Annotated in this window: 408 protein-coding genes, 1 pseudogene and 1 other annotated feature (2 of these 410 only partly in view); of the genes and pseudogenes, 86 read left to right on the top strand and 323 right to left on the bottom strand. The window is 43.6% G+C overall.

The features are described from left to right. Together mutL and mutS are read right to left on the bottom strand one after the other, a co-directional pair. Positions 1 to 1,233, bottom strand: partial view of a DNA mismatch repair endonuclease MutL gene (mutL, locus tag NYE72_RS17265; RefSeq protein ID WP_038571591.1) — the 5' portion only. 753 nt of this gene lie to the left of the window's left edge; the window shows 1,233 of its 1,986 coding nt (coding positions 1-1,233); the start codon lies at positions 1,231 to 1,233; its stop codon lies off the left edge, out of view. A gap of 42 nt (positions 1,234 to 1,275) precedes the next feature. After that, positions 1,276 to 4,005: a DNA mismatch repair protein MutS gene (gene mutS / locus NYE72_RS17270; protein ID WP_038571593.1), complete on the bottom strand. Its 2,730-nt coding sequence runs from the start codon at positions 4,003 to 4,005 to the stop codon at positions 1,276 to 1,278. Between the two features lie 207 nt (positions 4,006 to 4,212). On the opposite strand from mutS, the gene NYE72_RS17275 reads away from it, so the two are divergent. Further along, a complete protein-coding gene (locus NYE72_RS17275) occupies positions 4,213 to 5,010 on the top strand; it encodes a GNAT family N-acetyltransferase (protein WP_038571594.1) in 798 nt (265 codons plus the stop codon). Between the two features lie 16 nt (positions 5,011 to 5,026). Here NYE72_RS17275 and NYE72_RS17280 read toward each other — a convergent pair whose 3' ends face one another. The 7 genes from NYE72_RS17280 to NYE72_RS17310 form a co-directional block, all read right to left on the bottom strand. Further along, positions 5,027 to 6,337: a hypothetical protein gene (locus NYE72_RS17280; RefSeq protein ID WP_339210067.1), complete on the bottom strand. Its 1,311-nt coding sequence runs from the start codon at positions 6,335 to 6,337 to the stop codon at positions 5,027 to 5,029. Between the two features lie 150 nt (positions 6,338 to 6,487). After that, complete coding sequence (locus NYE72_RS17285; protein ID WP_036687755.1) at positions 6,488 to 7,045, bottom strand: outer spore coat protein CotE; 558 nt, start codon at positions 7,043 to 7,045, stop codon at positions 6,488 to 6,490. A 226-nt stretch (positions 7,046 to 7,271) separates the two neighbouring features. Then, on the bottom strand, positions 7,272 to 8,294 hold the full coding sequence (locus NYE72_RS17290; RefSeq protein WP_051491532.1) for an HD-GYP domain-containing protein: 1,023 nt from the start codon (positions 8,292 to 8,294) through the stop codon (positions 7,272 to 7,274). Positions 8,295 to 8,458: 164 nt separating this feature from the next. After that, entirely contained in the window at positions 8,459 to 9,445 is a 987-nt protein-coding gene (locus NYE72_RS17295; RefSeq protein WP_036687757.1) for an aromatic acid exporter family protein, read from the bottom strand. Positions 9,446 to 9,538: 93 nt separating this feature from the next. After that, positions 9,539 to 10,375, bottom strand: coding sequence for an ABC transporter permease (locus NYE72_RS17300; protein WP_076273296.1), 837 nt, complete (start codon positions 10,373 to 10,375; stop codon positions 9,539 to 9,541). After that, positions 10,375 to 11,151 (bottom strand): ABC transporter ATP-binding protein, encoded by a 777-nt coding sequence (locus NYE72_RS17305; RefSeq protein ID WP_339210070.1) that lies wholly within the window; start codon positions 11,149 to 11,151, stop codon positions 10,375 to 10,377. Before NYE72_RS17305 ends, NYE72_RS17300 begins: the two co-directional genes overlap by 1 nt. 50 nt (positions 11,152 to 11,201) lie before the next feature. Further along, the gene (locus tag NYE72_RS17310) at positions 11,202 to 12,224 is read right to left on the bottom strand and encodes an ABC transporter substrate-binding protein (protein ID WP_038571597.1); all 1,023 of its coding nucleotides are present in this window, start codon (positions 12,222 to 12,224) and stop codon (positions 11,202 to 11,204) included. Between the two features lie 271 nt (positions 12,225 to 12,495). Here NYE72_RS17310 and NYE72_RS17315 point away from each other — a divergent pair, with 271 nt between their 5' ends. Continuing rightward, the gene (locus NYE72_RS17315) at positions 12,496 to 14,199 is read left to right on the top strand and encodes an alpha-amylase family glycosyl hydrolase (RefSeq protein ID WP_339210072.1); all 1,704 of its coding nucleotides are present in this window, start codon (positions 12,496 to 12,498) and stop codon (positions 14,197 to 14,199) included. On the opposite strand, the gene NYE72_RS17320 is transcribed toward NYE72_RS17315, so the two are convergent. Further along, positions 14,186 to 14,866 (bottom strand): hypothetical protein, encoded by a 681-nt coding sequence (locus tag NYE72_RS17320; protein ID WP_339210074.1) that lies wholly within the window; start codon positions 14,864 to 14,866, stop codon positions 14,186 to 14,188. The two genes, NYE72_RS17315 and NYE72_RS17320, sit on opposite strands and share 14 nt — an antisense overlap. A 142-nt stretch (positions 14,867 to 15,008) precedes the next feature. Between NYE72_RS17320 and NYE72_RS17325 the strand changes: the two genes are divergently transcribed. After that, entirely contained in the window at positions 15,009 to 15,248 is a 240-nt protein-coding gene (locus NYE72_RS17325) for a hypothetical protein (RefSeq protein WP_036687997.1), read from the top strand. 1,284 nt (positions 15,249 to 16,532) lie between these two features. Here NYE72_RS17325 and NYE72_RS17330 read toward each other — a convergent pair. Next, on the bottom strand, positions 16,533 to 16,760 hold the full coding sequence (locus tag NYE72_RS17330) for a hypothetical protein (protein WP_038571602.1): 228 nt from the start codon (positions 16,758 to 16,760) through the stop codon (positions 16,533 to 16,535). A 122-nt stretch (positions 16,761 to 16,882) separates the two neighbouring features. On the opposite strand from NYE72_RS17330, the gene NYE72_RS17335 reads away from it, so the two are divergent. Further along, positions 16,883 to 17,509 (top strand): FMN-dependent NADH-azoreductase, encoded by a 627-nt coding sequence (locus NYE72_RS17335; protein WP_038571605.1) that lies wholly within the window; start codon positions 16,883 to 16,885, stop codon positions 17,507 to 17,509. Between the two features lie 103 nt (positions 17,510 to 17,612). Here the strand turns inward: NYE72_RS17335 and rsgA are convergent, their stop codons facing one another. The 4 genes from rsgA to NYE72_RS17355 form a co-directional block, all read right to left on the bottom strand. Further along, the gene (gene rsgA, locus NYE72_RS17340; RefSeq protein ID WP_076103963.1) at positions 17,613 to 18,704 is read right to left on the bottom strand and encodes a ribosome small subunit-dependent GTPase A; all 1,092 of its coding nucleotides are present in this window, start codon (positions 18,702 to 18,704) and stop codon (positions 17,613 to 17,615) included. A 381-nt stretch (positions 18,705 to 19,085) separates the two neighbouring features. Continuing rightward, positions 19,086 to 19,757 carry an HAD family hydrolase gene (locus NYE72_RS17345; protein WP_339210078.1) on the bottom strand — a complete coding sequence of 224 codons (672 nt, stop codon included), beginning with the start codon at positions 19,755 to 19,757 and terminating at the stop codon, positions 19,086 to 19,088. A gap of 160 nt (positions 19,758 to 19,917) precedes the next feature. Next, the gene (locus NYE72_RS17350; protein ID WP_036688004.1) at positions 19,918 to 20,373 is read right to left on the bottom strand and encodes a DUF3939 domain-containing protein; all 456 of its coding nucleotides are present in this window, start codon (positions 20,371 to 20,373) and stop codon (positions 19,918 to 19,920) included. Positions 20,374 to 20,493: 120 nt separating this feature from the next. Beyond that, on the bottom strand, positions 20,494 to 21,090 hold the full coding sequence (locus NYE72_RS17355) for a metalloregulator ArsR/SmtB family transcription factor (RefSeq protein ID WP_036688006.1): 597 nt from the start codon (positions 21,088 to 21,090) through the stop codon (positions 20,494 to 20,496). 179 nt (positions 21,091 to 21,269) lie between these two features. On the opposite strand from NYE72_RS17355, the gene NYE72_RS17360 reads away from it, so the two are divergent. After that, the gene (locus tag NYE72_RS17360) at positions 21,270 to 22,274 is read left to right on the top strand and encodes a YpdA family putative bacillithiol disulfide reductase (protein WP_036688007.1); all 1,005 of its coding nucleotides are present in this window, start codon (positions 21,270 to 21,272) and stop codon (positions 22,272 to 22,274) included. Between the two features lies 1 nt (position 22,275). Further along, positions 22,276 to 22,719, top strand: a complete 444-nt coding sequence (locus NYE72_RS17365; protein ID WP_036688009.1) for a DUF441 domain-containing protein — start codon at positions 22,276 to 22,278, stop codon at positions 22,717 to 22,719. 70 nt (positions 22,720 to 22,789) lie between these two features. On the opposite strand, the gene NYE72_RS17370 is transcribed toward NYE72_RS17365, so the two are convergent. From NYE72_RS17370 to NYE72_RS17380, 3 genes are all read right to left on the bottom strand, one after another. Then, on the bottom strand, positions 22,790 to 23,725 hold the full coding sequence (locus tag NYE72_RS17370; RefSeq protein WP_339210080.1) for a DUF4179 domain-containing protein: 936 nt from the start codon (positions 23,723 to 23,725) through the stop codon (positions 22,790 to 22,792). Continuing rightward, complete coding sequence (locus tag NYE72_RS17375) at positions 23,718 to 24,236, bottom strand: sigma-70 family RNA polymerase sigma factor (RefSeq protein WP_076273301.1); 519 nt, start codon at positions 24,234 to 24,236, stop codon at positions 23,718 to 23,720. The genes NYE72_RS17370 and NYE72_RS17375 overlap by 8 nt, the downstream gene beginning before the upstream one ends. A 188-nt stretch (positions 24,237 to 24,424) precedes the next feature. After that, positions 24,425 to 26,173, bottom strand: a complete 1,749-nt coding sequence (locus NYE72_RS17380; protein ID WP_339210083.1) for an ABC transporter ATP-binding protein — start codon at positions 26,171 to 26,173, stop codon at positions 24,425 to 24,427. Between the two features lie 122 nt (positions 26,174 to 26,295). On the opposite strand from NYE72_RS17380, the gene NYE72_RS17385 reads away from it, so the two are divergent. Continuing rightward, on the top strand, positions 26,296 to 26,811 hold the full coding sequence (locus tag NYE72_RS17385; protein WP_038571616.1) for a hypothetical protein: 516 nt from the start codon (positions 26,296 to 26,298) through the stop codon (positions 26,809 to 26,811). A 104-nt stretch (positions 26,812 to 26,915) separates the two neighbouring features. Here NYE72_RS17385 and NYE72_RS17390 read toward each other — a convergent pair whose 3' ends face one another. Further along, a complete protein-coding gene (locus NYE72_RS17390) occupies positions 26,916 to 27,242 on the bottom strand; it encodes a HesB/YadR/YfhF family protein (RefSeq protein WP_076273303.1) in 327 nt (108 codons plus the stop codon). Between the two features lie 493 nt (positions 27,243 to 27,735). Here NYE72_RS17390 and NYE72_RS17395 point away from each other — a divergent pair, with 493 nt between their 5' ends. The 3 genes from NYE72_RS17395 to NYE72_RS17405 all read left to right on the top strand — a co-directional run bounded on the left by NYE72_RS17395 (position 27,736) and on the right by NYE72_RS17405 (position 32,977). After that, complete coding sequence (locus NYE72_RS17395; RefSeq protein ID WP_036688020.1) at positions 27,736 to 29,484, top strand: ABC transporter transmembrane domain-containing protein; 1,749 nt, start codon at positions 27,736 to 27,738, stop codon at positions 29,482 to 29,484. A gap of 58 nt (positions 29,485 to 29,542) precedes the next feature. Then, positions 29,543 to 31,630 carry an ABC transporter ATP-binding protein gene (locus NYE72_RS17400; RefSeq protein WP_036688022.1) on the top strand — a complete coding sequence of 696 codons (2,088 nt, stop codon included), beginning with the start codon at positions 29,543 to 29,545 and terminating at the stop codon, positions 31,628 to 31,630. 108 nt (positions 31,631 to 31,738) lie between these two features. Further along, positions 31,739 to 32,977, top strand: coding sequence for a winged helix DNA-binding domain-containing protein (locus NYE72_RS17405; RefSeq protein ID WP_076275250.1), 1,239 nt, complete (start codon positions 31,739 to 31,741; stop codon positions 32,975 to 32,977). On the opposite strand, the gene NYE72_RS17410 is transcribed toward NYE72_RS17405, so the two are convergent. The 5 genes from NYE72_RS17410 to NYE72_RS17430 form a co-directional block, all read right to left on the bottom strand. Next, a complete protein-coding gene (locus tag NYE72_RS17410; RefSeq protein WP_038571625.1) occupies positions 32,969 to 33,433 on the bottom strand; it encodes a hypothetical protein in 465 nt (154 codons plus the stop codon). The two genes, NYE72_RS17405 and NYE72_RS17410, sit on opposite strands and share 9 nt — an antisense overlap. 44 nt (positions 33,434 to 33,477) lie before the next feature. After that, positions 33,478 to 34,191: a hypothetical protein gene (locus tag NYE72_RS17415; protein WP_339210086.1), complete on the bottom strand. Its 714-nt coding sequence runs from the start codon at positions 34,189 to 34,191 to the stop codon at positions 33,478 to 33,480. Positions 34,192 to 34,205: 14 nt separating this feature from the next. After that, positions 34,206 to 35,150, bottom strand: coding sequence for an ABC transporter ATP-binding protein (locus NYE72_RS17420; protein WP_339210088.1), 945 nt, complete (start codon positions 35,148 to 35,150; stop codon positions 34,206 to 34,208). A gap of 252 nt (positions 35,151 to 35,402) precedes the next feature. Continuing rightward, complete coding sequence (locus NYE72_RS17425; RefSeq protein ID WP_036688030.1) at positions 35,403 to 35,750, bottom strand: four-helix bundle copper-binding protein; 348 nt, start codon at positions 35,748 to 35,750, stop codon at positions 35,403 to 35,405. 92 nt (positions 35,751 to 35,842) lie between these two features. Beyond that, the gene (locus NYE72_RS17430) at positions 35,843 to 36,862 is read right to left on the bottom strand and encodes a GTP-binding protein (protein WP_326046869.1); all 1,020 of its coding nucleotides are present in this window, start codon (positions 36,860 to 36,862) and stop codon (positions 35,843 to 35,845) included. 165 nt (positions 36,863 to 37,027) lie between these two features. Here NYE72_RS17430 and NYE72_RS17435 point away from each other — a divergent pair, with 165 nt between their 5' ends. From NYE72_RS17435 to NYE72_RS17455, 5 genes are all read left to right on the top strand, one after another. Then, positions 37,028 to 37,546 carry a molybdenum cofactor biosynthesis protein B gene (locus NYE72_RS17435; RefSeq protein WP_036688034.1) on the top strand — a complete coding sequence of 173 codons (519 nt, stop codon included), beginning with the start codon at positions 37,028 to 37,030 and terminating at the stop codon, positions 37,544 to 37,546. Positions 37,547 to 38,047: 501 nt separating this feature from the next. Further along, complete coding sequence (locus NYE72_RS17440; protein WP_339210093.1) at positions 38,048 to 39,085, top strand: metalloregulator ArsR/SmtB family transcription factor; 1,038 nt, start codon at positions 38,048 to 38,050, stop codon at positions 39,083 to 39,085. 24 nt (positions 39,086 to 39,109) lie between these two features. Further along, entirely contained in the window at positions 39,110 to 39,907 is a 798-nt protein-coding gene (locus NYE72_RS17445) for an ABC transporter permease (RefSeq protein WP_094903214.1), read from the top strand. A 30-nt stretch (positions 39,908 to 39,937) separates the two neighbouring features. Further along, positions 39,938 to 40,948: an ABC transporter ATP-binding protein gene (locus NYE72_RS17450; RefSeq protein WP_038574550.1), complete on the top strand. Its 1,011-nt coding sequence runs from the start codon at positions 39,938 to 39,940 to the stop codon at positions 40,946 to 40,948. Beyond that, entirely contained in the window at positions 40,945 to 41,763 is an 819-nt protein-coding gene (locus NYE72_RS17455) for an ABC transporter permease (RefSeq protein WP_339210097.1), read from the top strand. The genes NYE72_RS17450 and NYE72_RS17455 overlap by 4 nt, the downstream gene beginning before the upstream one ends. A 304-nt stretch (positions 41,764 to 42,067) precedes the next feature. Here NYE72_RS17455 and NYE72_RS17460 read toward each other — a convergent pair whose 3' ends face one another. After that, positions 42,068 to 44,374 (bottom strand): thiamine pyrophosphate-dependent enzyme, encoded by a 2,307-nt coding sequence (locus NYE72_RS17460; RefSeq protein ID WP_036688045.1) that lies wholly within the window; start codon positions 44,372 to 44,374, stop codon positions 42,068 to 42,070. A 25-nt stretch (positions 44,375 to 44,399) separates the two neighbouring features. Further along, positions 44,400 to 45,410: a 2-oxoacid:acceptor oxidoreductase family protein gene (locus NYE72_RS17465; RefSeq protein ID WP_339210098.1), complete on the bottom strand. Its 1,011-nt coding sequence runs from the start codon at positions 45,408 to 45,410 to the stop codon at positions 44,400 to 44,402. Between the two features lie 322 nt (positions 45,411 to 45,732). On the opposite strand from NYE72_RS17465, the gene NYE72_RS17470 reads away from it, so the two are divergent. The 5 genes from NYE72_RS17470 to NYE72_RS17490 all read left to right on the top strand — a co-directional run bounded on the left by NYE72_RS17470 (position 45,733) and on the right by NYE72_RS17490 (position 49,137). Beyond that, a complete protein-coding gene (locus NYE72_RS17470; RefSeq protein WP_339210100.1) occupies positions 45,733 to 47,076 on the top strand; it encodes an amino acid permease in 1,344 nt (447 codons plus the stop codon). 146 nt (positions 47,077 to 47,222) lie between these two features. Further along, positions 47,223 to 47,468, top strand: a complete 246-nt coding sequence (locus NYE72_RS17475; protein WP_155288138.1) for a hypothetical protein — start codon at positions 47,223 to 47,225, stop codon at positions 47,466 to 47,468. Positions 47,469 to 47,477: 9 nt separating this feature from the next. Beyond that, positions 47,478 to 47,864, top strand: a complete 387-nt coding sequence (locus NYE72_RS17480) for a hypothetical protein (protein ID WP_339210102.1) — start codon at positions 47,478 to 47,480, stop codon at positions 47,862 to 47,864. 80 nt (positions 47,865 to 47,944) lie between these two features. Then, a complete protein-coding gene (locus NYE72_RS17485) occupies positions 47,945 to 48,262 on the top strand; it encodes a transposase (protein ID WP_036683594.1) in 318 nt (105 codons plus the stop codon). Between the two features lie 11 nt (positions 48,263 to 48,273). After that, entirely contained in the window at positions 48,274 to 49,137 is an 864-nt protein-coding gene (locus NYE72_RS17490; RefSeq protein ID WP_256720322.1) for an IS3 family transposase, read from the top strand. Between the two features lie 220 nt (positions 49,138 to 49,357). Here NYE72_RS17490 and NYE72_RS17495 read toward each other — a convergent pair whose 3' ends face one another. The 11 genes from NYE72_RS17495 to NYE72_RS17545 all read right to left on the bottom strand — a co-directional run bounded on the left by NYE72_RS17495 (position 49,358) and on the right by NYE72_RS17545 (position 61,055). Continuing rightward, positions 49,358 to 49,534 (bottom strand): hypothetical protein, encoded by a 177-nt coding sequence (locus NYE72_RS17495; RefSeq protein WP_339210104.1) that lies wholly within the window; start codon positions 49,532 to 49,534, stop codon positions 49,358 to 49,360. A 26-nt stretch (positions 49,535 to 49,560) separates the two neighbouring features. Beyond that, positions 49,561 to 51,012, bottom strand: coding sequence for a nicotinate phosphoribosyltransferase (locus NYE72_RS17500; protein ID WP_036688051.1), 1,452 nt, complete (start codon positions 51,010 to 51,012; stop codon positions 49,561 to 49,563). 51 nt (positions 51,013 to 51,063) lie between these two features. Continuing rightward, positions 51,064 to 51,603 (bottom strand): isochorismatase family cysteine hydrolase, encoded by a 540-nt coding sequence (locus NYE72_RS17505; protein WP_076213448.1) that lies wholly within the window; start codon positions 51,601 to 51,603, stop codon positions 51,064 to 51,066. A 29-nt stretch (positions 51,604 to 51,632) separates the two neighbouring features. Then, positions 51,633 to 52,403, bottom strand: a complete 771-nt coding sequence (locus NYE72_RS17510) for an NUDIX domain-containing protein (RefSeq protein ID WP_076213446.1) — start codon at positions 52,401 to 52,403, stop codon at positions 51,633 to 51,635. Positions 52,404 to 52,645: 242 nt separating this feature from the next. Continuing rightward, complete coding sequence (locus tag NYE72_RS17515; RefSeq protein ID WP_076213443.1) at positions 52,646 to 53,095, bottom strand: YlbF family regulator; 450 nt, start codon at positions 53,093 to 53,095, stop codon at positions 52,646 to 52,648. Between the two features lie 25 nt (positions 53,096 to 53,120). After that, on the bottom strand, positions 53,121 to 54,707 hold the full coding sequence (gene miaB / locus NYE72_RS17520) for a tRNA (N6-isopentenyl adenosine(37)-C2)-methylthiotransferase MiaB (RefSeq protein ID WP_076213440.1): 1,587 nt from the start codon (positions 54,705 to 54,707) through the stop codon (positions 53,121 to 53,123). Positions 54,708 to 54,980: 273 nt separating this feature from the next. Beyond that, positions 54,981 to 56,075 carry an NADH:flavin oxidoreductase gene (locus tag NYE72_RS17525; RefSeq protein ID WP_076213437.1) on the bottom strand — a complete coding sequence of 365 codons (1,095 nt, stop codon included), beginning with the start codon at positions 56,073 to 56,075 and terminating at the stop codon, positions 54,981 to 54,983. Positions 56,076 to 56,224: 149 nt separating this feature from the next. Then, positions 56,225 to 57,070, bottom strand: a complete 846-nt coding sequence (gene rhaD, locus NYE72_RS17530; protein ID WP_036688060.1) for a rhamnulose-1-phosphate aldolase — start codon at positions 57,068 to 57,070, stop codon at positions 56,225 to 56,227. A 43-nt stretch (positions 57,071 to 57,113) separates the two neighbouring features. Then, on the bottom strand, positions 57,114 to 58,370 hold the full coding sequence (rhaA, locus tag NYE72_RS17535; protein WP_036688063.1) for an L-rhamnose isomerase: 1,257 nt from the start codon (positions 58,368 to 58,370) through the stop codon (positions 57,114 to 57,116). Between the two features lie 39 nt (positions 58,371 to 58,409). Continuing rightward, on the bottom strand, positions 58,410 to 59,876 hold the full coding sequence (rhaB, locus tag NYE72_RS17540; protein ID WP_076142133.1) for a rhamnulokinase: 1,467 nt from the start codon (positions 59,874 to 59,876) through the stop codon (positions 58,410 to 58,412). Between the two features lie 27 nt (positions 59,877 to 59,903). After that, on the bottom strand, positions 59,904 to 61,055 hold the full coding sequence (locus NYE72_RS17545) for an iron-containing alcohol dehydrogenase (RefSeq protein WP_076142134.1): 1,152 nt from the start codon (positions 61,053 to 61,055) through the stop codon (positions 59,904 to 59,906). A 358-nt stretch (positions 61,056 to 61,413) separates the two neighbouring features. Here NYE72_RS17545 and NYE72_RS17550 point away from each other — a divergent pair, with 358 nt between their 5' ends. Next, positions 61,414 to 62,169 carry a DeoR/GlpR family DNA-binding transcription regulator gene (locus tag NYE72_RS17550; protein ID WP_036688147.1) on the top strand — a complete coding sequence of 252 codons (756 nt, stop codon included), beginning with the start codon at positions 61,414 to 61,416 and terminating at the stop codon, positions 62,167 to 62,169. Between the two features lie 84 nt (positions 62,170 to 62,253). On the opposite strand, the gene NYE72_RS17555 is transcribed toward NYE72_RS17550, so the two are convergent. The 4 genes from NYE72_RS17555 to NYE72_RS17570 all read right to left on the bottom strand — a co-directional run bounded on the left by NYE72_RS17555 (position 62,254) and on the right by NYE72_RS17570 (position 67,679). Beyond that, positions 62,254 to 62,895, bottom strand: coding sequence for a methyltransferase (locus tag NYE72_RS17555; protein WP_051491555.1), 642 nt, complete (start codon positions 62,893 to 62,895; stop codon positions 62,254 to 62,256). Between the two features lie 183 nt (positions 62,896 to 63,078). Next, on the bottom strand, positions 63,079 to 63,972 hold the full coding sequence (gene gnd, locus NYE72_RS17560) for a phosphogluconate dehydrogenase (NAD(+)-dependent, decarboxylating) (RefSeq protein WP_036688068.1): 894 nt from the start codon (positions 63,970 to 63,972) through the stop codon (positions 63,079 to 63,081). A 71-nt stretch (positions 63,973 to 64,043) separates the two neighbouring features. Next, complete coding sequence (zwf, locus tag NYE72_RS17565; protein WP_036688070.1) at positions 64,044 to 65,579, bottom strand: glucose-6-phosphate dehydrogenase; 1,536 nt, start codon at positions 65,577 to 65,579, stop codon at positions 64,044 to 64,046. A gap of 1,917 nt (positions 65,580 to 67,496) precedes the next feature. After that, positions 67,497 to 67,679, bottom strand: a complete 183-nt coding sequence (locus NYE72_RS17570; protein ID WP_143763725.1) for a hypothetical protein — start codon at positions 67,677 to 67,679, stop codon at positions 67,497 to 67,499. Between the two features lie 173 nt (positions 67,680 to 67,852). Between NYE72_RS17570 and NYE72_RS17575 the strand changes: the two genes are divergently transcribed. Continuing rightward, entirely contained in the window at positions 67,853 to 68,740 is an 888-nt protein-coding gene (locus NYE72_RS17575; protein ID WP_339210109.1) for a fructose bisphosphate aldolase, read from the top strand. A gap of 380 nt (positions 68,741 to 69,120) precedes the next feature. Here the strand turns inward: NYE72_RS17575 and NYE72_RS17580 are convergent, their stop codons facing one another. From NYE72_RS17580 to NYE72_RS17590, 3 genes are all read right to left on the bottom strand, one after another. Next, positions 69,121 to 69,483 (bottom strand): DUF1304 domain-containing protein, encoded by a 363-nt coding sequence (locus NYE72_RS17580; RefSeq protein WP_036688073.1) that lies wholly within the window; start codon positions 69,481 to 69,483, stop codon positions 69,121 to 69,123. 161 nt (positions 69,484 to 69,644) lie between these two features. Then, positions 69,645 to 70,478, bottom strand: coding sequence for a hypothetical protein (locus NYE72_RS17585; RefSeq protein WP_036688074.1), 834 nt, complete (start codon positions 70,476 to 70,478; stop codon positions 69,645 to 69,647). 92 nt (positions 70,479 to 70,570) lie between these two features. Next, a complete protein-coding gene (locus NYE72_RS17590) occupies positions 70,571 to 72,154 on the bottom strand; it encodes a glycoside hydrolase family 43 protein (RefSeq protein WP_339210111.1) in 1,584 nt (527 codons plus the stop codon). Between the two features lie 121 nt (positions 72,155 to 72,275). Here NYE72_RS17590 and NYE72_RS17595 point away from each other — a divergent pair, with 121 nt between their 5' ends. After that, a complete protein-coding gene (locus NYE72_RS17595) occupies positions 72,276 to 73,133 on the top strand; it encodes an AraC family transcriptional regulator (RefSeq protein ID WP_051491556.1) in 858 nt (285 codons plus the stop codon). 7 nt (positions 73,134 to 73,140) lie between these two features. Here NYE72_RS17595 and NYE72_RS17600 read toward each other — a convergent pair whose 3' ends face one another. After that, positions 73,141 to 74,595, bottom strand: a complete 1,455-nt coding sequence (locus NYE72_RS17600; protein WP_339210112.1) for a glycosyl hydrolase family 28 protein — start codon at positions 74,593 to 74,595, stop codon at positions 73,141 to 73,143. Positions 74,596 to 74,807: 212 nt separating this feature from the next. Here NYE72_RS17600 and NYE72_RS17605 point away from each other — a divergent pair, with 212 nt between their 5' ends. Beyond that, positions 74,808 to 75,914: a glycoside hydrolase family 88 protein gene (locus NYE72_RS17605; RefSeq protein WP_051491557.1), complete on the top strand. Its 1,107-nt coding sequence runs from the start codon at positions 74,808 to 74,810 to the stop codon at positions 75,912 to 75,914. 63 nt (positions 75,915 to 75,977) lie between these two features. On the opposite strand, the gene NYE72_RS17610 is transcribed toward NYE72_RS17605, so the two are convergent. From NYE72_RS17610 to NYE72_RS17645, 8 genes are all read right to left on the bottom strand, one after another. Next, positions 75,978 to 77,039, bottom strand: coding sequence for a glycoside hydrolase family 76 protein (locus tag NYE72_RS17610; RefSeq protein WP_036688082.1), 1,062 nt, complete (start codon positions 77,037 to 77,039; stop codon positions 75,978 to 75,980). A gap of 12 nt (positions 77,040 to 77,051) precedes the next feature. Then, positions 77,052 to 78,107: a glycoside hydrolase family 76 protein gene (locus NYE72_RS17615; protein WP_256717135.1), complete on the bottom strand. Its 1,056-nt coding sequence runs from the start codon at positions 78,105 to 78,107 to the stop codon at positions 77,052 to 77,054. Between the two features lie 33 nt (positions 78,108 to 78,140). Next, positions 78,141 to 79,028: a carbohydrate ABC transporter permease gene (locus NYE72_RS17620; protein WP_036688085.1), complete on the bottom strand. Its 888-nt coding sequence runs from the start codon at positions 79,026 to 79,028 to the stop codon at positions 78,141 to 78,143. Positions 79,029 to 79,061: 33 nt separating this feature from the next. Further along, on the bottom strand, positions 79,062 to 79,949 hold the full coding sequence (locus NYE72_RS17625) for a sugar ABC transporter permease (protein ID WP_036688088.1): 888 nt from the start codon (positions 79,947 to 79,949) through the stop codon (positions 79,062 to 79,064). 64 nt (positions 79,950 to 80,013) lie between these two features. Next, positions 80,014 to 81,318 carry an ABC transporter substrate-binding protein gene (locus NYE72_RS17630; RefSeq protein WP_076100072.1) on the bottom strand — a complete coding sequence of 435 codons (1,305 nt, stop codon included), beginning with the start codon at positions 81,316 to 81,318 and terminating at the stop codon, positions 80,014 to 80,016. A 44-nt stretch (positions 81,319 to 81,362) separates the two neighbouring features. Beyond that, a complete protein-coding gene (locus NYE72_RS17635; protein WP_339210116.1) occupies positions 81,363 to 82,628 on the bottom strand; it encodes a glycoside hydrolase family 125 protein in 1,266 nt (421 codons plus the stop codon). Positions 82,629 to 82,874: 246 nt separating this feature from the next. Then, entirely contained in the window at positions 82,875 to 84,059 is a 1,185-nt protein-coding gene (locus NYE72_RS17640) for a GntR family transcriptional regulator (protein ID WP_339210119.1), read from the bottom strand. 228 nt (positions 84,060 to 84,287) lie between these two features. Continuing rightward, on the bottom strand, positions 84,288 to 84,710 hold the full coding sequence (locus NYE72_RS17645; protein WP_339210121.1) for a VOC family protein: 423 nt from the start codon (positions 84,708 to 84,710) through the stop codon (positions 84,288 to 84,290). Positions 84,711 to 84,940: 230 nt separating this feature from the next. Here NYE72_RS17645 and NYE72_RS17650 point away from each other — a divergent pair, with 230 nt between their 5' ends. Continuing rightward, positions 84,941 to 86,635: a M3 family oligoendopeptidase gene (locus NYE72_RS17650; RefSeq protein ID WP_036688094.1), complete on the top strand. Its 1,695-nt coding sequence runs from the start codon at positions 84,941 to 84,943 to the stop codon at positions 86,633 to 86,635. Positions 86,636 to 86,713: 78 nt separating this feature from the next. Here NYE72_RS17650 and NYE72_RS17655 read toward each other — a convergent pair whose 3' ends face one another. Continuing rightward, positions 86,714 to 89,467 carry a sugar-binding domain-containing protein gene (locus NYE72_RS17655; protein WP_339210123.1) on the bottom strand — a complete coding sequence of 918 codons (2,754 nt, stop codon included), beginning with the start codon at positions 89,465 to 89,467 and terminating at the stop codon, positions 86,714 to 86,716. 143 nt (positions 89,468 to 89,610) lie between these two features. Here NYE72_RS17655 and NYE72_RS17660 point away from each other — a divergent pair, with 143 nt between their 5' ends. Next, entirely contained in the window at positions 89,611 to 90,543 is a 933-nt protein-coding gene (locus tag NYE72_RS17660) for a helix-turn-helix domain-containing protein (protein ID WP_235219558.1), read from the top strand. 129 nt (positions 90,544 to 90,672) lie between these two features. Here the strand turns inward: NYE72_RS17660 and NYE72_RS17665 are convergent, their stop codons facing one another. From NYE72_RS17665 to NYE72_RS17695, 7 genes are all read right to left on the bottom strand, one after another. Then, positions 90,673 to 91,047, bottom strand: coding sequence for a DUF1801 domain-containing protein (locus NYE72_RS17665; protein ID WP_339210125.1), 375 nt, complete (start codon positions 91,045 to 91,047; stop codon positions 90,673 to 90,675). 19 nt (positions 91,048 to 91,066) lie between these two features. Next, positions 91,067 to 91,441 carry a DUF4180 domain-containing protein gene (locus NYE72_RS17670; RefSeq protein WP_036688100.1) on the bottom strand — a complete coding sequence of 125 codons (375 nt, stop codon included), beginning with the start codon at positions 91,439 to 91,441 and terminating at the stop codon, positions 91,067 to 91,069. After that, positions 91,422 to 91,961 (bottom strand): ankyrin repeat domain-containing protein, encoded by a 540-nt coding sequence (locus tag NYE72_RS17675; RefSeq protein ID WP_339210128.1) that lies wholly within the window; start codon positions 91,959 to 91,961, stop codon positions 91,422 to 91,424. The genes NYE72_RS17670 and NYE72_RS17675 overlap by 20 nt, the downstream gene beginning before the upstream one ends. 161 nt (positions 91,962 to 92,122) lie before the next feature. After that, a complete protein-coding gene (locus tag NYE72_RS17680) occupies positions 92,123 to 96,514 on the bottom strand; it encodes an Ig-like domain-containing protein (protein WP_339210130.1) in 4,392 nt (1,463 codons plus the stop codon). 133 nt (positions 96,515 to 96,647) lie between these two features. Continuing rightward, entirely contained in the window at positions 96,648 to 97,739 is a 1,092-nt protein-coding gene (locus tag NYE72_RS17685; protein WP_076142601.1) for a response regulator, read from the bottom strand. Between the two features lie 3 nt (positions 97,740 to 97,742). Continuing rightward, the gene (locus NYE72_RS17690; RefSeq protein WP_141118629.1) at positions 97,743 to 100,853 is read right to left on the bottom strand and encodes an ATP-binding protein; all 3,111 of its coding nucleotides are present in this window, start codon (positions 100,851 to 100,853) and stop codon (positions 97,743 to 97,745) included. Positions 100,854 to 101,629: 776 nt separating this feature from the next. Continuing rightward, positions 101,630 to 101,860, bottom strand: a complete 231-nt coding sequence (locus NYE72_RS17695; RefSeq protein ID WP_179086919.1) for a hypothetical protein — start codon at positions 101,858 to 101,860, stop codon at positions 101,630 to 101,632. 216 nt (positions 101,861 to 102,076) lie between these two features. Here NYE72_RS17695 and NYE72_RS17700 point away from each other — a divergent pair, with 216 nt between their 5' ends. The 5 genes from NYE72_RS17700 to NYE72_RS17720 all read left to right on the top strand — a co-directional run bounded on the left by NYE72_RS17700 (position 102,077) and on the right by NYE72_RS17720 (position 112,320). Continuing rightward, positions 102,077 to 102,724 carry a transcriptional regulator gene (locus tag NYE72_RS17700; protein WP_076106179.1) on the top strand — a complete coding sequence of 216 codons (648 nt, stop codon included), beginning with the start codon at positions 102,077 to 102,079 and terminating at the stop codon, positions 102,722 to 102,724. Between the two features lie 467 nt (positions 102,725 to 103,191). Continuing rightward, positions 103,192 to 103,980 (top strand): MerR family transcriptional regulator, encoded by a 789-nt coding sequence (locus NYE72_RS17705; protein WP_076141907.1) that lies wholly within the window; start codon positions 103,192 to 103,194, stop codon positions 103,978 to 103,980. Further along, the gene (locus NYE72_RS17710) at positions 103,977 to 104,654 is read left to right on the top strand and encodes an N-acetyltransferase (protein WP_076106184.1); all 678 of its coding nucleotides are present in this window, start codon (positions 103,977 to 103,979) and stop codon (positions 104,652 to 104,654) included. Before NYE72_RS17705 ends, NYE72_RS17710 begins: the two co-directional genes overlap by 4 nt. Next, entirely contained in the window at positions 104,638 to 105,645 is a 1,008-nt protein-coding gene (locus NYE72_RS17715; protein WP_036688171.1) for an alpha/beta hydrolase, read from the top strand. Before NYE72_RS17710 ends, NYE72_RS17715 begins: the two co-directional genes overlap by 17 nt. 837 nt (positions 105,646 to 106,482) lie before the next feature. Beyond that, positions 106,483 to 112,320: a bacterial Ig-like domain-containing protein gene (locus tag NYE72_RS17720; RefSeq protein WP_339210132.1), complete on the top strand. Its 5,838-nt coding sequence runs from the start codon at positions 106,483 to 106,485 to the stop codon at positions 112,318 to 112,320. Positions 112,321 to 112,399: 79 nt separating this feature from the next. Here NYE72_RS17720 and NYE72_RS17725 read toward each other — a convergent pair whose 3' ends face one another. Beyond that, the gene (locus tag NYE72_RS17725) at positions 112,400 to 113,179 is read right to left on the bottom strand and encodes a helix-turn-helix domain-containing protein (RefSeq protein WP_038571704.1); all 780 of its coding nucleotides are present in this window, start codon (positions 113,177 to 113,179) and stop codon (positions 112,400 to 112,402) included. A 120-nt stretch (positions 113,180 to 113,299) separates the two neighbouring features. Here NYE72_RS17725 and NYE72_RS17730 point away from each other — a divergent pair, with 120 nt between their 5' ends. Continuing rightward, positions 113,300 to 115,216: a right-handed parallel beta-helix repeat-containing protein gene (locus NYE72_RS17730; protein ID WP_076274781.1), complete on the top strand. Its 1,917-nt coding sequence runs from the start codon at positions 113,300 to 113,302 to the stop codon at positions 115,214 to 115,216. A gap of 54 nt (positions 115,217 to 115,270) precedes the next feature. On the opposite strand, the gene NYE72_RS17735 is transcribed toward NYE72_RS17730, so the two are convergent. Then, positions 115,271 to 115,690: a hypothetical protein gene (locus tag NYE72_RS17735; protein WP_036688177.1), complete on the bottom strand. Its 420-nt coding sequence runs from the start codon at positions 115,688 to 115,690 to the stop codon at positions 115,271 to 115,273. A gap of 297 nt (positions 115,691 to 115,987) precedes the next feature. Between NYE72_RS17735 and NYE72_RS17740 the strand changes: the two genes are divergently transcribed. Together NYE72_RS17740 and NYE72_RS17745 are read left to right on the top strand one after the other, a co-directional pair. Further along, positions 115,988 to 116,818, top strand: coding sequence for a MerR family transcriptional regulator (locus tag NYE72_RS17740; protein ID WP_076098972.1), 831 nt, complete (start codon positions 115,988 to 115,990; stop codon positions 116,816 to 116,818). 13 nt (positions 116,819 to 116,831) lie between these two features. After that, positions 116,832 to 117,857, top strand: a complete 1,026-nt coding sequence (locus NYE72_RS17745) for a serine hydrolase (RefSeq protein ID WP_038571710.1) — start codon at positions 116,832 to 116,834, stop codon at positions 117,855 to 117,857. A gap of 81 nt (positions 117,858 to 117,938) precedes the next feature. Here the strand turns inward: NYE72_RS17745 and NYE72_RS17750 are convergent, their stop codons facing one another. Together NYE72_RS17750 and NYE72_RS17755 are read right to left on the bottom strand one after the other, a co-directional pair. Beyond that, the gene (locus NYE72_RS17750) at positions 117,939 to 118,328 is read right to left on the bottom strand and encodes a hypothetical protein (RefSeq protein ID WP_076225205.1); all 390 of its coding nucleotides are present in this window, start codon (positions 118,326 to 118,328) and stop codon (positions 117,939 to 117,941) included. A gap of 131 nt (positions 118,329 to 118,459) precedes the next feature. After that, a complete protein-coding gene (locus NYE72_RS17755) occupies positions 118,460 to 120,205 on the bottom strand; it encodes a beta-galactosidase (protein WP_076274780.1) in 1,746 nt (581 codons plus the stop codon). 154 nt (positions 120,206 to 120,359) lie between these two features. Between NYE72_RS17755 and NYE72_RS17760 the strand changes: the two genes are divergently transcribed. Beyond that, positions 120,360 to 121,814: a sulfatase-like hydrolase/transferase gene (locus NYE72_RS17760; RefSeq protein WP_038571715.1), complete on the top strand. Its 1,455-nt coding sequence runs from the start codon at positions 120,360 to 120,362 to the stop codon at positions 121,812 to 121,814. A 72-nt stretch (positions 121,815 to 121,886) separates the two neighbouring features. Here NYE72_RS17760 and NYE72_RS17765 read toward each other — a convergent pair whose 3' ends face one another. The 5 genes from NYE72_RS17765 to NYE72_RS17785 all read right to left on the bottom strand — a co-directional run bounded on the left by NYE72_RS17765 (position 121,887) and on the right by NYE72_RS17785 (position 129,000). Next, positions 121,887 to 123,386, bottom strand: a complete 1,500-nt coding sequence (locus NYE72_RS17765) for an arylsulfatase (protein WP_076146426.1) — start codon at positions 123,384 to 123,386, stop codon at positions 121,887 to 121,889. Positions 123,387 to 123,401: 15 nt separating this feature from the next. After that, positions 123,402 to 125,297, bottom strand: coding sequence for a family 20 glycosylhydrolase (locus tag NYE72_RS17770; RefSeq protein WP_076274779.1), 1,896 nt, complete (start codon positions 125,295 to 125,297; stop codon positions 123,402 to 123,404). Between the two features lie 121 nt (positions 125,298 to 125,418). Next, positions 125,419 to 127,050: an extracellular solute-binding protein gene (locus NYE72_RS17775; protein WP_076146430.1), complete on the bottom strand. Its 1,632-nt coding sequence runs from the start codon at positions 127,048 to 127,050 to the stop codon at positions 125,419 to 125,421. 57 nt (positions 127,051 to 127,107) lie between these two features. Continuing rightward, the gene (locus NYE72_RS17780; protein ID WP_051491567.1) at positions 127,108 to 128,007 is read right to left on the bottom strand and encodes a carbohydrate ABC transporter permease; all 900 of its coding nucleotides are present in this window, start codon (positions 128,005 to 128,007) and stop codon (positions 127,108 to 127,110) included. 24 nt (positions 128,008 to 128,031) lie between these two features. Continuing rightward, entirely contained in the window at positions 128,032 to 129,000 is a 969-nt protein-coding gene (locus NYE72_RS17785; protein ID WP_036688194.1) for an ABC transporter permease subunit, read from the bottom strand. Positions 129,001 to 129,249: 249 nt separating this feature from the next. On the opposite strand from NYE72_RS17785, the gene NYE72_RS17790 reads away from it, so the two are divergent. Then, positions 129,250 to 130,689 carry a response regulator gene (locus tag NYE72_RS17790; protein WP_339210139.1) on the top strand — a complete coding sequence of 480 codons (1,440 nt, stop codon included), beginning with the start codon at positions 129,250 to 129,252 and terminating at the stop codon, positions 130,687 to 130,689. Next, positions 130,676 to 132,454, top strand: a complete 1,779-nt coding sequence (locus NYE72_RS17795) for a histidine kinase (protein ID WP_036688197.1) — start codon at positions 130,676 to 130,678, stop codon at positions 132,452 to 132,454. The genes NYE72_RS17790 and NYE72_RS17795 overlap by 14 nt, the downstream gene beginning before the upstream one ends. An 81-nt stretch (positions 132,455 to 132,535) precedes the next feature. Here NYE72_RS17795 and NYE72_RS17800 read toward each other — a convergent pair whose 3' ends face one another. From NYE72_RS17800 to NYE72_RS17820, 5 genes are all read right to left on the bottom strand, one after another. Then, a complete protein-coding gene (locus NYE72_RS17800; RefSeq protein ID WP_076146432.1) occupies positions 132,536 to 133,924 on the bottom strand; it encodes a sulfatase in 1,389 nt (462 codons plus the stop codon). A gap of 106 nt (positions 133,925 to 134,030) precedes the next feature. After that, the gene (locus NYE72_RS17805) at positions 134,031 to 134,864 is read right to left on the bottom strand and encodes an AraC family transcriptional regulator (RefSeq protein ID WP_036688203.1); all 834 of its coding nucleotides are present in this window, start codon (positions 134,862 to 134,864) and stop codon (positions 134,031 to 134,033) included. A 39-nt stretch (positions 134,865 to 134,903) separates the two neighbouring features. Next, the gene (locus NYE72_RS17810) at positions 134,904 to 135,881 is read right to left on the bottom strand and encodes a formylglycine-generating enzyme family protein (protein ID WP_081387006.1); all 978 of its coding nucleotides are present in this window, start codon (positions 135,879 to 135,881) and stop codon (positions 134,904 to 134,906) included. 35 nt (positions 135,882 to 135,916) lie between these two features. Then, entirely contained in the window at positions 135,917 to 136,450 is a 534-nt protein-coding gene (locus NYE72_RS17815) for a chromate transporter (RefSeq protein WP_036688207.1), read from the bottom strand. An 11-nt stretch (positions 136,451 to 136,461) separates the two neighbouring features. Further along, entirely contained in the window at positions 136,462 to 137,124 is a 663-nt protein-coding gene (locus tag NYE72_RS17820; RefSeq protein ID WP_339210141.1) for a chromate transporter, read from the bottom strand. 186 nt (positions 137,125 to 137,310) lie between these two features. Between NYE72_RS17820 and NYE72_RS17825 the strand changes: the two genes are divergently transcribed. Beyond that, a complete protein-coding gene (locus NYE72_RS17825; RefSeq protein WP_339210143.1) occupies positions 137,311 to 138,510 on the top strand; it encodes an ROK family protein in 1,200 nt (399 codons plus the stop codon). A 63-nt stretch (positions 138,511 to 138,573) separates the two neighbouring features. Here NYE72_RS17825 and NYE72_RS17830 read toward each other — a convergent pair whose 3' ends face one another. From NYE72_RS17830 to tyrS, 3 genes are all read right to left on the bottom strand, one after another. Next, positions 138,574 to 139,818, bottom strand: a complete 1,245-nt coding sequence (locus NYE72_RS17830) for an anaerobic sulfatase maturase (protein WP_339210145.1) — start codon at positions 139,816 to 139,818, stop codon at positions 138,574 to 138,576. A gap of 224 nt (positions 139,819 to 140,042) precedes the next feature. Then, the gene (locus tag NYE72_RS17835) at positions 140,043 to 140,330 is read right to left on the bottom strand and encodes a hypothetical protein (RefSeq protein ID WP_036688213.1); all 288 of its coding nucleotides are present in this window, start codon (positions 140,328 to 140,330) and stop codon (positions 140,043 to 140,045) included. Between the two features lie 205 nt (positions 140,331 to 140,535). Continuing rightward, positions 140,536 to 141,795, bottom strand: a complete 1,260-nt coding sequence (gene tyrS, locus NYE72_RS17840) for a tyrosine--tRNA ligase (protein ID WP_036688216.1) — start codon at positions 141,793 to 141,795, stop codon at positions 140,536 to 140,538. Positions 141,796 to 142,364: 569 nt separating this feature from the next. On the opposite strand from tyrS, the gene NYE72_RS17845 reads away from it, so the two are divergent. Then, positions 142,365 to 142,811 carry an Lrp/AsnC family transcriptional regulator gene (locus tag NYE72_RS17845; protein WP_038571749.1) on the top strand — a complete coding sequence of 149 codons (447 nt, stop codon included), beginning with the start codon at positions 142,365 to 142,367 and terminating at the stop codon, positions 142,809 to 142,811. Between the two features lie 78 nt (positions 142,812 to 142,889). On the opposite strand, the gene NYE72_RS17850 is transcribed toward NYE72_RS17845, so the two are convergent. The 6 genes from NYE72_RS17850 to NYE72_RS17875 form a co-directional block, all read right to left on the bottom strand. Further along, the gene (locus NYE72_RS17850) at positions 142,890 to 144,440 is read right to left on the bottom strand and encodes an acetamidase/formamidase family protein (protein ID WP_339210147.1); all 1,551 of its coding nucleotides are present in this window, start codon (positions 144,438 to 144,440) and stop codon (positions 142,890 to 142,892) included. 239 nt (positions 144,441 to 144,679) lie between these two features. Further along, entirely contained in the window at positions 144,680 to 145,492 is an 813-nt protein-coding gene (locus tag NYE72_RS17855) for a DNA alkylation repair protein (RefSeq protein WP_339210149.1), read from the bottom strand. A gap of 108 nt (positions 145,493 to 145,600) precedes the next feature. Next, positions 145,601 to 146,284 carry a Crp/Fnr family transcriptional regulator gene (locus NYE72_RS17860; protein WP_339210151.1) on the bottom strand — a complete coding sequence of 228 codons (684 nt, stop codon included), beginning with the start codon at positions 146,282 to 146,284 and terminating at the stop codon, positions 145,601 to 145,603. Between the two features lie 82 nt (positions 146,285 to 146,366). After that, positions 146,367 to 147,422, bottom strand: a complete 1,056-nt coding sequence (locus NYE72_RS17865) for an Atu2307/SP_0267 family LLM class monooxygenase (protein ID WP_036688226.1) — start codon at positions 147,420 to 147,422, stop codon at positions 146,367 to 146,369. A gap of 818 nt (positions 147,423 to 148,240) precedes the next feature. After that, positions 148,241 to 149,359 (bottom strand): acyltransferase family protein, encoded by a 1,119-nt coding sequence (locus NYE72_RS17870; protein WP_339210154.1) that lies wholly within the window; start codon positions 149,357 to 149,359, stop codon positions 148,241 to 148,243. Between the two features lie 27 nt (positions 149,360 to 149,386). Further along, positions 149,387 to 150,331, bottom strand: a complete 945-nt coding sequence (locus NYE72_RS17875) for an NAD-dependent epimerase/dehydratase family protein (protein ID WP_339210155.1) — start codon at positions 150,329 to 150,331, stop codon at positions 149,387 to 149,389. Positions 150,332 to 150,432: 101 nt separating this feature from the next. On the opposite strand from NYE72_RS17875, the gene NYE72_RS17880 reads away from it, so the two are divergent. Next, complete coding sequence (locus NYE72_RS17880) at positions 150,433 to 152,079, top strand: glycosyl hydrolase family 28-related protein (protein ID WP_036688232.1); 1,647 nt, start codon at positions 150,433 to 150,435, stop codon at positions 152,077 to 152,079. Positions 152,080 to 152,085: 6 nt separating this feature from the next. Here the strand turns inward: NYE72_RS17880 and NYE72_RS17885 are convergent, their stop codons facing one another. From NYE72_RS17885 to NYE72_RS17945, 13 genes are all read right to left on the bottom strand, one after another. Beyond that, positions 152,086 to 153,252 carry a DegT/DnrJ/EryC1/StrS family aminotransferase gene (locus NYE72_RS17885; protein ID WP_036688235.1) on the bottom strand — a complete coding sequence of 389 codons (1,167 nt, stop codon included), beginning with the start codon at positions 153,250 to 153,252 and terminating at the stop codon, positions 152,086 to 152,088. Continuing rightward, a complete protein-coding gene (locus NYE72_RS17890; RefSeq protein ID WP_076098956.1) occupies positions 153,249 to 154,382 on the bottom strand; it encodes a GNAT family N-acetyltransferase in 1,134 nt (377 codons plus the stop codon). The genes NYE72_RS17885 and NYE72_RS17890 overlap by 4 nt, the downstream gene beginning before the upstream one ends. After that, positions 154,375 to 155,172: a GNAT family N-acetyltransferase gene (locus NYE72_RS17895; RefSeq protein WP_076098955.1), complete on the bottom strand. Its 798-nt coding sequence runs from the start codon at positions 155,170 to 155,172 to the stop codon at positions 154,375 to 154,377. The genes NYE72_RS17890 and NYE72_RS17895 overlap by 8 nt, the downstream gene beginning before the upstream one ends. After that, a complete protein-coding gene (locus tag NYE72_RS17900) occupies positions 155,169 to 155,795 on the bottom strand; it encodes a sugar transferase (RefSeq protein ID WP_076146449.1) in 627 nt (208 codons plus the stop codon). The genes NYE72_RS17895 and NYE72_RS17900 overlap by 4 nt, the downstream gene beginning before the upstream one ends. Positions 155,796 to 155,819: 24 nt before the next feature. Beyond that, on the bottom strand, positions 155,820 to 156,938 hold the full coding sequence (locus NYE72_RS17905) for an LCP family protein (protein WP_339210157.1): 1,119 nt from the start codon (positions 156,936 to 156,938) through the stop codon (positions 155,820 to 155,822). A 3-nt stretch (positions 156,939 to 156,941) separates the two neighbouring features. Further along, on the bottom strand, positions 156,942 to 158,852 hold the full coding sequence (locus NYE72_RS17910; RefSeq protein ID WP_076098954.1) for a nucleoside-diphosphate sugar epimerase/dehydratase: 1,911 nt from the start codon (positions 158,850 to 158,852) through the stop codon (positions 156,942 to 156,944). A gap of 66 nt (positions 158,853 to 158,918) precedes the next feature. Continuing rightward, positions 158,919 to 160,229 carry a glycosyltransferase family 4 protein gene (locus NYE72_RS17915; RefSeq protein WP_339210159.1) on the bottom strand — a complete coding sequence of 437 codons (1,311 nt, stop codon included), beginning with the start codon at positions 160,227 to 160,229 and terminating at the stop codon, positions 158,919 to 158,921. Continuing rightward, positions 160,177 to 161,403, bottom strand: coding sequence for an O-antigen ligase family protein (locus NYE72_RS17920; RefSeq protein ID WP_076106246.1), 1,227 nt, complete (start codon positions 161,401 to 161,403; stop codon positions 160,177 to 160,179). Before NYE72_RS17920 ends, NYE72_RS17915 begins: the two co-directional genes overlap by 53 nt. Positions 161,404 to 161,478: 75 nt before the next feature. Continuing rightward, complete coding sequence (locus NYE72_RS17925) at positions 161,479 to 162,714, bottom strand: oligosaccharide flippase family protein (protein ID WP_076106248.1); 1,236 nt, start codon at positions 162,712 to 162,714, stop codon at positions 161,479 to 161,481. A gap of 5 nt (positions 162,715 to 162,719) precedes the next feature. Continuing rightward, positions 162,720 to 163,427 carry a CpsD/CapB family tyrosine-protein kinase gene (locus NYE72_RS17930; RefSeq protein ID WP_036688243.1) on the bottom strand — a complete coding sequence of 236 codons (708 nt, stop codon included), beginning with the start codon at positions 163,425 to 163,427 and terminating at the stop codon, positions 162,720 to 162,722. Next, positions 163,375 to 164,133 carry a Wzz/FepE/Etk N-terminal domain-containing protein gene (locus NYE72_RS17935; protein WP_076098952.1) on the bottom strand — a complete coding sequence of 253 codons (759 nt, stop codon included), beginning with the start codon at positions 164,131 to 164,133 and terminating at the stop codon, positions 163,375 to 163,377. The genes NYE72_RS17930 and NYE72_RS17935 overlap by 53 nt, the downstream gene beginning before the upstream one ends. 250 nt (positions 164,134 to 164,383) lie before the next feature. Further along, positions 164,384 to 165,346 (bottom strand): permease prefix domain 1-containing protein, encoded by a 963-nt coding sequence (locus NYE72_RS17940; protein WP_076274768.1) that lies wholly within the window; start codon positions 165,344 to 165,346, stop codon positions 164,384 to 164,386. A gap of 6 nt (positions 165,347 to 165,352) precedes the next feature. After that, on the bottom strand, positions 165,353 to 165,679 hold the full coding sequence (locus NYE72_RS17945; RefSeq protein WP_036688249.1) for a PadR family transcriptional regulator: 327 nt from the start codon (positions 165,677 to 165,679) through the stop codon (positions 165,353 to 165,355). Positions 165,680 to 166,565: 886 nt separating this feature from the next. On the opposite strand from NYE72_RS17945, the gene NYE72_RS17950 reads away from it, so the two are divergent. Beyond that, entirely contained in the window at positions 166,566 to 166,853 is a 288-nt protein-coding gene (locus NYE72_RS17950) for a hypothetical protein (RefSeq protein ID WP_339210162.1), read from the top strand. Between the two features lie 49 nt (positions 166,854 to 166,902). Here NYE72_RS17950 and NYE72_RS17955 read toward each other — a convergent pair whose 3' ends face one another. Beyond that, a complete protein-coding gene (locus NYE72_RS17955; RefSeq protein ID WP_094901895.1) occupies positions 166,903 to 167,688 on the bottom strand; it encodes an SDR family oxidoreductase in 786 nt (261 codons plus the stop codon). Between the two features lie 197 nt (positions 167,689 to 167,885). Here NYE72_RS17955 and NYE72_RS17960 point away from each other — a divergent pair, with 197 nt between their 5' ends. Beyond that, positions 167,886 to 168,539 carry a TetR/AcrR family transcriptional regulator gene (locus NYE72_RS17960; protein ID WP_094901897.1) on the top strand — a complete coding sequence of 218 codons (654 nt, stop codon included), beginning with the start codon at positions 167,886 to 167,888 and terminating at the stop codon, positions 168,537 to 168,539. A 135-nt stretch (positions 168,540 to 168,674) separates the two neighbouring features. On the opposite strand, the gene NYE72_RS17965 is transcribed toward NYE72_RS17960, so the two are convergent. The 15 genes from NYE72_RS17965 to NYE72_RS18035 all read right to left on the bottom strand — a co-directional run bounded on the left by NYE72_RS17965 (position 168,675) and on the right by NYE72_RS18035 (position 191,228). Then, positions 168,675 to 169,490, bottom strand: a complete 816-nt coding sequence (locus NYE72_RS17965) for an ABC transporter permease (protein ID WP_036689061.1) — start codon at positions 169,488 to 169,490, stop codon at positions 168,675 to 168,677. A gap of 2 nt (positions 169,491 to 169,492) precedes the next feature. Further along, positions 169,493 to 170,524 carry an ATP-binding cassette domain-containing protein gene (locus NYE72_RS17970; RefSeq protein WP_339210167.1) on the bottom strand — a complete coding sequence of 344 codons (1,032 nt, stop codon included), beginning with the start codon at positions 170,522 to 170,524 and terminating at the stop codon, positions 169,493 to 169,495. 109 nt (positions 170,525 to 170,633) lie between these two features. Further along, on the bottom strand, positions 170,634 to 170,966 hold the full coding sequence (locus NYE72_RS17975; protein ID WP_036688259.1) for a metalloregulator ArsR/SmtB family transcription factor: 333 nt from the start codon (positions 170,964 to 170,966) through the stop codon (positions 170,634 to 170,636). Between the two features lies 1 nt (position 170,967). Further along, the gene (locus NYE72_RS17980) at positions 170,968 to 171,390 is read right to left on the bottom strand and encodes an SRPBCC domain-containing protein (RefSeq protein WP_036688260.1); all 423 of its coding nucleotides are present in this window, start codon (positions 171,388 to 171,390) and stop codon (positions 170,968 to 170,970) included. A gap of 193 nt (positions 171,391 to 171,583) precedes the next feature. Further along, on the bottom strand, positions 171,584 to 177,103 hold the full coding sequence (locus tag NYE72_RS17985; RefSeq protein WP_339210169.1) for a discoidin domain-containing protein: 5,520 nt from the start codon (positions 177,101 to 177,103) through the stop codon (positions 171,584 to 171,586). A gap of 31 nt (positions 177,104 to 177,134) precedes the next feature. Further along, the gene (locus NYE72_RS17990; RefSeq protein ID WP_038571805.1) at positions 177,135 to 178,571 is read right to left on the bottom strand and encodes a glycosyl hydrolase family 28 protein; all 1,437 of its coding nucleotides are present in this window, start codon (positions 178,569 to 178,571) and stop codon (positions 177,135 to 177,137) included. A gap of 107 nt (positions 178,572 to 178,678) precedes the next feature. Then, on the bottom strand, positions 178,679 to 180,265 hold the full coding sequence (locus tag NYE72_RS17995; RefSeq protein WP_036688263.1) for an extracellular solute-binding protein: 1,587 nt from the start codon (positions 180,263 to 180,265) through the stop codon (positions 178,679 to 178,681). An 87-nt stretch (positions 180,266 to 180,352) separates the two neighbouring features. Next, positions 180,353 to 181,216, bottom strand: coding sequence for a carbohydrate ABC transporter permease (locus tag NYE72_RS18000; RefSeq protein ID WP_036688266.1), 864 nt, complete (start codon positions 181,214 to 181,216; stop codon positions 180,353 to 180,355). Between the two features lie 30 nt (positions 181,217 to 181,246). Beyond that, positions 181,247 to 182,221 carry an ABC transporter permease subunit gene (locus tag NYE72_RS18005; RefSeq protein WP_036688267.1) on the bottom strand — a complete coding sequence of 325 codons (975 nt, stop codon included), beginning with the start codon at positions 182,219 to 182,221 and terminating at the stop codon, positions 181,247 to 181,249. Positions 182,222 to 182,416: 195 nt separating this feature from the next. Then, complete coding sequence (locus NYE72_RS18010) at positions 182,417 to 184,648, bottom strand: helix-turn-helix domain-containing protein (protein ID WP_076098947.1); 2,232 nt, start codon at positions 184,646 to 184,648, stop codon at positions 182,417 to 182,419. Between the two features lie 209 nt (positions 184,649 to 184,857). Further along, positions 184,858 to 185,475, bottom strand: coding sequence for a glycerol-3-phosphate acyltransferase (locus NYE72_RS18015; RefSeq protein WP_038571813.1), 618 nt, complete (start codon positions 185,473 to 185,475; stop codon positions 184,858 to 184,860). After that, on the bottom strand, positions 185,475 to 186,566 hold the full coding sequence (locus tag NYE72_RS18020; protein ID WP_076098946.1) for a glycosyltransferase family 2 protein: 1,092 nt from the start codon (positions 186,564 to 186,566) through the stop codon (positions 185,475 to 185,477). Before NYE72_RS18020 ends, NYE72_RS18015 begins: the two co-directional genes overlap by 1 nt. 65 nt (positions 186,567 to 186,631) lie before the next feature. Further along, positions 186,632 to 187,834: an MFS transporter gene (locus NYE72_RS18025; RefSeq protein ID WP_038571815.1), complete on the bottom strand. Its 1,203-nt coding sequence runs from the start codon at positions 187,832 to 187,834 to the stop codon at positions 186,632 to 186,634. A 10-nt stretch (positions 187,835 to 187,844) separates the two neighbouring features. After that, positions 187,845 to 188,882, bottom strand: coding sequence for an ROK family transcriptional regulator (locus NYE72_RS18030; RefSeq protein ID WP_076098945.1), 1,038 nt, complete (start codon positions 188,880 to 188,882; stop codon positions 187,845 to 187,847). A gap of 234 nt (positions 188,883 to 189,116) precedes the next feature. Continuing rightward, positions 189,117 to 191,228 carry a glycoside hydrolase family 52 protein gene (locus tag NYE72_RS18035; protein ID WP_076098944.1) on the bottom strand — a complete coding sequence of 704 codons (2,112 nt, stop codon included), beginning with the start codon at positions 191,226 to 191,228 and terminating at the stop codon, positions 189,117 to 189,119. 173 nt (positions 191,229 to 191,401) lie between these two features. Between NYE72_RS18035 and NYE72_RS18040 the strand changes: the two genes are divergently transcribed. After that, positions 191,402 to 192,316, top strand: a complete 915-nt coding sequence (locus tag NYE72_RS18040) for a helix-turn-helix domain-containing protein (protein WP_076274957.1) — start codon at positions 191,402 to 191,404, stop codon at positions 192,314 to 192,316. A gap of 76 nt (positions 192,317 to 192,392) precedes the next feature. On the opposite strand, the gene NYE72_RS18045 is transcribed toward NYE72_RS18040, so the two are convergent. The 5 genes from NYE72_RS18045 to NYE72_RS18065 form a co-directional block, all read right to left on the bottom strand. After that, entirely contained in the window at positions 192,393 to 193,229 is an 837-nt protein-coding gene (locus NYE72_RS18045) for a carbohydrate ABC transporter permease (protein WP_170914270.1), read from the bottom strand. Position 193,230: 1 nt separating this feature from the next. After that, positions 193,231 to 194,169 carry a sugar ABC transporter permease gene (locus NYE72_RS18050; RefSeq protein WP_076098942.1) on the bottom strand — a complete coding sequence of 313 codons (939 nt, stop codon included), beginning with the start codon at positions 194,167 to 194,169 and terminating at the stop codon, positions 193,231 to 193,233. An 83-nt stretch (positions 194,170 to 194,252) separates the two neighbouring features. Next, on the bottom strand, positions 194,253 to 195,602 hold the full coding sequence (locus tag NYE72_RS18055; protein WP_076098941.1) for an extracellular solute-binding protein: 1,350 nt from the start codon (positions 195,600 to 195,602) through the stop codon (positions 194,253 to 194,255). 202 nt (positions 195,603 to 195,804) lie between these two features. Further along, positions 195,805 to 197,586: a sensor histidine kinase gene (locus NYE72_RS18060; protein ID WP_076098940.1), complete on the bottom strand. Its 1,782-nt coding sequence runs from the start codon at positions 197,584 to 197,586 to the stop codon at positions 195,805 to 195,807. Positions 197,587 to 197,618: 32 nt separating this feature from the next. Next, positions 197,619 to 199,220, bottom strand: a complete 1,602-nt coding sequence (locus NYE72_RS18065; protein ID WP_076098939.1) for a response regulator — start codon at positions 199,218 to 199,220, stop codon at positions 197,619 to 197,621. 324 nt (positions 199,221 to 199,544) lie between these two features. Here NYE72_RS18065 and NYE72_RS18070 point away from each other — a divergent pair, with 324 nt between their 5' ends. From NYE72_RS18070 to NYE72_RS18080, 3 genes are all read left to right on the top strand, one after another. Beyond that, entirely contained in the window at positions 199,545 to 200,027 is a 483-nt protein-coding gene (locus NYE72_RS18070; RefSeq protein WP_076098938.1) for a MarR family transcriptional regulator, read from the top strand. A gap of 155 nt (positions 200,028 to 200,182) precedes the next feature. Next, the gene (locus NYE72_RS18075) at positions 200,183 to 201,418 is read left to right on the top strand and encodes an MFS transporter (protein ID WP_076098937.1); all 1,236 of its coding nucleotides are present in this window, start codon (positions 200,183 to 200,185) and stop codon (positions 201,416 to 201,418) included. 61 nt (positions 201,419 to 201,479) lie between these two features. After that, complete coding sequence (locus NYE72_RS18080; protein WP_076098936.1) at positions 201,480 to 202,232, top strand: YdcF family protein; 753 nt, start codon at positions 201,480 to 201,482, stop codon at positions 202,230 to 202,232. Here NYE72_RS18080 and ybaK read toward each other — a convergent pair. The 5 genes from ybaK to NYE72_RS18105 form a co-directional block, all read right to left on the bottom strand. After that, on the bottom strand, positions 202,221 to 202,694 hold the full coding sequence (gene ybaK / locus NYE72_RS18085) for a Cys-tRNA(Pro) deacylase (protein ID WP_036688304.1): 474 nt from the start codon (positions 202,692 to 202,694) through the stop codon (positions 202,221 to 202,223). The two genes, NYE72_RS18080 and ybaK, sit on opposite strands and share 12 nt — an antisense overlap. Before the next feature lie 100 nt (positions 202,695 to 202,794). Next, positions 202,795 to 203,046, bottom strand: a complete 252-nt coding sequence (locus NYE72_RS18090; RefSeq protein ID WP_036688306.1) for a YolD-like family protein — start codon at positions 203,044 to 203,046, stop codon at positions 202,795 to 202,797. Between the two features lie 85 nt (positions 203,047 to 203,131). Then, positions 203,132 to 203,950, bottom strand: a complete 819-nt coding sequence (locus tag NYE72_RS18095) for a radical SAM protein (protein ID WP_036688309.1) — start codon at positions 203,948 to 203,950, stop codon at positions 203,132 to 203,134. Continuing rightward, positions 203,947 to 204,480: a methylated-DNA--[protein]-cysteine S-methyltransferase gene (locus NYE72_RS18100; protein WP_076098935.1), complete on the bottom strand. Its 534-nt coding sequence runs from the start codon at positions 204,478 to 204,480 to the stop codon at positions 203,947 to 203,949. Before NYE72_RS18100 ends, NYE72_RS18095 begins: the two co-directional genes overlap by 4 nt. After that, positions 204,470 to 205,090 (bottom strand): bifunctional transcriptional activator/DNA repair enzyme AdaA, encoded by a 621-nt coding sequence (locus NYE72_RS18105; protein ID WP_076098934.1) that lies wholly within the window; start codon positions 205,088 to 205,090, stop codon positions 204,470 to 204,472. Before NYE72_RS18105 ends, NYE72_RS18100 begins: the two co-directional genes overlap by 11 nt. Positions 205,091 to 205,303: 213 nt before the next feature. Here NYE72_RS18105 and NYE72_RS18110 point away from each other — a divergent pair, with 213 nt between their 5' ends. Then, complete coding sequence (locus NYE72_RS18110) at positions 205,304 to 205,846, top strand: MerR family transcriptional regulator (protein WP_076098933.1); 543 nt, start codon at positions 205,304 to 205,306, stop codon at positions 205,844 to 205,846. Positions 205,847 to 205,994: 148 nt separating this feature from the next. Here the strand turns inward: NYE72_RS18110 and aspA are convergent, their stop codons facing one another. Further along, positions 205,995 to 207,425, bottom strand: coding sequence for an aspartate ammonia-lyase (gene aspA / locus NYE72_RS18115; protein ID WP_339212092.1), 1,431 nt, complete (start codon positions 207,423 to 207,425; stop codon positions 205,995 to 205,997). Between the two features lie 394 nt (positions 207,426 to 207,819). Beyond that, positions 207,820 to 209,496: a hypothetical protein gene (locus NYE72_RS18120; RefSeq protein ID WP_339210176.1), complete on the bottom strand. Its 1,677-nt coding sequence runs from the start codon at positions 209,494 to 209,496 to the stop codon at positions 207,820 to 207,822. Positions 209,497 to 209,725: 229 nt separating this feature from the next. On the opposite strand from NYE72_RS18120, the gene kduI reads away from it, so the two are divergent. The 3 genes from kduI to kduD are packed head-to-tail and all read left to right on the top strand — an operon-like array spanning position 209,726 to position 212,148. Next, positions 209,726 to 210,559: a 5-dehydro-4-deoxy-D-glucuronate isomerase gene (gene kduI, locus NYE72_RS18125; protein WP_036688322.1), complete on the top strand. Its 834-nt coding sequence runs from the start codon at positions 209,726 to 209,728 to the stop codon at positions 210,557 to 210,559. 34 nt (positions 210,560 to 210,593) lie between these two features. Beyond that, complete coding sequence (locus NYE72_RS18130) at positions 210,594 to 211,349, top strand: DeoR/GlpR family DNA-binding transcription regulator (RefSeq protein ID WP_038571843.1); 756 nt, start codon at positions 210,594 to 210,596, stop codon at positions 211,347 to 211,349. Positions 211,350 to 211,392: 43 nt separating this feature from the next. Continuing rightward, entirely contained in the window at positions 211,393 to 212,148 is a 756-nt protein-coding gene (gene kduD, locus NYE72_RS18135; RefSeq protein WP_036688326.1) for a 2-dehydro-3-deoxy-D-gluconate 5-dehydrogenase KduD, read from the top strand. Positions 212,149 to 212,662: 514 nt separating this feature from the next. Here the strand turns inward: kduD and NYE72_RS18140 are convergent. Then, a complete protein-coding gene (locus NYE72_RS18140; protein ID WP_036688330.1) occupies positions 212,663 to 213,103 on the bottom strand; it encodes a hypothetical protein in 441 nt (146 codons plus the stop codon). Positions 213,104 to 213,105: 2 nt separating this feature from the next. After that, a complete protein-coding gene (locus tag NYE72_RS18145; protein WP_036688333.1) occupies positions 213,106 to 213,630 on the bottom strand; it encodes a hypothetical protein in 525 nt (174 codons plus the stop codon). A 142-nt stretch (positions 213,631 to 213,772) separates the two neighbouring features. Between NYE72_RS18145 and NYE72_RS18150 the strand changes: the two genes are divergently transcribed. After that, the gene (locus NYE72_RS18150) at positions 213,773 to 214,423 is read left to right on the top strand and encodes an NUDIX hydrolase (protein WP_076098931.1); all 651 of its coding nucleotides are present in this window, start codon (positions 213,773 to 213,775) and stop codon (positions 214,421 to 214,423) included. Further along, the gene (locus NYE72_RS18155; RefSeq protein WP_076098930.1) at positions 214,420 to 214,965 is read left to right on the top strand and encodes a GNAT family N-acetyltransferase; all 546 of its coding nucleotides are present in this window, start codon (positions 214,420 to 214,422) and stop codon (positions 214,963 to 214,965) included. The genes NYE72_RS18150 and NYE72_RS18155 overlap by 4 nt, the downstream gene beginning before the upstream one ends. Positions 214,966 to 215,014: 49 nt before the next feature. Here NYE72_RS18155 and NYE72_RS18160 read toward each other — a convergent pair whose 3' ends face one another. Continuing rightward, the gene (locus tag NYE72_RS18160) at positions 215,015 to 217,090 is read right to left on the bottom strand and encodes a beta-galactosidase (RefSeq protein WP_036688343.1); all 2,076 of its coding nucleotides are present in this window, start codon (positions 217,088 to 217,090) and stop codon (positions 215,015 to 215,017) included. A gap of 155 nt (positions 217,091 to 217,245) precedes the next feature. Between NYE72_RS18160 and NYE72_RS18165 the strand changes: the two genes are divergently transcribed. The 5 genes from NYE72_RS18165 to NYE72_RS18185 all read left to right on the top strand — a co-directional run bounded on the left by NYE72_RS18165 (position 217,246) and on the right by NYE72_RS18185 (position 221,652). Next, positions 217,246 to 218,151: an AraC family transcriptional regulator gene (locus NYE72_RS18165; protein ID WP_235219562.1), complete on the top strand. Its 906-nt coding sequence runs from the start codon at positions 217,246 to 217,248 to the stop codon at positions 218,149 to 218,151. Between the two features lie 53 nt (positions 218,152 to 218,204). Beyond that, entirely contained in the window at positions 218,205 to 218,996 is a 792-nt protein-coding gene (locus tag NYE72_RS18170) for a glycoside hydrolase family 43 protein (protein WP_143758581.1), read from the top strand. A gap of 31 nt (positions 218,997 to 219,027) precedes the next feature. Continuing rightward, positions 219,028 to 220,014 carry a phosphotransferase gene (locus NYE72_RS18175; RefSeq protein WP_339210177.1) on the top strand — a complete coding sequence of 329 codons (987 nt, stop codon included), beginning with the start codon at positions 219,028 to 219,030 and terminating at the stop codon, positions 220,012 to 220,014. A 187-nt stretch (positions 220,015 to 220,201) separates the two neighbouring features. Continuing rightward, positions 220,202 to 220,939 (top strand): glycosyltransferase, encoded by a 738-nt coding sequence (locus NYE72_RS18180; RefSeq protein WP_076098928.1) that lies wholly within the window; start codon positions 220,202 to 220,204, stop codon positions 220,937 to 220,939. Further along, on the top strand, positions 220,915 to 221,652 hold the full coding sequence (locus NYE72_RS18185) for a glycosyltransferase family A protein (RefSeq protein WP_256717813.1): 738 nt from the start codon (positions 220,915 to 220,917) through the stop codon (positions 221,650 to 221,652). The genes NYE72_RS18180 and NYE72_RS18185 overlap by 25 nt, the downstream gene beginning before the upstream one ends. 99 nt (positions 221,653 to 221,751) lie before the next feature. On the opposite strand, the gene NYE72_RS18190 is transcribed toward NYE72_RS18185, so the two are convergent. Continuing rightward, entirely contained in the window at positions 221,752 to 223,362 is a 1,611-nt protein-coding gene (locus NYE72_RS18190) for an S-layer homology domain-containing protein (RefSeq protein WP_036688356.1), read from the bottom strand. Positions 223,363 to 223,456: 94 nt separating this feature from the next. Then, entirely contained in the window at positions 223,457 to 224,890 is a 1,434-nt protein-coding gene (locus tag NYE72_RS18195) for an MDR family MFS transporter (protein ID WP_051491573.1), read from the bottom strand. A 229-nt stretch (positions 224,891 to 225,119) separates the two neighbouring features. Between NYE72_RS18195 and NYE72_RS18200 the strand changes: the two genes are divergently transcribed. Continuing rightward, entirely contained in the window at positions 225,120 to 225,818 is a 699-nt protein-coding gene (locus NYE72_RS18200; RefSeq protein WP_339210180.1) for a TetR/AcrR family transcriptional regulator, read from the top strand. A gap of 101 nt (positions 225,819 to 225,919) precedes the next feature. On the opposite strand, the gene NYE72_RS18205 is transcribed toward NYE72_RS18200, so the two are convergent. The 4 genes from NYE72_RS18205 to NYE72_RS18220 form a co-directional block, all read right to left on the bottom strand. Further along, a complete protein-coding gene (locus tag NYE72_RS18205; protein ID WP_339210182.1) occupies positions 225,920 to 227,521 on the bottom strand; it encodes a hypothetical protein in 1,602 nt (533 codons plus the stop codon). Beyond that, positions 227,514 to 228,227: an ABC transporter ATP-binding protein gene (locus NYE72_RS18210; protein ID WP_036688363.1), complete on the bottom strand. Its 714-nt coding sequence runs from the start codon at positions 228,225 to 228,227 to the stop codon at positions 227,514 to 227,516. Before NYE72_RS18210 ends, NYE72_RS18205 begins: the two co-directional genes overlap by 8 nt. Before the next feature lie 1,508 nt (positions 228,228 to 229,735). Next, positions 229,736 to 231,475, bottom strand: a complete 1,740-nt coding sequence (locus tag NYE72_RS18215; protein ID WP_038571881.1) for an ABC transporter ATP-binding protein — start codon at positions 231,473 to 231,475, stop codon at positions 229,736 to 229,738. Further along, a complete protein-coding gene (locus tag NYE72_RS18220; RefSeq protein ID WP_339210185.1) occupies positions 231,472 to 233,208 on the bottom strand; it encodes an ABC transporter ATP-binding protein in 1,737 nt (578 codons plus the stop codon). Before NYE72_RS18220 ends, NYE72_RS18215 begins: the two co-directional genes overlap by 4 nt. A gap of 150 nt (positions 233,209 to 233,358) precedes the next feature. On the opposite strand from NYE72_RS18220, the gene NYE72_RS18225 reads away from it, so the two are divergent. After that, the gene (locus NYE72_RS18225; protein WP_036688370.1) at positions 233,359 to 234,228 is read left to right on the top strand and encodes a LysR family transcriptional regulator; all 870 of its coding nucleotides are present in this window, start codon (positions 233,359 to 233,361) and stop codon (positions 234,226 to 234,228) included. Positions 234,229 to 234,236: 8 nt separating this feature from the next. Here NYE72_RS18225 and metG read toward each other — a convergent pair whose 3' ends face one another. Then, entirely contained in the window at positions 234,237 to 235,883 is a 1,647-nt protein-coding gene (gene metG / locus NYE72_RS18230; RefSeq protein WP_326047489.1) for a methionine--tRNA ligase, read from the bottom strand. 43 nt (positions 235,884 to 235,926) lie between these two features. Next, positions 235,927 to 236,188: a binding site (T-box leader), on the bottom strand. A gap of 125 nt (positions 236,189 to 236,313) precedes the next feature. Between metG and NYE72_RS18235 the strand changes: the two genes are divergently transcribed. Next, positions 236,314 to 236,778: a DUF4362 domain-containing protein gene (locus NYE72_RS18235; protein ID WP_051491574.1), complete on the top strand. Its 465-nt coding sequence runs from the start codon at positions 236,314 to 236,316 to the stop codon at positions 236,776 to 236,778. A gap of 61 nt (positions 236,779 to 236,839) precedes the next feature. Here NYE72_RS18235 and htpG read toward each other — a convergent pair whose 3' ends face one another. Then, positions 236,840 to 238,720 (bottom strand): molecular chaperone HtpG, encoded by a 1,881-nt coding sequence (gene htpG / locus NYE72_RS18240; protein ID WP_038571886.1) that lies wholly within the window; start codon positions 238,718 to 238,720, stop codon positions 236,840 to 236,842. Positions 238,721 to 238,973: 253 nt separating this feature from the next. Between htpG and NYE72_RS18245 the strand changes: the two genes are divergently transcribed. Then, a complete protein-coding gene (locus NYE72_RS18245) occupies positions 238,974 to 239,396 on the top strand; it encodes a VOC family protein (RefSeq protein WP_051491575.1) in 423 nt (140 codons plus the stop codon). On the opposite strand, the gene NYE72_RS18250 is transcribed toward NYE72_RS18245, so the two are convergent. Beyond that, on the bottom strand, positions 239,367 to 240,242 hold the full coding sequence (locus NYE72_RS18250) for a LysR family transcriptional regulator (RefSeq protein ID WP_036688377.1): 876 nt from the start codon (positions 240,240 to 240,242) through the stop codon (positions 239,367 to 239,369). The genes NYE72_RS18245 and NYE72_RS18250 overlap by 30 nt on opposite strands. Before the next feature lie 121 nt (positions 240,243 to 240,363). Between NYE72_RS18250 and dapA (NYE72_RS18255) the strand changes: the two genes are divergently transcribed. Beyond that, positions 240,364 to 241,260, top strand: a complete 897-nt coding sequence (gene dapA / locus NYE72_RS18255; protein ID WP_036688378.1) for a 4-hydroxy-tetrahydrodipicolinate synthase — start codon at positions 240,364 to 240,366, stop codon at positions 241,258 to 241,260. A 188-nt stretch (positions 241,261 to 241,448) separates the two neighbouring features. Here the strand turns inward: dapA (NYE72_RS18255) and NYE72_RS18260 are convergent, their stop codons facing one another. From NYE72_RS18260 to sleB, 19 genes are all read right to left on the bottom strand, one after another. Beyond that, entirely contained in the window at positions 241,449 to 242,837 is a 1,389-nt protein-coding gene (locus tag NYE72_RS18260) for a DEAD/DEAH box helicase (RefSeq protein ID WP_036688380.1), read from the bottom strand. 658 nt (positions 242,838 to 243,495) lie between these two features. After that, complete coding sequence (locus NYE72_RS18265; protein ID WP_036688383.1) at positions 243,496 to 244,068, bottom strand: phosphate propanoyltransferase; 573 nt, start codon at positions 244,066 to 244,068, stop codon at positions 243,496 to 243,498. Between the two features lie 138 nt (positions 244,069 to 244,206). Continuing rightward, entirely contained in the window at positions 244,207 to 245,172 is a 966-nt protein-coding gene (locus tag NYE72_RS18270) for a dipeptidase (protein ID WP_036688385.1), read from the bottom strand. 120 nt (positions 245,173 to 245,292) lie between these two features. After that, the gene (locus NYE72_RS18275; protein ID WP_019910496.1) at positions 245,293 to 245,553 is read right to left on the bottom strand and encodes a stage V sporulation protein S; all 261 of its coding nucleotides are present in this window, start codon (positions 245,551 to 245,553) and stop codon (positions 245,293 to 245,295) included. Between the two features lie 199 nt (positions 245,554 to 245,752). Then, on the bottom strand, positions 245,753 to 246,547 hold the full coding sequence (locus tag NYE72_RS18280) for a TIGR00282 family metallophosphoesterase (protein ID WP_076100408.1): 795 nt from the start codon (positions 246,545 to 246,547) through the stop codon (positions 245,753 to 245,755). A gap of 211 nt (positions 246,548 to 246,758) precedes the next feature. Continuing rightward, positions 246,759 to 248,300, bottom strand: coding sequence for a ribonuclease Y (rny, locus tag NYE72_RS18285; RefSeq protein ID WP_036689085.1), 1,542 nt, complete (start codon positions 248,298 to 248,300; stop codon positions 246,759 to 246,761). Between the two features lie 319 nt (positions 248,301 to 248,619). Beyond that, a complete protein-coding gene (locus NYE72_RS18290; protein WP_051491576.1) occupies positions 248,620 to 249,345 on the bottom strand; it encodes a RecX family transcriptional regulator in 726 nt (241 codons plus the stop codon). A gap of 110 nt (positions 249,346 to 249,455) precedes the next feature. Further along, entirely contained in the window at positions 249,456 to 250,520 is a 1,065-nt protein-coding gene (gene recA / locus NYE72_RS18295; protein WP_036688391.1) for a recombinase RecA, read from the bottom strand. Positions 250,521 to 250,820: 300 nt separating this feature from the next. Next, on the bottom strand, positions 250,821 to 252,107 hold the full coding sequence (locus NYE72_RS18300) for a competence/damage-inducible protein A (protein WP_036688393.1): 1,287 nt from the start codon (positions 252,105 to 252,107) through the stop codon (positions 250,821 to 250,823). Positions 252,108 to 252,215: 108 nt separating this feature from the next. Next, the gene (gene pgsA, locus NYE72_RS18305; protein WP_036688397.1) at positions 252,216 to 252,803 is read right to left on the bottom strand and encodes a CDP-diacylglycerol--glycerol-3-phosphate 3-phosphatidyltransferase; all 588 of its coding nucleotides are present in this window, start codon (positions 252,801 to 252,803) and stop codon (positions 252,216 to 252,218) included. A gap of 155 nt (positions 252,804 to 252,958) precedes the next feature. Next, positions 252,959 to 253,450 carry a YajQ family cyclic di-GMP-binding protein gene (locus NYE72_RS18310; RefSeq protein WP_036688400.1) on the bottom strand — a complete coding sequence of 164 codons (492 nt, stop codon included), beginning with the start codon at positions 253,448 to 253,450 and terminating at the stop codon, positions 252,959 to 252,961. A gap of 210 nt (positions 253,451 to 253,660) precedes the next feature. Further along, a complete protein-coding gene (locus NYE72_RS18315; RefSeq protein ID WP_169744781.1) occupies positions 253,661 to 253,822 on the bottom strand; it encodes a hypothetical protein in 162 nt (53 codons plus the stop codon). A gap of 79 nt (positions 253,823 to 253,901) precedes the next feature. Beyond that, positions 253,902 to 254,834 (bottom strand): RodZ domain-containing protein, encoded by a 933-nt coding sequence (locus tag NYE72_RS18320; protein WP_036688403.1) that lies wholly within the window; start codon positions 254,832 to 254,834, stop codon positions 253,902 to 253,904. Positions 254,835 to 254,927: 93 nt separating this feature from the next. Further along, positions 254,928 to 255,695, bottom strand: a complete 768-nt coding sequence (locus tag NYE72_RS18325; protein WP_038571900.1) for a DUF3388 domain-containing protein — start codon at positions 255,693 to 255,695, stop codon at positions 254,928 to 254,930. A gap of 177 nt (positions 255,696 to 255,872) precedes the next feature. Next, a complete protein-coding gene (locus tag NYE72_RS18330) occupies positions 255,873 to 256,136 on the bottom strand; it encodes a DUF3243 domain-containing protein (RefSeq protein WP_036688409.1) in 264 nt (87 codons plus the stop codon). 137 nt (positions 256,137 to 256,273) lie between these two features. After that, positions 256,274 to 257,041 (bottom strand): 3-oxoacyl-ACP reductase FabG, encoded by a 768-nt coding sequence (fabG, locus tag NYE72_RS18335; RefSeq protein ID WP_036688412.1) that lies wholly within the window; start codon positions 257,039 to 257,041, stop codon positions 256,274 to 256,276. After that, positions 257,042 to 258,322, bottom strand: coding sequence for a pitrilysin family protein (locus tag NYE72_RS18340; protein WP_076100406.1), 1,281 nt, complete (start codon positions 258,320 to 258,322; stop codon positions 257,042 to 257,044). It lies immediately after the preceding gene. A 2-nt stretch (positions 258,323 to 258,324) separates the two neighbouring features. Next, positions 258,325 to 259,563: a pitrilysin family protein gene (locus NYE72_RS18345; RefSeq protein ID WP_256717312.1), complete on the bottom strand. Its 1,239-nt coding sequence runs from the start codon at positions 259,561 to 259,563 to the stop codon at positions 258,325 to 258,327. A gap of 176 nt (positions 259,564 to 259,739) precedes the next feature. Continuing rightward, positions 259,740 to 260,606 carry a spore cortex-lytic enzyme gene (gene sleB, locus NYE72_RS18350; protein ID WP_036688421.1) on the bottom strand — a complete coding sequence of 289 codons (867 nt, stop codon included), beginning with the start codon at positions 260,604 to 260,606 and terminating at the stop codon, positions 259,740 to 259,742. A gap of 172 nt (positions 260,607 to 260,778) precedes the next feature. Here sleB and NYE72_RS18355 point away from each other — a divergent pair, with 172 nt between their 5' ends. Continuing rightward, positions 260,779 to 262,743 (top strand): ABC transporter substrate-binding protein, encoded by a 1,965-nt coding sequence (locus NYE72_RS18355; RefSeq protein WP_076100402.1) that lies wholly within the window; start codon positions 260,779 to 260,781, stop codon positions 262,741 to 262,743. A 90-nt stretch (positions 262,744 to 262,833) separates the two neighbouring features. Here NYE72_RS18355 and NYE72_RS18360 read toward each other — a convergent pair whose 3' ends face one another. From NYE72_RS18360 to NYE72_RS18740, 77 genes are all read right to left on the bottom strand, one after another. Beyond that, positions 262,834 to 265,494 (bottom strand): DNA translocase FtsK, encoded by a 2,661-nt coding sequence (locus tag NYE72_RS18360; protein WP_076100401.1) that lies wholly within the window; start codon positions 265,492 to 265,494, stop codon positions 262,834 to 262,836. 78 nt (positions 265,495 to 265,572) lie between these two features. Next, positions 265,573 to 265,785: a YlzJ-like family protein gene (locus tag NYE72_RS18365; RefSeq protein WP_076100399.1), complete on the bottom strand. Its 213-nt coding sequence runs from the start codon at positions 265,783 to 265,785 to the stop codon at positions 265,573 to 265,575. Continuing rightward, positions 265,782 to 266,549: an ATP-dependent Clp protease proteolytic subunit gene (locus NYE72_RS18370; protein ID WP_076100398.1), complete on the bottom strand. Its 768-nt coding sequence runs from the start codon at positions 266,547 to 266,549 to the stop codon at positions 265,782 to 265,784. The genes NYE72_RS18365 and NYE72_RS18370 overlap by 4 nt, the downstream gene beginning before the upstream one ends. Before the next feature lie 213 nt (positions 266,550 to 266,762). Next, positions 266,763 to 268,442 carry a ribonuclease J gene (locus NYE72_RS18375; protein ID WP_036688436.1) on the bottom strand — a complete coding sequence of 560 codons (1,680 nt, stop codon included), beginning with the start codon at positions 268,440 to 268,442 and terminating at the stop codon, positions 266,763 to 266,765. A 510-nt stretch (positions 268,443 to 268,952) separates the two neighbouring features. Beyond that, a complete protein-coding gene (gene dapA / locus NYE72_RS18380) occupies positions 268,953 to 269,828 on the bottom strand; it encodes a 4-hydroxy-tetrahydrodipicolinate synthase (protein ID WP_036688439.1) in 876 nt (291 codons plus the stop codon). Between the two features lie 16 nt (positions 269,829 to 269,844). Beyond that, a complete protein-coding gene (dapG, locus tag NYE72_RS18385; protein ID WP_036688442.1) occupies positions 269,845 to 271,068 on the bottom strand; it encodes an aspartate kinase in 1,224 nt (407 codons plus the stop codon). A 260-nt stretch (positions 271,069 to 271,328) separates the two neighbouring features. After that, complete coding sequence (locus NYE72_RS18390) at positions 271,329 to 271,925, bottom strand: dipicolinate synthase subunit B (protein WP_036688443.1); 597 nt, start codon at positions 271,923 to 271,925, stop codon at positions 271,329 to 271,331. Between the two features lies 1 nt (position 271,926). After that, positions 271,927 to 272,823, bottom strand: coding sequence for a dipicolinate synthase subunit DpsA (dpsA, locus tag NYE72_RS18395; protein WP_036688445.1), 897 nt, complete (start codon positions 272,821 to 272,823; stop codon positions 271,927 to 271,929). Positions 272,824 to 273,391: 568 nt separating this feature from the next. Next, on the bottom strand, positions 273,392 to 273,838 hold the full coding sequence (dut, locus tag NYE72_RS18400; protein ID WP_170914171.1) for a dUTP diphosphatase: 447 nt from the start codon (positions 273,836 to 273,838) through the stop codon (positions 273,392 to 273,394). Next, the gene (locus tag NYE72_RS18405; protein ID WP_036688449.1) at positions 273,813 to 275,081 is read right to left on the bottom strand and encodes a pitrilysin family protein; all 1,269 of its coding nucleotides are present in this window, start codon (positions 275,079 to 275,081) and stop codon (positions 273,813 to 273,815) included. The genes dut and NYE72_RS18405 overlap by 26 nt, the downstream gene beginning before the upstream one ends. A gap of 78 nt (positions 275,082 to 275,159) precedes the next feature. Next, entirely contained in the window at positions 275,160 to 276,143 is a 984-nt protein-coding gene (locus NYE72_RS18410) for a polysaccharide deacetylase family protein (protein ID WP_076272322.1), read from the bottom strand. A gap of 235 nt (positions 276,144 to 276,378) precedes the next feature. Then, positions 276,379 to 278,481: a polyribonucleotide nucleotidyltransferase gene (gene pnp / locus NYE72_RS18415; RefSeq protein ID WP_036688453.1), complete on the bottom strand. Its 2,103-nt coding sequence runs from the start codon at positions 278,479 to 278,481 to the stop codon at positions 276,379 to 276,381. Positions 278,482 to 278,774: 293 nt separating this feature from the next. Continuing rightward, complete coding sequence (gene rpsO, locus NYE72_RS18420; RefSeq protein ID WP_036656390.1) at positions 278,775 to 279,044, bottom strand: 30S ribosomal protein S15; 270 nt, start codon at positions 279,042 to 279,044, stop codon at positions 278,775 to 278,777. Positions 279,045 to 279,192: 148 nt separating this feature from the next. Beyond that, positions 279,193 to 280,140, bottom strand: a complete 948-nt coding sequence (locus NYE72_RS18425; RefSeq protein ID WP_038571921.1) for a bifunctional riboflavin kinase/FAD synthetase — start codon at positions 280,138 to 280,140, stop codon at positions 279,193 to 279,195. Positions 280,141 to 280,177: 37 nt separating this feature from the next. Continuing rightward, on the bottom strand, positions 280,178 to 281,092 hold the full coding sequence (gene truB / locus NYE72_RS18430; protein WP_036688456.1) for a tRNA pseudouridine(55) synthase TruB: 915 nt from the start codon (positions 281,090 to 281,092) through the stop codon (positions 280,178 to 280,180). Continuing rightward, a complete protein-coding gene (locus tag NYE72_RS18435) occupies positions 281,089 to 282,066 on the bottom strand; it encodes a bifunctional oligoribonuclease/PAP phosphatase NrnA (RefSeq protein ID WP_076106341.1) in 978 nt (325 codons plus the stop codon). The genes truB and NYE72_RS18435 overlap by 4 nt, the downstream gene beginning before the upstream one ends. 72 nt (positions 282,067 to 282,138) lie before the next feature. Continuing rightward, the gene (gene rbfA, locus NYE72_RS18440; protein ID WP_036688461.1) at positions 282,139 to 282,486 is read right to left on the bottom strand and encodes a 30S ribosome-binding factor RbfA; all 348 of its coding nucleotides are present in this window, start codon (positions 282,484 to 282,486) and stop codon (positions 282,139 to 282,141) included. Between the two features lie 18 nt (positions 282,487 to 282,504). After that, positions 282,505 to 285,165, bottom strand: coding sequence for a translation initiation factor IF-2 (gene infB / locus NYE72_RS18445; protein ID WP_339210194.1), 2,661 nt, complete (start codon positions 285,163 to 285,165; stop codon positions 282,505 to 282,507). Then, positions 285,158 to 285,481 (bottom strand): YlxQ family RNA-binding protein, encoded by a 324-nt coding sequence (locus NYE72_RS18450; RefSeq protein ID WP_036688466.1) that lies wholly within the window; start codon positions 285,479 to 285,481, stop codon positions 285,158 to 285,160. The genes infB and NYE72_RS18450 overlap by 8 nt, the downstream gene beginning before the upstream one ends. Beyond that, the gene (locus NYE72_RS18455; protein WP_036688467.1) at positions 285,474 to 285,782 is read right to left on the bottom strand and encodes a YlxR family protein; all 309 of its coding nucleotides are present in this window, start codon (positions 285,780 to 285,782) and stop codon (positions 285,474 to 285,476) included. The genes NYE72_RS18450 and NYE72_RS18455 overlap by 8 nt, the downstream gene beginning before the upstream one ends. A gap of 28 nt (positions 285,783 to 285,810) precedes the next feature. Then, positions 285,811 to 286,908: a transcription termination factor NusA gene (nusA, locus tag NYE72_RS18460; protein WP_036688470.1), complete on the bottom strand. Its 1,098-nt coding sequence runs from the start codon at positions 286,906 to 286,908 to the stop codon at positions 285,811 to 285,813. 26 nt (positions 286,909 to 286,934) lie between these two features. Continuing rightward, on the bottom strand, positions 286,935 to 287,402 hold the full coding sequence (rimP, locus tag NYE72_RS18465; RefSeq protein WP_036688473.1) for a ribosome maturation factor RimP: 468 nt from the start codon (positions 287,400 to 287,402) through the stop codon (positions 286,935 to 286,937). 199 nt (positions 287,403 to 287,601) lie between these two features. Beyond that, complete coding sequence (locus tag NYE72_RS18470) at positions 287,602 to 291,930, bottom strand: PolC-type DNA polymerase III (protein WP_339210196.1); 4,329 nt, start codon at positions 291,928 to 291,930, stop codon at positions 287,602 to 287,604. A 269-nt stretch (positions 291,931 to 292,199) separates the two neighbouring features. After that, positions 292,200 to 293,648, bottom strand: a complete 1,449-nt coding sequence (gene proS / locus NYE72_RS18475; RefSeq protein ID WP_036688477.1) for a proline--tRNA ligase — start codon at positions 293,646 to 293,648, stop codon at positions 292,200 to 292,202. A gap of 25 nt (positions 293,649 to 293,673) precedes the next feature. Further along, a complete protein-coding gene (rseP, locus tag NYE72_RS18480) occupies positions 293,674 to 294,948 on the bottom strand; it encodes an RIP metalloprotease RseP (RefSeq protein ID WP_036688480.1) in 1,275 nt (424 codons plus the stop codon). 247 nt (positions 294,949 to 295,195) lie between these two features. Continuing rightward, positions 295,196 to 296,335 (bottom strand): 1-deoxy-D-xylulose-5-phosphate reductoisomerase, encoded by a 1,140-nt coding sequence (locus tag NYE72_RS18485; RefSeq protein WP_339210198.1) that lies wholly within the window; start codon positions 296,333 to 296,335, stop codon positions 295,196 to 295,198. Between the two features lie 23 nt (positions 296,336 to 296,358). Beyond that, the gene (locus tag NYE72_RS18490) at positions 296,359 to 297,162 is read right to left on the bottom strand and encodes a phosphatidate cytidylyltransferase (protein WP_076100390.1); all 804 of its coding nucleotides are present in this window, start codon (positions 297,160 to 297,162) and stop codon (positions 296,359 to 296,361) included. Between the two features lie 20 nt (positions 297,163 to 297,182). Further along, positions 297,183 to 297,950 (bottom strand): isoprenyl transferase, encoded by a 768-nt coding sequence (locus NYE72_RS18495; RefSeq protein WP_036688488.1) that lies wholly within the window; start codon positions 297,948 to 297,950, stop codon positions 297,183 to 297,185. A gap of 78 nt (positions 297,951 to 298,028) precedes the next feature. Continuing rightward, positions 298,029 to 298,583 carry a ribosome recycling factor gene (gene frr / locus NYE72_RS18500; RefSeq protein WP_036688489.1) on the bottom strand — a complete coding sequence of 185 codons (555 nt, stop codon included), beginning with the start codon at positions 298,581 to 298,583 and terminating at the stop codon, positions 298,029 to 298,031. Beyond that, entirely contained in the window at positions 298,583 to 299,311 is a 729-nt protein-coding gene (pyrH, locus tag NYE72_RS18505) for a UMP kinase (protein ID WP_036688491.1), read from the bottom strand. The genes frr and pyrH overlap by 1 nt, the downstream gene beginning before the upstream one ends. Before the next feature lie 102 nt (positions 299,312 to 299,413). Then, a complete protein-coding gene (tsf, locus tag NYE72_RS18510; protein WP_036688492.1) occupies positions 299,414 to 300,064 on the bottom strand; it encodes a translation elongation factor Ts in 651 nt (216 codons plus the stop codon). 132 nt (positions 300,065 to 300,196) lie between these two features. Further along, positions 300,197 to 300,898, bottom strand: a complete 702-nt coding sequence (gene rpsB, locus NYE72_RS18515) for a 30S ribosomal protein S2 (protein WP_036688493.1) — start codon at positions 300,896 to 300,898, stop codon at positions 300,197 to 300,199. A 161-nt stretch (positions 300,899 to 301,059) separates the two neighbouring features. Then, positions 301,060 to 301,716 (bottom strand): endolytic transglycosylase MltG, encoded by a 657-nt coding sequence (locus tag NYE72_RS18520; RefSeq protein ID WP_076100388.1) that lies wholly within the window; start codon positions 301,714 to 301,716, stop codon positions 301,060 to 301,062. Beyond that, the gene (locus NYE72_RS18525; RefSeq protein ID WP_339210201.1) at positions 301,713 to 302,291 is read right to left on the bottom strand and encodes a hypothetical protein; all 579 of its coding nucleotides are present in this window, start codon (positions 302,289 to 302,291) and stop codon (positions 301,713 to 301,715) included. The genes NYE72_RS18520 and NYE72_RS18525 overlap by 4 nt, the downstream gene beginning before the upstream one ends. A gap of 49 nt (positions 302,292 to 302,340) precedes the next feature. Continuing rightward, positions 302,341 to 302,655 (bottom strand): hypothetical protein, encoded by a 315-nt coding sequence (locus tag NYE72_RS18530; protein WP_036688496.1) that lies wholly within the window; start codon positions 302,653 to 302,655, stop codon positions 302,341 to 302,343. A gap of 51 nt (positions 302,656 to 302,706) precedes the next feature. After that, the gene (locus tag NYE72_RS18535; protein ID WP_076275229.1) at positions 302,707 to 304,110 is read right to left on the bottom strand and encodes a FapA family protein; all 1,404 of its coding nucleotides are present in this window, start codon (positions 304,108 to 304,110) and stop codon (positions 302,707 to 302,709) included. A gap of 29 nt (positions 304,111 to 304,139) precedes the next feature. After that, entirely contained in the window at positions 304,140 to 304,928 is a 789-nt protein-coding gene (locus tag NYE72_RS18540) for a FliA/WhiG family RNA polymerase sigma factor (RefSeq protein WP_036688498.1), read from the bottom strand. Between the two features lie 90 nt (positions 304,929 to 305,018). Beyond that, complete coding sequence (locus NYE72_RS18545; RefSeq protein WP_036689092.1) at positions 305,019 to 305,423, bottom strand: hypothetical protein; 405 nt, start codon at positions 305,421 to 305,423, stop codon at positions 305,019 to 305,021. 8 nt (positions 305,424 to 305,431) lie between these two features. Beyond that, positions 305,432 to 305,929 carry a chemotaxis protein CheD gene (locus tag NYE72_RS18550; RefSeq protein ID WP_036688499.1) on the bottom strand — a complete coding sequence of 166 codons (498 nt, stop codon included), beginning with the start codon at positions 305,927 to 305,929 and terminating at the stop codon, positions 305,432 to 305,434. Then, entirely contained in the window at positions 305,922 to 306,548 is a 627-nt protein-coding gene (locus NYE72_RS18555) for a chemotaxis protein CheC (protein WP_036688500.1), read from the bottom strand. The genes NYE72_RS18550 and NYE72_RS18555 overlap by 8 nt, the downstream gene beginning before the upstream one ends. A 3-nt stretch (positions 306,549 to 306,551) precedes the next feature. Then, on the bottom strand, positions 306,552 to 307,013 hold the full coding sequence (locus NYE72_RS18560; RefSeq protein WP_036688501.1) for a chemotaxis protein CheW: 462 nt from the start codon (positions 307,011 to 307,013) through the stop codon (positions 306,552 to 306,554). A 27-nt stretch (positions 307,014 to 307,040) separates the two neighbouring features. Continuing rightward, on the bottom strand, positions 307,041 to 309,110 hold the full coding sequence (locus tag NYE72_RS18565) for a chemotaxis protein CheA (RefSeq protein ID WP_036688502.1): 2,070 nt from the start codon (positions 309,108 to 309,110) through the stop codon (positions 307,041 to 307,043). A gap of 34 nt (positions 309,111 to 309,144) precedes the next feature. Then, positions 309,145 to 310,476: a chemotaxis response regulator protein-glutamate methylesterase gene (locus tag NYE72_RS18570; RefSeq protein WP_076316348.1), complete on the bottom strand. Its 1,332-nt coding sequence runs from the start codon at positions 310,474 to 310,476 to the stop codon at positions 309,145 to 309,147. A gap of 33 nt (positions 310,477 to 310,509) precedes the next feature. Further along, positions 310,510 to 311,391, bottom strand: coding sequence for a MinD/ParA family protein (locus NYE72_RS18575; RefSeq protein WP_038571955.1), 882 nt, complete (start codon positions 311,389 to 311,391; stop codon positions 310,510 to 310,512). Beyond that, positions 311,388 to 312,782 carry a flagellar biosynthesis protein FlhF gene (gene flhF, locus NYE72_RS18580; RefSeq protein ID WP_038571958.1) on the bottom strand — a complete coding sequence of 465 codons (1,395 nt, stop codon included), beginning with the start codon at positions 312,780 to 312,782 and terminating at the stop codon, positions 311,388 to 311,390. Before flhF ends, NYE72_RS18575 begins: the two co-directional genes overlap by 4 nt. Then, positions 312,779 to 314,812, bottom strand: coding sequence for a flagellar biosynthesis protein FlhA (gene flhA, locus NYE72_RS18585; RefSeq protein WP_036688509.1), 2,034 nt, complete (start codon positions 314,810 to 314,812; stop codon positions 312,779 to 312,781). Before flhA ends, flhF begins: the two co-directional genes overlap by 4 nt. Positions 314,813 to 314,830: 18 nt before the next feature. Beyond that, positions 314,831 to 315,925 carry a flagellar biosynthesis protein FlhB gene (gene flhB, locus NYE72_RS18590; protein ID WP_339210205.1) on the bottom strand — a complete coding sequence of 365 codons (1,095 nt, stop codon included), beginning with the start codon at positions 315,923 to 315,925 and terminating at the stop codon, positions 314,831 to 314,833. Positions 315,926 to 315,947: 22 nt separating this feature from the next. After that, the gene (gene fliR, locus NYE72_RS18595; RefSeq protein WP_076220245.1) at positions 315,948 to 316,733 is read right to left on the bottom strand and encodes a flagellar biosynthetic protein FliR; all 786 of its coding nucleotides are present in this window, start codon (positions 316,731 to 316,733) and stop codon (positions 315,948 to 315,950) included. Between the two features lie 9 nt (positions 316,734 to 316,742). Next, complete coding sequence (fliQ, locus tag NYE72_RS18600) at positions 316,743 to 317,012, bottom strand: flagellar biosynthesis protein FliQ (RefSeq protein WP_076220246.1); 270 nt, start codon at positions 317,010 to 317,012, stop codon at positions 316,743 to 316,745. 21 nt (positions 317,013 to 317,033) lie between these two features. Further along, positions 317,034 to 317,795, bottom strand: a complete 762-nt coding sequence (gene fliP, locus NYE72_RS18605; RefSeq protein ID WP_076272331.1) for a flagellar type III secretion system pore protein FliP — start codon at positions 317,793 to 317,795, stop codon at positions 317,034 to 317,036. Then, positions 317,792 to 318,316, bottom strand: coding sequence for a flagellar biosynthetic protein FliO (locus tag NYE72_RS18610; protein WP_339210209.1), 525 nt, complete (start codon positions 318,314 to 318,316; stop codon positions 317,792 to 317,794). Before NYE72_RS18610 ends, fliP begins: the two co-directional genes overlap by 4 nt. A 9-nt stretch (positions 318,317 to 318,325) precedes the next feature. After that, the gene (locus tag NYE72_RS18615; RefSeq protein ID WP_076127811.1) at positions 318,326 to 318,691 is read right to left on the bottom strand and encodes a response regulator; all 366 of its coding nucleotides are present in this window, start codon (positions 318,689 to 318,691) and stop codon (positions 318,326 to 318,328) included. Positions 318,692 to 318,717: 26 nt separating this feature from the next. Beyond that, complete coding sequence (gene fliY, locus NYE72_RS18620; protein ID WP_036688526.1) at positions 318,718 to 320,022, bottom strand: flagellar motor switch phosphatase FliY; 1,305 nt, start codon at positions 320,020 to 320,022, stop codon at positions 318,718 to 318,720. After that, on the bottom strand, positions 320,012 to 321,010 hold the full coding sequence (fliM, locus tag NYE72_RS18625) for a flagellar motor switch protein FliM (protein ID WP_036688529.1): 999 nt from the start codon (positions 321,008 to 321,010) through the stop codon (positions 320,012 to 320,014). The genes fliY and fliM overlap by 11 nt, the downstream gene beginning before the upstream one ends. Positions 321,011 to 321,049: 39 nt before the next feature. Next, the gene (locus NYE72_RS18630; protein ID WP_076100380.1) at positions 321,050 to 321,517 is read right to left on the bottom strand and encodes a flagellar basal body-associated FliL family protein; all 468 of its coding nucleotides are present in this window, start codon (positions 321,515 to 321,517) and stop codon (positions 321,050 to 321,052) included. Next, positions 321,514 to 321,738, bottom strand: a complete 225-nt coding sequence (locus NYE72_RS18635) for a flagellar FlbD family protein (RefSeq protein WP_036688535.1) — start codon at positions 321,736 to 321,738, stop codon at positions 321,514 to 321,516. The genes NYE72_RS18630 and NYE72_RS18635 overlap by 4 nt, the downstream gene beginning before the upstream one ends. 89 nt (positions 321,739 to 321,827) lie before the next feature. Then, on the bottom strand, positions 321,828 to 322,646 hold the full coding sequence (gene flgG, locus NYE72_RS18640; protein ID WP_036688538.1) for a flagellar basal body rod protein FlgG: 819 nt from the start codon (positions 322,644 to 322,646) through the stop codon (positions 321,828 to 321,830). 104 nt (positions 322,647 to 322,750) lie between these two features. After that, positions 322,751 to 323,134, bottom strand: coding sequence for a TIGR02530 family flagellar biosynthesis protein (locus tag NYE72_RS18645; RefSeq protein ID WP_076100377.1), 384 nt, complete (start codon positions 323,132 to 323,134; stop codon positions 322,751 to 322,753). After that, positions 323,131 to 323,628 carry a flagellar hook capping FlgD N-terminal domain-containing protein gene (locus NYE72_RS18650; protein WP_036688543.1) on the bottom strand — a complete coding sequence of 166 codons (498 nt, stop codon included), beginning with the start codon at positions 323,626 to 323,628 and terminating at the stop codon, positions 323,131 to 323,133. Before NYE72_RS18650 ends, NYE72_RS18645 begins: the two co-directional genes overlap by 4 nt. A 33-nt stretch (positions 323,629 to 323,661) precedes the next feature. Then, entirely contained in the window at positions 323,662 to 325,143 is a 1,482-nt protein-coding gene (locus NYE72_RS18655) for a flagellar hook-length control protein FliK (protein WP_052097111.1), read from the bottom strand. 24 nt (positions 325,144 to 325,167) lie between these two features. Next, positions 325,168 to 326,085, bottom strand: coding sequence for a kinesin (locus tag NYE72_RS18660; RefSeq protein ID WP_076275241.1), 918 nt, complete (start codon positions 326,083 to 326,085; stop codon positions 325,168 to 325,170). Between the two features lie 39 nt (positions 326,086 to 326,124). Next, positions 326,125 to 326,568 (bottom strand): flagellar export protein FliJ, encoded by a 444-nt coding sequence (gene fliJ, locus NYE72_RS18665; RefSeq protein WP_038571963.1) that lies wholly within the window; start codon positions 326,566 to 326,568, stop codon positions 326,125 to 326,127. A 9-nt stretch (positions 326,569 to 326,577) separates the two neighbouring features. After that, a complete protein-coding gene (fliI, locus tag NYE72_RS18670) occupies positions 326,578 to 327,903 on the bottom strand; it encodes a flagellar protein export ATPase FliI (RefSeq protein WP_235219563.1) in 1,326 nt (441 codons plus the stop codon). Then, the gene (locus tag NYE72_RS18675; RefSeq protein ID WP_038571966.1) at positions 327,884 to 328,732 is read right to left on the bottom strand and encodes a FliH/SctL family protein; all 849 of its coding nucleotides are present in this window, start codon (positions 328,730 to 328,732) and stop codon (positions 327,884 to 327,886) included. Before NYE72_RS18675 ends, fliI begins: the two co-directional genes overlap by 20 nt. Beyond that, a complete protein-coding gene (gene fliG, locus NYE72_RS18680) occupies positions 328,725 to 329,741 on the bottom strand; it encodes a flagellar motor switch protein FliG (RefSeq protein ID WP_038571969.1) in 1,017 nt (338 codons plus the stop codon). Before fliG ends, NYE72_RS18675 begins: the two co-directional genes overlap by 8 nt. 4 nt (positions 329,742 to 329,745) lie before the next feature. Then, positions 329,746 to 331,332: a flagellar basal-body MS-ring/collar protein FliF gene (gene fliF / locus NYE72_RS18685; protein WP_076106359.1), complete on the bottom strand. Its 1,587-nt coding sequence runs from the start codon at positions 331,330 to 331,332 to the stop codon at positions 329,746 to 329,748. 34 nt (positions 331,333 to 331,366) lie between these two features. After that, complete coding sequence (fliE, locus tag NYE72_RS18690; protein ID WP_036688553.1) at positions 331,367 to 331,678, bottom strand: flagellar hook-basal body complex protein FliE; 312 nt, start codon at positions 331,676 to 331,678, stop codon at positions 331,367 to 331,369. A gap of 33 nt (positions 331,679 to 331,711) precedes the next feature. Continuing rightward, on the bottom strand, positions 331,712 to 332,158 hold the full coding sequence (flgC, locus tag NYE72_RS18695; protein WP_036688555.1) for a flagellar basal body rod protein FlgC: 447 nt from the start codon (positions 332,156 to 332,158) through the stop codon (positions 331,712 to 331,714). 6 nt (positions 332,159 to 332,164) lie between these two features. Beyond that, a complete protein-coding gene (gene flgB / locus NYE72_RS18700; protein WP_038571975.1) occupies positions 332,165 to 332,572 on the bottom strand; it encodes a flagellar basal body rod protein FlgB in 408 nt (135 codons plus the stop codon). 390 nt (positions 332,573 to 332,962) lie between these two features. Further along, on the bottom strand, positions 332,963 to 334,363 hold the full coding sequence (hslU, locus tag NYE72_RS18705; RefSeq protein WP_076100372.1) for an ATP-dependent protease ATPase subunit HslU: 1,401 nt from the start codon (positions 334,361 to 334,363) through the stop codon (positions 332,963 to 332,965). Between the two features lie 33 nt (positions 334,364 to 334,396). After that, positions 334,397 to 334,939 (bottom strand): ATP-dependent protease subunit HslV, encoded by a 543-nt coding sequence (gene hslV / locus NYE72_RS18710; RefSeq protein ID WP_036688562.1) that lies wholly within the window; start codon positions 334,937 to 334,939, stop codon positions 334,397 to 334,399. A gap of 17 nt (positions 334,940 to 334,956) precedes the next feature. After that, a complete protein-coding gene (trmFO, locus tag NYE72_RS18715) occupies positions 334,957 to 336,339 on the bottom strand; it encodes an FADH(2)-oxidizing methylenetetrahydrofolate--tRNA-(uracil(54)-C(5))-methyltransferase TrmFO (RefSeq protein ID WP_076100371.1) in 1,383 nt (460 codons plus the stop codon). An 8-nt stretch (positions 336,340 to 336,347) separates the two neighbouring features. After that, the gene (gene topA, locus NYE72_RS18720; protein ID WP_036688567.1) at positions 336,348 to 338,447 is read right to left on the bottom strand and encodes a type I DNA topoisomerase; all 2,100 of its coding nucleotides are present in this window, start codon (positions 338,445 to 338,447) and stop codon (positions 336,348 to 336,350) included. A 36-nt stretch (positions 338,448 to 338,483) separates the two neighbouring features. Further along, a complete protein-coding gene (dprA, locus tag NYE72_RS18725) occupies positions 338,484 to 339,602 on the bottom strand; it encodes a DNA-processing protein DprA (protein ID WP_076100369.1) in 1,119 nt (372 codons plus the stop codon). A 224-nt stretch (positions 339,603 to 339,826) separates the two neighbouring features. Then, on the bottom strand, positions 339,827 to 340,756 hold the full coding sequence (gene sucD, locus NYE72_RS18730) for a succinate--CoA ligase subunit alpha (protein ID WP_076100368.1): 930 nt from the start codon (positions 340,754 to 340,756) through the stop codon (positions 339,827 to 339,829). Positions 340,757 to 340,818: 62 nt separating this feature from the next. Further along, entirely contained in the window at positions 340,819 to 341,979 is a 1,161-nt protein-coding gene (gene sucC, locus NYE72_RS18735) for an ADP-forming succinate--CoA ligase subunit beta (RefSeq protein ID WP_038571984.1), read from the bottom strand. 352 nt (positions 341,980 to 342,331) lie between these two features. Continuing rightward, complete coding sequence (locus NYE72_RS18740) at positions 342,332 to 342,820, bottom strand: MarR family transcriptional regulator (protein WP_235219564.1); 489 nt, start codon at positions 342,818 to 342,820, stop codon at positions 342,332 to 342,334. A gap of 142 nt (positions 342,821 to 342,962) precedes the next feature. Between NYE72_RS18740 and NYE72_RS18745 the strand changes: the two genes are divergently transcribed. Beyond that, positions 342,963 to 343,391, top strand: a complete 429-nt coding sequence (locus NYE72_RS18745) for an organic hydroperoxide resistance protein (RefSeq protein ID WP_076100366.1) — start codon at positions 342,963 to 342,965, stop codon at positions 343,389 to 343,391. A gap of 369 nt (positions 343,392 to 343,760) precedes the next feature. Here the strand turns inward: NYE72_RS18745 and NYE72_RS18750 are convergent, their stop codons facing one another. The 11 genes from NYE72_RS18750 to NYE72_RS18800 all read right to left on the bottom strand — a co-directional run bounded on the left by NYE72_RS18750 (position 343,761) and on the right by NYE72_RS18800 (position 353,271). Then, positions 343,761 to 345,440, bottom strand: coding sequence for a YifB family Mg chelatase-like AAA ATPase (locus NYE72_RS18750; RefSeq protein ID WP_076100365.1), 1,680 nt, complete (start codon positions 345,438 to 345,440; stop codon positions 343,761 to 343,763). A 207-nt stretch (positions 345,441 to 345,647) separates the two neighbouring features. Next, positions 345,648 to 346,157, bottom strand: coding sequence for a metallophosphoesterase (locus NYE72_RS18755; protein ID WP_076100363.1), 510 nt, complete (start codon positions 346,155 to 346,157; stop codon positions 345,648 to 345,650). Between the two features lie 174 nt (positions 346,158 to 346,331). After that, positions 346,332 to 346,748: a hypothetical protein gene (locus NYE72_RS18760; protein ID WP_051491578.1), complete on the bottom strand. Its 417-nt coding sequence runs from the start codon at positions 346,746 to 346,748 to the stop codon at positions 346,332 to 346,334. Between the two features lie 154 nt (positions 346,749 to 346,902). Next, positions 346,903 to 347,289 carry a YraN family protein gene (locus tag NYE72_RS18765; protein WP_038571990.1) on the bottom strand — a complete coding sequence of 129 codons (387 nt, stop codon included), beginning with the start codon at positions 347,287 to 347,289 and terminating at the stop codon, positions 346,903 to 346,905. Continuing rightward, positions 347,286 to 347,588: an EscU/YscU/HrcU family type III secretion system export apparatus switch protein gene (locus tag NYE72_RS18770; RefSeq protein ID WP_038571992.1), complete on the bottom strand. Its 303-nt coding sequence runs from the start codon at positions 347,586 to 347,588 to the stop codon at positions 347,286 to 347,288. The genes NYE72_RS18765 and NYE72_RS18770 overlap by 4 nt, the downstream gene beginning before the upstream one ends. Beyond that, positions 347,585 to 349,774, bottom strand: a complete 2,190-nt coding sequence (locus tag NYE72_RS18775; RefSeq protein WP_076100361.1) for a hypothetical protein — start codon at positions 349,772 to 349,774, stop codon at positions 347,585 to 347,587. The genes NYE72_RS18770 and NYE72_RS18775 overlap by 4 nt, the downstream gene beginning before the upstream one ends. 117 nt (positions 349,775 to 349,891) lie before the next feature. After that, positions 349,892 to 350,503 (bottom strand): ribonuclease HII, encoded by a 612-nt coding sequence (locus tag NYE72_RS18780; RefSeq protein ID WP_076100429.1) that lies wholly within the window; start codon positions 350,501 to 350,503, stop codon positions 349,892 to 349,894. Positions 350,504 to 350,691: 188 nt separating this feature from the next. Beyond that, positions 350,692 to 351,552 carry a ribosome biogenesis GTPase YlqF gene (gene ylqF, locus NYE72_RS18785; RefSeq protein ID WP_036688587.1) on the bottom strand — a complete coding sequence of 287 codons (861 nt, stop codon included), beginning with the start codon at positions 351,550 to 351,552 and terminating at the stop codon, positions 350,692 to 350,694. A 29-nt stretch (positions 351,553 to 351,581) separates the two neighbouring features. Further along, positions 351,582 to 352,190, bottom strand: coding sequence for a signal peptidase I (gene lepB, locus NYE72_RS18790; protein WP_076100360.1), 609 nt, complete (start codon positions 352,188 to 352,190; stop codon positions 351,582 to 351,584). 298 nt (positions 352,191 to 352,488) lie between these two features. Beyond that, positions 352,489 to 352,833: a 50S ribosomal protein L19 gene (rplS, locus tag NYE72_RS18795; protein ID WP_036688590.1), complete on the bottom strand. Its 345-nt coding sequence runs from the start codon at positions 352,831 to 352,833 to the stop codon at positions 352,489 to 352,491. Positions 352,834 to 352,980: 147 nt separating this feature from the next. Further along, positions 352,981 to 353,271: a hypothetical protein gene (locus NYE72_RS18800; RefSeq protein ID WP_076100358.1), complete on the bottom strand. Its 291-nt coding sequence runs from the start codon at positions 353,269 to 353,271 to the stop codon at positions 352,981 to 352,983. Positions 353,272 to 353,682: 411 nt separating this feature from the next. On the opposite strand from NYE72_RS18800, the gene NYE72_RS18805 reads away from it, so the two are divergent. Then, complete coding sequence (locus tag NYE72_RS18805) at positions 353,683 to 354,633, top strand: hypothetical protein (protein WP_076100357.1); 951 nt, start codon at positions 353,683 to 353,685, stop codon at positions 354,631 to 354,633. A 58-nt stretch (positions 354,634 to 354,691) separates the two neighbouring features. Here NYE72_RS18805 and NYE72_RS18810 read toward each other — a convergent pair whose 3' ends face one another. After that, positions 354,692 to 354,922 (bottom strand): hypothetical protein, encoded by a 231-nt coding sequence (locus tag NYE72_RS18810; RefSeq protein ID WP_036688596.1) that lies wholly within the window; start codon positions 354,920 to 354,922, stop codon positions 354,692 to 354,694. A gap of 205 nt (positions 354,923 to 355,127) precedes the next feature. Between NYE72_RS18810 and NYE72_RS18815 the strand changes: the two genes are divergently transcribed. Then, positions 355,128 to 355,304: a hypothetical protein gene (locus NYE72_RS18815; protein WP_155288145.1), complete on the top strand. Its 177-nt coding sequence runs from the start codon at positions 355,128 to 355,130 to the stop codon at positions 355,302 to 355,304. A gap of 604 nt (positions 355,305 to 355,908) precedes the next feature. Here NYE72_RS18815 and trmD read toward each other — a convergent pair. From trmD to NYE72_RS18855, 8 genes are all read right to left on the bottom strand, one after another. Then, positions 355,909 to 356,700: a tRNA (guanosine(37)-N1)-methyltransferase TrmD gene (trmD, locus tag NYE72_RS18820; RefSeq protein WP_076100428.1), complete on the bottom strand. Its 792-nt coding sequence runs from the start codon at positions 356,698 to 356,700 to the stop codon at positions 355,909 to 355,911. Next, entirely contained in the window at positions 356,700 to 357,224 is a 525-nt protein-coding gene (rimM, locus tag NYE72_RS18825; protein WP_038572005.1) for a ribosome maturation factor RimM, read from the bottom strand. The genes trmD and rimM overlap by 1 nt, the downstream gene beginning before the upstream one ends. A gap of 89 nt (positions 357,225 to 357,313) precedes the next feature. Continuing rightward, positions 357,314 to 357,544 (bottom strand): KH domain-containing protein, encoded by a 231-nt coding sequence (locus NYE72_RS18830; protein ID WP_036688600.1) that lies wholly within the window; start codon positions 357,542 to 357,544, stop codon positions 357,314 to 357,316. Positions 357,545 to 357,566: 22 nt separating this feature from the next. Continuing rightward, entirely contained in the window at positions 357,567 to 357,839 is a 273-nt protein-coding gene (gene rpsP / locus NYE72_RS18835; protein ID WP_036688604.1) for a 30S ribosomal protein S16, read from the bottom strand. A gap of 54 nt (positions 357,840 to 357,893) precedes the next feature. Beyond that, positions 357,894 to 359,282: a signal recognition particle protein gene (ffh, locus tag NYE72_RS18840; RefSeq protein WP_036688607.1), complete on the bottom strand. Its 1,389-nt coding sequence runs from the start codon at positions 359,280 to 359,282 to the stop codon at positions 357,894 to 357,896. Positions 359,283 to 359,303: 21 nt separating this feature from the next. Next, a complete protein-coding gene (gene ylxM / locus NYE72_RS18845) occupies positions 359,304 to 359,660 on the bottom strand; it encodes a YlxM family DNA-binding protein (protein WP_036688609.1) in 357 nt (118 codons plus the stop codon). 149 nt (positions 359,661 to 359,809) lie between these two features. Then, positions 359,810 to 360,457 carry a hemolysin III family protein gene (locus tag NYE72_RS18850; protein WP_036688612.1) on the bottom strand — a complete coding sequence of 216 codons (648 nt, stop codon included), beginning with the start codon at positions 360,455 to 360,457 and terminating at the stop codon, positions 359,810 to 359,812. A gap of 56 nt (positions 360,458 to 360,513) precedes the next feature. After that, on the bottom strand, positions 360,514 to 362,031 hold the full coding sequence (locus NYE72_RS18855) for a carboxypeptidase M32 (protein ID WP_036688614.1): 1,518 nt from the start codon (positions 362,029 to 362,031) through the stop codon (positions 360,514 to 360,516). Between the two features lie 163 nt (positions 362,032 to 362,194). Between NYE72_RS18855 and NYE72_RS18860 the strand changes: the two genes are divergently transcribed. From NYE72_RS18860 to NYE72_RS18875, 4 genes are all read left to right on the top strand, one after another. Further along, a complete protein-coding gene (locus tag NYE72_RS18860; protein WP_036688616.1) occupies positions 362,195 to 362,536 on the top strand; it encodes an iron-sulfur cluster biosynthesis family protein in 342 nt (113 codons plus the stop codon). Between the two features lie 14 nt (positions 362,537 to 362,550). Beyond that, positions 362,551 to 363,111, top strand: a complete 561-nt coding sequence (locus NYE72_RS18865) for a carbonic anhydrase (protein ID WP_036688619.1) — start codon at positions 362,551 to 362,553, stop codon at positions 363,109 to 363,111. A gap of 174 nt (positions 363,112 to 363,285) precedes the next feature. Further along, entirely contained in the window at positions 363,286 to 363,717 is a 432-nt protein-coding gene (locus NYE72_RS18870; RefSeq protein WP_076100426.1) for a hypothetical protein, read from the top strand. An 8-nt stretch (positions 363,718 to 363,725) separates the two neighbouring features. Beyond that, entirely contained in the window at positions 363,726 to 364,010 is a 285-nt protein-coding gene (locus tag NYE72_RS18875; protein ID WP_076100425.1) for a YxcD family protein, read from the top strand. A 47-nt stretch (positions 364,011 to 364,057) separates the two neighbouring features. Here NYE72_RS18875 and NYE72_RS18880 read toward each other — a convergent pair whose 3' ends face one another. From NYE72_RS18880 to NYE72_RS18910, 7 genes are all read right to left on the bottom strand, one after another. Then, positions 364,058 to 365,074: a S66 peptidase family protein gene (locus NYE72_RS18880; RefSeq protein WP_339210217.1), complete on the bottom strand. Its 1,017-nt coding sequence runs from the start codon at positions 365,072 to 365,074 to the stop codon at positions 364,058 to 364,060. 160 nt (positions 365,075 to 365,234) lie between these two features. Next, on the bottom strand, positions 365,235 to 365,612 hold the full coding sequence (locus tag NYE72_RS18885; protein WP_036688624.1) for a hypothetical protein: 378 nt from the start codon (positions 365,610 to 365,612) through the stop codon (positions 365,235 to 365,237). An 80-nt stretch (positions 365,613 to 365,692) separates the two neighbouring features. Continuing rightward, entirely contained in the window at positions 365,693 to 366,043 is a 351-nt protein-coding gene (locus tag NYE72_RS18890; protein ID WP_036688625.1) for an Asp23/Gls24 family envelope stress response protein, read from the bottom strand. Between the two features lie 28 nt (positions 366,044 to 366,071). Beyond that, positions 366,072 to 367,178: an AI-2E family transporter gene (locus NYE72_RS18895; protein ID WP_036688627.1), complete on the bottom strand. Its 1,107-nt coding sequence runs from the start codon at positions 367,176 to 367,178 to the stop codon at positions 366,072 to 366,074. 41 nt (positions 367,179 to 367,219) lie between these two features. Continuing rightward, a complete protein-coding gene (locus tag NYE72_RS18900; protein WP_076143829.1) occupies positions 367,220 to 368,638 on the bottom strand; it encodes a HAMP domain-containing sensor histidine kinase in 1,419 nt (472 codons plus the stop codon). Beyond that, positions 368,616 to 369,323, bottom strand: a complete 708-nt coding sequence (locus tag NYE72_RS18905) for a response regulator transcription factor (RefSeq protein WP_170914177.1) — start codon at positions 369,321 to 369,323, stop codon at positions 368,616 to 368,618. The genes NYE72_RS18900 and NYE72_RS18905 overlap by 23 nt, the downstream gene beginning before the upstream one ends. A 155-nt stretch (positions 369,324 to 369,478) precedes the next feature. Further along, positions 369,479 to 370,318, bottom strand: coding sequence for a DegV family protein (locus tag NYE72_RS18910; protein WP_038572015.1), 840 nt, complete (start codon positions 370,316 to 370,318; stop codon positions 369,479 to 369,481). 170 nt (positions 370,319 to 370,488) lie between these two features. On the opposite strand from NYE72_RS18910, the gene NYE72_RS18915 reads away from it, so the two are divergent. Further along, a complete protein-coding gene (locus NYE72_RS18915; RefSeq protein WP_076100352.1) occupies positions 370,489 to 370,713 on the top strand; it encodes a hypothetical protein in 225 nt (74 codons plus the stop codon). A gap of 308 nt (positions 370,714 to 371,021) precedes the next feature. Here NYE72_RS18915 and NYE72_RS18920 read toward each other — a convergent pair whose 3' ends face one another. From NYE72_RS18920 to NYE72_RS18935, 4 genes are read right to left on the bottom strand one after another with little or no spacing between them, the layout of a single operon-like run. Further along, positions 371,022 to 371,819: a PHP domain-containing protein gene (locus NYE72_RS18920; protein ID WP_305953646.1), complete on the bottom strand. Its 798-nt coding sequence runs from the start codon at positions 371,817 to 371,819 to the stop codon at positions 371,022 to 371,024. 34 nt (positions 371,820 to 371,853) lie between these two features. Then, a complete protein-coding gene (locus NYE72_RS18925) occupies positions 371,854 to 372,687 on the bottom strand; it encodes an energy-coupling factor transporter transmembrane component T (RefSeq protein ID WP_076100351.1) in 834 nt (277 codons plus the stop codon). Continuing rightward, a complete protein-coding gene (locus tag NYE72_RS18930) occupies positions 372,674 to 374,419 on the bottom strand; it encodes an energy-coupling factor transporter ATPase (protein WP_339210221.1) in 1,746 nt (581 codons plus the stop codon). The genes NYE72_RS18925 and NYE72_RS18930 overlap by 14 nt, the downstream gene beginning before the upstream one ends. Continuing rightward, the gene (locus NYE72_RS18935; RefSeq protein WP_076100347.1) at positions 374,412 to 375,290 is read right to left on the bottom strand and encodes a cell division protein FtsQ; all 879 of its coding nucleotides are present in this window, start codon (positions 375,288 to 375,290) and stop codon (positions 374,412 to 374,414) included. Before NYE72_RS18935 ends, NYE72_RS18930 begins: the two co-directional genes overlap by 8 nt. Before the next feature lie 181 nt (positions 375,291 to 375,471). Between NYE72_RS18935 and NYE72_RS18940 the strand changes: the two genes are divergently transcribed. Then, positions 375,472 to 376,305, top strand: coding sequence for a MurR/RpiR family transcriptional regulator (locus tag NYE72_RS18940; RefSeq protein WP_036688639.1), 834 nt, complete (start codon positions 375,472 to 375,474; stop codon positions 376,303 to 376,305). Positions 376,306 to 376,336: 31 nt separating this feature from the next. Here the strand turns inward: NYE72_RS18940 and NYE72_RS18945 are convergent, their stop codons facing one another. The 3 genes from NYE72_RS18945 to NYE72_RS18955 form a co-directional block, all read right to left on the bottom strand. Then, positions 376,337 to 376,597, bottom strand: coding sequence for a helix-turn-helix domain-containing protein (locus NYE72_RS18945; protein WP_036688642.1), 261 nt, complete (start codon positions 376,595 to 376,597; stop codon positions 376,337 to 376,339). 15 nt (positions 376,598 to 376,612) lie between these two features. Continuing rightward, positions 376,613 to 377,605 carry a hypothetical protein gene (locus NYE72_RS18950; RefSeq protein WP_076100345.1) on the bottom strand — a complete coding sequence of 331 codons (993 nt, stop codon included), beginning with the start codon at positions 377,603 to 377,605 and terminating at the stop codon, positions 376,613 to 376,615. A gap of 1,020 nt (positions 377,606 to 378,625) precedes the next feature. Continuing rightward, positions 378,626 to 378,928 (bottom strand): DUF6809 family protein, encoded by a 303-nt coding sequence (locus NYE72_RS18955; protein WP_076100341.1) that lies wholly within the window; start codon positions 378,926 to 378,928, stop codon positions 378,626 to 378,628. Between the two features lie 105 nt (positions 378,929 to 379,033). Between NYE72_RS18955 and NYE72_RS18960 the strand changes: the two genes are divergently transcribed. Next, positions 379,034 to 379,252 (top strand): helix-turn-helix transcriptional regulator, encoded by a 219-nt coding sequence (locus NYE72_RS18960; protein WP_076100339.1) that lies wholly within the window; start codon positions 379,034 to 379,036, stop codon positions 379,250 to 379,252. 60 nt (positions 379,253 to 379,312) lie between these two features. Beyond that, positions 379,313 to 379,468 (top strand): helix-turn-helix transcriptional regulator, encoded by a 156-nt coding sequence (locus NYE72_RS18965; RefSeq protein ID WP_076100336.1) that lies wholly within the window; start codon positions 379,313 to 379,315, stop codon positions 379,466 to 379,468. Between the two features lie 160 nt (positions 379,469 to 379,628). Here NYE72_RS18965 and NYE72_RS18970 read toward each other — a convergent pair whose 3' ends face one another. The 18 genes from NYE72_RS18970 to NYE72_RS19055 all read right to left on the bottom strand — a co-directional run bounded on the left by NYE72_RS18970 (position 379,629) and on the right by NYE72_RS19055 (position 400,687). Then, positions 379,629 to 381,350, bottom strand: a complete 1,722-nt coding sequence (locus NYE72_RS18970) for a helix-turn-helix domain-containing protein (RefSeq protein WP_339210223.1) — start codon at positions 381,348 to 381,350, stop codon at positions 379,629 to 379,631. Between the two features lie 108 nt (positions 381,351 to 381,458). Next, positions 381,459 to 382,235 carry an IucA/IucC family C-terminal-domain containing protein gene (locus NYE72_RS18975; RefSeq protein WP_339210225.1) on the bottom strand — a complete coding sequence of 259 codons (777 nt, stop codon included), beginning with the start codon at positions 382,233 to 382,235 and terminating at the stop codon, positions 381,459 to 381,461. 1 nt (position 382,236) lies between these two features. After that, positions 382,237 to 383,286 (bottom strand): iron-siderophore ABC transporter substrate-binding protein, encoded by a 1,050-nt coding sequence (locus tag NYE72_RS18980; protein WP_038572027.1) that lies wholly within the window; start codon positions 383,284 to 383,286, stop codon positions 382,237 to 382,239. 404 nt (positions 383,287 to 383,690) lie between these two features. Then, positions 383,691 to 386,267: a glycosyl hydrolase gene (locus tag NYE72_RS18985; protein WP_339210227.1), complete on the bottom strand. Its 2,577-nt coding sequence runs from the start codon at positions 386,265 to 386,267 to the stop codon at positions 383,691 to 383,693. Positions 386,268 to 386,575: 308 nt separating this feature from the next. Next, positions 386,576 to 387,724, bottom strand: coding sequence for a DUF3626 domain-containing protein (locus NYE72_RS18990; RefSeq protein WP_076141009.1), 1,149 nt, complete (start codon positions 387,722 to 387,724; stop codon positions 386,576 to 386,578). Positions 387,725 to 388,034: 310 nt separating this feature from the next. Next, a complete protein-coding gene (locus NYE72_RS18995) occupies positions 388,035 to 388,679 on the bottom strand; it encodes a Type 1 glutamine amidotransferase-like domain-containing protein (RefSeq protein WP_339210229.1) in 645 nt (214 codons plus the stop codon). A 263-nt stretch (positions 388,680 to 388,942) separates the two neighbouring features. Continuing rightward, positions 388,943 to 389,707, bottom strand: coding sequence for a VOC family protein (locus NYE72_RS19000; protein WP_076223167.1), 765 nt, complete (start codon positions 389,705 to 389,707; stop codon positions 388,943 to 388,945). A gap of 2 nt (positions 389,708 to 389,709) precedes the next feature. Continuing rightward, the gene (proC, locus tag NYE72_RS19005) at positions 389,710 to 390,516 is read right to left on the bottom strand and encodes a pyrroline-5-carboxylate reductase (RefSeq protein WP_076106412.1); all 807 of its coding nucleotides are present in this window, start codon (positions 390,514 to 390,516) and stop codon (positions 389,710 to 389,712) included. 17 nt (positions 390,517 to 390,533) lie between these two features. Continuing rightward, positions 390,534 to 391,361, bottom strand: a complete 828-nt coding sequence (locus NYE72_RS19010; protein WP_036688665.1) for a MetQ/NlpA family ABC transporter substrate-binding protein — start codon at positions 391,359 to 391,361, stop codon at positions 390,534 to 390,536. An 11-nt stretch (positions 391,362 to 391,372) separates the two neighbouring features. Continuing rightward, complete coding sequence (locus NYE72_RS19015) at positions 391,373 to 392,392, bottom strand: uroporphyrinogen decarboxylase family protein (RefSeq protein WP_339210231.1); 1,020 nt, start codon at positions 392,390 to 392,392, stop codon at positions 391,373 to 391,375. A gap of 30 nt (positions 392,393 to 392,422) precedes the next feature. Then, positions 392,423 to 393,082 carry a methionine ABC transporter permease gene (locus NYE72_RS19020; protein WP_036688669.1) on the bottom strand — a complete coding sequence of 220 codons (660 nt, stop codon included), beginning with the start codon at positions 393,080 to 393,082 and terminating at the stop codon, positions 392,423 to 392,425. Then, a complete protein-coding gene (locus NYE72_RS19025) occupies positions 393,057 to 394,100 on the bottom strand; it encodes a methionine ABC transporter ATP-binding protein (protein ID WP_339210233.1) in 1,044 nt (347 codons plus the stop codon). The genes NYE72_RS19020 and NYE72_RS19025 overlap by 26 nt, the downstream gene beginning before the upstream one ends. A gap of 27 nt (positions 394,101 to 394,127) precedes the next feature. After that, positions 394,128 to 395,288 (bottom strand): amidohydrolase, encoded by a 1,161-nt coding sequence (locus tag NYE72_RS19030; protein WP_036688672.1) that lies wholly within the window; start codon positions 395,286 to 395,288, stop codon positions 394,128 to 394,130. A 21-nt stretch (positions 395,289 to 395,309) separates the two neighbouring features. Continuing rightward, positions 395,310 to 395,981 (bottom strand): GntR family transcriptional regulator, encoded by a 672-nt coding sequence (locus tag NYE72_RS19035; protein ID WP_036688673.1) that lies wholly within the window; start codon positions 395,979 to 395,981, stop codon positions 395,310 to 395,312. Between the two features lie 261 nt (positions 395,982 to 396,242). Then, entirely contained in the window at positions 396,243 to 397,595 is a 1,353-nt protein-coding gene (locus tag NYE72_RS19040) for a sodium-dependent transporter (protein ID WP_036688675.1), read from the bottom strand. A gap of 282 nt (positions 397,596 to 397,877) precedes the next feature. Next, entirely contained in the window at positions 397,878 to 398,525 is a 648-nt protein-coding gene (locus NYE72_RS19045; RefSeq protein ID WP_339210235.1) for a FusB/FusC family EF-G-binding protein, read from the bottom strand. Positions 398,526 to 398,842: 317 nt separating this feature from the next. After that, positions 398,843 to 399,715, bottom strand: a complete 873-nt coding sequence (locus NYE72_RS19050; RefSeq protein ID WP_036688680.1) for a carbohydrate ABC transporter permease — start codon at positions 399,713 to 399,715, stop codon at positions 398,843 to 398,845. A gap of 15 nt (positions 399,716 to 399,730) precedes the next feature. Beyond that, a complete protein-coding gene (locus NYE72_RS19055; protein ID WP_036688682.1) occupies positions 399,731 to 400,687 on the bottom strand; it encodes an ABC transporter permease subunit in 957 nt (318 codons plus the stop codon). Between the two features lie 144 nt (positions 400,688 to 400,831). On the opposite strand from NYE72_RS19055, the gene NYE72_RS19060 reads away from it, so the two are divergent. The 3 genes from NYE72_RS19060 (at position 400,832) to NYE72_RS19070 (ending at position 406,049) form a co-directional block, all read left to right on the top strand. After that, a complete protein-coding gene (locus NYE72_RS19060) occupies positions 400,832 to 402,643 on the top strand; it encodes a sensor histidine kinase (RefSeq protein WP_036688684.1) in 1,812 nt (603 codons plus the stop codon). Between the two features lie 4 nt (positions 402,644 to 402,647). Then, positions 402,648 to 404,258 carry a response regulator gene (locus NYE72_RS19065; protein ID WP_036688687.1) on the top strand — a complete coding sequence of 537 codons (1,611 nt, stop codon included), beginning with the start codon at positions 402,648 to 402,650 and terminating at the stop codon, positions 404,256 to 404,258. A gap of 105 nt (positions 404,259 to 404,363) precedes the next feature. Continuing rightward, entirely contained in the window at positions 404,364 to 406,049 is a 1,686-nt protein-coding gene (locus NYE72_RS19070) for an ABC transporter substrate-binding protein (RefSeq protein WP_036688689.1), read from the top strand. Between the two features lie 68 nt (positions 406,050 to 406,117). On the opposite strand, the gene NYE72_RS19075 is transcribed toward NYE72_RS19070, so the two are convergent. Beyond that, positions 406,118 to 407,251, bottom strand: coding sequence for an SGNH/GDSL hydrolase family protein (locus NYE72_RS19075; RefSeq protein WP_339210237.1), 1,134 nt, complete (start codon positions 407,249 to 407,251; stop codon positions 406,118 to 406,120). Positions 407,252 to 407,417: 166 nt separating this feature from the next. Here NYE72_RS19075 and NYE72_RS19080 point away from each other — a divergent pair, with 166 nt between their 5' ends. Beyond that, positions 407,418 to 407,963 (top strand): CDP-alcohol phosphatidyltransferase family protein, encoded by a 546-nt coding sequence (locus tag NYE72_RS19080; RefSeq protein WP_326047672.1) that lies wholly within the window; start codon positions 407,418 to 407,420, stop codon positions 407,961 to 407,963. On the opposite strand, the gene NYE72_RS19085 is transcribed toward NYE72_RS19080, so the two are convergent. Next, entirely contained in the window at positions 407,950 to 411,066 is a 3,117-nt protein-coding gene (locus tag NYE72_RS19085; RefSeq protein ID WP_339210240.1) for an ATP-binding protein, read from the bottom strand. The two genes, NYE72_RS19080 and NYE72_RS19085, sit on opposite strands and share 14 nt — an antisense overlap. Before the next feature lie 197 nt (positions 411,067 to 411,263). After that, a complete protein-coding gene (locus NYE72_RS19090; protein ID WP_038572064.1) occupies positions 411,264 to 412,097 on the bottom strand; it encodes a sugar phosphate isomerase/epimerase family protein in 834 nt (277 codons plus the stop codon). A gap of 177 nt (positions 412,098 to 412,274) precedes the next feature. Here NYE72_RS19090 and NYE72_RS19095 point away from each other — a divergent pair, with 177 nt between their 5' ends. Further along, positions 412,275 to 413,174, top strand: coding sequence for a LysR family transcriptional regulator (locus NYE72_RS19095; RefSeq protein ID WP_038572065.1), 900 nt, complete (start codon positions 412,275 to 412,277; stop codon positions 413,172 to 413,174). An 8-nt stretch (positions 413,175 to 413,182) separates the two neighbouring features. Here the strand turns inward: NYE72_RS19095 and NYE72_RS19100 are convergent, their stop codons facing one another. The 3 genes from NYE72_RS19100 to NYE72_RS19110 all read right to left on the bottom strand — a co-directional run bounded on the left by NYE72_RS19100 (position 413,183) and on the right by NYE72_RS19110 (position 416,139). Beyond that, positions 413,183 to 414,172 (bottom strand): aldo/keto reductase family protein, encoded by a 990-nt coding sequence (locus NYE72_RS19100; RefSeq protein ID WP_038572067.1) that lies wholly within the window; start codon positions 414,170 to 414,172, stop codon positions 413,183 to 413,185. Positions 414,173 to 414,383: 211 nt separating this feature from the next. Beyond that, complete coding sequence (locus tag NYE72_RS19105; RefSeq protein WP_339210242.1) at positions 414,384 to 415,472, bottom strand: DUF1648 domain-containing protein; 1,089 nt, start codon at positions 415,470 to 415,472, stop codon at positions 414,384 to 414,386. A 505-nt stretch (positions 415,473 to 415,977) separates the two neighbouring features. Further along, positions 415,978 to 416,139, bottom strand: a complete 162-nt coding sequence (locus NYE72_RS19110) for a hypothetical protein (protein ID WP_339210243.1) — start codon at positions 416,137 to 416,139, stop codon at positions 415,978 to 415,980. Positions 416,140 to 416,398: 259 nt separating this feature from the next. Between NYE72_RS19110 and NYE72_RS19115 the strand changes: the two genes are divergently transcribed. Further along, the gene (locus NYE72_RS19115; protein ID WP_339210244.1) at positions 416,399 to 417,607 is read left to right on the top strand and encodes a GNAT family N-acetyltransferase; all 1,209 of its coding nucleotides are present in this window, start codon (positions 416,399 to 416,401) and stop codon (positions 417,605 to 417,607) included. 96 nt (positions 417,608 to 417,703) lie between these two features. On the opposite strand, the gene NYE72_RS19120 is transcribed toward NYE72_RS19115, so the two are convergent. The 12 genes and pseudogenes from NYE72_RS19120 to NYE72_RS19175 form a co-directional block, all read right to left on the bottom strand. After that, positions 417,704 to 418,621 (bottom strand): BadF/BadG/BcrA/BcrD ATPase family protein, encoded by a 918-nt coding sequence (locus NYE72_RS19120; RefSeq protein WP_076100313.1) that lies wholly within the window; start codon positions 418,619 to 418,621, stop codon positions 417,704 to 417,706. 28 nt (positions 418,622 to 418,649) lie between these two features. After that, positions 418,650 to 420,212, bottom strand: coding sequence for a glycoside hydrolase family 3 protein (locus NYE72_RS19125; RefSeq protein WP_339210246.1), 1,563 nt, complete (start codon positions 420,210 to 420,212; stop codon positions 418,650 to 418,652). A 17-nt stretch (positions 420,213 to 420,229) separates the two neighbouring features. Beyond that, a complete protein-coding gene (locus NYE72_RS19130; protein ID WP_339210248.1) occupies positions 420,230 to 421,372 on the bottom strand; it encodes a DUF1343 domain-containing protein in 1,143 nt (380 codons plus the stop codon). A 98-nt stretch (positions 421,373 to 421,470) separates the two neighbouring features. Beyond that, positions 421,471 to 422,178 (bottom strand): PIG-L family deacetylase, encoded by a 708-nt coding sequence (locus NYE72_RS19135; RefSeq protein WP_339210249.1) that lies wholly within the window; start codon positions 422,176 to 422,178, stop codon positions 421,471 to 421,473. Between the two features lie 2 nt (positions 422,179 to 422,180). Then, positions 422,181 to 423,152 carry a GNAT family N-acetyltransferase gene (locus NYE72_RS19140; protein WP_249267672.1) on the bottom strand — a complete coding sequence of 324 codons (972 nt, stop codon included), beginning with the start codon at positions 423,150 to 423,152 and terminating at the stop codon, positions 422,181 to 422,183. After that, positions 423,153 to 424,373 (bottom strand): anhydro-N-acetylmuramic acid kinase, encoded by a 1,221-nt coding sequence (locus NYE72_RS19145; RefSeq protein ID WP_076141027.1) that lies wholly within the window; start codon positions 424,371 to 424,373, stop codon positions 423,153 to 423,155. Next, the gene (locus tag NYE72_RS19150) at positions 424,373 to 425,233 is read right to left on the bottom strand and encodes a carbohydrate ABC transporter permease (protein WP_036688719.1); all 861 of its coding nucleotides are present in this window, start codon (positions 425,231 to 425,233) and stop codon (positions 424,373 to 424,375) included. The genes NYE72_RS19145 and NYE72_RS19150 overlap by 1 nt, the downstream gene beginning before the upstream one ends. An 18-nt stretch (positions 425,234 to 425,251) precedes the next feature. After that, positions 425,252 to 426,154, bottom strand: a complete 903-nt coding sequence (locus tag NYE72_RS19155) for a sugar ABC transporter permease (protein WP_036688721.1) — start codon at positions 426,152 to 426,154, stop codon at positions 425,252 to 425,254. 104 nt (positions 426,155 to 426,258) lie between these two features. Continuing rightward, entirely contained in the window at positions 426,259 to 427,713 is a 1,455-nt protein-coding gene (locus NYE72_RS19160; RefSeq protein WP_036688723.1) for an extracellular solute-binding protein, read from the bottom strand. A 57-nt stretch (positions 427,714 to 427,770) separates the two neighbouring features. Next, the gene (gene murQ / locus NYE72_RS19165; protein ID WP_036688725.1) at positions 427,771 to 428,676 is read right to left on the bottom strand and encodes an N-acetylmuramic acid 6-phosphate etherase; all 906 of its coding nucleotides are present in this window, start codon (positions 428,674 to 428,676) and stop codon (positions 427,771 to 427,773) included. A gap of 572 nt (positions 428,677 to 429,248) precedes the next feature. Next, the gene (locus NYE72_RS19170) at positions 429,249 to 430,112 is read right to left on the bottom strand and encodes a MurR/RpiR family transcriptional regulator (protein ID WP_042129113.1); all 864 of its coding nucleotides are present in this window, start codon (positions 430,110 to 430,112) and stop codon (positions 429,249 to 429,251) included. Between the two features lie 305 nt (positions 430,113 to 430,417). Continuing rightward, positions 430,418 to 431,015: pseudogene (locus NYE72_RS19175) on the bottom strand (MMPL family transporter); the annotation flags it as partial. A 332-nt stretch (positions 431,016 to 431,347) separates the two neighbouring features. On the opposite strand from NYE72_RS19175, the gene NYE72_RS19180 reads away from it, so the two are divergent. Next, positions 431,348 to 432,049 carry a response regulator transcription factor gene (locus NYE72_RS19180; protein WP_036688733.1) on the top strand — a complete coding sequence of 234 codons (702 nt, stop codon included), beginning with the start codon at positions 431,348 to 431,350 and terminating at the stop codon, positions 432,047 to 432,049. 6 nt (positions 432,050 to 432,055) lie between these two features. Then, complete coding sequence (locus NYE72_RS19185; RefSeq protein WP_339210250.1) at positions 432,056 to 433,450, top strand: HAMP domain-containing sensor histidine kinase; 1,395 nt, start codon at positions 432,056 to 432,058, stop codon at positions 433,448 to 433,450. 82 nt (positions 433,451 to 433,532) lie between these two features. Here NYE72_RS19185 and NYE72_RS19190 read toward each other — a convergent pair whose 3' ends face one another. The 4 genes from NYE72_RS19190 to NYE72_RS19205 all read right to left on the bottom strand — a co-directional run bounded on the left by NYE72_RS19190 (position 433,533) and on the right by NYE72_RS19205 (position 437,868). After that, positions 433,533 to 433,886 (bottom strand): YxeA family protein, encoded by a 354-nt coding sequence (locus NYE72_RS19190; protein ID WP_036688737.1) that lies wholly within the window; start codon positions 433,884 to 433,886, stop codon positions 433,533 to 433,535. A gap of 5 nt (positions 433,887 to 433,891) precedes the next feature. Next, positions 433,892 to 435,811, bottom strand: a complete 1,920-nt coding sequence (locus NYE72_RS19195) for an ABC transporter permease (RefSeq protein ID WP_339210252.1) — start codon at positions 435,809 to 435,811, stop codon at positions 433,892 to 433,894. Next, entirely contained in the window at positions 435,798 to 436,565 is a 768-nt protein-coding gene (locus NYE72_RS19200; RefSeq protein ID WP_339210253.1) for an ABC transporter ATP-binding protein, read from the bottom strand. Before NYE72_RS19200 ends, NYE72_RS19195 begins: the two co-directional genes overlap by 14 nt. A gap of 154 nt (positions 436,566 to 436,719) precedes the next feature. After that, complete coding sequence (locus NYE72_RS19205) at positions 436,720 to 437,868, bottom strand: VanZ family protein (protein ID WP_076104943.1); 1,149 nt, start codon at positions 437,866 to 437,868, stop codon at positions 436,720 to 436,722. A 184-nt stretch (positions 437,869 to 438,052) separates the two neighbouring features. On the opposite strand from NYE72_RS19205, the gene NYE72_RS19210 reads away from it, so the two are divergent. Then, positions 438,053 to 439,099, top strand: a complete 1,047-nt coding sequence (locus NYE72_RS19210; RefSeq protein WP_339210255.1) for a DUF418 domain-containing protein — start codon at positions 438,053 to 438,055, stop codon at positions 439,097 to 439,099. 131 nt (positions 439,100 to 439,230) lie between these two features. Here NYE72_RS19210 and NYE72_RS19215 read toward each other — a convergent pair whose 3' ends face one another. The 3 genes from NYE72_RS19215 to NYE72_RS19225 form a co-directional block, all read right to left on the bottom strand. Further along, positions 439,231 to 440,871 (bottom strand): alkaline phosphatase, encoded by a 1,641-nt coding sequence (locus NYE72_RS19215; RefSeq protein ID WP_076143784.1) that lies wholly within the window; start codon positions 440,869 to 440,871, stop codon positions 439,231 to 439,233. Between the two features lie 1,160 nt (positions 440,872 to 442,031). Further along, positions 442,032 to 444,620, bottom strand: coding sequence for a metallophosphoesterase (locus NYE72_RS19220; RefSeq protein ID WP_339210257.1), 2,589 nt, complete (start codon positions 444,618 to 444,620; stop codon positions 442,032 to 442,034). 88 nt (positions 444,621 to 444,708) lie between these two features. Further along, positions 444,709 to 445,617: a chitosanase gene (locus NYE72_RS19225; protein WP_235219566.1), complete on the bottom strand. Its 909-nt coding sequence runs from the start codon at positions 445,615 to 445,617 to the stop codon at positions 444,709 to 444,711. A gap of 235 nt (positions 445,618 to 445,852) precedes the next feature. Between NYE72_RS19225 and NYE72_RS19230 the strand changes: the two genes are divergently transcribed. Then, positions 445,853 to 446,695 (top strand): AraC family transcriptional regulator, encoded by an 843-nt coding sequence (locus NYE72_RS19230; RefSeq protein WP_076297647.1) that lies wholly within the window; start codon positions 445,853 to 445,855, stop codon positions 446,693 to 446,695. Between the two features lie 5 nt (positions 446,696 to 446,700). On the opposite strand, the gene NYE72_RS19235 is transcribed toward NYE72_RS19230, so the two are convergent. From NYE72_RS19235 to NYE72_RS19245, 3 genes are all read right to left on the bottom strand, one after another. Beyond that, positions 446,701 to 447,351: a polysaccharide deacetylase family protein gene (locus NYE72_RS19235; RefSeq protein ID WP_175617280.1), complete on the bottom strand. Its 651-nt coding sequence runs from the start codon at positions 447,349 to 447,351 to the stop codon at positions 446,701 to 446,703. Between the two features lie 78 nt (positions 447,352 to 447,429). Beyond that, the gene (locus NYE72_RS19240) at positions 447,430 to 447,981 is read right to left on the bottom strand and encodes a hypothetical protein (protein ID WP_060623267.1); all 552 of its coding nucleotides are present in this window, start codon (positions 447,979 to 447,981) and stop codon (positions 447,430 to 447,432) included. Between the two features lie 294 nt (positions 447,982 to 448,275). Continuing rightward, a complete protein-coding gene (locus NYE72_RS19245) occupies positions 448,276 to 449,544 on the bottom strand; it encodes a hypothetical protein (protein WP_038572089.1) in 1,269 nt (422 codons plus the stop codon). Between the two features lie 269 nt (positions 449,545 to 449,813). Between NYE72_RS19245 and NYE72_RS19250 the strand changes: the two genes are divergently transcribed. Next, the gene (locus NYE72_RS19250; RefSeq protein ID WP_038572090.1) at positions 449,814 to 450,287 is read left to right on the top strand and encodes a hypothetical protein; all 474 of its coding nucleotides are present in this window, start codon (positions 449,814 to 449,816) and stop codon (positions 450,285 to 450,287) included. Positions 450,288 to 450,389: 102 nt separating this feature from the next. On the opposite strand, the gene NYE72_RS19255 is transcribed toward NYE72_RS19250, so the two are convergent. The 9 genes from NYE72_RS19255 to NYE72_RS19295 form a co-directional block, all read right to left on the bottom strand. After that, positions 450,390 to 451,598: a hypothetical protein gene (locus NYE72_RS19255; protein WP_339210259.1), complete on the bottom strand. Its 1,209-nt coding sequence runs from the start codon at positions 451,596 to 451,598 to the stop codon at positions 450,390 to 450,392. A 34-nt stretch (positions 451,599 to 451,632) separates the two neighbouring features. Continuing rightward, complete coding sequence (locus NYE72_RS19260; RefSeq protein ID WP_076104950.1) at positions 451,633 to 453,027, bottom strand: hypothetical protein; 1,395 nt, start codon at positions 453,025 to 453,027, stop codon at positions 451,633 to 451,635. Between the two features lie 126 nt (positions 453,028 to 453,153). After that, entirely contained in the window at positions 453,154 to 453,705 is a 552-nt protein-coding gene (locus NYE72_RS19265) for a DUF4303 domain-containing protein (RefSeq protein WP_038572095.1), read from the bottom strand. Between the two features lie 63 nt (positions 453,706 to 453,768). Then, positions 453,769 to 454,056: a hypothetical protein gene (locus NYE72_RS19270; protein WP_235219568.1), complete on the bottom strand. Its 288-nt coding sequence runs from the start codon at positions 454,054 to 454,056 to the stop codon at positions 453,769 to 453,771. 86 nt (positions 454,057 to 454,142) lie between these two features. After that, positions 454,143 to 454,892 carry a hypothetical protein gene (locus NYE72_RS19275; RefSeq protein WP_076104951.1) on the bottom strand — a complete coding sequence of 250 codons (750 nt, stop codon included), beginning with the start codon at positions 454,890 to 454,892 and terminating at the stop codon, positions 454,143 to 454,145. A gap of 181 nt (positions 454,893 to 455,073) precedes the next feature. Further along, positions 455,074 to 455,691 (bottom strand): hypothetical protein, encoded by a 618-nt coding sequence (locus NYE72_RS19280; RefSeq protein ID WP_076141039.1) that lies wholly within the window; start codon positions 455,689 to 455,691, stop codon positions 455,074 to 455,076. A gap of 68 nt (positions 455,692 to 455,759) precedes the next feature. Next, positions 455,760 to 456,332: a hypothetical protein gene (locus NYE72_RS19285; RefSeq protein WP_036688772.1), complete on the bottom strand. Its 573-nt coding sequence runs from the start codon at positions 456,330 to 456,332 to the stop codon at positions 455,760 to 455,762. A gap of 431 nt (positions 456,333 to 456,763) precedes the next feature. Continuing rightward, positions 456,764 to 458,695 (bottom strand): AraC family transcriptional regulator, encoded by a 1,932-nt coding sequence (locus NYE72_RS19290; protein ID WP_038572103.1) that lies wholly within the window; start codon positions 458,693 to 458,695, stop codon positions 456,764 to 456,766. Between the two features lie 289 nt (positions 458,696 to 458,984). Next, positions 458,985 to 459,356: a MerR family transcriptional regulator gene (locus NYE72_RS19295; RefSeq protein WP_076271982.1), complete on the bottom strand. Its 372-nt coding sequence runs from the start codon at positions 459,354 to 459,356 to the stop codon at positions 458,985 to 458,987. A 135-nt stretch (positions 459,357 to 459,491) separates the two neighbouring features. Between NYE72_RS19295 and NYE72_RS19300 the strand changes: the two genes are divergently transcribed. Beyond that, positions 459,492 to 460,250 (top strand): SDR family NAD(P)-dependent oxidoreductase, encoded by a 759-nt coding sequence (locus NYE72_RS19300; RefSeq protein ID WP_076100281.1) that lies wholly within the window; start codon positions 459,492 to 459,494, stop codon positions 460,248 to 460,250. Positions 460,251 to 460,387: 137 nt separating this feature from the next. On the opposite strand, the gene hcp is transcribed toward NYE72_RS19300, so the two are convergent. Then, positions 460,388 to 461,373 carry the 3' portion of a hydroxylamine reductase gene (hcp, locus tag NYE72_RS19305; RefSeq protein WP_036688774.1) on the bottom strand. Its footprint extends 307 nt past the window's final position, so 986 of the gene's 1,293 nt are visible here — the last part of the coding sequence; its start codon lies off the right edge, out of view; it ends in the stop codon at positions 460,388 to 460,390.

A 461,373-nucleotide genomic window follows, 5' to 3' on the forward strand; every position in this document is an offset into this window, starting at 1 on the left:
AGCCACCTCGCGAGCCACCTGATGATCCGCCTGACCTTCCTTGCTAAAATCACGGGTATTACGGTCAAGGCTCGATGACTGTAGTCCACTTAAGAAGTTGGCAGATCCCGTGGGAGCTGTATCCTTCACATCACCAGTCGAAGATGACGGTGGAACGGCCCCTTTGGAAAAAGCAAATTGCTCCTGAATAAAGGAGTTGCTGCCCTTGGGTCCGATTGTTTCCTTGCTTGGACGTGGAATCAGACTTTGCCCCAGCAGTATTTTGCGGATCTCCTGCTCAACAAAGGTGTAAAGCTCATTCTCTTTACTAAATCGAACCTCCAGTTTTGCTGGATGTACATTGACATCTACCAAAGAGGGGTGCATATCCAGTTCAAGAACTAATAGCGGATAACGGTTAATCGGAAGCAAGGTATGATAAGCGCGCATGATTGCTGCGTTCAGACCATTACTGCGAATATAACGTCCACCGACAATAGTAGTGATTGCATTTCGATTGGAACGAGTCCATTCTGGACGACTAATATATCCGGAAATCCGGTAATCCAAGTCTTCTGCCGTAATCGGCAGCATTGCTTTGGCGGCATTGGTTCCGTAAACAGCTGCGATGACCTGCAGCAGATCACCATTTCCGAGCGTATGCAGCAGCTGATTGCCATTATGATGCAAGGTAAAAGAGATCCCCGGATGAGCGAGCGCCATGCGGTACATGGCATCTGAGATATGGCCCAGCTCCGTCTGAATACTCTTCATATATTTCAGCCTTGCCGGCGTATTAAAAAATAATTCACGAACGGCAAGATCACTTCCCCGGCCGGAAGGAGCGTCCTCATTTCGTATGAGATTGCCACCCTCAATGTCTACTAGGCGCCCTTTGCCGTCATCGGCAGTTGCAGTTAGAAGCGATACCTTGGATACCGCGGCAATACTGGGAAGTGCCTCTCCGCGGAAGCCTAAGCTTGTGATTTGAAATAGATCACGGCCATTCAGAATTTTACTTGTAGCATGCCGGTAAAAGGCGGTCTCACAATCTTCAGGATCAATCCCAGAGCCATTATCTTTAACGCGGATGCTCTGCAAGCCCCCCTCTTCTACCGATACCTCAATTCTTGTACTGCCAGCGTCAATCGCATTCTCGACAAGCTCCTTTACAACAGAAGCTGGCCGCTCTACTACTTCACCCGCAGCAATCTGGTTGGCAATATGCTCGTCCAATATATGAATTTTGGCCATTTCATTCACCTCTTATTTAGGCAATCAATTATTATAAAATCTTTATTGCAGATCCTTAACCTTCATCTTCAGCTCGTTCAACAGACTCATCGCCTGCAGCGGCGTCATATTCATAAGATCAGCGTCACGCACAGAAGAAATGAACTCTTTTAGCGCGGGATTCTCATGGATTTCAGTTACCGCTACTTGATGTGCACTACCTTTGCGGTTCTTGGGTGGTTCTTCCTCACCAAAGATAGACAACTGAACAACCTCATTTTCTACAGGTGCCTCAGTGATGACACTTACGGCTTGCGCCACGGAAGATGTGCTAGCAACTTCTCTTACAGCCGCCTGTCTTTCGAGGCTTCCCCCGTAATGAAGTTCAGTACCACCAGGATGGGCTGCCTGCTCAATGCTCTGTAAGAGACCATAAGCTCGGTCAATAATCCCTTCAGGAAGACCCGCAAGACGTGCACAATAGATCCCATAGCTGCTGTCAGCCGCTCCAGGAACTAGCTTGCGCAGGAAGTTTACTTTATCGCCGCTCTCTTGAACAGCCATAGAGTAATTCCGCAGTCCTTTAAGACTCCCTTCCAAATGAGCCAATTCATGAAAATGGGTCGAAACTAGAGCTTTGCAAGAAATAACATCATGTACATATTCAATAACCGCCTGAGCGATGGCCATACCTTCACTGGTCGAGGTACCTCTTCCCAGCTCATCAATAATAATCAAGCTGCGAGCTGTTGCTTTCTCTGTCATAACCTGGATGTCAGCCATTTCCACCATAAATGTACTTTGACCACCGATCAAATCATCAGCTGCTCCAATACGAGTAAAGATCCGGTCTATAAGCGGAACTTCAGCACTGTTTGCTGGAACAAAACATCCAATCTGAGCCATGATGCAGATCAGCGCCACCTGACGCATGTAGGTGCTTTTGCCCGCCATATTAGGACCTGTAATTAGAAGAATGTTACCTTCTTCCTTACTCAGCGTGCTTCCATTTGCAATAAACGCGGAATCTTTAAGCACCGCCTCCACAACAGGATGACGGCCCCCTTCAAGCCGAAGATCATAACCATCCGAAAGGACTGGCTTCACAAAACGATGTTCGGCACTAACTGCCGCCAAGCATTGATACACATCAATCTCGGCAACCTTTTCTGCAAGATTTTGCAGGCGGGGGATTTGCCCGCTGATGCGATTACGCAGCTCGGTAAAGAGGCTGTATTCCAAATCCGTCATTTTATCCTGAGCTTCAAGAATAAGTGCTTCCTTCTCTTTAAGCTCAGGTGTGACAAAACGCTCTGCGTTAGCAAGCGTCTGTTTGCGTTCATAACGTCCTTCCGGCAATGCAGCCAGATTGGATTTGGTGATCTCTATGAAATAACCGAAGATTTTGTTATAGCCGATCTTCAGTGACTTAATGCCAGTGGCCTGTCTTTCCTTAGCCTCCAGTTCAGCGATCCAACGTTTACCGTTACTGCTAGCTTCCCTAAGCTCGTCTAAACGTTCATGATAACCGGAACGGATAATTCCACCGTCGCGCACAGACACCGGGGCATCCTCGACGATTGCACGGTCAATGTCCTCTCGCAGCTCGGCGCATTCATCCATGCTTGCACCGATCTCTCGTAAAGTAGCTGAACCGGAGGTCATACATAATTCCTTCAATGCAGGAATTTGCGCCAGCGATAATTTCAGGGCATTCATATCACGGCCATTGGCGCTGCCAAAAGCAATACGACCCACCAACCGCTCCAAATCATAAATTTCTTTAAGCGCTAAACGCAGGTCCTCGCGAACGATAAACTGATTGTACAAATAATCGACAGCCTCTAGGCGCCGTTCGATCGGAGCTCGCTGCAATAGCGGCTTATCAATTCTACGGCGCAACAGACGGGCGCCCATCGACGTTTCCGTTCGATCCAGCAGCCAGAGCAAGGATCCTTTTTTGGAGCGTTCGCGAACCGTTTCGGTTAGTTCAAGGTTCCGGCGTGTAAATGGATCTAGAATCATATAATTGCCTGGTTCATAAGGAGAAATCTGACTAAGCTGCCCTAACGAACGCCGCTGGGTCTCATTCAGATAAGAGATCAGAAGCGCCAGACATTGTCCACGTTCCTTCTCTAGACGTACCCATGCCGCTTCACCGAACTGACGACGTGCCAGCTCCTCCTCGCGTTTCTCCCAAGGGGTGTAAACTACAGGTTTGGCTAACAGCGGCGTTTCGCTTCGCAGAATCTCCAACAGTGCAGCGTCTCCGATGATCTCAGCCGGTTCATAGATGCCAATCTCATCACGCAGCCATTCGGCTCCAGATAATACCGAAGTAACATATAGCTCACCAGTTGTTAAATCGCAGGCAGCTAATGCCATCATTCCGTCACTTTCGGTAACGCAAACGAGGTAGTTGTTGCTCTTGTCAGCAATGATTTTTCCATCCATCACGGTTCCTGGTGTCACGACGCGTACAATATCCCGCTTCACCATGCCTTTCGTGACTGAAGCATCCTCTAACTGCTCACAAATGGCGACTTTATATCCTTTTTCTATCAGGCGTTGAATATATCCCTCGGCGGCGTGGTAAGGCACTCCACACATAGGGATTTTCTCCTCGCCCCCGCCTTCGCGGCCTGTCAACGTAATCTCAAGCTCCTTGGAAGCCAAAATGGCATCTTCAAAGAACATTTCATAGAAATCGCCCAGTCTAAAAAATAGGAAGGCATCCTTAGCCCCTTCCTTTACCTTTAAATATTGCTCTATCATCGGCGTATATTGTGCCATGGTCAACCTCCATGCCTATTTAATGCTGTCCCCCATTATAACAGAAAATTGGTGGACAAAGTTACCCTGAAACCTCACATTAGTACAACGAAAGACTAGAATACTTATCAGACAAACACTTACAGGAGGTATATTCTTCTGCTTTTAAATATTGTAAAATATTAACACAGAGCATCAGCCCATATGAAAATCAAAGGAGAATACAATATGATACGAAAGCTAACGAAGGATGATCAAGAGCTGCTGATGGCATTGCTGCGGAAAGAGCCGGCGCTTAATTTATTTATCATTGGCGATGTGGAGAATTTTGGGTTTGAACAGGATTTCATGGATTTGTGGGGAGAGATTGATCCAGCTGACGGGCGGATAAAAGCCGTTCTGCTGCGCTTCTATAGAAGCTACCTTCCTTATGCAGATGGCCCTTTTGATGTCGAGGGGTTCGCTGAGATTATCCGAAAGGATAATGACATGCATATGATCTCCGGAGCCTCAGAGGTGGTGAAGGCTTTTGACGGGGAAATTAATTTCAAACAAGTAAAACAGCTGTATTTTGCTGAATTAAAAGATATGAACAATAAAATAAGTGAGTCCTTCTCTTCAGCTGAGCCTATCAAAAAAGCTACAGTTCAGGATGTAGAAGCGATTTGCGCACTCACCGATACCATTGAAGAATTTGAAAGCAGCCGGAATGGTTCAAGAACCAGCCTGCGTAAAACGCTGGAAAGCAACACCGGCCGCACGTATTATATGGAACGGGAAGATAAGGTCATTGTCACAGCTTCAACTTCAGCGGAAAATTCCATGTCAGCGATGATTGTCGGGGTTGCCACACATCAAGCATTCAGAGAGCAAGGCCTTGCTTCGCGCGTAATGGCACAGCTATGTGCAGACCTGCTTCATGAAGGAAAGTCATTATGCCTCTTTTATGACAACCCACATGCCGGAGTTATTTATAAACGACTTGGCTTTCAAGATATCGGTTCATGGACCATCGTTAACATGTAGACCAAATAGTAAAATATCACATTTTTACTTTGCTGCACCATAACTCACGTATATCACGCGACTCATCCCACGTCCGCTCAGCGGCAATATATTCGAATAAAGGCTCGATATAGGGGGCGGCAATCTCGTAGCCGCCTAGGGAACGCAGCTGCGCCAGCAATGGGGGGATTGCGGCGCGCAGCGGAGGTTTATCGCCGCTGTAGTAGGCGATATGCAGGTCTTCCCGGTCTAGCGGGCGTTGCGTCAGGTCCTCATAATGGCTCACGATCAGATGAGCCAGATAGACCGCGCCTTTAGCGATGACCGGGGATACCAGGAAGCTCGGCAAGGTCCGGTACTCGAAGCCGCCATGCGGCTGAGTCCGGAAATCGCCGAGCACGCCGTATCGGGGACGACGCGCCCCTGCGCGGACGTCTTCGAGTAGAAGCATGGGCAGCGCGAGATAGTTATCGAGCGCGCGCAGCAGCGGCGCCGTCAGCGTCACGCCGCTGAAGTGCAGATGGCCGCCGAGGGCCCAGCCCGTCAGCGGCATGCCTCCCGCCCGCCAGCGCAGCGAGCGGTCGGCGATGAGCCGGTCCGCCAGCGCCGCGGCGGACATCAGCTGCGCCAGCAGTGCGCGCGGTTCCCCGCGCGGCTGAGGGCGCAGCTCGGCGACCGGGAACGCGCCGCGCGTTCCCGGAGGTCCGGCGTCGCAGCCTGCGACGCCGTCCGTGGGCAGGTACCGCGACGCAGGCACGACGCGGCCGGTGGATTCCCGGAGGATGATGAACTCCGGGTCCATACCCATCAGCAAGCCGCTGCGGCCCGGCTGCTCCAGATCCAGCTTTCGTTCCAGCGCTAACGCTGCGGAACGATAAGGCTCGGGCAATCGTTGCCCGGAGGTCTTTACTAGTGGAGTGACTCCCTCCACCACATACCTCCGGTTCCCCATTGCCCTCAGCAGTACCTCACCGCTATCCAGCCCCAAGCTGTACAGCGTGCGGACAGCAATCCGCTGGAGCAATTTCATCACCCCGCGAAGCTCTCCCCGCACTCGGCCTCCCGTGGTATTGCTCTCGGCATTAGCAAAGCTCACAGCTTCGCTATAATTATCGGTGGCCGCACGCATTCCAAGACCCGCTCCAAGCAAAGAGATGTGGAGCACAGTCAAATGATAAACCAATATCTTATAACACTGCCTGTGCCCCTTCTCAGTAGCGTGTAAAGCATATGTATCGACAAAACGTTTTACAGATGGCGTCAGCGTTGCTTCAACTCCGCTTCTAAGCAATCTAGACTCTCTCTCTGCCACAGACAATTCTGAATACACCTTAAGACCTTCATTCATACTCTTTAGCGCCTCCATCCGAGCGTGAACCTTTTTTCATCCTAAAAATAAATAAAAAAAAGGAGGGCATTCGCCCTCTACGCCGCCGCACTCCCTACATATAATGGACCATAACCCATTGATACTCAGTTAACGGCGGCGTATCCTTCCTTACAGCTCATCATCCAGATTGTCAGGGTCCAGATCATCGTAATCGAAGCTATCACCTTCAAAATCATAATCCTTGTCTTCTGGATCATCACTTTGCTCAGTGACATACACACGGACTTTGGTCTCAGCCACCAACTCCACTTCGAATTCGCGCTCTACGCGAAGTGTCACACTGCCTCCGCCTGGCGATACGCCCGCTTCTACACAGTTGGGTTCCTGCGTTGCCTCCGCAGAGACCTCAACTGTTGAAGTGCGGTGTCTCGTGTCCAGGTAGGAAAGCGGGATGAGCTCCACATAAGAGACTGTTTCCTTTGCTACCTCGGTCTGCTTGTTCTTGTCGTACGAGTACCAGATGTTTACATCATAAGTACCAATTACTTCGATTCCGTTCCCGGCGGCAACCGCTTCGTATTGGTGGTTGATAATCCAAGCCCCCAAAATACTAGTCGGATGATGTGGCGGAGTCACGGTATGGGTTGCTGTAGAGAACTTACGACCTTTGCCGCAAATTGCCTTCGTAATGATCTCCCTTGTTTGACGTTTATGGCTTAATGACATCTTTGAACCTCCTCCATACAATCATTCACTATCAAGTGTATGCAGGTTCTAGGCATTTGTTGATTGTTAGACTATAAATAAATTTGAGTAAGCCCTCAAGAAGGCTTTTTCAGGAGACTCATAGTTCATTTTATTTCAAAATTTGTACATATATGAGTAGATTCCAAAAATGGTCCAACCTGTTCCAGAGCCATTCCTGACCCCTCAAAAAACCTTAAAACACCAGCTATTGCGGGATTACCCGCACAATTCCAAGCGATCTATGTTTGCTTAAGTCAATAAAATCCTCATCAATATTCACCAGTGGCCGCAAAGGGTCTGTAGCAAGAATCATAACAATTTTTCCTTTTCGCCCATCTGTCAATTCCACTTCGTTCCCTAGCATTGACTGCATTAACTTATTAATAAACACTCTGCAAATATAAGGGTCGAGCTTACCGAACACACTCTCCTCCATTTGCAGTAATACTTCGTATAAAGGAGCCGCTTTGCGATAAAAACGGTCGGAGGTCATCGCGTGAAACACATCAGCCACAGCAACGATTTTACTGAAATCAGTAATCCGGTTCCCAAGCACACCAAATGGATAACCACTGCCGTCCATTCTTTCATGATGCTGTAAGGCTACTAGCGCTTGGGTATGGTTTGTGCCTACCGTATCCCTGATCATCTCATACCCAAAGGTCGTATGCTTTTTCATCAGCTGAAACTCTTCGTCGGATAATGGACCGGGCTTGGTTAATATGTCATCCGGGATTCTCATTTTGCCGATATCATGAAGAGTCGCTGCAATGGTCAACATGCTCAAATCCTCAGACTTTAGCTTCAGCCATTTGCCTAGCAAGGTAGATATTATGCCCACGGCTACATTATGTCTGTATGTATAATCATCTTTGGTCTGCAAAGCAGCCAATACTCCGTAGAAGTCATTCTTTTCGCTTACCTGCTGGATAAACGGAATCACTTCATTTCTAACTTCCAGCATAGGAATTCTTTTATTTTTGTTATGACGAATCTGTTCAAAAATATTCTCAATCGCAGCTGTACAATCATCAATTGCAAGCTGGAAAAATTCCGCGCTATCCAGCTGGACGACGTCATGAGATTCCAGAGTGATCTTATGTTGTCGAATTAATCTAATATGTTCAGCACTCAATAAAGTCAATGCGGGTAAAACAAATACTCCTTTGTCATTAAAGAGGTTAGCTACAAGTTGTTTTCCGATAAATGATTCCATATCTTTGTCCATACGCCTCACCTGCCAATGCGGAAAATTCGTATAAGAATTTCCTGCTTGAATTTGAACTCACCCTATAATTGTTAATCCCTTTCGGAGATCAACTTTTAGTTCATACATATTTTATCGTGATTTCAGGGGCGAATGTTAATACTTCACTTTATTAAAGCCTAATTTTAAGCTTTTTTCCGGGTGAGCAAACGTTTCTCAGGCTTATAGCTGACCGGTATTTTATGGCGTTTCGCAATTTTCAAATAAAGTGCCAATTCTCTGCAAAGCTGCAGAATCGCTGATCGCACTTCGAATTCCTCACGTGTCTCCGGCAAATCCATGCTTTCAAATTCTTGTTCAAGCTCTTCCAGCAAATGTTCCGTGCGGCCTGTATATTCTTCAGCCAAAACATCTCCGCTAAGCTGGTCGAACAATTCAGCTACCATCTCTCCATGCGGTAAATGGCGATATACTTGAGAAATCAGCTGCATCATGCTTTGAATCGATTCCAGCTGCTCCTTACGCATATAGAAATAGACATTCCAAGCTTCATCAGGATGAATCACATGATTCTCCATCTCACGAGTAGCGGCAGTCAGTCCCCGCTGCACTGCATTATCCGCATCAATTAATTCTTTGCCATCCCACATATACGCAGGTTCACGCAAAGTACGGGCCATCTGAGTAAAAATAACTGAAAAGTATCGATCCACTTCCTTGCGGATTCCATAAATAACTCCCCCGGTCTGTGGCATGTAAATCAAGTTAACCACCCCCGCTGAACCGAGACCTATGGCCAGAAGCTCTACTTGCTGCAACAACACATGAAGCGATAACTCAGCTTGTCCAAAAACACGAAACACAATAACAGAGCTAGTGACAATCCCTTCCTTGTAGCCAGACTTCACAATCATCGGAAAGCCAACCAGAACGTATAGTCCAAGCACCCAGTAATGAAACCCTAATATCCAAAATAAAATACACCCAAAAAAGAGTCCCACGAGCGAGGCCAAAAAACGCGCCGTTATCGTCCGGAAACTCCTTTTCAAGGTAACCTCCACACCCAAAATGGCTAAAAGCCCTGCACTTTGTGCATTGGGTATGCCTACTGCAGACGCGAGAAGAACGGACATTAACGTCGCAGCAGCTGTTTTAATCACACGAAATCCCATAACCCTATCTCTCCTTAAAAGCACTAACCGTTAATAGGTAAAGATATAGACATGTTACAAGATTTTGTGTACGGACACAACGTTACATTAGACTTACCGCCGGTATAACAAGCGCTTCTCCAGATACACTACCAGTTGATACATTGCCGTTGCTACGGCTGCGATAATCAGCAGACTGGACATCACAAGCGTGAAATTAAACACCTGGAATCCATATATGATCAGGTACCCAAGACCGGATTTTGCTACTAGAAACTCTCCCACGATAACCCCGACCCATGACATACCCACATTCACCTTTAGGGTAGAGACAACCGTTGGAAAAGATGCCGGAAGAATCACTTTAAAAAACACCTGAACTTTAGAAGCTCCAAAAGAACGAACCACCTTCACAAGATTAGGATCCACACTACAAAAGCTATTGTAAACAACAAGTGTAGTAATGATCACCGTAATCGATAAGGTTGTTACAACGATAGCGGTGAAACCCGCCCCGAACATTACGATAAAAATCGGCCCCAAGGCCACCTTCGGCATACTGTTAAAGACAACCATAAACGGATCAAGCACCGCTGATAAAAACGGAGACCACCAAATAATCACTGCCAGCAGCGTTCCTAACAAGGTTCCCAGAACAAACCCTACCGCAGTCTCTCCTACCGTCATCCCCAAATGAGGCCACAAGCTTCCACTGATCATATCCTGCCAAATCTGCTTGAAGATTTTTGTCGGGTAGCTGAACAATAACTCATCAATCCAGCCCATTCTTGCTCCCGCTTCCCACAGCACAAAGAACAGCAGCAACAGACTGCTTCTTACAGCGATTACCTGATTACGCCGGCGCTGCTTTCTTTTTTTGAAATCCACATGCATTTGCTGCAGCCACAGTTCACGGGAAGCTAAAACTCCCGCTTGCTCTGTTCGTTTCATTAGCTTTCCCTCCCTGCGATCTCCATCTCTGTCCATACTTCATGAAAAAGCTCCGCAAACCCTGGCTGATCACGCGCATACAGCGGTGGGGCTGAGCGGATTAGCTCCGGAACAGGAAAAACTTTACGAATCTTCCCTGGATTTCGCTGCAATAAAATAACCCTACTGCTGACCGCAATCGCTTCTGACAGATCATGCGTGACCAAAATAGCCGTGGTTCCCCGGCTGCGTAAGGTCTCTGAGACTAAATCCTCCAGCTGAAGTTTGATCTGATAATCAAGTGCCGAGAACGGCTCGTCTAGCAGCAGCAGTCCTGGATTGGTAGCTAATGTTCGTACAAGAGCCACCCGTTGCCGCATCCCTCCGGATAGCTGAGAAGGATAGGCATGTTCTTTCCCTTCTAATCCCATCTCGCGAAGCAGCTCCAAAGTCCGTTTATGGCTCTCCTCGTTTAAGCTTCCGGTCAGCTCCAGTCCAAGCACAGCATTGTCAAGAATACTCCGCCAAGGAAAAAGATAATCCTGCTGCAGCATATATCCAACCTCAGGTGAAGGGCCTAGAATGGGTTGGCCATTTACGAATACTTCACCCTCAGAGGGCTGCAGCAGTCCGGCAATAATCGACAGGAGAGTCGTCTTGCCACAGCCACTTGGGCCTACTAAGCTGACGAACTCTCCTTGCTCGACATTAAGATTTAGATCCTCAACGGCCAGTGAAGCTTCCCGATCGCCGAGATAGGCATGCGTTACTCCCTTTAATTGCACTACTGGAAGCAAGGTCATCCCCTCCTTATAGTTAACAAAATCCTTTTAGGATCTTATCTCTCTTATTTAGAGCCACTGCTCTTTATGGTCTTTTCAGCTTTTTCAGCAAAAGTATTGTTCACGATTTTTTCTGCTGGAACACGTTCTTTAAGTTCACCTGCGTTATCCATAACATCTAGCAGATTATTCCATTCTTCATTATCAACAACCGGATTAATGGCGTAGGTGTCTTGCTCCTTGTAACGTTTTACAGCAGAAATCACAATGTCACGATCCGTTTTATCAAAATAAGTTATTATGGCATCCGTAATTTCTTCAGGACTATGTTCCTTCACCCAAAGCTGAGCACGCTGGATGGCATTAGTGAACTTTTGCACGGTGTCCCCATTTTTGCTTATATAGCTGTTCTTTGACATAAATACTGTGTAAGGTAAATAACCGCTCTCTACCCCAAACGATGCCACTACAGCTCCCCGGTCTTCTCGTTCGAAGATAGAGGCCTGCGGCTCAAACAGCTGCACATAATCACCAGTACCTGAAGCAAATGCACCGGCAATATTAGCAAAATCGATATTTTGGATCAAGGTAATATCCTTCGCAGGATCAATTCCTTTTTTAGATAAAGTAAACGCGCCTGCCATTTGTGGCATTCCGCCTTTTCTTTGACCAAGGAAGGTAGAGCCCTTCACTTTATCCCAATTAAAATCTCCATCAGCCTTCCGGGCGAACAGGAATGTTCCATCCCTTTGAGTCAGCTGTGCAAAATTAATGACCGGATCATCCGAGCCCTGCTGATACACGTAAATGGAGGTTTCTGAACCAACCAACGCCACATCAATAGCTCCTGAGAGCAATGCAGTCATCGTTTTATCGCCACCGGGAATCGTCTGCAGTTCTACATCCAGCCCTTCATCTTTGAAGAAACCTTGAGTCAAGGCAACATACTCGGGTGCATAAAAGACAGAGCGGGTAACCTCCCCAATCTTCACCTTTACCGTCTCTGACTTTCCGCCGCAACCGGCAAGTACTGAAAAGCATAAAGTAATGATCATGAGCGACAATGACAGCTTTTTCCGAATCTTCATTCTTCATTCTCCTTTCTTACCGGGTCCTTCGCCCTTGCTTAAAGCATATGCACATGCCTACTGAAAGGTTAAAATCCCGAATATCGTGGGGAATTAAAAGAATATCCATGATATCAGCAGTTTTTATTGAATTTATGGATAAATATCACTGGATTTGCTGTTTTTATATCTGTGCAAACGTTTTACCTGAGGATTTGATTACAGTACTATAAGAATTAAAGCGCTTACCATTTCCTTTATAGGAAAATTGCAGCAGAAGGGGTTATTTTATATGGATAAACGAGCAACACCTATCACCAAAAAACACACAATAAACGGACTTTTGAGTCTTAGCTTAACTGCCTTTCTGCTCTCCGGGTGTTCAGGAAATAATAACAATATCCCTTCCTCTGCCTCCCCTTTTCCATCGCCAAAAGCAAATACTGTTCAGGATACTACAACACCTCCCGCTGCAAAAACGATAACTACTGACGAACAACCCTCAACGGTTTATTATGAGATTTTTGTTCGTTCATTCTATGACTCTGACGGGGATGGCATCGGTGACCTCAAAGGGATTACCAAAAAATTAGATTACTTAAATGACGGAAATCCTGACACCACAGACGATCTGGGGATCGGTGGGATTTGGCTTATGCCTATCAACCCTTCACCAAGCTATCATGGTTACGATGTGACTGATTATCGTGCAATCAATCCAGATTATGGGACGATTGAGGATTTACAGGAGCTCGTTACGGAGGCGCATAAACGTGGGATTAAAGTAATTATGGATTTGGTCGTGAATCACACCTCCAAAGAACATCCTTGGTTCGTAGATTCCGCTAAAAATAAGGACAGCAAATATCGCGACTGGTACATATGGGCTGAAGATCAAGGACGTCCTGCGAATGGAGCCAGTGCCGCTGGTAGTGGAAATGCATGGCACTCTTTACTGGGTAGTCATTATCTAGGTGGCTTTTGGGAAGGCATGCCTGATCTAAATTTTGATCATACGGAAGTTCGTAATGAAATGAAGGATATCGGCAAGTTTTGGCTGGAACAAGGGGTTGATGGCTTCCGTTTAGACGCTGCTAAACATATTTACGAAGACCTTCTAACCGACAAAAGCCAAACCACAACCCATAAAAATGTATCTTGGTGGCAGGATTTCCGCAAAGCGATGAATGAAGTGAATCCTCAAGCTTATATTGTTGGTGAAGTATGGGAGAATTCTGCAGTCACCGTAGGGGCTTATTTGGATCAAGCCTTTGACTCCAGCTTTAACTTTGGTTTAGCGGAAACTCTTATTAATTCCGTGAAAACTGAAAAAGACAGCGGGACTGCCTTTACGCTGGAACGTACGTATAATCTGTACTCCAAAATATCTGAGAGCCATTTTACCGATGCGATTTTTTTGACAAATCATGATCAAAACAGAGTCATGAGTCAATTAGACGGCAATCTGGATCATGCAAAAATGGCAGCAGCCCTGCTGTTAACCTTGCCTGGAAATCCTTTTATTTATTATGGTGAAGAAATAGGAATGCTTGGTGTAAAACCAGATGAAGGAATTCGTGAGCCCATGAGATGGATGACAGCGGATCAGGGTGAGGGGCAGACTACTTGGGAGGTCGGCAGCAATAACGCTGATGATGTTAGCATTAATGTCGAAAGCCAGACTAACGACAGCAGCTCACTGCTTAAAAGATACCGCGAACTCATTGCGTTAAGAAACGAAGTCCCTGCGCTCCGTGATGGCGGAATTCGAGACTACACTTCTGGCAATATAGGGGTAATGGCCTACGAACGTATAACAACAAAGGATCAAGTCCTCGTTGTTCATAACCTAACTGGAGATGAACAAATCATTACGCTTCATCCAAATGTCGAAGGTATCTCTTACACCAAGATCCAAAAGACAACTGCTGACAAAGTGACCTTAAATTCAGATCAGCTTACTCTTCCTCCCTATTCAACGGTTATTGTGAAGTAGGAAAAGAGGAGGAATCTAATACCCACTCTGCCACTGAACTACATAATTGTGCTTTCGATATAGGAAGAGCTACAATCCAGTCTTGGGAAGGATCGCTGCTCATTCGCAGCAACCAGCCACTTGAATGATCACTTATAAAGCTAGCATACTGAAACTTCCAGCCATTATCACTAGAAATGCAAAGTCGTAATTCTCCCTCTGCGTCGAAGCATTTCATCACTCGTGCAAGATGGTTGGAATGGACATCATCCCCTGTCTCTGCAGCTAAACACTCTGAGAGTCTGTGAACCGTAGAGGAATCCGAGCCTTTTTTCAGCTCCTCAAACCTTTTTTTTGACATTAGCAACGCCGGAATCCCGTGAGCAAAGGGCTCCATCGCTCTCTCACATTCGAACAACTCGAGACAAAAGCTCTCTGTTTCATCTCTGCTCTTCAGCACACACGGAGTAGAGTCCGGTGTATTATTGCAGTAGGCTAGTATTTTATCCTTATGTATTTGCAAACACAGATCTTTAGTTTTCTCCTTCTCTCTATATTTGAATCTACCTATCCTTTCTGCTGTAGGCGCAGTATTTAACAATTCATTTAATACTACTTGGTCGGTTACCCGATCTGGAAATAAAAATTCCGTTAAATCCGTTAAATCCGTTCGTTCTTTCTCATTCACATTATTGTATCCTTCCTGTATTACATATAAATGTATATTAAACTAGCAATCTTTATGTTATCATAAGCTAATTTTAAGGTAAAATTAAGAAACAAGGGGTATGATCATTAACATGAAATACTTGTAGCGAGGTGATTTCAAAATGAGAATGCTCATCACATTTCAGAACAAACTTGTACCTGTGTATTTCACAACAGAAAATAAACAGCCCACTCAAAAAGTACTTAGATTACTTAACAGTACGCTGGAGCTCAAAATTCAAAAGGGCAAAAGTGCCCTCCAGAAATGCCTCAATTCTCTGATTAGTATCGAAATTAAAGGCTCTGAAGCTATATTGCACAGTTACAGTGAAAATGATTCATTGGCGCTATCCCTCTATTAATGGAGGGGTAGTTTTTTTGTCACAACATTGCAGTCCTACGCTTCTAATAAAGAGCGTCCTAAGCAACTAAGAATTGCTGCTTAGACTCGTTTTCTTTTTGAAGCTAAACTTGATCCAAAATGACACTCCGTTTGATTTAGATACCATTTGCGCATACATAGCTTCTACTATCAAAATCATCCTTGGTTCTGCTTGGTGCTATTTTGTACTGCTTTGTGCTATTTCATAGCACATTTTAGATTGCTGCTTGCCGGCCATCCCATAGCCGACTGCTATCGGACCCAGAAGACCTTAATCGCAGCTTTTTGACTCATTTGGAATCCTATTGGACCCCAGAGTCGCTATTGGTACGAAAACACTAATTATCGACCTCAAAAAGCTGAATAGCTGCGCTGGAGTCCGAAACTCTGCTCTAATGCCAGTAATTTCGCATATAACGTCATCTGAGTCCGTTGCCTGCGATGGATGTTTATTACTCGGTGGTGCAGATGTATGTATAGCGGGTTACATGACATTCCAGGGAGTTGTCACTTAACACTATAATAGCCGCTGGGACTCTTGACCATTTTGGAGCTCCCTCTAGCATCTTGATCTAAATCCGAGCCATCATTTGTATTAGATACCATTTACACATACATAGCTTCTACTATTAAAGTATGCGACCTTAGTTCTGTCTGGTTCTGCTTGAGTTCTGCATGGTTTGCTTTGGTTCGACTTGGGACTGCTATATAGCAAAATTGAATTGCTGTTTACTGACTAGTCACATAGCTGACTGCTATTGGACTCATTGTTGGATGCTTTCGGACTCAGTTGACCTTAATCGCAGCTTTTTGGCTCATTTGGAATCCTATCGGACCCCAGAGTCACTATTGGCACGAAAAACACTAATTAACGACCTCAAAAAGCTAAATAGCTGCGCTGGAGTCCGAAACTCTGCTCTAATGACTAAAAATTCGCATATAACGTCATCTGAGTCCGTTGGCCGCTGAGGATAACTTGGAAGGTCACTTAGTGTGTAACTCGACAAATGACTTTGCATTTGTCAGCAGATTAGAGGTAGCGGGTTACCTGACGCTACAATGTCACTTGCCAAAGTAACGTTTGTGGTCGGTCAGCTTCCTTTGCTGATTCTAAGCTGAAACAATCTGCCCAAGACTAAAAACGCAGAGCAGTGATCCCCCTTAACGGGAGGATCACTGCTCTGCTATATTTACGGACTTTTTTAACCCAAGGACTCTGTCTCATTCAGCGAAAAATCTACTATTAGGTAGAGCTAAGCAATTATCAGCTGATCTTGTAATTCTTCTGCTCTGCTTTTTCAGCTTTTTGGATTCGAAGTCTAAATAGCTTCACTAAATTCTGACGCGTATGCTCTTCGTGACAGCTGTCCAATTTTTTAATGATAAACCGATCGATGGACATGTCAATCGCTCCTTTTAGATCATTCTGGAACTTATAGAGACAGGAAATTATTTCCTGTTCTCTTGTATCTCCTATTAACCTTGTTTTCATTTTTTCAAACTCCTTGAGCGTAAACAAATTTCAATGACAAAAAAATAATTTACAAACAAAAGATTACATGCTATATTAAATATAGTTAATATTAAATACACACATGCAAGGGAGAAATCATAATGTCTAAAGTTCTATTTATTAAAGCAAACAACCGTCCAGCAGAACAATCCGTAAGTGTTAAGCTTTACAATGAATTCTTGGAGAGCTACAAACTCAACAACCCAGAAGATGAAATCACTGAGCTTGATCTGTTCGCAGAGCAACTTCCATACTACGACAATACCCTGATCACTGGTATGTATAAAGCCGCTCAAGGATACGAAGCAACACCTGAAGAAGCAGCTGGTGCCGCTATCGTTAATAAATATCTTAACCAGTTCATCGCTGCAGATAAGGTAGTATTCGGTTTCCCACTGTGGAATATGACTGTACCTGCTGTATTGCACACTTATGTAGATTACCTTTGCCAAGCTGGTAAAACATTCTCTTACACTGCTGAAGGTCCAGTTGGTCTTTTGACAGGTAAAAAAGCAATTGTTCTGAATGCAAGAGGCGGTATCTACTCTGAAGGTCCTGCAGCAAGTGCTGAAATGGCAGTAAACTTCATCGTTGGTAACCTTAACCTGTGGGGAATTAAAGATATTACACAAGTAATCATCGAAGGCCACAACCAACTTCCAGCACAATCTGCTGAAATCATTGAAAACGGATTGCAACTGGCTAAGGAAACTGCTGCATCCTTCTAAACCATAACCGTTTAGATGCAATTCAATAATTAAGGGCGCCCCTTAGCTGTCAAAAGCTAAGGGGCGCCCTTTTCCAATGTCTATGCCGTTATATCAATTCTTTTTAATATTCATCCAGCTCTTTACGCCATCCGTATCCTCTGGTTCTGGATGAACTCACTTTAGTGGAAGCTGCGCTTTTTCTCTTAAGCTTGGCTTCTTTATTATTTTGGTACAATACTTCTCGTTGTGTTTTTCGGTAGTTGAATAGTCTCTTCTCTTCCAGTTCACCTGTTTGGACTGCTTCAAGTACAGCACAGCCCTCTTCGCGTTCATGACTACAGTTACTAAACCGGCACTTAGTAGCTAGGCCGCTGATATCACTAAAGGCTAGATCAAGACCACCTTCATCTTCCCAGAGCTGCAGCTCCCGCATCCCCGGTGTATCTACGATAATCCCCCCATCCGGCAAAACAAACAGTTCACGGTGGGTAGTAGTATGACGTCCGCGGCTATCCCCTTCTCTAACATCCTGAGTAATCTGAAGGTTCTTCCCGCATAGCCAGTTGACCATTGTCGACTTCCCACAACCGGAGGAGCCCGTTAGAGCTACTGTTTGACCCTCACCAATGTAAGGCAGCAGCTTCTCGCGCCCTTCATCTTGTATTGCACTAACAGCATGTACTGATACTCCGGGAGCCGCGCTCTCCATTTCAGCGATTTTACTGTCTGCATCCGGACAAAGATCCGCTTTAGTGAGTAGAATAACTGGATTTGCCCCACTATTCCAAGCCATGATCAGATATCTCTCCATCCGGCGAACATTAAAGTCATCATTCAACGCGCTGACCAGAAATAACGTGTCTACATTGGAGGCAACAATTTGCTCATCTTGTGTATTTCCTGCGACCTTGCGTGAGATCACACTCTGCCGGGGCAATACGCCATGTATAATTCCATGCTCGCCGCCATCTTGCATTGCTAATGCTACCCAGTCTCCAATGGCAGGAAAATCACCCGAGGATACAAATGTGTGTCTCAGCTTCCCGGCAAGCTCTCCCCACGTCTCTCCTACATCAGTTAACACTTTGTACTTACTGCCGAAATCACCAACGATTCTCCCGGGTATAAATTGTTTATCCTCTGCATGACTCCACTTTTCATTCCATTTTGTACTCCAGTTTTCATTCCACCCATATTGCTTTATGCTATTCATTCATTTCCTCCTAAAAGATATGTTTATGTTTTTTCTTGCCCCTTGGCGTTTTCCGAGAACACAAAAAGCCGCCGGAAATAAAGACTCCGGCGGCGGTATATAGACATGTGGATTTATTACACCAAATCCAATCTTTCTACACACGCAAAAAAGCCACCGGACCCTATACGGTTCCCGGCGGCTCTAATAAGCGTAATTGAGCTTACCTGCTAAACTGCACGAATCAATTATTCGGCAGCAGCTGTTCCCGGAAGACACGTATCCACAACAGTTGAGTTCATTACATTTAAAACTGTCATAAAACATCGTCTCCTTCCGAAATTTAAGATGCTGTTATCATAATTGGTGCAGCAGTAAAATGTCAACCCCAAATTTTCCAGATTACAAAATAGCCTTTAATTGTTTCAGCTCACGGATCATTTTCCAAGGTTGGATGTCCAGCTGATCGTCCCAAGGATGTTTCCTTTGCAGCCAAATTCCTTCAAGGCCAGCCTTACCTGCACCCCAGATATCATTTACCGGATGATCCCCTATAAACAAGGTTTGATCCGCAGAGGCACCCAGCTTGTCTAGTGCCAATTGATAAATCGCAGGATCAGGCTTCGCAATGCCAACTTCTCCAGATATAACTATAGCCTTGAAGTACTCTCGCAGGCCGAGAATATCGATTTTGGTGTTCTGGATTTCTTTTTTACCGTTGGTGACCAGCCCCAAAGTATATCCACGCTCCACGCAATACTCCAGAACCTCCAAAGCATGCTCCATGACTGCGCCATGATTGATGTAGCTCGCATCATAATACGCCCGGATATGTTCAGCCGTCACAGGCTTTTCCCAAGGCAGGATCTCACTAAGTTCTAAGAAAAATCCGTCTTTATCACGATAGCCATCAGCGTCTCTGTGGATCATATCCTCAATCACGGCCTGCGCTTCCGCAGGTTTCAGATGCCCAAGAAAATCCTGCACGAACTGAGTGCTAAAGCTGCGAAATGTATAGTCGCGATCCATTAAAGTATTGTCCAGATCAAATAAAATAGCTTGTACTTCCTTCATCAAGCGATTCCCCTTACATGCTGTTAATTTTCAAACCTAACCTACAGAATGTAATTGTACTATGCCTTAAGAGACAAAGAAAAGACTATTCAACAAAAAGGATTTATGGCTTCCCTTTTACTGAACAGTCTTTATGAAGATTCGTATCTGCGTCATTCCTTTACTCGAAATGCTCTGCCCGATGGGTCAGCATCATTTCTTCATCCGTAATATACAGCGGAAAAGGAGGTGTTTCTTTTAGATAACTTTCTGTAGATAACAATCGATAATGAACCTCTGGCAACCAGGTGTCTTCAAGCAACGGTAGCTTGCCTGTATCACTAATATAACTGTCTACAGCAGCCTGAACTAAATCCAGATAATACGGCACTAACTTGTCTTCTTCCTCGAAAATTTCATAGGTCTCTCGTGACATATAGAAATTCCGTTCGGGTATTCCACCCAAATAACGTTTCAGGCGACTCATATCGATTCTTTTGTCCTCTAAGATTAATGCTGTTCTATTAATAGGTCCAGGCATATCTTCTTCGAACTTTCGAATCGCCTGTTTCACTTGGGGTAATGTGACGGTTACATGATCTGATTTGGGTTGCTTTTTTGTGCGTTTAAATAACATAACGAAAGTCTCCTTTCTAAATATGTCTCAGATAACGCTTACAATTCCATTTTATTCGAAATTCGAATAATTAATCAGTACATTTCAAATCGACACAGAATGTTAATATTTAAAAGATCATTATTTGACATATTCCCACCGAGTCCATACTTCTCGAGGATTTAGTTCATACTTGTCCTTCTCACGATACATAAACTGATGCATGATAAATTCACGACGAATAGTGGCGAAATCTTCATGAAACTGCTTAATAAACTCATTGATTTCCTTTTCCGTATAAACAACTCCTGGCTCCAGCTTCTCAACCATGTATTGAAGCGCTATCAATTTCTTCTTGTATTGTGCTGGAATTTGCCGCAGCCGGCCATCTTTAGAGAAAAAATTACGAATTACAGTATCCTGAAGACTATTCTCAGGCAATTGCTCTTCCATATTCTCAGCTCCTTTCGAAAAAATAAACTGCAGTGAAGCCTCAGCACCATTATTGATAAACTCCGGATTCAACTTAAAATAAACTGTATTTTTGTCGCGTCTTTCTTTTATTAGAGCCGCTTCACGTAATTTAGCCGCATGATGAGTGACTGTAGGCTGCGATAAATTCAACTTCTCAGCCAGCGCTTGCCCGTGCATTTCTCCTTGGGACAGAAGCAACAATAAGCGAAGACGCGTTGGATCAGCTAAAGCTTTATGATAACTCACGATTTTCTCCAACTGCACTGGGTTCACGCTCCTAGAATTTCACAATAAATTGAAACATTAGATATATATCTAATTATATAATAATCAACGTTATTCTTGCAATGGTTATTATACTCAATCTGCTCTTATGGAAAAATTCATGAATTTAGGGTAGGATTTAAAGAAAAGATAGTAACAATCAGGAGGTAACCCGCTTTATGAAAGATGTCATTATTATCGGTGCAGGTCCTTGCGGCCTCTCGGCAGCTATCGAATGCCAACGCCAAGGCCTGTCCAGCCTTATCATTGAAAAAAGCTTTATTGTACACTCCATTTATTTGTATCCAACAAATATGCAATTTTTCAGTACGGCTCAGTTATTAGAAATCGGGGATGTTCCGTTCACTTCGACCAACGACAAACCTTACCGTCACGAAGCGCTTGTCTATTATCGCCGAGCCGCTGAGCAATATGGTCTAGAGATCGCCGCTTATGAAGAAGCTTTATCCATTGAGCCGCTTGAAGATGGAACCTTTGCCGTACATACGTCAAATATGCGTGGTGAGCATCAGAAACGTATCACTGCTAATGTAGTTATAGCAACAGGTTATTTTGATCAGCCGAATATGATTGGCATTCCAGGTGAAGAACTACCTAAAGTTACTCATTATTTCGGTGAAGCTCATCCTTACACGGGAATGAAGGTAACTGTAATTGGCGGCAGTAATTCCGCAGTAGATGCAGCGCTGGAGCTTATGCGTGTAGGAGCTACGGTAGATATGGTATATCGTGGTGAAAGCATCTCAGAGAATATTAAACCTTGGGTTCGGCCAATCTTTGAAGGCATGGTGCAAAAAGGGAAAATCACTCTGCACTTAGGCTCGCGTGTCACTGAAATTACTGCAAGCTCAGTAATTGTTACGGATCATAAGGGGGACAAGAAAGCATTGGATAATGATTTCGTTCTTGCCTTGACTGGCTTCCGTCCTAGCCGTACCCTCCTCACTTCAGCGGGTGTGATCATGGATGACGACATGGATAAGCCTGCTTTTAACACCTCTACCATGGAAAGTAATGTTCCAGGGTTGTATGTTGCTGGAGTAATCGCCTCCGGCCGCAATGCTAACGAAGTGTTTATTGAGACCGGAAGAGGGCATGGTAAGCTTATCGCAGATCACATTGTGTCAAAAGAAAGTTCTAATCCTAAGGAGTTGAAACATTAAGATGGACATGACCTCTTTGCTTTTGCTTGGACTTGCAGCGCTTGGAATTATCAGCAGCAATTCCCCTGTAACAATAGCAATGGTCGTCCTATTACTGCTAAGAGTACTTGGCCTGCAGCAAACCTTTCCTTGGCTAGAAAAATACGGTTTAACCATCGGGATTATCATCCTGACCATCGGGGTCATGACCCCATTAGCCAGCGGCAAAATATCGTTGCAGACAGTCGGTCAATCCTTCTTGCACTGGAAGTCCTTGCTTGCTATCGCTATCGGCATTCTCGTCGCTTTTCTTGGAGGCCGCGGTGCTACGCTCATGACCAACCAACCCACAGTTGTTGCAGGTCTACTGATTGGCACGGTGATCGGGGTTGCGTTATTTAAAGGCGTTCCGGTCGGTCCGCTGATCGCAGCCGGCATTTTATCACTTATGATCGGCAAAATGTAATAGAACAGCACAAAAAAGACCGCTTTTGGCGGTCTTTTTTATTGTGCCTTTTATACAACCATCTTTCTCTCTATTCCTCCACCTGAGAAATGGACTGCGGAATTTGCTGTACTGCTCTTTTTTCAACGACTAATAAATCTTCAACGCCATACTCTGTCTTAATTTTCTGCAACTGCTTCAAAGCCTCTTCTTCTGTATTAAAATATCCTGCTTCCACGAGATATAAGCCTTTCTGATCCTTTAACATCCGCATATCCTCTAACCCATATAACATTTCTTCAGCCATACCCAGCGCCTCACCAGAAGGCTGTGAGACCGTTCTTAAGGAATATACAGAGCCCCCTTTTGCTTCGTCTCCTTTCTCTTTTAACGTAATCACTACCTGTGCTGGCTCTTTATATTCTTTCACCTCATAAGCAACCGAGTCCGTAAGTGTGACATTGAACCGAATGGCCGAATCATCTAGTGTAATTAGTGGATAAGCATCCTGAACATATCGGCTTTGTTTTAATGTCTCCAGATCTTTGACTGCTGAGAATTTTCTGGCCCCACTTACTGTAATCGTCATTGTTGCCGGATTTTCCGTAAACTTTACGTTATATGAGCTTGCCATCTGTTGAGTTTCATCCGGATTTGCAAAATTCAAAATCAATTGATCGCTATTCTTCAGTTGTTTGACCGAAATAAAATTCACATCTACTCCATCCTGAATGGTTCCCCCTCCTGCGCTTCCCTCCGTAAATTGCAGAACACTGACCAGCTTACCTAGAACCGGTATTTGATCCATACTACTCGCAAAAGCAGGAACCGTATTTACACCCACCGTAAAAGAAATCAATACAGCAGCAGCTACTGATCCTGTCCATTTCAAGGCACGTTTTGAAGAACTGTTTTTCTGTTTAAAGATTTTCCCTCTTTCAATTCCTTTACGAGAAGCGAATGATAGTTCTTTAGGAATTTCAATCTCATTATAGGCTTCCTGTAGACGTTCTAGTTGCTTATCCAAAGTACTCACTCTCCTCCATACTTATTTTTAATTTTTCCAAACCTCTATAAATAACGGTTTTGACGCTGCTCAGGGGCATATCGAGAACCTCTGCAATTTCCTTTATGGGCAAGTCCTCCAAATATCTCATCACAATCACCATTCTTGATTTTTCATCAAGACCGCTGAGCGCTTCATGCAAATCCATAACCTCTTCCCTAGATTTCGGAGCATAACTGCCTCCTAGCTCTTGATCTATATACACGATTTTTTTAGATTTACGGATAAAGTCCAGCGCACAGTTGACAGCGATCTTGGTGAGCCAAGTTTTAAAATATTGCGGTTGCTTCAATTTATGAATGGAGATATAGGCTTTGAAGACGGTCTCCTGCACAATCTCCAGCGCATCCTCTTGATTCCGCACATAGGAGTAGGCCATTCGGTATAAACGCTCCTGCATGCCGTCAATAAGAACAGTAAAGCTGTCTTCATCACCAGCTATCGCCTTTTCCTCAAGCGTGGTTTTATTCACGTTCCTCACTTCCTTTCATGATGTTTATAAGCTTTAGACGCACATGATCTCCGAAAAGACTCAATTCCCCTGTAGAATTTTTGCCATAGTATAAGTTACTGTGTGCCACAAGCCTGATTGGAATTCAAAAAAAGTGGCCTTCTCTTTCGAGAGGACCACTAAGGTGTTTAATTATTTTCCAAAACATATTAAGCGTCTAAATGCTGTACGTTAAATAATCGCGCATAACTACCCTCTATCGACATCAGCTGTTCATGCGTACCCCGTTCAGTAATTTCACCATTCTCAAGTACGACAATCTGATCTGCATGAGTAATCGTTGACAGTCTATGCGCTACAATTAGTGTAGTACGTTCCGAAGAAAGGGACTGCAGCGCTTGTTGAATTAAATGCTCCGATTCCAGATCCAGCGCCGAAGTAGCTTCGTCTAATATAAGAACCTTCGGATCCTTGAGAAATACCCTTGCGATAGCAACCCGCTGCTTCTGTCCTCCGGATAGCTTAACACCACGTTCTCCCACTTCTGTCTCATAACCCAGTGGCAGCTGCTCAATAAAATCATGCGCATTGGCAGCTTTTGCTGCTGAAATGACCTCTTCTTCCGTGGCGTTAGGATTACCGAATAAAATATTCTCACGCACAGATCCGCTGAATAAGAAATTATCTTGTAAGACCATACCGACAGACCTGCGCAAGCTTTCCTGTGTTAATTCCTGTATATCATAACCATCCATTTGGAGGCTGCCTTTACTAATGTCATAGAATCTCGGGATCAAGCTTATAAGGGAGGACTTTCCTCCACCGCTCATTCCGACGAACGCAATGGTCTGTCCGGGCTGAATTCTCAAATTAATATCTTTTAAGACCCAATCATTCTCTTCGTTATATTTAAACCATACATTCTGAAAAGCAATCTCACCACGTGCATCCTTTAGCACTTTTGCTCCCGGCTTGTCTACAATATCGTAAGGCTCATTCAGCAGCTCAAGCACCCGTTCAAGAGAAGCAGAGGCTTGTGTAAGCACCGTCGAGGAATTAATCAATCTTCGCAGCGGAGAATACATCCGGTCCAGATAGCCAAAGAAAGCTACAAAGGTACCTACTGTCAAATTGCCATGAATGACCTGATAACCACCATATCCGATGACCAAAAGAGGTGCTATATCTGTTAATGTATTAATAATTGCGAAGGTCATAGCGTTCCAGCGGGTTTGCGCCATCGCTTTTTTTAGAAAGTTACCGTTGATGTCTTCAAACTGCTTCTGATCCACTTTTTCCATCGTAAAGCTGCGGATGATTGATATCCCTTGAATCCGTTCATGGAGATAACCTTGGATGCCAGCCAGAGCCTGGGAACGATCTTTCGTTAACAGCTTAAGCCGCTTATACAATTTGTTAACAGCAATTGCGTAAAAAGGCAATACCGAGATAGACACGAGCGCCAGCACCGGATTTAAATAAAACATAAATCCCAAAGCAAAAACTAGCGTAAACGTGTCGAGCCATACATTCATCATGCCGACTTCGACCAAATTTTTGGTCTGCTCAACATCGTTAATAAATCTGGAGATGGCTTCTCCCACCTTGGTATTCTGATAATACCGCAGTGACAGCCGCTGTAAATGACTGTAAAGCTTATTTCGCATATCGAACAACACTTTACTTGTGATAAGCTGAGCAAAGTATTGGCGATAATACTCCACGGGTCCTCTTACGATAACAAATAAAATTAAGGCACCACCCAGAATAAGCATCAAATGTGATACCCGTTCCTCAATCCCCATGCTCGGGTTCATTAGGAGGTCATCAACCACGTATTTCAGAATCATTGGCAGTGTTAGCGGAATACTGAATTTGATCATGCCGATAAACAGCGTAAACACAATCAATTTCATATAAGGTCGTACAAAAGTAAAATATGATTTCCATTGCTTCACAGGAATATTCTTTCCCTTCTCTTTAGTGAGTTGCTAAGTACAGTTGACTTTTGCTCTCTACAGTGTTTTTATAATTTTAGATCATAAGTACAATTGCAGTACCGAACTTCAGGAGGATAACGATGTCTAGACAATTTGTGACGGAAGCCGTCATGATGGCGATTTACGGCCAGCTTCTCGTATCGAGCAGCCCTGTAGAATATATAGTGCCTTATACTACTGTGATGGAACTATACGAACTGCGAGACAGCGATGATCCGTTGATGAACCGTCCGGACGACGACAAGCATGTTAAGTTGAAGATTAGTGAGCTCATTGCTTATTTTGAAGAACCGCTCAACGCGAAGAAGATCAACCGCTGTTTAGCAGTGCCATGGGCGAAAAGCTCAGGTATTCTCCTTGGCGGGCAATCCAAAATCACCATCATTAACAGTATGGATACCGCTGTCTACGGTGAGATGTTCGATCCCATCGAAACAGAGCTTCTGCTGTCCTCACAACGTGAGAAAGTACCTATCCTAACGGATCAATTTGAATTGATTCAACGGATCATCGAGGGTGGAGTTCCAGTTCAGGTGTACGATATTGACGACTTCGACTTCGCTCTGGAGGAAGAAACCTCTCGCAATTTGCACTGATAACACCTATGTATTTCCAACTGGAATACCCTCATTTTTAAAGACAGCATTTGAAAAGCCCCTGCCTTTTGGCAAGGGCTTTTCCTGATTAAAATAAACAATCATTAAGACAACGATACCTGCACTTCGCCGGATACCGGCTTTGGTTCGTACTTATATTCAATGTCATCCTCTGACTCAGAGTATACGATAGATAGGTCATAACCTTCCATATACCACAAGTCCTGCTCCTCCATGTAGAACACAATATCATCCTGTTTGACCTGAATAGCTGGACGCCCAGGCGCTTCTGTAGCAATGCCCAGCGAAAAACCGGGGTGAAGTCCACCGCCCGAGCTATAACGGGGAAATAAACGAATATAGTCTCCATTCTTAAGGTCCAATTCTCTCTTAAACCAAGCTGCCGCTGCTTGACTAATTTCCATGTTCATTTCTCTCAGCTCCTTTGTATATTCTAATCATAACGAAAATAAGTCGATATTCAAACAACTTTATGCAATTAATGATTTCCCAATCCATTTAAAATTAAATTTGACAAATTCGCGAACCGGATGATAAACTCTGAACATAACTAAACGTCTTCTAGTTATTACCAAATTAATGAAAGGGGTGAGCGCGGTGTTTACGAAGTTACAGCCATATTATTTTACTATTGTTGGAATTTTTACTCAACCGAATACCGAAGCAGCCCAAGTGATTAAGCCATCCTGAAGTTTTTGCAAGTCTTATGGACCGTATAACTTTAGTTCTTGAAGGTCTCTCACATGCTTGGTGCTGTAACGCACCGTGCGCATGATAGCTGTAAATTACAGGCATATCGTCCGTTTTCGGATGATATGCCTTTTTTGTTTGCTGAAGAGATAATCACTTGCGCTTTTATCAGCATCACAAGCAATCATTACAACCTGAAAGGAAGGGATTTACTTGTTCTCTGTTCTTCGCGATCTCGGCTGGTTTTTTCGCCGAGAAAAAAGGCGTTACCTGATTGGACTCATATTACTCATAGGTGTAGGCGTTCTTGAATTACTCCCTCCACGTCTGCTAGGCAATGCCATTGACGACATAGTACGCGGTTCGATTACTACAGCTTCGCTTGCCAAATATATCGGCATGATCTTTATTTTGCTGCTAGTTATTTATTGGATTACCTACATATGGATGCACAAACTTTTCGGAGGTTCCAACCTTGTTGAGCGCCTGCTGCGCTCCCGATTTATGAATCATCTTATGACTATGACACCCTCGTTCTTCGAAAAAAATAGAACTGGTGACCTCATGGCCCGGGCAACCAATGATATCAGAGCCGTCTCAGCTACCGTAGGATTCGGGATGCTTACACTGGTGGATTCTACAATCTACCTCACGGTTGTGCTGTTTGCGATGGGCTTTCTCGTGAGTTGGAAATTGACCCTTGCAGCAGTATTACCATTACCCCTAATTGCAATAGCTATGATTTTTTATGGTAAAGCTATTCATGATCGATACAGCTTAGCGCAGGATGCATTCGGAGATATGAATGACCAAGTACTCGAATCTGTCTCTGGTGTGCGCGTAATCCGTGCTTATGTCCAAGAGCGTCTTGATGAAAAACGTTTCTCGGATATTACTGAAGATGTTTACAACAAAAATATGGCCGTAGCTCGTGTCGATGCTTTCTTCGAACCAACTATCCGCTTCTGCGTTGGACTCAGCTACATTATTGGTCTTACTTATGGGATTTACCTTGTATTCCGCAATCAGATCACACTGGGTGATCTAGTCTCCTTTAATATGTACCTCGGTATGATTGTATGGCCGATGTTCGCTATTGGAGAATTGATCAACATTATGCAGCGTGGTGGAGCTTCCCTCGAACGTATCGACGAGACGTTAAACTCCAAACCCGATGTTCAAAATGCTGCCCATCCTGTTCAAGTTCCCCACCCTACTCGAATCGAGCTTAACGATGTGACTTTCCGTTATCCTTCTTCGACGATAGACAATCTAAGCCATGTCAACTTAACCCTGAATCAAGGGCAGACATTAGGTGTAGTCGGGCGTACAGGAAGCGGGAAATCTACACTGCTCAAACAATTGCTCCGCGAATATCCGACAGGTAATGGAGAGATCCTTATCTCTGGCGTGCCTATTCAACAGATTTCCCTGGATCAGCTGCATAGCTGGATGGGTTATGTTCCGCAAGAGCAAATTCTTTTCTCCAAATCCGTTCGGCAAAACATTCAGTTTGGTCTAGACAACGCCGATGACGATACGATTATGCAAGCCATTACAGCTGCCGCTTTCCAGAACGACCTGGGCACATTGTCCGATGGTCTGGATACTCTGGTGGGTGAACGTGGTGTATCTCTCTCCGGTGGACAAAAGCAACGTGTCTCTCTGTCCAGAGCTTTTATCGCTAATCCTGATATTCTTATTCTGGACGATGCCTTATCAGCCGTTGACGCTCGTACGGAAGCTCAGATTATCGACAATATCCGGAATGAACGTGCCGGAAAAACCACATTAATCTCTACTCACCGTCTCTCCGCCGTCCAACATGCCGATATGATTGTTGTACTGGATAACGGACAAATCGTTGAGCGAGGTACACATCAGGAGCTGTTGGATTTGAATGGCTGGTACCGTGAACAATATGATCGGCAGCAAGTCGAAAATAACTTATCAAATGATTAAACTACAACCATAAACAAACGAGCTACGACTAAGCAAAACATTTTAGGAGGTGTCACGGTTGACACAAAGTACAGGCAAACGCCTGCTGGAATATGCATTGACCGCAAAGAAAACCTTTATCGCAGCCCTTCTGCTGCTTTCAATTGGGGTAGCGGCAGAGCTGGCAGGTCCATTTATAGCCAAAAGCATGATCGACAATCACATGCTGGCCATCGAGAAGCCCTATTTCAGCACCACGTCTCCCGATAAGGCGGCTGAATATAACAATAGTTTATACAAACGCGGCGATCGCTTTGAGCCTGGTGAAACTAAAGGCCAAGAAATTCGTGTTCTTCAAGCAGGGAGAAGTTTTTATTTTATTAACGAAGCTGTAACACAGCCTGACGGTGAACGAAAGTTCATCGATGGAGAGATGCATATCACCCGTGGTGATAACGAAGTTATCTATCCGGCGGTTAAGCTATCGGCCGATGAGCTGTTCGCTTTTTACAAACCTGAGCTTCCTGGAATCTATCAGTTGGTCGGAATGTATGCTATTTTTCTTGTAATCTCCATCTTTGCTGAATTCGGAAAAACCTACTGGCTGCAATCTTCGGCGAATCAGGTAATCCGGAAGCTGCGGACAGATGTATACGCACATATCCAGCGACTACCCGTTCATTTTTTTGACAATTTGCCTGCTGGTAAGGTAGTGTCGCGGGTTACAAATGATACCGAGGCGATTAAGGATCTATTCATTGCCGTTCTTTCCAATTTCAGCACCGGTATTATCAATATAACTGGCGTATATATCGCTCTGTTCTTACTTGATGTCCGTCTGGGTCTGATCAGCTTGTTCATTGTACCTATTCTTGTGCTGTGGATCGTGCTCTATCGCAAAATTGCGACCAAATACAATACGATCATTCGCTCACGTCTAAGTGAAATTAACGCCATTATTAATGAATCGATTCAGGGGATGTCAATCGTCCGGATATTCCGCCGTCAGAAGCAGCTTAGTGCAGAATTTGAGAACCTGAACGATGATTACTTGAAATATCAGAATAAAATGTTAAATCTGAATGCTTTCACGTCCCACAATCTGGTGAACTCACTTCGTAGTCTCTCTTTTGTGATGGTGCTTTGGTATTTCGGACATGGCAGTATTACTGGTTCAACCTTTGTATCCTTAGGCGTTCTGTATGCCTTTGTCGATGTGCTCGGACGTTTGTTCCAACCTATCACAGGTATGGTGAACCAGTTGGCGAACCTGGATACTTCTATGGTATCTGCGGGACGTGTGTTTACGCTTATGGATGAACCTGGAGAGAATGTTACGGACGGCTCCATGCCACGCTACAAAGGAAAAGTGGAATTTAAGAATGTATCTTTTGCTTATAAAAAAGACTACGTCCTGCGCGATATCTCCTTTGAAGCACGCCCGGGTGAAACTGTCGCTCTTGTAGGTCATACGGGTTCCGGCAAAAGCTCAATCATCAATCTGCTGTTCCGGTTCTATGATCCACAAAAAGGCGATATTACGATTGACGGTCAAAAGGTTACGGATATTCCGAAGCAGTGGCTGCGGAATCACATGGGCATCGTGCTGCAGGATCCGTATCTCTTCACGGGCACCATTGCTTCGAACGTCAGCCTAGGGGATGAACGAATTTCACGTGAACGTGTAGAACGTGCATTGCGTGAGGTTGGTGCGGATAAGTTGCTCGCTCATCTTCCACAAGGATTTGATGAACCGGTAATTGAGAAAGGAAGTACTTTATCTGCGGGTCAGCGGCAATTGATTTCTTTTGCGAGAGCTCTCTCCTTTGACCCAGCTATTCTTATTCTAGATGAAGCTACCTCCAACATCGATACAGAAACGGAAAGCGTCATTCAGGATGCGCTGGAAGTTCTCAAAAAAGGACGTACCACTTTCATCATCGCTCACCGCTTATCCACGATTCGCAGTGCAGATCAGATTCTAGTCCTACATCACGGAGAGATCGTAGAACGCGGTAGCCACGATGAACTGATGGCGCTTGGCGGAAGATACTTCCGTATGTACCAGCTGCAAGTAGGTGCCGCTGCTAACAGCTCTGACGATAACGCTGGCGCAAGCAACCGTCCAGCACTCGGAAACTTGCAACCCTCTCTTGAGAAAATGTAATTTACAACCCTGAGTCACTTCATTGTGATTCAGGGTTTTTTCCTGCTTGATCTTAGAACAGATGTTCTGTATTATGGAAATTAATACATATCCTTGGAGGAGTAAACGATGCTTACTTATAATCTGACTAAGAAACAAGCCAGGCTTTTTCTGCTATCTCATCAAAAGTTAACTGCCGGAGCTATCCCTTCCGGAAAACTTAGTATTTATGACTATGTTCGTCACGTAGGCTGCATCCAATATGACCCCCTTAATATTGCCGGCCATAATCATGAGCTGGTCCTCCAGGCACGGATTCCGGGATTTACGCCAGAACTGGTCCAAGAGCTTCTGTATAAAGACAGGTTGCTCGTTGATGGCTGGGACAAGAACATGTCTATTTATTGTACAGAGGATTGGCCTTATTTTAAGCGGAGAAGAACAGCTGCTGCCTCCCACCATCAGGCTAATGAGCCTGTAATGGTCGCTGTAGCACAGGTTCGTGAAGAGCTTCAGAAGCGTGGTCCCCTCTCCTCTTTGGATTTAGACGGAAAGGAGAAAGTAGATTGGGCTTGGGCTCCGACAAGATTATCACGAGCTGCAATGGAAAGCATGTACTTTTGGGGAGAGATTGTTGTCCACCATCGTGTACATACTCGGCGATATTATGATTTCGTTGAACGTTTGTTACCCTCAGAGCTGCTGAGTTCAGCCGATCCAAATGTCACGGAAGAACAATTTCACGATTGGTATGTGTTACGTAGAATAGGAAGTATCGGCTTGTTATGGAATAAATCTGGAGACGGATGGCTGGGCATATCCGGACTGAAGAGCAAAGAGCGTGCGGCGGCGATTCAGAGATTGCTGGAGAAGGATAGTCTCAGAGAAGTTTGGGTCGAGGGGATTAAGGTTCCGCTTTATATCCGCAGTATAGATGCTCCAACCTTGGAGTCTGTGATGCTGCAAGAATCTGAAGAGATTGGGCTTCAACCACGTGATTCATTTGCGGCTGTTTTGGCTCCGCTGGATAATTTGTTGTGGGAACGCGAGCTGGTTCGGCAATTATTCGGATTTCATTACCGCTGGGAGGTCTATAAGCCGGCAATAGAACGAGAATATGGTTACTATGTACTGCCAATATTATATAATGATCGTTTTGTTGGCAGATTTGAACCGGTAATGGATAAGAAGAAGCAAACATTGAATATTAACAATTGGTGGTGGGAACCTGGAGAAAGCCTAACACCGGAGATGATTCCGGCATTAGGCGAAGCTTTAACTGCACTCTCTCGCTGTGTTAGAGCTTCTTCGGTTCATTTTAGACCAGAGGTTGTAACAGCTTGCGGCTTAGAAGGATTATTACAATAAGTTTTCCTCCTCTAATCCAAGCTTCGTGAACATTTCTGTGCAGTAGCCTTGCAGTTTAACTTCAAGTCTACTTGCTTTATTTTTAAAACGTTTCAGCTCCCGAATCATTTTAGCTCTTCCGGCAGGCGTAAAGGTTTCCTGTATACGCTCTTTAAAGTAATCATGAACGATGTAATTACGTTGTTTCCACACTTCCTCCAACTGAGCGGTTTCTTGCTCCGAGAAAGGAAAATGATGTTGGATTTCTTTGATGAGTTGGCCGAGTGAATTGCTGAGTTTTCGCTGATAAAGGTCTGTCAGATCTGCTTCTGTTGGCGTTTTTCCTTGTGATAGCTTAGTAAGCAATAGCAAGTTGGTAAGCTGCTGCTCGAGGGCCTGTCCATAATAAACTGCCAGTCCAAAATAGGCGAATAACTCTTTCGATTGTTCACTCTCAGGTACATATGTATCCTTCATCTTTTCCCCCACTTCTGTATCCTTGTTCCTTTTATCTATACAAGTTATGTTTTGTTGTAATCCCTCTGTCTTGATCTGTACAAATAAAAACCGATAAGCAGTGTTATATATACTAATGCTTGTGCAAAGGAACCTAACAACTCCGCTAATGACAATGTATCAGCTTTCATCATGGCCTCTATTACAGGAGTTACTGGCGGCAACAACCAGATCAAAAAATGAAATATACCAGGCAAACTTTCGCTGATTTGTGCTCCACCCAGTGATAATACAACGATAGCTAATAACATACCTGTTGCGTGACTGCCTTTTTGAATCCAAGAAGATTGAAAGAATAGGGCAATAGCCACACCAAGCATACCCAACAATCCATGTCCTATAAGCGCTAGAATTAACCGATATGCCCCAGGTGATTCTGCGAAATGACCTGTTACCCAAGGATAAAGGACAATCAATAGATCTATCAGCAACGTTAGAAATGCAAGCGTTAAGATACCACCTGCACTATGTTTTGCCGCACTTCGCATGTGAACAACTGCAATCTGCCGATGAACAGCGTGCTCATGATTCAAAAAACTAAGACTCATCCAAGCGCAGCTTATAAAGAGCATTACTGCTGTAGCGGCATAGCTATTCATAACTGGATTGGGCTTATAAGAATACAATATCAAGACTGCAATCACAATCCCTGCTAACGGGCCGAAATAACGCTGAGATCGAGTATAACTTCGCAGCATGTAAACGATAAACGGATACACGTAAGACCCCCTGTTCAACTTCTAGGATTCATCCATTTTTCTAAGTCATGCGATCCTCCGCGAGGTTCTACCGATTGTATTGAACCACCCGACTCCAAGATAACCCGCAAAAAAGTATCTGATTCTGAACTTGTTACTGTCAACGCTGTACGTGCTATGTTACAACTATCCTTAAACGTATTTATTGCAATGAAACCTGCCATTTCCTTCAATTGCTGCAATTTCTGAATCGACAGATTAGACAATAGTATGTATGTAGAGGGTTTAAAGTTCAGCTTCTCTGACCCCTGAATTGACTTTACAATTTTCCCTTCATGTATGACATGAACCTGATCCGCAAGCAATTCAATCCATTGGGGTTCATGTACAGAGAAGACTATAGCAGTACCCTTTTTTCTCAAACCGATGAGAAGCTCAGCTAACTTATTCATTGAGGGGAGATCAAGGCCCGACATAGGTTCATCAAGAAGCAGCAACGAGGGACTTCCCAGCAAGCTTTGAATCAAATTAATTTTTTGCAGCATTCCTTTGGAGAAATTTAGCATCGACTGCTTGCGAAAGTGCTCCAGCTTAAAAAGTTGAAATAACGTTGTTAGCTCCTGCTCGATCAGGACTGGCGCAAGGCCGCTAATCTGTCCCATACTTCGCAAGTACTGTTCTGGGGTCAGCTTCAACCCTGGAAACATCTCAGGTGCATAACCAATTCTCAGATTTGAATCCTTACAACTCAGCTTTCCAGAGGAAATATGGACCAGTCCAGCTAAGATTGACAACAGCGTACTTTTGCCGGATCCGTTCCGTCCGATCAGAGCAGTTGCAGTCCCCTTTTCAATAGTAAACGATACATCTTCCAATACGGGTCGGCGTCCATACTGTTTACTAATCTGTTCTAATTCTATCAGGGGAATAGCAACATCTATACTACCGCTGGCAAAGTTACGATCTACTAAGTTCGCCACTTAACATTCTCCCTTCATATCTACTGTTAATTCTCCGGTTCCCTACGAATTTCCTCTTCTAGGAATCAAAAAAATGAAAGAACTGCTATAGCAGCCCTTTCTAAAACTTCCTTTCTATCCAGTATTCCTCCCCTTTTTTTCTACCAGTAGCATTAATCAAACAGACCTGGATATAAAAAACCAGACTATTGCTATATTTCTACAGCAACAGTCTGGCTATTAGTTCATATATGAGAGTTAAGCTATACGATCTTACGCATATACCTCAACAGCATCGCTAATCAAACGGCATGCCTCTGCAGCTTTACGGCAGGCATTAATACATTCTTGGCAGTGATTATGTATATGCTTGCTGCTCTCATCTGCGCATGCTTCACAAATCTCCGCACATAGTTTTAGAATTCCAGATACAAACGGACTTTGACGAGTCATTGCTTGAATGGCATAAGAACAAATATCCGCACATTCACGATCGAGTCGCATGCTCTCACGAAGTGATGCAAGATCATATTCTTTTAGGCTTGAGACATAGCTGTAGTTACAGGCATTCATACTTTCGAGACAAGCGTCAATGCACTCCTGATATTGAATTCGGGTCATAGCCTTCAACCTCCTGCATTTTTAATGGGTATGCCTTACTATTAACCTACAAGATTAGGAATGAACCACAGCTTCTTCTGAAGCAGAACGGATTACAGGCTTCTTTTGATCGTGCCAGGCCGAACTAAAATACGTCCTTCCATCTCCAGCAGCTTCGTGCGTAACTCACTGGATGAGAAGTGTTCCCCGATAAATACAGCTACGTCTGGGACTTCGCCTTGAGGTGTGATTTTCATAAAATCAGCTTCACGGTAAGCATATTGAAAAAGAAAACGACTGGAGGTGTCATTAAAGGTCACAATGCCTTTAGCCCTATAAACATCACGCGGAAGCTCCTTGACGAACTGTTCAAAGGTCTCGCTGTTGACAGGTCGTTTGAAGTAATGTGTGTATGCCATCACGTGATCATGAGAAGCATGGGTGCCTCCTAAAGGCAGTTGAGCTTCCTCATGCACTTGGCTTTCGCTGTCGCTCTCTTCAAACTGTGTATCCGTAAGAACTCCACCTGCACTACGCAGGAGCTCCTCTGTGTCGATCTCACAACGCTCCGCTGGCATAATCGGTGCATAAGAATTCCATTTTCGCAGAACAGTTGTGATCTCTTCCGCTTCATCTGCTGAGACACGGTCAGTTTTATTCAGAATCAAAACAGATGCGCAGCGAATTTGCTCCTGCATCAGTCGATAGGTTGCCCCCTGCTGCGCACGGTACAATTCGAGCAGATGCGCGGCGTCAACGACAGTGATCAAGCTTTTTAGCTCGACTTTTTGATACAGTGAAGTTTCGGTTACACCATCTACAATTTCCAACGGGTTCGCCGCACCTGTGGCCTCAATAACAACCACATCAGGTGATTCCTTCTTGATAAGAGTAGTTAGCTCTGTGCTAAGATCCCCTCGGATAGAACAACAGATACAGCCGCCGAGCAGCTCTGCCATAGGAACGGTTTGCTCAACCAGCAGCCCATCCAGGTTCACTTCACCCAGCTCATTCATCACTACGGCCGGGCGCAAACCCTGATCTTTCCAATGTTCCAGCAGGCGCTGCAGCAGGGTAGTTTTGCCGCTTCCCAAAAAACCTGACAATATATACACAGGTACAACCTGTTCCATGATTCATCGCTCCTTGCAAATTACGGGTATGGTAGCGAGTTTACTACATGATGCCAAAGCACGCAAGCGGCACACCTATAACCTCAAAAGAATAGCGATTGATAACAAAACTTGTCTTTGCCTTCCCCATACCCTATCATGAGAACATCTCTAATTTAGGAGCTGATCTCATTGTCATCCGTTGAAGAACATCGGAAGGAAGCACCACAATCCGTTTCCTGCTACATCATTACCGTCTCAGACACCAGAACTACTGAAACAGATACCGGTGGAGCATTAATCAAATCCATGCTCGAGGCTGCCGGGTATGAAGTTATTGGTCATACCATTATCAAAGACAACTATCAGGACATTCGTGAACTACTCTATAAAAACGCTGATCACACTGAAGTTGAGGCCGTGTTGCTGACAGGTGGAACAGGAATCTCTCCCCGTGATACCACCTACGAAGCAGTTTCATCCTTGCTTGATAAAACGCTACCGGGCTTCGGTGAGATTTTTCGAATGTTAAGCTACACAGAGGACATTGGTTCGGCGGCAATCCTTAGCCGGGCAATTGCAGGTACGATTGGCAACACAGCTGTTTTTTCTATGCCCGGCTCCACTGGAGCCGTTAAATTGGCTATGGAACGACTCATTATCCCGGAGCTTCGTCATGTAATGCGAGAGATATACAAACAATAATCCCACCCATTTTTTTATAAACTAGACAAATAACCAAGCATGCCTTTGTTCTGTGCGTATAATACGGTAAGTTCACACACAAAGGAGCTGAAGGAAATGTCAGAAGGATGTCCAAAATGCCCGGCCCAAACTGTCACTGACCCACCTAAGGTGGTTTATCAAGATTACTACCACCCTCAAGTTGTGAATGTTATTCACCCGGTAGAAATCGTTAGACGCCATCACTGTGTCCCAGTTCCTCGTCATTGCTACACCTATTCTGTTAAAGATATCATGTGCGATAACTCCATGATGCCTAGAGGCAGAAGATAACTCTACTTCATAACTCTATCAAAAGAATCCTATAAGTGAGAGAAACATCCATGTCCATCGCATGGGGATGTGCTCTCGCTTTTTTCTGCATAAAAGATTTGACAATCCTGACCAATCCCCCTATAATTTTGAACACTTTACGCGAAAGTGGTTTTTGATTAACCAAACAGTTAATCGGAGAGGAAAGAGATGAGCTCACTCCAAACTTTAAATCGAAAGATCAAAACGGTCGTCAGTCCTTTTCATGAGTTATTATGCAGTCTGCATGTCTTCCATCAACCAGAACACCATCCAACAAGATTACAATGGGCTCTGGAGCTCAAGAAAAGGATGCCTCTTGCTCTACAGGAGAACATCCACACACTTGGGCAGTTGTCAGACCGTTGGATCGCTCTGCTAGATTTACCGGACCGTATGGGTGTCCCTATTTCTTGCAATCAAGGAATCACCCTACTCAAAAAACTTCCGGATGCAGAGCTAGTGTATCTATTTATGAATCAAGAAATTGCACTAAGTACCCTAGTCGAATGGCTGAATGAATCTGAAAGCAAGCGTTCGCTGATGAAGTTGAGTGGAAACGTGAAGTACCTGATAAACAATCTGGCTAGTGTTCGCAAGCTGTTAATCTCAACATTAATTACATACGAACATGATTATTTCGGGCAGGAATGGGACTATATTGAACCATTTATGAACATCTCAGCCGCTCAGTTTCAAGACTTAGCCAGTCGTTCCCCGGAAAAGGCACTAAATACGCTCCACCCACGCCTCCTCGCAGAGAACGGGACTCTAACAGTTCAAAAGGCAGTAACGTATTACTTTCCTTATGACCAGCTTGGACAAGTGTACGTTTTTCCTTCTACATTCATATTTCCGCATCTGCTTGTTGGCTGGTACGAAGATACTTTATTTTTACCACTCACGGTGGATGTTCCCGGTCTTGCCTTTAGTGAAGGACCGCCGAGTGACCTGTTGCGCCAACTCAAAGCTTTAAGTGATGATACGCGGATGCGAATTCTGAAACTACTGTGGAAAAGTCCACATTGTACCAAGCAGCTTGCGCCAATATTGGGTATTTCTGAAGCTGCGGTCTCTAAACAGCTAAAACAACTAAGTGAAGCAGGATTTACCCAATCACAGCGAAAAGGGAATTATTTATTTTATTCAGTGAACAAAGAAGTCTTTGATAATCTTCTCGTTCTGCAAAGGCAGTACCTTGAACAATGAGGTTAATGAAAGGTGTGAGTACAGTTGTGGCATATCGCTATCGCAACCCTAAAAAGAAACCAAAAATCTAATCTTAGAGCCTTTCCCTGGACCTTTACATTCGGGCACATTATTGATGGAGTTTATCTAGTCATCATCTCTTATTTTTCTTATGTGTATCTAATCAATGGGGATATAGATTCAAAATTCGCTATCTATAGTGGCAGTGATGACTATCTGACCTATGTAATTATTGGAGGTATGCTCAGTATATTTTCCGTCAGTATGATGATGAATGTATCCAGGGCACTTATTACCGAATGGAGAGAAGGTACACTTGAGGCACTGTTGCTCTCCCCTTCAAGCCGGAGCGGTTATTTTCTAGGAAACGCAGTCCAGCAGTTGTATCGAAGCGGGGCGGAATTGCTGGTGGTTCTCTTCTTTGGCCTTTTGGCAGGACTTCGACTCCCCTCTGTCGATTTCAAATCTGTCCTCGTGGGAATTTTGCTGTTTTTACTATCGTGTTATGCGATGGCGCTGGTGCTAGGAAGCATTATGCTTTATACAAGGGACACCTTCATTGTCCAAAATACTCTATTTACGATAACTGCTCTACTATGTGGATTTCAGTTTCCAAGGCAATACTTGCCTGACTACTTGCAGGCTATAGGTGAGATTTTCCCATTGACCTATGCACTACAACTGCTACGAGGCACGCTGCTAACTGGAGAATCAATAGAATTAATTGATGCATTGCCTATCATACTACTTAGTGTTGTATACATAACGGTTGGTCAATGGACAAATCGGCGCATAGAGCGCGGGTTGTTCGAACGTTTCTAAAACCTTGGAGGGTGAAAACCATTGATAAACATGCATGAAGTTACTAAAATTTACGAAAGCAAACATAGACTGGGCTGGTTCCGTTCGGAAAAAAGATCAGTGACTGCAGTGAAATCACTATCTTTAGATATCGCTGCGGGGGAAATCGTAGGTCTTCTCGGTCTAAATGGCGCTGGAAAAACCACTACAATCCGTATGCTCTCTACTCTCCTAGAGCCAACCTCAGGCAGTATTGAAGTCGATGGAATGTCACTGCACAAGAATCGACAGGCCATTCAGCAAAAAGTAAATATGATCGCCGGAGGAGAACGAATGTTGTACTGGCGACTCACTGGTAGAGAGAATCTTCAATACTTCGGTAAACTCTATGGAATGAACAGCCCTCAAATCGCTAGAGAAGCAGAACGTCTTCTGGAGGAAGTAGGTTTGACCCAAGCTGCTGACCAACCCGTTGAGCAATATTCTAAAGGGATGAAGCAACGACTGCAAATCGCCCGCGGACTTATCAACGATCCACAATACTTATTTCTAGATGAGCCCACACTTGGCCTTGATGCCCCCATTGCCAGGCAGCTTCGCGGTACGATAAGAAAGCTTGCACTGGACAGTGGAAAGGGTATCCTTCTGACCAGCCATTATTTGCAGGAGGTCGAAGAACTCTGTGACCGGGTTTATGTACTGAATCGAGGCGAGCTTCTGCTCTGTGACAAACCTGAGCGGATTGTCCATCAGGTTGCAGGCTCGCAAACTGCTCATTTAGAGGTTACAGGCTGGCATGAATCACTTCGTCCCAAGCTACTAGAGCATCTACGAACATATACTCAGCCTGCGGAATTAATGGGTGTCTGCGCAACAGAAAAACTTGAACTTCGAAATGATGGACTGCAGCGCATTTCTGTAAAGACACCTTCGGCTGATAGGATCATTACAGAGCTGCTGCCATGGACTACGGAGCATGGGCTTAGCATTAAAAGCTTCGCATCCGAAAAACCTAATTTGGAGGATGCGATTATCCTCCTTTCGGAAGGAAGGGTATCATGAACTTACATAGCTTATGGTTTACCCTTAGCGCGGAGATCACTAAGCAGCATCGAAATAGAGTTAAGGGACGCGCAGTGTTTTTTTCACTTCTACTCTGGCCGGCGCTCACCTTTTTAACCACCTACTTTACTATGCAGCCCTTTAGAACAGGAGCAGGATCAGCACTCTCAAAAGTTATACCAGATGGACGGATTCCCCTTTTTCTGCTGAGCGGATATCTCGTCTTTCAGTTATACTGGACGGTTGTGCAAGCCGCATGGTTATTCGAACAAGAACGCAAAGGGGGCACACTTGAGGTAGTGTTCCTAACCCCAGCGTCAAAAATGGCCTTCCTGTATGGACGTTCCATATATTCACTATTTCACGGAATATGGATGTTCGCTTGTTTCTCCATCCTGACTTTCATTTTTCTTGCGGATGCAACGACTGTTAACTGGGGCGCCTTATTGCCTGTATTAGTACTTATCATGATATCAGCGGTTATATGGGGAGCTTTGCTGTGTGCGATATCTCTATTCTCAAGGGATTCAGGGCTACTCTATTACATCTTTCAAGCACCAATGGAGCTGTTTGGTGGGGTTCGTATTCCACCAGCGGTATTCCCAGCATGGGCAACGGGCCTATCCCTTCTGTTTCCACTCACATATAGTCTGGTTCTCGTGCGCGGGGCGTTATACGATAATATCGGGATTAGCTGGTGGTGGGCTCTCGGCGCTTTAATCTTAGGCAGTGCTTTTCTTGTCATTTGTACCCGCTATCTTCTAGTTAGAGCAGAACAACATGCAAGAGTAAAAGGGAACTGGACTTTATTCTAACTGTAAATGACCAAGTCTTTAACACATAGGACCTAAATGACGTTATTTGCCGGTTCTTAGCTTTTTCAGAAGTTTCGCGGACTCCAGTGACACTATTCCTTCAAAAAGGGTTCATATTGGGAGTTTTTAGGGCCGATAACTGCTATGCAGTCCGTTAGAATTCCAAATGGGAAAGAAGACTGTGTTTAAGGTCAGTGGTGTCCGAAAACTGTTTCTTACGCGCAAATGCTCCCTAACCACAAAAAACCCGGCAGACAAATCTGCCGGGTTTTTTCATATTTTATATGCTGGAGATAAACACATCTTATAAGTCAGGATGTTCGTGTTTTGCCTTGAGACGATTCCAACGGCGCTCAACTTCTTCTTCGAAGCTGTGCAAAGCTGGCTCATTCTCAGGTTTCAACAAGTGACGAGTTTTACCCATTGTCTTCAGCCATGCTGAGAGCTCGACACGTTTGCCCTTGTCTTCGGGATTATATGTGATATTCGTAGAACCATGCTCTACTTCATATAACGGGAAGAAGCAAGACTCAACAGCTAATGAAACGATGTTAGTGCCTTCCTTATCATCAGACATCCAGTTTAGCGGACATGCGATCAGGATTTTACCATACACCAAACCTTCGTTTTGTGCGTACCACTGTGCTTTTGCCGCTTTTTTCACCAGATCCTGCGGATAAGCCTCCGAACCCGTGAAGACATAAGGAATGTTAGTAGCCGCCATAATTTGTGCTGTATCTTTATGCTGAGTCACTTTACCTTGCTGCTGCTTGCCGATACTGGAGGTTGAAGTACGGTGACCCAGTGGTGTCGAATAGGACTGCTGTGCTCCAGTATTCATGTAACCCTCGTTATCGTACTCTACAATAATCATTTTGTGACCACGCAGTGCAGCTCCAATTGCCGGTCCCATCCCGATGTCCATGCCGCCATCTCCGGTTACCATAACAAACGTAAAGTCCTCTTTAAGCCCTAGTCCATCCAGCTCACCGCGACGTTTGCGTTCCCAGAACATCTCTACGACACCGGACAAGGTAGCCGCTCCATTTTGGAAAAGATTATGGATAAACGTTGATTTATGGGAGGAATACGGGTACCCCGTAGTCGTTACCATGGCACAGCCTGTATGATAAAGTGCGACGATATCCCCTTCAATCCCTTTGAAGAAAGTCTCTAGTCCTGAGAAAATCCCACAACCCGGACACGCACCATGCCCTGGGGAGAGCCGTTTAGGTTTCTTCGTCAAGCTGCGCAGCGGCGGAATCCGTACGCTTAATTTGCCCGTTGCTTCATCCTGTTTCACAGTGATCAAGCCTGTCTTCAGTGAGTCAAAGTCCATTGGCTTCAGAAGACGTTGTGGAGCTTTTTCTGGTGTACCCGGATTGTGGCCGTAATAATCAAATGGTATGTCTACTCGATCTGCAGCAACAGCATCAATTGCTAATTGGAAAAATGCATGACCATCTTCTGCGTAGAAGTCCTTACCACCCAAACCGTAAATACGGCTTATTACTTTAGTCGTAGTGTTGCCATATGTGAACAGGGCTGCCTTAATTTCATTGACCATGTTACCACCGTGTCCGCCAACAGAATCTGCGCGGTCACCAACGGTGATTGCTTTAACGTTTTTCAGCGCTTCAGCAATTTGCTTCTGTGGGAAAGGACGGATCATATTCGGCGAGATTGCACCGGCTTTGATTCCTTGCAAACGAAGCTGATCTACAACATCCTTAATAATCTCAGAGGCAGAATTCATCAAGAATACGGCTACTTCAGCATCTTCCATCCGATATTCCTCGATCATTGGATAATAACGTCCGGTTAACTCAGCAAATTCCTTCGCGATTTCTTCAAAAACTTCACCCGCATTGTACATAGCTACGGACTGTTGATAACGGTTGTTAATATAGTCAGGTTCGTTCATATAAGGGCCAACGGTTACCGGATTATTGCGGTCTAAAGTATCGGTGAAACCTGTTGGAGGTTGTGCTCCAACAAATTTATGAACATCCTCCCGATGAGTAAAGGCCTGTACGCGGCGCTTCTGGTGGGAAGTGAAATATCCATCTGAGGCCACCATTACCGGAAGACGAACTTTAGCATGTTCAGCAAGCTTCAATGCCATTAGATTCATATCATAAACAGATTGTGGATCCCGGCACATTAAAATTGGCCAACCTGTATTCAGGGCAAAATACAAATCAGAATGATCCCCGTGAATATTCAGCGGTCCAGAGATCGAACGGCAGATTAGATTCATAACCATAGGCATACGCGTACCAGCTTGTACAGGCAATTGCTCAAGCATGAACATATAACCTTGGGCACTGGTAGCATTAAATACACGTCCGCCAGCCGTTGAAGCGCCATAACAGATTCCAGCAGAGCTATGCTCGCCATCTGACGGAATCAGCATAATATCATGCTGGCCGTTCGCTTTCATCGTATCAAGAAATTGCGCTACTTCTGTCGATGGAGAAATCGGAAAATACCCCATTACATGATAATTAATCTGATGAGCAGCATAAGCTGCCATTTCATTGCCGGATTCATATAGGAATTTCTGCTCTACTTTAGCAGAGCCTACTTCTTTTTCATAATCTATTGCCACGTGTATTCCACCTTTCCTCCGTTAATTAGGCCTCAGTAACGAGATCAAAAATATGCCGGACCGTATGACTCTCTGCGTAGCCTTCTTCCTCACGTTCGCCTGACAAGGCAGTTGTAGGACAAGCTTCTACACATTTTAAACAGCCTTTACAGTATTGGTAATCAATACCTTGCAGGAACATTTGTGGACCCCCCTTCTTATCAGGCTGCTCATCCCAAACAAAACACAGATCAGGACACACCGTATCGCACTGCGCACAATGAATACAATCCTCCTGCTTAAAATGAGGCAGCAAACCGGAGCGAGAAATGCTCAAGTTCTTTAAAAAGCTGCTCCCAGGATTCGTAATGGTACCGCCGATAGGCTGTGTTTCATAACCCAATGCGGAAATATCAGACCGCACGAATTCAGGCATTGTCACGCCCGCAGGCAGTGGAAAATGCATAAACTTAACTTCATTAAATCCACGGTCGAAAGTAGTCAGCGCTGACTGTACTGCCTGTGGATACTTTTTGCCTAGTGATTTCTCTATAACGCCTTTCATAATTTCAGGGTCCAAGAAATCACACATCCGGAACAACGCGCCCAGCATCGCCATATTAACGCGGTTTTTCTCATCTAAGGCGATAGTTGTAGCATCAACGACTGCAATAGTTCCTGCCATCATATTCAGGGAGGATTTCAATTCCTCCGGCGATTTTGCTGAGTTTACCAATACTGTGCTATGTTCATAAATTCCGCTAATTACGTTAACTGTCTTTGCTAGTGCTTCGTGAAATACCCCAACAACATGCGGGCGCTCAACCGGAGACGTGTCACGAATAGGTGTGTTCAAATCACAAAACCGGATATGCGCTTTTACCGCTGATCCCTTCTTCTCCGAACCATATGACGAAAAGCTGACCCCATTCATTCCAGCACCGACAACGCCTGCTTCCGCAAGCATTTTACCAGCCAGGTTCGCACCCAACCCTCCAATTGACTCCAGACGAATCTCAAAAAATCCGAGCTCGTTCACTTTTGGTAACTGTACCACCGACATAGCCCCTTTCAAAATGTCATCTAGTATAATATCCTTTTGACTTTTTCAACGATTGTAACTTGATTTCGCAAGACGCGAAGTGACAAATCTTGCATTTTCCAAGTGTTGCCTAAGCTTATTTATCTACTTTCATTTAGCAATAAAATTAAAAATTAAGATGTTAAATTCATCACATTGTTCATGATAAATATCACACACCGATGAAAAATCACCTCTATTTCTGCAAATGTGTATCATTTATACTTTTCAACTAGTCCATTTCAGGATAAACTGATTCTTGGTGTAATTTTTTGAACCTACTTAGGAGGCATTAAATGTGAAGTCAAACGAAGCATCATTACAGAAAAAATTGCTTCCACGGCATATCAGCTTTATGGCGATGGGCGGCGTAATCGGTACGGGGATTTTCAAAGGAAGCTCTGAGACGATAAGCATTGCTGGACCAGGGGTTGTTCTCTCCTATGTATTGGCAGGCTTGCTGCTACTAGTCGTTATGGGTGCAATTGCCGAAATGGCCACGGTATACCCGAACAAAAATATGAAGGAATTCATTCGCGAGGCTTTTGGAGAACGGCTTTCCTTTATCGTGGGTTGGCTCTATTGCTTCATGTGGTTGACTGTCTGCGTGATCGAAGTGCTGGCGGCAGGAAGCTTCTTGCAATACTGGTTACCGGATGTTCCGTTATGGCTACTGAGTCTAGCAAGTGGTGCTTTAATTATTGGCATCAATATGATGAGTGTAAGCGGTTATGGAGAGACGGAGTTTTGGTTAGCAGGAATCAAAATAGCTATGATTATCATCTTTATTATTCTGGGAGCTGCATTATTGTTTGGGCTATTGCCTATGTCTGAAGGGACACCCTATTTAAGTAATTTTACGGATTATGGCGGATTATTCCCACAAGGCTGGACACCTATCTTCTCTGCCCTTCTGGTCGTCATGTTCTCATATGGCGGATCTGAGCTGATTGGACTAACTTTAACAGAAACTCAAGATGCAGAAAAAGTGTTGCCTAGAGTTGTCAAAAGCTTCATTTTGCGCGTTATTCTGTTCTATACGATTCCAATTCTGATCATCTGTGGGTTAATTCCTTGGAATCAGCTTAACGAGCATACTAGCCCCTTTGTGCAGGTTTTAGCAGCTACAGGACTTAAGGGTGCTGACCATGTTATGAACTTCATACTGATTACAGCTGTGCTCTCTGCTGCTAACTCCGGTATCTATGGCGCCACACGGATGTTGCACTCTTTGGCTTCACAGGGTGAAGCTCCACGTAGCTTAGCAAAGACCTCAGCAAAAGGTGTGCCGATCAACAGTCTTAAACTTTGCGCTATAGTTCTTTTTGTTGGTTCTATGTTAGCGTACTTCGCACAGGATGGACTTTTCCGGCTGCTGATGGCTGTTCCCGGCTTCGTAGTAAGCTTGGTATGGATCAGCATCTGTCTATCACAGCTGAAGCTGCGGAAAACCTATCCTAAAGAGCCAAGCTTTAAAGTCTGGGGCTTTCCTTATATAACGATTTTGACACTTATCTGTTTGTCGGTTATTTCGATTTCCTTCCTTTTCGACACTCAGAACCGGATCAGCATAGGCACATGTCTGGGCTTCCTGCTGATGCTTACCATCTGGTCATTCGCGAAATTCCGGAAGAAGAACTAAACTAAATTGCTCGCATTGACATGTAAAAAGGTGTATCCATTGTTCTACGCGATCGCGTAGAATGGGGATACACCTTTTCTTATGGGAACGGTGATTCGCCTACTCGCACCGGATTCGTCCCGTTCTGCGGTATATATACCGTTGATATGCCCACTCACACCGGATTCGGCTCATTCTACGGGATTTATACCGTAGATTTGCCCACTCGCAACGGATTCGGCTCATTCTACGGGATTTATACCGTAGATTTGCCCACTCGTACCGGATTCGCCTCATTCTACGGGATTTATACCGTAGATTTGCCTAATCGCACCGGATGCGCTCCATTCTACGGGATTTATACCGTTGATATATCTACTCGCAACGGATTCACCACATTCTACGGGATTTAAACCGTAGATTTGCCTACTCGCAACGGATTCGCCACATTCTGCGGGAGATATACCGTTGATTCGCCTACTCGCAACGGATTCGTCCCGTTCTACGGTATATATACCGTTGATATGCCCACTCACACCGGATTCGGCTCATTCTACGGGATTTATACCGTAGATTTGCCTCCTCGCACCGGATTCGCCCCATTCTGCGGGATTTATACCGTTGATTTGCCCACTCACACCGGGTTCGGCTCATTGTACGGGATTTATACCGTTGATTTGCCCACTCACACCGGATTCGCCTCATTCTACGGGATTTATACCGTTGATTCGCCTACTCGCACCGGACGAGCCTCATTCTACGGGATTTATACCGTTGATTTGCCTACTCGCACCGGATTCGCCTCATAGTACGGGATTTATGAAGCTAGAATAAAAAGTGGACAGTAGTTAACAGACTGGCGATAATGAGTCCACGGAGGTGTGTTCACATGGGAGAACATCGACAACGGTATAACGAAGAATTTAAAAAACAGACAGTGCAGTTCATTCAAGAGCAAACAAAGACAGTGGGCGACTTGGCGGAAGAGCTCAACATCCCAAAAAGTACCCTGCATCAATGGATGAGCCAGTATCGAGAACTAAAGAATGAACCGGCAGCTAGCGTGGATCGAGTACGGGAACTCGAGGCACAGTTGAAAGAAATGAGCCGTCAACTTCAAGAAAAAGATAACAAGATTGCTGATGTGGAAGAGGAATTAGCGATCGTAAAAAAAGCAGTGCACATCTTCAGCAAACCAAGGAACTGAGATTCCAGTTTATTGAAAAACATCGCTCCGAGTTTCTCTTGGAGAAGATGTGCATGACCCTACATGTGTCACGGAGCGGGTACTACAAGTGGCGGACAGAAAAAAACAGTACGCATATGCTTCGTAAGGCTGCGATAATGAAGCGAATTCAGTATCATTTTGCAGACCATCAAAAGCGGTATGGGAGTCCGAAGATCACCCGCCTGTTGCATCAAGAAGGTTATACCGTTACCGAACGCACGGTGAGTGTGTACATGCGACATATGAAGCTTCGCTCCATTGTCTCCAAAACGTATCGCGTACAGACCACCGACTCCAATCATGACCATCCGATTGCCCCAAATACGCTGAACCAGCAATTTAAAATACTCAAACCCAATTCAGTATGGGTTACCGACATTACGTACATTCCTTGCCGGGGAGGGCGCTTGTACCTGGCTAGTGTGATGGACCTTTGCACGCGTGAAATCGTGGGGTGGCGCTTGGAGGACCATATGGAAACTAGCTTAATTTCGGGCGCCTTACAAGATGCTTACGAAGCTAAACAACCGGAAAAGGGTCTATTACATCACTCCGATAGAGGTTCTCAATATACTTCTCATGAATACACGAAGCAGTTGAAAGCGTATGGCATGGAGTCCAGCATGAGCCGCAGAGGTAACTGTTATGATAACGCCTGTATCGAGTCGTGGCACAGCATTTTGAAAAAGGAGCTCATTTATTGTAATCCACGATTCAAAACTAAGGAGCAAGCCTACCAGACACTTTTTCAATATATTGAGTTTTATTATAACCGCAAGCGAATGCATGGCGCGCTGGGGTATCTTTCTCCAGTTCGTTTTGCTGAGCAATTGACTAGAATGTCTGTTGCGTGACTGTCCACTTTCTTGACAGAGGTCCATTATACCGTTGATTTACCTACTCGCACCGGACGAGCGACATTCTACGGGATTTATACCGTAGATTTGCTCACTCGCACCGGGTTCGGCTCATTGTACGGGATTTATACCGTTGATTCGCCTACTCGCACCGGATGCGCCTCATTCTGCGGGATTTACTTATTCTTTTGGGTTTATGGTAATTTGTCGATATACTTTAACTAGTGTTCTGCTGCACAAAATGCAACGAAAGCCAAATCAGATATACGCAGACAAGCTGGCTTAATATACTTTCAGAAATAAACTCGCGGCGTTCGAAGTTAACAAACGCAAGCTTCACCCAAACGTCGGCTTCATCCAAACGCAAAAAAGCACGGGAATCTAATCCTCCCATGCTTCTTTCCATCGAAACTACAAAATCTACTCGATCTCCGGCTGAATATGCTCCGCGATCAATTGTTGCTTGTTGGTCCAGACCTTCTCACTCAGATTCACCCGGTACACCTCAGGATTGAGCTTACGCAGATATTCCGGCCAGAACAGATCCTTCTGCTCCCGATGGTAACGGCGAACTTCATTCAGATCCGGCAAAGTATAGACCTGGAAGCCGTTCACATAGATCGGCTCAAGCATAGGCAGCGCTTCATAGCGCTCCACATACTTGTGCATGTATGGATGCAGCGGATTAAACAGCTTCACCCGACCGCCGTTGCGCGGAGCTTCCTCTTCCGGGAAGCAGATATAATCTGCTAGCGCTTTGCCATTTTTCCCGATAATCCGGAATACGTCCTTGCTGCCTGGCGTGGATACTTTTTCAGGGTTAGAAGAAATCTTGATCGTCGGTACCATTTCTCCCGTTGCGGACTCAATTTCTACCAGCTTATAGACCCCACCCAAAGAGGGTTGATCCGAAGCCGTAATCAATTGGGTGCCTACGCCCCACGTGTCGATGGCTGCACCTTGCAGCTTCAGATCCATGATTGTATTCTCATCCAAATCATTGGATGCCACAATCTTCACATAATCGAGCCCAGCTTCATCCAGCATGTTCCGCGCCTGCCGGGATAGATAGGCTAAGTCACCGCTGTCTAAGCGGATACCGATCATCTTTTTACCTTGAGCTTCAAGCTTTTTGGCGGTTCTAATCGCATTCGGCACACCACTGCGCAACGTATCGAAGGTATCAACTAATAGTGTAACTTCATCAGGCATCACCTTGGCATAAGCATCAAAAGCTTCCTGCTCGCTGCTGAAGCTCTGAACCCAAGAATGCGCATGTGTACCTTTGGTAGGGATGCCAAACATTTTACCTGCCAGCATGTTAGAGGTTGCATCAAAGCCGCCGATATAAGCCGCTCTAGCGCCCCAGACCGCCGCATCCGCTTCTTGTGCTCGCCGGGTACCAAACTCCAGCAGAATATCATTCGGAGCCACCTGCTTAATTCGGGAAGCCTTCGTAGCGATCAGCGTCTGGTAGTTCATGAAGTTCAGAATGGCGGTCTCCACCAGCTGCGCTTCCATGATCGTCCCTTCCACACGGATTAGTGGCTCATCCGGAAAAATCAACGCCCCTTCTTTCATCGAATAAACATTGCCCTGAAAATGAAATTGCAGCAGTTCTTCCAAAAAAGCGGGAGCGTAATTTTCTTCTTGCTCCGACAAGTAACGGATATCATCTTCGGTGAAACGCAAACCGCCGATGTACCCAACGATACGCTCTAATCCTGCGAACACGGCATAGCCGTTTCCGAAAGGTAACTTGCGGAAATAAGCTTCAAATACAGCTTTTCGCTTATGGCTTCCATTCACCCAGTGAGCATACATCATATTGATCTGATATTTATCTGTATGTAGCGCAAGTTCTCTCTTCAAGTCCTCATCTCCTAATATCCACGTTGCTGTATGTGTATGTTTTTTATAGTATTATGCCTTAACAACGTCTGCTCCTAAACTTCCCCGGAAATGATTTAGTGCCCATTTATGTCCATCCGCGTTGAAGCTGGCGACCGCATCTTCGTGCACAGTAATAGTAAAACCTTTGTTATATGCATCCACCGCAGTGTGCAAAACACATATATCTGTACATACACCAATCAAATGAAGGTCAGTAATGCCACGTTCCCGCAGCTTGATCTCTAGATCGGTTCCACTAAAAGCGCTATATCGAGTTTTGTCCATCCAATAGATGGAATCCTGGTCAGCTTCATAAACAGTTTTCAGACTTCCATAAAGCTCCCGCCCCTCAGTCCCTCGTACATTGTGAGGTTGAAACAGTTTACTCTCAGGATGATAAGGATCATTGTCTTCATGTAAATCTACAGCCATTACAACATAATCGCCATTTTGGACAAACTCAGATGTTAATTGGCTGATTCTTGGCTCGATGTCGATTGCAGGCTGCCCAACCGGTAAATTCCCATTGACAAAATCATTGGTAAAGTCAATTACTATTAGTGCTCTCATGAGAATCGTCCCTCCCCTGATTTAAGACACTACGTATAAATGGACAACAATGGCTCGTGATCTGTAAACATATACAGCTGAGCCGGGCGTTGTGAGTATTGATTGGAGCTGAGTGCATTGCCCTCTTCATCTCTCACTTCTTTTAATATACCCTGACGGCTGCGTGTTGACGTGATTTTACGAATAAAATTTGGCTCTTTAAATTCCGGCACTACTGTCTGAATCACCTGATAAAGCTCACTTAGCGTAAAATGCCTAGGCAAAAACTGTCTTGCTATCGTTGTCTGCAGCATTTGCTGTTGGATACGTACGTATGCATCCTTGATGATTTCATGGTGGTCAAAAGCGAGCTCCAGTTCTTCTAACGCTTCCTGCAACGTAAATAAACCCACTTCACCCGCATCGTCGGAAGCTTGTCTTTGTTCCAGCATCCACTCTTCTACTAAGGCGAAAAAGGCATGGCTGATAATCCATCCCCGAGGGTCGCGGCCAGGTGTACTATAAACTCCAAGATATTCTAAGTGACCTCCATCGACACCGGTCTCTTCTTTCAGCTCACGAGTTGCAGCATCATAAATAGACTCATCTTCCTGACAGAATCCGCCTGGTAGAGCCCACATGCCTGCACATGGCCATTTTTTCCGTCTAATTAACATTACCTTCAATTCACGTAAAGGCAGCGTCTTAGTGACCGTCTTCCGTTCGCGTTTGGTCAGTGTAAACATTACAATGTCGGCCGGAACACCATCCGGTGTACGATATTTTTTGGCGTTATAGGTTATTTCCCCATTGTCGCTCATAATTGCCCCATCCTTTTCCGAAGCTGTAGTTTTACTTATTCGTATCTTTAAATGTACCAAACATGTTCTTCATAAATCAACAGCTAAATTCCATTATTTTACATTATCCTACAAAAAAGACTATATGAGAAATGACCTTGTCGTTGAATTATAAGGATTATGTATATTCTTGAATCTTACTTCTACCTCTTATATTGAAATAAAGGGACGGATCTGCATCCGCCCCCTGAACTGAGTGTGGGTTATCCGCATGTGGTCGGAGGCGCTTCGGTGCCGGCTTCCACATTTATTTTTTCCGAAACGGTATCTCTAATCACGGAAATTACTAGCTGGAGCAAATAATTAATATCGCTCTGGCTTTGCTGAAATTCATTGACGACAGGAATACCATCGATCTCATCTTGCAGCACTTCAATTTCACGTTCAATTTTGGCGACCATATCTTTATTATTGAAGCTTTCGAAGGCCACGATTTCTTTTTGTTTTTTCTTAATGGTTGCAATCAGTCCTTGCACACGCTCGTGATTAAGAATTTTTTGCTCCGCCTGCTGAAAATGGCGAACCTCTTCGCTGGTTGAGATTAATGATGCTAATTCTTTAGCTTTGCCCATAATATCCTCGCGAACGATCAGATCACGGGTATTATAAGTCTTCATTCCATATTTATTCATCCGTTGTTCTTCTGTACTCATTAGTCATCTCCCCATTCGTATGTGATTAATGAACAGCTGCGGCCTCAACCACAATATCCCCTTTAATGTACCATGTTTTGGTATCTGTAATTCTCACGTTTACAAATGTGCCGATAAGCTCCTTCGGACCTTCAAAATGGACCAGCTTGTTAGCGCGGGAACGGCCAGAAAGGACTTCGGAGTTATTCTTACTCTCCCCTTCTACCAGCACCTCTACAACTTCACCCAGCATCCGGTCATTAATGATCCGGCTGTTCTCCTTGATGAGATCATTTAATCTTTGCAGACGTTCACTCTTCACCGACATCGGTACATTATCTTCCATAGCGGCTGCTGGTGTACCCTCCCGCGGAGAATAAATGAACGTATATGCCATATCATACCCAACCTCACGCACAAGCGATAGGGTATCTTCAAATTGCTCATCAGTCTCCCCAGGGAAACCAACGATAATATCGGTACTTAATACAGCATTCGGCACACTTATCTTAATCTTACGCACTAATTCCAGGTAAGCTTCCCGGGTATATTTACGGCTCATTTTCTTAAGAACGGCAGTACTTCCCGATTGTACCGGCAGATGGATATGCTCCACCAAGTTGCCGCCTTTGCCTAGAACCTCAATCAATTTATCGTCAAAATCCCGCGGATGCGATGTCATGAAGCGAACGCGCGGAATATCAATCAGGCGCATATCATCCATCAGGTTACCGAAAGTGTAATCAATGTCTATAAAATCTTTACCGTAAGCATTTACGTTCTGCCCCAGCAACGTTACTTCCTTGAAGCCTTGGCGGGCAAGCTCTCTCACCTCAGCGATAACGTCCTCTGGACGACGACTGCGTTCTTTACCGCGTGTAAACGGTACGATGCAATACGTGCAGAACTTATCACAGCCATACATAATGTTCACCCAAGCGCGCATGCCTTCCCGCTTCTTCGGCAAGTTCTCAATAATGTCGCCTTCTTTAGACCATACCTCAACCACAAGCTCTTTACTAAATACCGCTTCTTTAATGAGGTGTGGCAATCTGTGAATATTATGCGTACCGAAGATCATATCCACGAAGCCATGCTTTGACATAATCCGGTTGACTACGCCTTCCTCTTGGGACATGCAACCGCATACCCCTAACAACAGACCCGGCTTCTCGATCTTCAGGTTCTTAAGATGTCCTAGCTCTCCAAATACCTTATCCTCGGCGTTCTCCCGAATCGCACAAGTATTCAGCAAAATGAGATCCGCGTCATTACGGTCAGCGACACTGCGGTAGCCCATCTGTTCCAATAGGCCCTTCATCGTTTCCGTGTCATGCTCATTCATTTGGCAGCCATAAGTCGTTATATGATAATATTTGCCCACTCCGAAATTCTGCATCTCTTCAGGAATCTCGAAATCATAATGCACTTCTATTTCTTCCTTGCCGCGCCGTTTTCCTTCTTTATAGTCAGGCTGGCTATTAATTTGCACATTTCTTCCTTTAATCCGGTAAGTAACCTTACCTTCTTCTTCACTAATTACCTTTGCATCACTAAAATCAAAATATTTCGAATAATCCTTAGAACCCTTGCCGGATTTTAAGTCCGGTGAGTTGTGGTTCCCCTTTGTCATGCTGTTTTCACGTCCTCTATTGTTCAACAATTATTTTTATACTTTGCTAATTTAAAATTATAACATAATGCTGGCCTAACATAGAAGTGCCCGATCTATTAATGATGTAAAGGAGCGTTGCATATCGACAAAAAAATACCCCGCCAACGTTTGGCAGGGTCAAGTTCTATCATATTAAGGGGGGTATGCTACTATTATAAGCAGATACACTACTCTTGAAACAGTTATACAACCTCTTACCTAAAAAAATAGTCATTGTATATTCTGCTAGTTTTAGTAAAGAGTATTCGTCGCTTCAGGAGTAAATGGGATGATTTCGTCTATCGCTCCGCTTTGTACTTTGGCAGGCCAAGCTGGATCGCTAATAAGCGCTCTGCCCACTGCTACCAAATCAAACTCCTCCCGAGCGAACCTTTCAGTTAACTCATCGATATTATCCGCAGGCTTCTGAGCTTTATCTTCTGCGAAGAAATCGCTTTGCAGCCCAATAGAGCCCACTGTAATACACGGCTTCCCGGTAAGCTTCTTAGTCCACCCAGCTAAATTAAGATCAGAACCAGCAAATTCAGGTTGACTGAAGCGTCGGGTCGAGCAATGAAAAATATCTACACCCGCTTCGCTAAGCGGTGCCAGGAAACTCGCAAGTTCTTCTGAAGTCTTCGCCAGCTTCTCATCATACGCCCCCAACTTCCACTGGGAAAAGCGCAGCACGATTGGGAAGTCTGGTCCAACCGCTTGACGGCATGCTTTAATGATCTCGACAGCGAATGTTGTTCTTCCTACCAAATCGCCACCGTAACGATCGGTACGTTTATTCGTTCTATCCCAGAAGAACTGGTCTATCAGATACCCATGAGCGCCATGCAGCTCGATGCCATCAAAGCCAACGCTTTTGGCATTTTCCGCCGCTTGAGCGAAGGCTGTTACTAAACTTTCAACCTCTTCTGTGGTCAGCGGCTCTGTCACCGGCTCACCTGCTAAATTCAGACCCGAAGGGCCTACAGGAAGGGCTTCAACGTTAGGATACTCGCCGATTGTACGCGCCATCCCCACATGCCAAAGCTGCGGGATGATCTTGCCCCCAGCTGCATGAACCTCTTCCACAACCTTCTTCCAGCCTTCTAAAGATGCTTCTTCATGTATATTAGGAATATCTTGGTGACTGACAGCCGCTGGATGATTTACCGCAGTACCCTCAGTAACAATTAATCCCACTCCACCCTCTGCACGTCTACGATAATAAGCGGCAACATTGCTTCCCGGCACACCATTCGGAGACTGCGCGCGTGTCATCGGCGCCATTACAAATCGGTTCGACAGCGAAAGATTCCCCACTTGAAAAGGTGAAAATAGTTGCTCTGTATTCATATGTTACCTCCAATTTATTAATTGATTACTTTAAGTAAGCTTATTATCTACCCAAAAGATGGGAAATGCAAATTTTAAGAAAAAGACAAAAAAAACCGGACCTCGCAGAATCTACGAATGCCCGGTTTTCACCAAATTATAATGACTCTCTAGACTTCAAGAATCCCCGCTTTAGGTGTAACTCCAAATGCTTTAGCTAAATCCCATAGCTGTTGGTCTGTGATCTTTTGTTTGATTTCTCTACCGCCAATCAAGTTGTAGATCGTTGCAGCCTTTTCAACCGTTTCTACTAGACCAAAGGTAGCATCCATGGTGGAGCCCGTGCCAAAAATCCCATGCTGCGGCCAGATGACTAAACGGTGATCCTTCATTTTTTTGGCAGTCTCACGGCCGATCTCACTGCTGCCCGGAACAATCCACGGAATAACGCTGACCCCATCAGGGAAAACAACAAGGCACTCTGTGCACATTTCCCATAGTGTTTTGGTAAACTTTAGTTCGTCCAGATCATGCGTGAAGGTCATCGCGATAACATTTGTAGCATGTGTATGCAGCACGATACGGTGTGTGGGATCTACTTTCAAGCGTTCAATATGACTCATAAAATGCGAAGCGAGCTCACTCGTAGGAACTGCCCCATTCCGCAATCCCCACAATACTTCCACACTTTCGCCATTGCCGCTAACCCTTAACACACCCAGATTCGCTTCAGGGTCTTTAATCACATTTCTGAAATATTTGCCCGAACCTGTTACGATAAAATACTTGCCTGCTAATTCTTTTACCGGAAAGGTGAGTTTGATCGTGCGCAACGGCTCCAGTACATTAATATACTTAGCCACCTCATTCTCATCCAGCAAATAGCTGACATTCCCACCATTCAGTTCATCCCAGCCAAGCTCCCACATATGACGGGTGATCTCTGACATTTCCTGAATAAATGGAGCTTCACTGCTGGCAATATAACCTTTTGACTCTAACAAGGATGTACTCATAGTCTATTCTCTCCTTTGTATTTGCTGCTCTCCGTATCCACTTTTATCTTAAAGACAAAACGTCCTGTTCATAATTTTTGACTTCAGTAAGCCATTGCTCACGCACCGGTGTACCTTGTGATGCACAGTAGTAATCCCAGACCGCTCCAAACGGATACGATTTGAACTCTTCTACCAGAGCAAGACGTGAAGTATAATCCCCGGACTGCTCGATTTGCTTAAGTTCTTCCACGGGTTCCAGCATCGCACGCAGCAACGCCTTAATAGTGTTGCGGGTGCCAATGACCCATGCCGCGAGATGATTGATACTGCCATCAAAGAAATCCAATCCAATATTTGTACGAGGAAGTAAGTCCCCACGAACTAATTCACGGGCGATTTCCAGCAGCTCATCATCCATCGTTACCACATGGTCACTGTCCCAGCGGACAGGTCTGCTAACATGCAGCAGCAGCTGCTCACTGAACATCAGAATCGAAGATAATTTATTCGAAATCACTTCTGTAGGATGAAAATGTCCCGCATCCAGACAGATTGCTTTTCCATTTGTTAAACCATAACCCATATAGAATTCATGAGAACCTACCACATAGCTTTCAGAGCCAATTCCAAACAGTTTACTTTCCAAGGCATCCATATTATAAAGCGGATCTATTTCCTGACTAAAAATCTCATCCAGCGACTCTTTTAAACGTACTCTTGGAGCTAGCCGATCTACTGGCGTATCTTTATAACCGTCTGGAATCCAAAAATTCGTCACACAAGGCTGACCCAGCTCCCGCCCAAAATGCTCAGCGATCGTACGTGAAGCTTTACAGTGTCTGATCCAGAAATCCCGAATCTCCGCGTCCGAATGACTGAGAGTGAATCCATCGGCTGCTTTCGGATGTGAGAAACAAGTAGGGTTAAAATCAAGCCCTAAGCCCTGCTCCTTCGCCCAATCCACCCAGGATTGAAAATGTCGTGGCTCTAGTTCATCCAAATCTACAGGTTCATCTGTATCTGCGTAAATAGCATGCAGGTTAACCTTATGTTTACCAGGAATAAGAGATAACGACTTTTCTAAATCTTGACGTAGTTCATCTGGTGTACCCGCCCGGCCCGGATAACTTCCCGTTACCGCAATGCCCCCGCTTAGTTCTTTTTCCTTAAAAAGAAAACCTTTTACATCATCACCCTGCCAGCAATGTATGGAAATTTTAATTTGCGCGAGTCGCTCCAGCACTTTATCCACATCAATACCGTGGGCGGCGTATAGTTTTTTGGCTTCGTTATAGCTAGTGATAATGCTCTGATCCATGCTGTTTATCCTCCTAAAATAGTGCAATGTCTGTTTCGCTTAGATAAGCTCATTCACTCTGGACAGATGAAGGCTTCTCCAGCGATTTAGAATGTTATCAAAATGCTTGATCGGCTGCGGAATGTATGATGTTATTTCAAAAGATTGTTCGATAATAGCTCTTGCCTCAGTTATGTCTGCAATGGAATCTGTGCTAATCATCTGCACTACTATATTTCCTAGAGCAGTCGCTTCCGTTGGTCCAGCCTTTACTTCCCTGCCGATAACATCAGCTGTTAGTTGGCATAAAAGCCGGTTGTTCGCCCCGCCGCCGACAATTTGCAATCCCTCGATCCGACCTTCTGTCAGCTCCTCCAACTCTTCCAAATAAGTTAGATAGGATAACGCCAAGCTGTCAAAAACACAACGTGCTAACTGTCCAGGTGTCTCCGGAATGGGCTGCCCACTCTCCATACAGGCACTGCGGATTTCTTCTATCATGTTGGATGGATTAAGAAACCTTGGTGCATTACAAGGGATCAGGCTGCGAAACCCTTCTTCTCCCTGTGCAAGCTCTGCAAGCTCCGTAAAACTATATCGATTGTTCAGTAATCTGCGAACCTCTTGAATAAGCCATAAGCCCATTACATTTTTGAGGAATCTATAAGTTCCGTAGGCTCCCCACTCATTGGTGTAGTTGGCCTGCATGGCTTGTAGAGAATTTAGAGGCTCCGTTCTTTCTACACCGAGTAAAGACCAAGTTCCACTGCTGATATAAGCTGAGCCTTCTTGAAGTGGAGCACCTAGCACTGCTGAGGCCGTATCATGGGAAGCCACACAGATCAGTTGGCATTCTGGCAGGTCATATTGTTGGATTAAAGCTTCGTCAAGAGGACCAACCACTACACCAGGCTCAGTTAATTTTGAAAATTGATCTTTCCTGATATTCAAGAATTCTAATAGGTCATCGTCAAAATCCCGGCTTTCCAGATTCAACAGCTGTGTTGTAGATGCAATAGTAACCTCATTGATCTTGCGGCCAGTCAGTCGGTAATATAGATAATCTGGTACAAGTAAAATTTGATCCGCTTGCGCTAACTCTTCTTCATTATGAACATATAACTGATTCAAGGTATTGATGGATAACTGCTGGATTCCTGTCTTTTCATAGACGGTTTGTGGTGAAAGCTGCTTTGCCACCAGATCCACAGCCAGATCCGTTCTGCGGTCCCGGTAGGCGTATACTTCCTGAACACGATTCCCGTCCGCATCTACCAGCACATAATCTACACCCCATGTATCAATACCGAGCGTACAGGTAGTAATTCCATCGGTTTTAGCCTTCTGAAGCCCGATCATAATCTGCTCTACTAAATAATCAATGTCCCAGAAACAGGAACCCTCTTGTTCCGTAAAGCTATTGCTAAAGCGATGAAGCTCTTCTAAGGAAAGAATACCTTCTTGCAATATTCCGCGCACCAATCGCCCACTTGAGGCACCGATGTCAACGGCGATGTGATTATTCATAAACAATCTCCTATGATAAGGGGTGATTTATAATATTTTTTTGAACAGTGTAATAACTTCTTCTTTAGTAGGAATAAAAGGGTTCCCTGGTGCACAAGCATCCTTCATCGAATTTTCAGCCAGAAGATCAAGATCTACTTCTTCTACACCAAGCTCGGATAATTTGGCTGGAATCCCTACTTCTTTAGACAACGCCTTGATCGACTCAATTACGAAATCCGCGCATTGTTTATCCGTTTGGTTCTCTACATTAAGTCCAATCGCTTTAGCAATGGATCTGAATTTCTCAGGCACATATTTGGCATTTTCTTCTTCCACAAAAGGCAGCAGCATCGCGTTACATACGCCGTGCGGCAGATCGTATACGCCGCCCAGCTGATGCGCCATCGCATGCACATAACCAAGCCCCGCATTATTGAAAGCCAATCCGCCAAGGAATATCGCGTATACCATCTGTTCACGCGCTTCGATATCATGGCCATTCTTCACAGTACGAGCCAGGTTAGCAAAAATTAGCTCCACTGCGGCTAGTGCCGTAGCATCAGTTACCGGATAAGCTCCTGGCGTCACCAACGCTTCAATCGCATGAGTCAGTGCATCCATACCCGTGGCCGCGGTAAGTGCAGCTGGTTTATCAACCATAAGCTCAGGATCGTTGACTGAAATCGTCGCAAGGCTGTTTTTATCTACCATAACCATCTTCACTTTGCGATCTTCGTCTGTGATTACATAGTTAATGGTCACTTCAGCCGAAGTACCAGCAGTGGTATTCACGGCGACAATCGGCAGTGATTTATGCTTAGACTTGTGTACACCTTCATATTCTTTGATATGACTGCCATTTGTGGCAATGATACCAATGGCTTTGGCAGTATCCTGTGGTGATCCACCGCCGATGGAAATCAGATAATCACAATTCTGCGACTTGAGATAATCAACGCCATCGTGGACATTTTTACAGGTCGGATTGGGTTTCACTTCATCATAGATGGCATATTCAATCCCCGCTTCGTCCAATACCGCCAGCAATTTACCAGCAATGCCACTTTTCATAAGGAATTTGTCCGTAACTACTAGCGCCTTTTTTAATTTAAGTTCTTGGATGTATGGACCAATCTCCTGCAAGCATCCCTTGCCCATAATATTGATCGATGGAACATAATACACATGCGTGCTCATTGCTTGACCAGCCTCCTAAAGTTAATTTATCAACACCAAAGTTTTACACACAACTCTGCAAGCTAGAGCGTAGTATTCCGGCTGCAGCGCCTCAGGCTGGCCTCTGAATCGCAACTGGGCCGGCTCTGGTATCTTTCAAATCTAATTACCACTACAGGACTTCTTTTCTCCTTCATCGTATGTCTGCAAATCTTTGTTGTCAACATTTTAAATATTATTTGTGTTGTTTTTATTTGTTTTATATCCGTTTTGTGAATATTATTGGAAAACAAACATGATTCTACGTTGATTTTATTGCAAAACACAGATATTTGGAGCTAAGATTAAGGAATATACAGATTTCGGAAAGGTGATCCCTATGCTTGCAGCTGAAAGACGCAAAAAAATAATAGATCTTGTTCATCAGGATAAACGAGTATTAGTCTCTGATCTAAGCCGGATGTTTGAAGTTACAGAAGAGACGATACGCAGAGATTTGGAGAAGCTGGAGAAGGATGGCATTCTGAGCCGAACCTATGGCGGGGCCATGCTGAATCGTCACACGAACGAGGATTTGCCTTTTGTTACACGCAATGCGCTGAATACAGATATCAAACGGGGAATCGCCCTCAAGGCGCTCGATTTAATCAATGATGGAGATACGTTAATGGTGGATCCTAGCTCCACAGCCTTTGAGTTTCTAAAACTGCTTGGCAATAAAAACAATCTGACCATTATCACGAACTCGATTAATATTTTGCATGAGTTCTCGAATTCAGGGATGGATATCATCTCTACCGGTGGTTCTTTACGTTACCGATCCATGTCACTCGTGGGTCCTGTAGCACATGACACCATTCAAAGATACAATGTGGACACTGCGGTTATCAGTTGTAAAGGAATTGATATGGAGCGGGGCATCACAGATTCTAATGAACCGGAGTGTGAGCTCAAGAAATATATGCTACGTCAAGCTAACAAGGTCATACTCCTGGCCGATCACACCAAATTCGATAAGACCGCCTTTACGAAGCTGATCGAGCTTGGCCAAATCGACTTTTTGATCACAGACCGCCAGCCTTCTGAGGTTTGGTTGAAACGCCTGAACGAAGAGAATATCGAGCTTCTCTATTAATCGGGCTCAAACGCCTTCGGCGCCCAATTAAAAATGCCGTTCCCCAATGAGTAATGGGTGACGGCATTTGTTGTATGGAGATGATTATCTTTCTGTATAAACCTGAGAGATTGGGACTACGTTGACTGTTGATTTGGGATTTTCGCGCTTCACTTGCGTTGTGGTTTTTTTCCTGCAAATATATACAAGCGCTGGCGGAAAATTCAGCAGCACCCACTTCGTGTGTAGGATCTCAAAATGCTGGCTCAACTCTGTTTTCATCCGCGGAAAATATTCATAGGTTATAAACCACCCTCCTTCTTTTAAAGAAGACGTGATCTGTTCCATAAACCTAGTGCGGTCTGGCTTCGAGAAATTCATCAAAGACAAACTACTCACGATACAATCCAGCTTCTCCAGACTGCTGTTATGAAGCGCAAGACGCAGCCGGAGACAATCGTTGTTGCAGAAACATCCGGGGAATTCCTCTCTTAATTGACTGCGAAAATCAGGATCTATTTCAAATAGAAGAACATTCATACCGGTCTTTTCTCCACGCGGAATAAACCTTGTGATTGCACCAGTCCCCGCACCCAACTCAGCCATAGAATGCACTTGGTTCCAAGGCACTGGATCAAGCAACGTCTGGGCCAGCCAATGTGAACTGGGAGTCACACTACCATATTGTCGGGGCGCATGCAGAAATTTATTTAGAAAATGAAGTCGCTCACGAATTCCACTTTGCATGAAATCTCCCCCTTGCTTCCTAACTTACCCTTCTACCCCTAAAATATGTAAACTGCATTAAATTCGTACTCCATCTATACTTCCCATTATCTATCCCCCTTAAAATAAAAAGCCCAAATTTCTCCGCAACATAAATTGCGGGAAATTCGAGCTTGTAAACACTCAATTCAGAGTCGGCCAATTTTATTTAGTTTCCACAGCATGTCCGCCGAACTCGTTCCGCAGTGCAGCAACTACTTTGCCAGTGAATGTGTCGGTCTCAAGGGAACGGTAACGCATCAATAACGCCATTGCGATAACCGGAGTCGCCGCTTGTAGATCAAAGGCGGTTTCAAGCGTCCATCTGCCTTCACCAGACGAATGCATAATGCCCTTGATCTCATCTAGTTTAGCGTCCTTCGAGAAGGCGCGTTCCACAAGTTCCATCAGCCATGAACGGATTACAGAGCCGTGATTCCACACCCGAGCTACTTCCTCAAAGTTGTAGTCAAATTCACTCTTTTCCAGAACCTCAAAACCTTCACCGATCGCAGCCATCATGCCGTATTCGATACCGTTATGCACCATTTTTAGAAAATGGCCGCTACCTGCTTTACCAGCATATAAAAAGCCGCTTTCTACAGCTGTATCACGGAAAATTGGCTCCACAACTTCCCAAGCTTCGGGATCTCCGCCAACCATGTAACAAGCGCCATTACGCGCCCCTTCCATACCACCAGAGGTGCCTGCATCCATAAAGTGAATTCCGTGCTCCTTCAATTCCTCATACCGGCGAATAGATTCCTTGTAGTGCGAGTTTCCTGCTTCAATAACGATATCACCTTTAGACAATTGTGGAGTGAGTTCAGCGATTACAGAATCAACGACCTGATGCGGAACCATGATCCAAATGATTCTTGGCGTTTCCAATTGCTGCACCAATTCAGGAAGCGTAACTGCTCCACTAGCGCCTTTAGCTTTCATTTCTTCTACAGCAGGTGCATTCAGATCAAAAGCAACAACCTCATGTCCATGATCCAGCAAATTTTGACCCAAATTAAAACCCATTTTTCCTAACCCAACTAATCCTACTTTCATGTAAATTCCCTCCGATTTATAGATTCTTATGATGTATTTTAGCTAAATTGGCAAAAAAAACAGGCAGGGGCTTAAGCCCCTGGCCGTATAGATTCCTGCGCTGCTGCAACTTCTGCTTGAGCGTCGAGAACATCTGACTCCTGATCTGCATCATCAAACCACCAGCGGTCTTCACCCAAAAGCTCCATAGCCGCATTTGGACCATAAGAACCTGAAGCATAGGTATGAAGTGGCATTAGCCCCTCCTCCATAGCTTCCTGGATTGGTGTAACCCATTGCCATGACAGCTCGACTTCTTTCCAGTGAGCGAAGAAAGTGGCGTCACCACGAAGCGCATCAAAGATCAGATTTTCGTAAGCTTCTGGTACGTCTGAAGTTCCGGCTTCATAAGTAGCGAGGACAGGTTCAAGTTTCCCTTTCTGCAACTGATCCTTCGTATTCAACTGAAGCGTAATGGCTTCATTTGGACCGATCTCGATGATGAGTAGATTTGGAACGTCATTCCCTTTATTTTTGTTATTGTTATCATTAAACGGTTCTTTAAATTCTATAACAATTCTTGTTGATTTCTCTTTCATTCTCTTGCCGGTACGGATATAGAACGGAACTTCATTCCACAATGGATCATCTATAAACAAACGCGCTGCAATAAACGTCTCATTTTGTGAGGATTGGCTAATTCCTGGTTCATCTAAGTATCCTGCAACAGATTTACCTTTAATTTCACCTTCAGCATATTGTCCGCGGACAACGTATTGATTAACCTCGTCTTTACTTAACGGAATGAGGCGCTCCATGACATATCTTTTCTTCCCGCGGATCTCTTCAGGTGTACTGCCTTTTGGAAGCTGCATCGCCATCATCATGAGCAATTGCAGCATATGGTTCTGGAACATATCACGAAGTGCCCCAGCTTTATCATAATAGCCTGCCCGTTCTTCAACGCCAACAATCTCACTCGCCGTAATTTGCACATTTGCGATATAACGATTTTTCCACAGTGCTCTAAGTACAGGATTTGAATATTTTAGAACTTCCAGATTCTGAACCATCGGTTTACCCAAGAAATGGTCAATTCGGAAAATCTCTTCTTCTGCAAATACGGCATTCAAGCTGTCATTTAACTCTCTTGCTGTTTGCAAGTCTGTACCAAAAGGCTTCTCAATAATCAGACGCTTCCAGCCCTTCGTCGATCCCAGACCACTGGAATGAATATTGGCGGCAATTTCCTTGAAAAACTCAGGACCCACCGATAAATAGAACATCCGATTCTCCGGAATGTTAAAAAATTGCTCACGACGTTTAACATGCTCCAGGAGCTTAAAATAATCTTCTGTATTACCTACATCTAGAACGCTATATTCAAAAGCTTCCAAGAAAACCTGCAACTGTGGAGATTCTACTGCCGGTTGTCTAGAAAATGTCTGCAAAGATTGCAGGACTTGCTTACGGAAAGCTTCGGTTGAAACTTCTCTTCTTCCTAATCCAATCACTGAGAGAGGACCTGAAATTTGACCATCTAAAAAGAGGTTATATAGTGCAGGATAGATTTTACGTTTTGCTAAATCTCCTGTAGCGCCAAAAAGCACAAATGTTGATGATTCCACTTTCATTCCTCCTGCTATTATATATTATTTATTAACTTACTTTTAATTACTAGCATACTCAGTAGAATCAATCATACGACTGATATTTTTATTCGTCAACCTCATTTCGACATTTACGAAAAGTTATTATTTTCACAAAGCTTCGAATTGGTAATTATGATTAATGTCACACCAATTATCTTATTGGATTATTCATATTAAATTACTAGGAAATAATCCGCGAGCAAGTTAACAACCCGCTCCCAGCATGGGTTTAGGTGCTCTAACTTTACACACTCTGATTTAAAATTCTTCATACAAAGCTGTTTATAACATGATCAAAATTCCCAGTCGCCTAAATGTGATCATCCTTCCATTGTGTTTCAAACTAACTTTAAGTAATTGACTGGATTGGTCTGTCGCGCCTCGAAGAAGACTATGCGATTTGATTCCAAGTTTGGGAATTAAGCATAAAAAGTGACTACTTCGAGGAATATTATCAGAGAATACTTCGAAGGAATTTTCACTCAGCATTTCGGAATGACTTGGAGTCTCCCAAGAGGACAATATGTTGTAAAGAGTACCTTTGGGAACGAGTTGAGGTTTGCTAGGTGAACCCTGTGAATGTCTTGAAGTTTGCTAGGTGTGCGCTTTGGGGGATCACTTTAAAGTTCGCATAGAGCGTCTTTAGTTTCTGCTTGGAGTAACATTTATGTTTACCCGCATCTCCGACTGCTGCGAGATCGGACCTAACAGACCTTATTCGTCGATTCTCACTCGTCTGCGTTGGCTGCATGTCCACACCATGGAGGGGACGGACTCAGGTGGCCTCAAACGTCGATTCGTTCTCATCAACCGAGGCTGTATGCCCACACTAACTATGGGTTCGGGCTCAGGGACATTATAAGTCGATGCTTACTCATCTGCCGAGGCTTTTTCTCCACACCATGTATGGTCCGGACTCAGGAGACGCTATTTCGCAGATTTTGATCATTTCGCCATGCTATCGGACTCAGATGCAGCTATTCGACCAAATGTACGCCTCTATGGTGCAAAAACTTGCCAATAAGAGCTATGCGGTCCGAAACTTATGAAAAATGCTCCAAAAACACTAAATAGCTGCAATACAGTCCGTTACGATGATGTAGTATCGTCAATAGTGGCTAGTCGGACTTAGTTGACCTCAAACGTCGATTCGCACGCGTCTGCCGAGGCTTTATCTCCACACCATGTATGGTCCGGACTCAGGAGACGCTATCTCGCAGATTTAGCCCATTTCGCCATGCTATCGGACTCAGATGCAGCTATCCGACCAAATGTACGCCTCTTTGGAGCAAGAACTTGCCAATAAGAGCTATGCGGTCCGAAACTTCTGAAAAATGTTCCAATAACACTAAATAGCTGCAATACAGTCCGTTACGGTGTGTATTATCGTCAATCTTGGCTAGTCCGGACTCAGGTGACCTCAGACGTCGATTCGTACTCGTCAGTTGAGGCTTTATGTCCACACTAACTATGGGTTCGGACTCAGATGACGCTATACGTCGATCTTAATCGTCTGCTGAGGCTACCGTCCTCGCCATCGAAAGTCCGGACTCAGGAGACGCTATTTCGCAGATTTAGCCCATTTCGCCATGCTATCGGACTCAGATGCAGCTATTCGACCAAATATACTCTTCTTTGGAGCAAAAACTTGGCAATAAGAGCTTTGCGGTCCGATACTCCTGAAAAATGCTCCAAAAACACCAAATAGCTGCAATACAGTCCGAACGATGATGTAGTATCGTCTATCTTGGCTAATCCGGACTCAGATGACGCTATATGTCGATTCTTAATCGTCTGCTGAGGCTACTCGTCCTCGCCATCGACGGTCCGGACTCAGGAGACGCTATTTCGCAGATTTAGGCCATGTTGCCCTGCTATCGGACTCGGATGCAGCTATTCGACCAAATCCACTCTTCTTTGGAGCAAAAACTTGGCAATAAGAGCTTTGCGGTCCGATACTTCTGAATAATGCTCCAAAAACACCAAATAGCTGCAATACAGTCCGAACGATGATGTAGTATCGTCTATCTTGGCTAATCCGGACTCAGAAGACCACACACGTCGATACCACGTCATCCTCATAGAACAACCGGACCCAGAAGTCCTTATATCGCAGATTCAAAACTACTCATGACGAACTAGTTACCAGCCGAGTTTACAATACCATTTGTTTAGAGCCGGTACATTAAGTGTTATAGTTAATGAACATAAGAATTTTCATTCAGTTCACGAAAGGAAGGAGAATTTTCATGAATATGGAGCAATGGGAACGAATTCGGACGGGACAGGGATTTATAGCTGCCTTGGATCAAAGTGGTGGCAGTACACCAAAAGCGCTGCTGCAATATGGTGTTGCAGAGGACAGTTACTCTAATGAAGATCAAATGTATGGGTTGGTTCACGAGATGAGAACGCGCATTATCAAGAGCCCTGCATTTGATTCTAAGCATATACTGGGTGCAATCTTATTTGAGAACACAATGGATCGTTCTATAGACGGTCAATATACTGCCGATTTTCTATGGGAGAAAAAAGGTATTGTGCCTTTCCTGAAAATCGATAAAGGGCTTGCCGACCCTGAGGACGGAGTACAACTAATGAAGCCTATTCCCGGCTTGAATGATCTTCTGAAGCGGGCCAACGAACGTAACATCTTCGGTACAAAAATGCGCTCGGTGATTAAAGAGGCTAACCCTGCCGGTATAAAAAAGGTGGTAGAACAGCAGTTTGAAATCGGCAAGCAGATTATAGCAGCGGGACTCGTTCCTATTATCGAACCGGAAGTTGATATCCACACTGCTGATAAAACAGCTTCAGAGAAGCTGCTAAAAGAAGAACTATCGGCCCAATTGTCTACGCTGGGCAAAGACGTGAAGGTCATGCTTAAGCTCTCCATTCCAACGGAGAATAATTTCTACCGCGAATTAATGGATGATCCTCACGTTTTGCGAATTGTCGCTTTATCAGGCGGTTACACACAAGCAGAAGCAAACGATAAGCTCGCCCATAATCAAGGGCTGATTGCCAGCTTCTCACGTGCGTTATCGCAGGGACTAAGCGCTGGACAATCAGAAGAAGAGTTTAACGCGCTCCTCTCCAAATCTGTAGAAGCGATTTATACAGCATCTATTAAATAAGATCCTCATTTAACCAGCACATAAAAAGAGCTGTTTCCCGACAGGTGATCCCTGCTGGGAAGCAGCTCTTTTTTATGATAAGGTTTTACTTTTAAAGTCTAGAACTTTCAGATTAAACGCCATTTCGTCTACTCTTTCAGCCCACACAAGCATGCAATAAGTTTGCTAAAGTCCCCCTTTCATCTTATCTAAAGGCCGCACCTTTACCTAAAACATATTAATCTACCACTTCTTTGCTGTTTCTTTAGTACACCTATTCATAATTTCTGCATTTAAACCAGCGCATATCCTTTCCCAATAATTTCTTGATCTTACGCAAAAAAGGGCTCCACCACGCATGTACGCGAGGTAGAAACCTAATCGATTACTTCTAAGTTATCTTAAATCGAAACCACGAGGATTAATGCAACTAAGGCTGGAAGACCTTGCATAAACAAAATAGACTTTTTCACCGTCAGTCCGCCATATAATGCCGCCACAATAACTGTTGCCAAGAAGAAGATTTCAATTTGATGGCCGAAATTTACATTCGGATGAACCAATCCCCAAATTAAACCTGCCGCCAAAAATCCATTGTATAACCCTTGATTCGCGGCCAGAGTTTTAGAAGCATCCGCAACTTCCTGTGTCATTCCAAAGACTCGAAGCCCTTTTGGCTTTGACCAAGCGAACATTTCTAAATAAACAATATAGATATGTATTAACGCAACAACACCGACCATAATATTAGCTACCCATACCATCAAAATAACCACCTTTATTTAATTTGTGTACAATTTAATTGTATCATACCAAAGTTAAAAAGTGTATACATCATCCCATAAACAATTCGAAACTAAAAAAGAATAGCCATAATCTTCAAAAAAAAGACTATCGCTATTCCATACGTAATGTTTATGAAATTCTAAAATATTTTTGCAGCAATATAAACGGTCACGCTATTGTAAAAACCATAATGAGAGCCATTGCTCCAGACGAAATTGCTAGGATCTGAAATTGCTGTGTTTTGAGAAGGTTGATGTCCATGTTTCTCTGACCATAAACCTGAGCTATTTTGAAGCATGAAGTGGTAATCAACGTTATCCTCAGGAATATCGACTTTACCATTCCCATTTGAGTCGATCCACCCCACTCTAAGTGCAATACGATGTTCATCGGAATTAATCGCTGCAGTTCGGCCCGGAAGTATCCGCCAACCTGGCTTAAAATATAAAGGATTCGTATTGCCATCTTGAACCACAAGACCAGCAGTATAATACACATTAGTAAAATAGGCAGGATCTCTGACATTTGAGACCCCGTCTCCATCACCAGGGTTGATTGCCCCTGGAAATCTTAAGGCATAACCATAACAGTTAATTCCATAGCTATTTTCGGCTGTATACGGCCATGCATGACCATAAGCGGAAGATAGGGTTGCTTGCGGAGAATCAGGTTCAAAAGTAGGTGTTATTAGCTCCGGTGCCAACAATTCATTATTTATAAGGTTGTCATCTGCTGGGGGCACAAAGCTTGAAGACTCTTTGAGTTCTCCAACAGTAGTAACATTTCCTTGTGTGTCCACAATAATCGTATCGTCGCCTTTCCATTCTCCAACCCAAGCCTTTTCCGGTCCAGAAGTTTGGACTTCTTTCAAATTACTCACGTCGACGTCGATGGGTGCGGCCATTGCAGCAGAGGACAGGGCCAGATTCAGCAAGAGTGTGCAGGTTAATACGACTTTATAAGTCTTTTTCAAAATCACAAACATCCCTTTCTATGTAAGATAAGTAAAAATTAACATTTTATCCTAAAATAGAATATGAAGAATGTTATGGTTTTTTTGAACACCTATAAAGCTTTATATTCAAAATAGTCAAAATAAGCCGGCTTCGCTTGCTGATCCAAATCCTGAGCACATACCCCGACATAGGAACCGGTAAAGCCGAGCTTACCGCCATATTCATCCGAAAGCGTGCCAAAATCTAAGGGAGTACAGACAGCTGTCCAATTCACCCCATCTGGAGAGGCATAAAACAACAGATCACGTCCATGAATTTCCGCCTTTAGATAATAACGATCCCAATTCTTCACAGATAGCTGCATAGAGGAAATCTCATCGTATTTGCCACCTCTACACAGCACAACGCCCAAACTAGTTCCACGGATCTCATCTGCGGTAACACGCAAATAATAGTAATCACTGTCATCATAATAGAGGACTAGTCCAGCCATTTGCAGGAAGCTATCCGGCTTGAATTCCAGACAGGTTGTAGCTGAGCATTCAAAATGTTGAATCGGCCGGGCAATTAAGCTCTGATCATGCAGTGAAGCTAACGACTCTCTACCGCGCAGACGAAGAAACCCTGGGCGTTCCTTCAAGCTAACCCAAGATTCATCAAAGGGCACACGCAAGCTTTGGTATGGAAATCCAAGAACCTCTCCATCAAAATCATCTCTGTTTGGCAGCTCCTCAAAAGTGAATACCGGCAGCTCAGGAGCCATTGTCTCCAATGCAGGCAGCTTCCCTCCGTGGGCCAATCGCAACCAGCCATCCTCTGTCCATTCACAGCGTTGAATAGCAGTTTCCCGGCCTAACGGATTCATCGTTGACGTTCCCGGAATCGGACGTGTGCATAAATGTGCCATGTACCAGTCCCCATTCTGAGTCTCTACGAGCGATCCATGACCTGCTTGCTGAAACGGGTAGGTCAGATCATGCGCCGTGGTCATAATCGGGAAATCCGGATCAGTCTCATAAGGACCTGTGAGGCTTCGGCTTCTAGCTAAGGTAACCATATGGTTGATGCCGGTGCCCCCTTCAGCTGTCAGTAAGTAATAGTACCCATCCTTCTGGTACAATTGCGGACCTTCGGTCACTCCGATAGGTGTCCCTTTATAAATTTCATGGATAGGTCCCGTTAATTTGCCAGTCTCCGGGTCATATTCCTGCATAATGATGCCAGAGAAGTTATTGTGATTTTTACGGAAATCCCAACGCATATTAAGCAGCCATTTGGTCCCGTCCAGATCATGGAACAAAAATGGATCAAACCCGCTCCCATTAAGTCTAACCGGCTCACTCCACGGACCCATGATATCAGTCGCTGTAATTAAATAGTTATGCAGATCTTTATATACACTTTTGCGAGATTTCACATCTGTAAATAGCAGATAGAACACGCCTTGATCATAAGAAAGCGCTGGTGCCCAAATGGAACCAGAACTTACGTTACCACGCAGATCTACTTGTGAGGCTTCTGTCAGAACACGTGAAATGGAATGCCAATGGACTAGATCCTTGGAATGATGGATTTCTACACCTGGAAACCATTCAAAAGTAGATGTTGCGATATAATAATCATCCCCTACTCTAATAAAAGACGGATCTGGATGAAAACCTGCCAACACCGGATTAACAATTTTTCGCGTCATAATGTTACCCTCCACTACCGGATTTTTCATAGTTTAACGTATTTATTGTATCGCTTTCATAATAATTAAAGTTATAATGGGATATAAGAAAATGTTTATATTTTGTCATCTTGGAGGGCCTATGAAGCAGCTGTTCGAACCTGTTGTTTTTGAAGAACATAAGACCTTGATTTGGGATTATAAAATATATACCGACGACTATTACAAAGGTTATTATCACTGGCATCAATGCTGCGAAGTCATGTTCGTGTATGGCGGACAGGGAAACGTTGTTGTGAATCAGCAGATGTACGATATTCGCAGGGGAATGTTATTCTTTTTCCAGCCCTATCAGCTGCACCGGATCTATTCTGAGGTTTCTCCCGAGTGTCCTTTTGAACGAACCATCTTCTACATTGATCCACATGTTGCTGAGCACCTGCTGGAGGGTTTTGCGAAAAGAAAGGCTTTATTCACAGCGCTTTGGCAAGGAAAAAATACACATTGTGCCTTTGATCTTAAGGACCACGTTGAGTCTGTGGAGTGGATTCTGGAGCATTATAATCACAATAAAAAAGTCAGTCTGACTGAGGATACCGAAGACATTTCACTGTTAATTCTTCAATTATTGAGCAGTATAGGAACTGAAGATCAGCATGTATTCCAATCAGGAGAACGGCGAACCTTGCGCTATTCTGAGAAAATCATGAGTTTTATCGAAGAGCATTATCATGAGGAGGTTAATCTGGATCAGTTGGCTGAGGAGATTCACTTGTCCAAATCCTATATCTCCAGAATCTTTCATCAGGAAACCGGAGGAAGGCTTGTTGATTATCTGACTGCCCGCCGGATCAAACAGGCCTGCCGCTTGTTAGGAACGACAGACCTGCCTGTGGAGCAAATCGGAATCACTGTTGGTTTTCCAAATGCCTCTTATTTCAATCAACTGTTCAAAAGAGTCCTAGGGACGACTCCATTAAAATATAGAAAAAGTAATTAGATCTAATCTACACAACCGTATTTTTTTCAGTAACGAAGAGTATATTTTTAGCAAAATGATTAATATCTATCAGCTCTGGGCGGGGGGCGTCCATCAGTTCACCATTGAACCTTAAATTGACAAAGGTCACATTTTCAACAGCTCTCTCTTCGTCATATCCATAAATTCGTGAAGGGTTGGCCGTCCCGCTATAGCTGATGTCTCGAAATGTAATGTCCCGGATGCTTGTCCCCGGCTCTGGATTGTAGTCCTTGTTATAGACCACTCGCACATCAATTAGCTGCCCCTGCTCAATACGTTCCACACGTATATTCTCATATAGAACATTACATACCTTATTTCGATCCCCGGCATTAATCGCCAGTGCCCCCCAATAATTCTCTTGCGGTTCGTGATGATTCAAGATATCAATATTCGCAAAAACAATAGACTCAATTACGTCACCATTCCGTTCATGGTCACCATGAGTGCCAATCATCAATGGATGAGCAACATCCGCCCACAGAATAGAATCACGAACGCTAATATTGCGGGTATCCCCATAAAAATCCCATCTTGAGCCATAGATAGCAATACAATCATCAGAATTACGCATAAAAACATCCCGGATTCTAATCTCAGAACTAGACATGATATCAATGCCATCAGACCAACCGCGAGTGCTAAACGATTTGAAATTATCAATCACAATCTGCTCAGACTGCCCGATGAAAATGCTATAATGTGGCGGATCAATCACGGTAATACCTTCCACATTTATAGATCGTGAAAAAACAATTCGTATCCCTCGAAAGGCCGAGAATCGATGAAAATCCGCAAGATAAATTATACCGCGACCACGAATGGATACATCATGAACTCCCTCGCATACCAAGGAACCTACAAGCACAGAACCTCCGGCAAGATACACCGTGGTTTCCGAAGGGACCGGCAATACTGTTTCTTCTATATAATGTGTGCCCGGGGCGAAATAAAGCACCTTCCTCTTTTCACGAGGATCAGCAGCGGCATTTTCCAGCAGACGTAAAAGATCAGGTTTCCGGTGTATACCCGGTTGGACTACTAGGACATTAGCATCCTCTGGTTGAGGGGCATCCTTCTCCTTAGGGTTAGCAAATAAATGCAGATTCCGAAAAATATCACCGTTGATCTCAATCGATAACTTTTGCGGACCCGTTAGCTTAAACAAAATAGTATTTCCATGATGTTCGTAAGTGACCTCTCGCGAAGCCGGAGCAATGTTCACACAATCAATCTCCGTATAAAGACAGGTGACTTCAACTTCTACTGTACCTTCCAGATCAAAATAAGCCATGGATGCAGGACGTACCTCATGCATATCTACCTTAACCTCGTAAATAAACAAGCTATGCCATTCTCCTTCAGGCTGCCGTACTCTGACCTTATAATCCTCACGTCCCGGGAAATCTTTAGGTGCTTTATATACTTGTAAATCATCCACTTTACCATCCTCCTGTTCATTTAGATTGTATCGCTTCTAACACCGATAAAGTTTTATTGTGTTATGCAGAAATGTTTGTATTTTGTCAGTTATAGATTAAAAGCCTGTTACAACATGACAATAATCAAACATTTCCTTATATCAAAACACAACTTTCCTGAACTTTAGAAAGCTATACTCATAACATCCTAAATACACTGGAGGCAGTAACAATGACAAACCCTTATTGGCAAGAGATCATGGGTAGACTCGATACAAAAGTAGAACGTATGATAGAGCAGATCGGTGATAAGTGCCCGCATTTCGCCGGAAAAGATGGCAAATTTGATGATATCGGTTCAGACTGGTGGACTACAGGGTTCTGGCCTGGACTCCTCTGGATCATGCATGATATGACCGGAAAAGACCTTTACAAGGAGGCCGCTTGGCATTGGGACGGTACCTTGGAGGAATGGTTTATTAAACCAACGGTTGAGATGCATCACGATGTGGGATTCCAATTCCTACCGACAGCTGTAATCAAACATACAATTACAGGTGACGAAGATGCCCTGCGCAGAGGAATTGAAGCGGCGAATTTCCTCGCTGCCCGCTATAATCCTGTAGGCAAATTCATCCGCGCATGGAATGAAGATAAATACGGCTGGGTAATTATCGACTGTATGTTAAATATCTCCCTGCTGTTCTGGGCCAGCAAAGTGACAGGTGATCCCCGCTATAAGCATATTGCAATTAACCACGCCGAGACGACGATGCAATATGGCATACGTGAGGATGGATCCACCAAACATATTATTTCTTTTGATGCAGAGACAGGTGCTTATATTGAGAATTTTGGCGGTCAAGGCTACTCGGCTGAATCCTCTTGGAGCCGTGGAACGGCTTGGGGACTGTACGGCTTCATCAATACTTATCGCCACACTGGAGATGAACGTTTCCTGAACACTGCTAAACGGATCGCACATTATTTCATCTCTGCTTTACCCGAGGATCAAGTCCCTTTTTGGGATTTCCGCCTAGAGGATGACACACGGATGTTCCGAGATAGCTCCGCAGCCTCTATAGCCGCTTCAGGATTATTAGAGCTTGCAGATATCGTACCATTAGGCGAAAAAAGTCTATATGCAAATGCAGCGGAGCGAATTCTGCGCTCACTGACTGAAAATTACGCAACCTGGGAGCAGCCGGAGCATGAAGCGATTTTATTGCACGGAACTGGCAGTGGCGATTCCTTCATTGATGTATCCCTGATCTATGGAGACTACTATTATATTGAGGCTATCGCTAAATTAAATGGCTGGAAGCATCGAATCTTCTAATTGTAGATAGTTATTCAAACAACAAAAAGACACCTCTCTTGAGGTGTCTTTATATTTTATATGCTACTCGTTCGCCAGTGCCGCCGCACCCTCCAGCAGCATCAAGCCGCTGAGTTGAATGCTCAGCTGAACCGGAAGCTCCGGTTTCACTTCCCACGATGAACTGCACAGACCCAGTTGTTTATCCAGACCTTTTTCCCATAACTGCATTGCATTGGCCAATACGACCTCGCGAATACGGATATTTTCAGGAGATTCTTTACAGAGCTGAACCAAATAACGAATCAGAATACCCTTGAACAAACCCGTATCATCAATGCCTTCATCAGGCAGTATCAGATTAACCGGATCACATAACCGATCAATACAAGTATTAGCCGTTCGATTCGCATCTTCTAAGTAATGAACATTACCCGTATTCTTGTAAAGCTCTAGGCCAGCGCCTAGAAACACTCCCTGACAGTACGTAAACTCCCAATCGTAATCGATCTGGCCATCCCCGCGTCTATTCATCCCATCCCACACAAAACCAGTCGCAGAATCCACTAAATATGTCTTGTTCCATTCATAGATACGGAGTGCCCACTCCAGATCCTCTTGCTTATGAAAAAGTTCATATAACCGGGCTGCAAGGATAACGGCAGGTGCATTGGCAGGAGTGTTTTTATAATCGAGCTGATCCTTCTTCCACGCCAGACCTCCACCCAACTGTTCATTCCAAGCCGTCTTAATATCCTCCCATAGATCAAGCACAGCACTTAAATAGGCTTCATGTCCTGTAACCCGATAAGCACGCAGCAACGCCAATGCTGTCCATTCCATATCATCATAGTAATTATGCCTGAAAGTCCCCCCGTTATAAGCTTGCAGACTTTGACTTAGCTCCTTAATTCTCAAGGAATACATAGGATCTCCACTACGCTCATAACCATCTACTAAAATATCAATGACATGAGCCTGCCACCAATAATAAAAGTTTTCCCCCGCAACGTTGTACTCTCTGGGATACCATTGGTTCATGATCCCAGTCTCAGCATTATAATAATTACGTAGTAGACATTGTTGGAACCACTCGGACTTTTCCTGCCAACTGACCGCTTCTATGGCTTCCTTTGCTTGTGTCATTAAGAACTCACCTCAAACCTGTTCCTTAGTTAATTCAGCCATCTTCTCCAGCAGCTTGATCGCACTAAGCTGGGAGCTGAGCTGAATTACAACAGCAGAGGACGAAGTCCAATCTGTGCCAAACAACACTGTGTCCTCTGACTTTCCTTGTTCCCAGAGACATTCTGCATTCGCACGCAGGAAATCAACAGCATCAACTGCTGCAGAATCAGCTTTAACCCATTCAGCTGTATAGCGAATCAGGATCCCTTTAAACAGTCCCGCATCACCATTCCCTTCATCTGGCAGCACACCTCCCTGAGAGTCAGCAAGTTCATGGGCTGCGGCGGCAAAGGTTAGGTGAGCATCCTCTAAATATTCTTGCTCTTTAGTAATACGGTACAGTTCAACTGCTGCGCCAATGAAGACGCCTTGATTGTAGGAGTATTTCCAATCCTTATCGATCTGGCCATTGCCAGTGCGATTCATGCCATCCCATACAAAACCCGTTGCCGGATCTACCAGATGCTCTTTTTGCCATCTGTATATTTTTAACGCCCATTCAAGATTGCTAGCTTCACCAAAAGCTTGATACAAGCGTGCCGCAAGTATAGCTGCCGGTGCGTTGGCTGGTGTATTTTTATAATCCAACTGTGACTTCTGCCAAGCAATCCCACCGCCCATATGCTCGTTCCAGCCTGTCTGAATGTCATTCCATAAAAGAAGGGCTGTATCTTTATAACCTTCCACTCCTGTTGCTTGATATGCACGAAGCCACGCGAGAGCCATCCATTCCATATCATCATACAACTCGTTTGGCCATACTCCACCATTTCGCTGAAGCAGACCTTCATGAAGTGCGGAAAGCCTTTCGGCATACCAGTTCTCTCTAGTCCGCTGTAGTCCATCTACCAATACATCCACAGCATGAGCCATCCACCAATAATGAAAAATCGTGTTGCATTCTCCATTTGGACAAGGTGTTTCTATATTGTACATTTTGATCGCTTCATTCCAGAAGAATGAATCCAGCGCAGCTTGTGCTTGATTCGCCCGTGCCTCCCAAATCCCTATCTCCAATTGGTTCATATAGACTCTCTCCCTGGTTCGATTTTTGTTGCATTAACCCTTAATACCACTAAAGGCTATTCCCTGTACAAAATAACGCTGAAGCGCTAAAAACAACACCAATATCGGCAAGATCGCTACTAGCGCACCAGCCATCATTGGACCGTAGTCTGTTTGAAAATTATAAGAAAAAGCTTGAAGTCCCATTTGAATCGTTGCTTTGTTGGGATCATTCAGCACAATCATTGGCCATAAGAAACTGTTCCAGCCCGCTTGGAAGGTAAAGATACTTAAAGTAGCCAACGCTGGTTTAGTCAACGGCAAATAAATCCGCCAAAATATTTTAAACTCTCCACAGCCTTCGATCCGGGCCATTTCCATCATGTCACTAGGCAAGGTGAGAAAGAATTGCCGCATAAAGAACACAGCAAAGGTTCCTGAAGCGCCCGGAAGAATAATCCCCCAGAATGAGTTCATCAGCCCGTTACCCCCGCTACCAAAAATATCATTGCCTCCAAAAAGAGGAATATGGCGCATAACATAAACCGTGGGGATCATCGTCACAATGCCTGGTATCATCATCGCCGCAAGCAGCACGCGGAATATTGGCTTATTGAGCTTAAAATTCAACTTTGCAAACGCGTATCCACTGATGGAACCAAAGAACAGATTCGCCAGTACACCCGCTACTGCAAGTACAAGCGAATTCCAGAAATAGAGCGCAAACGGAACCGTAGTAAATGCCTTACGATAGTGTTCTAAGGTCAAATGTGAAGGAAACCACCGGATGGGCATGGCGAATATCTCTTCGTCAGGCTTCAAGGATGTAAGAACACTCCAATAAAAAGGTAGAAACATTACGATGGCAATAACAATGCACACTATATAATAGATAGATTTACTTAAGCTTCTTTTTAATAACGAACTTCCGCTAGTATCCATACCTCTATCCCCCTTCTGCATGGCAAGCCCGGCTTATACAATGGACTCCTCCGCCTTTGTGATCCGCATGTTTATAAGTGAGAATATGAGAATCGCCACAGCAAGCACAAATGCTTGTGCAGACGCATACCCCATTTGCAATTGATTAAAGCCCTGCTGATAGATCAGATAAACCGGGGTCTTTGTCATATTCGCCGGACCACCCTGCGTCAGCACAAAAGCTTGGTCGAACAACTGCAACGCACCAATAATTGACATCGTACTGACAAGAAAGGTCGTTGGTCGCAGCTGCGGCCAAGTAATAAACCGGAAACAAGCCAGCTTATTAGCACCGTCCAGCCGTGCAGATTCGTACAAATAGTCAGGCACGCCTTGCAGACCTGCCAAGTAGATAATCATATTAGAACCTACCGACTGCCAGAGGGTAAGCATAATAATGGACAACATCGCCGTTCGTGTCTCGGATAACCAAGCCGGACCTGTAATCCCAACATAAGACAACAATCCGTTAACCAAACCAAATTCAGGATGCAAAAGCCAGATCCATACCGTAGCTGCAGCAACAGCGGATGTAAGGGTAGGCAGATAATTCAGTGTGCGGAACAACTTTACCCCACGCCAGGATCGACTAAGTAGAATCCCGAGGAGAAGCGAAATCAGAATATTAAACGGAACGAAAATGATGGAATACAGAAATACATTTCGGAATGTTTTCCATAACAAACTGTCCTCTATCAAACGGCGATAGTTATCAAAACCGATCCAATCGTTTCTACTAAGTACATCGTAGTTGGTAAAGCTTAAATATAGCGCCATTACCACGGGGATGACCGTGAAAACTGTAAACAGCAATACCGTGGGTGTAATAAACAGATAAGCCGTCCGCGCCTGATGTTTCTCTAGCTTTCTGATGGAAGCCATTTCAGCTACCCCCTCCTAAGCAAAAGGGAGGCGAAACCTCCCTTCACTTCAAATGTCTTACTTATTACTTCACTACTTCATTATCCTTCAGCATTTTGTCGCCCTCTTCTTGCGATTTCTTTAAGGTCTCATCAATGCTCATCTTGTTTTGCTGGTTAAGCTGCAAATTAGGGGCCAAAGCATCAGTCTCCATTACGGAATATCCAGGGTGGTTCGGACGAACCTTGGCGAACTCCAACGTTTCCAGAAACGGCTGCCACTTTGGATCATCCTTGAAAAATGGATCTTCCATCGATGGCTTATAACCCGGCAGGTTTAGACTCGTCTTTGCCCAGAGCAACGCGTTATCCTTGTTCGCTGTCCACCATTTGATGAACTCCCATGCCTCTTCTTTATGTTTGGAGCCTTCTGGAATCACTAGACCAAATCCCCCCATGACACTGCCTTTATCACCATTTGGTCCGGCCGGAGGAGGAACGATTCCATAATCCAGATCTTTACCATATTTGTTATAGGTGCTGAGCATCCATGGACCGGAATACAGCATAGCCACTTTACCTGTGACAAAAGCATCTTGCCCTTCACCAAGTCCAAGTTCGAAACCTACTTTATACACTTTGTCCTTATTCATTAGGCGATCCCAGAACTCAAGCACTTGCTTGCCCTGCTCATTATTAAAATTGGTCTTTCCATCCTCTGTAAGCATGGTGCCGCCAGCCTGTTGGAGATACATATTAAAAAGTCCCAAATCTCCCATGGAAAAACCTGCAGTCTCCAGTTTATTGCCATTCCATTTCGTTAGCTTCGTAGCCGCTGCCTCTAGCTCATCCCAAGTTGTTGGAGGCTGAAGTCCTGCCTCTGCGAGCAGCTTCTTATTATAGAAAAGAGCACGTGCATCTACTGTAAGCGGCAGCCCATATAATTTGTCATCGTATGAAAGCTCCCGTAGGGATTCACTGTAGAAATCATCTTCGGAAATGCCGTCACGCGTTAAGTATTCATCCACCGGATGTAGTACATTTTTCGGGGCATACAGCGAAGTTCTCCAACGGTCCCAAAACAGTACATCAGGAGTGCCGCCATTGGTCGCAGAAGTTAGGAATTTCGTAATCATATCCTGTTGCAGCACATATTTTACGTGAATTTTTTCCTGCGATTTATTAAAAGCATCCACCATGGTCTCGAATTGCTTCTGCCCCTCACCGCCCCAATCTCCCCAGAAGGTAAGCTCTGTCTTTTTCCCGGTACTGCTCCCAGCTTTGCTTGTGTTTCCGGTCTCTTTGTCCGCAGATCCGTTATTACCACCGCAGCCCGCAGCAAGAGCAGTAGTCATTACCAAAACAATTGAGGTAACCAGCCATTTTTTCATGTTCTCTATCCCCTTTAGAGTCGATTATAAAAACCTTGTTGGTCTCAACCGCGCTTAATTTGCCTACCACAGCGCATGAGTACAAGCTCACAGAACATCATGTTTGCCCAAGAGAACCATGGACGTGTAAATTCATCAGGATTATCCACATGAAACCCTTCATGCATAAATCCAGTTCCAGCATCCGTCTTCTCCAGCAGCTGAAGTAAGGCTTCCTGTTCCTCAAAGCGGGTAGATGTCATTCCCTGCATCGCTAAAGCTATGGGCCAGATGTACCGATTTGACGTATGCGGACTTCCAATGCCAGCAGCCGCTTTTCCAGCGAAAAAATAGGGATTAGTGCTACTTAAAATAAGTTCACGGGTATTCTTATAGATAGGATCATCAGCACTCACATAACCCAAATAGGGAATAGAGAGAAGACTCGGTACATTTGCATCATCCATAATATTCACCTGTCCCAGACCATCTACTTCATAGGCATAGACCGTTCCAAACTCTGGATGTTCTACAATTCCATACTCACTTATTCCCTTATTAAGCTGGTCAGATAGTTTCCTAGCTTTCTTTTCCAGCTCCTGATCACCTAAAATCTCACGGGCAATTTCACACACATATCGTAAAACAACCACAGCGAACATATTGGCTGGAACCAAATACCCATATTCACAGGCATCGTCACTAGGACGAAATCCAGACCAAGTCATTCCGGTATAAGCCGTCAACGTCCCTTTGCCTTCTCGAGCTAACGTATCCGTGGGCGGACAGTTCATCCGTTGAAAAAGATATTTTGAATCGCGCTCATGGTTCTGTTCGGTAGTCCATAATGTTATGATTCTTTCTATGCCCGTTACAAATGACTCATTAAACTGACTTGTGCGACCCGCATTCTTCCAGAGCAGATAACTCAGTTGGATTGGATAACATAACGAATCAATTTCATATTTTCTTTCCCAGACTCCCGGGCTCATCTCTGTCAGATCCTCTTGGTGACCATGCCCACTTTCTTCTTCATTGAATGCGTTAGCATAAGGATCAAGCTGGATGTAAGTAAATTGTCTACGTACAAGTCCCTCAATCATGTCTGCAATTTCTTCATCTTCGGAGGCAAGGATTAGGAAAGGTCTGACCTGTGCGGCGGAATCCCGTAGCCACATCGCTGGAATATCCCCGGTAATAACAAAAGTGCTTCCGTTTGGCATTCGTTTTAAGGTTGTGTTCCAGGTGTTAGCCATACATTTCTCGAACATGTCGGCTAATTTCGGACGATCACTCAGCTGTGCTTTTACGCTAGATGCCAGTTTTTGCATCGACTCGGGTATTTCTCTAGTTGCTTTCAGTTATAATACCCCCTTTTTCTTTTTGAGCTTTGAAGCGCTTTCATTGATTAGTATATTGTCATGTAATTGGTATGTCAATATGTTTATTTATTATAATAATATATCAATACATCTATAAAGATAAATATATTTCTAAAATAAATAAAAAAACCCATCCATAAAGATAGGTTTTCATAACAACTAATATATGTTTAATTTGGATAATAACCCAAATTTCTATTTAGAGATGGATTGTTTAGCAGAGCTTGTTGATTCACCAGAAATCAACTCAGCTTCCAGCATTATCTTATTGGACACACTTTGCCCGTTCATAATTCGCAATACATTTTCTACTGCGAGTCGCCCCATCTCTTCTTCATTTTGCCGTAAATGGGTAAATGCATAACCCGAACCGAGTGGAGTTGGCGGACTATCAAAGCAAATGATCGAAATATCTTCTGGAATCCGTAGCCCAAGTCGTTGGACCGCAGTTCTAGCCAGCAGCGCAATATTATATTCCACAGCAAAAAGCGCTGTTATTGTTGGATTCTTTTGCAAATGAGAAATAAGCCGTGAAATGTCATGTTCAATATTCTCATCGTTGAAGGAATCCGGTAGTGTTGAGGTCAAATCGCTGACCCACAATCCCTTGTCTACAGCTATCCCCCGCTCCGCATGCGCTTGAATAAATCCTTCTACCCGCTCTTCAAGAGCTGTGGTATCCGCTGGAGGTGGAGAGAGAAAGGAGATGTGAGTATGCCCGAGATCAAATAAATACTCCGTACCTTTGAGTGCAGCCTGCATATTATCAGTACTGATCGATGCTGCTGCCACTCCTTTTAAATGGCGATCTACCAGAACTAGCGGGAAGCGCCCTATCACCAATTTTAGAATCTCAGCATTAAAAAATTCGCCTTGAGCCGGAAAAATGATCAGACCATCTACACCTAAGCTGAGCAACTTCTGAATAGACTCCTCTTCGTTCTCCGGGACCCCAAAGGTTCTTCTTAAAACCAGAAAACAATCATTATCACGTGAAGCCTGCTCCATGCCATAAATCAAGCCTGTGCCATAGCTGTTGCCAAAGTCGGTAATAACCAGACCGATCGTCTTTTCCTCATGGTTAAAGGAATTGAAAACAGTTCCGTCGGAGACCGTCCCCGGAGATATCGCTGATTCCATGTAATCGACTGCTGGATCAGCCACAAATGAACCTCTTCCAGGTTTTCTCACAATTAATTGTTCCGCGGCGAGCATTTCCAGAGCTTTTTTACTCGTAATCCGACTAACATTATAGGCTTCAGCCAGTTCTTTCTCAGAGGGAACCCGTTCGCCTTGTCCATAAGATTTATTAAGGATAAGTTGCTTCACTTCATCAAATATTTTTTCATACATCGGTTTGGATGATGTTGTCTCACTCATGACTTTCGTTATCTCCTGACTCTAATTTTTTCATCTTATACATAATAATATATCATGATATATTAAGTTTGTCGACATTTGTGCTGGTGCTGTAAAAAAAGAGGGAGGAAGGATGTATGGTGTAAAGTGGAAAAATACAAATATTCATATATAAACAGAGATAACCCGTATTCAGCGAATGCGGGTTAAATAAAGGCTTAGTAATAGATAAGCTTCGGATAGACTCCTTTAATTCTCAAGCTCCCATTCCGGATTCCATGCAACTTCCCACAAATGCCCGTCGGGGTCCATAAAGTGACCGGAGTAACCTCCCCAATAGGTATCATGAGCTGGGTCTACAATCGTAGCACCAGCCTTTTGAGCTAGCGTCATAACCTGATCTGCTTCTTCTTTACTTCTTACATTGTGGCCAATCGTTAATTCTGTTGAACTGGCTTGGGATAATGGAACCTTTGCCTCATAGGCCAGATCTTTCCGATTCCAAAGCGCCAGCTTCAAGCCTGCCTGCAAATCAAAAAAGGCAACTGCTCCATGTTCAAATTCGTTCCCAATGATCCCTTTGGTCGGGAATCCTAATCCATCCCTGTAAAAAATCAAAGCCCTCTCCAGATCGTCCACACCTAGTGTTATTACTGTAATCCGGGGTTTCATCTATATCGAGCCTCCTATTTTCGCTTCATTACATTGTACGGATGCGCTCATAAATTGCATTTCTACTATATTCTTAGATAATATCAAACCGTATTTCATCTAACAAGTTTTTACACTTTTGTCCATTTGTTCTTTTTTTATTCAAAAACAGCTAACACAGGTCTATCGTAAATTGCTGTTCAGAATATATAATAGAGACTATCTGGTATAGAAAGGAAGTTGAATAGTTAATGAAATTTAATGATTATCGCTATGAGCGCCCGGATGTAGAGAAGTTCAAACAGGATTTTAACAACCTGCTTAAAGATCTCAATGACACCGAGCCATTAGAAGTGCAAAAGGCTTCCGTTACCGCTATTAACAAGCTTCGCAATGAGTTTGACACGCTGCAGACATTGGTTAGCGTTCGCCATTCGATCAATACAACAGATGAATTCTACAAGGCTGAACAGGAATTCATGGACGAAATTGGGCCTATCGTTCAAGAATACATAACGGACTATTACAAAGCACTCGTCAATTCCAAATACAGAGCCGAATTCGAACAAGAATGGGGCACACAGCTGCTTCAGCTTGCAGAAGTAGCTCTGCGTACTTTTAGTCCAGAAATCATCGAAGATTTACAATTGGAGAACAAACTCTCTACAGAATACGCTCAGCTTATCGCGTCCGCTAAGATTCCATTCGAAGGCGAAGAACGCACACTGACTCAGCTTACTCCTTTTGAATTGTCCACGGACCGTGATATGCGTAAACGTGCTTCACAAGCCAGATATGATTTTATGTCTGAACATGAAAGTGAATTTGATCGAATCTATGACGAGCTAGTTAAAGTCCGTGACCGCATTGCTAAAAAGCTTGGTTACAGCAACTTTGTGGAGCTAGGTTATGACCGGATGATGCGGACCGATTATAACGCCGACATGGTAGCCAACTTCCGCAAACAAGTTCTGGAGCATATCGTACCCGTCTCCCAACAGCTTAAGAAACGGCAGACTGAACGTCTAGGCCTGGATGCCTTGAAATTTTATGACGAGAACTTCAGCTTCAAGACTGGCAACGCCACTCCTAAAGGAGATCCTGACTGGATTGTAGCTAACGGATCAAAGATGTACAAAGAGCTCTCTCCGGAAACTGATGAATTCTTTACTTTTATGTTGGATAACAATCTAGTGGATTTAGTTAGTAAAAAAGGAAAGCAAGGCGGCGGCTATTGTACTTATTTCAGCCAATACCAGGCACCTTTTATTTTCTCGAATTTCAATGGAACCTCAGGGGATATTGATGTCTTGACCCATGAAGTGGGGCATGCCTTCCAGGTGTATGAAAGCCGAAATATTAATGTACCCGAATATGCTTTTCCTACTTATGAAGCCTGTGAGATCCATTCCATGAGCATGGAGTTTTTTGCTTGGCCATGGATGGAATTGTTCTTTGAAGAGGATGCAGACAAATACCGTTTCAATCATTTGGCAGATAGCCTTCAGTTTATTCCTTACGGAGTTACTGTAGATGAATTCCAGCATTTTGTTTACAGCAATCCTGAAGCAACACCTGCTGAACGTAAGCAAGCATGGCGAGAAATCGAGAAAAAATATTTGCCGCACCGCAATTATGAAGGTAATGCTTATCTGGAACAGGGTGGATTTTGGCATAAGCAAGGCCATATCTTCGCTTCCCCGTTCTATTACATTGACTATACACTAGCACAGCTATGTGCCTTCCAGTTCTGGAAACGCTCAAATGAAGATTTCAAATCCGCTTGGAGTGATTATTTGGAGTTATGTCAAGCCGGAGGAAGCAAATCCTTTATCAAGCTAGTTGAACTTGCGGGCCTGACTTCACCTTTTGAAGATGGCTGCATTAGCTCGGTCATTGGGGAGATTGAAAGCTGGTTAAACAGCATTAATGATAAAGAACTTTAATAATACCTTGCAGTACCGATAAAAAAGCAATCCCTGCTTCTTAGCTGGGATTGCTTTTTTTTTGCACATCGAGGTTATTTAGCGATAACGAATCAACAAGTCCAGTGGATAACGACCTGCATTACGGCCATGCAAAGCTAGCCCGCCGTCCTCTGCTTGCAACTCCAAACGAAAAACACGATTGCGATCCAGCTTCGCTGCTAACTGCCCCGGTACACTTGCCTTGCATAGGTAGCCGTAAGATCCAGCCTCATCCAGCTTATTCGCTATTGGCTGATAATGCCAAGACAAAATCCCTCTGCTATCAGCCGGATCATCCGGTAAATAGAAAGAACCAATCCGCTGCCCATCCACCAGAACGTTCACTCGGGAAGGATGACGCTCTTCATCCGTCATATAATACGTATTCGGATTATATTCCACCCTCGCATCTGCCCCATGCATAAGATCAAGGCCCATATCATTAAGCTTCGTACCTTCAACATGCCGCGCCAGCAATCGTTTAGCACTTGCTTCGAACATGATCTCAATCTCACCAATCATCGATTTATCTGCTGCATCTGGCAGTGTAACCTCATATACATAATGACCTTGCCCAGCACCATTAATCTTAGATCCTTGGATAGCATCCCATTGATGCTTAAAGTTATGTTCGGTATAAGCTCCCACTGGAATTTTTATAAATTCTCCTTCACCTTTAAACAATACAGTGTTATTACCGCCTCTTACATCGAAAGTAATGAAATTCCGCGTGATCACTTCACCCTTCTCATTAATCAGAGAAACAGCAAGTATTGCAGCCGCCTCCTGACCAGGCATTGTAATGTTCAAAGAAGGAAGTATAGTGTTTCCAAAGTTATCCCATTTCACAGACATATGTCCACTTTGCGCAGTGACCCGAGTCCCCAAATTGTCGTACCACAGTTCCCATTTCAGCTTCAAATTATGACCGTGATAGCTGTCCGCGAAGCTGGAACCTAGCAAAGGTACTTTAACACTCTGCCCTGCTTCTACTGTCTGGCATGGAGGAGCATCTATCACGATAAAATCTGGGGAATGCAGATCCGCAATCGTCATCCCGGGAACAAAATCCCCATATCCAAAATCCTTATCGCTCCCGTCTAGCCGGTAATAACCATTGAACTCATTCGTAACATCACGGAATTCTGTAAATACGAATCCACATAGCTTATCATGCCGCCGGAATTCATTCATCATATAGCGGTAATGCCATGCCAAATCACTGTCCCCTGCACCACCTTCGATCCCCCACACGTTGCCGCATTCGCTGTTCATTAGAGGTGCATCAGACTGTACGTTACCACCAATACAGTTAAACTCCGACCCTGGGAATGTTTTATCTACAACCTCATTCATGTGGGCTTGCAGCTGCTCGTAACCATTAATGTAAAAGTGCCATGTATTAATATCCGATTCCACATGATCATAATTACAAGGCGAGTTATCCTCAACAATTCTAGTCGGATCAAGCTGCTTCGCCCAGCGATATTTCTCCCGCACCCATTCCTGTGTCTCTTTAAGATAACTACTCTGCTGCTGTACATCACTTGTGAGGCCAGCCTCCTGAGCATCTGTCTTCAAACCCCAGGTCTCATTGAACATAACCCACGAAAAAATAGATGGATGATTATAATCTCGTTCAATCACCTCAAGGGCTTCACTCTCATAGGAGGCTCTGGCTTTGTCATCTGGATTACCCCAGAAACAAGGCATATCTTCCATAACAAGAATGCCAAGCTTATCCGCCCAATACAGCTTACGGGGTTCTTCGGGCTTGATATGAATTCGCACCATGTTTAGTCCCAAACGTTTCATTAGATAAATTTCATCCCGCATGTCTTCATCCGTTGGATAGGTGAAATAACCTGTCTTGTGATAGGACTGATCAAGAGTGCCGTTCAAATATATCGGCTTGCCATTTAAGGTGATCCACCGATAATCACGATCGTCAAAGCGGGCAGTCTGAATTTCGCGAATTCCAAAATAAGTGCTGACTGTATCTGTACCAAACGATCCACTAAGCTGCAGTTCACCTTCGTATAAATAAGGAGTTTCTGGACTCCACAAATGCGGATTGGGAATATCGATAGACAGCTTACATTCGTTCTCCCCTGCTATAAGCTGCAGCTTCTCTGTATGAACAACGGAATGATCAGCGAATTGCAGCGTAAAATCTGCCGAACCCGTTTTATGCGCAATTATTCTTGTAGTTACCTTCACCTGTCCATCTATACTGGTCACAAACTTTGCATCTTTCATATAAGTTTCGGGGCGTGCTTCAAGCCATACAGGCTGCCAAATTCCACGGATTTCTCCATATCCTTGTTTGCCCCGCGCTTGATAAGCATGATCGAAATCCTCAGCTCTTACGACAATATTATTCTCACTGTTAGCTGCCCAGTAAGGTGTAACATCAAATTCAAATGAACCATATCCACCTTGATGTGAACCTACATGTTCTCCATTTATCCACACATCACATGAATAATCTACTGCCCCAAAACGTAAAAACAATCGTGTTTGTTGGTCGATAGCCTGCCCATTCACGGTGCGTCGATACCAGCCGATTCCTTGTTGATCGCAGCCAATTCCGGATAAGGGACTTACCCAAGAAAAAGGTACAGTGATCATTGAATCGTAAGCGATTTCAGGATTGGAGTACCATAACGCCTTCATACCTTCGTTGTTCGGATCAAAGTTAAATGACCATTGCCCATTCAAATTCATCCATTCCTGACGTTGCCAATGTGGATGAGGGTGTTCAGATCGAGGAATCTCAAGTGTCTCAGAAGCTAATATAGAAGTTGTCATTTGGCGAGCACAGCCTTTCAAAATAAGAAGTTGAGCCCATTTTAGCACCAGTATATTATTTTCGCAATGTTTATTATGATTTTACAATATTCACTCTTCATTGTACAATAACCTCAACCCATCCTAAACGAAAAGGAACAAATATGATGAATGATATTTCACAAGAAACGATACGTTATCCCGCGTCACGCATTTTAGATGTAGCTAAAGCACTGTCTGGTGACGTCCGCGTCCGCATTCTTGAAGCCCTTGGCGAAAAGCCTATGAGTGTCAGTCAATTAGCTGAGACGTTAGGTGTAGCTCAGCCAACCATATCTATCAATGTGCAGACGTTAGAACAGGTTAATCTTATCTCGTCTACGCAAGGAGCAAATCGCGAAAAAATCTGTGCGGTTACCTGTCGCTCTATTCATCTCGATCTCCCTTCGAAACTAGGGGATGGCCTGCATCAAACCGAGGAAATACATATGCCCATCGGCATGTTCTCCCGCTGCTCCATACAACCGTCCTGTGGGATGGCCGGAAAAGATGGTGGCGTCATCGGCTCCCAGGATGATCCAAGAGCATTCTACATGCCTGAACGAGTCGATGCCTCACTCTTATGGTTCGCGGAAGCGGGTTATGTCGAATACTATTTTGCCAACCCCCTGCCTCCAGGCGTCGAGTTGGATGAAATCCGCATTTCGGCAGAAGTATGCTCAGAAGCCCCTTCGTTCCGAGAGGATTGGGCCAGTGATATCAGCTTATCCATCAATGACCAGTTAGTCGGGACTTGGACTTGCCCCTCCGATTTCGGTAACCGCAAAGGGAAGCTAACCCCTGAACGTTGGAGAAGTGGAACTGAATATGGAGCTCTTACTACATGGAGTGTCTCTAAATCGGGCAGCAGCTGTAATGGTTCTCTCTCATCTTCCACTACAATCAGCTCTTTAAAGCTGGCGTTTAATGAACCTATTCGTGTACGTTTTGAAATTCGGGAGGATGCACTCAATAAAAGAGGATTAAATCTGTTCGGAAGTGGGTTCGGGGACTATGCCCAGGATATTATACTGGCATTCGTACGACGTCCGCAATGAGGATAGAAAGGCAAGAAGTGCCTCGTAAGAGGATCCAAATGTTCACTAGCTTCAAGAAGAAGATCAACAATGGATACACACTTCCAGCCCTAGCCAGACGTACAACTCTATTTCATACCAGTAGACGCCTTATTTTGCTTCAACTTTTTTTAGATTCTCAGTGACCCTGAAGGTTACAATCTTGCTAATTAATTCATAAGGCATAGGCTTATCAATGGGAAATTGAACGGAACCTTTAGCACCTTTATAACCTGATAATTCATCTTTAAAAGCATTAATTCCACTTGGTGTGGGGTAGAATCCAATATGCTTGGGATAAGCAGCGAAATGCACCAAATTTCCGTGTAATGCAAAAGTAGGCATCTGATAGCTTATTTTTTCCTCTGCTTCCGGTGCCGCCTCTTTTATCACCTTTCTTAACGTATTAAGGATTTCCTGAACCTCAAGCGAAAACCCGGAAATATAGGCACCGATCGATTCATATATGATTTTACTTTCATCCATGATATAACTCCTCTCTGGATCATCTCCACGATTTGCATAAATGAAGGGCTGCTAAAGCCTCAGCTTCAGTACTTTTGAACAACATCTTATCGCCTTGATTGCATTCGTAAATAAAATCATTCAGACTTTTGCTGTTATAGCTTGTAAATTCTCCTACGATAGCAACTCTCATCTGATAGTTTGTATATTTTTGAGCAATCTCACCAGCAATTCCAGACTTTAGCTCGAAAAAATCATCCGTAATCTGTTCCTTCCTCAGAAGCATTTTATCGCATCCTTGGTATTTCACATTCATCATTAAGTCTAAGGCATCCCTTACATTATTGATAATGATCTCTTCTCCAGAGATTATAGCTACCGTTGAATCATTCTTATCATCCACTGTGATTTTCATTCAAGACTACTCCTTTTCCGCGGAGAAATTCTGCAACATTATGATTACTCTGCTTAATCGCAACCGACCATGCAGATTCACCACTTTTAATTTTAGCAGAAATGTCGGCGCCATGTTCGATTAACAACTCTATTAGTTCTACATTATCCGTATGAAAAGCAGCAGAATGTAGGGAAGTATATCCATCACTATCAAATATATTGGTCTTGGCCTGATGTTGCAAAAGAACCCGGATCACCTCCATATTTCGCTCACCAGCAATTGCCGCATGTAATGCTGTGTTGGATGGAATATAGCTGATTTGGGAATGTGACATTGCATCAATGTCAGCACCATAGTCTAACAAAACCTGAACAGCCTTCACTTTACCAAAATGCGCGGCATAACCAAGCGGTGTAAGACCTTCGTTATTCTCCATATTCGCAAGGTTCGAATGAGCTTCCAGGATTTCTTTCAGCCGTTCTACCTGGCCTGATTCTGCTGCCTGAAATACATCATTAATGATTGGATTTATTTCCATAGATTTCGCCTCTTTTCTAATTATCGTATAAACGATCTAAGTTATTTTTTCTGGATAACTATCCATTCTCCTGCTTGGCTAACCATAAAAAGAAAAGAGGACTCGTTCAATGTTCTTTGAACGAATCCTCTGTCTTCATCACAATTCTGGAGCTTAGTAGATTAAATTAAATCCGACTTTTCAAGTAGCCGCTTCACGATCTCTGCAACCTCAGCTCTTGTCATATCATCTTTTGGAGCAAGCCCTTTACTGCTTCTTCCCATGATAATACCTGCCTGCAAAGTGTCAGTAACTCCACTGATCGCCCAGTTAGAAACCTCACTACTATCTGTAAATGGAGCTAACAAAACGTCAGCCGATTGAACAGAAAGCTTAGTCTGTAGCGCTGTAATTTTCATCGCTTTGGCGATAATTAACATCGCTTGTTCGCGGGTAATATGTTCATCAGGGCGGAACATACCATCTTCAAAACCATTGATTAATTGATAAGCAAATGCTGTGTTGATCGCACTGTTATACCAATCCGTGGTCTTTACATCTGAGAATGGTGTTGCAGCTTGTTCCATCTCAAGTCCCAGACCGCGTACAACAATCGCCGCAAACTCTGCACGGGTAATGGCTTGATCCGGAGTAAATTGACCATTACCTGTTCCCTCAATGACTAATCGAGAGCCCATATCGTTCACTGCCTCTTTTGCCCAGTGATTAGCCACATCACTAAATTCAAGCGGATGCCAGATTACGGAGTAAGTACCTCCGCTTAAGCTGTTGATAGTAGCAAAATATTTGCCATCAATTACAACCACTTTAGTAGGTACATGGTGTACCGAACCTTCGGAATCAACATACACTCCAGTTGTAATCTTGTTCGGGTCCATCCCCTCAGGAATGGCTATGGTACGTTTAACATACGTATTGAATTGGGAAAGTTCAATACTCTTATCTCCGTAGATACCTCTGGCCGTAAAATTAACTGGCGCGGAAACTAATGAAAAGGATCCTTTTTGCGCAGCTGCTTCTAAAGCTTTAACTTTATCGGCTGTAGGGGCGCTAATTTCAATCTGTATCTTAATATCTTGCAAAGCTACCGACTTGCCGATTTGCTCGTTCAAAGCGTCAATATTAATTTGCTGAGCAGGCAGTGTAAATGTCGCATTTCCTGTTTTGATCTCAAGAATTGCCTGATTACCCTGCATATTTTTAACCATTTGTCCGTTTAGTTCGCCAACTATAACATCAGATTTACTATTTGCAGCGATAGAAACTACCGTACCTTTACCTTCAGTGGCGAGCTTGTCCTCTAGCTTCTTCTGATCTAACACAATCGTGGTTAACGTTTGCTCATTCCGTTTACCATTCGTTGCGGTTCCCACTGTTTCCGCTTTACCATTGATTAGGATGGAAGCATCATTTACCACAGGTGCCGGAGTTGCTGATGGGGTTGGTTGCCACGGAACAACATCACCACCAGATGAAGTGCTAGGAACAACTGCATTGGACTCAGCAGAGGATTCGCTGATGCCAGCTTTATTGATTGCCTGTATCGTGAAGGTATAGCTTGTTCCATTCGTCAAACCACTGATTGTCAGCGGACTTCCAGTTCCCGTAACCGTCAAACCTCCCGGATTAGCAGTTACAATATATCCTATGATTTCGCTGCCTCCATCGTTCACCGGCGGTATAAAGGTGATGATTGCTTGACCATTCTCTGCAGTTGCAGTTACAGATGTTGGAATTCCTGGTGCTGTAACTGGCTTAACAGGAGCCTTCACAGTGACGGTTGTAGAAGCCGTATAACTTCCATCTTTCGTCGTTACCGTAATGATGGCTGTTCCCTCACCAATCGGAGTTACTACTCCATAAACAACCTTAGCTACTGTCTCATCGCTGGAGCTCCAGATCACACCTTTATTTGTCGCATTAGCAGGTGCCACTGTAACTTGTAGATTACCGTCGCCTTCACCCACCGTTAAGTTAAGTTCTGTCTGGTCTAAAGTCACCCCAGTTACGATAACGCTAGGTGGCTTAGGAGCGGCTACATTAACTGTCGTTGAAGCCTTAAAACTTCCATCTTTCGTCGTTACCGTGATAACTGCTGTACCCTCTCCAACCGGAGTTACTACTCCGTTCACAACGGTCGCGACTGTCTCATCGCTGGAGCTCCAGATCACGTCTTTATCCGTTGCATTGGCAGGCTCTATTGTTGCTTTTAGGAGTCCATCAGCTTCTCCAGCTGTTAATTCCAGTGTCTCCTGATCTAGCTTCACTCCAGTTACGTCCACAACCGACGGGATTGGAGCACTTACACTAACTGTGGTTGAAGCCTTAAAACTTCCATCTTTGGTCGTTACCGTAATAACTGCGGTACCCTCACCAACCGGAGTTACCACTCCGTTTACAACGGTCGCAACTGTCTCATCGCTGGAGCTCCAGATCACGTCTTTATCCGTTGCATTGGCAGGTTCTATTGTTGCTTTTAGGAGTCCATCAGCTTCACCAGCTGTTAAATTCAGTGTTTCCTGATCTAGCTTCACACCAGTTACGTCCACAACCGGCGGGATTGGAGCACTTACATTTACTGTGGTTGAAGCCTTAAAACTTCCATCTTTCGTCGTTACCGTAATAACAGCTGTACCCTCACCAACCGGAGTTACCACTCCGTTTACAACGGTCGCAACTGTCTCATCGCTGGAGCTCCAGATCACGTCTTTATCCGTTGCATTGGCAGGTTCTATTGTTGCTTTTAGGAGTCCATCAGCTTCTCCAGCTGTTAATTCCAGTGTCTCCTGATCTAGCTTCACTCCAGTTACGTCCACAACGGGTGGGATTGGGGCACTCACATTTACTACAGACGAAGCAGTAAAACTTCCATCAGTAGTCGTTACCGTGATGATCGCTGTTCCAACGCCAACTGGAGTTACCACTCCGTTTACAACGGTTGCAACAGTTTCATCACTAGAGCTCCAATTTACTGTTTTGTTCGTGGCATCAGCAGGTGTTACTACGGCACTAAGTGTGTCCCCTGCTTCTCCTTGTGTTAAACTCAGTGATGGTTTATCCAAAGACACTCCGGTTACGATTACATCCCCCGTATTGTTTACCGTCACATTAAAAGTGTAGGTGTTGTTTAATGTTCCATCACTTACTTTGACTGAAATCACACTGGTGCCAAAAGCATTCGCTGCGGGTGTTATTTCTAAAGTTCGTTGCTCACCACTTCCACTTATTTTCAGTCCATTATTCGGAATTAAGAGCGTATTCGAGGAAGTAGCTGATACTTGTAGGTCATCTCCATCCACATCGAGGACCTTAAAGGATCGTGAGACCGACTTGTTTTTATCGGTTGTAGTATTCCCCATAAAACCTGTGTCCTGCTTCCAGGTTGCCCCAGTAATTGTACCGTTCTTAAGGGGAAGACCAGAAGTATTAATAGCGACATTCCCATCATTGCTATTCGCTAATTTATAGTTTAAAGCCAGATTAGGCTCCGAGCCTGTCAAGTCGACATTCATTTCTCGAACAATATCACTTTGGGTCTTGGCTTTACTCCAGAACCTCACGTCTCTCATTCCACCGTTATAATCTCCGTCCTGTCTCCACGTGCTTTTTCCAAGCCAGTTATTCGGACGTGCAACGTTGCCTACAGTACTTAAATCCATAGCCCCTTCTGCCTTAAGTACACCATCCCAATAAATCCGTCCCTTTTTCTGACTGTGATCATAAACAATCGCGACATGAACCCATTTAGAAATCGGGAAATCCTCAGTGACATTAATATCTCCCTTATTAGTGTAGGCAGTGAAATTCATCCGTTTGCCGTTAAAACCCACAAAAATATTGTGGTTCTGCTCTGCGATCGATGATTCAAAAAATCTCATCCAGGTCTGAAAAGCATCTACCTTCAAAAATCCTTCAACTGTAAAAGAATTCCCATAAATCCGTTGATCCGGGAAGGTCACATAATCCCCGTTACCGTCAAAACTAAGATAGTCCCCACCATTTAGTTCTGTCAGATAAGGTGCATCGTTCACTGGATTTACAGTAATTACGGCTATACCCGGATCTGAGCTGAACGCGGCAGATACTGTGGTATTCGCATTTTTTTGATAATTTTGATAACCTGATGCTGTCGTATCCCATAGCTTAAAGCTAATGGAAGCAGTTCCGTTCCAGTCTTTAGCCGGGACAAAACGGATTTTCTCCGATTTCAGCAGCAGAAAAGCATTACTGTTCGACACCGGCTCGATATTATACCAAATTCTTCCCACCGTGTTGTAATACTGCCAGGCCCCTTTGGTATTATCTAAAGCTACTACAGCAATCCCTGTTGACGCTGGATCCGATACTTTTCCTGTCAAAAAGCTGGCTACCTCAACCCCTGCGTTGGAATAGTCATCTTCATTGATGGACGTTATTATAGCTGGGCTATTCTCGATCCAACCTAAACTAGCTTTTGCACTTATGATTGGAGTTTGCATAGGACCCACCCCCTGCACCACAAGTCCAGTACATAACGAAATACTAATGCCTATTTTCATAAATGATGGCTTCAAACTCTATTTCCCCCTCTAGCATAAATCATGTCATTAATTCGACAATAATCGAGAGTATTATACAAAATTAAGATAAACAAAAAATAAACAAAATAAGAACCCTCGATAACCATCCATTCGAAGGTTCCTTCCATTACAATAACTTCTGTTTCATTAACGCTTTGAGTTTAGGATCGGGTGTTGTTCCGAGCTCTTGCTGCAACATCTCTTCCAATTGGCCAAATTTCCGCTGTGCTTCATTCATTCTCCCTAATTCAATTAATAAGTTGATGATTTCATGATAGATGTCCTCTCGCAAGGAATCTAATTTTAATATTTCTCCAAAATAATGCAGTGCTTGATGCTGCTGATTCTGCTCTAAATGAAATCTTGCAGCCAGCTCCAGCAATCCTATATATTCATGCTCGAGTCTCCGGGTCCTGCTACTAGCCCATTCATAAGCTTTTCCTTTGAGTAATGCTCCTGAGTATAAAACTTCTGCTTGAATCATCCATTCAACATGTCTTTCAGAGGTTTGCCTGATTTGCTTTAACAATCGCTCAAATTCATACAGATCACAATAAATGCTGCTCTCTACTACATGAATTTCGTTCCTGCTTGCTTTTATATAATTGGCGCCGATTGCTTTTCGAATATAATACAGCGTCGAGTTCAGATTCTTCCATGCTTTTTCAGGCTCCAATCCGCTCCACAACGTGTCGATAATTTCCTCCCGGCTAACCGTTCCTTTACTAACCAGAAAAGCAAATAATTCTTCTGTTTTTGGACTTCTCAGCTTGATTAGCTCTCTGTTCTGCGTTCTGCGGTACACTTTTAAACCATTTAACAAAAAAACTTCTAACGTAGGCTCAGCCGTTGTATTTCGATTCATTTTTTTGAGTTTCTCTAACGTCTTAGACAACCGCTCCGCAGTTACAGGCTTCAAAAGATAATCCACTGCACTTAGGTCAAAAGCCTGCAGCGCATACTCATCAAATCCGGTTACAAAAACCACATCTATCGATTCATCCAATTCATGCAAAAGGCTAGAAAGCTTCATCCCATTCGTCTCAGGCATAGAAATATCCAAAAAAGCTACATCTATCGGTTGGGCCTTCGCAAAAGCATAGGCTTCCGCTGGATCCAAAAACGTCTCATAGACTTCAATCTCTCCGCTCTGCGATAAGATCCGCTTCAGGCGTTTTACCGATAACTCCTCATCATCTACAATAATCGCTCGCAGCATGCCTTAACCTCCCATCCGTTTAAGCTGCTGTATTGGAATTTCAAAAGATACCGTTGTGCCTAATCCTTCAGCACTTTGAATATGAATATTTGTTCCATATAACAGCTTGATGCGCTGACTGATATTCCACAGCCCCACCCCTCTTTTATCTACATCTGACTTCATTACTTCTTTCAATTTATGCTCACTCATTCCAGATCCATTATCCTCCACAATAAAGCTAATCAGCGAATTCTCTAATTCCTTTACAGATATATTTACCGTGCCACCCCGCAAATTGGACATTAGGCCATGCCTTATTGCATTTTCGACCAAAGGCTGTAGAATCAGCGGAGGAATCCGGTAATCCGTATTTACTCTCACATCATATTCCACATTTAATCTGGCACCGAAGCGTGCTTTTTCAATATTGATATAAGCCTCTACCAGCTCAATCTCATTCTCCAGACTAGTTAGTGAATCCAGTTGTTTGAAATCAAAGCTGCTTCGCAAATACTGTGACAGCTGCAGTGTCAACTCTTCGGCCTTCTCAGGTTCTTCCACACATAGTTCAGCAATTGAATTCAGAGCATTGTATAAGAAATGAGGTTTGATCTGGGATCGTAAAAAAGCAATTTCAGCGTCTTTGGCAGTCTTCACGGAAGCTCTCAATCGGGTCAGACTTTTAACACGTGCCATTAGCTCTTCAGCTTCAAAAGGTTTTCCCACATAGTCATTTGCACCGTTATCCATGGACATCTTCATATCGCTCACCCTGTTCTTGGCCGTCAACATTAACACAGGCAATTCAAAAGGAGTAAATCTCTCTCTAATCTTTTGCAGAACCTCATAACCCGAAATGTCCGGCATGGTAATATCCAGTACCACCAGAAAAAAATCTGTATTTTTCGCTAGCTCCTCAAGTGCCATCTGCCCGCGATTGACGACCACAATAGAATATTTCTCCAGCTTAAACAGATTGATCATAGATTGCAGATTGGCAAAATCATCGTCCACTACTAAAATGGGCTCATCGATCTCGCCTTTGATATAAAGGGGATAACCACCATGGGAGAAACTTAATTCTTTATAAGAATGTGCCGCCTTAAGGGTTGGTCTCGTGATTGGCTTAACCGCTTTATCCCACCGTGGAAGTGTAAAAATAAACACCGAACCTTTTCCCACTGTAGATTCCACAGCTATGTTCCCGCCATGCAGTTCTACTAGCTTCTTAGTAATACTTAATCCGAGTCCTGTTCCACCATGACTATGAATCTCCGCCTCATCCACCTGCTCAAAAGCTTTGAAAATACGCTCCTGCATTTCCGGTGAGATTCCCAAACCTGTGTCTGCCACACGTACTTCCACCCACTCCTGAATAACTCTGGCACTAATCTCTATTTCACCCTGTTCCGTAAATTTAATCGCATTATCAACCAAGTTGTGGAAAATTTGAATCAGGCGATTGCCATCTGCATTCACCATAGGGAAATTCGAAGCGACTCTGTTAACGAGCAGGATCGACTTTTCTCCGAGCAGAAAAGAATGAATGCCAATGACGGAATCAACAACGGCTTTCAAATCCAGTTTGCTTTTGTATAATGTGATGTCTCCGTACTTCATTTTGGAATAATCGAGTAGTTCATTTACCATATGTGTTAATCTTCTGCCGCTCCCGATTACGATCGCTAGATTCTGCGCTTGTTTTTCATTAACTGGACCCTCAACCCCATCCAGCAGCGTAGCTGTAATGTTCACTATGGCATTCAGAGGTGTTTTTAGTTCATGTGAGGTGTTGGAAAGGAATTCATCTTTAATTTTATCCAGCCCGATCAACTGGTTTTTCATCTCGTCTATGGTATGGTAGGCTTCAAAAAAACGTAGAACAATCAGCACGATCATGATGATATTAAAAGCCACAATGTAAAACTGCCCGAGCCAAAGGTTCTCTTTTATAGAAAGAGCAAACAGAATAATATCTATGGAATATAGATTAATAGCTAGAATCGCCATAAACATCAGCAGCAATTTGATTCTATTTACTTCTGCGCTTCTGATATACAGGGTGGCCACTCTACATAACATCCAAATTAACATCAGCTCATATAAAATAATCACATACGGATAAATGACCGTGTAAGAACGAATCGGCAGGATGGCGACCAGAATTATAAAGCTGCCTAAAACAATCGTTATGGCTTGAGTGAATTTTAAAGATATTATGCTTTTGTGCATTTGGTAAAAAAATATTGCGAGCACAATAAAGCAGGAGATGGAGCTTATATCCTTTACTTTGTAGAGCATTATGAACGAAAGTTTAGGGAAAAAGAGTAAGAGTGAACGCTCACCGATCAACCCATGATATATCGCAAACAGCAAACAAATAGTCGCAAACACAAGTAAAGAGTAATCCTGCTTACGGTATAAGGACGCTGCCCCAAAGCAGATAAAAAAGATAAGGGCAAGTGTGCCTAAAATAGCAACGGTGCTAAATTCACGGGCCGTACTCTTCTGCTGAACCTCCATCATTGCTGCTTCCTCACCAAAGGATAAAGAAACCGGAATGCCCCCATTTACATAATCGAAGTTGGAGACTTGAATTATGATTTCTACATCTCCCTTATCAGACGAAAAAAGCCCAATCTGCGGGATATTCCCTGACCGATAATCAGCTTCATTAGCAGCAGGATTACCATCCTCAATAACTGACTGTCCATTAACAAAAATCCTGCTTGAAAAGCGGATATTTGTTTTTTTCAAGGCGAATACCCCACTTACGGGCAGGTTTTTTAGAACCATCCGATAGGTGGCGGAACCGAAGGCGGGTAAAGGGCTTCCATTAACGATGTTGCCGTTCCACCGGGAGGGCACCTCCATCCAAGCTGAAGAAGCAGGTATATCTGCGCTACCCGCCCTAAAATGCTCAGGAGTTAATAAGTGATTCCAATAAAACTCCCATTCACCGTCTAACTTGATAATCTTATCCTGTTCGTAATCCCAATTTGCGAGATCCATGACTCCATGCTGCACTTGCAGGTGACTCCCTTGTTTATCGTGACCCATAAGAATGGATAGAGGAATCGCAGATAATAAAATTAAACCAATCAGATAGATAAGTAATGTCCTTTTGAGCATCGTATCGGCCCCTTTTATGGAAGAGTAAAGCTGCAGCAATCACCAGGGCCATCCTGCAACACGTGTTGAAGAGTAAAAAGTTTAGATGAACATAGATAATTCTATAAAATTTTCTAATTTCCTTCACAATTCGACAAAGTAATGGGCCTTTATTAGGATTTTTTTCTGAAAAAGCGGGACTTGTATGAAAAGATGGTCTGATATGACCATGATGAGTAGGATGACGGTGTGAGCACGATGAGTAGGACGACGGTATGAGCATGATGAGTAGGACGACGGTATGAGCTTGATGAGTTTAATGACGAAATTAAAGGACCAGTTGGGCGACTTGTGCTACTTTGGCAACTCGAATGTATCTGCCGCGCGCATGCGGACTCAGGAGACCTTATTTGCTGAAAAATGAGGGTTTTGCCACGCTATCGGACTCAGTTGCAACAATTCGCTCATAACTACCCCATTTTGAGTCGATTTGCAGCTAATAAGAGCTTTGCAGTCCGTAACTTTTGGAATACGAGCGAAAATGTACGAATAGCTGCAATACGGTCCGTTCATGCTGGAGTTACACGACTTTGGGACATGGAAGACATGGACACAATGATAATCTGACGACTTGGACTAGATAGACAATTCTGACGTCGTTGGGAACTCTGAATACTTACACCGCGCGCATGCGGACTCAGGAGACCTTATTTGCTGAAAAATGAGGGTTTTGCCACGCTATCGGACTCAGTTGCAACAATTCGCTCATAACTACCCCATTTTGAGTCGATTTGCAGCTAATAAGAGCTTTGCAGTCCGTAACTTTTGGAATACGAGCGAAAATGTACGAATAGCTGCAATACGGTCCGCAACGTTCGAAAATGAATAATGATATTGCGCAGAGCACGTAATCCATTTTTGCGGATCAGTAACCACATGATGATCGTCCTAGAAAAGCCATGCGGCCGCGCGGGGGAAGAATCCGCTTTTAGAGTAACTAGTAACTTCAGCAAATTCAGCTCGTTCACCCTGCTAGCTTCCTTCAACTAAAACCTAATCGGATTCGTCATCCTTATACACAGTAACTCATTGAAGAAATCCTCAGCACTCGTTATAATAGCAACTATAGGTCGTGAAGAACACGCCGCTTTTATACAATCTCTATCCTGGGTAAGCTCAGGAGGAATTGTATGGGAGCGGCTTTTTCTTTTTTCAAAAAAAATTACTTAAGGAGGATACACAAAATGTTCAGATTCGAACAGCAACTAGAGGAATGGTTACAGATCAACTTGGATAAGGAGAACAATCCCCGCAGACAGGAGCTTCTTGCAAAAGGGTTGGGCTATGGAACAGTCGAATTTCTACGTGCGGTATGGTTTCCTGCTGTAGGAAACTTCAACTACTTGTTCCCGGAATGGGAAGTGCGCGATTTCAACAATGGTTATCGTTATCTTGATCTGGCCTATATGCCAGGTGGAGCAAAGGGCGGAATTGAGATTCAAGGCTACGGTCCGCATGCTAGAGATCTTGATGTACGACGATTCAAAGATTTATGTAGACGCCATTCCTTATTATCGCTAGACGGTTGGACCTTCCTATCCATCGCCTATCCCTCAATCACGGACGAGCCTCAGCTATGTCAACAACTAGTACTCGCATTCATCGGCAAATTCATGGCTTCAGACGTGCCCTCTTCATTAACATGGTTAGAAGCTGAAACACTTCGTTTCGCAAGACGTCTTCTGCGTCCTTTCACACCTGTTGAACTCACCCATCATCTTAGAGTCACTAATCGTCATGCCCGACGTGTTTTACATGAGTTAGTTGAACAGCAGCTACTAGAGATCGTTGGTGGAAAAGAACGCAATCGAACCTATCAGCTTAGAATGTGATGATTTGATTTGATTAGTTTGGTTTGATTAACAAAGTTACGTTCGGACCGTATAGCTCTTATTTCCCAATTATCTTCGTTTTCGCCACGCTATCGGACTCAGTTGCAACTATATGCTCATAACCACCCCATTTTGAGTCGATTTGCAGCTAATAAGAGCTATGCAGTCCCTAACTTTTGGAATACGAGCGGAAATGTACGAATAGCTGCATTACGGTCCGTAATGGCAACTCTAAGGTCATACCAGCAAGGCTCATACAAAAAAATGATCATGAATCTAATCCGTTGCACCCCCGCATTGTCCTTCCAAAATCTAAGTCTTTTTCAATACCACCCATTACTATTACTAATCATTATTTAGAAAAAAAGTGCTCTGCTTATCCCGTATTTTAATCGACGCTTGACCTTAGGTCTGACCTAAGGTTTATAGTTATTTTATCAAATAACTTACAGTTAGGAGCACCGCCCTTGAATCCGTACCTTACAATTGGAGAACTATCAAAACTTATGAATGTATCTATCCACCAGATTCGATATTTTGAAGAAAAAGAAATCCTGTTTCCATCCTATATAGACAATAATCAGTACCGGATGTACGGCATCGATGAGATCTATCAATTGGCACATATCCTGTTGCTCCGCAAATTAAACATCCCTGTCAGTACCATTAACCAAAGTATGAATAAATCCGCAACGAATGACTACCAACAGCTGTTAGAGAAATCGCTAAACAAAATCAACTCAGAAATAAACCAATTAATAATGCTGCAACAATTTATACAAAAGGTACTAAAAGAACATGCAGATTATGGCAACATGGAGGGGGATTATCAAATTAAACATGTGGACAATCGTTATCTGAAAAAGTGGTTGGTGCTAGAGGATAACGAAACACTAACTGCACGAAGTTTATATGAAAAAAGACCGCAGAACCATCATTTATTTGAAACAGATTTGCATTATGTATACGATTCTGAACAAGTAACCTTATGCTTTGAAACCATTGAAACCACTCCCGCCCCTGACATTTTTTTAGAAAAAGGGTGCTATCTCTATAAAGCATTTTTTGTAGCTGACGATCAGGATGTAGATCATGAAATTGCCAAGCTGGAACACTTTTTAAATGGGCATCACTACATGGTATTGGGACCAATCATCATTCTGGAGAAATCGTACCTATCCATGTTTAACAACGACAAGCTTCATTATGAGCTTCAAATTCAAATCGAGCATGCCTTAGATGATACCACTAAATGAGTACAAACGAGGTTATCATCGCCCATTACCAGGAACAAGATCGTGAGGCTGTAAGCAGGCTATTGGTAGATGCATTTCACGGGAAATTTCACTCTCTCCTCTCTCTCGAGGACAATGAAATTGCTGATCTACTTATAAGACTTTGGGAACAAGATTCTTCTTCCTTATCATCTAAACAAATAATCGCTTATGAAAACGGAGAAGTGGTTGGCACTATCTACTTAAAATGGCAGGATACGCTCTCCCTTAAAAAAGGATCAATTAAACCACTGAATCGGGCTCCCTTTTTGCAGCTATTCAAGAAATTTGGATACTTAAATGTTTGTAAGTTAATCCTTGGGTTATATTTTTTGGATTATCAACCTAGAGCAAAAGAGTGTTATGTGGCTCATTTGGCTGTTCGGTCCAGTCACCGTAATAAGGGAATTGGCAAAGAGTTGCTGGGTTGGGCGGCGGATTTTGTAAACAGTCATTCTGAGGTTGAAAAATTAACGCTACATGTTGCTAACAAGAATAAACGAGCCATTAATATGTACCAGCAGTTGAACTTTGAGATCCATAAATCTAACTATAGCGCGGTAAGACATTTACTTTTTAAAGAGCCTATTTGGCATTACATGACAAGAAAAACATCGCTACAATCTGGGGGATCAATGAATGAAAAAGAAAATTAAGCTAACTGTCTGGATGATTACCATTTCGTTGTTAATTGCAGCGGTCTTGTTCGTACTACAGCAACATTCTTTCTCAATGACTGAGCAAAAAATTGAAATTGATACGCCTCAAGGTCAACTAACAGGAACCTTAGTTCTGCCCGAAAGCTACTCTGGAACCGTCGGACTGGTAGTTTTTGTTCATGGGGATGGCCCAGTTAATGATACTTACGATGATGGATATAAACCTTTGTGGGAAAAGCTCGCCTCTGCCGGATATGCTTCCTTATCTCTTAACAAACCAGGTATTGGGGGTTCCTCAGGGAACTGGCTAGAGCAAAGCATGGAGGATAGAGCACAAGAAACTATATATGCTATTAACTGGGCTAAAGCCTTACCTATGATTGATGCTCAAGCTATTGGTTTGTGGGGAGCAAGTCAGGCGGGCTGGGTGATTCCCAAGATTGTTAAAAAAGTGCCTGATCTCGCCTTCAGTATTCTTGTATCCCCCGCCATTCAATGGATTTCTCAAGGACAATACAATACCAGACAAGAGATGATTTTAGAAGGTTTTTCGGAAAAGGAAATAAAAAAGAGAGAAGATTATAACGCGCAAATCCTACTGCTACTTAAGGAACAGGCGTCATATGAAAGTTACTTGCGAATTGCACAATCGGACGATTTAATTTCCAAAGAAAAATGGGGTTTTTTCTCTAAAAATTATCAGTCAGATGCGAGTGAGGATTTAAAAAACTTCACTACTCCTGTCCACTTAGTTCTTGGCGGGCAAGATATAAATGTAGATGTTGAGGAAACCGAACGTATTTACCGTGAAAAAATTCCTAAAAACCTACTCTCCGTCTTCTATCTTCCTGATGCTGATCACTCTATGCTCTCAAAAAAGAATGCCTCATCACCATTAAGAACATATTTGACCGCAGTCTTTTTCCCACGACATATTGTTGTTGAGCAATATTTAGATGATTTGGTTCACTTTGTAAGCCAGTTTTAATCTGTTTGCCATCCATTAATACACTCTCGCCAGTTGAACTCCCTACGTTCGGACCGTATAGCCCCTATTTGCCAATTATCTTCGATTTCACCACGCTATCGGACTCAGTTGCAGCTATTTACTCAAAAGCACCCCTCAGATACACTTTTTCAGCTCAATAAGAGCTATACAGTCCGAAACTCAGGGAAAATGAGCGAATTAGCTGAAATAGCTGCATTACGGTCCGTAACGGCAACCGCGGAAGGAATTACCCACAGCCAAGCCCGTATTTTGGCTTTGATTTCCCCAGAATCTACGTATCTTATAGAATACCTACGACTATCACCAATGCACTCCCTACGTTCGGACCGTATAGCCCTTATTTGCTGAATTTCCTCGTTTTCGCCACGCTATCGGACTCCGTTGCAGCTATTTACTCAAAAACACTGCTCTGATCCACTTTTTCAGCTCATTAAGAGCTATGCAGTCCGAAACTCAGGGAAAATGAGCGAATTAGCAGAAATAGCTGCATTAGGGTCCGTAACGACAACCGCGGAAGTAATTTGGGCTCAAAAGGTCACGGACTTCCACTGCGAACGTACTTATCGGCAGTTTCGGCGCCCGTAACCACCACGCCAGCGTGCTAACCACCAACACCAAGCTCCGAAAACTCCACATAAGTAGCAGAAGCAAAGGCATAAACCGGGTGTCATTAACTCAGATTCTCCCTCTCCTACTGCATAAACAGCGTTATATGGCGTATTGATTATAGCTGTACGCTTTAGTGATAACGTATAATTTCGGATGATCAAGCTTAGCTTTGGTCAAAATCGATCATATAAGGAGAGGTTTTAATCATTGAGAAAACAACAACGTTTGTTAGCCATGCTCGTAACCTTCCTGCTTTTGTGCTCCTCTTTTCCGTTATCGATGTTTGCAGAGGAAGCACCTGATCCTTATGAAGGAATGATTAACATTCAAAGTGAATGGCAAGGCAGCGTATTTGGTGATGTTGGGGGGCAAGACAAGATTACTGCAGCCAACTTTGGCATTACGGAGAACACGGATGGATCAGCTACACTGCGAAGCTCGAACGATAGAGGCAAAGTATCGGGCAGCACGGAAGGTATCGCTTATTACTTTAAAGAGGTTGATCCAAGTGTTAATTTTGAGTTGAAGGCAACGGCTCACGTGGATGCTTGGACAGCCAATAACCAAGTTTCCTTCGGAATAATGCTGCGCGGCAATGTGTGGGATAACCAATTCGGAGCCTACTCTGGAGATTACGTCGGCGTGGGTGCTTTGGATCAAGAAATGAAAGCGTTTCACAAATTGCAAAATACAAGCCTACAGAAACTTGGGTACGTGTTTGATAACGTTAATCGCCCTGCCCAAGGAGAGAATTACGAATTAAGCATCAAAAAGACCGGAAATCTGTATATTGTCCGCATCGGCAATGAAACCAAAACGATCGAAAGCTTTGACGGCTCCATTCAATATGCGGGCCTTTACACCGCTAGAAATACTACGGTTACGTTCCGTAATATTCAATTCAGTCAAGAAGGTCAAATCGAGCTAGGACCTTGGGGCTTCAGCGCCTTCGGAGGCAACACTAGTCCAACTAAGAACCCCGAACCTATAATTGAAAGTCCAACCTCTGTAACGATGACGACTTACGGCGGCAAAATCTCCAGCAGCGATGAGGGAATATCTTTTTATTCGAAAGAGATTCCTGTGGATGCGAACTTTGAACTGAAAGCGACCGCTTCAGTGATTGCTTTTAATAGCAATAGCACTGTCAGCACACCTAACCAGAAATCCTTCGGTCTTATGCTCCGCGACAGTATTGGGACGAACGGAGATACAAGCACAACCACTTCTAACTATGCGGCGGTGAGTGCTTTGGATCAGGTAATGAAAGGTTTTTATAAAAAAGACACCCAAGTGAAGTTAAATCCTTTTAGCGATATCCAGGCCCCGTCCGCAGGAGCTGTATATTCGCTAAGTATTAAAAAAACAGGAGATACTTATCGATTAAGTGTGGGTGATCAGACCGAAATCATAACTCTGGACGATACGTTCACAGATACTCTTTTTGCCGGAATCTATGTAGCTAGAGATGCAACTGTTACTTTCAGTGACATAGACATCCAGCTTGAATCCAAAATCGTAACCAGCTTAACCGCTGATACCAGCGCAATGACGAAAACCACTTATCTGGTTGGTGAATCCCTTGATTTGACTGGATTAGTCGTTAAGGCTATTTTTTCTGATGAGAGTGAGGCCGTTTTGTCTTCTACGGATTATATTGTTACAGGCTTTGATAGCAGCAAGGTTGGAGAAAATATCATAACCATTAACTGCAACGGTGCTTTCGTGAGCATTCCTTTGCAAATCGTTCCATTATCTATGACCTCATTATCAGTGAAGTATTATCCAGCTAAAACCGTTTATTATCCAGGGGATACGTTCGATCCAGAAGGTCTTGTTCTTGTTGCCAATTATAATGACGGCTTCTTGACCAAAGAACTGACCAGTGATCTTTATTCCCTCTCCATTAACGGACAACCGGTCAGCGATTTATTACCGTATCTATTTACGCAATCAGGCTCCACAGCGGTATCCGTTACTTCAACAGAGGCGCCGGCAATCACAACGACCTTTAATGTGGAAGTAAAAGCAGCGACGTTATCCGCTTTAGAAATTCGAAATGAACCTAAACAAACACTCTACTATATCGGTGACTCCCTCAAACTAGAAGGACTTGTGGTTTATGCTCATTACAGTGATGGTACACAGATTCGGCTGTTGAACAATGAATACAAAGTCTCTCCTCTCGACACCACGACATCTGGCGATAAAAAAATCACAATTACGCATAAAGGCTTAACAACCTCTTTTCAAGTTAAGGTCAACGTTAAAAAACTAGTAGGCATCGAAGTCACCAGCTATCCTAAAACTACCTTTTTTATTAACGACAACTTTGACAGCAAAAATCTGCTCGTATCCAAAGTGTATGATAATTCAGATAGAGAGAAGCTAAACAGCTATACGCTCGACACTTCCAAGTTCGACAATCAGGCAGCTGGATTGTATGAAATTGGTATACTCCCTACCGATTCTTCTATTAAGCCCATTACGTATTCCGTTACAGTAAAAGAAAAGATGGATCCCATTTGGAAAAGCATTCAATTCGGTCAGTCCACTTCAGCTGCTAACAATCAGACGATTGTCAACGAGGATGGATCCGCCCAGCTGATCGCTTTGGAAGGCGGCGGTAAAGTCACCGAAGATCATGACGGCATTACCTTCTATTACACCGAGCTAGATGCTTCGGAAGATAATTTCGTGCTGTCTGCGGATGTCCAAGTGTTGGCTTTTGCAAAAAATCCATATGACGGGCAAGAATCTTTTGGCATTATGGCACGTGACGTCATCGGCACACAAGGAAATTCTAGCGTCTTTGCATCCAATATAGCTGCCCTCGGTGGTTATAGCGGCGGGACGAAAAGCGATCTGGGCACACAGCTTTTTGTCCGCACTGGAGTTGAAAAAACGGATGGGACTGGCAGTAAAGGGATTCAAACCATCATGCTTCAAAAAGAACGTCCGGCACCTGCCAATACTGTTCCTGCAGCACCTTACCATTTAACGTTAGCAAAGACGAATAGTGGTTTTACAGGACAGCTCAATAATGGCCAGCAAGCTATTCATTTCACACCAGACATTCTTAGCGTACAGGATTCAAAAATGTACGTCGGATTCTATGCCGCTCGTTTAGCCACAATTAATGTAAGCAATATTCAATTAACAGTCACTTCAGCAGCTACAGATTCTCCTAAAATAGAACCACCTGCGATTCCCGTCACACCTATCTTAAATATTCTTTCACTAAGTAAAACTTCAGATCCAGCTTACCAAATGATTGTACGCTCTAATGTCAACGGAACGGTGACGTTGAAGCAAGGTTCTACGATCATCGCTCAGGATATCGAGGCAATAGCTGGTAAACGTCTTTCTATTCCCACGAGACTTCTTGATCAAGGAGATACGAACTTTAGTATTACTTTTTTACCAGATGATACTCAGTATTTGACCTCTTATGAGAAGATTATCAGCAACTTTACCGTCACCCTAAAAAGTTATAACGAAGATGATGAGATCTACGTATCGCCCACCGGATCAAGCTCCGGAGATGGAACGATCAATCTCCCACTTGATATCGATACTGCGATTGATTTCGTTAAGCCAGGTCAGCATATTATTGTGCTTGAGGGTCGTTATGTGCGGAAATCACCACTTGAGATTAAAAAGTACAATGATGGTAAAGCCTCCGCCAAAAAGTATATAGAAGCAGCACCAGGAGCAAGACCTATCTTTGATTTTGACAAAAAAACAGAAGGCGTTCTCTTGAGCGGAAACTATTGGCATGTGAAGGGACTTGATTTCACTCGCTCAGCTGGGAATACCAAGGGCTTTACAGTGGGAGGCAATTATAACATCGTTGAAAATAGCCGTTTCTATGCGAATGGTGACACTGGTCTACAAATCAGCCGAACAGATGGTACCGCGATAGAACTCAGTGAATGGCCTTCCTACAACTTAATTCTCAACAGTACCTCTTTCGACAACCGTGATCCATCCGACAATAATGCCGATGGCTTTGCGGCAAAATTGACTGCGGGTGTTGGTAATATTTTTAGAGGTTGTCTGGCGCATAACAATATCGACGATGGCTGGGACTTATATACGAAAGCAGGCTCAGGAGCGATAGGTTCAGTGCTGATTGAGCACAGCGCCGCCTTCAACAATGGGTTCTTAACAGACGGAACCGTAGGTGCCGGTGATAAAAATGGCTTCAAGCTTGGTGGCGAAGGCATTCATGTCACACATACCATTCGCGATTCAATCGCCTTTGGTAATGGCGCTTATGGTTTTACAAGCAATAGTAATCCAGGTGTGATCGCCATCAACAACATCGGATTTAACAATATGCGTGGTAATATAAGCTTCACCACTTATGATCACATTACTGCTGACTTTACGATTGACGGTTTCTTATCTTACCGAACTGCCAACATTGCAAAAGACCAATATCCAGCTTCTTTAGCTGCGGACAATAATTTCATGTTTGACGGTACGCGATCGGCGAATAAATCAGGTTTAGAACTGACCGATTCTAACTTTGTCAGCTTAAATCCTGTAGTCAATTACTCTCGGGATGCCGACGGGAATATAATCTGGGGCGATTTCTTGAAGTTCATTCCTTTTGATGGACCGGAACCAAGTCCGACGGCTTCTCCAAGTCCGACGGCTTCTCCGAGTCCGACCGCTTCTCCGAGCCCGACCGCTTCTCCGAGCCCGACGGCTTCTCCGAGTCCGACTGTTTCTCCGAGCCCGACGGCTTCTCCGAGTCCGACTGTTTCTCCGAGTCCGACGGCTTCTCCAAGCCCGACGGCTGCCCCGAGCTCAGGCAGTTCCGGATCATCGGTTGGAGATTCGGCCACTACTATACTCCATTTGGACGGTAGCGTAAGGATTGAGATACCTACTACTATGAATGGAGGAAAAACTAGTGCGATATTGACTGAATCTTCCTTACAAAAGATTATCGCTTTAGCCAAACCTAATTCTGCAGGCCATAAAATCCTAAGAATTCAGCTTGCAGAGGAACAATCGTCAGATGATAGCTCATTTGAAGTCACTCTCCCTGCCGCTGCATTTCTTGTTGGAACTTCCACATTGCAGTTTGAGATCAATACAACACTAGCTACCTTTGTACTTCCGGATAATCTATTCCCGGCGAAGACACTGGACAATGTGAAGACAGTTACTTTGCTCCTCAAATCTGTCGATACAACAGGAAGTTTAAAGAAGCGATTGGGTGAACGTTTGCTTATTGATTACGAGCTACTTTTGGATGGTACAACAGTTCAATTAGAGAGCTTAAATTCAGCCATACAAATTGGGCTTCCTTATCTAGAAGCTGTACCTCCATTGAACAACACCTTTATTGTAGTGTGGAACGTCAATGAGTACGGAGTCATCCAACCGGTATTAGGCGGGAATTATGATTCAGATAAGAAGCAAGCTATTTTCTCAACAACAAATTCATCTGGACAATACGCCGCCGTTTACAATCACAAAACGTTCAGGGATATAACAGATTCTCATTGGGCGAAGTTTATTGTAGAAGTACTAACATCAAAAGGTGTCATTAATGGTGTAACGGAAACAGAGTTTAGACCCGAACAGACTATTACACGCGCAGATTTTGCACTATTATTAGTTAGAGCTTTAGGTCTATCCGCAGCAGAAGGAAATAGCTTTGCTGATGTGTCACCTAACGATTATTTTTATGAGGGACTTATGACTGCTCAGAAATTAGGGGTCGTTACGGGCCAAACCGACGGTCTTTACCACCCTCATGATTCCATCTCCAGACAAGAGATGTTTGTTATGGCAGCTAGGGCATTGAAGGCTGCAGAGGTATGGAAATCGAATACGACCTCTTCCTCTGCATTAGACAGCTACACTGACCATAATCAAATTTCTAATTATGCGGCAAATGATATTGCGGCGCTGGTATCAACAGGTCTCATTAAAGGAGACTCTCAGCAGCAGCTTACACCAACTGCCCATTCCACACGTGCCGAAGCAGCCATGCTGATTTACAGAATTATGATGCAACAATAAAAAAAAGAAGAACTCCAAGACCACTATACTCGTGGTTTTGGAGTTCTTTTTATCCTCCTCCCTACCCTCTTAAAGTCTTCTAGTTCATTTTCTTATCAGGCGGATTGGAAACCCGATACCCTTTCGGCGATTGATGGGTGATTTTCTGAAAATTCCGATGAAATGACCGTAAGTTGCTATAGCCGCAAAGGTTGGCGACTTCACCAATAGTCACATTCGAGTTTTTTAATATATAACATGCGTGTGAGATCCGATAGTGATTCAAGTAATCTGTGAAGGGTATTTTCATCAGCTGGACAAATAGCTTTGATAAATACGGGTAATCATATTGCAGATGTTTTGCTACAGCTTTTAATGTGCAATCGGCAGAATAATTTTGTTCTACAAAAAGCAGGATTTTATAGAGCACCTTTGTTTGCGGGGACTGTTTGACCGGAGCAAATGATGTCTGACAGATCAACCCCGCGCATACACCATACAGGAAACTTTTCTGGCTATAAATCGAATCCAGCTTTGAACAATCAGGTTCATTCACAGCATGGAGGACATTGTCAGTTGGAATAAAGCTTTTATAATTCATGTGAAAATCACCTATCAATTCTGTGGAAAAAAGGATCACCATAATCTCCGAAAAATCAATCGTCTCAAATTCATGCATCTGATTAGGAAAAATAAAAACCAGATCATTTTTCTGCACCTGATAGCTTTTCCCATCAATGGTGATAGATAACTGCCCGTCGTTGACATAAATAATCTCAAATGCCCGATGAAAATGAAGTGGAAAATGATAGTTTTTCAAGGGAATGAGTTTAAAGTAATCTTTTTCGCCGACACCATGTTTTTCAAAAAAGGGCCACAAGTAGATTCTCCTTCACGAAAACACTAATTTTGTCTTAAAGTGTACTATATAAAGTATAGAACTAACAACGTTATTTCCTATAATATTGGATAAAGTCAACCAAGCGGAGGTTATAGGACAATGGAATATCACGTATCAAAAACTGGTTCAGATCAAGGTCAAGGTACTCAACATGATCCTTTTTTAACCATCAATAAAGCGGCTTCAGCAGCTGTGGCTGGGGACAAGATTATCGTTCATGAAGGGATATATCGCGAATGGGTAAAACCGAGATACAAAGGATTAAGCGAACAAAGAAGAATTATTTATCAAGCCGCTGAAGACGAGCAGGTTGTCATAAAAGGCTCTGAACATATACAAGATTGGCAGCAGGTTGAGAATCATATTTGGAAAGTGATCTTGCCGAACACGTTTTTTGGCAGCTTTAATCCGTATGTTGAGGAAGTGTCTGGCGATTGGCTCGTCACTATAGAGGAGACAAGACACTTAGGCGATGTATATCTAAATGGCATGTCTTTTTATGAGGTCAGTCAGTATGATCAACTGGCAGCTCCCGTCGAAAAGCTGGAGTTCAAGGATCTCTGGACACATGAGATGGTTCCGGTCCAAAATCCAAAACAGACGACCTATGTTTGGTTTGCCAAAGTAAGCCCTGACCACACCACGATTTACGCTAATTTCCAAGGTGCCAACCCGAACAAAGAACTGGTAGAAATCAATGTACGCAGATCTTGTTTCTACCCTGAAGAAACCGGGATTGATTATATTACTGTAAAAGGTTTTGAAATGGCGCATGCGGCAACACCTTGGGCACCTCCAACGGCAGACCAGCCCGGACTGCTGGGCACTAACTGGAGCAAAGGCTGGATTATTGAAAATAATATCATTCACGATGCCAAATGCAGCGCTATCAGTATCGGCAAAGAAGCTTCCACAGGCCATAATTACCGTACCATTCGAAAAGACAAACCCGGATATCAATATCAGCTTGAATCCGTCTTTACTGCTGAGCGTCAGGGCTGGAGCAAAGAATCGATCGGTTCACATCTTATCCGCCATAATACCATTTATGATTGCGGCCAAAATGCCATCGTCGGCCACTTAGGTTGTATTTTCAGCGAAATTCATCATAACCATATTTACAACATTGCGATAAAACGGGAATTCTGGGGCCACGAAATTGCCGGGATCAAGCTTCACGCACCGATCGATACTCACATCCACCATAACCGGATTCACGATTGTACTTTAGGTTTATGGCTGGATTGGCAGACCCAAGGGACAAGAATCAGTAAAAATCTGTTCTATCAAAATCACCGGGATTTGTTTATAGAAGTAAGCCATGGCCCCTACATTGTTGACCATAATATCTTGACAGCTAAACATGCTTTGGAGAATGTAGCCCAAGGTGGAGCCTATATCAACAATCTGATCGGCGGCAGGATGGTTCATCGTAAGGTACTAAACCGGTCCACGCAATATCATCTTCCGCATAGTACAAAAATTGCCGGTTTCTCACTTATTTATGGTGGGGACGATCGGTTCTACAACAATATCATTGTTGGAAAAGACGGATGGACAGGCGTGGGAACATCACATTTCAATAACTACACCACCTCTTTGGCGGAGTATATCGAGAATGTCCATAAGTTACACGGTGATCTTGAGGAGTTTGAACTCGTTGAACAGCCTATGTTCATTAATAACAACGCTTATTTAAACGGTGCTGAGCCTTTCGAAAGAGAGAATGTAAAGCTGGTTGAGGAAAGCTTTGGTCCAGACTTCTTTATTGTAGATCAAGGAGATGAAGGATTCCTTTCTATTGATCTGCCTGAAAGCTTCGTTAACTTCTTAGGTGAGGTACATTCAACTGAGACTTTGCCGCGGGTGCGCATCGTGGATGCCGAGTTTGAGAATCCGGATGGCAGCAATATAATTCTGGATACAGATTTTCTGGATAACAAGAAAGAGAATAAAAGCACTTTAGGACCTCTTACACTTTTGAATAAGGGCAAAAATTATATTAAAGTGTGGTGATCGGTAAAGCAGGTGGCTAGTCCACCTGCTTTTTCATTGCTATAATTGAGTCTGCTATTTAATATCCTTAATCTTTTGAATAGATACTTCGTTTTGTTCTATTAGGATCTGATATTCAACAATCTCTCCTGCTTTAAATTCTTCCTTAAATTCTTTACTGACCGAGTAATTATCTTTCGGATTGAGTGTAACCTTAAATAAATGCTTTCCATTATCTATGGGGAACTTTGCTACCCCACCATGCTTAATATTACTGTCGATCAAAGAGTTAATTTGAACGTCATTTCCTTCATCAACGGTAACAACTACACTTTTTAAAAATAACGGACTGTTATTCGTAATCAGCAAGTTATATTCTTGATCATCAGTTACATCTACATCTGTATTATTGGATATATCGGCATTGTTTTTTTCGCAACCCGATAACAGGACGATAAACAAAACGAATAAAGATACGTATTTTTTTCTAGACAAAATGTTCTCCTCTCCATTCCTATAATCTTTTCTTGTGAAAATCTTAACATGTTCTAGAAGTTTTATGGGAAATATTTGAAGGCTTTAGCTAAAATGATACACTCTAATAAATAAGGGTAGCCCCGTTGGCTACTCCTTTCTGAATGGCCATTTACCTATATATTGTCGTAACCTTGGAATCGGTTCACTATTTTGCTGTTGACTTTGACCTTAGGGTAAGGTGTTAAGTAGATCTAGAACCAAACATCGATGTTTTAGCTTGGAAGCTTAATTCAAACGAAAAAAGGAGATGACTTTTTGCTGTCGATTGGAGAATTCTCGAAGATATGCGAAGTTTCTACGAAGACGCTTCGATATTATGATGAGATCGGATTAATTCATCCCGATGAGATTAACCCTGAGAACGGTTATAGGTATTACTCCATCAAACAACTTAAAAAAATGCTTTTTATCAATCGTCTAAAAGCTTATTATTTCTCGCTGGAAGAAATCAGAGACATTTTGCAATGGGAACAGGATCATTCAGAAGAGAAGCTCTACTCAGCCCTTAATCTCAAGAAAAAAGAAATACAGGAGAAAATAAGTACTTATGAATACACCTTAAAACAAATCAATAGTGATGTATTAAATTTGGAGAAAGGTATCCCCATGATGTCCTACCTGAATGAGATAAAAGTAGAGCTTGTTGAAACTCAGCCTATGAATATTCTTTTTACGCGTCAGATGTTGAGCAGTGATGACTATGCGCTAGGTTATGGACATTATTTTAGCGGGCTATATGAAAAAATCGCCACTGAAAAACTCACTTTGCTCGGTACGCCAATAACAATTTATCACAGCCATGAATATAATCCAGCCGGAAATGATACAGAGTTTGCTCTCCCCATAAAAGAGGTTGTAAAAGGTACAAGAGATTTGCCTGATGCTCTTTGTGCGAGATCTGTTCTTAAAGGCGCCTATTCAGAATTGACCTCGGTCTATGCAAAGCTGAGAGAATGGATAGAAAATGAAGGTTATGAAATGGTGAATTCGCCCTATGAAATATATGTAACGGACCCGATACAAGCCGCTGTGCCTGAGGATCTGGTTACCGAGGTCTATTTTCCAGTAAAGAAAAAAAATTCATAAAGGAGTTACTTTCATGCTCAAAAACAATTATCCAACTTCAGATTGGCAAATCTCAGCCCCCGCAAACTTGGGAATGGATGCTGATTTGCTTTCAGAACTAGAATCAAGGATCAAATCCGAGTATAGCAATATCAACGGGATTGTTGTGATAAGAAGTGGAACTATCGCTTATGAAAAATATTATAATGGCGCTGGCCCGAATGACACACATCATGTGGCCTCTGTAACAAAAAGTATCATATCCGCGCTCATAGGCATTGCCATAGATGCTGGCTTTATTAACAATGCAGATCAAAAGGTACTGGAGTTTTTCCCGGACTATGTTCCAAACGCTGCTCAAGATCCGCAAAAACAAGAAATCACCTTGCACCATCTCCTTACGATGACCGCACCTTATGCTTTTGCAGATTGGCACGAACCGCTGGAGCAAATGTGTATGCAGCCTGACTGGGTAAAATATACGCTGGATATGCTAGGCCAACAAGGAACAATTGGGGATTTCAAATATTCTACCGCTGGAGCACATCTGCTTTCTGCCATCATCACGCGCAGCACTGGACAAAGTGCCCGTGAGTTCGCCAACGAACGTTTATTTAAACCTATCGGAATGAATGAAATCCCGGATTATGAGATGAGCTCATTTGGGTTCGATGATTTGTTTGGGGTAAATGTGAAGGGGTGGGTGGAAGACCCAAATCGTATCACCACAGGAGGATGGGGACTTACGTTGTCTCCACGCGATATGGCGCGTTTTGGTTTATTATATTTGAACCGTGGACAATGGGAGCAAAATCAGATCATTTCGGAGACATGGATTGAGGAATCAACAGCGATGAACCCTAATCATTACGGTTACTTGTGGTGGCTACGCGAAGAAGACGGGGTTTACACCTACTCAGCGTTAGGTGATGGTGGTAATGTCATTTGCTGCATTCCAGAAAAGGATCTTGTCGTAACCATCGCCTCAGAATTCACACTTCAGCCTCGTGACCGCTGGCCTCTGATTAAGGAGTGTATTATTCCGTCTGTAGTAGAGTAAAGAAGATAAAAAACATGCTGGTTGCCCCTTCATTCACAACTAGGAGAGCAACCAGCTGTCTACACTCTAAATCATATTGCTTCAAGGAAAAATAATATCACCTTCGTTGCTGCTTACATCAAAAAATCCAACTTTATGTTTTATAGCCAACTCCCGCATCGCCGTATAAGCTTCGTCAGCTACGGAATACGCAAAAGCCGCATAGATGACGGATGAGCCAAGCGAGTAGTCAGTTAACCGGTTATCCGTTCCGGCTTCCTCCATCGCCTCAAAAATCTCGTCCTCTACATTCATATTAGGAAATTGCTCAGACAACTCACTATAAAAGCGTTGCAGCGCCTCCGATAAAACCGATGGATCGTTATAGGCATGGTCTTCCGACCACTGCACTTGCTGCTCATACCACTCCATAAACGTTGCTCTCTCTTGCGGTGCTTTAGACGTCTCAAATGCCATCAAATCATAGCTCATTTAAAATCCTCCTCTAACCCACCCTAATCGTGCATTTTCAGTTCCTATAAATTGTTGGGCTGTTTTGATTATATATTAAAAATCATCAGACCCGTACTATAGAATCATGATACTTACTCAACCGTTAAATATCATGTGAGCTCCGGTGTATCTACAAAAGTAACCACTGGCTCCATTACGCCATGTAGTTCGAATAAGATAAGCTCGTTATCACCTTGACGCAGAAGCGGAGCTGGTAAGTATAGTGTTTTAGTTGGACCCTGCTCCCAGTAGCGCCCTAAATTAAAGCCGTTTATGAAAACCTGACCTTTACTCCATCCGTCCAGCCGCAAAAAAGTATCCTCAGACTTACTGACTTGAAAGCTCCCCCGGTAAAAAGTAGGCTGCTGACGTTGCTCGCAATCTATCGGTGTGAATGATAATCCCTTAAGATTGGTTAAAGGCAAAGAATGAATGGTCCAATCATGCAGGAATTGATAGCCGAGTCTAACGCCACAGGTTATGCCTTTTGGATCACAAAGCAGCGGGCCATAATTTACACGCCCCATATTCTCCACAAGGATGTCGATCTGCAGTCCCTCCGTTGGAACCTCTAATGGAATTCCTCGCGGATCCCAGCGTTCAACTGTACCGACAAAGGCCCCATTCGCGAATACAAGCGCACGATCACGTACTTCTTGAAGGACGAGCTCCATACTGCTGCGGGGTCCACTGATCCTCGTCGAATATAAGATGAACCCATGATTCTGACCCAGTTTCTCCATTGGCTCGGGACATGCTCTATGTTCTGGGGTAGACAAAACGTCTAACTGAGTGAACAGTGGTGCTGCTTCTGTCATCAACACTTTACCATAAGCTTGTGACTTTAATAACGGCGGTAATTCCAGTGGCGGTAACGTTACGTATTTCTCAATTATTTTTCGTGCTGCATAGAATTTTGCAGTTGGCTTACCGGATTCGTCCAGCAGCGTATCATAATCGTAGCTGGTTACGATGGGCTCATATTTGTCAAAAAGATTTGCCCCATTCATAAATCCAAAATTCGTCCCCCCATGGAACATATAGAAGTTAACAGAGGCTCCTAAAGCCAGCATTTCATCCAAAGTCTCCGCTACTTCAGATTCGGGGCGTGTATTATGCGGTTTCATCCAGTGGTCAAACCATCCATTCCAGAATTCCATACACATCAACGGTCCCGTAGGCTGATATTCACGTAGTTTAGCAAAGGCTTCCTTTGCCCGTGAACCAAAATTCACAGTGGCGAACACTCCGTCAATCATACCGCCTTGGAGCATATGATCTTCAGCTCCATCTGAAGTAAACAGCAGAACGTCCATGCCGCGGGCGATCATTCCTGCTTTTAGATCATTCAGGTAAGTCTTATCACTACCAAAGCTTCCATATTCGTTCTCTACTTGAAGGGCAAGCACAGGCCCACCGTTAGTGCTTAACAAGGGCCGCAGACGTGGAAGCAACTCATCGAAATAGGCATCCAACTTAGATAAATAGACGTTATCATTACAACGCAGTTGTGTGTTATTGTCCGCAAGTAACCAAGCTGGCAATCCACCGAATTCCCATTCCGCACAAATATAAGGACTTGGACGCAAAATCACGTGCAAACCAAGCTCTCCGGCAAGTCTAACGAAAGCCTCGATGTCAGCAAATCCAGCAAAATTGAAGTTCCCCTCCTCTGGTTCGTGTAAATTCCAAGGAATATAGGTTTCAACAGTATTCAATCCACAAGCCTTCAGCTTCAGCAAACGATCCTGCCAATATTCCGGAACGATCCGGAAATAATGAAGCGCACCAGAAAGCAATCGGATGGGTTGTTCGTCCAATATAAAATGATCCCCTGATATGGATAACTTCCGCATATAATTTCTCCTCCAACATTGAGATAGACTATTTAATTATAGGTAATAAAAATATCAACCCATATGGACGATTCTAATGAAATATATGGAGAATTCATTGGTTGCTAGGGGCTTTTGTGATGCTATACACTATATTCATAGGGGGTTATTACGGATGTCAAAAAGAACTCATATTTGGTTAATTACCACAGATCAAATGCGCGCGGACGCACTAGGTATCGAAAACGCTTCCGTACTGACACCTGAACTTGACCAGCTTGCTTCGGAAGGCACACTCTTCACTGGCGCTTACTGCGCTAGTCCCGTTTGCACGCCTTCACGTTCTTCCATTTTTACAGGCAGGTATCCGCATGTTCATGGTGCCTGGAACATCGGTACCACACTCAGAGAAGACGAACTTACCTTATGCGATCATTTAAAGAAAGCGGATTATAAAACCATCGGTATAGGAAAGATGCATTTCCGCCCTCAGATGAAGGGGAACTTTTCACAAGAATATGAAGAGCCTGCTTATCGTGACCGCGGAAGAGCTTCCGATGGAACGTACTACGGATTTGATGAACATCATATTACGGAAGACAATTGTATCGGGGAATATATGGAGTGGCTTAGACAGCGTAACCCTGAAGTGGCAGAGCGTTTCAGCAAGGACCATTACAGAGCTTCTAATGCTCAAAACGATGTGTGGGAGAGCGAACTCCCTCCGGAGCTGCATCAGACTTATTGGATTGCTGAACGGAGTATCGATGCTATCCTCGCCCACAAAACCGAGCAACCGCTATTTTTATGGACCAGTTTCGTCGATCCACATCACCCCTTTGACCCTCCAAAAGCTTACGCGGATATGTACGCTGACACTGACATTCCATCTCCAGCCAGAGAAGCAGATGACGTGCATCTTCGTCCTCCACATCTGCTGCGTCAGAGTCAGGGAGGATATTGGCCTGGTGGCGGTGAGGAGCATTCTCTTGATGAAGCGCATATGAAACGGCTCACCCGAAATTATTATGCGATGATTACCTTCATTGATGCGCAGATCGGACGTATTATAAAAGCTTGGCGTCAAAAAGAAATGTACGATGATGTAGTCATCCTCTTTACCAGCGATCATGGAGAACTGCTCGGTGACCATGGACTAATTTACAAGGGGCCGTGGTTTTATGAAGGGTTAACACGAATCCCGATGATCGTACGCGGTCCTGGGATTGCTTCCGGGCAACGGGTCCCTGCTTTGATGGAACATGTTGATATTGTCCCCACACTGCTTGCAGCCGCAGGTCTCAAAACTCCCTACGGAATTCAAGGTGTGTCACAGATGGAGGTGCTGGCTGGAAGAGAGTCCCATGTGCGCAATTCTGCCCTGACCGCTTATATTGCTCATGACCGCGGCATTAACGCTAAGTGTTTGCGTACAACACGTTATAAGCTGGTGATTTTCGCAGGTGAGACCTACGGCGAATTGTATGATTTGAAAGAGGATCCTCATGAAAACTCCAATCGTTTTGAAGATCCCGATTATAGTGATATTCGCCATTCGATGGTTGAATTGCTCGTCCATCGAATGATTCAAGATCAGGACCCTTTGCCTGAACGCCGGAGTAGCTGGTAAATTCACTAACCTTTCTTTATATCCGTAACAGACGTAGGGCAACCTGTGAGTTCTGGTTGCCCTATGTTATGATTATTTCCCCAATTGGGATGCCTTTAGAATATGAGATATTGGGCGTCCGGCAATCCATTCGCCGTTGTTTACAAACCCTTCCTCTCGTCCCTCCAGCTCGTGAATAAGACGCTCTCTCCACTCTTTTATACGCTCAAATTTATCAGTACAGCCTATCGCATTAATCTTCTCTGAGGGGTCTGCCGCTAGATCAAAATACTGCTCTTCCCCTGTCTGAGAATACCAAATAAATTTCTCTCTTCCATCCGTTAAGAAGTGGTGGGACTTTTCTCCATAGGCTTGTTCCCCATGAATATAAGATCGCCATAATGTCTGATCTCCCCTGCACAGCGGCAACACACTTTGCCCTTCTACTGGAACTGGTATTTGGACGCCAGCAGCTTCAAGAAATGTGGGCATAATATCGCGAAGCTCTACAATGGAATCAGGCCGGGAGCCTGCAAGAAGTCCAAGCGTTTCTCCCGGATCAAACACTATGAAAGGAATCTTAGCACTTCCTTCATAAGGAAGAGATTTGCGGAAGTAATGGTGATCCCCCATCATTTCACCATGATCAGAAGTAAATAGAATCAAAGTTTCATTTAAAACTCCATACTCCTGCAGCCCATTGATCAACCTCCCAATTTGGTCGTCAAGATGCGTAATTAGCGCGTAATACGCCGCACGGGCACGATCCAATCTGCGCTTTGGCAAATTAGTGAACGAAGAAGTTGGATCCTTAGCTCCGTTTAAGGCCGCACTCTCGTCCACCCAGTCTCCGATTGGAGGATCGGGAAATTCCAAGTCCTTGTACATATCTAGATAACATTGTGGCGGATCCAATGGGGAATGCGGGCGAACGAAGGAAGACCATAAGAAAAATGGTTTCCCAGGGTCCCTTCTTCGCAAAAAGTCTAGCGACTCGGTCACGCACCAATTCGTGGGATGCATCGCTTCCGGCAAGTGCCAGGGGCGGGCAACCGTTGAGGCGTTGCAATCAAGGCCTAAATCAGTGATATCCGAGTTAGCATTAGTTTGTCTTCGCAGCCACTGCAAATAATCATCCACTTGATCATAGTGTTCATCCTGTAACGTTTTGCTCTTATCCCGATTGTAGTGAAGATATCCATCATGAAGCACCACATTATGGAATCCACATAGATTACGTGCAGGATACACATGCATCTTGCCAACACACTGCGTATGATAACCAGCTTGAGCAAGCTCTCCGGCAATCGTATGGGCGTAATTCCATTCAACCTTATCCCGATAACCAACCCGCCCATGTGATCTTTGCCCCATTCCTGTCATGATAGCAGCCCTGGCGGGAATACAACTGGGGGTAGCCGAGTAAGCGTGCTCAAATAAGATCCCCCTTGATGCCAGAGCGTCCAGGTTGGGTGTCTCAACGACGGGATGTCCCATAATGCTCAGGCAATCAAAACGCATCTGATCTACGGTGATAAGCAAAAGGTTGGGCTGCTTTGTGCCCTTTTGATGGTCCAGATTAGTATCAATCATAACCTCACCCCCTCCTTAAACCCCAGCGATCACGGATGGTGTTGCAATCGTGTGCCATAAATTCGCACTTATCGTCCTGGGGTCGCCCTCGTCAACAAGACCGTCGAACGTCAGAAGCTCCTCTTCTAATTCAGCAATCTGCTCCACGTTCCCTTCGACATAACGATTGATTCGATGAATCGCCGTTCTGATTCTCTCAAGCATTCCTCCCATACGAAGATCAAAAACATCAAGACCAAATACCTTATTTTCCAGCTCCCATTGCACTCGATAGTCGTCCATGAATTGTCTGGCCAAATCAGATAATTGTGGCAAAGTCACCTTGGCAAAGTGAGCCAATTCCTCTAAATTCCCCCGATGATAAGCGTCGCGTATAGAAATCCCGATTTCGCTCTTTATTTCGAGCAAGCGACACAAGCTGGCTTGTACAGAGAATAAGGATTGCCAAGGCGAATTGCGAGTGATCGCCTGTTCGAGCTTTTCTGCACTTTGCTGATAATGCTTCGAATACGCGTTAGGAATAACATGTCGATCAAACAAACCACACAAAATATCTTGATAAAGCAAGTATTTAGCCGGATTGATAGAACATCCCCCCGGAGCCGAATTACCCGGAACCAGGTTGGCCGCATCAAGTGCCATAAAGTCATCATAATTGCCTTGCACACAGCTGCTGAATCTTTCTTTGACATGGTTCTCCACGAAACATCCCGTGTAGCTCAGCTCCGCCCAAAGTTGAAGGGTAGGAAGAACCGAGAAAACGGAAGCTTCAGCGCCATTATCTCCCCATGCGGTAATCAACACTTCTTGAATTCCATGCTTAACACAGCTATCATGAGCCAGCAGACTGACATGGCGACTGAATTCATTGTTTGGCGCGAAGCCCATCCATTTCCAAGCACCACCTGCAAATCCAATATGATCATTCAGCTGCTTATGTTTGCTTAACATCCCGTCGTATTTCTCCTGCGTTTCCGAATAATAATCCCAGTAGATCAAGGTAACATCTTCAGGAATCAGCTTTACAATATCAGGGCTAATTGGACTTTCAGCATCGTAATATTCTCCGGAACTGGCCAGACGGAAAAACATGTCGCTCCACATCATCGTCTGGAAAGCATATTTTCTGGCGATCTCCATAACAGTGCTAAAGTGTTTTAACATTAATGAAGATCGATCCTGATACCCATGCTTATCCAGGTATTTACCAAGTCCCATCATATGAGCTTCGTCCATCCCGATATTTATGCGGCGACTGCTTACATGAGCCGACATAAAAGCAAACATTCGATCAATTAACTCATAAGTTCTGGGATCATCAATAAGGAGAATATCCTGGAAATCCACAAGCGGTGCATGTGCCTGCCATTTCAATGCTTGGCCGAGATGGGCCAGGGTCTGAATACAAGGAACCAGTTCTATGCCAAATAACGCGGCATACTGATCCAGCTCCCGAATTTGATCTCCAGTATATCGGCCTCGCAAATAGCCGAAATAAGGGTATCCCTCCAGTTCGTAGGTGTCTTCCGAATACAACTGAACCGTTGAATATCCCATAAGCGCTAAACGCCGGATCAATTCCTTATATCCTTGATAGTTAAGAACCGCATTTCGCGAACAGTCTACCATGAAGCCTAACTGTTCATAAACCGGCCGTTCATTAATTTCAACTCGTTCTCCACGGCGTACGTTCTCAAGAAATCGGCTGAGTGCCCGGATCAACTGATGTTCCTGTCCATACGCAATGGTGACCTGAGCCTCATCGTAAGATATTCGAAAGCCCTTCCCTTGCTTAATACAATTCACTGGTATCCCTGAGCGTTCCATTCGTATACTCAATATTCCCGCTACTTCTGAAACTGCTGCTAACTGTTTCTCGGTTAACCCGGTCAAGTGAATGCTAAGTTTCATAAACTTTACCCTCCCAATCTTATAAGTATGCGGTCAGTAGCGCCGCACCGTCTAAGCCATACTTCAAATAATTAAACGGAAGATCCGGGCTACTTCCACCCGGATCTTCTCTATTTATCCATTATTCAATACCTTGTTCCTTGGCCTTCTCATTTACTTCCTCAATCATTTTATCAAGGCCTTTAGCCTTATAATCGTTCACAATGCTATTCCAGTAACTCTCAACAGGTTCTTTGGAAAGCATGATCTTAAGCAAATCATCATGGTCAAGCACAGTAAATTTATCCTTTGTTGGGGTGGACATATAAGTTAACCGAATATCATATTCTGGAACCTTCGTATTATTCTGAATCCAGTCGATGTAATCGACAGCTTCTTTGCGGATTCCTTCGTTAGCAATCGTCGGGTTATCCATGTTATAGCTATCTGAAGTTTCATATGCCACCAAATTCTTCAGAAATCTGCTAGCTGGATACTTCTCATTTAACGAACCCTTTTCAATGACAACCTTCTGCCCATTTTCGAGCTTGTAATCTACACCTTCGATGCCATAAGTCAACAGATCCTTGCCTTCAGGAGACAACACATAATCATAGAGTGCCATGATGCGATCCATCTTTTTATCGTCAATCTTATTGCTGAAATAGCTTTCTGACCAGTATGTTTTAAAGATAGCGTGTGAACGTTCACCATCAGGACCGATAAGCGGCTTGAGCGCCTTCACGCTCTCCGTCATATCCTTATCCGGATAAGCTGTTTTCCAGCGTTTTTCATACATATCGCTATTTAAATTTATGAAACCTCCACCGCTCAGGAGAGCAGCTGCTTTGCCTGCTACGAAATTGTCATAGGACTCTGCTGGTTTAACAAGCGCGATGTCTGGATCGATCAATCCTTTTTCGTACATATTCTTCATGTTTTGCAGCGCTGGCAGCGCATTTTTAGAGAATACAGCAGGGATAAACTTTCCATCCTCTTTGATCCATTTAAAATCACTGCCGCTTCCATCACTAGTAGCAACCGGGTTGCCATACAACCAGAAGAATCCGCCCAGCATCTTGGTAGTTGTCGTCGTAAGACCAGTAACATGCTTGCCTTCCGGATCCGACTTTACGATTGCATCAAGCATGGCTTCAAACTCTTGCCATGTCTCTGGTTCTTTGGTGATCCCAGCCTTTTGAGCAAGATCCCAACGATAGAAGACCATACGATCCAGTGCGCTCCAATCGACACTCGGGAACATCCGGCGAGGCACAGTATAATACTTTCCATCCACTCCTAATCCTTTAATATCTGGCGATTCGAAGTATTTTGCAAGATTTGGATACTTTGAAAGATCCGGGAGCGCTTTGACAACGCCTTGATTCACCCATTTGCGCTGATATTGTGTACCTACGGCGTCGATCGCGAAAATGTCTGGCAATTGGCCGGAAGCGGCCCACATTTGAATCTTCTGGGTATAGTCATCCCAAGACAAATTGACAGGTTTTAGTGTGATGTTGAATTTCTCCAACACTTGTTTAGCGATCGGGTCCTTTTCGAGGTTAGCAATCTCGGCATCCGCATCCCAAAACCCAAGAGAAATAGTCATTGGATCCTTGTAAGGATTATCAGTGGAGTTAGAAGAATTCGGAGATGTTTCACCGTTTGAACCAGCCTGCCCTTTGCCGTTATTGCCTCCACCGCAAGCCGTGAGTACTGAAGCCAACAAAGTTATACATAATGCCAATGTCATTATTTTCTTTCTATGCATGCTTGAAACCTCCCTTTATACTATTTTAGGATAGAATCAATCTATTTAAAATCTTTCTTATCCTTTTATTGAACCCACCATAATGCCTTTATTAAAATGCTTCTGCAGGAACGGATAAACAACAATAATCGGAATACTCGAAACTACAATCGCTGCCATTTGAAGTGCAGGTGTGTAGACCTTCCCCGTCTGCTCCTGCTCGGCCATCGTTTGTGCCATTTGGCTTAGCAAGGAATTCGAAGTAATAAGTGTCTCCCGTAGATAAATCTGAAGGGGTGCTTTTGCCGCGTCACTGATAAAAATTAATGCATACCACCATTCATTCCATCTTTCCACAGCATAGAACAAAGCAAAAGTCGCCATGAATGGAGCAGAAATTGGAATAATGATTTTGAAAAGAATGTACAGATCATTCGCCCCATCCAGCTTAGCCGATTCTTCCAAGCTTTCTGGAATGGTATTGAAATAGTTTTTCATAATGATTAGATAAAACGTATTGAGACCCGCAGGGATGATCATGACGAGTATATTGTTTACGAATCCTAGATCTTTAACGACTAAGTAAAAAGGAATTAAACCGCCATTGAAAAACATAGTGAACAAGATCAAGCTAAGCATTATGTTTCTGCCGGGCATACCCCGCTTGGATAATGCGTAAGCTCCCGCCACAGAGATTGTCATGCTGAACAACACGCCAACCACTGTTACGATGACAGAATTAAAGATGGAAGTCCAAAACTTCATATCCTGAAGCAAAAGCTTGTAAGCGGACAGGTCAAACGAAAGCGGAAAAATATAAAAGTCGCTTTTACTAATCGCTTCGAACTTTGCCACAGAGATAATAAGAACATTATAGAAGGGAAAAAATGTTACTATTGCTAGGAGCCCCAGCACCACGAATGCGACGATATCGAAAACACTCCACTTTTTTCTCTTTTTAACCGTTATGTCGGTCACTTGCTTCTCCCCTTTTCCTGCAGATTAATACAGTCCTTCCTCGCCCATCTTCTTAGCGAACGTATTGGCCGCCCATAAAAGGATTAGGCTGATAATGGACTTTACGACACCCACGGCGGTCATATATCCAAAGTCTCCTCCAATCGTGAATGAAGTCCGATAAATGTAAGTATCGATCGTGTCGGCAACCGAATATACCGGCGAACTATACAGGTTGAAAATTTGCTCGAAGCTCGAACCTTGGGTTAGTAGTTGTCCAACTTGAAGGATTAGCAGGACTGCGACTGTACTTTTCAAACCCGGCCATGCGATGTTTAGCAAACGGCGAAACCGGTTCGCTCCGTCTACTTCAGCCGCTTCAAACAGCTCAGGATTGATCCCTGCCAGAGCCGCCAGGTAAATGATTGAATCCCAACCGATCTCTCGCCACACATGCGTGATATACAGAACGGGTCTGAATGCACTTTCATCGACAAGAGGAGAATTCGGATCTCCACCAAACAGCATGATGATCTGGTTATAAATCCCGTCTTTGCTTAAAATATTGATAATAATCCCCGACAGTACAACCCACGATATAAAATGCGGGAACGTCAGGATCGTCTGAAAAAACCGCTTCATTTTTGTCCTGGAAAACTCATATAAAACAATCGCCAGGATAATGGGCATCGGGAAATGAGTGACCAGCTTCATCAAGCTGATAATGACCGTATTCCAAAACGCCTTGCGAAAATCGGGGTCGGTCAGCAGCGTTTGAAAATTCTCCAATCCAACCCAAGGACTGCCCAGAATCCCCTCACTGTAATTAAATGTTTTGAACGCTAGCGTTACACCGTACATGGGAGCATAGCTGAAGAGGGCGTACCAGATTAACACCGGTAGAACCATAAGGTAAAAATACTTGTACTGTAAAATCGTTTTCCCTAAACTTTGCTTTGGAGCAAGAGTTTTTAAGCTTCGCTTAGGCGTTCGAGCGGTTACAGAATCAGCCAATCTTCTCCCCACCTTTCTGTATGAGATTGTTATGCTTGTAAGCGATTTATATGGTAAATTATATCGGGAGTGTAAATTCTCTTGTATAGAGAATACAACTCCGGTCATGTGGATTTTTCACACCTTGGCGGGTGACCTTCCCGTGACTCGTAATATCGGACATAGTGAGCGTAAGATAGTCCATACCCCCCTTGGTCCACAATCGCTAGGATAAATCTAAGAGCTCTATAAAGAAAGGGGGATTCACTTATGCGTTCAGTGATTATTGCAGATGATGAGAAGTGGATTGTAGAAGGAATTAAAGCAGGAGTGAATTGGAAGAAATACGGCTTTGAAGTAATCGGCGATGCCGAAAACGGGCAAGAAGCCCTTCAATTAATTCAATCGCTTCGCCCCACCCTTGTTCTAACAGATATCAAGATGCCTGTTATGAATGGACTAGAGCTCATTCAACGTGGCAAGGCCATCGCACCTGATACGATCTTTATCGTACTCAGCGGACATGCCGAGTTCGCTTATGCACAAAAAGCGATGAATTATGGTACTTTCGGATATTGTCTCAAACCCTTTGAAATCGAAGAAATTGAAGGAATGCTCAACCGAATAGCCCAGCAACACGATTCCAAGACAGTTAAAGAACAACCTATCCACGACTTCGAACTTTATGAAGCGGTTTGTTCCGGAGATCTTGAACGAATTAACTTATGGTTGGATGAGAAGAAAATACCCTTGTCGAAAGATACCCCTCATATCCCCATTGTTATCCAAGGGTTAAGTTCACCTGTAGATGTCGGGCAGTTCTCTTCCCTGGTCTTCCCAATGAGCCGCCGTAGGTATGGATACTTATTAGAAGAGTGCCAATACGAAGTCTTCCTCCAGGGTCTTGAACAAACAGAAGTTGTACAAGAGTGCGGAGTCGGGATCGGTCCTTCTATTTCGGATATACAACAATTGGATGCATCTTTAGAGTCCGCCTCTCATGCTGCTTTCAGTATGTTCACAACGGGGATGCCCGGATGTTACCGGGTGAATCCACAGCAGGAAATACCGATCGACGAGAAACTCAAAGAGATTTCCCGGATTCTTCATAATAAAGACCGGCTCGGTTTCATAGCAGCCATGGAATCGATAAAGAAATTATTCAAAGAGGGAACGTTCACCATTAAAGAAGCCTATTTGCTCTATACATCGATCCTCTACTTATTTCCTCGGGAAGGGACTCGGGTTAGCGGCCGTTTTTTTGAAGGATATGAACAGCTCTATTATCGGTACGGCACGGCTGAAGCTATGATCGATGATCTGATTCTTATGACACTTGATATTTTTATGAACAGAAACGAATCTGATATTTCACGAATCTCAAACCACAAAGTCAAAGAAATCATGTTATACATCCGCAACCATTTCAATCAAGAAATTTCGATCCAGCATTTAGCCAATCAGTTTTTTTTAAGTCCAAATTATTTATGCCAATTATTCAAAAAAGAGGTCGGCGAGACCATCATCGAACATATCAGTCGTTTACGAATTGAATACGCTTGTAAAACGCTGATCGAAACCAACCTTTCCATTTACCAAATCGGTGAGAAATGCGGTTTTCAGGATTATTTCTATTTCACACGAATTTTTAAACGGCATCTCAAAATGACACCTACACAATATAGGGAACAAAACAATGAAGACATTTAAGAGACTATCCATCCGAACTCAGGTTTTGCTATTCGGGTTATTTATTGTTGCCATTATCCCAATCATCGTTTCACGAGTCTACCAACTATCAAGCGAAACTATCATTAATCAAAATACGCAATACAATACAGAGCTGGTCTCCCTCCTCAAGCAACGGATTTCTGACAACTATGCCAACGTTTCTTCCATGATGATGAATGTGGGTTACGATTCGACCGTCCAAAAGTTCCTAGTCGAGAATGATAAGCTTCGAGTCTACGATCTATCCCAAAAAGTTGAAGGATTGTTGAGCATCGCCCGAAATATGAACACGGATATCTTAGATATTATTGTTATCGGCAGCTCAAACACACGTATTTCCTTAGCAGGAAGAACAAAATATGCTATCGATCTTATGAAAACAGCTGAGGAGGATGGAATCGTTCATTATCGCGGATACAGTCCTCCAGACAAAGTCATCGACAAGAGAAAACTGCTTTTCGGGATGAACATCTTCGCTTCAGGTGACACGTCCCTATATGGTGAAAAAATTGGCTATCTCGCAGTTATTGTAGATATGAAGGCCATTCAAACTGAAATTTCTGAGTATCCCCGATTGGTCGGAACCAGCTTTTTTATGATGGATGATAAAGGCATGATCTACTCTAATAGCAATGAGCCGGAGGATATGCTCCAGCAGTTTCAAACTCGGGCAACTGGAAGGGATGGAGAGTCCATCGTCGAGACCGTTCATGGAAAGAAATATGCAATTCAGTCCTTTAGCTTACCGGAGATCTCTGGAAAAATCATAACCGCTGTTCCTGTCCATAATTTAATGAAAGAACTGGAGAAATTAAAGAAGGTCAGCTATGCTCTTCTAGCCTTAATCTTGCTGGTCGTCTCTATCCCCTATTCTGTGCTTATGATGAATCTCTTAAGACCGTTGTCTAGGCTTATGCGTTATATGAATCAATTAAAGGGCGGAAGTCTGGGGATATTGAACAACAAGGTCGATTTAAAGGGCTATGCTGAGATTGAAATCATCTCTCGACAGTTCAACGATATGACCACACGGATCCACGATTTGACGGACCAATTAATCGATGCTTCAACTCAACTTTATCTGACCGATCTGGAAAAGCAGCGGGCGGAATATTCGTATTTACAAAGTCAAATTAATCCGCATTTCTTAAGCAATACTTTAGATACAATCAAGGGAGTTGCGATCGTAAAAGGAAATCGGGATATCTTCGAGATGACTACCGCCTTAAGCACAATGCTCAAGTACAGCATCAAAGGCAAAGAGGAGGTAACTCTTGGGGAAGAGCTGAAAATCGCGGAATCTTGTGTGAGGATTTACCAAGGCCGTTTCCCGGACAAATTTACTTACAAGCTGTTGTGTCCCCAGGAATGGTTACACATTCCCGTGCCTAAAATGATCCTTCAACCTATTGTTGAAAATGCGCTTGGTCATGGGCTTGAGGCACAAGGACAAGGAATTTTGCTGATCTCCGTAGAGAAAAACGAAGCGGGGCTGCTTGAAATCGTGGTAGAAGATAATGGTGTAGGCATCGATACAACAAGACTGGAACAACTTACGGAGTTGCTGGCTGGTAAGAATATAGAATCAGGAGATCATATCGGTCTCCTAAATGTCAATAATCGTCTAAATCTTAAGTATGGCGATCCTTGCGGCGTTCTGCTGTATAGTAAGGAGGGTAGCGGGACGAAGACCGTTTTGAGGCTTCCCGGATCTTTAATAGATCCACAAAAAGCGAGAACATAAATAGGGAGGTTGCCCATTCAGGGCAACCTCCATTTCATATGTCTTTCATTCGCCGCATTTACTAGGATATTATTAAGCATCCTATAAGGATGAGCTCAGATACTCTTTGGCATGGTAGGGTCCACCTTCCATAAGTACTGTCCATAATGGATCGATATCACAATCCATGGAGCCCATCATATTATCATGCCATTCATTCAACAGATAGACAGCCTCCATACAAACGTCTTTACGCACTTCGGCAAGATTATGTTGTTCATAAGGATCATGCTTCAAATCAAACAGCATTTCTTGCGGGAATCCATGGTGTCCGTCATGATAGGTACGTATATATAACCAATCCGCAAACCGAACGCTGCGTTGACACACATGCACACATTGTGAGATTACGAGATACTCACGCCCTCCCAAATCCCCCTCCAGAATGGTACCTGCATAACTTTCACCATCCCAAGAAGCAGCCGCTTTCAAATTCAAAAGGCTTGCTAATGTAGGTCCTAGATCAAGGTGATAATGTAGCCCCTCCTCCACGATTCCCTTCTTGCCCCCTGGCCAGCGAACAATCATCGGAATACGGCAAGTCGCCTCGTCTGCTGTGCCATGTTCGGAGTAAATTCCTAGTTCACCCAGACTCTCTCCATGATCCGCAGAGATCAAGATAGCCGTATCTTCCATCACGCCAAGTTCTCTCAGCTTAGAAAAAACTTTTCCGAGATGCTCGTCCAGATACTTAACTCCAGCATCATAGTTGTCAAAGATAACACGCAGGTCATCACGGTTCTCTATCTCCTGCTGATGCCTGAAATGCTGCTGATAATGCGATTTCGCGAGCGCATTCATATCTTCAATACTATGCTGCCCCTTCTTATTTCGGTGAAGCTCAAACACGTCTTCCGTGATCCAATCGGGTAAAGGCTCCTTCTCGAACGGATTACCGTAGCTTTCAGGTGTACGATAAGGTGTATGCGGATCCCAGAAATTCAGGTGCAGAAACCAATTTTCGGACTCCCCATTATCCTCAAGCCATTTAAGTGCCACTGGAAGCACCTGCTCTGCCGTCTCATGCCCTCTGCCACCAACATTAAACACTTCTTGGAACCCGGCGTTAAAGGTCCAAGCCGAGTGTCGTTCGGAGAAGGTGCTGATCGATGCAGTTTTCATCGCCGCTTGCCTTAATATAGCCGGAAGGCTCTCCATCCCCAACCGGTCATTGAATTCACGTTTTGCTCCTTCTCTACGCATATCAGCAGCGGTTCCGCCATGCCCTACAATCCCATTATGAATGCCAAATCGCCCGGACATTAAAGCAGAACGAGACGGCAGGCAAGGAGCATCTGAACAATAGTAGTTGGTAAAGGTGACACCTTCTTTTGCGATTGAATCGATATTCGGGGAGGTATTCCGATGATAGCCATAACATCCCAGATGGTCCGGGCGAAGCGAATCCAAATCCAAATACAAGATTCTCATGAGTTATTCCCTGCCTTTCCTTTTCATCGAAATGGTTACGCTCGATTCGGGCAGCTTAGAATGATCTGCTCATGCTTATAAGAGTAAATGAATATGGAAAGCTCCGCTATGGAGTAGCGATGTTTGTTTTTGTAAATTCGATACTTTTCCGGTACTCTGCCGGCCCCTTACCGTATTCGCCACGAAATACCTTGCTGAAGTGTGAAGCATCATAATAACCACATCTCTGGGAGATATGCTCGATTGTATAATCCGTATATTCCAGCATTTGTTTAGCTTGCTGCAGCCGCAATTTTCGCAGCATTTGCATGGGTGTCAGTTTATATATTTTCTGAAATGCCCGGCTAAAATAAACAGGATTCATATGATAGAGCTTGGAAAGCTCCTCTCTACTAATCTCCTGATCAAGCCTCTCCTCCATATATTGCAACGCTTCATTAAAGCGGTCCGTGATAAAGGGATCTCGTGAAGAACGTCGCCCGCCAAGCTTGGTACTCTCCATAATTTCATAAAGAAGAAAAAATGCCAATGAACCAACCTGAACATTCCTGAAATCATCTTCCTCCTGCAACCACAGGCTCCGCAACTCGTCAAACCTTCGCTCATATTCGCTTCGATCCCGGACCCGAATCACCTTGCCTAAAGGGAATAACTTAAAGAAGTCATCTCCGTCTTTAACTTTAGCGTTAATATTAAACAGATAATGTACACCATCCGTTTTGGAGATCACATTAAAAGGCTCGTTAGGACGGTGGATCATCACATCTCCGGCAGAAGCAACATATTCTCCTTCGGAGGATGTCGTCAATACCTCACCTTTTTGGATATAAGAGACGGTATAACAAGACTGTACATAATCGAACAGGATCCGCTTCTGATATTGAATCTTTAGGACGTCCAGCACGTTGATGTCAAACTGACTATGGATGATAGAGGACAAGGAAGTTCCTCCTTCTTATGTAGTAGTCGTAAAAGTGCTTTAACTTGTATAATCAGCCGTACATCGAAAGCCAATATTTCCGGCAGAGCTGTCTGGAGTATTTTTGCTTCTAGCCGCCACCCGATAACGGTTGCAGTAAGATTTATGGCACAAATATGATCCTCCGCGCATCGATCTTGCGACACCACTTACTGGACCTTTCGGATTCACGGATTCGGAAGATAAATGATAGTCCTTAGTAAACCAATCCGCGCACCATTCCCACACGTTTCCTGACATATTATAAAGACCATAGCCGTTAGGCAGATAGGAACTTACAGGTGCGGTACCTGCAAAACCATCGCTGGCATGATTTTTATCGGGAAACTTTCCCTGCCATATATTACAGCGATGCTCTCCGCCTGGTTTTAATTCATCCCCCCAAGGATACCGTTTCTGAACCAGTCCTCCTCGTGCGGCATACTCCCACTCCGCTTCCGTAGGCAGACGTTTACCAGCCCAGCGACAATATGCATCCGCATCATGCCATGATAGGTGAATAGCCGGATGATCAAGTCGTTCATCTACATGGGAATCCGGACCTTCAGGATGACACCAATCCGCTCCCTCCACCACCCACCACCAGGGGGTTTGAGTGGCTACTTGGGTCACCTTTTTCCCAGTTTCCATGGATACAAAAGAATGAAACACGTAAGACCATCCAAAACGTTCCGCATCTGTAACATAGTTTGTTTCCTGGATAAAAGCAGCAAACTGCTTGTTCGTAACCGCCGTTGCATCCATCAAAAAGGAAGATAAGGTAACCTTCCTAGTCGGCCCTTCTCCATCTGCGGGGAACCCTTCCTTATCATCCGTCCCCATAAGAAAAGTGCCTCCAGGGATAAGGATCATGTCCGAGAAATCTTTTTCCCCTGTTACTCCTTGAACCGTTGTGTTCTCCTTACAAACATCAATAGATTCTTGTTTCGCGACTTGATTTCGACTAGCTGAACAACATGCCCTTATATTCTCTGACATGATTTACCTCCAATCTGGGATCGTCCCGGCTCTGTCTAAAAAAAAGCTACCCCAAGAATGCCAGAAGCAACGATAATGGTGAGCGGATGCAGCTTATATTTCATTAAACCATAAAGTGCAGCGAATACAATGATCAACATGCCAAGGGTCTGCCAAGTAATAAAAGCATGTTCCACGCTATTTAAGCCAAAACGAATCGCAGCATAGGCAATCAAGCCTGTAATCACTGGCCGCAAACCATAAAATAACGTTTTAATCCATTGACTATCCCTCACCCGATAAAAGAAGACAGAAATAACAATGATGATTAAAAATGAGGGCAGAACCATGCCTAATGTTGACACAATCGCTCCTTCCATTCCGGCTATACGATATCCGATTAAGGTTGCACTGTTCGTCGCAACAGGACCAGGTGACATCCCTGCGATGGAAACTACCTCTTGAAATTCCCCTTCGGATAACCAACCCCCAGCCATGGCTTCATGCTGAATCATCGGAATGATGGCGTACCCTCCTCCAAAAGACAGAAGACCTATTTTTATAAAAGTGAAAAATAAATTCCAAATCACATCGCTTCCCCCTAAATGTAATACTCCGGATAATTCGATTCTTCATCAGAAGCTTTCAAGGACTCCTTCTCCGTTCGAACTTGGAGCCCTAAGAGCTGTTTAATTTGCAGATATACAAACCCAATACATAAACCAACTGCAATCACGTAAATGGGATTAATTCCGAAAACCAGTAAAACAACCGGTATAACTAACGCCGTAACTGCGGTAGTCTTGTCAATTATAGCGTTCTTGGCCATTCGATATGCAGCTACTAGGATCAAAGCAATAACAGCACCATTAATCCCTTTCATAGCGGCAATGACTTTTGGTTGGTCGGCCAGTTGGGAGTACACGGCGCTAAGCAAACAAACAATGATAAAGGTCGGAATCGTTATCCCTGCGATTGCAGCAATCGCCCCCGTCACACCAGCAAGACGATAACCAATGAATGCCGCTGCATTTACACCTACACCCCCAGGTGCAGCACCAGCTAAAGATAGAATTTCATCCATCTCTTCTTCACCCAGCCATTTTCGTTTAGCGGAAATTTCCCGTTCGATCATAGGGATCATCGCATAACCTCCCCCGAAGGTTACTGGACCAATTCGAACAAATACCCAAAACAACTGAAACAGTAGACTTATCCTCAGGTCTGTATTCGGTATCATATTTGTTTTCATAGTTATTCTCATGGAATCCACCCTTTTATAATCTGTCGTAATTTCATTATATCACTTTTTCCCAAAATGGAATTAAGTTTTTTGAACGGTAAAATACAACCAAGGGTTTATGAGTTATACTATATTCATGTTAATAAATACAAACTATATAAAAAACGATCTTACAAGTTCATCCTATATATAGCTTGGAGGTATATCGTGGAAAAGCGCTCGACACAAATTCCATCACCAAAAAAACTCCTATACGACCGAATCGCCGAACAAGGCACTGTTTCCAAGTTAGATCTTCTACAGACATTTTCACTTACCAAAAGCACAATGACGCGGATATTGGATGAGATGACCGAAGAAAGCTTGCTGATAGAAAGCGGATTTGGAGAATCTAGCGGAGGCAGAAGACCTATTTTATACCAGATCAATCCTTTCTACGGTTATATAATCGGTTTAGAGATTTCCAGGGTGTATTCTTCTCTTGGTTTATTTGATATGCAAATGAACCCAAAATCAATTGTTCACTGGCGAATGGATCAGGCATTCACACCTGAAAGATTTATAGATCATATCAGTAATCAAATACGCGCTTTCCTTCGGGACCATCAGTTAGTGGACAGTCAAATCATCGGGATAGGAATAGGGGCTGTGGGGCCACTTGATCGGGAACATGGCTTGATCCTAAAGCCGCTGCACTTCCCTTCTTCGGGCTGGAACAATCTTCCGATTTGCAAATTGGTGGAGGAACGGACGGGGTTCAAAGCTTGGTTGGACAACGGTGCCAATTCCGCATTGCTTGGGGAACGATGGTCTATCCGTCACGCAAACATTCAGCATATGCTTTATGTACATGCCGGAGCAGGACTCCGCTATGCGATGATGTCGCATGGAATTATTGTTCATGGCACAATGGATATGGAAGATGCCATTGGTCAAATGATCATCCAGACAGATGGACCCCGATTAAATCATGACGGGAACTACGGGGCTCTGGAAGCATTTGTATCTGTGCAGGCCATAGAACAAAGTGCACGCTCGGAGGCGAAAATGGACAACGATCTGATCCTCCAAAGATATAAAGTGGCGCCTGAGAAGCTGACTTATGATGTATTGGTACAAGCCTTTAGAGACGGTAATCCACATGCGCGTGAATTATTTACCCAAGCTGCCAGCCATTTCGGGATCGGGCTCGCTAACGTTATCAACCTGTTTCATCCAGAGACCATCATTCTAGGCGGTGCGCTCATTCACTCTCACGAGTTGTTTTTCCAAGCAGCGGTGGAGGTGGCACAGAGAAACACTTACCGTTATCCTGAATACCAACCTCACTTCTCCCTAGGTATATTAAAAGAAGAAGCTGTGGTGACTGGTGCGGCAATAATGGCGAGAAATCATATGGTTCTATAGCATAACAAAAAGGTTGTTCCCAATCCTTTGCATGACTGTTGGGACAACCTTATCTAGTCAAAGCTATAATGCCTGACAGCAATTTTTGAATTTCTTCCCGCTTCCGCAGAGACATGGATCATTTCGACCTGGAAGTGGTTTTGCACTTTTCCTGTACTCCAGCATCCGCTCCGATCTAAGTCGGTTCGCCAGTAATAACATGCGTTCATAGGCGTGTGAGTAGAACATTTTGTAACTATGGCAGAAATAATCAACCTCAGTCCGATCATTAACATCAAGCCAATTCCGGTTGCGCGGACATCCCCCATTGCAAAAGCTAAGGTACTCACACTTATAGCATGATTCATTCATATTGGGCTTCATTAACAAAAAATCATCATATACTGGGCTGGTTAGCAGCGCTTTCAGGTCAGTTTGGCCGATATTTCCTAGCCTATGCTCTTCATCAATAAAGAAATCGCAAGGGTAGGCATCCCCGTTCGTTTCAAGCACCATCATCTTCGGGCAACATGAGTTGTGAACGCATAACTCTGCCTCACGATGCATGAATACAAGAAGCATATTCTCAAAAATACGAATAGGAAGCTCTGGATACCCACCGTTGTACCAAAGGTCAAATGTACGGCATAAAAAGACTCCGTATTGTTCAGGTGTAATTCGGAAACGTCCCGCTACATCACTTTTCTGAGAAACAAAATCCATGCAGGGGATAAACTGAATATTCGGAAAGGTATGTTCTAGATAAAATGCCATCAACTCCTCTGGTTTCGTCACGTTATCTTCATGAATCACCGTCAGAATACTATACTCCACACCCTCATTCTGTAAATGACGAATCCCACGCATAACTAGATTATAACTGCCTTTCCCCGAACCCGTTACACGATGAGCATCATGAATAGGCTCTGGGCCATCCAGACTAATCCCAACCAAAAAGTTATACCGTTTTAAAAATTTCGCCCATTTCTCATGGATAAGCGTTCCATTGGTCTGCAGTGCATTACTGATCATCGTATGAGGCGGAGCGTACTTAGCTTGAAATGAAATCACTTGTTCAAAATACGAAAGTCCGGCCAATAATGGCTCCCCACCCTGCCAAGAGAAAGTCGCTATCCCTGATGATCTTTTCATGTACTGAGCGATAAACCGCTCCAGAAGCTCCGTATCCATCACCCGGATCGGTTGCTGAGGATGTCCCCCGGCTGTACTGTAATAGCAATAATCACAGGCTAGATTACAATCCTCTGAGACGGTTTTCCACATGACATGAAGGGTCTCCTGCTTAGAGGTTTGTATACATGCAGTCATACGATTCTGCCCCTCCTATGTAATACTATCTTTGTAGAACCTAATTCCTATTTGTTCAATTAAATCATAGATCTGCAAGTCAACGATGAGTAAAACATCATAGCTGGTCGAATAACTGGGCATAAAAAAGCTGCACTCCCCATTGTCCGTTGGAACAAAGCAATAAGGGTGTGCAGTTTCTTTGTGGATGAGTCTAACTAACGGTAGTTAGAGACTAAGTCTTATTAATTACGGACGTATTCTCTATTTGCTGTTTCCAACATGGATTTCCAATCCGCAAACTTCGTCTCCCTAACAACATGACGATCAAAGAGTTCATCAGGTATGTCAGCAACATCTTCTTCTGTCTTTACTTGAAAGTTCCCTTTGGTTACAAACTCATCGAAACTTTTGTAATTGGAATACTTACTCATAAACGCTTCATTAAACAATTTCTCGAAAGAGATGTGATTGGGATCTTCTTGATACGTTTTCTGTCCTTGTAACTCATTCATCAATTCTTCCATGGTCATTGGTTTTTGTCTTCTCAAATTACCACTCCTAATTTTCTGTTATAGTTGTAGAATATCATGTTAATCCATAAATCACACGAATCCTAAGCTTACCATAATTTTGACGATTTCACCTTTCAAATTTCACTTAATATGCAAATAGTCGGCCTCTATACTTAAAATACAACAAAAAACCTTCCTTATTCATAAGGAAGGCTTCTTATTATTAGGACAATTTCACCAGGCTGTAGTTTTTCTTACCCTTACGGATAATGATAAAACGTCCGCCGATGGCTTCGCTGGCTGTAACTTCAAATGCTACATCGCTAACTTTTTCACCGTTCATGGAAATTGCGCCTTTGGTGATGTCTTCACGCGCTTGACGTTTGGATGGCTCAATTCCTAGATCTACCAGCCACTCCACGATATTTTTGGACTCCAATGTCGTTTCGTAGGTCGGCATTTCCTTGAAGCCTTGCTCGATCTCGTCAGCGGTCAGAGATTTAATATCTCCACTGAACAGAGCGGCAGTAATGCGTTTAGCCTGCTCCAGCAATTCCTCACCATGCACGAATCTGGTCATTTCTTCAGCCAGTGTTATTTGCGCTTCACGTTTATGCGGTTCGGTTTGCACCTTTTCTGCTAGTGCATCAATTTGCTCTTTAGAGAGGAATGTAAAGTACTTCAGGTATTTCACAACATCACGGTCATCTGTATTTGCCCAGAACTGGTAGAATTCAAAAGCTGTCGTTTTGTTCGGATCCAACCAAATGGCTCCACCAGCTGTTTTACCGAATTTTGTACCATCGGCTTTCAGCATAAGCGGGATGGTAAGTCCGAATGCCACCGCTTCAGAACCTTCTTTTTTACGAATCAGATCTAAGCCACTTGTGATGTTCCCCCATTGGTCAGAACCACCGATTTGCAGCTGCACATCTTCATGCTGGAACAGGTGCAGGTAGTCCAGGGATTGCAGGATTTGGTAGGAGAATTCCGTAAAGGAAATTCCGCTGTCCAATCTGCTCGCTACAACATCCTTGGCAAGCATCGAATTGATACTGAAGTTTTTACCATAGTCACGCAAAAATTCGATAACATTGATTTTATGCGTCCAATCGTAGTTGTTCACCATGCGGATTTGATTGTCGCCATCAGTCACGAACAATTTTTTCATTTGTGCTGTAAGTGCATCAACGTTGGCTTGGACTTGCTCCAGCGTTTGCAAAGAGCGCTCGGATTGACGTCCACTTGGATCACCGATCGTTCCCGTAGCCCCACCAATTAGAATAACCGGACGATGTCCTGCCAGCTGGAATCTTTTGAGCACCATGAACGGAATCAAGTGGCCAATATGCATACTGTCACCAGTTGGATCTACACCGCAGTACAGAGATACCGATTTTTGATTGGTCAGTTCTCTAAGCCCTTCGGCATCTGTTTGTTGATTGATGGCATCGCGCCATTCTAGTTCGTCGATAATATTCATTGCCTTACACCCCTCAAAATTAGTAGTTATCCTATAATGAAACATCAGTCCGCCAAGCGGAAACGGCTTTGCCCTCCTGATTAGGACGGTACCGTTTCAGCGAGAAATATAAGGATCATTGATGAAGTGAACCATATAAATCCTTATATTTAAAAACAAAAAAATCGTCCCCTTGTCTATTGTAGACATAGGGACGATTGAATAACCGTGTTACCACCCAGATTGCACCCATGAAACGCTTATGCTCAAGCATACCATTGATACCACTCTTGACGAGATATCGTTCGCCATTCCGCTCGGTGTTACCCGAGATACTCCAAAGTGTAATTCGCAAGCTTAGTGTGTACCGGGTTTCATCAACCCCCGGCTTTCTGGAACAGGGACTAAGTTACTACTGGGCTCCTTCAACGTATATCGTATATAAGATTACAGCCAGTATAGTGAAATAATTCTTTTATGTCAACTATCTTCAGCAGAGAATGCCGTCACACACTTCTACTGTAAAGCGCTACTAGGCATTTCCACTTTTTTTCTGATACAATTACGAAAAAAGAGGTGAACGAATCCGCATGCTAGATCCTATCGATAACCATATTTTGATGCGGCTGGCCCAAAACAGCAGAATTTCCTATACTGATCTAGCTAAAGAAGTCAGTTTATCAAGTGTCGCGGTGAAAGACCGTATTGATCGGCTAGTCAATCAAGGGATTATTGAACAGTTCTCGATTGTCATCAGTGCCGAAAAGTTAGGAAAGAAAATCTCCGCCTACCTGGAACTTGAAGTAGAACCTGCTCATTTGAATCATATCGTCGACGTATTAAAAGAAAACGAACGTGTAGCTGTATTATACGAAATGACAGGACCTTGTATTCTGCATATTCACATCTTAGTTGAGAATCTTGAAGAGATGGAACGGTTTATGCATGAATCAATCTATTGTCTGGATGGACTGGTACGTGTAGAAAACCAAATTTTATTGAAACGCCACAAAAATCAAGACGGCTTAAATATATAAGAAAAAGAACCGCCTATAAAGACGGTTCTTTTCTCATCTGGATTTTTATTAGAATTATCAAATAATTGCTATTTCGTCCTACTCTGTCTTAGCCAGCTTAGCTTTATAAAAGTTCACGAAATATTCGCTGACCACAACCTTCTCATTCACAACACTTAATGGGGCTACAAGCTTCACTGTCTCTCCGTTGTAAATTCCCGTTGTCGCTCCAACCTTCATCTCCAGTACATTGCCATTGTAGCTCAGCGTAACTGTCTTAGTGGCTGGCTGCCAGCCAACCTTTGCTCCAAAGTTCTCAAAGCTGCTCCGTAAAACCACGGGCTTGCGCTCGGAATCGCCGAATTGACCTTTATCAATTAAGGCGTGAACGCCCCAGTTTCCATCCACCACTTGTGTAATTCCAAAATCAGCTGACACCGACATCAGAGAGTACGCTTCATCTTCGCTCAATTCCATTCCAGCCATTAAAAAATCTTTTGTTTTATGAGCGGCATCCTTCATTGCTTTGTCGATGGACGAGTTGTTGAAGATATCCGTCTGAGCACTAGCCCCCAGCTCCTCCAAATAATTGGCGTAGCTGAATCCATGCACGACCCACTCGTTCTCATTTTCAAGTAATGGGAAGTTTAAACCTTTCAGCTTGTTGTTAAGCGATGTTTTTTTATGAAGAATAACTTGTATATCCCCAGTGACCGATGTCTCAATCGCAGTACCGTTAATCTCCGAATCGCCTTGACCGGCATGCGGGTCACCGATCGACAGTAGTGCACCAGCTACGGATACAGGATAATACATCGTTGCACCTTCGGTAATCCGCCAATCATCTACGTTACCGCCGTTGTAAGAAGGTGGAACGGAGTCAACAACATCCGCTTCTTTCGGCGCCACACCCATTGTACCAAAGTGGAGACGCACCGGAATTTTCACACCTTTTAGCACACCGAAATTCTTATCAATCGTTTTATGGTCAACGATAACACCCGGGTAGTCAATTGTCGGGTGCACTTGACCATCCGGATCGGTTTGCACAGACCATTTGTAGTTATATACAGCTGTTGCATAATCTGTTCCACCCTCCGTATCCATCTCATAGATGGTTACTACCTCACGCTTTTTCGGCTCCTCCACCATATCTCCGTATAGATAACCCCAGTTCGCCGCGGCATTCACGCCATATGTTTTTCCAGCGTATTGTTCATTTCCATTAGGTCTCAGCTTCATGTCCAGAATCTTCACTTCCAGCACATCCCCTGGTTCAGCACCTTCTACTGCGATGGGACCCGTCATAATATGTACGCCTGGCCCGCGGAGCGCTTCGTTCTTCTCCCCTTCAATCCAGTGGAAAATATCCTCCACTCCCGCATCTCCTTTAATCATCCGCTCGTAATCATCACCAGAGTGATGTGTAATAGCCTCAACCGTTACGATGTCTCCCGAATGTACAGTCAGAGCTGGATCTCCCTTACCAATATTCCCCCATCGAACAGTCTCCGAATTCGCCTTCAGAACATGGGTTTTTGGCTTATACGCATCATTCGATGTGTTAGCATACATGACACTGGATAACGAATTCACCACTAAAAACATGGATAACGTGACGCCTACATTACGAATTATTTGTTTTTTCATACGAAAATCCTCCATTCCTTTAATTAGTGTTAGTTTTTATAACATTCGGTGTTTCTGAGTATAACAGATGACCTGAGGATTAACAATATAAATATTTTCACGAAGTTTGGTTTAAATAATAAATAGGAAGTAGTCTTTCTCTTGAATTATCCAAGTTAACTCCATAATAAAAAACGCCAACACATATTAGTCCATAGTGTTTGGCGTTTGAATATCCACTCTAAAGTGATGCACTAATTTCATTTTTGATCAGTAATACTTCTTGTTGCCCGGGTTACAATCCGCTTTGTTTCCTTGGTACCCGATAGGTTCAACCAATCGTCACAAATTTGTTGTACCCATGCCGGATTGCTTTTGCTAGCATCATTTAACCAATTGCTTACAGATTCCTGAACGTATTTTGCCGGATCAGAGTTAAGCGGTTCTAATAGCGGAAGGGCAATCGCTGGATTTTCTTTGAGCGCTGTAATATGCTTTGCCCATACCCCATGTGGGCGCGTCAATTCGACCGCAAATCTCCTAATATTCGCGTCCTGGTCATGAACCCAAACCTTTAACAATTCAATGGACGCTTCCAGCTCGGCAATGACTGATTCCCTCAAAGCCATCCAAGAAATCTCACGCACCCCAAAATGACCATCCGCTGCAAAAGGACGGATTGCTGTTAGTTTTTGAACTAGACTCCATTGATGATTCTGGCCCACGATATAAGCAGCCCAGCAGCGAACACTATCGGAGTTATGATGAGCTAACACAGCAAATAGTCGGGAACGTTCCAGCTCTGATTTATAGTCAAATAGAAGCTGCCACTCACGTGAAATCACCGGGATGAGCTTCATGATTTTCTTTACCGATAACGCATTCAGCCTTTGTAAAATTGGTTTAGCTTCCTGTTCAAAACCTAGCTCATTCAGTACATTTTCCAACAATACAAGATGATCCACAGCAAGCCATTCCGTTAAATTCACGCTCTGTAAATATCCTTTATTCAGCAGTTCTACAATCTCAACGGGAATTTCAGTAACCTTCCGAGCGCCCTTCCTGTGTTCCATGGAAATCGTCCCTTCACTATGATTTGAAAGCTTAAATCACCTTCATGTCATAGCTAGGATACCGTTGTTTCTAAAAATGAAGCTGTAATCTCGTTTACAACTCGATAGCTATGTTATATTTCTTTCCAAAATCTTGTCTCGCTGAACATAGATAGTTCTGAACCCTGTCTGAATAACTTCCGCTTTCACCAATTCTTGTAATGCCACTGTTACAGCTTCTCTGCTGGCTCCAATTAAATTAGCGATTTCTTGATGCGATAGAGGAACATTAATTTTGTAACAATTATCCTTATGCTCAACCCCATGCTGATCCGCCAGCTTTAAAAGAACACACAATATTTTATCATGCAGATTTCCAATGGCTAGATTTTGAGTTAACTGACTCATACTTTTTATGCGGTCGCTCAATACTTGCAATAATGACATCATAAACCTAGGCCGGTGAGAGATGAATTCTTCAAACCTTCCAGGATCAATTGTGCAGATATGGCTTTCCTCAATCGTTTCAATATAATGTTCCTTCGTTCCAAAAGAAATCACACCCATTTCACCAAAAACATTGCCTTCATTAAGGATATCCGATGTAAATTGCTTACCGTTTGCATTTAATTGGTATAAACGAACCTTCCCTTTTTTCACAAAAAACAGTCCTTCAGAAAAGGTTGACGGTGTTTGGATATATGTATTTTTGGGGACTACTGTTATTCGCGTTAATTCTTCCATTTCAATTAGATCTTCCAGTCCTAACGATTGAAGCAAATTGAATTGAGATAAATAATGAATTTTATCCATTGCCCCTCCTGTATAAAACGTTATTCATTTCTTCAGTATACCTTACAAAAAAAGCCACGTCCTAAGGACGCAGCTTACTAAATTACCGATTACTTGCTTCCCAGCGCGCTACTTCTTCCCGAACACGTGGGGCCACTTCGGTGCCCAGCAGTCTAATCGCCTGCATAACATCCTCATGAGGCATCGTGCCGTGCGGCACATGTAAAAAGAATCGCGTAATTCCCACATGCTTGCGCAGATGAATGATTTTATTAGCAACAGTTTCTGGATCACCTACGTAAAGGGCGCCATCTAAGCTGCACGCTGCATCATAATCTGCACGATGGTACGGAGGTGTTCCTTTTTCCTTCGCCCGCACATTGGTCCGGGCATGCGTTGAAGGGAAAAATTTCTCCAGCGCTAACTGATTAGTCTCCGCTATGAACCCGTGTGAATGCGAAGCGATTGGATATTTTGAAATATCACGCCCGGCTTCAGCTGCTGCTTTTTTGTAAAGCTGCACATGTGACGCATAATCCAGCGGTAGAACATTCCCTATAATCGCTAAAACAAAAGGCAAACCTAGTGATCCTGTGCGGATCGCAGACTCTGGACTTCCTGCACTCCCGATCCAAATCGGTAAAGGATCTTGAACCGGACGCGGGTAAATCCCCAAATTTTCTATAGCTGCTCGGTGTTTGCCTTTCCAGGTCACTTTTTCTGACTTTTGGATGGCTAATAACAATTCCAGCTTCTCATTGAACAGTTCTTCATAATCCTTCAGATCATATCCGAATAGAGGAAAAGACTCTGTAAACGAACCCCGGCCGATCATAATCTCCGCACGTCCGTTCGAAATTCCATCCAGCGTTGCAAAGTCCTGAAACACACGCACCGGATCGGCTGAAGACAGGATCATTACAGCACTGCTCAACCGGATCTTAGTAGTCAACGAAGCAGCTGCAGCCAGTACAACCGCAGGTGAAGATGCCGCATAATCATGCCGATGATGCTCACCTACTCCGTATACATCTAATCCCACCTCTTCGGCAAGTACAATTTCCTCCACTACTTCACGTAGTCGTTCTGCATGACTTATTGTCTCACCCGTTTGGACATCAGGTGTGGTCTCGACAAATGTGCTTACTCCAAGTTCCACTATTCATTTCCTCCTAATATTCTGCACGATGCATTATTCTCTGGATGTAAAAAACCATAAAGGGACTACCTAATTATTCTAACTAATTTAGTTCCCTTCGACTATAATCGAAGTTCATCTAATTAGATCCCCCTCACTATAGATCGGACTGAGGCGCCGTTATTTTAATAATTTCATTCATTTTGCTAAATTATCGGACTTAGATGCAGCTATTCGTGTAAAGTAGCTTCCATAATGTGTGTTTTTATGGAAATAAGCGCAATACAGTCCGAAACTATCGTAAAATCAACTAAAAAGTGAAAATAGCTGCAATACGGTCCGAACAAACAAAACCTCGTGTGAACTGACTACAATACAACAATTATACTGGGACTTTGCCGCCAATGTGCCAGAGTGTAGCTAATGTTAGGTAACGACGAAGTTAGTTTAATTGCATCTACCGCAAACGCACAGTGTAGCTAATGCGAGGTTACGACGAAGTTTGTTTAATTGTATTTTGTGCAACTATATACGCTTTGAAGGTAGCCTTTGTGGATTTAGTTGCACTCTGTACACTTAAATACGAGCATTTGCCTCAATATGGCGGGATTCTAGAATAATAGTTGTAAAATATGCAATTAAACTGCCCCAAAGCTGCGAGCATAAGAGCTTAATTGTACTTTTTACAACTATTTTGCTTTTTTAATGAGAATTGAGAGGATGCTGCTAGTGCGATGTAATTAGCAATGTAATTAGCGAAGTAATCGCAATAAATGCAAAAACAAAAAAAGACCACTAATCACCTAAACACAGACGATTAGCGGCCGGTCAAGTTCAAGCTAGTTTGCATTCCCAATACTCGGAGTTATCGGCTTATCCAGCGATTTCGGTGGTTTGCTTGGGTTTATCCCTACACCGATCCGACCGAATACATACGCTCCGCCAGGAATTCGATTCGCTAAATTCATTATAAGTGCCGAGCCTACCACACAACCAACAAATTGCAGCAGAACACTGAATAGCCCAAGGTTTTGCAACCCGAATGAAACTGGAAGCTTGACGAATATAGCCAATAGCAAAGGATGAAGCAAGTATATGCCAAAAGAGTATCTGCTGCTCCATTCCAGTACACGTGGCACTTTCTTCATTTTCGATGCCACGGAGAAGAGCAGCAAAATCATGCTTAAGGCGAATAGAAGCATATCAATTCTTTTGGAGCTATGCGCCGTTATCCAGCCTTGACTATTCACGAACAGCACAAGCGCACCTGTCAGAACCGGGAGCGTGTATACCGCTATGCGGAACTTTTTTAATTTTTCCCGGAACCACAGCTCATTTCGTCCCAAGTAATAGGCTACTGTAAAGTAAAAAATCCAACCAGGTGCGAAAATCCAGTACATTTTATCCCAGAAATAATGGGCGGCAGCCGTATCTGCGGGCGTAGTAAAGTTGAAGAAACCCAAATAGATAACGTTAATAAGGAACGATACGATTAGAATAGTGCGGGGGTTAAGCCGCTTCGCATACGTCTGAAACCAGAGGAATAAAGCATAAAACTGAAAGATAATCAGTATAAAATAGCCATGGAAATCTCCAATCAGCAAATGACGCCAGAGGTAATACCAAAAAGCCTGCAGCAAAGGAATGCCGTCACTACCCGACATCTCCAATCCTTTTAGTCCTGCATACAAGGTCCCGAAAAAAAAGTAAGGCAATAAAATATACTTGATTCTTTTCTCCCAAAATCTCGCTGGAATTTCATTGGGATAGGCAAATGACAACACGAATTGGGAGATAAATACGAATACAGGTGTGCCAAACGTTAGCAGTAAACCCACCGATTCTACCCAAGGTGTATTTCCATCGTCATAAACCCGATAAAGAGCATGCAGCAGGGCTATACTTAAGCAGGCTACACTACGAAGAACGAACATTTCCGAGTTCATTTTGCGTTCCATGCGGAGTGCCCCTTTCAATGGGTGCTTTTAATGATCTACTGCGCTTCCTACACTTAAGCGGTCAGTTATTGTTTTTTCCAGCCCGGTATGAAAGGTATGGTTAGGGAACCAAGACAATAATTCCTGGGCTTTTTGATTGTTTAAATAGCTATGGAGAATATCCTCCGGACGAGGCTCCGCATAGGTTGTCAGGAAATCCCGACCCGTGATGTCCCCTAATATCCGAACCATCGTATTTATCGAGGTTGGTATTCCGCAGCTAATATTCATCGTCTCATTATTCACTCTGCCGTCGGTCTGAACCGCATCAACGAACGCTTGCGCCACATCCTCCACATAGACGAAATCTCTAGTCTGCTCACCGTCCCCATAGATAACGAGATCCTCCCCTTGCTTTATACGATCCAGAAAAACGGAAACAACGCCAGCTTCCCCATGTGAACTTTGCCTTGGCCCATATACATTAGCGAGACGCAGTATCGTATATTTCAGCCCATGTAAGCTGGCAAACATCCGAATATATGACTCTGGTACACTTTTGGATACACCATAGCAGGACTCGGGATTTAAGGGGTGCTGCTCATCAATGCTCAAATATTTCGGGTTCCCGTAAACCGCTGCCGATGAGGCATAAACTAGCTTTTGAACCTGATGGATCTCGCACATGCGCAGTACATTCAGCGTGCCAACAATATTCACATTCGCATCAAATAACGGGTTCCGCTGTGATTCTCTGACGTCGATCTGTGCAGCCAGATGAATGACTGCATTTGGTTTTTCAAGGTTAAACACTTCATGCAAAGTCTCATCCCGAATATCGTACTTATACAGAACCGCAGCAGGATTCATATAAGTCAGACCGGAGGCTCCGGATACATTATCTACAATCACAGTTTCTATGCCCTTTTTTATTAGCCGATCAACCACATGGGACCCAATAAAGCCTAACCCCCCAGTTACCAATACCTTCAAAATAAAAAACTCCTTTCGCCCGCTAAGAGTGATCTTTGTACCGTGCATTCCCCGAAAAATTCACATAAAATACAAAATCAAAGTATAAAGGAGTGAAGTATATGGCTACTGCCCCTATTCCAGACAGCTCGGTGACTACGTCCATCCTTTCTGATGGTGCGGTCACATCTATTAAATTAGACCCTGAGACTAACGGTTATGTGAACGTCCGATCGTACGGCGCTGTAGGAAACGGTATCAAGGACGATACAGTAGCGATTCAAAATGCTATCAATGCGGGAAACGCCAAAAACAAAGTAGTAATCTTTCCTCCTGGTGTATATAAGGTATCTTCGGGACGCATGCGTAACCCCTCCGTCCTCGACTGGTGGTGTCTTCGAATTCCGGCCAAAACGAATTTAAGCTTTGAAGCCGGCTCCAAACTTGTGCTTGCCCCGAATCCACCCTCAGACACTAGGGTTCTAGTCATCTTAAATGCCTCAAATATTACAATCGCGGGCACCCTTGAAATTGATGGAAGTGCATCGACTGTTAAAACAGCCGTCAACGATCAGCTTCACGGCTTGTTCATATCTTCTTCGCAAAATATAACGATAGAGTCAGTGTACTCTCACGATTGCTATGGAGATAATATCTTCATTGGGGGGACAGAAGAAATCCCCTCCGTTAATGTGCACATCGGATATGCACGCTGTGAGACTGCTGGACGAAAGAACTTTGTGGTCCATTTTGTAGACCAGCTTCATGTCAACAGAGCAGTCCTGAATAATAGCCGCGGTGGCGCACCGGGTTTTACTGGCGCTAACTCTCTCGATCTTGAACCCGACGTCTTTAAAGGAACGCGCAGCTTTTATCAGCGATTCGACTCCTTGACTACCATTGGTTTCGGTAACGATCTATCAGCAGGGCTTACAGATGCTATCGCTAGACTCTGGACACTCGACATCGGTTCACTAGATATGCGTGTAAGCGGATCGGTAAGTCCAGCCTTACTGTCCTATGGACTGACGCTGAAAATCAATCATTTGGCTATCCGCTCCACCGATCATAAAGCTAACTTCGGTCTACAGACGATCTATTCACAATTTATTGATATCGCTAGCGCCAAGTTCGATGGCATCGGAGGCCCTGCGATCTATGCAGCGTTTAATGCTGCCGGAGGTAAACCAAGGTTGCATATCGGTTCGTTAGGAATGTACGGCTCGGGTTCCACCTTAGCAAGTGGTGTCCGAATCGACGGGGGAGATCTTTATGTGGGGACGATGGATGCACAGGACTTAACGGGCAGTACTTTGCATTTATTCACAACGGAGTCTGACGTCATGGCTACTGTCGACAATATGATCGTCCGCAATAGCGGAACCAATCAGGTAGTGCTAGTCTCTTCTTACGGTGCAGCTAAACCGTCTCTGCGCCTCAATAATGTAGCTGTGTTCGATACACGGGCAGTGAAAGTAAAGCGAATTCTAGAATTCGAAACACTAATCGGTATGCAAGGCACATCACTAGGTACCTTGTATAATCCTTATTCGCTTCCTGAATGGTTCTCGACCTACGGTAACTTCAAACGGGCCATTCGCCTCACTGGCGGGGCAGTGTTGCCCGCGGTGTTCATAGTGGAGGGTTCGCCCGAGGGAGTCGTAACCGCCCCAGTTGGCAGTCTGGCCATGCGAACGGATGGCACGGCACAAGCCACTTTGTATGTGAAGGAAAGCGGATCAGCTGCCAGCGGATGGAAGGCTAAATAAGATGAATCAACGGTATTGGTTACATGTCTCTATCGCATAAATGACACGTTCCAAATCCTCATCCGATAAAGAGCTTCCAGAAGGCAGGCAGACACCTGTTGAAAATAAGTTATCTGATACACTGTATTCCTCACTGTAAGGATAGTAGTAATTGCTCTCGAACAAGGGTTGTAAATGCAGCGGTTTCCATACAGGCCTAGCTTCGATATTGTGCTGTTCCAGACATGACAGAAGTTGTCGTGAAGAGAACCCCGCCACTTCTTCATCGATGGTCAGCGCACTCAACCAGTGCGTGCTGCGACAATTGCGTGCTTCCGGCATAAAATGAAGACCCGGTATGGAACCTAAACGTTCCCTATATCGCCGGCCAATAGATCTGCGCCGTTCAACCCGCTCTTCAAGCAGTTCTAATTGACCGCGTCCTATAGCTGCCAACAGGTTGCTTAACCGATAGTTGTATCCCATTTCGGAATGTTGATAATGAGGGGCAGTGTCTCGGGCTTGCGTAGACCAGAAGCGCGCCTGTTTTAAGGCTTCGGTATCGTCGGATACGAGCATGCCCCCACCTGAGGTTGTAATAATCTTATTTCCGTTGAAAGAATAGATTCCGAATTGGCCCCAGGTTCCGCTGGCCTTGCCTTGATAGAAAGCACCTAATGATTCGGCAGCATCTTCAATCAAGGTAATTCCATATCGGTCAGCTATTTCTACAATGGGCTCCATATCTGCGCTTTGTCCGTATAAATTGACGACAACAGCCGCTTTTGGCAGCAGTCCTTTGTCATTCAAATCTTGGCAGGCCCGCTGAAAAGCCAGCGGACACATGTTCCAGGTCTCAGGCTCTGAATCGACAAATACGGGGGTGGCCCCCAAATATAAAATAGGATTGGCGCTAGCAACGAACGTGAGCGTTGAACAGATCACGTAATCTCCTTGTGTGACACCGGCTAGACGAAGTGCGAGATGAATCGCCGCCGTGCCAGAGCTTAACGCTAGTGCACCCTTTGATCCTGTGTAGGCGGCCATCTCCCGCTCGAACGCATCGACTTGCGGACCAATAGGAGCAATCCAACCAGAGTGTATCGCCTCCTCCATGTAGACCTGCTCACGTCCACTAATATGCGGCGGGGATAACAAGATTCGTGGCAGAATGCTCGTTTGACGAATGCTCATGCGAAGCTCCTTTCTCCATTTGGACCGATTTCTCCAGATGGAATACATATCATATCGAGATCTGGATGCCGATAGAGCGGAAAGTAACTTCCTGATACTCTAGTGTCACAAAAGGATATGATCCGCTCATACAACTCTGGAAAAAAAATTCGTTTACCTAAGTAATAGTCAAGGGGTTCCAGTTGTGTCGCGAATCTATGCTTGAATTGAAATAAGTCGTCATTCCCCTTATATCCCCCGCCAAGATGAAAACGTTCAAAGCCATTTTCCATCCCCCACTTGGCTGCTGCGTGAATTAGCAATTTGGTAGGTGACCACTGTAGATAGGCGCGATCCCAACCACATAGGTGATAATGCATCCACGGTCGTTCATGTAACACGATGCTGGTTGCCACCGTTTTCTCCCCAACCATAGCTTCGAATAGCTCTACTCTCCCTTCAAGTAGATAACTAGTATCTTCTATAAATTTTTTGGGGAAATAATAAAAAGAATCCGCCTGTAAATCATTTAGTGTTCCGTAATACAATTCACTGAAGGACTCAATACGATCTTTCAGATTGGAATTCCGAATTGTAAAGGGCGCAGACTTTATTTTGTGAATATTCCGTTTATGATTGCTGCCATAATGCCGGATAAGCTCTGCCTCCGAACCCACGTTCAAATCAATATAAATTGTATTTCTATTCCACTCGGTAGTAAGCCCGCTTTGATATTCCGTAGCGTTGCCTATTAAGGGATGAAATCTCACAAACTCAGTCATGATCTTTTTCTCTCTACAGTAATCCGTGAACGTTTCACTGAATTGCCGGTACAGCTCACTTCGTTCGGCTCCTGGAGGGAGATTCGATATCGGTCCCCCGTATCCATAAGGTGTACTAATATCGTACCAATCACCATCAAGCCCCAGTTGGATTACGGCAGGAAGATGGCTTATGGAGCGAAGCAAGTAAGGATACATTATGAGCTGGTCTCCCTGCTTGAATACAAACAGCTCTGCCTGCTGGTGCTCTCCGTCCTCAAACAGCCGAAAAAACGCTGAGGAGAAATAGATATCCTTCGTCTCTAACTGGTTCAAATAGGCATCCCATTCCTCTGAACTAGAGCTGCCTAGCACGATAAAGTTACTCATACAACACCTCTTGATTCTCCAATATTTTGATCATACGTATACTTTCAGTGCTTAAGATTAGCTCGGGGTCTCGCTCACGCAAATAAGCATCTGAAGAAAGCAACAGCAGCCTTTTCTCCCGGTCTAAATCCATTAATACGTCTGTCAAAAGATTGCAGCCACTCCACCCTCCACTTTGCAGCTGGATACGATAATACTGTTCACCTAACCGGCCCACTACTGAAGTCTCTTCCTTCGTTCTAATCTTAAGAGAAGAGAATCCATACTTTTGATGATGTGCTTCTGCCATCGGGTAATCATCTATGATGTACGCCAATGCTTCTCTATCCCTATCAATCGATGGAGCCAAATCTCTTACATACCAGTAAGTACGGCCTTCCTCTGCAAAACCAAGCCGCAAATACCAAGCATGAGCTTGCTCATTCCACGAAAATACATCAAGTGCCAGCTTCGAAATGCCATCCTTTTGGGCTAACGTCTCCCCGTAGGCCATAAGCTTGCCGCCGATGCCGTCTTTTCGATAAGCTGCGTCCACATTCAAGTTATTCAGAACCAGCATCTGCTCCATTCTTCTCCATTCAGCGAATCCAATAAGAAGATCTTCAGAATAGGCACCAATCAGCAGTGTTGCTGAATGGCTTCCGCATTTACATGCTGCTTTCAAATATTCGGGATAACCGCCACAGGCGAATATGGTTTGATTGTAGACCGACTCTGGCAAGTTGCTCTGTAAGAGCCGGCATGCAAGGTGAATATCATCTTCCTGAAGCGGACTAAACCGCAAATTCATGCCGACCCCTCCTTTTGGTTCATTCTGTACTCATCGAGTGGCAGACTATGCTCACCCGGATTGGCCACAACGTCAGCTTGGCGGATCACCTTCAGCACAGTTTTGCATAAGATCAACGCATCTAATCTAAAGCTCAGCTTCTCAACATAGGTAACGTCATAGGAAAGCCGCTGTTTCCATTCCGAAGTATTACGTCCAGATACCTGCGCCAATCCCGTGATTCCGGGTCTTACAGTGAATCGCAGCCGCTCCCGTTCAGAGTAATGCGGGCTATAACGGATGAGCAAAGGTCTTGGTCCGATCAGACTCATTTCTCCCTTCACAACATTCACTAATTGCGGCAGCTCATCCAGACTCAGCTTTCGAATCAATCCGCCGAATTTGATATAACGCCGAGCGTCCGATAACGGCTGGCCCTGCGCATCATACATTTCAGCCATGGTTCGAAACTTGTAGATGTAGAAGGGTCTTTCTCCCATTCCCGGCCGCTGCTGCTTGAACAAAATAGGACTTCCCAACTTTATCCGAATCAGCAACGCCACTACAGCCATGACCGGACTAAACACACCTAACATAAAGATCGCTCCCACCAAATCGAAGCCCCGCTTCATATGGCGATACATGGTAGTCATCCCCCCGCCTTTCTCTTATTCCGTAAAAAGACGTTCTGTGAGTGACTTTACCTCTTCCGAATTAGCACTCCAGTAATACACTTTAGTTCGGACGAGCGGATCTAGAGCAGAGCTGTTATGGCCAGGAATCTGTTCGTAAGCAAAATCCGCGGAATCCATTCCCTTGAATAGCCAAGCTAAGCTCATCAAATCACTGTCACTAAAACTCGTATCAATAATGTCTTTCTTTTCACGCAGTAGCAGTCCAGCTAGATCAGGAATATGCTCCGGACTTAATAGCTTTTTGGCTACAGCCCGAACGATATTGAATTGCTCCCGTTGGCGGCTAAAGTCACCCTCCGGAGTCGAGTAGCGCTCCCTTGCTAAATAAAGCGTGTGGGCACCATCCAGATGCTGCTCACCTTTCTTGATGGTGATCTCCGGAGTGATGGTCACATCCTGATCAATTAGCATATCGATCCCGCCAATCGAATCGATGAAATCACGAACACCGGAGAAGTTCGTCTTGATGTAGTAATGAATAGGAATATTCATAAAATCACTAACGGCTTGAATCAGTGTCAGCGTACCCTGCTGATTCCCACCCTTTGTCTCACCAACGATATGTGCATGATTGATCTTGGTATAACCGACATTCTGCACATAAACCCGCGTGTCCCGCGGCACAGATACGATATTCACCTTCCGTTGATCCGGCATCACATGGGCAACCATGATCGTATCTGCCCGCGAGCTTTCTCCGCCCCAAGTGTCTGTTCCAATTAGCACTACATTAAAGGATGAGCTTTTCTTGTCTGCTGGGGATATCGCCGCAGCTGGAGTTTGTGTAGGCGTTGTTAGGATAAGCTCATCCGTTTGCGCTTGTGGGGCTGGTGTGCTGAGCGACTGTACCATCTCTTCATTGTTCGTAACCACATTAGAGCTAGGGATCGTCAAGGGGTTAAGAATCGCCTTGTTAAAACGATGCTCTGGATTCAATATCCCTCCAATCCAGATCCCCCCAACTACAACCACAACAAGAATAACAATCAGGCTGTATCGTCCCACCCGCCGCATGCGTGAACGTTTACCTGTAATTGGCTTGTCGCGCTTGCCCCATAATCTTGTCCTCCATGAATGCTTAGTCGACTTCATAGGTCAGATTCCCGCATGAACTTCGGATTTAATGCGTTCAAGATCATGTGTGCCCACCTGCGTTTCTTCCTGAAAACCCGAATAGCTTGGAATTAGCTGCTTTAGCAGTTTTTTGATCTGATGACTGCTTGGCATCAGTTCATACCGTTTGCACAAGTTCTCCAGAACCCCCAACACCAAATTCAGTTCAGATCTGGAGACACTTTGCGGGCGGCTAATCATAATACGGTAGTTGTTAGTGACCAATAACCCTTCTTCTTCAGTCAAAAGCTCCTCAAACAATTTTTCTCCAGGACGAATGCCAGTGACCACAATGGGAATATCTTTGTCAGGCTCGAGACCCGACAAGCGGATTAAATCCCTCGCTAGATCGTATATACGAACTGGCTTACCCATATCCAGCACAAACACTTCTCCCCCTTGTGCCAGCACACTTGCTTGAATAACCAACTGTACCGCTTCGGGTATCGTCATGAAGTAACGCACCATATCCATATGTGTAACCGTCACCGGGCCGCCGTTTTCGATTTGTCTTTTGAATAACGGAATGACACTTCCCCTACTGCCCAGCACGTTACCAAAACGTACAGCAGCAAAAACCGTCTTGCTTAAGGAATTCTGATCATTAATGATCATTTCCGCGGCTCGTTTCGTGGCCCCCATAACACTGGTAGGATTAACCGCCTTATCCGATGAGATGAGGATGAACCGTTTAGCGCCATATTTAGCACTCGCTTCCGCTACATTCCTTGTGCCGATCACATTATTTTTAACTGCCTCTACTGGATTCATCTCCATAAGAGGAACATGCTTGTGAGCAGCGGCATGATACACAATGGAGGGGCGGAATTTTTGAAAAACGTTATCAATCCGCGATACATCCTGAATGTCCGCTATAATGGGATGAATGATCTGATCGGGATATAACTGCCGCAATTCTTGTTCAATAAGATAAATGCTATTTTCTCCATGCCCCAAAAGCAGCATTTCCTTCGGACGGTACGCAGCCAATTGCCGGCATAACTCCGAACCAATTGAACCGCCTGCACCGGTGATGAGAATACACTCGCTTCCCAAATTCTCACGAATCTCTTCCGTATTAATTTCTATTGGGCTTCTCCCCAGCAAATCATTTACGGATACTTCACGAATCATGTTAATGGCCATTTTCCCGTCCAAAATATCGGTCATACTGGGCATTAACTTGATCTGAGCTTTGGTAGATTTGCAGATTTCGATGATCTCCAGTAATTCCTTTTGTGGAGCCGTAGGCAAAGCGATGATAATGAACGAAATATCCAGCTGCTCGACTGCCTGGGGAATGAAGTTACGGTTACCGACAATCGGCAACCCCATAAGCTCCAGCTTGCGCTTTGAGATATCATCATCTATGAAGGCGACTGGGTTCATGAATTTAAATCTTGAATGCTTGATATCTTTGGTAACGAGGATGCCTGCTTTCCCTGCCCCTACGATTAGCAGATTGCCTTCGGATGAACCCTTTGCCCCCGCTGTTTCAAATCTATCGTTGATGAGACGGTTTACTAAACGTAAGCCGGCAATGCCGAGAAATACGTATCCCGCTGCAAAATAAATCGAAATCGGCAATCGATAAGAAGGGACGAATACATGCGTAGATACATTGACAGCGACCACTCCACAGAGTGTTAAAGCACTCACTTTTAGCAGCTGCAATAACTCACCTATACCGGTGTATCGCCAGATATTGTTATACACCTTGAATCCAAATGAGAACGCTGCGTACACCATAATATGAATGAGTATCGCCCACGGAAGCATCCACATGTACTGCTCAGGGATTTGAAAATCAAACCGAAGTAAAAACACAAGCCACACTGAAGCCGCTATAATTCCCGCATCCAACATGACTAAACGTACGATCCGCATTTTCATCACTTCTTTCTCCCTAATTAACTAATTATTCGTTTATTCGTATGTTGTCGTATATGCGAGAATGAATTATCTATCTGCTGTCAGACCCGGTTGTAATTCAGACTGAAATGGCTTTATCCCTGGTTCATTCAGCGCTTCTATATAAATCGAGTCCATTTCACAAAGCACCGCAGGCAATCCATAGCGAATAATCCTGTCCTTATTCGCTTTCCCCATTGCTGCGGTCAAAGCTGCGTCCGCTCGCAGTTGAACCAGTGCTTTTGCCGTAGCAGCAATATCATCTACTGGAACCAACATGCCCGTTGACTCATGCTCAATCAAATCGCGAATGCCCCGAATATGTGTGCCGATCACGGGTTTACCTGCTGCCATCGCCTCCATAATCGCCCGGGGTAACCCCTCGCGATAGGACACGAGTGCCGCAACATCACACGCTTGTAGCAAATCCGGTATATCTCTTCGAAACCCCAGAAAATGCACCTGATCCCTAACCCCTAACCGAGTAGCAAGTTCTATAAGAGTTTGCTCGAAAGGACCTGTACCTGCGAATGCTAGATGAATATCGCTTGCTTGATCACCCAAATGATGTAGTGCTTGGATCAACTGTTTTTGGTTCTTGTTAGCATTTAACTCAGCGACGCAGAGAACAACGAATGAAGGATTATCATTGTATCTCTTAGGTAAATCAAATAGCTGGCGACGACTTTCCCCCTTCATTTTTGCAACTTCATTATCCCTCTCACCGCTACCGTATACCTGAAGATCAAGCCCGACTCCACTCACATAAGTTACTTTTTTTCGCACAGGGAATTTTTGAGCGCGCTCATAATCTTCACTATTGATAGTGATCAGCACATCCGTCCAACGGGCCATCAAATACTCCAACGGATAATAAAGCATCCAGTTCAGAAGAGGAGCACCTTTAAAAAAATGAAAACCATGAGCTGTATACAATAGGCTGGGGACACCTGTTCTATGGGCTGCAATCCGTCCGAGAATCGAAGCCACTGGTGTATGTACATGGACGAACTGAAATTTTTCCGCTTGGAAGCTTTTAGTTAAGATCCGCAGAGCCGTCCAATTCTTCAACTGTAAAGGACTTCGTTGTATAGGTACGTCGTGACATACAATTCCCCGCTGTTCCATGCGCTGTCTGGCTTCGCCCGGCTGAGCGTAAGCATGGACTTCACACCCTTTTTGCTGCAATAACGCCATGTAAGGTAAATGAAAACTCTCGAAATGCCCATATATGGAGGCTACAAAAGCAACCTTTGCTTGTAAGCCGCCCTCAGCTGGGATACTCCCGATGTCCTTACTTGAGCTTTTATTGAGGTTGCTCTGCTCGTTGTCGAAGCTTGCGCCCAGCTGACCTTTCAACGTGTTGGGTTCGATAGGGCATCTCTCCTTTCAGGTTTTTGTCTGTTAACCGGATGCAAGCTCCGTTCATCGCCATCATGAACCACCAATACCGCTGGAATAACGCCTCAATGCCCATCGATAACCCAATCATCGCCGCATGGGACAGCAGCAATGCCATAATAATCGGTCTATGAATGGGATCTGCTGCACGATAAGAACGGATACCCACAATGAAGAACCAAATCATAAATCCGCCATATACAATCAAGCCCAATAAGCCGAATTCAGTCAAAAACCATATAGGGGTGTTGTGGATAATAATGCGCAGTTCGTAATTATAGGAACCAAGCCCAATGCCTAATAACGGACTTTGTGCGATCCAATCCACCGCTTTGTCAATGATGTCAAGACGCGACTGGATCTGGGAAGGTCTGCTGGACATAGACTCCAGCACATTTAGATAAGCGGTGCCTTTATACAGCAGCAGAGCTATAAAAGCCACCCCAAACCCCATACCGATCTTGATCAGTCTGGACGGTTTGGTAATCAGAAGTGTAAGTAATACTAGGAACAGACCAATCCAAGACGAGCGCGAGAAGGTCATTATAATGCCCCCGGCTAAGCTTATCGTCGCTAGTACGCTGACCCATCCCCGCAGCAGCTTTATCTTCTCCCCACTCGTCATGATATGAATGGCAAAAGCCGTCACCAGCAATCCCCCGTATGCATTGGGATCAATTAACATGCCGGACAACCGCCCGTCTTGCACCATGAACGGAACCTTTACTCCACTGAAAAAAGCGAATAGGGCAACACCATTTAAGAGCAGCACACTGATCAGGAAAAATCGGAGCATTTTATATAACCGTTCCCAGCTATCAGCTGCTTGCACAAGCATGATGTAGGTCAACAAAAGGAGAATAAATCCAATATCTTTTTGCAGCAGGGCGTATTGAGTAATGAAGCCGTTGCGCCAAATGGATACAAAGGAAGCTAAAACAAAAATGAACAGCATGCCCCAATGCCATGAACTGAATATCCTCCGGTCCAATTTGAGATGGAATCCAGCGGCAAATAAACCTAACATTAAGAAGAGATCCGACGGGGCGATACGGAAGGCTCCCCCAAAATCAATCTGCGCCGGAAGGCATATGATGTACCCCATGACCGCAAACAGAAATAAATTGTGCATGGTGTAGGGCTTCCCTACAACAGATACAGATGTCATACAAGTCCCTACTTTCCTACTTTCCTATAAAACAAGAACTTATGCTGCCGCTTCCGACTGTTCCCGATTTCTTGCCTTTCCGATGACACGATACAGCACAACTACACTGCCAATCATCTGTACAAATAACGACGAACTAGCTCCCATCGCAGCACCTACTACCCCGTAATGAGGTACGAAGATCAGACAACACAAGCCATTAGTGAATGCTGTGCACAAAAACAATGGAATCTGGGCTTTGTACCTTCCGGTAGCCGTTATGGCGTACCACAGGTAGGATGAAATAAATACCAGCATGGTGGACGCCAGCAGCCAATGAAACAACCCTAACTCTCCTGCCACGTCTGAACTGAATAATACGGTTAACAGCTTGTGGCCAAACAACCACCCTATCAAACAAGCGACCGCACTAAACCCCAAACCCATCGCTATCATTCGGCTGAGTAAAGTGACAAACTCCTTGTGTCTCCCGCCTGCGTGCCACCTGGCAAGACGTGGTGTTATGGCTTCACCAAGTGCGGTGACGACAACATTGCAGGCAACAATCATATATGAGAGTGAAGCATAAATACCTAAGTCATGCTCCCCTTTAAAATAGGAAATCGCATATAATGGGATATTCGTATTTAACGACATCAACGCCAATACCACGCCTAGCGGTGAACTGACGATCAGTAAACTCCATAGGCTTCTTTTGTTGAAGAGTGGCCTGAGAGAAGTGTATATTCTCGCTTTACGAGCATCATATCCAATCGTTATCGCTAACCATCCGATTATCATGACTAACAAGGCAAGAACAAGGCTCTGTGTAGGGATAAATACGAGGATGAAGATTAGAATGGAGAATAACCCTTTTGCCATTCTGGAGATTGAGATTTGATCTAATCTCTCCTCCTTTTGAACGATGCCTAATAAAATATCACTGATTGATTCAACGATTCTATACAGACCGATGAAGAAAATAACCAATACTGTATTCCAATCCAAACCACTTATTATGCAAAAACCTGCGGTAATCGTAAACGCAAGGGCAGTTGTTATCAGCCGTAAGCCCAGAAAGTCTCCAAAACTGTATTTCCCCGATGAATCAACGATTAATACGGAACGAAGATGTAGATGCGACAGCATAAAGATCGGAGCAGTAACTGCAAGCCCTAGCGAATATTGCCCCACGATTGCCGATGACCCGAATTTATTCAGCAGGATCACAATCACAAACTGAGCACCAGCGTAAGTGATATTCCCGAGCAAATAACGAAGAGAAGCAAATGACATAGACGTCAGACCATTCCTGAAGAAGAGGCCCACTCGGCAAAATCTTCACCACGAATCTTGGAACGCCTGCTCTTTTTCCGATAATTCAATACGGCTCCCAGCAAATGTGCTCCCTGCTGCTCTAGCAAGTGCTTGGCAGAACTCGTGTGCTTTAAGAGCACTTTTCCGGATTTCACAACTAGCAATACCCCCTCAGTCATCGTTGCCAAAATAAGGGCATCCGAAAATGGCATTAATACAGAGGATGAGTCGATGACAATCGTATCAAAACGCACGCTCAGCTCTGCAAACAATCGCTTCATTCCTTCAGAGCCTAGTAATTCAGCGGGATTTGGTGAAATCGGACCAGAGGTCAATACAGACAAACCTTCTGCTTCCTCAATAGAAATAATGCAATCCTCTAAGCGGGTATGATCCACTAAGATACTGCTAAGCCCGATCCAATTAGGCAGATCAAATGCCTTATGCACCGTTGGCGTACGTAGATCCCCATCAATGAGTAGAACTGTCTTACCAGCTTCCGCCATGGCAATCGCCAGGTTTATGGCTACCGTTGATTTTCCTTCATCCGGAAGCGAGCTTGTGACTAATAAAGAGCGGATCTCTCCACCAACGCGGGTATAACGAATATTGGAGCGTATGCTTCGGAATTGATCTCCGCTAGATGACTTCGGTTGTTCCAGGCAATATAATTTTGGCGTTTTCTTCTTCATAACTGATGGCTCCTTCTGCTGATTTGGTTTTCGCTTTATTCCGCCGTTTGCGTGGCTTTAATTTGCCCACGGTTCCCAGAAGCGGAAGCTGCAAATCAAGCTGAATATCTTTGGCACTTCTCACGGGTTTCTCCATCAATTCCCGGAGGATAGAGATTGCAATCCCGGTAATCAGCGCCAATCCGAAGGCAACAGCCATATTGAAGACGGGCTTAGGTGAGACAGGATCAGAAGGAACCTTGGCACGGTCGAGAAATACAACATTCTCCACTCCCATAATCGATTGAATATTCGCATTAAAGGCCTCTCCGAAGCCATTCGCGATATCTGTTGCCCGTTGAGCTTTTGAATCAGTCACAATTACCGTTGTTACGAGTGACTCGCTATTGGTTCTTGTCTTAACATTTTTGAGTAACTCTTCTGCTGTCATTTTTAGCTGCAGCTTTCTGACGACCTCTTCCGCTATCCTGCTGCTTCGAATGATCTCCCCGTAAGTAGTGACCAGCTTTTGTCCGGCCATAATGTCATTAATTGCTTTCTGCTGCCTGTCCCCTTGAATAAGTATAGAAGCTGTCGCTTCGTATTTCGGCTGTAAAACGTAATAGCTAACACTACCAGCGAGCCCGACTGCAGCGATACATAATACAATAATGAACAGCAGCCTACGTTTTACTAGTTTCAAAATGCTGCCCAGTTCGAATTCCATCGATCATTTCTCCTAACTAGTTAATGTATTGTCGCCTCTTTAACAAGATTATTGTTGTATATTCATATTCTCTTTCTCTCAACATATGTCCAAGTCCGTACTTAAAATTTAAATGTCAAAATATTAAAGAGCTCATTTAGCTCACCTGTTAAAATCCAACAAAAAAAGGTATTCTCCAGCCAAATCTACTGGTAGAATACCTTACATATAATCTATCTAGTTCAGGAATGTACAAGTGTAGTCAACACCATCAGGAGATATCTTTACGGTTCAGAACATGATTAACATTGCTTAACATGCCGGACAGGATACCCGCAATTGGGAATACTGCCCAATTGATGTCCCAGCGCCCATAGACAAAACCCGTGAACAGAAAAATCGCCGTCGCCAAAGGCCATAACACAGTCCCAACAACTCCAACAAATCGGTTCTCTTCCTGCTTCTCTGCAATGATATTCGGCTCCTCCAGCAACTTCGTATAAGTACCCTGGATATTCCCGTAATAGATGAACAGAAACACCGCTACAGCCGCAATAAACAGAAAAGCAGCGACTCCATAGGGAGCATAGTCATCGTTGACATAGCTAGTGGTGAAGATAAAAGCCGGCGACAGCACACACAGGCAGACTCCTGTAATCAGAGAAAGACGGTAAGTCGAAGCATAAAGACTTTGGCTCCGTTGAAGCGCCATCTTTAGAGCGTAAGGCAGCTGAAAACCTTGCTCCAGACTCTTAAAGCGATCAAGCTTCATTCCGCTGTGTATAAACATCCCGACCGCGATAGCGACCAGCACGAACATTCCGACCAGCCCCAGCATAGAACCTTTATCACTCATAACAGCCTTATTTTCAAATATTGTATCCAGGGTGATCAAAAACGCCACTCCGCATGCGCAGAGAAAAACGCCGATACCCGTCCATAATCCAGCGCTTCGTCTGGCCGCCGCATAAGCGTAAACCTCTTCTTCCGTCAGCACCGGAATAGCCTGTTCCGGCGCAACTGGATCGATGCCAAGCTCCGCTGTCAGCTCTTCAATATTGCCGAATTCCGATATGACGATACCAATCGCCTCATTCTCCGACTTGCCAGCAAGCTTCAGCTCTAGGTACTTCTCCTCCATCCCGGATAGCAGCTCTTGCTTCAGATGTTCCAGTTCCTGAGTCTTTGGCAGACCCGCAAACATATTATCCAGATATACTATGATCGTCTCCATGCTCTATCACCACTCCTTGATAAATTGGTTTACAACTTGCTGCGTAACCTTCCATTCCTCACATTTTTCTCGGTAATAGGCGAGACCCAACGAGGTAATCCGATAATACGTACGCCGCTTGCCAAGACTCTCATCCAGATAAAAGGATTCTATATACCCGTTTTTCTCCAGTCGGGTGAAGGCAGAATATAACGTTGTCTCCTTCATGACATATTTCTCCTGCGTTAACTGCCTGATATTTTTGGAAATCTCGTACCCGTAAGATTCCCCGTCCAGCAGCATGTAGAGGATCATCGTATCATTGTAGCCGCGTATAACATCACTGCTGATCAAGAATATCCCCCCATGATTACTTCATCTGTCGTAGTAGTTGCAGTATAACATAATTACTACGACAGATGAAGTAGTTAACGGAAAAATAGGCCAAAATAATTTGAGGACCGAACCTTCTTTGATTAAATCCAATTGCTTTCTGCGCATGACGTAGCTTCCAATACGGAGTTACGTGTACGAAGGTTCATGCCAGTAGTGTGTTTGCAACGTCGATGGTGTTTACTAGTAGGTTGTTTGCGAGGACGGGGGTGTTTACTAGTAGGCTATTTGCGTAGACTTAGATAATTACTAGTAGGCTATTTGCGAGGGCGAGGGTGTTTACCTCCCCTTACTTTGGCGGACGAGGTACTATCGGACTCAGTTGACCTTATTCGTAGAACTTCCCCACTTTGCTGATCCTATCGGACCCCAATGCACCTATTGGCGCACAAATCACCATATTTAGAACCCTTTCTAGGGAATAGCTGCACTGGAGTCCGAAACTGCGCTGGAACTGCGAAAAATATGCTAATAACGTCATTGGGGTCCGTTAGCCAGCCTTGCTTGCCCAAATTTTTGTTGAAGCAACCAACGCTGGTTTTTTGTCCTTTTTATTGAACCTTAATACAATAAGGTTGATTGCAAGAACATAGGTGTTTACCTCCCCTTACTTTGGCGAACGAGGTACAATCGGACTCAGTTGACCTTATTCGCAGAAATCCCCCACTTTTCTGATCCTATCGGACCTCAATGCACCTATTGGCGCACAAAACATCATATTTAGAACCCTTTCTAGGGAATAGCTGCACTGGAGTCCGAAACTACGCTGGAACTGCGAAAAACATACTAATAGCGTCATTGGGGTCCGTACCACAGTGGACGATTATGAGTCGGCGATGTGATTTAGATGTCGATTGGTAATTTTGTTGATGTTGTTGTTGTAGATGTTGATGATGTTGGTAATGTTGATGGTGATGGTGATGGTGACGTTGATGTTGACGTTGACGTTGATGGTGACGTTGATGTTGATGTTGACGTTGATGTTGATGTTGTTGTTGGTGTTGGTGATGTTGGTGATGTTAGTGATGTTGATGTAAATTCAAGCGAACGGAGTCAAAGTCAGCAAGTCAAAACACAAAACAGCGGTTCTCCCATATTGAGGAGAACCGCTGTTTTGTTGTTTTTTTATAATTAAAATAGTTAATCATTGCTAAGGAATACACCAGCTTGAATACGTTGATCTATTAATGTCGCGTACGGAGCATGCGTCCAACAAAATAAAGCATTTGTTTACGTGTGAAAAAACGTGACATTTGAGCTGAAATATAGTTTGTAAATCCTGGGACAGCAAACACTTTTTTAGCTTGAAGCGAACGAATAGCCACTTGAACCACATTTTCTGGAGTATCTCGTTTCCCGACCGAAGCTTCATCGGCTCCTACAACATTAAAAAATTCTGTTTCCGTAGACCCCGGACATAACGCAAGAAATTGTACGCCCCGTTTCCGATTTTCCTCCCATAGCGCTTGTGTAAATGATAATACAAAAGCTTTTGTCGCTCCATATACAGCCATATTAGGGAGAGGTTGAAATGCTGCTGTTGATGCAACGTTTATAATCACTCCGCTTTTTCTTTTTAACATCTCTGGCAAAAACAAATGGGTCAGATCTACAACCGCCAATACATTTAGCATCACTTCTTCATGTTGTCTCGAACCAGATAGTTGTTCAAAAAGCCCATGCGTAGCAAAACCTGCATTATTAATAAGAATATCAACGTTCAAGCCACGTTCTACACATTGTTGATAGAGCCTGTCAGGGGAACCTTCTTGAGATAAATCAGCAACTAGAACCTCCGCTTGAATTTGAAATTTTCGTTGTAATTTTTCCGCTAAAGCAATCAATTTATCTTCAGAACGGGCGACTAAAATTAAGTGACTTCCTTTGGCTGCAAGTTCTCGAGCAAACGCTTCACCTATACCCGAAGAAGCTCCGGTAATCAACGTCCATTTATTTTGAATTGTAATCATTGTTATCATCTCTCCCTTTAATGACTATTCAGAAACAGTGTTTCAATATGAATCATTGTATCCAAGTGAGGTTTCGTTGTCAAATAAAGTTCTACACATTTAATTATTGGCTATTTCTCTTCTACATCAGTAAAATAAGGTTTAGAAATAACGGCTATCTAAAAAGCTAAAGTAAAGTTCTAAGGAAGTGAAACTACATGCAAAAATCGTCCGAAATATCTTCTATAGATGCTCAATCTGTTACAACCTACCCAAAAGCAAAACAACAGCATGCGGAAACATTAAGACTGAACATTATCGAAGCCGCTGCGGCCATCATGCATGAATCCGGACCCGAAGGTGTAACTATTCGCAAGGTTGCTGAAAAAATGGAATGTCCCACAAAGATCATTTATAACTTGTTTGGAAACAAGGAAGGTTTAGCGAAGGAGCTTTTTTTGCAAGGGTGTAAATTATTAGCTGCTGCCTTTCAAGCGGTTCCAAAACAAGATAATCTAAATTTATATCTTCGCGGGCTTGGACAAGCTTATTGGGATTTCTCACGGAATCATACCAGCTATTATATGGTTATGTTCGGAGGGGCCTTTAGTGAATTCAAACCGGAGGAGGAAAGCTTACATGCTATCTTTACGGCACTACAACAAGTGATAGCCCTTATTACAGAAGCGATCGAACAAGGGTTTATTAATGAGAAAGACCCTCTCCTTGTTGTTAACCTGGTATGGGCGTCATTGCATGGCGTCATTCATCTGCATTTGGGTGGACATATTCAAAATGAGGAAACTGCTAAAATATTGTATGATAGATCGGTCTCCAATTTAATTCATACCTTCTTTAAAAAAGATAAGTAATTCTAAAAAGCCTCTTTGCAAGTCCCTCCTCAACAAATTTAAGCCGTAATCTTGGGATATCCTTTGATCACGGCTTTTTCAACATAATAAAAAACACAAAAAAAAACGGCATTTCTGCCGTTTCTTCATCTCTAATTATGTCCGGCGCATATATGCACGCACAGTAATAGGTGCAAAAATCGCAACAATCACAGCGGCTCCGATAAGTGAGATAGCGAAATCCCAGCCTACGGTTCCAGAGTTAGCAAGCTGACGGACAGCTGACACAAGATGCGAGATTGGATTTACTTTGACAAACCATTGCAGCCAGTTAGGCATCGTATCTACAGGCACGAAGGCGTTGGATAGAAAAGTGAGTGGGAACAGCACAATCATTGATATCCCTTGTACGCTGGAAGCGGTTCGGGCAATCACACCAAAGAAAGCGAAAATCCAGCTAATCGACCAGGAGCAGACGATAACCAAAAGCGCAGCAATTGCGACATGCTCCAGACCGCCATCAGGTCGGTAACCCATAATATAGCCCATGACAAAAGTAAGCACAGTTGCGATCGTATATCGAATTGTATCTGCCAACAAAGCTCCGGCTAATGGGGCTATTCGGGCAATCGGCAATGACTTAAAGCGGTCAAACACCCCTTTATCCATGTCTTCCCGCAGTTGGACACCAGTGACGATGGAGGTCGTGATTACAGTCTGCACTAGAATACCAGGAATAATAACGGGTAAATAGCTCACTACATCTCCTGATATGGCTCCACCAAAAATATAAGTAAACATTAGTGTGAAAATAATTGGCTGCAGCGTTACGTCGAACAATTGCTCAGGTGTGCGACGGATTTTCAATATCCCGCGATAAGCCATCGTTAACGAGTTACGAACAGATTGTTTGAAGCTCGTATGGTTTTTCAATTGTCGGGTCGCACCTGGACTAATAGTAGATGTTCTCATACTCATGCTCTTGCTGCCTCCTTATTAATTGATTCTTGTGACGCTTGGGACGCCTCATCCGTAACTCCATGGCCAGTGATCGTCAAAAACACTTCATCAAGCGTCGGTTTCTGCACACTCATCTCCGCAAGTGGAATCCCCGCTTCGCGGAGTGCAATAAGCAAATCAGTGACTAAATCAGCGTTCGCCATCGGTGCAGTAATTTTCCCAGCCTCATTCGGCACTATAGACTGGATATGCAGCACATGTTCCACAATCCGGCGCGCTTGAGCGATATCTTTAAGATTTTGGACTTTTAAGTGCAGCGAGGTGGTGCCCACTGAAGCTTTTAGCTCATCCACGGTGCCTTCTGCAACGACATGGCCATGATCAATAACTGCAATGCGATCTGCCAGCTGATCGGCTTCTTCAAGATACTGTGTAGTTAACAGCACTGTTGATCCTGTGTTCACCAACCGACGAATGGTATCCCACATTTGCGAACGTGTCCGTGGGTCCAGGCCTGTTGTTGGTTCATCCAAAAAGATAAGCGGAGGCTGGGCAATCAGACTCGCTGCAAGATCCAGACGTCGGCGCATACCGCCAGAGAAATTTCGAAGTGGCCGTTTCGCCGCCTCCGTCAGACCAAACTCTTCTAACAACTCCGCTGCCTTTTGCCGCGCCTCTACCCGCCCTAACCCTAAAAGACGTGAAAAGATAATCAGATTCTCTGTAGCACTAAGTGACTCATCCACAGAAGCATATTGTCCCGTAACCCCTATCAATTGCCGAACAATCTGCGACTCCTTTACCACATCATGCCCGAAGATTCGCGCCGACCCCGCATCCGGACGAAGTAACGTAGCCAGCATCCGAATTACCGTCGTCTTTCCAGCCCCATTGGGACCAAGAACACCGTAAATTTTGCCTGCCTTAACGTTTAGATTTACTTCATCAACTGCGCGATTGTCACCAAACGTTTTGACGAGCCCACGCGCTTCGACGGCCCAATCTCCAGGGTTGGGCTCAATTATTTTTTTGCGTTCATTTACCATTACAATTCCTCCAACGTTTTAGTTTGTATTGTGATGGTAACTCCCTTTTATAAACTGAATTTAAACAACACAAAAAACCGGGGAGCGCGATCTCACGCCTCCCGGTTTATTACTTCTCCTCTGAGTCAGCCTCAACATATTCTTTAAGCGCAAACAATTTATTAGCCCAATAACCTTCAAAAAAGGCAAGCCAATCTTGCAGCTCCAGCAAAGGTTCTGGCTGAAGCTTATACCGGGTCTCCCGTCCGACTTTCTGACTGCTAACAAGCTGCGCATCGGACAATACCTGTAAATGCTTATTAACAGCGGTTCGGCTGATCGGGTAGCAATCCGTAATAGATGCTATAGACATTTCCTTATTAGCGAGCAGCTTTAGCAGACTGCGGCGGGTAGGATCTGCTATCGCCTGAAATACATCATGTCCTGCTTCAGCAACCGGCATATTAAGCCTCGATATAAGCAGGAAGTTTTTCTTGGACGATTTTTTCCCAGCCGCTGTTCATAAAGCCGCGTACGATTGGATGTGGTTGTCCAAATTCAGTAACTTTTTCAGGGTCCCATCCAGAATGAATCAAGGTAAATTCAGTTTTCCCTTCGATTTCTTTCAGTTCAAAAGCAAGATGCCAATCCTTCCCCCAATTAAAACCAACACGATTCGGAGGATCAACTTCGGTTACTTTACAAGGAGAATCTCCGAATTGTCCAGCATGCAGGATGAATTCATGCCCAACAACAGGCTCGAATGTACTAGGCATCCACCAGGCTGCCATTCCTTCTGCCGTGGCAACAGCTTTCCAAACCTTTTCTATTGGCGCATCTAGTAAAATCGTTTGACGAATTTCTTGCAAGGGTTCTTGAGTTTGCATAATAAATAACCTCCAGCATTCAATTAATATAACACCTTTTGGGTTCACTTTTGATTATAACACCTATAGGTGTTATGTCAATTTACAGAATTCCCTAATTCTCCGTTCGTTATTCAACGTCTCAATCCCTCTAAAAAAGCCCCTCCCTCGGTCATCCCGAAGAAAGGGCCTTCCTATTTCATCAGCTCTATGATCAGTTTCTTGGCTTGACAGTTACTGTGATTTTCTCACTAGATGTCTCGCCTGATGCATTGACTAATACTGCGTAATATTCATATACACCTGGTGCTTTATCTTTAAGTTTCGTAACTGTCATCTGAGCCGCAGGGGTAGCCGTGTTTAGTGTCTGGGTGTCGATCACTTCTCCATTCTCATACAAACGGTACTCAGTACCATTGGTTCCCCACCACATATTCATCATAACGTCATAAGTTCCATCCCCGCTCCAGTTGTCGTGGGATACTATAGGCTTACCCGGTGTTGCATCGGTAACAGTAAGGATAAGCGGATCGCATATCGTCGAGCCGAAGCTGTTGACCAGCTCGCAAGTGTACGTGTAGGTTCCATTTGTTTTGCCCACAATATCCGTACTCAATGTCTGCGCATTCGGTGAGCTGTCTGTCAGCATCTGGGTACTGATCAGCACATCGTTTTCATAGAGCTTAAATTCGGTACCGTTGTTCCCCCACCAAAGATTCATCGTGACGGCATAGTTGCCATCTCGAAGCCCGGTGTCATACCCATTATTGTCAGACAACACTGGCTTTCCAGGGGCTCCACCAGCAAGCGGAGTTGTAATCTGGAGCCATTGTGACCAACGGACTAGAACCTCTGCCTGCTCAGAAGTGAACACCTGATTGCTCTGGAAGTTCACTTCACTATTAAAAGCTTCCAACAAGCTGTGAACTTCTGCGCCAGCATACTGCTCAGCTTTTTCTTTTGCGTTACCCAGCTGCTGCAAAAGTGAGTTGGTTACGTTTTCTAAATCTGGAGCACCCGTCTCAGCTGCAAAAGTTTCGGTTAATGCCGACAAGCTGTCAAATGTCGCATATACACTAAACGAATGCTCTGCCAACCCGACATTGCCCGCCGCATCCTCGGCTTTCGCAGTTACACTATGAGTTCCTGGTTCCAGCGTATACGCCTTTACATCTGCGAGCGTTGAATCACATGGCGAATAAGTGATGCCTGATACAGTATCAGCTGCACTACAGGTGATGTTTAATGTCTGCTCTATGGTATAGGAAATCTCTCCGTTAATTACCACCTGTGGTGCGGTCCGATCAATCTTCACCACAGCAGTCTTCTGCGGCTGTTCCACATTACCCTCTCTATCAACGCTCCAATAAACTAACTTATGTGTTCCTTCATTGGACAAAATAACTGAATTCCCGGTTTGCTGCTCGCCATCGTTTACTGTGAAATAGGTTACCGCAACACCAGAGCCCGCATCTGTAGCTGTGAAGGTTACCAACGTATCCTTGTTAGTCCAACCTTGTGGCGCATCATCCATTGTCACCGGAGCTGTATGATCTGCCCCTTTTACTACACCATAAAAGCGTAATTCTGCCATGTTTCCAAACCAATTACTACTATTATAGATCCGGATATAACGATAGGCTTCTGCATTACTAATACTTAAGGTCTGCCAATCCATCGTTTTTCCTGCAGGAGAGGAGATTGTCGTCCAGCTTGTATTATCATTCGAACCCTGAACCACAGTCCCATTGATTCGTGTAAAATAATTATCTTGCCTGGAAAGCACCTCTGCCTTGGACAGCTGAACCCTATTCCCTTCTTTAAAATCAAACGTTATAAATCCTCCATATCCACTGCCATTTACCCGAAAATCCGTAATTGAGCCTGCATTTCCATCGAATAATGATCCCGCAACATTCCTGAGATCAGTGGATGTTCTCCCACTGGAATCACTTAAATTAGTAATCGCAAGCACATTACTAATCAACTCGGTCTCATCGGGAATGTACAGAGATGAACCATCTGTAGTTGATGTTTTTTCCGGCCCCTCGATTCCCTCCTTTGTCTTGTATTTAATACTAAAGTTCACAGGTCCAGGTTGTACGTTATTGCCCATCACCGCTTCAGCCGTCCAATTGATCTTATCGACAGTAGCAATGGTTGCGACTTGACCCTGAATATTGACATTCACTTGGTTTATTGCATCGCTTGCTTTAAAAGACAATTTCACCGTGTTCCCAGACACAATTCGTTTCTGGATACTTTGGTCGGAGCTAATGGACACCGCATCAAGCTTTGAATTGATTTTAACATCACCATACAAACGTAGTTCAGCCATGTTTCCATACCAGTTGTTTCCATTGGTGATGCGAATATAACGATAGGGTTCTGTGCTGTTAATCGTCAACGTCTGCCATTCCGGCGTATTCCAGGCTGCATTAGAGATCGTAGTCCACGTCACATTGTCGTTGGAGCCTTGCACCACTGTTCCATTAATTCTGCCCGCATAATTATCTTGCCTTCCGATTACTTCTACCCTAGACAGCAATGCCTGGCCACCTTCTTTAAAGTCAAAGGTTAGATAGGCACCATAACCACTGCCATTTAAACGAAAATCCGTGATAGAACCTAAATTATTATCAAATAAAACTTTTGCTGTTGCCAAAAGATCAGCCGGATTCCTTCCACTGGAATCGATTAGATTTGCTATCTCAAGCACATTAGCGACAAGCCCTGTCTGATCTGCAATGAATAAAGTAGAACCATCTGTTGTAAAAATAGTCTCTACAGCATCCTCTCCAGCTGCCGTTTTATAATTGATCTTAAATTTCACAGTACCTGATGGAACATTTTCATTCACCACAAGCTTAGCTGTCCAGTTGATATTGTCCACAGAACTGACTGCAACAGGTTGACCCTGTATATTGGCCGTGACATTATGGATCATTTCTGTAGACTTAAAGGATAATTGAATCGTATCCCCTGGAATAATCCGATTTTTTAAGCTTTGATCTGAGTGAATGGACACGGACTCTAATTGATTTACTGTCTCATACCGCTGGCCAAAGATTCTAAATTCAGCAATTTCCAGCATAGTACTCGAAGGCTTTATCATTTCCATTTTCAAAAATCGGAATTTTTCATGCTCCAGGCCTGCTTGAACCTCTAGTCTCTGCATCTCTTCAGTAACTGTTGTCAAACCGGGAGTTAAGCGGGTCCAATTTTCTTTGTCATTCGATCCGAACATTGCAACGCCGCCAATTCTCTCCGGAAAACTAGCTCTTACCTGAAGCTCAAAGCTTTCTGCTGATATTTGAAAATCCGGTCCTAAATCCATGTAATGCGCCCGATCCTGCGCTGTATAATACCCCACAAAACTATCATTTGTGTTGTCCAGCAGGTTCGGGACTGCATTACCAAAGGTTGAGCTGACAAACATATTCGTAAAATTAACACTTCCATCTTTCATTAAAGGCGTCAATTCTTTAAGACTTTGCACTGCAAGATTCAGGTCAAATAACTTCTGATAGAAGACCTCGTCAGTGACATTAGTAATTACATCCATTACCTCAGCATGCACTTGCTTATAGTGAGCTAACGTTGCCGAAATGTAAGGCACATCAGCATGATAAGGAGAAATGACAGCGTTGACGGCAGAATGCCGATCATTCGCTACTACAACAGTAACATCCTTGGTTGTAACCGAAGTGCCGTCTGAGGCACTCACTACAAAGGAGTACGTTCCCGCATGTGCTCCAGACCAAGAGAAAACACCTGAAGTTTCATTAAACAGTGCGCCCTCAGGTAATTGATCCGCTTGATAGGCAACAACATCCGTTGCACCTGCGTCTGTCGCAGAGAAATCAAATTGAATTGCCGCTGTAGATCCCTCATAGGTAAATAAAGATACCGGTGCCTTCCCTGATGTAAATACTGGAGGGGTAAGCTGTGCCCCAGCTTTTAAATTAATATGGTCAATATCGACTGTTGTCCCATTTCCTTTCACATTAAAATAGACAAGATCGCTGAAGCCTTGGAACTCATTGAACGCATACTGAATATACCTCCATTGCCCCTTTGTATCAGGCAGCGTAACGGTATCGCCAAACACCTCCATGGTTGCTATGCCAGTAGTCCGAATCTTAAAAGCAATGGTTCGTTCGCCGCTGCTTGCACCCACATAAGCAATTTTACTGCCCTCATCTGTTGCGGTAATCTCAACGTAAGTAGTGTCTCCTTCTTGTTTTGTGGTGGAGTGACTATCAAGCTTCGTATACCGGTCTTCTAGTTCTCTCAAATCTGGATTCGTTATCCCCTTCGGCAGATTGAGCGTACCCTCGCCCTCTGCTTCTTTAGGGATGTACAGCCAATAATCCCCGCCTCCATCCGGAGACTCCCAATAGAAAGGCAATCGCTTAGTAAACATCTCGCTAAAGTAAGGAGCTTCAACCTCCATATTTATTCCAGCTGAATATTTATAATAATAATAAAGGTCATAGACATTACCGCCAATTCTCCCCCTGTAACCGCCAGCCAAGTGTTTATAGATAATCGTTGGATTTCCATTTACATCTGTATGTGCCGCCACTGGAATCCATGGTGTATCATAGCCAATCATATACTGCGCAAAATAGTCGGCAGCTTTTAAAATCCGTTGATCTAGAAACTCATACGGACCCACCGCATTTGGCGTATTAGAAACAGTCCCCTCTACCGGATCTACCTTTGTTTCCTGAGCCAATAATAAACGTGATAAAATCTCTACATTCGTTATATCCCCAGCGCCATGCGCCTGATCTCTGCCCATTTCAACATGCTGAACTACGGGAGGATTAACTTTTTCCCCTGTTACAATATTTGTATCAACCCATCTGAATAATGCTTTTATCGCGCCATTTTGCCCCTGATCGACAGCGGTTTTATTGACGGTAAACCATTCAACTCCCTCATTGTACCTATCTTTATTTCCTGTAAAAATATAACCTGACATAGCTCCAAGCAGCGGATAAAGATGCTGGTTCATAAAACGATCATTGGTGTGTTGGAATATTTCAATAACCGGATTAATAAGATTATTCGTAAAATCAGCGACATCTTGTTCCGTCCATTTCAGCTCTTCAGTTTGAGTACTTGTGTACCTTAAGATTTCCGCCGCAGTAACCATTCGATTAAGCGGAATTCCTGTATGAATATGTGCATCATTAAAATACACGTATTTCTCAGGGTCCATCTGTGACCAAATCCGGATAATATGCATGGCATTAGCTCTGTAAACCTCATCACCCGATATTACATACAATAGAGCTTGTGTATAAGCCTTCAACCCATCCGCTATAAATCTTGAATTAAAGCCTTGGCTATTAAAAGCATCGCTCGCTGGTTTCAACGGATTCGCACCACTCTGATTGTTGGAAGTGACCGTTCTTGAAGCTGCCGGAGAGAGAAGCATCTGATTATAATAAGTGATCCAGGGTTCTTTTTGCGCCCGTACCTGTGTCCTAATATTCTCAAGAATATCCTTGGTCAGGCCAACACCCGGATGTTTGAATCCGCTTTCATCTATAACCTCATTAATGGCAGGTTGGTAATCCGTAATTATCGACAGCTCTGTCGATTCTACTGTGGCTCCTTCTGCTGATAAAGGCACTAGCGTTACCAACAAACTTAAAGAAACTGTGATCCTAAAAATACGTTTAAGCGATTTTCCAAAGAGTAGCACTTTAAGTGAATTCATTGTTCTCCTCCATTCATTTACATCCTCTGATTTAATGCAAATAAATACCGCTGGCAAATTCATTCACTACAAAATGTTTGTTATTCAGGTCGACAATAACCTCTCCATTAATCTGGAGATTATAAAAATAAATGTCCTTCACACCTCTTTCCTCGTCATAGCCGAATATACGGGAAGGATGGGTATTCTTCCCATTGTAGTGGATATCGCTAAATTCAATATTTTCGATACAGCGTCCTGGCACCGGATTATAGGTTTTATTCCACACCACGCGGACATCAAACAGCTGACCTAGTTCGAAATCCTCCACCCGGATATTTTTGAAAGTAACCTTACGAATGGTATTGTTGTCCCCTGCACAAATTGCCATAACGCCCCAATAATTTTCCTGCGGCTCGTGATGTTCAAGCACATCGATATTTTCGAACCAAATATTTTCTATAAAATCGCCATTATGTTGGTGATCACCATGAATACCGACATGTATGGCATGAGCGACGTCCGCCCAGAGTATGGAATCTTTAACCGTGATATGGCGTGTGTCTCCATAATACTCTCCACGACTGCCGTAAATGGCAATGCAATCATCAGAAGTTCTCAAGAACACATCATTAATATCCACATTTGAGCTAGCCATCATATCAATTCCATCACACCAGCCGCGTGTACTGAAAGCTTTGAAGTTATGAATGCGAATATGCTTAGACGCTCCGATATATATACTGTAATGCGGAGGATCAAGCGTGATGATCCCTTCGATCTCAATCTGTTCAGAATGCTGGATTTGAACGCCTCTTAAATAAGTGGTTTTCTCCATATCCGCCAAATACAGAACACCTCTGCCACGAACAACAACATTCTCAGCATGGTCAATCATTATGGATCCACAAAGGATCGCGCCTCCGGCAATATAAACGGTGGTCCCAGAAGGGATATGCAGCATTGGATTCTCGAATTGATGAAGCCCGGGCATAAAATATATCGTCTGACGCTCCCCGTTAGCCCTTTCTGACAAATGCTGAACTTGTTCTGCGATAGCCGCAAATTGATGTATTCCTGGTTGGACAAGCACTACATTATCATCGTCATGTCTAGGAGGGGCTGTCTCCAAGGGGTTGGCAAAAAGATGCAAGTTACTAAAACGTTCTCCATTGATTTCAATGGAAAGCTTACACGGGTGCTCCAATGTGAACAAAAGGGTATTCTCTTCGATTTGAAAGGAGATTTGGGATGCCAAAGGGCGAATAACCGCTTGTTCAATCTGTTGTTTTTTACAATGAACAGAGACCTCCACCGTGCCATCCATATCAAAATAAACCATCGATGTCGACCGAACCTGATGCATATCCACCTTTGCTTCAAAAACAAACAGAGATTGCCATACCCCACCAGGCTCTCTTACGCTTACTGTAAAATCGTCTTTCCCCAGGGCTTCATTCGGCTGCTCATAAATAATTAATTCGCTCATTTCAACCTCCGTTATCTTAGAATCAACTCTCTTAAGGGTTTAATAAATAGGCTGGAGCAAGCTTTTGCTCCAGCCTATCATCCAGTACTAATCAGCGGGCAACCGCTCTATTTACGATCCGCCAACACTTTATTTACTTCATCCGTTACTTCCTGACCTCCGGCTTTTAGCCAGCTATCCTTGAAATTATCAAAATCTTTACCCGTGTTCGCTTCTCCTGTAATCGCCTTGATAACAAACGTATCTTGTAACGTCTTCAGATTGCCCCAATACTTGGGTTTGCTTGTCAATACCGCTGGGCCTAGTACATCAAGCAATGGTGTAACACCTGGAGTGATCTTGTCTCTCAAATCTAGCAATTCTTGTTTTACCGTATGTTTTTCCATTGAAGTGTCTGTGGAGCTAAGTGGATTATAGAAATTGCCCGCTCCCATCTTCGGAGCACTAACCTCTTCATCCGCTTTTGGAATGGCAAGGTCCCCTTCCATATCATAGCTCACCCCCAATTGACCGAAACCTGTCAGCAGAAAACCTTCGGAATCCGTAGACACATATTCAAGAATTTCCATAATTTTATGGCGTTTTTTCTCATCCTTTTCGAGTTGAACACCGAACAATACTGGCGCCTGTCTTGCACCATACGCGAATGAATAAGCAACGCCATCTGGAGCTGTAAACGGCTTGCCAGGCACGAATATTTGACCTTTCTCTAGACCAGGTTTTGCGACAAACCCAGATTCTTTATAAAAATTGCCCCACTTCCCGTTATCCACCATACCCACTTTTTGATCAGCAAATTTAATATTGATTTCGTTATTATCACTAGTTATGAATTCAGGATCAATCAGACCCGCTTTGTACCATTTGCTCAATAACGCCAATGCTGATCGTGTCTCTTCTGTAACGCCTCCATAAACTACGTTCCCGGAAGCATCCTTCTTGAATTGATAAGGGGAAACAGCATAGGCTGAGAACACACTTGTGAACAATTGTTCTGGAAGCTTGCCGCGGCCGATTAAGCCGTAAGTATCTTTCTTCCCATTTTTGTCCGGATCTTCATTAACAAATTTGGTGAGTACATCTTCAAGCTCTTCCAATGTCTTGGGTGGTTCTGAGTAGCCAATATTTTTCAGCCACGCTTCATTATAGCCCGGAATAAATCCATCAAGACCACCTGGCCAAATTTTCGGGATCCCCCAGTTTTTTTCGTTGTATAAGCCTACGCCCCATGCCCCGGAATCAACGGAATCCAATGCTGCTGCATATTTCGGCATCAGGGATTCAATTTCAGCCTTATCAATTGTCGCAATGATCCCTTGATCTGCCCATTGCACCATATCCGTTTCGTTTGCATCGACCGGGAAGATATCAGGAATATCTCCAGAAGCTAGAAGCACCGAAAATTGTTCTTTCCAAGTTCCACGTTCCAATTTAATATTTTTGATTTTTACATTAAATTTCTTCTCTAGCTCGGTTTGCACATAGTTACCGTCTTCTTCTGGCGTATTAAAGTTGTTCGCCCAAATAATTTCAATCGGAGCTTCAGCTGCTGATGTCCCCCCTTGACCTTGATTCGTCGGCTTAGCTTCGTTAGTGCTATTATTCGCCGCATTCCCGCCACAACCACTCATGACAAGTGAAGCCGATAGGGCTATCGCAGCAATTTCCAACCATTTCTTGGATGTATGCCTCATATTCTTTTATTTCCTCCCTTTTCTTGTTCATCTATATATTTAGACAGCTCGCGGATATAGCGGACTGTTTAAACCATTCTGAGTCTTCTAACCCTTAAGTGATCCAACCATAATTCCTTTGACGAAGAAACGTTGCAGGAATGGATAGATCATTAATATAGGCAGCGCTGTAAACATAATAATAGCTGCTTTGACCATTTCAGGAGCCTGCTCATTAGTAGGAAGTGGTAACATCGGATCTCCTTCGGCTGAAATAACAAGCCGTCTTAAGAAGAGCTGCAGTACAATCTTTGATTGATCCTGCATATATAACATTGCATCAAACCAAGCGTTCCAGTGCCCTACTGCAGTCCATAGGGCTAATGTTGCTAGAACAGGCTTCGACAGCGGAATAACAATCGTAAATAAGATCCGCATATCATTAGCCCCATCTATTTTAGCTGAATCCTCCAGTTCCTCCGGTATACCCATAAAGAAATTTCGCAGGAGCAGAAGATTAAACGTGCTGAGCAGGCCGGGGACAATATAAACCCATAACGAATTTATAAGTCCCAGACTTTTGATTAGCAGATAGGTAGGGATAAGCCCGCCGCCAAAAAACATCGTTACAACAATGAACATTGTATAAAATCCCCGGTGCGGCAAATATTTGCGAGACAGCGGATATGCTCCCAGTGACAGAAACACCAGTGTCAGAGCCGTTCCTACAACTGTGCGAAAAACCGTATTCCCCATCGTTTGCCAGACCGTATCAGTTGTCAGTACACGCTTCCAAGCAAAGAAGGAAACTTCTTTAGGATAGAAATGAATTCCCGGCCGAAGGGCTTCCGCAGGTGTGCTAAATGATATAGAGAGCACATGCAAGAAGGGATAAATCATCGTAATACAAAGAATGATTACAAATAGGATTAGAAAGACTTGGAATACTTTTTCACCAGTGGATAGCTTCAATTGTAGTTACTCCTTCCTTACATTCATTCATTAATAAAGACCTTCCTGACCCATTTTTTTCGTTATGAAGTTTGCAAATAACACCAGGATAAGACCCACCACATTTTTAAATAATCCAACAGCCGTCGTTAGACTGAACTGAAAGTTTTGCAGACCTATCCGGTACACATAAGTATCTAACGTATCCGCCACTCCATATACTGCTGGTGAATAAAGTGTTAAGACTTGATCGAAGCCAGCATCCAGCACACTCCCTACCCGAAGAATAAGCAGAATTGCAATCACCGGCAGGATCGAAGGAATGGTGATAAATAACGTTTGTTTCCAGCGATTGGCTCCGTCCAGAACTGCAGCTTCGTACATTTGGGAATCAATGCTTGCTAATGCAGCTAAGTATATAATCGTTCCCCAGCCGATTTCCTTCCATATTCCTGACATAACGAGCGTAAAGCGGAAATATTTCTCGCTGCCTAAAAAGTAAATGGGATCAAAGCCGAGCCACTGAATAATATAATTGACCACACCCGAATTCGGAGATAACAAAGTGATCAATATCCCTCCAATAACGATCCAGGATAAGAAATGGGGTAAATAGGATATCGTCTGTGCAACCTTCTTGAAGAAGGAAAACCTAAGTTCGTTAAATAACAGAGCCAATATAATCGGTGCAGGAAAACCAAAAATGATATGGTAAAAACTGATAATAAGCGTGTTCTTAATAATTTTCCAAAAGTCAGGTGAAGCTGTGAACAAATATTCGAAATGCTTAAAGCCGACCCAAGGACTTCCCCAAATTCCATCACGAATAAAATAATCTTTAAAAGCCAGTTGAATGCCATACATCGGGCCATAAGCAAATACGGTATACCAGATGATCACGGGAGCTAGTAATAAGAATAAATATTTGTTTTTTTTGTATTGGCGCCAAGTATGTGTCCACCTCGAGACTTTCGGCTTAAGATTCTCTCCCTGTTTTTGAATGCCAGCAGTGCTTGCCGGGTTCATAGTTGTTTTCTCCTTCCGAATACGATTTTGCGTTAAGACTGTGTCTGAACACCCCTTACGTTAGGGCATTGTAAGCGCTTTTTCTATTGTAAATTCATTAAAATCAGTAGATTATCTTCGTATTGGGGCTATAATTTTTCAAACAAAAGAAAAGACAATCGCGAGACGATTGCCTTTTCCACATGGATTGGAGAATTATGCACTTGAATGGCTCGAATGGTTTGCATTGCCTGCATTCCTATACTGGACCGGTGTAACTCCGTAACGTGTTTTGAATTTGTTGTGAAAATATTGCGGGTTACGATAACCCACCTGAGCAGAAATCTCAGCCACGGACAGCTGCTTTTTTTCTCTTAATAAATCAGCCGCCTTCTCCAACCGCACTCGGGTTACATATTCAGTGAATGATTCATTCATAACGGTTCCAAACAAGGTAGAAATATACGATGGCGCCAACGAAGCAACCTCAGATAATTTATTTAGCGATAAATCCTCTTGAATATTATCATCGATAAAGATTTTTAATTTATGAATGATCTCCGTATGTGCGTGATTACCTGACTCTTGAATATAAGCTGTAATTTGTGCTGATAAATCACGAATGGAATCAAGTGTTTCGGCCAACGTTTCCTTTTTGAACTCATCGAACAGACTGGAAGGCGAAACGATTTGTTGCAGATCAAGCTCAATAATGGTCTGATACAGAACCGTAACCAACTGAAGCAAGCCTAACTCAACCGTCTCCAATTGGACATCACCTTTCTCCAGGACCCTCTGGAAATCGCCCATAAACCTGTTCATCGTAACGTCATTGCCTGCCTTTAATGCATTTTTATAAAGATCAAAAGAGAATAAGTGTGGCGTAACATCGTTGAGCGGGATATGTGAATACCGCACAATAGCTTCCGAACCATAGATAAACCGATAACGATAGGCATGTAAGGCATTTTGATACGAAAAGGGGATTTCTTCAGGTGCCTGAACCTTCGATCCAAGCGCTGCTCCAAAGTGTAGTTGCTCGGGTAACCCATTTTTTATAAGCTCCAGCTCCTTCAATAATAAAAGCTCCAGCTCTTCGGGATCCTTGTTCAACTCACTGAAATAGATAATCGCCGCTTCCTGCGTATTCAAGCTGACGAATTTATAAAAGCTATAGGCAGCATGCTGTTCATAAAAAGCCCTGAATTCCTCGCAATCTCCCTTGGTTATACGAATATAGCTAGTCATGTAATAACATTGCAAAGGTAAATAATCGTAGTAATCCGAGCCAACACCTGCACCTAATACCAGATTTTTTAGTTCATTCACTTTAGCTTTAGATTCTAAGGTTTCGATTTTTTGACCTAGCTTTGAGATTGTACTACCAATAATAGCAAACTCATTTTGCGAATAGTTTACGGTGCCTGGATGATAAAAGCTGCGAACATTGTTTACAAGCTTCTTCATAGGAACATATACACGTTTGGAGATCAAATAAGCGAATAGAAGCCCAATTAACAATACCAGGATACAGCTGATAAATATTTGACTCTTCAGCTGCTTTGATGAGGATACAAATGAATTCATAGGCCGTATTAATACGTATTTCCATTGATTATTCGAGGTTTGGTCATTTTTAAAAGACAGCACATATTTGTCGCGTTTATTATAATGAATTTCCTTATTATTCCCCGCTGACTCCATCCATTGCTTAGCAGTCTTAAGCCCCTCTTCGACGTTCGAGCCCGTATGGATAATAGGGCTGCCCTTTTCATCAAAAGCATATAGCTTTTCCATCGGCGAGCTCATCGTGCTGGAGATCATTTTATTGATGTATTCTAAGCTAACGTCAATATACATGGTTCCGGTTGATGTTTTTGATAAAGCACCGTAGGGAAGGGCGATTGCGTAAGTCAACACCTCTTCTTCATCCGATAACGTTCTATAAGTCCAGCGGTTTAAGGCTGGTGTAACTGATGTTTTCAAGAAGGAAGCATCTGGAGAATTGTCCAGCTTCGAATAAAACTGGCTGTTATCGATGATATAATTACCTTTCTCGAAGTATGTGGATATTTTGTAAACGCCTTCATTAGTAAGCTTGAAAATTTCGAGATCCTTGCGAAAAGCTAATATTCTGCTCGTATTACCTTCCCATTCACTGTCCAGTAAATAATTCAGCATAGATTGATTCTCTAACGACAAGGTAGACACTGCTCGGTTGCGGATACTGTTTTCGTATTTTTGCAGCAGTGTATTTTCCACAAAATCACTTGAAGTCATCAGTCGTTGCTTGCTGTCTCTGGCAATCTCATCCACCATTAAGCGATTAGCCTGAACATACAGATAACTGCCCACAAGTCCGATTAAAACAACGGCTAATAATGTGAATGAAAAAATCAGATGGGTAAACAATGTGCCTCCATTTCTTAGTCTGCCGCCGATCTTCATCACAAGCCCCCCTTTAGTTCATAACCCTATCTCTGTAACTTTCTAAATTGAAAGCATTTATAATTAAAGATACTAAAATGCACCAACTTTAGCCATTATAAAATCTTCTGTTTAAAGATAACGCATCTTTATAAAACCGAAAAAAACAGGCTTCCCCGAAATTAATCGCTGGAAACCTGTTTATTGACATATACGAGATAAAAGTAACTTCAATGCCCCCGCTCCCTTTTTAAATATTCCTTCACCCATGTAATCCATTCTAACCTGTGTGTATACACAAGGATTACAAAGCTCCCAAGCCATACCCATAGGATAGGAGCAGACCACTTACTGATGCACAAATAGACAAAAAGGAGCAGCATTCCGCTAACCACTTGCACACCATCCGAGACAAGTGAATTTCCTCTGCTTTTGTACCCGCTGCCGAGCACTTTCAACACTGCAAGGATGACCGCTAACGCTAAAGAGGCTTTGAATCCTGTCAATGCACTCCATACCCCAAAGGTTACGGCAATCGCCTTCCCTCCTTTTCCTTTAAGAAATGGAGAGAAGGCATGACCCGCAACAGGAGCTAAGGCAAGCGGAATAATGAAATAACCCTGACTATAATGGCTTCCCATTACCCATAAAAGAGGCAGATATCCTTTTAAAAAATCCAACAACACCCCAAAAATTCCGAATTTATACCCAGATGACTTCCAGAGATTCAAAGCCCCCGGATTACCGTCGCCTATGACCTTTAAATTATTTTTACGCGCTAACCCAAGCCAATAGGAAAACATAAGAGATCCCGACAAAAATAAACCCGCGACCCACAATATGATCATTAGTCCCTATGTCCTCCCACCTGGATATGCCTTCCTTTCCAGCTTACATGCCTCAGAAAAACGACCTGATATATCGAATAAAGCATAATCAAGATAAAGAAAAGAGTAGCAACCACGTGAAATACTGGAATGACGATGCCAAAAACCCCTACATATTTAATAAAATAAAAGAGCTGGAACATATAAAGGAGATAACCAAAAAGTAACGGCAATCCCCAAGAAGTATTCGCAAAAATAAACACAGTTTCTGAGATGATGAGCCCGACCACCCAAAGTGCAATTGGAATAATCGTCCGCGGGCTTAACGTTGAGGTGCTTAAGACAGCCCCTTTACTGAAGCCTTCAATTTCACTTTTTATCCCCTTCGGATACATACGAAAAGATACTAAGCCATACCCGATAAAATTTCTAATGGGAACACTTGCCGCGATAAACTTCTCTCCTAAAGACAAATCATCCAGCACTTCAGATCTAATGCTTTGATGGCCATTAACCTTTTCATAATCCTGCCTTAAAGCTAGAATACACGAACCGTATAATCCTTTTTTGGCGTTATTCTTTTCAAAAACGGAGGTGAATGTGAAGATCCCCAGCATATTCATAATTAAGGCAAGTTTCTCAAACAGCTTTTCTGTATGATGAAAAGGAACTACCGAAATGACACCTTTCGATAGCTCCCTTGCTTTTAATAATGAGGCCAGAGCGTTAGGCTTTAACCGGATATCTGCATCCAGAAAAGCAAAAATATCGCCCGAGGCTTGCAAATATCCATTCCATACTGCCCAGCTCTTGCCCGTCCATCCCTCAGGGAGACTGCTATTTGCAATAACCTTAACTCCATAGCTTTCGGCAATTTCCTTGGTCCGATCCTCCGAGAAGTCATCCACAACAATAATTTCATAGGGGGTAATGGTTTGGAGCTGGAGTGAGTCGAGCAGAAAACGCAAATTATATTCTTCATTCCTTGCGGGGATGATGATGGACAATTTCTCCGGTCCTTGAAAATATTCTTGATCAGCGGCCAATATATTCTTTCTAAACAATATAAAACCGGAGAGACATCCAACACCTATAATAATTAACAACCACATGTACAGCTCCCCCCTCCTATAGCTATATATATGAAGGGTTAGTCCGTAATATATTCAATTCAAATTTAACCGACATTTACTTTTGCTGAGTAATGATTAAGCTTTTCTGTACACAAGAGCATAACGATGGCAAAAAAAACGATCATCGCAGGAAAAATACCCAGCGTGAATTTCGAAGCTAATAAGCCGATAAAAGGCGGCATCAGCGTGGTGCCGGTATAAGCTGTTGCCATCTGAAAGCCCATAATTGACTGAGCATGTCTCTTCCCGAATCGTACAGGGGTTTCATGTAGCATACACGGAAAAATGGGGGCTAACCCTAAACCTATAATCATAAATCCTACAAGTGAAACTATAGTTGGAAGCGGCAATACTAACAGCACCGTACCGATTAAAGCAATGAGTTGACCATATCGAATTAGCTGTTTATTACTCATTTTAAAAGTAATGAAACCCGTCACCATTCTACCAAAGGTAATCCCTAGATAAAAAAACGATACCCATGTCGCTGCAGTTGATGCAGGAATATCTTTAATGTTTACAAGAAAGCTGCTCCCCCATAACCCCATACTCGTTTCTATGGCAGAATAAAATAAAAAGGTTAACATCGCTAGCTTTACCCCTCTTAATTTCCAAGGTTTTGTGTTCTCTCCGGCATGCTCTAGCTCCGGATGATTGAACTCGGGATCACTTTCAGCATTCGGGTGGTTATTACTCCCAGCCACTCTATCCCATAAAGGCAGTGTAACGAATAGAATAATGACTAAGCTCAATTGTATGTAAGCAACCGTAAGATAACCTTGCCGCCATAGACCTTCACCAGAGATAAAAGAGCCCATAATAATAGGACCCAGCGTGGCGCCCACTCCCCAGAAACAATGTAACCAACTCATATGATGGGCTTTATAGTGCGTAGCAACATAACTATTTAATCCGGCATCTACAGATCCCGCACCTAAACCGAGTGGAATCGCAGCAACAATTAACCACACTAACGAAGGTGACCATGCAAAACCAAGCAACGCTACAGCAGTCATGATGCAGCTAACAAGAGTCACTTTCCCCGTACCAAAACGTTTAAGGATAATGCCACTCATCAAACTGGACACTATTGTGCCTACTGCAATGACCATCGAAAGAATTCCAGCCGTACCTAATGAAGCATTTAAGTCCATTCTCATCACTGGCCAAGCGGATCCAAGCAATGAATCTGGCAAGCCTAAACTAATAAAGGCTAAATAAATAATAATAAGAAAAAAAGTTGCCATAGTTATCTCCTTAATTGTTCTCATCTATTTGTTGTGAAACTAATAATCCTAATCCAAGACTTTGTAATCCATTCAGATAATCACGCTTCAAGTTACTCACCGCTAACGCTGGAAGATGCTCCTTCGGAACGTATGTGGCACTTCGCTCAGCGATTTGATTAAGCATAGCTGGAGCTAATTCATCCTCACAAAAAATAATATAATGCGGATTCAAAATAGAAGTCATAGTAGCCACTAATCGACTAATCGCATCCACGCTTTGATTCGATTGCATATTTGATCCACCAGGATCTCCAGTTAATGCCTCTATGAAATTTCTATTGTCATACTGGGGCAAGAATTGAACTTCCCCTGAAAAAAACGTCTTTCCTCGCACAATTTCACCATTGACCGCGATCCCAGCTCCCGGACCATTTTTCCCTAAATACAGATACATTAGAGAAGTATTCTCTTTCAAATTTCGTTGCGTCATATAGCCGATTACAGCCGCATTCATATCATTTTCCACGATTGTCGGAATGGATAGTTGATCTTCTATGTGTTTTCTCAAATCTAAATTCTGATATTTCTCATAACCCGGAATCAGAAAAATCTGCCCATGATTCACCGCACCTGGAACTCCAATAGCCACAGAATGGATTTTAGGATTGGCCTTTTTTTCATCTTCAATAAGCGTGACCAGTTTACTAACATCTTCCTCAAGAATACTGGGCAAACTCCCTTCTTTGATTACCTCACCAATGCAATTATAGATGGTATAATTCGTTTCATTTTTTTCCAAAAAAATAGCCATACCTAACCGATAATTCGGATTGTAGGCATATCTTATTGCCCTTCTTCCACCACTTGACTCATCCAGACCGCTGACCGTTATTTCCCCTGCCTCTTCCATCTGCATTAGAAATTTACTTATCGTCGGGAAACTATATTGTAATTTATGGCTTAACTCTGCCTTCGTTGCTCTTCCTAGTTCTAATAATGCTGTTCGAATATTTCGGATAATTTCAGATTTCATTTGCAGTGAAGGAAGTCGTTTCTCACTCGCCATGGCTCTCCCACCCTCCCACCTATAGTCATACTGACTTATTAAACGCGTTTAATAAGTCAGTATGACTATAGCAGCAATTAGATCTAACGACAAGTTAATTCTTGAATGAAGACCCTTCAGTAGGGGGTAGATTGAATCAAGGAGGGGGCGTCGACACAGTAAAAATACTAAGAGGGGTAGCCCCCTCTCAGTATTTTTGCATATCCCGTTTCTACTTATTGAAACTATCTACTCTTATTTCTCATCTAACCACAAAATCGCTGTAACGCCACGCGGATAATATTTACTGCCCGTGATCTCACCGGAAATAATCTGATCGCTCCAGCTCCAAATCGACAACTCCGGATGGGTAAGCCAAGCTACGTGAGCACGATCCGCTGCCGCTCCCCGTTCCTCCCATTCCAATCCCAGAATGCTGCGGGCGATGAACTGGGAGAGATAGATTTTGCTGAGCCAGCTATTGTTGCTAGTTGAGGAGATTTTCCAGCCTCCGTCTTCGAATAAGCATACTCCCGGCTGTAACACCGCATGCAGATGCTTGTCGAGTGCGCCAATATAGGCGGCGAACCGTCCATTACGATCAAGAGCTTCTTTGCAGCCTGTAAAGTAAGGGAACACAAGGCCTTCGATAGCCGGAATGATCTTAGAGTCATTGCCTTCTCCAATGACAGCCGGAATATACCCGTCTGCTGTAACACTTGCCACCATTGTTGCGGCGCATTTTTCAGCCTGATCACCTGCTGTTTTGGACTGTTCCGCACGCCCATGCTCTGCAAATATTTTCTCCATAGCCAAGTAAGCAGCCCAGCATTTTCCTGCCAGATAAATATTGTTACGAGCCTGACCTAAAGACACATCCAGACTGTCATACGTAGTAATTTCTGCTCCGCCCATCGTACGTGAGCTATCAAGCCCCATGACACCATTTCTTTGTTCAGGATCTGGATGATCGCGATTTACCATGCTATCCAGGCATTTCTCCATAATACTGAGATTACGTTCCATCCAGCTCCGGTCGCCTGTATGCTCTACATAAGTTGCTGCACTCAGCACCCAGTTAACCAATTGTTCATGTGTCATATGTGAGAAACAACCATCAATGCCATAGACCTCATAAGCAGAATATCCCGGACGTGAAACTACGTTGGCTACACCCATATCATGTGTGAAGCTAATTCCACCTGGATACTCTGTATCATCACCCGGGAAACGCACCGTATCTTCGTAGCTGAATCTTTCCACGAACATATCCAGTTCATTACGTACAGTCCAAGGATTCAAACGCAGCTCATAAAATAACTGATCGACGGTAAGATCGAAGGTATTCATCATCCGGTATTCGCCTTCGTTGACGATCCAAAATGGCTTATTCTTGTAGTCCAGCAATTGCGTGGAGCCATAATAACTACGAATCGCATGCGCTAACATAAAGGTTTGATCTGCGGATAGGTCATCATGAGTAAATCTATCGTTAGCTTGCTCCGCTTCTTGCTTAAGGATATCAAATCTAGCTAATGCATATGCAGCCACTGCCTCTATATTGTTGAAAAAATGATTATAATAATAGGAAGCATCAATTCCTGAGGTGACATAACCTGAACGGTGAAAACAGATAGCAAAGCGGTAAGTTTCTTTTACTCTGGCTGGAACATCCATGATCAAAGCACCGACTCGTCCCAGCCCAAAGGTCCAATTCTCCTGCAGCTCCTCCGTTAGAATATCCTCCATTGTGAAGTGCAGTGCGGACTTTGCAGTTCCTTTTTCCGCAGCAATTGCAATAAATCTTCCTTGGCCAACGCCAGTAATCTCCGATGATACATCATCCAGTCTTCTCATTCCGCTATACACATCTGTTCCCTGAAAACCAAAGAATGCACGGCGCGAGGTTGCGGATGAGGTGTTGTCCACTTCGAGTTCAACCAGCACTGCAGGCAGCAGTACATCCTTCATTTCTTCTATAGAGGCAGTTTCTGGATCGGGTACAGAACGAACGGGGGACAGAATCCGGAAGGTCAAATCACCCGCACTCCAGCTGTCTGTGGCTACATGAAAATCTCTGGAAATCTCACGCTCTTGAAAAGGGAACAGAATATTCTCCTTGTCAGGATTAGGATCCGGATTCTCGATATCATAGCGTTTGCTCTCGTCCTCTCCTCCGATCTCATGAAATGGCAGTGTGTCATATCCCTTCCCATCAGCACGTTCTAATCCTATGAATATATTTTGTCTAGGTGGTTTTCCAATCTCCAGATCGAAACCTCCACTAGCTCCTTTGAATCCTAAAGTGAAACTCGCAAATGCACCGATCGGTGAATGATGGGCATTAAAAAATTGATTATGCGACATTAATAATAACACTCCTTCCAGCATGGTCCCGGATACTACCGGGCTATATCTCCATGTTATCGATCTTTCCGGAAGTGCAACAGGGTTAAAGCCTTCTATTATTTGGGCAAATCAAACATCAACAAAAACCTATGTTATAATGAAGCCAAACTTTACAGTAAAAGAGGATTGAAATGATCTCGAATGATCCCGCTTTTCATAATTCTATTGATGGCCAGATGGCTCCAGACATTCAAGCGGCTTTCCATATCTTCGCCGCGCATTGGAGAAAAGTAAATCCGGATTGGCAATATCCCGTACACACTCATCCTATGTTTGAGATTAACGTTGTACTGCAGGGTGAGCAACATATGACGGTCGGCAATAAATCTTTTATCCAGCAAAGCGGTGATATTTTGTTCATTCGTCCTGGTGTAGAACATAGCAGCCTCGGTTCGAATGCTAGTCGTGACATGACTTATTACTGCCTGCATTTTGATATTGATGATCTGATTTTACGGCGAGCTTTACTAACAGCAGACGCTGTTAGTCTAAGTGGGAATACCCCGGAGCTGCGAGCCATTCGTTCCGCTCTAGATGTCATCATAAATTCTTCCATCCTGTCAGAGTCAAAGGACACACACAGAAATCGCCTGATTACATTGCATGCTTCGCTGCAACTTCTAACCGCGCTCAGCGGCTGGGTACTTTCGGAGATGCCCCTCCTGGCAGATACAGAAGCTACGGAAAATACCGTCGCCTTAGCTAACGCCATCGAAGGATTGCTGCAAGAATCTGTCTCCTCCGCTGCAAGCACAGGCGAAAGAGGTGGCGGTATTGAGCACATTGCGGCAAAGCTTGGATACAGTACAACTCACTGCAATCGTGTTTTCCACCAAATTTATGGCATGTCGCCAAGACAATATTTATCCCGCTTGATCATTCGTCACGCCAAACTGCTGCTAATGGATAATAGCCTATCTGTCGAATCGGTCGCCCACCGGCTGGGGTACCGGGATGTGTCCCATTTCAGCAAGCAATTCAAACGCTGGACAGGTCTCCCGCCAATGGGCTACCGCCGTTTAACCGCGAATCCAAATACGCTTTAGTGATTGTTTCGCTTACAAAAAAAGGGATGTACCCCGCAGCCCACTAAGTGGTTACAGGATATATCCCTTTTATGAATTAACCCTTCGTTGCACCAGACGCAATCCCCTTAACAAAATACTTCTGCAAGGCGATAAACACAATCAGCACAGGTACAACCGACATTGCTGTTCCTGCAAAAATCATATCCCAACGTGAGGAGAATTCTCCGATATAACGGTAAATTTCCACGACCATAGTTTTAGCCTGTCCTGAAGGCAATACCAGCATCGGCATCAGGAAATCATTCCAGATTCCAAGTCCGTTTAAGACCACCATACTGGCTGTGACGGGTCCTAGCAGCGGGAAAACAATTTTCCAGAATATCGCATAACGAGAACATCCGTCGATCTCCGCCGCTTCTTCAATTTCTCTAGGAATGCCTTTGACAAAGCTTGTATACAGCAGGCATCCAAAGCCCACCGCACCGGCTACATAAATTAGAATTGGACCGGCAAGGCTGCCGTATAACCCCAGCATTCTAAGCTCTTTAAACAGAGGAATCATATACGCCTGAAAAGGGATCATCATTCCTGCTAAAAAGTAAACGAACATGAACCGAGTCCATCTGGCATTTCTGCGTTCAATTGCGTAGCCGGCCATCGGAATAATCAAGACCTGTGCCGCAATAGAAACTGCTGTCAAAATCAGACTATTCAGAATAGCCCGTGGAAACTCTGTTTCGGTTAACAGATATTTAAAGCTGTCCAGATAAAGGGTTTTCGGAAAAGCGATTGCATCCTTCATAATCTCTGCATTACTCTTGAAGGCTGACATTAAATTAAAGAAAATAGGAAAGAAAAAGATAATAGCCACTAATAATGTAACAATGAAAAGTGCGATTTGCCCAACTCTTTTGCGTGTCTGCATCGTCATCTTAGAGCTGCACCTCCCGCTTCTGGAGAACCTTCACTTGGAAGACTGTAATGATGAGTATGATTAAGAACAAGACCATCGCCAGTGCAGTACCAAAACCTTGTCTTAATTCACCAAACCCGACTTTATAAATAATATAAGTTAATGTCTCCGTCTCAAAGCCCGGACCACCATCGGTCATGACGGCAATCTGATCAAAAATCTTCAAGGCGCTGATCATCGATAATACCATACATACAGTCATTGACCCCGCAAGCAGCGGAAAGGTAATATGCCGGAACTGTTGCCAGCCCCCTGCCCCATCAATACTGGCCGCCTCATTTAATTCCTGCGGAATGCCTTGCAATCCAGCGAGGTAAATGATCATATAATAACCCGCGCCTTTCCAAACGGTAGACAAAATAATCGACAGCATCGCATATTTAGGATTGCCCAACCAATCCACAATCCAGCTTCCGAGTCCAACAGACTCCAGGATCTGATTAAATACACCAAAGTTGTAATTCAGGATCATCGCCCAGACGAAACCCATTACGATCCCACTAAGCAACGTAGGGAAATAAAATACACTTCTGAATAAATTCCGGAACCAGCGTACCTTATCGACCATCATAGCCATTGCAATTGCTGCAATATTCTCTAGAACAACAAGTGAAATGGTCATGATCATCGTATTTTTCAGTGCGTTATGCACCCTTGGACTATTCCAAATTTCCACAAAGTTAGCGAAGCCGATATACCTTACGTTGTCGCTAATGCCATCCCATGAGGTGAAGCTTAAATAGACACTCCCTACCGTAGGGACGATAACGAACAAGGTGTACAAAATAAATGATGGCAATATGAACAGCAGAGCGTAGGACTGCCATTTTTTCTTTTTCTTTTTCTGCTGCTCAGTGCCTATCAATGACTTGTCAGCATTTACTGCGGATGTAGCCATGGCTACTCTCCCTCCCTTAAAGACCGCGCTTGTTAAAAAGAGAACCTCTGCAGCAGCAGAGGTTGCTCGATCAGGCGCTGCTCTTACATCTGATTAGCTTTCACTTGGTTGTCATACTCTGTATCCGCATCTTTCATGTACTTCGCTACATCTCCATCTTTTACCACGAGATCCTGCAACAGTTTGTAGTACCAGTTACGGAACTGTGGAGGGATTAGATTGTCTCCCCACCAGTTATTGATCGCCAAGGATTTCACTACATTCGGGTCAGCAATAAGATCCAAAGCCACTTGCATTTGTTCACTTGTGTCATAGGTTACTTTCTCTTTTGTTGAAGGAATCGCATTTATGGTTGCTAAATAGTTCGAATACTGTTCTGGGGCGAAGAAGAAACGGATAAAGTCTTTGATGGCTTCTGTTTTGTCTGCATCCTTAGCGGCTTCAGCCGATAAAGACCAGCCTGCAGGTGACGGAAGACCTATGACATTGATTTTCCCTTCACGGTCAGGAAGAGCATAGAAGCCAAATTCAAAGTTCGGGTCCGCTTCAGCGATTTGTGTAAACATCCACGTACCGGAGTACAATTGTGCTGCTTTGCCAGAAACAAGAATCGAAGCGGTCTGATTGTCGCCCGTGCTGAGCCAACCTTTATCTACATAATTCTTGAACAATTCTTTGAAGTCCGTTATGCCTTGAACTACATTAGCATCTGTGAAGCTGACCGTTTTAGCGGTACGTTTGGAATTCCAATCTGCATCTTTCGAGTAGACCTCATCAATCAGGAATTTGTTAACCCAGAAACCCATATGGAAAATATCTTTTCCACCTACTACAATCGGAGTAATGCCCGATGTTTTCAATTTTTCTTGGATGGCGATGAATTCGTCATAGGTTTTTGGAAGCTCGGTGATCCCTGCATCCGCATATGCTTTTTTGCTGTAGATAATCCCTTGGGGAGCGTTCACTTGCAGCGGTGCGTTCCACACCTTACCATCCACTTGTGGTGGGGCTTCGAACAAATCTAGCAGATCGGAAGGCAGCTCTACAATCTTACCCGCATCGGCAAAAACTTCTGTATCACGCATTTCCACCAGGTCCGGGAATTCACCCACAGCATCCTTTGTTTTAAGCCAATCAAGATAGGCAGCGGATGAAGTTTCGCTCAAATCTTTAATAGTGACATTCGGATTAGCTGTTGTAAACTTTTTGACCGTATCTGAGATAGCCTTTTTAGTGGCCGGATCTCCGGAGGCGTAACCTATCGTAAAGCTAACCTCTTTTTTGGTCTCTTGTGGTGTATTTGAAGGCGTTTCGGATGCTGGCGTATCGGTTGCCTTACTCCCTGCATTATTATTATTTCCACCGCAAGCAGTCAAAACTGTTGTAGTGGCGAGTAACAATACGGATAGTTTCATCATTGTTTTTTTGTACATATCATAATAGCCTCCCCTTTTAGTGAACCGTGGAAACTGAAGCAAGATGTGCGCATCATCTCTCGAAAGCGTTTCCGTTGCTAATAGAATAGCATTCCTTATAAATAGTTAGAATGAACTTTTTTAAGCGGGATATGCGGTGAATTTAAGAATAAGTAAAAAAAGAACGAAAGACCGCAGTCTTCCGTTCATCGTCCATCCTTTACGCATTCTCCGAATCTGAGATTTTATAAGGGTCCTCTACAATCGGAAGCAACAATAGAATCGATGTCCCAATATGCTCCCGGCTGCTGATGGATAATCCGTATTCTGCACCGTACACTGTACGAATTCGTTCATGTACATTTTTTAGTCCAACATTTTTGCTAGGCGAACTAGGCTCTTCCAAGGTTTCAGCCAACTGCTGTACCTTTTCCTTGCTCATACCGATTCCATCATCATAGATCGTAACCAACAACATTTCATCTTTCTTTTCGATCGTCAATCCAACTGTCCCTCTGCCTTGACTGCGCAAGCCATGCTGGATAGCATTTTCTACTATCGGCTGAAGTGACAATTTCAGAATGTACCAGTTCAGATCCACTTCGGGTGAGAGATCGACTACAAGCTCAAATTTATTCTCATACCGCACAGAGATAATATAGAAATAATCCCGTAGATGCTCCAGCTCCTGTCGTATGCTTACCCTATCCTCTCCATAGTCGATTACATATTTCAACTGGTTAGAGAGCGATAAAATCATATCTGCGACCTCATCATTATCTTTATCCACCGCATTCATTCGAATGACTTCCAGGGTGTTGTATAAATAATGCGGACGAATCTGGCTTTTCAGAGCATTTAACTCCGTTTGCTTCTGCTTGATCTGGGCAACGTAAGCTTCATCGATATAGGCTTGTAAACGCTCGACCATTCGGTTAAAACCATGGCTAAGTCTACCCATTTCATCATTGCTGTTCACGACCATCTGGGTATCCAAATTACCGGATTCTACGATAGCCATTTGCTTAATTAAGTTCCGAATCGGAGCAGCCAGCCGCCTTGAGAACCAGACGCCCATGATGATCATTGCAATCGCACAAATAAACATCGCTATAAACACCGTCGTACGGGCTGAAAAAAGCTGATCGAATAAATTCGCCCGATGAATTCTGGCAGTCACCGTGCCTTTAAGAAAAGGAATCTCTTCACTGAGAACGATCATCTCCTCGTCCTTTTTAGCCCGAAAAGCCTCTCCATTCGCTGACCTTGTCTCATTCGTGAAATATACATTTCCGTCGCCATCCAGCAGAAATAATTCATCCTGTCCCCCCAGATTTAATTCTCTGAAGAACTGATTAAATAACGAAACATCCACGTCCATAAATAAGGTCCCTACTATCTTGGGATCTTTGGTGACACGCCCAGAAATATCAATTAAAGTACGGCCGATAGTGAACACACTGCGCTTTGAACCTGTGTAATATTCTTCGGAATGGGTAGGGAAAATTGCCACTTGTGAAGGATTTGGAGCCATTTTAGTTAACCACTCTTGATAAGGCAGCAGATCAAAGTTGACCCCTCTGTTTTCTTTTTCCTGATAGTAGAGCTTATCGTCTGACTCCCTATGAAAATAAACACTGGTGATGTAGGAATCACTGTAGAGAACTGTTTTTAGAAAGGTTTCAATAGGAATCGTATTGATCTGCTCCAGCTCATTTACATTATAGGTTTGATTCTGTGAATAACTCTCGATAAAACCTTCATATCGTCCCGTATACATCAGCTTAGAGACCTCATTGTACTGATTGAAGGCAGAATTCAGATTATAGCTCATATATAGTACCATTTGCTGCAAATTACTTGTTGTGTAACGCTCGACATATCCGGAAAAAGTCTGCACAGAAATGTAGCTAAGTGCAAAAAGCGGAATTAGGCCGACTAATAAAAAGGAAGCGGAGAATTTAACAAATATACTTTTGGATCTTCGGCCCCAGATAAACATGAATGAAGGTATCCCCTTTGCTATCCATCTGACTATTGGCTTTTGAAGGATTGCTTATATTCTTGTGGCAGCTTGCCATATTTCTTCTTAAACATATCGCTAAAATGCCGGGCATTGTTGTAGCCTACACTATCGGCAATCTCATAAACCATCATATCGCTTTGCAGCAATAAACGAAGGGCATGATTCATCCTCACCTCAGTGACATAATTCTTAAAGTTCTGTCCGGTATGTTTTTTGAAAAAGCTGCTGAAATAATAGGAATTCATAAACATCATCCCTGCCATAGATTCCAGTGTAATATTTTCTGGATAATGCTCCTCAATATAAGCCTTCACCTGGGAAAGCTGCTTCAGTTCCTTATTGCCCATGCGACTGGCAATTTGCCCAGACATTTTGCTCAAAAGCACACGGAAATCTTCCTCCACCTCTTGAAAGGTAGAATAATTAGCCAATCGTTCAAGAATCGGATTTGTATCCTGAAGTGAGGGCCCTGCCTCCACACCAAATTGAATAAGCTCCTGTTCAAGCTGCAAAAATGTATTGTATACGGTAGAAACGGCTTGGTTTCTATTTCCGTCTGCCATCTGCCGGATCGTCTGAAATAATCGCAGGCACTCCTGCTCAATTTGTTCTTTATGTTGTGATTTCATGGCAATCCCAAGGGCGGACTGGATTTCATGCAGCGGAGTTTGAATCAATGATTCACTCTCATACCTGCTCTCTTTAACAGAAATCACACGATTAGGCCCTGTAAAATATTTATAATTTAGCGCTTTCAAAGCTTGACGATAAGATTCATCAGCATCATCCATACCGTCAACAGGATTGCCTACTCCAAGGGTCACCTTTAATTTCAGAAAACTTGTGATTTTGTCATGGAGATCTAAGGCAATTCCCGCTGGTTCCTCAGCATGCTCATGCTGGAGCAGGATACAAAAACGTTCCCCTTTACGGAACATATAACTATTATCGCTTTGCTCCACGGTTTCTTTAATAATGTTAGACAGTGCAAAATCAATCAGCTTACGTTCGCGTTCTTCCCATCTGGAAGGCTGCCCCGACGATTCGTCCGTCTCTACCAAACAAATACTGACGTAGCGACTTAGCGCAATAATCCCCATATCAAGCAAGGTGTCTGCTGTCCCCTTATTGCCGTCCGTCAGCTTGTCGAGCAATTCTTCGATCGTTAATCTGCGGTTTCTCTGTTCATAATGGTTTAGCTTCTCTTTGTTGCGCTCGCCTTCTGTTTCTTGACGAATAAGGGAAACGGCTTTGCTCACAACCTGTTCCAGCTGGTTTTTGTTCACGGGCTTCACCAAATAATCCAGCGCACCATATTGCAGTGCTTGACGGGCATACGTAAACTCTTGATAAGCGCTTATAAAAATAACCTTCACCGCTCTGCCAGCTTCATGAATCTCGCGGATGATATCAATCCCTGTATATCCTGGCATGCTTATATCACTAATAATCAGATCAGGATCACAATCCTCGATCTGTTGTTTCAGCTCTATTCCATCACTGGCCTCTCCAACAATGGTCAGTCCAAGCTTCTCCCATGAAATCAGTTTTTTTAGGCCTCGCAAAATCACCGGTTCATCATCTGCGAGCAGTACCCGGATACTCTTCATTATGCAGTCCTCCTACCTTCGAGAAATCATCCCACAGCTGTCCAATCATCTTAATCTTATGATAACAGACAAACAATCTTTGGTGCAGCTTCAAGCGGATGAACTTTCTTAAGAAGAAACCGCAGTTTCTTAAGATTAATTTATTTAAGCTTAAAAAGGTGGCGGGCGTAACTGCGGGGAATGTTTGGACTTCCGCCGTTACTGCTCACCTGTTATTTTTATCTAAAGTTCAATAAAACAAACTATCCTCTACTTTAATATTGTTGAAATAGAAACAAAAAATCAATATAATTTGTTAATGTAAGAGCGCTGGGAGGACAGGCCATGAACAAAGAAGATCAGGTCATGATGGGTTTCAGGGACGTATATAACAAGATGGTTTGGCTTAATAAGGATAAGATGGAAGACAGTCTTAAGGGTTATAAACCTTCTGAAGTACATTGCATCGAATACATTGAAAAAAATGCAGATTCCAACGTCACAAAACTTGCAGAGTCCTTTTATATGACTCGCGGTGCCATAAGTAAATTAACTAAGAAGCTCATCCAAAAGGGCCTCATCGAAAGCTACCAAAAATCGGATAACAAAAAAGAAATCTATTTTAGGCTTACTGAGCAAGGGAAAGTAATTTATAACGTCCATGAGGACCTGCACAAAGAGTTCCAAGAGCGGGATAAAGCCGTATTTGAGCAGGTAACTGAGGAGCAATTTGACAGTATGCTTAGCTTCGTAGAAAAGTATAGTAGACATTTGGATGCAGAAATAAAGAAACAGGGTATAGATTTTAATCCGAATAAATTCGAATAATGAAAATGAAACTCCATGCAGCCGGGCTCTTATGAGTAAGGCTGCATTTTTATGTTCAATATTTTGTTGACACGGAAACAAAGACGTGATAAAAATGGTGATGTACCAAATTTGTTTCCAAGGAATCAAAATACCAGCTTTGAGGAGAGAATTTAATGTTCAAATTCAGATCACATAATGAACAGAACACAGAACAAACCGTAGATAAACACGCTCTAATCTTCGGTTTGATCTCTGTGTTTCTGTGCGGAATAGGCTTCAGTATCATCATGCCCGTTGTCCCATTTTTAGTGCAGCCTTATATAAGCAATCCGGGAGAACAGGCTATAGTTGTCACGCTGCTAACCTCTGTTTATGCAGTCTGCGTATTTTTTGCAGCCCCTGCACTTGGAGCTTTGAGTGACAAATATGGGCGTCGTCCATTACTTTTGGTATGCCTTTTGGGTTCCGCAATTGGATACTTAGTTTTTGGGATAGGAGGAGCGTTATGGGTTCTCTTTGTTGGACGTTTAATAGAAGGTATAACTGGCGGAAGCATAGGTACTATCTTCGCTTATTTTGCTGACATCATTCCTCCAGAACAGAGAACCAAATACTTTGGCTGGGTGAGTGCGGTTGTAGGTGTAGGCACCGTCATTGGTCCAACGCTAGGCGGTTTACTTGCCAAGTTTGGTTATTCTGTACCTATGTATTTCGGAGCAATAATTACCTTATTAAATGTTGTTTACGGATTCTTTTTTATGCCTGAGAGCCTTGACAAGAATAATAGACTGAAAGAGATTACCTTGGTAAGACTGAATCCATTTACACAGCTTGCAAGCATATTGTCTATAAAAAACTTAAAAAGGCTACTGGTCTCAGCATTCTTACTCTGGATACCCAACGGATCTTTACAGGCTGTTTTTTCACAATTCACAATGGATACTTTCAGCTGGAAGCCTGCACTAATCGGACTGATGTTTTCAATTATGGGCTTCCAAGACATCCTTTCACAGGGTTTCATCATGCCTAAGCTTTTGCTGAAATTTAGGGATAAACAGATCGCAATTCTTGGAATGGTTTCGGAGATTATAGGCTACAGTCTTATTGCACTATCTGCTTTGTTCTCATACTATCCGCTTTTTATCGCTGGAATGTTTATATTTGGTTTTGGGGATTCGATCTTTGGGCCTTCATTCAATGGGATGCTTTCCAAAACTGTCGATTCTAGTGAACAAGGGAGGATTCAAGGAGGTAGCCAATCTATTCAGGCTTTAGCCAGAATGATTGGGCCTGTCATTGGCGGTCAAATATATGTATCACTTGGCCATGCTGCACCCGCTTTTATGGGGATGATCCTGATAGCTGCGGCAATATCCGTTTTGTATAAGGATACGCATGTAAATATGTAATCTTGCAATCTCATGTTACAATACAACCTGAACTTATATTTTCAGAAGGCGGTTGATACTGTTGATTTACATCATCAAATTTGTATACAGCTTTGTGCTTCCTCCCGGCCTGTTTATCGTGCTTTTGCTAGGTTTAGTCATTTGGTTATGGAAAAAAAACTGCCGTCCAGCACTAGTTCTACTCGGGGTTACACTATTAATGTATTTCTCCATGACACCCTTAGTCAGCGATGCGCTGATCGGCAGTCTAGAACGGAAATATCCGCAGCCGAATACTTTGCAAGGAGATGTCATCGTCGTACTCGGCGGGGGCGCCAGCTCTGGCACACCGGATATAGATGGCGAGGGCAATTTATACGGATCAGCAGCAAATCGCCTGCTTACTGCTGTTCGCCTCCATCGGCAGACAGGTCTGCCAATCTTATTTTCTGGCGGACAAGTATTCTCCGACAGTGGTAATGAAGCGGATATCGCGCAAAGACAACTACTGGGTCTCGGCATACCCGAAGAGGATATCCTGATCGAGAATCAATCCCTCAACACGGAGCAAAACGCTGTAAATACCGCAGCCATCCTGCAACAAACCGGACTTAAAAAACCTATACTAGTTACTTCAGGTTTTCATATGTCCCGTGCGATGTTGCACTTTAAGAATGCGGGGCTAACAGCGCAAGCCTATCCTACGGATTATATCGCCAGCGCTGATATTGCACTGCAGCCCGCCAAGTTCAGTCCCTCCCCAGGAGCGATCTCCACAACAGGGTTAGCATTGAAGGAATATTTAGGCCAGCTTGCTGCTCGGCTATTTGATTAGTTCTGTAAACTTCGCATGCACAACCTCAGCGAGTAACTGTGGGGCTACGTCCATTTGCTGGCCAATCTTCCCAGCGCTGACAGCCATCGTGTCCAGCCCTTCTGCACTGCTGTCAATGAACGTGGGGTACAGCTTTTTCATTCCAACAGGTGAACAACCACCGCGGATATAGCCTGTCCATTTCTGCAGATCCTTCACTGGCAGCATCTCAATTTTTTTCTCTCCGGCGGCTTTGGCCGCCTTTTTGAGATCCAGCTCTTCGGCAACCGGGATAACAAATACATAAAGATTCGCACCGCTATGAGCGACCAACGTTTTAAAAACCGTCTCTGCCGCCTTTCCAATCTTCTCAGCCACAGCCGTGCCATGGATGAGTCCATCTTCATTGTCATAAGCGAACACTTTATAGCCGATTTTTTTGGCATCCAGCATTCGCATTGCGTTGGTTTTGGTTACTTGCATTGTTGACCTACCTTTCAATATCCTCTATTCCTTAACTTTATGATCAAAGAGGCCCCAAAGCTAATATAGCTTTCAGGACCTCCTGTTGCTGCCGTGCCCATTAATCTCTGGGATAATTAACCTGCATGATATCCATAAAAGGAACTTTTATGATTTCTTCATGGTTACTGAGGTGTACTTTCCCGGTTCGCGAATCCATTTCCACGATCATGCCGCGTACCTCTTCTTCTTTTCCCCATACGGTCAATAAAATCTCAGAACCTTCTTGCTTAGCTTCAACTAACTGATTACCTAACTCCTCAAGCACAAATTCATCTCTTGTGGGCCGCTTGGCCACCTTTGCTTTTGCCACACTAATCCTCCAATAAGCTATTACGGATATTAAGTATATTAAATACTAAGTATGAATGCTCTCATTTATTATACCATGTTTCAGATTAAGGCTCGAACCCCTTCTGGCTCAAGAATAGCTCCTCTTCGGAAAAAACTTGCTGAAGTCCTTCATATACTCTGCGATATGCTGCAGGATCATACCAATCTTCCAGTTGCAGCTCTTCATATAGGGAATAAATCCCTAATCTCCGTGTGCGTTTGCCGCCGCTGCCGTCGCCCATAAAATAGTCATCCACACAGACTCTATCCACCAAAGCCCTTAAGGTCGCTGGAAAAGCTGGACTGCTTGGCAGTACTGGCGCTATAGTAGCTTGAACAGGGATGCCAGCTTCACGTAGAAGCTGTAACGTCTTCAGTCTTGCCGCAATAGGTGGAGCGCTTGGTGTGAATTTTTGCCGAATATCTTCACGGTCTGTTTCTATAGTTATACTTACTCGAACCTTATCCTCTAAACGTATTAATAAATCTATATCTCTGCGAACTAGCGGACTACGGGTCTGCACGAATAAAAAATCGGGTGGGTCTTGTACCATAACCTCCAGTAAAGATCTCGTCACCTGTTCCTTGTGCTCTACCGGTTGATAGGGATCTGTGCTTGACGACATAAAAATAGAGACGGGACCTTTCGCCTTCGCTTTGTGCAGTTCTTTTTGTAAAATCACAGCCGCTTCTTGTTTAACATCTACCCACGTCCCCCACTCCTCTTTGCGGAACAGCGAGACAGGCATCTGGCGCACATAACAATAGGAACAGCCGTAAGTGCAGCCCGTATATGGATTTAAGGAATGACTGTAGCCTGACAGATAACCTGTTCCTTTATTCAGCAAGGTTTTTGGGGAGGTGTAATTGGACTCTATTTTCATATATCTGCTGTATACTCTCCTCTCTCCAATTGAAGTAGCTTGGTCTTCATATCCAAACCACCCCGGTATCCTGTTAATGTCCCATTCTTACCAATAACCCGGTGGCAGGGCACCGTAATCAGAATCGGATTCGCACCAATGGCAGTCCCTACCGCGCGCACCGCAGCTGGTTTTTGAATATGTGTAGCAATATCCGAATAGGACCAGGTTTGCCCATATGGAATTTCACATAACGCCTTCCATACCGCAAGCTGAAAAGGAGTACCCTGATAATCAAAAGGAATGCCGAAGCTCTGCCGATTCCCTTGCAAATATTCGCTAAGCTCCTTCACATATGGCGCCATCTTCTCATCGTCCTGTACCAGTTCACTTCCCGGAAAACGACGTCTAACCCATTCACTTAATTCCTCAAAGGGTTGCTGCTGCGAACCCACATAACTTAACCCATTCTCTGTGGCTGCAATATAAAAACTCCAGTCCTTATCGGTTAATAATGTCCAGTATAGAATAGCATTTGTTTTATTCTCCATGATTCGGTCCCTCCAAAATAAAATCAGAAGCCAACGTTACTTTCTGTTTGTTAAGCTGACGAAACTGTGTGGGCGTATACCCCGTTTTTTTCTTATATAAAGTAATAAAATATGACGTATTGGGCAGACCCACGCGTAATGCAATCTCAGCAACTGCCTGCTCTGTAGTAAGCAAATAATCAGATGCCTTAGCGATTCTCTTTTGCTGTATATAATCCACGGGAGTGATTCCTGTTACTTTTTTAAAGGTTCGATGTAAATGATAAGGACTGCCATGACATACCTCAGCTAACGTTTCAAGGGTGAGGGGGGCCATATAATTATGATCAATGTATTCCGTCATCAAAGCTACCCATTCCTTATCAGGAAGACGCTCACCTGTCGGTTTACATCTTTTGCAAGGACGAAATCCGGCTGCCAGCGCTTGTTCAGCATTCTGAAAAATACACGCATTCTCCCGATTGGGTGCTTTGGATTTGCAGGAGGGTCGACAAAAAATCCCTGTAGTCTTCACCGCATAAAAAAATATGTCGTTATAAGCAACATCGTTTTGCAAAATAGCCTGCCATTGTTCCTCAGTCATTTGTTCCTCATCTTCAATCCTGTTCATCGCCTTCACCTCTAATGCAATTATACCCCTGAGCAGGCTCATCTGTACTCAATTTGGAATGGAAAAGCAAGATAGTGAAATTCAAAAGAGTGAGATTGCTCGTAATTACACTTTGTTTAGCGAATACGCACTACCTTTGTCAACCGTGCAGGGAGCCGCTGCTGGACAACGAATATTACTCATAACATGACTACGTGAACTGGAGGAATCGAAATGGATATTCTAAAAACAAAAGATGCCGCAGAGCTGATGTCAGTTAGTATAACAACAATTAAACGTTGGGCTGCCATGTTCCCTGATTTTTTTCCAAAAGACCGATTTGGCCATTATGTGTTCTCAGAGCAGCAAATCGGCCTGCTCAATCATATTAAAGACCGTATTAATCACGGAGAAGCCTTGGAATGTATACAACTCACACTCACGAATGAGCAGCAAATTGCCACATCACAACAGGAAAATCCACTACAGCACACAGATGCTGAGCCTATGAAGGATATCTTGTCTCGCATCAACAATGTTGAACGTGCACTCGATCAAAAAGCCGACGAAGTAGTATTGATACAACTGCTACAGCAGCGTGAGGAGCTTGAGGATCTACGAATAATGATCAAGCAAATAGCGGCATCCATAGAACCGTTGCAAGTGTCTAACGGCAAACCGCTCACCTCTTATGAAAATTCCCAGTCCACTGCCACTACCAGGCTAACGGCTCCGCCAAGAAAACGCGGTCTATTACGTTCTTTATTTTTCTTTTAAGCCTGAAATGTAAAAAAAAGAACCTACTTCAGACAATCGCGAAGTAGATTCATATAAGTATAAACATATTTAGGATCTCCCCCTGTCACCCTAAACGGTGGCGGGGGTTTGCTTTTTCCTAGCAAAAAGCTCGATCCTCCGGAACATTCTACTCTTTATGCAATAAAGCTGCTCCTGCAATTCCCGGATGTGTCATTTCGTAAGGGTCCAGAATCAGATTAAGCTCTTCTTCGGTTAGTACATTATATTTAATGCACAATTCCCGTACAGATTCCCCAGTCAAAATCGCCTCTCTAGCGATCCGCGATACCACTTCATACCCCAGATGCGGGTTCACAGCCGTAATGATTCCGACACTCCGCTCCACATCCCGCTCAAGCTTTTCCTTATTGGCTTCAATCCCAGCCAGACAGAAGTCTGTGAAGACTTGGAAGGAATTGTTCATGATGCTGATGGACTGAATGAGATTGAACACAAGCACAGGCTCCATAACATTCAGCTCCAGTTGACCCGCTTGGGAAGCCAGACAGATCGTATGATCGTTCCCTATGACTTGAAAAGCCACCTGATTGATGACCTCTGCCATAACCGGGTTAACTTTACCCGGCATAATTGAAGATCCAGGCTGGCGTGCAGGCAATGAAATCTCATTAAACCCAGTACGCGGACCGGAGGCCATCAACCGCAGATCATTAGCGATCTTGGACATGTTCATCATGCATACTTTTAGAGCAGCAGACACTTCTGTATATGCATCTGTATTTTGGGTCGCATCGACGAGATGATCTGCCGTTACGAGCGGCAATTCACTGATCTCAGCTAAGTGCTCTACAACCAATTCAATATAACGAGGATCAGCATTTAATCCTGTACCCACTGCTGTTGCCCCCATATTGACTTCATACAGATGATGGCGTGTATGTTCAATACGTTTGATATCTCTTTCCAGCACTCTGCGATAAGCCTCGAATTCTTGACCCAGACGAATCGGCACTGCATCTTGAAGATGTGTCCGGCCCATTTTTATCACAGGATCGAATTCATCCGCTTTTACCGCAAACACATCATGCATTCTGTGCATCGTTACAAGCAGCTGCTCCAGCAGTGAAAGTGTGGCAATATGAATTGCCGTCGGGAACGCATCATTTGTAGACTGCGCCATATTTACATGTGAATTGGGGCTTAAGTGAAGATAGTCTCCTTTTTCATGGCCAAGCAGTTCTAAAGCACGGTTAGCAATAACCTCATTCGCATTCATATTTAACGAGGTACCCGCACCACCCTGAATAGGATCTACAATAAATTGCTCATGCCATTGACCCTCGATGATTTCTTCTGCTGCTTTCACTACAACCTCTCCAAGCCCTCGATAGAGACGGCCAACTTCCATATTTGCAAGCGCAGCGGCTTTTTTTACAATCCCCATCGCTTTGATTAACTCTTTGTGAACCCGATAGCCCGTAATAGGAAAGTTCTCGACTGCGCGTAGTGTCTGAATCCCATAATAAGCGTTCTTATCTACCTGTTTACTGCCTAGAAAGTCATTTTCTACACGAAATTCAGTTTCAATCACTGTTATATCCCTCGCATTCATTATGATTAGGTTTATTAGAAAATAAGTAAGCGCAATCATTTCTATCTCACTTAGATATTAACCTTTATTGTGACAAATGTCTCTCAGAAAAATAGGGTTTAATGTAATTAATTACTATTTAGTAACCTAACACCGCTATTCTAAAGGGAAATGTGCTTAGGGAGGATTGAATTACCAAATCGTTAGGTCTAGTTTATCCAGATAAATTGTCGCTCACCCCAATTATAAGTATTTTGGACAAAATCACGTTTACGGATACTTAGGTATCTATTGCGGGCTGTGCAATGGGGCATCACATCCTTTCATGTACCTCCTTATTAAAGAAGCCGGCCAAAAAGGCCGACTTGGATTACTATTTATCACAGCAATTGTGTATTTTTTATACTGAATAATGATCTAATGAGATCTGGATTCCATTAAGCTGAGCTTGCGGTAACTCTGACTCCCTACTAATACTCAGAACTAAGCTTTCACCATCCATGTTGGTATAATTCGCTGCTAATACCTCTCCCACTTCGAAATTCCTTTCTTTATGAGCCATAGCTGCGGCAAAAGCCTCTAAACCAATAATACCACATTCAGCAGCTTTCATAATGCCGAATGCTTCAACGATCACACCACCCGGCATCCCTGCGACTGATACCTCTATGAATCTGGACCGTTCCTGCAGCTGATAAGAGTGAGATAAATAAATAACAACATACGTCTCACCAACCTGCCCGTACAATGTGTTAGGCTCTTGTTTCCATTCCCCTTGGGGAAGTACACCGATGATCGTATTCTTTTCACCCTGGGGGATTGGGAATAGAGAAATGATGACATTCTTGTGATAGAGAACCTCCATATAACGGCTTTGATGGCGGGGATCTCCCTCATTGTAGCCTTGTCCCGGGTGGAAGAAATACAGCTGATTTGCGCCTCCCTCTCCACTCACAGGTAACGAAAAAGCCCAGCGAAGCTGCTCATTATCGAATTCCTCAACCCGCTCCCACATCCCGCCTGCTGCAAACTCTTCTGTAATATAAGCATAGGAATGAAGCAAAGGCTGCGGCTGTGGATCCGTTGGGACAACCTTCTGAGTAATCTTCCTTACTTCCACTGGTGACTGGTGATTCATGGCTGCGGCTAATATTTCATCGGATGCTTGATAGAATAATAAACCGGCATACTCCGTGCGCTGCATCATCTCAGGCAGCTGGAAATCTCCAAACTGAACATAATCATGAAGCACATTAGCATCGCCGGGAACATCATGCGGCCAGTCTCTAGAATGCGCACCAACCCAAGCGCCACGCAGATAGAATTCAGCTCGTACATTCCATAAATGGTCAAGCATTTCTTTAAGGCTTGTAATAAGCTCCGTATCCTCAGGCGGGACAAGTTCCAACGCACAGGTGAATGCCTGCACCCAATGCCAAAACCACGGAAGACTGCCGTATTCCGGCATACCTTTAGTACGAATATAAGCCAGTGTATCCTTCAGACTCTGCCGGCCATCCTCAAGCAATATTTCATCCGCAAACATGGTGCCAAAAATCAGCTTAGCAGCTGTATATTTAGCTTCATGATGCCCAAAAGTAACCACCGGCTTACGGTAGAAATCACTGCGATAAATATGTCCAAACGCTGTATTCAGAACTATGCGAAGTTGAGCGTTTAATGCTCCTCCGTATCTTTTGCAAAAATACGCCAGCAGGTTGCCCATAAGCTCCACTGGTAACTCATGCGGTGACGCATCTCGCGGCACTGGATTTAATCCGAGTGGCCAATGGCCGTATAACTCCGTGCCAGGCTGCCGGTTCTGAAGCATTAAGATCTCCAGCAGCACATCCTGTGCTTTCTGTTTCGCTTGCTCACGATCAAAAGGCAGCTCAAAAGAATCATCAACAGCCGCTGCAAAAAGATACGAGGCATAATAAAAGTTATTTCGCACATCATCATGGAACCAGAGTCCACTTTCCAATAAAGAGCGTTGCTCCGCTTCCAGTGCTATATTAAAAATAATTTCTTGCTGACGTTCCTTATAAGTACTCTGGATATTTTTCAACCCCGGCATTACTTTTCAACCTCCATCATTTCAGTTTTATATCATCTTCCGGCATTCATGAAAATCGAGCATAATAGCTCTATTGTGCACACTTTCCGTTCATTTTGCAATTGGAAAAACCAATAAATAAACATAAATAAACGAAATAAAAAAGATTAGTACTTGTAAAATGAACATAAATGGACTAAAGTGTACCTATACGAACGATAATATGTACACAAAGGAGATTGAACATTCAATGGAAAGACGTTTCGCATCCCATCCTAATGAAGTAAAACAATTTGACACTGAGCGCCTCCGTAAGGAATTCCACATTCCCGTTATTTTTGCACCTGATGAGCTAAAGCTTGTCCTAACTCATGAAGATCGTATGATCGTTGGTGGAGCTAATCCTGTAAAAGAAGAGGTTGCGCTAACTACTGACCTTAAAGAACTTGGGGTTACTTATTTCTTGGAACGCCGTGAACTGGGCATCATCAATGTCGGTGGTAAAGGCTCCGTGGTTGTAGATGGCACAGAATATGAAGTAGATTTCAAAGAATGTCTTTATGTAGGTCAAGGCTCTAAAGATGTAGTCTTCAAAAGTGCAGACGCTTCCAAGCCTGCTAAATTCTATTTGAATTCTGCTCCAGCTCATCAGTCCTACCCTACTACCAAAACCACACTGGCCGATTCTGAATCCGGTGCGATGGGTGGTCTGGAGAACTCTAACGAGCGGACAATCCACCGCTTCATTCACACAAATGGTGTGCAAAGTGCCCAACTGGTTATGGGTATGACCCAACTGAAACCAGGCAGCATGTGGAACACAATGCCAGCACATACCCATCCACGCCGGATGGAAGCCTATTTCTATTTTGATCTTCCGGACGATTCCGTTGTATTCCACTTGATGGGAGAACCTGACGAAACCCGCCATATCGTAATGCATAACGAACAAGCGGTTATTTCTCCAAGCTGGTCCATCCACAGTGGTGTCGGCACTCATAACTATACTTTTATCTGGAGTATGGCTGGCGATAATAAAAGATATGATGATATGGACCCCGTATCCATGAAAGAATTACAATAGAGATAAATCAATTACGGAAAGATGAGGCAGGCGGATGAACCCGATACGACGACACGAGATGATTATGGAAGTTATGCTGAACCAAAAAGATGTAACGGTGAATGAACTGAGCGATAAGCTTCAGGTTACTGGAAAAACAATACGCGAGGATTTAAGTAGGCTGGAGGAACAAGGACTGATCGTACGTGTACATGGCGGAGCTGTGCTGGCACAAAGCGACCAGTTTGGTATTTTGCCCTCCAAGGACCCGCTGGATAAATACTCTGACGAGAAGACGGAGATTGCCTTGCGTGCGCTTGCTCATATTGAACCGGACGATATTATCGCTCTTGACGGTGGTAGCACCACGCTTGAAATTGCTCGGCGTCTGGACAATATGCCACTAACGGTAGTCACCAATGATGTATACATCATCAGCGAACTGGTTCCCAAAGATAACATCCGTCTGGTCGTTCCCGGTGGTTATCGTGTCCGTAATATGTTGGCTGGTCCTGAAGCCGTCTCCTATGTACAAAAGCTTAATATTCAAAAAGCATTCCTTTCTTCGACTGCTATTCATATAGAGCATGGACTCTCCATTTATACAGGAGATTTAATTGAGTTCAAGCAAGCCCTTGTATCTACAGCCCGTAAGGTATTCGCGGTTGTAGATCATCATAAATTCGGCCATACTGCACTGCGTACCTTCGCTTCCCTACAAGAAGTTGACGTGATCCTGACGGACAAAGGGCTCTCCCCCGAAACGGCAGAACAGTTCCGCAGTGCAGGCGTTACAATTGAATGCGGGTAAACCCGGAATAACAATCCATCTACAATAAAGGGGCGTAATTTATATGTCATCATTATTCAGCTTGGCAGGTAAAACAGCTATTGTAACAGGCGCAGCTCAAGGTCTTGGACAAGGAATCGCGCTTGCATTTGCAGAAGCCGGTGCAGATGTTGCATCAGTCTCCCTTAATTCGAGTGAAGAAACTGTAAATGCAGCAAAAGCTTTTGGAGTAAAAGCAGTTAGTATCGAATCTGACTTAAGTGATCACAGCAAGCTGCAAAGCACTTTTGACCAAGCGCTAGAGCTGACCGGACATGTTGACATTCTCGTAAACTGCGCCGGAATGATCCGCCGTGCACCGGCAAAAGATCATAGTGAAAAAGACTGGTTTGATGTAATCAATTTGAACCTGAACACAGTGTTCCTTCTGTCGCAAATTGCAGGCCGCCACTTCCTGGAAAGAGGATCCGGCAAAATCATTAACATCGCCTCCATGCTCTCCTATCAAGGCGGAATCAATGTCCCTGGTTACACTGCGAGTAAACACGGGGTTGCTGGTCTTACTAAAGCTTTTGCCAATGAATGGGCAGGCTCCGGTCTGAACATCAATGCAATTGCTCCAGGTTATATGGCTACTGAAAATACCGCTCCAATCCGTGCCGACCAAAGTCGTTCGGACTCTATCTTAGACCGTATCCCTGCAGCACGTTGGGGAACGCCTGATGATGTTAAAGGTCCTGCCGTATTCTTGGCTTCCGCAGCATCTGACTACCTGAACGGTCACGTTCTTAATGTGGATGGCGGATGGATGGCTAGATAATCCATACAAAAATGGGTGTCCCATAGGGGCACCCATTTTTTTGACTCAGCTGACCCATCTACATACGCAGTAGCTTAAAGGATTCAACTAACCGATCTGCACACGCAGAAGCTAAAGGACTCAGCTGACCGATCTGCACATGCAGCAGCTAGAGGACACAGTTGACCGATCTCCATACGCAGCAGCTTAAAGGACTCAGCAGACCTATCTCCATACGCAGCAGTTAAAAGACTCAACTGAACAATCTGCACACGCAGCAGCTAAAGGACTCAACTAACCGATCTGCATACGCAGCAGCTAAAGGACTCAGCTGACCTTATACACCGTTTTATCCGCTATTTGGATAGCTACCGGACCTCATAGCCGCTATTGGTGCAAAAAAAGCTAATTAGAAGCTCCTTCCTGAGCAATAGCGACGCTGGAGTCCGAAAACCTGCTTAATAGGCGTTAAATTCGCAAATAGGGGCATCTGGGGCCGAAAATCTCAGTACCAGTGGTGGTTGATCCTTCTGCGTCATTTAAATAAGCTTGCAATGGAATTCACATCAAAATCACTAGTCATTCTAAAGTTTCCCGAACTGTATTTGTCCTTCTTATCAAGATCCGTCACATACAGGAAGTTAGTATCCGTAAGATTCATGCCAAACCTCAAGCTGTTATTCACAATAATACTTATCCAGTAGGTCTCCGTAGATTTGTCCAAAGCACTACTTCTTCTCAATTTTACATCTGAAAAAGCATAAATGATCTTTTCAATTTCCTTCGGATCTTCAATCACTACCTTTTCATCCACTAAAGATTTCTCAATCTCGATAGAGGTGATTTCTGTTTCGTCGATTTGATCCAACACTAAATTCTCAAATGAATTATAACTATGGTAGAGATTAATGATTACTGGGATTTCGATCAATAAAAAAATAAGTACGAGAAATACATAACGTTTCTTCATATTCATAATTATGAACTCCCTAGTTCTACAAACTCCTCTGGATGAGTGCGAATATAATCGCCAATAATTCTATGCGTATTTGGTGTCAGGTTCTTATATCGTTCAAATAACCCACTAATAACTTCTAACAGCTCAGGGTCTCGATCCAGATCCGTGATGGCTGCATCCGCCCACTCTTTACCCAGTCGATGATTTCTTTCCTCGAGAAATGTCTTTGTTTCCTGAAGCAAAAGAATCATGGGTGAATCGTCAAAAAATCGTATGCCTCCTATCACCCCTGTCCAATACCCTGGCAGGTCTTGCATGTAGGAAATCCAAGCATAATATTCCCCATCAGAATTACAGCTGTGACCATATAGCACTCTGAACATACATAATGCTTGTTGTCCCTCTGTGAGCTTCGAGATCACATCTGATTTGGTCGATGGCGATTTTCCGCGAATCAGCTGAAAGGTAGGCTCCATACAGGCCCATCCTAACCTTTCATCACTTAAAGTGTCCAAGTCTTCCTGCTTCATGGCTACTAAATTCATTTAACTCCTCCTTTGATTAACATCCAAAAATATACATATCTTTCTTAACGATGTCAATAAAAATCACTTAGGCACATGAAGCAATTCGATCGTTTTTATGATAGGCTTTAGGTAGTAGATATTTTCACAAAGGAGCTTTTCTATGCATAATGAGATACTTACTATATTTGATGAAGGCGGTCACCGAATCGGTACAGCTCCACGGGAAGAAGTACACCGGTTAGGACATTGGCACGAGACCTTCCACTGCTGGTTTATAAACAAAACCCAAGAAATCCCCTATATTTATTTACAGCTTCGTAGTGAGCAGAAACAAGAATATGCAGGATTGCTGGACATCACGGCCGCTGGACATTTGCTGACACACGAAACGGTAGATGACGGGATTCGCGAAGTTCAAGAAGAACTCGGTTTGGAGCTAGCTTTTGATGAGCTGATTCCCTTAGGTACAATTCCTTACTGTATGATCAAAGAAAATCTAATCGATAAAGAACGAGCGCATGTTTTTGTTTATAACAATCCTTATCCACTGAACGATTTTAAGCTGCAAGAAGAAGAGGTCGCAGGAATTGTTATCACAAAGTTTGCGGACTTCCGAAGCTTTTGGCAGGGAGAAATACATAGTCTACAAATCAATGGTTTCAAAGTCGATTCAAACGGGCAGAAAATCAACATTCAACAGAGTGTGGATCGGACTCATTTTGTGCCTCATGAAGCAGCTTATTTCACTCGGATCATTGAGGGCATCGAAGCAATAATTCTAACATCAACCATCGTCACGGAGGACATATGATCATTAATCCTCAAACATCTACAGTGAATGGAATCCAATACAGCATTAGATCTGCTGCCTCAAAAGACGCTAAGGTGTTGTCTGAATTAAGAGTACGTATCGATGGAGAGACTGAGAATTTAGATCGGGAACCAGGCGAAGCCTTTATTGACGAAGAAGGATTTGAACAGCTTATTCAAGCCGATTCAGAGAAAAATAATAACCTCTTTCTAGTCGCAGTAGTGGATGATCAAATCGTTGCGTTCTCCAGATGCGAAGGTTATCCCTTAAAAAGATTCGCTCATAAAGTAGAATTCGGAGTATGTGTGCTGCAGGAGTATTGGGGATATGGTATTGGAAAAAATCTTCTTGGCGAATCGATTGCCTGGGCTGACACTAACGGTATTCAAAAGATCACCCTAAATGTGCTGGAAACGAACACCAATGCTATTAAGCTTTATCAAAAGCTTGGCTTTGAAATCGAAGGGATTTTAAAGAAAGATAAACTTCTATCGGACGGCAAATTGTATAACACCATTATGATGGGAAGAGTTAAGAACTGATTCTATTCAAAAAAAAGGCAGAACCTGAAACTCAGGTCCTGCCTCTTTATTATACTAATGCTTTACGCTTCAACATCGCAAGTCCATTCACCGCTAGATTCAATAGGGCCGGAGCTGAAAGACCTGTTTCCAAGTCTGTGTATTCCGCTCCATCCAGCTCTACCGTTTGCGGACTGCCGCTGAAATTTTGCACAAAAACATAATCACTTTCGCCATCTGTGCGAAGTTGTGCAGTCACACCTGCTGGAAGCTCACTATCCATCGCACGGGTAATTCCTGCCTTAGATGTGATCGCTGCGTATAGCTCAACATAGAATGAAGTCTCTTTCACCCGGGTAGCAAGATGGTACGCATTTCCTTCACCGAAACGATTGACTGTAAGCGCTGGACGGCCTGCGTAGAAATCGTTGCGATAATGCCCCAAAGCCTCTGCACCTTCCAAATGAATCAGCTCAGCAATCTCATGCGCATCGTAGTCACCGCTTAGCTTAAGTTTATTACCTGCCTCCATTACTATCCCGTTCAGATCACGGCTGTGCAGCCCTTCTGTCTCCTCTGCCCAAATCCCCAGTGTTCTGCGCAGTGGACCAGGGAATCCTCCCAGATGACATAAATCCGTTTCGTTAACTACTCCTGACCAATAGGTTGCGAGGAATGTGCCGCCTTGCTCCACATATTTCTCAATTCGCTTTCCATTCTCTTCACTAATCAGATATAACATAGGTGCAACAACCAGCTTGTAGGCAGACAAATCATCTCCAGAGCCTATAATATCAACTGGAATGCCCAGCTCCCAAAGTGCACGATAATGCTGCAGCACCGTCTCCTCATAACGTAATCCGGAATTACGGATGCCTTGAGCATCCTTTATCGCCCAGCGGTTGTCCCAATCGAAAATAATCGCCGTCTGCGCCGGAGTGGACGTACCCACTACTTCCGTCATTCCCGCAAGCGTCTTTCCTACTTCCGCTACATCTTGGAATACTCGAGTCTCGGAATGGCCACTGTGGTCTACAACTGCACCATGGAACTTCTCACTTGATCCGCGGCTTTTGCGCCATTGGAAATACTGCACAGAATCCGAACCATGCGCTACCGCTTGCAAGGAAGACAGCTTGTGCATTCCGGGACGTTTTAGCTTACTGACCGATTGCCAGTTCGTAAGGGATGGCGTGCTTTCCATCAGCAAGAACGGTTTCTTTTTAAAAGAGCGCATTAAGTCGTAGTGCATCGCCGCCCATGCTGCCAATCTAGTATCGTCACCGTCTTCGGTATAATGCCAGTCTGGATAAGCGTCCCATGAGACCACATCCAAGATTTTGGCCAGCTCGCGGTAATCAATACCATCGATCATATGCATATTCGTCGTAATAGGCAGCTCTAGATTGTACGGACGAACCGTATTGATCTCGTGCTGGCAGAAGTCAATCGTCCGTTCACTAACAAAACGCCGCCAGTCAAGATTCAAGCCGTGTACTTGTGTCTCACCATGTGGAGCTGGGGATTCAATCTGTGACCATGAAGTATAGGTATGGCTCCAAAAAGTAGCCCACCAAGCATGATTCACCTCATCCAAACTGTTATTATATTTCACCTTCAGCCATTCTCTAAAAGCATCCTGGCAGAGCTCACAGTGACACTCCCCACCGAACTCATTCGAAATATGCCACCCGATAATGGCTGGATGCTGGCTGTACCGTTCCGCTAGCTTTGCATTTAGAATTGCAGTTTTCTCACGGTACACTGGTGAGGTATAGCAATGGTTATGACGGAAGCCATGCAAATTGTGAACACGGTTACGCTCCACTCTTAAGACTTCTGGATATTTTTGCGACATCCATGCTGGGCGGGCACCACTTGGCGTTGCCAAGATAGCGTAAATCCCATTCTCTGCAAAAGAATCAAGTACACCATCCAACCATTCGAAAGTGAACACACCCTCTTCTGGTTCAAGAGATACCCACGAGAAAATGCCTACGGACATGACATTGCAGCCCGCCAGCTTCATTAATCGGATATCCTCACGCAATACTTCCGGATATTTAAGCCATTGTTCAGGATTATAATCAGCACCGTGCAGCATGACACCAGCTTTACTGCTTATCGGGGAATGTTTTTTATTCATTGTGTACGATCATCCTCTCAATTCTGCCCATTTATGGAATGGGACTATTCTCTGATGACAGGCTAGAAGCGTAAGCTATCTAATTCAGGAATCATCATTTATACTATTTATAATATAAGAAAAGTCATTTCAATCAGTAGGAATATAGTCTCGAAGTGATAGCACAAAATGAAGATGAGGTGATAAACCTGCTGCCTTTTTCTCTGATTGAATTACCACGCGACTCTGGAACGTTACCCCTATCCCCCTACTCTGTAGGTCGTCATATCCAATTCCATCATGTGCGCCCAGCAGGATTTCCTGTGTATCAAATCTTTTTGATCCGGACCGGAACCGGTTTATTTCGTGATCTGGAAAATGGCACAGAAATCATACTGGAACCGGGGATGGCTTTTGCCTTCCCACCAGATCGAGGTCATGAATATTATCCTACCTCTCATGAACCGTGGCATGTTGGCTTTATCGGTTTTCAAGGCAGTCAAGCTCAAGGATTGCTGGAAGCGCTTGAACTGCTCCCTTCTGCTCCTTATCGACCGGAGCGTTTTGAACAATGCTGGGAAGAAATCGGCCAAATTTGGCATACGGTGAATTCTCCTGCCTCCAATCGGCAAGACGAGATGTGGATGCAGGAGTTGTCTATCACGCTCTATAGACTGCTCTTAATGCTGCGCCCTGCCAAGAGTTCACAAAGCTCCGCTAATCGTCTAGCCTTCGAGTCTGTCCGAAATGAAGCCCTAACTACAGCCGTCGGGCTGATCAACGAGCATTACACAGAACCGCTTCTGATCTCCAATCTTGCAGCAGCAGTCGGCTACTCCGTGCAGCATTTCCAGCGTTTATTCGTGCAGGAATACGGGGTCACTCCGCATAAGTATTTGCAGAATCTGCGGCTGGAGCGGGCGCTGCAATTAATGACGGAGGATGTGGAGATCCCCGTTCAAGATATTGCGCTTCAGCTGGGCATGGAGACTAATTATTTTATACGTGTCTTCCGAAAAAACTACGGCTGTACACCAGGCGTAATGAAAATACGTTTGCTACAAGGCGAGCAAATGAAGTAACGCTTCCAAGCCTAATGAAGATATTGTAAAATTAAGCAGATGATAGCTTGTGAATTGGGGGCACCACAGATGGCCTAACAGCTTGGAGTGGCACACCTCACGGCTTCGATGTATATATCAGCTCAGATCTTCAGGAATGGTCCGAACCCATTGCTGCCTTTCGTCCAGATCCTAATTTTTGGGCTGATCATCATTTCTGGGCACCAGAGGTTCACCGCTACAACGGAAAATATTATATGTTCGCTTCTTTTAAAAGACATGGGGTTCCACGGGGGACACAAATATTAAGCGCGGAAACACCTGAGGGTCCTTATCTCCCTATCAGCAATCATCCGATTACCCCTGCTTCTTGGGAGTGCCTTGACGGAACGTTATATGTAGATAAAGAAGACAAACCTTGGATGATCTTTTGCCGTGAATGGATTGAAGTGACGGATGGAGAAATGTATGCCGTTCGGCTGAAGGAGGATTTAAGCGCTAGTATTGGTGAACCCGTGCTGCTTTTCCAGGCTTCACAAGCTCCTTGGACGGTAGGTGGCAAAGAAGGGCAGTACGTAACTGACGGTCCTTTTATGCATCAGACTAGCAGTGGTGAGCTGCTTATGTTGTGGTCTAGCAGTGGAGCCGGTGGTTATGCCATGGGTTTAGCCCGATCCATCAGCGGTGACATTAGTGGACCTTGGCAACATGATCCTGAGCCTCTTTATGCCAAAGATGGCGGACATGGGATGTTGTTTCGTGATTTGACGGGCAGACTTATGCTGGCTATTCATGCCCCAAATCTCAACCCACAAGAACGGCCGCTGCTTATTGAGATCCAGGAAAGCTCCAGAACGATTCGATAAAATCATTGTAATGTAGAACGGAGTAGAACCCTTGGAACAAAAAATTAAGTCCTTATTTAATGACCAGATTGTAAGTGCCGCCTGTACGAAATATGGTATCCCCATAGATGAGCTAACGTTCATTGGCGGATTTCAAAATTTTGTTTATGAATACCAACTTAGTAACCATCAATATATTCTAAGATTTACTCATAGCTCGCTACGTAGTAAGGATTTGTTGGCGGCTGAACTTGAATGGATTCTATACATAGCAGATCATGGCGTTTCAGTATCAAGACCCGTAGGTTCTCTTCAGGGTAATTTAGTTGAGCAAATAGAGATCGGTGATTCGTGCTTTAGGGTATCTTCCTTTGAAAAAGCACAAGGGAAACGAATAGGTTACCCAGACTGCCTGAAAGATGTAGAGCTCTATGAGCAGTGTGGCATGATCACTGGACAAATGCACAGACTAGCAAAATCTTATAAACCACACACCAAAAGACATGCGTGGCATCAGAACTACTACCTGCAGAATGTAACCAGGTTTATTCCTTCATCCCAAAGTGGCGTTTTAGAAAGCTGTAAGGCGCTTATGGATCGGCTAAAGCATCTCGACGCTGATATAAATACCTATGGTCTCATCCATGGGGATATCAATGTAGGCAACTTTTTGGTCCACAATGGTAAGCTGACCTTGTTTGATTTTGATGAAGCTCAGTACAGCTGGTTTGTAGAAGATATCGCCATTCAACTGTATTATCTAGTCTACGTTTACGGGGATGATAGTATGGAGGACAGGCAGCTTCAATGTCAGCGTTTTATGGAGCATTTTCTTAAAGGCTACGTTAAAGAGAACAGTATTTCAGAAAATGAGCTGAAGCTAATTCCTCTTTTTCTTCGATTAAGAGAGATTATTGTATATACAGGGATGTACCGGAGTTTTGATATGTCTAACCTAGATGATTGGACCAAAGATTATTTAACGCAGAGTAAGGCGAGAATTGAGAATGGTATTTCCATCATTGAGTCTTATTTCTGAACAAACATCCAAAGCGTTTCATATGATGTGTCTCTCTTACAAAACCCACAGCTATCACTGTGGGTTTTGTGTTCTCTAAACAAGTCCATTTTGCTTTTAAGAGGTTGATATGCCGTGACTCTATCCTAACTTGGACATATCGTATAAATGAGACTTTTCCCAAAAATGCATATGAGGGGTTGGTTAAATGAGTGCTGTACCTCACTACAAGGCGAACCAACAAGGTATTTCCATTATTACCTGTACCAATCGCCATAATTATTTAAACAACCTATTTCAAAATTACAGCAGACAAAAATATGCAAATAAAGAACTTATCATTATTATCAATAATAATAAAATTCCACTATCCCCCTACCTAACCTTAGCTAAAAAACACAAAAATATTAAGATATTTCGTAAACCTGAACATCAATCTCTCGGTTCATGCTTAAACTATGCCGTAACAAAATGCAAATATCATACCATCGCCAAATTTGATGACGACGATTATTATGCCCCTCATTATTTGACGGAAAGTAATCTGACCTTACAAAGAACTAAAGCTGATATCCTTGGAAAACGGGCTCACTATATGTATTTACTAGGTTCAAATACTTTGATTCTTCGTTTTGCAAATGATGAACACCGGACGGTTACCCATCTCCCTGGCGCTACGCTCGTCTTCAAACGAAAAGTATTCGATCATGTGAAATTTCCTAATAAAAACGTAGGTGAGGATGATCTCTTTTGCAGCAGAAGCAGAAAGAAAGGTTATAAGGTTTATTCTGCGAGTAAAAATAACTTCGTTGCCATACGTAGAAAAAACTCTTCAAAACATACATGGATTATCAGTGATAGTACGTTAATAGCTAACCATAAGATCATCCGGAATATTAAAAACTACAGGAATTTTGTTGGATGCAGTCCAAAGATTCCGTTATGAAGTTAACTGCTGAATCTACTTCATCTGCTGTGTCTATTCTAACTTGTACGAAACGAATTGATTGTATTAAAACCATGTTTGATAACTATCAACGACAGAATTTCAAATCTAAAGAACTTATCGTGATCATAAATAATGATAGCTTGAGAATAGAAGATTATATACAAGCTGCAAAAAAACATAAAAACGTACGGATCTATAAACTACCAGAATATCGTTCACTCGGGTTTTGTCTGAATTTTGGTGTGCACTTAGCGAATTATAGTTGTATCGCTAAATTTGATGACGACGATTATTACTCTGCCAACTATTTAACGGATAGTATGAACATCCTCCATAAAACTAAAGCTGATATCGTTGGAAAACGAGCTCACTATATGTATTTAAATGATAAGAAGCTACTTTTGCTTCGTTATCTTCATATGGAAAATAAACAGGTAACCAATGTTCAGGGTGCCACCCTACTCGTAAAACGAAATGTCTTCCAGCAGATTTCTTTTCCAGATTGGAATAAAGGTGAATGTGTTAAGTTTTGTGCGGATTGCGCTGCACAGGGCTTTAAGATTTATGCAGGAAATAAGTATAACTTCGCTGCGGTTCGTAGAAAAAACTCCAAAGATCACACATGGATCGTTAGTGACAAGAAACTTCTAGCTCAAAATGTTAAAGTTCTAAAGGTAAAAAACTTCAAAAAATACGTAACTCGAGGCTGATTTAATCAAACTCATTCTAGCAGTTGCGACTTAGTAACCCAATAAAAAGACTGGACAGCAATTAGCTAAGCGGCTATTCGCATCCAGTCTTTCATATTTTTAAAAAGTGTAATCGAAAAATTTCTCTGCATTCCTTAAACTAGCCCATATATCAGAGCTTTCTCCGCCTATATACCAATAAGCTACTCCAGCTAGTTTTTTAGTAACCGCTAAGTTGTATTTAGTTATTAATGAACGCCCATCCTCAATCCAAATCGTATGTTTTATAGCTTGTTTCGAGTAGCTCGCGACATATTGTCCCAGAGTAGAATTCCACACAGGTTTCGATGCATAGCTGCTGATGATCTGATTTTGCTCCGGAAGCGTAATATATTCAGAGGATAAAACCGTTCCCTTCTGGTTCAGTGTCCAATCCCGATTATATAAGGGCAATGCCAATATAACTTTTTGACTAGGTACAACTTTTAGGATTGTATTCACAGCCTTTTGATCATAAGAAAGCGAAGCATTGGACCCCGGAACTTGACTCCCGTCATAATGCTCATCATACCCCATCATCACCATGTAATTCACTTGCTTGCCTAGGGCAGCATAGTCAAAAGCTTCTGTCCAATCCGTTCCAAGATCAGGGGATACATCCATCGACAGAATAACATTGAGCGAATGCATTTTCTCGGCCAATAAAGTAATAAACGAAGTCAAATACACACGATCTTCGGCCGCTACATTTTCAAAATCTATATTTAGTCCATCTAATCCATATTTACTCACTAAAGCAGCTAATTGTTTGACTGCCGTATTCCTTGCGGTTGTACTCAACAGCATTTGATGCGTCGCTTCTTGATCCGATCGATTGCCAACCATCGCCCAGACTTGCCTTTTATTCTTTTTTGCCCAAGTTACCAGCGAGACATCTGTCGAATCCGTTACTGTCCCTGTTTTTCCAACATAATACCAACGTGGTGAGAGTGTGTTGACGTTCGATTGCAAAACATGATTCTCAAATTGTGACGTCGTGAGACCATACTGCCAGCCTATAACAATACGTTTGTCCGGATCACTTTCCAGCTCTGCCGCCCAGCTTGTATGTTGCAGCACCCGATCCATCAGCACTGCCGTCTCTTGCCTGGTTATCGGGTCCGTGGGTCGAAAATTTCCGCTATTATCGCCCTTCATTAATCCGCGATCATTAACCTTGGCTACAGCAGCACTTGCCCAGCTAGCAATTTGTTGCCGATCTTTAAAATTGGTTTGTGCGGTAGTTGCAGTGTTTGTTTGCTTTAGCGCTTTGGCTATCCACACAGCCGCTTCCTGCCGAGTAACTGCTTTTGCGGGTGCAAAAGTAGTTGCCGAAGTGCCGTTCGCCAGTTCAAGCTGAATTGCTGCCTGTATCCAGCCGTAATACCAAGCGCTTTTGGCTACGTCGGTATAAGGAGATACCGGACTCAACGCTGGATCAAGCTTCAACAGACGATCAAGAACTGTAATAAATTCAGCTCTAGTAATCGATTGAGTAGGTGAAAATTTAGTATTCGAGGTGCCAGTTAATATATTCCGGTTATATAAATCTATGATTTCTTTTTTTGCATAACTAGTGTTTATATCCTCAAAAGGAACCCCGTTATCGGCCGATATATGCTGAATAAATACTCCGGCGTATAGCACGACAGCGAGGGTCATTATAGTAAATCTAGCAAATATATTCTTCACGGGTTAAGAGATTCCCCCTTGGTTATCAATCTTTGAATTATACCAAGGATACAATCCATAAACATCGCTAAAATATTGGTAGAGTACGATAGGATCAGCTCTTCGGATTATGCAAAAAGAGACTAAGAACCACACCACACAGCGCCAAGCCCAATGAAACTAGGAACGTGTCGTGGAATCCTGCAACCATAGCCTCTAAAGGTAGCTTCTGATTTCCTTGACTCATTTGAGTAGCTATATTCGAAGTCAATAAGCCCGACATTATAGCGACAGCAAAGGAACCCACAATTTGTTGTGCAGAGGCAGTAAGTGGGGTCACACGGCTGATCAAATCCTTCGGAGCGGCCTTAAGCACATGTGTACCGAGCTGCATAGTAGTTAATCCTTGGCCAAGTCCCATAATGGCAAAATAACTGATCATAACGTATACACTTGTATCATTTTGTAAACGTGACAAAAGAAAGAGTCCGGTGGACAGCAGCACAAGTCCAGAGAACACAACGGGCCGAGCTCCATACTTATCAAATAATTTTCCTCCAATAATCATGCCAGCAAAGGATATTAAAGCTTGAGGAATAACTAAAAGTCCCGATTCAAAGGAAGAAAAACCTCTGACCTGCTGCAAAAAAATTGGAATTAACAGAATCGAACCAAATAAGGCGAACTGATTAATCCAGGTCAAAATCATACCTTTACTAAATTCTAGAGATCGAAAAGAGCGAAGTTCCAATAACGGTTCTTTTTGGCGCAATTCCACGAAAATAAACAAGGCTAAAGCAATGAAGCTGAACGCAAGAGATATAATCGTTATACGATCCCCCCAGCCGTCCACTCCCCCTCTATGCACCCCAAATACCAAGCTGGAGAAAGCGAGTGGTGATAAAATCACACCCCAAATATCCAATTTAGCTTTATTCCCCTTCTCTATTACCGGAAGAAATTTCACTCCAACAATCATTGCAATAATACCAATGGGGACATTAATCAGAAAAATCCAGTGCCAGCTTGCATATTCCAACAGCCATCCTGACAGTACAGGACCAAGAACAGGCGCAATTAACATCGGTAGGCCAAGCAATCCCATGATTGAACCTCTTTTATCGGGAGGTGCGATTTTGAATGACATAGCCATACCAATTGGAGCAATCATCCCTCCGCCTAATCCCTGCAAAATACGAAAGATTATCAGCTCTGTTGTGGATTGTGCCATTGAGCATAATAAAGAACCTATGGTAAACAATACGATCGAAGCTAAAAAAACACGTTTGGCAGTAAACTTATCCGAGAACCATCCGGCCAATGGGATAATTACGGATAAAGCCAGCGTATAACCCGTGATGGCCCACTGTATTGTTTTTAGGCTAGCATCAAAGGTTTTTTCAAGCTGCGGGATCGCTACATTCATAATTGTACTGTCGAGCATAACCAGCAACATTCCTGTTATAAGTGCCAGTATTACGGGAAGTATTGCTTTTATAGAAAATTCTTTGGTGACTGGTTGGGATTGTTCCACTTGTAGATTACTCATGGGTCTATACACATCCTTTTTAATTTTTACTAATAAAATAGCTAACCGCTGCCTCCTTTTTAAAAAATCGCACCGTTAAACTAACAGTGTAAGATTAATATAGCACCCGTTTATTTGCTTGTAAATAAAAATATCTAACAGTGTAAGATAAACCGGTAATCTAACGATGGTAGACCAGCCATCCATCTTCGCTTATGATAAAAGAAGACAGTAACAGGAGGTCGTTTCGATGAGAATCAAAAATCTGCAAATCACTGAACAAGATATAATAAAAGCTTCTTGGGAGCTGTTGGATGATATCGGCATAGAGGCATTTAGTATGCGTAAATTAGCAGAACTATTAAATATACAAGCCGCCTCTCTCTATTGGCATTTTAAGAGTAAACAGAGTATTTTCCAGACACTGGCTAATGAGATCGCCAAAGAAGCCCTCGAAACTGCGAATCTCGAAGGTGATTGGCAAGAACAGCTTTTTCATTTTGCAGATCGAATCCGCGAGGTTTTACATAAGTATCCTTGCTCGGCTCAGCTGATGATGAGAACCTTGCCTTCTGAACCTAATTATCTATCTTTACTGAATACTTTGCTTCAGATCGTGGATCATCTTCCTTTAAGCGATAGTGACAAATTCTCCTTAATTGCTTGCGTGTTAAACTATGTAATCTCTTTCGAATTGGACAAATATGAGCAGGATCGAATTGACTTAGCCATGAAAAATGAACCTAATGGAGGTGCTAGAGAGGTATTTAAACAATCGCTTGAGCACTTATCAGGGGATGGACCTAATGTTATAAAACGAATGTACGAAAACAATATCTTTAATGAAATTGGCTCCGATAAGATGTTCTATACAGGTCTAAAAATAATGGTGAGTGGAATTGAACAGTTAGCTAATGAGCGACAAGAGCGAGAAGAGCAAGAAGAATAACAAGAGCGACAGTAGAGCTTAGGGGATTTTTCACGAAAATAAATCTTGGCACAAAAAAGGGGCATCCCAGCAGCCGATTTCGGCTTTTGGAATGCCCTTTTTTAAAGAGCCCGAAATAAAAGTTCTCCTTTGGACTGAATATATCTATACATCACTCCACATGCCACAAATATCACCACACCAATACCTAACATAACGAGATTACCATTTAGATCGGATAAAAGAAAACTCAAACCAAATGGAATCAGCAAGCTGATAAATCCTATAATCATCGCTACAAGGACCGAAGCACTTTGTTTAATTACTGAGACTTCGTTAGTCCACTCCAGTTTAGGAAGCTTCAAGTTAACGATCACACCTACCATTGCAGTAAGACAAGCGTATAGGACGGGGATTATTAGCAATAACAAGCTCTCCATCCAGCCTGTGCCCAGAGAAATCATTAGAAGCACACTACTAACAATCACAATCGGTACTGTAATGGTGAGATTCACTACGATTTTACTTAATAATATGGTTTTTGTCGGAACGGGGGCGCTTTTTAAAATCCAAATATGGTTACCTTCAAGCGAAATCGAACTCGATGTCGTACAGCTTAATGCAACAAAGAGGGAAACAAATAGTGGCGCCAATCTGCTTAGATAGTTAGAGAGTTCAGGTATCTCAATAATTTGTCCTAATTGCTCTGAGCTAACAAACAGTAAGGTAATCGCCATGACAAGTAACATAACCATACCGATACTCGTATTTAGCACATATATAGAAGAACTGAAATAGCGGCGCAGCTCTTTTTTATACAATGTGTAAAGCGGTGAAGAGACTTCAAGTGACCTCATTTGATACTTATTCTTTGAGTAAGAAGTCGTAAGGCCTGTGTGTATTGCTTTATATTTGCTGCCAAGAATAAGGGTAAACAACATAAAAGAAAGTAACGAAATCCCTATAAATAATAGTAAAGGAGCTACCTGATACGAGCAGACAGCATCTACATACATAACCGTCAAAGGATATAAGTTGAAGATTTGATCGGCAATTTGTGTGCTCATATCCGCAAGTAACTGCGGGTCATTCCCATTCATTTGGCCTGAACCCAAAATAATAACAATGATTACGGCAAAAGTCAGAATGAGACTTATTAAACGACTTCCTTTAAAACGTGAGGAAATCCAACTAATCAATGCCCCTATAATTGTTGCAGCAATGATCGGCACTAATGGGATAAATAGCAGCGTTATCATGAAAAATAAATAATATACTACTGCCGGATTTACCTTTATAGCATAAACTACACCTGCTGGCACCATCACCATCAATGAGAACAGTATATTCAGCACATAGAGCTGAACTACACGGCTTGCTACGATATGGCTCGTTTTGATAGGCAACGACATTACGAGATCGTAATCTTTGGAGCCAAATAATACCCCACTCGCCTTATAGATCGTTGTAAAAAATCCAATCAAGCAAGTAACAGCCATCATAATCGCAAGCAGCAGCTCTGGCCTGCCTATCTGTTCAAGGGTCTCTGCTATCATGAAGCTATATCCAAACGAAACTACTGCCATCATGACAATCCCTATTAAGATACCGATGCTCAGCAAAAGCATTTTTCGTCTTTCTTTCATATTCCTTGTATGCAAAGCTTTATTTAACCCAAACGATGAGATCAGCTGAATTTTCGTCAATCGCCAGATATTAATCATGTTTAATCAACTCCAAAAACACATCTTCAAGGCTGCTGTCACCCTTCACCTCTTCTGTTTTCCCATGAGTGATCAATTCACCCGCTTTGATAATGGCAATCTTATTGCAGAGCTTCTCGGCCACATCCAGTACATGCGTCGAAAAAAAGATCGCACTGCCTTGGCTGCAAATCTCCGCCATGATTCTCTTGAGCGTGTGTGCCGCTTTTGGATCAAGTCCCACAAAGGGTTCATCCAGAACGAGCAGCTTCGGTTTATGAATAAGCGCGGAGATAATCGCGAGTTTCTGTTTCATACCATGAGAATATGCGGAGATTAAATCCCCCAGATTAGAGGTAATCTCAAATTCATCGCTATACTTCTTTATCAATAACTCCCGATCCGCTTTCGATACACTAAAAAGATCACCAATAAAATTCAAGTACTGAATGCCCGTCAGATGATCGTATAGATCCGGATTATCTGGAATATATGCAGTAATCGCTTTGCAGGCTAAGGGATCTTTTTTAATGGAGTACCCACCAATCTCGATATCCCCCTCCTCAAAATCTAAAACTCCGACCACTGCTCGGATAGTTGTTGTTTTCCCCGCACCGTTATGACCGATAAAGCCATAGATGTCACCTTTTTCGACCACCAAATTCAGATCATTTACCGCCTTTTTGCCACCCTTGTAGCTCTTGGTAAAATGTTTGATTGTCAACATCTTGCCACTCCCCTTCCAATCTCATAACACTCTCGACAAGCCATATTTACTATAGTTTCGTCGTCTTCAATATACGTTTCTTATAATACGTTTAGCCCGTCCAGATAGTTCATTCATTCACAAATATTTTTATCGGAAATTCCCACCCTATAGCGCGCGAGGTGAATAGTAACCGGGTCCGTAAGGGTAAGCAATTTACTTTTGAACGCTAAACAATCGACTTCGTTGGTGCCACGGTGTAAAGGACCGAGGCGCCCTTATTTCACAAAATCATGCCTTTTTCCACTCCGTTCGGACTCAGATGCAGCTATTGTGCCATATCCACTGCATTTTGCTGCAAAATCAGCCGAATAAGTGCTATGCAGTCCGTTACTTTGAAATAAGGCGCCAAAAACACTATTTAGCTGCAATACGGTCCGCAAGGGTAAACAAACTACTTTGGAACGTTAAGCCAACTCCTTTGGTGACGATGAGCTAACTACTTTAGGACGCTAAGTAAACGAATTTCTAAGCATTCTACTCCGGAACAGTAGCAATCTACCTTTGGCGATGGCTGCCATTCCTACGTATTGGACCGAGGCGCCCTTATTTCACAAAATCATGCCTTTTTCCACTCCGTTCGGACTCAGATGCAGCTATTGTGCCATATCCACTGCATTTTGCTGCAAAATCAGCCGAATAAGTGCTATGCAGTCCGTTACTTTGAAATAAGGCGCCAAAAACACTATTTAGCTGCAATACGGTCCGCAAGGGTAAACAAACTACTTTGCTGACGATGTGATAGCTACTTTGGAACGCTAAGCAAATTACTTTGGGGACGGTGAGATAACTAACTTTGGAACGCTATCCAAACTACTTTGGGGACGATGAGCTAACTACTTTGGAACGCTAAGCAAGCTACTTTGGGGACGCTGATCTAACTACTTTGGAACGTAAGCGAACTACTTTCTAAGCATTCTACTCTGGAACAGAAGCAATCTACTTTTGGCGGTTGCCGCCATTGCAACGTATTGGACCGAGGCGCCCTTATTTGACAAAATCATGCCTTTTTCCACTTCGTTCGGACTCAGATGCAGCTATTGTGCCATATCCGCTCCTTTTTGCTGCAAAATCAGCCGAATAAGTGCTATGCAGTCCGTTACTTTGGGGAAAGGCGCCAAAAACACTATTTAGCTGCAATACGGTCCGCAACAGTAAGGTAAGGTAAGGTAAGGTAAGGTAAGGTAAGGTAAGGTAAGGTAAGGTAAGGTAAGGTAAGGTAAGGTAAGGTAAGGTAAGGTAAGGTAAGGTAAGGTAAGGTAAGGTAAGGTAAGGTAAGGTAAGGTAAGGTAAGGTAAGGTAAGGTAAGGTAAGGTAAGGTAAGGTAAGGTAAGGTAAGGTAAGGTAAGGTAAGGTAAGGTAAGGTAAGGTAAGCCAAGCCAAGCTTAGCCAAACTAACTATCCACCCGACAAAAAGAGCATTCACCCCCAAATTCGGGATTGAATGCTCTTTTTTCTAAATGCAAAGTCTACGCTGATGCGAACTGACTGTTATATAATCTGGCGTAATATCCACCGCTAGCTAGGAGTTGGTCATGCGTACCACTCTCCACAATGTCTCCGTCCTTCATGAAAAGAATGAGATCCGATTCTCGAATCGTTGACAAACGGTGGGCAATTACAAAGCTGGTCCGGCCTGCGATCATTTTTAGAAAAGCCTTCTGAATCCGTACCTCAGTCAGCGTATCAATACTGCTGGTGGCTTCATCCAAAATGAGCATAGGTGGATCTACGAGCATCACTCGTGCTATGGTTAGCAGCTGCTTTTGTCCTTGCGACAAATTATCTCCTGAGCCACTGATCTTCGTATCATATCCCTCAGGCAGGCGTTTAATGAAGCTATGAGCATTAGCAGCCTTAGCAGCAGCGATGACCTCTTCTTCGGTAGCCTCAGGTTTGCCGTAGGCAATATTTTCTCTAATTGTGCCGCCAAACAGCCAAGTGTCCTGCAACACCATCCCGAAATTACGCCGCAGACTGTCCCGGGTAATCGTCTTGATATCCACGCCGTCAATCTTGATGGAACCCCTATCCACATCATAAAAACGCATTAGCAGATTTACCAGCGTTGTCTTCCCCGCTCCCGTCTGCCCTACAATTGCAACCCGGGTACCTGGTTTCACTTCCAGACTGAAATCATTAATCAGAGGACGTTCAGGATTATAAGCAAAGGATACTTTTTCAAAGGTAATCGTTCCTTGACTTGTATTCATAATTTTGGCGTCTGTTGCATCAGCTGGTTCTGGCGATAGGTCTAGAATGGCGAAAATTCGCTGCGCTGATGCTGTTGCCGATTGAAGCTGCGTAATCACACCTGTAATTTCATTAAACGGCTTAGCAAACAAGTTGGAGAAGATCAAAAAGCTGGACAAATCCCCTACCGTCACAAGCCCGCGAATCACCATAACACTTCCGATCATCGCGATAACAGAGAAGGTAATATTATTTACTAACCGTGTTGTCGGATTGGACAAGGAACCGTAAAATTGTGATTTCACGCCAGTCTGGTACAAAGTCTCGTTTCGTTCTTCAAACTGGGTCAGTGCACGGTCTTCATAATGATAAGCTGTGACCACTTTTTGTCCGCCGATCATTTCCTCCACGTATCCGTTGAGACCGCCCAGAATTTTAGCCTGCTCCTTAAACATCTTCTGGGAGCGCATCGTAATGAATCTTGCCACAAAAAATGTAACGGGTGCTGACAGAAGAACAACTAAGGTCATTAAAGGACTAATGTACAACATGAGTGCAATTGCCCCCACGATGGTGATGATCCCCGTGAGCAGTGTTGAGAAGCCTTGCAGCAGTCCATCAGAGACCGCATCCATATCATTAACAAACCGGCTGATGCTGTCCCCTTGCGGGTGGTTATCATGAAATTTCAGCGGCAAAACATTTAATTTATCAAAAAGCTCCCGCCGTAAGTCATATACAGTCCGGTAAGCAATTCGATTAGTCAGGTAGGTAAGAAGCCATCCGAAAAAGCTGCCGACAATATACACCCCTGCCAGAATCAAAAGCAGTCTAAGTACGGCGTCAAAATCAACCTCTCCCGGCCCGATCATAAAATCGATGGCGCTGCCGATAAGCAACGGGCCAATTAGACTGGCAATCACACTGAGTATTGCGCAGATTACTGCACCTATAGCTATTTTTTTATAATGCCCTGTGTATACAATAAGTCTTTTCCAAATGTTGTTTTTGTTCATTGGCCCGACTCCTCACTTGATAGCTGGGACAGGCAGATTTCTTTATACTCTTTACAACCCCGCATCAGCTCCTCATGGGTTCCGACACCGGCGATCCGCCCTTCCTCAAATACCATTATTTTATCCGCTTGTCTTACAGTGCTTACCCTCTGCGAGACAAGGAGCACGGTCATTTCCTGGCTGCTCTCTTTAAGAGCCTTTCGAAGTGCCGCATCTGTGGAGAAATCCAGCGCACTGGAGGAGTCATCCAAAATAAGAATCGATGGCTTACCTACTACTGCACGAGCTATGGTTAAGCGCTGCTTTTGTCCACCGGATAAATTTAATCCACCACGAGATACTTGCGTATTCAAGCCTTCGGGTAATTTACGTATAAACTCCTCCGCTTGAGCGATAGAGGCTGCCTGCATGATTTCTTCCTCAGTTGCATCTTCCTTGCCCCAACGTATATTCTCAGCGATTGTTCCTGTAAACAGCACAGCTTTTTGCGGTACAATCCCTATTTTCTCACGAAGCTGGTGCAGCTTGTAATCTCTGACATCCACACCATCCACTTTCACTTCACCTTGCACCACATCATACAAACGAGGGATCAAATTCACAAAAGTAGACTTACCTGAACCCGTACTGCCAATCAGACCCACGGTCTCTCCGCGATTAATTACTAAAGATATATCCTCTAATGCCGATTCACCTGTCGTATTATACCCAAAGGATACGTGATCGAATTGTATAGCAGGGGCAGCATGGTCGGGTTCAGCAATCAATGCATTTCCTTCCTCGGACACGGATACCTTAACACCAAGCACTTCATTCACACGATTCGCTGAGGATGAGGCTTTTGTAAAAATAATAACCAAGTTGGAGACTACTATCAGCGCCAGCAAGATCTGAGTGATGTAATTGATGAAGGCAATGATCTCCCCTTGAGACAATCGGCCCCCATCGATATGAATTCCGCCTACCCACAAAATAGCTATGATCGCCGCATTTACTACAAGTGTAGTCATCGGCCCAAGCAAAGCAGAAATCCGCGAAACCCGGATCGCCGTAGTAGTCAAATCATCAGATGAGGCATCAAAACGTTCTTTTTCTGTACGTCTTTTGGCAAAAGCACGAATCACTCGAATCCCCGATAAATTCTCACTCAGTACGAGCGCAAGGGCATCCAGCTTCTGCTGGTATTTTCGGTACAAAGGAGCACTGCGGGTGATAATAAAATATAAAATAATGCCGAAAACCGGTGTTGCCGCTATTAGAATCAGCGATAATCTAAAATCCAAAATCATGGACATTAGGATAGCCCCGATGCAGATAAACGGTGCACGAATAACTAGACGAATCAGCATGGCCACAGCAATTTGCAGCTGGTTTACGTCATTGGTAATCCGATTAATCAGTGTAGGCGTACCTAAGGTATCCAGTTCAGCATACGACAAGGATGTAATATGTCTAAACATCTTATTGCGTAGTGTCGTACCGAATCCCTGTGAAGCCCGGGCTGCATAGTATTGGCATACCATGGAGCAGCCGAAGCCAAGCAGTGACATCAGAACCATTAGGCCACCCATGCGGTAAACATAGGCGCTGTCATGATTGCCAACCCCGTTGTTGATGATCAATGCGACAATGGTAGGCAAAATCAGCTCCAGAATCGCTTCCATCAGTTTGAAGATCGGTCCAATGATCGCTTCTTTTTTGTACGGCTTTAAATATACTGCAATTTTGAACAAATTTATCCACACCCAACATAAGAAGTATTTAACCACTTGAAATATGTATAAGAACAGTTATGATTATGGCATATCTACTCACATATTAATAATATTGGATTCGTATCGCTCCCATACGATTAGCATATCTCAAGTTCGGAGGATTTTTATATGGATATTAGACAGCTTAAATATTTTATGGCGATAGCTGAGGAAGGACAGATCACATCTGCAGCCAAAAAACTGCAAATGGCCCAGCCTCCACTGAGCCAGCAGCTAAAGCTCCTGGAGGAAGAACTCGGTGTAAAGCTAGTGGAACGAGGTCCACGCAGCGTGCAGCTCACTGAAGCTGGAGCCATTTTGCGGGACCGTGCCCAACAAATTCTGGAGCTGGCAGATTCCACTGCCCGTGAGCTCACTGATTTTGTCAAAGGTTTAAAAGGAACCCTAGCCATTGGTACAGTTTCTTCCTCTGGAGCTACGTTGCTTCAAGATCGGCTATGTGAATTTCACAAAACCTATAAAGGTGTGAAGTTTGAGATTCATGAAGGAAATACCTTTAGAATCATTGACCTCTTGAATAAAGGCATTGTCGAAGTCGGGATTGTTAGGACACCCTTTAATGGTACAAATTTAGAATGTCTTTACACACAAGCTGAACCTATGATTGCCGTAATGACACCTGAGTATGACTGGAAAACGGATGAAAACTTTATTGAGATCGGTGAGCTAAAGGATAAGCCGCTTATTATCTACCGCCGTTTTGAGCAGCTTATCCGGGAAACATGTCTTGAGAACGGCTTTGATCCGCTGATTTTCTGTATGAATGATGATGCTAGAACAACACTGCTCTGGGCAAACGCTGGTCTTGGCATCGGAATCATCCCCAAATCCGCTTTCGAATTAACGAGTAATAGTAATTTGATCTATAAAGAAATTAGTAGTGAATCACTACGCACGCGGGTCGCCGCCGTCTGGATTAAGGATAAATACTTGTCATCATTGGCTTCAAAGTTTATTGAGAGTTTCAAGAATGGATAATACCAGCTCTATTTATTCACTTGCTGTTGAACGAGCCTATCCTCTTCTTCTTTAATACGGTTAATATCAATTCGTTCAAACAATAATTGTAAATCAGTAACCTGTTGGTAAGGGGGTACCGAGCAAGGCTGCCAATTCGGTAGTTCTAACGACAGGAACCCCCTGATCTTGTCACAAGAGAACGGCAGAAACGGATGTAACAAATTCGCTAGGTTCGCAATAATCTGCACACATGTGTATATTGCAGAATCACAAGAAACCTGATCCTCTTTTATCTGTATCCATGGTTTTTGCAGGTCGAAATACTGGTTTGCCTTGCGCACATAAGAAAAAATATACTCCAGCGCATCTTTTAGATTCCCAGCCTCAATAAGCCGCCCTGATTCGAGATACAAGAGGTCAATGTTGTCATTCCACCCCTTATCCAATTGCCCATTCGGCACTTTCCCTTCATAAAACTTATCTACAAAAGCCAATGAACGGTTCACAAAGTTACCAAATGCTCCAAGCAGCTCTCCATTATGGCTATAAATAAACTCTCTCCAGGAAAAATCCGTGTCCCGCTTCTCGGGTCCATTAGCAATTAAGAAATAACGAATAGAATCTGGCTGATACCGCTCTAAAATATCAGGTACCCAGACCGCCCAGTTTCGGCTAGTGGAGAACTTCTGCCCTTCAAGGGTTAAATATTCGCTAGATATAATCCTGTCCGGTAAATGCAGACCTCCAGCTCCTAATAACACAGCCGGCCATATTAAAGTGTGAAAAGGAATATTGTCTTTACCATGCACATAATAAGCAGTAATCTCCCCTTTTTCCTCTAACCAAAAATCCTCCCAGCTTCCTCCGGACTGTGCAGCCCACTGCTTACTGGCTGATAAATAACCACTTACCGCCTCAATCCAAACATAAATCTTTTTATCTTCAAATCCAGCCACAGGAACATCTACACCCCAAGACAAGTCTCTTGTTACCGCGCGGTCCTGCAGCTCTTCTTGTAAATAACGTTTGGTCAGTTTTATAGCGTTATCTCTCCAAAATTGTGCTTCCTCTACATATTCCGTTAATTCAGACTGAAAATTAGATAAGCTAAGATAATAATGTTCTGTCGGCCTTTCTGATGGTGTATTACCACATAATTTGCAGACTCTGTCTAACAAATCGGCAGGATCTAGAATCGTAGAACAATAATCACATTGATCCCCTCGCGCCCGCTGGCCACATACCGGACAAGTCCCTTCCACATATCTGTCTGGCAAAAAGCGCTGATCCACCTCGCAGTAACATTGCGCAATGGTTTTTTTATATAAATGACCATTCTCTAGTAGCTTTGTAAACAACTCTTGCACGACCTTATGATGCTGCGGTTGATCCGTTCGAGTATATAGATCATAACTAAATCCCAGCTGTTTAAAACACTTCAGAAACTCCTCATGATATCTGCTTGCAAAAGCTCCGGGTGTAATCCCTTCATTCGCAGCCTGAACCGCTACGGGTGTGCCATGGCAATCACTGCCTGATACATATAATACGTTATCCCCTTTGGAGCGAAAATATCGTGCCAGCACATCCCCAGGCAACACACTTGATAATCTCCCAAGATGTAAAGATCCATTCGCATACGGCCAAGCACCACCTATAAACACATTACTCATTAACCTTCTCCTCCTTTTTTTGACAACAAAAAAACTCCCATCCACAAAGGACGAGAGTTCTACTCACGTGTTACCACCTAATTTTATAAATGCCTCATGACATTTACCTCTTCAGGTACGACGTTAATTAACGTTTATACCCTAGCACTGTAACGGATGCAGGTTCCGGCGCAGCCTACAACCCATAAGGTTTCGATGCGCAGCTCTGAGACCATATTCCCAAGGGTTTTCTTTACTCCTTTTCAGCGACCGGAGCTCTCTGTTGAAAGAATTGCCGTGGTACTCTTTCTCTTCTTTGCTTTTACATATTCAAGTTAGAGAAAATAATAATCAATTTGTTGTTTATTGTCAATGTGAAAAATCAAGCTCACTGTAACTTTTCCAGTTAATCTCCGTCTTTTATATAAATACGTTACAAGGAGGTCCCTCAGTGAAAAAGGTAAATTTGCTTACACTCTCTGTTCTTTTACTAGCAGGGGTATGGGGTTGCTCCGATAATCAAGTCAATTCTGTACCTAAAAGTGAGCCCTATACTTCCAAAGAAGCCATCAGTAGAGGGGATATTGTTTCTTGGGAAAAAGTGTACAACCTCGATAAATTCGAGCAATTTATAACGAATCTCTCCAGCAAAAAAGCAGACAATATACGCGTTACAAGTTACACAGATGAAGGCGATCCTATATTTAAGGATTTGAAATTTGACGGTAACGTGATTAATTATAGCTATGATACCTCTAATGATGCATTCGGTGGAAGCAACACAGGAGTCAGAACCGATACCTGCTCCGAAGTGACGAGTAAAAAAAGCACACAAGGTGAAATTATCTATTCGATCAGCGGTTGCACAAATAATGACTCTGAAATTGATTACTACCTTTTTCGCACAACAAAATGAAATGCTGAAATAAAAAAGACCACCCAATCATAATACAATTGGATGGTCTCTGTACTTCATATTATTTCATGATTTTGCAAATATCATTGGTGAATTGAACAGGATCACTAACCTGTAGACCTTCGATCAACAGCGCTTGGTTGTACAGCAGGTTCGTGTATAAACCGAGCTTTTCTTTGTCGTTCTCTGCTGCCGCCTTCAAGGACTGGAATACTTCGTGATGGATGTTGATTTCAAGTACCTTATCCGCTTGCACCTCTTGGCCATTCGGCATCGATTTCAGAATTTTCTCCATCTCGATCGTCAGCTCACCTTCTGCAGAGAGACATACCGGATGAGTCTTTAAACGTTTGGAAGCTTTAACATTTTTCACTTTGCCGGACAGGATGTCCTTCATCGCTTCAAAAAGCTCCTTGTTTTCGTTCTCTTCCGCTTCCGTTGGCTTGTCCGCTTCGTCGGCTTCGATCCCCAGATCTCCGCTGGATACGGATTTAAATTCTTTTTCCTTATAAGACTGAATCATCTTGATCGCAAATTCATCAATATCATCAGTGAAGTAGAGAATTTCATACCCTTTATCCGATACAAGCTCGGTTTGCGGGAGCTTCTCGATTCTGTCGATCGACTCTCCGGAAGCATAGTAGATATACTTCTGATCTTCTGGCATTCTTGAGACGTATTCGTCCAGCGTAACCAGCTTCTTCTCCTTGGAGGAGTAGAACATCAGTAAATCTTGGAGGGTGTCTTTGTGCATCCCATAATCGTTATAAACACCAAACTTAAGCTGTCTGCCAAAAGCATTATAGAACTGCTCATATTTCTCTCTTTCATCCTTCAGCAGGCTTTGCAGTTGGCTTTTCACTTTATTCTTAATATTCTTAGCGATCAAAGTCAGCTGACGGTCATGCTGGAGCATCTCTCTGGAAATGTTCAAGGAAAGATCCTCTGAGTCCACCATACCTTTTACAAAACTGAAGTAATCAGGCAGCAGATCCGCACATTTGTTCATGATCAACACACCGTTGGAATAGAGCTCAAGACCTTTTTCATATTCCTTTGTGTAATAGTCAAACGGTGTATTTTCTGGGATGAACAAAATCGCATTGTACACTACAGCACCATCAGCACTGATATGAATATGTTTAAGCGGCTTATCGAAGCCGTAACGTTTCTCTGCATAGAAGTTATCGTAATCTTCTGTAGTCAGCTCGCTTTTGTTCTTGCGCCAGATTGGCACCATGCTGTTTACGGTTTGTTCTTGAACAACTTCTTCGAACTCATTCTCCGTGCCTTCTTTTGGCTTTTGTTCCTTCAAGTCCATTTTGATTGGGAAACGGATGAAGTCGGAGTATTTTTTAATGATGGATTTCAGGCGATATTCTTCCAAATATTCATCATATTGATCTTCTTCAGTATTCTCTTTAATCTTCAAAATCACATCAGTGCCGACAGAATCCTTCTCAACAGTCTCGATGGTATAGCCGTCAGCGCCCTTAGACTCCCATTTAAAGGCCTCGTCGCTGCCTAATGCCTTACTGATCACTATAACGTCATCAGCCACCATAAACGCAGCGTAGAAGCCCACTCCGAACTGTCCGATGATATTGTGGCCATCTTTAGCTTCGTTCTCTTTCTTAAAAGCAAGAGATCCACTCTTCGCGATTGTACCTAAGTTATTCTCCAGCTCCTCTTGTGTCATCCCGATACCTGTATCGGAAATCGTCAAGGTTCTGTTCGCCTTATCGGCGGTCACTTTAATATAATAATCCTCTTTATTGAAGACCAGGCCTTCATCAGCTAAGGCTTTGTAATAGATCTTATCAATCGCATCACTTGCATTGGAAATCAGTTCACGCAGGAAAATTTCCCGTTGAGTATAAATGGAGTTAATCATCATTTCCAGCAATCTTTTCGATTCGGCTTTAAACTCTTTTTTGGCCATGAATAAATAAATCTCCTTTCAAAATAACCTTATTATTCATCATTCCGTGATTAGCACTCTTCTTAGATGAGTGCTAATTCTTCTTTTTATATAACATAAACTGATTTTCAATGTCAAATTTTTTGGCTACTTTCATATGAAAATATAACCATTTACAATTCCCTTGCAATCCTATTGATTGTATGATTTAAATAGATTAGATACATAATTTCCAAATAAAGGTTTATACATTTCGGATTTGGGAGGTCTTTAAATGAATGAACAAGCAATGTCCGCTTTAAATTCCACAATAAAAAGCCCCGTAAAGAACTTAATTGGCAGTGTATTCATTCCCGTACATGATATTGAAAAATCCCGTCGCTGGTATTGCCAAGTCCTGGGGCTTCCAGAGACAGATTGTAAGATCATGAACGGTCATTTATGCCCGCTGCCTATGCAGGGAAACACTGGAATCATACTGGATACCATGCCGTTGTGGGGCGGCTTAGAACCTGAAGGAACACCGCCCATTACAACACCAGCTTTTTTGTTACTGACCGATGATTTGCAAGCCTCTTTCAATTATGTGAAGGCTCTCGGTGTAGAGCTAGTAACTGAAATTCAAGATGAGCATTGGTTTGTTGTGAAAGATCCTGATGGGAATAAATTAATGATTTGCAAGCAACATTTGGATTAAAAATTGAAGCGGTTGTGATTTCCACTTCTTAGGGTGCATCAGAAGCTGCAGATCAAAGTGAATTTCGGGATGAATAAAGGACAGCTCCGCCAAGCTTCCTCGTTCAATTTCTTCCTCTGCCACGATTTTTGGTAACAAAGCAATTCCAAGGCCATTCATTACACAACGTTTGATGGCCTCCAGATTCGAAAGCTCAAAACCTATGCGGAATATGATCCCGTGCTCTTTTAACAAATTCTCGAACAGACTGCGGTAAATACAGCTTTCCTCCGAGACTATTAGCTCACAGTTATTCAGATCGTTTAGGGTTACCGTATCCATCTGGGCAAGCGGATGATGAATGGGGGCTATCAATACAAGCGGCTCATCTCTGACGATCGTACGCTCAAGGATGGAATCCGCAGTGGTGCGATCCAACATTAAGCCTAGATCTACTTCGCCATCTTTTATTTTGGCAAGAAGATTAGCTTCCTGCATCGTTTGCAGATGAATATCCAGCTTCGGAAATTTAGTCCTTAGCTGCTGCAGGTAAGGAGGTAAATAAAAGGCCGCTAAAGAATCTATCGTCCCAATAGTTATCGTTCCTCCGATTTGCTGGGCGATGGTTTCTTTTGAACGATCATACAAATCCAAAATCTCCACGAACAGCTTCAATAACTCTTCTCCTGGCGGGGTAAGCCGCAGCTGACGGCCATGCCTCTCTATTAAAGGTACTCCATATTCCTTCTCTATCTTCTGTATTTGCATCGTCACACTTGATTGTGCATATCCCAATTCTTCAGCAGCTCGCGTAAAGCTCTGACGTTTAGCCACCTCGCGGAAGGTTCGTAAATAGGTTAAATCCATTACCTCACCCTAACATCAATATTTTTGATGATCCATATCATTTATTATAGCTAACGACGATGCTACTTTCCATGGTAAAGTGTATGTAGAGGAATTAAAATATTTTGGAGGCCGATAATTTATGCTTACAGAACAACAGATTTATGGAGTTTATGTCCCCGTGGTCACCCCGTTCAATGCTGCTGGTGAAGTTGATTTGGATTCGTATCAGCGTTATGTAAAGAACATTATTAACAACAGCATACAAGGTCTGGTCGTTAATGGAACCACCGGAGAATCGCCCACTGTAACCGTAAATGAAATGCAGCTTCTAGTAAACACTTCCCGTGAGCTTCTACAATCCACATCAATCCCCTTAGTAGTTGGTACAGGTACCAATGATACAGCCTCTACGGTTGCACGCACGGAAATTGCTGCAAACCTTGGTGCTGATTGTGCACTAGTAGTCGTACCTTATTATAGTCGTCCTTCACAAGAGGGTATCATTGCCCATTTCCGCAAAGCAGCAGAAGTAGGCATACCTATCATGGCTTATGATATTCCAAGTCGTACAGGTACCGCCATGACGGTAGATACTGCACGTACAATCCTAGAAATGAATAATGTTGTCGGTTTAAAAGACTGCTCAGGCAGTACAAAAATGGTTACAGAGTTAGTCCGTACAGGTGCTAAACCTGTGCTTGGCGGCGATGATTCCCTCTTTTATGAAATGCTTAGCTGCGGAGCAGCTGGGGGTATGCTCGCTACTGCCAACGTTTATCCGGCAGAATGCCTTCGTATCTTTGAAGCCTTTACATCTGGTCAAGTGGACTTCGCTAAAGAAAGCTTTGAACAACTACTGCCGATCATCCGCCTATTGTTCAAGGAATCGAATCCCGCTCCAATTAAATGGATGCTTAACCAAAACGGCCTACTATCCTCGGATACGCTTCGCCTCCCTATGACTTCCATCAGCACAGGACTTCAGCAAGAACTGAGCCCCTATGTTCAGGACAATACAATTGAAGCAACCGCATAAATGAAATAACAACAGCCGTTGTACAGTGAGGAACTGTTTAGCGGCTGTTTTTTGTTGTAAATCATCAGGACATAAAACATAAAAAACTGCACCTCCAAATGTTAGTTGTGTCTAACAATTGGGGTGCAGTTCAATTTACTCTGACGTTTTTTTATTTTGCTATAGAAACGATACGCATTCAAACTTACTTATCTGCTGCTCGTTTTTTGTCTTCCTTTTGTGAACCACTCGGACTTTGGCTTCAATGGAGGGTTAGACTTAGGTTTTGCTTTAGCTGGTTTGGATGCCGCTGATTTTGTTGCTGCCGGTTTTGTTGCCGCAGGTTTAGCAGTTGCTGGTTTGGAATTCGACGGTCTGGAAGACGATGGTCTCGAAGCTGCTGCTTTCGAACCTGACGGTTTCGCCGAACGATCTGTCTTCATTTGCGTTTTACGAGACATCGGATAAGGATGATCCTTAACTTCCGGAATCGATTTTCCAATCAATTTTTCAATATCTTTAAGGAAAGGAAGCTCTTCAGCTTCGCAAAAAGAAATTGCCGTTCCGCTCAATCCCGCTCTGCCTGTACGACCGATCCGGTGCACATAGGTTTCCGGAATGTTCGGTAGATTGAAGTTGATTACGTGAGACAGCTCATCAATATCAATTCCCCGGGCAGCTATATCCGTAGCTACGAGAACACGAGTCGCACCGCTTTTAAAATTCCGCAAGGCGTTCTGGCGATCATTTTGTGATTTATTGCCGTGTATGGCTTGAGCAGAAATGTTCACTTTAGCCAGATCGCGGGTAACACGGTCCGCACCACGTTTGGTACGAGTAAACACCAAAGCTGAGACGATGGATTTATCCTGTAACAGCAGGTTCAATTGGTTTTGCTTATTTCCGTTCTCTAATAAATAGATCGATTGATTGATTCTATCCGCAGTAGATGACACGGGTGTGATCTCTACCTTCACTGGATTCACAAGCAATGTTTTGATCAATTTGGAGATTTCAGTTGGCATCGTTGCCGAGAAAAACAGAGTTTGCTTCTTCGTAGGCATTTTGGCGATGATTCGTTTCACATCATGGATAAAGCCCATATCCAGCATCCGGTCAGCTTCATCTAGAACTAAAATTTGTACATATTGCAGATCTACACGTTTCTGATTGATCAGGTCGATAAGTCTACCAGGGGTAGCAATAAGAATATCGGCACCTTGATTCAGTGCGCGCTCTTGCACTTTCTGTGACACACCGCCAACAATGGCAGCAGAGCGGATATCTGTATATTGGCTATACGCTTTTATGTTATCAGCAATTTGAATCGCTAGTTCTCTTGTCGGTGTTAAAATCAACGAGCGAATGCGTCGCACATTATTGGATTTGTTTGGGTTGGATTGTTCGCTTAACAATTGAATAATAGGCACGGAAAATGCAGCTGTTTTTCCTGTTCCCGTTTGCGCGCATCCAAGTAAATCTCTACCCGCTAATACAGCTGGAATCGACTGCTCCTGTATTGGTGTAGGTGATGTATAGTTTTCTTTGCTTAAAGCCTTCAAAATTGCAGGCACAATATTCAGTTCATTAAATGTCATTGGGTCTCCTTAATTTCTAATACATATATTCTTAACAATAAATCCTTTTGTCACGTCATAAACCATAATCATAACACAATAAGTTACATAATAATAGATTTTCTTTATCATTACACCAATTTTCATTAAAAATCCATTTCAGGATACTATTCGTTCTGCTCGTACAGAAATATTTTGCTAACCGTAAAATACTCCTCCTCAATTTATCCTGGGGCGTATCTTTTGTTGATCCTGTTGATCCTGTTGAGCAATCGGACTCAGACGCCCTTATTTTGAAGATTCATGGTTTTTGGCGATGCTATCGGACTCAGATGCAGTTATTCACACCTTCGAAGCCCAGTTCAGGACAAATATAAGGCAATAAGAGCTATGCGGTCCGATACCTTGGCAAAATAGATCAAAATGCTGAAATAGCTGCGATACAGTCCGATATGTACAAGCGGTCGGGTAAACCACGCAAACTTTACAGCACGCGGATCAGACACACAATCCTTACAGCACGCGGATCAGACACACAATCCTTACAGCACGCAGATCAGACACGCAATCCTTACAGCACGCGGATCAGACACGCAATCCTTACAGCACGCGGATCAGACACGCACAAAAAAGCGGAGGATTTCTCCCCCGCTTCTTATCTTTGCTATAACTATGATGACTATTCTACGATTTCAGCAGTATCGCCGTTGTTGGCACCTGCAGCGTTAGCTTCGTCAGTGTCAATATGCATATCCAGTTTAAAGCTGTCTGATACGCGTGCAATTACGTTCTCCAATACGAGACCACGATCGCCTCCGAGACGAACTTTAAGCAATTGCTTATCAGCAATGCCCCAAGCTTCAGCTTCAGAAGTATGGAAGTGAATGTGACGAGCGGCGATGATAACGCCTTGTTCCAATTCTACTTCGCCAGCAGGTCCTTTAAGCGTAATGCCAGGTGTTCCATCAATATTTCCAGATTCGCGAACTGGAGCTTTCACGCCAAGTGCGAAGGAGTCAGTACGGGAAATTTCTAATTGGGAAGCCGGACGAGCAGGTCCCAAAATTCTTACTTTGTCAAATTTACCTTTGCTGCCGATAACTGCTACTTGCTCATTTGCTGCAAACTGTCCTGGTTGAGAGAGGGGTTTGAACTCCGTTAGTTGATATCCTGGGCCAAACAAAGCCTCCACATGCTCTTGCGTAAGGTGAATATGTCTAGCCGACACACCTACGGGTACAGTCTTACTCATAGTAAAGTCACTCCTTGTATTTTCTCTAGTATCTGTACAAGCCATTAACCATTATACATCTTCTTAACCAAAAATAAAAAGCCCCACATCATAACGAGGGCCTTTTTTTCGACAATTCATACTTTTAGAACAGGATTGTCATGATTTAGACACCTGTGAAGGTAAGTTTGTACGCAAGTAGGAGACCGCATTCTCATATAACCAACCTTTAACGGAAGCTTCTGGATAGTAACGAAGCAGGTGCTCGGCAAGCTCAGGGTATTTTCCCGGATGCTCCATGTTCTCTACCCAAGTGTCAATGCCGTCAAAGTCCGAACCAAACATCATATGTTTCTCGCCACCCAGACTACATACATGATCAATATGCTTTAATAAATCATCCATACGAGCTTTTCCATCATCACATACAAACCACGGATAAAAGGTCAGGCCCATTCTTCCGTCCATTGCAATCAAAGCTTTAATCTGTTCATCATTTAAATTTCTAACATGCCCACAGATTGCTGCGGCGTTCGAATGGGAAGCTATAAACGGACGTGTGCTTAAGTCGGCTAGCTCCCAAAAACCTGCCTGAGACAAATGCGACACATCAAGCAGCATTCCACTGTCGTTGCACCATTCGATCAGCTTTCGCCCTTTTTCCGTAAATCCGCCGTTGCGCTGCTCCAATACTCCGTCCGCTGCCCAATTGGCATAATTCCAAGTGATCCCCAAAAACCGCACGCCAAGCTCAAAGCAGAGCTGTGCATAAAATAGGTTCCCTTCTAGACCGTCTACACCCTCCAGAGAGAGCATTCCCCATGGAGGTGCTCCAACTGCTCGTTTACCTACCTCCTCCTTCCAACGCAGCCACTGAAGGCTCTCTGCGCCTAATATTTTTTGCCGGAACAAATCAATTTGTCCTAAAACATTCTCAAAGCTAGGTCTACCTCTACTTGCCGAAAGGTATATCGCAAAAATCTGCAATTCTACACCGCCCGCTACCAACCTCTCTCCGGTGACATCCAACCGGGGATCATTCTTAAAATCCATATCCGGTGATGCTTGCATTTTACTCAGCACATCACAATGAAAATCCGCAACCTGTAGCTTATCGGTTCTCATCCCAAGCCCTCGCTTTCATGCAGCCCTATTCCAGATTCTATGCTTAAAAACGCCAGACTATATACCAAAAGCAAAAAACCTGTTTACATAAGTAAACAGGTTCATCGTTCTATGCTTCTATTATCTGGGTTCTACAATCAATTTAATCGCGGTTCGATCCTCTCCATCAATCACAATGTCTGTAAATGCCGGAATGCAGATCAAATCTACTCCGCTTGGTGCAACAAATCCCCGGGCAATGGCAACTGCTTTGACTGCTTGATTCAGTGCTCCAGCTCCAATAGCTTGTAATTCGGCCGATCCACGTTCACGAAGAACACCTGCTAAAGCGCCGGCGACGGAATTTGGATTGGATTTAGCTGATACTTTTAATACATCCATAGTAAGTACCTCCCCTGGGAAAATAATGGTGTTCTTCCACTACTTTAGATGTTATTCGCGAGAGAAGAAATAATTCCTTCTTTTTGCGGACTACTCTGGAGAAAATGGTACAATAGATACTCTTTTTCGATATAATAAATATCACACTTTACCCTTATTCGGCGAAATTACCCAGAAAATCACTTATCTTATCCTACTACTAGCTCATTACCCATTCATCTTCACGTAGCCGTATTTTCTCCAGACGGGTAGCCGCGCCAGTATTCTCGTCTAATTCTGCAAATAAACCGTGAAGCTGCCATTTGCCTTCATCAACAACAAATCGTGCTGGAAGCTGTGTAGTGAACTTATAAAGTACTGCATCTCTTTCCATACCCAGAATCCCTTCGCTTGAACCAACCATACCCGCATCGGTCAAGTAAGCCGTTCCACCTGGCAAAATCACATCATCATTCGTCTGCACGTGAGTGTGGGTCCCAACTACAATTGATGCGCGACCATCCATGAAATAGCCCATGGCGATTTTTTCGGAGGTAACCTCTGCATGGAAATCAACGAGAATGCATTTATGATCTCTACGTAGCTCTTCCACAATTTCTTCACCCACACGGAAAGGGCAATCAATCGCAGGCAAAAATGTACGGCCTTGCAGGTTAACTATAGCCAGCTCTTTCCCGTTACCTTTAACAACTGTATATCCTCTTCCCGGTGTTCCTGGAGGAAAATTAGCGGGACGGATAATCCGGGCCTCATCGTCGATAAACTCGAAGATATCCTTGTTGTCCCATGTGTGATTACCCATGGTGATTCCGTGAACGCCCCAGTTAAAAAATTCATTTGCGATCGCTTTAGTAATCCCTCTACCGGCAGCAGAATTTTCACCGTTAACTATGATTATATGTGGTTGATATTTGCTTTTTAATGAGGGCAACATCTCCCGAAGTGCCTTCCTACCTACACTACCTACGATATCTCCAATGAATAGTACTTTAATGTTTCTCTCCTCCTAATCTTAACCTCTTCATCTAACGGATAAGTCTTCATATTTAAAAGAAAAAAGGCCCCGCTTAGGGGCCAATTTTCATCAAATATAAGAAAGTATAAGTTAAATCTTATCCTTTAACCTTATATTCCCAGCAGAAACATGTACCAGGAAACAATCATAAATATCGTTATTTCCGAAGTGTATGTTATCTACTTATTGCCTATTTAGCGTATTCAACAGCCCGTGTCTCACGAATAACGGTAACCTTGATATGTCCTGGATAATCCAGTTCACTTTCAATCATCTTCGTAATATCGCGAGCAAGACGGAATGCCTCTGCATCGTCAATCTTCTCTGGCTGTACCATCACGCGCACCTCACGGCCCGCTTGAATAGCAAATGATTTCTCAACGCCTTCGAATGACTCTGAGATTTCTTCCAGTTTCTCTAGACGTTTAATATACGTTTCCAGTGTTTCACGGCGAGCACCAGGTCTAGCAGCCGACAATGCGTCAGCGGCGCCAACCAACATAGCAATAACCGAGGTAGCTTCGCAGTCTCCATGATGAGATGCGATACTGTTGATAACAACCGGATGTTCCTTATATTTCTTCGCTAGTTCAACGCCGATCTCAACGTGCGAACCTTCCACTTCATGATCCAGCGCTTTGCCGATATCATGAAGTAATCCTGCACGTTTTGCAAGCACGATGTCTTCCCCAAGCTCACCGGCCATCAGTCCTGTTAAATAAGCAACCTCCATGGAGTGCTTCAATACATTTTGACCATAGCTTGTACGGAATTTCAGACGCCCCAGAATCTTGATCAAATCTGGATGCAAACCGTGAACGCCCACTTCGAAAGTAGCTTGCTCACCATATTCCCGAATCCGTTCGTCCACTTCTTTGCGGGATTTCTCCACCATCTCTTCAATACGAGCGGGGTGAATACGTCCATCAGCCACTAATTTCTCAAGTGCCGTACGGGCCACTTCACGGCGAATTGGATCAAATCCCGACAAAATAACTGCTTCCGGCGTATCATCAATAATGAGGTCGATACCTGTAAGAGTTTCCAACGCACGAATATTACGGCCTTCACGACCGATAATCCGACCCTTCATCTCTTCATTCGGCAACGTAACAACTGAAACCGTTGTTTCCGCCACGTGATCAGCTGCACAGCGTTGGATAGCGAGTGTAATGATTTCACGGGATTTCTTATCCGCTTCTTCTTTCGCCTGCTGTTCAATTTCTTTGATCATTTGTGCCGTTTCATGGCGAACTTCTTGCTCAACATTGCTAAGAATGATACTTCTTGCATCTTCGATGCTTAAATTGGAGATACGTTCCAATTCAGTGACTTGGTTTTTGTAAATAACATCAATTTGCTGTTGGGTTTCATCAATTCGTTTCTCTTTGTTAGCTACTTGTTCTTCTTTTCTTTCAAGCGATTCCATTTTTTTATCCAGAGATTCTTCCTTTTGCAGCAAACGTCTCTCTTGGCGTTGGATTTCATTCCGACGTTCACGAGTTTCTTTCTCAGCTTCAGTACGGATTCTATGGACTTCGTCCTTAGCTTCCAATACTGTTTCTTTCTTCAGCGCCTCAGCGTCCTTCTTCGCATTCTCAACGATGACAACGGCTTCTCTTTCTGCGCTTTGGATTTTAGCTTCTGCAAGGGATTTACGAATAAAATAACCGAACCCAAAGAATATTGCAGCTACAACGAGAACGATAATGACCCAGATCCATGATTCCAGCATCTGTTCACCTCCTCGTTGGTTCCTCTCCAAGGTATATCCCTGGGAATTGTGCAGTTGTTTAACTATCCGTTCATCACCATACAAAAAACCGGTAAACAACCGATTGCCATACTGCACATGCTGCACATGCACACTGCCCGCCTTATCCGGCGATTACATTTCATATGAGTTGTACGTGAACCGTTTAAAACAGTCTCCTTTTTGGGAAGGAAAAAGGATTCTAATTTTATGCCGATTCATGTTATATTTTATTATTTATAAAAAGACATTGTCAAGAGAGTCGATATACGCATTAATGTCAAGAGAATCAGTGATTCTAGTAAAACTCCTCATCTTCACCTTCATAATTGTCTTCCGCAAGTAAAGTATTGATCACTTGGCGAACCATATCGCCCGAGAATCCACGGCGCATAAGGAAGGCTCCAGTCTTTCTTCGCTTATCTGAAGCGTCTCCACGGATGAGATTCCATTTCTTGCGCCCTGTTTCGAGTGCACTCTCCAGCTCTTGTTCAGGAGTAATATTCTCCAAAGCTTCCGATATAAGGGTTTTGTCAATCCCCTTCTCACGTAGCTCTTGTCGAATCCACATCTTCCCTTTCCGCTGGTTCGCTATTCGTTGCTCCGCCCATTGCTTAGCATATAAAGGGTCATCAAGAAATCTTTCCTGCTGTAGCCGCTGCACCACTTCCGCAATAATAGTCTCTCCTATTTCCTTCTGGCGTAAACGGCGAGTCATTTCCATAGCGGTGCGTGGTTTACGTTCAAGATAACGGAGGCCTTCCACATAAGCTCGTTGACGCTCATCAGCTACAACAATTTCTTCCAAATCAGCCTTCATAAAAGAATTACCAGTAATCATTCGATATTTAATCATGACGTCCTCGTGCACAGTCATGTTATATGCTCCGAAATGTATGATATAACGGTGGTCAGATTTCTTTTGACGTTCTACTTTAGTGATCTCTAAGAGTTCTCCTTCAGGAAAATCAGATAACACCTGCTCATCTTGTTCTTCTGCTTCAAAATCCAGTTGTATTACCATAGTTGTTTGTCACCTCATAGCAATAGATCAGTTATCGTCTTACTTTCAATACTTGTTAAGAAAAGACACCCTGCAACAATCAATCACAGGGCGTCCTATTGTTTAATATACTATTCGATTTCGAGGAGCAATTTTTCTTCTTCCTCTTGCTCTGCAACAATCTCATCATTATTCGGCGCAGCAACAATAGTGGATAAATTACTTGCTTCACGGATCTTATTCTCAATAATAAGGGCAATATCCTGATGTTCCTTCAAAAACTGCTTAGCATTCTCACGACCTTGGCCGAGACGCTCGCCTTCGTAGGAATACCATGCACCACTCTTATTCACGATATCCATTTCAGTACCGATATCTACAAGACTTCCCTCTTTGGAAATCCCTTCACCATACATGATATCAACATCAGCCTGTTTAAATGGAGGGGCTACTTTATTCTTCACAATCTTGATCTTAGTACGGTTACCAACCACATCGTTCCCCATCTTGATGCTCTCTACGCGACGTACATCTAAACGTACAGAGGAGTAGAATTTCAATGCACGACCACCCGGAGTTGTCTCAGGGTTACCGAACATAACACCGATCTTCTCACGAAGCTGGTTGATAAAGATAGCAATCGTATTCGATTTGCTAATGGCACCAGAAAGCTTACGAAGTGCTTGAGACATCAAGCGAGCTTGCAGTCCGACGTGGGAATCACCCATATCGCCTTCAATTTCAGCCTTAGGTACCAAAGCAGCAACGGAGTCAACGACAATAATGTCAACGGCTCCACTACGAACAAGTGCTTCGGCGATTTCCAGCGCTTGTTCACCCGTATCTGGCTGAGAAAGCAGCAATTCATCGATATTTACGCCCAAGTTACGTGCATATTTCGGATCAAGCGCATGCTCGGCATCGATAAAAGCAGCTTGTCCGCCTTGTCTTTGCACTTCTGCAATAGCATGAAGAGCAACTGTTGTTTTACCTGAAGATTCCGGTCCGTATACTTCAATAATACGTCCCTTTGGAAGTCCGCCTATACCTAATGCAATATCAAGTGCCAAAGATCCGCTAGGTACAACTTCCACTTGCATATGCGTGGATTCTCCCAGTTTCATTACCGAACCTTTACCAAATTGTTTTTCTATTTGACGAAGCGCCATATCAAGCGCTGCACGACGATCTGACAATCAGACCACTTCCTTCACTGTTTATAGTAATATAATAACGTGTTTTTAAGGTCTTGCCAAGCTTTTTTTCGAACATACATTCGTTTTTTTTGTCTTGGGCGTTATTTATCCCTTTTATTGTAAGCCTCCCTCCGGAGATAGAAGTTAATTAAATTCTCCACTTCACCGGACATCAACGACTTATGATCATGAGAAAGCATCGTGATCAAAATCTCTGCAAATATACAAAAAACCGCAGCAAAGAAATCTCAGTGCCACGGTTCTTCCGTATGTGTTTATTATAACTGGGCTAATCTCCCATTACAAGTCTGAACCCTCAAGAGGTGTCTCCACCTTGCGTTCCTCAAGTCTCCGCCAGAGACGATACAGCAAAGCCTTAACTGTTCGTAAGCGGATATTTTCCCGCGTACCTTTAAGATTAAGCTCATAAACCTCTGTCTTACGTCCCCGTTCAGCCAAGCCGATAAATACAAGTCCAACAGGCTTTCGTTCAGAATAACCCGGTCCAGCTACACCTGTAACAGATAAGCCGAAATCGCTGTCTGCAATCATTCTCACTTGGTCAGCCAACACCTCGGCAACTTCTCGGCTTACGGCTCCAGGGGCATTGGGTCCCTCCAAATAAGCACTTGGCACATTCAGCAGCTTTTTCTTTAAGTCATTTGAATAGCAGACGATTCCGCCGGCAAACATCGAAGCACTGCCTGGAATATTTGTTATACTCTCCATCAGCAAACCTCCGGTGCAGCTCTCTGCCGCACTTAAGGTCAGGCCGGCATCCGCCATCCAATCCACTATCAATTGCTCTAGCGGCACATCAATGTTCGCATACAAATGTTCCGGCAAAATCTCCTTGATTTGTTGTTCCAGTATCTCCAGCTTTTTTGTAGCTTCATGCTCAGAAGGGGCCTTTGTCGAAATACGAACAGTTACCTCTCCCTCTTTGGCATACGGAGCAATCGTTGGATCAGTCTGACTGCGAATCAGCTCAATGAGCTTGTCCTCCAGCAGTGATTCTCCGATGCCGGCAAATTTGAGCATTTTTGAATAAAGCGGTGTTTCGTTCGTCAAGGCGTGCTGCTGTAGCCACGGTACTGCTTTATCTACGAACATCGGTTTCATCTCACGAGGTGGACCTGGAAGCACAATATAATATTTCTTCTCATGCTCAAAAGCAATCCCAACCGCAAGACCGATTTCATTCGGCAACGGTGTAGTTCCTTCAATTATAAGTGCCTGTTTGCGGTTATTTTCGGTCATAACGATCTTACGATCATCAAAGAAACGTTGTACATGATCCATCGCCAAACGATCAATGTGGAGCGTTCTACCTAGCGATGCAGCCAGTGCGTCTTTAGTCAGATCATCCTCAGTGGGGCCAATTCCGCCTGTAAAGATAATAACGTCGGCCCGACTCTGAGCGATCTCGATGGCTTGCTGCAGGCGGCTGCTGTTATCACCGACAACAGTTTGAAAGTATACATCGATCCCGATGGCAGCTAGCTCTATAGACAAAAACTGGGCATTACTATTCACGATTTGACCGAGCAAAAGCTCTGTCCCTACTGCAATAATCTCCGCTTTCATACCTGGCTTTCGCCTCCTAGTTATAATGTAGGTACACTGCTTTTAGATTTCAAAAAAGGTAATAGGTGCTTCACCTATTACCTTTCCTTGTATGTCCAGCTTACATTCTTACGCATTATGCAGCTGTAGCAGATCCTTATTCTTCACAAAATAATCAATTCCAGAATAAATAGTGATCAGCGCTGCGGCCCAAATAGCAATATCGTCTACAGGAATACTGACAAATTGAAATGGGAAATTATTCAACAACAGCAGTGAGATCGCAACAATTTGTACAACCGTCTTTATCTTGCCCCATTTGCTGGCGGCAACCACTTTTCCCTCTAGCAATGCAATCTGGCGAAGTCCGGTGACTGCAAACTCACGACTGATGATTACAATAGCAATCCATGAATCGCATCTGCCCAGCTCCACAAGTGAAATCAGAACTGCAGATACCAGCAGTTTGTCCGCAAGTGGATCAAGGAGTTTACCGAGATTGGTGACCATATTATATTTCCTAGCAATGTAGCCGTCTATTCCATCCGTGCTGGCCGCAAGCAAAAAGATTACAGCTGCTACCAAATGATTAACAGATAGCTGAAACGAGCCCCAATGTATCGGTTCTGGATAAAAACTGAAATCCACCAGTAAAAAAAACATCATAATCGGGATCAGGCAAATACGAGCTAGCGTGATGCGGTTGGGCAAATTCACTGAAGTTTTCCTCCCCTAAATCGTTCATACAAATTGCCTAAATCAGGCTAATCCATTTCTACTTAAGCAAGTATATTATAGCAATAAATAGGTGTCAAAAAAACAGAAAGCACCCCGCGTTGTTAGTGCTAATAAGCACTGCGGGGCACAAAATTCTATTTCATGTTCATGAATTGTAGATCCAGCGGCAAATCAGCTTTACGCAAAATCTGAATAATCTGCTGCAAATCATCGCGGCTCTTGCCGGTTACACGAATTTGATCCCCTTGGATCTGGCTCTTCACCTTTAATTTTGAATCACGGATCAGAATATTAATCTTTTTCGCATTCTCCTGATCAATGCCTTGCTTAAGCCCTAAACGTTGACGTACAGATCCCAGGGAAGCCGGTTCTACTTTACCAAAGTCCAGATTCTTTAGGGTGATGCCTCTTTTCACCATCTTTGATTGTAAAATATCAATAACAGCGTTTAGCTTATATTCGTCTTCAGAGGCGATTATAAGTGCGTCTTTCTCCATCTTCAGACTGCTTTTGCTGTTCTTAAAATCAAAGCGGTTGTCGATCTCTTTCTCTGTTTGGTGAATAGCATTCGTTAACTCCTGCATATCCATTTTGGATACAATATCAAATGAACATTCTGAACTCATTAAACTCCACGTCCTTTATACAATTAGTCTGCTACTATTATAAGAGAATGGTACTATTAAGTCTAATTTTGGATAAATCATTATGTAGCTCACCCGACATAGAAAACAGCCCCACTAAGTGGAGCTTTTCCTTCGAGTGAGTTTGATTCAAAGGGTAGAAACACGTCTCCACCGGAAGTACGCCGTTGGAGACGTTCATTTCTACAGCTTCTATCTGCTTCGGACCGGATTACGAAACATATCCAGAATTCCTAGCACAATATGTGCAATACCGAATCCGAGAATTCCGTATCCCCAAGCACCTGGTGTCAAATAGTATCCGATGAGACTGACAACAACCCCAAGGCCAGCTACAATCCAGCTAACTGTCATAAGATGTACACCTCACTTTGGCTAAAACTGAAAACAGTCTTATGTTCTCCCTAAAGCCAAAGTCTATACATCCTATTTGTTATTCGCCTGTCCCTTCACTTTGGGTACCTTCACTTCCAGAACCGTCGTCAAGATTAAGCAGGAGACGTGAAGAAGTCTTCTCATCCGTGATTACTTGACCATTTACGGTAATCTCAGTTGCTGGGGAATACCCAGACTTAATATACATGCCCTCACTACCAAGAACGAAGCTCATAGTTTCTCCTGCAGCTGTATTTCCGAAGGAGAGTTTTTCACCTTTAGAGTTCTCGCCTTTGTAAACTTCAAGCCAGCTTACTCCGGATGCAACAATCTCAACCTTAACTTCGCTTCCGGCAGGAGCTGTGACCTTAAATTTCGTTGTTTTGCCTGACTTCCCATCTGGTGTAACCGTGATAGATTGAGGAGTCGGCGTTGGCGTCGGTGTTGGCGTAGGCTCCGTAGTTGGCTCTGTAGTTGCTTCAGCACCTGCCGAGGAAGTAGGCGCTACAACACCGCCTCCTGATGCGGGTGGAGAAGTTTGTGCTGTATTAGGATCCTGCACATTATTGGTGATATTTGTTTGATCAACTTGATCAGGGTCTGCTTTGTTTAAACTAGAAGCATAAATGTAAATCACTACAATAATCAATATAGGGAATGTCCACATTAGCACCGTTGGCAGCCATTTTGCATTCCGTTCGGTTTCGGGTCTACGGCTGCGCTTTTGAATCACCGTCTCCATGGTCGTGTCTGCGGGTGGTGCAGGTACGTTCCCATGCTCCTCGAGCAGTTCGTCAGGACTCATGCCTACTGCTTCTGCATACGTTTTGATAAACGCCCTCACATAAAAACTTCCTGGAAGCACCTTGTAGTCTCCAGACTCGATGGCTTCCAAATACTTTTTGCGAATTTTTGTTACTTCCTGGACATCGTCAAGACTCATCCCTTTTTGCAGACGTGCCTCTTTCAATTGCCGGCCCAGTTCCGACATACCATCACCTCCTGTAAGTTCTATGAATGTAAACTTCCTTAACCAGCTTTATAAATAAACATGCTCGGAAGTGTATTCTTCATTGTTTGTGTTCTATAAATCATCACTGTAGCTCGTCGTAAACGACTCGTACAAGATTTCTTCAGTTGGATTATTCCGCAGCTCAATAATAATATCAAAGTCATCATAACTGTACTCAGATTCGCGTACGAAAATATCTGGATGCTCTATAACCTTTGTGCTTGGCATGCTCATAACATTTTGTAATAAATTATAATGTTTCTCATTAGAGCGGATCGTACTAACTATACCATCAATAATAAATACATTATGTGGGTTCATCTCATCTTCAGCCAATTGACTCCGCACCGTCTGCCGCAACAGTGTGGACGAGACAAATGTCCAGCGTTTCATAGCACAGACACTGCCAGCTATAATGGATTCCGTCTTTCCTACACGGGGCATACCACGCAGTCCTACAACCTGATTCCCATCTTTTTTAAACAGCTCACCGAGAAAATCAACCAATAGACCTAACTCATCGCGGGTGAAACGAAACGTCTTCCGATCATCTGAATCCCGTTCAATATATCGCCCATGGCGCACAGCCAGCTTGTCCACGAGCCTAGGAGACCGCAGAGCTGAAACTGTAATATTATCAACTTTTTTGAGCATTTCGCCCATCAGCATAATTTTCTCATCATCATTGGTCTCCAGCAACATTCCGCGAGTTTTTCCTTCAACTCCATTAATCGTCAGAATGTTAACTTCCAGCATCCCTAACATTGAAGCGATATCACCAAGCAGACCGGGTCTGTTCTTGTGAATCTTGTATTCCATATACCACTGTTTATATTCCACTTGTACACCTCATAGATTCCTTTTCCCTACCCTTTGCCAATACAGCAAAAAAAGCTGCCCCGGCAAAGCGGTCTTTTACACGGGTCATGTTAATGATATATAAAATAAAAATGAAAGGCAAGGTCAGTCCTGTAATAATTGCAGAAAAGCTCCCACAGGGGGAGCTTTTCCGCAAGCTTAGGCGTTGTCTTTCGCCAACTTGACCATGAGTTTAGCAATCGTTTGCTTTTCTTCATCGTTGCCGACATCCCATAGCTCTTTGATCGCACGGTTTTGAGTGTTTGCTGGATCCACTTTTTCATCAAGGAATTCCCCGATTTCAAAAGCCAGCTTTGAGATTGTGTCTTGACTCATCCCAAGTTTCTCTGCCTGTACAACCCGTTTACCTAAGAATTTCTTCCAGGTGTCAAAATTTTTGATTACGCTATCGTCTTGTGTCATCTTAAATCCTCCTTCATGTTTACGGTCGAACACCTGCATACAGGCTGTAAGCCGCCTTACGAGAGATTAAAAAACAACACTTATAATATGTCTCAGACGATAGCTTCTTATGCTGGAGCTTTTCTCCAAGTTAAGCATTACGTAATCCAGCCACCGTTAGGGCTAATGATCTGCCCAGTAATATACCCGGATTCTGGCAGTGCCAAAAAGTAAATCAATGAGGAGATTTCGTTCGGAGTAGCCAAACGTCCCGCCGGAATCTCATCCTCCAGCATCCGGACCTCATCCTCCTGTAGGTTAGACAACATATTCGTATTAACCGCTCCTGGAGCTACCGCGTTCACAGTTACGCCAGAAGGTGCTAATTCTTTGGCTAACGCCTTAGTAAAAGCATTTACTCCGCCTTTACTAGCTGAATAAGCGACCTCACAAGAGGCTCCCGATATTCCCCACACGGAAGAAACGTTGATGATTCGACCATAACGCTGGGATACCATGTACGGCATAAAAATCTGGCTGCACATAAAGGTACCTTTCAAGTTAATGGCCATAATATCGTCCCATTCCTCTTCGCTCACATCAGCGAGCATCCCGTAATGAGATTTACCGGCATTGTTAACAAGGATATCCGGCTGCATTCCATTGCTTTCAAGCTTCTCCGCCATTCGTACAATCTGACTGCGATCCTTCATATCCGCATTTACAGTCATTACCTTTGCTCCAAGGGCCATACAACGCCGAGCGACATCATTAGCAGCTTCATGTGAGTGCTTGTAGTGTATAACAATATTCATGCCCACAGAGGCAAACCGTTCTGCAATGGCGCCACCGATTCCCCCGCTGCCCCCTGTCACCAGAACTGTCATTTCTCCTAATGGTTTGTTGCTCTCTCCCAAAAGCGCCATTTAAGGACTCACCACTAGTGAAACAGCGAGCTGCTCCCAATTTACATGGGCATGTAAACGCTCATTCACTTCAGCTAAAGTAATCGATTCGTAAATAGGCAGAACTTCAAACAGGTCACCACCGCGGAATTGGTAACGTGTAAATTCATGTGCGATACTTTCAGGGGAGTTCAGCATGCGCAAATATCCGCCTATTTTCTTTTTCCGTGCCCGCTCGAAATCCTTCTCAGCAAAGCCAGACTTTAAGATCTGATCCACTTCTTCTTTTATTCGTTTTAGAAGCAAATCAGGGTCCTTGGTATCTCCACCCATAGCTGAAAAAGTATATTGTTCTGAACTATTAAATTCATGGCCAAAGCTGTCTGAGATCAGTTCTTCATCATAGAGCTTTTGGTACAACGCTGTGCTGCTGCCAACCAGCAAATCAAGCATAAGCTTAGTGGCCAAATCACGCTTAAGCGCAGCTTCACCTGTAAGACCATCAACTTTTTCCTTAAATCCAAACATAATCTTAGGCATCGAAACAGCCAGTTTGCTTTCTAAGCGCTTCGTAGCGACTTGTTCCGGCTCCTCTTCAAAAATACGCTTAATCTCACCTTGTTTACCATAAGATTTCCCCTGCTGATTGCTGCGAATCAAGGAGAATACCTTCTCCGGATCCACACCACCCACTACGAACAACAGCATATTGCTGGGATGATAAAAAGAATTGTAACAAGTGTACAGTGTTTCTTTCGTAATCGTACTAATCGACTCTATAGTTCCGGCAATATCAATCCGAACCGGATGTTTCGAATACATCGCCTCAATAAGGCCAAAGTACACACGCCAGTCTGGATTATCTGCATACATATTGATTTCTTGACCAATGATCCCTTTTTCCTTTTCTACATTCTCATCCGTAAAATAAGGTCGTTGCACAAAATCAACGAGTGTACTAAGGTTGGTCTCTATGTTTTCTGTTGCCGAGAAAAGATAAACCGTCTGATCGAAACTTGTAAAAGCGTTAGCTGAAGCTCCATTTGAGGCAAAAGTGGCAAAAATATCGCCTTCTGGCTCTTCAAACATTTTGTGCTCCAAAAAGTGAGCTATACCATCAGGAACAGTGGTCTCTTCTCCACCTGCGACATGAAAATGGTTATCTACAGAACCGTATTTAGTTGCAAATGTGGCGTAAGTTTTTTTGAATGTTGGTTTTGGCAATACATAAACCTGAAGCCCATTATCCATCACCTCATGATAAAGGGTCTCTTGAAGTCTGTCGTATTGAATCTGTTCCATCTCTATTCCTCCTTCCCTGTCAAGAAATAAATCGTATCCAGCTGAAAGGTCTCCGCTGCGGCTTTTACTTCCCCTGCACCGATTTGTTCCACCTCTTCTAGCAGCTGATCCGCTGTCCGTTCTTTTCCTGACAACTGGCGGTTGAAGTCGTAAGAGATCATCTCAAAAGCAGAATCCGGAATCTCGGAAAGCTGATTGCGGATCATGGCTTTGGTCTGGCTTAACTCCAGATCACTGATGTTGCCAGCTTTCATCTCTTCCAGTTGTTTCTCTATAATTTCAACAGCTTTGTTGTAATTTTGCGTTTCGATGCCTGATTGTATCGTTCCAATCCCCTTGTGACCGTCATAGCGTGAAGAAGCATAATATGCAAGACTGGCCTTCTCCCGTACATTGACGAAGAGTTTGGAGTGTGGATACCCTCCTAATATTCCGTTGTACATAAGTGCGGACGCATATGTATCGTCCTTATACGTAATTGATGTGCGCAGACCCATGTTCAACTTGCCCTGACTGACATCCAGCTTCTCCTCTACCGTCCTTACCTCGCTAACGGATACTGGGACAAACTTGGAGCTATATAAGCCCACCTCCGACTGAATGCGTCCGAAGTGATGCTGCACAAGCTTTTCAACTTCCTCAGTAGTCGTATCTCCCACTACATAGAGATCCAAAATAGCTCCATCCAGCCATGAATTATAGGATTCGTACAAACTTTTTGGGGTAATCCGGTCCAAATCCGCTCTTTGACCCAGTGGATGAAGACGATAGGGCTCGTTACGGCACATTTCTTCGATACAGCGCTCCGCTGCATAACGAATCTTATCATTTACGATAGATTCCAGCTTCTTGCGCACTGTTTCACGCTCTGTTGCAACATAGGAAGGACGGAAGCTTCCATCCTCCACCAATGGACGGGTCAGGACTTCTCCTAGAAAAGCAAAGGATTGTTCAAGCAAGCTCTCCTGACTCTGCACGAAGGAGTCATTAATGGTGTCCATGCGAAACTGAACAATCTGATAATCGCCTCTTTTATAAATATCAAAACCAAATCCAGCGCCATACAGCTCCTCCAAACGCTCGCGGAATTGAGTAGTCTCTGGGTAAGAAGCGGTACCTCTGCGGAGCACAAATGGAGCAAGTGCTGTAGGGGTGACCGTATCCTCATTAAGTGGGACGCCGGCATAAAGTGAGATGGCGTAGGTCTTGAACGCCTTGGTAGGCATCACGTGAATACGCATACCTGCAACGTTGCCATGCTGAAATACATTATTAGTCAAGTCCAAAACTCCTTTACCGCGTGGATAGTTGTTCATTAACATGTTTATGAATTAATAACCATTCTAAACCATTCCAAAGTAAGGAAGCAACCGGATGCCTCTTCCCGGTTGCTCTCTGGATTTACTTCTTTACTTATCTACATACAGAAAATATGCTGGCCGATAGTCTTGACCTGTGGACGAGTCCAAATCCATTTGGAGGTCGCCGTTTTAGGGTTGAAATAATACAAACATCCACCCGAAGGGTCCCAGCCATTCAGCGCTTGCTGCACTGCTTTTCGAGCCTGCTCATTTGGCTCCAAATAAATCTGCCCGTCAGCTACAGCTGTAAAAGCTCCCGGCTGAAAAATAACGCCAGACGGTGTATTAGGAAAGCTCGGAGATTTTACCCTGTTCAAGATTACTGCAGCAACAGCAACTTGACCTTCGAAAGGTTCGCCTCTCGACTCACCATAGACGGCATTAGCCATGATTTTGAGATCATTTTCTGATAATCCCATCGTATTCCCTGAAGACAGAGACGCTGAATCCGAATTATTGGTTGTATTTGTTTTGTTACCGGTGTTGTTGTTTGCTGTATTATTTCCGGTTGCTGAAGCAGACTCTGTCGGCTTCCAGTTCTTAGTTGCGTTATACAATTTCAGCTTAGTCTTAGCGCCTACGATGCCATCAGACTTCATTCCAAACTTCCATTGAAACCACGTTACTGAATTTTTCGTTTTCGGACCAAACTGACTGTCTATTTTCCCTTCATAAAAGCCCAGATGTTTTAAACGTCCTTGCAACTCATAAACATCCTGACCAGAAGAACCGAGTTTAATCGGAGTCGTGCTGAAGGCAGGCAAGGCCTCTTCTTCAGGATGATTTAGTTCATGGACAAATGACGCAGCAGCACTTTGCTTGGTCTGTACTATGCCATTACCCTGGAGCAACATTCCTGCAAACGGTGCGGCAGCAAGTGCAAGGGTTAAAGAAGCAAAGATCCACAACTTATGTTTCTTCATAGGGGTTCGCTCTACCTTTCTTTTGTGAGTTCTGCATGAATGGCTAAAGTTATTATGACGACTGTCAGGACATCCTATGCATTACTAAAAAAGAAGTAATAGCATTTCATTGTAATTGAGAATGATTATCAACTATAATCGAAATAAGAAAACGTTGGAGTTGATATTAATCATGAATTTAAAGGACCACATGTTATTGTGGAACCACGCATTAATAGAAATTATTGATATACGCCATACTTTTCAACGATCAGGTGATCTGAATTCACATTATCAGCTGCCCTCAAGTGCATTCTTGTTGATCATAAACGGCAAGGCCGAAATACTAATTGACGAGGTCCCGCACGAGATCAGCAACTTTCATATCCTTCATGGTGGAAAAGGAATGAACATTCAATTTTTACGCACGGAGGAACTACTGGAGTATTACTTAATTTTATATAAAGCAAACCTTTCACTCGCCTCACGCAACAATCTAAAAGCAATCATGGAACACAATAATCCCTTTAATCTCCAATATGGATTCACGCCTACTAGTCCACTGCCCTTATTTGATAAGATGGAGAACATGTTTACTGATTGGGGCAAAACAGGGCTTTTGGATCGGCTGCATGTCAAAACACTTTTTTATCAATGGATTTATGAGATGCTTAGGCAGCTGCATACGCTGGAAACACAGTTAATTCAACCTGATCCGCTAGATCAAGCAATTCGCTATATGCAGACTTATTATAAGGAAACCTTCTCTCTTGAAAAATTAGCTAAAGCGGTAAACAGCAGCCCTAGAACATTATCCAGATTATTCAGAACACAGCTGCAGACTAGCCCTGCTCAGTACTTAATCAACATCCGCATGGAAAAATCGAAAATATTGCTCCTGAACACAGAGGCTAGCTTGCATGACATCGCAATTGCAGTAGGTTATCCTGATGGCTATTATCTAGGAAAAATGTTTAAAAAATATTACGGAATCTCCCCTGTCCGATACAAAAATAAAGTTATCACCCACTCCAGTTGGCGTGATATGCCATCTCAAGGTGCACAAATTGACATTGCCCGAACACAACCTCTCCGTTATATTGATTATGATAATCATTATCAATATAACGGAGAAGGGGAATTACCAATGTTTAGAAATGCCAAACCATCATTACTGCTCACCCTGTTATTATGCTTTACCATAGTGTTAAGCGCTTGTTCCACGGGAACCACAAATTCAAATGCATCAAGCAATGGGAAACCCACCCCCTCAGCAGAAACAAGTACAGGGGCAAATACAGACAAAGCTGCTGTCGAAGCACAAACCCGGATAATTTCCACAGTTAAAGGAGACATTGCCGTTCCCGCTAGTCCACAAAGAGTTGTAGTTCTTTATTTGCTCGGTGATGTACTGGCTCTCGGCATTAAACCTATAGGTGTATCCGATGTATCCGAGGGTGCAGCATTTGAAGATGAGCTAAAAGATGTGCAAAAGCTTGGCACCTGGTTTGAGGCTAGCCCTGAAGCAATCCTTGCTCTTAATCCCGATCTTATCATTGTGCCGTCAGAGGAAACTTATGAAGCCCTTCACCAAATTGCGCCAACAGTCTTAGTTCCGTATGAAAAAATGTCAACAGAAGAACGGGTGTCCTTTATTGGACAAGTCGTAGGCAAAGAAGATCAAGCAAAAGAATTATTTACTGATTTCCATAAAAAAGTTGAGGACAGCAAACAAAAGCTGCAAGAAGCTGGTATTCTTGATCACACAATATCCATCATGGAAGGTGGAAAAGACAACAGCATGGCTGTTGTAGCGAGCAAACAATTCGGACGTGGTTCACAAATCATTTATGAATATTTAGGCATGAAGGCGCCGGACATCATTCAACAGGAAATAGATACGGCGACTGGTGCGGATGGGGAATCCGTATCCTTTGAAGTCCTTGGCAAATACAGTGGTGACTATATCTTCCGCTCCTCTTATGATGGTATGGCTGATCTGACCCAAAACCCAATTTGGAACAATATCCCTGCCGTGAAAGAAGGCCGTTTGATGGAGATCGATTTTGGCTTAGGTTATTACAGTGATATCTATTCTCTAAATGTGCAACTGGATTATATTGTTGAAGCTTTGCTTGCTGCGCCAAGAGTCAAATAAGTACTCAGGATACAAAAAAAGAGATGGTCCACTTCATAAAGTGGCCATCTCTTTTACTGTCTATTGAAGGTTTCAACGGGCTTCTACAGCTTAGGAGCTGATCTTGTTATGCTGATATTGCTCAAGTGACATCAGCACCTCACGCGGCTTGCTGCCCTCGTAAGGACCGATGACCCCACGAGCCTCCATAGAGTCAATCAACCGGGCTGCACGGGTATAACCGACCCGCATACGTCGCTGCAGCAGCGACACTGAAGCCTGCTTAGCCTCTAGTACAATTTGTACGGCTTGCTCGTATAATTCATCCTGTGGCTCCTGATCCTCAGTGATTGTATCATCCACTTCAGGAACGATGGACTCATCGTATTCGGCTTCACCTTGACTGCTGACATATTGAACAATAGTCTCTACTTCTTGGTCACTCATAAAAGCTCCCTGTACACGAATAGGCTTAGATGCGCCCATTGGTAAGAACAACATATCACCTCGGCCTAACAACTTCTCTGCACCGGGCATATCCAGAATGGTACGTGAATCCACATTGGACGATACGCCAAAAGCGATCCGGGATGGAATATTAGCTTTAATTAAACCTGTGATGACATCTACTGAAGGACGTTGTGTAGCGATAATTAGATGAATCCCTGCCGCCCGCGCCATTTGTGCAAGTCGGCAAATCGCATCCTCAACATCATTGGCTGCAACCATCATCAAATCCGCAAGCTCGTCCACAATAACAACGATATACGGTAGAATAGCCGCTGGATTCTCAGCCATTAGCTTATTATAACCTTCCATATTCCGTGTTCCCGATTTGGAGAATAGCTCATAACGCTTCTCCATTTCGACTACGATCTTCTTCAAGGCTAGGCTTGCCCGCTTTGGATCTGTGACAACCGGAGCCAAAAGATGGGGAATTCCGTTATACACATTCAGCTCGACCATCTTAGGATCGACCATGAGGAATTTGACCTCATCAGGTTTAGCTTTGTATAAGATGCTTGTTATAATCCCGTTGATACAGACTGATTTACCGGAGCCAGTTGCACCGGCCACCAATAAATGGGGCATCTTAGCCAGATTGCCGATAATGGTCTGGCCGGAAATATCACGGCCAAAAGCAATCGATAATCTGGATTCAGCCTCCTGAAAAATCTGTGTTTCCATAACTTCGCGCATGGTAACAATAGACACTTCAGAGTTCGGAACTTCTATCCCGATCGCAGATTTACCCGGAATCGGTGCTTCCATCCGAATGTCTTTGGCTGCAAGTGCAAGGGCAATGTCATCCGTCAGATTTACAATACGGCTAACCTTAACCCCAATATCCGGTTGTATCTCATATCTTGTAACAGCTGGGCCTCTTACTACCTCCAGCACTTTAGCTCGTACCCCAAAGCTTTCAAGTGTTGCTTCTAATTTACGGGCTGTCTGCATATAATCATTCTGATCTCCAGCTTTGCCACCATTGTTAGGTTTAGCTAAAAGACGGAACGATGGCAGCTTATATGGCTTCGGTGGCGGTGGTGCTGGAGGAGCGGGAATAATCTCTCCATCTGGAGAAGCACCTAGCAGGCCTTCCAAGTCAATACTTACATTCTCCTCAGACTCATCCGTAGCCTGCTGCTTAACGGCATTAGCTCCGGCTACAGCAGGTTTAGCTGCTTCACCACGAGCTGCGGGTGAGAATTCACTCCACTCTTCCCGATCTTCTTCGTTTAAACCTTCTGAACGGATATGTTCAAAAAAATCTCGAATAATAGGCGTCACAGGTTCAATATCCAGATCCGCATCGTCAAAATCATGATCGATATCCTCTAATGGAATTACACGGCTATCTGGTGTTAATCCCGAAATAATCGGACCGCTCGAAGCACTTGTCACAATTGGACCCTGATCGTCATCCTCAGGATCTGCTTCCACCTGTGAACGCGTGGAGCCTGAGAACCAGCCAGATATTTTTTTCAAAAGGACGGGTTGTTTGCGATTAGGCAGATACCGATCGTCTTCGTCTTCTTCATCCTCGTCATCATAGACAGGCTGCTTCACCTGCCGAGCTTTAGCTGGAGCAGCGGCTCTAGATGGTCTCGCCGCTACTGGGACCGCCTTCGGGCGATTTGCAGCATGGAGACGAATCCCCTCCACAAACTTAACCGAGCGCACTCGCAAAAGCGTAAAAATCTCCACATATGACAAGTTGGTAATTAGCATAAAGCTGATCGCCAGCATGACGATCATAAGTAGCTTAGCGCCCAGACTGCCAAAAAGCCATAACAGCGCTGCATACTCCAACCCGCCGATGTAACCTCCGCTTATATCCTTACCCAGCATATAGACATTGCTGTCGTTCGAGCCAGGTGAAAGTGATCCCGAAAGATCATTATGTATTTGTGTCATTACATTGCCAGGATGTAACAAAGACAACGGGCCAAGCTTCTGCTCCATTGCAGATATTGTGCTCATAAGGCACATAGACAACAGAAGCAGAAGCACGCCAGTATGCCTGCTGTTCCACGAGGAAGGCCATCTTCGATGGATCATAACCATAAGTCCATAAAAAATGCCGACAAGCGGCAACACAAAATAAAATCTCCCTAATAAGTAACCCGCCATACTTGAAAGTGAGCGCCCTACGGCTGCTTCACCAGACAGTGCAATGACGGAAATAGTTATTAATAAAATTCCATATATTTCATATTTTAAAACGCTGCCGAGCAGCGCTTTTTTCTTCTTCTTTTTTCGTTTAGCCACGCCAGCCACCCCCGGAACAACATTATACCATATAATGGCGTGGCGTACCTATGTTCTCTTTTGTCAGAAATTGAATCTTTATGTTAATGTAATTATCGAACCTGGAGAGAACGCCGGATCTAGATAACGGTTCAGTGGACAATCCAATAATCTCACGATCCGCGCACGCCCTTCCTCCATCGGTTCTACCTGCATCAGCATGCCCTGCACACTCACTTCTCGGGTTGTTGCATAATTGTTAAATGCCCCCTCCCACACCTGTTCCATTGCAACTACTGTGTACAGTGTCATTGCGTAATCCCTCCTGGAGTCGATGCAGAGAAATCCCCGCCGATCATTCGGTTGAGATGCGCTAGAGCCGCTCCGATCCCGCCGACCTCATCCATAAGGCCATATTTAACGGCATCCAAGCCCCCCACAGCCGTCCCGATATCACGATTGAGCTCACCTGTCTTAAACATGAGATCACGGAACTGTTCTTCAGAAATACGCGAATGGGAAGTCACAAATTTAACGACACGTTCCTGCATTTTCTCCATATACTCGAACGTTTGCGGCACTCCGATCACTAAACCATTCATACGAATCGGATGAATCGTCATCGTTGCACTTTCGGCAATAATCGAATAAGTGGAGGAAACTGCAATCGGCACCCCGATACTATGCCCGCCTCCAATGACCACGGTTACCGTTGGCTTGGAGAGGGATGCAATCATTTCCGCAATTGCTAATCCCGCTTCTACATCTCCACCTACCGTATTTAAAATGATAAGCAGACCTTTGATGTTTTTATTCTGCTCAGCAGCCACCAGCTGTGGAATGATATGCTCATACTTTGTTGTTTTGTTCTGTGGAGGCATTACAATATGTCCTTCAATCTGACCAATAATCGTTAAGCAAAAAATATCAGGCTCTCCACTTGGGACTACCGTTTGTCCAAGCTCCTTAATCGCTCCCATTGCAGTGGGCGGCATATTTTCATTAGGATTCGGATTAGTTTCTCCTGGGACAACTTCCTCATTTTTTGCTCCATGTGATCCTTCGATGTAGTTCATCTTCGCAGCTCTCCCTTGTCATATGCAGCTCTAGTCTGCTGTTGCCTTACTAACAATCCTTAGTATGACATTTCAGGGTGCTGCCTTATGCAATTTTCAGCTTATGAAGTAATTATGACATGCAAAAACCCCTTCTCCCAAGGAAACCGTCCAATATTTCCGGGGAAAAGGGGCTCAGCCCTAGCTATATATTCATTGAAGGAGAAACTCTCCTTACACTTCCATGATAATTGGCAAAATCATCGGTCTGCGGCGCGTTTGTTCATATAAGAAACGGCCCAGCGAATCTTTTACGCTTGTTTTAAGGGAAGCCCACTCATTTACTTTTTCACTCATCAGGCGTTGCAATGTACTGGATACAATTCGGTTAGCTTCGTCGAGCAGTCCTTCGGACTCCCGAACATAAACGAAACCACGTGAAATGATGTCAGGTCCAGAAACAATGGCACCATTCTGTTTGCTAAGTGTAACCACGACAACCAAGATACCGTCTTGAGACAGCAGCTTACGGTCACGCAATACAATGTTACCCACATCGCCTACACCTAGTCCGTCAATCAATACGTTACCAGCCGTTACTTTACCAGCTTTACGAGCGGCACCGCCTTGGATCTCAACAATTTCACCGATTTCAGTGATGAAAATGTTCTGTGGATCTACGCCAACGGATTCTGCCAGCAAAGCATGTTTGCGTTGCATGCGGAATTCACCGTGGATCGGAATGAAGAATTTCGGCTTCATGAGGTTGAGCATAAGCTTAAGTTCTTCTTGGCTACCGTGACCGGATACGTGAACGCCGGAGTTGGAACCGCTGTAAATCACATCAGCGCCAAGACGGAACAATTCATCGATGGTACGGCCTACATATTTCTCATTACCTGGTACAGGTGTTGCCGCAATAATAACGGTATCGCCTGGCAGGATATCTACTTTACGATGACTGGAACGCGCCATACGTGTCAATGCAGACATTGGCTCGCCTTGGCTGCCTGTGCAAAGAACAACGACACGATTAGCTGCCATTCTATTCATTTCTTCTGGTTCGATCAGCATACCGTCAGGTACGTTCAGATACCCAAGCTCAGAAGCGATAGATACAACGTTAACCATACTACGGCCAATTACTGTAATCTTACGACCCGTGGATTCTGCTGCATTAACCACTTGCTGAATACGGTGCACATTGGAAGCAAAAGTTGCTACAACGACACGTTGCTCAGCTTTGCGGAAAATATCTTCCAGCACAATACCGACATTCTTCTCAGAAGGGGTAAAGCCTGGTTTCTCAGCATTCGTACTATCCGACAAAAGAGCAAGCACGCCCTTTTGGCCAATCTCTGCCATCCGATGCAGATTTGCAAATTGACCGTTGACTGGGGTGTGGTCAAATTTGAAATCGCCCGTATGAACAACATTTCCTTCCGGAGTCTCAATGCATACACCCACGGAATCAGGAATGCTGTGATTGGTTCTAAAGAAAGTTACCTTAAGTGAGTTCCCCAATTGAATTTCTGAATCTTCGTTGATCAGAATCCGTTTGGTGTCACCCAGCAGGTTCGCTTCCTTCAATTTGTTCTCTACAAGGCCTAAAGTTAATCTTGTTCCATAGACTGGAACATTCAAATTCTTCAAGACATAAGGCAGACCACCGATGTGATCCTCGTGTCCGTGAGTAAGCACAATACCTCTTACCTTGTCACGGTTCTCTGTCAAATACGAGATATCAGGAATTACGATGTCAATACCGAGCATATCCTCTTCCGGAAACTTGAGTCCCGAATCCACGACTACAATGTCAGCTCCGTATTGAATAACATACATGTTTTTCCCGATTTCTCCGACTCCGCCCAATGCGAAAATCGTCAATTTATCGTTGTTGTTTTTTTTGGACAAATGAATCTAACCCTCCTATGATGTTGGACGTCATACTTTTATTGGTAAATATCGAACTTCGATTATTTCAGCGGCGCTGAACACATTTCTTTCAAACAGCCAATAACTTCCAATCGACGAGGAAATTCCTGAAATCTGTAAAATGCGCAATGCGAAAGCTCCCGATTCCGGGCAGTAAAGTTCATATTGAAGCGGACAAACGCCGTCAAAATTCACCGTCGCGCCCCTCGCGCGAAGACATGTCATTTATTTAAACAGACTCATCTTGGGACCTATCCTGTCTCACAATGTATTACATTGACGGAAGATTACCGCATATTTAATTTTAACCGCACCCAGTCACTTAAGATCATTATACATGATTTTTTTGGCAAAAGACAAGTCATCCGCCTCGTATCCAAATTCTTTCCTTAAATTCGCCTCAATATTTCAGAAAAAAAATATAAATGCAAAAACCGGCTCCCCCAATAGAGTAGCCGGTTTAGAACGTTCATCATCAATGATTAATTCTTAGTGAAATAGTCCTTCAATAAAAGCCGCTTCCGCTTCCGTTGGCGAAATAAGTGGCAATCTGACTCCGCCCACAGGGATCCCCTTGAGTCCTAAAGCATATTTTACTGCTGATGGATTGGGCAGCGGTTGTGGGCATTCAAACATTCCTTTAAAAATCGGGAACAGCTGGCGATGAATCTCTCCAGCAAGCTGAACATTGCCGGAGGTATAAGCGTAAATCATTTCTGACATCTGCGCACCAACCACATGGCTAGATACACTTATAATTCCGTATCCACCAACAGCCAGACTGGCAAGACCCGAGGCATCATCACCTGTATATACACGGAAATCATCTGAACAAGCAGAGGCAATAAGTGTTACCTGATCCACAGACGCGCATTCTTTCGTAGCAATGATGTTCGGAATCTCAGCAAGTCGCAGGGTAGTGGCCACGCTCATACTTACACCTGTTCGACCTGGAACATTATATAGAATCACTGGTAATGAAGTCTCTGAAGCAATCGTGGAAAAATGCTGATAAAGACCTTCCTGATTCGGTTTATTATAATAAGGAACGACCAAAAGCACTCCATCTACACCTATTTTCTCTGCTTCCTTCGTCAGATGAATGGAATGTTTCGTGTTATTGCTGCCAGTTCCAGCAATAACTTTACAACGTCCATTCGCCTTTTCCAGCACAAAAGAAAACAGCTGCAGCTTTTCCTCATCGCTTAACGTAGGCGATTCCCCTGTCGTTCCGCAGACAACCAAAGCCTCTGATTTCTGTACCTCAATTAAATAATCGACAAGCTGTGAAGTTACATCCCAGTTGATTTCTCCATCCCCATCAAAAGGGGTTACCATGGCTGTTATTAATCTTCCGAAATCCACTTTGAATTCCTCCTTGTCAGCGGTGCAATTCAAACATAGCATGCAGCGAACGCAAGGACTGCACCATATCTTCTTTTTTCACAAGCACCCATATCGTTGTATTCGAATCTGCGGATTGTAGAATTTGAATGTTTTGCGAGCTAAGCGCCTCAACGATGCGCGCCATAATACCAGGCACACCGTTAATTCCTCCCCCGATAACAGAAACTTTGGCACAACCCGATAAACTCTTAGGTCGCAAACCCAGCTGTTGCAGAGCAGAAATAGCCTTCTCTGATTTGTCATCAAAAACCGTATAAAGAGCTTCCGTAGGTGTTACATTAATAAAATCAACGCTTATCCCGTTATCTGCCATACTCTTAAAGATTTGCAATTGCACTCCGGTTCCGTTACCGTCCGGGCATTCCACAGAAATCTGTGTAACATTGCTGACATAAGCAATCCCTGTAACGAATCGATCCACAATACCCCCTGCTTGGATATCGTTAAATCCTTCTGGATTCGTAACCAGCGTACCTTCAGCTTCTGAAAAGGTTGAACGAACACGAACTGGAATCTGTGCCTGCATAGCAATCTCAACCGCACGTGGATGAATGACTTTTGCTCCCTGATGAGCCATATTGCAAATTTCTGTATAACTAACGTAAGTTAATGGCTTAGCATCTTCAACGATCCGTGGATCAGCTGTAAGTATCCCGTTAACATCCGTATAAATATCCACCATATCAGCATGAAGAGCAGCACCAAGTGCTGTAGCAGAGGTATCACTACCGCCACGGCCTAAAGTTGTTAAATCACCCGCTTCAGTCTGGCCCTGGAACCCGGTAACAATAACCACTTTATCCTCACGCAGCTCACGGAGAATGCGTTCCGGACGTACATCCAGAATTCTGGCATTGCCATAGTTGCTGTCTGTCAGAAATCCTGCCTGAGCTCCCGTTAATACTGTAGAAGCGATACCTTCATTCTCCAACAGCCCACATAGAGTAGTAGCTGAAATAATTTCACCGCAGCACATCAGGAGATCTTTTTCCCGGTCAGGAAGTGCATCTCCGTTCTGCACGGCCCAATCCAGCAAAGTGTCTGTTGCGTAAGGCTCTCCGCGACGGCCCATGGCCGATACAACAATAACAAGACTGTAGCCACTTGCCAGCTCTCTTTTGACATTGCGGATTACGTGTTCTCTAGCTTGCGGTGTGGATAGCGATGTTCCTCCGAATTTTTGTACCAGAATACCCATGTATAATTCCCCCATTATTATCAAAGCAAACACACTAATCATTCGTGAAAAGATTACGGTACGTGAGCTTATTCGTTAAGTAAGTTGTTAAATGGCTGTACCGCCCTCGAACCTGAGGACGGTAGCAATATTGCTTATATTTTTTTGATAGCAATGAACTTAGCTGTTTCCACTACGTTATCTTGGCACTTCTCATTGCTCATTTGGTGCATCTCCCCTTTTATTGTCCACAACAAAATCAGCCGAGCTCTGTTAATTTTCTATGCTGAATGAAACCGTTCGATGATCATCGGCTGTAGTTGTTTACCTTGCAAAGCGGCATAGCAAGCTTCCGGGATAAGATCCATGCGTGCCACGAGCGAGTTAGGTTTACCCTCAGGGTTATCTTGACCGAATGGTACAAAATAAATATGTTTAGCCACCAGAAGCTTAGCAATATTTGCGGCATTTAGGCCCAATCCATCATTTGTAGATATCGCTAGAACTAGTGGACGTCCGTTGCGCATCTGCGATTTAGCTGCCATTAGCACGGGACTATCCGTCATGGCATTAGCCAGTTTACTCGTTGTATTTCCTGTGCAAGGTGCTATTGTCAGCACATCCAGCAGCTTGGAAGGACCCAGCGGCTCCGCTTCAACAATTGTAGAAATGATATCATTCCCTGTTATATCTTTCAACTGTTTTAACCAATTTTGCGATGTCCCAAAGCGGGTGTCTGTTCCTAGTACAGATGCTGAAACTATAGGTACTACGTTTGCTCCCCCGTCTACGAAGCGCTGAATTTGTGGCATTACCTCAGCAAAAGTGCAATGAGATCCAGTGATCGCATACCCTACTGTTTTTCCGTGCCAATCCATTTTATTCGTCCCCCTTGATTAAAGCCTCGTCCGAAATCGACTGTACCAGCGCATTTGCCATAATAATCCCAGCGCTTTTTGGAGCTACAATGCCAGGGAGTCCTGGAGCCAGCATCGCCTTAATCCCACGTTTTTCAGCATAACGAAAGTCACAACCGCCTGGTGCAGATGCCAGATCAATAATTACGCAATGCGGCGCAAGCCGCGAGAGCACCTGAGCGGTGATGATCATACTTGGTATCGTATTAAATATAAGATCCACATCCGGTACGTGAAGCAGCAGCTCACTGGTCATAAAAGGCTTCCAGCCCATTTCCTCAGCACGTGCATAATGTTCTTGTTTTCTGACACCAACCTTTACACTAGCCCCCAGTCCCTGTAGACTTCGAGCCATTGTAAATCCAGTTCTACCTAAACCAAGCACCATTGATTTCGAGCTGTGAATCGTAAAATCCGTGTTCTGAATGGCCATTACCAGCGCTCCCTCCGCTGTCGGGATAGAGTTGTAAATAGCCACATCATCACGATTAAGCAGTTCGATTAACTTTAGTGAGTGCTTGGTACACATCCCGCGCAAGTAACTTTTAGCCATACCGGTATACACTAAACAATCGGATGGCAGCGCAGTGAAATGCTCCTCCAGAATCGTTAAACGCTCAGAAGAAAATAGAGCACTAATATTTCCTTCATCATCACAGCCTACCGTAGGCAACACTAATACATCTGCATTACTTAGCAGCTCTACCGTCAATTGTTCCAGGCTCACCCCTGGGCTAGGGGTCTCCCACTTATCGAACCCGGCAGCGCTTACCGTCGCATCCAATTCCACACATTTCCGAATCACTTCAAGCTGTCTCGCGTCCCCGCCCAGGAACACGATCCTGACGCCAGTAAGCATAGGGATGACGCTCCTTTCAACATACACTATCGACTATAAAGCATCTTATGCTGGGCATAGTTAATGGGTGAGGAGCGGAAATGAAATCCCCGGCACGCATGGTGATGGCTGATGAGCAGATGGCTTACGGCTGATGAGTTACGGACCGAGATGCAACTATTTGTGTATTTTTTGTCTTTTAGGAGGAGTTTCGGACTGGAGAGCTCATATTCGACATAAACAGGTTCGATATCAGGTGTTTTTGATCCAATAGTGACACTGGGGTCCGAAAACAGCCGAATTAAGCAGATTTGTTGTTAATAAGAGCGCTGAGGTCCGATAGGGGCTTCGTTTTTAATTTGACGGTAGGGTTAGAGTTGTGGCAGAGCGCCAATGAAAATGCTGAGTTTATTCGATGGGGAAATCGGATGTAGTTGGAGTAGCAGATAGTACTTTATAAAATGCTATCTGCATAACAATCGAAGAAAATAATGTTTAATGATAATTAACTCTGCATAACAAAAAAAGCTCACGAATCATGCCTTGGGCATGAATTCGTAAGCTTTTTAAATGAATTATATCAACAATCTTATTTGCCAGTATGACCAAAGCCTCCGGCTCCGCGTTGTGTTTCGGACAACTCTTCCACTTCCACCAAATTAACCACTGGAACAGCTTGAAATACCATTTGGGCAATCCGCTCATTGCGAGCGATAGCAAACGGCTCCTGCCCCAGATTGATCAAGAGTACTTTGATCTCTCCGCGGTAATCAGCGTCTATAGTTCCAGGTGTATTCAAGCAGGTAATCCCGTGCTTCAAGGCCAGTCCACTACGCGGACGGATCTGCGCTTCAAGCCCCTCTGGCATAGCCAGTGAAATCCCTGTTGGAATTAAAGCACGCTCTCCTGGTGCAAGTACAATTTCACCCGCAACTGCAGCATAAAGATCATAACCGGAAGCTTGCTCCGACATTTTACAAGGAAGATTTACATCCTCGTTTCCAGTAAGTTTATTGATTTGTACGTAATAAGACAAGATCATCTCTCCTAACATTTGCAATAGCTTTATCTGATGAGCCTACCATCGCTAAAGAAAGCGGCTCCGCGAACATATGGTCCAGCACACTGTTGATATTGTCCATCGTCACTAGCTGAATTTTGGCGATCATATCGTCCAATGTATTATGTCTTCCGAGCATAAGTTCATTTTTTCCGATACGGTTCATTCGGCTGCTAGTGCTTTCGAGACTAAGAATGAGACTGCCTTTAAGCTGCTCCTTGCCTTTTCTCAGCTCATCTTCACTGAGGCCGTTAGTAGCAAGTTCGTACATCATTTCCTTGATTAACTCCATGACATCTTTTGTTTGCTTGGGCGCTGTACCGGCATAGACCGTAAACAGACCAGAATCTGCCTGGGAGCTGTGATAGGAATACACCGAATAAGCTAATCCGCGTTTTTCACGAATTTCCTGGAACATACGGGAGCTCATCCCTCCGCCTACGGCATTATTGATCAGCACCATAGCATATTGCAAGGGATCGCCAGAACGTACGCCAGGCAAGGAAAGACAGATGTGATTCTGCTCTGTTTTCTTGCGGTGAAATAAGAGTTCCCCATAGTAATCTGGTGGAGTCAGCGGCGCACTTGTACCATGATTATCAAAAGAACCAAAATGCTGTTCCAGCAGTTCGATCAATCCATCACTAATGTTGCCGGCTACACTTATAACCGTATTCTCAATCGTGTATTGTTCCTTCATATACGCCCGAAGATCATCCGGCTTCATCTCCATCAGCCGTTCCTTCAAGCCAAGGATGGAATACGCTAGCGGATGGTCCTTGTAGGCAGCAGCACACATCAAATCATGTACAAGATCATCCGGCGTGTCTTCGCACATGGAGATTTCCTCAAGGATGACATTCTTTTCTTTCTCCAGCTCTTCAGCGTCCATCCGTGAACGGAAGAACATATCCGCTAATACATCTACAGCGATGGGCAGATGCTCATCCAGTACTTTAGCATAATAACATGTATATTCCTTTGAGGTAAACGCATTTACATTGCCGCCGATGGCGTCAAACTGCTCAGCAATATCCTTGGCGCTGTACCGATCCGTACCTTTAAAAAGCATATGTTCTACAAAATGGGATATCCCGTTGTTTCCAGGATGTTCATTCCGAGAGCCTGTCTTTACCCAGATTCCGAAAGAAACGGACCGGCCAGTCGGGATTTTCTCCATTACCACTCGTAAACCATTGGATAACACTATTTTTTCCACTTCAAGTCCTCCTGGCAAATAGCCATGTTCTATCTAATTTAATTACACGTGCCTATAATCCTACCAGAAATACAGCTCTCACTCAACATTAGAGGGGATCAGCCGCTCTGCTGAGAGCGTTTGACTAACTGTGCCTAACTGCAACCCTTTTGCTTTGATTCCACGTATCATGGCCCTCAGAGCTTTGGAGGATGAGGCTGTGGGATGCATTAAGACTAGAGTGCCTGGTTCCGCTTTGCTTGTGATTTTGGCAACTACAGATTCAGGAGAAGGATTACGCCAATCCACGGTATCCACGGTCCATAGTACGGTCTTGAGCCCTAAACTGCTGGCAATTTCTACTGTCTCCTGATCGAAATCACCAGAAGGGGGTGCGAACCATTTATTAGTGACTCCAAGCGATTCCTTTAACAGCTTTTGTGTCTTCTCAATTTCTACAGTAGCTCGCGCACGACTTAAAGTACTCATATTAGGGTGGGTATAAGCATGATTCTCCATCTCATGACCACGTTTTAGCATTTCTTTAGCCAGCTCCGGATTTTTACTCAGCCAGCTCCCATCCAGAAAAAACGTAACTTTAACGTTCTCTTCATCCAAAACATCCAACATTGGCACAATGTACTCATTTCCCCACGCCACATTAATCATCAACGATACCATCGGTTTGGCCGGATTCCCACGATATATGGGTTCAGCTCCCAGTTGATTCAGTGATATCTGTGGTTCAATCTGCCGATACACAAATTTTATAGGTTCTTTTGGCGCCAAAAGAGCATTCCGATATGTACTCTCTACATCAATCTCAAGTCCGTTATAACCCGGAATCGCCTTCCATACCCGATCAACCACGGCATTCACTGGAGGGGCATTAAGTTTGGCTGCGGCGGTCTCAATCCGTGTCCGAAGATCATTGTTCTCCGGCTTAGAAATATCCTTCCACACAGCTAGGTCATCCTGCGGCTTCAATTGCGCAAGCATGTCCTTTACCGGTCCCTGAGTGCTGCCAATTCCTATCACGATCGCAATACAAGCAACCACTAAAGCCACTTTTTCCGTCTTCATGACGACTTCCTCCCCGGCAGAAACGACTTGTAGTCCGTTCCACACGAATACAAAGACACTTTGTCCCAATCTATGAGACAAGAGAGGAATTTATGTCATAAGAACAGAGGCAAGAGGCGTGATAGTGATGCACTTTACTTTATTTCATATAAAAAAAGAGCCAGAACGCAATCGCTTCTGTCTCCTTTTATTATGCTATTAGGTACCTTAGAAAAGGTACCTCTACAATTGAAACTTAAGCTTTAGCTCCAGTTTCCGAAGTCAATACCGCTTTACGCGACAGGTTAACCCGGCCTTGTTGGTCGATTTCCGTAACTTTAACGGTAATTGTATCCCCGACAGCTACAACATCTTCAACCTTAGCTACGCGCTCAGTGGACAATTGGGAAATGTGTACCAATCCGTCTTTACCCGGAATTAGTTCAACAAATGCTCCGAATTTCTCAATACGTCTAACTGTACCCACATAGATTTCTCCGACTTGTACTTCACGCACTAGTCCTTCGATAATCGAACGTGCCTTTTGGATCATCTCTTCATCTGAAGAACCGATAAAGACACGGCCATCTTGTTCGATGTCGATTTTTACGCCGGTTTCTTCAATAATTTTATTGATAATCTTACCACCAGCACCGATAACATCACGGATTTTGTCCGGATTGATGTTGATAATAATGATTTTTGGAGCATATTTGGACAGATTAGGTCTTGGCGCAGAGATCGCTTCATTCATTTTGTCCAAGATGAACAGACGGCCTTCTTTAGCCTGCTGAAGTGCATCCTGAAGAATGTTGCGGTCGATACCGGCAATTTTAATGTCCATTTGAATAGCTGTAACACCTTCTGCTGTACCAGCTACCTTGAAGTCCATATCTCCGAGATGATCTTCCATACCTTGAATATCCGTCAGGATGGAGACATGCTCTCCGTCTTTGATCAGACCCATTGCTACTCCGGCTACCGGTGCTTTGATTGGCACACCAGCGTCCATCATAGCCAGAATGCTGGCACAGATACTTGCCTGGGAAGTAGAACCGTTAGATTCAATCGCTTCTGATACTAGACGAATCGTGTACGGGAATTCAGTTTCACTAGGTATAACCTTGGATAATGCACGTTCTCCAAGTGCTCCATGACCGATTTCACGGCGTCCTGGTGCTCTAAGCGGACGAGCTTCCCCTACGCTGAACGGCGGGAAGTTGTAATGGTGCATGAAACGTTTCGTTTCAGTAGGATCGATTCCGTCGAGAATTTGCACATCACCTAGTGCTCCAAGGGTACAAACGCTAAGGATTTGTGTTTGTCCACGTGTAAACAGACCGGAACCGTGTGTACGCGGTAACAGACTTGTATCACATTCAATCGGACGGATTTCATCAAGTTTACGTCCATCTGGACGAACCTTATCATGTGTGATTAGACGTCTTACTTCATCCTTCACGATATCATGTAGGACTTCTTTAACATCTTTCAGAAGCTCCGGTGCTTCTATGTACTTCTCTACGAAATACGCAACCGCTTCATCATTAACGACATCAATCGCTTCCTGACGCGCATGTTTTTCAGCTATTTTAACGGCTTCCACCAGACGAGCCTCAGCAAATGCACGGACCTCAGTATTCACGTCAGCATTCACTGTATGCAGCTTCACAGCCATTTTTTCTTTACCAGCCACTTTAACCAGTTCTTCAATGGTTGCAACGATCTTGCGGATTTCATCATGACCGAACATAATCGCTTCGAGCATCACATCTTCCGTCACTTCGTTCGCTTCTGCTTCAACCATCATGATTGCATCCTTCGTTCCAGCAACCACTACATAAACATCACTGATTGCTTGCTGAGACATATCCGGATTGATCACAAACTCTCCATTAATCCGACCTACAGCAACGCCGCCGATTGGTCCATCAAAAGGCACATCGGAAATACTAAGTGCAGCTGAAGTACCGATCATAGCAGCAATATCTGGTGCGCAGTCCTGATCCACACTCATTACCATGTTCAATACCTGAACATCGTTACGAAATCCTTCAGGGAACAGTGGTCTGATTGGACGGTCTGTCAAACGGCTTGACAGAATCGCTTTCTCACTCGGTCTACCTTCCCGTTTAATAAATCCGCCAGGAATTTTACCTACCGCATATAATCTTTCCTCATAGTTGACTGTAAGCGGGAAAAAATCCAGATCCTTAGGCTCTTTCGAAGCCGTAACGGTACATAATACCGAAGTATCCCCGTAACGCACCATAACAGCTGCATTTGCTTGTTTAGCCAGGCGGCCCGTTTCCAGCACAAGGCGTCTTCCACCCAGCTGCATTTCTACACGTTTTTCCATAAATACCTCCTTGAATAGTAGTAGACCCGCAGTCTAAAATAGCAGGTTCACATATCGATCTAAATGAATTGGAAAGGCTTGTCCCAAAGGGAGGCTACCTATTCTGTATGCATATAAGAAGAAACGGCTGGGCCTTACTGAAAAGTAAAGCCGCCGTTTTTGCGAATAATCTCATCGATCCTAATATTAAGTTTTCCCTAAATTTTCAAAAAGCAACCCAGCTGTCCCGCTGTCGCTCCGAGAAGGACATACGGTATACAACCAGGCTGCTTTAAGAGTAATCTTATGGAAAATTAACGACGCAATCCCAGTCTTTCGATCAGGGCGCTGTAACGTCTGATGTCTTTGTTTTTCAAATACGCCAGAAGTTTACGACGTTGTCCAACCATTTTCAACAATCCGCGACGGGAGTGATGATCTTTCTTGTGCGTACGCAAGTGGTCAGTCAAATTAACGATGTTCTCCGTTAGGATAGCAACTTGCACCTCAGGGGATCCAGTATCGGATTCGTGAGTTTTGTGCTCGTCGATCAATTGATGTTTACGTTCTTGAGTTAATGCCATCCTGTTCACCTCCTTCAATATAATCGCCACTAGCCTCGTCACCGTCGGTGAGAACGTGCAACCAAGCTAAGGTTATGATGCTGTAAGCCAGCAACGTTACTTAGTATAGCATCTCCATTAACAAAAGTAAACGGCTTGTCCGGGATGACTATAAATTATACTCCAGAATCTTCTTCGCGGTTTCTGCATCCTCGCCAATCTGAGTAATCAATGCCCCAATGGAGTCAAACTTCCGTTCTGGACGAATGTAAGATACCAATTCTACCTTAAGCTCTTGATCATACAGGTCACCCTCGAAGTCAAACAGATGTACCTCAAAGCTCGGAGTCAACACACCCTCATGAAAGGTTGGTTTAACGCCCACATTCATAACCCCGTACAGAACTTTATCCTTATAAAAGACTCGAACCGCATATACACCTTTGGTCGGAATGACAAAATGATCACTGAGCTTCAAATTGGCAGTTGGAAAACCAATTGTGCGGCCTCTCTTCTCACCATGCCCCACTTCACCACGCAGATGATAGCAACGTCCGAACCAGGAGTTTGCCAGTCCCAGATCTCCATTTTGGAGACTTTTGCGAATGCCGGAGCTGCTAACCTTTTCGCCTTCAAGCAGAAAAGGAGGAGCAACTTCCACATTCATAACACCTTCACCCAGCTTACGAAGCATCTCAACATCGCCTTCACCTTGGTAGCCAAAGCGAAAGTCAAAGCCAACAACTGCAGTTACAATATGTAGCGGCAAAAGCATAACAGAGACAAAATTCTGTGGACTAACCCGGGAAAGCTGCTCATTAAATTCAATAACATACAGGATATCTACACCCATGCTGGCAAGAATCTCTTGCTTTTCAAAGGGTGGCGTCAAGTACCCTTCATAATCCCCCTTACCCATAACATCTTTGGGATGAGGATGAAATGTAAGGACTGCAGCCGGCACACCTTGTTTACGGGCTAAGGCCACAGCGGATGTAATGACACTGGCATGTCCACGATGCAGGCCGTCAAACTGCCCTAGAGCAGCCACTTGAGGTTGTGCCCATTCGGCAGCAGTCTCCGGCGACATCGGATAGGTTAACGTTACGGTTCTCACGCTGTTTCTCACCTACAATTCACTTGGTAAAATTGATTTAAGCTTGTGCAAACACTTTTACTGGGGCAATAGCACCTGTCTCTTCCAGCTCATAAATGCCAAGAAACAATCCCTGAAGATCGTATAGCCGAATTTGACCTGCTGTCTTCACTTCTGGAGCAATGAACCGCGAAGACAAACGTTGACCCTGCAGTGCTGCCTTCTTCTTCTCATCCATAACGGTATGCTTAGGCAAATGCGAAATTGCCTCATCAGCAGCGATTAAATGATCTTCTAATGTTCCGGCTTCCTTGTGCGCGGCAATATCCTCAAGGGATAAACAATGGCTGGCAGAAATTCCTGCCGACATTGTTCTCTCCAGCTTCACCATTACACCCGGCAGTCCAAGCGCACGACCGATATCAACACAAAGTGTTCGAATATACGTGCCTTTGGAGCATAATACCCGGAAAGTGATGTCGGGATGATTACCTTCCCAAGTCATATCCGTCATTTCGATTTCATAAATCTCTACTTCACGACTTTTTCGTTCAACGGTCTTGCCTTCTCTAGCCAATTCATAAAGACGTTTGCCATCCACTTTCACCGCAGAGTACATGGGAGGAACCTGAGAAATTACACCTTTGAAAGAGGCAAGCACTGCAAGAATCTCTTCCTCAGTTACATGAACCTCATCTACAGTTTCCGTAATGGTTCCAGTTAAGTCTTCAGTATCACTGGACATCCCCAGTCTCAGTGTTGCCACATATTCTTTGGGCAGCTCCTGAATATACTCCACAACGCGAGTCGCACGTCCCAGACAAAGCGGCAATACACCAGTCACTTGGGGATCTAGTGTCCCCGTATGACCAATCCGTTTCATGCCGAGAATACGACGTGCCTTGGCTACAACATCATGTGAAGTGAAGCCTGCCGGTTTATAAACCGCCAGAACACCTTCTAGTTCACTCATAAATGACGTCTTACCTCCTCAAGCACCTGAGCTATTGCCTCTTCAAGCGTAGCTTCTATACGCGCACCTGCAGCACGGGTATGACCGCCGCCTCCAAACGTTTGCGCCAATGCAGCCACGTCTACTTTACCTGCAGAACGTAGACTAACCTTGACCGCATGTTCGTGAATAACTTTAAAAAGAATGCCTACTTCCACGCCCCGAATATTACGAGGGTAGTTTACGATTCCTTCCAAATCTTCATTAGCAGCAGCACATTCGATCATATGCTCGGGTGTAACATATAGCCAGGCAATATCTCCTTCAGGAGATAATTCCAGCGTATTTAAGGCTTTATTTAATATTTTAACCTGTGGCAGCGTCATTTCTTCAAGCAATGTCTCAGCGAGTTCAGGACCGTTAACTCCAAGGGATAATAGCTCAGATACAGCTGCCATTACTTTTGGTGATGTGTTGGTATAACGAAAACCACCGGTATCTGTTAACAGACCCGTATATATAGCTGTGGCGATATCAATATCCCATTCGATCTCGAATGTCTTCAGCAGGTCGAACAATATTTCCGCTGTCGCAGCTGCATCCGGTTTGATTAAATTAACGAATCCATAACCGTTATTTGTTGGATGGTGATCAATGTTCAGGATAAGAGCCTCATTCGCAAAATAGCGGTTTGTCAGCCCTACTCGCTGAAAATCCGCACAATCCACACAGATGACGTTGCTGTATTGACGGGGCGGTTCACTAGAGGCCATATTAATGATTTCATCCGAATGCCATAGGTATTCCATTCGCTTCGGGATCGGTCCTTCATTCAGCATAGTGTATTTTTTGCCCAGACATGAGAGAAGCCAGCCCACCGCAAGGGTGGAGCTGACTGCATCTCCGTCCGGCTGAACATGCGACACTACAAGGTAATCGTCGTGTTCCAGCAGAAACTCACGGGTCTGCTGGAGACTTTGTTCATAGCTCTGCATTCGCCGTCTCCTTTTTAAAGGTTGTTCAAAATAGCATAACGCTATTTTGAACCCCACTTTAATCACTTATTTCTAATCGTTCTTATGAAGCTCTCCAAGAAGCTTCTCAATATGACTGCCATAAGCGACAGATTCGTCGATCTTGAAGATCAGCTCCGGTGTATGCCGAAGGCGAATGGCCTTGCCAAGCTCTGAGCGAAGAAAACCATTGGCTTTCTCAATCGCTTTAAGCGAGTCTGCCTTCTGCTCTTCATCCCCGAACACGCTTAAGTATACCTTGGCTTGCGATAGATCGTTAGTCACATCTACGCCAGTTACAGTTACAAAACCGATTCGAGGGTCTTTCAGACCGCTTTGGATAAGTTGACTAAGCTCTTTCTTGATCTGCTCGCCCACTCGTCCTGCTCTAATTTTAGACATCTATATTCACCTCTTCGCTTAGCGCTCTACAGTTTCCATAAGAAACGCTTCGATAATGTCGCCCTCTTGGACGTCATTATAGCGTTCCAAAGTTATGCCACATTCATAACCTTGCGCCACTTCTTTGGCATCATCTTTGAAACGTTTCAAAGTATCAACCTTACCAGTGAACACTACGATTCCGCTACGGATCAAGCGCATTTCAGCATTACGGGTAATTTTACCGGAAGTAACCATACATCCTGCAATGGTACCCACTTTGCTGATTTTGAACACGCTGCGAACTTCGGCGTGACCGATAACATTCTCTTTATAGATAGGATCGAGCATACCTTTCATGGCACTTTCGATTTCTTCAATTACGTTGTAGATAATGTTGTGCAGACGAACATCTACTTTTTCTTGCTCAGCAGCTGTTTTGGTCTGTGCGTCTGGACGAACGTTAAAGCCGATAACGATAGCATTAGATGCTGCTGCAAGCGTAATATCGGATTCAGTAATCGCACCAGCACCGCTGTGAATGATCTTCACGCGTACGCCTTCTACTTCGATCTTAGCCAAGGAACCTTTAAGCGCCTCAACTGAACCTTGTACGTCAGCTTTGATAATCACGTTAAGGTCTTTGATCTCGCCATCTTTAATGTGCTGGAACAGATCATCCAAAGTTACACGGGTGTTCGTATTCAGCTCAGATTGACGTTGGGAAGTGGAACGTCTATCAGCAATCGCACGGGCTTTACGCTCGTCTTCGAATGCCATAAACGGATCGCCAGCTTGTGGCACCTCAGTCAAACCAGTAATTTCTACTGGAGTAGATGGTCCAGCTTCTTTAATCTTACGACCTTTATCATTGACCATCGCACGTACACGTCCGAAGCAGTTACCTGCTACAAAGGCATCGCCGACTTTCAACGTACCGTTCTGAACGAGTATACGAGCAACTGGTCCACGGGATTTATCAAGCTCAGCTTCTATAACAGTACCGCGTGCCCTTTTGTCAGGGTTCGCTTTGTACTCATTCACTTCAGCTACGAGCAGGATCATTTCCAGCAGTTCTTCCAAGTTAATACGTTGTTTCGCAGAGAGGTTAACGAAGATGGTATCTCCACCCCACTCTTCAGGAACAAGTTCATAACTTGTAAGCTCTTGCTTCACCTTATCAGGATCTGCGCCCGGCTTGTCGATTTTATTAACAGCGACAATAATCGGAAGTCCAGCAGCCTTAGCGTGTGCAATAGCTTCAACGGTCTGAGGCATAACACCGTCATCAGCAGCAACTACGATAATTGTCATATCCGTAACCTGTGCACCACGAGCACGCATAGCAGTAAATGCTTCGTGACCAGGTGTATCAAGGAACGTGATTTTCTTTTGATTGATTTCGACTTGATAAGCACCGATGTGCTGAGTGATTCCGCCGGCTTCGCCTAGAGTCACATTTGTCGAACGAATAGCATCAAGCAGTGTAGTTTTACCATGGTCAACGTGACCCATAATAGTAACTACTGGAGGACGAGTCTGAAGATCCTCTTCATTGTCATTCTCTTCCACTGTTTCGAAGCTGTCCTCATCAACAGGAATCTTCACTTCTACTTCTACGCCAAATTCAGCAGCGAGTAGCAAAATGGTGTCGATATCAAGTTCTTGGTTGATGGTAGCCATAACACCCATTGAAATCAGCTTTTTGATTACTTCAGAAGCATCCTTGTGAAGCAATTTCGCTGTTTCACCAACGGTCATGCTGCCACGAACGATGATTTTCTTAGGTGTGTTATCGATCTTCTCGCGGTGTACCATTGGCTGGTTCTTGCCACGACCATTCTTACCACCACGACCGCGGTAGTTACCACCTTTACCATCATCAAAACGTCTTTGATTATTATTCGGTCTGCCACCAGTTGTGTTCTTTTTAGGACCTCTGTCATCACCGCGTGTGAAACCTCCGCCTGTGCCAGATTGACCTTGTGGACGGCTGTCAGTGCGTGGTGCACTGTTTTGTCCTTGCGGACGGCTGCCACTTGTGTTGCTTCCTTGTGGACGGCTTCCACCGGTGTTGCTGCCTTGTGGGCGGCTACCACCAGTATTGCTGCCTTGCGGACGGCTGCCACCGGTATTGCTACCTTGTGGACGGTTGCCGCCAGTATTACTGCCTTGCGGACGGCTGCCACCGGTATTGCTACCTTGTGGGCGATTGCCGCCGGTAGTGCTGCTTTGCGGGCGGCTGCTACTAGTACTGCTAGTACTGTTAGTACGTGGAGCACCGCTTTGTTGCGGACGTGCATTCTGCGTTGAACCTGTTTGTGTTCTGCGGGAATCTTGTCCGCTTTGGGGCCTTGGGGACGTCGTCGATTGGTTGTTGTTTTGGTTACTGTTCATACCTACCTGCTTTTCCTGTTGATTTTTGTTGGCATTCTGAGCACTTTGAGGTTCGGCTGTTACCGCACCGGTTGTTACCGGCCGGCTGCTGGTGCCGGTATCCCGCTTGGCTGCAGCGTTTGATTTGATATCCTTAAAGAACTGTTCAACTTTGTTCACGGATCCATTCTCCATGACACTCATATGATTATTCACGGGGACATTCAAACGCTTCAGAATAGTAATAATTTCTTTACTGCTCATGTTTAGTGACTTTGCGTATTCGTACACGCGCAATTTATCTTTGTTCTCTTCTTTAGTCAATAAATCCACCTCCGACAGTATCTCCGAGTTGCTTGGAGATCATTTCCGCGAATCCTTTATCCGTAATGGCCAGTACTACACGCTGGTCTTTACCAATACTTGCACCGAGTTCATCCCGGTGAAATGCGATTACTAGTGGAATATCGTAAGTTCCGCATTTATCACGGAACTTTTTTTGGGTATTATCTGAAGCGTCACCTGCCAGAACGACCAGCTTCGCCTCTGAAGACCGTACAGCTTTGAGTACAGCCTCGTCACCGGTGACTATCTTGCCTGCTCTCATGGCAAGCCCTAAATAAGAAAGCGCCTTACTCATTATCCTCACTATCCTTTGCTGCTAGGAACTGCTCTTCCACGGATGTAAACTCCCGGGCTAGCTGGGCGTAGATTTCAGGACTCACTTGACATTTCAATGCACGGTCAAGTGCTTTGTTCTTTTGTGCCAGCTGAAAGCATTCAAGCTTGCCGCATATGTAAGCACCACGGCCTGACTTCTTACCCGTCAGATCAATCAGTACTTCACCTTCAGGCGTTCTTACCACACGAATCAGCTCTTTTTTAGGCATCATCTCTTGGGTAGCAACGCATTTACGCAGCGGCACCTTTTTTTGTTTCATACCAAACGCCTCCCGTCAAGCAGGTTAATTAATCTATGGAGACGGAATCCTGATGCATTTCATCAATAGAAGATTTCGGTCTGCCGTATTCCTGCTCCGCTTGAGTTTCACTCTTGATATCAATCTTCCAGCCGGTAAGTTTAGCGGCAAGACGTGCATTTTGCCCTTTAATACCGATAGCCAGTGATAATTGATAGTCAGGAACGATAACTCTCGCCATCTTCTCCGCTTCAAAGACTTGAACTTCAAGAACCTTGGAAGGGCTTAGTGCATTCGCAACATATTCCTGCACCAGATCAGAATAACGGACGATATCGATCTTCTCACCGCGAAGCTCAGTAACGATGGTCTGAACGCGTGTGCCTCTTGGACCTACGCAAGAACCAACGGGATCTACTTCTGGATTGCGGGAATACACAGCAATCTTCGAGCGGAAGCCAGCTTCACGAGCTACAGAACGAATCTCAACTACACCGTCAAATATTTCAGGAACTTCAAGCTCGAACAGACGCTTCAGTAATCCAGGATGACTGCGGGAGAGCATAATCTGCGGACCTTTTGTTGTATTCTCAACTTTTGTGATATAAGCCTTGATGCGTTCGCTTTGTTTGAACTTTTCACCTGGCATCAATTCGCTAAGCGGAAGAACCGCTTCGATTTTACCAAGATCAATGTAAATGTTCCGCATATCTTGACGTTGAACTAGTCCAGTAACGATATCATCTTCTTTGTCGATAAAAGCATTATAGATAAGTCCACGCTCTGCTTCGCGAATCCGTTGAGTTACAACCTGCTTAGCAGTCTGTGCGGCAATACGTCCAAAATCACGCGGTGTCACTTCAAGCTCAGCGATATCTTCCAGCTGGAAATGCGGGTTAATTTCTCTGGCTGCCGGCAATGAGATTTCAGTCCTTGTATCCAGGACCTCCTCAACAATTAACTTGCGGGCAAACACTTTAATGACACCTGTATTGCGATTCATGTCAACACGCACGTTCTGTGCTGCATTGAAATTACGTTTATAACTAGAGATCAGCGCCGCTTCAATCGCTTCAAACAGCACATCTTTACTGATGCCTCTCTCCCTCTCCAGCTCATTCATTGCTTCAATAAACTCCATACTCATGAATTTCCGGCCCCCCTTTCAAGACGTTAAAAAATAATGGCCAATCTCGCACTTGCGACCTTGGCGTACGGTACTGCATGTTCTTTTTTGCCCGCGGAGATGAGCAGTTCCTCGTTCTCGAACGAGAGCAAACGACCTTCAAATTCTTTGAGTCCTTGAATCGGCTCATAAACAGTCACATACACGTCCTTACCTACCGCTTTAGCTACATCCGCAGCTTTTTTGAGAGGACGCTCTGCTCCCGGCGAGGAAACCTCAAGGAAATATGCCTCAGGAATAGGATCATTCTCATCTAACTTCTGACTGAAATATTCGCTAATGATCCCGCAGTCATCAATATCAATGCCGCCTTCTTTATCTACGAATATACGCAGAAACCAATTGGAGCCTTCCTTCACGTATTCAACGTCCACCAGTTCGAAACCATTGTCGTCGAGATAGGGCCCGAGCATCTGCTCTACCGTTTGTTTAATTTTAGATTTGGGTGTGCTCAAAAGAAAATTACCTCCACGAACTTGTCTTTTGCTATATACCAAAGATAAAGAGTGGGTTTCCCCACTCTTTACACAACGGACTTATCTCATTATTACCAAAGAAATTATACCATAGGGAAACTGGACTGACAAGTGCTAGCCCTTGACTCCCCCTTTGGAGCACTCTTTTCTAGCCATGAAATAAGTGTTGTTAAAGCCTTTAAAATAGGGAAAGTTGATTGCTTTCCGGTAAGCCGCGGAAGCAGCCCATGCCAGTCAGCAGCTCAATAACCGTCTTACTTGCCTTTGATTTCTGCTGGAAATCTTCAATAGACAGGAACTCTCCAGCATCTTTCGCAGCAGCTATGTTGATAGCAGCATTCTCACCAATTCCCGCTAATGCGGAAAACGGAGGAATCAAACTCTTGTCATCAACAATAAACTTATTCGCTTCTGAGCGGTAAAGATCAATGTTTTTGAATGTAAACCCACGTGCCGTCATCTCCAAAGCCATCTCAAGGACAGGCAACATAGCCTTTTCCTTAGGCAAAGCTTGAAATCCTTTTTGCTCAATTTCTACGATCTGACGGCTGATGGCTTCATACCCCTTACAGCACAATTCAATATCAAAATCTGCCGCACGTACAGAGAAATAAGTCGCATAATATTCAATAGGATGATACAGCTTGAAGTAGGCGGTACGTACTGCAGAAATTACGTATGCAGCAGCATGCGCCTTCGGGAACATGTATTGAATCTTCAGACAAGAATCAATATACCATTGTGGGACCTTGCACTTTTTCATTTCCTCGATCCATTCGTCAGACAAACCTTTACCTTTACGAACACTCTCGGTAATTTTAAAGGCCAAGCTCGCATCCATTCCCGCTTTATAAATTAAGAAGAGCATGATGTCATCACGACAACCGATAACGGTCTTAATGTTACACGTGTTATTCTTTATAAGCTCTTGAGCGTTACCAAGCCAAACTCCAGTACCATGAGACAAACCTGATATTTGCAGTAAGTCAGCAAAGCTGGACGGCTTCGACTCAATAAGCATTTGACGTACGAACTTGGTCCCCATTTCGGGCACACCATAGGTCGCAACCGGTGATCTGATTTCGTCAGGTCTCACTCCAAGTGCATCTGTAGAGTTAAACATGCTCATAACTTTCGGATCATTCATCGGGATAGAAGTTGGATCCACACCTGTCAAATCCTGAAGCATCCGCATCATCGTCGGATCATCATGACCCAGAATATCAAGCTTCAGCAAATTCGCGTCAAAGGCGTGATAATCAAAGTGCGTGGTCTTCCATTCAGCATTGACATCATCCGCCGGGAATTGTACTGGCGTAATATCTTCTACCTCCATATAGTCTGGAACAACGACTATACCACCCGGATGCTGTCCCGTACTACGTTTAACACCTGTACAGCCAGCCGCCAGACGGCCAACTTCAGCTCCACGCCAACGTTTCTGGTGAAGTTCTTCGTATTTTTTTGCAAATCCAAAGGCTGTCTTCTCAGCTACGGTACCAATCGTTCCGGCACGGAATACATTTTTCTCACCAAACATTTCTTTGGTAAAGTTATGTGCATTCGGCTGATATTCCCCTGAGAAGTTCAAGTCGATATCGGGAACTTTATCCCCTTTAAATCCAAGGAAGGTCTCGAACGGAATATCCTGGCCTTCACCTTTGAGCTTCTGACCGCAATCCGGACAGACTTTATCTGGTAAATCGAATCCGCTCCGCACACTACCGTCCAGGAACCATTCACTATGGCGACACTCGGGATCTAGGCAAATATAATGCGCAGGCAACGGATTAACTTCTGAAATCCCAAGAAATGTAGCGACTACAGAAGAACCTACGGAACCCCGCGAGCCTACGAGATACCCATCCTGATTTGATTTTTTTACGAGACGTTCAGAAATCAAATAGTTGGCAGAGAACCCGTATTTAATAATCGGTGCAAGCTCTTTCTCCAAACGGGCAATAACTACTTCAGGCAGCTCTTCACCGTAAATGGATTTGGCTGTATTGTAGCAGGTCTCGCGAATTTCTTCGTCCGCCCCGTCAATAATTGGTGTAAATAGCTTATCTGGAAATAGCTCCAGTTCTTCAAAACGCTCCGCCAGCTCAACTGTATTTGTGACAACGACTTCCATCGCTTTTTCAGCACCGAGAAATTCGAATTCAGACAGCATTTCATCCGTTGTGCGGAAGTGTGCATCCGGTTTGCGTTGGTCTTTAAGCGGACTAAAGCCTGTGATCCCATTAATCGTAATATCACGATACAGCTTGTCCCGGGGTTCAAGATAATGCACATTCCCCGTTGCGATAACAGGTTTATTTAACTGTTCCCCTATTTCGCAAACCTTGCGGACTACATCGCGAAGCTCATCAGGGCCTGCTACAAAACCCTTGTCCACCAAGTGCATGTACATGGTCAATGGCTGAATCTCCAGCACATCATAAAAATGAGCAACCTCCATGGCTTCCTCAGTCGTTTTGTTGAGTACTGCTTCAAAAAACTCTCCACGTTCACAACCGGAAATCACTAGCAGTCCATCTCTATGCTCTTCCAGCTTGGATTTTGGAATACAAGGTACACGTTTGAAATATTCCGTATGTGACATGGAAATGAGCTTATAAAGATTTTTTTTGCCTATTTGATTAAGTGCATAAATATTACAGTGGAACGGTCTTGTGTTCGAAAGATCATTACCCACATAATCGTTTAGCCGATCAAGGCGGGTCATGCCCTTCATCTTTTCAGCATCTGCGAGCAATCCTGTTAATATACCGCCGAGTGCTATGGTATCATCAATCGCACGGTGATGGCTTTCCAGAAGAACTTTATATTTATCGGCTAATGTGTTCAGCCTGTGATTCTTCATGCTTGGATATAGTAAGCGAGCGAGCTCAAGCGTATCAAGAGATGGATTCGGAAGATCAGGTTCACCTATTTTACGTAACGAGGCCTGAATAAAACCCATATCAAACCTGGCGTTATGAGCTACAAGGATACTGTCACCCACAAATTCAACAAACTTACGCAGTACTGGTTCAAGATCAGGAGCATCCTTAACCATTTCATCCGTAATATTGGTCAATTGCTGAATATGATAAGGGATTTTCTCATGCGGATTAACAAAAGTAGAATAACGGTCTACTTCTTTGCCTTCGCACATTTTAATGGCCGCCAGCTCCGTAATATTATTGCGGGTAATCGATAAACCCGTGGTTTCTATATCAAACACTACATAGGTAGCTGTCTTCAAGTCCAAAGGCTGAGCATTCTCGACAATATTCACAGAGTCATTCACAACATTAGCTTCCACACCATAAATCATTTTTATCTTATGCTTATGAGCTGCATGGTTTGCATCAGGAAAAGCCTGAACGCCACCATGATCAGAAATAGCAATCGCAGGATGACCCCACTGGGCAGCTGTTTTGACATAGGTAGTGATCGGAGTGACCGCATCCATCGTACTCATCGTAGTGTGAAGGTGGAATTCCACCCGTTTCTTAGGAGCAGTATCTTTACGTGCAGGCGGTGCCTTAACTTCCGTTAAATCCGAAGGGATCATCACGAGCTCAGGAATCTGCATAAAACGGTCATATTCTACTTTTCCGCGTGCTCTTACCCATTTGCCATTAGCTAGCTGACTCATAACCTTCAGATCATCTTTAGTCTTCGCGAACATCTTCATTTGTAGAGAATCCGTAAAATCGGTCAGACTGAAAGTGAACAAGGTACTGCCATTGCGAAGCTCCTTACGATCCAGACCAAAAATGGTACCCTGAATTGTAATTTTCTTCTCTTCATCTTGAATTTCAAGAATCGGCACAGCCTGTTCCTTAATTTCATACCCCACTTGAAGCTTAATTACTTCATTAGGATCGCTATCATCAGCAGGAGCTTCTGTTTCAACAGCAGTCATCATCTGCTCAACAATCTCGCGTTGTTCTTGCTGAAGCTTTTGCTGAAATTCTTCGAATGCTTCAACATTATTATTTTCGTTCTCCGCCATTAGTAATTTAACTTTTAAGGAGAGACCGAAATACTTATCATAAAATTTAATAATTGCTCCATCGATGCCTTTTTTGCGAGCCAGCTCCATCGAAGTGGAATCACTCATCGTTAACATTAAAGTATCCTCTTTAAGCTCCTGTGAGGAGCGGGTCAGCCAGCCGTTTACCGATGGAATCTCCCGATGCACCCACTCCAGAAACAGTCCCCAATATTCTTGGACAAGCTCCGCTCTACTAACCTTCTCATCATATAGGAACAAAAAGCTTACTTTAGCTATATGCTGTAGCTTCTCCCGCATTCTAAGGCTAAATGTCCGATATACCTGTGCTGGAACCAGACTTTCTTTCGTAATAACGATTTGCCAGTCCCGGTTGCCGCGACTGATCTCAACACGTTCTATATACCCGTCTAAAAAGTAGGGATCCATGATTGCAGGCGGAATTTCACCCTGCTTCATCAAGAGCTCGAACCTTTTTCTTCTCTCCTGGTTTTGTTCCATGCTTTCCTCCCACCTTTAATAACCCAGTTAAAACTATCCATGATATACAGTGAAAGTACAATATGATAAGAAGAAACGATGTTGTCGCCTTTTAAAGACGATAACTGTTTCTCGTAAAAATATAAGGATAATTTATAGCGAATTCCTATAAATTCTTATATTTTAAAAAGCTTCTGGTTTCAAAAAGCATTGGGTTCTTACGGCCCGCCGACTCCTCTCTCCAGAAGCTAAATTAAAATACTACAAGACTGTTGATCGGTGCCTAAAGATTAATATGCCTTTGCAAAAACCACAGTATGCTTGGCTGGTTGGCCACAGCAAATGCAGACTTGCTTAGTCTCCGCTGGATCAAAAGGAATATTGCGGCTACCCGCACCTGTCTCTTCCTTAACTTTGGACTCGCATTCTTCGGAACCACACCATCCAGCTAGAGCAAATCCACGTTTTTCATCCATCGAAGCCTTCATTTCCTCCAAGGAATCCACAGAATAGAAGTGGTCCTCGCGGAATTTCAGGGCACGTTCGAACATTTCGTTGTGAACCTGTTCAAGCATTGTTTGAACCTCTTCTACGAGGTTCTCCTGTTGAATAACCTTCTTCTCACCGGTGACACGTGAGACGAGAACGCAGACGCCATTCTCCATGTCGCGTGGTCCAAGCTCCAAACGTACTGGCACTCCACGCATTTCATATTCATTAAACTTCCAGCCTGGAGTAACATCTGAACGATCATCCACACGTACACGAACGCCAGCATTCTTCAATTCCTTGAACAGCTCGTCCGTCCGCCCAATCACAGCTTCGCGGGTCTTAGGAGGTCCGATAGGAATCATAATAACTTGCGTTGGAGCTACCTTAGGCGGCAGAACAAGACCGCGGTCATCTCCATGTACCATAATCAAGGAGCCAATCAAGCGAGTGGTTGAGCCCCATGAAGTAGTGTGTACATACTCCAAATTATTGTCACGGCTTAAATATTGAATCTCAAAAGCTGTGGCAAACTTGGTGCCGAGGTAATGTGAAGTAGCAGCCTGAACAGCGCGTCCATCCTTCATCATCGCTTCAATAGAATACGTATCTACCGCACCGGCAAAACGCTCGGAAGGTGTCTTTTGTCCAGTAATAACCGGAATGGCAAGATAGGTCTCGACAAAATCACGGTAGTTATCCAGCATCCGCATAGTTTCTTCACGAGCTTCCGCTTCATTCTCATGCGCGGTATGCCCTTCTTGCCAAAGAAACTCAGTCGTGCGGATAAATGGTAATGTACGTTTCTCCCAACGAACCACGTTCGCCCATTGATTGATAAGTACAGGAAGGTCACGATAAGATTGAATCCATTTAGAGTACATGTGGCCGAACATGGTCTCTGAAGTAGGACGAACTGCGAGACGTTCCTCAAGTACGTCACCACCCGCTTCTGTTACCCATGGCAGCTCTGGATTAAAGCCTTCAATATGATCCTTTTCCTTCTGAAAGAAACTCTCTGGAATGAACACTGGAAAATAAGCGTTTCGATGCCCAGTTTCCTTGAGGCGACGGTTCATTTCCTCCTGAATATGCTCCCATATTTCATAGCCTTCTGGCTTAAATACAATACAGCCACGAACAGGAGAGTAATCCATCAAGTCTCCTTTTTTAATAACATCAATATACCAGCGTGAGAAATCCTCGCTTTGCGGCGTGATTTCCGTAACGAATTGTTTATCTTTAGCCATGTAATGGAATGCCTCCCGAAGAAAATTAGCCGCTGATCAAACGTAAAATATCATTATACGTAACAGCAATCATTAATAAAAATAGCAGTGCAAAACCTACAAAGTGAACCATGCCTTCATGACCCGGATCCACAGGTTTGCCACGCAGTGCCTCAACACCTAGGAATGCCAGACGGCTTCCATCGAGTGCCGGAATCGGCAAGAGGTTAAATATCCCCAGATATAGACTCAAAATAGCGGCCCAGTATGTAAGATACTGAATACCTTGTTGAGCAATTTGACCGGTTACCTCAAACGTACGAACCGGACCTCCAATATCATCCATATTGAATTTATTGATCAATTGTTTAAAGCCCAAAAAGATAGCTTCTGTCGTATCGACCATAGCTTTTCCTGAACCTGTTATCGTCTCGCCAAAACCAGCTTTACGAGTAGGTAGCTCAGGAGTGATGCCTATTTTACCGCCTTCTTGTCCTTCCATACTACGAGGAACTAGCTTAACATTAAGGGTTTCTTCTCCCCGTTGCAGCGTCCAGTTCATTTCTTTACCTTTGGACTCCGAGGTCAAGCTAATCATTTTTTGGTAATCAGCACCGATTTTCTCACCATTGATGGAGACAATGATATCGCCCTTTTGGAGTCCTGCTTCTTGCGCTGGCATTCCTTCGGAGACGTCGCCAATCTTAACAAAAGTAGGATTTTCAACTTGAATCCCGACCATTTGCAAATGAATGGCGAAGAGTACAAAGGCTAACAGAAAGTTCATCACAGGACCCGCAACGATAGCCAACGCACGCTGACCCACGGTCTTGCTACCGAATTGACGATCTTTAGGTGCAATTTGTGTCTGTTGCGTCCCTTTAATCATCATCGCTTGCGGATGAACATCATAAGTAGTAACTTCTCCGTCCACATCTAAGGTAATCTGCAATTTATCTTCGAGATCGGTACTCAGCGCCTCACCACGGATAACATTTCTACGGGTGTCTAGTGCATCCAGATAAATGTTTTTAACTTTATTGTCTTGTCCGAGCCTTACCGCAATGGTCTGTCCAGAACCAATCTCGACAATCTCAGGATCTTCACCAGCCATGCGGGCATAACCGCCAAAAGGCAGTAAGCGAAGAGTGAACTGAGTCTCATTCCGTTTATAAGAAAACAGTTTCGGACCGAAACCGATAGCAAATTCCCTCACGAGAATACCGGCGCGTTTGGCAAAATAATAGTGACCCCATTCGTGTACAGTCACAAGTACAAAAAACATGAGCACCGTTAAAAAAACGACCTGAACCATTTCCAAACGTATCATCCCCCTTTAGGTGTAAGACCGAAGTATGTCCTCTTAATTTATCATTATTCTCCGATCAGGCACAAGAGAATCAACTGTCCCAACCTATTTTTAGGGCAAAGTAAGTATTTCCAGTCAAGCAATAACGCCATCAGTGTTCCTTAAGGAGACGGTACGCGTTTACGCGAGAAATATAAGGATAATGTATAAAGTGAAACTTATACTTTCTTATATTTTTAAAAGGAGATCTTTCTACGTTCTACAGCGTAGCTGCCAGCTCTCGAACACGTCTATCACAGGATTCAATTTGTTCCAGATTCGGATTATGCTCGTTATTATGACAATCTAGCACTTCTCCGATAATCTCCTCAATACGCAGGAACGAGATCTCATGACTTAAGAATCGAGCAACTGCTATTTCGTTCGCAGCGTTGAAAGCAGTAGTCGCCGTTCCACCAGCTTTTCCGCAATCTATCGCTAGCTTCAGTGCAGGGTAACGTTCAAAGTCCATTTCACGGAATGTCAAACGTCCTATCTCAGCTAACGACAAACGCTGTGCCGGAGATTCCCAACGATCTGGATAAGTAAGTGCATATTGAATCGGGACACGCATATCGGGATTGCCAAGCTGGGCAATAATACTGCTGTCACGGAATTCAACATAAGAGTGAATGATGCTCTCCGGGTGCAGCAGCACCTTCACTTGTTCATACGGAAGACCGAATAACCAATGAGCTTCAATAACCTCTAAGCCCTTGTTCACCATTGTAGCAGAATCTATCGTTATTTTCGCGCCCATGCTCCAATTCGGATGACGAAGCGCATCTTCTACCGTCACATCCTTAAGCTGATCACGCGTAAAGTCACGGAATGAGCCGCCGGATGCTGTTAAAGTGATGTAGGCAATATCTGAGATATTCTCGCCATTGAGACATTGATAAATAGCTGAATGCTCACTATCAATCGGCAACAGCTTAACTCCCTTACGATTAGCAAGATCAGTGACCAAATGTCCGGCCGTTACTAATGTCTCCTTATTGGCGAGTCCAATATGTTTGCCGGCTTCAATTGCCGCTAGTGTTGATTGAAGCCCTACGCTTCCCATAACAGCCGTTACGACCATTTCGGCATCGCCGCCAGCCGCCACTTCAACAAGCCCTTCATTCCCGCTGTAAAGCTCTATACCAGAAGGTAGGCTGGATCTAATCTCATCTGCCAGCTCTTTCGTTGCCACAGAGACTCTACGCGGGTTAAAACGACGAACTTGCTCCAGTAATAATGCTGTATTTGTTCCGGCCGCCAAGCCATCTACTTCAAAAGAGTCTGGGTGCATTGCGATGACATCTAGAGTCTGAGTGCCGATCGAACCCGTCGAACCTAGAACACTTATTTTTTTCATAGTTATACTCTCTCTCCCTTCGTTTAATAGTAAGGCATAAGCATTACAATATGTACGAATGGAAATACGATAATCCAGCTGTCACATCGATCAAGAATACCGCCATGCCCTGGCAAAAGTGTACCTGAGTCTTTAATGCCATACGCACGTTTATAAGCTGACTGCACAAGATCTCCAAGCTGTCCTAATATCGCACAAGAAAGCCCAATAAGCAATGCTCGTCCTATCGCCAAGTGTTCAGGAGCAAGCAGCGCAAACACGATAGAAATAAGCATCGAGATCAGTACCCCGCCAACAGCACCTTCCACCGTTTTGTTAGGACTGATGGCCGGCCAGAGCTTGTTCTTGCCAAAGCTTCTGCCTACAAAATATGCCCCCGCATCACTGCCCCAAATGCAGAACAGGAGCAAAAAAGTCCAGAACAAACCATGTCCGTCATCCGATGCACGAGCCTCGGCCATATAAGAGAAGCCCATTCCAATGTATACAATACCAGTAAACAGCAAGGCTGTTACTCGAATATCTAATTTATTTTTAGTGAAAACGGTGACCAGAAGGAACAATAACAGCAGAATCCAAATCCCTTGCTCCCAGGACAGCGGCTCAGAAACACCAAGCAAATTCCATGGGATCATGAAGCTTAGAATAGCTGCGTAACCCAGAAAAGTAGTACCGGAAAGCGTAGGAATACCTATCATTTTGACAAATTCATAAAAACCTATAAGAGCCATAGCAATAAGCAGAACCTGATACGGCCAGTTTCCCAGTACACATAACCCTAAAAATAATACTCCGGCAACAATTCCGGTAATCAATCGCTGCTTCAAAGGTTCCATCTCCTAACAAGCTACTTCAGTCCACCATAACGGCGTGTTCGTCGTTGATATTCAGCAACGGCCTGATGCAAATGCTCTTTGTCGAACTCAGGCCAGTACACATCAGTAAACCACAATTCACTATAGGCAATCTGCCATAACATAAAATTGCTAAGCCGAATTTCTCCACTTGTTCGTATCAACAAATCAGGATCGGGTAAACCAGCAGTTAATAGTCTGTTGTTAATCAACTCTGATGTAATTTCTTCTGGCGACAATATACCAGCTTGGATATCTTTCCCTAAACTGCGCATACAGCCTTCTATTTCATTGCGTCCACCATAGTTAAGAGCAAAATTCAAGATCAATCCAGTATTCTCTTTTGTTCGAGCTACCGCCTCTTCCATAGCCTTACGGGTATATGAAGGTAAAGCGTCAGCGTCACCCATCATGCGTACTTGAACATTCTTCTCGATTAGCTCATCAAGCTCAATCGCCAGAAACTCCCCAGGCAAACGCATCAAGTAATCGACTTCTTCTTTCGGGCGTATCCAGTTTTCTGTCGAGAACGCATACATCGTTAAGTATTTAATACCTAATTCGTCTGCAGCGATCGTAGCACGTTTGACAGCCTTCATGCCGTTCTGATGACCCATAACGCGCGGTAAGCCGCGCCGTTTAGCCCAGCGTCCATTACCATCCATAATCACAGCCACATGCCGGGGAATGTTATCCGGTGAAATCTCGACTGACTGTTGCCTGTCTTTACGGCTCAGCCACGCTTGAATCCGTTTGATCATTTCCGTTTCCTCCAAGCTCTTATCAGAAAGAGACAAACCCCACCATTAACGGAGGGGCCTTAAGTCTCTTGAATATCATTAAACTTCCATAATCTCTTTTTCTTTGGAGACAAGCACTTTGTCAACTTCGGCTATGAACTTATCCGTTGTTTTTTGAATGTCTTCCTGATGGCCACGGGACTCATCTTCAGAGATACCGTTTTTCTCCATCTTTTTAATATCATCGTTGGCATCACGGCGAATGTTGCGGATCGCTACTTTCGCTTCTTCACCAAACTTCTTAGTCAGCTTAACCAAGTCCGTCCGACGCTCTTCAGTCAGCGGAGGGATAGAAAGACGAATAATGGTGCCGTCATTGGCTGGCGTCAATCCGATATCGGATTTCATGATCGCCCGTTCAATATCAGACATCGATGTTTTGTCCCACGGCTGAATCAACAGTGTCCGGGAATCCGGAGTACTTATGTTGGCCAGCTGATTAATTGGAGTAGGTGCTCCGTAATATTCAACTTGAATACGATCGAGAAGCGATGTTGTTGCACGTCCTGCACGTAATGTTGCCAAGTCACGTTTCAGCGATGAAATCGCTTTGTCCATACGCTCTTCGGCATTTTTTTTGACCGATTGTGGCATTAATCTACACTCCCTTTAACAATCGTTCCGATCTTCTCACCGAGAACGACACGTTTGATATTGCCTTGTTCTGTAATGGCGAATACAATGAGCGGTATATTGTTATCCATGCATAAAGATGAAGCTGTTGAATCCATAACACCGAGGTTTTTATTCAGAACATCCATATAAGTAAGCTGTTCGAATTTCTCAGCTGTACTATCTTTGAACGGATCAGCAGAATATACTCCGTCAACCTTATTTTTCGCCATCAGAATAACTTCTGCTTCGATCTCTGCCGCTCTAAGTGCTGCAGTAGTATCTGTTGAGAAGAATGGGTTACCTGTGCCTGCTGCAAAAATAACAACCCGGCCCTTCTCCAAGTGGCGAATCGCACGACGACGAATATATGGTTCAGCAATTTGCTGCATCGAGATCGAAGTCTGCACTCTTGTTGGCACATCAATTTGCTCTAATGCGTCCTGAAGAGCAAGTGAGTTCATTACTGTTGCCAGCATGCCCATATAATCTGCAGTAGCGCGATCTATGCCGCTTGCGCTGCCCGCGATCCCGCGCCAAATGTTACCCCCGCCACAAACAATTGCAACCTGAACGCCAAGTTCTACAACTTCCTTGATCTGTTCAGCGATGGAAATAATCATGTCGGCATCAATACCATATCCGTTTTGTCCTGCCAAAGACTCTCCACTTACCTTAAGGACTACTCTCTTAAATACCGGCTGTTCCAAATGTATACCCTCACTTTCTGCAAAAGACGGAACACTACGTGTACGTGTTCCGCTCTTCTGATGCTTGCCTTTATTCAATTCTTCATATTTATGATGAAGCTATTATTGATTAACTTGTGCCATAACTTCTTCAACAAAGTTATCCACTTTCTTTTCCAAACCTTCGCCTAGTTCAAAACGAGCAAAACGACGGATCGAGATGTTTTCTCCGATTGTGCTGATTTTTTCATTCAACAATTGGGAGATTGTTTTGTCTGGGTCTTTAACGAAAGTTTGCTCAAGCAAGCAATATTCTTCGTAATATTTACCAATACGTCCTTCAACCATTTTTTCAATGATTTTCTCAGGCTTACCTTCGTTCAAAGCTTGAGCTTTCAGGATTTCTTTTTCTTTTTCAACATCTTCTTGTGGTACTTCTTCACGACGAACATAACGAGGGTTTGCTGCAGCGATTTGCATAGCGATATCGCGAGCAAATTCCTTGAAGGAATCTGTTTTACCAACAAAGTCAGTTTCGCAGTTGATTTCTACAAGCACACCAATGCGGCCGCCAGCGTGGATGTAAGATTCTACAACGCCTTCAGTAGCAATACGTCCTGCTTTGTTTGCTGCTGCGGACAGACCTTTTTCACGAAGCAATTCTGCTGCTTTAGTAATATCGTTATTAGCTTCTTCAAGCGCTTTTTTACAATCAAGCATACCAGCGCCTGTTCTTTCACGAAGTTCTTTTACTGCTTTTGCATCAACTGCCATTGTTTATTCCCTCCAGGTAATTGTCGTTTTCTTACATTATTCAAGGCCTTTATCCTAAAAAAAGGGCAGTGAGAGGTTATCCACCTGCCAACCACCCTTTTCATTTAAGTTCTTGTATGTGCTAGTCGCTACTTAAGCAGTAGTTGTGTCTTCGCCTTGGTGAGCTTCAACAACAGCGTCTGCCATTTTACCAGTCAACAATTTAACAGCGCGGATAGCGTCGTCGTTACCTGGAATTACGTAGTCGATTTCGTCTGGATCACAGTTAGTATCAACGATAGCTACGATTGGAATACCCAATTTGCGAGCTTCTGCAACTGCAATACGCTCTTTACGCGGGTCAATGATGAACAACGCGCTTGGAAGACCTTTCATGTTCTTGATACCGCCCAAGAATTTTTCAAGACGATCTTTCTCTTTGCGAAGAAGGATAACTTCTTTCTTAGGTAGTACTTCAAAAGTACCGTCTTCTTCCCAAGATTCCAATTTCTTCAAGCGATCAATACGCTTTTGGATAGTTTGGAAGTTAGTAAGCGTTCCGCCCAACCAACGTTGGTTAATGAAGAACATACCGGAACGTTCTGCTTCTTCTTTTACGGAATCTTGAGCTTGTTTCTTTGTTCCTACGAATAGGATTGTGCCGTTGTCACCAGCGACGCTTTTTACAAAGTTGTAAGCTTCCTCTACCTTTTTGACTGTTTTTTGCAAGTCAATAATGTAAATTCCGTTTCTTTCAGTGAAGATATAACGATCCATCTTTGGGTTCCAACGACGAGTCTGGTGACCGAAGTGTACCCCAGCTTCTAGAAGCTGTTTCATGGAGATTACTGCCATCTTCACACACCTCCTAAGTTTGGTTTATTGTGTGTCTCCTCCGCCATGCGTCATCTTTCAGCAAGACTTTCTTCAGAAGAAAGCACCCCTTGTCGAAATCAACCGGCGTGTGTTTTAACACCGTCAATTACTATACCATATTATCTCAGTGTATGCAACGATCACTTTAAAGTTATTAATTTCTCTATTATGGAGTCAATACTTTCTCCCTTATTAAAGCTATAAGAACCGGATTGAATTTTGGTATTAATCTTACGTTTGTTTGCAGCCTCTAGAAAAGTAGACTTATCTTTAATGACGCCAGCCTTCGCTAAAATATCTGTTGTTGCGGTCAATGTGCTGCCAGATGGAATTCGAACAGAAACACTAGCATTTGCTGTGACTTTAGGCGTTACAGGAGCTACAGCGGTTGGAGCGGCACTGGCCTTTGGAGTGACCTGTGGCTGCTCAACCTTGCCGTCAGTAGGCGTAGATGGCTTCTTCGGCGCAACGGCTTTATCAGAGCTCTCAGGTACTGTAGGTGACACTACCGGCGTGGGGGAGGCTGCAGCAGCCGGCGCAGAGGGGCTGACGTTCTCCTTGCTTACTACTGTCGATCCCTCGGTCTCTGTGATTTCCTCTTTATTATCATTCTCAGCTTCCCCCGAGGCAGATTCTGCAGATTCATCGATGACTTTCATATTCAATTTTTCAGCACCCTGTAGAACTTGTTCTTTGGTAAGTGGAGCCGCTCCACCGGAGATCATTAACTGAAGTAATAAAGCGCCAGTAATTAGTCCTGTGCCTAGTCCGAACAAGAATGAACGGTTCTTAATCATACCGATTCCTCCTGTTTGGCAAGTTGCAGAATCAGTTGCACTTCCCCTCGCTGAAGTCCAGCCGTCTTGGCAATGGAGTCTATCGATTTGCCCTGCTCATGCAGTTCAAACAATCTTGGGTAACGTAATTTTATCGAACTAATAGGTTTCGCTTTCACATCTGGCGACACTGAACTCATCTCTGCTGGCAGAGACGTATCTTCGTTAACACCAACTTTAACCTTCGAACCTTGTTCAACCGTCACTGCAAGTTCTTTCAAACCCTTCTCTTCCTCGGCCACTCGTGCTTCTAGCTTTAAAGAGCTGTTCTGCAACTCTACCACTTGACTCTGTAATTCATTAACCTGTCCCTGCAGTAAATTATGATTAGTTTGCGATTGTTGTTTAATACTACTAACTAATTGTACCAGTTCCTCATTCTCGCGCTCTATGTCTGCCATATATAGCTCAAGCGTAGCCTCTGTTTCCTTGAGGCTTTGCTGATTAGCTTTTCCTTCCTTTACACGTGCGGGAAGTAAAAGGGCATAAAGAATAGCGGCGACACCTACTAGCACAATATAAACCCATGGTTGCAAGTGCCTTATCTCCTTTTGCATTTCAGATGTAGATTCATGTGGATTCTTATTAAAGACTTAGATCAATGCGTTGGCCTTTGTAAGGATGCTCGGCATCACGGGTTGCAGGCGAGTTCGAGTGTTTATCTGAAGAAGAATTTCCACCTGAATGTGGATTGCCTTTTCCACCGCCATCCCGTAAAGCTGATTCAGAAGACTCATCCACTTCAGTGCTCCGCATGGCCAATTCCTGACTTTGTTTTACATTTTGCCCAGCCAATTGATGTTGGTCGATAGCAGGACGTTGCTGAGATTCATTCTGAAGCTTGCCCGCCTCCGTGGTGCGAGGCAAAGCAATTTGCAGTTCCACCGGTTTTAGGCTCATCTTAACCCTTCTCTCACAAGTAATGGCCGGCCGCAAATGCTGCCCGCCCGATTAATTGTACGGCGTTAAAGATATATCCCCATCACTGTAAATAAACACAACCCGCTCCGTAGCATCCTTAACAAATCGGGTATATCTGCCGATCATGATCTTTGAACCGCCATAAATGGTTTTGATAACCTCAACTCTCGCTCTACCTGTATCTTCTAACATTCTTTCTATCTCTAGCACTCGTTCTTTAATTCTTTTTTCTTCACGTTGATGGGATTGTTTAGTAGCATTTAATTTGACGCGAAGCGCCACTTTATCCGCAGGGAGCTGACCGTTAGTAGCCAATTGATTTAATAGATACAAAGCTTTAGAGGTTTTATCCTCGTTCTCCAGCAGCTGCCGCAACTCTTGACGAAGCTCGTTAATCTCATTTCTAAGCTCTGGAACCACGCCTACCTCAATCACAGTCGCAGTGGACATGGTGTTACCTATAGTTCGTGCTACAACTCTATCTCCAGACTGAACGATTCCACCCACAATCAAACCTTTAGAGCCGTTACAGATAACATCTCTACCAGCACGTATATTGGAATGCATAATACTCTGAGAAACAATTACATCTTCACCAGCGGTTACGTTTCCATCTTGAATGAAAGAAACCTTCACACTTTTCCCAGCAGTAACTTGACCTTTGTTATATCCGATAATTCCACCAGTAATTTCAATGGAACCCCCAGAGATTAACTCTGCACCTTCAACGCCGCCTACAACCCGAATATCACCGGCAGACTTTACAGTGAAGCCTGAAAGGACATTCCCGCGTATGACGACTGTACCTACAAAATCAATATTTCCAGTGCTGTAATCCACATCACCATTCACTTCATATACAGGAAACACATTGATTTTCCCGTTATCAGTTAACGTTACCAGTCCATCAATCGCTGCATACATCGAAGTGCCGTCATTATCAATGAGTACATTTTTCCCGATTTTAAAATGAGCTTCCTTTCCAGCCTTGAAAGCAAGCTCATCACCAGTTACAGTCATCCCTAGCTTTCCAGGCTGGGCAGGGATAATTTTAGCTATTAACTTTCCTTTAAGTACATTACGAAGCCGGACCAAGTCCTTATAGTCGACCTTACCATCCGCTTTCTCAAGCGGTTTGCGGTCCTCTTCCAGATCTACTGTAAGCATAACTCGTCCATCCGTGCCATGCACAGCAGGATAACCTGCAGCAATCGGAACTTTACTCCAAAAAAACTCCTCAGGATGACTACAAATACGTTCGACAACATCACTCTTGATACCGTAGCGAATATTGTGACTGTGCAGGAAGGCTTCCAGTTCTGTAGATGAGCAGGAAAAATTCTCATCCTTTTTGGAGAACTGCAAATACGCGATCCCTTTGTCCTCCGAAAAAGTTATACTCAAGTACTGATTCAAAGCATATTGACCGATCAAATTTTGCTCCCCCTTGTCACCGCTAACGGTTAATCGTTCTGCATAAGGAGATCACGGTTCTTCTCGAGCGTTCCCCTCAGCCGCAAAATAGCTTTGGAATGCAACTGCGAAATTCTTGAAGGAGATAACGACATGACCTCAGCAATCTCACTTAAAGATAAATCTTCATAATATAAAAGGGACACAACGGTCCTTTCTTTCACCGTTAATTTCTCAATACCTTTGGTGAGCGCTTCGCGCAAGTAGAATTCATTTACCTTGCTATCCGGATTCTTAGCTTTATCGTCCACCAGTATGGACATTCGGGTCTCTGATTCCTCTTCACGAATCGGGTCTTCCAGTGAGCAAAGTGACATCACAGCCACATCCTGCAACATATTTTGAAATTCCAGTTCACTAATATTAAGGTATTGGCTCATTTCCTCGTCACTAACTGACCTTAAGTGCTTCTGCTCCAGCTGCTGATAAGCGTCCTCGATTTTTTTAGCTTTTTCCCGAACGGATCTAGGTACCCAATCACTTTGGCGTAATGAATCTAATATCGCACCACGCACACGCCAGGACGCATAGGTCTGAAATTGCAATCCTCGTTTGTAGTCGAATTTCTCAATCGCATCAATTAGTCCCATAACCCCATTGCTGGCTAAATCATCTTTGGATACATTTTTGGGTAATCCCACAGCCAAACGACTGGATACATAATCAACAATATGGAGATAACTCTCTATCAGCTTCTTTTTGGCTTCAGGGTCTCTGTGTTCTTTCCACTGTTCCCATAGCTCGTCAGTTTCCAATTGAGAAGCTTTACGCTCGTTCAATAGCTTTCACCCTTCCCAAAGTTTAGTCAGCGAGCATTCGCGGCGAAATGTACCTTCCAATAAGATCACCGATTCCGCCTCAGCCCTCACTTATTCTTCTTTCAGGTGACGAACGGCCTTGGCCAATTCTTCAGGATCCTTCATCGAAACTAGCTTAGGAGGTGTAAGAGGCTTAAATCCCTCGCTATTTTCGTTTCCTTGTCCTGGCTTCGGTTTTAGTAGATTGATTAATTCTTCATCCTCATTAGGGGTGCTGATGTCCAGCTTCGCCCCAAGTTCTTCACCGCCAGTGTCCACTTCATCCGGAGGCGATGTTTGAATCATAATAAAACCCAATACCCATCTTAAGAGAAAAGCAAGCAGAAACCAGATGATAAATGCAATTAGGCTTCTTAATAAACTAGTACCCAATACATTGTTACTGTAGGTTACAAAAAAGGTAAATATGAAACCTACCAAACCCGACACCAAGTTTATCAAAATGTTTCCAATCATATTCATAATTATAGTTCCTTAGCGCCTTTTTGCACACTGCGAATAAACAATATACCAGTGTTGCAGGCTATTTCTATCGTACGGCCATAATTGCCGCCTGTGTCTTCTGCGATTAACGGAATTTTTAAATTTTCAAGTGCTAGTTTACAAGATTCAACATTACGAGGCCCGATCCTCATGGTGTCGCTCCCCCCGGCAAAGGCAAACATTTGTGAACCTCCGGCCATCTTGGCTACGATCCGGCTCCGAACCGCCCCAAGCTCTAGCAGACGGGATAAGAGCTCCGGCACTGCGGTATCTGCAAACTTAGCGATGTTTAACTGCCCTTCCCTAGCAATCTCAGATGATGGGAGCATCACATGCGCCATCCCTGCGAGCTTTTTTCCAGGGTCAAACAATGTTAATCCCACGCAGGAGCCAAGACCTGTGGTACGAATTAAACTATCTTGGCTGCCAACGTTAAGATCCGCCATCCCTACTTTAATAATGCTTTGTTCTTCAATCATTTTCAAAAGGAACTCCTAGCGATTTGAAGATTTTCGGGAATGATTCCGGATCGGGAATAAGGAAAAATTGCCCTTCAATTTCGTTTTTCCCCTCAAAGAAGGTAGTGTCGATCAACAATGCATCGTCCCCCATCTGCCCGAATTGCAGCAGACCGTAGCTAAGGATGGCGCCAGCCATGTCCATAGCAAGGGCCGGAACCGTTGGATACATAGAAAGTGAGGTGAAGTCTGCTAGAGAAGAAAGATACGAACCTGCCAAAATATTGCCAATTTCGCTTAGCGCAGAAAGTTCCATTTCTCCAAGCTCTTCATCACTCGACAGCTCAATGCCTGCAATACGACTAAGCAAGTTCATTGCCGCTTCTGGTGACAGAATGAAAAACAGGTTACCTGGAGCTTCACCCTCCACACGTAGAAACACCGCATATACTAGTTCTTCGGCTCCGCCAACTTTATCAGTAATTTCTTCAAAGTTAAGGAGCTGTACCTTAGGAACAGCCATATCTATCGGCTTGTTCAAGAGCTGTGATAATGCGGTGGCTGCATTTCCAGCTCCAATGTTCCCAACTTCCTTAAGCACATCCATTTTGAAATCCTTATAGTGCTTAAATAGTTCCACAGGTTAGCCCTCTAGGCTTTCTAATTGAACGATTTCGCTTTTGTTAAGCACTTCTGACAAGTTGAGCATAATCAGTAAGCGCTCGTCTCCAATCTTGGCCACCCCATCCAAATACTTCGCCTTGATGCCGCCAACAACATCAGGAGGTGTATCAATAGAATCTCTGTTCAGATCTATAACATCATTTGCAGAGTCTACAATGAAGCCTACTTCCATTTCATTAACAGATACGATGATGATTCTTGTCTGATCGGTGTGTTCAGCCTCTTCGATGCCGAAACGGCCCCGTAAATCAATTACAGGAATAACAACACCACGTAAATTAATTACACCTTTGATAAATGAATAGGTCTTAGGTACACGAGTAATGGGCATCATGCGCTCAATAGTTTGTACCTTCTCAACTTCAATTCCATATTCCTCTACGCCTAATTTGAACACTATCACTTTAATATCTTCAGCCATGGAATGAACCTCCCTGTTCTATCCTAGTTATTTAATAAAAGCGTTGGGATCAATAATAAGTGCTACTTGACCATCACCAAGAATGGTTGCGCCAGATATTCCTTGTACATCAGGCAAATATTTACCCAGATTCTTAATCACAACCTCGTTCTGGCCAATAAAATCCTGTACTGCTAAGGCAACTAATCTTTCTCCCTTGCGCACAACTACGATTTCTGTTTCTTCTTCGGTACTCTCATCATAATCTGGTACTGAAAAGAGACGACTTAGCGAAACCAGAGGAATATGTGAATCACGGAATTCTACCATTTTATTGCCATGGATTGTACGGATCTGAGATTGCTTCACGATTCCGGTTTCCACTATAGAGGTCAAAGGAATGGCATACTTCTCAGAACCTAAACGGATAAGCATTGCAGCAATGATAGATAGAGTTAGAGGCAGTTGTACTGAGAAATTTGTTCCTTTACCTGGAGCAGAATAAATCGTTACATTGCCGCCCAAAGAAGAAATCTTAGATTTCACAACATCTAGCCCTACCCCGCGCCCTGAAACATCAGAAATGACCTCTGCTGTACTGAAGCCTGGGGCAAATAACAACTGAAAAGCTTCGTCGTCTGACATACTGGCTGCCTGCTCTTGTGTTATAACACCCTTCTTCACAGCAGATTTCAGAACCTTCTCCGGATAAATCCCTGTTCCATCTTCTTCGATCTCAATGAAGACGTGATTACCACTGTGGAAAGCCCGCAAATAGACCGTTCCGGTCTCCGGCTTACCAGCAGCAACACGATCCGCAATGGATTCGATACCATGGTCAACTGCATTACGCAATAAATGCACCAGCGGATCCCCGATTTCGTCAATGACCGTTCGGTCTAGCTCAGTTTCTGCTCCTGTGATGATAAGATCTACTTTTTTGTCTAGTGACTTGGCTAGATCACGAATCATACGTGGGAATCGGTTAAATACTGTATCTACTGGAACCATCCGCAGCTTCATTACAATATTCTGGAGATCTCCACTTACCCGGCCCATATGCTCAACCGTTTCTGTAAGATCACCATTTTGAACCTCAGAAGCCAGCTGTTCCAATCGGACACGGTCGATAAGAAGTTCACTGAATAAATTCATCAACACGTCCAAACGTTCAATATCTACACGAATGGTACGTGATGGTGCACCACCTGTTTTGTGAGCTGCCGGTTTGTTGCCCTCTTCTTTGGTTGGCAGGGGTTTAGCGGCAGAAGCCGCAGGTGCAGCTGGAGCCTCAGTAGTCGTGACAGCCACTTCAGAGGCAGCTGCTGCTGTTTCTTGACCCAGCTGTTGCAGAGAGTCTTGATCCAACGCTACTGCCGATACCTTATCAATCTCAGACAGATTTAGTATCATAGCCTGAATTTGATCAGCACTTTTTTGAGTTATGTAATATAGAGAGAAGCTTTGATCAAATTTCTCTTGTTCAATATCCTGAACGGATGGGAAGGATTTAACCACTTCACCTGAACGCTCCAAAAGATCAAACACCATATATGCACGTACTGCCTTAAGCTGACAATCCTTACGAATGGTTACGTCCACATATAATACTTGATGCCCTTCTTGAATCGACTGTTCTAGAACAGAAAATTGAAACTCATCTAAATGAATCGGGGTTTCAACCGCTTGTGCAGCAGGTCCTGAGACAGAAGCTGCCTCACCACCCGCAACAGGAATCTCTCCCCGGACTATAGCCTGTAAGGAGGAGACGATAGACGAAACATCCGCTTTACCCTCGCCTCCTCCCGTAATATCCTCAACCATAGACTCCAAGGCATCCAAACTTTTGAACAACGTATCAAAAATGAAATCCTGCATGCGCAGTTTGTTGTTGCGTACCAAATCAAGAACATTTTCCATTTGGTGTGTGAGTGAAGCCAAATCTTCAAAGCCCATAGTTGCTGCCATACCTTTTAAGGTATGCGCAGAGCGGAATATTACCTGTACAATACTAATGTCCTCAGGATTCGCTTCCAGCCCCATCATGCTCTCGTTCAATGACTGCAGATGATCGTTCGACTCATCAATAAACATGGATAAATATTGGTTCATGTCCATCAGTGAGCACCTCCCCTTTGAGTTCGCTTTTCTGTTATTTAACAGCTTGCACCAGCCTTGGAGCAATTTCTTGCAAAGGCAGTACGTGCTGGACGCACTGTAATTCCACCGCAGATCGCGGCATTCCATATACGACACAAGTTTCTTCGCTTTCAGCAAAGGTTGAGGTTACCCCAGAGTCGTATAAGGATTTCATCATTCTTGCCCCATCACTACCCATCCCTGTCATTAGTAACAAATGACGTTCTAACGATGTGAGCGGCAGCAATGATTCAAATAAAACATCCACAGAAGGTCGATGGCCATTACGCGCCTCCTCCTTTGTGAGTACAACCACATATTGCCCTCTAGAGGATGGGACAACTTGTAAATGATAGCCTCCAGGTGCTATATAAGCAGTTCCTTTTTGCAATATCATCCCCTGCTCAGCTTCAATCACTTCTAGCGGGCTAAAGGTATTCAGTCGCTGGGCTAGTGATTTGGTAAAGTTAGGCGGCATATGCTGCACGATAACAATAGGCGCTGGAAAATCCGCAGGAATCTTCTCCAGAAATACCTTTAGAGCACGTGGTCCACCTGTAGAGCACCCCACGGCAACCAACTTTTGCAGATCATTACTCCCATACTTCCGGACCTGAGGATTTGCAGGAGCGTCAGAAGACACTTCCACTTTAGGTTTAGGCAACGGTTTTGGTGGGGTAGCGTTATTCTCTACTCTTGACCTTGCATTACTCTTTTCTGATAAAGGTGGTGGAGTAGAGATTAATGGTTTGGCTGCTCTTTTAGGAACAGTATGATCTAACGGCTGCTTCACCCGCGGTTTTTTGATCACTTCATTTTTGAGTGAAGCTTTAGGTTCTACCTTGGGTTTGCCGGGCATCACTCTCGGTACAGTTGGCGGTGCGACTTCTACTGGCGGTATGTCTGGCAACTTAAATGCAGAAGCACGTGCTTCGCGCTGCTCCCGGGCCATCATAGCCTCTTTCATTTGTTCCCTTAAGGATTCTCCCACTCCCATGATATCCTGAGAGTTGGTAATCGAAGGTTTACGAATAAAGTCAAAAGCGCCCCATTCCAGTGCAAGAATGGTTTCCTTCATGCCCTCTTCATTGATCCCTGACAGCATAATCACTGGCAGAGGGTCTGAGGCCATTATTATTTTCAGCGCTTCCAGGCCGTTCATTTCTGGCATTTCTACATCCATGGTAACCAGATCTGGACGAAGCTCATTGATTTTTTCGATAGCCTCACGACCGTTTTTTGCTGTTGCCGTCACCTGAAAGTCAGCGTCATTTTCAATTAAATCGGAAATGATCTTGCGCATAAATGCCGAATCATCAACAACCAATACTTTATATGGCTTCATATCATTTCCACCTCTGTCCCAAATTCAGAACAACTATTTACTCCGCTTTAACCATTTATGGATAAAGCCTTTAATCCCTTGGACTTTTGTGGTCTTTTTAGAATCAATGGTCAAATAACTTAGGGCAAGCCGATGTATATCTTTTGCAGCAATACTGTTTGGAAAAGCCAATGTGAATGGCGTTTGCCTTTTGACAGCTTGCACTACATGGGCATCTGAGCTTATATGACCAAGATAAGAAATATCTAATTGCAAAAAACGACTGGCGGCCATTCGGATCTTGTCGCTTGTCGCTATGGCTTCCCTTTCATCACCTGCCTGGTTCACAATCAATTTAAAGGAAGTCTCAGGATAGGAACGATTCACAACCTTCATTAATGCGTATGCATCTGTGATAGCTGTTGGTTCTGGTGTAGTAACCACTAGGCAATCGTCGGCAGAAGTTATAAACTTCATCGTTTCCTTAGATAATCCAGCACCAGTATCGAACAAAATATAATCCATGCTGTCCGCGATAAGTGTTATCTGATTTGTGAAATAATCAAGATCAGACTCTGAAAGAGTGAATAGCTCATCCATTCCAGAGCCACCTGCTATAAAAGGGAGCGAATTCGGACCGTATTGAATAATCTGCTCGATATCCGCTTCTCTTTTTAACAAATGATAAAGATTATATCTCGCCGATACGCCCATCAACACATCTATATTAGCCATGCCGATATCTGCATCGAACAGCAAAACCCGTTTGCCCATAGCCTTTAAAGTTAGAGCGAAGTTAAGTGTAAAATTCGACTTACCAACGCCCCCTTTACCACTACACACCGTAATGATCCTGGCGGATGATCCCCCTCTTACAGCTACTTTAGAATCCTGACTGGATACAAGCTGTCTTAAGGATTGTGCCTGATCCATCATGTTTCACCTGTTCCAAGAAGCAACTCACTCAGCTGTCCTTTGGTAGCCATAAGCAGGTCATCAGGAACATTTTGACCATCGGTCATATAAGACAAGGTAAGCGGGAAGTCATTCAGGACATTAAAGAGCGGGCCGTAACTCCCCGTCTCATCCAGCTTTGTGAAAATAACCTTATCCAGTCTATATCTGCCGAAATGCTCTGCAATAAGTTTCATATCACGGCTTTTCGAGGTCAAGCTAAGCACAAGATAAGTTTCACTTCTCAATTCCTTCGCAAGCAAGCTTTGCAGTTCGGCTACTAGCATATCATTACGATAATTTCGGCCAGCTGTATCCATTAATACTAGATCACAACTCTCCAAGCGAAAGAGTGCTCTTTGCAAATCTCCTGGCGATTGGACAACCTCCAATGGAACATTGAGAATAGCAGCGTAGGTTCGCAACTGTTCCACAGCTGAGATTCTATACGTATCGGAGGTGATAAAACCTACCTTGCGTCCGTGCTTAAATAGCTGTTCTGCCGCAAGCTTAGCTATGGTTGTGGTCTTTCCAACTCCAGTGGGTCCGGCAATATATACAATTTGAGTATCCCGGGCAATTCCATCAGCAATTCGTCCCGTCAGGAAACCATCAATCTGTTCTTTAAGAGATCCCATAAATTTCTCTGGTCCCCAAGTACGCCCTTCATCCACCCAACGTTCCGAGATGTTACTGATCCATTCCTCAACAAGCACAGCATCCATTTCTTGCTCTAATAAAAGATCCCGTAGCTCCTGCAGACTGTCTGGCAGTTCTCTTCCACCTGAGGATTGTCTGGCAATTCGCTCCATCCAGAGCTTCATATCTCTAATCTCACGAAGAACATCATTTTCGAGAGCAGTGGCAACCTCTGGCGATTGTTCTAATCCTAATGATTCATACAACGCTGATATAGAAGGTGCATCTTCCAGATTTAATTCAGGAAGTTTTTGCTCAGGTTCTGGCTCCGGATGCTTGGCTATCGATTCTTGTACATTGATAGCTTCCGATAAGGCTGCAGCAATCTCTGCAAACGTCCGTGACTCTTCTGGCTTTTCTAATGAAACAGAAGGTACGGAAGGTATAGAAGGTGTAGAAGGTGTAGTGGAAGCAGATGAAGCTTTTTGATAAGCCTGTGGTACTGCACTCCGTGGAATGTTCATCGCTGGCGCAGCCGGCTTTTTTGGAACATTATTCTTCTCTGCCTTTTCTACTGCTGCTACAACTTCTATTTTTTTCTTCTTAAATAACCCTAAAAATCCGCCGATTTTGATTTCCTTTGTACTTAAAATGACGGCCTCGCTCCCAAGCTCGTTGCGAATGGAAAGCATGGCGTCAGGCATCGAATCGACCACGTAGCGCTTCACTCTCATAAATTCACCACTCCGACGCTTTGTATTTCAATGTTAGGCTCTAGCTCGCTATAAGACAGTACAGGAATATCCTGCATCGTTCGTTCAATCACCTGCCGCAAATACATACGAATGGTTGGTGATGTGAGCACTATTGGCTGTTGCCCTGTCTGCAGCAATCGATTAATCTGTTCACTTAACCGCTGATAGATCGTTTGTGTCGAAGTTGGATCTAGTGCCAAATAACTTCCCTGTTCAGATTGCTGCACACTCTCGGAAATTTTCTTTTCAAGATTAGGCCCCACCGTGATGACTTTCAGCGTCTCTCCTACTTGTGAGAATTGCTGGGTAATCTGTCTGGACAAGGACTGACGAACATATTCAGTGAGAATATCAGGATCCTTGGTGTATGTCCCATAATCCGCCAATGTCTCAAAAATCGTAACCAAATCTCTGATCGATATTTTTTCACGAAGCAGCTTAGCAAGAACCTTCTGCACATCCCCAATCGCCAATACGGAAGGAATAAGATCGTCGACGAGCACTGGATAATTATCCCTAAGGTTGTCCACCAGCATCTTAGTTTCTTGTCTTCCTATCAGCTCATGTCCATGACGTTTGATTAACTCCGTCAGATGTGTTGCGACAACAGATGGAGGGTCTACTACAGTATAGCCGGACAATTCAGCCCGCTCTTTAACCGATTCATCAATCCATAATGCTGGAAGCCCAAAGGATGGTTCGATGGTCTCAATACCGTTTATAGATTCATCATCATATCCTGGACTCATTGCAAGGTAATGATTAAGTAATAATTCACCACCGCCGACTGTATTTCCTTTAATTTTTATGACATATTCATTCGGTTTTAGTTGAATATTGTCGCGAATGCGAATAACAGGTACTACAAGACCCATTTCTAGGGCACATTGCCGTCGAATCATGATGATACGATCTAGCAGATCGCCTCCCTGACCTGTATCCGCCAAAGGAATAAGACCATAACCAAACTCGAATTCAATGGGATCAACTGAAAGCAAATTAATGACACTTTCCGGACTTCGTACCTCTTCAATCTGCTTCTCTTCAACAAGTTGCTCTTCGGCAATCTGTTTCTTATTTAAATTTTGTCCCATACGGTAGGCTGCAAAAGCCAGCAATCCGGCCAATGGGAGCGTTGTAATCATATGTATGGGTGTAAAGAGTCCAAGAAAAGCTACCGTAACTGCGACAATATACAACAATTTCGGATAGGACAACAACTGTCCTGTCAGCTCTTCTGCAAGATTACCTTCCGAAGAAGCTCTAGTAACAATCAAGCCGGCTGCTGTCGAAATAAGCAAAGCTGGAATTTGACTGACAAGACCGTCCCCGATGGTCAATACAGAATAAGTGGATAACGCAGTAGCAAAGTCCATCCCGTGAACCATCATACCGATAATAAATCCACCGATGAGATTGATCAGCAAGATGATAATACTCGCAATCGCGTCTCCTTTAACGAATTTACTCGCACCGTCCATGGCTCCGAAAAAATCCGCTTCGCGTTCTACGTTACGCCGGCGCTCACGTGCCTGGGTTTCGTTAATCATGCCTGCGTTAAGATCGGCATCAATACTCATTTGCTTACCGGGCATCGCATCCAAGGTAAATCTAGCGCCTACCTCAGCTACGCGCTCTGAACCTTTGGTGATAACAATAAACTGAACTACTACCAAGATCAGAAACACGATAAACCCAACAGCAATTTGTCCGCCAGCGATCCAGCTACCGAAAGTAGATACCACTGAACCGGCATCTCCGTAAGTCAGGATCAGTTTTGTAGTCGAGATGTTAAGTGACAGACGAAACAGTGTGGTTACTAGGAGCAATGAAGGGAAAATTGAGAATTCGAGTGCATTTTTCGTATTCATAGCAACCAGAATGATAATTAATGCGATTGAGATGTTAATAACAAGCAAAACGTCCAATAGCCAGGACGGGATAGGCAGAATCATCATAAGCACGATCCCGATGATGCCTAGCAAAACTGTTAAATCTTTAGCTTTCAATGTCCTAACCCCCCCGCCTTATCTCCTCTTACCTTTAAGCTTATATACATATGCCAGCACTTCAGCCACAGCCTGGAACAGATCATTTGGAACGACATCTCCAATCTCTGCCCTTTGGAATAATGCCCGTGCCAGCGGTTTGTTTTCCATAGTCACGACGCCGTGCTCTTTAGCCAGCTCCCGGATGCGAAGTGCTACATAATCCTGACCCTTTGCTATAATCTGCGGCGCTTCCATCTTGGTACCGTCATATTTAAGCGCAACAGCAAAGTGCGTAGGATTCGTAATGATTACATCCGCATTTGGAACTTCCTGCATCATACGCTGCATGGCCATTCTACGTTGGCGTTCCCTGATCTTACCTTTGATTAGAGGGTCACCCTCCATTTTTTTGTATTCATCCTTGATATCCTGCTTGGACATTTTCAGGCTTTTTTCATGCTCGTACTTCTGATACATGTAGTCCAGAAAAGCCATAGCCAATAGGGCAGCCCCGATTTTCAAACCAAGACTCATCGTCAGCTTGGCCGCAAATTTAAAAATCCCCTCCGCACTGATATGCGACAGGGATGCAAAGTTCTTCTTTTCTCCCCATAAAGTGCTATATACCAGATAAGCGATAATTAGAAGCTTAAATATGGATTTCAGGAACTCGACAAACGAACGCATGGAGAAAATATTTTTGAACCCTTTTATCGGATTAAGCTTGCTGAATTTAGGGGTGATCCCCTCTCCTGTGGTCATAAATCCCACCTGCGCCAAATTGCTTACCAGCGCCATAACAAAAACTATTCCAAGTAATGGAGCTAGCAAAATCAGTATTTGTAGTCCATATTGATTAAATAGCAGCGTTATATTCTCAGGAGTAACCTCCATTGTCATTTGATTCTGAAATACGTCCATATATAGCTTCATGAAGCGCTCTTTCATAAAACCACCAAACATCATCAAGCTAACTATTGCTGATAACAATACAACTGCACCGGATAGCTCAGCACTTTTGGCTACTTGACCCTTCTTACGAGCATCTTGCCGTTTCTTCGGGGTTGCTTTTTCCGTCTTTTCACCGGCGAATTGTTGAAGATCCAGTCTATACCGCTTCGTCTTAGGCATAATACGCTCCCCTTACGGTCACCTACGGACTCTTCCCCATGAGACTCAATAAATTCTCCATGGATTCGAACATGATATCGAAGAGATTCTGAAACAGCACAGCCAGACCAGGCATGAGCACTAAAAGCAGTGCAAGACCTATAATGATTTTGAGCGGAACCCCAATAACAAATACATTATATTGCGGAGCCGTTCTCGCCAAGAAAGCAAGGCCAACATCAGTCAGAAACAGCGCAGTTACTAAAGGAGCCGACATTTGAAAAGCGAGTACAAAGGACTGCACAAATGTTCGAACCAGAAACTCTGATAAACTACCGTCAATCATGCCTAGAAATAAATCATTATTCATAGGAACCCATTTATAACTGTACACAATAGCATCTAGCAGATGGTGATGACCATTCATGCTCAGAAACATTAGCAGGGCAATCATATATTTGAAATTACCGATAACAGGTGCAGATGTTCCAGTCATAGGATCAATGACATTAGCAATACCGAAGCCAATCTGAATATCTATAAACGAACCTGCTGTCTGAATCGCCATAAACATCAAATATCCAATGAAACCTAGCAATAAACCTATTAATACCTCTCTGGCAATCAGCAAAATATAACTGAAATCCTGCGGGATTGTAAGTCCTGTTCCGTTAGCACTAAAGACAACCAATGCTACAAAAAAAGAAATGCCAATCTTAAAGGTTGTCGGGACCCCTTGTGAAGAAAATACAGGAACGACAACAAAAAAAGCGGTTATTCGACAAAAAATAAGCAAAAAGACGGGTAAACTTTGCAGTATGGTCTCCATGTTCATTGTTTAACCAATATACATGTAGAGATTACCTAAAATTTGGCTTGTAAAGTCAATCAGCTTCGTGACGATCCACGGACCAAATAGCAATAAAGCCAGTAGCACTGCGACGATTTTGGGAACAAACGCTAGCGTCTGTTCCTGAATCTGTGTCGTAGCCTGAAAAATACTGATTATTAGTCCTACCACCAGACCAAGAATCAGCATGGGTGCGCTGACTTCCAGCACTAAATATACGGCTTGGCTTGCTAGCCCGATTATAAACTCCGTACTCATCCCTCATGCCTCCTCTTTAGGTCAGGTGTTAAAACTAAGAAGTAGTGATTTAATGACTAAGTACCAGCCGTCTACCAGTACAAAGAGCATTATTTTAAAAGGTAATGAAATCATAACCGGGGGAAGCATCATCATCCCCATGGCCATCAGTGTGCTCGCCACAACAATATCAATAATCAGGAATGGTATGAAAATTAAGAAGCCCATTGTAAAAGCTTTTTTCAATTCACCAATTGCGAAAGCTGGCACCATCACCGTCAGTGGAATATCACTGTATGTAGCCGGCTTAGTAGATCCGGTATAACCGGTGTATTTCATAAATAACAGAAGATCTTTGGTGTTCGTCTGTTTAAACATAAATTCTTTCATCGGATCAGCAGCTTTATCAAAAGCCTCGGTCTGGGAGATTGTCCCCTTCATATACGGCTGCAACGCATTTTCATTCACTGTGGCCAGCGTTGGTGACATAATGAACAGGGTCAGAAACAGAGCAAGTCCTACCAGCACCTGGTTCGGAGGCATATTCTGAGTACCCAGCGAGGTTCTCACAAAACCTAATACGATTACAATTCTAGTAAAGCTAGTCATAAGAACCAGAAACGCCGGAGCAATACTCAGAACCGTAACAAGAAGAAGAATTGATATGGAACTGGTACCACTGCTTGAACCTTCATTACCGACCTGAATATTAACATTAGGTATAGGATCAGCATGTATCGGCGTCATCATAACCACACTGATAATACCGAACAGCAGAATAGCAAGAATTAGCTTCTTTTTCATATATTCCTCGACTCATCCTTAGTAACATCATCCCGAAGCAGCTCTTCCATTTTCTCTTTGCGCTCTGGTGCAGAACGAAGCTTGGATTGCAGAGTCTCGTAAAAAGATGATGTTTCACTAAGTTCAATTTCCTGAGATGGAACCTCCCCACGCAGCTTTACCTTTACCTTGGCAATAAGCGGTGCGAGGAAATTATTCTGGTTAGAGGACTGACCCTCAAATGCCGCAATGATCAATGCAACCTCATCCGGATCGGTGACTTTATCCAAAATGGATATATTCTCACCAATCCCGATTAAGTAAAGACTGCTTCCCAGTTCGATAACCTGCATCGACTTATTAGGTCCAAGCCCTATTGCACCAAGCGTTCTTATAGAACGGTTGCTCATAAAGGTTTGATTACGTCGTCCAAGAAAACGAATCAGTACCACTATAAGTACAATGATTATCGCCAGGACAATAATAACTTTAAACAAATTCAGCAGGGTGTTACTGCTTCCGAGCGTTTCGGAATATAACATGACTTTATCCTACGCGCCCAACGTTTTGTTAATAGCTTCGATAACCCGGTCAGCTTGGAAAGGCTTCACAATAAAGTCTTTAGCTCCTGCTTGGATTGCATCGATAACCATAGCCTGCTGGCCCATGGCTGAACACATAATAACCTTTGCAGCCGGATCTACTTTTTTGATTTCTTTCAGGGCGGCGATTCCGTCCATCTCAGGCATAGTAATATCCATCGTGATGAGGTCCGGACGCAGTTCCTTGAATTTTTCTATCGCTTGAGAACCGTCCTGAGCTTCGCCCACTACTTCAAATCCGTTTTTCGACAAAATGTCACGGATCATCATTCTCATAAATGCTGCATCGTCCACGATTAGAATTCGGTTAGCCATTTTTACAAAATCCTCCCTAAGTATGCTTATTGTAATTTCTGAATTCGGTCCCACTGGCTGACGATATCCGTAACGCGTACGCCAAAGTTTTCGTCGATAACAACGACTTCACCTTTGGCAATAAGCTTGTTGTTAACCAAAATATCTACAGGCTCACCTGCGAGCTTGTCCAGCTCAATAATTGAGCCTTGTGACATTTCTAAAATATCTTTGATCTGCTTCTGGGTCCTTCCTAATTCTACGGTTACTCTAAGCGGTATGTCCATCAATAAATTTAAATTATTTTCATCAATATGACCAAAGGCCCCACCATTCAGATTTGCAAATTGCACAGGCTGTACATTTACATTGCGATTTGCCTCAGAATTAAGCGGTGGTGTCTGTCCATATGGCATCCCTTGCGGTGGCATACCGTATGGTGGCATCCCAGGCATTCCATAAGCCGGCATACCCGCTGGAGGATAATAATACCCGCCTTCTGGCATCCCTGGATACGCTGGCATACCCTGCGGTGGATATGGTGGTTGCGTTCCTCCTGCGGGCTGTGAGGGCGCCTGTTGCACCGGAGGTGCTGGAGGTGGTGTCTCCGCAGAATTAGTCATAGCAGGTGTTTCAGCCATTGTGACCGCTGCCTCCTCCTCTGCCGGACTAACATCACCAAGTAGCATGGATACCATATCTTTTGCGAACTGAACAGGCAAGAGCTGCATAATAGTAGAATCTATCAAATCACCAATTTTAAGCCGGAACGAAATACGAATTAGGGTTTCATCGTCTGGCAGACTGCCTACTCCTTCTCCGCTGGACATATTCAAAATGTCGATACCCGGAGGCGAGATATTAACAAAACGATTAAAAATCGTAGACATCGATGTAGCAGAAGAACCCATCATTTGATTCATAGCTTCTTGCACAGCGCTAATATGAATTTCATTCAACTCTTCATCCTTAGGTTCACCAGCACCGCCAAGCATCAGATCGGCAATGACCTGTGCATCCCTAATCTTAATAACAAGTGAGTTAATCCCTTGAAACCCATCCACATATTGAACGTGAACAGCTACATGCGGTTTAGGAAAAGCAATTTCAAACTCCCCGCGTGTAATGATCGAAACTTGAGGGGTTGTAATATCTACTTTTTTCCCTAGTAAAGTGGAAAGTGCTGTTGCTGCACTGCCAAACGTTATATTACCAATTTCGCCCAAAGCATCCTGTTCAAACGGTGTTAGATAGTCATCTACCGTTTTCTCCGTAGGAGCTAATGAGCCCTCCGCAGATTGTCTCAGAAGGGCGTCGATTTCTTCTTGGGATAAATAATCTTTACTCGTCAAATTCTTCAACTCCTTCATTGACAATTTCGTCTATTTGCACGGCTACCCTATCTTTAACCATTCCGGGACTTCCGATGAACTTAAGCTTCTCCCCTACCTTAATTGACAGTCCAGAATCTACGTTTCTGTTGAGAGAAATCACGTCACCGACACTAAGCCCTAGGAATTCAGATATGGATAAGCTCGATTCTCCAAGTTCAGCAACAATCGGCAGCTTCGCTTTATGAACTCTAGCTCTAATGGCCAGTAGCTCATCTTCATCCCGCGTCTTCTTCTCTGTCACAAACCATTGGTGAACAGAAAGTCTGGACATGATAGGCTCTAAAACGACATGCGGTATACAAAGATTGATCATGCCTGTTGTATCTCCAATTTTGGTACTTAGAGAGATTAATGCAATGGTCTCATTGGGCGATACAATCTGCATGAACTGCGGGTTCGTCTCAAGAGCTTCCATCCGTGGATGAATATCCAGCACCGTTTTCCAAGCCTCCTGCAGACTCTCAAAACATCTACTAAAGATACGCTCCATAATCGTTGTTTCGATCTCAGTTAGAGCATTAATCTTAGAAGGTGCAGTTCCAAAGCCCCCAAGCAACCTGTCCAGCATAGCAAAAGCAATGTTTGGATGAACTTCCATTACCATGCGGCCCTCTAAAGGTTCAGCTTCAAAAATGTTCAATATCGTCATTTTCGGTATGGAGCGAATAAATTCATCATAAGGGAGCTGCTCTACTTGAACGACATTAATCTGAACGAAGGTGCGCAATTGGGCTGAAAAATACGTTGTAAGATAACGGGCGAAATTGTCATGTATCCGTGTAAGACTGCGGATATGATCTTTGGAAAAGCGGACAGCCCGTTTAAAGTCATAAGAGCGGATTTTCTTCTGAGTTTCTTCCTTTTTAAGTTCATCGGCGTCCATCTCACCTGAAGAAAGTGCAGCAAGTAGAGCATCAATTTCGTTTTGTGATAGTACATCAACCAATTCAATCACCCCCCTATCAAAGAATTATCAGGAATAAAGCTACACAGAAGCCAAAAGGAATTTGGTGATTTCGATCTGAGTAATTTGGCCCTCAGTCAATGTCTTATTGATCAGATTAATAAGCTTACTGCTAAGCTGATCTTTTCCATTCGCTCCATTAAGGTCCTCAGGTTTGGTATCTGCAAGCGTCTTGATAATTATTGGTTTGATTTTGATCTCTTTTATTTTTTCGAATTCTTCCTTTGATTTCGCAGAACTCAGTTGGAAGGCGAAATCTACTTGAAGGATAAAATCGGGATCAGCAAGATTTGTTTTGATATCAATGATCTCTGCCGTCAATTCGACGATTTCATCTGCAGTTAAATGTTTTGTTTCCACATTTTGAACAGCAGCACTTACCTCGTTCGTATCTTTCGGAAAGATCCTGTCCATTAGTAAAAATGCGGCGACCACGATCAGAGTAATCGCTAGTAATATCGTGATGAGCCACGGCATCATCTTTTTCATGTTAGCTCCTCCATTGACTGGATTTTAATGGTGGCAGCATATGTGCCTATGTCCCTGTTATAATCCCGGATCTTCGTAATAACCTCATCGGCTTTTTCGAGAACGATCAGTCTTTTTCCGGTTACGAGCGTAATATATGTATCCGGGCTTTCTTCTACCATTTCGACCAGTAGGGCATTGATCCACATCGGTGTTCCATTTAATCTTGTTACCGATATCATAACAGGCCTCCTAACAAAATAGGGGGAGGAGTAACTCCCCCACGACTCCGCATGAACCATTTAAGAAAATATAGAATTTATTGATTAAATTAACGCTTCAGGTTTACTACTTCCTGCAGCACTTCATCAGAAGTTGTGATGATACGGGAATTCGCCTGGAATCCACGCTGTGATACGATCATTTCTGTGAATTCATTGGTAAGATCCACATTGGACATTTCCAGCTGTCCAGAGATGATTGCCCCGGTGCCATCTTCTGTATTGTTCGCTGTAGTCGGAACCAGTTCGCCTTCTGCATTCGCATTAAGTGTCATACGATACAGATTGCCTCCGATTTTCTCCAGACCAGACGGGTTAGTAACCTTGGCTACACCAATCTTCACCCCAGCTCCAGTCGTTCCATCTTCCATGGTCTGAACAATTGTTCCATCATTAGAGATAGAAAACGCCGTTACATCGTCACCTAATTGAATGATCCCACCGTCGGAATCTAAAACATGAAGTCCGTCAGCGGTAACAAGATTACGCGCAGCGTCAATGTGGAAATCTCCGGCGCGGGTCAAAAATGCAGTATCTTGATCCTCAGTAAGCTTAACCAGAAAAAAACCATCTCCATCGATACGTAAATCTGTTGGGTTGTTGGTGGTTTGAGCACTACCAGCCAAATGTAGGGTATCTATAGAAGCAATACTAACACCTAGTCCAACTTGTTTCGCATTTACCCCACCTTGACCATCCTCACCCGGTGCAGTAACACCAGAAACGGTTTGGCTCATAATATCCTTGAACATAACACGTCCGGATTTAAACCCGATAGTGTTGACGTTAGCAATATTATTACCGATTACATCAAGCTTAGTTTGAAAGCCTCTCATTCCTGAAACCCCTGAATACATTGATCTTAACATGTTTAATGTCCTCCCAGATTATAGAGTCCTAATAACTTTCCAAGTGAATTGGGACCGCGTCAGTCGGTCAGCGGCCGCCTCGGCTTTCCGTTAGGACCAGCCTATTATGAAATCACTATTGCACTATCGATTTGTGTAAATACATTATCTTTGATCGAGTTACCATCCATAGCAGTAACTACTGTGCGATTAGGAACGCTAACGATAAACGCCAAATCCTTCATTAATATCAAGGATTCTTTACTTCCCTTAGCAGCAGCTTTGTCCACAGCAGATGAAATTTGATCCAGCTGACCACTTCCAAGCTCTATCCCTCTTTGTTCTAGGCGCTTAGCAGCATGATTGCTGAATTTTAATAGTTTCTGTTGCAGCAAACTCTCAAAAGAAGCTCCCCCCGCCACAGACTGCTTAGGCAGCGAAGATCGTTGTAACGTTGTAGAATGCAGGGACGCAGGATACAGCTGGCCTATAGTAAGCCTGTCACTCATATGCTCGCCCCGCTTCCTCCGCTATTCTCCGGAGTATTACTATCTGTACCAGAACCGCTTTCTGGCGTTGCTGCGGCATTCTGAATTTGTGTAATATCGGTTAAAGCAATTCTGTCTTTTCCCACAACCGCATATTGAATACCATTGCTAACAACGATAGATTCAACATTACCTGTCTTAGGCAGCTTTGTGGCGGTGTCTGTCCATGTAATATCTTTACCAATCAACCCGGATACAGATCCAAGGGACTGATTCATAGCATTAAGCTGAGTAGAGATATTCATCAATTGCTCCACGGATGTGAACTGAGCCATTTGCGCAATAAATTCTTTATCTTCCATCGGTTGCATCGGATCTTGATTTTGCAGCTGAGTAATCAAAATCTTCAAAAACTGATCCTTACCTAAAGTAGAATTACCCGTTGTCCGTGCACTAGAGTCGGGAGTTGTATAATTCCACTGATCTTTAGTAGAGACCGGAACTGTTGTCGCCATAACCACTCACCTCTCTTTCGTTTGTTATTAGAGTTAAGCCTTAGCAGAAAAAGATCCACCTTGGGACTGATCTTCTTGTCCCGCATTTGAAACCCAGTCCTTCCATTCACCATTCAGCTCTGCGGCAAGAACGGCATCACTGGCTTCCTCTCTGCTTTCTTTGGAACGTCTACCCTGCTGTCCACTTCCGGAATTAGGTTGGCGTCCTTCCTGCCCCCATTGCGAATTAAGTGGGGTATTATTTTGCGTAACTTCCAGCTTCTCCACTTGAAGACCCTGAGATTGCAATGCAGCGCGAAGCTGGTTCATTTGTTGCTCCAGCATATCTTTAGCACCGGTATGTTCAGTCATGAACTGGGCAACTAAATGACCATTTTGCATTGTGATCTTAACATCAACTTGTCCGAGATTTTCTGGAAAAAGGGATATAGTCGCTTCAGCGATCCCACCTTTTTGCACAATCTCTAATTTGCCTGTAATGAAACCTGTCATTTCTTGAGCAAATTGCTGAACCGGAACAGGCGCTGCTGGCACTTCAGCCTTCAGCGGTGCTGTAATTCCTCCGCGCAGAGATAACTGACCCGCAGTAACAACCTCATGATCCCCTTCGTTAGCTGTAATTCCTAGCGTGGAATCTAGAGTGGATTCTGTTGACTTCGTTTCCCCGGTTACACCTGTCTTGATTAACGGCGTGTTCGCAGTCTCTGCTTCAGCTTCTTGCACAGTTCCTGAGGTCACTGGCGAGCTGGCAACCGTATCATTTTTCACTACAACAGCTTCTCCGGAACGATTGCTCACATTCTGAAGTGTTTTATCCGTTGGATTATTTTTGCTTTCAGTGATAGCAGGCTGTTCTACGGAAGAAACAGAAGCAGCATTCACATTGCTTGTCTTTCCCTTCCCTTTATTAGTGTTAGAGGAGGACTCTTCTAAAAGCGCTGTGAAATTATTCAATAAACTGATTCCCTTAGCTGCTACTTCCTCATTGCCACTCACTGCAGCTTCCTGAATCATAGAAACTAAACTTTGCAGGTCGTCTTGAACTGCAAATCTCAATGTATCAGCATTCTGTGCCAATGGGGACAAGCTTCCAGCCACTTCTGCTTCCGTTGTAGCAGTGCCATCTTCTGCGGCATGGCTTCCAGATAAAAGTGCAGATACCTGAAGAATCCAAGCCTGTAAGGCTACCAACAGAGCAGGATCACTACTGATACTTTCATCCAGCTTCTCAACATCAGCAGCAAGTTTTTCAAGGAGATCACCCTTCTGAGTGTCTTGCCCTGCTTGCTCTTCTCCAGTCGGCTGCACTTCCTTTAACAGGCCTTGCAGCAAAGAAGCTAGATTTCCCAATAGGGGTTCAGCTGGAGTCGACGAGGTGTTGGCATTGCCTCCCATGGTTTGTACCAGGGTTTGAGCAAATGGTGCAGCTGTCGTTGTTGTGCCCGTTGTAGTCGATGTACTCCCATTTACTGCAGTTGTGTTTGCACTCACAAGCGATTGAACGACTAAACTCATTTATTTTTCACCTCCTTTCCCTATCTATTTAGCACCCATCAGACGATTAACAATTTTCGCAGTTTGCGCGCTATCATTTTTAGTCATTTCTCCCAAAATAGATGAACGAACACTATCACTTACGGTATTCATAATCGTCACAACCTTATCAGGGCTAATCTTGTACATTTCTCCTAGTAACGATGCTGCATTAGCAGGAGTCATTGAACTGAAGGTCTGATTCAACTTTTCCTTATCCAAATTCGTACTGGTTGTCGCAGTTGCTGTTGTACCGGCGTCTTTCTTCAATCTAGATTGAAGAGCTGCAATCGCCATGTCACTCGAAGATGTAGTTTCTTTTAACTTTATCGTTACATCTGCAGCTTTTTGCGGATCCATTTTTTCCAAAATCGCAGTTTTACTCGCTTTACTCATGACACTGAAGATCTGCACCATTTCTTCTGTAGTTAAATTCTCCATGATCGGTGCAGCCTTTGAAGCTTTCATGCCCGCATACAGCTTAGCCAAATCAGAAACCTGTTTCTGATAAGGATCCTCAGCTTCTTCTGTGCTTCCCTCTGCGGTTTCAGCTTCCTTCTTCATTCCTTCAATCTGTGACTCTAGCGCCTGAACCTTGGTATCCTGGGCAGTTTTTTCATCTGTAACCTTCTTCAGGTTTTCTTCCTGCTGGGCGAGCTGAGCTTTAAGCTCCTTAATCGTTGTCGCTGAGCTCACTTCCTGCTTTTTGCTTTCTTCCTTCGGTTTAGAAGGATCTGCAGGCGGATCAGGAACCCATTTTTCCAGGATAGGAATTTTATTCGCAACTTCAAGTACATTATTACGAATGTCCATATTAAAAAGCGTCAACAGTACTCCAAGCAGTACTAGCGTGAATATAATCGGTATCATTAAGAATAAGAACCGCTCAAATTTCCCCGCTGACCCTTCATTTTCAAGTTCCATATCATTATCAATATTAGCCACTAGCGGAAACCTCCCGGGTTAGAGGGATTTCATCGCGAAGCGGACGGTTGCCATCTCATCCAGTTCGTTTTGTTCCCGTAAAATCATACTTTGCTGAAACAATGTCTCAGCCTTGTCTTTTGCCTTCAACCATACTTTTTCATCTAAAACCTTAGTGCTTAACTGATCTTGTTTCTTCTGGACTTCTTGATGTGCACGGCTAATGTCCGTATGCTTACGGGCAATGCATTTATCCAGATATTCCACATACTCCTGCATTTCACGAATCTTAACCATAGGTGTCTTTTGCTCTGCGGCATTTTGTAAGGATAGCATGATAGCACTCCGCTGAAAGATGAGTTCATCCAGGCTTCTTTCCTGTGCCTGCAATTCTCCAAGCGCGCTTGAGAGCATCCATTCTGCCTGTGTCTTCTCATTGCCCTTCAAGTCAACGACTTTTTGAAAAGTATAATGAAACCTCATAATACCGAATCAACTCCTTGAGAACTGTGAAATTAAAGACTGTTGAACTTCAGCCAGCGTAACTTTTTCATTCACCTTTTGTTTGGTGAAATCCCATATACTGTCGATAAATTCCATCGACTCGTCGATTTGAGCATTAGAGCCTCTCTGATAAGCTCCAATATTAATCAAATCCTCTGAATCCTTGTAAACGGCCATAAGGCGCTTCACATTCTCCGCTGCTGCAATCTGTTCTTCTGGAGCAATATCCTTCATTACTCGGCTTATGCTGGAAAGAACATCTATTGCTGGAAAGTGTCCTTTGTTAGCAATGTTTCGATTGAGTACGATATGTCCGTCAAGTATTCCTCTGACTGCATCTGCGATTGGCTCGTTCATGTCATCACCATCAACTAGTACCGTGTAGAAGGCTGTTATAGAGCCTGTAGGACCTGTACCGGCACGTTCCAGCAGTTTGGGTAAGCTTGCAAACACCGAAGGTGTATATCCCCGCATGGCTGGCGGCTCTCCAACTGCAAGTCCAACTTCACGTTGGGCCATAGCATAACGGGTGACCGAATCCATCATCAGCATTACATTAAGGCCTCGATCGCGGAAATACTCGGCAATCGTTGTAGCGATAAGCGCACCTTTTATGCGAATCAATGCAGGTTGGTCTGAGGTAGCAACAATGACTACGGATCGCTGCAAGCCCTCTGGTCCCAAATCTCGTTCAATGAAATCCAATACTTCTCTGCCACGCTCACCAATCAGAGCAATAACATTTACGTCAGCTGATGTATTCCGGGCAATCATCCCCATCAAAGTACTCTTGCCGACCCCCGAGCCAGCAAAAATACCGACCCGTTGTCCCTTGCCAATCGTTAGCAAACCGTCAATCGCTCTCACACCGATACTAATGGGCTCCTGCACCCGCGGTCTATTAAGTGGATTGGAAGGAATATTAAAGGTAGAGCTATGTGGCATTCGTGCTGGAATGAGAGAGCCATCAAGCGGCTGCCCCAGACCATCCAGTACTTTTCCTAATAATTCAGAACCTACTTGCACGCTAAGCGGCTTACCAGTGCCCACTACATCACAACCAGGTCCAATCGCCTGCAGTTCACCAAGTGGCATCAATAGTACCTTGTTATCACGGAAACCAACGACCTCAGCTTGCAGCGGTTTGTTTCCTTTAGAAGGGTAGATGTAGCATACATCACCTATACTTGCGTCAGGACCTTCCGATTCAACCATTAGACCGATTACCTGCGTCACTTTCCCATTGATCCTCACCGGATCGAGATTACGAAGTTGCTCCTTATAACGGTTGCTATTAAGCATCGTCTTCCCCATTTCTCTGCTCATCGGTGTCCAGCGCAATTCTTACCAGCTCTTTTTTGATCTCTGCGAGCTGAGTGTCGATTCGAGCATCTATGCTGCCAAAGGAAGAGCGGATAACACATCCTTGGTCTTTTACCGTTGAGTCGGGCAAGATTTGCAGTTCAGCCTGTGAATCAACAGCTAGTGATAATTCTTCCCGGGCAGCATTCACAAAAGCGAACTGCGCTGGGGATACACAAAGTGAGATCAAACCCTGTTCTCGCTTACGAGCCAGATTTTTGCGAATTAAGTCCATTGCGAATTGTGGTTCTATCGTTAATTGCTTGTCCACAATTTTTTCTGCAATATCACAGCTTAACTCTACTAAAAAAGGCTCCGCTTCCTGAATAATAACTTCTCTAGCTTTATAAGCCTCAGTCAAAACAGCACGCGCTTCTTCCATCATCTCTGCAATCTTATGCTTCATCTCTTCCTCAGCCTGAGAAACACCTTCCTCATAACCTTGCTGATGAGCTTCAGCTTTGATAGCTTCGATCAGATGTTCATCCTGCTCACGCCGTTGTTTCCACCACTCTTCAGCCTCCGCTTTCGAGGACTCTACAATCTGTTCCGCTTCAAGAGATGCATTCCGAACCTGCTCTTCAGCAAAATCCTGAGCGTCCTTAAGCATTTGCTTACGCGTCTCTTCTGCCTCTTCACGTGCGGGATCATGATAGTCAGTCTCGCTTAAAGTCTCCTCGGGAACGGGCTCCTCAGTTAGGCCCGCATATTGCCGGGCCTGTTCCAATCTTTTAAAGACATCAACCGGAACATACTGGGAGTGTTTGATCAGCTTAGACAATGATGTCATCTCCTCCGCCACGAGCGATGATAATTTCACCAGACTCTTCGAGTCTGCGGATCGTGCCTACAATACGAGTCTGTGCTTCTTCAACATCACGCAGCCGCACAGGACCCATGTATTCCATTTCTTCTCGGAACGTTTCTGCCATACGCTTGGACATATTTCTGAAAATAACATCCCGTACTTCTTCGCTGGCAACCTTGAGAGCAAGCTGTAGATCCGCATTATCAATATCACGAATAATGCGTTGGATCGAACGATTGTCCACATTGACAATATCTTCGAATACGAACATCCGTTTCTTGATCTCTTCGGCAAGTTCTGGATCTTGAATTTCGAGAGAATCCAGAATCGTACGTTCTGTCCCCCGGTCAACCCCATTCAAGATTTGTACAATCGATTCGATACCACCAGCATTTGTATAATCCTGAGTTACTGTAGCGGAAAGCTTCTGCTCCAGCACACGTTCAATTTGCGTAATTACCTCCGGAGAGGTGCTGTCCATAACAGCAATTCTTCTCGCCACCTCTGCCTGCTTCTCTTGAGGAAGCGAGGAGAGGATTGCAGCAGCTTGTTCAAATTGCAGATAAGACAATACAAGTGCAATAGTCTGTACATTTTCATTCTGGATAAAGTTGAGAATCTGATTAGGATCCGCTTTTCGTGCAAAATCGAAAGGTCTTACTTGCAATGTTGCAGTCAGACGATTAATGACCTCCATTGCTTTTGTTGACCCAAGCGCTTTCTCCAGAATTTCTTTAGCGTAGTTAATACCGCCTTGTGATATATATTCCTGGGCGAGGCATATCTGATGGAATTCAGACATGATCGACTCTTTTTCACTGCTGTCCACTTTGCGAACATTGGCAATTTCAAGAGTCAGCTGTTCAATTTCCTCGTCTCTTAAATGTTTGAAAATTTGCGCCGATACCTCGGGCCCTAGTGTGATAAGCAGGATCGCAGCTTTTTGACGGCCACTAAGTCCCTGCTGGCTAGCCTTTGCCATTAGTTCACCTCTGTTCGTCTGCAAGCCATGTACGCAGCAGATTTACGAATTCGTCTGGCTTCTTCTTGGCCAAACTTTCCAATTGCTTACGAACTTGACTTTCATTCGTCACGCTCTCCAAGTTAATAGAAGGAAATTCAGTAGGAACCTGCAATGGAATGTCTTCATCTTCCTCTTCCACAGTCTGTTTACGACTCCGGTAGATTAGATATCCTCCACCTGCTCCAACCAGCAATGCTGCTGCTCCGATAGCCCATATCATCCAAGAAGCGAGACCACCTTTAACGGTGTTGGCATCGGTGCCACCAAATTGTTGCGAGTAGACCGAAACCTTTTTGGTCAAATCAGCGTCTGTATATGTAGTACCTGAATCTGCAAGAGAAGCGCGAACAATATTCACCAAAATATTTTGAATTGCAGCTGATGTTGCATCATCTAAAGTTTTTTCTCCTGAAGGTGGTTCAACTGCAACATTTATGGTTAAGTCTTTAACAGTATACGGACTAGCAATAACATCTTTAGTAATTCGGTTAACTTCGTAGTTCCTCGTTTCAGAAGATTCCTCCGAGGTAGAAGTATCCGCACCCGCATCAGAAGGATAGCCCGTAACATCTTGAGAACCAGTGCCAGCCACTCCGCCAGTCGTGTTTCCTTGACCCGAATACGAATTACTAATTATCTGTGAACTGATCTCAATCCCCTTCATGTTCTCTGTATCCACAGGGGTAACAAGATCTTCCTTCCGGTTTTCCTTGTCAAAGTTCAACTTTGAGAACACAAGAACATCCACTTTATCAGGACCGGTAAGAGTGCTAAGGAATTGTTTCACATTTTTCTTTACTTCTTCTTCGAATTTTTTCTGAAGAGCGAAGTTTTCTTCAACTTGGTTTGTGACACCAGCCTGTCCACCTTTAGCTGTTGGCATTAATTCAATTTCATTATTTGCAATGGTAATGTTGTCAATTGGCAAATTGGGCACAGCAGTTTTCACAAGATTGAAATACCCGTCAATATTGTCTTGAGTAGGTCTAAATCCTGGATCAAATGAAAGCACAACGGATGCAGATGCCTGCTCCTGATCAGCCTGTGAGGCAAAAACTGTCTCTTTAGGCAAATTAATCAGCACTTTTGCATCTTTAATCCCTTGCATGCGTCTCATTAACTGTTCAACTTCACCGTTTAATGCATTATTGTACTTCACGTTAAACTCGCTATCTGTTGTACCAATCATCGATGAGTTTTCATCAAAGACTTTATATCCGATAGAACCACCTTGAACAATCCCCTGAGAACCGATATCCACCTTGACCCGAGCTGCTTCTGTACTTGGTACAGAAATACTCTTTCCATCTTGACTTAATCGGTATGAAACACCTGCTGAATCTAAGGCTTTCATTACTCCAGCCGAATCCGTACTGTCCAAATCTTGAAATGCTACTTCATATTCTGTTTTTGAAAGCTGCATGGTCATAACTACGATTATTATTAGAATGATAAACAATGTTGAAAAGAATAAAATCTTCTGTTTACCACTAAATCTGTTCCAATACAAGAGAACCTTCTCCCGATATTGGGCAAATCTTTCATTCACAGTGTCACCCCATCCGAAACTAAGCTAGGATTTATTATATTTGAGTTCTCATAATTTCTTGATAGGCTTCAATCACTTTGTTCCGGACTTGTGTAGTCAACTGTAAACTCAGTAGAGCCTGTTGGGAAGAAATCATCACTTCGTCAATGTTCACTTCTCCCAATACAAATTTATTACTCATATCCTTAGCTTGTTGTTCCTGATCAGCCACTTTATTGAGCGCATCCTCAAGATAAGAGCCAAAGCTCTCCATCGAATTAGCAGGAGTGGATGAAACTTCGGAAGATGTCGGTTTCATAGCAAGCTGCTGTACAGCCTGAACCCCATTAGATATATTCTGTATCAACTGTTTCCCCCCCTTAAGTTAATTAACATTCATTTATCTACCAATTTCGAGTGCCTTGCTTACCATAGCCTTGGATGCATTAAGCATCGTGACATTGGCATCATAAGAACGAGATGCAGATAACATATCAACCATTTCTTTGGTAATGTCTACGTTTGGCATATAGACATATCCTTCAGCATCCGCATCAGGATGGCTCGGATTGTATACCGGTTTCAATGGTGAAGTATCTTCTATGATCGACTGCACCTTAACCCCTTCATTGCTATTGTTCATTTTCGAATTTAGTATATTCGAGAATTTATTACTTTCGTTCGTTTCCAAAACAACCAACTTACGTCGGTAAGGAACAGCCTTGCCATCAACCACGGATGCTCTTGTAGTTTCAGCGTTGGCTACGTTGGAAGAAATTACATCCATCCGCAACCGTTGAGCCGTTAATGCAGATGCGCTGATCCCAAAACTACTACCAAAGTTCATACTCTCTTATCCTCCTTGAATTACGGCTCGCATCATCGAAATCTGGCTGTTAATCTGTTCAACATAAGAACTATACCTAAGCTGGTTCTCTGCGCTTAACGCCATTTCGCGATCTACATCCACATTATTGTCGTTATTGTTCATAGAGGTAGTTTCATCAGTATTCTCAACAGCAGCGGGAACAATTGTGTTGCTGCCAAATTGATAATGCCGGGTATCCGAAACTTTCGCTCTAAGTGTAGATTGGATTCCACTTTCCTGTTGTTGCAGGATACTTTCGAATGAAACATCAGAACGTTTGAAATTGGGCGTATCTTGATTAGCCACGTTATTTGCTAGAGCACTTTGTCGTTTATAGGCAGCATCAATGCCTCCCTGCAATCGTTGAAAACTGACACTATTCAGCAATCCCAAGACAATTCCTCCTTTCAAAGCTATCATAATGAAAAGAATTCCACAACTTCCATCAAAAAACCTGCTTGCTTTCGACAAATAAAGAAGAAAAATACTCAAAATTTACGGTATTCCGTCGAACGCTGTCGCAATGAATAACATTTAGCATTTTCACATACATTGATTTTCATTTAATTTGTATATTATTACAATAAGAAATAAGCCCTATCTTTTTAGAAAAGACAGGGCTTTTAGCACTTTATTACTATTTATTTACATTTTTAACTCATTATTTTCTTTTTAATTGCATGTTTTGACATATTTTTACGTTTTCACGACACCAATTTGTAATTTATCTAATCCGTTATGCCCAAATTCAAAATACATAGATTTTTTGTTTTTTTTGTCACATTAAAGAATATACTGACTTAAATCACGATCCTGAGCTATACTTGCCAATTTCTCGCGCACATACTCCGGGGTAATAACCATTTTCTCCAAAGTCAGCTCAGGTGCTTCAAAAGAAAGATCCTCTAACAGCTTCTCCAAAATAGTATGAAGACGCCGTGCACCTATATTCTCCATATTTTGATTCACTGAAGCCGCTATTTTGGCAATCTCATGTATAGCATCCTTCTGGAATTCCACTTCTAAATTTTCTGTTTTAAGCAGATTCACATATTGTTTAGTTAAAGCATTCTCCGGTTCCGTCAAAATAGAAACGAAATCCTCTAACGTTAGACTGCTCAGCTCTACGCGAATCGGAAAACGGCCTTGAAGTTCTGGAATCAAATCTGAAGGCTTAGCAATATGGAAAGCTCCGGCAGCCATAAAGAGTACATAGTCCGTCTTCACAGGACCGTATTTCGTCATAATGGTCGAGCCCTCTACAATCGGCAAAATATCCCGTTGCACGCCTTCACGCGACACATCCGGTCCAGACCCTTTTCCCTGACTTGCTACTTTATCGATTTCATCGATAAAAATAATGCCTGATTGTTCAGCCCGAGTCACGGATTCCTGGATCACATCATCCATATCAATCAGCTTGGCCGCCTCATCCTGAATGAGTACCTTGCGCGCTTCGCGAATAGGAAGCTTACGTTTCTTCGTCCGCTTAGGCAGCAAACTGCCGAACATCTCTTGCATATTCATACCCATTTGGTCGTTACCTTGACCTGCAAACATATCCATCATAGTTGGCGCTGTATCCTCAACATCAATTTCAATGATGTCATCTTCCAGCTGACCAGCTAACAGCTTAAATCTAACCCCACGGCGGCGTTCACTTAAACTTCCATCCTGCTCAGTGTCTTCTTTAGAGTCCTCTTGTGCAGAATTCCCTCCAAAAATCATCTCGAAAGGATTCTTTTGTGATTTATTTTTGGAAGAGGAAGGGACCAATATAGAAATGATCCGCTCATTAGCCAGTTCTTCCGCACGATCCTTAACCTTCTCCGTACGCTCAAGCTTGACCATACGAATAGAAGTCTCTACCAGATCACGAACCATAGATTCCACATCTCGACCTACATAACCGACCTCAGTGAATTTAGTAGCCTCCACTTTGATGAACGGTGCATTAACAAGCTTTGCTAGACGCCGGGCGATCTCTGTCTTACCCACACCTGTAGGTCCGATCATCAGGATGTTCTTAGGGACGACTTCATCACGCAGTTCCTCTGCTAGCAGACTGCGCCGATACCGATTACGGAGCGCAACAGCTACCGATTTCTTGGCTTGCTTCTGACCTACGATATATTTATCCAATTCGGCTACAATTTGACGGGGTGTAAGCGATTGATTCACCATCGTGAATTCCTCCTTGTCTCTATGGCACTGAGTCTATAATTGTTCAACAATAATGTTGGAATTAGTGTACACACAAATTTCAGATGCTACCTGAAGCGATTCTCTAGCAATATCCGCAGCGGAAAGATTGGGTGCATGACGTTTGAGTGCTCGACCTGAAGCCAGCGCAAAATTACCACCGGAACCAATCGCAAGAACGTCATCATCCGGTTCGATAATTTCACCATTTCCGGAGATCAGGAGCATTCCTTCCTTATCCATAACAATCATCAAAGCTTCAAGCTTCCGAAGAATACGATCTTGACGCCAGTCCTTCGCTAATTCAACTGCAGCCCGCTGCAGGTTCCCATGATGTTCCTCCAGCTTGCCCTCGAATTTTTCGAATAGGGTAATAGCATCCGCAACGGACCCCGCAAAACCTGCTATTACTTGTCCTCTGTACAGGCGACGGACTTTTCTGGCCGTCGTCTTCATAATAACACTCTCTCCGAATGTAACCTGTCCATCACCTGCTATAGCTGCCTGTCCGTTATGTCTTACAGCACAAATTGTAGTCGCATGAAAGCTGGGTACCATGATTGTAAGTTACCTCCTTAAGATGGGCTTTGTTCGCTATCGACAACCTCCGGCTCCGAATAAGCGAGTCCTGTACGGTTGGCATACTCGGCAAGACTGTCCAGAGCGCGATGAGCTAACATTTCATTCTTTTCCTTCTTATTGCGGATCTTCTTCTCTACCTTTGGCAACAGACCGAAATTGGCATTCATAGGCTGAAAATGCTCTGGATCGGCTGAAGTAATATAAGCTGGCATGCTGCCTAGAACAGTATCCTGCGGGAAGATCAGTCCTTCCTGTCCGAGTGCTGCCCGTGCAGCATTAATACCAGCTATGAGCCCGGAAGCAGCTGATTCAACATAACCTTCTACACCTGTCATCTGTCCAGCAAAAAAGAGTCTTTCCTTGCCTTTCATCTGATAGGTAGGGTGCAGAAGTTTAGGAGAATTAATAAATGTATTTCTGTGCATCACACCATAACGAACATATTCAGCATTCTCAAGACCTGGGATCAGCGAGAATACACGCTTTTGCTCGCCCCATTTCAAATGGGTCTGAAAACCAACAAGATTGTAAAGTGTGCCGGCAGCGTTATCCTGACGGAGTTGCACAACCGCGTAAGGAAGTTTACCTGTATGCGGATTGATAAGTCCTACTGGCTTCATTGGGCCAAATAACGCTGTTTGCTTGCCGCGTTTCATCATGATTTCGATAGGCATACAGCCCTCAAAGTATATTTCTTTCTCAAAATCTTTGAGTGCTGCTGTCTCAGCAGAAATCAACGCATCATAGAACACGTCGAACTCCTCTTCTGTCATCGGACAGTTCAGATAAGCCGCTTCACCTTTATCATAACGGGAAGCCAAATACACCTTGTTCATATCAATGGTGTCTTTCTCAACAATCGGTGCTGCTGCATCATAGAAGTAGAAATACTCTTCACCCAGCAGCCCTTTTATTTCAGCGGATAATGCCGGTGAAGTTAGTGGGCCCGTTGCAATAACAACAATCCCTTCCTCCGGTATATGCGTAAGTTCTTCATTTATGACTTCAACGAGCGGATGATTATGCAAAGTATGGGTGATCTCACCTGAGAATCCGTCCCGATCTACGGCGAGTGCTCCTCCTGCGGGTACCGCGTGTCGGTCAGCAGCACCTAATACAAGAGAGTTCAAACGCCGCATTTCTTCCTTCAATACACCTACAGCATTTCCTAATCCATTCGCACGCAAGGAGTTGCTGCATACCAGTTCAGCAAATTGATTCGTGTGATGGGCTGGCGTCTTTACTACAGGTCTCATCTCATATAATCTTACCGGTACTCCTAGTGATGCTATTTGCCAAGCGGCTTCGCTTCCTGCGAGGCCCGCTCCAATTACTGTTACTTTTGCTGTATCTGACACTGTCTTTTTTCCTCCCATAGAGACTATTAATCTGCTAATTCTTCTTCGTTGTCTAGAACCGCCTCTGTATGATCACAAGACGTACATTGTAGCTTGGTTCCTTGCTTATTACGTTTCTCAATCATCCAAGATCCACATGATGGACATGGTTTTATAGAAGGTCTATCCCATGAAACGAAATCACAACCAGGGTACTGGTCGCAGCCATAGAAAACACGCCCTTTTTTGCTGCGTCGCTCCACAACCTTACCTTCATGACATTTAGGACAAGTTACGCCAATATCCTTGATAATCGGTTTCGTGTTTCGGCAATCCGGAAAGCCAGAGCATGCTAGGAATTTCCCAAAGCGACCCAGCTTATACACGAGAGGTTTGCCGCATTTCTCACAGATCTCATCAGAGACTTCATCTTCAATCTCAATTTCTTTCATCTCTTCTTCCGCGAACACCAAACGCTTCTCAAACGATTCGTAAAACTCTGCAAGAACCTTTACCCAGTCTTCTGAGCCCTCTTCCACATGGTCAAGATCCCCTTCCATGTTCGCCGTGAACTCAACGTTTAGGATTTCCGGGAAAAATTGCTCCATCTGCTCTATAACAAGCTCGCCAAGTTCGGTTGGCATGAATTTTTTCTCTTCAATAGCCACATACCCACGCTTCTGGATGGTTTCCAGCGTTGGGGCATATGTACTTGGACGGCCTATACCCAGCTCCTCAAGCGTCTTTACAAGTCTTGCTTCCGTATATCGTGGAGGCGGTTGTGTAAAGTGCTGCTTAGGCTCGATCTCCTGCTTATTTAAAGCATCTCCCGCTTGAAGCGGCGGCAAATACTTGTCTTCATCTGTAGTTCCGTCATCGTTGCCTTCTACATAAACCTTCATGAACCCGGGGAATGAAACCTTCGAACCAACAGCTCTGAATGTAGCAGTACCTGCAGCAATATCGACCGAAAGCGTATCCAGCAGGGCAGAAGACATCTGACTTGATACGAATCGCTCCCACACTAGCTTGTAGAGACGGAATTGATCACGGCTCAAGAACTCTTTGACCATTTCAGGTTCGCGTAATGCCGAGGTAGGACGAATCGCTTCATGCGCTTCCTGTGCTCCAGCTGCCTTTTTAGAATACTGCCGTGGGGATTCTGGCAAGAACTTCTCACCATACTTAGCTGTTATAAGCTCTTTAGCTTCATCCTGAGCGGTGACAGAGAGACGCGTGGAGTCTGTACGCATATAAGTGATCAAACCTACGGTACCTTCTTTACCGAGTTCCACACCTTCGTATAGCTGCTGTGCAACAGACATTGTCTTAGCGGCACGGAATCCAAGCTTACGGGCTGCTTCCTGTTGTAGGGAGCTGGTGGTAAAAGGAGCCGAAGGATGACGTTGTCTTTCCTTCTCCTTCACATCACTCACCTTAAAAGATGCGTTCTTAATGGCTTCAAGAACCTCCTGAACATCACTTTCCTGGTTCAGTTCTTTTTTCACACCATTCAGCTTATGAAACTTAGCTTCAAAGACGGAATCCCGTATTCCAAGCTTGGCTGTTATGCTCCAATATTCGGTGGGTACAAAAGCGGAGATTTCATTCTCACGATCCATAATGATCTTCACGGCAACGGATTGTACACGTCCAGCAGATAAACCTTTTTTGACTTTCTTCCATAATAGAGGGCTAATCTTGTACCCTACCAGTCGATCCAGAATACGTCTAGCCTGCTGTGCATTCACGAGATCCATATTAATCTTACGCGGTGTCTTAAAAGCATCTTTTACCGCTTGTTTGGTGATCTCATTAAAAACAACTCTGCATTCTTGTGTATTATCTAAATCCAGCGCATGCGCCAAATGCCAAGCAATTGCTTCCCCTTCGCGGTCGGGGTCAGCTGCGAGATAAACTTTTTTAACTTTTTTACTAGCGTCTTTCAATTCCTTCAATATAGATCCTTTACCGCGGATAGTAATATATTTGGGACTGAAATCATTCTCCACCTCAACACCAATTTGACTCTTCGGTAGATCTCTAATATGTCCCATTGATGCCTTTACAATATATTTACTACCTAGATATTTGCCAATTGTCTTCGCTTTTGCAGGCGACTCGACAATAACTAATGCATCTGCCATAGACTCTTCCTCCTCGTTAACACTCGCACCTCTATATTAAATTACCTTATAAATAGCTCCTGGTAATTGTGTTACCGCTTTTTTTATGATTAAAGATAACAGAACTGAATGCAAATGTCCAAAATCCCATCCTGTTCTTACAAGCAGATCGTCCAATATAAAAGGGCCTTGATGCAGTATATGGTATAGGTGAGACTCCTCATTTGTCAATTTCTTTTCAATCATAAAGTCGTCTGCTGTCTGTTCGGTAGTGCTATTATTCCCTGTTTTTATTACGTTTGTCGGCAAATAAGAAGTATATTCTTCTATAATATCTAATCCACTGGTTACCAGCTTTGCACCCTGTTTGATAAGCTCTAACGCCCCTCTGCTCTTAGGTGATGTGATAGGTCCGGGAACTGCGAAGACATCCCTTCCAGCTTCCAAGGCAGCATCGGCTGTAATAAGTGATCCACTGCGACTGTCAGCCTCCACGACCACTGTCCCCCGTGATAAACCTGCTATGATCCGATTACGCTGTGGAAATAATCCAGGATGACTTTTAGTTCCAAGAGGATACTCTGTGATGACAAGCCCTTTTTGAGAGATACGCCGCTCCAGCTCAATATTCTCAGTTGGATAGACTTTGTCCAACCCTGTTGCCACTACCGCTATCGTCCCTCCACCGCTTCTTAGCGCCGCTTCATGACAAATGCTATCGATCCCCCTCGCAAGTCCGCTAACCACCGTTAGACCTGCTGCACTAAGCTCCTCCGCGAGAATCTCCCCTACCTTTCGTCCATATGCTGTTGGCACACGAGTGCCAACCATCGCCACACTAGGAGTTGATAACAGTTCCAAACGCCCCCGATAATAAAGGATCCACGGTGGCTGTGCCGTCTCCTTCAACAAAACAGGATAAGCCGCATCAAACACAGTGACCATCTTCACTGCACATTCTTCCATTAATAAGCGCCTTTTAGCGATCCACTCTAACGTATATATGGAAGCAAGATAATTCGACAGCTTTCTGTTCAATCCGATCGTTTCCCAATCTTTTGCACTACAGGAAAATGCTCGTTCTGACATTAAGCCGGCTCTGCGGATCTTGTCGATACTCTTCCAGCCAATCCCCTCCACTTCATTAAAACCAAACAGCAGATCTTTTTCTTCCATATAAGCTTACTCTCCTTTAATGGAAGGGTTAGCCTTCCCTATTTTGTAACATGAATTTGACGAATGCAATATTTTCTTTTAATTCAATATTTTTCTATGTTAAAAAACAAAAAAAGCAACCTTTCATCCCTTAGATAGGAACAAAAGGTTGCTTACCTCTGAAATAATTATACACGAAAGAAGCCCACTCGCGTAGAGTGAATTCCTTCAATTATATAAAATAATTAATGCGTTGTAAATGCGCTAAGAATACCGCGTTCTTCAAGCACACTCACAAGCGTTGAGCCCATTTCGGCAGGTGTAGGAGCGACCTTGATTCCGCACGATTCAAGTACGGCAATTTTCTCACTCGCTGTTCCTTTGCCTCCGGAAATAATAGCACCCGCATGCCCCATACGTTTGCCAGGAGGGGCAGTAGCACCGCCAATAAACCCTACAACCGGCTTAGTCATATGCTCACGAATCCACTCTGCTGCTTCTTCCTCTGCGGTTCCGCCAATTTCACCAATCATGATGACTGCCTTTGTACCCGGATCCTCATTAAAAAGCTTCAGAATATCAATAAACTCCGAGCCTTTAACAGGGTCTCCGCCAATACCTACAGCTGAAGATTGCCCGATTCCACGCGTGGTCAGCTGATGAACAGCCTCATAGGTTAGAGTTCCGCTGCGCGAGACAACACCTACATACCCTGGCATATGAATATAACCCGGCATAATTCCTATTTTGCATTCCCCAGGAGTGATAACTCCCGGACAGTTGGGTCCGATCAATACAGTAGAGCGCCCCTCCATATAACGGGACACCTTTACCATATCAAGCACTGGAATCCCTTCGGTAATACAAATCACCAAGTCGAGTTCTGCGTCCACGGCTTCCATTATGGAGTCTGCTGCGAATGCTGGCGGTACATAGATTACACTAGCGGTTGCGCCTGTAGCCGCCTTAGCAGCTACAACAGTATCGAATACCGGAAGGCTAACCTCACTGCCATTTTCAAGCGTGATTTTGACAGATGTTCCACCTTTACCCGGTGTTACCCCTCCAACCATCTGTGTTCCATAATCCAGCGCACCTTTAGTATGGAACAAACCCGTTGATCCTGTAATTCCCTGCGTGATAACTTTCGTATTTTTATCTACAAGAATGCTCATGCCTTAAGTCACATCCCTACTTATATTGTCAAATACGATAACTGGCTTCCTAAATCAGGCCATTATTGCACAAGAGACACAATCTTACGGGCACCGTCCGCCATAGAATCAGCAGCAACAATATTAAGTCCCGATCCAGCCAAAATCTGCTTGCCTAATCCAACATTTGTTCCCTCAAGACGCACAACCAGCGGTTTGGTCAAACCCAGTTGACTAGCCGCTTCTACAACACCGTTAGCGATAACATCACAGCGCATAATACCGCCGAAAATATTAACAAAAATCCCGTTCACCTTTTCATCCGATAAAATGATTTTAAAGGCTTCTGTTACCTTCTCGGTCGTTGCACCGCCCCCTACATCCAGGAAGTTGGCGGGTTCGCCCCCATAATACTTAATAATATCCATAGTCGCCATCGCGAGACCTGCACCGTTTACCATGCACCCAATATTGCCATCAAGCGCAATATAGCTAAGGTCATACTTCGAGGCTTCGATTTCCTTTAAATCCTCTTCATCCAAATCCCGCAGCTCTAGAATATCCTTATGACGGAACAAGGCATTGGAATCAAAATTCAGTTTGGCATCCAGTGCCATCACATTCCCATCCGCAGTCACTACCAATGGGTTAATTTCGGCAATAGAGCAATCTTTATCCACGAAAGCTAAATATAGCGCTTGCATGAATTTCACAGTTTTGCCTACCAGCTCATTGGGAATAGAGATGCTGTAAGCCAGCTTGCGCGCCTGGAAAGTCTGCAAACCCACTGCCGGATCAATGATCTCTTTAAAAATTTTCTCCGGATGTGTTGCAGCTACTTCTTCAATCTCAGTACCGCCTTCTTCAGAAGCCATCATGACCACTCGGCCAGTTCCTCTGTCAACTACGATACCAATGTAATACTCCTTAACAATTTGACAACCCTCTTCAATGAGCAGTCTTTTTACTACCTTACCCTCCGGTCCAGTCTGGTGAGTTACTAGAGTCTTTCCAAGAATCTCAGTTGCGTAACTACGCACCTCATCGATATTCTTAGCAACCTTTACTCCTCCAGCTTTACCGCGTCCACCTGCGTGAATCTGAGCTTTAACTACAACAACCGGTGTGCTCAGTGACTCTGCGGCTTCTACCGCTTCCTCCACTGTATAAGCTACTTTTCCATTCGGTACGGCTACACCGTACTTCTTAAGCACTTCTTTTCCCTGATACTCGTGGATATTCATAGCGGTAGCCTCCTAAAGTAGCGTGGTGACTAAACAGGCAGCCTGTCGTCATCTCGCTTTCCGTTTTGATTGCCGCGGGGTTAGGGATAGGCTGATGTTATACATGCAGCACTATTCCGGAACCAGCAGAAACTGATCTACCACTCGTAAAAAGAATGGCACTATTTCTGCAAGAGACATTGTGTAAATCTATAAGACTAAGCTTATATTTACCTATATGCCATACAAAGGAACCCAGAATAGTGTAACATGTTTTTAAAACGCTTACCTTAAATATATTCATGATTTGTACACATTTTTTCGCTTGATTTCATGCCGAAATGCGAACGATCGCATTGACTCCTTACTGCGCTTACTTTTTACTATCTTGGATATTAGCTTCGTGAACACGATTCAATAAGTCTTTAAACTGATCAAGTAGCTCTATGGATTCATTATTTGTCAGTGTCGTTTCTTCCATCATTTTGCCGGGAATACACACGGCATCACTTTGGAGTGCCCAGCCTTGTTTCGTTAGTGAGATTAATACTTTTCGCTCATCCTGCATCGAGCGTTCACGTATAATCAGGCCTGCGGCTTGCAAGCGCTTCAATAGCGGAGTCAGCGTTCCTGAATCCAAAAATAACGCCTCACCAATCTCTTTCACTGTACATTGCTGCCGTTCCCATAACACAAGCATTACTAGGTATTGGGAGTAAGTTAAACCGATCTTATCCAAGTACGGTTGGTACAGCTTTGTAATCTCACGCGAGCAAGCATAAATGGTAAAACAGAGCTGATTCTCGATCAGCAGCTCTGGGGTTGTAGTCATTTTCTGCATATCTTCTTCACTCATTTTCATATTTATTCACCCGCCTTATCTCTTTATTTTATCATAATTCACTCACACATCATAATAATAGCAAAAAATTAATTTGACTTTTATATTAATTGTGATAAATTAGATTGTACACAAACTAATTAATGAATAGGAGAGATTTATTATGATGACAATTCAACAAAAGATGTATGAAACAACAGTTAAAGCGGTTGGGGGAAGAAACGGTTATATAGAATCAGAAAGTCCTAAACTCAACCTTACGATCAGTACACCACGCGAAATGGGTGGCGCCGGTGGTGAAGGCACTAATCCTGAACAATTATTCGCAGCTGGCTACTCCGCTTGTTTTGACAGTGCCCTAAACATGGTTGCTCGACTTGGCAAAGTGAAGATTGAAGGCAGCGAAGTTACGGCTACTGTTAGCTTTGGTAAAGTTGAAGATGGCGGGTTCGGCATTGCGGTTAAGCTTGACGTGCTGGTTAAGGGCGTTGACAGAGAAACCGCAACATCTTTGGTAGAAGCTGCCCATGGCGCATGTCCTTACTCCCGTGCTACTCGTGGCAATATCGAAGTAGAATTGAATGTACTGTAAGAAATTATAGAGAAAAATGTATGTGAAATTCACTAAACGATCTAACCTTCGTTTGAATACGTGGCATTTCGCATTCGAAGTAGCTAACGGACACAGTTGATCTTAAACGCAACTTAATCCCATATTTGGAATGCTATCGGACCTCATGGAAGCTATTGGAATGAAAATCACCCAATATAACCTTCTTCCGAAGGAATAGCGTCTCCAGAGTCCGAACCTACGCTCCAAGGGCTAAAACTTGCAAATAACGTCCTCTAGGTCCGTTCCGTAAACATCAGAGGATAATGATGATTCGGCGGTGTTCGTAACTAACGGTCCATAATATAGAGCAGCGATTCTCCCATAACGGGAATCGCTGCTCTTTTATCTTTATTCCTCCGCTATTACCTGCCGATCCAGATTACGGTATTGCACAGCTTCCGCGAGATGTGCAGAAGAAATATCCTGTGCACCCTCTAGATCAGCTATGGTACGGGATAGCTTAATAATCCGATCATGCGCTCGCATGCTTAGACCTAAATTCTCCAAAATGTCATACAGCATTTGAGCACTCTCTCGGTTTAGGCTCGCATATTTCCGAAGGGAAGCACCGGAAAGTTCACTGTTCCATGAAATCGCCAGTCGTTTGTAACGTTTAGCTTGGATGGCCTGAGCAGCCAACACCTCCGCACGCATATCTGCTGACGATAAAACATGCCCCTGCCGATCCCATTCCTTCGGGCGGGGAACATCAACCTGTAAGTCGATCCGATCCAATAAAGGACCAGATATTTTTGCCCGATATTGGGCAATCCTGGCAGGACTACAGGTACAATTTTGCTGGGAGATACCGCTTCCAAAAAAGCCGCAGCTGCACGGATTCATCGATGCAGCGAGCATGAATTTGGCAGGAAAAGTAAAGGAAGCTCGGGCACGACTTATAGTAACCACCCCATCTTCGAGGGGCTGTCGCAGCACTTCAAGTACATTCCGGGAGAATTCTGGCAATTCATCCAGAAACAGAATACCTCGATGTGCAAGACTTACCTCACCTGGCTTGGGAATACCGCCCCCTCCAATTAATCCGGCAGAAGATATCGTGTGGTGTGGAGAACGAAATGGACGACTTCGCAGCAAACCGTTGTGTGCATCCTTCAAATTTCCAGCCGCACTAAAAATTTTGGTTACCTCCAGCGCCTCACTGTCCGACAATTGCGGAAGGATACTGGGAAGGCGTTTGATCAGCATCGTTTTGCCTGTGCCAGGTGGACCGATGAGCATAATATTATGCATTCCTGCAGCCGCGATAGTTAATGCTCTTTTCACATGTTGCTGTCCAAGCACATCACTGTAATCATCCATGATCTCATTAGCTTCGGAAGAAGCAGCCTCAGAATCAGAATATATAGGGTTATATTTGAGATGCTCTACAGAAAGAACAAGCACCGGAGGTTGTTCTTTTGCCCCCACCCCCATACTCACGGATACAGGAAAAGGAAGTGGTGATCCTTCAGATTCTTCTATAGGAACTAGCTTATCTATAATCGGACCAAAGCTGGCCACAGGTTCAGCAGCATTCACTAACGCTTGCAAATGGTTGAGGGTATAAACATTCATGCCACTAATTAAAGCGGCTTCTGCCGCATTGCCCTGCGGGAGCAGAACGGCTTTAAACCCGCTTTTACGCGCTGCTTCAACCATCGGCAGCACACCCGATACCGGACGCAGACTGCCGTCGAGCGCAAGCTCTCCAATTAAAAGCATCTCTTGAGCTGAAGGCATAATCAACTGGCCACTAGTTATCAGTATGCCTAAAGCAATCGCTAGATCAAAAGCGGAACCTTCTTTACGCAGGTCAGCTGGGGCAAGATTGATCGTAATACGCTGCTGTGGATAGCGGTAACCGCAATTTTTAACGGCAGCCCTAACTCGTTCAACAGCCTCGCGAATTGCTGAATCTGGTAAGCCAATGATATTCGTCTGCGGCAATCCATTTGCAAGATCGATTTCCACACCAATCATTACCCCTTCAATCCCATACAGACACGCGCTAAACATTTTCCCATACATAATAAAAACACCTCATCTCCTGAAATACACCCTAATTTGGGGTGTCATAGCTTCAAGAAAAAAGGTGCTTCCTTATTTTCCAAATATATATTAGCTGTTAAGTACATTATAGAAGTTGTGTCCTAACGCAATCTGTGAGCAATTTATCTTTAGAATAAGAAATTCAAGTTTTACATAAAAGCGAAAGCGCATCTCTAAAGACCTACATCAATCTCCTTCTTTAACTACGACCGAGTCCCTAATCTGCTCAAAAGTCAACGGTTTATAGTTCCAATGCTCTACACAAATGTTAAAATGATTGTTTCCCTCATATTTTTGCCCATGAATATGGCCGTGCACATTTACGTAAGGCATATGTTTATTCATGTACATAGGCTCATGTGAGAGGAAAAAGAAATCCTTATAAATCAAAGGATATTCACTAACCTCATCAAAACCTGCCTCAAGCCACCAGCTTCGGCTGCGGCCGCGATCATGATTGCCAAGGATCAGGATTTTGTATCCATGCAGCCTGGCCACAATCGCACGAGTCGCCTCCTTATTAAAAAAAGAAAAGTCTCCCAAATGAAATACTTTATCGTCCGGATTCACTACCGAATTCCAACTTTCAATCATAACTTCATTCATTTGCTCTACATCGTTGAAGGGTCTGGATTCAAAATCAATGATCAACTTATGCCCAAAATGATGATCTGATGTGAAAAAAACCTTAGCCATTTGCACCCTCCCTTTGTTCCTATTCTAATGACAGTATGTATGAAAAAAGCTCCGACTACCCATAAACCCTAGGAAAGTCGGAGCCCCGAGGACTTTTCCGCCTAATTTCTCACGAAATTATACGTATCATTCTATGTCATGAGGCGATGACGGAATACCTCTTTATTGTTAATGTTACTTTTCCCAGTCGCGCCGCTTACTCGAACGTTTATTAACATCACTCTGAATCAGTTCAGCTAAAGGAGGCGCCTCCTCATTGTCAATAAGCCAGCCACGCATCTCCTTGATCGCTTCCACCTGTCCATTGCCTTTGTCACGCCATGTAAGCAGTTCAATAACTCTAATTACAAGCGCTAAGAGACTGCTATTGCTGTTTTGCGACTTTTCAGCCCGGATTTTTTGAAATAACGCTTCATTTTCCCAATCTATTAATATTTCCTCCGCTATAGTGGGCCGCATTACCGTGAAGGTCTTATTGCAATTATCGCAACAGACGACAGATATTGGCTCTGCTTTAAATTTCACTTCAATCTTCTGCTGGCAATATTGGCATGTAAAACTAACCTGCATTTCAGAAGGTTTATTCTTCACTAGACAGCCCTCCTCATGATGACATTAAAAAGTTACTCCTAATGTTTACCCATTTCTTTTGAGAAATGACCCACAGTGCGGAAGGTATGTAAAGACTTTTTTATCAGAACAGCAGTAAATTCATAAAGAATCGCATGAGAAAAGTGAGTTACTCTTAAAACGCCTCGCGAATATGACTAAGTGAAGCTAGGCTAAGATCGTCATTTAACAAGACGCTAATTACATCAAAAGAAACCCGCCGTTCCTCATAACCCTTCATATGCAAATAAACCTGTGTTGTATTCCGAACCTGGTTTATTTTGCGAGCATTCACCGATTCTTCTGGAGTTCCCTGAAGCAGCTCTCCACTGCGGCTACGAACTTCGACAACAACAATACAGTCTTCACGCTCCGCAATGATATCAAGCTCTCCAGTACGACAACGCCAATTCCGTTCCAATATCATATATCCACTAGAAGATAGGTACTGCACAGCTCCGTTCTCTGCAGCAGTTCCTTTCTCTTTGCGGTTATAGTGTTTTCTTACATATGGCTCTTTCATTCTTGTCCCCGTTCACCAGCAGAACGATCGCTTTGATACACAAAGCTGAGGATTTCCGCCACCAGCTGATAGAGCTCAGACGGAATCTGTTGGTCCAGATCAAGCTTTGAAAGAACCTCCACGAGGGCTGCATCTTCCTGAACAGCAACCCCGCTCTCCTTAGCCTTTTGCAGAATAAGGTCTGCTATCGCGCCTTGTCCCTTGGCTACTACGACAGGAGCCTCGTTTTGTCCGGGACTATATTTGAGAGCGACCGCTTTTTTGAGCCCTTGTGAAATTGGCTGTACAGGCTCATTCATATACGGTAATCCACTCCTTTGTAAGCCTCAGGAACATAATCAACAAACTTATTAGTATTGGAACCAGCAAGCTCTTTAGGTAAATTCAATTCTGGCAAGGGTTCGGTTCTTAAACCTGATAATTGATAACCGATGGATTCTACTGCAGTTTTTATATCATCACGCCGCGTCTCCAGCAGCTCAAGCACCCACGGATGATCATTATGAAGCTTAAGACTAACGATTCGATCTACAACCTGCACGTCTACCAATGTCTGCCCTAGCTGCTTCATGTCCAAATCGAACCATAATCGACAGTTAGCTGCATCCAACTCCCCTTTGCGGCCCCGCCTGGACTGGATATGAACCGATGCAGTTTCCTGCCCATCTGGACCTTGCAGCGGCAAGAACAGTGTAACCTGCGCGAAGGGAGCAGTCCGGTCTGTATTCAGCAGCAGCTGTTGGCCTGTCAGCTGCTGCACTAGCCCGCTCGCGGCATCTTTTACCGCGGGCGGCACCTCGCTGCTGCTCATAAGCTGCAGCAGCACGCCCTTCAACGTGTCGGCAGCTTGCTCCCCGCCGACACTGCCTAGCGCGGCTGCAGCTGTCCCCGCTGCCGCTCGCGCCGTCTCCGCGGCCGGCAAAGCACCGCCGCGCACGGCCTGCTGCTCGTGCTCCGCACCGAGCAGCTTCAACACCCGCCCCACCCACGACTCCGCATCCGCGGGTGGGGCGGTGTCTGGCTGCACCGGCGAAGCCGCAGCAGCCGTGGTCTCCCCGCGCGGCGCTGCCGGCGCGGGGGCAGGATCTTGTCCCGCCGCGTCAGCGGGCGGAACGTTCGCGAGCTGCGGCATGCTGCCGCGCAGCTCGGTGAGCACGCCCTGCAGCTTCGCGAGCAGGGCAGCCCCGCTAAGCGCAGCAGCTTGGCTTGCTGCACCAGCTTGGTTTGCCGCAGCAGCTTGGCTATCTGCACCAGCTGATCCAGTGGCGCTTGTATTCGCGCCACTGACACTGCCCTGCGCTCTATCTTTATTTAGACTCATTTCATTGCCATGAGTTTCGCTCCCATTAGAACTATTTTGATTGTTTACAATCCCGTCCCCTTGCGTGTTAGCGGCACTACTCTGAGTCCCGGCAGCAATCGTAGAAGTTGTCTTCCCAGCCAAAGGTTCACCAGTATTTCCACTCTTCAAGAGCTGAACAACCTCACCAGCCTCTTCGGGCACCAGTGGCTTGGCAGTTACAATACCGGTTTCATTCTCAGGAGCTTCAGCTGTACTCGCAGCTGCACTTCCCGATATTTCTGATTTCACTGAATTCAAAGGAATTGCAGGTTCGTCAGAAATAACTCCGGCTCCCATTGCCCCTCCCGTTGCAGCAGCACTTCCGCTTGTAGTAGTAACACCAGTGCTACCTTCAGCAGGTTTACTTACAGGTTGTCCAGTCCCTTTAACCGCCACCTGGTCCATTTCCGCATCAGCATCACCTGCTGATACCGCTTCCCCGTTAATCACAGCGCCTGTACCTGTCGTTACAGGAGCATTCAGCTTTCCGGTTTGGGTACCCATTTCAGCTTTAGCTTCAGCTGTTGTTGTTTCTTCACCGGCGACTTGACCTGCCCAAATCGTAATCTGTTCTTCGAGCGCTGACAAAAGCTGATGAAGCTGCGGACCAAAAACCGCCTGCTGCAATCCTTTCACACTTTCAGGGGTAACCGGCAGGCCCCGCTTTACAGAAATGACAGCTGCATCAAGCCACTCTGAGGTCGGCACGCCCGCAGGTTTCGCACTCATTACAGCATCCAGAATCGCCGCTGTCTCTTTGGTAAGCGGAATACCACCCGACTGCATCGCCAACACAATTTCCCGACCCGCTTTGGAGTCAGTAAGCCCAAGCGATTCCAACGCCTCGCCCATGTTTTGCGGCGTAGCTAACACCATTTCGCCGAGGGAGACCGGCTTCAATACGGGCAATCCGCCTTCTCCGGGTGCTCCAACCTGCAAGTTCAGGGTCTCTCCTGGCAGTAGTGGTGTTTCCAACTCCGCACGAACAGGTGTACCTTGAATCTGCACAACGGCTTCTTTTCCCGAATCCGATACAGACAAAACAACACCACGTACAACTTGCCCTTCTTTTAATTCCAAAGACTTGGCCGCTCCCGGTTTATTATCCCCGAGCAATCCGCGGATCAATGTTCCGATATTCATACCGTTTCTCCTCCCTCCATTTTCTCTCTTCTTACTATATCGGTATTAATCCGACTTTTTTGAGCGGTGAATTTATCCAAGCTCAAGCGCCTTTGGCGTCTTTTATATTCTGATATTTTAAAAAAGGGTTTGCTGTTCAGCAAGAATCTTCCCAATAAAGCTGCGCCGATGCATAGGTGTCGGACCTAACGCCGTAATTTGTTCCCTGTGAAGCTTGGTCGCATAACCTTTATGTATCGCAATCCCATAATCAGGGTATAATTCCTCCCACACCCCTTCACACAGTCTATCTCTTGTTACTTTAGCTATAATCGAAGCTGCCGCAATGGACTGGCTGTTAGCATCCCCTTTTATGATCGCCTGCTGCGGCAACGGAAGATCTACTTTTTCAGCATCGATTAACATATAGTCCGGGGTATGACTAAGACCTTCTACCGCTTTTTTCATCGCCAGACGAGAAGCCTGCTTAATATTAATTTCATCAATCATGCGGGAATCCACATAACCTACACCAATAGCTATCGCCTGCTCCATAATAATCTCGAATAAGGCATCTCTTTTTTTCGCTGTAAGCTTCTTAGAGTCGTTGACGCCATCAATAATAAGCCCTTCCGGCAAAATCACCGCTGCTGCAACAACATCCCCAAACAAACAACCTCTGCCTACTTCATCTACGCCGGCTATACGGCGATAAGACTGTTCCCAGCCCTCTTTTTCATAGCTCAACATATCTATCGTACTCACGAATCTGTCACCGCCAATTATAATTTATTCTATAAACTACATAAGTCAGCTTACCATAGTAAAGCTCACATGGTCATGTACAAATAACCACTCCAATTTGATCCAAATCGGCAAAAAAAAGAGCCCCCGAAAAATTCCGGATGGCTCTTCCATACCCATTCATTTAAACGCCTTTAAGGTGTTTCCAGCGTAAAACGACCAAGCTTACCTGCCCGCAGCTCATGCAGCAAAGCACGTGAAGCTTTTTCCAGATCAACACGTCCACCGCTAATCAGACAACCGCGTTTGCGGCCCACGGCTTCCATAACTGCGACGATCTCATCAGGGTTCTCAAGATCCTCAGGAAGCTTCTCAATACCAAAGCGTTCTTGAAATCTGGAACCATAATCCTTCACCAAATACTTCACTGCATAAAAAGCAATGTCCTCAATGTTCAGGATTTCTTCTTTGATCGCACCCGTCACTGCCAAGCGGTAACCCACGTCTTGATCCTCAAACTTCGGCCATAAGATACCAGGAGTATCCAGAAGCTCCAGATTACCTCCTGTTTTAATCCACTGCTGGCCCTTAGTAACCCCCGGGCGGTCACCCGTAGCAGCGATACTCTTACCAGCCATTCGATTAATCAGCGTTGATTTACCGACGTTAGGAATACCGACGATCAATGCGCGCATAGCTCGTGGGTTCATTCCTCTTGCGATCTGCCGATCAATTTTTTCCTTCAGCAGCAGCTTGACCTGCTCCGGAATCTCCTTGACGCCTGTTCCAGTAGATGCATCCACAGGATGGGCAACATGCCCTTGTTCCTTAAAGTAAGCCAGCCACTTCCGAGTAATTTCCGGATCCGCCAGATCCGCTTTGTTCAAAATAATTAATCTCGGCTTGTCCCGCAAAATATCGTCAATCATCGGATTGCGGCTGGAAAGCGGCAGACGGGAATCGAGCAACTCTATAACAACATCAATCAGCTTCAGCTTATCCTCGATTTGCCGCCTAGCCTTCGTCATATGACCAGGAAACCAATGAATGGCCATTGCCGTCACCTCCTTTGACTTCTGTCAACTTAATGGTTAATCAGTGTAATATCTTTTATCGGCCAGAAGATTAAATCTGCACGACCCACAATATCACCCAGCGGCACATAGCCAATCATCCGGCTGTCTGTACTATCCGAGCGATTATCCCCCATAACGAAAATATGTCCTTCTGGTACAGTACCATCCGTGAATTTTTCATTTGGGAAATCTTTATTATTATACAGAGCGTTGTTACTATGCGCAGCATCAATAGCGCCTTGGATGTAAGTCTCGTTAACAACCTCACCGTTAACTGTAACTACATCTCCTTCTATTTTCACAGTATCTCCAGCCACACCAATTACACGTTTAATAAAATCTCTGCCTTCAGATGGCACGTGGAATACAATAACCTCACCCCGCTGCGGTGATCTTATATCGTATAAAATTTCATTAACGATAACACGTTCTCCCGTATGGAAATTAGGCTGCATGGAAGGTCCATCTACAATAAAAGGCTTGAATAAAAGCCAGCGAATCAGTATAACCAGAACTAAAGCAATCGCAATGGCCTTGACCCATTCCAGCACTTCATTTTTCTGTTTACGTGGGTTCTGCTCGCTTGATTCCAAAGTTTCGCTTTGTTCCTGCTGCATAGTTCACCGTCCTCTCTTAATACTACTCTTACTATACAACACAAAAAAACTCCTGCCAAAAACCCCTCCACAGATACTCCTTCAGGAGGCCTTTTCGGAGAAGCTTATCCCCAAGCGTATATGTCACACGCATTGTATACCAAGCTAAAACGCCCTCAGCGTCCTTTTAAGGACGGTAAGCGTTTATGCGAGAAATTTAAGAATAATGTATAACGTAAAACTTATGCTTTTCTTATATTTTCAAAAAAAAATAAAGCGAAAGGGGCTTGAACTCAAGCCCCTCTCCTCTGTCACTATTCTAGCGACGAATTTCTTTAATTCTCGCTGCTTTACCACGTAGTTCACGAAGGTAATAAAGCTTAGCACGACGCACTTTACCACGACGAGCCACTTCGATTTTTTCGAGTTTAGGCGAGTTGATTGGGAATGTTCTTTCCACACCAACACCGTAAGAAATTTTACGAACCGTAAAAGTCTCACTGATTCCACCGCCACGACGTTTGATTACAACGCCTTCGAACAACTGGATACGCTCACGAGTTCCCTCGATAACTTTTACATGCACCTTCAAAGTGTCACCCGGACGAAAACTAGGGATATCTTTACGAAGTTGCTCTTGCGTAATAGCTTGTAGGATATTCATTAAGGACTTCCTCCTTCCGTACAGGTGTTCTTGCCTCTTCCGGAGAGATCTGAGCTCTCCCTCATTATCCGCAGCGGACCACCGTATTCCACACAACAGAGTTAATAATATCATAAAGGACGGGCTAATACAACTTATTTTTCTATTTTATAACGGTAACATATCTCTTTTTTTTGCCTTAGACTGGCAGTCTTTACACAAGCCGACCACGGTTCCATTGTCTTGAGCATAGAAGATCAACTTTCCATTCTTCTTCTTGCAAGAAGAGCAAGGCTGCTCTCCTGGACTCTGTTTGGCTTTGCGATGACTGTCCATTGAGATCACATTACTGCTAGTGGTGCGCAAAGGATTGCTTGAGCTGCGTGTTTTCTTTTTCTGAACGATATAATACCCAACACCCAGCGCTAGCAAGACAAGCAAAATAACTACATATTGCATCTGGCTCCCTCCGCTCTTCATGATTTAATTGAGGTAAGAAAATAAAAAGACCGCCCTGTGATGCAAGTAAGGCAACGGTCTATATCGTATTCGCAAACTATCCTTAGCACATCTCACTATAAAAAGCGCTTTTCAGTAGCTGCTGAAGATTATATATGAGCGCATCTTCGCTCTTTTTATATGTACCTTACTCATTTTAATGTGAGCGTAAGATCTATATTTCATTTTAGCACAATTGAAATTTGAAGTGTAGTGAACACTTTTTAAATACCTAGTCTTTGGTCCAGTATATTAACCCGCCTACAGCCGTTTTTACAATAAATCCCCATAGGCTATACTTACAGAAGTACGTACATAACGTAGCGCTTAGGGAAGAACACATATACCCAAAAATAAGGAGGATTTTATTCAATGAAAAAGAGTAATACAACTAGCGTAATGGCAGCTGTAGCCGTCTTGTCCATCGTACTTCTGGCAGGATGCACAGAGTTACCGGGTAGGCAATCCGCTAATAATGAACTAGGAAAGAATATTACTGAAGATGTGCAGCAAAATATTGGTGAGGCTGTGAAGCAAGAGCTGGGTAAAGCCGCTGCAAGCGTGGAGCAAGCCGTTCAGGATACAGCTACCAAGGTGGCCGACGAAGTTAAAGCAAACAGCATTAGCAAAGAACTATCCTTATCTAAAGAGATCGGCTCTGCTTCAGTGCTTAGCATGAACAATGCAGTGGGAGAAATAGAGGTTACATCAACTACGGGTGATCAAATTAATGTGAGTGCGACAATCTTAGCCCATAACGGCTCCGCTCATAAAGCTGACCGCCAGAAAATTTTGGATGACGCTGAGATTTCAATAGACGTTAGTGGCGATACTCTGAAGGTATCTACAAATTCCAAATCAAATCCGAAGAAGGATTTATGGACTTGGGCTCAAGACAAATACGGTTATTCAGATTTTAGCATTAACTATACCATTGAGATCCCCACCCGTATGGATGAATATCAAATCACCAATAATGTCGGGCAAATTCGTCTCCGCAATCTGGACGGAAATTACCGCATCGTCAGCAACGTTGGAGCTATTGATATCGAAGGAGCTAACATCACCGGTAAGTCCACTCTAGAGTCTAATACAGGAAGCATACGTATGGATATAGCCGGAATGAAGAGTGATAGCCGTCTTAAAGCGACAACAAATGTAGGTAGCCTCAATGCTGTTCTAGCCGATGGCGTGAAATGTAGCTTGGTGGCTAAAAGTGATCTAGGCCAGATCACGGGGGTTGAGGGTGGCAAACGCGATGTTAACGGAGGAGGTCCTTTGTTGTCCTTAAGCTCAGATATAGGTGCAATTACAGTAGAGTAACCAACCACTAAAAACAGACCGTCCGGATTAGCGGACGGTCTGTTTTTACATCATCGTATCAGATTAATGCAATAGCCAACAGCGTGAACAAGCTGAGAGTTAAAATATTGTCAGCAGCATAAGGGTAACCAAAAAATGCAGAAGTCTGCACAGGTCCATTGGATCCTGTTCTTAAGTAAACATTATATCTGTCCACATCTGTAATCACACCTTCATGCTGTCTGCCATCAGTAGTCAGGATGCGTACCCTTCTATTCTTACAACGTAAGCAATTATAATAAGCCTCCACTAGTGTACTCCTCCTCATTCGTAATGATATACTCTATGGTGAGGAGTACAGGTCGGTAACGGCTAAGTTACATAGGTCATTTGTTTGGGTCGATATTTACTTTCCGTTCCCTGCATTTTTTGTATTCCCAAAGGTTATATATAAGGAAAGACATATTTCCGGCTTGTTATCCGTACCATCCTATCCATTCAAGGAGGCCAATCGAATGAATGTAGCACGTAAACAGTTTATTAAGGAAGGCGTACTGCGTATTACCATCTTTATTATTTTATCATCGCTTACCTATACCGTTCGCAACTATGCATGGGCAGTTACTGTTCTCGTATGTTTTGCGCTTTACGCTCTACTTACAGGAGTATATCGCCTCTTTCGCAAAGAGTAGAATGCGCCTCCACGAATTTTTATAGTTAACCAAACACCCCCTTTCCAAAGTGTTTTTAATTCTCCTTGAAGAGGGGGTGTTTACATTCTGATCAGAGTTACAGGGTTTGACCTCTCTTAGTAGGAACAATAAAACCATTAGATGTAGTGAACTTTCGTTCGCTACGCTCTAATGGTTTTATTGGACTTGCTTATTCATACTTAATTATTAATCTTATATGTTCAAGCTTTAAAGGGCGAATGGGAATTACGATTTGCGATTTGTATAATAATCGATAATATCATTCACGGTGCGGAGCGGCTCCGCATCTTTGTGGATCGTGTCCACGCTAGGCTTGAATTCTTCACGCGTCTTCGTAGTCACTTCAGTTCATTCCTTTCAATAGTTAAGCTTGCTGCATCGTAAGCTGCATATAGTATTACGCCACCTCTATCTATTACCCCAAATAGAAGAGTTCAACGCACCTATGCTCATTTGTTTTGGAAATTACGCAAAAAAAATACGAGATTATAGCCCTTCTTATATTTAAGTAAACATAACAAAAACGCCTCCTTAACGTAAGATACGTTAAAAAGACGTAAAATATGCCTGTTTTATTAAAATTTTACTCCGGCTTGATTTCATTTTTCAGACGTTCCAGTGTTTTCTTGTCTTTCAACGTTAGTTCTGCACTTTCGAGCAAATCAGGTCTACGTTCAAGTGTACGCTGTAACGCTTGCTCTCTCCGCCATACTTCGATGTTGGCATGATGGCCACTCAGCAACATATCTGGTACCTTCCAGCCGCGAAATTCAGCGGGTCGAGTGTAGTGAGGATATTCCAACAGCCCTGTACTGAACGAATCCGTGATCGCAGAGGTTTCATTTCCAAGCGCTCCTGGCTGTAGCCGAACTACTGAATCAATAACCGTCAGTGCCGGTAATTCTCCACCTGTTAACACGTAATCGCCAATCGACAGTTCATCTGTAACCAGATGCTCCCGTATCCGCTCATCGTAGCCCTCATAATGACCACATATAAAGATTAGATGCTGCTCTTGTGCCAGTTCCTCAGCAATCTTCTGATTATACGTCTTTCCTTGCGGGCACATAAGAATGATGCGCGGCTTCACAGAGGAAGGCGTCGGGACTGCAGATTCAGAACCATTCTCCAAAGGACTAGCCTCGATCCCCAATACATGTTCTACCGCTGCAAAGATCGGGTCAGGCTTCAGTACCATGCCCCCACCCCCGCCATACGGTGTATCATCCACACTGTTGTGCTTATTGCCTGAGAAATCACGAAAGTTCACAGCATTCAAAGATACAATCCCTTTTTCGCGTGCCTTACCAAGAATACTTGTGCTAAATACGCCTTCGCACATCTCCGGAAAGAGCGTTAGCACATCAATTCTGATCATGGCAATAGTCCTTCCATCAAGTGAACAGTAATTCGTTTGGCCTCAATGTCCACGTTCAGCACTACATCGTTAATTACAGGGATAAGGATGTCTTGCCCTTTAGCAGGCTTAACAACCCACACGTCATTTGCACCTGGCTGTAAAATTTCCGTAATTGTGCCAAGCGGTTCATTTCCAGCATCATCCGTATAAACTTCACAGCCAACGATTTGATGGAAGTAATATTCGTTCTCTGGCAGATCAACCAGATCATTACTTGGCACCTTAAGCAAACTTCCCTTATACTTTTCCACTTCGTTAATATTGGTATATCCCTTAAGCTTAACGATAAACATACCCTTATGCTCTCGAGCGGATTCTACAGTCACTTCGAATTTTGCACTGCCATCCGCAGGGATGACGAACAGCTTCTTGTCTTTAGCGAAACGAACCTCAGGAAAATCGGTATGGGATAATACTTTAATCTCCCCGCGAATTCCATGTGTATTCACAAGCCGGCCTACGGTTAATTCTTCCGTCATATAACCCTCTCCTTTACAAGCTTCATCTATATATTTGAACAAAAAGGAGCCGGGATATACTATCCCTAGCCCCTCATTGTACGCATTATTTAAGATAAAATATCTACAGTTACGCGTTTATCGCTCTTGACTGCTGCAGATGTGACTACTGTACGGAGCGCCTTGGCGATCCTGCCTTGCTTGCCGATGACCTTTCCTACATCATCTGGATGTACGGACAGCTCATAGACAATCAAGTGTTCTTTCTCCACAGCCCGTACCGTCACATCTTCTGGATGATCCACTAAAGCCTTAGCAATTACTCCAACTAATTCTTCCATAGAGGACCCTCGCAATCAGTCATTATTTCTGTTGCTTAAGCTCATGAAACTTCTTCATCACGCCTGCTTTGGAAAGCAAGTTGCGGACGGTATCAGATGCTTGCGCACCTGTTTGAAGCCATTTAAGAGCTTTTTCCTCATCGATCTTAACTACTGCCGGTTGTTCAATCGGATTATAATAACCGATTTCCTCGATAAAACGACCGTCACGAGGGGACCGGGAATCGGAAACCACTACACGATAGAAAGGCGCTTTATGCGCTCCCATTCTTTTTAGACGAATACGTACTGCCACGAAAAATCACCTCCTTATAATAGTTTCCAACATTAGTTGGACAGACATTCAAGATCATTTAAAAGGGAATTTCAGCCCTTTTCCACCACCAAGACCTTTAAGCTGCTTCATGGCATTTTTCTTGGAGGCTTTGCCGCCTCCGCCCATCATGCCGGAGAATTGCTTCATCATCTTACGCATCTCATCAAATTGTTTGATGAGGCGGTTGACCTCAGCGACTGAGGTTCCGCTGCCGGTTGCGATACGCTTGCGGCGGTTATGGTTAATGATCTCAGGCTGTTGCTTCTCCGCCTTAGTCATAGAATGAACTATGGCTTCAACGCGTCCCATTTGCTTATCGTCGACCTTTAAATCTTTAATGCCCTTGGCTTTGTTCATACCCGGAAGCATATCAAGAATTTGATCGATAGGGCCTAGCTTCTTCACCTGATCCATTTGCTCAAGGAAATCATCGAACGTAAACTCTGCATTACGCATCTTACGTTCCATTTCTTTAGCCTTGTCAGTATCAATGTTCGCCTGGGCTTTCTCAATCAGCGACAGCATGTCGCCCATACCCAGAATCCGCGAAGCCATACGTTCCGGATGGAACGGCTCCAGCGCGTCGATCTTCTCCCCTAAAGCGGCGAATTTGATCGGGCAACCGGTAACAGCTTTTACTGACAGTGCAGCACCACCACGGCTGTCGCCGTCGAGTTTCGTCAATACGACCCCTGTAAGCTCAAGCTGCTTATTAAAGCTCTCGGCTACATTCACGGCGTCTTGACCTGTCATAGCATCTACTACAAGAAGTACTTCATCAGGATTTACAACATTGTGAATCTGCTTGAGTTCTTCCATTAGTTCTTCATCAATATGCAGGCGGCCTGCTGTATCGATAATAACATAATCCAGTCCGTTATCTTTCGCATGTTGTACAGCTTGTCTGGCAATTTCTACCGGACTAGTCTGATCACCAAGCGAGAATACAGGAACCTTAATCTGTTCTCCCAGCACTTGCAGCTGCTTGATAGCAGCAGGCCGGTAAATATCTCCCGCAACCAGGAGCGGACGATGATTGCCCTTCTGTAACAGCTTAGCTAGCTTACCCGAAGTGGTTGTCTTACCAGCCCCTTGTAGACCCGCCATCATAATGACGGTCGGCGGCTTGTTCGACTTGGCCAGCTTCGCTTGGCTTCCGCCCATCAGCTCGGTTAGTTCCTTGTTGACGATGTCGATAATTACCATGCCAGGCGTAAAGCTGTCCATGACTTCCTTGCCGATGGACTTTTCTTTCACCTTAGCCACGAATTCTTTAACTACCTTGAAGTTAACATCGGCTTCCAGAAGGGCTAACCGCACTTCACGCATAGCTTCGTTTACGTCTTCTTCGGATACTTTACCTTTACCGCGTAGCTTGCTGAACACATTCTGCAATCTTCCGGTTAAACCTTCAAACGCCATATGCAGATTTCTCCCTTCATGCTACTCTAACCTCTGCAAGCGATCCACGATCTCCGCGAACCGAAGTTTATATTGCTCAGGCAGCATCCCATTCTCCGGCAGTCTGCGCAGCTCTTCTAAATATTTAGTACGACTCTCATGTTTCACTAATAATCCAAGTTTTTCTTCATAATTCTCAAGGACTTGCTCAGCCCGCTTAATATGCTCATAAACAGCTTGGCGGCTGATTTCAAATTCAGCGGCGATTTCTCCCAAGGAAAAATCATCGTGAAAATAATATTTAAGAAACGTTTGCTGCTTATCTGTAAGCAGTCGTTCATAGAAGGCAAAAAGCAAATTGATACGATTCGTTTTCTCGAGCCTATTCTCCTGACTCATTAAGGACAACCCCTTCGTCAAGGAAAAACACTTTACACCTTCACAACGTCCCTTATGATACCTAAAAGAAAGAGAGATGTCAAGCACTTTTGCTTGTCATCTCTTTCTTTATTAAAAATCCATATTTTCCGCGATAAATCCGCTTGAAATTATTGGATTGGCAGTACATAAATCAATATGGCGAAGAAATGTGTGACACTGCCTGCAAGAACAAATACATGCCAGATCGCGTGATGGAACGGAAACCCTCTCCACACATAAAAAACTGTGCCTAGAGTATAAAGCACTCCGCCAGCCATCAGCAGAATCATACCACCGTCCGCTACAACTGCCGAAAGAGGATTCCAGGCGATAACAATCAGCCAACCCATAGCAATGTAGAATACCGTAGACATGAACAAAAACTTTTTAACAAAAAACGCTTTGAAGAAAACGCCAAATACTGCGATCCCCCAAATGACTCCAAATAAACTCCAGCCAAGTGTTCCCCGAATAGCTACTAGCAAAAAGGGAGTGTACGTGCCTGCGATAAACAGATAAATAGAGGAGTGATCGAAAAATTCGAACAAATCCTTCGCCTTGCCCTCTTTGAGACTATGCACAAGTGTTGAATTGAGATACAGAAGCAGCATTGTCGTTCCATAAATGGAGAAGCTGACCACATGCCATGCCGTTCCTTTCAGACTTGCAAAAACAACAAGCAGGACAAGTGCAGCGACGCTTAATACAGCTCCGATCCCGTGCGTAATCGCATTCGCGACTTCTTCTCTCCGGGTGTAGGTGTGAGTATTTGCCATATCCATATCCTTCCGTCTAAGCTTTCTTTCTATTATACCACGCGGACCTCACTGGATTACAGTTTGTAAATCTCCGTGTATTTCTCCTCCAAATAATCAGCCAGATAATCTGGACTGAGCGGCTCACCTGTTACTTGTTCGATAATTTGCGAAGGGGTCAGACTTTTTCCGAAACGGTAGATTTTTTCTGTTAACCATTCTTTAATCGGCAAAAGATTTCCCGCAGCAATCAATTCATCGTAGTTCGGCAGCTCCTTGCGGAGTGTATTCAAGATTTGGGCGGCATACATATTTCCCAAAGAGTAGGATGCAAAATATCCGAAGTCTCCACCGGACCAGTGCACGTCCTGCAATACACCAAGCGCATCATTAGGCGGTGTAATACCTAAATATTCTTGATATTTAGCATTCCATACCTGAGGCAGATCTTTGACAGATAGACCTTCATTAAAAATAAGCTTTTCGATCTCGTAACGCACAATAATGTGCAGATTGTATGTAAGCTCATCTGCTTCAATTCGGATGAATGAATTTTCCACACTGTTAATAGCCCGGTAGAAATCCTCTACATCTACATTAGCAAGCTGCTCTGGGAAATGCTGCTGCAAATCACCGTAATAACGTTGCCAGAACGCACGGCTGCGGCCGATCATATTCTCCCATAGTCTCGACTGAGATTCATGAATCCCCATCGATGCGCCTTGAGCCAGTGGTGTTCCCACTAAATCTTGGCTGATATTTTGTTCGTAAAGCGCATGTCCACCTTCATGCAGTGAGCTGAAGACGGCGCTAGTCACGTTATCAAGTAAATAAGCGGTCGTAATACGAACGTCACCTGGATTCAGCCCTGTAGCAAAAGGATGCACACTCTCATCCAAGCGGCCTGCGTCGAAGTCATAGCCCATTTGCTTCAGAATAAAGTTACCAAACTTTTGTTGCTGCTCTTTAGGGAAAATCTGCTGCAAGAAGCTGGTATCTGGTTTATTAGGTGAAGCAGCGATAGCTTCCACTAACGGAACCAAGCGGCTGCGGAGGCGACTGAACACTTCATCCACCTTCTCTACCGTGAGATCAGGCTCATACATATCTAGTAGCGTATCGTAACGTGTGCCATTTACACCCCAATAATCGATGAACTCTTGTTTCAGAGCTACGATTTTGCTCAAATAAGGTTCAAATGTAGCAAAGTCATTGTTCTCCTTAGCTTCTTCCCAGATCGTTTGGGAATGAGCAGACAGGACAGCGTACTCTTCGAATCTTTTGGAAGGAATACTCTTACTGCGCTCATACTCTTTGCGGCAATCGTTGACGATCTTTTGTTGATTAGCTGTAAGCTGGCTCAACACTTCTGGACGACTGAAAAATGCTGTGAAGTCACCCATCTCCTGTGAAATCTCGAGTCTGAACAATTCTCCACTCAGCATCCCAATCGTACCGGAACGAACTTCTACTCCCTTACGCGGTGCACCTGTGCGCAAATCCCAGTGCATTAATTCTATGGCCTCTGAATATCCACTAATTTTTGCTAATAACTCGCTGAATTGTTCCCATCGTTCCTTTACTTGTTGTTCCATTCTACTCCACCTGCTTTCTCTGTTTTACAGACTCCTCTTGATGATACTTTTTTGAATGAGTATAATCAACTTCAGAGATTACATCTCTAATTTTAAATATTTAATGAGTTACATAAGAAGCAGAGCATGCTTCGAACAAAAATCAAGGAGCGTGAACAGGGCTATGATGATTCAAGTTACACCTCTCGCAGAAAGGAAGTTGAAGGAAAGGCTTGGAGATCAGCCAGGATTTTTCAAGCTCTTTTATGATACGGTAGGCTGCGGGTGTGACGGAATTAATGTGTTACTGATTGTTTCAGAAGTGGAGCAAGGCGATTCTAGGATAGAGACGAATTCTCTTCCCTTTATCGTAAGCCGGCAACAGGAAATCTTTTATGAAGACAAGATGCGACTCGATGCAGAGGAACGTTTCTCTTCCTATAAGCTGGTCAGTGATTCTCAGATTTATGGCAACAATATCATGGTAAGAGATATGCGCAACGTAAGTACAATTCAAGGATTTTAAGGGAGGAAGCTAATATGAGCCACGTATCAGAAATTATTAACTTTAATAAAAGTTTTGTAGAGAATAAGGACTATGAAGCTTATTTAACCAGTCGTTATCCTGACAAAAAAATGCTGATCATCACCTGTATGGACACTAGACTCGTTGAATTATTGCCGAAAGCCATGAATTTCAAAAATGGTGATGTCAAAATTATCAAAAATGCTGGTGCGGTTATTTCTCAGCCTTTCGGTAGTGTTATGCGTAGTGTAATGGTAGCTCTATATGAACTAGATGCTGAAGAAGTAATCGTGGTTGGACACTATGAATGCGGTATGGCCTCCCTCAATGCGGACCATATGATCAATTCCATTAAAGAACGTGGCGTATCTGAAGAAGTGTTGTCTACACTGGAAAATTCCGGAATCAAACTTACAAAGTGGCTGCGTGGGTTTGACAATGTCGAAGAAGGGGTAATTCAAACTGTGGACCTGATTAAACGTCATCCACTGCTTCCCCCTAATGTACCTATCCATGGCATGATCATCGATCCGGCAACCGGAGCGCTTGAGCTTGTCGCTGATGGGTATAAGTAACGAATGACGACTCTCTAACTGCTGTTTGCGTGGATCCTGGATCCACGCTTTTTTTGTGCATAAAAGTATAAATTATGATAAATAAAATTGAAACCTTGTGGGGCATGTCTGCGTATTACCGACCATACACAAAAATTCATGCTCACAGGAGGGTTTTCGTACTAAATGAAACCAATGAAACGCGTAATGATGATTCTAATGGCCTTCACTCTATTTTTTGCAGTGGCTGCTCCAGACTTTGCCGATGCACGTCGAGGTGGCGGCGGTTTCAAATCCGGCACTCGCAGCTATTCAACAACTCCAAAAAAATCAACAACAACAAATAACATCAAAAAAAGTGACAGCACTAAAAGCTCCACAGCAGGATCTGCTGCTAATACGAAACGTGGATTCTTCAGCGGCGGCAGCTTAATGAAGGGCATGATGATCGGTGGTTTGGCCGGATTATTATTCGGTGGAATGTTTGGTGGAATGGGAGCTTTTGGTGACTTCCTAGGCTTTGCCGTTAATATGCTAGCTATCTATGTACTGGTTATGCTCGTGATGTCCTTCTTCCGTCGTAGAAAAGAACGTCGCCGCTTAGAAGAACAGGATGGTCGTTACTAATGTCTACAATCGTTCTAAGCATGGATGAGATCATCAATGCCCTCTGTCTGCACATGGCGGAACGAAAGGCTGTTCGCCCAGAGGATGTTCAGGTAGAACTGAGCTGGGAAGAAGATACCGGTTACTCTGCAGAGGTTTGGGTACAGGGCCGCAGTCAATTTCTAGTGGAGTCCAATATGATTGAAGCGATCCTGCGTTACATGCTCAGCGAATATGGTGTTCGCACCTATCGTGAAGATGTAAGACTGGACCTGGATGAGGAAATCACAGCGATTGTAAATACAGGGAACTAATGATAGTAAAAGGGACAACCCAAGGGGTTGTCCTTTTTGATATAACGCTATTCATAGAAATATTGCTTTACCGTCCCTACTCCATCTGCCACTTCAATTTCTGCATAAGCTCCATTAATAAAAGTAACCTGCGGCGGGACATGACCACAATCGATATCATAAACGATCGGTACCTTAAGCTCTTCAGAAAGTTCAGCATAGATATCCTCGGCAGTATAGTTATCCACAGGCCGATTAGCTGGACTTCTGCCAAACATAATCCCCGAACAATTCTCAAACCACCCTGCCAGCTTCATCTGCACTAAAGATCTGCGTAAATCCGCTGTGTTCAATTCACAATTTTCCAAATACCAAACTATAGGTTCGTCATGAATCATTTCTTGCTGAAAATGCTGGAGCTTTCCATAGGGCGTGCCGATTAAATGCCTAATTACATCTATACAACCACCCAACAGACGTCCTTTCATCGTTACAGCATCTGTAGTTAGAGACTTCCAATAGGTCTCCTCTGTCAAATGAAAAACGCATGGCGAAGGCACATCATGCTGCCATTCCCGCTGATATTTAAGAGATGAATGCTGGACAATGGACTCACCCACTGATGTCTCTAGAACCGCCTGCCAGAGGGCTGTAGTATCATCTGAATACTCTCCCCGTAAATCAATGAGATTCGCTCCGTGAGCAGTAGCCAGACCGGTTGTCAGCGTGACCGCAAGCAACAAGACGCTTATATCTGAATATCCCACGATCCATTTGTCCTGCAAAGCATCAAAATCAATATATTCCAGAGCTTCAATTAACAATTCCCCGCCCCAAGGCGGAATAAGGATATCAATTCCATCATCTTTGATCATCTCATTAAACTCATGACCTCGAACATTGGCTGGTGCAGATTTAGCCTTATCTTGCTTCCATGCCGTTTCGCCGATAATGACATTAAATCCTTGCGACTTCAACCGGCTGGAGGCCAGTGTAAGAAGTTCTGCATTTTGAATGCCTACTCCAGATGAAGGTGCTGTAACGCCTATCGTCGCATTCTTTTTCAAAAAAGGGTATCTAATCATATGCCACCTCCCAGAGTTTGTACCCATTATATCCCTAAAGTGATAATGAGAACACCTCCTTCTAACACATACTTTACGCCTACAAAAAAAGGACCTGGCGGGATGCGTCAACGTATGACCACAAATCCTGCACATGTCCTTCTTCAATTAAACCCAAGCACTAGATTAAAGAGATAGCAAGCAGTTCAAACAACACAAGCGGTAAAATCACATTATTATTGTATGGGGGACCTGGATAAGGTCCTGGATATGGGCCAGGTCCGGGGCCCGGATGAGGATGATAAGGCTGATGAGGGTTGTAAAACCCGCGGGGCATTTGCCCATTAGCCGCAACGTTCAGATACAAGTGTTTATTATCTACTCCGGCTATAACGCCTTCATGTACAAAGCCATCAATTGTCTGTACGTTCACCTTATGGTTAAGGTATGGCTTGCAAGATTGATGTAAGGAATCACGGACACCGTGCAGGTGCCGGATCACAGCAGGATCGGCCTGATAAATCACATTCTGTTGCTGCCCAGTGTTAAATGTCGACATGGATGTTCTGACCTCCGTAAATGGATTTGCTCCATTCTATGCTGAAGCCTAGATTACGGTGCCTATTAAATGGGCTATTCTTAGAATGGCAGAGCGACCTTCTCAACCTTAACATTTACGGAAACTAGAGACAGTCCCATCATATTTTCAACAGCATTTCTTACATTTTGCTGTAGCATATAGCAGACCTCTTGAATCACACATCCGTAATTAACTATGACCTGAAGATCGATGGCAACATCCACTTCTTTTACTTCAACGGACATTCCTTTTTTTACATTTTTACCGCTTAGACGTTTAGCCCAGTTGTCCGAGATACTGCTTCCTGACATGCCGGCAATACCCGGTGTGTCCAGAACCACTTGCCCGACGATCGAAGTCACCACATCATCTGAAATATGAATTAGTCCTTGCTCCGTTCCTTCATTCATAGAAATCCCTCCATAATGTTTTATTACCTTAAGAGATATCAGGACTCTCCTCTACCTCTATCTCTACCCGTCGTTGCTTGACAAACAAATAATAGGCCTTGGTCAAGACGATTTTAACAATCATATACAGCGGAATAATCAGCAATATCGCTATGATCCCGCCTAAATCCCCGCCAACCAATACCAGGATAATCGTTGTCAGTGGATGAATATCGAGCTTTTTCCCAAAGATGTAGGGAGCGATTAAATTATCCTGTATCTGCTGCGCTACCAGAACAATGATGATGGACCAGACGGCTATAGACGGCGATTGAATGAATCCGATGATGAAAATAGGGATACTAGACAGTATCGCACCAATAAAAGGCACGAAGTTCATCACAACTGCGATTACAGTCAACAGCAATGCATATTGCAGGCCGATAATAAGGAAACCAATATACATCAGAACGCCTAAGGCTAAATTAACAAGCACCCGGCCCACGATAAAGCCACTAAGCGCACTGTCGATTTCAGTCATCATTGTAGTTCCTTCTTCACGATACTTCTTTGGGAAGAAACTTACAATCTTACGTCCGAATTTCCCACCTTCCTTAAGCATGTAGAATAACATAATCGGAAAGGTGAATAAAATGATCGCAAAATTCGAAACAAAAGAGAACAGTCCTGAAACGTAATTCGTTAACAGCGTAAACCCTTTATTCAAATAATCCGTCAATGTGGAGGCTGGATTCGCATCAGCAGGGATCAACGCAGACAGAAATTCATTATCTTCTAGTTTCAATAGCTGTTGATTCAAGGAGGCAATGAGATTCGGCATATTATCGACGAAATTAACTAATTGTGTGCGAAGTGAAGGCCAAACACCGATAATAAAAGCAAACAGAAGCACTAAAATAACTACATATACGATGATAATCGCCAAAGAACGATTCAGCTTATATTTCTCCAAGGTATCGATCAGTGGCCGCAGCAGGTAATAAAAGAAACCCGCCAGCATTAAAGGCACTATAATGACACTGAACAAAGACAGGATCGGTGTGAATAAAAAATCTACGCGTGAGCCTAAAAATACAATGCCTAACACTAAAAGGATCGCTAGACAAACTCTGATGAAATTGTTCAGTTTAGCCATAGTTTCTCTCCCGTCTTCTGATTTGGATGTCTTCCAGCTCGTTATTTCGGAATCCGGATGGTGAACACCGTAGGTTCCTTCTTTCGGCGACTGAGATGAAGCGTACCCCCCATTTTCTCTGTATTTTTCATAGCTATCGAGAGACCTAGCCCTGTTCCTCCCGAAGCTGTCCGCGCTTTATCTCCCCGAACAAACGGATCAAACATTGTGGACCACAGCTCTTCTGGAATACCCACTCCAGTATCAGCGATTTCAATCGTGACTTCTTTCTCCAAAGGGATAACCTCCACACGCAAATGTGTACCTGGAGGATTATAGATCAGTGCATTGGAGATCAAATTATGAACCACACTCGAGAGCAGCTCCGCATCAAAGTTCAAGAACACATCCTCTTCGGGAACATTTAGATGCAAAACAAAGTTCTTTTGTTCAATCTCTCCGTAGGTATCTGCAATGATTTCACGAATAAATTCGCCCAGTTCTTGACGCTCCATTCGTAGCAAGAAATCCGGTGAATCTATTTTTAACAGCTCCAGCATGTTCTGAATCAGCTTAGTAACTTGTGAGGATTTATTATAAATATAGCTTAAATATCTTTTTTGGCGTTCTTCATCCTCGCCTCTACCCTCTACAAGCGCCTGTGCAAAGCCCTGTATACTCGTTATCGGCGTCTTCAGATCATGGGACAGATCAACCATCATCCGTTTCTTACTTTCCTCTGCCTGGCGTTTTTCTTTGGTCGTCTTTTCAATTACGTCTGCCATATAATTAAAAGTCTCTCCAATTTGCGAAAATTCCTTCTCTGCATATAAAGCGATTCGAGTATCATAATTCCCCTGAATCATCTGCTTCAGCCCAAGCGTGATGATACGCAGTGGTTTCCTGATTCGCCGCGCCACCCAATAACTGTACACGATAATTAGCAAAAGAATCATTCCCACACCCAAAAAGACGTAGTATGAAAGCGAATGATTAAAGTAGGCCACGAAGGGATCACTATTAATGGTGATGGTGATAGCTTCCCGCGGCAGCTTCAGCAGCAGCCACTCCGATTCGCTCTGAGCATTTACCGTGGTCAACGAGTAAAAGTAAGCTTGATCTTCTCCATTTTCCAAACTTTTTAAAAGCTGGTTACTGGTATATTGGGTTACACCGTCTTTTTTTTCTCCAACAACCTTGGTGACCTTCATGTCTTGATCCAAGACCTCGATCCATCCCCCGCTACGCAGAAGACGTTTGGTTTCTACCCCATGCTCCAGATTTTCTCGATAAGCACTAGCTTCCACCTTCAAATCAGGATCAGCAATTTTATTTTTTTCAAAAATATGGGTCACATCAAGATTAATAAACAAATAATATACAATCACAAGAAAAAACAAAATACAGATAAACAACAAAAAATCCAGCGTCAGCGATGATTGTAAAGGTCGTTGATCTCTATTGCTCCATAGGCGCTTCAATTTTGTATCCCAGCCCTCTAATAGTCTTTAAATATACTGGCTTTTTGGAGTCTTCCTCAATTTTTTCCCGGATATTGCTGATATGTACCATGATACTATTATCTTCGTACACATAGAAATCTTCCCACACGGCCTCATATATTTTTTTGCGTGTAAAGACTCGTCCAGGCTGCTTCATCATTAGTTCCAAAATTTTGTACTCGGTAGAAGTAAGCACCACAGGTTCACCTGATCGATAGAGCAGACACTGGCTTTGATCCAGCATTAATTCACCTAATACGATCTGCTCAGCTTCTTTTTCCTCAACGACTTGCGCATCGAAATGATGTACACGCCGCAGCAGTGCTCCAACACGGGCTACTATTTCTAATGGATTAAACGGTTTCGAAATATAATCGTCGGCTCCTAGTTCAAGACCCAGAATCTTGTCATGATGTTCACTTTTGGCGGATAAAAATAACACTGGAAAATGATGCACCTCGCGTATCTTTTTCAATAATTGCAGTCCATCCAGACCCGGCATCATAATATCCAGAATTGCCAAATCAACTTTATGGTTCTGCACCTGCGTTAAGGCTTCAGTCCCACTGTTCGCTTCCAAAATGTTGTACTCTTTCTCTAAATATAATCTTAGCAATTCCACAATTTCTGCTTCATCATCAGCGATCAATATTGTATACATGATAATCCCCCCATCTAACTATATTCTGTGATTATTAACAGAGCCTAAACACAATCTAAAGAATAGCTAAATTATCACATAGGAATAAAATAAAAATCGCACACGGGAAACCGTCCCATGTACGATCGTAATTTGTCTGGATTGTGAGGATCACTACTTTAAAAAGCTACGCCAATTCCGCCCTCCCCAGCATAGGTTCCCATAACCGGACCCATACTAGAGAGTAAGACTTCTTTGAAGGGATGCTTTTGTAAAATGCGTTCTTTAATCTCGAGTGCCAGCTTCTCACAATTACTGTGTACAATAGCGATAACCGCTTTCTCGTAATCATGCTGCTTCTCATCCAAATGCGCAAGCAGACGATTCAGTGCTTTTGGAAGACCCCGGGTCTTCTCCACTACTTCGACAGTGCCTTCTTCGCTGATTTTGAGCAGCAACTTTATATTGAGTACAGACGCTACGGCTCCCGAGAGCCGACTTAGACGGCCGCCTTTCATTACATTCTCCAGAGTGTCCAGCGTAAAATAAGCGTTAACTTCCTCTATCTGCTGAAGTACCTTTTCCTTGAGCTCTTGCAAGCTTGAACAAGTTAAGGACCACTGTGCCGCCAGGCCGACAATCAATGACAGCCCGCCTGAGAAGTTTTTGGAATCTATAACCTCTATTGCATTGGTATGTCCTTCATCCTTATACATTTCCATAGCAATCATAGCCGTCTGATAAGTGCTACTAATATTAGAGGACATACAAATGACCATAATGTCAGTTCCCTCCTCCACTTGCTTGAACTTCTCAAGGAATTCGTTGGGACTTGGACTAGCTGTGGTAGGCAGCTCCTTGGATTCGCGCATTTGAGCATAAAAGCTTTTCGTGTCCGTATCTGCCGGCATTAACTCATGCCCAAAATGAACCGGTAGGTGGATCACGGAAACATTATACTTCTCCATGTAGTCAAGGGGCAGGTCTGAACCGCTGTCTGTTATGATCTTGATTGCCATAATATAAGTACTCTCCTTTCAATATCAGTACTATTATAGCCACCATAAAATGAAATCTCCAGTAACCTTTATAACTTGAAAAATTCTTCGATCTGTGCTATGTCTTTCTTCCTTAACTTGTCCTTATATGATATGGTTTATGAATAAGCGTATAGAAATGGAGTGTATGTATGAGTAAGGGAAGAGTATGGAACAGAGGCAAACATGATGGTACAGGACTATCGAGAAAAAAAACCGTAGATCAAGAGGGTACAGCTTCTACTGAAACTGAATCCACAGAACCTTCGAAGGAACCTTCCAATTCAAGAATTGATACTGTAAAACCGATGAATCGCACAAATTGGGTGACCAGACCCACCCGAGTCAGCAATAAAGATTCGAAAGACAAACGATAATTCATACATTCTAAGATTTGAGGACCCAGATGACGTTATTGGCAAATTCCCAGCCTTCTGAGCAGAGTTTCGGACTCCAGAGCCGTTATTCCGTTGAAAGAGATTCATGTATGGTGTTTTTCGTGCCATTAGTGGCTATGCGGTCCGTTAGCATCCCAAATACGGAATAAAACTGCGTTTAAGGTCATCTGTGTCCGATAGTTATCTTTGTACATGCAAAAGTAATGAAATCCAGCGAACAACAAAAAGGGTTGTCCCAGTAGCCATTTCATCATTTCATGGCTTATGGAACAACCCTCTTCTACTTTCTACGCCATATATCCTAACTCCGCTTCATCTCTGGAGGGGGCTTCGCCAATTAACTGCTTCAATAGTTTTTTCATCATTACCGAAGCTTTTACTTTGGTATGAAGACACGGAGAAACCTCTATTACATAGTTTCCTTGTTTGATAGCTTCCTTCAATTCTTCCACAGTTGAGCAGGAGTCTTGCAGACGATTCACAACACTGCCATACTGCAAACACTGATGACTGTCACTGCCAGCAATCACAGGCACACCCAGCTTCTCAGCAAAGGGCGTGATCAAGTTTTTATAAGTCTCCACCCCCTGCATGTAAATATCCTTAGCGTTGAAATCAAAAGCGTCTAATCGCTGAAGCAATGCCGGATCCAGTTGATGTAAAGGCGTAGAAGTTCGGAAGGGGTGGGCTCCGATTTTCCAAAGATTATGTTCGTCGGCCATATCAAGCAACTGCTTAAAAGGTATGAAATTCCCCTCCTGTGTATGCTCATCCAGTAAAGCGCGGACAGCTAGAACATTCTCCTTTAGTCCGATCAACAGGATGTGACCTGTCTCCGCGATATCCACTTCCATGCCTGGAAACAGTTTAAGTCCGTTCACATCGTAATAATGCCCGTTATAGGGATAAGTCTGATCCAGCGCATCATACATCGCAAAGAAATTAGAAGTATTAAAATGCTCGGTCAATGCTACAGCCTGTAATCCATTTGCCTTGGCTTCGAACATCATCTCCGCAAAATATTCGGGAGAAAACGTAGATTTTTTAGATAATTTACCATGGGTATGCAGATCAATATTCATCATGTCTAATTCGTCTCCTTTGAGCTTGTAAGTTATGTTAATACACCAGTTCAGGGTAGAGATAACCAATACAGAATATCAAGATGACATAAGCAGTGGATCCGGATAAAAAGTACCAGTCGGACCGCTTCATTTTCAAATAAGATAGCTTAATCTTCTTCACTTTCTTATTATTAAGCCCGTAGCTAAATCCCCGAGTCTCAAGTGCTTCAATCGTTGTTCGAGAACGTTTAGCTGTGTTCAACATAAGCGGGTAAAATGCCAGAATCACGATTCGCAAATAATACGTTATTGTTCGCCAATAGAAAATTCCATGTTGAAGTGGTCGTTGCCCTCTCAATCTAAAGGAAAGTAGAATTTGATGGAATTCCTCCAGTAAAGTAGGCAAAATACGATAGCCATAAGATAAGCTGAACGCAAAGGTATCAGGGATTCCTAAAGATAGTAAGCCGTCACTAAGTCGTTCCGGATCAAGACTTGAGAAAACCGTAATACTTGCCAGCGAAATCACCGAAAGCTTAAGCGTCAGTGTCAGCATAGGCAGCAAGGATTCAATCCCCCCGCCGAAAAAGAGCGACAATATAAACATCCAGCCAATCTGGCTGATTAAGCCGAGACATAATATAAAAATAATATAAGGGCTGACTCGGGAGAGGACGGTCGTTAAAACCATAAGCACGAACATCCCTAACAGGATTGTCCGGTTATGTACAAACCAAGGCACGATGGCAAAAAAGAGATACCAGAGCAGCAGGGTTCGCGGGTCCAGCCTGCCCAGAAAAGTGCTGCTGCTGTTATATGCGGTCCCGAGTAACTCCAATTTGATTTGTTCTACAGATATACGGTCAAGTGCCCGTTTAACGGCTTCCATGGATTGCAGCTACCTCCTTCTTTTCCACTAAACTCACAAACTCTTCTAAGCTACTGCAAATTCTAGGGAGACCGAGCATACGACTTAGCTCCATCAATTGGGTCTGAGCCAGACCCGCACGCCGTAAAAGAAGGCCGTCAGCGAAAATTTCATCCTTCGTCCCATCCGCGATTATCCGCCCTTGATGCATTACAATTATTCTGCTGGCCCATTCTGAGACAAGCTGCATATCATGAGTTGCGATGACGACCGTCTTCACATGATTACGAAGCGTCTCCAGCACATGTACCATTTCTTGTTTGGTCGAAATGTCCAGATTAGCTGTCGGTTCATCAAGCAGCATGATGGCGGGCCTAACCGCGGCACCAATCGCCAAGGATACCCGGCGCTGCTGCCCTCCACTTAACAGTCGGGCATCCCGTTCAGCCAGCTCGCTTAAGCGAAACGCCTTTAGCATCTCATCCACTCTTTCATCCGTATCTGGTAGTTTCCGCGCCTTCAGATAATAAGCGATTTCCTTACGCACAGAATCCTCGATAAACATTTCCTCCGGATTCTGGAATACATAAGCTACCGTACCGGAGAGACGTTCAGGCGGCAGCCCGTTCACCGTCATTTCTTTAACCTTTACGGTTCCAGCTATAGGTCTGACAATACCAGCAATCAGCTTCATTAATGAAGATTTACCTGCTCCGTTGTTGCCAATAAGAGCAATGGACTCTCCCTGCCGCAGTTCTAGCTGAATTCCATTCAGTACAGGATGCGGCACCTTATGAATCGTACGATAAGAGAGGTGGACATTCTCCAGCTGAACGATAGAACTTTCTTCTTTTGCTGCTATGGGGAGCTGCTCTTGAATTCGTCCGATTGGAAGTGTCTCCACATTAGCATCCTGACGAAGAATCATGCGGGTACTGCCTTCCTCAGCATTTAAGGGAAGCAGCTTTGACTTCTGATCATCAGGCTGTAGCAGCCAAGCCGCCCGGGTCACATCCGGTGGGTAAATGCCCAGCTCTAGCAATTCTTCTACAGATGACAAAGCTTCACGAACAGGCTTCTGCCAGCGCATTTTACCCTGATCCATCAGGACAACATTTTTACAATAATCCGCAATGAATTCCGCATGATGCTCAATCACTACAATGGTCTTTCCATGCTCTTCATTCAAACGCTGCAAAATATCATAGATATGACGGGCATGCTGCGGATCCAGCTGGGCTACGGGTTCGTCGATAACCAGAATTTCCGGATCCATAGCTAGGGCTCCGGCCAGAGCGAGCAGGTGTTTTTGCCCACCACTTAACTGCCAAATAAATTCATGCCTCAAATCACTAAGTCCGGTTAACGCCAGCGCACGCTCTCCCCGTTCCTTGTAATCCGTAAACCCATAATTCAGAGGTGTAAAAGACACATCATCAAGCACCGTCGGCCTTACCAATTGATTCTCGAAATCCTGATAAACATAACCGATACGTTTGGACAGCTCTGCTACACTTTTTCCATCCGCAGATTGGCCGCAAACTGTCACCTCTCCATTGAAATCACCCGTGTAATAATGAGGAATTAAGCCGTTAAAGCATTTGCAGAGAGTAGATTTTCCGGAGCCATTACTGCCGATGATCGCAATAAAATCTCCTTCTCCCAGTCGTAAGTCTACGTCTTGCAGTACTGGTTGTTCAGCTCCCGGATACGTAAAGTTAATTTTGTTCAATTCAAGAATTGTATTACGCATCTGCTTGACCCGCTTCCTGTCTTTTTCGTGTCGAACGCCGAAGCAGTGTAATAATCGCCGTTGCCGCTACAACAGCCGCTACCAACATACTGAGCCAAATCAAGGTCTTTTCATTCGATTCCGCTCCTGCAAGCTCAAAATCACCGAAGTTCCAGCCCGATTCCGATAACAATTCTGACCCCACCGCTACCATCACTAGAAAGGTTCCGGCAATGACCAGCTTAGGAGATAGCCACGCTCCTGTTGCATATTTCATATTCCGCTCACGCGGCTTCATGCCAAGCAATGGTTCAATTTTTCCATATAAACGCGGAACCAGATACATAGTAGGAATTAGCGCGAACAAAATGCCGGAGAAGAGTACATCATTCAGGAACCCTACTCCCTCAATTACAACGATGCTTTCAGCCAGCCCTTTAACAGCCTCTAGCTCTTCTACCCCTACCCATACCTTCACAATATCTATAACGGAGCTAAAAAACTGGTGAATCGCCACGCCGGTAATCGCAGCCACTCCAACCTGTCTACGATTCTTCGGATCAGATACCATGCGGCCTGCGGTATACATCGCCAGTGAGAAGGTAATGAATTTCTCCAGCTCCCCTAAACCTCCAAATTGGCCTAACATCAATTCCCCGAAGATTACCTCACCAACAGCTGCTCCGACCGCCGCATATAAGGGGTGAAACAACATACATAATGTCAAAGGAATGAAGGCGAAATATTCAATGGATAATTCAATCGGGCCCAGTTTGATCCCAGGCACTAGCTCGGTAAACATATTGGACAACCCGTAAAGCGACATCGACAGTACAAAAATCATCATTTTTTGTGACTGAGTCAGTGTGTAACGCGTTTTTATCGTGCTCATGAAATATTTGGCCTCCCAATAAGAATTTATCTTCATTATAAGAAGGCCATGTCATCACAGCTTTTTTCATTTGTTAAATGAGAGTAATATTTTTTTCAATATTTTTAACGTTGTAAAAATATTTACAACATATTCGCACGTTATATTCTATCTATCGCATCATCATAGGAGGATTGAGAGATTGTATAAAGATTGGAACCATCGCGCTTTTTCGCCTAATCAACGGATAATTGCCGACTTTATTCAGAAAAATGAGCAACGTGTGGTCTATATGACCGAACAAGAAATGGCAGACGAGCTGCATTTGAGCATTGCCTCCGTTTCACGGTTCTGGAAAGCTGCGGGGTATAAACATGCCAAAGATTTTAAAAACCGGCTCCGTTTCCGCTTTGAATCCACACCTTCTGTAAAAATGCGTGATGCCATGCAGCGATCAGACGATACCTCACTCCCTCAACTGCTGCTGGACAATTGTTCACATCATTTGCAAGAAACACGCCGCTATTTAAGTGACGATGTACTAAAGCGTGCAGTAGATGCAATATCAACAGCTCGGATTATTTATGTATACAGCCCTGGCCCTTGCGCCGGATTAGCAGAGCTAATGATCTATCGAATGGCGCGTTTTGGTCTTCAAATGAAAAAAATGGCCCCCAGCGGCCATGAGCTGCTAGAGACCTTAATGCATGCTGACAAACAAGATGTCTTGCTTGTCTTTGGATTTGTGCAAATACTGCCTGAGATTGAAGTCATACTGAACCATGCACGTGAAGTAAATTACCAGGTCATCCTGATCACAGATAGACTCGTCTACCCGCGATCGCAAGATGCAGATATCGTGCTTTATGCCGGGAGAGGTGAGGTTTGGGAGTTCCACTCCATGGTTGGCCCCACCTATATTATTGAGAATCTGATCCTTGGAGTGGGATTAGCGAACAGGGACAGTAGTCTAAGCAAGCTGGATAAATTGCAGCAATTGCGCGCGCAGTATGGGGGGAAGCTCCCGCGGAGTTAGGTTTAGATTTGATTGCAAGGTGAAGAGAAATTTAATTCATTCCTAAAGCTTCTTTAATTTGTGGGATAGATAAACCGTTTGCTTTCATTTCTTTGATCCAAAGAATGCGCGCGACGGTTTCTTCTCTTTTATATCTGCGTGTTAAGTTCTCCTCTGCCTGTTCAAAGGGCAGCATGCCTTCTTCTGTGTAATGTTTGAGTGTACTATAACGAGCATTTGTGATTCTTACTAATTCCCCTATCGATACATATTCTGACGCCATAATATTCTCCATGGATCGTTGTCTAGACATTGATAACCAACTCCTTTACAGCGGGCGTTTCGGAATAAGACGCACACCTTGAATTGGCACTTTCATCATTACAAAATGTGGGATCGCATCGTAGAGCAAATTATCAATTTTAAGGGTCGCAATTGATCCTCTCTCCAGCACCTTAACTTCATGACCATAGGACATTAATCTTGTAATAACTGCGTCTAACCTTTGATTAGAATTATCAAACCAAGACTCTGTTTCTATAAAGACAGCTCGTGATCGCTCTAGGGCAGGGAAGATAAGATTGAGACTACTGCCGATAAAGGTCTTCGCAAACTTTGTCTTCAATGCTAAAAAACGTTTGATGCCTAACTCAACTCCCTGGCGGATTTGTATAGGAAACAATGCCTTTGCCCATAAGTTACTTTGGTATAGATCATGTAATTTGATATTCACCTGTTCTAATTCGTTCAGTGAGAAGAAATCTTGCATACATCCACATTCACGAAGTAGCCATAGCATACAAATGACCTCATCCGTAACTGGGCCCTCTTCCAAAATCTCTGCGCGCATATTCTCTGTAATGCTCGTGTATGCCTCCATATTACTTCGATAGGCTCTAATTTCAACTTCAGCAGAATCAAAATACATATCGCTCCCTATCAGGCTTGGTATATCTTCAAGCAAATTCATGGCTTGAAGATCATCTGAAATCGCGGTTTCGAACTTTTTTAATTGATGGTTAGACTTCCTCGAAGCCTTCTTTAACCACCAATTTAGGTCACCCTTCACCTCAGCACTATTATGAAGTAAGGATTGTAGAACAGTTTCTCTATAGAGTGTTGAATGAGATTGATCAAGTGCTTCCTTGTGCAAAGTTAACTTGTTCTCAGATTGTGTAAAACATCCCTCTAAGTAAAGCTCCAATATAACCGCTGCTGCCATGCAGCGCAAAGACACTTTCTTGACAGTAGTCATCTGAAGACTTCTCTGAGCATTAAGCGCGATCAATGAAAAACTTGGTGCTAATTTAAGATCCATCATAACCATCCACCCCTATCCATTAATTCGTATTTACAGGAAGATATTTATTCCGTATGGTGAGCGTTTGATTTACTTACTACTTACTACTTACTACTTATCACTTAAAATACACCATCATTACAATAATTGTCAATGGTCTGGAATAACGTAAAGAAGGCCCTGCCCATAATGGTCAGGCCCCGATTTTATAGACACTAAAAAAAGACCCTAGGCTATAAGCTGCTTCCGGTAATCAACCAGGGTAGCTTAGAAACAGGAGGATCAGTTCTAACGGGAATTTATGTAGCCAATGAAGCAATTGGAGCATCCGGCTGGTCTCAAAAAGAAGTCGACTTGTTAAGTTAAATAAAGAAGGCTGGCCATGTGAGCCTGCCTTCTTTATTCACTCGAATCACTCGGATCAATAAGTAAATTGGTTAACTCTAGATTTTCAACCTTGTCTTCTTTGACGACAAAGGCAAGGGAAGGATGATAGAATCCTTAGTCAAGCTTGGTACCGTTCACCCAATAGTTAACAACACCATCTACTTTCTTTTCGCTGCGGGATGCCTCAGGGATAGCTGCAATGATATCCTTTTCACTGCTTCCGATAACGATATTTTTATCCGTCCTAAGCGAAGAAAGAGAGCTAATCGGTATATCAACTACGCCTCCGACTGGCTTAATTTCTCACTACGGTAAAACTGATCGTCAAAATTATCTTTTTCATAAAACCAGCGGATGTTAAGAGGTTCCCCCACTTCCGTCATCCGTTTCGAATGAATTCCCGCTCCGCTTTTTTCAAATGCTTTAATGAATTTTCGAAAGAATATGGAAACTTAGCCCTAAGTTTAGAGAGTTTTTCAACCTCTCCCATAGCGATAGCTTCCTTAATAGCAGGAACCAACTTCGCTTGAATAATGCCCCAACTTTCTGCCTGAAGAAGTTCGTCTATCAACATATGCGGTTTGGAATGATATTGTTCAATTTTTGTTCTCCTCTTCTCGATTTCTACCCTCTAATAGCTCTATCTTTATTTTTTCAAGACATAGCTTCTCCCTTAGAGTGTATAAGTTCATCCTTATGTTCTAATACTTCTATTATCATAGCAGCCCCCGTTCTGAATCCGAGAGTATAGGCGGAAGCGGATGAGATAGAGTTCTGCATGCCACTCAGATCCAAGGCTTGTTCAATCATAGTAAAGTCTTCTATAGATAACTTTGCTTTTAGGATGTCCATAAACTCTGAGATTAGCTTGGAGTTCTGTATATACTCGGGATCGCGTAAACACAAAAGTTCACTTGGACAGATTTTCCCGTAATATAAATCCTCCAAAAGACTCACCAGTCATCCCTCCCAAATCATCTCTTCAATCATTTTAGCGAATTTATCGCTAAAAATAAATAGCGAATAATTCGCTAAGATATGCTTGCCTTGGAGGTGTTTAGTATGTATCAACGTATCCGAGATTTACGTGAAGATAAAGATTTGACTCAAACCCAAATGGCAGAGTATTTGCAATGCAGCCAGCGGATTTATAGTAATTATGAACGCGGTGATGTTGATATTCCCACGGCTATTCTGATTAAGCTAGCAGATTATCATAAGACGAGTACTGACTATTTACTAAACAGAACGAACCAAAAAACTCCTTACTCTAAAAGTTAAATTAAAAGAATGAGTAGATATCGCAGTTTTCAAAGGATTTCATCCTTATGCTGATGAGCATTGTACACAGGAATCCGTGATTTACGCGAAGACAAAGATCTGACACAGCAACAAATAGAGGAGCTTTTATATATTACACAAGCCACCTACTCCCGCTATGAAAATGGAAATTTGGATGTTCCGAGCGCCGTTTTAATTACGCTAGCTAATTTCTAAAAAGTAAGCATCGACTATATTTTAGGTCAGACAGATAATTCCAAATGCTATCCCAACAAATAATAATCCGCAGCACAAACAAGCTCCTGTGATAATCACAGGAGCTGTTCACGTTTAGGCTAAAAATAGCCTGAAATTAGGGGATGCTCTTAGATACCGCTCAGGCCAGCAAGGTACGGGCTACCTGATCCACAATGTAATTAATACCTGTCGGTCCGTAGCAGCCGATCCATGTAGCGGCATCTACCGGGTATATATACGGCCGCTCATCGGAATCCAACATCCCTCGGACGCTTTGCTCTGTCGCAGATACCCCCTCCTGCATCATCTCGTTACTAAGTAAAAAATAATGGCTGGCATGCACAGCTGGCAGTCTATCAACTGTAATATGATAAGCCGTGTCGGAAGTGTCTGCGACAAATAGCGGAGCAGGCAGACCAAGATCACGGTACAGCACGGCACCTGTGCGATGGGAGGCAGTATGTACCCGTACCAGCGACTCACGCGGACGGATCAAGGCCACGCTCTGACCCGCCAGCGCCGTTGCAAGCTGCTCAGACAGCAATGCTGTTCGGCGCAGGTAATCCGCAATAATACGCTCCACCTCTGTCCGCTTGTCCGTCAATTCACCGAACAGGCTCAAAATCGTCTGCCAGCTCTCATTCCGTTGAAACATTAGGGTTGGCGCAATCCGGTTTAACCGTTCATAATGCTGGGCATGCACCTCAGTACAGACAATCAAATCCGGCCGCAGCCGTTCGACAGCTTGCAGGTCCGGGTACTCATAAGTTCCGAGCATTTCTGTTGTCTTAAGCCTTTCCCTGATATATTGGGGGAATTTTAACGCTGCACTGCCCGTTCCTACACTCCCTCCCGGAGATATCCCAAGCGCAAGCAAATGGTCTGCATATTGAACGTCGAGTACGGCGATACGCCTCGGAGAAGCGGTGACGCAATATTCGCCTCGCATATGACAAATTACCGGGCCTTGCAGCGACTGGTACGATGAGGCCAGGCGATCCGGCAGCCCAGAATATGCTGAGAGAGCACCGATCCCTGAAGCGGCAGTGCGCCTGTAGATCTGCGGGGGAACTCCATGATATTTCTTAAATGCCCTGCTAAAGTAATACATGTCGCGATAGCCCGTTTTTTCTGCAATTTCGCCGATGGGAGCATCCGTATGACGCAACATCCGCTCGGCACTCTCCATCCGCAGCTGGATTACATATTCCATCGGTCCTAGTAACTTCTCCTGTTTGAATCGCCGCTGTAACTGTCTTGTACTGCATCCGGCAAGCGCTGCCAGCTCCTTAAGCTCCAGCTCCTGACGATAATGCCCCGCTATATAGGCAGCGACAACATCCACCATATCCGCCTCTGTGCCTTTCTGACCACATTCATACTCCATAATAAGCTCGTAAAGCATTCCTTGCAGTAGCGCATTCGCATGGAAACGCTCCAGCCCTTCGCCCCGGCTCCATTTGGCTTCGATTTGTTCCGCAGTCTGATGCAGTTCAGCCAGGAGCACAGGACGGTGAACAAATGAAGTTCGTAATGGGTGATTGCGCGGCGGAAACAGAACATGGGCAGCCCCCAACATTGGAAAAGCCTTGTACATAATAACGGTATAATGAATGGTTTCTGATCCAGCAGTCAAAGTAAATGCTGATCCCTTGACTGCGTGACAAGCGAAATAGGCCTGGATATGGCAAATTTCGCCATTCATCACAAGCCTACCTTCCCCGCCGCCTGCCAGCAGCAACACATTGGCTGTTAATCCGGTTTCGCTCATAACGCCGCCGGGTGGCAAAGTACCGCTGCGCACATCAAGCATCTTGATCGTTGTATCACTCCATAAACTTGCCTGTTCTTTCAGCGGCATTTCTCTCATCTCCTGACAATAGCATCCTCTGTTAAACGGGCGCACTCGAATAGGATTACATGCTTTAGTGAAAGCGCGTCCGCAACATAAGTGAGTGCGTTGCTGTTGTCATTTTAATTGAGATTCATTCTCATTGTCAATTTTCGGACATTTTCCGCAATATTCCGCCGACATCCTGTAATAAAAACAGCAGGTGATACGCTTGTTTTTTGCAACCGGAGCCAGGTCATTGTTCTCTGTGAACCGGGTAAACGGATTGCGTCTTGCGCCGAACAATTGTCCGGGAGCTATCCGGGTCAGGAAGGCAAAATCGGCTTGCATTCGTTGCCTCTCTTGCCCAAATTCACCTGTTCCAGGAGAATACAACGGGGCAACGCGTACCATAATATTCTCCCAAAGTACTGCCATGGAGACGGGACCAATTGCAGCAAGCGTGTGCAGCATCGGCGCAAGACGTACCGCGAAAATTTCCTCTACGATCTCTTCTCGCCAGGCTTCCCTGTCTTCGGGTGCCGCCGTCGCTCGAAGCCCGTTCAGCGCAAGGAAAGAAAAACGCGTATCCCCTTTAAAAGCTGGGGAAGCCGGATGATAGAGGAAGCAGTTCTCCAGCGGGATGGAGACTTCCCGGTTATGAAGGGTCATAGCGGTCAGAATCGGCGCGATCCACAGATAACCGATCCGCTTGGCCAGCATGGAAGCGGCAACCTGCATATCAGGCGCACCGATATAACCTTTAAGCCAGCTTACATATTCGCGGCATGCAGCTTCTTCGTGCAACTGGCTAAGGGCAATTGTACGAACGTTGCCTTCAGGCGGTTCACCTACCCACAGACGGTATTCCTCCGCCATTTGCTTCCAGGTGGCAGACGACAGATAGTTGTCCATTTTAATGCGATCCCAACAGCGCTTCCGCGGTTTGATCTACAATAATATTGAGGGCAATTGGCCCATAATAAGCGATCCAGAGCGTTGAATTCACATTGTATACGCGGTTATTTTTAACGGCATCATGAGATTTCCAGACCGGACTGTTCGCCATTGCCTCTGCCTCTTTGGCAAACAATTCATCCGATAACAGGAAATAGTGATCTGCTCCAATATCAGCGATGGTCTCCATCGAAATTTCAACGGAGGTATCATCTTTGATCTCCTGAACGAATGCAGGGATATTCAATCCCAAATCCTCATAAAGAATGCTTCCGGTCCGATGTTCGGGACCGTGTACGCGAATACCTTCCGGTCTTGGGCGAATCAGAGCTACCGTTTCGTCGCCCAGCTTCGCCGACAGCTGCTCCCGCAGTCCGACGATTTTGTCCTCGTAGGCTTGACGCACTACCTTCGCCTCCGCCTGCTTGCCCGTTATCATACCGATGGTAGCCGATGTATCCCGCCAATCTTCATAGAAGTCGAGTACTATTGTGGGCGCAATTTTACTGACGCTGTCATACACCTGCTCCTGAAAATCGGTCATCAATATAAGATCCGGATTCATCGCTACAATAGCTTCAAGATTGGGCTCATCGCGTGTGCCCAGGACCTTCACATCACCCAATTGTTCACTTAAATATTCTGGAAACTTTGCATCTTTCGCTCCAGCTACAACGCTGCCTGCCGGATGCTCGCCTATCGCTAACAATTGATCGACGAATTTCACATCAAGCGCGGCGATGACCTTCGGCTTCTCAGTCAGCGTATATTCGCCCTTCATATGCGAGATGGTAACCGGGAAGGCTGCAGTCTGAGCCTGTGTCTCAGATGTAGGTGACGGCTCGGCTGAAGCAGATGGCAGTGCGGCAGTGCCCGCATTTGCACCCCCTCCAGTACCGCAAGCCGTTAGCACAAGTACCAGCGCCATCATCCATATCATTAATAGTCCTGCTTTTTGGGCAGCATCTACCTTTCTACCGGTTGCTTGCCTCTTCTTTGTTCTTTTCATGCTGACTCCCCCTTATGTATGATAATGATTTTCATTATCAGATCAATAAAGCGAGTATAATCTATCTTCATACTCTATTTCCATGTACTTTTGCGACATTACAGCCGGATTAATGCGACATTGCACACCATAGGAACGACTCAGGAGAATCGTGACTGACTACAAAAATTCCACACAAGCACCCAATTCCCTAATTTCAACAAAATTTCTTTGCTCCAGTTCTGCAAATATGTCAACACAATCGATGGTAACATTGCTCAATTCAAGCTTTTCCTTCTCCAGAAACTGATCATCGAGCAATCTGGCTACTTCAGAAATGGTTCTCCCATTGCACTCCCTGCTTCTTCCCAAAATGAAAAAAAACATCTTTGTTTTACACAAAGATACCTTTTTTCATTAAAAGCTTATGGCTCAATCCCCCACACAAGCTGACCATTCATATACCCGGTGACCTGTTCATTGTTGATGAACTGACTGCTGGATGCCTTGAACGAATAATCATTAACCTGGTTGAAATTGGACCAGTCGGTTTTGGAGAAACGGGTTTGAATTTCTGCGCTCTGACCTGGATTAAGTGTTCCAGCCGAACTCGTGAAACCAATTTCCAAAACATAATCTGCACTGGCAACAGGAGTCGCCAGCTTAATGAAATTGCCGGTTACATTCGCATTTCCGATGCTGGCCCAGTCGATCCAGAAACTCTGATCTTTCTCGCCATCAATCGTATAGTAATACCGGACCTTCACATCACTTAGTTGAATCGCTGAATCACCGGTATTGACTACTTTGATTTTGGGTGAAATCCCGTTAGTGGAGGCACTTGTGTTGCCATTAAAAGCTTGGACCGTCAAATCTCCAGTGGGTACTGGAACACTGCTATCCGTTACGTTCACTGTAAGAACAGCATTATTTCCTCCATTATAATGAAAGGTTATGGTATTCTGTCCCAGCGGAAGCGTGGAAAGATAGGATTTTTTCAGAACAACAGCAGCGCTTGATGCCGTATAATCCTGACTCGCTACAAGTGTGGAATTTCCATTTGTGATACTTGCAAGCTGGTGTCCATTTAAGGTAAGGACTACGGAAATATCCTGGGTTAGATTCGCCGCTTTATCAAATGCAGCGCTCACAGGCGCAATGGATGCGCTTGGCGTGGAATCGACAATTTTCACTTTTAACACGGGATCTTGTCCTTTATTAAAATCAAAGATGATCGAATGCTCGCCAACCGGCAGTGTCGCCAGAAATGCTTTTTTGAGCAGCAGCGTATTTCCACTCAAGGTATAATCCTGAGTCTCTATTAATATATTTGCGCCTGCCCGGAGAGCGGTTAACGTATTGCCGTTTGAATTCACGGTGATGGCTTTGTCATTCTCATTGGAGGCATTTTTATCAAATTCGACGTTCGCAGGTGTGATAGACGCACTTGGAATTGGATTGTTAACCTTCAAATCAGGCAGCTCATCGAGCGTGATTACATAATTGCTTTGGTACAGCGTTGTTAAGGTGGCCGGATAATTAAAGGCGGAACTCATGAGATGCTCACCATACCACGGTAAGAAATAGAGCCAGCCCGATTTTTCCTCTGTCAGATTCTGAACGCTTGGAACGGTGTCGTTCTCCGTCATGGCTACCATTTTCTTACCGCCGGTTAAATCAACAAGCTGATAGAAAATCGAGGTAATCGCGTCCTCATTGGGAACACCAGACAAACCGTCATAGCGGTTATAGATCGTGTTGTATTTATCATAGCCTACAATATCCACCTGATCATCGCCGGGATACCATGCGGGAGAAGTGCTGTAGACATAGCTGTTGTAGGTCCAGATCAAATTGTGCAGACCGTACGTTTCTGTAAGTTCAGTATAGAGCAGATCCCACAACTGCTTGTATACCTCCGAGCCTGCCGAAGCCCACCAGAACCATGCACCTTCTCCATTCAATCCGCCGTTGCCCTCCGCCTCATGGAAGGGTCTGAAGATAACCGGCACATTGTTATTTTGCAGAATCTGCAGTTGCTCCGCCAAATCCCCAATGGCCAGTTGTACATATTGGTATTCTTTCGTACCTGGAACTACCGCATTGGCTGTATTAAAATTGGTTTCTGTCGGCTTGTAGGTGGCTTTCTTCCAATCTACAAATTCCCCGAGCTGATAGGCGGTGAAATCTCGGGGCACAGTGATATGCCAGCTGTTTGTCGCGATCCCGCCCCGGTTATTCACCCAATCGATCATCCGGGCGGTCGTACCATCCTCCCAGCCGTAAAGCGGATTGTAATTCATCAGATCAAATCCGCGGATCGCCGGATACTTTCCCGTTAAATTGTGAATCCAATCAAACTCCAGCTCGGAATTGCCGTCATTTCCGCCTCCGTAAATCTCCTGCTGGCCGGAGATCATATGATTGCCGTAAACCTCCGTTAAATAATTCATCAGAAGCTGAGTTTCCGGAGTCGCTTGAGTATCGCTGAGGACAGGTTGCACATCCAGGGGATCAAGATCGGCATAATCCACAGTGAAGGTATCAAAATAAGCGAAACCCCAGCCAGCCTTCAGTTGAATAGTGTTGCTGCCTTGATTCAGCTTGTGATAGCCAAAATCGAAATTCGACCATGTGGTCGTATAGGGCAGCATATACGACCCCTTCGTAACGCCGTTAACGGCTAAAGATTGAAGCCTGCCGTCAGCACTGAGCTCCTGCATATAACGTGTGGAGATCGTATACATGCCGGTTTCTGGGACAGTCACTGTGAAGGAAATTGTACCGGAATTCTGCATCCAGACAAATCCGCTTCCAGAGTATCCGGGTTTGGGCTGTCCGTAAATTTGGGTCGTCACTTGAAGATCGGAGGTGAGCTGAGCGTTTTCGCTTTCAATTGTGAAAAGTGCGTTGTCTGCATGAACGGGCGGCGCTGTCATCAATCCAAGTAGCAGAGTAAATGCCAGCATCATTGTGATTGCCTTCTTGAGCAAATTTTTCATTTCCACCTTTCCTCCCTATGTTAAATATGGTAAATAAAAGTTCAATATACCATCTCTTGGATGCGCTTTCATAGATAAGATAGCATATGTTCCATATTTTGTAAATCTATCAAATCGAGAAAATTTCCACATGCAAAAAAACTCCCACCAATATTTATTAGGAGGAGTTAAATAACATTGATTCACACGAACATCCCATCAATAACAAGTCAAATATCCCATACGGAGGGAAATTCGCTTGCTTATTTATTTATTTATTTGTTTGTTTGTTTACTTAAATGCCTTAACTTCAAGCGTACCAAGGCTTCTTACAACTTAAAGTTTCGGAGCGGCTTTCCGTACCGTACCAAAACATGCCATAAGAGTTTTAATTCTTGAAGTACTTCTTTTTCGGTTCCTCGGTCCCGCCATGCTGCAGGATCATGCTTTAAGTGCATAGCAGCAGATCCAATCATGCTCGTATCGATATAACCGTGATGAGCAATACGCTTAGCCAAGGAGGGCATCGTAGGCCCTCTAAAATCCGAAGGCACTTCGTCTACCCACATCGCGAATCCCATGTGCCAATAGAGTTGGATGGCATACTGTAAACATATTTGCTCCAGGACTTGCCCTGTTGGAGTACCCTTGAATGAAGGATCGGCTACTAAGATTTCCACATCTTCCTTTAGACGGATGTTTCCATGAACTTGCGCTTCAATATAGTGGTTAAGATTACGTTTAGCTTCACATTTTGAAGAGTCTGAAAACGGCATTGTGAGGTTGTCCCGAAGATGGTCAACTAATTTTTGTGATCGAAGATCTTTTTCCCCTAGAGCGGAATCTCTTAAGAAAATCTCCTCTAGTAATGCCGCCATCATATCATCAAATTCTGCATATGTCCCTTTCTGTACAGGGTTTTGATGCGAATCCATATAGGTGTATGTACTGCGATAAGAAACCTCAGGGGACAGGAGGAAATAGCAGGAGCCAAAGCGCGGAGCTGGCCCATCCGAATGAAGCATCAAATCAAGAGCGCCATATTTAGGGCGTTCGCTATTCGAAGCACCCTCTTGTTGGTATGCCCCTCCAAATAGTCTTTCCTCCCACAAATCACGTGGACCGCCAGAATAGGCTGATACACTACCACTGGATAACAAGGTCTCAAATTGGCTCTTGTACACGCCTTGCTCCAATAGCGCCTCTGCAACACTTTTCTTTACCGGATCTAGTCGATCTGGATGGAAATGTAGAGCAATCTTCGCCTGTGACTTTATTTTGACCACAGCATCTTCAAACTCTTCCCGATCCACATTAGACATTTGAAGAATTTCATGGATAGTCTGAACTGCTTCACTTTTTCGAGTTCGCGCGTAATTCGTAACATATTCTAAAGCCGATAATTGTGACTCCGATAGTTCCTCAGTGAACTGAGACTCTCTTATTTTATTGGCATTTGCATCGCCTTTCCACTCCATTGCTTATTCACTCCTTTCTAGACCCAGTCCATAAGAAAAGAGACTTGAGTTCTCCTCTCACTGTATCAAACGCTTCTTCACTTGAAACTTCATATCCTTACAATCGCGGAATCCGATAACTTTACGTGGATCTGGAATGATATAAATTCAAGATCGAATGGTGATGGCTTGAACATCGTATACGCGGTATGCAAAATCTTCCTTTTTCGCAGGAGTAATCAACTCGATTTGCTCGTAAGGTGCTGTCAAATAGGGACTCAAAACAAATACCATTCAGTTAACCGTCAGTGTCACAACCACTCAACCATTATTAGAGCGTCTCAGCCAATTTCTGAATCTTTGAGTGGGAAATTAAATATACATTGCCTATAATGTCGATTTTGCTGTCCTTCACACGTACAGCACCATCTTTGTCTGCCGCCACATAAATATCCATTTCATTCGATAAAGGGAAACGCTCCTCAATCATCGCGGTGTTATCATGATCAAAATGAGCTTCAAAAGAAAAGTGATTAAGAGCCATACCTTCACAAACAGTGCATTCATCCACATATTCATCAGACATGTTCATCCCACCAGCACTTGTTCCCATTACAACAACATTGCTTTTTTTAATCAAATCCGATAATTCATATTCCGTCAAAAGGTGCTTTTGGTTCCGAGCGGTTCCACCACATAAAAAAACGACAGAGGCGTTTTGAATTAATCGCTGGGCATCTTCCTTCTGCGTGCGGTCATCAATGAAATGATATTCATCAAAATAAATGTTAGCCTGATTAAACCATGTCCTTTCAAAAACACTATCAATATTAACTTGTTCATCACTAAAATCAGACGATTCAGCGCTAATCATAACCAGCGATTTTCTGTCTGTTATATCCTCATGCAACACATTGACTAACTTCTCAGAAAAACCCTTATCATAAAACCAATCTAAGTAATAGTGAGTTTTCATCCGTAATTACCTCCATATGTAATATTTAAATTTATCCATTATGTTTATCAAAATCCATAGTGCCAAGCAAGAGAAATTATCTTCATTCCTTTTATACCATGGATATCGTACCATATAATGGAATTCAATAAATCTTACAAATTGATTAAAACAAAAAAATGCCAGCATCATTAGTACCTTCGGTGAATAGCAAAAAGACTTACTCGAGGTATCGATCCCTTCAAGTAAGTCTTTATTTCTAAAGTTATAAAGATACTAGTCCCTTAAACGAAAACATACTCCCCATCACCAATCCGAATCGTCTTCCCTTTCAGCTCTAACGAATCCGTTTCAAAAACCACCTGCTTGAATTGGTTCTCGTCTCCTTGCACGAAAGCAAATGATCTATCGCCAATCTTAAGGCTGAAGGTATCATCCTCTGACTTCGTAACAGGCAGTCCGAATATGGTTCCCCAATGGTTGGCTGCAGCTTCAGGATCGGAGACATGAAATACAGCACGGACGATTTCGACTTCTCCCGCAGGATGAGGCTTAATGACTCCAGATGATGTTAATCTTTCCACTCGCTCTGTATCCGTTCCGCTCCATTGAATGATGAACGGATAGACCAGTCCCCCAAAGTCACCAGCAATGGTCATCATCCGCCACTCTATTAATCTGCCCTCGTTATCTAGACGCTTACCATCGATAATTGGAGATAATGATAAGCCTGCTGCTTTCAGAGAAGCCGCTACTTCTTCAATATCATCCGTCCGGATAACTACTCTACTTAGAACTTCATGTTCTGGTAAAAGTTCAACTGCATCTTTCACCACTAGATTATGTTCAGTTGCCTTTGCCAGCTCAAGATTCTCAATGCCCAGAAACTCGAGATAGGTTAGCCCAAAGTAACTTAAGGCATTATAGGTTCCCCAATCTTTATGAGATCCTCCTTTAAAAGCAACCAATCCATGAGCTCCAAAGATCTCAACCGGTTTGGCCAAATCATTGACATAGTGAACTAAATGATCCCATTTCATCGTTGCCATGATTACTTCACTCCCAGCTCAGTAGTACGTTTTACGGCTGCCAGAACACTTCTTTGCAGGCCCGCTGCGAAATCACTGTTGTTTAATTCGTACAAGCCATGCATGCCGACACCGCCAGGTGAATTATTAATATCCAGCAGCTGTCGTGGATGCAGCCCTGTTTGTTGCAGCATTGCTACCGATCCCATCATATTCTCCAATGCAACCTTCCAGGCTTGCTCACGCGGCAGTCCGGCAAGTACACCTGCATCCACGAGAGATTCAATGAAATAATAGATATAGTTAGGACCCGCCACACCAAATCCAGTGAAAACATCCATTAACGCCTCATCCAGATATTGTACTTTTCCAAAGCCAAGTAAGAAATGCTCCACTTGATCACGAGTAGCATAAGCATTTAACGCTACACCACTATATCCATATCCTGTATCGGTTAAAGTATTGGGGATAACCCGGATAATGGACCGTTCAGCTCCAAAATACCCAGCTAATTGATCATTCGTCACACCCGCCACAATCGATACGATAGCGGCAGAAGCTGTAGCGAATTGTTGTACGATTTGACCAAGTGTAGTTAAATCATCCTGTGGACGAACTGCCACTACTATTACATCTGCTGTAGACAGGTTATGCTCTTGTGAACTCTCCGTATCTACACCATATTTGGTATTCAAAAACTGCAGCCGCGCTTCATTAATATCCGATACACTAATTTGATTTACAGACAAGGTGTTATTCGCTATACATGCGCGGATGATCGCTTCCGCCATCTGTCCGCCACCAATAAAATGAATCTTTTCTTTGGTCACTCCGTTCACTTCCTTAATTAATTGTTGTCCCAAGCTTCAGGTAGAATGAAACCATCATATTTTTCTAATCCATGAATATATTCTTCAAACTCTTTGGATTCATAAGCAGCTTTCAAATCTTTAGCCCACTGTGAATTTTCATCCTTTTTATTAACCGATACGATAATTCTGTGTTCCATAGGTGTGTTTTCTATTTTCAAAGCATCCGTAATCTTTCTGTCCGAATTGGCAATATAATTACCGTTTACAACGCCATAATCAACATCTTGAAGGGAGACAAGGATTTGAGCTGGGTCCAGTATTTTAATATCAATATTATATTTATCCGGTTCCATACTATTAATATTGAAATCCGCTACGCCCGCCCCTTCTTTAATTTTGACCCAACCCAATTCTTCCAGAATACGCAGTGCACGCTCTTGGTTTACCGGATCGTTCGGAACAGCTACGGTTGTACCGTCTTTAACATCGTCTAGCGTGGTATGATTTACAGAATAAAGACCTTGTGGAGCACCTGGAACATAAGCAATTCCGACCATATCTGCATTGATTTCTTCGTTAATAGCCTCCATATAAGCTGTACTTTGGAATATGCTTGCGTCAATGGAGCCTTCCTTCATTGCTGGATTGACCTGCATGTTTTGCGAGAAGGTTTTAATGTCAACGGAATACCCTTGTTTCTCTAGAATCGGTAGAATCGATTGGCGGAATTGTTCCTCATAGGTTCCGACACCAAATCCAACGGTAAGTTTTTTCTTATCTCCAGAATCCCCCGCCTCTTTATTGCCACAAGCCGTCAACACTGCAAGAACACCTATCATCATCACTAACATTAACTTTTTCATACTTACTTCCCCTATTCCAATATAGATTTTTTAAATTGTGCCAACGCCTTATCCGTCACATTGAGTGGGATTGCGCAATTTGGAGATAGAATAAACGGCTGGTCTTTCATTAACTTTAATGCATCTTCAGCCTGCTGCTTGATTTGGGCAATATCGTTTACCGCAAACAACCCATGATCGACTCCCCCCACTTTAGTAGCTTTGAGATTTGCCTCTAACCCTGGATTCCCCTTGGCTATCGTATCCCAACTGATCCCGTCAATCCGATAATCGTTGAACTTCTCAGGCTGGGCGTAAGCTCCACAAGTATGAAGAATGTTTTTTCCATAGCTTGCTGCTTCTAACACAATAGAATCATAAGGTCTGGACAGCTCATCAAACATTGCTTCATCAAATAATCCTGGGTGAGCTGTGCCCGTCACTGCGTAGAACAAACCGTCAGAACCCGCTTGCTGTAACTCTTGTACATAATCGGCTAAAGTTAAGGAAATCGCATGTAGCGCATGGTGTGCTGCCGCACGATGTTCTTTAAACAAGGATTCCAAAGTTACCGGGTGCTCAATACCAAACACCGTTTTAGTAACGTAAGCAGAACGTCCTACAATAAATAGCAGCACTGTTAATGGTGAAAATACCGTCTGGATTAGCGGGGTATCTGGTAACCCTTGGCGAATTTTTCTAACCGCATCTAAATGCTCTGCCAAAGGGGCTGACTGGACTGCCTTTTTGACATCGATGTCCCACAGACTAGCCGCTGTTGGAATTGCCGTCGTTTGCTGTCTCGGAAATACGGTCTGATAATCCGTAAAATCGTATTGATTCCCCCAAGCTTCCGCCAGATAAGTCGCTCTTGGATTAATCTTGACCCAATCCCAATCATATTTTTTCGTAAAAGAAATCGTAGTTTCTGCTAAATCATCTGCAGTTTGTTCTTTGTCGATAAAATGGCGCCAACCACTTCCGATTGGACGATCCGCCCGTTCTCCAGATAATAATGCGTTAAAACGATCTTGCTTACTCCATTCACTCATCTGTCGAGTCCCTCCCAGAATATGTAGTAACTAGTAACGGCGAATTTTTCTTGCTAGCGTGTTGCCTAAAGATTGAATCCCTTGCACTAAAATAATGAGGATAATCACGGTGGCTACTACGACAACAGTGTCAAAGCGTTGGTATCCATATACGATCGCCAAGTCTCCCACGCCGCCTCCCCCTACCGTTCCAGCCATTGCAGTTGCACCTATCAGACCAATCGTCGCTGTTGTAAGAGACAGGATTAAGGATCCAACCGCCTCCGGCAATAAAAAGTACCAAATGACTTGAAAAGGTGTGGCTCCCATCGCCTCAGCGGCTTCAAGGATTCCCGGATTCACTTCAAGCAGTGAGTTCTCTACCAACCGCCCTATATAAGGTGCGATATAGATAATCAAGGGTACGATCGCTGCGCTTGTCCCAATTGAAGTATGAACAATCAATCGTGTGAAAGGCACAATCGCAACCAGTAAAATAATAAAAGGCAATGAGCGAATGATGTTGATAATCGGATTTAGTACGGCGTAAAGCGCTTTGTTCTCCAAAACCCCACCCGGACGAGTGATGACAAGCAATATCCCAAATGGGATCCCAATCAGGGAACCAACAAACAAGGAGAACCCTACCATTTGAATGGTTTCTATAATCGCCTGCAGAAATTGATCACCTGTTACTGTGGTCGAAAACATTAGATTCTACCTCCTCTACATCGACTCCATTTCTTGTTAAGAAAGATAATGCATTGTTAATCTCTGCTGCCTCACCATCGAATTGAATGATCACTGTTCCCAGTGTTGTTTCTTGAATTTCCGTCGTATTCGCAAATAAAATATTGACCTTTATATCGCAGGAGCGAATCATTTCAAACAGGATAGGCTCGGAGGCACTTGCTCCCACAAAATTAAGCTTGTACAGCTGACTTCCGGGTTCTGTTTTGATAGATTTCCGCACGCTAGAGGTCATGCTATTTTGAATAACCGTCTTCACGAAATTTTGCGTGGTCAGATGTTTTGGACTTCCGAATACATCTAGAACACTTCCTTGCTCAATAATCCGGCCTTCTTCCATGACCGCTACCTTGTTACAAATCTCTTGAATCACGGACATTTCATGTGTAATGATCATCACGGTAATGTTGTATTCAGCATTGATTTTTTTTAATAGCTGTAAGATAGAATGTGTGGTCTGTGGATCTAAGGCAGAGGTCGCTTCGTCACATAAAAGGATAGACGGATTAGAGGCAAGCGCTCTGGCAATCCCGACACGTTGCTTCTGACCACCTGATAACTCACTCGGGTAACTCCCCGCTTTGTCACTTAATCCAACAAACTCTAGCAGCTCCATTACCCGCTGGCGGATTTCATTTTTATTCTTTTTTAGGAGAACTAGAGGGATCGCCACATTATCAAATACTTTTTTAGATTCTAATAGATTAAAATGTTGAAAAATCATTCCGATATTTTTCTTAGCGGTACGCAACTCTTTATCGTTGTATGTTCCCAAATCACGTCCAGCGACCATAACTTGTCCTTTGGTGGGTCTTTCCAAATAATTGACTAAACGAATTAATGTACTTTTCCCAGCACCGCTATAGCCGATAACCCCAAATATATCGCCTTTTTCGACCTTTAAATCAATCCCTTTAAGAGCATCAATAGTGGTCCCTTTCCGAGTGAACGATTTGTAAACATTCTTTAATTCAATCATTTCCATTCCTCTCAATCATATATAGGATTAAGCTTCCTCTTGCAGCTTCACCAGCGCTTGTTCTGCCAATAAAGCGAAATACTTAGCAGCTGGTAATATCGCAGCTTCATCAACATCGAAACGAGGGTGATGTAAGGGATAGGCTGGACCTGATCCTATATTCACAAAAGCACCCGGTATCTGTTGTAAATAAAAAGAGAAATCTTCTCCACCCATCTGTGGAGGAATATCATGTACTTCATAGCCGAAATCTGAGGCGATCTTTTTGGTAAAGTCCGCCCATTCCCCATGATTTATCGTTGCGGGTGGACCTGGATACCAATGTAACTGTGCCTCTGCCCCAGCTCCCGCAGCAATTCCTTCGATAAGACGAGTCATTTGTATCGGAATATTGCGGCGAATCTCTTCATTGTAAGTTCGTACTGTACCTTCTAATTCGACTTTTTCCGGCAATACATTCCATGTGAAGCCTCCATTAATTCGGGTAACACTTAACACTACTGGTTCCGTGGTACTGTTTTGGCGACTTACGATGGTTTGTAGAGCGGTAATGATTTGAGCCGCAGTTACAATCGTATCCACACCTTTTTCAGGATAAGCAGCATGAGCGCCAACACCTTTTATTGTAATTTCAAACCGGTCAACACCGGCTGTTAAAGCTCCTGTTCTTGTTCCAAAAGCTCCTGTAGGCAAGTCAGGTGAATTATGGAGACCAAATATAGCCGCCACATCCTGGAGTCCTCCCGAGGCTAAGACACTTTCCGCCCCATGCCCTGTTTCTTCCGCGGGTTGAAACAATACTCTAACCTTTCCAGGTAATTCACTTTCACGAGCCTTTAATAATAATGCAGCACCTAAAATAGTAGCCGTGTGAAAATCGTGACCACAGGCATGCATCTTTCCTGGGATCTCTGAGGCAAAGGACAATTCAGTTTGTTCCTCTATGGGAAGTGCATCAATATCACAACGAATGGCCACTATGGGTCCGTGACCCTGCCCGATCTCTGCGATGAGTCCGGTTTGTAAAGGCAAGTCAAGGATGTGAATATTGGCTTGGGTCAGCCATTCCCGTAATTTTGTTGTGGTTTTAAACTCTTCATACGCTAATTCAGGCTCACGATGCAGGTTTCTGCGAACCTCTATTAATTGATTAGCTAAAGCTTGCTCAACCTCATTTAGTGGTTTCATAGGTGATGTACTCCCCTTTCGTTATGCTTCCAGCTTTTCTTCAATCCCTTTGATGCGATCAAGCGCAGTCGATAGACTGCTTAAAATATGATCTTGCATGGCTTTTTCAGCACCATCTTCATTTTTAGCAGCGATCATTTGCAAAATAAGATCATGTTCTTCATCCGCTTGTGTGTTCCAATCCCCATGCATAGAGACGAATCGACAATAACGAAGCGAATGATCTCTTAATTGATTCAGAACCTTCTCGAAGGTTTTTAGTTCGCTGATTTCTGATAAATAATCATGGAACTCAAATCCATATGTAACAAAATTCTGATTATCACCAAGCTGGAACGAGTGTTTCATTTTTGTAATCATCGTCGTTAAATTCACAATATCTTTCTCTGTGGCATGCTTAGCTGCACTTCTTGCAATATAGCCTTCAAGCATGCTGCGAATAAGAAATATTTCTTCAACCTCTTTACGGGTTACTGAAGCTACCCGCAGTCTTCCATTTGGCTGTCGAACCAGAAAATCCTCGTTCTCCAATCTCTGTATCGCCTCTCTTAGAGGTGTGCGGCTGACTCCGAGCAAGGCCGCCAAATTTTCTTCATTTACAGGTTGATTCGGTTCAAACTCGCTATCAATAATTTTTTGTTTTAATTCATAGTAGGTATTATCCTTTGATAACCTTCGTGATCGTATCGCCATTTCTATACTGCTCCTCATCGATAATCTATGGGGTCCGAACCCCAATAATATATTTGTATAATTGTATACAATTATTAGTTAAGGATTGATTAGTTAGTTACATTCCCTTCCATACCGTTCAAGCTTTTTTATACTATATTCCAATTATTCCACCTAGTCAAGTAGGAATTAAAAATCAAGCTAATCCCCTCTTTTCAACACAAAAAAACCCTACAACCAACAAGGGTCGTAGAGCTATTTTTGGATAAATAAATTTCAGAATTAGAAGGAAATAATCCCCGAGGTATGGAGCAGCACTAGGAACACTAGGATCGGCGCCACATAACGGAGCATAAACAGCCAAACACGGAACCAGCGTGCCTGTAGTCCAGCGGCTTCCGCTGCACCTTTCCAGAAATAACCGGCGAAGATGGTAATCAGCAGACCTCCAAGTGGCAGCATAATGTTAGAGGTGATAAAATCCAGCCCATCAAATAGAGATTTGCCACCAATCGTTAGCTCCGGGAACATTCCCAGTGACATCGCTAAAGGAATACTAAGAAGGAAACAGATCAGCGTCAAAATCCAAACCGAACGTTTCCGGCTCCAATTCCAGCGCTCCATTGTGAAGGATACAGGCACTTCAAGCAGCGATACAGCTGAGGTTAGAGCAGCAATCGCCAGCAAGATAAAGAACAAACCGCCGAAGAGCGCACCAAAAGGCATAGCCGAGAAAGCGGCTGGCAAAGCGATAAAAATCAGCGAAGGCCCCTGATCAGGAGCAATACCAAATGAGAACGTCGTCGGAAAAATAATCAAGCCTGCGATAAAAGCATATAACAAATCTCCCGCACCGATTGCGATCGCAGCGGTACCCAGCGATTGTTTTTTATCAACATAAGATCCGTATGTCAGGAGAATCCCCATCCCGAGCGATAATGAAAAGAAGGCATGTCCCAATGCAACTAGCGCAGATTCCGCTGTCAACACTGAAAAGTCCGGTTTTAGGAAAAAGGATACCCCTGCGGATGCACCCGGTAAGGTTACCGCGCGAATCATTAACACTACAAGGAGTACGACCATACCAGGAATTAATACTTTGTTAAATTTCTCAATCCCGCCTGATACACCAAGGATGACTACACCCGCCGTAATCAGAATGGCTATCCCCTGCCAAACGATCGGCATATATCCGGAGACAAACGAATTGAATTCGCCTGCATAATCAGTAGTGCTGAATAGTTGTCCATTAAAAGCAATCATCGAATAGTTCAGCGTCCAGCCAGCAACAATAATATAAAAGGAGAGAATTAGAAACGGCGCAAGTACCTGCAACATTCCAGCTGCAAACCAACTCTTCCCGCCTCCAGCCCGCATAAAAGAGGTCGCCGCGCTACCACGCCCGCTGCGTCCGATAGCCAGTTCTGCCAACAGCACCGGTAACCCTATCAGCACCAAACAGACGATGAAAAGAAGGAAAAAAGCTGCCCCCCCATTTTCCCCTGTAATATAAGGAAACTTCCACATATTCCCTAGCCCAACCGAGCTGCCGATGGCGGCAAAAATAAAGCCCGCGGAAGAGAAGCGTTCCTCCTTCTCCGAGAGAAGATTTTTGTTACCCTTAATTTGATTCATTATAACGCCCCGTTTTCTTTTTTAGACCTCATTATAGCTTAAGTAACAAAGCACGTCATATGGAAATTTTCTGACTATTCTTATAACTACTCAAATTTTCTGTTTGTAAACGCTTATATTGTTTATTCAGTCACTGAATCTTACGAAGAATTATACTACTAACTCCCCTTTCTCATTATATCCACAAATGTCCCGCCCCATTGCTTCAATAAAACGAATTGTCTATATCCTGACGATATCTTTAACAAAAAAGGCTCCCACTAAGGGAGCCTTTTCTAAACATTATTTGCGGACAGAGAGAATGAACCTCTCAAGCTTAGCTGTATCGGTTATGCTCCGATTACATTCCTGATTATCCAAACATACGTATTGACCCACAGCAGAAATATTATCCGGCGAAACGTTCACATTCTTGGTCTTAACATAAAAGAATGCAAGCTCTTGATGCCGATTGCAGAACATGCAGTACCCTTTTTTGTGCGTTGGTGTAATTCTACCCTCTATACCAATGAACTGTCCTTCGTACGGATAGATAATGAATAATTTATTACTGGCAATATCTATCCAACTCAAATACGTTATGTTGCGATAGTCGATGAGTTGTAGATCAGGTACTTTCAGTTTCTTATTCTTAGGGAATAGCTTCTGAATCTGCTTCAGCGTAATCGTCGGATATGACTCTAGGTATGGTTCTAATTCACTAAGATATCTCTGGAAATCTTCTGTAGTTTCGAAGGTCGATATTTGTTCCAGCATCTGCTTGTGATTCTCCGTAAGAGAAGGAAATGCCTCAATAATGTTCGTAGCAGCACTATATCTTACAGTCTCCAAGACTCTGCGATCCGCAACGGTTCGCAGGGTATGCAGAACAAATTTCGTTTGTTTCTTAATTAAGTTATATTGATGGTTTCTAATAAATGGTGTACACATCGCTTTTCAGCCCCTTATTTATATTAAAAGTTCATAAGGTGCAAAGCCCATTTATAGAAACGATAAAATTAAGTTGGGCGATATAGTCATCCATCGCACCTCACGCAAAGTATCGCCCTATATTAGGCTTTGCGTGAGGAACTTCTAGCTAATGGGCATTTCAACATTAGCACTGTACCACCTCCGAGCATATTTCATGCCAAAAGTATAGCACCGTATTTTAGAAGGCGCAATTCATCTCGGGATGCTTATTTGCATGCCATACCTACAAAAAAAGGGAGCTACATGGACTAGTCCAGTAACTCCCTCTTTTTTGACTATTCTTTTACAGCGCCGACTACGATCCCTGTCACAAAATAACGTTGCAGGAATGGATAAACCAACAATATCGGTAGCGCACTTATGAAAATCTGTGAAGCCCGTATGGTCCGTTGAGACAAGTTAGCTACAGCTGACGGATCAAGCTTGGACATATCTGCCTGAACGATAATGGTCTGCATAAACGTCGCCAGCGGCAGCTTATCCGAATCTCTGATATAGATTATACCGTCAAAATAAGAGTTCCAATGACCCACCATCATGAATAGGGATACCGTTGCAATGACTGGTAAGGAGACTGGTAAATATATTTTCAAAAAGGTCTTAAAATGTCCTGCTCCATCAATAAAGGCTGCTTCTTCAAGGTCCTTAGGTACACCACGGAAGAAGTTCAGCAGCAAAATGATGTTAAATACGGCTACCAATCCAGGTAGGATAAGTGCCATCAAAGAATTCATCAGCCCGAGCTTTAGAATCAGGATATATCCCGGAATCAGACCCCCACTGAACAGCATGGTTACGACAAAATACCAAAGATAGATATTACGCGCCCGGAAAACTCTAGTTTCCTTAGAAAGAGCATAGGCTGCAACCGTATTTACTACCAGTGCAAGTGCTGTTCCTAGTATTGTCCGCTCTACCGACACCCACAGGGATGTAAGAAAATTAGTGTTGTTAAAAGTTTTTGCATAGGCCTCCAAAGTGAAGCCAATAGGCCAAAAGGTGACCAATCCAGCATTGGCTGGGGCGGACGCACTAAGAGATACCATGAGTAAGTGATACAATGGCAGCAAGCAGAGCACCGAAAGGATAGTTAGGAGCACATTGTTGAATATGCTAAATATTCGATATGGAAGGGTTTTATGGTACATTTGTTGTCATCCTTTCTAGAAAATTCTGTACCCTGCAAATCTATAGGCAAGTCGGTATGAAATAACGATTAGAATTAAACTAATTGCCGATTTAAAAAGATTAACTGCGGTCGCAAAGCTGAATTGTCCGCTGAGAAGACCTTCTCTGTACACAAAGGTATCAATGATATCCCCTTGTTGATAGATCAAAGGACTATATAGGTTAAATACCTGGTCAAAGTTGGCGTTCAATACATTGCCCAGTGCCAAGGTCGCAATTACAATAGCAATTGGAATAAGTGCTGGTATGGTAATATACATCGTTTGCTTCCAGCGACCTGCCCCATCCACTTCAGCAGCTTCATAAAGTGATGGATTAATGCCGGATAGCGCAGCTAGGAAAATGATCGTGTTGAAACCAAATTCTTTCCAAACATCACTGGCTATGATGGTAAATCGGAACCAGTTGCCGTCCCCTAGAAAAAAGATCGGTTTTATGCCGAAAACGGACGAAATAAACTGATTGACGATCCCTGTTTGTGCTAGGATATCGATCAGAATTCCTGAAAGGGTAACCCAAGACAAGAAATGCGGTAGATAGACGAGTGTTTGAATGGATCTTTTAAGACCCATATTCCTTACCTCATTGAGCAACAAGGCGAATATAAAAGGAATAATCAGGTTCAAAACAATTTTGGAGCAAGCAAAAAACAGTGTATTCCAAGTAATTTGCAGGAAATAATCGTTCTCCCACATGTACCTGAAATGCTTAAGTCCGACCCATTCGGAATCAAAAAATCCTAATGCAGGCTTATAATCCTGAAATGCCATGAGTATTCCTGACATGGGGATATAAGAAAAAATAAAAACCATAATTGCCGCCGGTAATACCATGAAGTGGAGCACCCATGGTTGTTTATAGCCTTTTTTTCTTTTTCTTTTTATACTTGGTTTATTTTCCAGGCCTACCTGCTGTATTGAATTAGCCTCCATAGCTCTCTCCTGTTCCCAAAAAAAATATTTTGTGTGTGATGGGGATCTCTGCTATAAATAGTATCAGGCGTTTCTCAGGTTTGACTATATAACATTGTTAGGCTTGATATGGTTTTATTAGGACATCATCTGGAGGGTACATTTATGAATATTTGGAAGCGCTTTACATCCCTGAGAGAATTAACACAATCGCGGTTTAGTTTGTTTGCCAAAATAAACTGCCTGATCATACTCTTGTTCATCCCCATCATTATCATGTATACCTTTTCAAATAACGTCACCTACGATGTTGTGAGTAAAGAGCTGCAGGTGTCCAATACGAAGCAGCTCACTTTTCTGTCCAGTCAAATTGATTCACGTATTAATCAGATGATGGACTTCACCCTTATCCTTTCTAGAGATCCAAATGTCAGAGCCTTCAACGGATTAAACATTTGGGCTGATCGATATGATCAGATGCAAACCCGGTATGTCATTCAGGAAAAGATGGTGCTTCAATCCGGGGTTGCAGATATTTGGCCTGCCAGATATGCCGTACATTCACAGCAAAATAAAGATGTCATCTCCAACTACAATCGAGCATTTGGGTATGATGAGGATTACTTAAAAAGAAATATGAGTGGAAAATGGACGTATGGCGATCATAGCTTGGAATCTAAAGACGAGCTAAAATCCTTCTACTGGTTCTATACAGATTCCTTAGCTCAGCCGGGGATGTTGACGGGAAGCAACTTGGTGATTGAAGCCAGCTTCAGTTATGAGAATATTCAGAACATGCTGGATACGTACAAGGAGGGTGGACAAGGTGATCCTTTTCTCTATCATAAAGGGAACTCTCCGATTCTGAATCGCAGTGCGGACAAGCAGTTATCTGAAGAACTCATTCGTTACCTGGATAAACACTCACCTGAGAACACTACGCAGGATGTAGTCAAACTCAATGGCAAGAACTACCTGGTCAGCTCTGTGAAGTCCTCCTATTTGGATTGGAATTTAATAGATGTTGTCCCTCTATATCAAATCCTAAAACCCATTTCGCTCAGTCAGGATTTGTTCTATATCTCGATGATTTTGCTGTTTGTTATGGGAATTTCCGCTTCCATATTACTATACAGAAATGTTCAGTACCCTATCAAAAAGCTAATTAAAGGCTTACGGCGCGTGCAGCGTGGAGATTATTCTGTACGTCTTCATAACGAGGGCCGGAACGAGTTTTCGTTTCTATTCCATCGCTTTAATGATATGTCCCATCAAATTCAAGACCTGATAGAGAATGTGTTCAATGAGAAAATCCGTGCCCGCGAAGCTACACTTAAGCAGCTGCAGGCGCAAATCAATCCGCATTTCCTCTATAACTGCCTTGGTTATATTATCAATATGGCCCAGATGAAGGATGAGGACGCTGTTGTCTCAATGGCTTATAATTTAAGTGCTTACTATCGTTATACTACCCGAATGGAACGGGAAACCGCGTCACTGGATGAAGAAATCAAGCTGCTCGTCAACTATTTGGATATTCAAAAGCTGCGCAATGCCAGAATTGATTATCATATCGAAATCCCTGAGAACATGTTAAGCCAGTCTGTGCCACGTCTAATGCTTCAGCCTATTGTGGAGAACTCAGTCATTCACGGAGTGGCCAAATCGTATTCATCGGGTGAGATTAGCATTAGTGGTGAGATTTCGAACGGCTTCTGCAAGATTTATATTGATGACGACGGGCCTGGCTTGAATCCGGAGCAGTTAGAAGCTTTGAATCGTAAAATGCAGGAGCCATTGCAGGAAGAAATGGGCTGTGGGCTCTGGAATACGAATCAGCGGATCATGCACCTGTTCGGTAATCAATCCTGTCTAACCTTTAAACCATCCCCTCTTGGAGGTTTCCGAACAGAGATTATCTGGGAAATCCCTACTGAGGATGAATATTCTAAATTTAAGAATCATCAAGGAGAATAACAACATGCAAATGATTATAGTAGACGATGAAGCGCACTGGGTAGATAATCTTGCCATGACTAAACCCTGGCATACGCTAGGAATTGAACAGGTGCATAAAGCGTATTCGGCACGTGAGGCGCTACAAATTATCGATACCAACCCGATTGATATTGTGATCTCGGATATCCAAATGCCCGAAATGACGGGAATTGAATTAATAGAGCGGATAAGAAAACGTGATAAAAAGATTAAATGCATTATTTTATCAGGCCATTCGGAGTTCGATTATGCCAAAAAAGCACTCCAGCATAATGCAGTCGATTATTTGCTTAAGCCACCTACCGATGATGAAATCATCGGTGCAGTCAAAACTGCCATCGAGCAATTGAACACAGAATGGGAACTTATCAGTTCGCTTAAACGAACCCAGTTTACCCTACGGGAAAATCTGCCGCTTTTACGTGGTCAACTGCTGCTTGATGCCTTGCAAGGTCATCAATTTCAAGCTGGCGAATGGGAACGGAAGCTCGTAAATTATGATTTGCCCTTCCATTCTGGCGATTGCGCTTTGATGCTTGTACGCATGGAAGAAGAATTTAGCCATTATAACAATAATGATCAAACCTTAATTGAATATGCCATCATCAATATGGCTGAAGAGATTATGGGTGAATTCATGCAGGTCTGGGGCGTTAAAGAAGAACATGGATATCTTGTGTTTCTGCTTCAGCTTAAAGAGAAAGGATCCGACATCGGCAAAGAAACCATCCTAGAAAAGCTTTCTTTACAGCTTCAGTATAAGGTTAAGCAATTTCTGAAAGGTTCCCTGTCCATAGTAATCACCGAGTGGTTCCAGTTTCCCGAGAAGGTGTCGAGCCGTTTCCGTCAGGCTACAGCTTATTTCCGGCAGATCGTGGGAGACGAGCGCGAATTCGTAATGCGGGTCAGCGAATTTGAACCTTCCACCACCCAAGGACCTTTGGATGCCCTTTACACCCCGCCGACACTAATTCACCTGCTTGAAAGTGGGCATTGGGATGCTGCGGAAGAGAAACTACTCGCTGTCTGCGCGGAGCTGGATGAGAAATGGTCTGAATCGTGGGAGCATTGCATGGAGGCAGGTTTTTTAATCACTGCATCCTTCACGAATCTCGCACACCGAAATGGACATACTCTAGCTAACTTAGTGGGAGACGATCTCGGTTGGTTGCAAAGCGGTGAAGCGTTCTCGACCATCGGTAAACTTAGAAAATGGTCCCTCAGCATCCTGAGCAAATTGAAAGAAGGAACGTCTAACGAAATTAAGGACATCAGGTCTGAATATGTGAAAAAGATTCAAGATTTCACAGACAAAAACCTGCATTTAGATGTTTCATTACGGGTTCTGGCTGACCATGTAAACCTCCATCCGACTCATTTATCAAAAATTTATAAGATTGAAACGGGTGAAGGAATAAGCGATTATATCTCGCGCCTGCGCATGGATCGGGCCTGCCATAAGCTGAAAACCACTTCTAAAAAAGTCTATGAAATCAGCATGGAGATTGGCTATATGGACCCTGCTTATTTTATAAAAGTATTCAAACGACAGTTCGGAGTAACACCGCAGGAATATCGAGACAATAATAAATAGCATGATAGAGTCCTATCGAAACTAAAAATCTCATATAGATGCCATCCCCGACTAGTTGTTAAAGTTACACTTGTAAAGATCATACACAGTAGGGGGAATTAAAGAATGATCAAGTTCAAAAAAATGTGGTCGTTGTTAACGGTCACAGCACTTATCACACTCACAGCCTGTGGCAGTGGCGGCGGAAATAATGAAAACGCCAAACAAAACAATACCACATCGTCTGAGACTAGTTTATCTGAAGCAGATGCTGCTTTTGAAAAAGGTAAATACGATCCACCCATCGAGTTCAGTTCGGTATTGATGCCGAAGAAATATGTTCAAGGCGATACAAAAGAAAACAATGTTCACGATCGCTGGATGCTGGAAACACTGGGCATGAAGCATAAAGATACTTGGTATCCTGCCAATGACGATCAATACAGACAAAAGCTTCAGCTTGCCATTGCTTCTGGCGAAAAGCTGCCTGACTTCGTTTCTGTACCAACCAATGCAGTGTTGACCAATCAACTGATTGATTCCGGTCAGTTCATTGCTATCGATGAGTTGTTTGACAAGTATGCTAATAAAATTCTAAAAGATCATGCTGCAGCACACCCAGAACTTTGGTATCCATTCACAAAAGACGGTAAGAAATACAATATGCCGATCCTTGAATATACCGATAATGACGATACCCTTCTCTGGTTACGGGAAGATTGGATGGAAAAGCTGAACCTTCAAGCTCCAAAAACAATCGCCGATCTTGAGATCATTATGGACAAATTCAAGAACGAAAACCCTGACGGTCTAGCACCTAAAGATGTTTTCCCACTTGCGATTTCTTTGAAAAACAATACAAACACCTGGATGGGCCAACTAGACTGGTTATTCGGTGCTTACGGTACGATTGAAGAACAATGGAATAAAGATGCCGACGGCAATCTAGAATACGGTTCCATAAATCCTGGAGCTAAACAAGCCCTTGCTAAGCTTAGTGAGTGGATGGAAAAAGGTTATATTCACACAGACTCCGCACTTTGGGATGAAGGTAAATCTGCTGAAAGCTGGACAAAAGGCGCCGCAGGTATTCTACCAGGGGCAAACTGGGTTCCAGACTGGCCAGCTCCCGATCTTATGAAAAATGTACCTGGAGCGAAGATCAAAGCTTATCCGGTTCCAGCAGGTCCAGACGGACTCATCGGTACCAAATGGCAGAACTCTGGGGTAAACGCTAGTATCATGATTAACAAAGATGCTAAGCACCCTGAAGCAATTTTCTTATACTACAACTACTTGCTTGATAACCTAGCTAATCCTGCAGCTGGTAGTGAATTTGAATACGGCTTTGCTAAAGGCTACGATTGGGACATGATTGATGGAAAGCCTACTAGTGATAAAGAGAAGATTAAAGACTTCTCCAATGAGTTTCCTTTCTTAACTGGACCGGCTCGTATTCCTGATCTGTTCATGAAGACATTGGTTAAACTTGCTGATGGTGAAACACCTGTAACTCCTTATGAAAAACAAATGGCTGAGTTCCGTAAACCGGAAAACTGGGCCGCTGCAAAAGTTGTTATGTCGCAAATAGACATTCGTAGACAGAACTATTTCACTGGTGCTGCGACACCAACGATGGTATCCAAATGGAATCTGCTTCGTCAATCCGAAATGGAAACCTTCAACAAAATCATTTACGGCAAGCTTCCAGTAGATGCCTTTGACTCCTTTGTTTCCAACTGGAAAGCAAATGGTGGTGACCAAATCACCAAAGAAGTTAACGAATGGTTCAAATCTGTATCCACCAAATAGACTAAAGTAAATAAAAACAAGCCGGAGCGTGATCCTTTCGCTCCGGCTTGTTTTTTATGAATTCATCATTAACTTTCGCCCGCTAGAATCCCTTTCAAATACCCCGTCAACTCTTTTGCCGCTTGTTCATGAGCTAATGCTCCCGGATGACTTCTTGCCCCTATGGTCTCATCTGTCATATTCGGAAGCTGCAACACAGAAACCTGCTTGTCCCCTGTTTTCTTGCTATAAGCATCGACCGCTCGGTAGATCGCCGGCATCATGGGGATACCAAGCATCCCGTATGCCCATACGAGATGTGCATGTTGATTATTTTTTCTAAGCTTCATCAGAAATTTCTCGGCGGCATCGACAAAAGCTTGTATATCATCCTCATGATAGGTCCCGTCTTCATTTAAGCGTTGTTTATGGCTCTCCCCTGTTACCTCATCTTTCCATTCTGGCGATTGAAAAGCGCCCCCATCATTTGTTCCTAGATTAACTACCACAACATCTGGCTGCCAGGATTCAAAAGAATGTGCTTGAAAAGCTCCTAAAGCTTCGTTTTTTGCTCCAGTTAGAAGACCACAAACCTGTTCATAACCATCAGGGATATTACCGTGCGGATTATTATCCCAGCTAGTAAGGACGCCCCAGCCACTTTGAGAAATAACTCTATATTCTGCATTTAAAGCATCTGCCGTCATGCTAGTATAGTTGTTAATGGCACTAAACCACATTGGAATCCAGTCTTCTTCAGCCTTGGCACCTATACTTCCTTCTCCGGATGTTATACTGTCACCTATGAACTCTATCTTGTGGGGTTTGTCCGCAACGGGCAGAAATTCCCCATCCATCTTCACCGCATGTATCTGCAAAGAGCAGCCAGGGTCTCCACTCATTGCCTGCACATCTTTTACAATACGTACATTTTTCACAACACGTTCATTCATGCCTCTAAATACACAAATCCAATACCGGCCTGCTACTAACATTTGTCTGCTAACAGGAACGGAGTTGATCAGGATGCTAATCCAAGGTTCATAAACATCATAATCTGCTTCTACTTCAAGCCATAGCTCAGAACTTTTAACATTTAATTCGACCGCACTGCCTGTCCAAAATAACGTTAGTGGAGAAAGTAAACCTGTTGTTCTGCCGTGAATTTTCAGATGTTCGATATCAGCTAATGTATGTACCTTTAAGTTTGTATTCTGCTTCATAAAATCCCTCCTAAATTACTACTAGAATCCTAATCTACACTTCTACTTCACTACTTCTTCAATACTATCTTATAATCCTTTTCCAAATAGCATATAGCATATAGCATATACTCTGCCTCTGGTACAATAGAATTAAATGAGGTCATGAACAAAGGTGGGATTGAAGTTGAAAGTTATACCTAACTGTATTACACTTGGCAGAATTATTTTGGCAATCATGCTGTTATTCTTCGAGCCCCTAAGTTCGCCCTTTCTTGCAATTTATATCCTTTGCGGAGTCACCGATCTGATAGATGGTCCAATTGCCCGAAAATCAGGCACAACAAGTCATCTCGGAGCAAAGCTGGATTCTGCTGCCGACACAATACTAATCGGGATCAGCTTATTTACTTTGTATCCGCTTCTAGGTCTCACACTCGAATTCATCCTATGGATCTTCTTGATCGCGGTCATCCGCTTAACAGCGATAGGGATTGCCCTTCGCAGATTCAAAACTTACGCAAGCATCCATACCTACGGCAATAAACTCACCGGGCTCCTCCTATTTGTAACTCCTATATGGCTTTCCCATAGTAACCACACCATTTGGACAACCATTGTCTGTATAGTTGCAACCTTATCCGCCGTGGAAGAATTGATCATTCAAATCACATCCACTCAATTACAGCTAGACAGAAAAGGATGGTTTTACAACCATCCTAATCAGGAATAATGAAAGACACCGTAGTTCCCACCCCAGGAATACTTTGAATCTTCAAGCCTTGTCCATATAATTGTGTTAATCTCCGATCGGTATTAAGGAGACCAATTCCTTGATCCTTAAGACTTTTTGGCTGTAATAACTTGCTGACTTGAGCTTCATCCATTCCAATCCCCGTATCTGCAATGATAAAATGAATAGCCTCCGCATGTGTCTCAATATGAATACGCAAGATTCCACCTTTTGCCCGACTTAATATCCCATGCCGGACGGCGTTCTCCACCAGTGGCTGAATCGTTAGCGGAGGAATTAGAAGCTGGAGATTCGCGTCTACTTCCCATTCAACTTGCAGCCTTTCCTCAAAACGTTGCTGCTGGATATATACATAATTCTCGACCAGCTCCAGCTCTTGCGACAGCGAAACAAGTTTGCCTGCATTTAAGAAGTCAAAGCTGATCCGCAGATAAGTAGTGAACGCATCTGAAAGATCTTTCATTTTGACAGTGTCAAAATCACTCAAGGACATAATCGAATTTAATGTATTAAAGAGAAAATGTGGATGGATCTGCGCTTGTAAATAAGCAGCCTCCATTCTCAAACGATCATTGACTGCTTGCTTCATAGAAGTGAGCGACGATGCGCGATACTTCAATTCCATTGCATCTACTGGCTTAGTAACATAGTCATTTGCTCCAGCCAAGAAACCTGCGTAGACATCCTCCTGCTCACTGCGAGCGGTCAGTAGAATAATAGGAAGTTCATACATCGTGAACCGCTCGCGTATCAATCTTGTCAATTCATAACCAGACATGCCCGGCATCATCACATCAGCGATAACCAAATCGAACTGCTCATGATGCAACATATCCAGCGCCTCACGGGCTGAAGTCGTTGTATCAATCCGATAAGCTCCATCTGATAAAATATTTTGCAGAACTTTTAAATTGACCGAATCATCATCAACTGCCAGCACATGTATGATATCAGCGTCTGTATCGAGCTTCGAGAGTGGCTCTACTTCCTTTGTATTATAGGTGGCAGCCACCATAGCTGATTTCTCAGCAGTTATCCACGTGCTGAATGGTGACAATGGATCCGAATCTTTTTCTGCATAGACATCCGGAATGGATGACTGCAAGCTCCCTTTGGCTACAGGTAATTTGAAGCTGAACTTACTTCCCTGACCCGGCTGCGATTGCAGCAATAATTCACTGCCATGCAGTTCGACCAGCTCCTTACAGATGCTTAGTCCCAGCCCAATGCCGCCTTGACCGTAAGCCCCTTGTTCATAGCGCATAAAAACACGCTTTTTCAAAGCTTCATCCATGCCTACTCCTGTATCCGTAACATGTATCCATACATCCCCACCCACTTGTTCTGCGGCCAGTTCAACACTTCCCTGTTCGGTGTACTTTAGTGCGTTATGAACTAAATTAATCAGAATCTGCACCAATCGCTCCTCATCCGCATAAACACGAGGCAGTTTCTCATCTATAGACATTCGAAGCTCTACCTTCGTCCCACCGGTTAAGAAGCGTAACATATCCAGTACACCTTCAGCCAATGACCTCACTTGCAAGACCTTTATATTCATCACAATCCGCTTATCCTGCAATCGCACAACATCAAGCAAGTCATTCAGCATAAGCGACATCCGGCGACTGACCATAATTAGCAATTCCATGTCACGCTGGCTCTCTTCATCCAGCACATGTTTTTTTCTTGTTAACACACTTTGGGCAATATTCATAATCCCATGCAGTGGAGTGCGCAGCTCATGTGACGTATTGGCTAGAAAACGGTCCTTTAATTTATTGGATTCCGCCAATTGAGCGTTCAGTAACACATTTTGATGGGATTGATGAAAATATCTCCTAAACCAATAGGCGGAAAATGCGGCAAGGGCAGCTATTAAATCTACGGGATAAAACATAAATTGTGAGCTACTGGCATAGTAGACAGCCCCCCACAACATATTATTTAGTACTGCTAACACTGAAAACAATAAAAATAGAGCACCTTCAGCTCGTAAGGATACCATCTTCCAAAAATAATATACCGTCCAACACACTGGAACGTAATACAGGATCATGTAATACCCTTTTCCGATGATATATAACACTGCCTCTTCAGGACCTACAATAATAAATAAAGTAAAAATGAGAACTGACAGGATGTAACTATAAAACGCCTTGCCTTTCCGTCGATTCCCCAATAGTTCTCTTCCCATCAATAAAAGGAATAGACAAAACCCTATATACGAAAGAACCTTTAACCTCAACATCCAGATAAAATCAACATGAAGAAACCGGAACATTAGTCCATTATGTTCAACCCCAATGGATACAGCCGCAGCGACCATCATGAGGAAAAAAATAATCAGCTCTGTTTTTCGTACATCCATCAGATAGATAATCAATAAATACAACCCATGTAGAAGAAGCATGACCCCTACGACTAGCTGCAAGCCAATGGAATTCCAGTATATAGTGTCTACTTCATGTTGAATGCCAAACTCCACGGACCGAATTATGCCCCCTTTTAGTGGAGACTCATAGTTTGACGTCCGAACAAATAGATCCAGATGCTTCTGATCTGTAGGTGTATAACTGATTAAGAATGCTTTCGTCACATAAACATGCTCTTCCTTCTCGTCAGATAACACACCAAACCGTGCGAGCACTGTTCCATTGATCTCCACTTCAGAAGAAGTATAGATGGACTGGAACCAAAAGCTTAGCGGCTCAGACAAGGGTTGATCTAGCAAAATACGCATATGATAAGTTCCGTATCCATATGCCTTTTTTTGCTCTGAAGGATTAAATGCGGTACTCCAGTTACCCGGCACCTGAAGCATTTGGCCTTTTAAAACGCTATCCACATTGGCGGCATTCACCCATTGTTGAGGATAAAACTCCCATTCTCCATCCAATGGAAAAGAGCTTAGTGATTCAAGGTCTACTCCCCGCAAATCGAGCACACCTTGCTCCACTACAGGAGGATTAGACAGAGTAAAATGATTGTACCAGCTCCAGCGTATTGCAATCAGCAGGCAGATGAATACTACTATGTACAACATATGACTTAACTTAATTTTATTCTCCGAAGTTCTCATAGACTCCTCATTCGTCAATAGTATTTAATAGTGCTATATCCCTATCTCCAACTTTGAGCAATACAGTATGATTATACTATATTAAGAGGCCTATAGACGTATGTAATCCTATGTTTAGAGGAAAAAAATCAACTATCCCATAGAGCAGATAGTTGATTCCTTCCTTAACGCTTCTTCTAATGTAGAGTTCGATGTGTTTAGATTTCTAGCAATGAGAATACTTTATCGAAACCTGCTTTGGAACGGGAAAATAATTCAGATGAACTGTGTGCGGAGGCTGGTGCCAGCACTTCTTGGGCGATAACGCCGGTATACCCGATCTTTGTAAGGCTTCCCAGGAAGCCTGTAAGATCAATAGCCCCTTCCCCTGGATACAATCGATCAAAATCAAGCAATTCTTCTATGGGCAGAGGTTTAGCATCATTGATATGGACATACGCGATTTGATGCGGTTGTAATTTCAGCAGATCCTCACTTGTTAATCCATTTGTATGCCAATGATAGGAATCCAGCAACAAGCCGATATTTCTCACTTGAATGGTGTCTATCCAGTTCAACGTATCATGCATCGTCCAGATCAGCGGATTTGCCCATTGTGTACGTAAGTGATGAGGGCCAACGAACTCTAAGGCTAGCGAAATACCATAAGCGCCTAATATTTCTGCACATAGTCTTAAACGTCTAGTGGCTGCAATCATAAACGGTGCGACCGGAAGATCAGTCGAAGGTAAAATATATGTGCAGCATGTGGTGCACTTTAAGTCAGCAGCGGCCTCAGCCATCTGGGTAAGCGATTTCAGACTCTCCCTAAAGCTATCCTCTGTCGTGCGCCAATCTACCTCTAAACCAAAAGATCCTAGCATGACGCCATGACTTTCCAACAATTGAACTGCCCCATCCTTGCCATATTGCTGTACCAACTCTAATGGATTGACGTCTATGGACCGAAACCCGAATTGGCTCGCAAGTCTGATGTATTCTTCATTGGAACTAATCTCGCCCAAACCTGCTGTTGTTAATCCTCTTATCATCGTAGATCTCCCCCTTTATGACCAATCAAACAGTACATCATTGTTCTGGGTACCCATTCCAAGTCTAGCGCATTTGGCACTCGAATAAAACACCTCAAAGGACATGTCATTCCTTTCATTTTTCTTCAAAGATCCTTATACTTGCTTGAAGAAGCATTTCAAGGGAGAATGAAAAGTATGGACATAAAAAAATTGCAATACTTTATCGCAGTAGCAGAGGAACTGCATTTTAACCGTGCAGCAGAGAAGCTAAATATGACACAGCCTCCCTTAAGCCAGCAAATTCAAGCTCTGGAGAATGAAATTGGTGTGAAACTATTAGAACGGAACAAAAGACAAGTTCGTCTCACGCCAGCGGGGGCGGTATTTCTAGAAGAGGCTAAATCCATTTTATCTCAACTGGAACGCTCTATTAAAACAACACAATTAGTCGATCAAGGAATTATCGGACATTTGAACATTGGATTTATAGATTCTGCAGCTGGTGGAGTATTGGTTAATATGTTAAAAATGTTTCGGGAACGTTATCCACAAGTACAACTCAGATTACATGAGATGACGTCTGCTCAGCAGTGGCAGGCTTTACATGAAGGAACGATTCACATTGGATTTGTACGTTATACAGAGTCGGGCAAACATATCGACCATCGTCCCTTAGTCAATGAATCGCTTATTGCCGTTTTGCCAGAGCAGCATCACCTATCTCAATTACCGGTGTTATCCATTCGCTCTTTAGCTTTAGAGCCGTTTATATCGTTCCCGCGTCATTTAGGAGCTCCTTTTCATGACCTCATTATGAGCTTCTGCGCCCAACACGACATGTATCCGAATGTTGTACAGGAAGCCATTCAGATGTACACCATTGTAAATTTGGTAGCTGCTAATCTTGGAGTTTCCATTGTGCCCTCTTCAGTTGCTATTTTTCAGCGTGAAGGTGTCGCATTTCGTCCCTTTGAAGAAAGCACACCATCGATTCCCCTTTATGCCGCTTGGAGAACCGATTGCGATCGTGCCTCCTTATCCGCGTTACTAGAGATCATAGGACAAATGAGTTCAGAAGCTATTAATGGTGAATAATATAATATTCAGCCCGTTTTTCTAGGATCACGTTCAACGAGTCCTTCTAGCACCCTATCGATTTCCAACATCACTTCCCTATCCAGACGAACTCCCGCAGCTTTGGCATTTTCTATAACCTGCTCAGGCTTGGATGCCCCAATAATTGCAGATGAGACTTGTGTATTTTGCAACACCCATGCTATAGCCAACTGCGGAAGCGTCAACCCAACTTCACTGGCGATGGAAGAGAGATTCGAGACCGCCTCAAGCACCTCAGTCCGAAGCCACTGACCCGCCAATTTATTCATAAATGGTGAGCCCGCAGCGGTTGAAGCACGAGAACCCTCTGGCAATGGTTGCCCTGGCATATATTTACCTGAAAGAATCCCTTGAGCAAGCGGTGACCAGACCACCTGTCCAATCCCTTCCCGCTCACAAGCTTGAACTACCTCCGTCTCCATCACGCGCCATAACATCGAATATTGAGGTTGACTAGCCACCAATGGCACCTTCAATTCCCTCGCCAAAATAGCACCTTCTGCTATCTGATCCGCCGTCCACTCACTTATCCCGACATAGAGAACCTTACCTTGACGCACCAGATCCGAAAAAGCCAAAAAGGTCTCTTCAAGGGATACTGTTGCGTCAAAGCGATGCGCATAATAGATATCAATATAATCGGTCTGTAATCTGTTCAGTGAAGCATGGCACGCCTCCATAATATGCTTGCGAGACAGACCTCTTGCGTTACGTCCCGTCCCTGTGGGATGGCACACCTTGGTACACAATTCGATATCAGCTCTGTGCACTCCTTTTAATGCTTGGCCCAGCACCATCTCAGCTTTCGTATCGGAATATACATCTGCAGTATCAAATGTTGTGATCCCTACATCCAATGCAGCGCGAACACAAGCATGGGCAGTATCATTGTCCACTTGAGCACCATGTGTAATCCAATTACCATAAGCAATCTCACTTAGATGTAAGCCACTAGTTCCTAATTTGCGATAGTTCATTTTATACCCTCCTTTAGATAACAATCTGATTGTAACAAAGAGATATTAATACGAGAAATACTCTTTAATATGCAGTTTAATTCAAAATAGATATTACTGAGACACTTAAAGATAATAAAAAAACGCCCTTTAGGCATTTTTTTCGGTAAATATTCTGTTTCGAAACTCTAACTTCGCCTATACTCCGGTGAGTATTAACCTCCAAGCTTTGTTACCGCACCACAACTAACAGTACAATAATTCCGAGCCAAAACAGCCAGCTTACTGGGTGACCGAAATTTAATCCCCAGCCGACTCCGAGCCTTTTCTTGACGATTAGGTTTGGATCTTTGCGATTGAAATAAACCATACCTAATAGCCATTTTTCATCATCATGGACAGGTCTGACATTGGAGCTATCGGCAGATCGCTCCAAGCGGCTTTCACCCTGACCAGCCCAGAACGTTAAGGCCAAGGCGTATAGGATGATAAGGGCTATTATGATTAGGATAATAGGGATAGCGAAATTCATGTTAAGCTGAGATATCATATTTAGTTGCACGACGGAAAACAGGATAACTATTAAGAAGCTTGCTGTAAGCATAAAATATGACCAAGTACGGCGGTAAGTTGCGTCTTGTCTGATGGAACGGTTAGGATCATTGGGTTGAACCTGCTGCTTCACTCTGCGAATACTCCAATTCTCAAATATGAACAAAAGTGTTATGAACACTTGCATGATCGTAGGCATAAACACAGAACTATAAGATTTAGCTGCATAGCCGTCTACGTTCCAACTGCTGTTGTAATGGATCGGAATCTGATCAGGAATCAGATCGTAGTTGCGTAGCACATTTACAATAGTAACAACAATAATTAAAACATGAATGAGGAACCATTTATTAGACAAGCCAATGTTTCTTTTCCGAAATCCAGTGTCCACTGCCATGATCGATGGTTCCAGAGCAATAGGCAGCATAGGTAGTAAACTTTTCATTTTGAAATGATAGCTAATGTTTATGACTAGGGAGATTACGACCATGGCGAGTGAATAAGTGACAATGATCCAACTTGGTTGCTTGGAATGTTCACCACCGTATATTAGACAGAGGATACAAACAATGAATAGGATGGTATGTAAGGTAGCACTAATCCTAGCATATGACTTCCGCATCTGGCGCAGAGGCTCACTATGGAATTGTACAGGGCTGACGGTGACCCCAAAACTAATCGTCTCTCTTGTTAAATAAGGCATGCTTACCATGAGTACAATGGCAGGTACAAATACTAAGATCATTACTATAACAGGCATTATCGTCATATCATTCGCCTCCTCTTATACATAAGTGTGTATTTGAAAACTCTATAACCCTTATAGCATAGGCGATTCATCACTATGCCTTTTTGCGTATGATTATCCTATTAACTTAGGATAGGTAATCGGCTTGAACATAAATTTTATTATAATCGATTTTAGTAACTATAGGGGTGAAATTAACAATTTATCCAGTTTTTTTGCTACGCAGAGCTCCTCATCTGACAACTGAATTATGTCAAGTACATCTGTTTGAAATTCTGTGTAGGTAAAGGACTCGCCTCGTATCTGCAATGGTGCGGATTACTTCGTCAGAGTATAAATAAGTCCTTCCATGCTTAATATAGTACTTGCTCAGGTTTGTTCCATTAAGATATTTCTCTACAATCGCTCGATAAATCGGACACTTCATTTCATCCACTATCAATGATAGAATGCACCGTTTCATTCGATTCAACATCAAAATAGCCAACATACGGCGTATTTTCTACTTCCGCTGATAATCGGATTTTCAGTGCAGGAAACCATCTATTCCTAGCGACCTGCAAAAACGAACAACCGCCGCACTGCTTGCCTCCGCTTTTGTCGCTAACTCATGTATGGTCATATGCAGCACTTCTTTAGCATTTGCAAGAATGTACTCCGCTACTTTTCTCTGATTCTGGCAATTCATTTAAGTCTAGCTCAATTTGCGAAATCATACTTCCCCGCAATTAAACCCGCTCCAACAAATGCAGGAATCATTGGTATGAAAATATTTCCGATTTTTCACAAAAAGTTCTTGAACGGTTTATCTATGATTCCACACGTTCCATTATTGACGAATTTTTTTTTCAACATTAAACTATAAGTAAGAAATTAAATATCAAAAAAAACCGTTTTTTTCATTTATTAAATTTATCCCAACATTACGGCGCAGGAGGAAATGAAAGATGACGACGACACCAAACATCATCGTAATGAACCATCCAACTAGAGAGCAGCTTGAAAAGATTTACGATATTTTAGATGAATGCTTCTCCGTAGGCCGAGCTTTTTTCCAAGAAAGATTAGACCTAGACACCACATATGATCCAGATACAACATGGTTTGCGATGGTTGACGATAAGATTGCATCTAATGTACAAATTTTTCCGTTTCATATTAGAGTCGGTCAAGCGATCTTGAAAACGGGTGCAATGGGGAGTGTCGGTACAGATCTAAATTACCGCGGGCTGGGGCTTGCACACAAAATTCTTCATGCGCAGACCAACTATATGAAAGAAACCGATTATGATATAAGCTTACTTTTGGCTAGCAAGCATGCGTTTTATGAAAAGGCTGGCTGGAGACTTATTCCGGAGACTGCTTTCGCAATTGAAAAACCAGCAAGTTTGGAGCAGCAGCAAAACAGTGATGAAATCATTCCTTTTGAAGCCTGTTATCTCGATGATATCCGTTTCATCTATGAACAATTCAATGAGAATCGTACCTACACCGTGATCCGAAGTAGAACGTATTGGAATGATTTATTGACCTGGCCGGAATGGAAGAAAGTTGACTGCTTGCTCCTTCGCAGAAATGGAAAAATCGTCGCTTATGGCATCATTGAAAAGAAAGATACTGAACAAGTATTTATTAATGAATTATTGTATTTGAACGAAGCCGAAAACGGCGTTGAAGCTTTGTTTCATGCCTTATGTCAGCTGCGCCAAAATGCAAAGCAAATATTAGCGATGCTCCCAGAGGACCATATGCTATATTCCTATTACCAACAGCATCAAGCAAATTCAATTCAAATCAATATGGCGATGTGGAAAATGATCAATCTCAGTTCAACTTTCCATAAGCTTCAGCCTGAATTAGAAGATCGCCTAAACCGTAGCAACATAATTGCAGACCAGGAGTTGCATATTGCACTTCGCAGCAATGAGGACTGTATCTACTTGGATTATAAGCAAAAGCAGCTTTCTGTTTCCGATGCTAGTAATCATACCAATCCCTATACTTCAATAGAAGTAGATGAACGCGAGCTAATGACTTATATCATGTTCGGCTATAATGAAGCAGGCGCAGCAAAGGATAGTACTGAGTACGCTAACATCCTTCAAGCTCTATTTCCGAAACAACAAGCCGTGTTTTATTTGACTGATAAATTTTAAGCCATTTTTGATTCCTACCATTTTAAAATAAGGGTGTGTCGCAAGTCCAACTGCTCGGACTTATGACACACCCTTATTTTTCCATAGCGACAAAAACTAGTCGTTGTTCTTTTTTGATCTTCCTAACAGGACAGCACCGTAGGCTGCATCCTTAATCGGCAAAATCAACTTTGTTTGCGGGTAGCTCTGTGCGAGCTTTCGCTCCAAGGCTTCTTTCACAAAGCGAGACTTTTGCAGCACACTTCCTGCAATCGCAATCGGACTTTCATATAGCTTAAGCCGTTCAATAACAGGCACAACAAGCTCATATAGATTGGCTGCACATTTCTCCGCTAACGCTATTGCATGTGCATCGCCCTTCTCGCATGCGGTCGTCATAATCGGTGCGAGCTGCGCAATATCTTTTTTCGTCGTATTTTTATCATAAACAAAGCCAATAATCTCTTTCACAGTGCTTAATCCAAGCTGCTCATATACCATCGCTGGGATGACCGTATCGGTTATTCTTCCGTCCTCCACTTGAACTAATCCGGATAATAGATCGCGCCCAATACTATAACCGCTTCCCTCGTCATCAATCAGATGACCAAAACCTCCTGTGCGATGCTGCTCTCCTTTTTCATTGACCCCAAAGCAAATCGATCCTGTACCGGCAATGAGAATGATGCCTTGCATCGCATTTTGTGCCCCGTATAATGCGGTTTCTTGATCGCCAGTAATCGTTAATGGCCCGATATAACCGTTATTTCTCACATGCTGCTCCAAAAAATTGATGACCAGCGGATTACTTATTCCTGCCGCACCTATACATATATGAGCAACTTCTTGTAAATTACTGCAGTAGAGCTTCATTTGACTAAAAATTTTCTCAAAGGAAGCGGCAATAGCATCAGCATCACCACCGTTATAATTAATAGGCCCTACAGTAAAGGTGAATAAAGAGTCTTCCTGGTCATGCGTAATGGTGACAGCTGTTTTCGTGCCACCCCCATCAATTCCAACGATAAATGCCATACCTATGTCCCCTTGTTGTACTTTTTATCTACATCTGTATCGTAATCTTGGCGGTGGGTACAACCTCACCATTTAGGATTGGAAGGAGTGATTTGAATGCATCAAGTGTATACTCAAATGCCGCAATTCCGCAGAACTCGCCTTCGATTAACGGTAAATCATACGGGCGACCTAATGTAATGGCCGTTACTTTGCAGCCTGCTGCCAGCAGCTTCTGAACAAGCGCAAGCTGACCTTTGTTTTCACGCGCATTAAACAAGCCGATAACAATATGCTTGTAGCCTTGTACCTTTGGCAGCGCAGCGTTGATTTGCTCCTCACTCGGGTCAATGTCGATAATCTCATAAGCTGTATTAAAATGCTCCCCCATATATTGCGGAAAGCTAAGAGCTTGATTCAAGCTGCTGGACGCAAGATCGGTGCGGTATGAATAGGAACCCATAAATAACACTTGCTCGTCACCGGTATGAATGGGCTGGAGCTCACCTTTAATGAGGCAGATCGTTTCCGTACGCATTAGCTCATTTGCTCGGCGATGTACATCGCAGCCAACTAGTTCATAATCTAGCTCCTCAATCGTCGCATATTGTGCTTTATAAGCTAAAATTTTTGTAACAGCTGCATCAATTAGCGCTTCATCCAAGTCACCGGTGGCTACAGCTTCTTCGATCAAATGAATCGCTTCCTTCACTGTCTCAGGAGTATGACTAATGAATACCAAATCAATACCTGCTTTAACAGCTCCTAACGCTCCTTTTGCCGTACCATAGTATCGTTTGATCGCGTCCATTTCTAAACAATCCGATACAACTAACCCTTTATATCCTAATTTTCCTTTTAATATCTCTGTAATAATGGTATGAGACATAGTTCCGGGCACACCGGATTTTTCAATTTTCGGAAATAAAATATGTGCACTCATAATCGCTTGAGCTCCTTGCTCAATTGCTGCCTTAAACGGCAGCAGCTCAAGCTGCTCTAATTCCTCAAGTGTTTTTTCAATGCTAGGCAAGCCAATATGTGAATCGACATTTGTATCACCATGACCTGGAAAATGCTTAAGTGAGGACATGACGCCTCCATCGAGCAATCCCTTCATCATTTGAATTCCATACTGGGATACTGTTGCAACAGAATCACCATATGAACGAACATTTATGACTGGATTCAATGCATTATTGTTAACGTCCATAACTGGAGCTAGATTAAAATTAATACCTAATGCTTTCAATTCTCTGGCAGTCATTCTGCCTGCTGCATACGCATTTTCAGGTCGTCCTGAAGAAGCAATTGCCATGGCTCCAGCAACATTGGTCGCGTCTTTAGGCATACGAGTGACTCGACCGCCTTCTTGGTCGATCGTAATAAAACCCGGGATACCAGTATGTGTCGTGTACCATTGCTGCAGCTCAGTAACAAGCTGGCCTAATTGATATTTATTGTCGATATTATGTGAGAATAAAATAATATTGCTCACTTTATAATGCTCAATAACTTCCTTCAGCTCAGGAGTGATCTCGGTTGAAGGGAAGCCTGTTACGAACATTTGTCCAATCTTTTCGCGCAAGCTCATATGTTCTATTGTTCTCATCAATTATTCACCTTCCTCTAGCGATATAAATGATACTGCTGTGTTATTTCTGCAAATTGCTTGCTTTCCGCTGCAAACTGTTCAAGCAGCTGCTTGGCTTGCATATTTTCCGTACGATACATGCTGTCTCCCCCCAGCAAATCGATAAATGGGCGAGAGCCCTCCTTCACAGGAGGCAGGAATGAAAATTGCTCGTACAAATCTCTTATCGTAAATAATAAGGTTACCCCAACTTCTAAAGGCCTCAGCACTTGGAGATCTGTAATGTAAATTTGTACCCCGCCGCATAGCTCGCCACAATGTTTAGATGACGTTGGCTTGAAATAAACTGGACGAAAAAGCACACCCGGGATACCTTTTGCATTCATCTCATCTGCCAATTGCTGCGCTTGAATGAACGGAGCACCAATCATTTCAAACGGGAACGTTGTGCCTCGTCCTTCCGAGCAGTTCGTGCCTTCAAATAAACATGTTCCTGTATATAATAACGCTGTTTCATATCGTGGCATTCCAAGTGAAGGATGAACCCAAGTTAATCCTGTATCCGGGAAGGACATGCTCCGTTCCCAGCCTTCCAAACGAACGACATGCAGCGATGCATTCCAATTCATTTGATCATTTGCCATCGTTGCTACCTCACCTGCTGTTAAGCCGTATCGCACGGCTAGCTCGTAATTTCCAACAAATGATTTGAAGCCGGGCTTCAAGACATTCCCTTCTACCGTTACCCCGTTAAGCGGATTAACACGATCAAGAACAACAAATTCCACACCTGCATTTGCACAATCTTCAAGTGCATATAGCATCGTATAAATAAATGTGTAATAGCGTACACCAACATCTTGAATATCGTATACAATGATGTCTACTTCATTCAGCATTTCTTTTGTTAAACGCTTGGAGTCTTTACGGTACAAGCTATAGACTGGAACATTCGTAAAAGGATCCATGTAAGTGTCTACTACTGCCCCTGCATCCAAATCTCCGCGAACGCCATGCTCAGGTGAAAACATCGCAGCAAGATTAAAATTTTCATGTACTATAGTAATCGTTGATGCAAAATCCTTCGTAAGACCTGTCGGCGCTGTAATCAATCCTACGCGCTTACCTTCGAACAAATAACGATAATTCGTTATAGAATCAATCCCATTTAACACCATATGAAGCTGCCTCCTAGCTGCTTTTTCGCATAAATGGATAGAACAAGGGAATGTTTCCTGCTATACATAGAAACACTCCCTCTTAGCTAGTTGAATAGTTACCAAAGACTAGACTGCCTAACCTTCACCGTTTCAGCTGGCACCATAAATGCTTCTGCATATGTCTTTCTTGCTTCACAGCCGCGAACAACTGCTAGTGCTTTATAATAATCCATGTATTTGAAAGATTTGCTATTCGTCACAAACCAATGCTTGCTTAAAGCATCTATCCATAGATCAAATGCCGCTTGATCGAAATCCACATATACGTAAGGGACATAATCAACCGCATCCTCCCAGTTTTCGGAGTAATATAATCTTGCTGCAAAGTGCGCGGGGAGCGCTCGTTCAAAGGATGATAGACTTGCGAAGAAACGGGCATCATTTACGATATGATGCGTTAGCGCATGGTCCTTATGCATACTGTTTTTCCAGTGTGTAATAATAATGTTAGGCTTCACGCGACGAATTACATCACAAACCTCCATACGAATTTCTTGATTGTCAGGCAACTCTCCGTCACAATAATCATCGAATACAATGGCTTCACCGCCTAGCATATCCGCAAAAACCTGTGCCTCTTTCACTTTTTGCTGACGATATTCCTTCATATCCTGTCCTGCCGGGACCCCTCGTTCACCCGCAGTTAACGCTAGTGTCACAATGCGATCTCCCTTTAAACTATGACTAGCGAGCACACCACCAGAAGCTAGCTCCACATCACCAACATGCGCTCCAATTGCTAATACTGTGAAGTTTTCGCTCATCTTTAAAGTTCCCTCCGCAATATAGAAAATTGTTTTTCAATAGTAAAGCCCGCTTTTTGATAGATTCGAAGAGCCGGATTATTATTTCCAGTGAATAGAGAGATATATTGACAGCCCACATTTTGAAAAGCTTCAACCATTCTGAAAAATAATACACTGCCAAGGCCATGACCCTCATGCTCTGGGTGCACTCCGATACCGCAAAAAAATGCTCTTCCATCAGGCTGCGAAATAATTGGACCCGCAAAGCCCACAACCTCGTTGCCGTACACAGCTACTACAAGTGGTGCGCCAACCTTCACATAAGTAACAACATCCTTCTTCCACTGCGGATTTTGCAGGGCAGCAAGCGTTGCTTCAAGCCCTGTATGTAAATCAGGGACATAGGAAGTAATGTAATAGTCCTTGCTATTTGCATTGGTTTCCTTATCTAAAATATCTTCGGGAACTATAAAGCTTCCGAGTCTTAAATACATGCCGCATTGCCTCGCTCGATCTTCGTAGCCTCTAGCAATTAAAGCTTCATATAATGGCTGGTCCTTACTGATGCCCGGGGCATTATTATGCTCATGCTGAGGTGCACTTGGTATACTCCACTTCAGCTTAACAGGGTTGAAAAACAATACATCCGCTTGTCTTTTCCCAAGTTCTTGGAATCTTTTTTCTAAACGCAATAGAAAAGCATCGTAAAACTCCAGAGAAGCCACATGGGTATCTATAATAACACTCGTAATATAACCCGCCACATCTCCAAGAGGGAGATCGTCACCGCAGCAGCCAGCTGCAAAACCAACAATCCCTTTTTCGTCACAGCCTACCCATATACAGTCAGCGTCAAAATAAGGATGGTCGATGAATGTATCTTGAAACTCTCGCTCTGTAAATGGCTTATAATCATATTTTGTAGCCTCACGATTCCAAAGCTCTACAACTGCAGAGTGATCTTCAATTGAAAAGGTTCTGATTTGCATCATTTAAGCCTCCTGTGAACGTCCAATATAGGGCCAGGAAATTTTGCCCATTACTACTGGCTGTGAAGCTCCAGTTACTAGCGGGATATTGTTTGGTAAGCGCTCCATCGTGTAATACGCTAGCAGAGCAAAAGCAATTGCTTCCTTAGCATCACTATTACCACCGATATCCTCCTGCGTCAGCACCTGCACGTTATGCGGTGCAAATAAGTGTTGTAAATCACGCAAAAGCGTCTTGTTATAGCTTCCACCGCCGCCAATTAACAATTGCTCAGCCTGATGCTGCGGTGCAATATACCGTTCATAGCTATCGACGATGCTCCAGGCAGTTAAGTACGTAGCTGTTGCAACAACATCTTCCGCTTTCCAGTGATTAACCTTCATCATTTCAATAATTTGTGCCACGTATTGTTGGCCAAACCGTTCTCTGCCTGTCGATTTTGGTAACGGCATCGTATAATATTTATCCTGCTGCATCCATTTCAATAGCTCATCAATCACTTGACCGCCCGCACCAATTTCGCCATCAACATCCATGGTCATTGGTGCAAATAATTGCGATACAAGGCCATCGATAATCATATTTCCAGGACCCGTATCAAAAGCAAATACCTCATCCGGTGAGGCATTTACAGGCAAAACAGTCACATTGCCTATTCCGCCAATATTTTGCATCAGAATTGTTTTCTCTGGATTGTTAAACAATAAGTATTCGGTAAATGGTACTAACGGAGCTCCTTGTCCACCCATTGCCATGTCAGCAACTCGAAAGTCTGATACGCAAGGAATTCCTGTGCGATTGGCGATAACTGCACCATCCCCAATCTGAACAGTACAATGCAGATTATAGCCGCCCATAACATTCTCTTCCGGAGCATGATAGATTGTTTGACCATGTGATCCTACTGCGAATATTTGCGAGTGCGAAAGGCCGCATTTCCCTATAACGGATAATGTGGCTTGGGCGTATAATTCGCCAAGCCACATATTCATTGCGCCAACCTTATCAATCGTAGCGCTAGCGGGATCAAAAAGCTCAAATATGGAGTTTCTAACTTGCACCTCAAAAGGTGTGTTTTCAAAAGCCAGTAATTCAATCTCTACTCCATGCTCTTTTTCGGCTGATGGGAAAAGCTTAACTACTGCTGCATCAATACCATCTACTGATGTACCTGACATCAAGCCAACTAAGTATGTTGCATCAACTTTTGATTGTTTGTCCATTAACCTTTCACCGCTCCAACTGTTACCCCTTCAAGGAAGTATTTTTGTAAACTGAAGAACAAAATAAACATTGGAACTGCTGAAATGGTTGCCCCCGCCATCATCGGTGCAAAGTAAGTTGTATTCGCAAAGCGAAAGTTTTTCAAGCCGACCTGAATGGTTTGCATATCCATCGTATTCGTTACTAGGAACGGCCAGAAAAAGTCATTCCATGCCGCCATGAACGTTAGGATTGCTAGTACTGCCATAATTGTTTTAGATAGAGGCATAATGATATACCAGAAGATTTTAGGCTGGGAACAACCTTCGATTTTAGCAGATTCAATAATTTCACCTGGAATGGAGGACATGAACTGCTTAACCAAGAAGATATTGTATACCGTTACTATGCTCGGCATAATCAACGCTGTGTACGTATTTTGTAATTCAAAAATGTTTACGATCAAAATATATAGTGGAACCTGAGTGACTTGAACAGGAATCATCATAGATCCCAGCAAAATAGCGAACAAAATGTTTTTCCCTTTAAATTTCATTTTTGCAAAAGCATATCCAGCAAGTGTAGCAAAAAATACGTTAGATACCGTGATACACGCTGCCACTATAAAGGAGTTCAATAACCAGTCCCATGTATGTGGGCTGAAGTTAAAGAAGAATTTATAAGATTCAAATGAAATCTTCGATGGTAGGATAGAATAGCTCATTGCACCAGCTTCTACCGGATCACCGAACGAGGAGATGACCATAAAGTATATCGGGAATATGGTAGCTGCCGCAAATAGGATAAGGAACGTAATGTTTGCACCATTACGTATAAACAGATACCCTTTGCTTCTTAAGCTATTGTTGTACAAACCCATAGTATTCTGCTCCTTTTCCTAGTATTCTACATCTTTACCTATAAACTTGAATTGAAGGAATGAGATAAATCCGATAATCGCTGCTAGAACTAATGATTGTGCCGCTGCCTCACCAAACTCAAAATATGTGAACGCATTGTTAAAGATTAACAAACCTACCATTGTTGTTGCATGGTCTGGTCCACCGCCTGTCATAAGATAAGCGTTTTGGAATACTTGGAAGGAACCGATAACACCAGTAACAAGTAGGAATAGCGTTGTTGGCTTAAGGAAAGGGACAACGATAAACCAAAGCTTTTGCAGGAAAGACGCGCCATCAATTTCAGCTGCTTCATAATAGCTGTTATCAATAGCGAGTAATGCGGCTATATAAATAATAATTGCTGTACCATGACTTGATAACCATGACATTAATACAAGTGAGAACATTGCAGTTGCACTGGAACCAAGCCAGTTTTGATTTTCAATACCTAAAAAACTCACGAGCTTATTGGCAATACCTGATTTTAACGGATCGAAGATCCACAGCCACACAACAGAAAGCGCTACACCAGATGCTACGGCTGGCAAGTAATATAGTGCTTTAAAGATCGTTTGTGTTTTTTTCTTGAAAGGAATAATCAAAATTGAAATTAAAAATGATAGAAGAATATTAAACGGAACAGTTAATAGCGTATATACTAACGTATTTTTCAGCGCTTTCCAGAAAAGTTCATCTGAAAAAGAGTTAACGAAGTTATCCACGCCGACAAAAGTGGATCCTAATGGACCATATTTTTGTAAGCTGATAATAAAAGCATTGATGACTGGATATGCGGTAAATAAAGAAAACGCAATAAGTGCTACTGCGATAAACGCGTATCCCCAACCTGAGTCACTTTCGAGTTTCAATTTTTTTCTTTTAGTCAACGTTTGATTCATTGGGTCGCACCTCTCTTCTAAAAACAGTACAAGCTCTAGCTAATTTAGAAGGAAAGCTGTACGTTCTAGCTACGCACAGCTTTCACATGTCAGCCTACGACAGACTAGTCAACTACAATACCATCTTTACCGAAAGATTTAATTGCAGCTGCTTTAACTGCATCATACATTTCTTGTGGAGCAATCTCATTTGCAAGTAAGGCTTGTAGTTTAGGAATAATAACTTCTGTTTCAATTTTTAATGCTTCAGCAGCCAGATCAGTAGGAATATCTGTACGAGCCGGAAGCGCTTTTGCCATCATAGCTTTACCTGCAGCAACGTTATCTTCGTTACGAGGGAATTTTTCAAGTACTTCTGCATTACGTGCAGATTCAGTAATTGGTGATAAGAACAGCTCATTACTGTAGTTAGCAGCAATTGAACCAGAAGACAAGAAATTCGTTGCTAGGGCAATATTTTTGATGTGCTCTTCAGATGGAGCTTTTTTACCACGAAGTGCGATATAACCATCAACGATTGAAGTAGGGACATAATCGGCACCGTTGAATGTTGGGACTGGAAGTGAAATATAATCAACTTCAATAGAATCTGCAACAGCTGAACCATCGTTCGCTTTAATCTTCTCATTGTTTAGACGAGCAGAGTTTTCAAATGCAGATAAACCTTTACCTGTAATCATCGTTTGACCCGTTAGGAACATGTTCCACCGTTTACCAGCATCGATAGAGCTTAGCTCTTTAGGCATAGAACCATCGTTGATCATTTCGCGAATAGATGTAAGTAGCCCCAAGAAGTTTTTGCTTGTATACGTATATTTAAGATCTTTATCGAAGTAATCTGGTAAACCAGCAGTTTTAGCAAGAATAGCTAGATAGTCTTTAGATGCTACACCAGATGTTGCGAACACGAAACCATAACGAGTAGTTTCACCTTTATCATTTTTCACTACGCCTTTAGAAATTGCATTACGGAACTCTTCATAAGTCCAACCGTTTTGTTGAATGCTTTTCCAATCAATTCCGGCTTCTTCAAGGAATTGTTTGTTACCACCGATAGTGTGGATTTCCATATACGCTGGTAGGCCGTATTGAGCGTCACCTAGTTGGAAATATTTCAATGGAACTTCGTCATAATCTGCCTTGGCTTCATCAGAAAGGGCACCGTTAAGGTCGATTAGTACATTAAGTGCTGCATATTTCGAAATTCCTGAAGCACCGATAAAAGCAATATCTGGAGGAGAACCTGCATTTACTTGAGTATCAAGTTTTTGCGTCATATCTTCCCAGCTCGCTGGCTCGATTTTCAAAGTCAAGTTAGGATGTAGTGTATTAAATTCTTTTTCCATATCAGCAAAACGTGTTTGATAGTTCGCTGATATCGGAGGTAAAAGCGCTGTAATCGTATCCTTTTTAGGCTCAGAACCACCGTTACTAGTTCCTGTGTTACCGGAATCTGTAGAAGCTGGAGCGTTATTTCCGTTTCCTCCGCAAGCCGATAATAGTGATACCATCATGATTCCTGACAAAAACAGAGTTAATCCACGTGATCTTTTTTTCATCGAAAACAGCCTCCTCAATTATTAATAGCATCCATCCTGTTATTCCACTTTTCACACCTAAACCAATGATGCGATTGCCTGTTTCAAGCGTCCTCCGTTTGCGTTAAGTACTTGTTCTGCTTCTTTTGCATCTAACCCCGATTTAATCATCATAATTGCCAGCTTACAGTTCATAGATGCTTTTTCAAGTGTTTCTGCGGCGGTTGATGTATCTACACCAGTCGTGTTCATGATGATACGAATCGAGCGATCTACGAGCTTAAAATTACTAGCCTTCAGATCAACCATCAAGTTGTTGTACGTTTTTCCTAACTTGACCATTGTGCATGTTGTCAGCATATTAAGCACCAACTTCTGAGCAGTTCCTGCCTTTAATCGAGTCGAACCGCTAATGACCTCAGGTCCTACAACAGGTGTTATACAAACATCTACAATGGGTTCGAACTTTGAGCCTCTGTTGTTACAAACACCGATAGTGGCTGCTCCAAGTTCCTTTGCTTTCGCTAAAGCTGCAATAACGTAGTTTGCACTACCGCTTGCCGAAATCCCAATAAGTACATCTTTGTTTGTTACACCAATGCTTTCGATTAATGCGATCCCTTCATCCATATCGTCTTCACAGCCTTCAACCGCAGTACGCAAAGCAATATCACCACCAGCAATATAGCCCTGCACCAAGGAAGGATCTGTACCAAAGGTAGGAGGACATTCGGAAGCATCCAGAACACCTAATCTTCCTGATGAGCCAGCTCCTATGTAAAACATTCTTCCACCATTAGACAACCTATGATGTAGAATATCTACCGCCTTTGCAATCTGCGGAATCTCCTCAGCTATAGCTCTGGGGACTAGTGCATCTTGTTGATTCATTAACTGGATCATTTCTTCCGTAGTACATTCATCAATCATTAATGTGTCTGGATTCACAGCCTCTGTTGTCAATCCCGCAAGGTAGTCATTCATAGCCATCCTCCTTCTTCCCAGCCTTAATCTGTCATTTAATTAACAAAACGTGTTAGATTAACTTACAATTATTATGTTCTTATACTAATACAACACCATCGCTTCGTCAATAGATTTTGAAATATAATTTCATGGAGAAATTAAATTCTGATGTTTTATTTCATTCCTTACATACTATGTTATACCACATTTATAAAGCGCTTACAAGATGCAATTTAAATTTTTAACAATTGCTTTGATCGCTATGGCTCTAAGGTTAAAGCGATTTAAAAAAATGTATTATTTGCTGATTATCGCTCCAAACGAAACATAAAGTTACATCATCCGTGTTCAACCGGATGATGTTTCGTCTTCGATTCCATTCATTTTCTTCCTCATAATTGTGTGCCAAGCTATTAATTATTGAATTAAACTACTTATTATATTCATTAGATCAACGTATTCATCATGTAGATAATCTGACATAGATTGATAAGTAGTACATTTTAGTACACGAATAAGTGAATGAAATACAAAAAAAGAAAGCATTGATCCATGATCAACGCTTTCCTCCACATTCATTCTATCAGAACCTAATTTCTAAGTTTTTTCTTTAATATATTATGCGTTTTTGTTAAGTAGGTTTTTACTTCTTCATATTCAGCACTTGCGACACCAGCAAATAATATGTCGATGATCGTAAGCATCGCAATACGCGAGCCCATAGCCCCACTGCGGATTGTTATTTCAGGTGTGGATATGCTCAATACAATATCCGCCCGCTCCGCAAGCTCACTTTTATTGTACTTCGTAATCGCAATACATTTCGCTCTATTCTTTTGGGCAATTTCCAGCGCATCAATAATATCACTAGTTGCTCCAGAGTTAGAAATGAAAATGGCAACATCATCTTTCTCAAGTAAAGTTGCTGCCGTGAGCTGACTATGACCATCTGTATAGGCATGACACATCTTATTAATTCGCGAGAACTTCTGTTCCCCGTCCATACAAACGAGTCCCGAAGCACCTATTCCAAAGAAAACAATTCGCTTACTATGACATAGTAATTCTACAGCTCTTGTAATTTCTTTTCGATCAATAACACTAAGCGTATCCTCAATGGACTTGCAATTATTCAATGAAATATTTGATATAATTGTCGAGAGATCATCACCCGGCTGAATATCTGTATATTGAGCCTTTGAATCCTCATCACGAGAACCCAAAGATGCCGATATACTCACAATAAAATTGCGGTATCCGCTGTAACCCATCGTCTTACAGAAACGAAGGACAGATGCATCGCTTGTCTTACTCGATTGAGCCAATTCCTTAATAGACAAATGAGGGATCTCTTCCGTATTTTCTAAAATGTAATCTCCGACCAATCGTTCAACTGGTGTAAAACTCTCTCGCATATCACGAATTTTAATTAATACGTTGTCATTTAGACTCATAATCTACCTACTCTAGATTTAATTAACACCTTTAATAATATCATAAACAATATAAACAACCTATTTCAATAACAAAATACGTTTCGGCATATCAAAAGCTAATATTAATTAATCTATTAAAATCATCCTACTCTTAGGTCATCTGGTGACTTTACGTTGATTATAGCGTAATAAAGTTGTAAGGTATAGTCGATAATTATATACTTTCTGATATGGTGAAACAAGGGACCACAAAGGTCCCCGAAGATTCTTTCTATTGTTCTCAGCATACGTAATACGCATGTATTTTTAAATTTTACTGCCGTCTAAATATGACTCGATTTGTCAACTACATTCTTTGATGTAGCACCGTTGCTTGAACCATTTAATTTTCTAGCAAGCTGCTTTAATGCAGTCAAGAACACCGGCATGGCCGCTACACTTAGTAATAATAGTGCAATGATTAATACGAATGCTACCTGTATAAGTGTCATTACGCCCGAAGGAATCAACGCGGCGCAGGTACCTCCTAGAATAAAGGCAGCAGACAATACTACACCAACCATATAACGTGATGCCACTCAATTCTCGATCCAACATCCCCTTCAAGTTCGTTATACCGCATCATCAGGAATATGCTGTAATCAACGCCTAGGGCTGTAATCATAATGAAGCTGAAAAATGGAACGATCCAGCTCAAGATTTCACTGATTCCAAGAGAAGTAAGTACTCTAGCACCAAGGAAGCAATAATGAACAGAGAGCTGGACACAGAGCGCGTAATGACTATTGGCACAATTATGATTCCGACCAGCATAATCACGGCTGTACGTACAAAGTCATCCTGTGAAATATTCTGCAAATCAGCATTGGTTGCAGTTGTTCCTGTTAAGGCTGCTTGCACCTGCAAGTCGCTGCCATCTAACGGCATTCCAAAAGCTGTCTGCAAGTTCTTCTTCGAGCTCAAGCGAATACAGTAACTCACCTTCTTCCATCATTTTAGCGAACTTCTTCAAAGGGCTATATACAGTGCAGATCAATGCCATGGAAGGCAGGGGGCGTAACAATTTCTCCTCCTTACCTGATTTGGCTATATCTAGAATGAATTTTTAATAAATCACCGAATATTGCTTTGCTATGTTCGTCTATGTAATCCCCATCTTCATGCAAGCCTTTCTTTTGCAATTTTTTGCGCAAGAAATAAAGAGTCCTTTATAATGTAATAATGTACATAAAGACGGATTTGGAGGGAAATAAATGGCAAGTCGTAAATGGGTATTAATCATAGACGATGAAGATGATTTAGCGCGTCTGATGAAGGCTGTTTTACATAAAGAAGGTGTTCCAGACGTTGTAACTGCCGGGACCGTTGCAGAGGGTTGGGACAAGTTTCAGGAGTATAATCCTGAGCTTATATTGCTAGATATTATGCTCCCAGATGGAGAAGGATATGACTTATGCAGAAAAATTCGGGAAACATCAAATGCACCCATTTTATTTATGTCTGCAAAAGACGAGGAAATTAATAAGCTGTTAGGACTGGCGATAGGTGGCGATGATTATATTACTAAACCGTTCAGTCCGAAAGAAGTCGCTTATCGGGTAAAGGCACAACTGAGAAGAGCTGGCTTTACAGAAGAAAAAAAGGCTCCGAAAAGCTTACAAGCTGGTCCCTTTGAACTTAGTGCCAATGAGACAGAATTAAAAAAGAATGGCGAGGTCCTCGTGTTAACCGCCAAAGAAGTCGGTTTAATGAGCTGTTTTATGCATCATCCCAATCAGATTCTAAGCAAAGAAACCTTGTTTGGACAGGTGTGGGGTGAAGATTTTTTTGGTTCCGATAATACAGTGATGGTACATATTCGGCGATTACGTGAAAAAATTGAGGCCGACCCTTCAAATCCTTCCTTTATTTTGACGGTTAAAGGGTTAGGTTATAAATTACATACCAAGGAGTGAGACTAGTTGAAATGGAAATTGACACTCCGCTTTTTAAGATCGGTTATGACTATTGTTGTGATCGTTGGTATTGTAAACGCGATTTTGTTCCTTTCCCTATTCTTTATAAAGGTAAATAATAATAACTTTGGCACTGAAGAAGCATCTGCAGAAACCTTTAGCCGAACCTTTTCACAATACGTAGAACTACAGGCTGGCAAACCTGTTGTGAACGAAGAAGGTCTCAAAAAACTACAAGAAATGAGCGCCTGGGTACAATTCTTGAATGACCAAGGGGAGCAAGCAGCAGCCTTTTATACCCCTGAAGAATTGAAAACAGAGTATTCTCCTATTGAAATTGTCCAAATGTATAAATATAAAGAATTAGATGCACGCACGACGGTTTTTGTCAGCGAAGCCCAAAATTTCAGTTACTTTTTAGGGATTAATAATCCTAAAATAGGCCGCTACGTAATGACCTATGACTACGCTAAAATTTTCAAAGATGTTAATGTTTTTCTTTCCATTTTTTTAATCGTTGATGTGCTTATTGTAATCATCATTGGATTTCTATTTGGGAAAAAGTTAACTGCACCCCTTCATACATTAATAGAGGGTATTCAACAGCTCAGGGAACGACGTTTTAAGAAAATGCCTACTCCCAAAGGTGTTTATGAAGATGTTTTTCGTAATATGAATGAACTATCTGAAAAGCTCGATCGGCATGAAGAGGAGCGTAAACGTCTCGATCAAATGCGTGAGGAATGGATTAGCAATGTTTCACATGACATGAAAACACCACTTGCTTCTATTCAAGGTTATGCAGAATTTATTAACGACAGTGCCACAGATTTAACAGCCCAAGAATTACAGGAATACACGTCAATTATCAAGAGTAAATCGATGTATATGAAAGATCTGTTAGATGACCTCAATTTAACGACACGTTTACGTAATCACCAGCTATCCCTGCAATTTGAAGAGGTGAATCTCGTTCAGTTTCTACGAGAAATGACGATTGAACTTTTAAATGACCCGACCTTTGGTGAACGGCAGATAGAGTTTGAGGCGAATGTGGCTAAAGCAATGCATAAAGTAGATAAAAAGTTACTAAAACGAGCGATCCTTAACTTGATCTACAACGCGCTGGTGCATAACGATGAAAATGTCGTGGTGAAGATTCGAGTGGATACAGGTCCAGAATCTCATACCCAAATTTCGATTTCTGATAATGGCCAGGGTATTCCAACTAAAGATCTGGAACAAGTTTTCGAACGCTACTATCGGGGTACAAATACAACCAGCAAGCATGGTACTGGTTTAGGAATGGCCATCGCAAGAGACATTATTTGGGCTCATGAGGGGAAACTCGATATTACGAGCGCTGAAAATATTGGAACAACCATTACTATACTTTTATAATACAAATGCCTTACTTACTCATTAGGCAGAGAAAAGGGCTGTGCTCCATTACCATTATTGGAGACAGCCCTTCTTCAATTTATTAGTTTTTTATTGCTTTTAGCGGAATATCCTCTACTTTCACTTCATCATATGAGGAGACTTGATCACCTTTTTTTACATACATTTTTAAGTAGGCGCCTTTACGAAGATTTTTTTGTGCATTAAATTCCAGTGGAATTGTATTACCTTTAGCATTTGTAGCTTCTAGTGTATACGAATAGGAAGTCATCACTGTACCATCACTCAGTTTATATTCATGGGGTTCCCCATCCTCTGTAATTTGTAAATAGTAATTTTCGGCATTCATGCGATTGAAATCAATCTTTGCTAGAGCAAAGACACCTACAACCCCAATAACAAACAAAATACCCATAGTAATTAGAAATTTTTTCATCTCCATCATCCTTCTGTTCTATTATTTAGTGTGATAATACGATTGTATGAAGCTACGGTTAAGAAATAATACAACCCGTAAATTACGGTATAAGCAATCATCCAGAGCAACACTGGCTTTGCTAAATCTATCATCAGTAGACTAGAGAATGCTTTTAAAGCCACTACACTATGCAATAACCCTACTATAAGCGGTACAACAAAGATAACGAATACCTGTGACGCAATGGATTTCTGCATTTCTTTTGCACTGACACCCATTTTATGCAGCATATTGTACTGTGCTTTATCCTCTTCTGCCTCTGTTAAAACTTTAAAGTAAATGATACTGCCTGTTGCAGCCAGAAATACGAGCCCAAGGAAACTGCCTATAAAAAGTAGAGAACCCACACTTTCCAAGCTTGTTTGGTAATCTTGAGGCCTACTAGAAAATGGCGCTTCTTCAGGCAATTGGTTTGCAATTTTTGCAGATAAATCCACAGAGGCATCCTCTACCCCAAGAACACGATAGCGTAGCACTTCTCCATCATTCCGTAATACTTTATACTGTTCATCCGAGACTACAACTGTTATACCTGCTGTGCCTGCATTCAATACGGTTTGTGTTTTAAAGCTTTGGAATATGAGTGGATGGCCGTTGCCTGTTGTTATAGTTTTTCCTGTATACATAGGTGAGAACCTTTTGTCATATCCGATATCTAAAATAACCGCGTAGCCATCCTTTACATTTAATTTTTCTTTATGTTGTACATTTGCTAAGTTGTTGTATGTTTTTTCATCGATAACTGTATACCCTCTTTTATCAGAGCTATCGAACGAGGATGGCGCGTTTAATTCTTTTGTATGAAACGTAATGGATAGCGCATCGATATTTTCATCATATTTTGTAGCTGGCAGTACAGCATTTACTTGTTTATCCATTTCTGCATCTGTTGATTGATACATAAAGGTATTCGGATTAATCGTTTTTGCCGAGTCATTCGTATTGTAATACAGGCTATAGACCGCTCCACCGGCAGTTACTGTTGTAGCACTCAACACAGCAATCACAGTTAATGTACGTGCATTCCCACGGATACGATAGAGCAGCTGCGATATGGTTATTACATGAAGGCCTTTCCACAGCCACTTTTCATTTTTCTTAATCATTGCTAACACAAAGCCAGTCACACTGTGGAACAATAAAAATGTACCCACAATTACCGTTGTTAAAATAATTAATACGGTCATGAGAAATCCGATTTTTGCCCATACCTTAGAAGTGAAAAGGTCCTGCATTGCAAGCCAATAGCCCAAGACAATAAGTAACACTCCAAGAACAGCTACTATCATAGATGGTTTAGGCGCCACTTCTCCCTTTTTGGAAGCATGAAATAAATCAATCAGCTTAAATTGATAGATCAAGCGGTAGCCTTGAAATGATGTCACTAAGAATATAACTAGAAATACGATAGCCGTGTTCATCGCTGCCGCCATTGAAAATGTAAAGGGTGCTACAACGTCATAACCCATTAAATGAATCAAAATCGTCATAAATCCTTTTGAACAGAGGAAGCCAAATACAATCCCTACTATTAAAGAGAATAATCCTAATAACAAATTTTCAAAAAAGAGCATAAAACCTATTTGACGATTACGTACCCCCAGCAACGCATACAGTGCGACTTCTTTTTTACGTTTTTTCATAAAAAATGAATTGGAATAAGCTATAAATATGAACACGAAAAAGATAAGAATGACTGCCGCGCCACTCATTAGGGAACCCAGTTTTTGGGATGAAGCCGTCTGTTCTGCTATCGTATCACTATATTTTAAGGTCACAAATGTAAAGTAAATGATGATACTAAACACCATCGATGCAATGTATAAAAAATATTGCGAGAAATTTCTGGCTATATTTTTTCTTGCTAGACTAAATAACGTCATCTACCTCACCCCCAATGGCCGCATGAACATCTAAGATCTCTTGGAAGAAGGCTTTGCGTGTCTGATCACAACGATAGATTTCTGTTGAAAACGAACCATCTTTGATGAAAATAATCCGGCGGCAGAAGCTTGCGGCAAAGGCATCATGGGTTACCATCATAATGGTCGAATTGTTATTTTCATTTAAAGTACTTAAGCTTTCCAATAAATCTGTTGCTGATTTAGAGTCAAGTGCACCTGTTGGTTCATCAGCCAAAATCAGTGCTGGCTCTGTCACGAGCGCTCTAGCCGCAGCGGTTCTTTGCTTTTGACCCCCAGAGATTTGGTAAGGATATTTCCCCAGTAAATCTTCAATCCCAAATACTTTAGAGATCTGAGTCACGAGGTGATTAATTTTCTTCGCTGGAATTTTAGCAATCGCCAGGGGAAGCAATATGTTCTCCTTTACCGTCAAGGAATCGAGTAAATTGTAATCTTGAAAGATGAACCCGAGATGTTCACGCCGGAAGTCTGACAAAGCTGCTTCCTTCAGATCATGAATACTCTTGTTCTTCATATATATCTTTCCTTCTGTTGGAGAATCTATGGTTGCTAACAAATTTAGCAAGGTTGATTTTCCCGCTCCGGAAGGTCCCATAATCCCTACAAACTCACCTTCATGAATGTCAAAAGACACGTTTTCCAACGCTGTGTAAGCAGCACTTAACTTCCCGTACACTTTTTTTACGTTTTCTACTTTTAATAATGGTTCCATTCATTTCACCTCATAATTTGCTGATACTTATACTATAGGCACCGAACCTTACAGCAAATTCATGCCAACCTTACAACAAGCTTAAATCTACAAAAAAAGGGATACCCTGTAGCCATTTAAGACTACGGAGTATCCCTTTGCTATTGAATAGCATTCATTTTTTTCTGGTTGTATATAAATCAGAAGCTTCATCAAAGTAAAAGCGGCGTTTTTGTTTGCCAAACACGACTAAGACAATATGGATGAACAACACGATCGTTAAAATAATGGAGGTCAATCCAGCACCTAGCGTTAAGAATATAGATGCCTTATAAAATGGAGAATCCATTGATAGTTCCACATTATTCAAAATATTCGCAATGACTGTTATGAAGTACATCGCGTAAATGGCACCAAAGCGTTTAAATAATCGCTTGTTAGTTTCCACTCGACTTATTTTACTGTCATAGCGATAACGCATTATTTTCGTACCGATTGTCGATCCATTCCAAATTATCGGAATAATAAAAAAGGTTACAGAAAGTGTAATTGTGCTCGCAATAAATTCACTAACCATATTAACGTTGGTCATACTCAACACAACTTTAACTACTAGGTTGCTGATAAATAGATCAATAATAACAGCCAGTAACACAGACATCCCTCTTACTTCATCAAGAGCTAATAATCTTTCTGCTTTCTCCTTAATTTTCTTTTTTGATGGGAATAACGCCAACACGGCTGGAGCAATAAAGAACCCCAGTACTCCGCCAGAAGTATTTAACAATAAATCATCCACATCAAAAATACGATAAGGGCAATTATAAATCCCGTAAATACCGGTTACCTGTGTTATCTCATAAAATAAAGTTAATAGGAACGTGAAGCCTAGAGCTTTCTTCCAATATTTTTTATCATGAAAAAAGTAACGCAGATAAACACCAAAAGGTAATAATAGCAAGAAATTAAAAAAAGCTTGATAGAATGAGGGTTGGCTAAATAACAGTCTATAAGTAGCTGGCTGTGATAACACGATGCCACTATTGCCAAAGGTGCCCACTATAAATTGAAATGGCATAAGTGAATAATGTTGTGTGCCCGGTTTTTGAAGAGAACAAGTATTACGTATTTCCGGCAACGGCAACAATACTAAAAATAACGCTGCTAGAAAGTAAAAGATAAACGAAAACGAAATTAACGTGGTAGAAAAGGGAAGGTAATTATATTTTCTATAGGTATAAATGAGCCATGGGATAAATAAGGCAAATGCTAAAACCACAAAAAAGATCGCTGCCACAAAGATCGGTTGAGTATATGCTGACATTTCTAGTTCACACCCCAAAATGATTTAGTATTCATATTAACCATAAAACTGATTCTAATTCAACTGGAGTTGGAACATTTTATCAAATTTAAGGATCCTGTAATGTTGGCATCAATTTAATGTAAGGTTCGCAACTTATACTAACTCCTAAGCAAATAAAAATATTTTCAAAGGAGCACTATTAATGAATCCCTCCATTTCGCAAAAAGAAAGAATCATTTCACTCGACATCATTCGCGGACTTGCTCTTTTCGGCATTCTGCTTATAAATGTTGGAGCCTTTAAAGTTATTATGGAAGGAGATCCCTTACCAGACTATAGTGGCATTAATGGAATCATCCATAGCTTGATAATCATCTTCGTACAAAAAAAGTTCTTTTCTATTTTTTCCTTTCTATTTGGTGTAGGTCTATACATTTTCGCCTCAAGAGCCGAAAGCCGGGGAGATAAACCCAGATGGCGTATGGCTAGACGTTTACTAATCCTTTTGCTGCTGGGAATCATTCATGTATTTATCTTTTGGGGAACCATTCTGCCCGCATACGCCATTATCGGATTGTTTCTGATCCCTTTTTATCACTCAACGGTTTCTACACTTAAAAAATGGCTGATAGGTATGACATCCATTTACATCATTTCCTTGGTGGCAAAAATATTTCTACCCACTCTAGGGGTTATATCATCTATCCTTGATATTTTTTCTAATGATGCTATACAAATCTTTATTATGTTTTTAGCTGGTTTTTTAACCGCAAAGTCAGGTTGGCTGACACACATACAAGAATTGTCTAAACCAATTAGAGGAATTCAAATGGTATCATTTCTGTTGTTCATTGGTTTTTCACTATGGATTTGGAACGCTTCTCAAAGTGGGAGCAGCAATGTAGATTCAGTTACGGGCTTAGGATCTCTCCCAACCACTTTGTTCTACTTAACAACATTATTTCTACTATTAGAAAATAAACAAATGGTGAAATTCCTGAAACCCATATCACGGGTGGGTCAAATGGCGTTTACAAATTATGTAGCACAAAGCATTATAGGGACGGCAATCATTTCAATGATAGGTCTCGAAGTCGTTTCACCGAAAGATATTCTCTACATCGCAGTTCTGATTTATTTTATTCAAATCATTTTTAGTACCATCTGGTTCAAGTTCTTTTCCATGGGACCCTTAGAAAAGGTTTGGCGCTTGATGACCTATGGAACAAAGCCTGCAATCAAACGATAAAAGCTTCGCTTTCCTCGTCTCAATTCAAGTTGAAATTTCCTATCTCAACCCAAAAACCCCTTTTAAAAAGGGGTTCTCAAGTTTAAGCGCTTTAACTTTTAGGCGACAGATCACAACATGAACTTTAAGAATTAGAGAATTAAGTCCAAAGCATCCTGCGAAATCCACACTTTATCTTTAATCATTACTGTCAGCACATTTAGTTTCGTTGTTTTGCCATCCTGAATGGCGATATTTTTATCTATAGGCAGCTTGAGAACTTGGCCTGCTTTTTTCACTACAACCACCGGATTAGTCTTATCGGTCTTATCTAGGGTAATCGTAGCTCCTTTGGCCTTGAATTTATCACTGGATACGTACAGTGTATCCTGAAGCTGCGCCAGATTGAGTCCGGTCACTTCTTGAATATACTTATTCACATCCGTATTCTGGATTACACCGCTGTTCATGAAATCGGTCGGTTTAAAATTAGCCGGATGGTAGGCGAACAATCCAACTTCTTCCGATGTGTGATCATCCGTAGAGAAGGTTACACCTATTTTATCCCCCAAAATTTTACCGATGACCGGCGAAAGGTTATCCTGCATTCCCAATCTGACTTGATCCGCTTCTTCTTTGGTTAGATCACTAAGTCCATAATGATCTGCAAGTACCTTTTTGAAATTGCTCTCATTAATACTGCCTTCAATGTAATAACTGGTATGCTTCGCTTTCTTCAGCACGGAGATTAGGTCTTTGGTAGAATCATAGTTCGTCATATTGAGCCCGCCGGTAGCATGATCCGAAACCGATAAGACTGCTGTATTCCCGTCTTTTTCTGCAAAGTCAACAGCGGCTTTGAAAGCTTTATCAAACGCTAAGGTCTCACTCATAATCCCCACTGGATCGTTATCATGACCATACCAGTCAATCTGGCTTGCTTCGACCATCAGAATAAAACCGTTCTCGTTCTGCGACAACTTCTCTATCGCTACTTTGGTCATTTCAGCAAGGCTCGGTTGCTTTTGCGGGTTCAGGTCAAAATCAGCATCCAGTGCTTCGGGGTTGAAGAGACCCCAGATTTTATTCGTTTTAGAATTCATTAACCCTGCTTTATCCGTTACGTATTCATACCCATTTGATTTCAGAACTTTGGTTAAATCTTCTCCGTCCTTGCGGTTAATGTCTTCTTTGCCGGGTACCAAATACCCGGAACCACCCCCAAGTAGAACATCTACACCACTATAGACCATCTGTTCTGCAATAGACTGCGCATTGTCACGCGTGTATGCATGACTTAAAAATGTAGCCGGCGTCGCATCCGTTAATTCACAAGTGAATACCGTTCCTGTACTTTTCCCTGCCATTCTCGCTGCATCCATAAGGGTAGGCAGAGGTTTGTTCACGTCCTCTGGCTTAACTGCGCTTATGAAAGGCATCGTTATTCGGTCTGGAAGTATGGATACCGTCTCACTCTTAACCTTATGGCCTGTAGCATAAGCCGTAGCTCCCGCAGCGGAATCTGTGGTCAGTGAATCCGTAGAATATGTTCTCACCAGCCCGCTGAAATACTTATCCATCGCAAGCGCCTGCCCTCCCTGATACCATCTGGCCAAGTTCACATCGGATAAGCTCATCCCATCCGTAATAAACAGGATTACGTTTTTGACCGATTTGTTGGTAGGAGCATCAGAGTTATTGGCGCCATCGGCGTAGGTCGTTCCGTTGCCTGCTGCAAGCAGACTGCAAATCATAACTGTACTGCAAATTCTCCCGATAACCTTTTTGCGCATTTGAATCCTCCTCTAGCAGATTTTGTTAAGTACGTTACTAGTTTAAAGGAGGATTGTTTGCGGGAGCAGCACCTATTCTCTTATTTTATATTAAATTCTATGCATATTTTGTCTTGACCTGTGCTACTGATATTTGTAAAAAAGGGGCGCCCTAGGGGCCCCCTTTGCATTATTATTGTCTTATTACGAGGACATCTCGAGGCGCTCTACCGGTACTTTGAATTTGGGAAATTTCGGAGCTTGTAAGGATACGTCCTACCAATATCAACGAAGATGTGACATTGTTAAAGTTAAAATTATTCAAGTTCGCTACGTTTTGGCTGCCACGGAACACACGGAACGATCCCTGAAAGTTAATTCGCGAAAAAAGCACAAGCGTTACTTGAGAGCTTTCCACAACATTTCTGAGACGGAAACTCGAGAGAACGTTGTTAAACCGAAACGCTCCAAGATCACGAACCGCAACTCCTCCACGTCTGAATCGAATCCGACGATTGGTAAAATTAGTACCCGACCAAAGAGTAAGACGTATATCACTGTTAGCCAACTAAATCAACTCCTTTTCTGAGATTGATATAGTTTATTACTAACTTCAAAGAACGGTACAAGACAAATACAGTTGTACAAATGTTTGTTTTTCAGATTTCCCTAAGGTGGTATTATCCAAATAACCGTATCGAGCCTCGGATATGTTAGCAATTGAAGTGATTTTTACAGTTATATTCTTCTAACTATTAGACACTTTCTTATACGTTAGGTGCGAATATGAAAAGAATAATTCAAGCATTCGGGTATTTAGGTAGTACAATTTTGGCTGCAGCTTTACTGTCATGGATCTGCGTATTTTTGATTCACGGCTTACCTGGTGTCTATGAATGGATGGCACTTAAATTTATCATCCCCATTCTAGGTTTCGTAGGACCCAACCCAAACCCTCTTGACTATCCTGGCAGAAGGACTGCCGTTATATTTTGAAGGTACCAATGCAGAGGTTATGCCGTTAAAAGGAACAAAAGTCACGCCAATGCGCAATGAATCATGATCTGGTAAAAAGTGAGGCTATCTTTCTGAGGAGTTACCGTAGGAGGAATGGACAGCTTCAACAACTAAAAAAAGGCGTTAAAGGATGCCTAAGCTCCGTCAACGCCTCCTCTATCCTTTCATTGTATTCCTGCCTCTGCTGGAAGCGAGTTATTTCTTGTCCCCACTGCTTTAATAACGAAATTGTAGGCTTTAGCAGAATCTATGCCGTTTAATGTATAGCTGTAACTCGTCTGACCGCTTACCGTCGGTACATACACGCTCCAGTTTGTGCTGACTTTATCATTTTTCTCGTAAATCCGGTAACCTCGCACCGGCTCAGAACTATTTGCTGGCGCTTTCCAAGAAAGAACTGCACGGTTCCCTGACTGTCTTACTGCGCTTGGATTTTGGACAATGCCGGGTTTGACATCAGTCCGTTTAATACTGTAAGCATCATAGACGGCAAGGGGTTTATCTTTAACTGCTGTGTAGGATGTGAATTTCAGCACGTCGCTTGTAATGGAAACATCCACGAACATTTTCTTGTTGGGCTGATCGTTTTTTGCTGCAAAAAAAGTGTCTGCATCTGGATTAATAGCATAGAATTTCGAAGCTGCCGAGTTGCCCATTAGATATACGGTCCCTTTGGGATTCAGCACATTTCCTTGCTCATCGGTAATGACATTCTTAATCGGAACGTTGTTCAGCATTTGAAAAGACCTCATATACATATGATCATGACCTTCAAAAACCATGTCCACACCCAGCTCATCAAATACAGGAATCAGATATTTCCGGTAAAATTCTACCCGGTCGCTTTCTGCCGAAGCATTATCCCCTGAAGAATACGCTCCCTTATGCATCGAGACGAATTTCCACTTTTTATCGGTCTTTGCCACCTGATTCCGCATCCATTCCAATTGTTTGGTGAACTGAATATCCGCTTTGTATGGCTTGACCTCCCCTTCGTACTGGGAATTGATCTGCATAAACAGGGCATCGCCGTATTCGAAAGCATATACCGAACCGTCATGAGCACCCGTCCCGACATCTTTCGGAAGATTAAAATGGTTATAGAAGTTGTTATTCGGATAATCTTCTATCTCATGGTTGCCGATAATCGGTGCAAATGGCACATTGGCAAATTCCTTTTTCGGCACACCCAAGAACCACTGCCACAGCTGCTCCAGATCACCGTCATCCGTTAGATCCCCTGTAAGAAGAACAAACTTGGGATCTACCGTTTTCTCAATAGCTCTCTTAAAAGTATCCTGCCACAGATCAAAATTCGATTTACTTGAGCCTTGGGTGTCGGTTACATAGAGGAAATGGAAATCCTGATTATCCGCCTTGTCCGTGGTAAAAGAACCCGCCTCGCTCCAGCCGTCCGCATCACCGTTACCGGCCCGGTAGATATATTGGGTTCCAGGCTTAAGACCGCTTGCAATAACCTTGTGGCTGGCGAACTTTTTATACTTTTTAGAACTTCTGTCTCCTGATATCATTAAGGTTTCAATAACTGTTGAGCTGCCCTCATAAGAAGCTGCCAGTTGTTCCGGAAACTCGCTTCCTCCCGCATTGGAGGCCTCCACTACTTGCACTACTGTACCTCTGACGGTTTCGGCTGTATACCAGTCAAAGGCGATACTTGTCTTTGGGTCCCCGTTAAAAGTCATGTTCAGCAGCGTTGGTGTTTTGATGCCGGTATCCGGAGACTTTGTCTTAAAGCTCCAGGTAATATCGTTCTCAGGTGTCCGGCCATCCGCAGTCCCCTTAACAAGCTCTTTAGGGACGGTCACGTTGTAAGTTTTGCCGGCAGTAAAATTAGGGTGGCTGACTCTGACTGTGTCTTGACCGAGGAGCGAAGCAGAAATGTTATTAAGAGGGAGATTGTTTTCCGTGATTACAACTTGATAACCACTGTCGAGACTGATCGCTTTGTTAAACTTCACTGTGATCTCTGCGTTAAGGGAAACATCTGCAGCCCCTGAAGCGGGAGTTTTGCTTACCTCAAGTGTGGGAGTGTCCCCAGGTTCGCCGCTGCTGCGTGTTCCTTTAATTATCACATCTTTGATTCTGCTTGAGCCTGAGCTGGACACCGTTCCCCCGCTTACACTTTTCGCAGAGTTTACCACCCAGCGGATATAGAGTACATCTTGATTGTTTGTTCCCGCAGGCAAAGCGAGGTTAGTTAATTTGCAGGAATTATTGGAACAATTAAAATTGTTCTGGGCTAAAACAAGGTTGCCGCCCGTAACATCTGTCCATTCCTGTTGATCTATACTGTATTGCACCTTAAAATCCCTGGGTCCTGTACTTGAAGAAGTTTGCTGTGAAGAGAGGAAGATACCTTCGAAACCTTTGGTAGAAAGCGTGGCAAGCCAGTATTTCAGGCCCGTTCCTTCATGCCACCCCTGGTTGCGTACGCTGTTCTCACCTGACTCATAGGTGTACGCATTCGTATTAGTTCCTACATCACGAATGGATGAAGCCGTCTGATATACCCCGCCTGTAGCCGGAAATACACCGTTCTCGCCTTTGTCTTTAAAAATCCACTGGGCAATCGTTTCCTGAACTGCAGTTGCTTCGCTTGCAAGATCTTCCTCATTTCCCTCTCTTCCTGCTGAGACAAACCCGGTCAACTCCATGGCAAGCAGCAAACCTATAACCATTAGACTGATTACCTTGTAAAATCTATTTTTGAGATAAGATTGGTTGTTATCCATTCAGCCCATCTCCCTCTTCCTTAATCTCACTTATCATCGAACCGCAGTCACCGAGAAGAACGGTGGTTCTACTGCCCTTACATTCCTGTTATTGGAGTTCCCAGTCGGTGACTTGAAGAATTGCCGAATCTGCACCTTTCAGGTCTGTCTCTCCCATGTTCAGCAAATTACTCCACTGCTTCACACGGTTCTTGCCGTTAGGCGGAGAGTTGTACTCATTAGTATCCACAATCTTGGTCCGTTCTTTATAAAATTTGGTCATGAAAGTCTTCTCATCCGTGCTGCTTCCGGATTTACCCAAAAGCCCTTGGAGTGTCTCGGAGCCGCCGGTAGCTCCATGGTTCAGCGCTGCATCCACGAAGGAACCAATAGTTAATGCCGAGTTAAAGCCGCGTTTGCGGGCCTGCTCCACACTGTATTTAATATAGATATTGTAGAACGTTTTCCACATAGCCTCTCTCCACTCGGGATCATCTTGCAAATTGCCGATTTTTCTACAGAAGCTCTCTTCGCTTTCATTGATCTCGAGGATCTTCCCTTTCATCGAACCCTTAACACCGATCCGGGCCAATGCACCTTTAACAGAAGGATTACTCGCGCCTTTAGCAGCGTCATATGCCTTGAACAGATCCGGACCGTCAGGACCGGTATCATTTGAGCCGCCTGTAGTTGCACCAAATATTCCAATCGTATACCCGCGGTCATCATCAATATCTTCACAATATCCGTAAAAATCGATCCAGTTCAGATCGTCCTGCTCCGGTTTGTTGACAAGCATCATAATATTGTTCCACTGCTCACCATCCAGTCCTGTGTTGTCACGCAAGAATTGAAGTGTTGCCGGTGAGAAATTAGAATCAGGGTTCCCTGCCGCATAACTTTTCTGTTGAGATGTTTTGGACAGACAGCCATAAGAAAAAATCATTGAAAAACTGAGCACGATCAACAATGAAAATTTCATCTTCTTGGAAACCTTACTCTTCGTTGAATTTAGCACCGCAATCTCTCCTTTAATTGAATAGTTTAAGCGCTTTAACTTTTAGCAGCAGTGAACCTTATCCCCAACCCATCTGAGCATGACAGCCCTCCTTTTACCAACACTTGGTAATTCAGTTCAAGCTTATCTCAAAAAGTTTGTCCAAACAGCACGTATTTTCTTGTATTTATTAATTTTTATACATATGTTGCTACAAACCATAGATTAAGTCTACAATCCTCTTAGGAGGTGCTGAATGAAGCCGGTATTTTATGAGTCTACTCTTTTTGACATCAGCCGCAAGAAACAGGTATACACCAGCATGCCTGCAAGACACTATCATGATGCATATGAGATTCTGTATTTAATATCCGGGGATTTTTATTATTTTATAGGGGACAGAACCTATCAGGTTGCGGGCGGAACGCTGCTATTTATGGATATTCACGAAATGCACAAACTGGTCAATTCAGGCTGCAATATGTATGAGCGGGTAACACTCCTGTTTAAAAAAGAATTCCTGCAGCATTTCTGCACCGGCAGTCAATGTGAGGAACTGCTCGAATTGTTCAAAAGTGATTACCGCGCTTTGAAGATGACCGGGATGGATCAATATTTCATCGAACAGCTTTTTCAGAAAATGATCCAGGAGGGGAAGAAGCAAGCCCGCGGATATGAACAGTACCAACAAATATTATTGGTGGAGCTGCTCCTCTATCTTAATCGTAAACTATTTGACAGCCGCGTAGCTTCATTTGTAGAATCCAATCGTACACATAAGAAAGTCCTGGACATCGTTAATTATGTAAATCAACATTATATGGAACCGCTTAAGCTCTGTGAGATTTCACGGCAATTCGACATAAGCTCCTCCTACCTTTGCCGAACTTTTAAAGAATCCACCGGGTTCAGCTTCATTGAATATATCAATAATATCCGCATCAAAAAAGCGCGTGATTTGCTGGTTGGCTCTTCGTTTAATGTTACTGAAATTGCGGGAATGGTTGGGTTTGATAACACCTCCCATTTTGGACGAACCTTCAAATTAATAATGGGCATCTCGCCGCTCTGCTTCCGCAAACAATTTAAGTCTAAATAGCAACGTCAAGACATTTCATCAAGCCGGACAAATTGCAGGTTTCTTGCCTGTAGTTGGTTCAGCACTTCTTCTAAAGCTTGCAGCATAAAATAAGGAGCATGCCGGTCCGCGCCCGCAGTCTCTCCGCTATCGTGAAGTAAAACAACGGAGCCATCGGTGATTCCACCTAATAGAATGGCCTGCATCCGGGTTTGACAGGCCCGGATGTTCCAGTCACTCGCCTTCAGCGACCATAGAACAATTCGATACTGCTTGTGCCGAAAAAAATCAAATAGATTGATTAATCCCCAGGGTGGACGGTAATGATTGGGTCTGATTCCGACAATAGACTCTATAATATCAGCGGAGCGTTCCAGGTGTTCTCGCCTAATAGTACTGGGCAGCATCAGCCAATTAGAGGTATGGCAGTAATTATGGATGCCAATCTGATGGCCTTCCCGATCCATTCTTCTGATCAGATCTGGATACTGCTCCGCTCGCGCTCCAAGCACGAAAAAAGTAGCCTTCACTTGATGTAACTTCAATAAATCCAGCAATTCCGGCGTATATTTCGGATGTGGCCCATCATCAAAAGTGAATGCCACCTGTTTTTCTACCGTTCCTTTGCGAAAGACACCAAAGCCGCTCACTCGCGTAATCAAACTTGGAATAAACATGTAAAGAGTAGTCGCACATAGTATTCCTCCTATCAGATATGTAAGTATGATTACACCTCCTTATAACAAGCCTAAGTCCTATCCAGAGTAGTTCTGTCCGGGTGAGAATCGATTTTTCAGTGAGGCGCGTGAATGGATCAGTAACATCGGGACCAGTTGCTCTGTTCGCCGATTGATTCTTTGTCTCCCTTCAGGATGCATGGCAGACAGCAGCAATCGAAGATAGATGGTGGTGATGCGTTCGAAAACGCCGGACTTTATATTTTGTTGTTCAAAGCCAAGACCGTGTGTTAATCCCCGATGGAGCAGTGTAATCCCCAATAAAGCCTTGACCTGCCTGAACTCGGACTGCGATTCGAAGGCTTCGTTGATTTGCTGCATTGATTTGCGCAGCATGCGAGCCGTTTGCAATGCGGCACGATCCGATCCTTCGGACCGGATCAACTTCAGGATTCTTTCATTGTCGAGGTGGAGTTCTCCCACCCACTCTCCCTGATTGATGACCGTGGCGTCTTGGCATACAATAGGCTGTCCCCGATGCTTTTTTAGCATCACGGTACATATTCCAAAGCGTGACTTATGCGATCCGCGAAAATGTGAAAGCAACGCAAAAGCTTTTTCCCACATCATCCAGACGGACTGCACCGTGTTTTTACGTATTTTGAAACCCAACTCATTCACCATCCTTAAAACGGTTATTGTCTCTCATTTCATACTTGTACCTAACGGAACTTTCTTTTTTTCTAACGTCTACTTATATTTGACGCTATACACTAGAATTTCTCTGCGAGTAAATCAAATTTTTATACAATTATTTTCATTAAGTCTAAATTTTTGGCATCCAACTACATAAAGAAAAACCCATGTCTCTTGGACATGAGTTTCGGAAGTTATCTTTTTGACTAAATCAATCTGGTTTCACTATCAATCCAAACTACCCAACTCCACCACATCTCCGCTAGTAGCCTTCACTGCAAAATCACAATCCAGCTTCCCGCACAGCACATACTTCTTCTGCCCAGGATTATACACATAGACGGGTGTTAATTCGAACCATCCCCTGAGCTTGTCATAAGCTTCGTCATGGCTCACAGCAATTTCCCCTTCGCTCTGGAACTCATCAAACGTATCGAGCATTAACTTGTTATCCATATAATCTATAACCTTATAATTTTTCGTATCGATAAACAGGAGGATCTTACGCTGAAAAATACGATTACTTGGCGCATTCCTCCTCAATGTCGCTTGAATATGTCCTCTTTCCCGATGTAAAGTCTTCAGAATCCATTGTCCGGATTCATCCGGATAGAGCTGGCTTAAACCAGCTTCGACTGCGGCTATACATTGGGCTTGTTCTACGTCTGTGATTGAAAATGAATCTGGATGCGGCTCACGTGCTACTGCCTGTTCGATTGTAACTACTTCTTGCAGACGGATCTCCGTCCTTGCGAACTGTTCCGTGTCCACTTGCTCCCAATGTATTACTTGATCAATATTCAGTCGTGCTCTCGTACCTGATATCATCTCAAATGGAATTGTGGTTGTTCCATCATTTGTAATGTAGATTTCTTCTATCCCATAGATCGGCAGGAGATGCTTCATCTCGTACACTGGATATTCGATAAGCTGTAGTTGTTTTTTCGCCAGTGGCTCTACCGCTTGAAGCGTGAGAGAATAATGCTCTTTGTGCACAAGGGAGCTAGAAGGAAACTGGCCATATACACTATAAAAAATAATCCTACCTTCCGCATCGAAGCGTAATTCCATTCGCCCGCCGGGGGAGATGGGGATACCGTCTATACATTCGGCAAAATGATATTCTCCTCTTTCTTCCTTCAATAGGTAGAATTGTTTACCATATTCAAGCCCTACTTCAGCTTCCATCCACTGAATAACGCCGTTTATTTCAATGTTTTGGAATGGTGTTCGATTTGCATAAGATTTCCCTCCAACAAAAATAACACTTTTATAGTTGCGGGATAGTAAGTCAAGCGTAATGACTGCAGTTCCTTCCGGATTATAATCCTCCTTCCATTCCTTAATGTGAGAAGGAAACCATTCCATACTAAGCAAATAGTCGGTTTCTCCCAGCATCGTAACTTCGCGATAAATTTCATTTGTATGTAAGTAGTAGTTGTCCAATCCATAGGTTTGCTGTGTAGCATTAACTAGTTCTTTGATTCGGAAATCCATATCAGTGCACCCCACAAAATTGATGCCTATATCATATCATTACTTAGCAATGATTATGAAGCGCAACGAATCATATCTGCTACATATTCTAAGAGCTTATGTAATGGGTTTTGCTGGTGTTCAGAAAATGATCAGTAGCTTGGGGTTTAATAATGCAGAGTGTATCAATCTATTGTACCAAGTCAGGGAAATTCACCCTACTGACTTACAACCTTGCCAGAATACTAAACATGTATAGTGAACACATATTTTAATGGAGGTATATCATCATGATTGACATCATCGACGGAAATGCGGCATTAATACATTTTTTTCCACTTCCGGCGCATCTTTATTCTAAGAATATTGCTTGTATTGTTGCTGTGGCTCATGAAGAAGAACGGGGTCCAAATTTAACAGGCCTCATAAACGCTTTATACTCAAAGGGATATACAGACCTTGATCATCTATTAAATTCCACATGGAAAAAACTATACCAAGTTCCGAGGTTGGGCCAGCAAAGACTGGTGCTTCTACTTAGTTTACTAGAACGAATTTCTGCAGATCCCAAGACCATAGAAAACTATACAACTGTCCCTCCTGTTACCATCCACAGTAAAAAGGAAATGAAAGAATTAACTTTAAAGAGGATCATTAAGAAGTATAACGAAACATCTGTAGAGGTATTAACTGAAGACAGCGAAAAAGAAGCTCGTTTAAAGAAAATTAAAGATAGACTCCGAGAAATGGGGATGATCGTATAAAAAAACCCCGCCAGTATAGTAAAGTGCACCCCTTAGAATAGACATTGGATAAACCCCTGGGTCAATCCGATTTCTATTCTAGGGGTGTGACTTTCAATTCATTTAGTAATCGCGCGCTGCATCGAACCAGCGTTGAGCCATCTCCTCTGTGATAGGCTGGCCAATCAGGTGGTCAGACTGGCTAAGTTGCCATACCGCTTCACCAAGATCTTCTCGTTCGGTGGTTTCGATGCCCTTAAGATTGTTGAAGCGCACGGTGAAAGCGGTAATGGCGGCCTCTGCTTCAGCAAAGCTATGGGCCTCGGACAAGGTTACCTGTGCAACGTTGTAAGCTTCATTAGCCAGCTTGGCTAGACGTTTAGTCCAGGAGGAGAATGGGCGGCCAAACTCGGTCGTCCACCACTCTGGCTTTCGTAATTGGCTCACTGAAGCATGGTCGGTCCAAGGACGGGTTTCAGCGCGAGTTTTCATTTGCTTTTTTAGATGCTTGCCAGCGCTCTCTTCCACATTGTAGGCGATAAATCTGTCAAGCAACGGCCACGCGTTCAAGGTCGGCAAATCCTCCAGATCAGGCATGAAGCGCAGCTCCAGATTCGTTAACTCGGTATGATGAGCCAATAGATTCAAATCGCAGAAGTTTCCCCACAAACTCAGTGATTTAAGGTTTGGGTACCGGTTTAGACACTCTAGCGAGATGGGCTGTCCCAGCGGTGCGTTATGTAGCGTCAAGCTCGTTACCTGGTGCAGCTCCCCCATATCGGGCAGCAAAAAAGGGGAATCATTCTTACGTCGGCCGGTGCGCGGTGCTAGTGTAAGAGAAGATGGCATATCACCTGTGGCCGAGAAGCGTGATAGATCGCCAGACACACTCAGGCGGAAAGGCTGCTTCGGAAGTATTAGGCTAAGGGACCTCCCGGATGGTTCCAACTTGACATGCAAGCCATGCAAATTGGACTGACTGGCGTCCGCCACCGTGTCTGCAGACAGGATCGGAGTCCATGTCATCTCTTCAATGGGACGTTTCTGTGCCCAGTCAAAGAAGCCTAAATCACTGCCTGTATAATGCAGAAATCTCGGCCAGGGAGAGCCGGCCGGTGTGGCAAAGACATCGAATACGGTCCAATCGATAGGCGCATCAGACACGACATGAAGGTCAACCTTTTTCCCCAATTGCGACGGACCCATTGATAGACTGCCCACACCGGGCTTAAGGACAAGAGTATGACTACGTGGACCTGTCAGGTTGATAGGATAACTACCAACTTCTCTAACAGAACCAGCTGAAGGACCAGCTTGGCTATCATTTGGCATTTCTATCATCCTTTCCTCTAAAGCATATCAAGATCTAACTATTCACACCTGACTCTATCTTCTCAGTAATAAATTGTTTAAATCTTGTAAAATACCGCTCTGATGCTTCCCAGCGCCTAAGATCCAAATAGGGCATGTCCTGCTTGCCATATTGATCGGGCGGCTGATAATGCCGGGAAACATAAGTTCCATTGTCCAGTGTATAAAAATAATACGTTTCATCTGGAGTCCTGATTTCAATCCGACCATGTAGGAGGTCACCGTCCTCGTCCGTATGCGTTTGACGGAAGCTGTAACATTTGGAGCCGTCCCAGAACCCGCCATTCTCCTCCACTTCCGAATTTAATTCCTGAATTACAGTGTGTTGCAAAATGTCTTGCACATACTGTACCTCAATGTTTGGTAAATAAAGCTCAGCCATATTAACGCAGGTCAGCAACATCGTCCAGCAATCGCTAATCTCTGCTAGTTGTTCCTGAGTCTCTTCTGTAATGTCCTCCCACTCAGACCCTTCTTCTATGGTTCTCTTCAACAAACCGACAGAATGATCTTGCTCCAGCCAAATATAATAGTGATGCCGGTTATCATTCATATAAACGCTAAGATCCCGCTCATCCCCGTCAGCATCAATATGCTCCAGTTGAACTTTGAAAAAAACGTCTTGCTCGCGAAAATTAAAAGAAGGCTTGTCACTTGGCATTAAAATACACTGCGTCAACTTCAATATATTTTCTTCATTGATCGTGTTATGGGTGAAATATAAATGAACTGCGTTCTTGCTAGTGGGGGATTCATTTATTTTTTTTAGAGCAGAACGGCCTTCTTTAATTACGTTCACCAGTGTGGCAAAGGAAAAGTCCTCCTCATCCTCATCCATATCCAAAAAAACTTCATCAATCAACACCTCATGAATGTCCACCGGAAGCTCCTGAAATACACCGTCCCCCTCCCACACATTTACTAAGCAGGCGATCGATTTATGGCCGTCCACTTTGAAACTGTACTCGTCATCCTGAACTAAAACCGCAGCGCTGAGATCACCTTTAACAATCGTTTCCCCATGATTGTAGGAGCCGCATAATATTTCCTCAATCATCAGGTTGCCCGAAACATAAATTTCCTGACCTCCTACAGCTATATTTTTTGCACTCAAATTACCGGTCACCATAAGCCCTATGGCGCCATCAGTTTCTTTATTATAAAGATTGTCTACAGTAAAATTTCCTTCTATAAAAATGATGATTACCTCTTTTTGTTGCGGGAAAGGTTGCTCCCAATCTAGATTAAGAGAAGGCAGCGTCAAATCCCCTTCATAGTAAGCGGCAAGTTGCTCGTCACTAAAATCTTGGTAAAACTTCGCCCACCAAGATCCTTCGGGAAATTTATCTGCTAGCTGGCTAATAGGAATGAATCGGAAAAGATTGCTCATACATTATTTTCCCTTCATTTTGAAATTTCCATTATTTCCTCACATGCCCCAAGGCTTACGCCCTGCTTAATCTCGACCATTTTATTAAATCCGAATATAGAAGACGGTTCCCGAAAGCGGAGGCTTCTACTCCGCCGCTTCCGCCAACCATACTTGCATAGCCGAAGATTCTGCCCGATTCAAACGGAGGGCGATTTCAGTATTGATCTCATCCGGCGGCATGACTTCGACAAGGACGCATACTGACTCTCGCAGTTGATTCAAGGCAAACACACCTTCATCATCGAGCATTTTCATCGCCAGCTCCATGGCCTTCAGCCTCAAATCAAACTCACGATTCCCTTCGTCATTCTCAAGATCCGCAATGAAAGGACGCTCGGTAAATCGTTGTTTAACGTTATCGAAGTTCTCATCGCCGAAACAACAATAGGGCGAATCCGCATAAGACCATTTGATAAGTTCCGCAATCGTCGATGCCGGTGTGTCACTTTCGACTCCTTGCCTGGCTGCTTCCATCTCCAAAGCTTCCCACGACCAGGCGGAGATACTTGGCGCATGTCCCTCGCCAGTAGTGTATAGAGTACAGTAATAGTAACGTTCGCCATTTTCAAAAAGAGTGCGAAAAGACGTTCTAGCAGCATCGGCGATCTCTATCGCCAGCGTCTCTATTTCTTGCATCGGCTTCCTCCTTTCCGTTAGTGGATCCGCTCAGGCAGGATGTCTTCTATTAGCTCCAGCCTTCTACAAATGATATGGCGGCGCTTTTTCTACTACAAGGTTATCAGGATGAATATCAGTTGGCTCATAGTCATTCATACGGAGAAGGATATACTCAATCTCTTCTAATGGCATCTGCAATTTCTGGCTGACTTCATAAAGACCCATGTCTTGCGAAAGTAGTTTCCGTGCTTGATTTAACTTTCCATTTAGCCAATTATTTTCGAGCATCCATTTTTTCACTAGGTCCAGTAGTTGATTTTGGGTTTTCTTATCTGCATGCTTATTATATTTAGCAACTGACTCTGACAAATTGACCCACACACGTTCCATGTGTATCCAAAGTAAAAACTAGTTTCATGCCTACCTCCCTCTCCCATACGTAAGGAGCACCCAGATCAGCTGTTATTTTCTGAAATCGCTTCGCAGCCTTTCGACAAGAGCCACTGCTCCATATCGGCAAACGCCTGCCCCGTATCCTGTTCATAGAAGACGGCCACCTCTTGCTGGTAGGCATAATTCAATCGTACATAGCCTCCCAGCTGCCGGTAGAACAGGAAACAAGCATAGGCATTCTCATAAAACAAATCCGGCGGAAATTCATGTTGGCACAATCCAGCCAGTTCGGGTAGCGTAAGCTGGTCCTGCCCTTGTGGCAAACGCAAAAAGCGATGGCTGCGAGTGCCCGTCCACGGTTCATAATAGACGTTCTCCCCTTGAATGATTCCATACACCTGACGATATATTTCGTCCAGCACCAAAGCGTACATCCCCTCGTCTTCCTGCTCCGGTACCTGCAGGAAAATCGCCTTCACGTGCTCCGCATGCCGAGGTAGCCAGAGCAGCCCAGCTGTCTGTGGATACACTGCCAGAAAATCACCGTCAACCGTTGTACCTATAACGATACACTCCCCGATCTGTTGCTCAGTAATGGGGCTGTTTTCGTCATGCTCCCATAATCCGTACTCTGCAAAAGGTTTGAGCACCTCCGCATCCGGAAGCTGAACATTCAACCACCCTCTGTAAGTTCCTTCGCCGAATCGCCGCAAAAACCGGAGGTAGCCCGGTGGATAAACAGCGGCATCTTCCTTCGCAAGTGCTTGGTTTTGGTCATCAGACAGCGGTTTTGGCCGAGATACGATGTACATAAATACTCCTCCTGCTGCCCCCAACATGCAACTCTTCCAAATAAGAGAATTCTTTAAAATATTGCAGGTTGAGGAGCTTTTTTATCCAAGATAATACTGAAATTTTAGAGAGTGCAACATATCAATCCCCAATTTTTGAATTCTCCAGCTTGGCCAGTGCTTCGGTGTCATTTGCCCTGAACTATTTTCCACCCATCACAAGCCCATATTTATTGAAAATCCACGATTTGCTCAAATCTTGCATCGCACCATGGCTTATACGCACAGAAGGCTTTTGCTCCTTCATAGCATCTGCATCATGCGCCGAGAAGCGAAGCGGCCTTGTCATTTTTTTAATAGTACCCGTTATTTCATCGAAAAACGTATATGTTAATGGCTTATGGTCCCGAATATCCTCATAGATATAATACTTCCCTTTTTCATCTTCCAAATCTATTTGAAAGCCTTTAGGAAATGATAGCAAGATACACGGCAGTTCATCCTCTGCCCATTGTCCGTAATATGGAAAATAGACACCTTCATTTCTCGCGAAAAATCCAGAGCTTTCATTATCAGACGCAACAGAAATAGAATAAACAAAGAAAGGGAAACCCTCATTCCTTTTTTCTTCTGCCCTAAAATAATCATAAAAGGTCTTATACGCCTCATACACCTGATTCAGATCATGCTCTGTCTGGGCATAATTGGTTAGATGAAATTGCGCTTGCTTATGTTCAAAAAGCTTCAAAACGCTTTCAAACTCTTCCGGCCTTATGAAGAATCTAAGCTTATAAAATCCGCTGTTCTTTAATCTATCCATTTCTTTTCGCTCACCGCCATGTACTAAAATGTCATCTCAGCTGTCCTTAGCCATTTGCTCGTGTATTTTCAAAATTCATATTTCACAAATCGTTTTCTGAGAGTTTCTTCGTACGGGATCCACTCCCAATCACTCCATAAAGACATACTTACGAGTTCTGACAGCTTATCTACGGCTTGTCCCGGACTCGTTATGTCAATGAAGCCGTCAAAATCCTCATTACGGATATCCAACGCTTTTCGCAGGTAGTCATCATTGAGACGCTCTTCCCGGAGTTGTTCATATTCATCCCTCGTCCACTGTTCACAAAAGATCTTTTCGGCTTGAATGTCTCCATTCTCGAACAACGACAACTCGAATATTTCCTCATTCATATATCCGGCGGTCATCACTGGCTCCCCGATAAGCTGGGACAACGTTTTGCCGGCCTCCTTCACCGTACCCCATACAAAGTAATCGTGGAGCACGCTGATCCAGTTCTCGTTGCTTTTGCTTACGTACATGACAACTTTGCTCTCTGGAGCCTCATGATTGGACTTGCCTAATACTTTGGCATGCCCTTCGCTTAGCTCTCTTAATGCTTCGACAGTCTTCTCAAGGTTGTTCGACTTGATATGCAAATTTGCGAATGATCTTCCCACGAGATGGCCTCCTCTAATCGCTTTTTTTACTCAGCCGGATTCTATTTATATCCTATCCTATTGATCGGCTCTATGAATGTCTCATATTTCCATTATAGTGATCGCTTGTCCTGAGTCTACCTACTTTTCACCTGAATTTTGGAAATAACCTTTGCATAGAAAGAGATATAACCTTGACCGTTCAGCACAATCTCTAGCTCCTTCCCTCCTTCTCGCTTCGCTCACTCATTAAAAAAGGAGGGTATCCCTACGTCAATTTATGACGTTTGGGACACCCTCTGTCGAACTATTTCACACCCTTATTACAGCACTCTCCAACTTTCTGCTCAAAAATTTCCTGTCGTCACTAATGGTACGGACCAGCGCGCTGGCTGTAACGGCAAGTTCTGATTTTAACTTACCGTTGTTCGATCAATCCATACTTTGGGCAGTTACCGACTCGCTGCCTCCATGATCCAGTCGGTCAATTCGTTGATTTGTCTTTTCACGGCGATTGGGTCGCGGTACCAGGATTGGTTCTCCGTCCATAAAAATACCCGATTGTTGCGAATCGGCTCGAGCGTCCCCCAGATCGGATCAGCCTGCAGCGATTCCAAGCTGGCTTCTGTCGTCAGAATCAAATAATCACCCATGTACTCCGAAAGTTTCTCCAGCGAAAATTCATAGTAGGATTCTTTCAGCATAAATTCTGGAACCGTCGTCGGCGGTTTCAGCCCCATTATTTCATACATTAGCCGGCCGCCTCGTCCCGACTTCGGACCAAAAAGGCTCACGTTTCCATCGTACTCTTGCATAATTGAAAGCGTCTCTCCTTCGGGAACGGCTTGTTGGACTTTCTCCCGAATGTCTGCAATGTCCTTCTCGAATTGTTCGTTCCATTTCTCCGCTTCCTCGCGTTTATCCAGCAAGTCGCCGAAATACATCATTTCCTCCTGAATGGATGCAAACTGATTGTAAGGAACAGATACCGTAGGTGCGATCATCTGATATTTATCGACTACCTCAGGCTGTGGATTATGCGTTATGATTAAATCCGGATTGAGCTCCAGCAGCTTCTCTAATGAGTCACCTACATCCGTCACGACGTCCAGCATTCCCTCAAGATAAGGACTCGACATCAAGAACGATTCGGCTGCGATCGGCTGGACTTCCAGCGCAAGTACGGTGCCGAGATAAGAAATTGCCGCTACGCGCTGAGGATGTGCAGGAACCTCGACATCGCCGAAAGCAGTCTTAACTACCTTGATCTCCGAAGATGTCAAAACCTCTGACTCTTGGGTGACCATGGTTGGAGAAGCGCTGACGGCAACCTGGCTGTTCGTTGCGCCTCCGTTGTTCACCGCCCCACCACAAGCTGTTAACATCACGGTCAAACATAACAGCATCACTGCATAAAAACTTCTGGTTGCTCTAGTCATTTTATTCGCCCCATCCTGTTGAAATTGATAATCAATATCACTCACATAAAAAGGATAGCTTAATGACCGGCTTAGAACAACGGACGATTGTGACATATTCCTTGCATAATCTGAAACGAACTGGCCGTATCGTTTACGATATTGGCCTGGCGTCATGCCGACATACTTTTTGAACATGCGGCTGAAATAAATGAGGTCCGGATAACCGACATGTGATGCTATTTCCTGTTGCGTTGCTATCGTGCCGGCCAGCAGAGCCTTCGCATCTTCCATTCGGAAACGAATGACGTAGTCCAGCGGACTGAGCCCCGTCTGTTCTTTAAATTTTCGCGAAATGTATTGTTGGCTGTAATTCAATTGCCGAGCAAGCTCCTCAAACGAGATCGGCTGGCGGTAATTCCTGGACAAATGCCGAATAACTTGCTCCGATAAAGATGGCTCACCGGCTCCGAACAGACGCTCCCTCAGGACAGCGTGAACGAAGCGGATAAAGTCTCCCTTGGCCGACAGCCGGGTCAATCCGTCGTCAGAATTAAGCCAACCGTCGCGTATCGTTTGAAGCAGCTCGAGCATGGCCAGCGGTTCGCCAGGCGGGAACCCCCAGCTTTCCAGAAACGGGTCGGATTCCTCCATCATCATATGAAATTCGCGCGAGGCCGAAGCGGGGAGAGACGCTTTGTAGAGTACGATATATACATTCAGCGCTTCTCGGCTCCGAACCGTCACCAAAGAGCCTTTGCCGGCGTGCAGTACATGAAAACGATCGCACAGCCACACCTCATCATCAACCCACAACTCGCCTTGTCCTTGGAAAGCGAATATAAATGCGCTTGCTGGCAAACGGTATTGATTCAAATCGTTCTCGGTTCCGGCCTGCTTTAGCCTTACGTCCAGCACACTCATAATCACCTGGTTCCATATTTGTATAAGTTTCAGAACGTCCATAGCTGATTCGCAAACTCCCTTTAAATTCTCAAGAGATAATCATTCTCAATTGAATCATGTTTCTAAACACAATAACGAATACATCTAGCGCTGTCAATAAGGTATTGCCGAATGAGACGAGGATGCGAATAGCGAAGCATACGGTTATTTTGCCGGAGTCTAGCCCAAAAGCAAAAGACGCTAGTTCCGCAAACATACGTGCGGAACTAGCGTCTATCAATGAATCGTGAGGGCCCTTTCTTTGAACTCTCAATTATCTTAATCATTAGCATACTTTTATGTTGCCTGCTTAGTGAATGCCTGTCTCTTTCGCAAGGGAATTTTTGTAGGCTGCAATTTTGTCTTTCAACATCTTCTCTGTGGCTGTTAAGTTTCTGATTTGGCTCTGTATAGAGTTACTATGATTCTCAAGAAGGTTCAAGCGGGCTTGGGCCGTATGCTCTCCTTCTAAATATAACTGCGCATATTCTCTAATTTGTGAGATCGGCATTTGGGTTTGTTTCAACCTCATCACAAATCGCAGCCAAGCAAGATTGGAGTCATCATATATTCTTTCTCCATTCGCATTCCGTATCGGAGCAATAATCTTTTCCTTTTCATAATATCTCAGTGTATATGCGGTAATCCCTAGTAATTTGGCTACATCGCTGATCGTATACATACAAGCCCCCGAATCTATGTTGATTTTAAGAGTCCCCATAATTATAAAAAACATTTGACTTAGAGTAAACTCTAAGCTTTATGATTACATCGTTGTTGAAACACTAAATATTCTTGTAAAAACGGAGGAATTCACATGAAATATACTGTAGTTACAGGCGCCAGTTCAGGTATAGGTTATGAAACCGCTCTAGCCTTTGCGGCTCGCGGTAAAAACTTAATTGTTACAGCCCGCAGAAGGGAGCAACTGGAGGAGCTAAAATCTGAAATCAATCATAACTACCCCGATGTAGTTGTCGTTATTCGAGTGACTGACTTATCCGTTTCTAGTAATGCTTATAAGCTTTATGAGGATCTACAAGGGTTCGAAATCGAAACTTGGATCAACAATGCGGGATTTGGAAATTTCGCTTCAGTGGCCAAGCAAGATTTAGATAAAATTTCTGCAATGCTGCATCTGAACATTGAATCGTTGACGATCCTTTCCTCTCTATTCGTTCGTGATTACTCCAATGTTGAAGGAACACAATTAATCAACGTTTCATCCGGTGGCGGCTATACGATTGTGGGAAATGCCATTACGTACTGTGCGACTAAGTTCTATGTGAGTGCCTTTACTGAAGGACTCTCTCATGAGTTGAAGAGTCAAGGTGCACTTATGCAGGCTAAAGTGCTGGCACCTGCCGCAACAGAAACAGAATTCGCGAAGCTTTCTTTCGATGTCCCCGAATTCGAATATCATGGGACTGTGCCGAAATATCATACCGCGAAGGAAATGGCTGTATTCATGCTTGATCTGTATGACAACGATCATGTTGTGGGGATTGTTAATGGTTTGACGTACGAGTTCGAGTTGAGAGATACCCTCTATAATTATGTGGCGAGCACGCGATAAGTTCATCTCGTAATGGCAAGTTAAGAAGCATGATCATCCTTTACGGATCGCCGTGCTTCGACAATGATGTAACTCCTAAATCCCCTATCAAAAAAAGGCTGCCAATCCCTTATGGGCGGCAACCTTTGATTTTTACTCTACGACAACGCCAACATCGCGTTCATATCTTCCTCAGCAGTAGTAATTAGCTTCAATCCAAAAAGCTCTACCAACACATCCAGTACACCTGGCGAGATGAACTCGGGTGGCTTTGGTCCGATGCGGATGTCCTGAATGCCGAGACTGAACAAGCCTAGCAGAATGGCCACTGCTTTTTGCTCAAACCAAGACAGCACGATGCTGACAGGCAGCTCGTTCACCGTACACTCAAATGCCTCAGCCAGAGCCATGGCAATCTTCACTGTAGAACCGGAATTATTACATTGCCCAAGGTCAATGTAACGCGGAATACCGGTGTCTCCAACGGTGCCATAATCTACGTCATTAAAGCGGAACTTTCCGCAAGAAGTAGTTAAAATGACGGTATCGTTCGGTAAGGAAGTCGCCAACTCACGGTAGTAATTCCCGCCCGTACCTGGCGCATCACAGCCTGCAATGACGAAAAACCGGCGGATATGCCCGTCTTTGACTGCTTGAATGATCTCTGGTGCTAACCCGATTACAGTTTCATGATGATATCCGGTCGTGAGTACCAGATCTGACTCTACATCAGCCGCAGGTAGGGACAACGCTCGATTAATTAGTGGGGAGAAGTCGTCGCCCGTTATTTTCTCTACACCTTCCAGCCCCGCTACTTCATATGAGAAAAAGCGGTCTGCATAAGTGCCTTTAATCGGCATTACACAGTTTGTGGTAGCAAGAATTGCACCGGGAAACTGCTCAAACAATCTACGCTGATCATACCACGCTTTGCCGATGTTGCCTTTAAGATGCTTATACTTTTTGAGTGCAGGATATCCATGCGCAGGCAGCATTTCTGAGTGAGTATAAATGTTGATGCCTTTCCCCTCTGTCTGCCGCAGTAATTCCTCCAACGCATATAAATTATGTCCAGTCACAACAATACATTGACCTTCAATTTTGTTCTGACTGACTGTGATTGGTTGCGGAATGCCAAAGCGGT

The organism is Paenibacillus sp. FSL L8-0333 (assembly GCF_037965665.1).
GTDB classification, from domain to species: domain Bacteria; phylum Bacillota; class Bacilli; order Paenibacillales; family Paenibacillaceae; genus Paenibacillus_AQ; species Paenibacillus_AQ odorifer.

What these genes read in the sequence shown, in the direction of transcription:
- mutS (WP_038571593.1), bottom strand. Translation starts at nt 4,005, where the DNA reads ATGGCACAATATACGCCGATGATAGAGCAATATTTAAAGGTAAAGGAA.
- NYE72_RS17275 (WP_038571594.1), top strand. Translation starts at nt 4,213, where the DNA reads ATGATACGAAAGCTAACGAAGGATGATCAAGAGCTGCTGATGGCATTG.
- NYE72_RS17280 (WP_339210067.1), bottom strand. Translation starts at nt 6,337, where the DNA reads ATGAATGAAGGTCTTAAGGTGTATTCAGAATTGTCTGTGGCAGAGAGA.
- NYE72_RS17285 (WP_036687755.1), bottom strand. Translation starts at nt 7,045, where the DNA reads ATGTCATTAAGCCATAAACGTCAAACAAGGGAGATCATTACGAAGGCA.
- NYE72_RS17290 (WP_051491532.1), bottom strand. Translation starts at nt 8,294, where the DNA reads ATGGACAAAGATATGGAATCATTTATCGGAAAACAACTTGTAGCTAAC.
- NYE72_RS17295 (WP_036687757.1), bottom strand. Translation starts at nt 9,445, where the DNA reads ATGGGATTTCGTGTGATTAAAACAGCTGCTGCGACGTTAATGTCCGTT.
- NYE72_RS17300 (WP_076273296.1), bottom strand. Translation starts at nt 10,375, where the DNA reads ATGAAACGAACAGAGCAAGCGGGAGTTTTAGCTTCCCGTGAACTGTGG.
- NYE72_RS17310 (WP_038571597.1), bottom strand. Translation starts at nt 12,224, where the DNA reads ATGAAGATTCGGAAAAAGCTGTCATTGTCGCTCATGATCATTACTTTA.
- NYE72_RS17315 (WP_339210072.1), top strand. Translation starts at nt 12,496, where the DNA reads ATGGATAAACGAGCAACACCTATCACCAAAAAACACACAATAAACGGA.
- NYE72_RS17325 (WP_036687997.1), top strand. Translation starts at nt 15,009, where the DNA reads ATGAGAATGCTCATCACATTTCAGAACAAACTTGTACCTGTGTATTTC.
- NYE72_RS17330 (WP_038571602.1), bottom strand. Translation starts at nt 16,760, where the DNA reads ATGAAAACAAGGTTAATAGGAGATACAAGAGAACAGGAAATAATTTCC.
- NYE72_RS17335 (WP_038571605.1), top strand. Translation starts at nt 16,883, where the DNA reads ATGTCTAAAGTTCTATTTATTAAAGCAAACAACCGTCCAGCAGAACAA.
- rsgA (WP_076103963.1), bottom strand. Translation starts at nt 18,704, where the DNA reads ATGAATAGCATAAAGCAATATGGGTGGAATGAAAACTGGAGTACAAAA.
- NYE72_RS17345 (WP_339210078.1), bottom strand. Translation starts at nt 19,757, where the DNA reads ATGAAGGAAGTACAAGCTATTTTATTTGATCTGGACAATACTTTAATG.
- NYE72_RS17350 (WP_036688004.1), bottom strand. Translation starts at nt 20,373, where the DNA reads ATGTTATTTAAACGCACAAAAAAGCAACCCAAATCAGATCATGTAACC.
- NYE72_RS17360 (WP_036688007.1), top strand. Translation starts at nt 21,270, where the DNA reads ATGAAAGATGTCATTATTATCGGTGCAGGTCCTTGCGGCCTCTCGGCA.
- NYE72_RS17365 (WP_036688009.1), top strand. Translation starts at nt 22,276, where the DNA reads ATGGACATGACCTCTTTGCTTTTGCTTGGACTTGCAGCGCTTGGAATT.
- NYE72_RS17385 (WP_038571616.1), top strand. Translation starts at nt 26,296, where the DNA reads ATGTCTAGACAATTTGTGACGGAAGCCGTCATGATGGCGATTTACGGC.
- NYE72_RS17390 (WP_076273303.1), bottom strand. Translation starts at nt 27,242, where the DNA reads ATGAACATGGAAATTAGTCAAGCAGCGGCAGCTTGGTTTAAGAGAGAA.
- NYE72_RS17405 (WP_076275250.1), top strand. Translation starts at nt 31,739, where the DNA reads ATGCTTACTTATAATCTGACTAAGAAACAAGCCAGGCTTTTTCTGCTA.
- NYE72_RS17410 (WP_038571625.1), bottom strand. Translation starts at nt 33,433, where the DNA reads ATGAAGGATACATATGTACCTGAGAGTGAACAATCGAAAGAGTTATTC.
- NYE72_RS17425 (WP_036688030.1), bottom strand. Translation starts at nt 35,750, where the DNA reads ATGACCCGAATTCAATATCAGGAGTGCATTGACGCTTGTCTCGAAAGT.
- NYE72_RS17430 (WP_326046869.1), bottom strand. Translation starts at nt 36,862, where the DNA reads ATGGAACAGGTTGTACCTGTGTATATATTGTCAGGTTTTTTGGGAAGC.
- NYE72_RS17440 (WP_339210093.1), top strand. Translation starts at nt 38,048, where the DNA reads ATGAGCTCACTCCAAACTTTAAATCGAAAGATCAAAACGGTCGTCAGT.
- NYE72_RS17450 (WP_038574550.1), top strand. Translation starts at nt 39,938, where the DNA reads ATGCATGAAGTTACTAAAATTTACGAAAGCAAACATAGACTGGGCTGG.
- NYE72_RS17455 (WP_339210097.1), top strand. Translation starts at nt 40,945, where the DNA reads ATGAACTTACATAGCTTATGGTTTACCCTTAGCGCGGAGATCACTAAG.
- NYE72_RS17475 (WP_155288138.1), top strand. Translation starts at nt 47,223, where the DNA reads ATGCCCACTCACACCGGATTCGGCTCATTCTACGGGATTTATACCGTA.
- NYE72_RS17485 (WP_036683594.1), top strand. Translation starts at nt 47,945, where the DNA reads ATGGGAGAACATCGACAACGGTATAACGAAGAATTTAAAAAACAGACA.
- NYE72_RS17495 (WP_339210104.1), bottom strand. Translation starts at nt 49,534, where the DNA reads ATGGGAGGATTAGATTCCCGTGCTTTTTTGCGTTTGGATGAAGCCGAC.
- NYE72_RS17505 (WP_076213448.1), bottom strand. Translation starts at nt 51,603, where the DNA reads ATGAGAGCACTAATAGTAATTGACTTTACCAATGATTTTGTCAATGGG.
- NYE72_RS17510 (WP_076213446.1), bottom strand. Translation starts at nt 52,403, where the DNA reads ATGAGCGACAATGGGGAAATAACCTATAACGCCAAAAAATATCGTACA.
- NYE72_RS17515 (WP_076213443.1), bottom strand. Translation starts at nt 53,095, where the DNA reads ATGAGTACAGAAGAACAACGGATGAATAAATATGGAATGAAGACTTAT.
- miaB (WP_076213440.1), bottom strand. Translation starts at nt 54,707, where the DNA reads ATGACAAAGGGGAACCACAACTCACCGGACTTAAAATCCGGCAAGGGT.
- NYE72_RS17525 (WP_076213437.1), bottom strand. Translation starts at nt 56,075, where the DNA reads ATGAATACAGAGCAACTATTTTCACCTTTTCAAGTGGGGAATCTTTCG.
- rhaD (WP_036688060.1), bottom strand. Translation starts at nt 57,070, where the DNA reads ATGAGTACATCCTTGTTAGAGTCAAAAGGTTATATTGCCAGCAGTGAA.
- rhaA (WP_036688063.1), bottom strand. Translation starts at nt 58,370, where the DNA reads ATGGATCAGAGCATTATCACTAGCTATAACGAAGCCAAAAAACTATAC.
- rhaB (WP_076142133.1), bottom strand. Translation starts at nt 59,876, where the DNA reads ATGAATAATCACATCGCCGTTGACATCGGTGCCTCAAGTGGGCGATTG.
- NYE72_RS17545 (WP_076142134.1), bottom strand. Translation starts at nt 61,055, where the DNA reads ATGAGCACGCATGTGTATTATGTTCCATCGATCAATATTATGGGCAAG.
- NYE72_RS17550 (WP_036688147.1), top strand. Translation starts at nt 61,414, where the DNA reads ATGCTTGCAGCTGAAAGACGCAAAAAAATAATAGATCTTGTTCATCAG.
- NYE72_RS17555 (WP_051491555.1), bottom strand. Translation starts at nt 62,895, where the DNA reads ATGCAAAGTGGAATTCGTGAGCGACTTCATTTTCTAAATAAATTTCTG.
- gnd (WP_036688068.1), bottom strand. Translation starts at nt 63,972, where the DNA reads ATGAAAGTAGGATTAGTTGGGTTAGGAAAAATGGGTTTTAATTTGGGT.
- NYE72_RS17570 (WP_143763725.1), bottom strand. Translation starts at nt 67,679, where the DNA reads ATGACGTGGTATCGACGTGTGTGGTCTTCTGAGTCCGGATTAGCCAAG.
- NYE72_RS17575 (WP_339210109.1), top strand. Translation starts at nt 67,853, where the DNA reads ATGAATATGGAGCAATGGGAACGAATTCGGACGGGACAGGGATTTATA.
- NYE72_RS17580 (WP_036688073.1), bottom strand. Translation starts at nt 69,483, where the DNA reads ATGGTATGGGTAGCTAATATTATGGTCGGTGTTGTTGCGTTAATACAT.
- NYE72_RS17590 (WP_339210111.1), bottom strand. Translation starts at nt 72,154, where the DNA reads ATGACGCGAAAAATTGTTAATCCGGTGTTGGCAGGTTTTCATCCAGAT.
- NYE72_RS17595 (WP_051491556.1), top strand. Translation starts at nt 72,276, where the DNA reads ATGAAGCAGCTGTTCGAACCTGTTGTTTTTGAAGAACATAAGACCTTG.
- NYE72_RS17605 (WP_051491557.1), top strand. Translation starts at nt 74,808, where the DNA reads ATGACAAACCCTTATTGGCAAGAGATCATGGGTAGACTCGATACAAAA.
- NYE72_RS17610 (WP_036688082.1), bottom strand. Translation starts at nt 77,039, where the DNA reads ATGACACAAGCAAAGGAAGCCATAGAAGCGGTCAGTTGGCAGGAAAAG.
- NYE72_RS17615 (WP_256717135.1), bottom strand. Translation starts at nt 78,107, where the DNA reads ATGAACCAATTGGAGATAGGGATTTGGGAGGCACGGGCGAATCAAGCA.
- NYE72_RS17620 (WP_036688085.1), bottom strand. Translation starts at nt 79,028, where the DNA reads ATGGATACTAGCGGAAGTTCGTTATTAAAAAGAAGCTTAAGTAAATCT.
- NYE72_RS17625 (WP_036688088.1), bottom strand. Translation starts at nt 79,949, where the DNA reads ATGGCTTCCATCAGAAAGCTAGAGAAACATCAGGCGCGGACGGCTTAT.
- NYE72_RS17630 (WP_076100072.1), bottom strand. Translation starts at nt 81,318, where the DNA reads ATGAAAAAATGGCTGGTTACCTCAATTGTTTTGGTAATGACTACTGCT.
- NYE72_RS17635 (WP_339210116.1), bottom strand. Translation starts at nt 82,628, where the DNA reads ATGCAAAAACTGGCATCTAGCGTAAAAGCACAGCTGAGTGATCGTCCG.
- NYE72_RS17640 (WP_339210119.1), bottom strand. Translation starts at nt 84,059, where the DNA reads ATGAGTGAGACAACATCATCCAAACCGATGTATGAAAAAATATTTGAT.
- NYE72_RS17645 (WP_339210121.1), bottom strand. Translation starts at nt 84,710, where the DNA reads ATGAAACCCCGGATTACAGTAATAACACTAGGTGTGGACGATCTGGAG.
- NYE72_RS17650 (WP_036688094.1), top strand. Translation starts at nt 84,941, where the DNA reads ATGAAATTTAATGATTATCGCTATGAGCGCCCGGATGTAGAGAAGTTC.
- NYE72_RS17655 (WP_339210123.1), bottom strand. Translation starts at nt 89,467, where the DNA reads ATGACAACTTCTATATTAGCTTCTGAGACACTTGAGATTCCTCGATCT.
- NYE72_RS17660 (WP_235219558.1), top strand. Translation starts at nt 89,611, where the DNA reads ATGATGAATGATATTTCACAAGAAACGATACGTTATCCCGCGTCACGC.
- NYE72_RS17665 (WP_339210125.1), bottom strand. Translation starts at nt 91,047, where the DNA reads ATGGATGAAAGTAAAATCATATATGAATCGATCGGTGCCTATATTTCC.
- NYE72_RS17670 (WP_036688100.1), bottom strand. Translation starts at nt 91,441, where the DNA reads ATGAAAATCACAGTGGATGATAAGAATGATTCAACGGTAGCTATAATC.
- NYE72_RS17675 (WP_339210128.1), bottom strand. Translation starts at nt 91,961, where the DNA reads ATGGAAATAAATCCAATCATTAATGATGTATTTCAGGCAGCAGAATCA.
- NYE72_RS17685 (WP_076142601.1), bottom strand. Translation starts at nt 97,739, where the DNA reads ATGCTGCGAGCGATTATTGTAGATGATGAGGAGTTATCGGTAAAACGC.
- NYE72_RS17690 (WP_141118629.1), bottom strand. Translation starts at nt 100,853, where the DNA reads ATGCTCAAAAGGACATTACTTATCTATCTGATTGGTTTAATTTTATTA.
- NYE72_RS17700 (WP_076106179.1), top strand. Translation starts at nt 102,077, where the DNA reads ATGTTCAGATTCGAACAGCAACTAGAGGAATGGTTACAGATCAACTTG.
- NYE72_RS17710 (WP_076106184.1), top strand. Translation starts at nt 103,977, where the DNA reads ATGAGTACAAACGAGGTTATCATCGCCCATTACCAGGAACAAGATCGT.
- NYE72_RS17715 (WP_036688171.1), top strand. Translation starts at nt 104,638, where the DNA reads ATGAAAAAGAAAATTAAGCTAACTGTCTGGATGATTACCATTTCGTTG.
- NYE72_RS17730 (WP_076274781.1), top strand. Translation starts at nt 113,300, where the DNA reads ATGGAATATCACGTATCAAAAACTGGTTCAGATCAAGGTCAAGGTACT.
- NYE72_RS17745 (WP_038571710.1), top strand. Translation starts at nt 116,832, where the DNA reads ATGCTCAAAAACAATTATCCAACTTCAGATTGGCAAATCTCAGCCCCC.
- NYE72_RS17750 (WP_076225205.1), bottom strand. Translation starts at nt 118,328, where the DNA reads ATGAGCTATGATTTGATGGCATTTGAGACGTCTAAAGCACCGCAAGAG.
- NYE72_RS17755 (WP_076274780.1), bottom strand. Translation starts at nt 120,205, where the DNA reads ATGCGGAAGTTATCCATATCAGGGGATCATTTTATATTGGACGAACAA.
- NYE72_RS17760 (WP_038571715.1), top strand. Translation starts at nt 120,360, where the DNA reads ATGTCAAAAAGAACTCATATTTGGTTAATTACCACAGATCAAATGCGC.
- NYE72_RS17765 (WP_076146426.1), bottom strand. Translation starts at nt 123,386, where the DNA reads ATGATTGATACTAATCTGGACCATCAAAAGGGCACAAAGCAGCCCAAC.
- NYE72_RS17770 (WP_076274779.1), bottom strand. Translation starts at nt 125,297, where the DNA reads ATGAAACTTAGCATTCACTTGACCGGGTTAACCGAGAAACAGTTAGCA.
- NYE72_RS17775 (WP_076146430.1), bottom strand. Translation starts at nt 127,050, where the DNA reads ATGCATAGAAAGAAAATAATGACATTGGCATTATGTATAACTTTGTTG.
- NYE72_RS17790 (WP_339210139.1), top strand. Translation starts at nt 129,250, where the DNA reads ATGCGTTCAGTGATTATTGCAGATGATGAGAAGTGGATTGTAGAAGGA.
- NYE72_RS17795 (WP_036688197.1), top strand. Translation starts at nt 130,676, where the DNA reads ATGAAGACATTTAAGAGACTATCCATCCGAACTCAGGTTTTGCTATTC.
- NYE72_RS17800 (WP_076146432.1), bottom strand. Translation starts at nt 133,924, where the DNA reads ATGAGAATCTTGTATTTGGATTTGGATTCGCTTCGCCCGGACCATCTG.
- NYE72_RS17810 (WP_081387006.1), bottom strand. Translation starts at nt 135,881, where the DNA reads ATGTCAGAGAATATAAGGGCATGTTGTTCAGCTAGTCGAAATCAAGTC.
- NYE72_RS17820 (WP_339210141.1), bottom strand. Translation starts at nt 137,124, where the DNA reads ATGAGAATAACTATGAAAACAAATATGATACCGAATACAGACCTGAGG.
- NYE72_RS17830 (WP_339210145.1), bottom strand. Translation starts at nt 139,818, where the DNA reads ATGACTGCATGTATACAAACCTCTAAGCAGGAGACCCTTCATGTCATG.
- NYE72_RS17835 (WP_036688213.1), bottom strand. Translation starts at nt 140,330, where the DNA reads ATGACCATGGAAGAATTGATGAATGAGTTACAAGGACAGAAAACGTAT.
- tyrS (WP_036688216.1), bottom strand. Translation starts at nt 141,795, where the DNA reads ATGAATATTATCGACGAACTAGAATGGCGCGATGCCATCAATCAACAA.
- NYE72_RS17845 (WP_038571749.1), top strand. Translation starts at nt 142,365, where the DNA reads ATGCTAGATCCTATCGATAACCATATTTTGATGCGGCTGGCCCAAAAC.
- NYE72_RS17850 (WP_339210147.1), bottom strand. Translation starts at nt 144,440, where the DNA reads ATGAAAAAACAAATAATTCGTAATGTAGGCGTCACGTTATCCATGTTT.
- NYE72_RS17855 (WP_339210149.1), bottom strand. Translation starts at nt 145,492, where the DNA reads ATGGAACACAGGAAGGGCGCTCGGAAGGTTACTGAAATTCCCGTTGAG.
- NYE72_RS17860 (WP_339210151.1), bottom strand. Translation starts at nt 146,284, where the DNA reads ATGGATAAAATTCATTATTTATCTCAATTCAATTTGCTTCAATCGTTA.
- NYE72_RS17870 (WP_339210154.1), bottom strand. Translation starts at nt 149,359, where the DNA reads ATGGAACGCAAAATGAACTCGGAAATGTTCGTTCTTCGTAGTGTAGCC.
- NYE72_RS17880 (WP_036688232.1), top strand. Translation starts at nt 150,433, where the DNA reads ATGGCTACTGCCCCTATTCCAGACAGCTCGGTGACTACGTCCATCCTT.
- NYE72_RS17885 (WP_036688235.1), bottom strand. Translation starts at nt 153,252, where the DNA reads ATGAGCATTCGTCAAACGAGCATTCTGCCACGAATCTTGTTATCCCCG.
- NYE72_RS17890 (WP_076098956.1), bottom strand. Translation starts at nt 154,382, where the DNA reads ATGAGTAACTTTATCGTGCTAGGCAGCTCTAGTTCAGAGGAATGGGAT.
- NYE72_RS17895 (WP_076098955.1), bottom strand. Translation starts at nt 155,172, where the DNA reads ATGAATTTGCGGTTTAGTCCGCTTCAGGAAGATGATATTCACCTTGCA.
- NYE72_RS17900 (WP_076146449.1), bottom strand. Translation starts at nt 155,795, where the DNA reads ATGTATCGCCATATGAAGCGGGGCTTCGATTTGGTGGGAGCGATCTTT.
- NYE72_RS17905 (WP_339210157.1), bottom strand. Translation starts at nt 156,938, where the DNA reads ATGAAGTCGACTAAGCATTCATGGAGGACAAGATTATGGGGCAAGCGC.
- NYE72_RS17910 (WP_076098954.1), bottom strand. Translation starts at nt 158,852, where the DNA reads ATGAAAATGCGGATCGTACGTTTAGTCATGTTGGATGCGGGAATTATA.
- NYE72_RS17920 (WP_076106246.1), bottom strand. Translation starts at nt 161,403, where the DNA reads ATGCACAATTTATTTCTGTTTGCGGTCATGGGGTACATCATATGCCTT.
- NYE72_RS17925 (WP_076106248.1), bottom strand. Translation starts at nt 162,714, where the DNA reads ATGTCATTTGCTTCTCTTCGTTATTTGCTCGGGAATATCACTTACGCT.
- NYE72_RS17930 (WP_036688243.1), bottom strand. Translation starts at nt 163,427, where the DNA reads ATGAAGAAGAAAACGCCAAAATTATATTGCCTGGAACAACCGAAGTCA.
- NYE72_RS17935 (WP_076098952.1), bottom strand. Translation starts at nt 164,133, where the DNA reads ATGGAATTCGAACTGGGCAGCATTTTGAAACTAGTAAAACGTAGGCTG.
- NYE72_RS17940 (WP_076274768.1), bottom strand. Translation starts at nt 165,346, where the DNA reads ATGGAGACGATCATAGTATATCTGGATAATATGTTTGCGGGTCTGCCA.
- NYE72_RS17950 (WP_339210162.1), top strand. Translation starts at nt 166,566, where the DNA reads ATGTCGATTGGTAATTTTGTTGATGTTGTTGTTGTAGATGTTGATGAT.
- NYE72_RS17955 (WP_094901895.1), bottom strand. Translation starts at nt 167,688, where the DNA reads ATGATTACAATTCAAAATAAATGGACGTTGATTACCGGAGCTTCTTCG.
- NYE72_RS17960 (WP_094901897.1), top strand. Translation starts at nt 167,886, where the DNA reads ATGCAAAAATCGTCCGAAATATCTTCTATAGATGCTCAATCTGTTACA.
- NYE72_RS17965 (WP_036689061.1), bottom strand. Translation starts at nt 169,490, where the DNA reads ATGAGAACATCTACTATTAGTCCAGGTGCGACCCGACAATTGAAAAAC.
- NYE72_RS17970 (WP_339210167.1), bottom strand. Translation starts at nt 170,524, where the DNA reads ATGGTAAATGAACGCAAAAAAATAATTGAGCCCAACCCTGGAGATTGG.
- NYE72_RS17975 (WP_036688259.1), bottom strand. Translation starts at nt 170,966, where the DNA reads ATGCCGGTTGCTGAAGCAGGACATGATGTATTTCAGGCGATAGCAGAT.
- NYE72_RS17980 (WP_036688260.1), bottom strand. Translation starts at nt 171,390, where the DNA reads ATGCAAACTCAAGAACCCTTGCAAGAAATTCGTCAAACGATTTTACTA.
- NYE72_RS17985 (WP_339210169.1), bottom strand. Translation starts at nt 177,103, where the DNA reads ATGAATTCACTTAAAGTGCTACTCTTTGGAAAATCGCTTAAACGTATT.
- NYE72_RS17990 (WP_038571805.1), bottom strand. Translation starts at nt 178,571, where the DNA reads ATGAGCGAATTAATTATTTATGAGCAGCCGAATGAAGCCCTGGGGAAA.
- NYE72_RS17995 (WP_036688263.1), bottom strand. Translation starts at nt 180,265, where the DNA reads ATGAGGCATACATCCAAGAAATGGTTGGAAATTGCTGCGATAGCCCTA.
- NYE72_RS18005 (WP_036688267.1), bottom strand. Translation starts at nt 182,221, where the DNA reads ATGAACCCGGCAAGCACTGCTGGCATTCAAAAACAGGGAGAGAATCTT.
- NYE72_RS18010 (WP_076098947.1), bottom strand. Translation starts at nt 184,648, where the DNA reads ATGAAGATCGGCGGCAGACTAAGAAATGGAGGCACATTGTTTACCCAT.
- NYE72_RS18015 (WP_038571813.1), bottom strand. Translation starts at nt 185,475, where the DNA reads ATGATCATATTGTGGGTCGCGGGTTTATTTTTGTCGGGATCTCTTATG.
- NYE72_RS18020 (WP_076098946.1), bottom strand. Translation starts at nt 186,566, where the DNA reads ATGTGGTTGTTAATTATTATAGGTGTTGGATGTCTCTCCGGTTTTATA.
- NYE72_RS18025 (WP_038571815.1), bottom strand. Translation starts at nt 187,834, where the DNA reads ATGGCAACTTTTTTTCTTATTATTATTTATTTAGCCTTTATTAGTTTA.
- NYE72_RS18030 (WP_076098945.1), bottom strand. Translation starts at nt 188,882, where the DNA reads ATGGCGAGTGAGAAACGACTTCCTTCACTGCAAATGAAATCTGAAATT.
- NYE72_RS18035 (WP_076098944.1), bottom strand. Translation starts at nt 191,228, where the DNA reads ATGTCGCATAATCAATTTTTTAATGCCCATCATTCACCGATCGGTGCA.
- NYE72_RS18040 (WP_076274957.1), top strand. Translation starts at nt 191,402, where the DNA reads ATGATCTCGAATGATCCCGCTTTTCATAATTCTATTGATGGCCAGATG.
- NYE72_RS18045 (WP_170914270.1), bottom strand. Translation starts at nt 193,229, where the DNA reads ATGACGATGCAGACACGCAAAAGAGTTGGGCAAATCGCACTTTTCATT.
- NYE72_RS18050 (WP_076098942.1), bottom strand. Translation starts at nt 194,169, where the DNA reads ATGGCTACATCCGCAGTAAATGCTGACAAGTCATTGATAGGCACTGAG.
- NYE72_RS18055 (WP_076098941.1), bottom strand. Translation starts at nt 195,602, where the DNA reads ATGTACAAAAAAACAATGATGAAACTATCCGTATTGTTACTCGCCACT.
- NYE72_RS18060 (WP_076098940.1), bottom strand. Translation starts at nt 197,586, where the DNA reads ATGTTTATCTGGGGCCGAAGATCCAAAAGTATATTTGTTAAATTCTCC.
- NYE72_RS18065 (WP_076098939.1), bottom strand. Translation starts at nt 199,220, where the DNA reads ATGAAGAGTATCCGGGTACTGCTCGCAGATGATGAACCGGTGATTTTG.
- NYE72_RS18070 (WP_076098938.1), top strand. Translation starts at nt 199,545, where the DNA reads ATGAACAAAGAAGATCAGGTCATGATGGGTTTCAGGGACGTATATAAC.
- NYE72_RS18075 (WP_076098937.1), top strand. Translation starts at nt 200,183, where the DNA reads ATGTTCAAATTCAGATCACATAATGAACAGAACACAGAACAAACCGTA.
- ybaK (WP_036688304.1), bottom strand. Translation starts at nt 202,694, where the DNA reads ATGCAAGTAACCAAAACCAACGCAATGCGAATGCTGGATGCCAAAAAA.
- NYE72_RS18095 (WP_036688309.1), bottom strand. Translation starts at nt 203,950, where the DNA reads ATGAAAATAGAGTCCAATTACACCTCCCCAAAAACCTTGCTGAATAAA.
- NYE72_RS18100 (WP_076098935.1), bottom strand. Translation starts at nt 204,480, where the DNA reads ATGGAGAATAAAACAAATGCTATTCTATACTGGACATTATTAACCGAT.
- NYE72_RS18105 (WP_076098934.1), bottom strand. Translation starts at nt 205,090, where the DNA reads ATGAACAGGATTGAAGATGAGGAACAAATGACTGAGGAACAATGGCAG.
- NYE72_RS18110 (WP_076098933.1), top strand. Translation starts at nt 205,304, where the DNA reads ATGGATATTCTAAAAACAAAAGATGCCGCAGAGCTGATGTCAGTTAGT.
- NYE72_RS18120 (WP_339210176.1), bottom strand. Translation starts at nt 209,496, where the DNA reads ATGCCGGGGTTGAAAAATATCCAGAGTACTTATAAGGAACGTCAGCAA.
- kduI (WP_036688322.1), top strand. Translation starts at nt 209,726, where the DNA reads ATGGAAAGACGTTTCGCATCCCATCCTAATGAAGTAAAACAATTTGAC.
- NYE72_RS18130 (WP_038571843.1), top strand. Translation starts at nt 210,594, where the DNA reads ATGAACCCGATACGACGACACGAGATGATTATGGAAGTTATGCTGAAC.
- kduD (WP_036688326.1), top strand. Translation starts at nt 211,393, where the DNA reads ATGTCATCATTATTCAGCTTGGCAGGTAAAACAGCTATTGTAACAGGC.
- NYE72_RS18140 (WP_036688330.1), bottom strand. Translation starts at nt 213,103, where the DNA reads ATGAATATGAAGAAACGTTATGTATTTCTCGTACTTATTTTTTTATTG.
- NYE72_RS18145 (WP_036688333.1), bottom strand. Translation starts at nt 213,630, where the DNA reads ATGAATTTAGTAGCCATGAAGCAGGAAGACTTGGACACTTTAAGTGAT.
- NYE72_RS18150 (WP_076098931.1), top strand. Translation starts at nt 213,773, where the DNA reads ATGCATAATGAGATACTTACTATATTTGATGAAGGCGGTCACCGAATC.
- NYE72_RS18155 (WP_076098930.1), top strand. Translation starts at nt 214,420, where the DNA reads ATGATCATTAATCCTCAAACATCTACAGTGAATGGAATCCAATACAGC.
- NYE72_RS18160 (WP_036688343.1), bottom strand. Translation starts at nt 217,090, where the DNA reads ATGAATAAAAAACATTCCCCGATAAGCAGTAAAGCTGGTGTCATGCTG.
- NYE72_RS18180 (WP_076098928.1), top strand. Translation starts at nt 220,202, where the DNA reads ATGAGTGCTGTACCTCACTACAAGGCGAACCAACAAGGTATTTCCATT.
- NYE72_RS18185 (WP_256717813.1), top strand. Translation starts at nt 220,915, where the DNA reads ATGCAGTCCAAAGATTCCGTTATGAAGTTAACTGCTGAATCTACTTCA.
- NYE72_RS18195 (WP_051491573.1), bottom strand. Translation starts at nt 224,890, where the DNA reads ATGAGTAATCTACAAGTGGAACAATCCCAACCAGTCACCAAAGAATTT.
- NYE72_RS18200 (WP_339210180.1), top strand. Translation starts at nt 225,120, where the DNA reads ATGAGAATCAAAAATCTGCAAATCACTGAACAAGATATAATAAAAGCT.
- NYE72_RS18205 (WP_339210182.1), bottom strand. Translation starts at nt 227,521, where the DNA reads ATGATTAATATCTGGCGATTGACGAAAATTCAGCTGATCTCATCGTTT.
- NYE72_RS18210 (WP_036688363.1), bottom strand. Translation starts at nt 228,227, where the DNA reads ATGTTGACAATCAAACATTTTACCAAGAGCTACAAGGGTGGCAAAAAG.
- NYE72_RS18215 (WP_038571881.1), bottom strand. Translation starts at nt 231,475, where the DNA reads ATGAACAAAAACAACATTTGGAAAAGACTTATTGTATACACAGGGCAT.
- NYE72_RS18225 (WP_036688370.1), top strand. Translation starts at nt 233,359, where the DNA reads ATGGATATTAGACAGCTTAAATATTTTATGGCGATAGCTGAGGAAGGA.
- metG (WP_326047489.1), bottom strand. Translation starts at nt 235,883, where the DNA reads ATGAGTAATGTGTTTATAGGTGGTGCTTGGCCGTATGCGAATGGATCT.
- htpG (WP_038571886.1), bottom strand. Translation starts at nt 238,720, where the DNA reads ATGGCCAAAAAAGAGTTTAAAGCCGAATCGAAAAGATTGCTGGAAATG.
- NYE72_RS18245 (WP_051491575.1), top strand. Translation starts at nt 238,974, where the DNA reads ATGAATGAACAAGCAATGTCCGCTTTAAATTCCACAATAAAAAGCCCC.
- NYE72_RS18250 (WP_036688377.1), bottom strand. Translation starts at nt 240,242, where the DNA reads ATGGATTTAACCTATTTACGAACCTTCCGCGAGGTGGCTAAACGTCAG.
- dapA (WP_036688378.1), top strand. Translation starts at nt 240,364, where the DNA reads ATGCTTACAGAACAACAGATTTATGGAGTTTATGTCCCCGTGGTCACC.
- NYE72_RS18260 (WP_036688380.1), bottom strand. Translation starts at nt 242,837, where the DNA reads ATGACATTTAATGAACTGAATATTGTGCCTGCAATTTTGAAGGCTTTA.
- NYE72_RS18265 (WP_036688383.1), bottom strand. Translation starts at nt 244,068, where the DNA reads ATGAGTAAGACTGTACCCGTAGGTGTGTCGGCTAGACATATTCACCTT.
- NYE72_RS18270 (WP_036688385.1), bottom strand. Translation starts at nt 245,172, where the DNA reads ATGAGAACCGATAAGCTACAGGTTGCGGATTTTCATTGTGATGTGCTG.
- NYE72_RS18275 (WP_019910496.1), bottom strand. Translation starts at nt 245,553, where the DNA reads ATGGATGTATTAAAAGTATCAGCTAAATCCAATCCAAATTCCGTCGCC.
- NYE72_RS18290 (WP_051491576.1), bottom strand. Translation starts at nt 249,345, where the DNA reads ATGGTAATACAACTGGATTTTGAAGCAGAAGAACAAGATGAGCAGGTG.
- NYE72_RS18300 (WP_036688393.1), bottom strand. Translation starts at nt 252,107, where the DNA reads ATGAAAGCGGAGATTATTGCAGTAGGGACAGAGCTTTTGCTCGGTCAA.
- NYE72_RS18310 (WP_036688400.1), bottom strand. Translation starts at nt 253,450, where the DNA reads ATGAGTTCAGAATGTTCATTTGATATTGTATCCAAAATGGATATGCAG.
- NYE72_RS18315 (WP_169744781.1), bottom strand. Translation starts at nt 253,822, where the DNA reads ATGACAGTTAGCTGGATTGTAGCTGGCCTTGGGGTTGTTGTCAGTCTC.
- NYE72_RS18320 (WP_036688403.1), bottom strand. Translation starts at nt 254,834, where the DNA reads ATGTCGGAACTGGGCCGGCAATTGAAAGAGGCACGTCTGCAAAAAGGG.
- NYE72_RS18330 (WP_036688409.1), bottom strand. Translation starts at nt 256,136, where the DNA reads ATGACACAAGACGATAGCGTAATCAAAAATTTTGACACCTGGAAGAAA.
- fabG (WP_036688412.1), bottom strand. Translation starts at nt 257,041, where the DNA reads ATGGCGCTTTTGGGAGAGAGCAACAAACCATTAGGAGAAATGACAGTT.
- NYE72_RS18340 (WP_076100406.1), bottom strand. Translation starts at nt 258,322, where the DNA reads ATGGAACAGATTCAATACGACAGACTTCAAGAGACCCTTTATCATGAG.
- NYE72_RS18345 (WP_256717312.1), bottom strand. Translation starts at nt 259,563, where the DNA reads ATGCGTATTCACGTGATGCCTACCAAGGCGTTCAAGACCTACGCCATC.
- sleB (WP_036688421.1), bottom strand. Translation starts at nt 260,606, where the DNA reads ATGAAGAAACATAAGTTGTGGATCTTTGCTTCTTTAACCCTTGCACTT.
- NYE72_RS18355 (WP_076100402.1), top strand. Translation starts at nt 260,779, where the DNA reads ATGAATTTAAAGGACCACATGTTATTGTGGAACCACGCATTAATAGAA.
- NYE72_RS18365 (WP_076100399.1), bottom strand. Translation starts at nt 265,785, where the DNA reads ATGACACTGTACACAGTAGTTGCAATGGAACAGGTGTGGGAGGGGGCA.
- NYE72_RS18370 (WP_076100398.1), bottom strand. Translation starts at nt 266,549, where the DNA reads ATGAACTACATCGAAGGATCACATGGAGCAAAAAATGAGGAAGTTGTC.
- dapG (WP_036688442.1), bottom strand. Translation starts at nt 271,068, where the DNA reads ATGGGTATTCTGGTACAAAAATTCGGAGGAACATCGCTATCCACACCG.
- NYE72_RS18390 (WP_036688443.1), bottom strand. Translation starts at nt 271,925, where the DNA reads ATGGATTGGCACGGAAAAACAGTAGGGTATGCGATCACTGGATCTCAT.
- dpsA (WP_036688445.1), bottom strand. Translation starts at nt 272,823, where the DNA reads ATGCTTACTGGCGTCAGGATCGTGTTCCTGGGCGGGGACGCGAGACAG.
- NYE72_RS18410 (WP_076272322.1), bottom strand. Translation starts at nt 276,143, where the DNA reads ATGAAGACGGAAAAAGTGGCTTTAGTGGTTGCTTGTATTGCGATCGTG.
- pnp (WP_036688453.1), bottom strand. Translation starts at nt 278,481, where the DNA reads ATGGAAAAACGTGTAGAAATGCAGCTGGGTGGAAGACGCCTTGTGCTG.
- rpsO (WP_036656390.1), bottom strand. Translation starts at nt 279,044, where the DNA reads ATGGCATTAACTCAAGAACGTAAACATCAATTGATCGACGAGCACAAA.
- truB (WP_036688456.1), bottom strand. Translation starts at nt 281,092, where the DNA reads ATGAGTGAACTAGAAGGTGTTCTGGCGGTTTATAAACCGGCAGGCTTC.
- NYE72_RS18435 (WP_076106341.1), bottom strand. Translation starts at nt 282,066, where the DNA reads ATGCAGAGCTATGAACAAAGTCTCCAGCAGACCCGTGAGTTTCTGCTG.
- rbfA (WP_036688461.1), bottom strand. Translation starts at nt 282,486, where the DNA reads ATGTCTAAAATTAGAGCAGGACGAGTGGGCGAGCAGATCAAGAAAGAG.
- NYE72_RS18450 (WP_036688466.1), bottom strand. Translation starts at nt 285,481, where the DNA reads ATGAGTAAGGCGCTTTCTTATTTAGGGCTTGCCATGAGAGCAGGCAAG.
- NYE72_RS18455 (WP_036688467.1), bottom strand. Translation starts at nt 285,782, where the DNA reads ATGAAACAAAAAAAGGTGCCGCTGCGTAAATGCGTTGCTACCCAAGAG.
- nusA (WP_036688470.1), bottom strand. Translation starts at nt 286,908, where the DNA reads ATGAGTATGGAGTTTATTGAAGCAATGAATGAGCTGGAGAGGGAGAGA.
- NYE72_RS18470 (WP_339210196.1), bottom strand. Translation starts at nt 291,930, where the DNA reads ATGGAACAAAACCAGGAGAGAAGAAAAAGGTTCGAGCTCTTGATGAAG.
- proS (WP_036688477.1), bottom strand. Translation starts at nt 293,648, where the DNA reads ATGGCTAAAGATAAACAATTCGTTACGGAAATCACGCCGCAAAGCGAG.
- NYE72_RS18485 (WP_339210198.1), bottom strand. Translation starts at nt 296,335, where the DNA reads ATGAAAAAAATAAGTGTTCTAGGTTCGACGGGTTCGATCGGCACTCAG.
- NYE72_RS18495 (WP_036688488.1), bottom strand. Translation starts at nt 297,950, where the DNA reads ATGATCAAACGGATTCAAGCGTGGCTGAGCCGTAAAGACAGGCAACAG.
- frr (WP_036688489.1), bottom strand. Translation starts at nt 298,583, where the DNA reads ATGCCACAATCGGTCAAAAAAAATGCCGAAGAGCGTATGGACAAAGCG.
- tsf (WP_036688492.1), bottom strand. Translation starts at nt 300,064, where the DNA reads ATGGCAGTTGATGCAAAAGCAGTAAAAGAACTTCGTGAAAGAACAGGC.
- rpsB (WP_036688493.1), bottom strand. Translation starts at nt 300,898, where the DNA reads ATGGCAGTAATCTCCATGAAACAGCTTCTAGAAGCTGGGGTACACTTC.
- NYE72_RS18520 (WP_076100388.1), bottom strand. Translation starts at nt 301,716, where the DNA reads ATGATTAAGAACCGTTCATTCTTGTTCGGACTAGGCACAGGACTAATT.
- NYE72_RS18530 (WP_036688496.1), bottom strand. Translation starts at nt 302,655, where the DNA reads ATGAGCCTAAAACCGGTGGAACTGCAAATTGCTTTGCCTCGCACCACG.
- NYE72_RS18545 (WP_036689092.1), bottom strand. Translation starts at nt 305,423, where the DNA reads ATGATTGGAAACATTTTGATAAACTTGGTGTCGGGTTTGGTAGGTTTC.
- NYE72_RS18550 (WP_036688499.1), bottom strand. Translation starts at nt 305,929, where the DNA reads ATGATTGAAGAACAAAGCATTATTAAAGTAGGGATGGCGGATCTTAAC.
- NYE72_RS18560 (WP_036688501.1), bottom strand. Translation starts at nt 307,013, where the DNA reads ATGGCTGAAGATATTAAAGTGATAGTGTTCAAATTAGGCGTAGAGGAA.
- NYE72_RS18565 (WP_036688502.1), bottom strand. Translation starts at nt 309,110, where the DNA reads ATGGACATGAACCAATATTTATCCATGTTTATTGATGAGTCGAACGAT.
- NYE72_RS18570 (WP_076316348.1), bottom strand. Translation starts at nt 310,476, where the DNA reads ATGAAGCCATATAAAGTATTGGTTGTTGATGATTCGGCATTTATGCGC.
- NYE72_RS18575 (WP_038571955.1), bottom strand. Translation starts at nt 311,391, where the DNA reads ATGATGGATCAGGCACAATCCTTAAGACAGCTTGTATCCAGTCAGGAT.
- flhF (WP_038571958.1), bottom strand. Translation starts at nt 312,782, where the DNA reads ATGAGAGTGAAGCGCTACGTGGTCGATTCGATGCCTGACGCCATGCTT.
- flhB (WP_339210205.1), bottom strand. Translation starts at nt 315,925, where the DNA reads ATGCCTAAGACGAAGCGGTATAGACTGGATCTTCAACAATTCGCCGGT.
- fliR (WP_076220245.1), bottom strand. Translation starts at nt 316,733, where the DNA reads ATGGAGACCATACTGCAAAGTTTACCCGTCTTTTTGCTTATTTTTTGT.
- fliQ (WP_076220246.1), bottom strand. Translation starts at nt 317,012, where the DNA reads ATGAGTACGGAGTTTATAATCGGGCTAGCAAGCCAAGCCGTATATTTA.
- fliP (WP_076272331.1), bottom strand. Translation starts at nt 317,795, where the DNA reads ATGAAAAAGAAGCTAATTCTTGCTATTCTGCTGTTCGGTATTATCAGT.
- NYE72_RS18610 (WP_339210209.1), bottom strand. Translation starts at nt 318,316, where the DNA reads ATGTTATATTCCGAAACGCTCGGAAGCAGTAACACCCTGCTGAATTTG.
- NYE72_RS18615 (WP_076127811.1), bottom strand. Translation starts at nt 318,691, where the DNA reads ATGGCTAACCGAATTCTAATCGTGGACGATGCAGCATTTATGAGAATG.
- NYE72_RS18630 (WP_076100380.1), bottom strand. Translation starts at nt 321,517, where the DNA reads ATGAAAAAGATGATGCCGTGGCTCATCACGATATTACTAGCGATTACT.
- NYE72_RS18635 (WP_036688535.1), bottom strand. Translation starts at nt 321,738, where the DNA reads ATGATATCGGTAACAAGATTAAATGGAACACCGATGTGGATCAATGCC.
- flgG (WP_036688538.1), bottom strand. Translation starts at nt 322,646, where the DNA reads ATGTTAAGATCAATGTATTCAGGGGTTTCAGGAATGAGAGGCTTTCAA.
- NYE72_RS18645 (WP_076100377.1), bottom strand. Translation starts at nt 323,134, where the DNA reads ATGAGTGACAGGCTTACTATAGGCCAGCTGTATCCTGCGTCCCTGCAT.
- NYE72_RS18650 (WP_036688543.1), bottom strand. Translation starts at nt 323,628, where the DNA reads ATGGCGACAACAGTTCCGGTCTCTACTAAAGATCAGTGGAATTATACA.
- NYE72_RS18655 (WP_052097111.1), bottom strand. Translation starts at nt 325,143, where the DNA reads ATGAGTTTAGTCGTTCAATCGCTTGTGAGTGCAAACACAACTGCAGTA.
- NYE72_RS18660 (WP_076275241.1), bottom strand. Translation starts at nt 326,085, where the DNA reads ATGGAACTTGAAAATGAAGGGTCAGCGGGGAAATTTGAGCGGTTCTTA.
- fliJ (WP_038571963.1), bottom strand. Translation starts at nt 326,568, where the DNA reads ATGAGGTTTCATTATACTTTTCAAAAAGTCGTTGACTTGAAGGGCAAT.
- fliI (WP_235219563.1), bottom strand. Translation starts at nt 327,903, where the DNA reads ATGGGGAAGACGATGCTTAATAGCAACCGTTATAAGGAGCAACTTCGT.
- fliG (WP_038571969.1), bottom strand. Translation starts at nt 329,741, where the DNA reads ATGGCAAAGGCTAGCCAGCAGGGACTTAGTGGCCGTCAAAAAGCTGCG.
- flgC (WP_036688555.1), bottom strand. Translation starts at nt 332,158, where the DNA reads ATGAACTTTGGTAGTAGTTTTGGGATCAGCGCATCTGCATTAACGGCT.
- hslU (WP_076100372.1), bottom strand. Translation starts at nt 334,363, where the DNA reads ATGGTGAATCAATCGCTTACACCCCGTCAAATTGTAGCCGAATTGGAT.
- hslV (WP_036688562.1), bottom strand. Translation starts at nt 334,939, where the DNA reads ATGGTACCCAGCTTTCATGCGACTACAATTTGTGCTGTAAGACATAAC.
- trmFO (WP_076100371.1), bottom strand. Translation starts at nt 336,339, where the DNA reads ATGGGAGGAAAAAAGACAGTGTCAGATACAGCAAAAGTAACAGTAATT.
- topA (WP_036688567.1), bottom strand. Translation starts at nt 338,447, where the DNA reads ATGGCAGATGCATTAGTTATTGTCGAGTCGCCTGCAAAAGCGAAGACA.
- dprA (WP_076100369.1), bottom strand. Translation starts at nt 339,602, where the DNA reads ATGGAAGAAAAAGATCTGCTGTTTGGTTTTAATGAAGTGGAGGGGATT.
- sucD (WP_076100368.1), bottom strand. Translation starts at nt 340,756, where the DNA reads ATGAGCATTCTTGTAGATAAAAATACGAAAGTTATCACGCAGGGAATT.
- sucC (WP_038571984.1), bottom strand. Translation starts at nt 341,979, where the DNA reads ATGAATATCCACGAGTATCAGGGAAAAGAAGTGCTTAAGAAGTACGGT.
- NYE72_RS18740 (WP_235219564.1), bottom strand. Translation starts at nt 342,820, where the DNA reads ATGAAAATGAGTGAAGAAGATATGCAGAAAATGACTACAACCCCAGAG.
- NYE72_RS18745 (WP_076100366.1), top strand. Translation starts at nt 342,963, where the DNA reads ATGATGACAATTCAACAAAAGATGTATGAAACAACAGTTAAAGCGGTT.
- NYE72_RS18750 (WP_076100365.1), bottom strand. Translation starts at nt 345,440, where the DNA reads ATGTATGGGAAAATGTTTAGCGCGTGTCTGTATGGGATTGAAGGGGTA.
- NYE72_RS18755 (WP_076100363.1), bottom strand. Translation starts at nt 346,157, where the DNA reads ATGGCTAAGGTTTTTTTCACATCAGATCATCATTTTGGGCATAAGTTG.
- NYE72_RS18765 (WP_038571990.1), bottom strand. Translation starts at nt 347,289, where the DNA reads ATGAAAGAGCCATATGTAAGAAAACACTATAACCGCAAAGAGAAAGGA.
- NYE72_RS18770 (WP_038571992.1), bottom strand. Translation starts at nt 347,588, where the DNA reads ATGAATGAGCCTGTACAGCCAATTTCACAAGGGCTCAAAAAAGCGGTC.
- NYE72_RS18775 (WP_076100361.1), bottom strand. Translation starts at nt 349,774, where the DNA reads ATGAATATCGGAACATTGATCCGCGGATTGCTCGGGGATAATAAACCG.
- NYE72_RS18780 (WP_076100429.1), bottom strand. Translation starts at nt 350,503, where the DNA reads ATGTTGAGCTATGAAAAAGAGGGCTGGGAACAGTCTTATCGCCGTATA.
- ylqF (WP_036688587.1), bottom strand. Translation starts at nt 351,552, where the DNA reads ATGGCCATTCATTGGTTTCCTGGTCATATGACGAAGGCTAGGCGGCAA.
- lepB (WP_076100360.1), bottom strand. Translation starts at nt 352,190, where the DNA reads ATGCAGCAGGAACAAAGCGAAACTTTGGAATCAAGCGAGCAGAACCCA.
- rplS (WP_036688590.1), bottom strand. Translation starts at nt 352,833, where the DNA reads ATGAATATCCTACAAGCTATTACGCAAGAGCAACTTCGTAAAGATATC.
- NYE72_RS18800 (WP_076100358.1), bottom strand. Translation starts at nt 353,271, where the DNA reads ATGCAATATGTAGTTATTTTGCTTGTCTTGCTAGCGCTGGGTGTTGGG.
- NYE72_RS18805 (WP_076100357.1), top strand. Translation starts at nt 353,683, where the DNA reads ATGAAAAAGAGTAATACAACTAGCGTAATGGCAGCTGTAGCCGTCTTG.
- NYE72_RS18815 (WP_155288145.1), top strand. Translation starts at nt 355,128, where the DNA reads ATGAATGTAGCACGTAAACAGTTTATTAAGGAAGGCGTACTGCGTATT.
- rimM (WP_038572005.1), bottom strand. Translation starts at nt 357,224, where the DNA reads ATGACGGAAGAATTAACCGTAGGCCGGCTTGTGAATACACATGGAATT.
- NYE72_RS18830 (WP_036688600.1), bottom strand. Translation starts at nt 357,544, where the DNA reads ATGGAAGAATTAGTTGGAGTAATTGCTAAGGCTTTAGTGGATCATCCA.
- ffh (WP_036688607.1), bottom strand. Translation starts at nt 359,282, where the DNA reads ATGGCGTTTGAAGGTTTAACCGGAAGATTGCAGAATGTGTTCAGCAAG.
- ylxM (WP_036688609.1), bottom strand. Translation starts at nt 359,660, where the DNA reads ATGAGTCAGGAGAATAGGCTCGAGAAAACGAATCGTATCAATTTGCTT.
- NYE72_RS18850 (WP_036688612.1), bottom strand. Translation starts at nt 360,457, where the DNA reads ATGGCAAATACTCACACCTACACCCGGAGAGAAGAAGTCGCGAATGCG.
- NYE72_RS18855 (WP_036688614.1), bottom strand. Translation starts at nt 362,031, where the DNA reads ATGGAACAACAAGTAAAGGAACGATGGGAACAATTCAGCGAGTTATTA.
- NYE72_RS18860 (WP_036688616.1), top strand. Translation starts at nt 362,195, where the DNA reads ATGATGATTCAAGTTACACCTCTCGCAGAAAGGAAGTTGAAGGAAAGG.
- NYE72_RS18865 (WP_036688619.1), top strand. Translation starts at nt 362,551, where the DNA reads ATGAGCCACGTATCAGAAATTATTAACTTTAATAAAAGTTTTGTAGAG.
- NYE72_RS18870 (WP_076100426.1), top strand. Translation starts at nt 363,286, where the DNA reads ATGAAACGCGTAATGATGATTCTAATGGCCTTCACTCTATTTTTTGCA.
- NYE72_RS18880 (WP_339210217.1), bottom strand. Translation starts at nt 365,074, where the DNA reads ATGATTAGATACCCTTTTTTGAAAAAGAATGCGACGATAGGCGTTACA.
- NYE72_RS18885 (WP_036688624.1), bottom strand. Translation starts at nt 365,612, where the DNA reads ATGTCGACATTTAACACTGGGCAGCAACAGAATGTGATTTATCAGGCC.
- NYE72_RS18890 (WP_036688625.1), bottom strand. Translation starts at nt 366,043, where the DNA reads ATGAATGAAGGAACGGAGCAAGGACTAATTCATATTTCAGATGATGTG.
- NYE72_RS18895 (WP_036688627.1), bottom strand. Translation starts at nt 367,178, where the DNA reads ATGGCTAAACTGAACAATTTCATCAGAGTTTGTCTAGCGATCCTTTTA.
- NYE72_RS18910 (WP_038572015.1), bottom strand. Translation starts at nt 370,318, where the DNA reads ATGGCAATCAAGATCATAACAGACAGCGGTTCAGACCTGCCCCTTGAC.
- NYE72_RS18915 (WP_076100352.1), top strand. Translation starts at nt 370,489, where the DNA reads ATGAGTAAGGGAAGAGTATGGAACAGAGGCAAACATGATGGTACAGGA.
- NYE72_RS18920 (WP_305953646.1), bottom strand. Translation starts at nt 371,819, where the DNA reads ATGATGAATATTGATCTGCATACCCATGGTAAATTATCTAAAAAATCT.
- NYE72_RS18925 (WP_076100351.1), bottom strand. Translation starts at nt 372,687, where the DNA reads ATGGAAGCCGTTAAACGGGCACTTGACCGTATATCTGTAGAACAAATC.
- NYE72_RS18930 (WP_339210221.1), bottom strand. Translation starts at nt 374,419, where the DNA reads ATGCGTAATACAATTCTTGAATTGAACAAAATTAACTTTACGTATCCG.
- NYE72_RS18935 (WP_076100347.1), bottom strand. Translation starts at nt 375,290, where the DNA reads ATGAGCACGATAAAAACGCGTTACACACTGACTCAGTCACAAAAAATG.
- NYE72_RS18945 (WP_036688642.1), bottom strand. Translation starts at nt 376,597, where the DNA reads ATGTCTAGACAACGATCCATGGAGAATATTATGGCGTCAGAATATGTA.
- NYE72_RS18950 (WP_076100345.1), bottom strand. Translation starts at nt 377,605, where the DNA reads ATGATGGATCTTAAATTAGCACCAAGTTTTTCATTGATCGCGCTTAAT.
- NYE72_RS18960 (WP_076100339.1), top strand. Translation starts at nt 379,034, where the DNA reads ATGTATCAACGTATCCGAGATTTACGTGAAGATAAAGATTTGACTCAA.
- NYE72_RS18970 (WP_339210223.1), bottom strand. Translation starts at nt 381,350, where the DNA reads ATGCCGCTGAAAGAACAGGCAAGTTTATGGAGTGATACAACGATCAAG.
- NYE72_RS18975 (WP_339210225.1), bottom strand. Translation starts at nt 382,235, where the DNA reads ATGGACAACTATCTGTCGTCTGCCACCTGGAAGCAAATGGCGGAGGAA.
- NYE72_RS18980 (WP_038572027.1), bottom strand. Translation starts at nt 383,286, where the DNA reads ATGAAAAGAACAAAGAAGAGGCAAGCAACCGGTAGAAAGGTAGATGCT.
- NYE72_RS18985 (WP_339210227.1), bottom strand. Translation starts at nt 386,267, where the DNA reads ATGAAAAATTTGCTCAAGAAGGCAATCACAATGATGCTGGCATTTACT.
- NYE72_RS18990 (WP_076141009.1), bottom strand. Translation starts at nt 387,724, where the DNA reads ATGGAGTGGAAAGGCGATGCAAATGCCAATAAAATAAGAGAGTCTCAG.
- NYE72_RS18995 (WP_339210229.1), bottom strand. Translation starts at nt 388,679, where the DNA reads ATGAAAACTCACTATTACTTAGATTGGTTTTATGATAAGGGTTTTTCT.
- NYE72_RS19000 (WP_076223167.1), bottom strand. Translation starts at nt 389,707, where the DNA reads ATGGCAACGATGAAATGGGATCATTTAGTTCACTATGTCAATGATTTG.
- NYE72_RS19010 (WP_036688665.1), bottom strand. Translation starts at nt 391,361, where the DNA reads ATGAAAAAGTTAATGTTAGTGATGATGATAGGTGTTCTTGCAGTGTTG.
- NYE72_RS19015 (WP_339210231.1), bottom strand. Translation starts at nt 392,392, where the DNA reads ATGAGTGAATGGAGTAAGCAAGATCGTTTTAACGCATTATTATCTGGA.
- NYE72_RS19020 (WP_036688669.1), bottom strand. Translation starts at nt 393,082, where the DNA reads ATGTTTTCGACCACAGTAACAGGTGATCAATTTCTGCAGGCGATTATA.
- NYE72_RS19025 (WP_339210233.1), bottom strand. Translation starts at nt 394,100, where the DNA reads ATGATTGAATTAAAGAATGTTTACAAATCGTTCACTCGGAAAGGGACC.
- NYE72_RS19030 (WP_036688672.1), bottom strand. Translation starts at nt 395,288, where the DNA reads ATGAAACCACTAAATGAGGTTGAGCAAGCTTTAGCTAATCAATTAATA.
- NYE72_RS19035 (WP_036688673.1), bottom strand. Translation starts at nt 395,981, where the DNA reads ATGGCGATACGATCACGAAGGTTATCAAAGGATAATACCTACTATGAA.
- NYE72_RS19040 (WP_036688675.1), bottom strand. Translation starts at nt 397,595, where the DNA reads ATGAATCAAATTAAGGGTAACAAAAATCTTCTCTCGGAGAAGGAGGAA.
- NYE72_RS19045 (WP_339210235.1), bottom strand. Translation starts at nt 398,525, where the DNA reads ATGTGTACACCATTTATTAGAAACCATCAATATAACTTAATTAAGAAA.
- NYE72_RS19050 (WP_036688680.1), bottom strand. Translation starts at nt 399,715, where the DNA reads ATGTACCATAAAACCCTTCCATATCGAATATTTAGCATATTCAACAAT.
- NYE72_RS19055 (WP_036688682.1), bottom strand. Translation starts at nt 400,687, where the DNA reads ATGGAGGCTAATTCAATACAGCAGGTAGGCCTGGAAAATAAACCAAGT.
- NYE72_RS19060 (WP_036688684.1), top strand. Translation starts at nt 400,832, where the DNA reads ATGAATATTTGGAAGCGCTTTACATCCCTGAGAGAATTAACACAATCG.
- NYE72_RS19065 (WP_036688687.1), top strand. Translation starts at nt 402,648, where the DNA reads ATGCAAATGATTATAGTAGACGATGAAGCGCACTGGGTAGATAATCTT.
- NYE72_RS19070 (WP_036688689.1), top strand. Translation starts at nt 404,364, where the DNA reads ATGATCAAGTTCAAAAAAATGTGGTCGTTGTTAACGGTCACAGCACTT.
- NYE72_RS19075 (WP_339210237.1), bottom strand. Translation starts at nt 407,251, where the DNA reads ATGAAGCAGAATACAAACTTAAAGGTACATACATTAGCTGATATCGAA.
- NYE72_RS19085 (WP_339210240.1), bottom strand. Translation starts at nt 411,066, where the DNA reads ATGAGAACTTCGGAGAATAAAATTAAGTTAAGTCATATGTTGTACATA.
- NYE72_RS19090 (WP_038572064.1), bottom strand. Translation starts at nt 412,097, where the DNA reads ATGATAAGAGGATTAACAACAGCAGGTTTGGGCGAGATTAGTTCCAAT.
- NYE72_RS19095 (WP_038572065.1), top strand. Translation starts at nt 412,275, where the DNA reads ATGGACATAAAAAAATTGCAATACTTTATCGCAGTAGCAGAGGAACTG.
- NYE72_RS19100 (WP_038572067.1), bottom strand. Translation starts at nt 414,172, where the DNA reads ATGAACTATCGCAAATTAGGAACTAGTGGCTTACATCTAAGTGAGATT.
- NYE72_RS19105 (WP_339210242.1), bottom strand. Translation starts at nt 415,472, where the DNA reads ATGACGATAATGCCTGTTATAGTAATGATCTTAGTATTTGTACCTGCC.
- NYE72_RS19110 (WP_339210243.1), bottom strand. Translation starts at nt 416,139, where the DNA reads ATGAATTGCCAGAATCAGAGAAAAGTAGCGGAGTACATTCTTGCAAAT.
- NYE72_RS19115 (WP_339210244.1), top strand. Translation starts at nt 416,399, where the DNA reads ATGACGACGACACCAAACATCATCGTAATGAACCATCCAACTAGAGAG.
- NYE72_RS19120 (WP_076100313.1), bottom strand. Translation starts at nt 418,621, where the DNA reads ATGGCATTTATCGTTGGAATTGATGGGGGTGGCACGAAAACAGCTGTC.
- NYE72_RS19125 (WP_339210246.1), bottom strand. Translation starts at nt 420,212, where the DNA reads ATGAGAACAATAGAACATATGAGCTTGCGCGAAAAGATTGGACAAATG.
- NYE72_RS19130 (WP_339210248.1), bottom strand. Translation starts at nt 421,372, where the DNA reads ATGGTGTTAAATGGGATTGATTCTATAACGAATTATCGTTATTTGTTC.
- NYE72_RS19135 (WP_339210249.1), bottom strand. Translation starts at nt 422,178, where the DNA reads ATGAGCGAAAACTTCACAGTATTAGCAATTGGAGCGCATGTTGGTGAT.
- NYE72_RS19140 (WP_249267672.1), bottom strand. Translation starts at nt 423,152, where the DNA reads ATGATGCAAATCAGAACCTTTTCAATTGAAGATCACTCTGCAGTTGTA.
- NYE72_RS19145 (WP_076141027.1), bottom strand. Translation starts at nt 424,373, where the DNA reads ATGGACAAACAATCAAAAGTTGATGCAACATACTTAGTTGGCTTGATG.
- NYE72_RS19150 (WP_036688719.1), bottom strand. Translation starts at nt 425,233, where the DNA reads ATGGGTTTGTACAACAATAGCTTAAGAAGCAAAGGGTATCTGTTTATA.
- NYE72_RS19155 (WP_036688721.1), bottom strand. Translation starts at nt 426,154, where the DNA reads ATGAATCAAACGTTGACTAAAAGAAAAAAATTGAAACTCGAAAGTGAC.
- NYE72_RS19160 (WP_036688723.1), bottom strand. Translation starts at nt 427,713, where the DNA reads ATGAAAAAAAGATCACGTGGATTAACTCTGTTTTTGTCAGGAATCATG.
- murQ (WP_036688725.1), bottom strand. Translation starts at nt 428,676, where the DNA reads ATGAATGACTACCTTGCGGGATTGACAACAGAGGCTGTGAATCCAGAC.
- NYE72_RS19170 (WP_042129113.1), bottom strand. Translation starts at nt 430,112, where the DNA reads ATGAGTCTAAATGACAACGTATTAATTAAAATTCGTGATATGCGAGAG.
- NYE72_RS19180 (WP_036688733.1), top strand. Translation starts at nt 431,348, where the DNA reads ATGGCAAGTCGTAAATGGGTATTAATCATAGACGATGAAGATGATTTA.
- NYE72_RS19190 (WP_036688737.1), bottom strand. Translation starts at nt 433,886, where the DNA reads ATGAAAAAATTTCTAATTACTATGGGTATTTTGTTTGTTATTGGGGTT.
- NYE72_RS19195 (WP_339210252.1), bottom strand. Translation starts at nt 435,811, where the DNA reads ATGACGTTATTTAGTCTAGCAAGAAAAAATATAGCCAGAAATTTCTCG.
- NYE72_RS19200 (WP_339210253.1), bottom strand. Translation starts at nt 436,565, where the DNA reads ATGGAACCATTATTAAAAGTAGAAAACGTAAAAAAAGTGTACGGGAAG.
- NYE72_RS19205 (WP_076104943.1), bottom strand. Translation starts at nt 437,868, where the DNA reads ATGTCAGCATATACTCAACCGATCTTTGTGGCAGCGATCTTTTTTGTG.
- NYE72_RS19210 (WP_339210255.1), top strand. Translation starts at nt 438,053, where the DNA reads ATGAATCCCTCCATTTCGCAAAAAGAAAGAATCATTTCACTCGACATC.
- NYE72_RS19215 (WP_076143784.1), bottom strand. Translation starts at nt 440,871, where the DNA reads ATGCGCAAAAAGGTTATCGGGAGAATTTGCAGTACAGTTATGATTTGC.
- NYE72_RS19220 (WP_339210257.1), bottom strand. Translation starts at nt 444,620, where the DNA reads ATGGATAACAACCAATCTTATCTCAAAAATAGATTTTACAAGGTAATC.
- NYE72_RS19230 (WP_076297647.1), top strand. Translation starts at nt 445,853, where the DNA reads ATGAAGCCGGTATTTTATGAGTCTACTCTTTTTGACATCAGCCGCAAG.
- NYE72_RS19235 (WP_175617280.1), bottom strand. Translation starts at nt 447,351, where the DNA reads ATGTTTATTCCAAGTTTGATTACGCGAGTGAGCGGCTTTGGTGTCTTT.
- NYE72_RS19240 (WP_060623267.1), bottom strand. Translation starts at nt 447,981, where the DNA reads ATGATGTGGGAAAAAGCTTTTGCGTTGCTTTCACATTTTCGCGGATCG.
- NYE72_RS19245 (WP_038572089.1), bottom strand. Translation starts at nt 449,544, where the DNA reads ATGGATTTCCGAATCAAAGAACTAGTTAATGCTACACAGCAAACCTAT.
- NYE72_RS19250 (WP_038572090.1), top strand. Translation starts at nt 449,814, where the DNA reads ATGATTGACATCATCGACGGAAATGCGGCATTAATACATTTTTTTCCA.
- NYE72_RS19255 (WP_339210259.1), bottom strand. Translation starts at nt 451,598, where the DNA reads ATGCCAAATGATAGCCAAGCTGGTCCTTCAGCTGGTTCTGTTAGAGAA.
- NYE72_RS19260 (WP_076104950.1), bottom strand. Translation starts at nt 453,027, where the DNA reads ATGAGCAATCTTTTCCGATTCATTCCTATTAGCCAGCTAGCAGATAAA.
- NYE72_RS19265 (WP_038572095.1), bottom strand. Translation starts at nt 453,705, where the DNA reads ATGCAAGAAATAGAGACGCTGGCGATAGAGATCGCCGATGCTGCTAGA.
- NYE72_RS19275 (WP_076104951.1), bottom strand. Translation starts at nt 454,892, where the DNA reads ATGTACATCGTATCTCGGCCAAAACCGCTGTCTGATGACCAAAACCAA.
- NYE72_RS19280 (WP_076141039.1), bottom strand. Translation starts at nt 455,691, where the DNA reads ATGGATAGATTAAAGAACAGCGGATTTTATAAGCTTAGATTCTTCATA.
- NYE72_RS19290 (WP_038572103.1), bottom strand. Translation starts at nt 458,695, where the DNA reads ATGGACGTTCTGAAACTTATACAAATATGGAACCAGGTGATTATGAGT.
- NYE72_RS19295 (WP_076271982.1), bottom strand. Translation starts at nt 459,356, where the DNA reads ATGTATACGATCAGCGATGTAGCCAAATTACTAGGGATTACCGCATAT.
- NYE72_RS19300 (WP_076100281.1), top strand. Translation starts at nt 459,492, where the DNA reads ATGAAATATACTGTAGTTACAGGCGCCAGTTCAGGTATAGGTTATGAA.